Annotated in this window: 397 protein-coding genes, 1 other RNA gene and 4 pseudogenes (1 of these 402 only partly in view); 207 read left to right on the top strand and 195 right to left on the bottom strand. The window is 58.3% G+C overall.

The window, feature by feature from the left end:
* Positions 1-150 precede the first annotated feature (150 nt).
* The 5 genes from RBB81_RS05155 to RBB81_RS05135 form a co-directional block, all read right to left on the bottom strand.
* On the bottom strand, positions 151-303 hold the full coding sequence (locus tag RBB81_RS05155; RefSeq protein ID WP_353072946.1) for a hypothetical protein: 153 nt from the start codon (positions 301-303) through the stop codon (positions 151-153).
* A gap of 123 nt (positions 304-426) precedes the next feature.
* Positions 427-1,335, bottom strand: coding sequence for a sugar phosphate isomerase/epimerase family protein (locus RBB81_RS05150; RefSeq protein ID WP_353072945.1), 909 nt, complete (start codon positions 1,333-1,335; stop codon positions 427-429).
* 135 nt (positions 1,336-1,470) lie between these two features.
* Complete coding sequence (locus RBB81_RS05145) at positions 1,471-3,765, bottom strand: patatin-like phospholipase family protein (protein ID WP_353072944.1); 2,295 nt, start codon at positions 3,763-3,765, stop codon at positions 1,471-1,473.
* A 292-nt stretch (positions 3,766-4,057) separates the two neighbouring features.
* The gene (locus RBB81_RS05140) at positions 4,058-5,110 is read right to left on the bottom strand and encodes an LLM class flavin-dependent oxidoreductase (protein ID WP_353072943.1); all 1,053 of its coding nucleotides are present in this window, start codon (positions 5,108-5,110) and stop codon (positions 4,058-4,060) included.
* A 300-nt stretch (positions 5,111-5,410) separates the two neighbouring features.
* The gene (locus tag RBB81_RS05135; protein ID WP_353072942.1) at positions 5,411-7,150 is read right to left on the bottom strand and encodes a peptide-N4-asparagine amidase; all 1,740 of its coding nucleotides are present in this window, start codon (positions 7,148-7,150) and stop codon (positions 5,411-5,413) included.
* A gap of 328 nt (positions 7,151-7,478) precedes the next feature.
* Here RBB81_RS05135 and RBB81_RS05130 point away from each other — a divergent pair, with 328 nt between their 5' ends.
* The 4 genes from RBB81_RS05130 (at position 7,479) to RBB81_RS05115 (ending at position 9,797) form a co-directional block, all read left to right on the top strand.
* A complete protein-coding gene (locus tag RBB81_RS05130) occupies positions 7,479-8,192 on the top strand; it encodes a DUF4386 domain-containing protein (RefSeq protein ID WP_353072941.1) in 714 nt (237 codons plus the stop codon).
* Between the two features lie 345 nt (positions 8,193-8,537).
* Positions 8,538-8,795, top strand: coding sequence for a hypothetical protein (locus tag RBB81_RS05125; protein ID WP_183790654.1), 258 nt, complete (start codon positions 8,538-8,540; stop codon positions 8,793-8,795).
* Positions 8,780-9,076 (top strand): HU family DNA-binding protein, encoded by a 297-nt coding sequence (locus tag RBB81_RS05120; protein ID WP_158792936.1) that lies wholly within the window; start codon positions 8,780-8,782, stop codon positions 9,074-9,076. The genes RBB81_RS05125 and RBB81_RS05120 overlap by 16 nt, the downstream gene beginning before the upstream one ends.
* A gap of 136 nt (positions 9,077-9,212) precedes the next feature.
* Positions 9,213-9,797 carry a GNAT family N-acetyltransferase gene (locus RBB81_RS05115; protein ID WP_353072940.1) on the top strand — a complete coding sequence of 195 codons (585 nt, stop codon included), beginning with the start codon at positions 9,213-9,215 and terminating at the stop codon, positions 9,795-9,797.
* On the opposite strand, the gene RBB81_RS05110 is transcribed toward RBB81_RS05115, so the two are convergent.
* From RBB81_RS05110 to RBB81_RS05070, 9 genes are all read right to left on the bottom strand, one after another.
* Complete coding sequence (locus tag RBB81_RS05110) at positions 9,794-10,522, bottom strand: methyltransferase family protein (protein ID WP_353072939.1); 729 nt, start codon at positions 10,520-10,522, stop codon at positions 9,794-9,796. The genes RBB81_RS05115 and RBB81_RS05110 overlap by 4 nt on opposite strands.
* A gap of 24 nt (positions 10,523-10,546) precedes the next feature.
* The gene (locus RBB81_RS05105) at positions 10,547-11,845 is read right to left on the bottom strand and encodes a metal-dependent hydrolase family protein (RefSeq protein ID WP_353072938.1); all 1,299 of its coding nucleotides are present in this window, start codon (positions 11,843-11,845) and stop codon (positions 10,547-10,549) included.
* 70 nt (positions 11,846-11,915) lie between these two features.
* Positions 11,916-12,839: a ParB/RepB/Spo0J family partition protein gene (locus RBB81_RS05100; protein WP_353072937.1), complete on the bottom strand. Its 924-nt coding sequence runs from the start codon at positions 12,837-12,839 to the stop codon at positions 11,916-11,918.
* A 149-nt stretch (positions 12,840-12,988) separates the two neighbouring features.
* Positions 12,989-13,945 (bottom strand): ParA family protein, encoded by a 957-nt coding sequence (locus tag RBB81_RS05095; RefSeq protein WP_353072936.1) that lies wholly within the window; start codon positions 13,943-13,945, stop codon positions 12,989-12,991.
* Between the two features lie 164 nt (positions 13,946-14,109).
* Positions 14,110-14,712 (bottom strand): 16S rRNA (guanine(527)-N(7))-methyltransferase RsmG, encoded by a 603-nt coding sequence (gene rsmG / locus RBB81_RS05090; RefSeq protein ID WP_353072935.1) that lies wholly within the window; start codon positions 14,710-14,712, stop codon positions 14,110-14,112.
* A 90-nt stretch (positions 14,713-14,802) separates the two neighbouring features.
* Positions 14,803-15,582, bottom strand: a complete 780-nt coding sequence (locus RBB81_RS05085; protein ID WP_353072934.1) for a gamma-glutamyl-gamma-aminobutyrate hydrolase family protein — start codon at positions 15,580-15,582, stop codon at positions 14,803-14,805.
* A gap of 76 nt (positions 15,583-15,658) precedes the next feature.
* Positions 15,659-16,531: a lysophospholipid acyltransferase family protein gene (locus RBB81_RS05080; protein WP_183790668.1), complete on the bottom strand. Its 873-nt coding sequence runs from the start codon at positions 16,529-16,531 to the stop codon at positions 15,659-15,661.
* Complete coding sequence (locus RBB81_RS05075) at positions 16,528-18,012, bottom strand: bifunctional folylpolyglutamate synthase/dihydrofolate synthase (protein WP_353072933.1); 1,485 nt, start codon at positions 18,010-18,012, stop codon at positions 16,528-16,530. The genes RBB81_RS05080 and RBB81_RS05075 overlap by 4 nt, the downstream gene beginning before the upstream one ends.
* A 598-nt stretch (positions 18,013-18,610) precedes the next feature.
* Positions 18,611-18,940, bottom strand: a complete 330-nt coding sequence (locus tag RBB81_RS05070; protein WP_353072932.1) for a hypothetical protein — start codon at positions 18,938-18,940, stop codon at positions 18,611-18,613.
* Positions 18,941-19,170: 230 nt separating this feature from the next.
* Here RBB81_RS05070 and thrS point away from each other — a divergent pair, with 230 nt between their 5' ends.
* From thrS to RBB81_RS05045, 5 genes are all read left to right on the top strand, one after another.
* Complete coding sequence (gene thrS / locus RBB81_RS05065) at positions 19,171-21,189, top strand: threonine--tRNA ligase (protein WP_353072931.1); 2,019 nt, start codon at positions 19,171-19,173, stop codon at positions 21,187-21,189.
* Positions 21,190-21,252: 63 nt separating this feature from the next.
* Positions 21,253-21,606, top strand: coding sequence for a hypothetical protein (locus RBB81_RS05060; protein ID WP_353072930.1), 354 nt, complete (start codon positions 21,253-21,255; stop codon positions 21,604-21,606).
* A gap of 159 nt (positions 21,607-21,765) precedes the next feature.
* Positions 21,766-22,248 (top strand): SRPBCC family protein, encoded by a 483-nt coding sequence (locus tag RBB81_RS05055; RefSeq protein ID WP_179580786.1) that lies wholly within the window; start codon positions 21,766-21,768, stop codon positions 22,246-22,248.
* A 111-nt stretch (positions 22,249-22,359) separates the two neighbouring features.
* Entirely contained in the window at positions 22,360-23,268 is a 909-nt protein-coding gene (locus RBB81_RS05050) for an NADP-dependent oxidoreductase (protein ID WP_183790678.1), read from the top strand.
* A 176-nt stretch (positions 23,269-23,444) separates the two neighbouring features.
* A complete protein-coding gene (locus RBB81_RS05045) occupies positions 23,445-23,885 on the top strand; it encodes an SRPBCC family protein (RefSeq protein ID WP_179580784.1) in 441 nt (146 codons plus the stop codon).
* A gap of 30 nt (positions 23,886-23,915) precedes the next feature.
* Here the strand turns inward: RBB81_RS05045 and RBB81_RS05040 are convergent, their stop codons facing one another.
* The 6 genes from RBB81_RS05040 to rpmH form a co-directional block, all read right to left on the bottom strand.
* Entirely contained in the window at positions 23,916-24,536 is a 621-nt protein-coding gene (locus RBB81_RS05040) for a protein jag (RefSeq protein WP_353072929.1), read from the bottom strand.
* 117 nt (positions 24,537-24,653) lie between these two features.
* Positions 24,654-26,456 (bottom strand): membrane protein insertase YidC, encoded by a 1,803-nt coding sequence (gene yidC / locus RBB81_RS05035; protein WP_353072928.1) that lies wholly within the window; start codon positions 26,454-26,456, stop codon positions 24,654-24,656.
* Positions 26,457-26,518: 62 nt separating this feature from the next.
* Positions 26,519-26,809: a membrane protein insertion efficiency factor YidD gene (gene yidD / locus RBB81_RS05030; RefSeq protein WP_353072927.1), complete on the bottom strand. Its 291-nt coding sequence runs from the start codon at positions 26,807-26,809 to the stop codon at positions 26,519-26,521.
* A gap of 4 nt (positions 26,810-26,813) precedes the next feature.
* Positions 26,814-27,251: a ribonuclease P protein component gene (gene rnpA, locus RBB81_RS05025; protein ID WP_353072926.1), complete on the bottom strand. Its 438-nt coding sequence runs from the start codon at positions 27,249-27,251 to the stop codon at positions 26,814-26,816.
* A 158-nt stretch (positions 27,252-27,409) separates the two neighbouring features.
* Positions 27,410-27,556: a hypothetical protein gene (locus RBB81_RS05020; RefSeq protein WP_353072925.1), complete on the bottom strand. Its 147-nt coding sequence runs from the start codon at positions 27,554-27,556 to the stop codon at positions 27,410-27,412.
* A gap of 364 nt (positions 27,557-27,920) precedes the next feature.
* Positions 27,921-28,076: a 50S ribosomal protein L34 gene (gene rpmH, locus RBB81_RS05015; protein ID WP_123490004.1), complete on the bottom strand. Its 156-nt coding sequence runs from the start codon at positions 28,074-28,076 to the stop codon at positions 27,921-27,923.
* A gap of 208 nt (positions 28,077-28,284) precedes the next feature.
* On the opposite strand from rpmH, the gene RBB81_RS05010 reads away from it, so the two are divergent.
* On the top strand, positions 28,285-28,635 hold the full coding sequence (locus tag RBB81_RS05010) for a nuclear transport factor 2 family protein (RefSeq protein WP_179580774.1): 351 nt from the start codon (positions 28,285-28,287) through the stop codon (positions 28,633-28,635).
* Between the two features lie 726 nt (positions 28,636-29,361).
* Positions 29,362-30,789 (top strand): chromosomal replication initiator protein DnaA, encoded by a 1,428-nt coding sequence (gene dnaA / locus RBB81_RS05005; RefSeq protein WP_183790685.1) that lies wholly within the window; start codon positions 29,362-29,364, stop codon positions 30,787-30,789.
* 378 nt (positions 30,790-31,167) lie between these two features.
* On the opposite strand, the gene RBB81_RS05000 is transcribed toward dnaA, so the two are convergent.
* Positions 31,168-31,770, bottom strand: a complete 603-nt coding sequence (locus RBB81_RS05000) for a hypothetical protein (RefSeq protein WP_183790687.1) — start codon at positions 31,768-31,770, stop codon at positions 31,168-31,170.
* Between the two features lie 107 nt (positions 31,771-31,877).
* Here RBB81_RS05000 and RBB81_RS04995 point away from each other — a divergent pair, with 107 nt between their 5' ends.
* Positions 31,878-33,536, top strand: a complete 1,659-nt coding sequence (locus RBB81_RS04995) for a tetratricopeptide repeat protein (RefSeq protein WP_353072924.1) — start codon at positions 31,878-31,880, stop codon at positions 33,534-33,536.
* A gap of 26 nt (positions 33,537-33,562) precedes the next feature.
* On the opposite strand, the gene RBB81_RS04990 is transcribed toward RBB81_RS04995, so the two are convergent.
* Positions 33,563-34,129 carry a hypothetical protein gene (locus RBB81_RS04990; RefSeq protein WP_353072923.1) on the bottom strand — a complete coding sequence of 189 codons (567 nt, stop codon included), beginning with the start codon at positions 34,127-34,129 and terminating at the stop codon, positions 33,563-33,565.
* An 82-nt stretch (positions 34,130-34,211) separates the two neighbouring features.
* Positions 34,212-34,901 carry an NAD(P)-dependent oxidoreductase gene (locus tag RBB81_RS04985; RefSeq protein ID WP_353072922.1) on the bottom strand — a complete coding sequence of 230 codons (690 nt, stop codon included), beginning with the start codon at positions 34,899-34,901 and terminating at the stop codon, positions 34,212-34,214.
* 575 nt (positions 34,902-35,476) lie between these two features.
* On the opposite strand from RBB81_RS04985, the gene dnaN reads away from it, so the two are divergent.
* Positions 35,477-36,652 carry a DNA polymerase III subunit beta gene (gene dnaN, locus RBB81_RS04980; protein ID WP_353073897.1) on the top strand — a complete coding sequence of 392 codons (1,176 nt, stop codon included), beginning with the start codon at positions 35,477-35,479 and terminating at the stop codon, positions 36,650-36,652.
* 221 nt (positions 36,653-36,873) lie between these two features.
* Positions 36,874-38,412 (top strand): protein adenylyltransferase SelO, encoded by a 1,539-nt coding sequence (locus tag RBB81_RS04975; protein WP_353072921.1) that lies wholly within the window; start codon positions 36,874-36,876, stop codon positions 38,410-38,412.
* Positions 38,413-38,549: 137 nt separating this feature from the next.
* Here the strand turns inward: RBB81_RS04975 and RBB81_RS04970 are convergent, their stop codons facing one another.
* Positions 38,550-39,500, bottom strand: coding sequence for an L-lactate dehydrogenase (locus RBB81_RS04970; RefSeq protein WP_179580760.1), 951 nt, complete (start codon positions 39,498-39,500; stop codon positions 38,550-38,552).
* A gap of 63 nt (positions 39,501-39,563) precedes the next feature.
* A complete protein-coding gene (locus tag RBB81_RS04965; RefSeq protein ID WP_353072920.1) occupies positions 39,564-42,047 on the bottom strand; it encodes an endonuclease MutS2 in 2,484 nt (827 codons plus the stop codon).
* Between the two features lie 94 nt (positions 42,048-42,141).
* On the opposite strand from RBB81_RS04965, the gene RBB81_RS04960 reads away from it, so the two are divergent.
* Positions 42,142-42,678, top strand: coding sequence for a zinc ribbon domain-containing protein (locus tag RBB81_RS04960; RefSeq protein WP_179580758.1), 537 nt, complete (start codon positions 42,142-42,144; stop codon positions 42,676-42,678).
* A gap of 22 nt (positions 42,679-42,700) precedes the next feature.
* A complete protein-coding gene (hemB, locus tag RBB81_RS04955) occupies positions 42,701-43,690 on the top strand; it encodes a porphobilinogen synthase (protein ID WP_179580757.1) in 990 nt (329 codons plus the stop codon).
* Positions 43,691-43,718: 28 nt separating this feature from the next.
* Here hemB and RBB81_RS04950 read toward each other — a convergent pair whose 3' ends face one another.
* Together RBB81_RS04950 and RBB81_RS04945 are read right to left on the bottom strand one after the other, a co-directional pair.
* Positions 43,719-44,639: a hypothetical protein gene (locus RBB81_RS04950; protein ID WP_179580755.1), complete on the bottom strand. Its 921-nt coding sequence runs from the start codon at positions 44,637-44,639 to the stop codon at positions 43,719-43,721.
* 3 nt (positions 44,640-44,642) lie between these two features.
* The gene (locus RBB81_RS04945; RefSeq protein ID WP_353072919.1) at positions 44,643-44,840 is read right to left on the bottom strand and encodes a hypothetical protein; all 198 of its coding nucleotides are present in this window, start codon (positions 44,838-44,840) and stop codon (positions 44,643-44,645) included.
* A 239-nt stretch (positions 44,841-45,079) separates the two neighbouring features.
* On the opposite strand from RBB81_RS04945, the gene lpdA reads away from it, so the two are divergent.
* The 3 genes from lpdA (at position 45,080) to RBB81_RS04930 (ending at position 49,117) form a co-directional block, all read left to right on the top strand.
* A complete protein-coding gene (gene lpdA / locus RBB81_RS04940) occupies positions 45,080-46,498 on the top strand; it encodes a dihydrolipoyl dehydrogenase (protein ID WP_353072918.1) in 1,419 nt (472 codons plus the stop codon).
* Positions 46,499-46,576: 78 nt separating this feature from the next.
* Positions 46,577-47,338, top strand: coding sequence for a lipoyl(octanoyl) transferase LipB (gene lipB / locus RBB81_RS04935; protein ID WP_353072917.1), 762 nt, complete (start codon positions 46,577-46,579; stop codon positions 47,336-47,338).
* Positions 47,339-47,476: 138 nt separating this feature from the next.
* Positions 47,477-49,117, top strand: a complete 1,641-nt coding sequence (locus RBB81_RS04930; RefSeq protein WP_353072916.1) for a 2-oxo acid dehydrogenase subunit E2 — start codon at positions 47,477-47,479, stop codon at positions 49,115-49,117.
* A 73-nt stretch (positions 49,118-49,190) separates the two neighbouring features.
* On the opposite strand, the gene purK is transcribed toward RBB81_RS04930, so the two are convergent.
* Genes purK through RBB81_RS04905 form a run of 5 tightly spaced genes read right to left on the bottom strand, consistent with a single transcriptional unit; the run spans position 49,191 to position 51,828 of the window.
* On the bottom strand, positions 49,191-50,369 hold the full coding sequence (purK, locus tag RBB81_RS04925) for a 5-(carboxyamino)imidazole ribonucleotide synthase (protein ID WP_353072915.1): 1,179 nt from the start codon (positions 50,367-50,369) through the stop codon (positions 49,191-49,193).
* Complete coding sequence (purE, locus tag RBB81_RS04920) at positions 50,366-50,884, bottom strand: 5-(carboxyamino)imidazole ribonucleotide mutase (protein ID WP_353072914.1); 519 nt, start codon at positions 50,882-50,884, stop codon at positions 50,366-50,368. The genes purK and purE overlap by 4 nt, the downstream gene beginning before the upstream one ends.
* Before the next feature lie 45 nt (positions 50,885-50,929).
* Positions 50,930-51,190: a hypothetical protein gene (locus tag RBB81_RS04915; protein WP_179580742.1), complete on the bottom strand. Its 261-nt coding sequence runs from the start codon at positions 51,188-51,190 to the stop codon at positions 50,930-50,932.
* Positions 51,191-51,200: 10 nt separating this feature from the next.
* Positions 51,201-51,647, bottom strand: coding sequence for a hypothetical protein (locus RBB81_RS04910; RefSeq protein ID WP_353072913.1), 447 nt, complete (start codon positions 51,645-51,647; stop codon positions 51,201-51,203).
* Positions 51,589-51,828, bottom strand: coding sequence for a hypothetical protein (locus tag RBB81_RS04905; protein ID WP_179580714.1), 240 nt, complete (start codon positions 51,826-51,828; stop codon positions 51,589-51,591). Before RBB81_RS04905 ends, RBB81_RS04910 begins: the two co-directional genes overlap by 59 nt.
* A gap of 500 nt (positions 51,829-52,328) precedes the next feature.
* Here RBB81_RS04905 and RBB81_RS04900 point away from each other — a divergent pair, with 500 nt between their 5' ends.
* From RBB81_RS04900 to RBB81_RS04890, 3 genes are all read left to right on the top strand, one after another.
* Positions 52,329-53,045: a hypothetical protein gene (locus tag RBB81_RS04900; RefSeq protein WP_179580712.1), complete on the top strand. Its 717-nt coding sequence runs from the start codon at positions 52,329-52,331 to the stop codon at positions 53,043-53,045.
* 160 nt (positions 53,046-53,205) lie between these two features.
* Positions 53,206-53,499: a hypothetical protein gene (locus RBB81_RS04895; protein WP_183790736.1), complete on the top strand. Its 294-nt coding sequence runs from the start codon at positions 53,206-53,208 to the stop codon at positions 53,497-53,499.
* Positions 53,500-53,547: 48 nt separating this feature from the next.
* A complete protein-coding gene (locus RBB81_RS04890) occupies positions 53,548-54,123 on the top strand; it encodes a methyltransferase family protein (protein WP_353072912.1) in 576 nt (191 codons plus the stop codon).
* Between the two features lie 127 nt (positions 54,124-54,250).
* On the opposite strand, the gene RBB81_RS04885 is transcribed toward RBB81_RS04890, so the two are convergent.
* Complete coding sequence (locus RBB81_RS04885; RefSeq protein WP_179580702.1) at positions 54,251-54,529, bottom strand: hypothetical protein; 279 nt, start codon at positions 54,527-54,529, stop codon at positions 54,251-54,253.
* 524 nt (positions 54,530-55,053) lie between these two features.
* Here RBB81_RS04885 and RBB81_RS04880 point away from each other — a divergent pair.
* A complete protein-coding gene (locus RBB81_RS04880) occupies positions 55,054-56,139 on the top strand; it encodes a carboxypeptidase-like regulatory domain-containing protein (protein ID WP_353072911.1) in 1,086 nt (361 codons plus the stop codon).
* Between the two features lie 135 nt (positions 56,140-56,274).
* Here the strand turns inward: RBB81_RS04880 and RBB81_RS04875 are convergent, their stop codons facing one another.
* Positions 56,275-56,703, bottom strand: coding sequence for a DUF1801 domain-containing protein (locus RBB81_RS04875; RefSeq protein WP_353072910.1), 429 nt, complete (start codon positions 56,701-56,703; stop codon positions 56,275-56,277).
* A 261-nt stretch (positions 56,704-56,964) separates the two neighbouring features.
* Positions 56,965-57,429, bottom strand: a complete 465-nt coding sequence (locus RBB81_RS04870) for a PEP-CTERM sorting domain-containing protein (protein ID WP_353072909.1) — start codon at positions 57,427-57,429, stop codon at positions 56,965-56,967.
* A 368-nt stretch (positions 57,430-57,797) separates the two neighbouring features.
* Between RBB81_RS04870 and RBB81_RS04865 the strand changes: the two genes are divergently transcribed.
* Together RBB81_RS04865 and RBB81_RS04860 are read left to right on the top strand one after the other, a co-directional pair.
* Positions 57,798-58,226 (top strand): hypothetical protein, encoded by a 429-nt coding sequence (locus RBB81_RS04865; RefSeq protein WP_353072908.1) that lies wholly within the window; start codon positions 57,798-57,800, stop codon positions 58,224-58,226.
* On the top strand, positions 58,226-58,441 hold the full coding sequence (locus RBB81_RS04860) for a helix-turn-helix transcriptional regulator (protein ID WP_179580694.1): 216 nt from the start codon (positions 58,226-58,228) through the stop codon (positions 58,439-58,441). The genes RBB81_RS04865 and RBB81_RS04860 overlap by 1 nt, the downstream gene beginning before the upstream one ends.
* A 138-nt stretch (positions 58,442-58,579) precedes the next feature.
* Here RBB81_RS04860 and RBB81_RS04855 read toward each other — a convergent pair whose 3' ends face one another.
* The 3 genes from RBB81_RS04855 to RBB81_RS04845 are packed head-to-tail and all read right to left on the bottom strand — an operon-like array spanning position 58,580 to position 59,774.
* Entirely contained in the window at positions 58,580-58,999 is a 420-nt protein-coding gene (locus RBB81_RS04855) for a DoxX family protein (protein WP_179580692.1), read from the bottom strand.
* Complete coding sequence (locus RBB81_RS04850; RefSeq protein ID WP_353072907.1) at positions 58,996-59,451, bottom strand: SRPBCC family protein; 456 nt, start codon at positions 59,449-59,451, stop codon at positions 58,996-58,998. Before RBB81_RS04850 ends, RBB81_RS04855 begins: the two co-directional genes overlap by 4 nt.
* Positions 59,448-59,774, bottom strand: coding sequence for an ArsR/SmtB family transcription factor (locus RBB81_RS04845; RefSeq protein WP_353072906.1), 327 nt, complete (start codon positions 59,772-59,774; stop codon positions 59,448-59,450). Before RBB81_RS04845 ends, RBB81_RS04850 begins: the two co-directional genes overlap by 4 nt.
* Before the next feature lie 250 nt (positions 59,775-60,024).
* On the opposite strand from RBB81_RS04845, the gene RBB81_RS04840 reads away from it, so the two are divergent.
* Positions 60,025-60,444 (top strand): DUF3291 domain-containing protein, encoded by a 420-nt coding sequence (locus tag RBB81_RS04840; RefSeq protein ID WP_353072905.1) that lies wholly within the window; start codon positions 60,025-60,027, stop codon positions 60,442-60,444.
* A 106-nt stretch (positions 60,445-60,550) separates the two neighbouring features.
* Here RBB81_RS04840 and RBB81_RS04835 read toward each other — a convergent pair whose 3' ends face one another.
* Entirely contained in the window at positions 60,551-62,122 is a 1,572-nt protein-coding gene (locus RBB81_RS04835) for a tetratricopeptide repeat protein (RefSeq protein WP_353072904.1), read from the bottom strand.
* A 163-nt stretch (positions 62,123-62,285) separates the two neighbouring features.
* On the opposite strand from RBB81_RS04835, the gene RBB81_RS04830 reads away from it, so the two are divergent.
* Complete coding sequence (locus RBB81_RS04830) at positions 62,286-63,524, top strand: alpha/beta hydrolase family protein (RefSeq protein ID WP_353072903.1); 1,239 nt, start codon at positions 62,286-62,288, stop codon at positions 63,522-63,524.
* 115 nt (positions 63,525-63,639) lie between these two features.
* On the opposite strand, the gene RBB81_RS04825 is transcribed toward RBB81_RS04830, so the two are convergent.
* Positions 63,640-64,017, bottom strand: a complete 378-nt coding sequence (locus RBB81_RS04825; protein WP_353072902.1) for a tautomerase family protein — start codon at positions 64,015-64,017, stop codon at positions 63,640-63,642.
* 313 nt (positions 64,018-64,330) lie between these two features.
* Between RBB81_RS04825 and RBB81_RS04820 the strand changes: the two genes are divergently transcribed.
* Positions 64,331-64,693 carry a hypothetical protein gene (locus RBB81_RS04820; RefSeq protein ID WP_353072901.1) on the top strand — a complete coding sequence of 121 codons (363 nt, stop codon included), beginning with the start codon at positions 64,331-64,333 and terminating at the stop codon, positions 64,691-64,693.
* Positions 64,694-65,045: 352 nt separating this feature from the next.
* Entirely contained in the window at positions 65,046-65,294 is a 249-nt protein-coding gene (locus RBB81_RS04815; protein WP_353072900.1) for a hypothetical protein, read from the top strand.
* Between the two features lie 290 nt (positions 65,295-65,584).
* On the opposite strand, the gene RBB81_RS04810 is transcribed toward RBB81_RS04815, so the two are convergent.
* Positions 65,585-65,716: a hypothetical protein gene (locus RBB81_RS04810; protein ID WP_257025302.1), complete on the bottom strand. Its 132-nt coding sequence runs from the start codon at positions 65,714-65,716 to the stop codon at positions 65,585-65,587.
* 416 nt (positions 65,717-66,132) lie between these two features.
* On the opposite strand from RBB81_RS04810, the gene glyA reads away from it, so the two are divergent.
* The 4 genes from glyA (at position 66,133) to RBB81_RS04790 (ending at position 68,886) form a co-directional block, all read left to right on the top strand.
* A complete protein-coding gene (gene glyA, locus RBB81_RS04805; RefSeq protein WP_353072899.1) occupies positions 66,133-67,398 on the top strand; it encodes a serine hydroxymethyltransferase in 1,266 nt (421 codons plus the stop codon).
* A gap of 202 nt (positions 67,399-67,600) precedes the next feature.
* A complete protein-coding gene (locus RBB81_RS04800; protein ID WP_221272894.1) occupies positions 67,601-68,089 on the top strand; it encodes a DUF4126 domain-containing protein in 489 nt (162 codons plus the stop codon).
* 239 nt (positions 68,090-68,328) lie between these two features.
* Entirely contained in the window at positions 68,329-68,538 is a 210-nt protein-coding gene (locus RBB81_RS04795; RefSeq protein WP_179580678.1) for a hypothetical protein, read from the top strand.
* Between the two features lie 150 nt (positions 68,539-68,688).
* The gene (locus RBB81_RS04790; protein ID WP_179580676.1) at positions 68,689-68,886 is read left to right on the top strand and encodes a Thivi_2564 family membrane protein; all 198 of its coding nucleotides are present in this window, start codon (positions 68,689-68,691) and stop codon (positions 68,884-68,886) included.
* Positions 68,887-68,925: 39 nt separating this feature from the next.
* Here RBB81_RS04790 and RBB81_RS04785 read toward each other — a convergent pair whose 3' ends face one another.
* Positions 68,926-69,471 carry an AAA family ATPase gene (locus RBB81_RS04785; protein ID WP_179580674.1) on the bottom strand — a complete coding sequence of 182 codons (546 nt, stop codon included), beginning with the start codon at positions 69,469-69,471 and terminating at the stop codon, positions 68,926-68,928.
* Between the two features lie 168 nt (positions 69,472-69,639).
* Between RBB81_RS04785 and RBB81_RS23460 the strand changes: the two are divergent.
* Positions 69,640-70,801 (top strand): annotated as a pseudogene (locus tag RBB81_RS23460) (IS481 family transposase).
* A gap of 447 nt (positions 70,802-71,248) precedes the next feature.
* On the opposite strand, the gene RBB81_RS04765 reads toward RBB81_RS23460, so the two are convergent.
* From RBB81_RS04765 to RBB81_RS04720, 10 genes are all read right to left on the bottom strand, one after another.
* Entirely contained in the window at positions 71,249-71,572 is a 324-nt protein-coding gene (locus RBB81_RS04765; protein ID WP_353072897.1) for a hypothetical protein, read from the bottom strand.
* Positions 71,569-72,048, bottom strand: a complete 480-nt coding sequence (locus tag RBB81_RS04760; protein ID WP_353072896.1) for a hypothetical protein — start codon at positions 72,046-72,048, stop codon at positions 71,569-71,571. Before RBB81_RS04760 ends, RBB81_RS04765 begins: the two co-directional genes overlap by 4 nt.
* Positions 72,045-73,118: a glycosyltransferase gene (locus RBB81_RS04755; protein WP_353072895.1), complete on the bottom strand. Its 1,074-nt coding sequence runs from the start codon at positions 73,116-73,118 to the stop codon at positions 72,045-72,047. Before RBB81_RS04755 ends, RBB81_RS04760 begins: the two co-directional genes overlap by 4 nt.
* Positions 73,115-74,632 carry a phytoene desaturase family protein gene (locus RBB81_RS04750; protein WP_353072894.1) on the bottom strand — a complete coding sequence of 506 codons (1,518 nt, stop codon included), beginning with the start codon at positions 74,630-74,632 and terminating at the stop codon, positions 73,115-73,117. Before RBB81_RS04750 ends, RBB81_RS04755 begins: the two co-directional genes overlap by 4 nt.
* On the bottom strand, positions 74,629-76,497 hold the full coding sequence (locus RBB81_RS04745; RefSeq protein WP_353072893.1) for an aldehyde dehydrogenase family protein: 1,869 nt from the start codon (positions 76,495-76,497) through the stop codon (positions 74,629-74,631). Before RBB81_RS04745 ends, RBB81_RS04750 begins: the two co-directional genes overlap by 4 nt.
* On the bottom strand, positions 76,494-78,038 hold the full coding sequence (locus RBB81_RS04740; RefSeq protein ID WP_353072892.1) for a phytoene desaturase family protein: 1,545 nt from the start codon (positions 78,036-78,038) through the stop codon (positions 76,494-76,496). Before RBB81_RS04740 ends, RBB81_RS04745 begins: the two co-directional genes overlap by 4 nt.
* 140 nt (positions 78,039-78,178) lie before the next feature.
* Entirely contained in the window at positions 78,179-78,826 is a 648-nt protein-coding gene (locus RBB81_RS04735) for a helix-turn-helix domain-containing protein (RefSeq protein ID WP_353072890.1), read from the bottom strand.
* Between the two features lie 503 nt (positions 78,827-79,329).
* The gene (locus RBB81_RS04730) at positions 79,330-79,515 is read right to left on the bottom strand and encodes a thioredoxin family protein (protein ID WP_353072889.1); all 186 of its coding nucleotides are present in this window, start codon (positions 79,513-79,515) and stop codon (positions 79,330-79,332) included.
* Between the two features lie 125 nt (positions 79,516-79,640).
* The gene (locus tag RBB81_RS04725; RefSeq protein WP_353072888.1) at positions 79,641-80,750 is read right to left on the bottom strand and encodes a hypothetical protein; all 1,110 of its coding nucleotides are present in this window, start codon (positions 80,748-80,750) and stop codon (positions 79,641-79,643) included.
* Positions 80,751-80,840: 90 nt separating this feature from the next.
* Complete coding sequence (locus tag RBB81_RS04720) at positions 80,841-81,611, bottom strand: hypothetical protein (RefSeq protein ID WP_179580655.1); 771 nt, start codon at positions 81,609-81,611, stop codon at positions 80,841-80,843.
* A 19-nt stretch (positions 81,612-81,630) separates the two neighbouring features.
* Here RBB81_RS04720 and RBB81_RS04715 point away from each other — a divergent pair, with 19 nt between their 5' ends.
* From RBB81_RS04715 to RBB81_RS04705, 3 genes are all read left to right on the top strand, one after another.
* Positions 81,631-81,948, top strand: a complete 318-nt coding sequence (locus RBB81_RS04715; RefSeq protein ID WP_179580653.1) for a hypothetical protein — start codon at positions 81,631-81,633, stop codon at positions 81,946-81,948.
* Positions 81,949-82,069: 121 nt separating this feature from the next.
* The gene (locus tag RBB81_RS04710; protein WP_353072887.1) at positions 82,070-83,857 is read left to right on the top strand and encodes a M20/M25/M40 family metallo-hydrolase; all 1,788 of its coding nucleotides are present in this window, start codon (positions 82,070-82,072) and stop codon (positions 83,855-83,857) included.
* Between the two features lie 89 nt (positions 83,858-83,946).
* Positions 83,947-84,348, top strand: a complete 402-nt coding sequence (locus RBB81_RS04705) for a DUF302 domain-containing protein (protein WP_353072886.1) — start codon at positions 83,947-83,949, stop codon at positions 84,346-84,348.
* Positions 84,349-84,396: 48 nt separating this feature from the next.
* Here RBB81_RS04705 and RBB81_RS04700 read toward each other — a convergent pair whose 3' ends face one another.
* From RBB81_RS04700 to RBB81_RS04675, 6 genes are all read right to left on the bottom strand, one after another.
* Entirely contained in the window at positions 84,397-84,963 is a 567-nt protein-coding gene (locus RBB81_RS04700; RefSeq protein ID WP_353072885.1) for a DNA-3-methyladenine glycosylase I, read from the bottom strand.
* A 117-nt stretch (positions 84,964-85,080) separates the two neighbouring features.
* The gene (locus RBB81_RS04695; protein WP_183790774.1) at positions 85,081-85,938 is read right to left on the bottom strand and encodes a class I SAM-dependent methyltransferase; all 858 of its coding nucleotides are present in this window, start codon (positions 85,936-85,938) and stop codon (positions 85,081-85,083) included.
* A 22-nt stretch (positions 85,939-85,960) separates the two neighbouring features.
* Entirely contained in the window at positions 85,961-86,800 is an 840-nt protein-coding gene (gene accD / locus RBB81_RS04690) for an acetyl-CoA carboxylase, carboxyltransferase subunit beta (protein ID WP_353072884.1), read from the bottom strand.
* A gap of 80 nt (positions 86,801-86,880) precedes the next feature.
* Positions 86,881-87,303, bottom strand: a complete 423-nt coding sequence (locus tag RBB81_RS04685) for a hypothetical protein (protein WP_348641616.1) — start codon at positions 87,301-87,303, stop codon at positions 86,881-86,883.
* A 113-nt stretch (positions 87,304-87,416) separates the two neighbouring features.
* The gene (locus RBB81_RS04680) at positions 87,417-88,193 is read right to left on the bottom strand and encodes a hypothetical protein (RefSeq protein WP_353072883.1); all 777 of its coding nucleotides are present in this window, start codon (positions 88,191-88,193) and stop codon (positions 87,417-87,419) included.
* Positions 88,194-88,223: 30 nt separating this feature from the next.
* Entirely contained in the window at positions 88,224-88,391 is a 168-nt protein-coding gene (locus tag RBB81_RS04675; protein ID WP_179580641.1) for a hypothetical protein, read from the bottom strand.
* Between the two features lie 353 nt (positions 88,392-88,744).
* Between RBB81_RS04675 and RBB81_RS04670 the strand changes: the two genes are divergently transcribed.
* On the top strand, positions 88,745-88,987 hold the full coding sequence (locus tag RBB81_RS04670) for a hypothetical protein (protein ID WP_353072882.1): 243 nt from the start codon (positions 88,745-88,747) through the stop codon (positions 88,985-88,987).
* 56 nt (positions 88,988-89,043) lie between these two features.
* Here the strand turns inward: RBB81_RS04670 and RBB81_RS04665 are convergent, their stop codons facing one another.
* The 7 genes from RBB81_RS04665 to RBB81_RS04635 form a co-directional block, all read right to left on the bottom strand.
* Complete coding sequence (locus RBB81_RS04665; protein WP_353072881.1) at positions 89,044-89,499, bottom strand: 23S rRNA (pseudouridine(1915)-N(3))-methyltransferase RlmH; 456 nt, start codon at positions 89,497-89,499, stop codon at positions 89,044-89,046.
* 237 nt (positions 89,500-89,736) lie between these two features.
* Positions 89,737-90,306 (bottom strand): ribosome silencing factor, encoded by a 570-nt coding sequence (rsfS, locus tag RBB81_RS04660; RefSeq protein ID WP_353072880.1) that lies wholly within the window; start codon positions 90,304-90,306, stop codon positions 89,737-89,739.
* Between the two features lie 152 nt (positions 90,307-90,458).
* On the bottom strand, positions 90,459-91,850 hold the full coding sequence (locus RBB81_RS04655; RefSeq protein ID WP_353072879.1) for a class I SAM-dependent methyltransferase: 1,392 nt from the start codon (positions 91,848-91,850) through the stop codon (positions 90,459-90,461).
* Positions 91,851-92,019: 169 nt separating this feature from the next.
* Positions 92,020-92,619: a nicotinate-nucleotide adenylyltransferase gene (gene nadD, locus RBB81_RS04650; RefSeq protein WP_353072878.1), complete on the bottom strand. Its 600-nt coding sequence runs from the start codon at positions 92,617-92,619 to the stop codon at positions 92,020-92,022.
* Between the two features lie 27 nt (positions 92,620-92,646).
* A complete protein-coding gene (locus RBB81_RS04645) occupies positions 92,647-93,294 on the bottom strand; it encodes a hypothetical protein (protein ID WP_179580629.1) in 648 nt (215 codons plus the stop codon).
* Between the two features lie 201 nt (positions 93,295-93,495).
* Positions 93,496-94,782, bottom strand: a complete 1,287-nt coding sequence (gene coaBC / locus RBB81_RS04640) for a bifunctional phosphopantothenoylcysteine decarboxylase/phosphopantothenate--cysteine ligase CoaBC (RefSeq protein WP_353072877.1) — start codon at positions 94,780-94,782, stop codon at positions 93,496-93,498.
* A gap of 36 nt (positions 94,783-94,818) precedes the next feature.
* Complete coding sequence (locus RBB81_RS04635; RefSeq protein ID WP_353072876.1) at positions 94,819-95,469, bottom strand: ribonuclease T2 family protein; 651 nt, start codon at positions 95,467-95,469, stop codon at positions 94,819-94,821.
* Between the two features lie 69 nt (positions 95,470-95,538).
* On the opposite strand from RBB81_RS04635, the gene ruvA reads away from it, so the two are divergent.
* The gene (ruvA, locus tag RBB81_RS04630) at positions 95,539-96,138 is read left to right on the top strand and encodes a Holliday junction branch migration protein RuvA (RefSeq protein ID WP_179580623.1); all 600 of its coding nucleotides are present in this window, start codon (positions 95,539-95,541) and stop codon (positions 96,136-96,138) included.
* Positions 96,139-96,668: 530 nt separating this feature from the next.
* Here ruvA and rnpB read toward each other — a convergent pair.
* An RNA gene (gene rnpB, locus RBB81_RS04625) (RNase P RNA component class A) lies at positions 96,669-97,143 on the bottom strand.
* 122 nt (positions 97,144-97,265) lie between these two features.
* Here rnpB and RBB81_RS04620 point away from each other — a divergent pair.
* The 3 genes from RBB81_RS04620 to hpnI all read left to right on the top strand — a co-directional run bounded on the left by RBB81_RS04620 (position 97,266) and on the right by hpnI (position 101,025).
* Positions 97,266-98,489 carry an ABC transporter permease gene (locus tag RBB81_RS04620; RefSeq protein ID WP_353072875.1) on the top strand — a complete coding sequence of 408 codons (1,224 nt, stop codon included), beginning with the start codon at positions 97,266-97,268 and terminating at the stop codon, positions 98,487-98,489.
* Between the two features lie 40 nt (positions 98,490-98,529).
* Complete coding sequence (locus RBB81_RS04615; RefSeq protein ID WP_353072874.1) at positions 98,530-99,777, top strand: ABC transporter permease; 1,248 nt, start codon at positions 98,530-98,532, stop codon at positions 99,775-99,777.
* Positions 99,778-99,843: 66 nt separating this feature from the next.
* The gene (hpnI, locus tag RBB81_RS04610; RefSeq protein WP_353072873.1) at positions 99,844-101,025 is read left to right on the top strand and encodes a bacteriohopanetetrol glucosamine biosynthesis glycosyltransferase HpnI; all 1,182 of its coding nucleotides are present in this window, start codon (positions 99,844-99,846) and stop codon (positions 101,023-101,025) included.
* A 573-nt stretch (positions 101,026-101,598) separates the two neighbouring features.
* Here hpnI and RBB81_RS04605 read toward each other — a convergent pair.
* Positions 101,599-102,483, bottom strand: a complete 885-nt coding sequence (locus tag RBB81_RS04605) for an SDR family oxidoreductase (protein ID WP_183790791.1) — start codon at positions 102,481-102,483, stop codon at positions 101,599-101,601.
* 165 nt (positions 102,484-102,648) lie between these two features.
* Here RBB81_RS04605 and RBB81_RS04600 point away from each other — a divergent pair, with 165 nt between their 5' ends.
* Complete coding sequence (locus tag RBB81_RS04600) at positions 102,649-103,260, top strand: TetR/AcrR family transcriptional regulator (RefSeq protein WP_353072872.1); 612 nt, start codon at positions 102,649-102,651, stop codon at positions 103,258-103,260.
* An 88-nt stretch (positions 103,261-103,348) separates the two neighbouring features.
* Here RBB81_RS04600 and RBB81_RS04595 read toward each other — a convergent pair whose 3' ends face one another.
* Complete coding sequence (locus tag RBB81_RS04595) at positions 103,349-104,710, bottom strand: FAD-binding oxidoreductase (protein ID WP_183790795.1); 1,362 nt, start codon at positions 104,708-104,710, stop codon at positions 103,349-103,351.
* 378 nt (positions 104,711-105,088) lie between these two features.
* A complete protein-coding gene (locus tag RBB81_RS04590) occupies positions 105,089-106,441 on the bottom strand; it encodes an SGNH/GDSL hydrolase family protein (RefSeq protein WP_353072870.1) in 1,353 nt (450 codons plus the stop codon).
* Positions 106,442-106,608: 167 nt separating this feature from the next.
* On the opposite strand from RBB81_RS04590, the gene alr reads away from it, so the two are divergent.
* A complete protein-coding gene (alr, locus tag RBB81_RS04585; RefSeq protein WP_353072869.1) occupies positions 106,609-107,805 on the top strand; it encodes an alanine racemase in 1,197 nt (398 codons plus the stop codon).
* A 182-nt stretch (positions 107,806-107,987) separates the two neighbouring features.
* On the opposite strand, the gene RBB81_RS04580 is transcribed toward alr, so the two are convergent.
* The gene (locus RBB81_RS04580; protein ID WP_353072868.1) at positions 107,988-108,806 is read right to left on the bottom strand and encodes an alpha/beta fold hydrolase; all 819 of its coding nucleotides are present in this window, start codon (positions 108,804-108,806) and stop codon (positions 107,988-107,990) included.
* Between the two features lie 127 nt (positions 108,807-108,933).
* Here RBB81_RS04580 and RBB81_RS04575 point away from each other — a divergent pair, with 127 nt between their 5' ends.
* From RBB81_RS04575 to RBB81_RS04565, 3 genes are all read left to right on the top strand, one after another.
* Positions 108,934-109,146: a hypothetical protein gene (locus RBB81_RS04575; RefSeq protein WP_179580605.1), complete on the top strand. Its 213-nt coding sequence runs from the start codon at positions 108,934-108,936 to the stop codon at positions 109,144-109,146.
* Positions 109,146-110,234: a Gfo/Idh/MocA family oxidoreductase gene (locus RBB81_RS04570; protein ID WP_353072867.1), complete on the top strand. Its 1,089-nt coding sequence runs from the start codon at positions 109,146-109,148 to the stop codon at positions 110,232-110,234. Before RBB81_RS04575 ends, RBB81_RS04570 begins: the two co-directional genes overlap by 1 nt.
* 113 nt (positions 110,235-110,347) lie before the next feature.
* A complete protein-coding gene (locus tag RBB81_RS04565; RefSeq protein WP_353072866.1) occupies positions 110,348-110,833 on the top strand; it encodes a hypothetical protein in 486 nt (161 codons plus the stop codon).
* Between the two features lie 266 nt (positions 110,834-111,099).
* On the opposite strand, the gene RBB81_RS04560 is transcribed toward RBB81_RS04565, so the two are convergent.
* Both RBB81_RS04560 and mltG read right to left on the bottom strand, forming a co-directional pair.
* Complete coding sequence (locus RBB81_RS04560; protein ID WP_221272896.1) at positions 111,100-111,984, bottom strand: LolA family protein; 885 nt, start codon at positions 111,982-111,984, stop codon at positions 111,100-111,102.
* Positions 111,985-112,130: 146 nt separating this feature from the next.
* The gene (gene mltG / locus RBB81_RS04555) at positions 112,131-113,138 is read right to left on the bottom strand and encodes an endolytic transglycosylase MltG (protein ID WP_353072865.1); all 1,008 of its coding nucleotides are present in this window, start codon (positions 113,136-113,138) and stop codon (positions 112,131-112,133) included.
* A gap of 448 nt (positions 113,139-113,586) precedes the next feature.
* Between mltG and RBB81_RS04550 the strand changes: the two genes are divergently transcribed.
* Together RBB81_RS04550 and RBB81_RS04545 are read left to right on the top strand one after the other, a co-directional pair.
* Positions 113,587-114,066: a GreA/GreB family elongation factor gene (locus RBB81_RS04550; RefSeq protein WP_179583213.1), complete on the top strand. Its 480-nt coding sequence runs from the start codon at positions 113,587-113,589 to the stop codon at positions 114,064-114,066.
* A gap of 89 nt (positions 114,067-114,155) precedes the next feature.
* Positions 114,156-114,794 carry a CDP-alcohol phosphatidyltransferase family protein gene (locus RBB81_RS04545; protein WP_179580596.1) on the top strand — a complete coding sequence of 213 codons (639 nt, stop codon included), beginning with the start codon at positions 114,156-114,158 and terminating at the stop codon, positions 114,792-114,794.
* 226 nt (positions 114,795-115,020) lie between these two features.
* Here RBB81_RS04545 and poxB read toward each other — a convergent pair whose 3' ends face one another.
* Both poxB and RBB81_RS04535 read right to left on the bottom strand, forming a co-directional pair.
* Positions 115,021-116,757 carry a ubiquinone-dependent pyruvate dehydrogenase gene (poxB, locus tag RBB81_RS04540; protein WP_353072864.1) on the bottom strand — a complete coding sequence of 579 codons (1,737 nt, stop codon included), beginning with the start codon at positions 116,755-116,757 and terminating at the stop codon, positions 115,021-115,023.
* The gene (locus tag RBB81_RS04535; protein WP_179580592.1) at positions 116,738-117,019 is read right to left on the bottom strand and encodes a KTSC domain-containing protein; all 282 of its coding nucleotides are present in this window, start codon (positions 117,017-117,019) and stop codon (positions 116,738-116,740) included. Before RBB81_RS04535 ends, poxB begins: the two co-directional genes overlap by 20 nt.
* A 32-nt stretch (positions 117,020-117,051) precedes the next feature.
* Between RBB81_RS04535 and RBB81_RS04530 the strand changes: the two genes are divergently transcribed.
* From RBB81_RS04530 to RBB81_RS04520, 3 genes are all read left to right on the top strand, one after another.
* Positions 117,052-117,972: an isoaspartyl peptidase/L-asparaginase gene (locus RBB81_RS04530; protein ID WP_353072863.1), complete on the top strand. Its 921-nt coding sequence runs from the start codon at positions 117,052-117,054 to the stop codon at positions 117,970-117,972.
* 74 nt (positions 117,973-118,046) lie between these two features.
* Entirely contained in the window at positions 118,047-118,745 is a 699-nt protein-coding gene (locus tag RBB81_RS04525) for an endonuclease III domain-containing protein (RefSeq protein WP_353072862.1), read from the top strand.
* Between the two features lie 253 nt (positions 118,746-118,998).
* Positions 118,999-122,697: a TonB-dependent receptor gene (locus RBB81_RS04520; RefSeq protein WP_353072861.1), complete on the top strand. Its 3,699-nt coding sequence runs from the start codon at positions 118,999-119,001 to the stop codon at positions 122,695-122,697.
* A 26-nt stretch (positions 122,698-122,723) separates the two neighbouring features.
* On the opposite strand, the gene RBB81_RS04515 is transcribed toward RBB81_RS04520, so the two are convergent.
* A complete protein-coding gene (locus RBB81_RS04515) occupies positions 122,724-123,320 on the bottom strand; it encodes a hypothetical protein (protein WP_353072860.1) in 597 nt (198 codons plus the stop codon).
* Between the two features lie 93 nt (positions 123,321-123,413).
* Here RBB81_RS04515 and RBB81_RS04510 point away from each other — a divergent pair, with 93 nt between their 5' ends.
* The 4 genes from RBB81_RS04510 (at position 123,414) to RBB81_RS04495 (ending at position 127,032) form a co-directional block, all read left to right on the top strand.
* Positions 123,414-124,517, top strand: coding sequence for a nucleoside hydrolase (locus tag RBB81_RS04510; RefSeq protein ID WP_353072859.1), 1,104 nt, complete (start codon positions 123,414-123,416; stop codon positions 124,515-124,517).
* Positions 124,518-124,613: 96 nt separating this feature from the next.
* Complete coding sequence (locus RBB81_RS04505; RefSeq protein ID WP_353072858.1) at positions 124,614-125,408, top strand: NIPSNAP family protein; 795 nt, start codon at positions 124,614-124,616, stop codon at positions 125,406-125,408.
* Positions 125,409-125,456: 48 nt separating this feature from the next.
* Positions 125,457-126,365, top strand: coding sequence for a D-hexose-6-phosphate mutarotase (locus RBB81_RS04500; RefSeq protein WP_353072857.1), 909 nt, complete (start codon positions 125,457-125,459; stop codon positions 126,363-126,365).
* Between the two features lie 67 nt (positions 126,366-126,432).
* The gene (locus RBB81_RS04495) at positions 126,433-127,032 is read left to right on the top strand and encodes a Maf family protein (RefSeq protein WP_179580582.1); all 600 of its coding nucleotides are present in this window, start codon (positions 126,433-126,435) and stop codon (positions 127,030-127,032) included.
* A gap of 28 nt (positions 127,033-127,060) precedes the next feature.
* Here the strand turns inward: RBB81_RS04495 and RBB81_RS04490 are convergent, their stop codons facing one another.
* A complete protein-coding gene (locus RBB81_RS04490) occupies positions 127,061-128,197 on the bottom strand; it encodes a M20 family metallopeptidase (RefSeq protein WP_353072855.1) in 1,137 nt (378 codons plus the stop codon).
* Between the two features lie 152 nt (positions 128,198-128,349).
* Between RBB81_RS04490 and lpxC the strand changes: the two genes are divergently transcribed.
* Positions 128,350-129,267: a UDP-3-O-acyl-N-acetylglucosamine deacetylase gene (gene lpxC / locus RBB81_RS04485; protein WP_353072854.1), complete on the top strand. Its 918-nt coding sequence runs from the start codon at positions 128,350-128,352 to the stop codon at positions 129,265-129,267.
* A 90-nt stretch (positions 129,268-129,357) separates the two neighbouring features.
* The gene (folK, locus tag RBB81_RS04480; RefSeq protein WP_353072853.1) at positions 129,358-129,861 is read left to right on the top strand and encodes a 2-amino-4-hydroxy-6-hydroxymethyldihydropteridine diphosphokinase; all 504 of its coding nucleotides are present in this window, start codon (positions 129,358-129,360) and stop codon (positions 129,859-129,861) included.
* Between the two features lie 250 nt (positions 129,862-130,111).
* Here folK and RBB81_RS04475 read toward each other — a convergent pair whose 3' ends face one another.
* Together RBB81_RS04475 and RBB81_RS04470 are read right to left on the bottom strand one after the other, a co-directional pair.
* Positions 130,112-131,674, bottom strand: coding sequence for a phosphatase PAP2 family protein (locus RBB81_RS04475; protein ID WP_353072852.1), 1,563 nt, complete (start codon positions 131,672-131,674; stop codon positions 130,112-130,114).
* A gap of 8 nt (positions 131,675-131,682) precedes the next feature.
* Positions 131,683-132,732 (bottom strand): transporter, encoded by a 1,050-nt coding sequence (locus tag RBB81_RS04470; protein ID WP_183790827.1) that lies wholly within the window; start codon positions 132,730-132,732, stop codon positions 131,683-131,685.
* Between the two features lie 278 nt (positions 132,733-133,010).
* Between RBB81_RS04470 and RBB81_RS04465 the strand changes: the two genes are divergently transcribed.
* The gene (locus RBB81_RS04465; RefSeq protein WP_353072851.1) at positions 133,011-133,718 is read left to right on the top strand and encodes a CADD family putative folate metabolism protein; all 708 of its coding nucleotides are present in this window, start codon (positions 133,011-133,013) and stop codon (positions 133,716-133,718) included.
* A 4-nt stretch (positions 133,719-133,722) separates the two neighbouring features.
* Here RBB81_RS04465 and RBB81_RS04460 read toward each other — a convergent pair whose 3' ends face one another.
* Positions 133,723-133,983 (bottom strand): hypothetical protein, encoded by a 261-nt coding sequence (locus RBB81_RS04460; protein WP_353072850.1) that lies wholly within the window; start codon positions 133,981-133,983, stop codon positions 133,723-133,725.
* A gap of 50 nt (positions 133,984-134,033) precedes the next feature.
* Positions 134,034-135,860, bottom strand: a complete 1,827-nt coding sequence (locus RBB81_RS04455) for an AI-2E family transporter (RefSeq protein ID WP_353072849.1) — start codon at positions 135,858-135,860, stop codon at positions 134,034-134,036.
* Positions 135,861-136,013: 153 nt separating this feature from the next.
* Here RBB81_RS04455 and RBB81_RS04450 point away from each other — a divergent pair, with 153 nt between their 5' ends.
* Positions 136,014-137,414, top strand: a complete 1,401-nt coding sequence (locus RBB81_RS04450) for a DUF2252 domain-containing protein (protein ID WP_353072848.1) — start codon at positions 136,014-136,016, stop codon at positions 137,412-137,414.
* A gap of 57 nt (positions 137,415-137,471) precedes the next feature.
* Here the strand turns inward: RBB81_RS04450 and RBB81_RS04445 are convergent, their stop codons facing one another.
* Positions 137,472-138,440, bottom strand: coding sequence for a winged helix-turn-helix domain-containing protein (locus RBB81_RS04445; RefSeq protein ID WP_353072847.1), 969 nt, complete (start codon positions 138,438-138,440; stop codon positions 137,472-137,474).
* Positions 138,441-138,688: 248 nt separating this feature from the next.
* Here RBB81_RS04445 and RBB81_RS04440 point away from each other — a divergent pair, with 248 nt between their 5' ends.
* Positions 138,689-139,372, top strand: a complete 684-nt coding sequence (locus RBB81_RS04440; protein WP_353072846.1) for a YceI family protein — start codon at positions 138,689-138,691, stop codon at positions 139,370-139,372.
* Positions 139,373-139,405: 33 nt separating this feature from the next.
* Here RBB81_RS04440 and RBB81_RS04435 read toward each other — a convergent pair whose 3' ends face one another.
* A complete protein-coding gene (locus tag RBB81_RS04435) occupies positions 139,406-140,749 on the bottom strand; it encodes a TCR/Tet family MFS transporter (RefSeq protein WP_353072845.1) in 1,344 nt (447 codons plus the stop codon).
* 190 nt (positions 140,750-140,939) lie between these two features.
* Between RBB81_RS04435 and RBB81_RS04430 the strand changes: the two genes are divergently transcribed.
* Entirely contained in the window at positions 140,940-141,746 is an 807-nt protein-coding gene (locus RBB81_RS04430; RefSeq protein ID WP_353072844.1) for a hypothetical protein, read from the top strand.
* 96 nt (positions 141,747-141,842) lie between these two features.
* Here RBB81_RS04430 and RBB81_RS04425 read toward each other — a convergent pair whose 3' ends face one another.
* The 3 genes from RBB81_RS04425 to RBB81_RS04415 form a co-directional block, all read right to left on the bottom strand.
* Complete coding sequence (locus RBB81_RS04425) at positions 141,843-142,718, bottom strand: aldo/keto reductase (RefSeq protein ID WP_183790840.1); 876 nt, start codon at positions 142,716-142,718, stop codon at positions 141,843-141,845.
* A 248-nt stretch (positions 142,719-142,966) separates the two neighbouring features.
* Entirely contained in the window at positions 142,967-144,583 is a 1,617-nt protein-coding gene (locus tag RBB81_RS04420) for a multicopper oxidase family protein (RefSeq protein ID WP_246373714.1), read from the bottom strand.
* A 98-nt stretch (positions 144,584-144,681) separates the two neighbouring features.
* On the bottom strand, positions 144,682-146,421 hold the full coding sequence (locus tag RBB81_RS04415; protein WP_183790842.1) for a phospholipase C: 1,740 nt from the start codon (positions 146,419-146,421) through the stop codon (positions 144,682-144,684).
* 175 nt (positions 146,422-146,596) lie between these two features.
* Here RBB81_RS04415 and tgt point away from each other — a divergent pair, with 175 nt between their 5' ends.
* The gene (tgt, locus tag RBB81_RS04410; protein ID WP_353072843.1) at positions 146,597-147,724 is read left to right on the top strand and encodes a tRNA guanosine(34) transglycosylase Tgt; all 1,128 of its coding nucleotides are present in this window, start codon (positions 146,597-146,599) and stop codon (positions 147,722-147,724) included.
* Here the strand turns inward: tgt and RBB81_RS04405 are convergent.
* Together RBB81_RS04405 and RBB81_RS04400 are read right to left on the bottom strand one after the other, a co-directional pair.
* A complete protein-coding gene (locus RBB81_RS04405; RefSeq protein ID WP_353072842.1) occupies positions 147,717-149,312 on the bottom strand; it encodes a glycosyltransferase family 39 protein in 1,596 nt (531 codons plus the stop codon). The genes tgt and RBB81_RS04405 overlap by 8 nt on opposite strands.
* Before the next feature lie 92 nt (positions 149,313-149,404).
* Positions 149,405-149,905 carry a heme-degrading domain-containing protein gene (locus tag RBB81_RS04400; RefSeq protein ID WP_353072841.1) on the bottom strand — a complete coding sequence of 167 codons (501 nt, stop codon included), beginning with the start codon at positions 149,903-149,905 and terminating at the stop codon, positions 149,405-149,407.
* 161 nt (positions 149,906-150,066) lie between these two features.
* On the opposite strand from RBB81_RS04400, the gene RBB81_RS04395 reads away from it, so the two are divergent.
* From RBB81_RS04395 to RBB81_RS04315, 17 genes are all read left to right on the top strand, one after another.
* The gene (locus RBB81_RS04395; RefSeq protein WP_353072840.1) at positions 150,067-150,381 is read left to right on the top strand and encodes an MmcQ/YjbR family DNA-binding protein; all 315 of its coding nucleotides are present in this window, start codon (positions 150,067-150,069) and stop codon (positions 150,379-150,381) included.
* Between the two features lie 156 nt (positions 150,382-150,537).
* Positions 150,538-150,846: a preprotein translocase subunit YajC gene (gene yajC / locus RBB81_RS04390; RefSeq protein ID WP_353072839.1), complete on the top strand. Its 309-nt coding sequence runs from the start codon at positions 150,538-150,540 to the stop codon at positions 150,844-150,846.
* A 161-nt stretch (positions 150,847-151,007) separates the two neighbouring features.
* Positions 151,008-152,615: a protein translocase subunit SecD gene (secD, locus tag RBB81_RS04385; RefSeq protein WP_353072838.1), complete on the top strand. Its 1,608-nt coding sequence runs from the start codon at positions 151,008-151,010 to the stop codon at positions 152,613-152,615.
* 46 nt (positions 152,616-152,661) lie between these two features.
* The gene (gene secF, locus RBB81_RS04380) at positions 152,662-153,624 is read left to right on the top strand and encodes a protein translocase subunit SecF (protein ID WP_353072837.1); all 963 of its coding nucleotides are present in this window, start codon (positions 152,662-152,664) and stop codon (positions 153,622-153,624) included.
* Positions 153,625-153,738: 114 nt separating this feature from the next.
* Complete coding sequence (locus RBB81_RS04375) at positions 153,739-154,473, top strand: energy transducer TonB (protein ID WP_183790851.1); 735 nt, start codon at positions 153,739-153,741, stop codon at positions 154,471-154,473.
* 116 nt (positions 154,474-154,589) lie between these two features.
* Complete coding sequence (locus RBB81_RS04370) at positions 154,590-155,333, top strand: MotA/TolQ/ExbB proton channel family protein (protein ID WP_179580542.1); 744 nt, start codon at positions 154,590-154,592, stop codon at positions 155,331-155,333.
* Positions 155,334-155,484: 151 nt separating this feature from the next.
* On the top strand, positions 155,485-155,931 hold the full coding sequence (locus tag RBB81_RS04365) for an ExbD/TolR family protein (RefSeq protein WP_179580540.1): 447 nt from the start codon (positions 155,485-155,487) through the stop codon (positions 155,929-155,931).
* Positions 155,932-155,990: 59 nt separating this feature from the next.
* Entirely contained in the window at positions 155,991-156,425 is a 435-nt protein-coding gene (locus tag RBB81_RS04360; RefSeq protein ID WP_179580538.1) for an ExbD/TolR family protein, read from the top strand.
* Between the two features lie 126 nt (positions 156,426-156,551).
* Positions 156,552-156,875, top strand: coding sequence for an ExbD/TolR family protein (locus RBB81_RS04355; protein WP_353072836.1), 324 nt, complete (start codon positions 156,552-156,554; stop codon positions 156,873-156,875).
* Positions 156,876-157,081: 206 nt separating this feature from the next.
* On the top strand, positions 157,082-158,176 hold the full coding sequence (locus RBB81_RS04350) for an ABC transporter permease (protein WP_246373716.1): 1,095 nt from the start codon (positions 157,082-157,084) through the stop codon (positions 158,174-158,176).
* The gene (locus RBB81_RS04345; RefSeq protein WP_179580534.1) at positions 158,169-158,843 is read left to right on the top strand and encodes an ABC transporter ATP-binding protein; all 675 of its coding nucleotides are present in this window, start codon (positions 158,169-158,171) and stop codon (positions 158,841-158,843) included. The genes RBB81_RS04350 and RBB81_RS04345 overlap by 8 nt, the downstream gene beginning before the upstream one ends.
* A gap of 264 nt (positions 158,844-159,107) precedes the next feature.
* Positions 159,108-159,929 carry a hypothetical protein gene (locus tag RBB81_RS04340; RefSeq protein WP_179580533.1) on the top strand — a complete coding sequence of 274 codons (822 nt, stop codon included), beginning with the start codon at positions 159,108-159,110 and terminating at the stop codon, positions 159,927-159,929.
* A gap of 124 nt (positions 159,930-160,053) precedes the next feature.
* Positions 160,054-161,553, top strand: a complete 1,500-nt coding sequence (gene accC / locus RBB81_RS04335) for an acetyl-CoA carboxylase biotin carboxylase subunit (protein ID WP_353073895.1) — start codon at positions 160,054-160,056, stop codon at positions 161,551-161,553.
* A complete protein-coding gene (locus RBB81_RS04330) occupies positions 161,550-162,047 on the top strand; it encodes a biotin/lipoyl-containing protein (RefSeq protein WP_353072835.1) in 498 nt (165 codons plus the stop codon). The genes accC and RBB81_RS04330 overlap by 4 nt, the downstream gene beginning before the upstream one ends.
* Positions 162,048-162,773: 726 nt before the next feature.
* Positions 162,774-163,178, top strand: coding sequence for a hypothetical protein (locus RBB81_RS04325; RefSeq protein WP_353072834.1), 405 nt, complete (start codon positions 162,774-162,776; stop codon positions 163,176-163,178).
* Positions 163,175-163,573: a hypothetical protein gene (locus RBB81_RS04320; protein ID WP_353072833.1), complete on the top strand. Its 399-nt coding sequence runs from the start codon at positions 163,175-163,177 to the stop codon at positions 163,571-163,573. The genes RBB81_RS04325 and RBB81_RS04320 overlap by 4 nt, the downstream gene beginning before the upstream one ends.
* Before the next feature lie 17 nt (positions 163,574-163,590).
* Entirely contained in the window at positions 163,591-165,573 is a 1,983-nt protein-coding gene (locus RBB81_RS04315) for a choice-of-anchor D domain-containing protein (protein ID WP_353072832.1), read from the top strand.
* Between the two features lie 44 nt (positions 165,574-165,617).
* Here RBB81_RS04315 and RBB81_RS04310 read toward each other — a convergent pair whose 3' ends face one another.
* Positions 165,618-169,331 (bottom strand): beta strand repeat-containing protein, encoded by a 3,714-nt coding sequence (locus RBB81_RS04310; protein WP_353072831.1) that lies wholly within the window; start codon positions 169,329-169,331, stop codon positions 165,618-165,620.
* A gap of 224 nt (positions 169,332-169,555) precedes the next feature.
* On the opposite strand from RBB81_RS04310, the gene RBB81_RS04305 reads away from it, so the two are divergent.
* The gene (locus tag RBB81_RS04305) at positions 169,556-170,308 is read left to right on the top strand and encodes a YIP1 family protein (protein ID WP_179580528.1); all 753 of its coding nucleotides are present in this window, start codon (positions 169,556-169,558) and stop codon (positions 170,306-170,308) included.
* Here RBB81_RS04305 and RBB81_RS04300 read toward each other — a convergent pair.
* The 4 genes from RBB81_RS04300 to RBB81_RS04285 form a co-directional block, all read right to left on the bottom strand.
* Complete coding sequence (locus RBB81_RS04300) at positions 170,305-171,828, bottom strand: sialate O-acetylesterase (RefSeq protein WP_353072830.1); 1,524 nt, start codon at positions 171,826-171,828, stop codon at positions 170,305-170,307. The two genes, RBB81_RS04305 and RBB81_RS04300, sit on opposite strands and share 4 nt — an antisense overlap.
* A 579-nt stretch (positions 171,829-172,407) precedes the next feature.
* Positions 172,408-173,658: a beta-ketoacyl-ACP synthase II gene (fabF, locus tag RBB81_RS04295; RefSeq protein ID WP_179580524.1), complete on the bottom strand. Its 1,251-nt coding sequence runs from the start codon at positions 173,656-173,658 to the stop codon at positions 172,408-172,410.
* Between the two features lie 3 nt (positions 173,659-173,661).
* Complete coding sequence (locus RBB81_RS04290; RefSeq protein ID WP_179580522.1) at positions 173,662-173,904, bottom strand: acyl carrier protein; 243 nt, start codon at positions 173,902-173,904, stop codon at positions 173,662-173,664.
* 143 nt (positions 173,905-174,047) lie between these two features.
* Positions 174,048-175,553, bottom strand: coding sequence for a DNA recombination protein RmuC (locus RBB81_RS04285; RefSeq protein WP_353072828.1), 1,506 nt, complete (start codon positions 175,551-175,553; stop codon positions 174,048-174,050).
* Between the two features lie 257 nt (positions 175,554-175,810).
* Between RBB81_RS04285 and RBB81_RS04280 the strand changes: the two genes are divergently transcribed.
* Entirely contained in the window at positions 175,811-176,059 is a 249-nt protein-coding gene (locus tag RBB81_RS04280) for a hypothetical protein (protein ID WP_183790869.1), read from the top strand.
* 49 nt (positions 176,060-176,108) lie between these two features.
* Positions 176,109-176,795 (top strand): YukJ family protein, encoded by a 687-nt coding sequence (locus tag RBB81_RS04275; protein WP_353072827.1) that lies wholly within the window; start codon positions 176,109-176,111, stop codon positions 176,793-176,795.
* A gap of 194 nt (positions 176,796-176,989) precedes the next feature.
* Here the strand turns inward: RBB81_RS04275 and folP are convergent, their stop codons facing one another.
* A complete protein-coding gene (folP, locus tag RBB81_RS04270) occupies positions 176,990-177,910 on the bottom strand; it encodes a dihydropteroate synthase (protein WP_353072826.1) in 921 nt (306 codons plus the stop codon).
* Between the two features lie 64 nt (positions 177,911-177,974).
* On the opposite strand from folP, the gene dacB reads away from it, so the two are divergent.
* From dacB to RBB81_RS04250, 4 genes are read left to right on the top strand one after another with little or no spacing between them, the layout of a single operon-like run.
* Positions 177,975-179,663: a D-alanyl-D-alanine carboxypeptidase/D-alanyl-D-alanine endopeptidase gene (dacB, locus tag RBB81_RS04265; protein WP_353072825.1), complete on the top strand. Its 1,689-nt coding sequence runs from the start codon at positions 177,975-177,977 to the stop codon at positions 179,661-179,663.
* A 29-nt stretch (positions 179,664-179,692) separates the two neighbouring features.
* A complete protein-coding gene (locus RBB81_RS04260) occupies positions 179,693-180,037 on the top strand; it encodes a c-type cytochrome (RefSeq protein ID WP_353072824.1) in 345 nt (114 codons plus the stop codon).
* The gene (locus tag RBB81_RS04255) at positions 180,034-180,411 is read left to right on the top strand and encodes a hypothetical protein (protein ID WP_353072823.1); all 378 of its coding nucleotides are present in this window, start codon (positions 180,034-180,036) and stop codon (positions 180,409-180,411) included. Before RBB81_RS04260 ends, RBB81_RS04255 begins: the two co-directional genes overlap by 4 nt.
* Positions 180,408-180,884, top strand: a complete 477-nt coding sequence (locus tag RBB81_RS04250) for a DUF4442 domain-containing protein (protein ID WP_179580508.1) — start codon at positions 180,408-180,410, stop codon at positions 180,882-180,884. Before RBB81_RS04255 ends, RBB81_RS04250 begins: the two co-directional genes overlap by 4 nt.
* A 332-nt stretch (positions 180,885-181,216) precedes the next feature.
* Here the strand turns inward: RBB81_RS04250 and RBB81_RS04245 are convergent, their stop codons facing one another.
* Complete coding sequence (locus RBB81_RS04245) at positions 181,217-182,380, bottom strand: hypothetical protein (protein ID WP_179580506.1); 1,164 nt, start codon at positions 182,378-182,380, stop codon at positions 181,217-181,219.
* A gap of 430 nt (positions 182,381-182,810) precedes the next feature.
* Between RBB81_RS04245 and RBB81_RS04240 the strand changes: the two genes are divergently transcribed.
* From RBB81_RS04240 to RBB81_RS04210, 7 genes and pseudogenes are all read left to right on the top strand, one after another.
* A complete protein-coding gene (locus tag RBB81_RS04240; protein WP_179580504.1) occupies positions 182,811-183,197 on the top strand; it encodes an ArsR/SmtB family transcription factor in 387 nt (128 codons plus the stop codon).
* A complete protein-coding gene (locus RBB81_RS04235; RefSeq protein ID WP_183790879.1) occupies positions 183,194-183,649 on the top strand; it encodes an SRPBCC family protein in 456 nt (151 codons plus the stop codon). The genes RBB81_RS04240 and RBB81_RS04235 overlap by 4 nt, the downstream gene beginning before the upstream one ends.
* Positions 183,650-183,746: 97 nt before the next feature.
* Positions 183,747-184,262, top strand: a complete 516-nt coding sequence (locus RBB81_RS04230) for a DinB family protein (protein WP_353072822.1) — start codon at positions 183,747-183,749, stop codon at positions 184,260-184,262.
* A 231-nt stretch (positions 184,263-184,493) separates the two neighbouring features.
* A complete protein-coding gene (locus RBB81_RS04225; protein WP_353072821.1) occupies positions 184,494-185,237 on the top strand; it encodes a DUF899 domain-containing protein in 744 nt (247 codons plus the stop codon).
* A gap of 209 nt (positions 185,238-185,446) precedes the next feature.
* Positions 185,447-186,421, top strand: coding sequence for a lipoyl synthase (gene lipA, locus RBB81_RS04220; protein ID WP_353072820.1), 975 nt, complete (start codon positions 185,447-185,449; stop codon positions 186,419-186,421).
* A gap of 57 nt (positions 186,422-186,478) precedes the next feature.
* A pseudogene (locus RBB81_RS04215) lies at positions 186,479-186,643 on the top strand (TniQ family protein); the annotation flags it as partial.
* Positions 186,644-186,786: 143 nt separating this feature from the next.
* Positions 186,787-187,038, top strand: coding sequence for a hypothetical protein (locus RBB81_RS04210; RefSeq protein ID WP_353073894.1), 252 nt, complete (start codon positions 186,787-186,789; stop codon positions 187,036-187,038).
* Positions 187,039-187,841: 803 nt separating this feature from the next.
* On the opposite strand, the gene RBB81_RS04205 is transcribed toward RBB81_RS04210, so the two are convergent.
* Entirely contained in the window at positions 187,842-188,315 is a 474-nt protein-coding gene (locus RBB81_RS04205) for a nuclear transport factor 2 family protein (RefSeq protein ID WP_353072819.1), read from the bottom strand.
* A 268-nt stretch (positions 188,316-188,583) separates the two neighbouring features.
* Positions 188,584-190,011 (bottom strand): hypothetical protein, encoded by a 1,428-nt coding sequence (locus RBB81_RS04200; protein WP_353072818.1) that lies wholly within the window; start codon positions 190,009-190,011, stop codon positions 188,584-188,586.
* Positions 190,012-190,252: 241 nt separating this feature from the next.
* On the opposite strand from RBB81_RS04200, the gene RBB81_RS04195 reads away from it, so the two are divergent.
* The 6 genes from RBB81_RS04195 (at position 190,253) to RBB81_RS04170 (ending at position 201,804) form a co-directional block, all read left to right on the top strand.
* Positions 190,253-191,869 (top strand): DUF3857 domain-containing transglutaminase family protein, encoded by a 1,617-nt coding sequence (locus tag RBB81_RS04195; protein WP_353072817.1) that lies wholly within the window; start codon positions 190,253-190,255, stop codon positions 191,867-191,869.
* Positions 191,866-193,524 carry a tetratricopeptide repeat protein gene (locus tag RBB81_RS04190; RefSeq protein WP_353072816.1) on the top strand — a complete coding sequence of 553 codons (1,659 nt, stop codon included), beginning with the start codon at positions 191,866-191,868 and terminating at the stop codon, positions 193,522-193,524. Before RBB81_RS04195 ends, RBB81_RS04190 begins: the two co-directional genes overlap by 4 nt.
* A 42-nt stretch (positions 193,525-193,566) precedes the next feature.
* Positions 193,567-194,103: an amidase family protein gene (locus RBB81_RS04185; RefSeq protein WP_353072815.1), complete on the top strand. Its 537-nt coding sequence runs from the start codon at positions 193,567-193,569 to the stop codon at positions 194,101-194,103.
* Between the two features lie 315 nt (positions 194,104-194,418).
* Positions 194,419-199,755, top strand: a complete 5,337-nt coding sequence (locus RBB81_RS04180; RefSeq protein WP_353072814.1) for a choice-of-anchor D domain-containing protein — start codon at positions 194,419-194,421, stop codon at positions 199,753-199,755.
* Positions 199,756-200,218: 463 nt separating this feature from the next.
* Positions 200,219-200,647 (top strand): hypothetical protein, encoded by a 429-nt coding sequence (locus RBB81_RS04175; protein ID WP_353072813.1) that lies wholly within the window; start codon positions 200,219-200,221, stop codon positions 200,645-200,647.
* Between the two features lie 593 nt (positions 200,648-201,240).
* Positions 201,241-201,804 carry a hypothetical protein gene (locus RBB81_RS04170; protein WP_353072812.1) on the top strand — a complete coding sequence of 188 codons (564 nt, stop codon included), beginning with the start codon at positions 201,241-201,243 and terminating at the stop codon, positions 201,802-201,804.
* A 118-nt stretch (positions 201,805-201,922) separates the two neighbouring features.
* Here the strand turns inward: RBB81_RS04170 and dhaL are convergent, their stop codons facing one another.
* A complete protein-coding gene (gene dhaL, locus RBB81_RS04165; RefSeq protein WP_353073893.1) occupies positions 201,923-203,584 on the bottom strand; it encodes a dihydroxyacetone kinase subunit DhaL in 1,662 nt (553 codons plus the stop codon).
* On the opposite strand from dhaL, the gene RBB81_RS04160 reads away from it, so the two are divergent.
* Positions 203,465-203,854 (top strand): hypothetical protein, encoded by a 390-nt coding sequence (locus tag RBB81_RS04160; protein ID WP_353073980.1) that lies wholly within the window; start codon positions 203,465-203,467, stop codon positions 203,852-203,854. The genes dhaL and RBB81_RS04160 overlap by 120 nt on opposite strands.
* Positions 203,855-204,048: 194 nt before the next feature.
* The gene (gene fdhA / locus RBB81_RS04155; RefSeq protein ID WP_353072811.1) at positions 204,049-205,245 is read left to right on the top strand and encodes a formaldehyde dehydrogenase, glutathione-independent; all 1,197 of its coding nucleotides are present in this window, start codon (positions 204,049-204,051) and stop codon (positions 205,243-205,245) included.
* Between the two features lie 1,252 nt (positions 205,246-206,497).
* On the opposite strand, the gene RBB81_RS04150 is transcribed toward fdhA, so the two are convergent.
* Entirely contained in the window at positions 206,498-207,781 is a 1,284-nt protein-coding gene (locus RBB81_RS04150) for a vanadium-dependent haloperoxidase (RefSeq protein WP_353072810.1), read from the bottom strand.
* 195 nt (positions 207,782-207,976) lie between these two features.
* Between RBB81_RS04150 and RBB81_RS04145 the strand changes: the two genes are divergently transcribed.
* Positions 207,977-209,995 carry a winged helix-turn-helix domain-containing tetratricopeptide repeat protein gene (locus RBB81_RS04145; protein ID WP_353072809.1) on the top strand — a complete coding sequence of 673 codons (2,019 nt, stop codon included), beginning with the start codon at positions 207,977-207,979 and terminating at the stop codon, positions 209,993-209,995.
* Between the two features lie 295 nt (positions 209,996-210,290).
* On the opposite strand, the gene RBB81_RS04140 is transcribed toward RBB81_RS04145, so the two are convergent.
* Entirely contained in the window at positions 210,291-210,464 is a 174-nt protein-coding gene (locus RBB81_RS04140) for a hypothetical protein (RefSeq protein ID WP_179580479.1), read from the bottom strand.
* A gap of 1,515 nt (positions 210,465-211,979) precedes the next feature.
* Here RBB81_RS04140 and RBB81_RS04135 point away from each other — a divergent pair.
* From RBB81_RS04135 to frr, 4 genes are all read left to right on the top strand, one after another.
* The gene (locus RBB81_RS04135) at positions 211,980-213,158 is read left to right on the top strand and encodes a pyridoxal phosphate-dependent aminotransferase (protein WP_353072808.1); all 1,179 of its coding nucleotides are present in this window, start codon (positions 211,980-211,982) and stop codon (positions 213,156-213,158) included.
* A 38-nt stretch (positions 213,159-213,196) separates the two neighbouring features.
* A complete protein-coding gene (locus RBB81_RS04130) occupies positions 213,197-213,463 on the top strand; it encodes a hypothetical protein (RefSeq protein ID WP_183790906.1) in 267 nt (88 codons plus the stop codon).
* A 374-nt stretch (positions 213,464-213,837) separates the two neighbouring features.
* Entirely contained in the window at positions 213,838-214,872 is a 1,035-nt protein-coding gene (locus tag RBB81_RS04125; RefSeq protein ID WP_179580471.1) for a YncE family protein, read from the top strand.
* Between the two features lie 367 nt (positions 214,873-215,239).
* Positions 215,240-215,824: a ribosome recycling factor gene (gene frr, locus RBB81_RS04120; protein WP_179580469.1), complete on the top strand. Its 585-nt coding sequence runs from the start codon at positions 215,240-215,242 to the stop codon at positions 215,822-215,824.
* Positions 215,825-215,868: 44 nt separating this feature from the next.
* On the opposite strand, the gene RBB81_RS04115 is transcribed toward frr, so the two are convergent.
* The gene (locus RBB81_RS04115; RefSeq protein WP_179580467.1) at positions 215,869-216,093 is read right to left on the bottom strand and encodes a hypothetical protein; all 225 of its coding nucleotides are present in this window, start codon (positions 216,091-216,093) and stop codon (positions 215,869-215,871) included.
* A 158-nt stretch (positions 216,094-216,251) separates the two neighbouring features.
* Here RBB81_RS04115 and RBB81_RS04110 point away from each other — a divergent pair, with 158 nt between their 5' ends.
* Positions 216,252-216,713, top strand: coding sequence for a PilZ domain-containing protein (locus tag RBB81_RS04110; RefSeq protein WP_179580465.1), 462 nt, complete (start codon positions 216,252-216,254; stop codon positions 216,711-216,713).
* 246 nt (positions 216,714-216,959) lie between these two features.
* On the opposite strand, the gene RBB81_RS04105 is transcribed toward RBB81_RS04110, so the two are convergent.
* Positions 216,960-217,430: a YybH family protein gene (locus RBB81_RS04105; RefSeq protein ID WP_179580463.1), complete on the bottom strand. Its 471-nt coding sequence runs from the start codon at positions 217,428-217,430 to the stop codon at positions 216,960-216,962.
* 216 nt (positions 217,431-217,646) lie between these two features.
* On the opposite strand from RBB81_RS04105, the gene RBB81_RS04100 reads away from it, so the two are divergent.
* Positions 217,647-218,831, top strand: coding sequence for an acyltransferase family protein (locus RBB81_RS04100; RefSeq protein WP_353072807.1), 1,185 nt, complete (start codon positions 217,647-217,649; stop codon positions 218,829-218,831).
* A gap of 6 nt (positions 218,832-218,837) precedes the next feature.
* Here RBB81_RS04100 and RBB81_RS04095 read toward each other — a convergent pair whose 3' ends face one another.
* On the bottom strand, positions 218,838-219,494 hold the full coding sequence (locus tag RBB81_RS04095; protein ID WP_353072806.1) for a TMEM175 family protein: 657 nt from the start codon (positions 219,492-219,494) through the stop codon (positions 218,838-218,840).
* A 49-nt stretch (positions 219,495-219,543) separates the two neighbouring features.
* Here RBB81_RS04095 and RBB81_RS04090 point away from each other — a divergent pair, with 49 nt between their 5' ends.
* The 5 genes from RBB81_RS04090 to bamA all read left to right on the top strand — a co-directional run bounded on the left by RBB81_RS04090 (position 219,544) and on the right by bamA (position 228,211).
* A complete protein-coding gene (locus RBB81_RS04090; protein ID WP_179580460.1) occupies positions 219,544-221,772 on the top strand; it encodes a molybdopterin-containing oxidoreductase family protein in 2,229 nt (742 codons plus the stop codon).
* Positions 221,759-222,760: a threonine dehydratase gene (locus RBB81_RS04085; RefSeq protein ID WP_179580458.1), complete on the top strand. Its 1,002-nt coding sequence runs from the start codon at positions 221,759-221,761 to the stop codon at positions 222,758-222,760. The genes RBB81_RS04090 and RBB81_RS04085 overlap by 14 nt, the downstream gene beginning before the upstream one ends.
* A 156-nt stretch (positions 222,761-222,916) precedes the next feature.
* Positions 222,917-224,866, top strand: a complete 1,950-nt coding sequence (locus RBB81_RS04080) for a S9 family peptidase (RefSeq protein ID WP_353072805.1) — start codon at positions 222,917-222,919, stop codon at positions 224,864-224,866.
* Between the two features lie 8 nt (positions 224,867-224,874).
* Complete coding sequence (locus RBB81_RS04075) at positions 224,875-225,060, top strand: CPXCG motif-containing cysteine-rich protein (RefSeq protein WP_179580454.1); 186 nt, start codon at positions 224,875-224,877, stop codon at positions 225,058-225,060.
* A gap of 181 nt (positions 225,061-225,241) precedes the next feature.
* Entirely contained in the window at positions 225,242-228,211 is a 2,970-nt protein-coding gene (bamA, locus tag RBB81_RS04070) for an outer membrane protein assembly factor BamA (RefSeq protein ID WP_353072804.1), read from the top strand.
* Positions 228,212-228,437: 226 nt separating this feature from the next.
* Here the strand turns inward: bamA and RBB81_RS04065 are convergent, their stop codons facing one another.
* The gene (locus RBB81_RS04065) at positions 228,438-229,829 is read right to left on the bottom strand and encodes an RDD family protein (protein ID WP_353072803.1); all 1,392 of its coding nucleotides are present in this window, start codon (positions 229,827-229,829) and stop codon (positions 228,438-228,440) included.
* A gap of 225 nt (positions 229,830-230,054) precedes the next feature.
* Between RBB81_RS04065 and RBB81_RS04060 the strand changes: the two genes are divergently transcribed.
* The 4 genes from RBB81_RS04060 (at position 230,055) to RBB81_RS04045 (ending at position 235,840) form a co-directional block, all read left to right on the top strand.
* Positions 230,055-232,574 (top strand): LPS-assembly protein LptD, encoded by a 2,520-nt coding sequence (locus RBB81_RS04060; RefSeq protein ID WP_353072802.1) that lies wholly within the window; start codon positions 230,055-230,057, stop codon positions 232,572-232,574.
* An 85-nt stretch (positions 232,575-232,659) separates the two neighbouring features.
* The gene (locus RBB81_RS04055; RefSeq protein WP_353072801.1) at positions 232,660-233,646 is read left to right on the top strand and encodes a DsbA family protein; all 987 of its coding nucleotides are present in this window, start codon (positions 232,660-232,662) and stop codon (positions 233,644-233,646) included.
* A 22-nt stretch (positions 233,647-233,668) separates the two neighbouring features.
* Positions 233,669-234,787, top strand: a complete 1,119-nt coding sequence (locus RBB81_RS04050; protein WP_353072800.1) for a SurA N-terminal domain-containing protein — start codon at positions 233,669-233,671, stop codon at positions 234,785-234,787.
* Between the two features lie 51 nt (positions 234,788-234,838).
* The gene (locus RBB81_RS04045; protein ID WP_353072799.1) at positions 234,839-235,840 is read left to right on the top strand and encodes a Gfo/Idh/MocA family protein; all 1,002 of its coding nucleotides are present in this window, start codon (positions 234,839-234,841) and stop codon (positions 235,838-235,840) included.
* A gap of 136 nt (positions 235,841-235,976) precedes the next feature.
* On the opposite strand, the gene RBB81_RS04040 is transcribed toward RBB81_RS04045, so the two are convergent.
* Positions 235,977-237,197 (bottom strand): DUF5715 family protein, encoded by a 1,221-nt coding sequence (locus RBB81_RS04040; RefSeq protein WP_353072798.1) that lies wholly within the window; start codon positions 237,195-237,197, stop codon positions 235,977-235,979.
* A 111-nt stretch (positions 237,198-237,308) separates the two neighbouring features.
* On the opposite strand from RBB81_RS04040, the gene RBB81_RS04035 reads away from it, so the two are divergent.
* Positions 237,309-237,728 (top strand): c-type cytochrome domain-containing protein, encoded by a 420-nt coding sequence (locus RBB81_RS04035; RefSeq protein ID WP_353072797.1) that lies wholly within the window; start codon positions 237,309-237,311, stop codon positions 237,726-237,728.
* 21 nt (positions 237,729-237,749) lie between these two features.
* Here RBB81_RS04035 and RBB81_RS04030 read toward each other — a convergent pair whose 3' ends face one another.
* From RBB81_RS04030 to RBB81_RS04005, 6 genes are all read right to left on the bottom strand, one after another.
* Positions 237,750-237,983: a hypothetical protein gene (locus RBB81_RS04030; RefSeq protein WP_179580440.1), complete on the bottom strand. Its 234-nt coding sequence runs from the start codon at positions 237,981-237,983 to the stop codon at positions 237,750-237,752.
* 391 nt (positions 237,984-238,374) lie between these two features.
* Positions 238,375-238,839 (bottom strand): hypothetical protein, encoded by a 465-nt coding sequence (locus RBB81_RS04025; protein WP_183790931.1) that lies wholly within the window; start codon positions 238,837-238,839, stop codon positions 238,375-238,377.
* A complete protein-coding gene (locus tag RBB81_RS04020; protein ID WP_353072796.1) occupies positions 238,836-239,729 on the bottom strand; it encodes a hypothetical protein in 894 nt (297 codons plus the stop codon). Before RBB81_RS04020 ends, RBB81_RS04025 begins: the two co-directional genes overlap by 4 nt.
* Positions 239,730-239,929: 200 nt before the next feature.
* The gene (locus tag RBB81_RS04015) at positions 239,930-240,388 is read right to left on the bottom strand and encodes a nuclear transport factor 2 family protein (RefSeq protein WP_353072795.1); all 459 of its coding nucleotides are present in this window, start codon (positions 240,386-240,388) and stop codon (positions 239,930-239,932) included.
* A gap of 42 nt (positions 240,389-240,430) precedes the next feature.
* Complete coding sequence (locus RBB81_RS04010) at positions 240,431-240,844, bottom strand: hypothetical protein (protein WP_353072794.1); 414 nt, start codon at positions 240,842-240,844, stop codon at positions 240,431-240,433.
* 36 nt (positions 240,845-240,880) lie between these two features.
* Positions 240,881-241,243 (bottom strand): glycine zipper 2TM domain-containing protein, encoded by a 363-nt coding sequence (locus RBB81_RS04005; RefSeq protein WP_179580435.1) that lies wholly within the window; start codon positions 241,241-241,243, stop codon positions 240,881-240,883.
* Between the two features lie 269 nt (positions 241,244-241,512).
* Between RBB81_RS04005 and RBB81_RS04000 the strand changes: the two genes are divergently transcribed.
* Together RBB81_RS04000 and RBB81_RS03995 are read left to right on the top strand one after the other, a co-directional pair.
* Positions 241,513-242,190, top strand: coding sequence for a hypothetical protein (locus tag RBB81_RS04000; protein WP_179580433.1), 678 nt, complete (start codon positions 241,513-241,515; stop codon positions 242,188-242,190).
* 152 nt (positions 242,191-242,342) lie between these two features.
* Positions 242,343-242,675: a CsbD family protein gene (locus RBB81_RS03995; protein WP_353072793.1), complete on the top strand. Its 333-nt coding sequence runs from the start codon at positions 242,343-242,345 to the stop codon at positions 242,673-242,675.
* Positions 242,676-242,781: 106 nt separating this feature from the next.
* On the opposite strand, the gene RBB81_RS03990 is transcribed toward RBB81_RS03995, so the two are convergent.
* The 3 genes from RBB81_RS03990 to RBB81_RS03980 form a co-directional block, all read right to left on the bottom strand.
* Entirely contained in the window at positions 242,782-243,357 is a 576-nt protein-coding gene (locus RBB81_RS03990) for a hypothetical protein (RefSeq protein WP_179580431.1), read from the bottom strand.
* Positions 243,354-243,911, bottom strand: a complete 558-nt coding sequence (locus RBB81_RS03985) for a hypothetical protein (protein ID WP_353072792.1) — start codon at positions 243,909-243,911, stop codon at positions 243,354-243,356. Before RBB81_RS03985 ends, RBB81_RS03990 begins: the two co-directional genes overlap by 4 nt.
* A gap of 377 nt (positions 243,912-244,288) precedes the next feature.
* Positions 244,289-244,498, bottom strand: coding sequence for a DUF3606 domain-containing protein (locus RBB81_RS03980; RefSeq protein ID WP_183790942.1), 210 nt, complete (start codon positions 244,496-244,498; stop codon positions 244,289-244,291).
* A 462-nt stretch (positions 244,499-244,960) separates the two neighbouring features.
* Here RBB81_RS03980 and RBB81_RS03975 point away from each other — a divergent pair, with 462 nt between their 5' ends.
* Both RBB81_RS03975 and RBB81_RS03970 read left to right on the top strand, forming a co-directional pair.
* The gene (locus RBB81_RS03975; protein ID WP_353072791.1) at positions 244,961-245,560 is read left to right on the top strand and encodes a hypothetical protein; all 600 of its coding nucleotides are present in this window, start codon (positions 244,961-244,963) and stop codon (positions 245,558-245,560) included.
* A 145-nt stretch (positions 245,561-245,705) separates the two neighbouring features.
* Positions 245,706-245,888 (top strand): hypothetical protein, encoded by a 183-nt coding sequence (locus RBB81_RS03970; protein WP_179580425.1) that lies wholly within the window; start codon positions 245,706-245,708, stop codon positions 245,886-245,888.
* Here RBB81_RS03970 and RBB81_RS03965 read toward each other — a convergent pair.
* The gene (locus RBB81_RS03965) at positions 245,885-246,151 is read right to left on the bottom strand and encodes a hypothetical protein (RefSeq protein ID WP_257025626.1); all 267 of its coding nucleotides are present in this window, start codon (positions 246,149-246,151) and stop codon (positions 245,885-245,887) included. The two genes, RBB81_RS03970 and RBB81_RS03965, sit on opposite strands and share 4 nt — an antisense overlap.
* Here RBB81_RS03965 and RBB81_RS03960 point away from each other — a divergent pair.
* Together RBB81_RS03960 and RBB81_RS03955 are read left to right on the top strand one after the other, a co-directional pair.
* Positions 246,086-246,547, top strand: coding sequence for a Fic family protein (locus tag RBB81_RS03960; RefSeq protein ID WP_257025538.1), 462 nt, complete (start codon positions 246,086-246,088; stop codon positions 246,545-246,547). The genes RBB81_RS03965 and RBB81_RS03960 overlap by 66 nt on opposite strands.
* Before the next feature lie 365 nt (positions 246,548-246,912).
* Complete coding sequence (locus RBB81_RS03955; RefSeq protein WP_353072790.1) at positions 246,913-247,788, top strand: hypothetical protein; 876 nt, start codon at positions 246,913-246,915, stop codon at positions 247,786-247,788.
* Between the two features lie 175 nt (positions 247,789-247,963).
* On the opposite strand, the gene RBB81_RS03950 is transcribed toward RBB81_RS03955, so the two are convergent.
* The 3 genes from RBB81_RS03950 to RBB81_RS03940 all read right to left on the bottom strand — a co-directional run bounded on the left by RBB81_RS03950 (position 247,964) and on the right by RBB81_RS03940 (position 255,298).
* Positions 247,964-248,509, bottom strand: a complete 546-nt coding sequence (locus RBB81_RS03950; protein ID WP_353072789.1) for a hypothetical protein — start codon at positions 248,507-248,509, stop codon at positions 247,964-247,966.
* A gap of 292 nt (positions 248,510-248,801) precedes the next feature.
* Positions 248,802-251,705, bottom strand: a complete 2,904-nt coding sequence (gene gyrA, locus RBB81_RS03945; RefSeq protein WP_353072788.1) for a DNA gyrase subunit A — start codon at positions 251,703-251,705, stop codon at positions 248,802-248,804.
* A 179-nt stretch (positions 251,706-251,884) separates the two neighbouring features.
* A complete protein-coding gene (locus RBB81_RS03940) occupies positions 251,885-255,298 on the bottom strand; it encodes a TonB-dependent receptor (RefSeq protein WP_179580413.1) in 3,414 nt (1,137 codons plus the stop codon).
* A 711-nt stretch (positions 255,299-256,009) separates the two neighbouring features.
* Here RBB81_RS03940 and RBB81_RS03935 point away from each other — a divergent pair.
* The 3 genes from RBB81_RS03935 (at position 256,010) to RBB81_RS03925 (ending at position 263,397) form a co-directional block, all read left to right on the top strand.
* Entirely contained in the window at positions 256,010-258,658 is a 2,649-nt protein-coding gene (locus tag RBB81_RS03935; protein ID WP_353072787.1) for a TonB-dependent siderophore receptor, read from the top strand.
* Positions 258,659-258,738: 80 nt separating this feature from the next.
* A complete protein-coding gene (locus tag RBB81_RS03930) occupies positions 258,739-259,419 on the top strand; it encodes a Fe2+-dependent dioxygenase (RefSeq protein ID WP_353072786.1) in 681 nt (226 codons plus the stop codon).
* 396 nt (positions 259,420-259,815) lie between these two features.
* Positions 259,816-263,397: a TonB-dependent receptor gene (locus RBB81_RS03925; protein WP_179580406.1), complete on the top strand. Its 3,582-nt coding sequence runs from the start codon at positions 259,816-259,818 to the stop codon at positions 263,395-263,397.
* A 424-nt stretch (positions 263,398-263,821) separates the two neighbouring features.
* Here RBB81_RS03925 and RBB81_RS03920 read toward each other — a convergent pair whose 3' ends face one another.
* From RBB81_RS03920 to RBB81_RS03910, 3 genes are all read right to left on the bottom strand, one after another.
* Complete coding sequence (locus tag RBB81_RS03920; RefSeq protein ID WP_353072785.1) at positions 263,822-265,675, bottom strand: glycoside hydrolase family 2 protein; 1,854 nt, start codon at positions 265,673-265,675, stop codon at positions 263,822-263,824.
* Between the two features lie 166 nt (positions 265,676-265,841).
* Positions 265,842-268,823 carry a PAS domain-containing sensor histidine kinase gene (locus RBB81_RS03915; protein WP_353072784.1) on the bottom strand — a complete coding sequence of 994 codons (2,982 nt, stop codon included), beginning with the start codon at positions 268,821-268,823 and terminating at the stop codon, positions 265,842-265,844.
* Positions 268,824-268,877: 54 nt separating this feature from the next.
* Positions 268,878-269,588, bottom strand: coding sequence for a YceH family protein (locus RBB81_RS03910; RefSeq protein ID WP_353072783.1), 711 nt, complete (start codon positions 269,586-269,588; stop codon positions 268,878-268,880).
* 72 nt (positions 269,589-269,660) lie between these two features.
* Here RBB81_RS03910 and RBB81_RS03905 point away from each other — a divergent pair, with 72 nt between their 5' ends.
* The 4 genes from RBB81_RS03905 (at position 269,661) to RBB81_RS03890 (ending at position 274,031) form a co-directional block, all read left to right on the top strand.
* On the top strand, positions 269,661-270,566 hold the full coding sequence (locus tag RBB81_RS03905) for an ornithine cyclodeaminase family protein (protein ID WP_353072782.1): 906 nt from the start codon (positions 269,661-269,663) through the stop codon (positions 270,564-270,566).
* A 198-nt stretch (positions 270,567-270,764) separates the two neighbouring features.
* A complete protein-coding gene (locus RBB81_RS03900; RefSeq protein ID WP_353072781.1) occupies positions 270,765-271,529 on the top strand; it encodes a YcbK family protein in 765 nt (254 codons plus the stop codon).
* A 275-nt stretch (positions 271,530-271,804) separates the two neighbouring features.
* On the top strand, positions 271,805-272,299 hold the full coding sequence (locus RBB81_RS03895; protein WP_353072780.1) for a hypothetical protein: 495 nt from the start codon (positions 271,805-271,807) through the stop codon (positions 272,297-272,299).
* Between the two features lie 169 nt (positions 272,300-272,468).
* A complete protein-coding gene (locus RBB81_RS03890; RefSeq protein ID WP_353072779.1) occupies positions 272,469-274,031 on the top strand; it encodes a tetratricopeptide repeat protein in 1,563 nt (520 codons plus the stop codon).
* A 102-nt stretch (positions 274,032-274,133) separates the two neighbouring features.
* Here the strand turns inward: RBB81_RS03890 and RBB81_RS03885 are convergent, their stop codons facing one another.
* The 3 genes from RBB81_RS03885 to RBB81_RS03875 all read right to left on the bottom strand — a co-directional run bounded on the left by RBB81_RS03885 (position 274,134) and on the right by RBB81_RS03875 (position 278,043).
* The gene (locus RBB81_RS03885; protein WP_353072778.1) at positions 274,134-276,224 is read right to left on the bottom strand and encodes a radical SAM protein; all 2,091 of its coding nucleotides are present in this window, start codon (positions 276,222-276,224) and stop codon (positions 274,134-274,136) included.
* Between the two features lie 300 nt (positions 276,225-276,524).
* Positions 276,525-277,436 carry a hypothetical protein gene (locus RBB81_RS03880; protein ID WP_353072777.1) on the bottom strand — a complete coding sequence of 304 codons (912 nt, stop codon included), beginning with the start codon at positions 277,434-277,436 and terminating at the stop codon, positions 276,525-276,527.
* Positions 277,437-277,488: 52 nt separating this feature from the next.
* Positions 277,489-278,043: a hypothetical protein gene (locus tag RBB81_RS03875; protein ID WP_353072776.1), complete on the bottom strand. Its 555-nt coding sequence runs from the start codon at positions 278,041-278,043 to the stop codon at positions 277,489-277,491.
* Between the two features lie 539 nt (positions 278,044-278,582).
* On the opposite strand from RBB81_RS03875, the gene RBB81_RS03870 reads away from it, so the two are divergent.
* Together RBB81_RS03870 and RBB81_RS03865 are read left to right on the top strand one after the other, a co-directional pair.
* Positions 278,583-278,834, top strand: a complete 252-nt coding sequence (locus tag RBB81_RS03870) for a hypothetical protein (protein WP_179580387.1) — start codon at positions 278,583-278,585, stop codon at positions 278,832-278,834.
* A 254-nt stretch (positions 278,835-279,088) separates the two neighbouring features.
* On the top strand, positions 279,089-279,625 hold the full coding sequence (locus RBB81_RS03865; RefSeq protein ID WP_353072775.1) for a septal ring lytic transglycosylase RlpA family protein: 537 nt from the start codon (positions 279,089-279,091) through the stop codon (positions 279,623-279,625).
* A gap of 4 nt (positions 279,626-279,629) precedes the next feature.
* Here RBB81_RS03865 and RBB81_RS03860 read toward each other — a convergent pair whose 3' ends face one another.
* From RBB81_RS03860 to RBB81_RS03840, 5 genes are all read right to left on the bottom strand, one after another.
* Positions 279,630-280,130 carry a hypothetical protein gene (locus tag RBB81_RS03860; RefSeq protein WP_353072774.1) on the bottom strand — a complete coding sequence of 167 codons (501 nt, stop codon included), beginning with the start codon at positions 280,128-280,130 and terminating at the stop codon, positions 279,630-279,632.
* 36 nt (positions 280,131-280,166) lie between these two features.
* Entirely contained in the window at positions 280,167-281,726 is a 1,560-nt protein-coding gene (locus RBB81_RS03855; protein WP_353072773.1) for a metallopeptidase TldD-related protein, read from the bottom strand.
* A 128-nt stretch (positions 281,727-281,854) separates the two neighbouring features.
* Positions 281,855-283,606: a metallopeptidase TldD-related protein gene (locus RBB81_RS03850; RefSeq protein WP_353072772.1), complete on the bottom strand. Its 1,752-nt coding sequence runs from the start codon at positions 283,604-283,606 to the stop codon at positions 281,855-281,857.
* Positions 283,607-283,781: 175 nt separating this feature from the next.
* Positions 283,782-284,129, bottom strand: coding sequence for a hypothetical protein (locus tag RBB81_RS03845; protein WP_183790981.1), 348 nt, complete (start codon positions 284,127-284,129; stop codon positions 283,782-283,784).
* The gene (locus tag RBB81_RS03840; protein WP_353072771.1) at positions 284,111-284,671 is read right to left on the bottom strand and encodes an RNA polymerase sigma factor; all 561 of its coding nucleotides are present in this window, start codon (positions 284,669-284,671) and stop codon (positions 284,111-284,113) included. The genes RBB81_RS03845 and RBB81_RS03840 overlap by 19 nt, the downstream gene beginning before the upstream one ends.
* Positions 284,672-284,770: 99 nt before the next feature.
* Here RBB81_RS03840 and RBB81_RS03835 point away from each other — a divergent pair, with 99 nt between their 5' ends.
* From RBB81_RS03835 to RBB81_RS03825, 3 genes are all read left to right on the top strand, one after another.
* On the top strand, positions 284,771-285,229 hold the full coding sequence (locus RBB81_RS03835; protein ID WP_179580371.1) for a DUF6249 domain-containing protein: 459 nt from the start codon (positions 284,771-284,773) through the stop codon (positions 285,227-285,229).
* Between the two features lie 236 nt (positions 285,230-285,465).
* Positions 285,466-286,626: a M48 family metallopeptidase gene (locus RBB81_RS03830; RefSeq protein ID WP_246373736.1), complete on the top strand. Its 1,161-nt coding sequence runs from the start codon at positions 285,466-285,468 to the stop codon at positions 286,624-286,626.
* Positions 286,626-286,994, top strand: a complete 369-nt coding sequence (locus tag RBB81_RS03825) for a histidine triad nucleotide-binding protein (RefSeq protein ID WP_183790984.1) — start codon at positions 286,626-286,628, stop codon at positions 286,992-286,994. Before RBB81_RS03830 ends, RBB81_RS03825 begins: the two co-directional genes overlap by 1 nt.
* A gap of 128 nt (positions 286,995-287,122) precedes the next feature.
* Here RBB81_RS03825 and RBB81_RS03820 read toward each other — a convergent pair whose 3' ends face one another.
* Positions 287,123-288,247, bottom strand: coding sequence for a response regulator (locus RBB81_RS03820; protein ID WP_179580365.1), 1,125 nt, complete (start codon positions 288,245-288,247; stop codon positions 287,123-287,125).
* A 1,013-nt stretch (positions 288,248-289,260) separates the two neighbouring features.
* On the opposite strand from RBB81_RS03820, the gene RBB81_RS03815 reads away from it, so the two are divergent.
* Both RBB81_RS03815 and RBB81_RS03810 read left to right on the top strand, forming a co-directional pair.
* Positions 289,261-289,953 (top strand): OmpH family outer membrane protein, encoded by a 693-nt coding sequence (locus RBB81_RS03815; protein WP_353072770.1) that lies wholly within the window; start codon positions 289,261-289,263, stop codon positions 289,951-289,953.
* Between the two features lie 167 nt (positions 289,954-290,120).
* Positions 290,121-290,801 (top strand): OmpH family outer membrane protein, encoded by a 681-nt coding sequence (locus tag RBB81_RS03810; RefSeq protein WP_353072769.1) that lies wholly within the window; start codon positions 290,121-290,123, stop codon positions 290,799-290,801.
* A 435-nt stretch (positions 290,802-291,236) separates the two neighbouring features.
* Here the strand turns inward: RBB81_RS03810 and lepA are convergent, their stop codons facing one another.
* On the bottom strand, positions 291,237-293,039 hold the full coding sequence (lepA, locus tag RBB81_RS03805) for a translation elongation factor 4 (protein ID WP_353072768.1): 1,803 nt from the start codon (positions 293,037-293,039) through the stop codon (positions 291,237-291,239).
* 237 nt (positions 293,040-293,276) lie between these two features.
* Between lepA and RBB81_RS03800 the strand changes: the two genes are divergently transcribed.
* The 3 genes from RBB81_RS03800 to RBB81_RS03790 all read left to right on the top strand — a co-directional run bounded on the left by RBB81_RS03800 (position 293,277) and on the right by RBB81_RS03790 (position 297,560).
* Positions 293,277-294,551, top strand: coding sequence for a PP2C family protein-serine/threonine phosphatase (locus RBB81_RS03800; protein ID WP_179580357.1), 1,275 nt, complete (start codon positions 293,277-293,279; stop codon positions 294,549-294,551).
* A gap of 148 nt (positions 294,552-294,699) precedes the next feature.
* Positions 294,700-296,583 (top strand): lytic transglycosylase domain-containing protein, encoded by a 1,884-nt coding sequence (locus RBB81_RS03795; RefSeq protein WP_353072767.1) that lies wholly within the window; start codon positions 294,700-294,702, stop codon positions 296,581-296,583.
* Positions 296,584-296,741: 158 nt separating this feature from the next.
* Complete coding sequence (locus tag RBB81_RS03790) at positions 296,742-297,560, top strand: hypothetical protein (RefSeq protein WP_353072766.1); 819 nt, start codon at positions 296,742-296,744, stop codon at positions 297,558-297,560.
* Between the two features lie 76 nt (positions 297,561-297,636).
* On the opposite strand, the gene RBB81_RS03785 is transcribed toward RBB81_RS03790, so the two are convergent.
* The 8 genes from RBB81_RS03785 to RBB81_RS03750 all read right to left on the bottom strand — a co-directional run bounded on the left by RBB81_RS03785 (position 297,637) and on the right by RBB81_RS03750 (position 304,658).
* Positions 297,637-298,185, bottom strand: coding sequence for a peroxiredoxin (locus RBB81_RS03785; protein WP_183790990.1), 549 nt, complete (start codon positions 298,183-298,185; stop codon positions 297,637-297,639).
* Between the two features lie 126 nt (positions 298,186-298,311).
* A complete protein-coding gene (locus RBB81_RS03780) occupies positions 298,312-299,178 on the bottom strand; it encodes an LpxI family protein (RefSeq protein ID WP_353072765.1) in 867 nt (288 codons plus the stop codon).
* An 18-nt stretch (positions 299,179-299,196) separates the two neighbouring features.
* Positions 299,197-300,354 carry a Gfo/Idh/MocA family protein gene (locus RBB81_RS03775; protein WP_353072764.1) on the bottom strand — a complete coding sequence of 386 codons (1,158 nt, stop codon included), beginning with the start codon at positions 300,352-300,354 and terminating at the stop codon, positions 299,197-299,199.
* A 51-nt stretch (positions 300,355-300,405) separates the two neighbouring features.
* A complete protein-coding gene (gene lpxA, locus RBB81_RS03770; protein ID WP_179580345.1) occupies positions 300,406-301,191 on the bottom strand; it encodes an acyl-ACP--UDP-N-acetylglucosamine O-acyltransferase in 786 nt (261 codons plus the stop codon).
* Positions 301,188-301,709: a 3-hydroxyacyl-ACP dehydratase FabZ gene (gene fabZ, locus RBB81_RS03765; protein ID WP_353072763.1), complete on the bottom strand. Its 522-nt coding sequence runs from the start codon at positions 301,707-301,709 to the stop codon at positions 301,188-301,190. Before fabZ ends, lpxA begins: the two co-directional genes overlap by 4 nt.
* A gap of 160 nt (positions 301,710-301,869) precedes the next feature.
* Positions 301,870-302,925, bottom strand: coding sequence for a cysteine synthase A (gene cysK / locus RBB81_RS03760; RefSeq protein ID WP_353072762.1), 1,056 nt, complete (start codon positions 302,923-302,925; stop codon positions 301,870-301,872).
* Between the two features lie 51 nt (positions 302,926-302,976).
* Positions 302,977-303,843, bottom strand: a complete 867-nt coding sequence (locus tag RBB81_RS03755; protein WP_353072761.1) for a hypothetical protein — start codon at positions 303,841-303,843, stop codon at positions 302,977-302,979.
* 11 nt (positions 303,844-303,854) lie between these two features.
* On the bottom strand, positions 303,855-304,658 hold the full coding sequence (locus tag RBB81_RS03750; protein ID WP_353072760.1) for an SDR family NAD(P)-dependent oxidoreductase: 804 nt from the start codon (positions 304,656-304,658) through the stop codon (positions 303,855-303,857).
* A gap of 91 nt (positions 304,659-304,749) precedes the next feature.
* Here RBB81_RS03750 and RBB81_RS03745 point away from each other — a divergent pair, with 91 nt between their 5' ends.
* On the top strand, positions 304,750-305,139 hold the full coding sequence (locus RBB81_RS03745) for a DoxX family membrane protein (protein WP_183791001.1): 390 nt from the start codon (positions 304,750-304,752) through the stop codon (positions 305,137-305,139).
* An 85-nt stretch (positions 305,140-305,224) separates the two neighbouring features.
* On the opposite strand, the gene RBB81_RS03740 is transcribed toward RBB81_RS03745, so the two are convergent.
* From RBB81_RS03740 to RBB81_RS03710, 7 genes are all read right to left on the bottom strand, one after another.
* The gene (locus RBB81_RS03740) at positions 305,225-305,626 is read right to left on the bottom strand and encodes a DUF1801 domain-containing protein (protein WP_353072759.1); all 402 of its coding nucleotides are present in this window, start codon (positions 305,624-305,626) and stop codon (positions 305,225-305,227) included.
* Between the two features lie 144 nt (positions 305,627-305,770).
* Positions 305,771-306,154: a nuclear transport factor 2 family protein gene (locus RBB81_RS03735; RefSeq protein WP_179580333.1), complete on the bottom strand. Its 384-nt coding sequence runs from the start codon at positions 306,152-306,154 to the stop codon at positions 305,771-305,773.
* A 25-nt stretch (positions 306,155-306,179) separates the two neighbouring features.
* The gene (locus RBB81_RS03730; protein ID WP_179580331.1) at positions 306,180-307,124 is read right to left on the bottom strand and encodes an aldo/keto reductase; all 945 of its coding nucleotides are present in this window, start codon (positions 307,122-307,124) and stop codon (positions 306,180-306,182) included.
* Between the two features lie 138 nt (positions 307,125-307,262).
* A complete protein-coding gene (locus RBB81_RS03725; RefSeq protein ID WP_353072758.1) occupies positions 307,263-307,721 on the bottom strand; it encodes an MmcQ/YjbR family DNA-binding protein in 459 nt (152 codons plus the stop codon).
* A gap of 312 nt (positions 307,722-308,033) precedes the next feature.
* Entirely contained in the window at positions 308,034-308,501 is a 468-nt protein-coding gene (locus RBB81_RS03720) for a hypothetical protein (protein ID WP_183791004.1), read from the bottom strand.
* An 82-nt stretch (positions 308,502-308,583) separates the two neighbouring features.
* Positions 308,584-308,907, bottom strand: a complete 324-nt coding sequence (locus RBB81_RS03715) for a hypothetical protein (protein ID WP_179580324.1) — start codon at positions 308,905-308,907, stop codon at positions 308,584-308,586.
* A gap of 141 nt (positions 308,908-309,048) precedes the next feature.
* Entirely contained in the window at positions 309,049-309,495 is a 447-nt protein-coding gene (locus RBB81_RS03710; protein ID WP_353072757.1) for a DUF2256 and DUF3253 domain-containing protein, read from the bottom strand.
* A gap of 305 nt (positions 309,496-309,800) precedes the next feature.
* On the opposite strand from RBB81_RS03710, the gene RBB81_RS03705 reads away from it, so the two are divergent.
* Together RBB81_RS03705 and RBB81_RS03700 are read left to right on the top strand one after the other, a co-directional pair.
* On the top strand, positions 309,801-310,943 hold the full coding sequence (locus RBB81_RS03705) for a D-alanine--D-alanine ligase family protein (protein WP_353073892.1): 1,143 nt from the start codon (positions 309,801-309,803) through the stop codon (positions 310,941-310,943).
* 41 nt (positions 310,944-310,984) lie between these two features.
* On the top strand, positions 310,985-311,626 hold the full coding sequence (locus RBB81_RS03700) for an energy transducer TonB (protein ID WP_353072756.1): 642 nt from the start codon (positions 310,985-310,987) through the stop codon (positions 311,624-311,626).
* Between the two features lie 24 nt (positions 311,627-311,650).
* Here RBB81_RS03700 and ilvA read toward each other — a convergent pair whose 3' ends face one another.
* The 9 genes from ilvA to RBB81_RS03655 all read right to left on the bottom strand — a co-directional run bounded on the left by ilvA (position 311,651) and on the right by RBB81_RS03655 (position 326,030).
* Positions 311,651-312,892, bottom strand: coding sequence for a threonine ammonia-lyase (gene ilvA, locus RBB81_RS03695; RefSeq protein WP_373563824.1), 1,242 nt, complete (start codon positions 312,890-312,892; stop codon positions 311,651-311,653).
* Between the two features lie 48 nt (positions 312,893-312,940).
* Positions 312,941-313,795: a prephenate dehydrogenase gene (locus RBB81_RS03690; RefSeq protein ID WP_353072755.1), complete on the bottom strand. Its 855-nt coding sequence runs from the start codon at positions 313,793-313,795 to the stop codon at positions 312,941-312,943.
* Between the two features lie 18 nt (positions 313,796-313,813).
* Positions 313,814-314,833, bottom strand: coding sequence for a 3-deoxy-7-phosphoheptulonate synthase (aroF, locus tag RBB81_RS03685; protein ID WP_179580318.1), 1,020 nt, complete (start codon positions 314,831-314,833; stop codon positions 313,814-313,816).
* Between the two features lie 88 nt (positions 314,834-314,921).
* Positions 314,922-315,185: a chorismate mutase gene (locus RBB81_RS03680; protein ID WP_353072754.1), complete on the bottom strand. Its 264-nt coding sequence runs from the start codon at positions 315,183-315,185 to the stop codon at positions 314,922-314,924.
* A gap of 115 nt (positions 315,186-315,300) precedes the next feature.
* On the bottom strand, positions 315,301-316,062 hold the full coding sequence (gene trpA / locus RBB81_RS03675; RefSeq protein WP_353072753.1) for a tryptophan synthase subunit alpha: 762 nt from the start codon (positions 316,060-316,062) through the stop codon (positions 315,301-315,303).
* Between the two features lie 10 nt (positions 316,063-316,072).
* Positions 316,073-317,314, bottom strand: a complete 1,242-nt coding sequence (trpB, locus tag RBB81_RS03670; RefSeq protein WP_353072752.1) for a tryptophan synthase subunit beta — start codon at positions 317,312-317,314, stop codon at positions 316,073-316,075.
* Between the two features lie 237 nt (positions 317,315-317,551).
* Positions 317,552-320,029 carry a RelA/SpoT family protein gene (locus tag RBB81_RS03665; RefSeq protein ID WP_183791016.1) on the bottom strand — a complete coding sequence of 826 codons (2,478 nt, stop codon included), beginning with the start codon at positions 320,027-320,029 and terminating at the stop codon, positions 317,552-317,554.
* Between the two features lie 516 nt (positions 320,030-320,545).
* Positions 320,546-322,561: a glycosyl hydrolase family 28-related protein gene (locus RBB81_RS03660; protein WP_353072751.1), complete on the bottom strand. Its 2,016-nt coding sequence runs from the start codon at positions 322,559-322,561 to the stop codon at positions 320,546-320,548.
* A gap of 562 nt (positions 322,562-323,123) precedes the next feature.
* A complete protein-coding gene (locus RBB81_RS03655) occupies positions 323,124-326,030 on the bottom strand; it encodes an aconitate hydratase (RefSeq protein ID WP_353072750.1) in 2,907 nt (968 codons plus the stop codon).
* A gap of 419 nt (positions 326,031-326,449) precedes the next feature.
* Here RBB81_RS03655 and RBB81_RS03650 point away from each other — a divergent pair, with 419 nt between their 5' ends.
* The gene (locus RBB81_RS03650) at positions 326,450-328,372 is read left to right on the top strand and encodes a YXWGXW repeat-containing protein (RefSeq protein WP_353072749.1); all 1,923 of its coding nucleotides are present in this window, start codon (positions 326,450-326,452) and stop codon (positions 328,370-328,372) included.
* Positions 328,373-328,441: 69 nt separating this feature from the next.
* Here RBB81_RS03650 and RBB81_RS03645 read toward each other — a convergent pair whose 3' ends face one another.
* A complete protein-coding gene (locus RBB81_RS03645) occupies positions 328,442-329,047 on the bottom strand; it encodes a hypothetical protein (protein ID WP_353072748.1) in 606 nt (201 codons plus the stop codon).
* 124 nt (positions 329,048-329,171) lie between these two features.
* Here RBB81_RS03645 and purD point away from each other — a divergent pair, with 124 nt between their 5' ends.
* The 5 genes from purD (at position 329,172) to RBB81_RS03620 (ending at position 334,100) form a co-directional block, all read left to right on the top strand.
* The gene (gene purD / locus RBB81_RS03640) at positions 329,172-330,464 is read left to right on the top strand and encodes a phosphoribosylamine--glycine ligase (RefSeq protein WP_353072747.1); all 1,293 of its coding nucleotides are present in this window, start codon (positions 329,172-329,174) and stop codon (positions 330,462-330,464) included.
* Between the two features lie 168 nt (positions 330,465-330,632).
* Positions 330,633-331,583: an aldo/keto reductase gene (locus RBB81_RS03635; protein WP_353072746.1), complete on the top strand. Its 951-nt coding sequence runs from the start codon at positions 330,633-330,635 to the stop codon at positions 331,581-331,583.
* A 116-nt stretch (positions 331,584-331,699) separates the two neighbouring features.
* The gene (locus tag RBB81_RS03630; protein WP_179580296.1) at positions 331,700-332,194 is read left to right on the top strand and encodes a DinB family protein; all 495 of its coding nucleotides are present in this window, start codon (positions 331,700-331,702) and stop codon (positions 332,192-332,194) included.
* Positions 332,195-332,270: 76 nt separating this feature from the next.
* The gene (locus tag RBB81_RS03625) at positions 332,271-333,179 is read left to right on the top strand and encodes a VOC family protein (RefSeq protein ID WP_353072745.1); all 909 of its coding nucleotides are present in this window, start codon (positions 332,271-332,273) and stop codon (positions 333,177-333,179) included.
* Positions 333,180-333,230: 51 nt separating this feature from the next.
* Complete coding sequence (locus tag RBB81_RS03620) at positions 333,231-334,100, top strand: sugar phosphate isomerase/epimerase family protein (protein WP_353072744.1); 870 nt, start codon at positions 333,231-333,233, stop codon at positions 334,098-334,100.
* Positions 334,101-334,118: 18 nt separating this feature from the next.
* Here the strand turns inward: RBB81_RS03620 and RBB81_RS03615 are convergent, their stop codons facing one another.
* The 5 genes from RBB81_RS03615 to dut all read right to left on the bottom strand — a co-directional run bounded on the left by RBB81_RS03615 (position 334,119) and on the right by dut (position 340,190).
* Positions 334,119-334,577 (bottom strand): MerC domain-containing protein, encoded by a 459-nt coding sequence (locus tag RBB81_RS03615; RefSeq protein WP_353072743.1) that lies wholly within the window; start codon positions 334,575-334,577, stop codon positions 334,119-334,121.
* Positions 334,578-334,671: 94 nt separating this feature from the next.
* Complete coding sequence (purF, locus tag RBB81_RS03610; RefSeq protein ID WP_353073891.1) at positions 334,672-336,144, bottom strand: amidophosphoribosyltransferase; 1,473 nt, start codon at positions 336,142-336,144, stop codon at positions 334,672-334,674.
* Positions 336,145-336,221: 77 nt separating this feature from the next.
* Positions 336,222-338,741, bottom strand: coding sequence for a phosphoribosylformylglycinamidine synthase subunit PurL (gene purL, locus RBB81_RS03605; protein ID WP_353072742.1), 2,520 nt, complete (start codon positions 338,739-338,741; stop codon positions 336,222-336,224).
* Positions 338,742-338,785: 44 nt separating this feature from the next.
* Positions 338,786-339,682 (bottom strand): DUF5996 family protein, encoded by an 897-nt coding sequence (locus tag RBB81_RS03600; RefSeq protein ID WP_353072741.1) that lies wholly within the window; start codon positions 339,680-339,682, stop codon positions 338,786-338,788.
* 55 nt (positions 339,683-339,737) lie between these two features.
* On the bottom strand, positions 339,738-340,190 hold the full coding sequence (dut, locus tag RBB81_RS03595) for a dUTP diphosphatase (protein WP_353072740.1): 453 nt from the start codon (positions 340,188-340,190) through the stop codon (positions 339,738-339,740).
* 216 nt (positions 340,191-340,406) lie between these two features.
* Between dut and RBB81_RS03590 the strand changes: the two genes are divergently transcribed.
* A complete protein-coding gene (locus RBB81_RS03590; protein WP_179580283.1) occupies positions 340,407-340,868 on the top strand; it encodes a hypothetical protein in 462 nt (153 codons plus the stop codon).
* 41 nt (positions 340,869-340,909) lie between these two features.
* Here RBB81_RS03590 and RBB81_RS03585 read toward each other — a convergent pair whose 3' ends face one another.
* The gene (locus RBB81_RS03585) at positions 340,910-341,413 is read right to left on the bottom strand and encodes a DinB family protein (protein ID WP_179580281.1); all 504 of its coding nucleotides are present in this window, start codon (positions 341,411-341,413) and stop codon (positions 340,910-340,912) included.
* 116 nt (positions 341,414-341,529) lie between these two features.
* Between RBB81_RS03585 and RBB81_RS03580 the strand changes: the two genes are divergently transcribed.
* Positions 341,530-342,486: a helix-turn-helix transcriptional regulator gene (locus RBB81_RS03580; RefSeq protein WP_353072739.1), complete on the top strand. Its 957-nt coding sequence runs from the start codon at positions 341,530-341,532 to the stop codon at positions 342,484-342,486.
* Positions 342,487-342,563: 77 nt separating this feature from the next.
* Here RBB81_RS03580 and RBB81_RS03575 read toward each other — a convergent pair whose 3' ends face one another.
* The gene (locus RBB81_RS03575) at positions 342,564-343,334 is read right to left on the bottom strand and encodes an SDR family NAD(P)-dependent oxidoreductase (RefSeq protein ID WP_183791044.1); all 771 of its coding nucleotides are present in this window, start codon (positions 343,332-343,334) and stop codon (positions 342,564-342,566) included.
* A gap of 988 nt (positions 343,335-344,322) precedes the next feature.
* On the opposite strand from RBB81_RS03575, the gene rplU reads away from it, so the two are divergent.
* Both rplU and rpmA read left to right on the top strand, forming a co-directional pair.
* A complete protein-coding gene (gene rplU, locus RBB81_RS03570; protein WP_179580272.1) occupies positions 344,323-344,649 on the top strand; it encodes a 50S ribosomal protein L21 in 327 nt (108 codons plus the stop codon).
* Positions 344,650-344,743: 94 nt separating this feature from the next.
* Entirely contained in the window at positions 344,744-345,019 is a 276-nt protein-coding gene (gene rpmA / locus RBB81_RS03565) for a 50S ribosomal protein L27 (RefSeq protein ID WP_179580270.1), read from the top strand.
* Between the two features lie 109 nt (positions 345,020-345,128).
* Here rpmA and RBB81_RS03560 read toward each other — a convergent pair whose 3' ends face one another.
* From RBB81_RS03560 to rpsU, 3 genes are all read right to left on the bottom strand, one after another.
* Complete coding sequence (locus RBB81_RS03560) at positions 345,129-346,037, bottom strand: MBL fold metallo-hydrolase (protein WP_353072738.1); 909 nt, start codon at positions 346,035-346,037, stop codon at positions 345,129-345,131.
* 51 nt (positions 346,038-346,088) lie between these two features.
* The gene (locus RBB81_RS03555; protein ID WP_179580266.1) at positions 346,089-346,502 is read right to left on the bottom strand and encodes a zinc-ribbon domain containing protein; all 414 of its coding nucleotides are present in this window, start codon (positions 346,500-346,502) and stop codon (positions 346,089-346,091) included.
* Between the two features lie 284 nt (positions 346,503-346,786).
* Positions 346,787-346,984 (bottom strand): 30S ribosomal protein S21, encoded by a 198-nt coding sequence (gene rpsU / locus RBB81_RS03550; protein ID WP_014267628.1) that lies wholly within the window; start codon positions 346,982-346,984, stop codon positions 346,787-346,789.
* A gap of 150 nt (positions 346,985-347,134) precedes the next feature.
* Here rpsU and RBB81_RS03545 point away from each other — a divergent pair, with 150 nt between their 5' ends.
* The 3 genes from RBB81_RS03545 to aspS all read left to right on the top strand — a co-directional run bounded on the left by RBB81_RS03545 (position 347,135) and on the right by aspS (position 350,898).
* Positions 347,135-347,656 (top strand): gamma carbonic anhydrase family protein, encoded by a 522-nt coding sequence (locus tag RBB81_RS03545; RefSeq protein ID WP_353072737.1) that lies wholly within the window; start codon positions 347,135-347,137, stop codon positions 347,654-347,656.
* A gap of 31 nt (positions 347,657-347,687) precedes the next feature.
* Positions 347,688-348,980 (top strand): histidine--tRNA ligase, encoded by a 1,293-nt coding sequence (gene hisS / locus RBB81_RS03540; protein WP_353072736.1) that lies wholly within the window; start codon positions 347,688-347,690, stop codon positions 348,978-348,980.
* 61 nt (positions 348,981-349,041) lie between these two features.
* A complete protein-coding gene (aspS, locus tag RBB81_RS03535) occupies positions 349,042-350,898 on the top strand; it encodes an aspartate--tRNA ligase (protein WP_353072735.1) in 1,857 nt (618 codons plus the stop codon).
* A 193-nt stretch (positions 350,899-351,091) separates the two neighbouring features.
* Here aspS and RBB81_RS03530 read toward each other — a convergent pair whose 3' ends face one another.
* Entirely contained in the window at positions 351,092-351,538 is a 447-nt protein-coding gene (locus RBB81_RS03530) for a hypothetical protein (RefSeq protein WP_179580258.1), read from the bottom strand.
* Positions 351,539-352,069: 531 nt separating this feature from the next.
* On the opposite strand from RBB81_RS03530, the gene RBB81_RS03525 reads away from it, so the two are divergent.
* Entirely contained in the window at positions 352,070-352,651 is a 582-nt protein-coding gene (locus RBB81_RS03525; RefSeq protein ID WP_183791056.1) for a hypothetical protein, read from the top strand.
* A 362-nt stretch (positions 352,652-353,013) separates the two neighbouring features.
* Here RBB81_RS03525 and RBB81_RS03520 read toward each other — a convergent pair whose 3' ends face one another.
* From RBB81_RS03520 to RBB81_RS03510, 3 genes are all read right to left on the bottom strand, one after another.
* Positions 353,014-353,841, bottom strand: a complete 828-nt coding sequence (locus RBB81_RS03520) for a rhomboid family intramembrane serine protease (protein ID WP_353072734.1) — start codon at positions 353,839-353,841, stop codon at positions 353,014-353,016.
* Positions 353,842-353,985: 144 nt separating this feature from the next.
* Entirely contained in the window at positions 353,986-354,255 is a 270-nt protein-coding gene (locus tag RBB81_RS03515) for a DUF1905 domain-containing protein (protein ID WP_353072733.1), read from the bottom strand.
* Positions 354,256-354,527: 272 nt separating this feature from the next.
* Positions 354,528-356,084 (bottom strand): M20/M25/M40 family metallo-hydrolase, encoded by a 1,557-nt coding sequence (locus tag RBB81_RS03510; RefSeq protein WP_353072732.1) that lies wholly within the window; start codon positions 356,082-356,084, stop codon positions 354,528-354,530.
* 157 nt (positions 356,085-356,241) lie between these two features.
* Between RBB81_RS03510 and RBB81_RS03505 the strand changes: the two genes are divergently transcribed.
* Positions 356,242-356,442: a hypothetical protein gene (locus tag RBB81_RS03505; protein ID WP_179580248.1), complete on the top strand. Its 201-nt coding sequence runs from the start codon at positions 356,242-356,244 to the stop codon at positions 356,440-356,442.
* 38 nt (positions 356,443-356,480) lie between these two features.
* A complete protein-coding gene (locus RBB81_RS03500) occupies positions 356,481-356,867 on the top strand; it encodes a carboxypeptidase-like regulatory domain-containing protein (RefSeq protein WP_353072731.1) in 387 nt (128 codons plus the stop codon).
* Between the two features lie 134 nt (positions 356,868-357,001).
* Here RBB81_RS03500 and RBB81_RS03495 read toward each other — a convergent pair whose 3' ends face one another.
* From RBB81_RS03495 to RBB81_RS23455, 7 genes are all read right to left on the bottom strand, one after another.
* A complete protein-coding gene (locus RBB81_RS03495) occupies positions 357,002-357,475 on the bottom strand; it encodes a ferritin-like domain-containing protein (RefSeq protein WP_353072730.1) in 474 nt (157 codons plus the stop codon).
* 242 nt (positions 357,476-357,717) lie between these two features.
* On the bottom strand, positions 357,718-358,596 hold the full coding sequence (galU, locus tag RBB81_RS03490) for a UTP--glucose-1-phosphate uridylyltransferase GalU (RefSeq protein WP_353072729.1): 879 nt from the start codon (positions 358,594-358,596) through the stop codon (positions 357,718-357,720).
* A gap of 118 nt (positions 358,597-358,714) precedes the next feature.
* On the bottom strand, positions 358,715-359,137 hold the full coding sequence (locus RBB81_RS03485; protein ID WP_353072728.1) for a type II toxin-antitoxin system VapC family toxin: 423 nt from the start codon (positions 359,135-359,137) through the stop codon (positions 358,715-358,717).
* Positions 359,134-359,421 (bottom strand): AbrB/MazE/SpoVT family DNA-binding domain-containing protein, encoded by a 288-nt coding sequence (locus RBB81_RS03480; RefSeq protein ID WP_183791068.1) that lies wholly within the window; start codon positions 359,419-359,421, stop codon positions 359,134-359,136. The genes RBB81_RS03485 and RBB81_RS03480 overlap by 4 nt, the downstream gene beginning before the upstream one ends.
* 67 nt (positions 359,422-359,488) lie before the next feature.
* Positions 359,489-361,258, bottom strand: coding sequence for a DUF885 domain-containing protein (locus tag RBB81_RS03475; protein WP_353072727.1), 1,770 nt, complete (start codon positions 361,256-361,258; stop codon positions 359,489-359,491).
* A 42-nt stretch (positions 361,259-361,300) separates the two neighbouring features.
* Positions 361,301-361,732, bottom strand: coding sequence for a cupin domain-containing protein (locus tag RBB81_RS03470; RefSeq protein WP_353072726.1), 432 nt, complete (start codon positions 361,730-361,732; stop codon positions 361,301-361,303).
* 177 nt (positions 361,733-361,909) lie between these two features.
* Positions 361,910-362,209, bottom strand: coding sequence for a DUF3224 domain-containing protein (locus RBB81_RS23455; protein WP_423248049.1), 300 nt, complete (start codon positions 362,207-362,209; stop codon positions 361,910-361,912).
* Positions 362,210-362,510: 301 nt separating this feature from the next.
* Between RBB81_RS23455 and RBB81_RS03460 the strand changes: the two genes are divergently transcribed.
* Together RBB81_RS03460 and RBB81_RS03455 are read left to right on the top strand one after the other, a co-directional pair.
* Positions 362,511-363,827: a DUF3300 domain-containing protein gene (locus RBB81_RS03460; RefSeq protein ID WP_353072724.1), complete on the top strand. Its 1,317-nt coding sequence runs from the start codon at positions 362,511-362,513 to the stop codon at positions 363,825-363,827.
* Positions 363,824-364,756, top strand: a complete 933-nt coding sequence (locus RBB81_RS03455; RefSeq protein ID WP_179580239.1) for a DUF2950 domain-containing protein — start codon at positions 363,824-363,826, stop codon at positions 364,754-364,756. Before RBB81_RS03460 ends, RBB81_RS03455 begins: the two co-directional genes overlap by 4 nt.
* A 14-nt stretch (positions 364,757-364,770) precedes the next feature.
* On the opposite strand, the gene mfd is transcribed toward RBB81_RS03455, so the two are convergent.
* A complete protein-coding gene (gene mfd, locus RBB81_RS03450; RefSeq protein ID WP_353072723.1) occupies positions 364,771-368,511 on the bottom strand; it encodes a transcription-repair coupling factor in 3,741 nt (1,246 codons plus the stop codon).
* A 153-nt stretch (positions 368,512-368,664) separates the two neighbouring features.
* On the opposite strand from mfd, the gene RBB81_RS03445 reads away from it, so the two are divergent.
* Together RBB81_RS03445 and RBB81_RS03440 are read left to right on the top strand one after the other, a co-directional pair.
* Positions 368,665-369,657 carry a substrate-binding domain-containing protein gene (locus tag RBB81_RS03445; RefSeq protein ID WP_179580235.1) on the top strand — a complete coding sequence of 331 codons (993 nt, stop codon included), beginning with the start codon at positions 368,665-368,667 and terminating at the stop codon, positions 369,655-369,657.
* Positions 369,658-369,875: 218 nt separating this feature from the next.
* A complete protein-coding gene (locus tag RBB81_RS03440; protein WP_179580233.1) occupies positions 369,876-370,856 on the top strand; it encodes a substrate-binding domain-containing protein in 981 nt (326 codons plus the stop codon).
* A gap of 144 nt (positions 370,857-371,000) precedes the next feature.
* On the opposite strand, the gene RBB81_RS03435 is transcribed toward RBB81_RS03440, so the two are convergent.
* A complete protein-coding gene (locus RBB81_RS03435; RefSeq protein ID WP_353072722.1) occupies positions 371,001-371,999 on the bottom strand; it encodes a zinc-dependent alcohol dehydrogenase family protein in 999 nt (332 codons plus the stop codon).
* An 81-nt stretch (positions 372,000-372,080) separates the two neighbouring features.
* Positions 372,081-372,986, bottom strand: a complete 906-nt coding sequence (locus RBB81_RS03430; protein WP_353072721.1) for a formate/nitrite transporter family protein — start codon at positions 372,984-372,986, stop codon at positions 372,081-372,083.
* A gap of 73 nt (positions 372,987-373,059) precedes the next feature.
* Here RBB81_RS03430 and ligA point away from each other — a divergent pair, with 73 nt between their 5' ends.
* On the top strand, positions 373,060-375,210 hold the full coding sequence (gene ligA / locus RBB81_RS03425) for an NAD-dependent DNA ligase LigA (protein ID WP_183791082.1): 2,151 nt from the start codon (positions 373,060-373,062) through the stop codon (positions 375,208-375,210).
* A 138-nt stretch (positions 375,211-375,348) separates the two neighbouring features.
* On the opposite strand, the gene RBB81_RS03420 is transcribed toward ligA, so the two are convergent.
* Entirely contained in the window at positions 375,349-376,800 is a 1,452-nt protein-coding gene (locus tag RBB81_RS03420; protein WP_183791084.1) for a glucoamylase family protein, read from the bottom strand.
* Between the two features lie 541 nt (positions 376,801-377,341).
* Here RBB81_RS03420 and RBB81_RS03415 point away from each other — a divergent pair.
* Positions 377,342-378,316 (top strand): LacI family DNA-binding transcriptional regulator, encoded by a 975-nt coding sequence (locus RBB81_RS03415; RefSeq protein ID WP_246373742.1) that lies wholly within the window; start codon positions 377,342-377,344, stop codon positions 378,314-378,316.
* A 195-nt stretch (positions 378,317-378,511) separates the two neighbouring features.
* On the opposite strand, the gene RBB81_RS03410 is transcribed toward RBB81_RS03415, so the two are convergent.
* Positions 378,512-378,658, bottom strand: coding sequence for a hypothetical protein (locus RBB81_RS03410; RefSeq protein WP_179580221.1), 147 nt, complete (start codon positions 378,656-378,658; stop codon positions 378,512-378,514).
* A gap of 48 nt (positions 378,659-378,706) precedes the next feature.
* Between RBB81_RS03410 and fusA the strand changes: the two genes are divergently transcribed.
* Both fusA and RBB81_RS03400 read left to right on the top strand, forming a co-directional pair.
* Positions 378,707-380,860 (top strand): elongation factor G, encoded by a 2,154-nt coding sequence (gene fusA, locus RBB81_RS03405; RefSeq protein ID WP_179580219.1) that lies wholly within the window; start codon positions 378,707-378,709, stop codon positions 380,858-380,860.
* Between the two features lie 65 nt (positions 380,861-380,925).
* Positions 380,926-381,696, top strand: a complete 771-nt coding sequence (locus RBB81_RS03400) for a type II CAAX prenyl endopeptidase Rce1 family protein (RefSeq protein WP_353072720.1) — start codon at positions 380,926-380,928, stop codon at positions 381,694-381,696.
* Here the strand turns inward: RBB81_RS03400 and RBB81_RS03395 are convergent.
* A complete protein-coding gene (locus RBB81_RS03395; RefSeq protein ID WP_353072719.1) occupies positions 381,621-382,496 on the bottom strand; it encodes a CPBP family intramembrane glutamic endopeptidase in 876 nt (291 codons plus the stop codon). The genes RBB81_RS03400 and RBB81_RS03395 overlap by 76 nt on opposite strands.
* A 281-nt stretch (positions 382,497-382,777) precedes the next feature.
* Between RBB81_RS03395 and RBB81_RS03390 the strand changes: the two genes are divergently transcribed.
* From RBB81_RS03390 to RBB81_RS03305, 18 genes are all read left to right on the top strand, one after another.
* Positions 382,778-383,674, top strand: coding sequence for a Ku protein (locus RBB81_RS03390; protein WP_353072718.1), 897 nt, complete (start codon positions 382,778-382,780; stop codon positions 383,672-383,674).
* Between the two features lie 8 nt (positions 383,675-383,682).
* Positions 383,683-386,523: a DNA ligase D gene (gene ligD, locus RBB81_RS03385; RefSeq protein WP_353072717.1), complete on the top strand. Its 2,841-nt coding sequence runs from the start codon at positions 383,683-383,685 to the stop codon at positions 386,521-386,523.
* 130 nt (positions 386,524-386,653) lie between these two features.
* The gene (locus tag RBB81_RS03380) at positions 386,654-387,913 is read left to right on the top strand and encodes an efflux RND transporter periplasmic adaptor subunit (protein WP_183792450.1); all 1,260 of its coding nucleotides are present in this window, start codon (positions 386,654-386,656) and stop codon (positions 387,911-387,913) included.
* A gap of 37 nt (positions 387,914-387,950) precedes the next feature.
* Complete coding sequence (locus RBB81_RS03375) at positions 387,951-388,670, top strand: ABC transporter ATP-binding protein (protein ID WP_179580208.1); 720 nt, start codon at positions 387,951-387,953, stop codon at positions 388,668-388,670.
* The gene (locus RBB81_RS03370; RefSeq protein ID WP_353072716.1) at positions 388,667-388,969 is read left to right on the top strand and encodes a hypothetical protein; all 303 of its coding nucleotides are present in this window, start codon (positions 388,667-388,669) and stop codon (positions 388,967-388,969) included. The genes RBB81_RS03375 and RBB81_RS03370 overlap by 4 nt, the downstream gene beginning before the upstream one ends.
* 193 nt (positions 388,970-389,162) lie before the next feature.
* Positions 389,163-391,706 carry an ABC transporter permease gene (locus RBB81_RS03365; RefSeq protein WP_353072715.1) on the top strand — a complete coding sequence of 848 codons (2,544 nt, stop codon included), beginning with the start codon at positions 389,163-389,165 and terminating at the stop codon, positions 391,704-391,706.
* Between the two features lie 72 nt (positions 391,707-391,778).
* Positions 391,779-392,486, top strand: coding sequence for an ABC transporter ATP-binding protein (locus RBB81_RS03360; protein WP_353072714.1), 708 nt, complete (start codon positions 391,779-391,781; stop codon positions 392,484-392,486).
* A complete protein-coding gene (locus RBB81_RS03355) occupies positions 392,483-394,396 on the top strand; it encodes a TolC family protein (RefSeq protein WP_353072713.1) in 1,914 nt (637 codons plus the stop codon). The genes RBB81_RS03360 and RBB81_RS03355 overlap by 4 nt, the downstream gene beginning before the upstream one ends.
* Positions 394,397-394,415: 19 nt before the next feature.
* Entirely contained in the window at positions 394,416-395,822 is a 1,407-nt protein-coding gene (locus RBB81_RS03350) for a sigma-54-dependent transcriptional regulator (RefSeq protein ID WP_179583162.1), read from the top strand.
* A 133-nt stretch (positions 395,823-395,955) separates the two neighbouring features.
* Positions 395,956-397,227, top strand: a complete 1,272-nt coding sequence (locus tag RBB81_RS03345; protein WP_353072712.1) for a sensor histidine kinase — start codon at positions 395,956-395,958, stop codon at positions 397,225-397,227.
* A 163-nt stretch (positions 397,228-397,390) separates the two neighbouring features.
* On the top strand, positions 397,391-398,248 hold the full coding sequence (locus RBB81_RS03340; RefSeq protein WP_179580200.1) for a DUF1003 domain-containing protein: 858 nt from the start codon (positions 397,391-397,393) through the stop codon (positions 398,246-398,248).
* Positions 398,249-398,376: 128 nt separating this feature from the next.
* Positions 398,377-398,589 carry a hypothetical protein gene (locus RBB81_RS03335; RefSeq protein WP_353072711.1) on the top strand — a complete coding sequence of 71 codons (213 nt, stop codon included), beginning with the start codon at positions 398,377-398,379 and terminating at the stop codon, positions 398,587-398,589.
* Complete coding sequence (gene kdpF / locus RBB81_RS03330) at positions 398,586-398,672, top strand: K(+)-transporting ATPase subunit F (RefSeq protein ID WP_179583160.1); 87 nt, start codon at positions 398,586-398,588, stop codon at positions 398,670-398,672. The genes RBB81_RS03335 and kdpF overlap by 4 nt, the downstream gene beginning before the upstream one ends.
* 15 nt (positions 398,673-398,687) lie before the next feature.
* Positions 398,688-400,463 (top strand): potassium-transporting ATPase subunit KdpA, encoded by a 1,776-nt coding sequence (kdpA, locus tag RBB81_RS03325; protein ID WP_353072710.1) that lies wholly within the window; start codon positions 398,688-398,690, stop codon positions 400,461-400,463.
* Positions 400,464-400,483: 20 nt separating this feature from the next.
* Positions 400,484-402,523, top strand: a complete 2,040-nt coding sequence (gene kdpB, locus RBB81_RS03320) for a potassium-transporting ATPase subunit KdpB (protein WP_353072709.1) — start codon at positions 400,484-400,486, stop codon at positions 402,521-402,523.
* Between the two features lie 8 nt (positions 402,524-402,531).
* Complete coding sequence (kdpC, locus tag RBB81_RS03315) at positions 402,532-403,107, top strand: potassium-transporting ATPase subunit KdpC (protein ID WP_353072708.1); 576 nt, start codon at positions 402,532-402,534, stop codon at positions 403,105-403,107.
* A gap of 610 nt (positions 403,108-403,717) precedes the next feature.
* Entirely contained in the window at positions 403,718-404,791 is a 1,074-nt protein-coding gene (locus tag RBB81_RS03310; RefSeq protein WP_353072707.1) for an NF038122 family metalloprotease, read from the top strand.
* Between the two features lie 10 nt (positions 404,792-404,801).
* Complete coding sequence (locus RBB81_RS03305) at positions 404,802-405,218, top strand: hypothetical protein (protein WP_179580193.1); 417 nt, start codon at positions 404,802-404,804, stop codon at positions 405,216-405,218.
* A gap of 105 nt (positions 405,219-405,323) precedes the next feature.
* On the opposite strand, the gene RBB81_RS03300 is transcribed toward RBB81_RS03305, so the two are convergent.
* The 3 genes from RBB81_RS03300 to RBB81_RS03290 are packed head-to-tail and all read right to left on the bottom strand — an operon-like array spanning position 405,324 to position 406,578.
* Entirely contained in the window at positions 405,324-405,794 is a 471-nt protein-coding gene (locus RBB81_RS03300) for a DUF1772 domain-containing protein (protein ID WP_353072706.1), read from the bottom strand.
* Between the two features lie 25 nt (positions 405,795-405,819).
* Positions 405,820-406,143: an NIPSNAP family protein gene (locus tag RBB81_RS03295; RefSeq protein ID WP_179580191.1), complete on the bottom strand. Its 324-nt coding sequence runs from the start codon at positions 406,141-406,143 to the stop codon at positions 405,820-405,822.
* Between the two features lie 54 nt (positions 406,144-406,197).
* Positions 406,198-406,578, bottom strand: coding sequence for a DUF4267 domain-containing protein (locus RBB81_RS03290; RefSeq protein WP_179580190.1), 381 nt, complete (start codon positions 406,576-406,578; stop codon positions 406,198-406,200).
* Between the two features lie 107 nt (positions 406,579-406,685).
* Between RBB81_RS03290 and RBB81_RS03285 the strand changes: the two are divergent.
* The 3 genes and pseudogenes from RBB81_RS03285 to RBB81_RS03275 form a co-directional block, all read left to right on the top strand.
* Positions 406,686-406,838: pseudogene (locus RBB81_RS03285) on the top strand (TetR/AcrR family transcriptional regulator); the annotation flags it as partial.
* A gap of 93 nt (positions 406,839-406,931) precedes the next feature.
* The gene (locus tag RBB81_RS03280; RefSeq protein ID WP_353073890.1) at positions 406,932-407,276 is read left to right on the top strand and encodes a TetR-like C-terminal domain-containing protein; all 345 of its coding nucleotides are present in this window, start codon (positions 406,932-406,934) and stop codon (positions 407,274-407,276) included.
* A 396-nt stretch (positions 407,277-407,672) separates the two neighbouring features.
* Positions 407,673-410,222, top strand: coding sequence for a glycoside hydrolase family 31 protein (locus RBB81_RS03275; RefSeq protein ID WP_353072705.1), 2,550 nt, complete (start codon positions 407,673-407,675; stop codon positions 410,220-410,222).
* Between the two features lie 78 nt (positions 410,223-410,300).
* On the opposite strand, the gene RBB81_RS03270 is transcribed toward RBB81_RS03275, so the two are convergent.
* Positions 410,301-410,921 (bottom strand): outer membrane beta-barrel protein, encoded by a 621-nt coding sequence (locus RBB81_RS03270; RefSeq protein WP_179580187.1) that lies wholly within the window; start codon positions 410,919-410,921, stop codon positions 410,301-410,303.
* A gap of 29 nt (positions 410,922-410,950) precedes the next feature.
* Entirely contained in the window at positions 410,951-434,227 is a 23,277-nt protein-coding gene (locus RBB81_RS03265) for an FG-GAP-like repeat-containing protein (protein ID WP_353072704.1), read from the bottom strand.
* Positions 434,228-434,994: 767 nt separating this feature from the next.
* On the opposite strand from RBB81_RS03265, the gene RBB81_RS03260 reads away from it, so the two are divergent.
* The 3 genes from RBB81_RS03260 (at position 434,995) to RBB81_RS03250 (ending at position 439,529) form a co-directional block, all read left to right on the top strand.
* The gene (locus RBB81_RS03260) at positions 434,995-436,710 is read left to right on the top strand and encodes an NAD-dependent malic enzyme (RefSeq protein WP_353072703.1); all 1,716 of its coding nucleotides are present in this window, start codon (positions 434,995-434,997) and stop codon (positions 436,708-436,710) included.
* A gap of 82 nt (positions 436,711-436,792) precedes the next feature.
* Entirely contained in the window at positions 436,793-438,238 is a 1,446-nt protein-coding gene (fumC, locus tag RBB81_RS03255; RefSeq protein WP_353072702.1) for a class II fumarate hydratase, read from the top strand.
* Between the two features lie 172 nt (positions 438,239-438,410).
* Positions 438,411-439,529 carry an alkene reductase gene (locus tag RBB81_RS03250; protein ID WP_353072701.1) on the top strand — a complete coding sequence of 373 codons (1,119 nt, stop codon included), beginning with the start codon at positions 438,411-438,413 and terminating at the stop codon, positions 439,527-439,529.
* Positions 439,530-439,596: 67 nt separating this feature from the next.
* On the opposite strand, the gene RBB81_RS03245 is transcribed toward RBB81_RS03250, so the two are convergent.
* Entirely contained in the window at positions 439,597-441,006 is a 1,410-nt protein-coding gene (locus tag RBB81_RS03245; protein WP_353072700.1) for a DUF2252 domain-containing protein, read from the bottom strand.
* A gap of 351 nt (positions 441,007-441,357) precedes the next feature.
* Here RBB81_RS03245 and RBB81_RS03240 point away from each other — a divergent pair, with 351 nt between their 5' ends.
* Positions 441,358-442,503: a glycosyltransferase gene (locus RBB81_RS03240; RefSeq protein ID WP_353072699.1), complete on the top strand. Its 1,146-nt coding sequence runs from the start codon at positions 441,358-441,360 to the stop codon at positions 442,501-442,503.
* Between the two features lie 26 nt (positions 442,504-442,529).
* Here RBB81_RS03240 and RBB81_RS03235 read toward each other — a convergent pair whose 3' ends face one another.
* From RBB81_RS03235 to asnB, 3 genes are all read right to left on the bottom strand, one after another.
* Positions 442,530-443,747, bottom strand: a complete 1,218-nt coding sequence (locus tag RBB81_RS03235) for an NAD-dependent epimerase/dehydratase family protein (RefSeq protein WP_179586775.1) — start codon at positions 443,745-443,747, stop codon at positions 442,530-442,532.
* A gap of 126 nt (positions 443,748-443,873) precedes the next feature.
* Positions 443,874-445,730 (bottom strand): ArnT family glycosyltransferase, encoded by a 1,857-nt coding sequence (locus tag RBB81_RS03230; protein ID WP_246373749.1) that lies wholly within the window; start codon positions 445,728-445,730, stop codon positions 443,874-443,876.
* Entirely contained in the window at positions 445,667-447,625 is a 1,959-nt protein-coding gene (gene asnB, locus RBB81_RS03225; protein WP_353072698.1) for an asparagine synthase (glutamine-hydrolyzing), read from the bottom strand. Before asnB ends, RBB81_RS03230 begins: the two co-directional genes overlap by 64 nt.
* Positions 447,626-447,895: 270 nt before the next feature.
* Here asnB and RBB81_RS03220 point away from each other — a divergent pair, with 270 nt between their 5' ends.
* Both RBB81_RS03220 and RBB81_RS03215 read left to right on the top strand, forming a co-directional pair.
* Positions 447,896-448,312 carry an EamA family transporter gene (locus tag RBB81_RS03220; protein ID WP_183791127.1) on the top strand — a complete coding sequence of 139 codons (417 nt, stop codon included), beginning with the start codon at positions 447,896-447,898 and terminating at the stop codon, positions 448,310-448,312.
* 1 nt (position 448,313) lies between these two features.
* The gene (locus RBB81_RS03215; RefSeq protein WP_179586769.1) at positions 448,314-448,688 is read left to right on the top strand and encodes an EamA family transporter; all 375 of its coding nucleotides are present in this window, start codon (positions 448,314-448,316) and stop codon (positions 448,686-448,688) included.
* A gap of 24 nt (positions 448,689-448,712) precedes the next feature.
* Here the strand turns inward: RBB81_RS03215 and RBB81_RS03210 are convergent, their stop codons facing one another.
* On the bottom strand, positions 448,713-449,597 hold the full coding sequence (locus RBB81_RS03210; protein WP_179586767.1) for a SphA family protein: 885 nt from the start codon (positions 449,595-449,597) through the stop codon (positions 448,713-448,715).
* An 805-nt stretch (positions 449,598-450,402) separates the two neighbouring features.
* Between RBB81_RS03210 and RBB81_RS03205 the strand changes: the two genes are divergently transcribed.
* The 3 genes and pseudogenes from RBB81_RS03205 (at position 450,403) to RBB81_RS03195 (ending at position 451,506) form a co-directional block, all read left to right on the top strand.
* Positions 450,403-450,660 carry a protein kinase domain-containing protein gene (locus RBB81_RS03205; RefSeq protein WP_353072697.1) on the top strand — a complete coding sequence of 86 codons (258 nt, stop codon included), beginning with the start codon at positions 450,403-450,405 and terminating at the stop codon, positions 450,658-450,660.
* Positions 450,644-451,048: pseudogene (locus RBB81_RS03200) on the top strand (serine/threonine-protein kinase). Before RBB81_RS03205 ends, RBB81_RS03200 begins: the two are co-directional and overlap by 17 nt.
* A complete protein-coding gene (locus RBB81_RS03195; protein ID WP_257025764.1) occupies positions 451,045-451,506 on the top strand; it encodes a hypothetical protein in 462 nt (153 codons plus the stop codon). Before RBB81_RS03200 ends, RBB81_RS03195 begins: the two are co-directional and overlap by 4 nt.
* On the opposite strand, the gene RBB81_RS03190 is transcribed toward RBB81_RS03195, so the two are convergent.
* The gene (locus RBB81_RS03190) at positions 451,507-452,085 is read right to left on the bottom strand and encodes a c-type heme family protein (RefSeq protein ID WP_257025763.1); all 579 of its coding nucleotides are present in this window, start codon (positions 452,083-452,085) and stop codon (positions 451,507-451,509) included.
* A gap of 314 nt (positions 452,086-452,399) precedes the next feature.
* On the opposite strand from RBB81_RS03190, the gene RBB81_RS03185 reads away from it, so the two are divergent.
* Complete coding sequence (locus tag RBB81_RS03185; protein ID WP_353073889.1) at positions 452,400-452,747, top strand: OmpA family protein; 348 nt, start codon at positions 452,400-452,402, stop codon at positions 452,745-452,747.
* Positions 452,748-452,907: 160 nt separating this feature from the next.
* On the opposite strand, the gene RBB81_RS03180 is transcribed toward RBB81_RS03185, so the two are convergent.
* The gene (locus RBB81_RS03180) at positions 452,908-453,441 is read right to left on the bottom strand and encodes an ABATE domain-containing protein (RefSeq protein ID WP_246373754.1); all 534 of its coding nucleotides are present in this window, start codon (positions 453,439-453,441) and stop codon (positions 452,908-452,910) included.
* Positions 453,442-453,658: 217 nt separating this feature from the next.
* Between RBB81_RS03180 and RBB81_RS03175 the strand changes: the two genes are divergently transcribed.
* From RBB81_RS03175 to RBB81_RS03155, 5 genes are all read left to right on the top strand, one after another.
* Positions 453,659-454,726, top strand: a complete 1,068-nt coding sequence (locus tag RBB81_RS03175; protein ID WP_353072695.1) for a LysR family transcriptional regulator — start codon at positions 453,659-453,661, stop codon at positions 454,724-454,726.
* A 200-nt stretch (positions 454,727-454,926) separates the two neighbouring features.
* Positions 454,927-455,628 (top strand): SDR family NAD(P)-dependent oxidoreductase, encoded by a 702-nt coding sequence (locus tag RBB81_RS03170; RefSeq protein ID WP_348641625.1) that lies wholly within the window; start codon positions 454,927-454,929, stop codon positions 455,626-455,628.
* Entirely contained in the window at positions 455,622-456,125 is a 504-nt protein-coding gene (locus RBB81_RS03165) for a RidA family protein (RefSeq protein WP_353072694.1), read from the top strand. Before RBB81_RS03170 ends, RBB81_RS03165 begins: the two co-directional genes overlap by 7 nt.
* A 131-nt stretch (positions 456,126-456,256) precedes the next feature.
* The gene (locus tag RBB81_RS03160) at positions 456,257-457,303 is read left to right on the top strand and encodes an NAD(P)H-dependent flavin oxidoreductase (protein ID WP_423248048.1); all 1,047 of its coding nucleotides are present in this window, start codon (positions 456,257-456,259) and stop codon (positions 457,301-457,303) included.
* A gap of 64 nt (positions 457,304-457,367) precedes the next feature.
* Positions 457,368-457,820, top strand: coding sequence for an alpha/beta hydrolase (locus tag RBB81_RS03155; RefSeq protein ID WP_353072692.1), 453 nt, complete (start codon positions 457,368-457,370; stop codon positions 457,818-457,820).
* A gap of 154 nt (positions 457,821-457,974) precedes the next feature.
* On the opposite strand, the gene RBB81_RS03150 is transcribed toward RBB81_RS03155, so the two are convergent.
* A complete protein-coding gene (locus RBB81_RS03150; RefSeq protein ID WP_183791138.1) occupies positions 457,975-458,937 on the bottom strand; it encodes a carbohydrate kinase family protein in 963 nt (320 codons plus the stop codon).
* Positions 458,938-459,446: 509 nt separating this feature from the next.
* On the opposite strand from RBB81_RS03150, the gene RBB81_RS03145 reads away from it, so the two are divergent.
* On the top strand, positions 459,447-460,229 hold the full coding sequence (locus RBB81_RS03145) for a hypothetical protein (RefSeq protein WP_246373758.1): 783 nt from the start codon (positions 459,447-459,449) through the stop codon (positions 460,227-460,229).
* A gap of 5 nt (positions 460,230-460,234) precedes the next feature.
* Positions 460,235-461,373 carry the 5' portion of a D-tagatose-bisphosphate aldolase, class II, non-catalytic subunit gene (locus RBB81_RS03140; protein WP_353072691.1) on the top strand. The gene runs 148 nt beyond the window's last position, so 1,139 of the gene's 1,287 nt are visible here — the first part of the coding sequence; it begins with the start codon at positions 460,235-460,237; its stop codon lies off the right edge, out of view.

Below are 461,373 nucleotides of genomic sequence, written 5' to 3'. Positions count from 1 at the left end.
GGGTCTCTCCACTGCGCCGTGCGATGAGACCGCACGCCTCCGGTCGAGATGACGCGTTTATCAGTGTCTGGAATAGGCTCGGGCGTTTATGAGTGTCTGGACTGGCTCTGGTCGAGATGACCACATTTTATAAGTTCGGGGCAGACAAGATTAGAGCTTGTTTTTTACTTCGGTCATCAGCGAACCGACGGGGTTGGTGATTGCCTGCTTTGCGATGGTTCCGAACGGTTCGCCGCGGCGGTACATCAGATAGGCTGCGATGACTCCCGATGCGATGGTTGCGAACAGGATGAGCTTGCTCATAGAGCGACGACTTTCGGCTAGTTCTAATTCCTCGGTTCCCATGTTTCCCCCTGGAGCAATGCCTGGATGTAGGATGCAGATTTGTTCGCGGGATGCGTTCGCGGCGATGATCTTTTCTTTCGTTTAGACGATGGGGCGGAGAGCATCGTAGCTGACGCGGACTGCTTCGAGTGAGGTCATTCCTTCGATGGGTGGATCCTGCTCGACGAAGATGTGTTGGAGGCCGGACTTCTCGGCGGCGGCGATGATGGGTTTGAAGTCGATGTGGCCGCGGCCGACTTCGGTGGGGCGATGTGCGGGGTCGACGCCGAGAGTGGTGGTGACGGGAGTGCCGGCGGGGAAGTCCTTGGCGTGCATGAGGGGATAGCGGCCGGGATACTTGGTGAAGTAGTCGATGGGATTGTGGCCGGAGGTGACCATCCAGCCGCAATCGAGCTCGAACTTGACGAGTTTGGGGTCGGTCTCGCTGAGGAGAATCTCGTAGCCGGTGTGGCCGTCGTAGTCGCGGAACTCGAAGTTGTGGTTGTGATAGGCGTACTGGAGACCGGCCTTCTGGGCCTGGGCGCCGATCTCGTTGGCCTTGGCGGCGATCTTTTTGAAGTCGTCGAGGGTGAAGGCTTTGATGAGATCCATCATCTTTGAGACGTCGAAGGCCTGCGGCGAGGCGGGAAGGAGGACGGAGCTGACGACGTAGTGGGCGCCGAGGGTGTTGGCCTGATCGAAGAGTTGGGCGTTGTCGGCCATGCCGAAGAAGAGATGGGCGCTGGGGCATTTGAGGCCCGCGTCGTTGAGCATGGTCCGCATCTGGGCGGCGTTGATGTCCTGGAGGGGGAAGGACTCGACCTCGCGGTAACCGATCTTGGCGAGGGCGTGGAGGGTTGCGAGGGCATCTTTTTTTAGCTCGTCCTGCACGGTGTATAGCTGCACGCCGATGGGGAGACTGGTTTCGCCGAATGCGGATCGGAAGGGAACGAGGGAGGCGAGGCCAACGGCAGCGGACTGTTGCAGGAACAGACGGCGTGAGGGATTCATGCTTCTCCTGATGTTGCTGTGAGTCTTCTGCGGGTTTAGCTGGCTTCGCGATTGTGGCGGAAGCGAGTGTTTTGTTTGATTCGGAATCGGGATCAGTCTACTTGGCGTCTGCGAAGCGCTGTCAAGGGAATAACGCTAGAAGACGTGGCCGAGGCCGAACCACCACTTGCGGTGATCGTTGTTGCCAGCGGCTCCGCCTATATAGATGGGGCCGAGAGCGGTGCGGACGATGACGGCGACGCTTCCGTCCCAAGCTTCGGATTCAAGTTCGTCCACGGGGTTGAGATTGTTGTAGACCTTGCCTCCTTCAAAAAAGCCGACGGCATAGACGCCTTCGCCGAGGAGTGGTGGTAGCCGGAAGATCTTGCGTTCGTATCCGCCTTGAAAGAGCCAGTACTGGGTGCCGAGGAGTTCGTTGCGGCCGTAGGAGCCGAGGCGGAATGGACCGCCGAGTGGGAAGCCCTGGAGGTCGGTGACCTCTGGCGGCGCGCCGAATGCGGTGCCTCCACTGGCGGTAAGGAAGACGCTGTTTTTTTCGTTGAGGGGAAGGTATCCGGCTACGCGAGCTTCGGCGAGGGTGAAGGGGTCGTTGCCTTTGGAGGGCTCGTGGCGTTCGACGCGGAGAAAGGTGTTGACGCCTCGGAAGGGGAGTACGGCATTGTCGGTGCCGTAGTAGGTGTAGCGGAGAGAGGAGACGCTTTGCTGCTGGGGCGGGATGGAGAGGTTGTCGAAATCGACACGTTTGGAGACGGAGTACCAGTACTCGTCCTGACCGAGGCGGAGTTCGGCGTTGCGGCGCCAGGTGTAGCCGACATCGAAGCCGACGCCGTTCTGGTTGATTTGATACTGCGAGGTTCGGGAGCCTTCGTTGTAGAAGTCGAACCGGCTGCTGGTGGCGTAGGCGCGGGGAGCATAGAAGAAGTTGCTGTGGGGCGTGAAGGGCCGGTAGTACTCGCTGCGGACGCCGTAGGAGTAGCCAAAGAAGATGTCGGTGCGCCACTCGGAGCGGAAGCCTCCGAGGTTCTGGAAGATGATGCGGCCGGCCATGCCGAAGAGGACGTCCTGGGTGTCGCCGCCATCGATGTTGATGGCGAGGTCAAGGAAGGGAGGGCCGTTGTAGCGGGGGTAGGCGTTGATGGAGAGCCCGGTTGCGCCGTTGCGGTCGATAAGGTTGTAGCCAGCGGCGTTGAGGGTGCCATAGCCGACGTATCGGGTCATCTCCTTGTCGAGGAAGGCAGCGTTGATGGGTCTGTTGATGACCTGCTGAAGGCTCCGTTCGATCTCGACGCGGGCTGGGCCAGTTACACCTGCTACGGTTACAAATTGGGGATCGGGGACTTCGGTCTTGCGGCGGGAGTTGCGCTGGGCGACGTATGCCGCCCATTCGGCGTCGGTGACGGAGAAGCGGTCGAGGAGTTTGGCTTTGGCTTCGGCCGCGTCTACACCTTTGGGGATGATCTCGCTGGATTTGGTGAACATACTGCTGGTGAAGCCCTGAAGTTTAGAGGTGATGAGGATGTCGGCGGCTTCGAGGCTGTGCATCTCGTTAGCGGCGATGGCGATGCTGACGAAGTTTCCGGTGGTGGCGAGGAAAGAGCCGGGAGTTGTCTGTGGGCCGCCTGAGTTGTCTAGGTAGCTGGCGATGATGAAGTCTGCTCCGTTGGCTTTTGCGACGTCGACGGGGAGGTTGTCTACTGCTGCGCCGTCGGTGTAGGTGACGCCATCGATGACGACGGGGACGAAGATCGCGGGGATGGACATGGTGGCGCGGAGGGCTCGGGCGAGGGAGCCGTTGTCGAAGACGTGGGCTTTGCCTGTGTTCATGTTGGTGGCGACGCAGCGGAAGGGAACGGGGAGATCGTCGAAGGACTTGAGGTTGTAGTCGGCGAGGGTGGCGGCGTCGAGGATGAGGCCGACCTCATGGCCGGAGTTGAGTCCCTCAGGCAGGGAGATGCCGTGGCGGAGGCCGAACTCGAGGCGGTTAGGGTATTCGATCCGGTCCTGCTTGCGACGGTAGGAGAGGTCGGAGAAGGGGACGCGGCCGCCGATGGCGCGGGTCCAGTCGATGTTCTGGACGAGTTCTCGGATCTCGTCGGGGGTTCGACCGGTGGCGTAGAGTCCGCCGACCAGGCCGCCCATGCTAGTGCCGACGACGAGGTCGACTGGGATGTGGTGCTGCTCGAGATACTGAAGGACGCCGATGTGAGCAAAGCCGAGGGCTCCGCCACCTTCGAGGACGAGGGCTACGCGGGGATGACGGCTGGCGGTGGGGGCTGCGTCCTGGGATTTGGGTGCCGTGGTCGCTGGAGCGAGATCGGGAGCAGGAGATGGGGTGGTTGCAGGGATGGTCTGGCTGTGAGTGATGCCGGTAGTGATGAGGAGTATGAGGGAACGGAACAGAGTGCGACCGGTTCTTCGATACAGCGACATACCAAAGTCCTCCAATATCGACAGCACCTGGCGGGTCCGGACGGGAAAGAGTTTGCAGTGGTCCTTTGAACAATGTTATTGCGGCTGATAGCGGCGGCAGCCCAGAGAGCCTGCCGCGCGCGATCAGCATCTCATCTTTTCATTTATTGGGGTGCGTGTCTGCTTTTTTGGGATGTGCAAGTGCAACAGCAGATCCCCTACGGGGATGACAACAAGAAGGCAAAGACAAGTATTACGACAAGACTACGGTACGACTACTGCTACTGCTGGGGCAGAAGCTAGAGCGTTCGATTTATTTTGCCGCGTTGGGTACTGAGAGAGATTTGCGGATGATGGGAGCTACCTTCGTGCCGAGGAGCTCGATGGCATGGAGGAGTTTGTCGTGGTGCAGAGCGGCTACGCTCATCTGGAAGCTGATGCGGGAGATGCCGCCGAGGGCTTCGTTCATCTTGAGGAGCTTTGAGGCTACGGTTTCGGGATCACTGACCATGAGGGCGCCGGTGGGACGGCGGAGGGCTTCGAACTGGCTGCGAGTGACTGGCGGCCAGCCGCGTTCTTTGCCGATCTTGGTGAAGGCTTCGGCGTAGCCGGGGAAGAAGTCGTCGGAGGCCTGCTGGTCTGTGTCGGCTACGTAGCCGAGGGCGTGGATGCCGACTTTGAGCGAGTCTGGCGCGTGGCCTGCTTGTTTGCCTGCTTCGCGGTAGAGGTCGATGAGGGGGCGGAAGCGGTGGGGCTCGCCGCCGATGATGGCGACCATGAGAGGAAGGCCGAGCATGCCGGCGCGGGCGAAGGACTCTGGTGTGCCACCGACGCCGAGCCAGACGGGCAGCGGGTTTTGCAGCGGGCGCGGGAAGACTCCTTGTCCGGTGAGCGCGGCGCGATGTTTGCCGGACCAGTGGATGTTGTTGCTCTGGCGAAGGGTCAGGAGAAGATCAAGCTTTTCTGCGAAGAGGTCGTCGTAGTCTTCGAGCTTGAGGCCGAAGAGCGGGAAGGACTCGATGAAGGAGCCGCGGCCGGCGACGATCTCTGCGCGGCCACCGGAGATGAGGTCGAGGGTTGCGAACTCCTGAAAGACGCGGACGGGGTCGGCGGCGCTGAGGACGGTGACGGCAGAGGTAAGGCGGATGGTTTTGGTGATGGAGGCTGCCGCTGCGAGGATGACGGCGGGGGCGGAGTCGAGGTACTCGGTCCGGTGATGCTCGCCGAGGCCGAAGTGGTCGAGGCCAACTTCGTCGGCGAGCTTGATCTCTTCGAGGAGATGGGCGATGCGCTGCTGCGCGGTGACGGTGTGGCCCGTGACGGGATCTGGAACGAGTGCGGCGAAGCTGTCAATGCCGATCTGCATCGGTTGTCCTCTGGATTGATTGTCTCCTATGGATGATGTGGAGTGGGATTGGATTCAGATGCGGTGCTTCTGTGAACGGCTTCGGTCGAGAGGACGAAGTCTAATGGGGGGGCGGCAAAGACAACAGCAGATTCCTCCGCTTCGCTGCGGAATGACAACAAAAGGGCAGGCAACAGCAACAGCAGCGGCAACGGCAACAGCAGAGGCAGCGGCGGGCAAATCGGGGGAGAGGTACTCCCACCCATCGCAAACTACGCGATGGATGGGGGAACCCTATGATTTGGGTTGCTTCAGGTGTGATTAGAACCAGGGGTTGTGGTCGTGGCAGCCTTTGCCGTCGGTGACGGAGGTCAGCTTCTGGTTCGCGGCGGTGAGAGAGCGGCTGTAGCAGTCGCCGAGGGAGTCGTTGCTGCGGTAGGAGGCGCTGGAGGTGCCTACGCCGGGCGCAAGGATGCTGAAGCCGGAGCTTAGTTGAATAGTGTCCTTTGAAGCGACCTGCTCTTGAGTGTTGGAATGAAAGTAGGAAAAGCCGTCAAGAGACTTCGCTTCAGTGTGGAGGTTCCGCTGGTCGACTGAGACTGTCTGCGTGAAGGTACCGTCGGGATTATTGATTAAGGTGTAGTCGAGGGTGAGGGGGAAAGAGATGTGCCTGGTTGTCTTCTCGATTAGGAAACTGTCGCGAGTTGTGGTCTCGGAGTCGACGGTGCTGGTCTGAACCAGGTTTTGGATTTCGGGTTGGGTTACCGGATTGACGTTGAAAGTCTGGGCGCTGAGGAAGTTGACCTTTTGTGCGACAGTGGTTTCGACGCGGCCGTGCGAGGTGTTGACGTATCCGGTAATGGCGAAGGTGCGATTGGAGCCTACGTTGACGGTGCCGGTGGTGGTGCCGCTGGAGTCGGTGGAGAGGTTCTGAACGACCTCAGGATTTGGTGCGGCGCTGAGGGTGTTGCTGAGGACTCCGCCTGAGACTTCTTTGCTGCCGTGGTCGGTGTAGACGAGCATGTTGGCGGTGGAGAGGAAGTATCCGTTGGCGTTGTAGACGCTGACGGCGACGGTGTGTGTGCTGCCGTCGGCGAGGAGGCCGGCGAAGGGCGTGAGGTCGACGCGGTAGGGCTTGAAGTCGAGGGTCTGGACGCCGGTGATGGGCTCCCAGAGATAGGGGTCGAGGCCTCCGGTGTAGATCCAAGGGTAGACGGGAGCGACGCCGGCGGGTTTGCCGTCGATGGAGATTTCGGTCTCGCGGAAGGCGGTGTTGCCGCAGGTTTCGAGCTCGCCTGCGACGGCGCTGGGGACGCAGAGGTACCAGAACTCGTCGCCGATCTGGCTTTGCGAGATGACGTCGAGGTAGACCTTCTCAACGTTGCGTGGGAGGTTGAGGGTGGCGGTGGCCTGGTCGGTGGTGGTGTTGAGGGTGACGGGGCCGTTGCCGGAGCTTACTGGTACAACGATGTCGGGCGTGACGGGAGCGGGGGCTTGCCAGGAGGCTGGGTAGAACTCGAGCGCGGCGCTGGCGTAGATGATGCCGGTGTAGGTGGAGTTGACGATGTTGCCGATGGAGGCGAGGCCGGTCTGTGGCGATTTGAAGAGTGCCGTGAGGTCGGTGACATCACGCTCAATGTGCCAGGAGGGGCTGAGGGCGGCGCGAGGTTCGGCGGTGGTGCCGTAGAAGATGTTGGTGTCGCCGAGATAGAACCAGGCGCTGCGGTCGAACTGGCGGCCGGCGGTGACGGTAAAGTCGGCAGTGAGGACGACCTTCGCCCAGGGACCGGGGCAGGCTGCGGGAGGCGCGTAGGTGAGGGGCGCGCCGTTGAAGTTTTCAAAGGCTGCGTTGCTGAGCAGAGAGACGACGCAGGGTTTGGTGGGGGGGCGAGAGACAAGAGGCTCGGCCGTGGCTGGGTTCGAAGAGCCTACCTGCGGGGTCGGCGGCACGGGGACGACTTGCGCAGAGGCGGTGCAGAGGGCGAGGGATGCGAGGAGGAGAAATTTCGAAACGGAAGGGAGGACTCCGTCGACGCGCGAGGGGGAGAGTGCTTTGTGCATGACTTCACTCCTTGGATTTGCTGCGGAGATTTGCTGCGGAGGACCATATCACATCGCTGCAACGAGATGAAATGATTTTGAGCATATCTATAATTTTGTTTCATATTAGTGAATGAATGGTTCCGATATTTTCTTTTGTAAGGACCCAGGATGTGGTGGGTCAGTTTCCGGTTAGCCCTTTATACGGCCTAGAACCGGATCAGGCCTGGTTGCAAGAGGTTCTGTGAGAAATCACCTGGTTTCATTGTGTGGCGTAACATTTCGACAGCCTTCGCCGTTTCTCCGATAGACCCCTTTTACCAAGGCCCCTTACAACGAGGGAGGGAACATGAGTTCCACGAAGAACCCAGGCAGATTCGCAGGACTGCTGTATCTACTCTTCTCAATACCTGGCGTCTTCGCCATGGTCTATGTTCCCAGCAAGCTACTCGTGCACGGAAACGCAGCGGCGACGGCCAACAACATTGCGGCCTCCGAGACGCTTTTTCGCCTCGGCATCGCGGCCCAACTCATCAGTCAGGCCGGTTTTATCTTCGTGGCGCTGGCTTTATACGACCTGCTCAAGGGGGTCAACCGGCGGTACGCCTCGCTCATGGTGACGTTCGTTGTTGTCTCGATCCCGATAGCGTTTCTGAATGAGCTGAACTCAATCGCTGCCCTCGTTCTGGTGCGCGGGGCTGACTTCCTATCGCTATTTGAAAAGCCTCAGCGGGATGCTCTGGCTATGCTGTTCCTTAATCTTCATTTTCAGGGACTTGTTGTTGACGAAATATTTTTTGGTCTGTGGCTCTTACCGCTCGCGCTGCTGGTGTACGGGTCGCGATTGCTGCCGCGCTTCCTGGGCATCTGGCTCGCCCTCGATGGCCTGGCGTGGATGATCCTGAGCCTTACGGGCATACTGTTGCCGCAATACTACGACAAGGTGTTTACCTACGCTCAGCCCGCCTCTTTCGGGGAGGTGGCGTTTATGCTGTGGCTTGTCATCAGGGGCGCCAGGTCGCCAGCGCTGGACGCCACAGCCTTATCGTCGGCGGTTAGTTAGGATGCACTTCGCGGGTTGTCGGCAATCCGGAAGTTTGCACTTGGACGAGAAGGCGGCAATCAGGAATCTGACCCACTACCGGAAAACTTTGCGGTGTTGACTCGTGGAATCGATTCGGGGGGACGCTACGAGTTTTGGCGCATGGAGGCTGAATGGCAGGGCGCGATATTTTTATCTGGCTATTGCGGCTAGCTTGCCATCGCGGTTTATCGCGGCCTGAATTCGTGATGAAATTTCGTGCATAGATCGTTGGGTAAAACACTTTTTTTAGGGATCAGACCCTTCCTAAAACGAGGCTGCTGGTGAGGTCTTTGCGCCTCAAATCTGGGATTTTCTTGGAAATTTATGAGAAAAATGTACCTGTTTTCGAACAAAACCGAGAAAAACCGGAAAAAACCTGTGGAAACCGAAGAAAGAGAGTTGACAAAGCGCGCGGAAAGGCTGAAGGTGAATTGCGGTACGGTTCTCCGCACCCGCATGAACACTGGTGATTTCGCATTGCAAAACTGGATGCGCTTTACGAAAACTTTATGTGGGCAAGGTGAGCAGACCTTAGACTCTATATCGAAAGCAAGAAGGAGCAACACATGGCAAAGGGAATGACAAAGACAGCGCTGGTTCGCCACCTGGCGGAAAAGCTCGAACTCACCAACAAGCAGACCGCTGGTTTCCTGGAACTGCTGGCAGAGACCGCAGTGAAAGAGACCAAGAAGAATGGCGAGTTCACCATTCCTGGGATCGGCAAGCTGGTAAAGGCAGAGCGTAAGGCGCGTCTTGGCCGCAACCCGCAGACGGGTGAGACCATCAAGATCAAGGCCAAGACCGTGGTGAAGTTCCGCGTGGCCAAGGTTGCAAAGGACACAATCGCACCGGTAAAGAAGTAGTTCGACTGCGACGCTGAGTGTGCCGGTTGGTGCGGTCGTGTCGCATGAGACAAGCCCTCCCCGATTGATGCGCCTCAGAGTCTAGTCTGCTGAAGCGTGAGCATCAGTAACACCAACCCGCTGTGTCCACGATCTGATGTGGGTGCGGCGGGTTTTCCCTTTACAGATGGCGGATTCCTCTTTGACTCGACCGCACGACTACTTTCTTCTGACAGATCGCTTAGGGTTTGGACAGTGGAGCGAAGGAGACCTTCCCCTCGCCCTTGAACTATGGGGCGATCCTGGAGTGTCTTCGCTGATTGGCGGGCCCTTTACCGATCGTGAGATCGGTGCGCGGCTAGCTCGTGAGAGAGCCATGTTGATCGACCACCAGGTTCAGTATTGGCCTGTCTTCCTGCTTCAAAGCGATGATTTTGCCGGGTGTGCCGGACTTCGGCCCTATAAAAACGATGGCCGCATCTTTGAGATGGGAGTCCATCTGAAACCTAGTTACCAGGGGCAGGGCCTTGCTCAAGAGGCGGCACGAGCCGTTATCGATTTCGCATTCAAGACGCTGCAAGTCCGAGGATTGTTCGTGGGACATCACCCGAAAAATGCCGCGTCGCGACGCCTCATCGGAAGGCTTGGTTTTTCTTTTACGCACGAAGAGTTCTATGCACCTACAGGCTCAAATCACCTGTCCTATCTGCTGATGAATCCGGGCTGTCCCGAAACTCTCTAGGCTCTCTTGGGTGCGGGCTTGAGGAAGGCGCGGACGATGAGGGAGAGGCCGAGTGAGATGAGGACACCCTTGATGATGAGCATGGAGTTGTAGCGCCAGCCGAGCGTCGCGAAGGAGATGGCCACACCCCACATGTAGATTTCGGATAGGAATGCTGTGGGCCAGGTGGGGCGCATGGGGAACGCGGGAATGCGTGCGGTGAATGACGGGAAGAGGCGTGGGACTTTGGCGCAGTACTCAAGATAAGGAGCACCGAGTTTTGCCGTGAGGAAGAACTCTCCTCCTAAGATGAGGCGTAGATGGAAGAGGATGATGGCGAGGATACAGAAGATCGCTCCGCTGGGCGGCATGAGAAGCGCGAGCGCGAAGGTGTGGAAGAAGGTGCCCAGGTAGAGCGGATTGCGGAGATAGCGATAGGGACCAGCCGCCACGAACCCTTCGCCGTGCATCGCGCCAGCCTGAACGATGGAGGGATCGACGTAAGCGGAGCCCCAGGTGCGCAGGAACGCTCCTACGAAGGCGCAGACGATGCCGAGGACCAGAACCGCGATAGTGGCAGCACTGAAGCCAAGCCAGCCGCTACGCGCGGGCCATGCGGCAAGGTACTGCCAGGTGCGGATGGAGTCCAGGTGCAGCAGGCTGTTCCACGGGGCAATGAATCCGAGCAGGTAAATGATGATGCCAATGATGAAACGAAGACGAAACTCAAGGGCTGAGGCTTTCATATTGATTCGGAGATTTCTTTCCTGCTACTTGTGAGTCTCGTCTTTGTAGACCACGCCGGACTTCATGACGAAGGGGACGTGCTGGAGGAGCTTGACGTCCTTGAGCGGGTCGCCGTCGATGGCGATGAGGTCGGCCCACTTGCCGGGTTCTAGCGTGCCGACGCGGTCGGTCCAGCCCATGAGATCGGCCGCGTTCGTGGTGCCGGTCTGGATGCCTTGCAGGGGCGACATGCCAAACTGATTGACGTAGACATCGACCTCGTGCGCGTTGAGTCCATGCGGGTAGACGGCCGCGTCTGTGCCGAGCGCGATTTTGACGCCGGCTTTGATCGCTTTTGCGATGTTCTGCTTTTCAACGGCGCTGACGTCCTTCATCTTCTGAGCATAGAAAGGAGGCAGATTGGCGTACTGCTGAGCCCAATCGATGAGATAAGCCGTCGGAACGAGGTAGGTGCCCTTCTTCTTCATGAGGGCGATATCTTCGTCGTTGATGTAGCTGCCGTGTTCGATGGAGTCGACGCCAGCTTCGGTGGCGAAGAGGATGCCTTGTGCTCCATGCGCGTGGGCCGCCACCTTGCGTCCAAGACGATGAGCATCGGCGACGATGGCCTGCATCTCTTCTAGGGTGTACTGCGAGGCTTGCGGATCGTCGCCCTTGGAGAGGACGCCTCCGGTGGCTCCGATCTTGATGAGGTCGGCACCGTACTTGATGTTTTCGCGGACCTGGTGCTGAACGGCGGGGATGCCGTCGGCTACACCCTGGCCGTGGACATGGTACTCGTACGGGAGAAGGTTCTCGTCCATGTGTCCGCCGGTGATACCGAGGGCGGGGCCGGAGACCTGCATATGCGGGCCGGGAATATGACCAGCGTTGATCTCATCGCGTAAGGCAACGTCGGTGAAATCGTTCGCGCCAACGTTGCGCACAGTGGTGAAGCCGGCTTCGAGCGTGACCTTTGCGTTTTCGACGCCGATGATCGCCTCTTTGGCGGGAGTCATGGAGAGTTCGTAGTAGGGGTCAAAGTTCGGCGCCATGGTGAGATGGGTGTGCACGTCGATCAGGCCTGGCATGACGGTGTATTTCGTGAGGTCGATCTCGATATCGCCGGGCTGCTTCGGGGTAGAGGCCGTCGGCGCGATCGCGGTAATGCGGTCGCCGGTGACGATGATGGTCTGCGCGGCAGGTTCTGCGCCGGTTTTCACGTCGAGGACATGACCGGCGCGGAGGAGGGTGCGTGGTGTCGTTTGAGCGAACACGGAAGAAACTGCAATTTGTAACAAAATAAGGAGCAGATAGTGTTTCACGTGATTCGCGTAACGCATGTGCAGTCTCCTGGACGTTTCTGTTGAGGATTTTTGGTGCGTTGCTGCTCGGCCTGAGTTTTCAAAGAAACTATTGACCGCCTAAGGCGGTGAGGATCGAGTCGAAGTCTTCGAGGCCGGAGTATTCGATGATGACGCGGCCTTTGCCGTTTTTGTCCTCGATGCGGACCTTGAGACCGAGGGTGCGGCGCAGACGATCCTGCGCTTCGCGGACGTTGGGATCTTCGGGTTGGGCGTCGGCCTTCGACTCCTTCTTCTCTTTTGCCTCAGGATTGATGAGGCCTTGTACGTAGCTTTCGGTCTGTCGGACAGAGAGTGATAGCGCGATGACTTTTTGGGCGGCAGCGGTGATGGCTTCAGGGGAATCGAGCGCCAGGAGGGTTCGGGCGTGGCCGAAGGAGAGGTCGCCGGACTCGATTTTTTGTTGGACCGATTCAGGCAAACGTAACAAACGAAGGAAGTTAGCTACACTCGCCCGTTCCTTGCCGGTGCGGAAGGCCATCTGTTCCTGAGTCATCTTGAAGTCGTTGCTGAGACGCTGATAAGCGCGAGCCTGCTCGATGGGGTTGAGATCGGCGCGCTGGAGATTTTCGACGATGGTCATCTCGAGCGTTTGCTCGTCTGAGACCTGACGGACGATAGCCGGGATGGTGTTTTTGTTTGCCTTTTTGCTGGCCAGCCAGCGGCGTTCGCCGGTGATGAGCTGATAGCGGCCTCCGCTAAGTGGCCGCACGACAATAGGTTGTACTACGCCTGACGCTGTGATGGACTGCGCCAGCTCCGCTAACTTGGCCTCGTCGAAGTGGCTGCGGGTCTGGAACGGGTTGCGTTCGATCTGGTCCAGGGAGATCTCCAGCGGCTTGCCGGTTGGTTCTGCGGCAGGTGCTGCCGCTGCGGAGAGAGATATAGGAGCAGGCGTGGGACGCTGGGGGAGGAGGGATTCAAGGCCCTTGCCCAAGGCGCGGCGTTTGGGATCTGCGGTGACGGTTGGCATGATTTTTCGGCTTTCTGTTTTTGAAATGAGAGGCTTGTCCTGCCGGACGGTCCCACTGCGCGTGGGGCGGTCACTTCGTGACTTGTATACCTTGTTGTGGCTTCGCGGATCTGTAGTGATCCCTCCCGTTGGTCGGTGTGAGTTCTGTTCTATTTGCTGGACTGCCAGAAGCGGGTCTTCTTTTCAGGTTTGTTGAAAGACTTGAGAGAGCTTGCGGCTGCTGCGGCTGCCCTTTTTCTGCGTTTCTCTTCTGGGCTGTCCATCTTATTGCGAGTCAGGAGTTCAAGGGCCAACTCGCGATAGGCCTCCGAGCCGCGAGACCTGGGGTCGTAGAGCGAGACGGGCTTGCCGTGGCTGGGGGCTTCGGCGAGGCGGATATTGCGGGGAATCGTGGTCTTGAGGAGCTTGTCCGTAAAGAAGGCTTGCAAATTCTCCGAGACTTGCTGGGAGAGGTTCGTGCGGTCGTCGTACATGGTGAGGAGGACGCCCTCGAGAGCAAGGCCGGGGTTGAATGCCTGACCGACGCGGTCGAGTGTGCTCATGAGCTCGGAGATGCCCTCGAGGGCGAAGTACTCGGCCTGCATGGGGACGAGGAGGCTGTCAGCGGCGACGAGGGAGTTAAGGGTGAGCAGGTCGAGGGCCGGGGGGCAGTCGAGGAGGATAAACGGGTAATCGGCGCGGATGGGCTCGATGGCGTCGCGGAGCTTGTATTCGCGGCGGTCGAGGGATATCAGCTCGATGGTGGCGCCGATGAGGTTTTTGCTGCTGGGAACGAGCTTCAGTGTGTCGATTTCGGTGGAGAGAAGAGCTTCGGCGATGGTGGTTTGGCCAACCAGGATGTCGTAGATGCTGAGACGGGCTTCCTCGCCGTCCCTGGCGCGGGCGAAGCCAAGTCCTCCGGTGGAATTGGCCTGCGGATCGCAGTCGATGAGAAGGGTATTGAGGCCTTCGAGGGCGAGGGCAGCTGCGAGGTTGATGGCAGTGGTCGTCTTGCCGACTCCGCCCTTTTGATTGACGACGGCAATGACTTTGGACGGCTTGGGAGTAGTTTCTGCGGGCTTTTGTGCTGCGTCTTCAGGCTTGGGAGTGAGCTGTTCAGTCGTCATTGCGGTAGTTGCAGGGTATCGGGCGGCGGGCGGCGTGGCAATGGCGGCTGATCTGTGCAGAACGGGCAAGGCTGTGGAGAACTTGTGGGATACGTGTTTTTGGCGTCTGGATTGAAGGCTTTCGGGAGAAGCGATGTGGAAATCTTTTGTTCCACGTGGAACATTTATTGGCGAGTAGCTCGAAGAAGGATGCTGGTTTGGGTACCGGGGATGGGGATCGGGGCTCGAAGGGTAAAATCGGGAGGCTGGATTGGTGGGGCTCCCACGAGTAGAAGGAGTTCTTTTTCGGCGAGGGGAGCAGCAGACGATAAGGCGGCCGCCATGTTGTCCACTGCGCGAAGCGTAACTGTATGAAATTGAATGGTTTTTGGCATGGCTTCGACCCGACCCGCCCATACTTCGACCGGCAGGCCAAGGGTTCGAACGGCTTCGCGCAGAAAGGTGGCCTTTTTATTTTGAGATTCGGCGAGAGTTACGGCGATCTCGGGGCGGAGAATGGCGATGGGCAGGCCGGGAAAACCTGCGCCGGAGCCGAAATCGAGGAGCGTCCTGATTTCGGGGGCTAGATGTTGTCCTGCAAACAGGCTTTCGCCGAAGTGACGACGGACGATCTCCTCGGGGTCGCGAATTGCGGTGAGGTTGGTGCGGGCGTTCCACTTGAGGAGGAGTTCGAGGTAGAGGGAGAGCTGAGAGACGACGACAGGTGCTGCATTCGGAAGATATGGGGTCAGGAGTGAGGCGATCTCCGCCTCTGAGAGGGTTGGCATGGAAGTCCAGTATCTCAGGGTTAGGTCTCAGCGGTTGAGTCTTGGGAATAGGAGTGTTCCACGTGGAACGTTATGAATAGAACGATGCCTTCAGGCGACGGAGGTGTGGATAGGGCGCGGGGTCCAAGTGGCGGCTTGCTCGACGAAACGATCGAAGAGAGCGCGGGACGAGGGGCTGAGGTCATAGCTCCGCTCGGGATGCCATTGGACGCCCAGAACGAAGTGTGAGGTGGCGCCTTCGCTGGCCTGGCCGCCCTCAACGCCTTCGATGACTCCGTCTTGCGGGCAGCGCGCGGCGACGCGGAGACCATCACCGGGGATGCCGATAGCCTGATGGTGGCTGGAGTTGATAGGCAGGCGGAGGAATTCATCCTGCTGGGGGGCCTCGGAGGGGTCCAGGAAAGAGCCCAGCAGGGAGTCGGGCGCGATTGCGGCGTTGTGGGCTATAGCGACACTTCTGCCGGCGGCATGGTTTACCGGGAGGATTGAGAGATCTTGCACCAATGTGCCGCCTCGCCAGACGTTGAGGAACTGCAGCCCGAAACAGATGGCGAAGATTGGCTTGTAGAGGTTGTGGGCGTCCTGGATGAGTAGTTCGTCCACATTTTCCCGGGCGTTGTCCGCGGGAGAACACTCAGGGATGGGTTCCTGGCCGTATTTCTGCGGGTTTACATCGGCGGGGCTGCCGGGGAGGAGGACGGCCTGGCAGGTGTTGATCAGATCCGCGATCGCTTTGGGAGTCTCGTTCAGCGGGATTTCGACCGGATCGCCCCCACTACGTTCTACCGCGGCCGCGTACTGGGGCCATGAGCGCTGGTTATAGGCGAGGTCTGTACTCGTGGGAACGGGGATGGCGATGCGGGGCTTCATGGCAGATTAATCATACGACTTGTCGCTGTGTTCCACGTGGAACATCTTCTCCGTAACTGGCCACAAGTGAAACTCACTATTGATTGGTGGAGTACTGGGAGTACGTGGCGGAGATGGAGTCGTAGAGCCGCTGAGTAAGTGAGTCCGCGTCCCGGGCATTGAGGCCGACGGTAGGAATTGGGTCGCCTATGACGATGAAGACGGGGCGAGGATGAAGAGCGTAGACGTGGATGGGAAGAAGTTCGTAGGTTCCGATGAGAGTGAGCGGCACCAGGGGAACCTGGGCCTTGATGGCCATATAGGCGCAGCCGGACATCATCGTTTGGAGCTGGCCTGTCGCTGCACGGCCCCCTTCCGGAAAGAGAACCAGTGGCAGACCATGCTTCAGCGTGGCGACGCCCCGGTTCAGGCTGGCTATCAGGGAGCGGGGACTCTTCGAATCCACCGGAACCTGGCCAGAGCGATTGAGGTACCAGCCGATGAACGGAATCTTCCAGAGCGATTGCTTGGCCAGAATGCGGAACTGGAAGGGCAGTTTGGCGAAGAGGACTGGCGTGTCCATATAACTGAGATGGTTGGAGGCGTAGACGGCGGTCTCCTGCTCGTGGAGCTTTTCGCGTCCGATGATCTTGACGGGAGATAGGCTGATGAGCAGGAGCGTGCGCGCCCAGAGGTGTGCAATCGCGTGCTGCTGGCGGCCAGACTTATCCCAAAGGCCGGCCAGGAGGGAGATGCATCCGAAACCCGCAGTCGCAATACCAACAAGGGGAATTAGAAGAAGATACGACAACCAGCGAAGCAAAAGCGGGGGCTGCTTCGACGTGAAGGGTAGACCCTCCCGCTCTTCTACGGAGAAGGCAGGCTGAGCCGAAGGCTTTGGTTCGGATACGGAAGCGGCGCCGTTCTCAGTCTTGTCCGGCAGGTTTTCCGCCAGAGGAGAGTCGTTCATAGCTCTCCGGCGAGGCGGCGGATCTCGCCCACTAAATAGACGGAGCCGGTGGCGATGATGAGACCGTTTGAGGGCGTTACGGCACGCGCCTGGGCGAGGGCGGCGGCAAGGTGAGGGGCAGCATGAGCTGGAATATCGAGAGCGTGGGCAGCGGCCAGGAGATCGTCGATATGGGCGGCTCGGGGATTATCGATTGGAGCGAAGACAATGTGGTCCTTGCTGCGTTTGGAATCTGTAGAGGAGGCGTCGAAGAGCGGAAAGAGTATCTGCGCCATCTCGTTGAGATCCTTGTCGCGGAGGCAGCTGAAGACGAGGGTGCGAGGCTGGGCTTCGGGAAGCTGTGCGATCGCGGCGCGGAGCGTCCAGGCACCGGCCGGATTATGCGCTACGTCGAGCAAAAGCTGCGGGCCGCTGGGGAAGCTAAAGAGTTCGAGGCGGCCGGGCCATTGCGTATTCCGAATTCCTGCTTCGATATGGGCATTGGTTATTTTGTAACCAATTTGGTTACTTTCTCCAGCAATCTGGCCTAATTTGTAACCTTCTAAGTGACGTAACTCTGCCGCAGCGGCGATTGCCAGCGCAATATTACGCTGCTGATGATGCCCGGAGAGGGGCGAATTCACTTCGAGGGCTTCCCCGTCGAGCGTAATGCTGTAGTGGTTGGCTGGAAGCGGGGTTGTCGCTTGCTTTCCTGACGCTCCCACTTGGTGGCCTGGAACGGATCTCGAAACACCTGGAGTCTGTCCGGGAATGTAGCTGGCGGCGTTGATGGCGCGGAGATTGAGAGTGGCTGCAGCCTCGCCGATAGCCTGATTCGCGTCGGGGTGTTGAGGGAGGGTGATGAGAGTGCCGTTGGGGCGCAGGATGCCGGCTTTTTCGCGGGTAATCTCTGCGATAGTGTTGCCGAGATAGTCCTGATGGTCGAGAGCGATGTCGGTGAGGATTGAGAGGAGCGGGTCAACGATGTTGGTGGCGTCGAGACGTCCACCAAGACCCACTTCAACGATGGCGATGTCTACCGTGGTCTTTTCCGCGTGCGTCGCGATCTCTCCAGAGAAGTAAAGAAAGCCTACCGCGGTGAGCACCTCGAAGAAGCTGGGCGGGTATGGCAGGTCGCCGGCTTCGACAAGATGGCGGGCGGTCTCGTCGACCTGGAAGTAGAGGCGGGCGAAGTCTTCGTCCGGAATTTGATGACCGTCGATCTGGATTCGTTCGTTGACGCGGATCAGGTGGGGTGAAGTGTAGAGGCCGGTACGGTAGCCGGCGGCGCTGAGGATACTGGCCAGGGTCGCGGCGGTAGAGCCTTTCCCGTTGGTTCCAGCGATCAAAATCGAGGGAAAGGTCGTTTGGGGGTCGCCGAGTGCCGCGGCGAGGACTCGCATGTGGGCGAGGTCGAATTTGCGGCGGGGCGTACTGGGTGTTGCGGGGGCAAGTTCCTGCCCTAAAGCGTAGAGATGGTCGACCGCTGCCGTGTAGGACATGGGGCTATTTTAGGCGATGGCGCGGCTTTGAATAGTGCGGCGGGCACCGTGACCCGGGTCGAACTCGCAAATTCCACTGCCGTGCCGCCTGTAACACCAAGGTGGGATATCGAGGGTGGTTCGGCGGGCGGATAGTGGGGTATCAACAGTTGCAACATGCAATGTTTTGCAAACTAATCTGCCGGTTCAATCCCTGGAGGGGTCCTTAAAACCCAAGGGGAGAAAGGAGACGTTTTATGCGCTTAGCACTAGGTATCGCTTTTGGAATGATCGCCGTGGCACCGTTTTTCGGTCGGTGGAGGGCGAATGTGTGGTTGAAGAAACATATCCCCGCAGAACGTACGATGAAGAGTGTTCCAGAGATCGCTTAACTAAAGCAGCGACAGCCGTAAAAGAAAGACAGGACCGTTGCCCATAGGGGTGCGGTCCTTTTCTTTCGCTCCTGGTCTCAATTCAGGCGATAGATTCGGTAGTTGGATGGGGTGGCAGAAGAAACCAGACTAGATTGGATCTTGGTTCAACACAAAGCGCGGCTCATCTATCGGGCCGCCGCTTCGACTCCCTATTGAAGGGAGAAGGAACAGGCTTGCGTGACTGACTATCGCTCCTGATTTGCCCGTTTGGAGATCATGACGACTTTTGAGATCTCGCTGGGTATCCGAGCAGGACCGGCAAGCATCGCCGTCCTGGTGAATCGCGGCGAGCCCGTCCAGCCCGGGAGACGAAACAGATCGAAGGGGTGAGCCGCAGCAGTCTTATCGTCGCTCTGTTCTGGAGAGTGATGGTCGCGGAGCTCGCCGAGAACGATAGAGCGCGTGGTAGCACGTTCGGCAGGGGAACTCGATTCCCAGTAGAGGCGGAAGCCCTGACCGCAAACCGAACAGTGAATGTCCTGCCGGAACTCGGATCTTCTAAGTAAGACCTGCATGTAGTTGTCGTCCTGTGGGGAGTTTCACCCGAATTTCTGGACACTCTCAAACATCATTACCGTAGCCGGAGCCTCCCGACGAGGCCATAGCACGCTCGTGTCAACGGCATGGTTCGGTAGTAACGCCCGCCGTTATGACCGACGGCGGCCGAGGTTCGTGTCCCATTCGCAAGCCGTCGCCTCGACGCGATTTGCGGCAACCATCTATTCTTGAAGATGTGAGCGAACAGATGATCAGGATTCAGCTTCCGGACGGTTCAGTGCGCGAGGTTTCGCGCGGTACGACAGCGTATGACGTGGCGATGAGCATCTCGCCACGACTAGCTGCAGCGGTGGTAGTAGCGCGGATTCGTCCGCTGACGCCGGCGACTACCGGAGCTGTTGAGACGGATGAGACCTCAGAAGCCGCGATGTATGGCGGCGCTGAGAGTGGAGAGCGGTTGGTCGATTTGACCGCGCCCCTAACGGAAGATGTGGCGCTCGAGCTCCTGAAGGAGAGCGACGAGGCTGCACTGAAGGTGGTGCGTCACTCCGCCGCGCACGTGATGGCTACGGCGATTCTCGAACTCTTTCCCGAGACCAAGCTCGGACATGGACCGGCGACGGACTCCGGCTTCTTCTATGACGTGTACCGTGAGACGCCGTTCAGCGACGAAGATCTCGCCGCGATCGAGACGCGTATGGGCGCGGTCGTTGCGCGCGATGAGAAGTTTCTGCGTGAGGAAGAGTCGCGCGAGATGGGACTGAAGGACTACGCCGAGCAGGGCGAATTCATGAAGGTCCACTTCATCGAGAAGTTTACGCAGCCGGGCGACGAGATCTCGCTCTATCGCAACGGCAAGTTTGTCGACTTTTGCCGTGGCCCGCATGTGCCTTCCACGGGCCGCGTGAAGGCGTTCAAAGTGACATCGGTTGCCGGAGCCTATTGGCTGGGCGATGAGAAGAATCAGCAACTGCAGCGAATCTACGGCACTGCATTCTTCAACACGAAGGATCTCGACGCCCACTTCAAGCGGCTCGAGGAGATCAAGGCTCGCGACCATCGCGTGCTCGGCAAGCAGCTCGATCTGTTTTCCATCCAGGAGGTCGCGGGATCGGGGTTGATCTTCTGGCATGCCAAGGGCGGACTCATTCGTAAGACGATGGAAGACTGGATGCGCGAAGAATGTATCCGTCGCGGTTACGATATGGTTTACACGCCGCACATCATGCGACGAGAGCTTTGGAAGATCTCGGGACATGAAGGTTTCTATTCGCAGAACATGTATCCGCCGATGGAGCTCGACGACGCGGAGTACCGGCTGAAGCCGATGAACTGTCCCGGCCACATCTTGATTTACAAGAACTCGCCCAAGAGTTATCGCGACCTGCCCGTGCGATACGCGGAGCTCGGCAACGTGTATCGCTACGAGCGGTCGGGCACGATGCACGGTTTGCTGCGCGTACGCGGCTTCACGCAGGATGATGCGCACATCTTCTGCATGCCGGAGCAGGTCGTCGACGAGATTGAAGGGTGTCTCGACTTCGCCGAAGCTGTGCTGAAGACCTTCGGGTTTAACGAGTACCGGGTCGAGCTCTCTCTGCACGATCCCAAGAAGTCAGGAGAGTTCGTCGGCAACCCTGGCGACTGGGAGAATGCCGAGTCGGCCCTCAAGGGTGTACTTACCAAACGCGGCGTCGCGTTTAAGGCCATCCCCGGCGAGGGCGCATTCTATGGCCCGAAGATCGATATCAAGCTCGTGGACGTCCTGGGACGGCTGTGGCAACTGTCGACCGTACAGTTCGACTTCAATCTGCCCGCGCGTTTTCAGTTGGAGTACAAGGGCGAGGACGGAGAGCTGCATCAACCCGTGATGGTGCATCGTGCGCTGTTCGGTTCGGTGGAACGCTTCTTCGGTGTGCTGATTGAGCACTACGCCGGCGCTTTTCCGCTGTGGCTCGCGCCGGTGCAGATCGGAATCGTACCCATCTCGGAGAAGCACGTAGAGTATGCCGTCGCGGTGAAGGCGAAGCTTGAAGCTGAGGGCCTGCGCGTGGAGCTCGACCAGCGGAATGAAAAGATGAACGCGAAGATCCGCGAGTTCACCCTGCAGAAGGTACCTTTCGTATTGGTGGTGGGCGACAAGGAAGCGGCTACGGAAGCCGTGAGTGTGAGGACACGCGGAAAGGGCGATGAGGGCAGTGTTGCGCTCAACGACTTTATCGAACGAGCCGGGGGATTGGTCGCTTCGAAGTCGGTTGGTCTGTGATTAAGGTCGGTTGCTCTGTGATTTAAGACGGTTGCTCTCTCAATCGACGTGGAGGAGTTGACGATGGCTTCGCTCTCCAATCAGGACCGGGCAGCGGCGATTACAATCCTCGATCAGTTGCGCGAGCGAATCGTTGCTGTCACCGGCGACGATCGCGAACGCCTGTTTCAGATGCGGCGATACATCCTCAAGCACCTGGAGTTCGACGAGCGTGGAACGCCGACCCAGCGCCGCAAGCTGAAAGAGGCGAAGCGGAAGAGTCAGCTTGGACTTTGCGCGTTGTGCCATACAACGTTGCCGGAACGCGGCGCGGAACTTGATCGTTTTCGTGCCATCGATGGGTATACTGCAAGAAACACCCAGCTGGTATGCCATAGCTGTCACCAGAAGGCTGAAGCAGAACGTGGATTCGCATGATGTTGAGGACCTGTTTCCTGAGATCTCCATCACTGATGATCAAGCGATAAGTATCGATAGAGCAGGGCGAGGGTGTTCGGCGACGCCGCGGATCTGTTGACGGACAAAGGTTTAGATTGAGTCTGCAAGCTGAACAGCAGTACAATCGACAGGGGACCGATGTTTACGATTAGCGACAGTGTTCATATCAATGCTCCGATCGAGAGATGTTTCCTGCTTTCGACCAACATTGAGTTGGTGGGAAAAACGCTGGGAATGAAGCCGATCGAAGGCAAGACCAGGGGAACGATTGCACCTGGAGACAAGCTGCTGTGGGCAGGATGGAAGTTCGGCTTTCCGCAGATGCATGAGACCCTCATTACCCAATACGAATCGCCTGTGTTTTTTCAGGACACGATGGGGAGGGGACGTTTCAAGCGGTTCCAACACGACCATCACCTCTTCTACATCGATGGACGCACAGTTTTGAACGACAAGATTCGGTTCACTCTTCCGCTTTCGTGGGCGGGGAGAATCGTCGCCCGTACGATCCTTGTGCCTTACATCTCCCGGGTGCTTCGGCGCAGGATGAAGCTGCTGAAAAAAGTAGCCGAGAGTCAGGAGTGGCGAAAGTATCTTCCGGAAGAAACACTAGCGGACTAAGGCTACGTCCCGATCTTCGATCCCAGGCACAACAAATTTAGTCTCCATCTGTTTAACCACTTCAAGTGCGGGAGTGGTTCTGTATGCATCTCACCCTTCTAGAGGTGTTCGATGAGGGCTGTCGTCCTGCATGAGTATGGTGGACCGGATAAGTTGAAGTATGAAGTTGTTCCAGACCCCGTTGCCGGCAGGGGTGAGGTGTTGGTGAGGGTTGTGGCCACCAGTATCAATCCGATCGACTACAAGATGCGGAGCGGAGAGGCGAAGCAGCACTTTCCGCTGGAGCTGCCCGCGATCATCGGACGAGATCTCTCAGGGATCGTTCGTGAGGTAGGCGAACGCGTGAGCGGCTTTGCGCCCGGCGACAAAGTGATGGGATTCGCGACAAAAACCTACGCTGAGCTGGTGGTAGTCAAAGCGACCGATCTCGCGCTCGTTCCGGAGAAGCTGGATCCCGTGCATGCGGCAGCACTGCCTCTGGTGGCACTGACTGGGGAGCAGCTGATTACTCGCGGCACGAAGATTCAATCCGGCCAGACCGTGCTGGTCTCCGGTGCAGTCGGCGGCGTTGGCCGGTCGGCGGTATGGGCCGCGAAGAAGGCCGGGGCTATCGTAATCGCGGGAGTGAGAAAGTCGCAGCTACAAGAGGCGGAGACCTTGAAGGCCGACCACATAGTCGCGCTTGATGACTCGGCGGCAATGGAGAAAATCGGATTTCTCGATGCGGTCGCGGACGCGGTTGGCGGCCAGACCGCGAACAAACTCCTGGCAAAGGTGAAACCGGGGGGAGTCTTCGCTTCGGTACTGGGGCCCCCGACAGATGCGAAGTTGCATCCCACGGTCAGGGTCGAGGCGGTTAAGGCCGTGCCAGACGCTAAAACACTGAGAACGTTGGCCGAAGACTTGGTTGCCGGACGGTTTGCCATTCCAATCGACAGGATGGTGCCGCTCGCCGAAGCGGGCGAGGCTCAGGCAGCTGCAGCAAAAGGTGGGATAGGAAAGATACTATTACTGGCGTAATCTATTTCTGTTACGCCAAGTACTGAAGAGTAAACGGTGACTGGGCCATGGACATGGAGACGATTCGACTAGAAAGCTGGATCGATGCACCGGTAGAACGATGTTTTCTGCTGTCCCTGAGTGTTGATCTTCATCTTGCATCGGCGCGTTCTTCCCGAGAGCAGGCAGTAGAAGGGGTGACGAAGGGTCTGATCAGCGAGGGCGAGACAGTAACCTTTCGCGGCCGGCATCTCGGTTTGAAACTGCGACACAAGAGCCGCATCGAGGTTCTGCGACCCTATTCGTACTTTCGTGACGTCATGGTTACGGGTGTCTTCTCACACTTTGAGCATGAACATCACTTCGCGGCCATGGATGACGGTACCCGGTTGCGCGACGAGATTCGATTCACCGCTCCCTGGGGCGCGATAGGACGGCTCGCGACGAAGATCCTGGTCAAGCGCCACCTCACGGCCTTCCTCATGGAGCGGAATGCCGGGCTCAAGCAGGTGGCAGAGTCCGAAGACTGGCACCGTTACCTCGATGGTCAATCCGTGACGATCGCGGTGGCTCCCAAAGGAAGTTCGGTGAAGCAGAGATGGGAAGCTAGCAGTCTGCTCCCTCGCTCGCAAAGTTGACCTTCCCAATAACTCGCTATGAATGCGTCGTTAGCGCCGACGGAAACTGTTGCGAATGGCGCGTGTACGGTCGGCCGTCGGGATCGGCTGCGCAGGCGCCGGGCCCTCTGGATAGAGAACCACAAAGCGTCTGGGGCCTTCGCCGGAAGAGGCCGTAGGCAATCCAGACTTGGTCAGGGCGAGGTGAAGCATCCGGCGTTCACGCGAAGTCATAGGCGGGAAGGAGTAGGGTCTGCCAGTGGCGCGAACCTGCTCGATGGCTGTCTCGGCAGCGAGATGGAGTTCCCGGTCGCGTTTGGCTTTGAAGCCTTCTGCGTCGAAGAAGATCAGGTCGTGTTCTTCGGGCTCGAGCCGGAGGATCTTGGCGGCAAGATGCTCGATGGCGTGGAGCAGCTCGCCGTTACGCGCAAGGAGAAGAGGAGTATCTGTGCCGGTAAACTCGACGCAAATCAAAGGCGACGGTTCGGAGCCGGAAGCGCCGGGTACGGCAGAGGAGTTCGCGCCGGTTGGAGTGTCAGCGTTGGGTTGCACGTGGCCGTTGCAGGCAAGGATGTGAGACTGCAAATCGAGACTTCCTATGTCTGTTAAAGTTTTCAGGAAGTCCGCGATCTTCTTCACTGCACGGCCCTGATCCATCAGGGGGTTCGTCATTTTCTTAAGACCGATTTCAAGGGAATGAAGTTTCAACCCCTGGTTATTTGATTCTCTCAAAGTATCGCTGCTTTGGGGTCGCGCTGCCCGACGATGGCGCGTTTATCGCACCAAACCTCATCGTTTTCCCGAAATGGTCGTCGGCGTTCCTGCCTTGCGGCGGGCTCGTTTGGCGGCGATCTCACGCATCTCACGGCCAAGGCTGGTGCGGTTCATCACAGATTGCTGCGCAATGCTGATCAGGTTGCCGATCGTCCAGTAGAGAGCCAGACCCGACGCGTAATTCCAGGTCATGTAACCCGACACCGCCGGCATCATGAACGCCATCATCTTCTGCTGCTGCGGATCGACGCCGGGTGAGGGCGTATAGAACTGCACCAGGAACTGACTCACGATCATCACGATCGGCAGGATGTGGTATGGGTCTGCGCTTGAGAGATCCGGAAGCCAGAACCAGTGCGCCTGGCGTAGTTCCACCACCTTGGGCAGCATGCTGAAGAAGGCGAACAGCAGCGGCATCTGGATCAACGTCGGAATACAACCCCCGAACATGTTCACGCCGTTATCCTTCTGCAGCTTCATGATCTCGACGTTCATCTCGTTGCGCTTCGGATCAGTCGCCTTGTACTTCTTGTAGCGCTCCTTGATCGCGTCCATCTGCGGCTGAATGCGCTGCATCTTCAGACCGCTCTGCATCGTCTTCACGCGCAGCGGCAGAATCAGCAGGTTGATCAACACCGTCAACAGCACGATCGACCAGCCCCAGTTCGACGTAATGTGGGCGTGGATGAACTGCAGCGAGAGGAAGAGATACTTGCCGATGGGCCCGAAGAAGCCGAAGTCCAACAGCGGCTCGAGCGAAATTGTATTGCCGGTCGCGTGAATGCCGCGCAAAACGTTCACTGCCTTAGGGCCAACATACACGCGGGTCTGAGTGCGGCCACTCGTGTCACCGAGCGCAGCACCGAGAACCGGCACCTCAATCGCTCCCTTGGCCGGCGCGCCGGATCCGAGCCCCGTCCGCCGAATTGTCTTGGCTACGTCCAGTTGGTTATGCAACATCGCCACAGTCGCGGTGTCTGGCGAATCCGGCAGGAAGATCGCTGCAAAGTAGGTATCGCTGGTACCGGCCCAGTCGAACGGTCCATTGAGCGTCTCGCCGCCCGAGACCTTCTTCGCGGCCAGGTGCTGCTCCTTCGCGTTCTGTGCGTAGTCAAGTTGCGCCCCCGCGTAGGCGGATGCATTGTCCTGGTCGCCAAACCCACCCGGCCAGTTGATCAGCGCGCGAACCGGTGCGCCGTTGCGCGTCACCTCAACATCGGCGTGCAGAACATAGGTCTCGTCAAACGAGAACGTCTTGCGAACCGTCGTCGCCCCGTCCGAGTAGTTGAATGTCAAACTCGCAGGAGCTGCCAGCGCCCCGCTAGCCGACGGCACATACAGTGCCTTACTCAAGCTCGCCGTCAACGCAGCATCATAGGTATACAGCGACAGCGGATATCCAAACTGCTGCGCAGCCTGCGTGTGCACCAGGTTCAGCGGCTTGCCGTCCGAGTCCTTATACTTCTTCAGAATCCAGCTCGACACCTGACCGCCGCGGTTGGTGAAGGTGATGCGGTAGAGCTCATTTTCGACCGTGGTGGTCGCTTCAGCAGGGGCCTGCACCGTCGGAACCCCGGAGGCCGCAGGAGCAGCTGCGGTTGAATTTGTCACTGCCGGGGAAGCCGGAGGCTGCGCGGGGGCTTGCGTTCCACCCACAGCTGCTGTGCTCTGGCTAACGTTAGGGGAGGCCGTCTGCGGATTATTCTTCGCGCGGAAGTACTGCAGGCCAAAGAAGACGGTGACCAGGACGAGCATCATGACGAGGAGCGATTTATTGTCGCCGCCGCCCTGTTGATTGGGGTTTTTGAACTCTGCCAAAAGAGACTTCCTATTCTTTGCTAAACGTAAGGCCGCCTCCGCAGACTTTGGAGACGCTACCTTTATGATAAATGGTCTGTGGAAATAGGTGCGGCCACGGTAGCCTTCGAGCTTCGCAGAGGCACCGGGTCCAGCCCGCCCTTAGCGAAGGGGTGGCACCTGCCGACGCGCCGAAGCGCCAGCCACGACCCCTTCACGACACCGAAGCGAACCAGCGCAACATAGGCATACTCCGAACACGTCGGAAGGTAGAGGCATTGACTCGGACTGAAGGCATGCAGCACCGGCGAAACGATCGTTTTGTAAAGGCCGTAGGCCACGCGGACGCCGAGACTGGGCTGAGGGTCCATCATCGGTTCACCGCGACCTGGAAGACATCGGCTGGACCGCGCCCTCTCTGGGCTGCCGTTCAGCCGCCCTCTGAATAGCGCGAAAGACGCTTGCCACCTCGCGCTCCAGGGTCGGATAGTCGAGATCGATGACGCTGCGGCGCGGGTGCAGAACCACATCGACCGGTGTGTTCAGTGTTGCAAGATTCTTGCGAACGGCTTCGCGCATCCGGCGCTTGATGCGGTTGCGGTCCACCGCCTTTCCCATCACCTTCCCCACCGTCAGCCCCACACGCGGACTCGACGCATCCGCATCCCGCAATGGAGTTCCATCGGCCCCAAGCTGAGGGCGAAGCGTAAAGAAGTAGCTCATCTGTTTCGCGAACTGTTTGCGGCTGGCCTTATACACGCGCTGGTAGTCGGCGTGTTTCCGCAGGCGAAAGATCGAATTTGGATTCGCGGTCATTGGCGTACAAGCAGACGGCTCGCTGTCTCCATCCTACAAGCTTCCCTTCTTTCCAGCGCCCTCAGCCGCCTCACCCTCTTCACGCAAAGAAGCCCGCCGGCCCGGCGAGCTTCTCGAGGGACGATCACCCTCTGCGTTCCTGCAAAAACAACCGCTACCTATTTCTTAGGGGTGGAGCTGCTGTCTCCACTCTTCACGTTTGTCTCTTGACCCGGTTTCTTCGTCGTCGTGTTGCCCTGGTTGCTGCCCTGCGACGGGTTGTTCCCTTGATTTCCCTGGTTTGGCTGATTCATGTTCTGTGCCATGACAATTCTCTCCTTTGTCGGCCGTCGACCACTATCTCAACGTTGCCGACAACCATTAAGAGACCTGCCGCGGCCGGATGGTTGCCCCAAAACAGATGCCTTACATGCTGGTAGATGTTGGTTTAGCCGATGCAATCCCGCCGCAGACGGAACTCATTTCGAATCTGAATGATGGACCTCGAAACCCAGAGCGGTGGCTATCAAAAGGCAAACACCATCGAACGAGAGCGATAGCTCTCCCCGATGGTCTTTGCAAACCACATATACTTCTTTCAGATTTTCTATTGCTTACGAGTTCCTGAGGAACCTGTATATCAAGCGCCCATCAAGACGCTGATCGGCTAACTGGCTCTAAGCAAAAAGACTAGTCGCGGAAACCGGCGCTGACGGCGATCTTGTGACGCCCCTTGGCACGGCGGCGGCTGAGGACAGCGGCACCCGCCTTGGTCTTCATGCGGGAAAGAAAGCCGTGGGTCTTGGCGCGGTGGCGACGGTTGGGTTGAAAAGTACGCTTCGGCATGACAAAAAACTCCTGCGCAGGGTAGAACACCTGCTCAAACTTTTAGGCTGTTGCAACAATCTCTGAGTATACCCGATCGGACGGGATTTTCACAGCCGTAATGCTGCGTCCTTTTGGCCACACGCTTCAGATAAGGTCAGTTGCCCGAAAACCAAGCTCATTGGCTCTCAGTGGCGCGTCTGAGATCATATGCGAGCGAGGAGCAGTCATGTCACGAGAACAGAAAGTCGCTGTGGTCGAAGCCTATTTGGATTGCTTTGCAACAAAGGACTTGTCCAAAGTGTCCTTTGCCGAAGACGTAACATTTGAAGGGCCGCGCATGCCAAAATTGACGGGTCGTGCAACCATACTCGGATTCCTTACGCAAATTCTCCCCGTGGTCAGGGGTATTCAGCTAAAGCAGCACATTGTCGAGGGAGATTATGTTGCAACCGTCTTCGACATGGAGACTGTTAATGGAGTGGATCACGTTTTTGACCGAATTCACATCGTAGATGGACAGATTAAAGCGATACATGCGTTCTATTACCCGGAGCAACCGCCTGAGGGACAAACCTAGTCGGCGGACTCTGCTGTCAAAGCCCAGTCATTGAAATCTGGAAACGCGCCGAGCGTTCCATAAAGGGTCCTTTGTGCCAGTGACGAACTTATTTTCAGCGAAGACTCTTGATCGGATCAGCCATCGAACTCCTTCGCAGCGACGATGGAATGCGATGGGGAGACGAAAGTTTCGAAATGAGACGACTCAACAAACTATCCTGTAAAAGAAAATCACTGCCACCAAAGGCGCGCACATGCACCGCAAAACAGACACACCGGATATCCTGATAGTGATATCAACCCACCACACAAAGAGACCGGATCGCGAATCTCTTAACACAAGAAACTTCGCATTAGTAGAGAAGAAACATCTGGGTCGCAACGTATTTTCTCCCTGCTACAGACGCTTGATTTCAGTTCTTCACTGGTAATGGTGCAACTTCCTTTTTTTGATGCGAAGGTCTGAAAAACGCCATCTTTTCCGTGCTACTATCGAACCCGATTCGCAACACGTTTTTCTGCAAGCCCAGCCGTCCCGCACTCTGCTTTACGTTGAACTACTCCTCTCCGCGGCCAGTGTTGCAACGGGTGCTCAGCGGAGAGAATTCTGGCAACACAGGGGCCGTCTTCACCTGTCCTCAGGGGCAGGGATGGACCTCTATTTGCTGCTTATCGTGTGAACCGCACGACTGAAAGAAGTGCCACGTCTGGTTTGGAACAGGAAACAAGACAAGGAAACTAAAGAATGTCATTCGTTCCGACGGCTACCGCCGTATTGAATTATTGGGTTCGTATTCTGGCTGCGCTTGAGAAGAAGATCAACCGCCAGTCTTACGAGACTTGGCTCAAGCCGACACGGTTCTCACATCTTGAGGGCAAAAAGCTCTTCGTGCGAATTCCCTCCACGGACTTTCAGCACATCGGCGATCGCTACGCCGACCTCATCCAGGAAGCTATTGACAACCTCGGACTGGACGTCGAGTCGGTCGCGTTCACCACACCCGAGCAGGACCCGCGCGCGCCCAAGGTCCGGGAAGACGGCGGTTTTGCGCCTCTGCCGAGCCACAGCCAAAACGCACCCAAGCAGCGCCTCGGCGGATCGACGAACTCAGTATCGGGGCCGACGCCCGAGCAGGCGCGATTTGACTGGAGCGCAGCCTCGCAGCTCAACCCGCGTTACCAGTTCGACGCCTTCGTCATCGGAAGCGGCAATCAGTTTGCATCGGCAGCGGCACAGGCCGTGGCAGAACGGCCTTCGAAGGCCTACAACCCGCTCTTCCTCTACGGCGGCGTCGGTATGGGCAAGACCCATCTGATGCACGCGATCGGCCACGACGTAAAACGCAGGCAGCCGCACGCCTCCATCAGCTACGTCAGCGGCGAAAAGTTCACCAACGAGATGATCAACTCGGTCCGCTACGACAAGATGACCGGCTTCCGCGACAAGTTCCGCAACGTCGACGTGTTGTTGATCGACGACATTCAGTTTCTCGCCGGCAAGGAGCGCACCCAGGAGGAGTTCTTCCATACCTTCAACACGCTGCACGAGAGCATGAAGCAGATTGTCATTGCCAGCGACCGGCCTCCGAAAGAACTCGCCGACTTTGAAGATCGCCTGCGGTCACGTTTTGAGTGGGGCCTGATCGCCGACATTCAGCCGCCGGATCTCGAGACCAAGGTTGCGATTTTGCAGAAGAAGGCAGAGAGCGAACAGACGCAGCTTCCCACGGATGTCGCGATGTTTATCGCCTCGAACGTGCGGACGAACGTGCGCGAGCTCGAGGGCGCGCTGGTGCGGCTGATCGCCTGGTGCAGCATGCATGGCGTCGAGATCACGCTTGCCGTAACGCAGCAGTGCCTGAAGCAGTTCATCGATACGCAGGTCCGCAAGATTACGATTGAGACGATTCAGCGCACTGTAGCTGAGCAGTTCGGCATGCGGGTCGCGGAGTTGAAGCAGAAAAACAACTCCCGACAGATCGTGGTGCCGCGGCAGATTGCGATGTTCCTGGCCAAGCAGTTGACGGAGGCTTCCCTGCCCGAGATCGGGCGGCAGTTTGGCGGTAAGCACCACACGACCGTGATGCATTCGATCTCGAAGATCGACGAACAGCGCCGGGCTGACAAGGACCTGAACCGCACCATCAACAAGCTGATGGAGACATTGAGCTAACCCCTGCGTCCTGCCGGACGGGCCTCCTACGCGGAGCGCGGTCACTTCGTGACGCGTATACCGGTCTAGGCAGGATCGGCGGCATCGGTCCTCCCGTTGGTCGGCACGATCTTCCCCCGACCAACGGGAGGACCAAGCGAAGCGGTATACAAGTCACGAAGTGACCGCCCCACGCGCAGTGGGCTCGTCCGGCAGGACAGTCCCCCAAAAAATAGTTCAAAAACGTGGCGTACTTTTAGCAGCCAAAAAACACGCTGCTAGCCCACCACGTCCACCACGCAAACCACCACGTTCTCACCACCAAAACACCACGACAAAAACACCATTTTCCTCAAAAATCCCAATTAAAATGCCTTTCCACCAGCGCCGGAAAAAAATCTACTTCCGAAGATATTTTTCTGGAATCGGATTGGTCGGGGACTCGGAATCCCAGAAGATGTTGACCACCCAGTAGCGATCCCCGTCCTTCAACAACTGAAAGCTATTGATCCCCCGAATAAAAGGAGTGGGATCATCAGCGTTATGGCGAGACTCGTAAGTACTCCAAACCTGAACGATATTGCCGAACTGCTCGATCTCATTGTGAATAGAGCGCTCAAAGAATCCATTAGTAGTCATCCGCCCCTGACTGCGAGAGATATAGCCGTCAATCGTAAGAACAACCGCGTCACTACGCCCACTAGCAGCTGACGTCGTTGCAGGAATAAGGCGCGCATCAGGAATAAAGAGCGAGCGCATACGGTCCCAGTCACGCGCCTGGCCCTTGGGGCCAGAGATCACGCTGTAGACAGCATTGAGAATCGCTTCGGGTGATTTCACGTCGTCGGGTTTGGCCTGCGGCCAGTCGGTTCTCGTTGCGATGGAACCGATCAACGTAGGAGGAGTTGATGGCTGCGCCGGGGCCGCAGAGGTCTGCGCATGCGCGAGAGTTGCGAGAGATAAGGACAGCAGGGTAGCGACGATTCGGTTCGCTGGCTTCACGGAAGCTCCTTGAGTAACAGACCTACTTTACTAAGGTCAGAGAGATTCTGGTTAATCACGAATGAAGCTGTTGCGGAGTTGGAGGATCAAGGCATAGCCTTGGGAGCATGCGAAAGACCTTTCTTTTCCTTGGAGCTTTGTGCGCGGCGATGTGCGCGTATGCCCAATCAATGCCGGCGGAGCACCACCATCATCACGATGATGCGGATCGGACGCTGGGACGGGTTTCGTTTCCGACGTCGTGTGCGGCGCGGTCGCAGGGGCCGATGGAGCATGGTGTGGCTTTGCTGCACTCGTTTGGATACACCCAGGCCGAGATGCAGTTTCGTGCGATCGCGAAGGATGACCCGGGATGCGCGATGGCGCACTGGGGTGTGGCAATGACGAAGTACCAGGAGCTTTGGGGAGAGCCAGAGTCCGCAGCGCTGAAGACCGGCGAGGAGGAGATGGCCGAGGCTCGGAGGCTGGCTGCGCCTCCTGCAGTGGTGACGACGCGCGAGCAGGCCTATATCGGGGCTTTGAGCGCGTTCTTCGATCCTAAAGATGCGACGTTTCAACAGAGGGCAGATGCATATGAAACGAAGATGAATGCGCTCCACGCAGCTTATCCCGACGATGTGGAAGGGGCGGCGTTCGACGCATTGGCGATCCTCGCCGCGGAGTCACCGATAGATACCTCGTTGAGTCATGAGCATGAAGCGCTGGCGATTCTGATCCCTTTATTCGAGGCGCATCCAGACCATCCAGGGCTCGCGCACTACATCATTCATACTTGCGATACTCCGGCGCTGGCACCGGAGGGTCTGCAGGCGGCGCGAGAGTACGCGAAGATTGCGCCTGCGTCGGCCCATGCGCTGCATATGCCGGGTCACATCTTTGCGCGGCTGGGAATGTGGCAGGAAGATATCAATTCGAACGTGGCTTCGGTGAAGGAGTCGGAGAAGGCAGAGGCCGCGGGCCAACCGGGGGCCGCGCATCAGATGCATGCGAAGGAGTTCCTGATCTATGCGTATTTGCAGGTGGGGCAGGATCAGAAAGCTAAGGAGCTGACCTACGACATGCGGTCGGTCGGCAACCGGATGGAGGCCATGCCGGGCATGGACGACATGAAGCATGGCGGGAATCGCCTGGACAACGAGGTGCGAGCAGTATACGGCATTGAGATGCATGACTGGAAGACTCTGGCTGCCGAGGCCCCGGCACCGGGTTCGAAGGAGTATCTGAAGTTCGATACGTACTGGGGCCAAGGCGTAGCGGCGGGACACCTGAAGAATGCAAAACTCGCCGCTTCGGCGCTGACGGAGTTCGATAAGGCAGTTGAGGCGCTGAAGAAATCTCCTTATGCGTCGCGCATCAGCTCGATGGAGGTGGAGAGGAATGAGATGGTGGGTTGGCAGGCGTTCGCAGAGAACAAGCCGGAGGAGGCTGCAACGGCAATGCGCAAGGCCGCCGACCAGCAGGACAAGCTGGGGCAGGGCGAGGTGGATATTCCAGCGCGGGAGATGCTGGGTGATCTTCTGATGATGGAAAAGAGACCGGGTGAGGCGCTGGTGGAGTACAAGATGGCCCTGAAGCTTAGCCTGAACCGGCTGAACGGGCTGCTGAGCGCTGGGATGGCTGCGGAGAAGGACAAGAAGCCGGAGGAGGCGCGTGCGTTCTACACGGCGGCGGCTCGGCAGACGGACTTTGGCAAGACCAGCCAGAGGACGGATGTGGCGCATGCGGTAAAGATGGCTGGGGCAGCCGAGACTGCGATGAACAACTAGTAGTGCACCCTTGAGAGTCGCGACACTCAGGGCGTCGAGGGCGGCTCGGCGCGGGTGAAGGTGTAAGCGTCGCGGAATTTGAAGTCTTCGCCGGGGCGGCGGGTCTCCTTGCGATAGGTGTAGAGGTTGCGGCGCAGGGTGAGTGTGATTCGGACGTCTACAGGCCTGTCGTTCTCTTTGCCATGACCGGTGAGGATGAGGGTGCCACGGCCAAGCTTGGAGAAGTCCTCGAGCCCCTGAAGAGTGTAGATGTCAGTGGATTTATCGCGATCGGAGGTGAAGGTGATCTTTGCAGCGATTGGGTCCAGGGTGACGGTTGTGAATTCGCGAACGGTCTTCGATGGACCGTCGTCGTAGATGTAGTTGAACTGAAGGGCCCTTTGGTCGGCGGTTTCGGTGATGGTCAACCAGGTTGGGAGGAAGACCTGGGCGTTGCTCTGGAAGTCGCGATACTCCAACTGGCCTGTCCACTTGCCTAAGAAGTTGGCGTTTAGATCTTTTGCTGGCGTCTGAGTAGGAGCCGGGGTGGGAAGACAGAAGAGAGCGATGGCGAGGAGCGACGCAGCGAGTTTCGTCGGGAGCTTTAGGATCATTGAGGTTTTCTTTCTGTTGCGATCTGCGATGCGGGGGTGAGTGAGGTACGGGAACACCGCTGGGAAGTTCCCCTCTTTTCTTTCACCAGGTGATGTAGACGCCTTTGCGAATCCATTGAGGGCTACCGATCTGCTGCATCATGAAGTCGGCTACGTCCTCCCGAGAGATGCGGCTGCCGTTTGGGGGCAAGGCGTCGCCGTCTATGCGATAGGCGCCGCGGCCGGGCGTGTTGGTGAGCATGGGAGGCATCACCATGGTCCAGTCGAGGCTGCTGTGGGAGAGATTGTTCCATTGTGAGATCTGCGACGCCACGGGCCACTTGAGGAGGGTGTTGTAGACGATGTTCTGGACGATCCAGCGACGCCAGGCGGGCTGCTTGTCGAGCGAGGTGGAGAGCGCGCCGGCGGACCCAAGAACGATGATGCGGCGGACAGGCTTGGCCTGAGTTTCGGTGTCCTGCATCGCGGCGATGATCTGCGGGATGGCGCGCTCGAGGACGTCTTCCTTCTTGAGGGAGTTTGCGCCAAGCGCTGACAGGACTATGTCGGCGCCCGCGATGGTTTGACGCACGGGCGCAGGGTCGAAGGCGCTGCCTCGGACGATCTTGAAGTTCAGGGGCTCCCGAGCGCCTGGAGACGCAGGACGTGTGAAGAGGAAATGGGGAGGCGGGGTGGACCGGAACAGCGCTGTGACCTCGTAGCCGGCGAGGATGCAGCGCTGTGTGAGGAGTTTTCCGGTGGCACCACTGGCTCCGAAGAGAGCGATCTTCATGCTGGCTCCTTTGGGTTCGGGACTGATTATCCTCTGGCATGAGACGCAGGTGTGAAAAAAGTGGTTGGGGTAAATGCATGATTCTGTTTTATTTGGTGAATATTCCCACGGTTGAGGATGAGTCTTCTCGCAAGTTTAAAGGTGTGGCTGTGAGGAAGTGGGATAAGAGGGCGGTTGATCATACGAGCGGAGCTAGTCTTCCTTAACTTACGCTTTAGGCTGGCCGGTTTTCTAAAACAGGACGCTGGCATAAACACCTATTTATGAGATCGATGGGATAGATATCCACTTTTCAAGCGAGAACGGTTACTGCTACTAGTATTTGTCTCTTTTTCTTTTGTTTCTTAGAAGCAGTAATCGCCGTTGATGGAAAGTTTTGGCTGGTTTCGGCATCGCACACAACGACCGTGGTTTCCACAAAGAAATCTGTCGCGCTGGAGGGCGTTTCACCCCTAGAATCAAGCAGACGTTGAGCGGCCGAGATGCATCGCGAGTTCGATTCGGTGTACAGTTTGGCCAGCACCAACTACGAAGATGGAGACAAAACTGTGACCAGTGCGACCCAGGAGCCCGAGATGACTTTGCCGACCGAGACGAGCGCAGCCCCAACCGGCAACCTCGAGATCACAGTTTCCCGTGCGGAGTTGCTGCGAGAGTTGACCGCTGCACAGAGCGTGGTCGAGCGGAAGACGACGATTCCGATCCTGTCGAACTTTCTGTTCGAGGCGACGCAGAGCGAGGGCGGCGACCGGTTGACCATTACCGCGACGGATCTCGATCAAAGTCTGCGGACAAGCTGCGCGGCCAAGGTGAAGAAGGCGGGGGCTTGCACAATTCCGGCGCGGAAGCTGTACGACTACATCAAGCTGCTGCCTGAGGGCGAGATCTCGATCAAGCTGATGGACAATCACTGGGTGCAGATCCGGGCGGGCCGGTCGAATACGAAGATGGTCGGGATGGCGCGGGCGAACTTTCCGCAGGTGCCGGAGTTTCCGGCTAGCGGCGCGGTGAAGATCTCGGTTCCTTCGCTGAAGAACATGGTTTCGAAGACTATCTTCGCGATCTCAAACGAAGAGTCTCGCTACACTTTGAATGGGGCGCTGCTGGTTCTGAAGGCAGAGAGCATGGCCATGGTTGCGACCGACGGGCATCGGCTGGCGCATATCGAGAAGCTGGGGGAGACGTTGGATGGCGTGTCGGGCGAGAAGAAGACGCTGATTCCGCGCAAGGCGCTGAGTGAACTCTCCTCTCTGCTAGGCTCGACCGAAGCTGAGACGCTAGAGTTTGGCGATGACGATCAGACCCTGTTCTTCCGGGTTGGTGGGCGTGTGCTGACCAGCCGCAAGCTGACCGGGCAGTTTCCGAACTATGAGGCGGTGCTGCCGCGCGATAACAACAAGTTTGTGATCGTCCGGTGTGAAGATCTGATGGGTTCTATTCAGCGTGTGGCGCAGTTTGCGGATGAGCGAAGCGGCGCCATCAAGATTCGGCTGGAGCAGAATGAGCTGAAGCTTTCGTCGTCGAGCACAGATGCGGGTGAGTCGGAAGATACGATTGAGACGCCCTATAACTACGATCCGCTGGTGGTGGGGTTTAACAGCCAGTATCTTATCGATTTTTTGAAGGCTATTGGCAACACGGGCGAGGTACGTCTGGAGTTCAAGGATGCACAGAGCGCGGGGCAGATGCGGCCCGAAGATGCGAATGAGGATGTGAAATACAGATACATCCTAATGCCCATGAGAATCTGACTTTGAGCGAGTTTGAAGATTGTAAAAAATAACCCATAAACTGGCCATTTGGCCAGTTTATGGGTTATTTTCATGCTGTTTCAAATAGCTTGGACCTGCCACCACATCTCATTCGAAAGCGACTCGGCGGAAGCTATGCAACGTCTTAGTCAGCATGGGGGGCTTGACCGAGAAACCTTTTTGAAGGGAAACAACAAGCGACAGCCAACGTAAAATGGGTTATGAGTTCAACCGATGCGGCCGAACCGCCCGTAAAAGGCGGTTCCGACCGCCAACCCTTTCGCTTCAACTTTGAAAACACCTACGCTCGGTTGCCTAAAGGCTTCTACTCGCGATTGGATCCTACCCCTGTTCGTGCTCCGCGCCTGGTCAAGATAAATGTGGAGTTGGCCGTGAAGCTTGGGCTGGATCCTGACGCTCTGATAAGCCCTGAAGGTGTCGAGATATTTGCTGGCAACCGCGTGGCTGAAGGATCTGAACCTCTGGCGATAGTCTATGCCGGACATCAGTTCGGACATTTTGTGCCTCAGCTGGGTGACGGCCGCGCCAATCTGCTGGGAGAAGTGGTGGGGCGTGACGGCATACGCTACGACATCCAACTCAAGGGCTCGGGGCCTACACCCTACTCCCGGCGCGGCGACGGCAGAGCCGCTCTGGGTCCGGTCTTGCGTGAGTTCATTCTGAGCGAGGCCATGGCGGCGCTGAACGTGCCGACCACCCGGGCACTTGCTGCGGTGACGACGGGCGAACAGGTGATGCGCGAAGAGGTCATGCCTGGAGCCGTGCTGACGCGAGTGGCGGCGAGCCACCTTCGTGTGGGCACCTTCCAGTACTTCGCTGCACGGGGTGATACGGAAGGGACACGAATTCTGGCGGATTATGCGATCGCGCGACACTATCCTGAGGCTGCAGAGACGAAACAGCCTTACCGGGCGTTGCTGAATGGAGTGGTTAGTCGACAAGCACAACTGGTCGCACAATGGATGCTCCTCGGTTTTATCCATGGCGTTATGAACACCGATAACACTTCTATCTCGGGTGAAACCATCGACTACGGACCCTGCGCTTTTATGGAGGCGTACGATCCGGCCATGGTGTTCAGCTCGATCGATCACCAGGGACGCTATGCCTATGGCAACCAGCCCCCTGCAGCACACTGGAACCTGACACGCCTGGCTGAGACCTTGCTGCCCATTCTGGAGCAGGAGACGGGAAGCGAGGCGAACGCGCTGGTTTCGGCTAAGGAAGCGCTTGCCGGCTTCATAACGCAGTACGAGGCGGCTCGCGTCGCTGGTCTGCGCCGTAAGCTGGGCCTGTTTACAGAGAGTGATGGAGATGCGGCGCTGGCACAGGATCTGCTGGACCGCATGGCCGCCAACCGCGCAGACTTCACCCTTACTTTTCGACGACTTTGCGATGTCGTGGACGGATCGGAAAGCGAGGAAGGAGCGCGCTTGTTGTTCGATGAACCAACAAGCTATGACAAGTGGGCTACTGGATGGCGTCAGCGCATGGAAGTGGAGCCTATACCCGCATCGACCCGCGCTGCGGCCATGCGAATCGCAAGTCCGGCATTTATGCCGCGCAATCACCTGGTGGAGGCAACGCTGAATGCCGCGGTGGAGCGGCAAGACTTCCAGCCATTTGAGGAACTGCTGGACGTAGTGTCACGGCCATACGAGAACAGGCCAGATCTGAAAAAGTATGCCACCCCCGCACGCCCTGAGGAGCGCGTCAGTCAGACCTTCTGCGGAACATAAGCGACGGATAGCGATCGCCTCAGCTTACGGGCCTTGGCGGAGAACGCCGCGGCGTGCCCACCTTTGTTTTCAGCGTGTTCAAGAGCGTCGGCGATTTTCCTCCGCGTTGGTACAGATCGATGCCAAAGAGGTGTAGTTCATAGCGGCGATTCGTTTTTCTGGAGTTGTGCGTATGCATGTTTTAGCACCGCGGCTGATGCTTCGAGAGACTTTTGTTCGACTTCATTGAGGCGTAATTCGAGGACAGTCTCGACACCGCAGTTGCCTACTATGCAAGGCGTGCTTAGTGAGACTTCTTTAAGGCCGTACTGGCCGGTCATCATAGTTGAGACTATGAGAACAGAACGCTCGTCTCGGAGGATAGCCTCGCAAATACGAGTGACACAGGCGGCGATAGCAAAGCAGGTGTTGCCTTTGAGTGCGGCGACCTCCGGGCCGGCGTGGCGAACACTGATCAGAAGTTCTTCCTGAGATGGCAGCGTGTCGACGCCAGGATATTGAGCGAGGGGGATGCCAGCGACCTGAGCCGCGCTCCACACCGCGACCGAAGAATCTCCATGTTCGCCGATTACGGCGGCGTGGACTGAGCGTGCATCGACGTTAAGCTTCTCACCGAGAATGTGGCGGAGACGCTCTGTGTCTAAAAGCGTTCCGGTGCCTATGACCTGGCTAACGGGCAATCCCGATTCTGTTTGAGCAATGTAAGTGAGGACATCCAGAGGGTTCGTGGCGATAATAAGTACGCCGTCGAATCCCTCTGCCATGAGCTTGGCGATGCAGCTACGAACGATAATGGCGTTGCCTGCCAGCATGTCGAGTCGTGAACCGCTGAACTTTCCTGGCGTGCCTACGGTGATGATCGCAATGGCGCTTGCGGCTGCGTCCTTGTAGGTGCCAGCGAAGATCTTCACGGGGGTGCCGAGCGGGACGGCTTGCTGTAGGTCGAGAGCTTCCCCGTGTACAAGGTTTTCGGTGTCACCAATTAGGACGATCTCGCGTGCGAGGTGGTTTTGAAGCAGGGCATAGGCGCAGCTGGTTCCTACGTGGCCGCAACCGATGACGGTGATGCGCGTGCGGTGAGAGGGCATGGGCTTCCTTTGCAATGAGCGTGGGTGATCGGGCCCGATTGTGCGCAGTTTATCGCATGCCGGTTATTGGCGCAGTTCGACTTCGGTGGCACCCTGTCCGCCTTGATTCTGCGGCGGCTCGGTGACGGTCGTGACGTGAGGATGATTGCGGAGGTATTCACGCAGGGTTCGGCGCAGGATGCCCATGCCGGTGCCGTGCACAATACGAATGCGCGGCAGGCCGGCGAGGAAGGCGCGGTCGAGGAAGCGTTCCACCTCTGTCTGAGCTTCGTCTGCGGTGCGGCCGATGACGTTGATCTCGGAGGTCATGTAGTCGGTGTCGTTGTTGGCTGTGGCAACGGTGATGCCTCCGCGTTTTCGCGCGGCTTCGAGCGGCGTGACTACGTTTACAGACTCGACCTCCGCTATGTCGTCTATGGCGGCACGCATCTTCATCGGCCCCATCGACACTTCGAAGTTTTTTGTGTCGATGACCCGGTCTACTCTTGCCTGACGGCCGAGCGACTTGAGTTTTACGAGATCACCGACCTTGATGCCCTTGGGGATGTGGGGTTGGGCGGCTGGGTCGTTCTTATCCGCGCGCGTTGTGTGGGCCACGACGGTGGAGTTGAACTGCTCGGAGAACTCGCGACGGAGTGTGGCCATGCGGCGGTCGGAGTCGCGAGCGATCTTTTGGGCAAGAGCCTTGTCGTCAATGGCTTTTACGGTTTCGCGGAGTTGGTAGGCGAAGTCTTCGAGGAGAGAGCTGAGTTTGGCTTCGAGCTCTTTAGTGCGGGTCTTTTGTTCAACCCGGCCTTCGACTTCGACCCGAGCCTTTTCGCGGGACAGCTCGCGTTCGCGAAGCTGCAAGGTTTCGCGCTCGGCTGCAGCTGCGGTGAGCTGGTTGTGGAGTTGGTCGAGAAAGGCGCCGATGTCAGCGGTCTGCGTGGTCATCTGGGCGCGGGCTGCGGTGATGATTTCGGGGGCAAGGCCTAGTCGTGCTGCGATGTTAAGACCCGCAGAGGCTCCCGGCACACCGAGGCGCAACTCGTAGGTAGGGGTGAGGGTCTGCTGATCGAAGCCGACGGCTGCGTTGAGGACGCCCGGGTGATTGGCAGCGTAGACCTTCAGGGAGGTGAGGTGAGTCGTGATGCAACACCATGCATTGAGCTTGAGAAAGTGAGTGGCGATGGCGACTGCGAGCGCGGCACCTTCTTCGGGATCTGTAGCCGAGCCCAGTTCGTCGAGCAGGACAAGCGAATCTGAGGTCGCTTCCCGCGAGATCCGATCGAGATTGACGACGTGGGCGGAGAAGCTGGAGAGATTGCGCTCGATGGATTGGGCGTCGCCTATGTCAGCGTAGATGCTTTTGAAAAGTGGAAGATTCGCCTCTTCGGCGGGAACAGGGATGCCTGCCTGGGCCATCAGTGCGAGAAGGCCGAGGGTCTTGAGAGAGACGGTTTTTCCTCCGGTGTTGGGGCCGCTAATAATAAGCTGTTTGGCTTCGGCAGGAAGAATGATGGTGAGCGGAACTGGCGCGGTGGGTTCGATGCCTTCGACCACGGCGTCAGCGCGCATGCGCAGCTCCAGCAAAGGATGGCGAGCGGCCGTAAGCGCTAGCTCCTGCGTGAAGTTTGGGCGGGAGCAGTTGAGGGTCTCGGCGAAACGAGCGCGAGCATGGTGCGATTCGACCTCCGCAAGAATGCACGCGCCGAGATGAATCGCTGCGGAGTTTTGACCGAGAGCGTGCGTCATCGCGACGAGAATGCGGTGTATCTCCGATTGCTCTTCATCAAGGAGCCGGACAAGCTCGTTGTTCTGCTCGATGGTCTCGAGTGGCTCGACGAACACGGTCTGTCCGGAGGAGGACGAACCGTGAACGACGCCAGGGACTTTGCGCTTAAATTCGGATTTTACCGGGATGACGAAGCGGTCGCCGCGGATGGTAATGAGATCTTCCTGCGTGCTGCCGCCTTCGCTAAGGGTTTGCAGGGATCTGCGGAGGCTTGCTTCGATGGCGCGGTACTGGCGCTCCATCGCGCGTCGGATGCGATTGAGTTCGGGGGAGGCGTCGTCGTTGAGGCTGCCGTCGGGTTCGATCTTGCCGCGCAGGACGCGAAGGAGTGGCGCGAGGTCGTAGGCGAGCAAAGGCGCGGAGAATGCGGCGATTCCTGGCCACTCATAGCGGGTCCCATTTGGGGGAGGGTCGATGAGGTTGCGCCACGCTGCGACGCGTTCCACGACGGCGAGGAGATCACGAATCTCGGTGGACTCGAGGGCAGCGCCTTCGATACGGGCTTTGTCGAGAAGAGTGGTGGGATCGAAGAGTCCGCGGAAATCGAAGCTGCCGCCACGAGTGAGCATAGCGCGCAGCTCGGCGGTGCGTTGCTGCTGCTGGTCGATCCAGGCGAGGTCGGCGCAGGGCTCGAGTGCGAGAATCCAAGCGCGACCAAGGGGGGAGAAGGTACGACCGGCGATGTACTCGCGGAGGCGTGGCCACTCCAAGGCAGCAGCGCTCGCTTCGCGTAGAGGGGAGGGGATGATCGGCAGTAGCTCTGGTGAATTCACTCTCTTTATCGTACCCTCGCAGGGAACTGCTGATCGAACCTATGCGTAGCAACGAGAGCGCAGGGCCGGCGCCTTGAGAGGTTGGAGGTGTGAGATGGTCTGTCAGGCATGTGGATCTCCCGTCGTCGATGGTGTTCATTTTTGTGCGAAATGCGGGGCGCAGGTCGCTGCTGCTCAACCGATGTATGCTGCTTATCCGCAGCCACCGATGCCTATAGCGGTTCCCCGGGTACAGCGGAATCTGCAGACGCTTGGAGTGCTTTGGTGTGTTTTTGGAGCGTACCGGATTATCGGCGGGTTGATGGGAATGTTTTTTCTGCGGGCATTTGCGTTCCGCAACTTCGGCGGGTTCGACTGGCCGTTCAACAACCATAGTGGCCTCGAACACTCCTGGATGACAGCGTTGTTTCCCCTGATCGCAGCTTATACGGTGGTTATGGCTGCGTTGGCAGTCCTGGTAGGGTATAGCCTTTTGACGCGGCGGCCCTGGGGGAGGACGTTCGCCATCGTCGTCGGAATCTTGACTTTGTTGAAGCCGCTATTTGGAACCGCGCTGGGGATCTATACCTTGTGGGTGCTGGCCCCAGGGGCTTCTGGTCTGGAGTACGATGCGATCGCGGATCGAACCTGAAGGTCGGACGTAAACTGGAATCATGAACTTTCCTGCTACACGGCTACGGCGTTTACGCAGAACCGAGGCGATGCGGTCTCTGGTTCGCGAGACTCATCTGCATCCTGGCGCGCTGATCTACCCACTATTTATCTGTCCTGGCGAAGGAATACGCAAAGAGATCAGCTCGATGCCCGGGGTCTTCAACTTGTCGATCGATGAAGCGATGAAGGAAGCCCAGGCCTGCGCTTCGCTGGGGCTTGGCGGGTTGCTGCTGTTCGGTCTGCCGTCCGAAAAAGACGAAGAGGCCACCGGGGCATGGGCTGAAGACGGCATCGTTCAGCAGGCGCTCCGATCGATGAAGAAGAATGGGGCGCTTGATTCCCTGGTGACAATCGCTGACGTTTGTTTGTGTGAGTACACCTCGCATGGCCACTGCGGCGTCGTGGCGCGGGATGGGGATCACTACGAGATTCAGAATGACTCGAGTGTCGCGCTGATCGCGAAGACAGCAGCTTCGCTGGCCAAGGCAGGCGCGGATATTGTCGCACCTTCAGACATGATGGATGGTCGCGTAGAGGCAATTCGAGATGCTCTCGATGCGGGCGGCCACGAACAGACTCCAGTGATGAGTTATGCGTCGAAGTTCGCCTCGGCGTTCTATGGGCCGTTCCGTGAGGCGGCTGATTCTGCTCCGCAGTTCGGGGACCGTCGCAGTTACCAGATGGACGGTGCGAATCTGCGAGAGGCTATGCGCGAGATCGACCAGGATATCGCGGAGGGTGCGGATATGTTGCTGATGAAGCCCGCGATGCCGTATCTCGATGTGATTCGCGAGGCGCGGGAACGATACGATCTGCCGATGGGCGCCTACCAGGTGTCTGGTGAGTACTCGATGCTGCACGCCGCATTTCAGCGCGGATGGCTGGAGCCGGAGCGGACGATGATGGAGTCGTTGCTTTCGATTCGGCGGGCTGGTGCTGACTTTATCGTGACGTATTTCGCGAAGGATGCAGCGAAGGTGCTCGCGTAGCGACCGATTTCGTCAGGCTGAGCAGTGGCTAAGGCGAGTTAATGGGATCTTCGAAGCTGTCGGGAGGAAGTTGAGTGATGATCGCCTCCTCACCGAAACGGGCGCGTAGCTGGGCCAGTGTTGTGTCTTGCTGCATGGGTGGAGCGTAGCGAATGTTGTAGTTCGCGATGGTACTCGCTACTAAGTAGAGCTTAGCCCCTGGAATCACGCGCCAATAGCTCTCGCGGGTCTTCTGCACCCCGTGCGCTCGATCGCGCTCCAACTCTGCCTGCTGATAGCGTGCGGCACGTTCGAGGAAGATGCCCTCCAGCTTTCCATCCTGATCTAGAAACCAGTCGACTAGTTTTCCACGATAGAGAATGCCCGCGGCGAGAGCATCGATCTCGACGTCGAAGTCCTGCTGATTGCGCGGCAGGGAACGTGTGGTGAAGAGCAGCTCCCACTCCGAGACATACGTGAGAAGAAAGTCATCGCAGAAGCGCTTCAACAGCCGGTGCATGCGCTGGTTGGTGCTGTAGTCGCCGTAGCGTGAGACGATCAGGCCTGACGCCCATCCCTCCAGCGCGCAAAAGAGCCACAGCAAAGAGAGGAAGCGGCCCTGCTCAAGAAACGCACGCAGATAAGAATCGGCCAGATGGGCTCTCGCGGTGAGAGGATTCGGCGGGGTAAGTTCGGGGCCAGGAAGAAGTGAACGAAAGACGATGCGATAGGCCTCGGCCTTGGAAGGTCCGATCGATAGATTCGGCAGGTTGCCCAACGGTGTGTGCACTAGCAGGATCCACGAGAGAACAAAGGGCACGATCGTAACGAGCAACGAGAAGACGACCTCTTCGGTGCGGGTGCGCTGGTATCTTCTTGCCGGAATGTAAGCAGAGAAGAAGAGCCGGTAGATGACCCCCGGCGCTAGCAGGTAGCCGATCAGCAGAAATCCCGCGACCAGCGCACTCATAGTCTAGGCGGGCTTGCGGACGATGCGGAAGCGGTGGCCTCGGTCGTCAGTGAAGAGGGCTACCCCGGTTTCAGCCAGATCGCGCCGTACAGCGTCAATCTTCTCGGTGAGGGTGGTCTCCGGGGAAGGAGGCGAATCGGCATCCTCCTCTAAAACGCTGTTGCGAAGTGCGCTTGTCAGCCGGGCTACATTGCTAACCATCGAAACGTTTCTCCCTGATTCGATTATCTAGCCTGTGTCAAGGAGTTTCGCCGAAACTTCGCCTCGCGACACTCCTTCGTTACCTATCGATCGACGTGATACAGGATGCATCATCGTCTTTTCCGATGCGCCTCAACTTCTCTTCGCGAGAATCAGTGTCCTTGGCGTGCTGTCGATGGCTCAACGCTTGAGGGTAAAATTGAAACTGTTTGAGTTCCGAGATCCTATGGAGTGTTCCCTTGGCAGATACGATTTTCGACTTAGTAGTGCTTGGCGGCGGACCCGCCGGATATACCTGCGCAATCCGCGCGTCGCAATATGGCCTGAAGGCCGCGCTGATCGACGCCAATGACCGGCTGGGAGGAACATGCCTGCTCTGGGGATGCATTCCCACCAAATCGATGCTCTTCTCCGCCGAACTCTGGGATCACCTGAAGCATGCCGACCGATACGGCATCGAAGTGACGCCGCCCAAGCTCAACTGGAAGGGCGTCCTGGCGCGCAAAGACGACGTGATCTCGCGTCACGTCAAGGGTCTCGACTTCCTGATGAAGAAGAACAAGATCAATGCCATTAAGGGTTACGGTCGTTTGACGGGCCCCGCGAAGGACGGCGTCCACACCATCGAGGTGAGGACGGCTGATGGCAAAACCGACACCATCAAGGCCAAGAAAGTTGTGCTGGCAACCGGTTCTGACGCTCGTATGCTCCCCGGCTACGAAGCGGACACGACGATTCTGACGAACTACGAAATATTGAAGATCGACGCAGCCCCCAAGTCGTTGGTGGTCGTGGGATCCGGCGCAGTTGGGGTCGAGTTCGCTTCTATCTTCAAAAGCTTCGGAGCGGAGGTGACGATACTCGAAGCGTTGCCCCGCATGGTGCCCGCGGAGGATGAAGACGTCAGCAAGGAGTTGCTGCGCCTCTTCAAGAAACGTGGCGTCGATGTCCACCTGTCAGCGAAGGTCGACAAGTTCGAAAAGAATAAAGATGGCGTGTTGGTTCACTTCACGAAGTCTGACGGAACGGGCGAGACCAAGCAGGCCGAGAAGGTGCTGGTCGCAGTTGGCCGGGCTCCGCGGACCTATGATGTAGGTCTCGACAAGGTGAAGATCACTCCGGACCGTGGCTTCATTGTCACCAACGAATGGATGGAGACGACCGAGCCTGGCATCTACGCAATCGGAGATATCGTCGCCGGGCTGCCTCAGTTGGCCCATGTCGGGAGTATGGCCGGACTCGTCGTTGCGGCAAGAATCGCTGGCAAGTTCGCCAAGCCGGTAAACCGCACCCGTATCCCGGGCTGCACCTACTGCGATCCTCAGATTGCGAGCGTCGGCCTTACAGAGGCGCAGGCAAAGGAGAAAGGCTTCCAGGTCAAGGTCGGCAAGTTTCCGTTCGTCGGCAACTCCAAGGCTACGATCCTCGATGCGCACGATGGCTTCGTCAAGGTCGTCTCGGATGCGAAGCACGGCGAAATTCTCGGCGTCCACATCATCGGCACTACCGCGACAGAGATCATCGCCGAAGCCGTCACTGCAATCGAGCTCGAGGCCACGATTGAAGAGATGATGTTCACCATCCACGCGCATCCGACGGTGGCTGAGGCCCTCCTTGACGGCTTCTCGAGCGTTGAAGGTATGGCCGTCAACGTCTAGCCCGAATCATTGTTGAGACAGCAGCCGGGCGATCTGGCTCGGTTGCTGTCTGATAATCGTCGACGCCAAGAACCGCTCATGTACATCAATCTTCTCAATCTCGGCCGCGTCCCGTATAGCGCAGCGCTCGCTATTCAGCAACAGGTCATCGCGGCGCGAAAGCAGAATTTGATAGGCGACACGCTGCTGATGGTGGAGCACTCTCCCGTATTGACGCTTGGCAGGAACGCACATCGCTCCAACATTCTTGCCAGCAACGAAGAACTGGCTCAGCGCGGAATCGAGCTGTATGAAATCAACCGCGGCGGCGACGTCACATATCACGGCCCGGGCCAGCTGGTCGGGTACCCCATCATCGATCTGCGCGGCGACCTGCCAGGGAAAAAAGGACCTCATCTCGGCCCGGTCGACTACGTTCGTCTGCTCGAAGAGACCTTAATCCGCACCTGCGGCGACTTCGGCGTCATGACGCAGCGTATCTGCAAGCTCACAGGCGTTTGGACGATGGCCGGTGGCAGCATCCGCGAGAAGAAAATTGCGGCGATAGGCGTCCATGTCTCTCAAGGCGTGACGTCCCACGGCTTTGCGCTGAACGTGACCACGGATCTAAGAGATTTTGACTGGATCATCCCTTGCGGCATCGCCGATCGGCAAGTAACAAGCCTCGAAGTGGAGGCTGATCACGACCGCCAGCCAACGATGGAGGCGGCGTTTAACTCGACAGCCCGGAACTTCGGCCGGGTTTTCGAGCGCCAGATGCTCTGGTGCGAATCACTTGACCAGTTGCTCGCGGCACCCATAAAAACCGATAAATCCGTTGCTGCCGCCGATGTTCGCTAACCGCACCGCGCGGCCAACAATCACCTCGCCGCCGTATAATCCCATTTGCGTACGCCCGACAGCGGACCGGGCAGACACAAGGCGGTTCGCCGCTCGTACCTCTAGGCCGCACCTGAAATCAGGGGAGAAGAGATATTCATGCCGACTGACGTAGTTATGCCCCAGATGGGCGAATCCATCACCGAAGGCACCATCACAAAATGGCTTAAGAAACCGGGCGACGCCATTCAGCGGGACGAACCCCTCTTTGAGATCTCCACGGACAAGGTCGATGCGGAGATCCCTTCGCCCGCCGCCGGAACTCTGAAGGAGATCAAAATCTCAGAAGGCACGACGGTCCAGATCAACACTGTCGTCTGCAGCATCGATGAAGCCGGCTCGTCATCGACACCCGCCGCGTCTCCGGCAAAGACTGAAACGGCGGCTAATCCCAAAGCCGACACCGTCACACCCGCTGCGGCCGACGCACCACCCGCGGTTCAGGGGAATCCGCCTGCTGCCTCGAATGGCGCCGCAGGTCCTGGAACCGAAGTTCTAATGCCTCAGATGGGCGAGTCCATCACAGAGGGAACGATTACCAAGTGGCTCAAGAAAGTGGGCGACACAGTCCAGCGCGACGAACCAATTTTCGAGATTTCGACCGACAAGGTTGATGCCGAGATCCCGTCGCCCGTGGCCGGTACACTCTCCGAGATCAAGGTTCAGGAGGGTGCCACCGTTACAATCAACACGGTGGTCGCGGTCATCGGTGGCGCGGCCGGAAAGGCAGCCGCTCCGACTGCATCGGCGCCTGGATCCGCGACAACCACGGCTGCTCCTACGCCCGCCGCACCTTCCGCTTCTGCAGCAGCCGGCGAGCGCGTCCGTTCTTCCCCGCTGGTCCGCAAGATAGCAAAAGACAACAACGTCGATCTCTCGCAGGTTCCTGGCACAGGAGCCTCGGGCCGCATCACGAAGACCGACATCGTCAGCCATCTGGAGCAGGGTCCAAAGCCTGTTGCTGCTGCTTCTGTCGCTCCGGCGGCCTCCGTGTCGGCCTCGGCAGCCGCAAAACCGGCCGCTCCCCAGCCGCAGCCCGGCGAGCTTGTTCCTATGACCAAGATGCGCTCCATCATTGCGCAGCGCATGGTCGAGTCCAAGCGCACCAGCCCGCATGTACACACTGTGTTCAAGGTGGATATGACGCGCATCGTCAAACTCCGCGAGAAGGAGAAGTCAAAGTACGAGCAGCGCAACGGCGTCAAGCTGACATACATGCCCTTCATTACCCGAGCGGCGATCGTCGCGTTGCGTAAGCACCCCATCGTCAACGGCTCAATTGAAGGCGAAGCGATCCGCTACAACAAGAACATCAATATCGGCATCGCCGTCGCCCTCGACTGGGGCCTCATCGTCCCTGTTCTGAAGCAGACTGAAGAGAAAAACTTCCTGGGTATTGCTCGCGGCATCGTTGACGTAGCCGATCGCGCCCGCAACAAGAAGCTCGCTCCCGATGAGATCTCCGGCGGCACCTTCACGCTCACCAACTCCGGCATCTTCGGCGAGCAGTTCGGTACTCCCATCATCAACCAGCCACAGAGCGCGATCCTCGGCATCGGCGGCCTCAATAAGGAAGCCGAAGTCATCACTGATAAGGACGGCAACGACTCCATCGCGATCCGTTCCATCCAGCGCTTCACCCTTGGCTTCGATCACCGCATCGTCGATGGTGCAGATGCCGGCAAATTCATGTCCGACTTCAAGGCATACCTCGAGAACTGGTCCGAAGACATCGGCTAACCGAAACCAGCTTCAAACAAGAACCGCGCGGCAGACTTGACTTAGTCGGCCGCGCTTCTTGTTTTAGTTTTCGTCACAGCAGAGCCTTCGCCCGCAACACCAGCTCAACCGCCTCGTCTGCCGTTGCACCAACCGCCGAAAGATGACCCATCTTCCGTCCTTTACGCGGCTTATGTTTTTCGTACAAATGCAACCTAACCCCGGGTACTCCAAGTGCCGCATCAAACCTGGGTTCGGCAGCCTGTCCATCCTTCAGCCATAGGTCGCCGAGCAGATTCGCAATGGCAGCCGGTTGCACAACATCAACGTCACCTAACGGCAGATCACAAACCGCCCGCACCAACTGCTCAAACTGCCCCGTCACACAAGCCCGCACACTCGCGTGGTAGCTGTTGTGGGGCCGCGGAGCAAGCTCGTTCACCAACAGCTTCCCGTCGGTCGTGCAAAACATCTCCACGGCCAACACTCCCTCCAGTTGAAATGTATCCGCAATAGCCTCCGCGATTTCCCGAGCCTGCTCTTCCATCTCCGAAGACAGCGGAGCGGGAATCACGCTCCAGGCCAGAATCTGCTCTTCATGGTGATTCAGCGCAGCTGGATAGACCTTCACCTCTCCGTTAGGCGCACGCGCAACCAACACAGAGATCTCTTTCGCCAGCTCAACCGCTTTCTCAGCCACGCCGGCCCTCTCACCCAAAGCCTCCCACGCACCCCGCACCTCATCATCGAGCGATGCACCGGCAGTAAATCCAACCTTACCCTGACCTCGTCCGTCGTACCCGCCAGTAGCACTCTTGCAGAAGCACCTGCCTCCAAGTGCAGCCACAGCACTTCGCAAATCGTCCAGCGACCGAACCGCACGATACTCCCCCACGGGAAATCCATTCCGCCGCAGCCAGTCTTTTTGCTCAATCCTGTCCTGAATCACCGCGAGCATCGCACCGCCCGGCCGCACCGGCGCATAGCTCGCAGCGGCTTCCATGCTCCTCGGCGAGATCTGCTCAATCTCCAGCGTCACCACGTCACAGCCGCGCGCAAGGTTCGCTGCCTCCCGCGAATCATCCCACCCCGCCTCGATGCATCCATCCACTACGAACCGGGCAGGGCAGGCCGGATCGGGATCAAGCACGAGGATGCGATATCCCATACCACGAGCCGCCATCGCCGTCATACGGCCGAGCTGCCCACCGCCAAAGATCCCAATTGTTGCGCCCGGTAGGATCGGTTTCGCACTCGAAGAACCAGAGCTCACGCGCCAACCTCATCTTCCCCGACTACCTGCGCAAGAACCTCATCCCGCCGCGCCGCACGCCAGGCCACCAGTTTCTTCTGCAACGCCGCATCGGTAATAGCCAGGATCGCTATAGCTAACAATCCCGCATTCGTAGCTCCAGCCGCTCCAATCGCGAGGGTTCCCACGGGAACTCCCTTCGGCATCTGCACAATACTCAACAGCGAATCCATCCCTTGCAAAGCTGTCGCCGGAATCGGCACGCCAAGCACTGGCACCACCGTCTTTGCGGCAATCATCCCAGGTAGATGCGCCGCGCCACCAGCACCCGCGATGATCACCCGCAGTCGTCGTTCAACGGCGGAATCTGCATAATCAAATAGAAGATCCGGCGTCCGATGAGCCGACACCACCCGCACCTCGTGCGCAACGCCAAACTCCTTCAGCACCTCCACGGCGCCTCGCATTACCGCATAATCATTGCGGCTTCCCATCACAACTCCAACCAAAACAGTGCCCAGCGGCTCGGCGTCCATGGCCCGATTATACGGTTTCCAGTGCACGCCGTGCCCCGAGCAGTACTACGAACGCTTCGCCCAGATACTCGCGTTCAGACACATCACCACACCGTCAATCGTCATACTCAGTCCCTGCGTAAACTTGTCTGAGTCGGCGATATGCTTCATCGTCACAGCATCGGTAATGTTGATCGCAGCCCCTACGATCTCTACCGCCGCTTCCTTCTTCTGCTCCCCGGTCTTCGCCCCAAACAAAGCCTCAGTCCCTTGAACTACGCCTGGAAGCAAGGCGATCGATCGCAAAAATAACTTCAGAAAATTCATAACCTCTCCCTTATCGCCTCAAGTAGTCAATCGCCATATGGAACATGGCCAATACGGCTCCACCTGCACCCAGCAGCCCCTTAATACGCTGCACGCTGCGTTCATGCTGATCAACCCTGTCCTCCAGCTGAGTCAGTCTCCCCGGTTGTCCTATCCCCAGCAAATGTTCCATCTGGTTCTTCAGCACACTCAAATCCGCTATCACCACATCTTCAAAGCTGTGCACTCGGTAGCTCGTCACCTTCCCGCGAAACATCTCGCGACCCAGCAACGATGGCGCTCTTCCCGCCTCCATCGACAGCCTCACATACCGTCGCAGCATTCCCTCCGTATACTTCCGGTAGAACGCCAGCTCCGGAGCCGTCTTCTTCTGTTGCACCACCTCTGGCAGCGTCTTCTTACGAGAAGGCGAAGCCGTAGCCCACACCGCCGGCAGAATCACAAGAGCTGCACTCATCGAGCACCTCCAGTAACACCCACCGCCGCCGCAGTGCATCCCGCAACGCGCACACGCCGCCGCTTCCGGCCTCCAGCATGTTTGCCTCGCGGAGCCGGAAACTCTGCCAGTCGCCCAGCACATCCCCGGCAGTACACACCGTCAGAGCCCGCACGGAGCCAGAGCGCCCCGCACCCTTCACATACCTTCAAATCCATGCGCAAGTAGTTCACTTCGTTCCCTTTCAAGGCGTACTTCTCCCCCGGACGAGCCTCAATTTTTTACAATGGTCGAGTGGGCTCGCCTAAGTTGCTATGGAACGCCGTTCGCTTCGCCGCTTCGCTCTCTTGGCTCCGTCGGACAAACGACAACATTCGTTTCTCGTTGCTTCAGTTCGGTGTCACACCTTGGGAAAAATCAATCACCCTGTCTCCTCCTCACACGTCTCCGAATGCAGTCCGGCACTTGAAACCCCAGCTCGAGGTTTTAGGTCGCCTTACCGCTTCGATTCCGCATTGGGAAAGTCTCAAGGTTATAGCTTTTGACAAAATTACTGTCAACCGCAATCTTTCCTCAGGCTATGCTGTCTCGTATATCCCTCGTTAGCAGTAGTTTGGAGCACAAACTTATTGCGTCAAGCGAATATTTCGCTTTATGTTCGCCTTGCCCAATGATATGGTTCGCCGAGGGTTACCCTCCATTATGAACTTTCAAGACCTTCACGAACTCCTTCGGCTTGAACTCCTTCGACGCATCGACCGCGGTCTCCTCACCGGCAGCCGCCTCGCCCATCAGGCCGGCTTCCAGCAAGCCCACATCTCCAACTTCCTCAACCGAAAACGCGCCCTCTCTCTCGAAGGACTCGACCGCGTCCTGGCCTCGCAAAAACTCTCCATCGAACACATCCTCCCGCTCGACCTCAACGCAGCCTCCACTCCAACCCTCCCCGAAAACAGCGATCCCATCGAAACCATCCCCGTCGTCTCCCCCTCCGCCGCCATGGACGACGCGCGCATCCCCCCCGCCTCCATCATCGAAACCGTCCAGGTATCCGCCTCTCGGCTTCACGACAACCGAGCCCGTCCCTCCACCAAGCACGCCCACTGGCAGCGCTTCCTCGCCATTCGCGCCGACACCCAGCAATCCGCCGCCATGGACCCGCTCCTATCCCCCGGAGCCATCGCTGTCCTCGACCGCCACTACAACTCCCTCGCCCCCTACCGCGCCCACCAACCCACACTCTACGCCGTCCGCTGCGGAGCCGCCCTCCTACTCCGCTTCGTGGACTTCGACGAGGGCCGTCTCATCCTCCGTCCCTACTCCCGCGACTTCCCCGTCCAGCTCCTGCCCCTCGCCTCCCACGAAACCCCGGCCGACTACATCGTAGGCCGCGTCTGCCTCGTCTTCTCCGAGCTCTGAAAACACATACCAGAGAGAAGGCGCCGAAGGCGCGTCAGCCTCGATGGCAGATCGCGCCGTGCGCGCAGCACGCCGTTGCCTGTCCTAAAGCCACTCGAAAAAAACCCAGACCCAGACCAGGACATACCCACAAGATCTCAGTGCTACCCTATCCCCACCAATGAACCTCCGCATAGCAGCCATCCGCTCTGGCACCGACCCGGTCCGCAAGCTCACCACCGGATCCTTCCAACGCTGGCTCGAAACGCCCCTCACCTGCCCAAAGTGCGACACCACCTACAACCTCGCCGTCGACTGGGACCAATCCTCCGATCGCTGGTTCCCCGAGACCTCCCGCCCTCTCATCACGCTTCTCAAGAAGGCGATCCACATGGGCCACACCACCGACCACCGCGTCTCTCACTTCGAAACCGAAGGCGTCATCGTCGAAAGCATCACCCCACCACTCCCCTAGAATCGCGCGAAGTGCCACCACGCCTCACAAACCAGAACGAGGTCACGAATGGACGTATCGGCTCTCTTTCGCATCCTCGACCTCGCCTGGATCTTCTCCGAAGTCGCCATCCTCGTGATCACGCGAATCCGCAGCGGCAATCCCAGCGCCGACATACAAGACCGAGGCTCTCTCCGCATCCTCTGGTTCGTCATCCTCGTCGCCATCACCCTCGGTAGCTTCTACGGCGAAACCCACTCCCACACCATCGACCACGGTGCTTCCTGGGTTCGACTCACCGCGCTCACTCTTCTCATCCTGGGCCTCGCTATCCGTTGGACTGCCATCGTCACCCTCGGCCGTTCCTTCAGCGCCAACGTCGCCATCCACGTCACGCAAACCATCCACAAAACCGGAGTATTTCGCTTCGTCCGCCACCCGTCCTACTCTGGCCTCATTCTCATCTTCGCCGCCGTCGGCCTCTATACCCGCAACTGGCTCGGTCTGGCGATCATCTTCATCCCCACTACCGCCGCGCTCTTCTACCGGATCCACGTAGAAGAGTCAGCCCTCCGCCGCGCCTTCGGCCACGAGTACGAGATCTACAGCAAATCCACCAAATGCCTCATCCCCGGCATCTACTAACCCAATAAAACCCAACCCCCAACCGCGCTCAGCCGTCTCCATTCCAGAACAATCCAAGACAATCCAGAACACAAGCCGACCACGAAATCCCCGCAGAGCGCCTCTTGCGGCTCCCGGGGAAACCAGCCTAAGCCACCGCCAACTCGTACTCTTCCGCGCTGACATCAGTTACAGAACCAACGCTGGTCACGCCCACTGCAGGCTTCTTCCAATCGCCCAGTGAACGGCTCAGCATCGATGCTGCGCAACCCTCACCGCAAAGAATGGTAATGTCCCGGCTCCGCGCCAACTCCGCATCCCACGGCATAAACGTAACGCCGTGCGACGTAACCTTGGCCAGAACCCAATGATTGCTGGTCTTCTTCTGGACCCCGCAAACGCATGTATAAATCGTAATTGCTGCCATATAGCTCTCCCCTCCGTTTCGCTGTCTCCGCGAACTCTGTGCTACATCTTGCATAGTTGCACTTGGCCTGCCAATGCTGTTAAAACGCCCGTCATTCTTTGTTTTCAACGCTACTGCCGCAGCCCGTTACCACTCATCCGACACCGTCGAATGCCCCAGATTGCCAAAAGTAGGAAAACATTTTCCACTCTCTCTTCCGAAGGGTAATTTCTTCAGAAATAGAGCACGAACATACCATCTGATGCTGGAAATCCGATGAGCGGCCCACAATTAGCAAGCACAAGCGAAGATTTAACGAAATCCCACTTTCCTACCACACACAGCGAACCGAAGGGCCTATCATCACCAAGGGTAGGAGGAATCGCTCGTCAACAAAGCAGAGCGAAGCCTCGGAACTATCACACCTGGATATCCAGAATCACAAGTCGCGACGCATGCATCTGATCAGGTGTCCAAACGTCGTTCGGTACGGCCAGGTACGGTGAGGTGCTGATTCTCAACTGTTATTTTTCGGAGTGACAGAGGTGAAAAAAGTCCCCCAACAAGTTGTCGATAAGACACGACGCCAGAGGAGTCTCGGGAATCGCCTGTGTCTCCTTCTTCTCAGTATGTCGGTCATCAGTATGTCGGTCACCGGTGCCGCGGTAGCCCAGCGTACCTCCGCACCCGAACCTCAAACTGGAACGGTCATCGGTACGGTGACCGATGTGAATGATGCCACCGTTCCAGGAGCTACGGTCGTTCTTGAAGGTCCTTCGCTCACCGCTTCCCAACGCGTAAAGACGGGCGATGACGGTTTCTTTAAACTCGAACATCTCGATCCGGGAACTCCCTACCATGTCACCGTCAGTGCCAGTGGCTTCGCAGACTGGAGCTCCCCTGAAGTCATCCTCCGGCCAGGTCAATATATGGACCTCACCGGCATCCGCCTCCGGATTGCTGCCGCGATCACCACAGTCAACGCGCTTCTCTCGACCGAGGAACTCGCCACCGAGCAGGTCAAGCTGGAGGAAAAGCAGCGCGTCCTGGGATTCATCCCCAACTTCTACGTCGTCTATGACCACAACGCCGTTCCACTCACGCCCAAACTGAAGTTCAGACTCGCTCTCAAGACCTCGATTGACCCCGTCACCTTCGCCGGCGCAGCCTTCGTCTCTGGCATCGATCAAGCCTCCGACACCCCAAACTACCAGCAGGGCACCAAGGGCTACGGCCAGCGTTTGGGCGCAAACTACGCCAACGGTTTAACCGACATCCTGATCGGCGGCGCCATCCTGCCATCCATCCTGCATCAGGACCCCCGCTACTTCTACCAGGGCACAGGCACAAAGAAGTCGCGCGCACTACACGCCCTCTCCACGCCCTTCATCTGCAAAGGAGATAACGGACGCTGGCAGCCGAACTTTTCAGGCCTCGGCGGATATCTCGCCTCCGGTGCCCTCTCCAACACCTACTATCCGGAGTCGAATCGCGGCCCGGGGCTGGTCTTCTCGACCACGTTTATTGACATCGCCGCCGACATGGCCAACGGCGTCATACAGGAGTTCGTCCTGCGCAAGCTCACCTCCACAGCCAGGTCCCGACATCAGTCAGACGCGGGAAGCAACTAGAAAGCAGAGGGCAATTGGACCGACGACACGCCCAGAGAATCCCACTTCTCACAGGCCCGCTCAGCGCATGAGCCAGATGCCCAAACTCCTCCCGGAGTAGATATGGCCGTAGCAGAGACCCGAGCCGCCATGAACCTAGTCGACTCTCTTGCTGCTCGCTCGCCGGGGCTTCGGCTTGCTCTCGCCTTCGAGATTGAGCGTCACTGCAGCGCGGATGAGCTCCTTCAAGGCCGCCTCATCGATCTTCTCGCCTTCGTGAATGTCGATGGCGCGCCTGACATTCCCGTCGAGGCTGGAGTTGAATAGCCCCGAAGGATCCTTCAACGCAGCTCCCTTGGCAAACGTCATCTTGACCACGTTCTTGTACGTCTCTCCCGTGCAGACGATGCCACCGTGTGAGAAGACGGGAGTCCCCATCCACTTCCACTCTTCGACGATCTCAGGGTCTGCCTTGTGTATGATCTCGCGCACCCTCGCGAGCGTCTTCCCGCGCCAGTCCCCAAGTTCGTTGATCTTCGCGTCGATGAATGCAGAGGCAGATTCCCCCGCGACGGCCTTTTTCATATGTGCAAACTCCCGCACCTATTCTCACTGCACTCAGCGTAACCTGCAACCTCCGCCGACGTCGTGTAGTGGTCAGTTTGGAGTGAATGAATGAAGTTTCCGAAAAGCCGACTTTGCTGGCGCGTTCAGGAGACGGGCGTCGTCGCTGCACGCCAGGCCTCAGGTCTCTGTTCAATTAACCATTTTAGAAAGTGGCCGATGTCTCCATTTTCAACAAAAATGCCCACCCCCAAAGACAGGGGGATTCCTGAGACAGCGATCTCAGGCCGCGAGAAACTTGCGGCAGGCTGCCCCGGCAAGGCCGAGTACACCAGTGCCGAGCAGCAGCAGGCTGGAAGGCTCGGGGACTCCGGACGGAATATCGGTGACCGTAAGAGTTATCGTGTTGGGACTAAATGCGGTATTCACGCCAATGTTGGTAAAGAAGGACGCGGGTAAACCGTTGAACGAATCGGCTCCGCCCGCCGCTACATCGATGATCAGAGAAGAGGCTGAGCCTGCGATGTCGAACGAGACGGTCGAGCAAGCCTGTGATGCCTGCACGGTACAGGTAGTGGGCGTGAACGTTGTGGTCGTCAGGATCTGCGTCGGGCTCGTGTAAGTGAAGGCGTCATGACCCAAATGACCTTCGGAGAAGGTATAGCTGAAAGTGTCGGCGCGGGCGGTGAGGGTGGATATCGCGAAGAACACCGCAAGGGGTGTGAGAAGACATGCATTCGGGCGCATGGAAGCCTCCAGAGGTTGCGGGGATGGGGATAACTGGGGCCCGGACAGTGCGTGTGCGAGACGATTCGGAGTTGATTCTTTGCCGGTTCCGGCGGATGTTCGCGACGCAGCTATCGCTTTCCAAACGCATTCTCGCAGAAAATGCGCACAGTACGCAAAGACTCCATTGAATTCACTCTAGAGCGTACAACAGATTGCACAAAAAGCTTTGGGCTGGCACGATAATTCCATCTGGCTTGGCGATGCACTCCAATGAAGCGCGGTGAAGATCGCAACTTCGGAAACCAACGTCAAAAATATTTGACATGTGCGGAGTGCAGCGCTATCTTTCTCAATGTCAAATATTTTTGACAAGGGAGCGATTTGCTATGGCGACAAACCTTTCATACCGGGAGAAGTCTCTCTACGCCTCGCTTGTGGCGGAGCTCCTCGTGTACGGCCCCTACTTCTTCCTGCACCAGCAAAACTCCATCAACAAGGTCGCAGGCATGATTGTCGGAATCATCGTATTGCAGATCATCCTGCAGTCGGTCATTGCCGCCGTAACCCGCAACCGTGTAACGGACGAGCGCGATCGCTTGATTGAGCTGCGCGGCTATCGTGCCGGTTATTTGACCTTCGCGTCCCTCATGGTCCTCGGGCTGGGCATGTTGTGGTTTCACTCGACGGTCGGCCATCTCGAATTGGAAAACCGGATGATAGGACTTCATTTCCTGAGCGTCTTCTTTGGCATGTTGGTCATCGCTGATATCACGAAGACCGCCACGCAAATTATGGCTTACCGGAGAGCCCTCTGATGCCCGCAATACGCAATCAGATTCGAGAACTCCGGGCCCTCCGCGAGATGACCCAGCAGGAACTCGCCGATCGAGTCGGCGTCACACGGCAGACCGTCATTGCGATCGAACAAGACAAGTATTCGCCTTCTCTTGAGACCGCGTTCAAAGTCGCAATCGTGCTTGGTGTGTCGCTCGAGCAGTGTTTCCAGTATGACCCTCGCGGTAAGCGTTAACCTGAGCTGAGCAAGCTGCGATTCCGTGCGGCGCGATCTGACAAATCGCGCCTCGTGCCGGGACTATCGCGACGAGCAGTGCAACCAAGCCCGCCAGCTTGCCCACGAGAACTCAATACGCAAACGCTGCTCACGCGTTTACACCGGTTCGCCATTTGTCGCAGGAAACAGGGCGCCGATGGTACGGCTTGGGGGTCGCAGCGCCCACGATACCGCTGTAAAAACAGTAAGGATGAGCGGAGCGAGGACGTGAAAGCCGTAAGCGCCGTAACCCCCGACTGCAGCGCAGGATGCAGCCGCGCCTGTCAGGTCAAAGAAGATGCCGGCATACGCCCATTCCTTGAGCCGCGGATAACGCGGCACAAGGATGGCAATGGCTCCAAGCGCCTTCCAAAATCCCAGGATGGCAAAGAAATACATTGGGTAGCCAAGCACCGGCACAACGCCATGGGGGTTGCCGAAAAATTGGACCATCTGCGCACAACCGCCGCTTCCGATAAAGAACGCGATCAGTCCGGTCGTAGTCCAATAAGTAATGTTTTTTGCCTTCGTGGTCATTCCACCTCCCCAAGGACACGTTCCAGGCCGCCGAAGAACTTCTGCCAGCCGTAGTTTGCACCCTGATAAGCTGCCTGCTGATCGGGACCGAAGCCGGACTGCTCCATGCGAACTTGGGTGCCGCCCTCCGCTGGAGTCAACGTGAAGAGCACAACCCATTGAAGCCCGGCTTCGCCTCCCCCAACACCCCAGTTATAAGACAGGCGCCGAAGTGGGTCGACGATCAGTACCTCGCAGTCGACAATGCCGTTCCAGTTCGGCATAGGATCGGCCCGGAACTGGAACTTCCGCCCGACCACCGGCTCGAAATCGTTATTCATCATCCATTGCGCCAGGAGCGGGCGCTCCGTGAGCGCTCGCCACAGCTTCTCTGGCGGGTGTGGAAATACCCTCTCGATCACAAGCGTACGTGTACTCTCTGCTGGATTGCTCCCCTCTGTTGCATTGCTCATGGCTCCATCCTTTCCAAAAGTGCTTCAAGCTTGTCAAACCGGTCACGCCAGAAGTCGCCGTAGTCACGCAGCCAGTCCACCATCGGCGCCAGCGCATCAGGCTGCGCGCGATAGTGAGTCTCGCGTCCCGCACGTCGATGCCGTACCAGCTTCGCACGCTTCAGCACCGTCAGGTGCTTGGAGACAGCAGGCTGCGACACGCCCGCATAGCGAGTCAAGGCGTGGACGGTCTGCTCGCCCTGCCGGGTCAACTCCTCGAAGATGGCCCTGCGAGTCGGGTCGGCAAGAGCGCGGAACACAGGATTGGCATTAGCCGGCTTCACATTGAAACCATAACCATATGGTTATGGTTTGTCAAGAGCGACGTGACGCTATTTATTTCGAAGTTGCAGCCTTGCCCACCGAAATTTCCGTTTCTCATGAACTCACCATCGCCGAGTCACTCCTCGAATTCAGATCAGCAACGAAAAGTCGGCATATGGTTAGCGACATCAACTCAACTTGAACACAAGGCTGACCGTGACGACCGCAGTCGTGTAACGGGATAGCATAGGGACAGTCAGGCCATCCGTCATGATCTTTATCAGCCTCACGCGCTTGCGCATTCGCTCCATCCTCTACCTGCCCGTGTTTGCGATCTACACCGTGCGCTCACTTCGACAGGTCAAGAAGGCCCCCGGATTCCATACCGGTGCGCTTTTGCCCGACCGAAGCTGGACTTTCTGGACCATGACAGCTTGGGACGAACGCGAAAGTATGCGCCAATATATGACGACAGGGGCGCACAAGAGTGCAATGCCTCACCTCATGCACTGGTGCGATGAAGCCTCCGTCGCACATTGGGAGCAAGAGCAAACTAGCCTGCCTTCCTGGGAGGAGGCTGACCGGCGCATGCGTGAGAGCGGCCGCGCCTCCAAAGTGAACCACCCAAGTCCCGAGCACGCCAGCCTCAACTACCGAAAGCCGCGTACCACCGGCGGCGGAATCATCTGATTCCTGGCTACCCCGTACCAGCGCCTACGTTCGGATGTACTTCTGGGAGACAGCCCGCACCACCCGCGACACCAACCGCATCGCAGCGAATCCCCCACGCATAGTACTAATTCGACCCCTCCAACTCCTTCTCCTTCGCAAACTTCTCCTCAGCCTCGCTGTTTTTACCAAGCATCTTCAAAGCCAGGCCCCAACTTCCGTAGGCGAACGCATTATTCGGATCCAGCTCGATCGCCTTCTGGTCCTTCGCCACCGCCTCCTCATACTTTCCCTCGCCATACAACGCCTGTCCCCAGGCACCGTAGGCAAATGCATTCTTCGGATCGAGCTCGATCGACTTCTGATCCTTCGCAATCGCCTCCTCATACTTTCCAACGCTGTACAGCGCGTTTCCCCAGCCACTGTAGGAAAGCGCATTCTTCGGATCAAGCTCGACCGCTGTCTCGTACTTCGCAATCGCCTCCTCATACTTTCTCTCCACGCATAGCGTATTTCCCCAATTGATGTAGGCAGACGCATTCTTCGAATCCAGTTCGATCGCCCTCTGGTACCGCGCAATCGCCTCCTCATACCTTCTCTCGACGTAGAGCGCGTTTCCCCAGTTGACGTAGGCATCCGCATTCTTCGAATCCAGCTCGGTCGCCCTCTGGTACCTCATAATCGCCTCGTCATACCTTCTCTCGTCATACAGAATGTCTCCCCAGTAGACGTAGGCATCCCCATCCTTCGGATTCAACTCGATCGCCCTCTGGAACTTTGCAATCGCCTCCTCATACTTTTTCTCCCCGACCAGCACGATTCCCCAGTTGTAGTAGGGAAACGAATCCATCGGGTCTAGTTCGATCGCCCTCTGGTACTTCGCAATCGCCTCCTCCGACTTTCCTTCGTCGCTCAGCACGGCTCCCCAAAGATTGAAGCTGGCCTCCCGGTGCAGCAGATCCTGAGATGTGTCTTCGGTGATCGCCCGCGCAACTCTGATCGATTTGTCGAACTCCCGATGATCGTCCCAATACGACGCCAGCACGTAAGGATTCACCTGTTCAAGAGCCAGCTCCGCCGCCCGCTGCACCAGCATGTTCTCATCGTCCCGCTCGGCGGCCCCGCTCAGCGCCTGGCTCCCGTTTCTCCCCTGCTTGAAGTACACCGTTATCATCGCCGGCCTCTTGACCATTGGCGGGTCGGATGTGGATTGCGCCGCATCCGCCGCGGCAACCACGATGTCGCCGCCCACGTGCTTTGGTTCACGATGAAACAGGCTCCTCGCCACATCGACGATCGTCTTCAGCCCTAACTTCGTCCCCGGAATTTCGACCTCTGGAATCGACGCCTCTTCCCCCTGCGATCCCAGAACATCCTTCTTCATTCGGGTCTTGGTCGTCGCCTCCATCACCCGCAGCCTCTCCCCCACTCGGTTCGCCATAACCTCTGACGAAAGGCCCGCCTCCGAAAGGCTCTTGGGAACGCCAAACGGATCGATGATGAGAACGTCGCGATTCACCTCGCGAACGACATATACAACCAATGGCAGAAACAGAAAGACGACAACGAAGCCCTTCACCAGACGCCAGAAGGTGATCCTCCCCGCGGCATCCCACAAGAACTCCTTCGCCCTCTCCACAAACTGCTTCGCACTCTTAGGACGCGGCCGCCTTCGCAGCGGCACGGGATAAGACTTCATCGCACACCATCCTCCCGCTCAACTTTTCTAAAGGCTGACGAACAGATGCACGCAGGTTTACGCAACAGCCTAGCCCACAACTCCTCTCAACAAAAGTCCTAAACTCCCCCTCATGGCGGCGCCGGACGATTCTGACACGACACTCTTGCTAAACTTGTACATAATGCTCTCCAAGCTTTACGCAAAGTGGATGTACTCCTGGGAGACAGCCCTCACCACCCGCGACACCAATCGCATCGTCCGCCCCCTCGAGTGGGGTTTCGACTGGCTTGAGGACTTCAGCCCGCTCGCTCGTGCCGCCAACCCGCACCTCAGCGACACGCCTGTGGCAGACGACTTTGCCCGAATGACCGCCGTCAACCGCGACATCGTCGCACGCGCCGACGAGTTCTTCGGCTACGAGACCCCGACCGACTTCCGCCTCGAGCGCCGCCACCCCCAGCTCTACCCCACCAACGTCCGCCCCGAAACCTTGGAAGAGGACGCCGAACTCAAACGCCAAGCCGAAACCGGAGAGATCGAAGAGGCCGAGTTCCTCCGCTTCACCTCACCCATCCGCACCCGCTATCCAGAGAACGACCAGGTCAACGCGCGTTGGTATCCCGCACACCCGGACACACAAAAGGGAAAGCCCAAACAGGCCATGATCGTCATGCCCCAATGGAACGCCGACGCCTTCTCCCACAACGCCCTCTGCACCCTCTTCAACAGCTTCGGCATCTCCTGCCTCCGCCTCTCCAAGCCCTATCACGACGTCCGCCGTCCCGCCGAACTCGAGCGCTCCGACTACGCCGTAAGCTCCAACGTAGGCCGCACCACCGAGGCCTGCCGTCAGGCCGTAGTCGACATCCGCAGCTGCATCGACTGGCTCGAATCACAAGGCTACGAGCACTTCGGCGTCCTCGGCACCAGCCTCGGCAGCTGCTACGCCTTCATCGCCGCCGCCTTCGACCAGCGCCTGCAGGTCTGCGCATTCAACCACGCCTCCACCTGGTTCGGAGACGTCGTCTGGGCCGGCCAAAGCACCCGCCACATCCGCGCTGCCTTCGAGCAGTCCGGCCTCACCCAGGATCAGGTCCGCGAGATCTTCTCCATCGTCAGCCCCATGTCCTACATGGAACGCTTCGCCGCAACCCCAAAGCGAGTCCTCGTCGTCCACGCCACCTATGACCTCACCTTCCCGCTCAAATACTCGCTCGACGTCCTCACCAACTTCGACGCCCTGAAGATCGACTACATCTCAAAGGTGCTCCCCTGCGGCCACTACACCACCGGCGAAACCCCCTACAAGTACATCGACGGCTGGTACCTCGGCTCCTTCATCTACAAGTCCTTCAAGCATCTCGCACAGGCAAAGACCGCCCCGGCACTCGAATCTCCCCAAACAGCAAAGGCTCGATAAATCCTCTGAATCCAAACGCCAGCCCGCGCCGCCGCAGGCAAGGCGTTACTCTGCCGATGTAAGGCTGCGAGGGTCTACGTCTGCTTTCCATCGAGCCCTGTCAGGCAATGATCGGCTAAACCCACGGCTCGCCATTGCCGAAGGACCAATCCGAGCGGTCAACGAAGACCAAGTTGATCATGACGTCATCAGGGCGCACGGATAGCCTGCTCTTCAGTTCGTCGGCTATATATCGAAAGAAGGCCAGCTTTGAATCTTTATTATTTCCGACAGTGCTGGTCACTTGTATCAAAATGAAGTCAGGCGATCGATCCCAGCCGAGGAATTTGGGGTCGTAGATTAAATTGTCCGGTGAATGCTCGCCGATGACGATGAAGCGGTCGCCATCCGGCGCCTTCAGGACATCGACGATCCCTTGGTACACGACGTCGGCCACAATGGCGCGATACTCAACAGTTTTTCCCCTAAGCAGATCGATACGAGCAAACGGCATAATAGTCTCCTCTAGGTGCAGAATTAGTTGCAAACACTCAGACTTCTTCAAAGTCGAAGCAGATGATAAGACCTCGTGCCTGATCGATAGTGTGCTCTGAGGCCGCATTCTGTCTACCGGCCAATCGCTAACAATAGGCGCGTGCCCCGTCTCCCACCGCCCTTCTCTCTTTGGGACAGCGGCTATTCGCAAGCTGCTTTAGGTGCTTCAGTTGAATTTCCCGTAATGGTGGCCAGGGGCAACCCAGGCGATACATACAGAGTCGTACCTTTCAGGTGAGTAGCGCTGCAATGCTGCCCGTCTGGAGGTTTTTATGATTTTTCGCAAAAGCACTTGGTCATGTGTAGTGCTTGCATGTGCACTTTCTTTCAGCGTTGTGTCGGCTGGGCTAGCGCAAACTCCGCAAAGCGACGATTCGGCTAGCTGGAGCGCGCCACGCGGTTATGACATGGCCTATCCCGAAAACGGCACTCCCAACATGGTCGCTCGTCAAGGCTATGCCGCAGGCTTCAACCAGGGCCAGGCGGACGTGTCGCGAGGCCAGGCGTTCCGTCCTACCGAGAACAAGGCCTATGCTCACGCGAAGATCCCGAAGGGGATGGATAAAGACCAGTTCAAGACGGAGTTTCGTGAGTCATTCGTGAAGGGCTATACAAACGCATACAAGGGCCAATAGGATTCGCGAAATAACGTGGAAAGAGCAGAGGGCCGGCATGCAGTCGGCCCTCTCTGTTCCTCCCGCAATACTGGGTGTGAGCACATTATCCGAGCAATGTCAGCCGGTTTCAAATAGCACAAAATCACTAAGTTACTTGTCGGATCAGTCCGATAAGTCGGCTTATAAGAAGTGATAAGACTTGTTAGAAGTCTAAGCGAGGTGAAAGGCCGATCTTTTCGCCTCCCCCGCGTTGACTTGACATGAGTTCGTCGACTTCCAGCTCGCAGAGGGTAGACCCATGGAAGTTGGCCGTACTTTTATGGAACTTCCATAACCCGGCCTCCGTATAATCCCGCCAGAGGGTCATCCCATGACACAGCCTCCGTATCCTCCATCAGCCGATAATTCCACGCGGCGTCTCGCAATCTTCATAGCCGTCCTTCTCGTCATCGTCGCCATCGGTTCCCAGCCCGGGCGCGCTGGCAGCACCAGCAAATCCCTTAACTCCATGTGCGTCTGCGTTCCCACTCGGGCGGGATTACTCCTGAAGTCGGCAATTGCGAAGACGCAGGCACGCACGACGGCGCTACTTACCGTCAGGGCAGCCGTTATACAGTAGCGGGGCCGGCGCGACCGTGATCCCTTACAGGTTCTCGCACTTGGACTGTTCCATCATGGCTCTGGTCACCGATCCATCCATGAAGCGAGCAGTGAGAAGAAGAATCGATCGCATCCAGTTTGTGAAAAATCGCTCACTCGTCGTGTGCGATCGTGTAGTCTACCTCAACCTGCAACCGAAGCACAGCCAGGTGAAGAAACCCGTCACCTTCCATCCACAAGTTCACACCGCGCAGCGAAAAGCCACGAACTAGAGCACGTTCGTGGCTTTTCAAAACTCCGCTCTGCTGACTAGCTGATGATCTTTTGATCTTTGCTGCCGAAGGACTCAAGATCCCGTTGCGGCGCTCCGCTCCACTTGGCGACAAGAAGCGGGAGAATCACCATCATCGAAAACGCAATTCCAACATATAAGGTCTGCATAGGTGATCCTTTCCATTGCTGCTCGCTTTATGCCTGCTGACAATAAGAACGCCAACTGCAACCGAATGGATGCCCGCCCGAAAACCTTATTCGTTTGAAATCGAAAATCAGAGGCTCTTGCACCCTTCAATTTTCTTTTTCTCTAGGCAACCCGATCACCAGAACCCCATGGCGATCAGGCCGATTGTCCCCCGTAAAAATAAAGTTGAAAGTTGTGGCACATTCTTAGCCGTCGAAAAGTACATTGTCTGGCGTCCACATTAGCCATGCATCTCACCACAATCTCACCACCAAAACACCACGCCGAAACACCCTCTTTCCCCAAAACACCGCTCAAAAACACAGCAAATCACAAAACACCATGCGAAATTCCACCCACAAAAAAAACACGGAAACCCGTGACATAAAATAACGCCATGCCCATCGACCGCAACGCCCCGCTGGCCGCCTCCGACCCCGAAATCGCCGCCCAGATTGAAAACGAAATAAAGCGCCAGCACGAAGGCCTGGAGATGATTGCCTCGGAAAACTTCGTTAGCCGCGCAGTCTTAGAGGCCGCAGGCACTGTTTTCACCAACAAATATGCAGAAGGCTACCCCGGCAAGCGCTACTACGGCGGCTGCGAGTACGCCGACGTCGTTGAAAACATAGCCCGCGACCGCGCCAAACAGCTCTTTGGCGCCGACCACGTCAACGTCCAGCCCCACTCCGGCTCCCAGGCCAACGCAGCCGCCTACATGACCATCCTCAACCCCGGCGACTGCATCCTGGGCCTCGACCTGGCCCACGGCGGCCATCTTACCCACGGCCACAAACTCAATTTCTCAGGCAAACTCTACAGAATCGTCGGCTACCAGGTCCGCAAAGATACCGAAACCGTTGACTACGACGTGCTCGAAGCCACCGCGATCCGCGAAAAACCCAAGGTAATCGTAGGTGGAGGCAGCGCCTACCCGCGCCAGTTCGACTTCCCTCGCATGCGCGCCATCGCCGACAAAGTAGGAGCTTACTTCATGGTCGACATGGCCCACTTCGCCGGCCTCGTCGCAGGCAACGCGCACCCATCCCCAATTCCCCACGCTCACATCGTCACCACCACGACACACAAAACCCTGCGTGGGCCACGTGCTGGCATGATCCTTTGCAATCACGAGTTCGCCGCAGGCGTAGATCGCAGCGTCTTTCCGGGCCAACAGGGCGGCCCACTCATCCACATTGTTGCAGCCAAAGCAGTAGCATTCAAAGAGGCTCTCGCGCCGGAGTTTGCCACCTACGCGAACCAGGTAGTCGTCAACGCAAAGGTCCTTGCAGAAGCAATGGCCGCAGAGGGTTACCGCATCGTCTCCGGCGGCACCGACACGCATGTCATCCTTATCGACGTCTTCCAGAAGGGAATGCTCGGCTCTGAAGCAGAACACGCTCTGGGAGAGGCTGGGATCACAGTCAACAAGAACGCAATCCCCTACGACACCAATCCGCCGATGAGGCCCAGCGGCATACGAATCGGTACGCCAGCGTTGACGACAAGGGGCATGAAGGAACCGGAGATGCGCGTCATTGCAGGTTGGATTGCGGAGGCTCTCGAACACCGAACCGACCCCGCGAAGTTGCGGCAGATTCGCGGCATGGTGCTCGAAATGGCAGAGAAATTCCCGCTTTACGGTTGGCTGCAAGGCGAATAACTTCCTTATAGCCAGACCGTTTTCAACGAACATCTGATTGAGTCGCAATCGGTAGTGTGACAATACTGGTTCGCCGGCGGCTGCGCGGAAACCATCTGCGAGTATAGTTTTCGATTGAACACTAACGGGAGTGGTCGATAAGCTGGCCAAAGTGCAGTTGCGGCTTGATGGCCTTCGAGTCTCGGAGAAAAGGGGGAGCGCTATGGCGATGCAAATGATGACCTGGTTGATCGCCATTCCCCTGCTTGGTCTAGTAACCGGCCTTCGGACGATGACCGCGATGGCAGTTCTTTGCTGGTTTGCTTATGCGGGCCAGCTCTCTGTCGGCGACAGCTGGGCATCCTGGACCGGAAAACTGGTGACGGCGATCGTCTTTACCGTGCTGGCGCTGGGGGAATACGTCGGGGACAAGCTGCCGAAGACACCAAATCGGACGGCGCCGTTCCCATTGATAGCAAGATTGGTATTTGCCGGGTTGGTGGGTGCAATCGTGGCGGCAGGACTCAATGGATCTGGAGTCGAGGGCGTCATTCTCTGCTTGTTGGGTGCCCTCATAGGGGCCTTTGCAGGCATCTTGATTCGCCGAGAGATCGTGGTGCGATTGGGGTGCAAAGACTGGCCTGTGGCACTCGTCGAGGACCTCAGTGCCGTCATCGGTGCCATTTTGGCGATGGGGATAGTGACCGGATAGAGCACTCCAGATCGGCGACCAACGCACGACGAATCTTAGAATCAACATAGTTGCAGGACTTTGCAGCGTCCCAAAAAACAAAAAGTCTAGCAAAAGGTTATTTTTTCGGAGTAGGATGTGCAGTACCGCGGAGCGCAAGTGACGCGAAACGCGGTCCCGCTTGATTCGATTCGAGTGGCGAAGCGTATGCGAACGTTTTTGCTCCGGCATTGGCCGCGGGTATAACTGGAGGTAGAGGAATGACGAAGAGCGTCACGCGGACTTTACTTACGATTCTGATGTACGCGGGAGTTGCTGTCTTCCTCTTTCCTTACTTCACAGGAAGAATTACAACCGGCGTTCTCTTCATGATCATCGGGGCAGGGGCCACTGTGCTCTTTGGAATACTCCGCTGCTACCTCACAGAAGGTGACTGCGGGCGGATCCCCCATCACAGCCGCGATTGGTAGAGCCGTCTACCAGGAGAGATTCGCCGCTAAGTCTCAGCAATCGTCGGATACTGCAACGAAGCCGAATACATTTTTTTGACCATCGCCTCCTCAAAACAGAGCACTTCCGCATCACACTAACCAGCTCTGTAGAAAGAGGAAGAAATCCTTATGCTCACTCCCGCGCTTATTAGCGTCATCGTCACTCTGATCGTGGTTGGCCTTCTGCTTTACTTGATCGGGTTGATCCCGATGGATGGAACCATCAAACAAATCATCCGAGTGGTGGTGATCATCGCAGTGATCGTATGGCTTCTGCAGACGTTTGGCCTGCTTGGTCCGCTCGGCTTCCACCATGCGCTACGATAAGACCTCTCAAAGTGACATCCCCTCGGCACGTGAACGAAGTTAGGTCAGCGACAGATCGAGTCCGAGTACCTCGGCAATCTTAGCTGCTGCCTGTGCGGCGGTGCAGAGACTTGTATCGATCGAGAGACGAGGCTTCGGCAGGGAAGATCCGTCGAATCCCCCGGTTGCGTGAATTTGATCGAATACTGTGGCGGAAGTCAGTTTGCGATATTGAAGCCGCGATGGGCTATTCAGGCGTCGCTTCAACTCGTTCAACGGGCAGACGAGTTCGACGAGGTCAACTTCACCGCCTCTCTTGGCGACCGTAGTCAGCACCTTCTGAAGAAAGCCGGGCCGCACCGTCGGTTCGGGCGCGAAGGTAAAGATGAGGGCTGACAGCTGGCTAAGGCCGGCTTGATCGAAGACCGATAGCCAGATCTCTTCCCGAAGAGCGACGAAGGCTGGCGAACCGAAGTCGAAGACCGACAGAAGCATATCGACTGTGAGATGGTTGTGGAAGAGTCTGTAGCCGGTCATCGCTGCCAGTTCCTGCGCGACGCTCAACTTTCCTGTGGCGGGCAAACCATAGAGGAAGATCAGCTTCATCGATTCATATCCTTCACGCGATTACTCCGCGCCAAGTATACGAGTCTCATTGTTCAGTTCGTCGTAGCGGGTATAGCAGTTCCGTTACAAAACAGACCGGAGACATGGTTTACAGCGGAGCGCGACGGCTACTGATGCTCGGTATTTGGGCACGCACGACGATGTTGTATGCCCTGGAAAGAGAGTCGAATCTTGGATCAACGTTTGCAGTTTTTGTCGAGTTATCAGAAGGAAGAGATGTCGGTAGCGGACCTATGTCGCGCGTACGGAATCTCGCGTCCAACGGCCTATCGCTGGATCAACCGCTACAACGAGACGAGGCCAGAAGGACTCGTGGATCGCAGCCGCCGCCCGCATAGTTGCTCCCACGCGACGCTTGAGCCGATCGAGAACACCATCCTCGTGCTTCGGGCCAAGCATCCGTCCTGGGGCGCGCGCAAGCTCAAAGCGAGGTTGGAGATGCTGCAACCAGACGTAGCGTGGCCGGCAGCTAGTACGTTCGGTAATATCTTGAGCCGTGCTGGCTTGACCAGTCCGCAGAAGAAGCGGAAACGCACCACGCCATGCTCTGAGCCGTTCTCTCTGGTCACTGGTCCAAATCAGCTTTGGTGCATGGATTTCAAAGGCTACTTCGCCACCGGCGACGGAAAGCGCTGCGATCCATTCACCATCACTGACGCGCATAGCCGTTATTTGATTCGTTGCCAGATCGTCTCGCGTATGGACCTCAGCCAGGTCCGAGCAATCTGCGAAGCGGCCATGCGGGAATACGGGGTGCCAGCACGGATCAGAACAGACAACGGCGCACCGTTTGCAGGAACAGGACTGTTAGGGCTGTCGAAGCTGTCGCTCGGCTGGATGAAGCTCGGGATCGTGCATGAGCGCATTCAAGCGGGCCGACCGCAGCAAAACGGTCGCCACGAGCGGATGCATCGAACGCTAAAGGAAGACACAACTAAACCTCCTGCGGCATCCCTTCGCGCACAGCAGAGCCGCTTCGATAACCTTCCGCTACGTGTTCAATAACGAGCGCCCACATGAGGGCCTGGACAACCAAGTCCCAACCAGTCTCTACCACCCCAGCTCCGTTCGACTGCGACGCAAATTGCCGGAGTTCACGTACCCGAAGGGGCTACTTTTGCGACGGGTGAACAACAGCGGCGACATCATCTGGCACAAAAACAGAATCTTCATCAGCGAGGTCTTCCGCTTCGAAGAGCTGGGGTTCGAGTTAATTACACCAGGGGTCTACAGAGTCTTTCGAGATATGGCGATCGGAGAACTCAATGTGGAAGAGCTTCGCTTTAGAGCCGCACGGCGAGCGGTCTGAGTTTGCCCCTGGATACAATCGTTCCGCTACCCCTGACACTCTTATGTCGCCAACGAATGCAACGTAACGCCGCCATTGATTAGTCTCTCGGCAGAGTGCTCACAATCTCATCGACGCTAGTGCGTGTGTCTGCAGAGTCTAACTTGCCTCAAAACACCTTTTTCGTGCACTGCTACAACTGGCCATTCGCACTAGCCCGAACCAGACAGTTCCGGACGGCTCGCAATCGATCAGGAACTCACAAGGCTTTCGGCACAAGACTCAATGAGCGCTACGGCCAGTTACGCCGAGTGAGCTTTCGCTTCACTAGCGATCAGTAGAGACAAGGCGGCTTACCGTTGCAGACGAGTCTTCGATGAATACATCGAAGGGTTAGTACTCCTTGAGCGTTTTCACCGAACATGATTTTCTGTTCATCCTCAAACTCTATAATCAGACAATCTCGATTTATTCCCGCCATCCCAGACTGTTCGCTTCCTCGGAACTGAGATTGAGAAGATAAAGAAAGCCATCTGGATTTTCAATGTGGCTGATGACGTTACGGACATCGGAGCCCTGAGGGAGCAGGGGATTAATGCTTTCAATGAGTTCATATTCGTCTGTGAAGACACGCTCTTGGGTCTTCGCGTGAACGCTGCTGCGGGCTTTCCAGAGTTGGATGCGAGCGGCATAGCGGCAGGCATGACTGCCTTCATCGTACGTGCAGCACAGATGGATCAGGTAGCGTCGCCTGCGAGACCCTGGATTGATTTTCTGTGCAGGTGGGTTCATAGTCGGACGAAAGTGCGGCATCGAGAGCGAGCGATGCGGTTAAATACCAATCGGTTATAGCGCTGCGCAAGTATGCAGGGCAGGTTCGCCGCGAGGGCGTAGAAGGCCATCACCCAGCGCGCCCATGGCGGATTCCAGATAAAGAAAATGGGTAGGCAGCCTAGCATGAACCAGTGCGCGATTTCGGCTCGGCGTGTCTCGATGAGAAATCGAGCAATGCAAGTGGGATTGCGGCTGAGGAGTTTTTTCTTAGCGAATCCTCCAAGCCAAGGTGCACCATCAGGGAGCAGGTATTTCCATTTTCGAATGGCGAGCCAATCCCGATACACATGCCCATCTTGTTCCCAAGAGCGCGGGGCGGTGAGCCATGTGTCGCGTACGAAGACTTGGGGCGGGACGCGGAGAGAGATGAAGCCGATGGCGATGTGAAGGATGGGCCAGCCGAGGACGTTCGCCGTCCACACCAGCGCGATCATACTTCGCGCCCTCGCCAGACAGTCTTGCGGCGGAGAGCGCGGCGCGCGGCGGAACGGCCGAATACAGCGCAGTAGTATGCGAGCGGCAGCGGATACAGCAGGCAGGTGAGGAAACGGTAGCTGCCAAGCTGACGTGCGAGCCAGACAAGTTGCAGGCTGAGCAGCAGGTAAACGACGGCCACGCCGAGGCGGCCATAGTCACGCGGAACGATCAGGAGTATCGCGGTAGACCAGAGAGCGGAGATCCACATCACGGCTGACGCAAGAACAAGGCTGTCCGAGACTGCGGCTCCGTGGATAAAAGCTTTTGTCCAGCTATCCGACATCTGGCCGAGACCTTCCGGAAACATACGCATATGAAGAGTGCCGCGTCCACCCAGACAGAGGATGCGCGTCCCTGAGGCGCCGATAAGGTCGGCTAGATTGAGATTCTCCAGGACGAAGCCGCGAACAGCAGCGTGACCGCCAACAGCGAAGTAGGTTTCTTTGGAGATGAGGAGCGACTGGCCAAAGAGTCGCGGCTCAGAGACTAAACCGAACCCACCGGCTCCCCCAGCCATGAGGACATTAAAAAAGAGCGATAACTGCTCGTATGTGGCGCTCATGGCATGGTAAGGCAGCAACGATAGGACCAGTCTTGGATCACGTTCGCGGAGCCAGCGAACAACGAGACGGTCCAGGCCTCCGTCGACAAAGAATGTGTCCGCGTCCAGAAAAAGCAGATGATTGCCGATGGCACGCTGGGCTCCCTGATGACACGCCCACGCCTTGCCAGTCCAACCGTCGGGTAGCGGAGCTGAAGTGATAACGGTCGCGCCAAGACTTCGTGCAATAGGTGCAGTCTTATCCGTAGAGGCATCGTCAACGACAAGAATTTCTGCCGGCTGTGCTACGGATGCAGCGATCGATCGCAGAAGGCGAGGAAGGTTGTCTTCCTCGTTACGTGCTGGAATGACGATAGAAAGACTGGTCGCATCGTGAGACTGAGCGGAAGGGCATGTAGGAACGCGCCGGATGAGCAGGAAGCCGGCGGGAAGTCCGACAGCGCCGAGGAGGGCTGGAATGATCATGGCTTTCCTTTGGCGGCTTGCTCGATAATCATCCGAGCGACGTGTTGGCCACCCAGCGTGACCATGGGCATGCCCGCTCCGGGATTGACGCTGCCGCCAACGAAGAACAGATTGTGGAACTGAGGGCTTTGCTTAGGCGCTTTGAAAGCGAAGTTACTGCGGCGATCGCAGACTACGCCATAGATGGAGCCTCGATTGGAGGCGTACCGAGTCTCGATGTCAAATGGAGTCCAGAAGTCCTCAACGACGATGTGTTGCCGCAGATCGTTGAGGCCCATACGCTCAAGCTTGTCGAGGCAGAGTTCTTTCAGCGCAACGTAATCTTCGCGTGTGTAGGAATTACGGTCATTGATTGATGGAATGTGCGGCAGGATCTTAATGTTGTCGCAGCCGGGTGGTGCCTGCGATGGATCGGTGCGGGTAGGGGCGACGACATAGATGGTTGGGTCGTCCGGCAGGTTCTTGTCACGAAAGACGCGGCGGAAGTGCTCGTGCAGATTAGCGGAATAGAAGAAGTTGTGATGTGCGAGTTGCGGATAGACCCGATCCAGTCCGAGGTGCAGAATGATACCGGAGCAGGATGGTTCGAAGCGACGCAGCTTCTTCATGGTGGAAGCGGGCGAATGCAGCAACCGCTGCATTGCGGGGATAACTTCCATGTTGGAGACGACGTAATCGGCGGGCAAGATGCGAAAATCTCCATGAGAGTTGCGGACTTGCACGCCAGTGGCGGTGCTGCCGGAGTAGTCGATGCGCTGAACCTCATGCTCGAGACACAGCGTAACGCCGGTCTCTTCAAGACGTCTGCGGAATGCGTGGCCCAGCTGATACAGACCGCCAGCAACATACCAGAGGCCGAAATCCATCTGGATGGTCGGCATGAGGTTCATGAAAGCGGGCGAGTCGAGTGCGCTGGAGCCGACATACTTGATGAAGTATTCGAAGATATCGCGAAGATAACGATTGCTCAGACGCTTATAGATGCTGCCGGACATCGAGTGCAGATAGTCGAGGTCGCGGGCCTCCTTCCATCCATAAAAGCGGAAGAATTGTACAAGCGTATCGAGACCATGGCGGAGATAGCCACGTTCAAGGATTTCGTATTGGCGGCGTGAGTAATTGAGGAAGTCCTTGTACTCGCCGAAGACCTGCGGACCGAAGCGCTCGAGCTCCGTGCGCATTCTTTCGGGATCTTCCCAGAGGTCGACGACGACTCCGTCTTCAAAGAAATTGCGCCACTGCGGATCGACGCGCTGCAGGGTTATATAGTCTTCAAGTCGCTTGCCGTCACCTTCGAAGATGGGACGAAAGATCTCAGGAAGTGTGAAGATCGAGGGTCCGAGATCGAAGCTGAATCCTTTGGTTTGCAATTGATTGAGCTTGCCACCTACCTGCGCGTTCTTCTCAAGGATGGTGACCTGGAAGCCTCTGCGAGCGAGCATGATGGCAGCGGACATGCCGCCAAGCCCAGCTCCGATGACGATGACACGTTTGTTTCTTTCAGTAGCTGTCATGATGCGTGTACCAAGGTGATAGTGATGGTTTGAGCAGTGTCTCCAAGGTGGAATGAACACTCATCGAAGTGCGGAGGACCAAAACGCGCAGGTGGGTTGTTCGAGACGCCGACCGGCTCGCGCGGGAGGCCGATGAGGTTGTGATCGAGCTTGTGGTTGCTGTTGAGGTCTTCGTAAACGGTGACAGCATAGATGCCCGGTGGGAGATCGGTATCAATGCGGAGATGCTGGGCGTTAGAGGGGATGGGAAGAAATCCGTGACGGAGTGCCTTATCGCGGTCATCAGGAAATCCGGAGGGTGAAGCAAAGACGAGATAGGCTAACTCGCCTTGTGCCTGCTGCGTGAGATGGACGTCAATGGTGAGATGCGTCTCCGTTTTGGACTGCGCAGCGAGGGTGAGAGGAAGTACCGCACTGACCAGGAGAGGCAGGAGCAGGTGGCTGAGGCGTCCCAGGAGACCGGTCGCTCCGTGTCGGAATCTGATCAAGCTGGCAAGTTGGTGCCTAGTGCGGCTATTGAATGGGAACCAGTTGATTTCGCGAGTGCGGCGATCGCTGGCGACCATGATGGTCCTCATGCGCGAGAAAGAGCGCAGACCTTCGGGGCCATGATAGCGGCCGTACCCGCTCAGACGATTTCCACCAAATGCAGCATGAGGATTTGCAATGTTACGGATGACGTCATTGATGCTGCAGCTTCCGGCAGAGAGCTGGGCAGCGACGCGACGGGCACGCGCTTGATTGTGAGTCCAGATGCTGCTGCTGAGCGCGAAGGGGCTCGCGTTAGCAAGTGCAATGGCTTTGGCCTCGTCTCGGAAAGAAGCCACACAGAGCACGGGGCCGAAGGATTCTTCGGTAAGGATGCGGGCCTCGGCGGGAACGTCAGTGAGGAGCGTCGGCTCATATGCGGCCGTGGCACGATCTTGCGGCCAGTGCAGCGTGGCTCCGCAGGAGAGTGCGTCTTCGACCTGGGCACGAACATCAGATTGCGCATCCTCAGTCAGCGGGAAGAAGTCTGCGTCTGGATCAGTATTAACGCGAAGCATCGAGATGCGATGCTTTAGGCGGGCAAGAAACTCGTCATGGATGGACGCTTCAACATAGACACGTTTGACTGCAACGCACACGCGTCCCGCATTGGAAAAGGCGCCGTAAGTGATCCCTTCAACAGCTCGGTCTAAATGGCAATCCGCAAAGACGAGGCTTGCATCCTTTCCCCCCAGCTCAAGGACCGTGGGGATGAGGTGCTTCGCAGCGCGTTCTGCGACCTGCTGCCCGTGACGGCTGCTTCCGGTGAAGAAGATGAAGTCAGGGCGAGCATCAATGAGGGCTGCGGATTGTTTAGGGCCGTCGTATAACACCTGCACAAGGTTGACTGGAAGATTCGCCTTTGCGCAGAGCCTCGCGATCACAGTTGCTGTTTTGGGTGTGCGCTCGGAACACTTGAGCACCACTGCATTGCCCGCAGCGAGCGCAGTGATGAGAGGAATTACCGATAGCTGGAGAGGATAATTCGACGGGCCGAATATCATGGCCACACCATGCGGCTCGAAGGATGTCTCGAAGCGAGCACCATGAAACAAGAAAAACGACTTACCGATGCGGCGCGGACGCAATATACGCGCGGCATAGGACTCGTAGTAGCGAAGATGCTCCAGAGTGACGAACACGTCGCCGGAGAGAGCGTCCAGCAGTGGTTTCGAAGTCTCGCGCGCGATGGTATCGGCGATTGATTCGCACTGAAGGGCGATCTCGTGGCGCAAGTTTCCCAGAATGGCGCACCGGCGTGAGACCGTCAGTGCGGCCCACGCGGGTTGCGCAGCACGGGCTCGGGCAAGAATCCGATCTGAGGTAGCAGAGGTCATACTAGTGCCGGCTCCAGCGGCTTCGCAACGGGATATGGGACCTCATATTGCTCGCAGATCAGATTGGCAGAGATACGTGCCGACTCAAAGATGGTGGGCAGTCCGCTGCCGGGATGCGTGCCTCCACCTACCAGGTAACAATTGGAGAACTCTTCAAACTTGTTGTGAGGGCGCAGGTAGAGCATCTGATCCCAGCTGTGTGCCATGTTGAAGGTGGCACCCAGGAAGACGGAGTGCTGCTTCTCCCAGTCCTCAGGAGTGAGGATCATCTCCTCACGAATGTGCGGCGTGACATCGCCGTAGGGCGTACGTTTGCGCAGGATGCGGAGAACGTACTCGCGACATTGCCGGCTATATTCCTTCCAATTGATGTCGCTGGTGTTGTTTGCCACCGGGGCGAGGATGTATAGCGCGGAGTGGCCCGCGGGCGCACTGGACGGGTCCGTCTTGCTCGAGTTTCGAATGTAAATCGACATGTCTTCTGAGGTCGAACGACCATGCGAAATGTCTTCGATGTTCTTTTTGTAGTTGTTCGCGAAGACGATCGTGTGGTGCTCGACATCGTCATATTCACGATCGAGACCGAGGTACATCATGAAAGTCGAACATGAGAACTTTCGCTTGCGGAGGTTCGATGGCTTGTGGCGACGAAGATCCTTCTCATCGAACAGCATGGTCATGGCATGGCCGAAGTCGGCGTTGAGTACGACGTCGTCACAGTAGATCTTTTCGCCGCTCGCAAGCTCGACGCCGCAGGCGCGTCGTCCATCAAGTAGAACTCGAGCGACCGGTGTAGAGGTGTGAATCTCAGCGCCCTCTTCACGGGCAACCTCTGCAAAGGCCTGGCTAATTCGGCAAAGGCCACCCATGACGTGATACACGCCATGGGCGTGCTCCGTGTACGGAATCATGGTGAAGAGACCAGGGCAATCCCACGGTGACATCCCGAGATATTTCGACTGGAACGTAAACGCGAGGCGGAGCTCTTCTGAGCGAAAATAATCGGCGAGCACGTTGTGCAGCGAACGTCCTGCGGCAATATGGGGGGCGGCTGCGAGCAGCGTGGGACTGATCAGGCTGGCGAGAGTTCCGTAGGGTTGCTGCAGACACGGATAGAGCTTTTCAAACCGAAGACTCTCGCGCCTCAGGAAGCGGTCGAAGCCAGCGCTTTCGCTAGGGAAATGCTTTTCAATCTCCGCCTTCATAGCATCCGGGTCAGAGCGCGCAAGCATTGTCTTGTCCGGGAAATTGAGCGAGTACATCGGATCGAGCCGATGGAATTGCAGGTAGTCGCTCGAGCGGCGGCCTCCTTCAACAAAGAGCTCATCGAGCAAAAACTTCATCATCAGGAACGTCGGCCCCAGATCGAAGCTATACTCGCCAAGGCGGAGTTCTGCATTGCGGCCACCGATGACATCCTGCTTTTCGAAGACTTGAACCCGGAAGCCCCGCTGCGCAAGAAGCATCGCAGTGGCGAGTCCGCCAGGTCCGGCTCCCACGATTGCGATGTGTCTTTTTCTATCTCTTGGATCAAAGCTCATACCCCAACCATAGGTTCCCCTGGTGAGGTTACGGCGGGAGTTGAGCTCTCAAAATGGAATCATTTGCTTCACAAGCAAAGAAGTCAGCTTTGATTGCTGATCCGTAAACACGTCCAATTTCGCATGCGCAGCATGCTCTCCTACGTGGAAGATGCCGTAGTGATCACAACTGCGGTGCACGGCGTTTTGACCAGACTTCGATAGGCATGTTTCTGCAGCGAATCGAAGTAGACAGAATCTCCGGCTGAGAGCTGGAACTTTTCAACACCGATCGTCATCTCCAGTTCCCCCTCGATGAGGTACAGCAACTCTACACCTGGATGAAAATGCGGTGTGAGTTTCTGCTCAGGCAATGAACGGAAGTGTGCCAGGAAGCCATTCAGCTTCCGCTCGTTAGCACGGAAGTCGAGGCTTTCGAAGGACCACGAGGTAGAAGTTGATTTCGGATCGGATGGGAATACCTTGCGCTCATTGCACCGTGAGATGGCCACAACGTGACGCTTCCGCGGATCAGTGAAGAAATAATCGAGTCCAACGCCGAAGACCAAGGCAATACGCGTAAGTGTTGGCAAAGTCGGCACCAGTCGGCCATTCTCGAGGCGCGACAACATAGCAGGTGAAAATCCGGAGTGTTCGGCGAGCTGCGCGAGCCCCATGCTGCGGCGCAAGCGCAAGGTGCGCAGCTTGTCGGCAATTGCATAAGGCCGAATCGATTCTTCCACAGTGGTAGCGTCGGTAGCTTTTGAATTATGTTTCTTTTTTTTCAAGGAGTTAGACAACTTTTTCATGTGCCACCGGACAATTGAATCTGCATTATCACTTTACTGACACTCAATTGTTTTTGCCTTATTGTCAAGAATATCTTGGATCCGCTGTAATGATCTTTAGAGGCAAGCTCACATGCGCAATCAATTGGTAAAAGAAACGTGTTTTTCTTCACGAATCCTCTTCACTGAGTGCTAAATCGCCGAGTCACTCATTGCCAAGGATGAGTACCGATGGGCATCTCGTGGCGAGTGCGGCACAGTGCACTGGGTGGCGGCATATCGGATTATTCAGCACTTGCCGCGCGAAAAAGCAGGCCATGGAAATGACAGAGCATGGAAAGCCATGAAGCCGGCTTCCCACCCTTCCCACACTCTTTGGAAATCCCTTCGGGATTCCCACATTCCCACAGCCTCGACGGCTGGACATATGACTTCTCGTGCCCGCTCAACGCGAACCCATCGCCACCGCAAGGGGCTTGTAACGGATGTCTCAGGTCCACAACGTAACGCATGTCCCGGTACACTCACTGCTGCTGCTTGTCGGTATCAACTTTCAACACAAGCGCGTGGCCGGCCATATCCTTTGCAGTGCGTGCAACCTCGGGAGCGGCGGCGTGACACGGCCCACACCACTCCACCCAGAAGTCGACGAGAACGGGGACGCGAGAGCTCTGGACAATCTCATCGAAGAGCGCCGCGTCTACTTGCAACGGCCAGTGTCTGAAAGGTGATTTGCGGCGATACGGTTCTTCTGGCAACACTGTTTGCAGTTTCGGATTGCAGGCATTCTCGTCCTCCGTCCTAAGCGATTGGGTGTGTCTCGGCTGATTCGGTCTCATTCGTCAACGTGTTTGCGAATCTCCGCCGCGGCATTTTTCTCTTGGGCAGCAACGGGTGGCTGAATCGAGATCGAACGAGACTCTTTTAGCTCCTTGCGAATACCCGGACCCCGCATGACGACGTCCAGCGCGTATTGACCGGGCGGCATACCGGGAGTGTCCAGTGACATCTCTACGTAAGCGAGGTACCCGGAGGCCGAATCAACTCTGAATGCTGTCTCTTTTTCGGTCGCAATGGGATTGTCTTTTGACCGCAAAATAAACTTTGCGGTCCAACTCGCAGCTCCACGTTTTTCGAGCTTCCCATTTGGATAAATCCGCACAAAAGCATGAAGCCGGTCCGATGGCGCGAACCTATCGGAAGCCTCAGACTCGATCCTGCAGTCTACCGCACGCATAGGGTCAGTCTGCGAATGTAGTATTTCGTCATCGTCGCGATCGACTGTCGTTCGCCGCCGCAGGCCATTCACCGATCCAACCTGCTCCTCGCACGACTTGCCCATGATCACGCTGCTCACCTCGATCAACGCCTGCCGAGGCACCTCGACGGCGATCTTCTGTGCTGCCGACGCGAAAACCCTTCCATTGCCATCGTGGACGGCAATGCGCCAAAGGTATTGGCCCGGATGCAGACGCCCATCCCTCTCCCACGCGAGGCGATGACCATCCCAGCTCATCTGAATTGCGCGCTCCATCACCGAAGTGGACAAGCTGAGGTCGCCAATCGACTCAACGACAGAGAGCTGTTCAGGACCGCGTCCAGGCCCCGTCCACTCGATAAGCGCACTCATAGGGAGTACTGGTTCAAGCCCAGGGCGTGGGGGAAAGTGATCAACGTGTTGCGAAATGCGAAACTCCGGGGAACTCACACCTCGTTCGGTCGCCCTTCTCACCTTATCCATTAAATCTTTGGAAAGCATCTCCCGATTAGCCTCAGAAATCGTATCGTCTGACGCCACTTTCATGACCGCGGGTTGAATGGCAAGTGCCGGGTCTGCGACTGGCGCTGCATTAGGCGTCGCCGATTGCGCATAGGGCGATTGCTGAGCATAGCCGGTCAACATACAGAATGCCGTCATCGCAAACGAAATCCGTATCGAGCGCATAGCGCGTCTCCATCCCAATCTCCGACTCCGCTCGCGAAATTATAAGCTTCGCCCCTTTGCTTTAAGGGATTGAATGCCAGGGGTCAGAACTCAGGCGCGTCGGCGGTATCGGATGGAAAACTCGTACGTAGGATTAGGGGGAAAAAGCCGCGCCACGAGCCGAAGGCGGTCCGCAAGGGCCAGCGGCGCGAGTAGCGGATACTCACGCTCCCGAAGTTCGGAGTAGTCGAAGTCCACAGAGAGCGAAAGCTGGTAGATGGCGATTGCGTCGGAGAAGGCGGATTCGAGAAACGCAGTCTTGGCCTTCTCGTCGATCACCGGTTTGCCATCAATCTTTTCCGTCTTAGCGCCAAGGGCTAGACCGCGACTCTCCCAGGCATCCTGGCTGGTTTCGCCGCGAACATCAGCCAGAGCCTGTCCCCAGACAAGTTGGTCAAAGGCCTGGGGAACGCCGACCGCATCGACAAAGGCATGGCCGACGTTGATGAAGAACTCGAAGGCCAGGGCGAAGCGGTCCCCCAGCAGCCGCGTAGAGATGAAGACACCTTCCGTGCCATCGTGCGTTACGTTGCGATGGCAGATGGCCTGATCGCCTAGCTCGGGCGTGTAGGCCGGCGCAACCATCGTGGCTTCGCTACCCCGTGCCTCGCTCAAAGCAAGCGGTACAAAATAGTACGTTTTGCGCGAAATCGCGCCGGCGATGGCGATCGGCACGGCCTGGGCCATGTGCTCAAGATCATTATTCTCGAGGGTGTTATCGCCAAATGCTGCATAGCGAATCCCGTTTGGCGCCTGCCGCACCACTGCTTCGCGCATTACCTGCGCCGCTTGCACCAACTCGCTCTGAACGCCTTCTGCCATAAAGCAGTATTCTACTGGTATGGCGCAAGCATCGCAGAACGAAACCTCGGCCTCACCTCGAACCTTTGGCGCAGGATATCTCTTTGGTGTGCCTTTGGGCGACCTCGGCTGGTTTACCAGCCTTCTGATGAGTTTTGCGCTAGGGTTTGCGGCCTTCTTCGCGGCGACCTTCTGCGCAATCCTCGGAATTCTCTTCTACAACACGGCAACACACCATGCGGTTGATTTCTCGCTAACTTACACGCGGGTCGGACTCCCGGTGGGTGTGCTGGTGTTGCTGGTGACGCTCTCGTACCTCGGTACCCTCTGGATACGCCGGCAGCTTCGCAAAAGCTAAGAATCCCTCCACAATGCATTCGAGCGGCCCAGCAAAATTGAGAGGTAATGGCTCGATGCGGTCGGTCGGTGATATCTGCTATTCTTCGCTCTCAGAAACACTTCCTGGAGGACCATCAAGTATGTCATTCGTTCGTGCCTTTGCGCGTTGGGGCTGCAGTGCGGCCGCAATTGCGAGCCTCGCCGTTCCCTCCGTCGCCGCCGACAAGAAAGCCAAAGATGCCGCCGCCGAGACGCATTCCTACTACGGACCGCAGCCAGCGACCGAGAACATCGATCTCACGATGTATGCGCGCATCCGCGAAGAGGGCTTCAAACACTCCCACGTCATGGAGTTTGGTGGAGCACTGGCTGACGGAATCGGACCGCGTCTTACCGGCTCGCCGAATATGGCGAAGGCCAACGCCTGGACCCGCGACACCCTGACGAAGATTGGCCTCGAAAACGCGCACCTCGAAGACTGGGGCGAATTCGGGATGGGCTGGCAGCAGATCAACACCTGGGTGCGAATGGTATCGCCCGATCCCGAACCGCTGTGGGCGCAGGCTGCCCCTTGGTCTCCGTCCACCAACGGCCCAGTCACCGGCGAGGTGGTTTACATGAACGTCCAGGAGATGGGCGACCTTGAAAAGTACAAAGGCACGCTCAAAGGCAAAATCGTCCTCCTTGGCGCAATGCGTCCCACCCCCGACATCACCGACCCGCTATTCCGCCGCTATACCGACGCAGAACTCAAGGAGATGGAAACCTATGAAGCGCGCGGTGGACGCTACACCCCGGGCTCTCCGGAGTTTGCAAAGTTTCTCGCCGACCGTATGAAGATCGCCGAGATTCGCAAAGCCGCACTCAAGATGATGGCAGACGAAGGCTCGCTCGCCGTGCTGACACCGAGCCGCGATGGCGGCGACGGTGGGGGAACCGGCATCATCTTCGATGACAACGGAGCAAACCTCGCCCGTGATGCACAGAAGAAGGAAAACGCAGTCACCATCCCCAACGCCGTAATGATGATCGAGCACTACAACCGCCTGGGACGCCTGGTAGAAAACCACGTACCAGTCACGCTCGAACTCAACATCGAGACGAAGTTCACCGGCGACCACGAGCATGGCTTCGACACCGTCGCCGAGATTCCCGGCACCGATCCAAAGCTGAAGGATCAGGTAGTCATGGTCGGCGGCCATCTCGATAGCTGGATCTCGGGCACGGGCGCGACCGACAACGGTGCAGGTTCGATCGTCGCAATGGAGGCGGTTCGAATCCTGAAGTCGCTGGGCATCAAGCCAAAGCGCACCATCCGTATCGCCCTGTGGTCCGGCGAAGAGCAAGGTCTCTTCGGTTCACAGGGATACGTCAAACAGCACTTCGGAACCTTCGCTGAGCCAAAGGTTCCCGAGCCGGCAAGTGTGCCTTCCTTCCTGCGTCAGCACGGAGCTCTCTCCACAACGAAGGAGTGGGAGACCCTCGACGCCTACTACAACCTGGACAACGGGACCGGCAAAGTACGCGGCGTCTACACGCAGGAAAATTGGGCCATCGCTCCGATCTTCAAGCAGTGGATCGCGCCACTTGCCGATCTCGGCGTAACGACGATCTCCTACCGCAACACCGGAGGCACCGATCACTTGTCGTTCGATGCGGTTGGTCTACCCGGCTTCCAGTACATTCAGGATCCGATGGACTACGACACGCGAACCCATCACTCCGACATGGACACCTACGACCGTCTGCACGCGCTCGACCTCGAGCAGGCAGCTGTCATTGAGGCGATCTTCCTCTACAACACCAGCGAGCGCGAGGCCATGATGCCGCGCAAGCCCTTCCCACATCCAGAGTTGGAGAAGCAAATGACCGCGCCGATTCCCGGGATCTATCCGAACGCAGCTCCTCCCGCCGACGGAGTGAAATAAAAACACGAATAACTCTCAGTACGAACGCCCAGGTACCCCCTTCCAAGGGGGTATCTTCGTTAGGTGGCCAAACTTATCTCGGAGGTTTGATGATGACTGACCAGCAGACCCGCGAAGGAATAAAAACCTGCACCAGCCGCTACTCCGTCGACGAAACTGTCTCCCGGCTGGAGGCTCTCCTCAAAGAGAAGGGTGTCAAGCTGTTTGCAGCCGTAGACCATTCCGGCGAAGCGGCCGCAGCGGGCCTGGAGATGAGCCCTACAAAGCTGTTGATCTTCGGAAGCCCGAAGGCAGGTACTCCCGTCATGCTTGCCGCGCCCAGTGCAGCCCTCGATCTTCCACTAAAGATTCTCGTTGCTGAAGGAGCCGACGGCAAGGTGCTGCTCTCTTGGAACGATCCCGCGTGGCTGGAGCAACGACACGGCTTCCCAGCAGAGCTGACCGCGAACCTCGCCGCCGCAGGTATGTTTGCCACCAAAGCCGCCCAATAACAGACTCACGTCAGTACAGCGCTACTCTAGCGAAAAACTGCGGACCGCTCAGACGGTCTTACGCCGAAAGCAATCAGGGCTATGGTCATTCACGATGCCAACGGCCTGCATCCACGCATACACGATGACGGGTCCGACAAACTTGAAGCCACGCTTCTTCAGCGCTGCAGAGATCTCCTCCGACAACTCAGTCTTCGCCGGAACCGGCCCGCTATTTTGAATAGGGTTACCACCAGCCATCTTCCATACGTAAGCCGAAAAGTCTTCTCCCGCATCCGCCATTGCCATATAAATCCGCGCCCCATTGATGGTCGCTTCGATCTTGGCGCGCGAGCGGATGATGCCTTCATTCTGTAGCAGGCGCTCTATGTCACCTTCCCCCATCCGTGCCACCTTCTTCGGATCGAAGTTACGGAAGGCTTTACGAAAAGCCTCGCGCTTCCGCAAGATGGTGAGCCAGGACAGTCCAGCCTGAAAGCCGTCGAGCATCAACGCCTCCCAAAGCGCGCGACCGTCGCGCTCCGGCACGCCCCACTCTTCGTCGTGATAGTCCTGCATCAATGGATCGTTGTCGGCCCATGCGCAGCGGTGAACAGCGTTCTTCGTCTTCGTCATGCGACACTCGTCTCCTGTTTGTGCTTGCAGCGTTCATCGCTCATCTATCGACGAACAGTCGAAAGCGAGTTCGCAACTAGTTACTCAATCCTACGATGGTCGGCTCTCCGCCGATCCTCACAGCCATGCACGAAGCAACCGCCCGGCACTCCCAAGGACTTTCAGCGAGTCGGCCCGATCAGCGAAGTAGCGGGCATTGATCTCAGCCGACCCAAGATCTTCAAGAGCGCGAAAAGTGCTGAGTTCTATAGCGATCTCAGCTGGAGTGAAGAAGAGCTTGAACGGCTCTCCGGCCTGTTGCACCCGCGAAGCAAGAGAATCATGGGCCAACTGCTCAAAGAACGGAAGCGCCGACCGAGGCTGCCCGTAGTCCAGAACGAGCGCACTGCCGGCAGCCTGCGATGTAAGGAACCCCACCGTAGCGCGGAAGGCCTCAAGCGTAAGGTACGGGACCACGCCAAGCCACGCGAACACCGCCGGCACCTTCGCGTTGAACCCGCCCGCCTCCAGCTGATCGAGCAGAGTCTGCTCCTCAAAGTTCACCGACACATAAGTAAGGTTTTCTGGCGCAGTTAGCGCAGTGCTCTCAAGAAGCTCGCGCTTCCACTGTTGCGTCGCCGGGTGATCCACCTCGAAGACGCGAAGTTGCGGATAGGGATTGCGATGGGCAAACGTATCGAGGCCCGCCCCCAGCACAACATACTGGCTGACTCCCTGAGAGACAGCTTGAGCAAGAGTGTCTTCGGCGTAGCGACTACGTGCAACCAGGAAAGCGCGCAGAGCAACAGAGAACGGCCGATCCTTTCGATCTGGATTGCGAGTTGGAGTCCGGCGTAATTCCTCCGCGTAGGAGTCGCCGAGGATGGGGACTGCAACAGGGTCTTCGAAGACGAGAGGCTTTGCGTCGTAGAGTTGGTGCGCCGCACGGCGTAGTGCTACGCGAAGCGCTGTGCGTGATGGACTCGCCGATTGCATATGCGATTCACAAGGCGCGCGCCTAAGCGCCCATCCAGCTTAGGGTCTGCGAAAGATACTCTTTCATCTCTTTGCGCGAGACAATCGCATCAAGAAACCCATGCTCAAGCAAGAACTCTGATCTTTGAAAGCCCTCCGGCAGCTTCTGCCGAATCGTCTGCTCAATCACGCGCGGACCCGCGAAGCCAATCAACGCCCCCGGCTCTGCAATATTCAGGTCGCCAAGCATAGCAAAGCTTGCAGTGACGCCACCCGTAGTCGGATCCGTCATCACGGAGATATAAGGAATCTTCGCGTCATCCAGGCGCGCCAGGCCCGCAGAGATCTTCGCCAGCTGCATCAGCGAAGCGATGCCCTCCATCATGCGCGCGCCACCCGAGGCCGCAACGATGATTAGCGGATGTCGTGTAGCCAGCGAGCGGTCGACCGCACGCGCAATCGTCTCCCCAACAACTGCGCCCATGCTCCCGCCGATAAAGGCGTACTCCATTACGCTCAGGACAACGCTGTGCGGCCCAAGCTGCCCAATTGCGTTGACGATTGCGTCGTTCAGGCCCGTCTTCGTCTGTGCCTCCGCAAGCCGCCGCTTGTAGGGCTTCAGATCGGTAAAGTTCAACGGATCGGTCGAGCGAAGTTCCAGGTCGACAAGCTCATACCCCGGCTCCAGCAAGTTCTCAATGCGCGTACGAGCATCAACGCGGAAGTGATGACCGCAATGCCAACAGACGTGCTGGTTCGCTTCAAGCTCGGCCTTGAATAGAATCTTGCCGCAGTCGGGGCAACGGATCCACAGTCCCTCGGTCCGAACCGTCTTCTCCGAGTCATTGACGATCTCGTTATCTTCGCGCTTGAACCAACTCATCCTTGCATGCCCTTTCGACCGCTGCCCTGTTCATTGTAACGACTGAACAGGGCAGCGGTGCGCTGGTTCTTGAGCTGGAGTCAGAGCGCTTCGGCGAGACGGGAGTAGAGGCCGGCATGGTTGGTCTCATACAGAACCAGCAACCTCTGCCGCATCAGGTAGTACGAAGAAGCCACTTCGTGCAGATAAAAGGGAATTCGCATCTGTTGCCTTCCGAAGAAGGTTGCCAGCATAATCTGCGTGACAGCGCGACGCAGCTGCAAACCATCGCGGCGCATACGCTCAGCAATGATGATGCCTTCGTCGAAGTTCCAGCGTTCCACATAGGAGGCGAGCGCGACCAGGATCCGGGCGTTTTCTCGCATACGCTGAACCCCTTCAAGGCCGCCCATCAAACTCCACATCTCTGCCGGTTCCAGCTCAAGAGCGTCCTTCTGCGGCACAAGGTGGTTCAGCGCCACAGTCATGACTCCCTTGGATTCAACCGGATGAAGCTTCGCCACCAGCTCCTCCCACGTACAGCGAGCCAAACGCCGTGCCGTCAAATACGAATGGAGAAGCGCGCAGCCTAACAGGATAGTAACCAGAGCGGTAATGACTATAGGTGCCATATGGGTTACGTGTGGTCGCGCGTCCGAGTGACCTGCTGAAGATCGTACTGCACTCGGCTGTGAAGAGCAACGAGATAATCTTTCATTTCGTTCGACAGAGGCGCGCGGACACGTTCCGGCCTCCAAAAGGCGACGATCCAATACAGTAGGACGGCTATATAGAGGAAAGAGGGGAAAAGCTGGACAACTCGATACTGCTGGGTCCACCCCAGAAAGATACTGGCTAGGTCGCTAACGGCGGAACCGAACGCCCAAAGGGTCAACCCTTGGGCCAAAGCCATCACATGGTTACGCCATTCCAACCCTAACCTATTGGAAGCAAAGAGCATCGCAAGAAAAAGCTCACAGTCGAGCAACGCAGTGAAAAGGTCTCCCCGAATCTCCCAAATTCCCGCGGTTGAACCCGGAGGTGTCTTTATCGCAAGACAAAGTCCGGCCGCGATGGCTGTGCCAGTCATCCCGACCAGCACAAACGAAGAACGTGCATCCCGAATCCAGGTTCCAGTTGGACGCAAGACGACTCGGGCGATCTCGAAGACCATACCAAGCTGAAAAAGAAAGTCACCGCCTGCGAGAATCCAATACGTGATCTTGTACATCTTCGGCGTGCTGTGACGGGAAATTAGGAAAAGTGCAATCGACACCAGGATCGAATAAGTGATAAGGCCGGTGAAGACAGGGAACCGCCTCCACCGCTGACGAAGCAGCAGCACGAGCAGCAGGGCGGCGAGACCGACAAAGTTCGCCGCCCAAATGATGTTGTCCAGAGCCGGAAAGTTCATTCCTGCCTCGCAGGCTTATCCGGAACGATCTTACAGCCCGAAGACGGAGATGACGATACTTGCGTAGTCGCCCAGAGAAAGAGCAACAGAAGCTACCTGCGGATGCGGATTGCCGCCTGTCATGTTTGCAAACATGGGAGCAGCGGTGGAGAAGAGGACAGCGGCGGTGAGCGCGAGATTGCGGATCGACTTATTCATGGGGAAGGCTCCTAGTGCGCAAATGTGCGCTTGCATCAGCCTAGGCCATCGACGCTTTCTAATTAAGAAAAAACATGCGCTCAACCTACACAAAAGAACCATCTATTGTGGGATGGACGATAAGATCGCACTCTATTATGACGGTCTCTGCCCAGAGCGAACGGCTGTCCGAGAGTCTCGATGGCAACTCTCGACCATAACCCCGAGAGCCAGCCGCCCCTCATTATTTCGGGGTACCAGTCTGGCACTTTTGGCCCAAGTGAGGCAAAGGCAACAGATGGCGGAGGCCTGCCTCTGTCGCTCATCATCACGCGTGGCCCATGTATCGTGTGCACAGGGCCGCGGAGGGTCAATTGCCGTACATCTATATCGACAAGATCTTCCATGAACTAAGGTCGGAGCTGCTATCGGCCATGCACTCCGCCCTGGAGGCACAGGGCCGCAAAGGGCAGGTGGACGTGGACCGTCTCTATCGTGCGTTCACGCGCGCAGCGGCTGGAAAATGCGCGAATCCGCAACGCGTCTCCGAGAAGTGCATAGTCGAAACGATGACCTCCAAACCTCGCAAAGCCAAAGATGCACGAATTGACGAGTAGGAGTGTGCGCAACCTACAGGTGCCCGTTTCGATGCCTGAGCGACGGCCAGCGATGGTCAGTGACCTGAGTGATAGGGGTGGCCGGCCAGGATGGTAAAGGCGCGGTACACCTGCTCAGCAAGCACGACCCGCGCCAGTTGGTGAGGCAGCGTCATGCGTCCCAAAGAAAGAAGTAGATCTGCCCGCTGCCGTGCCGCCGGCGACCAGCCGTCCGCCGGACCAATCGCAAGCACCAGCCGCTGGGTCCCCTCATCGCGAAGCCGCCCAATCTGACCAGCAAACTCCTCAGAGCTATACTGCTGTCCGCGACTATCAAGCAGAAGCGCATAAGCCGGCGTCCTCCCCGCCTGTCGATCCAGCCATGTCAGCAACCCCGCCTCCGAATCAAACAGTTCAGAGGTACAAGTGGCGTAGCGAGCCGTGCGCTTCATGTACTCATCGATCAGTCGATCACCAGCCTCCGATTTAGACCGAAACTGGCGGGCGAGCACAGCTGCAAGAATCAGCTTCATCTCAACAGTGTGCCTCTTTTCGGAGCAGTCAGCACCATCGCTCGGCCCAAAGGATCGGAGCCGCAACCAGCATCCTCGAATCGACTGGCGTAACCGATGCTTCTACGCGTCCATCCTTTTGTCGGCAGCCTTACCTGCCGATCAATCACAAAGCAGAAAGGCGGCGAACTCGAAATGAGTCCCCGCCCTTAGCTTTCCAGTCAAAGACAGGTTTCACCCTTGCAGCAAAGCCCCGTCTTACTTCTTCGTAGATGGCTTTCTGCCTGTTTTAGTCGCGGTCACCTTACTGCTCTTGGCTGCGGAAACAGTCTTCTTCGTTGTCTTCTTCGCCGCAACCTTCTTTACGACCGCGCTGGATTTCTTGGCGACTGCGATCTTCTTCGGAGCCGTGGGCGCGGGCGTCTTCTTTAAGCGCCTCGTCGTGAGCGATGCTTTGACTTCAGCATGGAGATCGGCCACGCTGATCGTAGTCGCAGACTTTCGCAGTCGCTCCAATCCGTAAAACGCACGTTTCTCGGCCGAGAAAACATGGACGATGAAATCGACATAGTCCATCAAAATCCATTCGGCCTGGCGGCGTCCTTCGACAGAGTTGGGATAAACCCCAAACTCGCGCTTCAGGCGAAGCTCGATCTCGTCCGTGATGGCCACATTCTGCCGGTCGTTGGTTCCGTTACAGATCAGGAAGTAATCGGTCAGGCCGCTCTCGGCCGGATCCAGCGCGAGGATGCGGATATCTTCAGCTTTCTTGTCTTCGCAGGCCGCAGCCGCAGCGAGCAGCAGCTGATTGCTTTCAATTGAGGGCATGAGACTCCTTGGAGTTCCATGGTAGCGGGTTGCGGCTCTTGAAGCCAGCGTCTGCAAGGGTAACAGCAACTTCCTGCCTCACAGGAATAGTCCTGAACTGACGTAGACACTGGCTCGCTCACCGCTACCCCCCGGGTGCCCCGCCATGCGTCTTATCTCTTCCCAAGGTGAAACAAGATGCGCCCATTCGCCAGCTTCAGCTCGTCGAAGACCGTGAAATGCTTCGCAAAGGCCTCGCGAAATGCTGCCTCAGTAATGTGTTCGTACATCGCATCTCTTCCGCGCAGAAGATCCTGAAACTTCGGATCCGACGGTGGCACCCATTCCACGATCAGGTGTCGCGTCGTCAGCTCGCTGCAAAGCGCCGCGATACGATTCATCGGAATCTGATTGCGCAGCAGCAGATGGTGCAACACCGCGAGCATCATCACCATGTCGAAATGGCCTGCACAGCGGCTCAGGAACGAGGCACTCTCGCGATTCTCCCATCCAGTGGCCGGGCTAGGATGAGCCAGATCGACACACAGCGGAAGAATATTCTTCCCGCTCACCTTTAGGCCTGCGTACAGCCGATCGACCGCCTGCACATCGGTGTCGATCGAGACCACCTCGGCACCCGCGTCCGCGGCCAGATTCGAATACACTCCGGTGTTGCAACCCACGTCGAGCACCTTCGCAGGCCGCGCCTTCCCCAGCACATCGCTCACAAACCTCCGCTTATCGTCATGGTCTTCGTCGCTGTAGTGGTACGCCGTCTCAGCGTAGTGCGACCAGGTCGAGGAGCGGTGGCCCGGCGTCACATGCCGCATATCAGTCCTCAGCGTCCTCAGCGTCCTCAGCAGAATTTGCTTTGCAAGCCCCGGATCTTTCACGGATCGCGGTGTTACCTTGCCGGCCTTGCCCTTCTTCGTCTTCGCGAGCAGTGACGGCAGCGTAACGGTGGACAGCGCAGGCCGCCGCAACCGCGAAGCCAACGAGAGTGCCGGATAGACCTCCTCTGGTTCATATCCATCGCGGCGTGTCAGCGAGATCTCCAGGGGCCATCCCAGCCGGGAGTAAGCCAGCATCGGCAACAGAAAGGTTCGGACGAACTGGCCATAAGCAAGCCAGATCGGTTGATGCGGGTCTCTGCGTTCAATCGAAAGCACATCGACAAAGATCGGCCGCGGCCCCTGGAACAACACGTTCAAAGGTGTTGCGTCCTTCAACTGCCAACCCTGCTCGACCAGGTCGCTGCACAAACCCAGTGTGAGCTCTGCCGCTGCAAGCCACATCCCCGGACTCCACTCCCACGGATAGGACTGGAAAGAGATGCGCGGATGCCGCAGCACAAGCGTCTCCGCGTTCTCAGGCGACACCACCTCGCTCGCCACGAGCCTTCCCTGGGCCACCAGCTCTGAAGCCAGCGGCGTTGCCAGAAACGCAAGCATCTCCTCGTCGAAGGGAGCGCGAACGCTCCGGTAAGCTCCATCCGGACGAACCTCGACGCTGCCCGCAGGATCGCGAAAGGTAGGGAGTGCGGGATATGCCAAAAGCTCTGTCATAGAAGTTACGGTTCTGCTACTGCACGCACTAAAGTGGCCGGCTCAACAAACAAAAAGAGGACCCCTATCAAGACGCAATGCTTGTACAGACACACTTCCATTCAGGAAAGTTTCGAGGAAAACAAAGTTTCGGCGAAGACGAAATCAGCAGAACCAGAATGGGTCTGCACTATTGGTAGAGGTGGTGACTCTGTATGTAGTCCAGAACACGCGGCGCGATCAGATCGATACAAGGATCGCCCGCTTCCAGCCGTTCGCGTAGCCCCGTGGCCGCAGTATCGTCATGAACATTACCAAGCAGATGGACGCGGCTTTGCTGATGCGCATCAAGCTCCAGCGAAGAAAGACTCGCAATCGGGAAACCCGGCCGGCTCACGACGATCCACTCCGCGAGCTGCAACAGACGTTCGGGCTCGTGCCATCGCGGCAGGCCGAGGAAGCTGTCCGCCCCCACCAGATTGAAGAGCTCAGCCTCCGGCATCCTCTGCGCCAACTCGCTCAGAGTCTCCACCGTGTAGTTCGGTGCGCCATCTGCACGCGGCGCATCGAGCTTCGAGGCTGTAAAGCGACGATCCTCAAGACACGCCAGCTCCACCATCGCAAGCCGATCTTCAAAAGGAGTTACCGTGCCATTAAGCTTCAAAGGCTGACGGCCCGCAGGAGCAAAAAAAACGCTATCCAGTGCAAATGCCGCCGCCGCCGCCGTAGCTACAGCGAGATGACCATGATGCGGCGGGTCGAAACTGCCACCGAACAGAGCTACGCGCATGCACTATCCTCTCGCGACCCCGCGCTCTTAGAACGGAAGATGAAAGACAAACCCCATGCTGACCTGTTTGATCGGGTAGTTGTGGCTCTTGTCCCCAAACGGGTTCAGGCCGCCGTAAGCGAACTCGGCGACGCGGTAGTCAAGGATCGGAAGCAGCTTGATATCCAGCCCGGCAATACCCTCATACTCAAAGTTGTTTCGTAGAATTGGGCTGTTCCCGACGATCCCACTGTTGGTGACCCCGGCTTGGGTGTACAGCAGCCCGTAATCCGTACGGCCAAGGCCAAACGAGCCCTGAGCATAAGGCTTCAGGGGCGCCAACGGAGTATGAAAGACAAACCTCACGCCGCCCAGCGTCGAGTAAATTCTCGCTCCCCCACCATTAAAGTTCTGATAGGCCCCGCGCTTAGTCGTCAGAATACTGCCACGGAGATCCGCTCCCAGCGTTACCGGCCCAAGCTTCTTGAAATCGTAGTAGACGCCGCCCGTGCCACCCAGCGGATCCACCGTATTGGCGCGTGTGCTGGTTACATTGGGAGTCTGCTCCGGCGACGAAGCAATATTGCTGAGCCGATCTACGGTGAACATTCCATAAACGCCAAATTGAGCGTGAGCGGAGGAAGCACTGACAAGGGCAACGATGGCAAGAAGGAGAAACGCTTTGCGGAAACTCATGTGCCGTTAGTTTACTAGTTCGCGCGGCCACAGTGCACCGGCAGCCGCGAATTGTGCCCGGCAAAAAATTCCTCCAGAGGCCAACGGAAGAGGATCCCGACCAACGGGAGGACCACGATAGATCGTAGCTTCACGAAAAAGGTATACCCGTCACGAAGTGGCCGCCCTCCGCGCAGGAGGCCCGTCCGGCAGGACCGCTTCTCAGTGCTCCGCCCCCTCTCGCAGCTTCAGCACCTCGTCCAGGATCCGTTCCGCCATCTCCGTCTTGCTCATCACCGGAAACTCAACCGAGCCGTCTTTCGTCAGAAAGCTGCCCGCGTTCTGCTCCGAATCGAACCCAACGCCATCCTTCGAAACATCGTTGACTACCACCGCATCCACGCCTTTGCGCTCCAGTTTGGCGCGCCCATTCGCCACAGCATTCTCGGTCTCGGCCGCAAAACCCACCACCAGAGTGCCATCCCGTCGCCGCCCAACAACCTCGCGCAAAATGTCCACAGTCCCCGCCAGTTCCAACGAGACCGCCTGCGCTCCCTCGCGTTTCATCTTCTGCCCCGCGACGTCTTTCACCCGGTAGTCACTTACTGCCGCAGCCATCACCACCACGGTCATCTCATTCAGCCGAGCCATCACTGCCGCTCGCATATCCTCCACCGTCACCACCTGCTCCACCTCAACCCCCGCCGGGCAAGGCAGCCCAGTCGGAGCACTGATCAACACCACCTTCGCTCCACGCCTCCTCGCCGCCGCAGCCACCGCGTACCCCATCCTCCCACTCGACCGGTTCCCGATAAACCGCACCGGATCGATCGCCTCCCGCGTCCCCCCCGCAGTCACCAGCACCGTCTCACCAGTGAAATCCCCACCCCCACTCCCCGCGCCCTTCGTGCTCTCAGCCAATGTCTCCACAATCGCATCTACAATCGCCGCCGGCTCCGCCAGTCTTCCACCCCCCACCATCCCGCATGCCAGATACCCACTCCCAGGCTCAATCACCTTCACGCCCCGCGCCCTTAGCGTCGCCACGTTCGCCTGCACAGCCGGATGCTCCCACATATTCACATTCATCGCCGGAGCCACAATCACCGGAGCCGTCGTCGCCAGGTACATCGTCGAAAGAAAATCATCCGCGAGCCCATGGGCAAACTTCGCCAGCATATTCGCCGTCGCGGGAGCCACCACCAGCAGCTTGGTCGACTGCGCCGCCTGTATATGTTCGATACTGCTCGGCGCCCCGCCTCCACTCTCGCCCGACGAGTCATCCTCGCTCGACCCGGTCCCCGCCTCCTCGCCCCACAACGAAGTAATCACCTTATGTCCGGAGATCGCCGCAAACGTCAGCGGCCTCACAAACTCTTCCGCCGCCGCCGTCATCACCACATGCGGGTCGTACCCGGCATCCTGCAGCAGCCGCACCAGCTCCACCGACTTATAAGCCGCAATCCCGCCGCAAACCCCAACCGTAACCTTTAGCCGCTCCGTACCCATAACCAGAATCCTACCTTCTTCGTACCGCACACGCGCTTACTTCAGTGGCGGAGCCACGACGCGGAATGCATCCGCATCGCACTCCCGCAAGCCCTGACAAGATATAGGCATCAACCCATCCTTCGCCAGACAAACCTCAACCGCGGTCAACCGATGATCTGCGCAACTCACCACCACGCTTGCTTGCGGGAACGAGGGATTCGCCTTCGCAAACAGATCGACAATATCCTTCGGCCTCATCGGCTCCTCATGCTTCAGCTTCCGCAGCTTCTTTGGAATCCTCACCGAATGAAACGCCTGACGTTCCAGCCCGAAGAACTCCTCCGGCGACATTGTGGTGCAGGTGCCGTGCTTACTCCACTCATGCTCCAGTAGCGGCAGGTCAGGAGTGATATCCAGATTCCGTTCCGGCTGCAAAGGTCCCGGTCGCTCCGCGCAGTTCACCGGATACGATCCGTCGTAGTTCTGTGGCCACAAACCGTGCAACACAAATCCACGAGTCGCCTTACACTCCGGACCTGCCCCGGGCACCGAACAGAACTCAGGCCCCCACGAAAGGTTCATAAGATAAAAATCGAACTTCCCCGGCTCACTCCTCTCCTGCGCACACGCAGACGAACAAACAGCCAGCCAACTCATCATTGGCAGACAAATCCCAGCAAGCCGCACAAGAAAGGAAGTCCTCATAGGGCACATCTTAATGCACCCCTCGTCTTGCCAGAGCGGAGCGCCCAACACGCTACAATCACCAGAAGCATGATCGCTCACCTCCGCGGACGCCTCCTCGCAAAAACTCCCAATCAGGCCATCCTCGAGTGTGCTGGTGTGGGCTACGACGTCACCATCAGCGTCACTACCTTCTCCGCTCTTCCCAACGAAGGCGCAGAAGCGACTCTGCACATCCACACCCACGTCCGTGAAGACCAGATCGCGCTCTTCGGCTTCTCCGAAACTCAGGAGAAGCGTCTCTTCGAAAAGCTCCTCACCATCTCCGGCATCGGCCCAAAGCTGGCCATCACCGTCCTCAGCGGCATCGACGGCAGCCGCCTGATCACCGCCATCCGCTCCGGCGACCACGCCACCCTCACCCGCATCCCAGGCATCGGCAAAAAGACCGCCGAGCGAGTTGTCCTCGAGCTCAAAGACAAGCTCGACGACCTCGCCGTCGCCATCCCCACCACCACGGGAGGCCCTCATCACGGCCCCGCCGGCGACGATGCCCTCTCCGCCCTTGTCAACCTCGGCTACCCCCGCCCCGTCGCCCAGAAAGCCATCGAAACCGCCGTCGCCAAAGATCCCGCTGCCTCCCACGACTTCGAAAGCCTCTTCCGCGCCGCCATGGCCGCCATCCGTTAGCCTCGCACCGTCGCCCTGACCTCGTCGCCCTGAACCTCGTCACCGCCCTGAACCTCGTCGCCCTGACCTCGTCACCGCCCTGAACCTCGTCGCCAGAAACTCCTCACCCTGAGCCTTGTCACCGCCGAGAACCCCGTCGCCGCCCTGGACCCAGTCGCTGCCCTGGACCGGCGCTGCCCTGAACCTCGTCACCCTGAACCTTGCCACTGCCCGAGACCTCGTCATCTCGACCGAAGCGACAGACAGTCTCACCGTCTGTCGCGTAGTGGAGAGACCCCTGCATTTCGCCCGTGTCCGCCACGACCTCAAAAATAAATCTCAAAAACCTGTCACATTTTTCGCAGCTCAAAAAGGCGCATCCCCAGCCATACAAAACACCACAAACACACCACGTTTCACCATCCAAAACACCACGTTTTGCATCCACAATTTGTAGAAACCCAGCAAAAATCCCCTCCCACCACAAGCAAAAAAAATCCCACCGAAAATCAGACGGCCTCGAAACCGTTTGAGCGATTTCGAGGCCATAAGTTCGCAGACGGCCCGTAAGCCGAATTCTGTTTTAGACGATCATTCCTCTACGCGACGCATTACTGCGGCGCTTTAGCAACCTACCCGCAAGTTTCGGCTCTCTGGACGGCGTCACCGCCATTTCGAGTCTCTCCGCCTGGGCGCATCGGGCCGATACGCTCCTGCCGCCTGAAGAGAAGCGGCAAGATCCCTGCCTATTTGGTCTTGCTCCGTGTGGGGTTTACCCTGCCGCGTCCATTACTGGCCGCGCGGTGCGCTCTTACCGCACCTTTTCACCCTTACCCCAAGCCGCTTGCGGATCTACCGAGGCAAATCACCAACCTGAGGCGGTTCATTCTCTGTTGCACTTGCCGTCCAGAGGTCTTGAAACCTCCGTCCCGGACGTTATCCGGCACACTGCCCTGCGGAGTTCGGACTTTCCTCCCCCGCCAAACACCTTGCGGTGAAGGCGGCAGCGATCATCCAGCCGCCTGCAGCTATAAGTGTATCCCACGCAGCGAACAAAACCCGTCCAGCTGCGTATTAGAGAGCAAGGCAAGTCTCGCTTTGGAGGCCTCTGGCTGGTAGTCTCAAGCGTACCCAAGGTAGACAAGGCAATGGAATTCAAAGAGGCCGTAAAGATCGCGCTGCAGTCGCTCTGGGCGAACAAGCTCCGCTCCGTCCTGACCCTGCTCGGCGTTGTTATCGGCGTAGCGAGCGTGATCGCGGTGGTGACGCTGGTCAACGGCGCGAACACCTATGTCACCACAAAGTTCGCCAGCTACGGCGCAGATGTCTTCACCGTCTCGAAGATGCCCCAGATCATCACCAGCCCTGAGGACTATCAGCGGTATCAGAAGCGCAAGAACATCCTCTACCCGGACTTTCAGTATGTGGCGGCGAACTGCAGGCACTGCATCGGGATTGGCGCGCAGCAGGCCGTGACGGGGAAGATCGTGCGGGGTACGGAGTCCACGACTGATACGAACATCCGGGGATATACGTGGCAGATGCCTTCGCTGCAGAACCTGAACATCATGCAGGGGCGCGGGTTCACAGAGGCGGACCAGGAGCATGCCTCGCATGTGGCGATCATCGGGACCGATATTGAGGACCATCTTTTTGCGGGAGTGGATCCGCTGGGACAAGAGTTGCGGGTCGACGGCACTCCGTACACGGTGATTGGGATCAGCGAGAAACAGGGGAGCACGTTTGGTGCTAGCCAGGACAACTGGGTCGCCGTGCCGCTGACGGCGTTTCAGAAGAGCTATGGGACGGCGAAGACGCTGACGATTTATGTGAAGGCGGGTGAGGCTGGACCGGTGCTGGAGACGGCGGCGGACGAGGTAAGGGTTCTGGTGCGATCGAGCCGGCATGACGCTCCGGGATCCGAGGATTCGTTTGAGCTGGATACGAACAATACGCTGGTGGGATTCTTCAGCATCGTGACGCGGTCGTTTGGGGCGGTGGCCGGGGCGGTGGCGCTGATCTCGCTGGTCGTCGGCGGCATCGTAATTATGAATATCATGCTGGTGAGCGTGACTGAGCGGACGCGCGAGATCGGTATCCGCAAGGCTCTGGGCGCGCGTCCAAAGGATATCCTGATGCAGTTTTTGATCGAGTCGGGGACAATGGCGCTGGTCGGCGGAGTCTTCGGCGTGATCGGGGGAATCCTGGTGGCGCAGGTGATTACGATCCTGGCAGGATTTCCTTCGACGATTGCGCTGTGGAGCGTCATTGCCGGGCTGGTGATGGCTACCGGTACGGGAATCTTCTTCGGTGTCTATCCGGCGCGAAAGGCCGCGCAACTGGATCCGATCGTGGCGCTGAGATCGGAGTGAGGCACGGGCTGGGCAGGGACAGAGGGCAGGGAGGTCGTTGATGCGGATCGCCGATACGAAAGAAACGGTAGTGATGGCTCTGGATACGCTGCGGGCGAACAAGCTGCGCAGCGGACTGACGATTCTGGGGATTGTGATTGGCGTGATGACGGTGATTATCATCTCGTCGGTGATTAACGGGTTGAACTCGAGTGTGTCGGGCCTGGTGGAGTCGCTGGGGACGAATGTGATCTGGGTCTTCCGGTTTCCCGTGATCGGGGTGCGGCCAACGACAGAGATGCTGACGCGGAAGCAGTTGACCTACGAGGACGCGATGGCGATGAAGGAGCTGCCGCATGTGGTGGCGGTGACGCCGGGATTGCAATATCGGGACAAGAGCGGTGTGGAGGGCACGGTCGCGGTGAAATATGGTCCCAAGATCATGGAGGGGACGACCCTGGAGGGTGACACGGCGAGCGTGAAGGATGTGTATGAGCTCGACTTGAAGGATGGCCGCTTCTTCAACGAGAGCGACGTGGAGCGGGCAGCGAACGTTGTCGTGCTGGGGATCGATACGGCGGACGGGCTGTTCGGCGCGACGAATCCGGTGGGCGAGGATGTGACCATCGCGGGCATGACATTTACCGTTGTGGGGGTAATGGACAAACAGAAACAGGCGTTTGGCGGAGGCAAGAACCCGGAAGACAACAAGGCGTTCTTCCCCGTGACTACGTTCCACAAGATCCACCCGGAGATACTGGATTACTGGATCAGCCTGAAGTTTGATGACCAGAAGAACAAGACGCTGGTGCAGGATGAGCTGGAAGAGCTGTTACGGCGCAGGCGGAAGGTGAAGAACGAGGCGCCGGACAACTTCGCGATCTTTGGAACCGATTCGCTGACTCGTCTCTGGACCACGATCACAGGTGGCCTGTTTTTACTGCTGTTTGCGCTCTCCAGCGTGGCGTTGCTGGTGGGAGGCGTCGGCGTGATGAATATTATGCTGGTCAGCGTGACGGAGCGAACGCGGGAGATCGGGGTGCGCAAGGCGATCGGTGCGAGCAAGCAAACCATCCTCGCGCAGTTCACCCTGGAGGCCATTACGCTCTGCGCTGTCGGCGGCGTCATTGGCGTGCTCATCGGCAGTGCGATCGCCCTGGTGCTACACCTCTTCTTTCCGTCGATGCTGTCGGCGCTGTGGGTTGCCCTGGCCTTCGGCTGCTCGTGCGGAATCGGACTTCTCTTCGGCATTTATCCGGCGTGGAAGGCGGCGAATCTGAATCCGATCGAGGCTTTGCGTTATGAGTAGTGTAGGTGACCGATCTCGGAATAGCGGGTGGTGATTCGGTGTGAGTAGGTTCGGTAGACTACTGAGATGGCCATCACAATTGAGGCGATCACGACGCTGTTGACACTTGCCGGGCTCGCCTATCTGCTGCTGGCGCTGTGGGGTACCCGTGACTTCGCACACTATTGGCGGCGAAAGGCGGTCGATGTTGGCTTCGCCCCCGACGTTACGATCTTGAAGCCGGTGAAGGGCGTGGACCAGCGGATGTATGCGGGGCTGGTGAGTCACTGCCGGCAGCAGTACGCGGGCAACTTCGAGATTGTCTTCGGCGTAAGCAGCCTGAACGATCCGGCCGTTGGTGAGATCGAGCGGCTGCAGGCTGAGTTTCCTGCGTGTGCGATCCGCCTGGTGGAGTGCCGGGAGCGGCTGGGTACGTCGGGTAAGGTGAGCAATCTGGTGCAGATGCTGCGCGAGGCCCGGTATGAGCATGTGCTGATCAACGACAGCGACATTCGTGTCTCTCCGCAGTATCTGACGCGGGTGATGCAGTGTTTTTCCGACGCGAAGGTGGGCATGGTGACGGCTCCTTATATCGGCCGCACTGCGGAGGGCGGCGGGGGCCTGACGGTGTGGTCGCGGCTGGAGGCGTTGGGTATTTCGACGGACTTTCTGCCGGGTGTGCTGACGGCGCGCAAGCTGGAGGGCGGGATTCGATTTGGGCTGGGATCGACGCTTGCTACCAGCAAGAGCGTGCTGGCGAAGGCTGGGGGTCTTGAGCCGCTGACGGAGTATCTGGCTGACGACTACGAGATGGGCGCGCGCATTGCGGGGGCAGGGTATCGCGTGGAGCTTGCGAATGAGGTGGTGGAGACTACCGTACCGGAGTATCACTACCGCGGGTTCAAGGACCATCAACTGCGCTGGGCGAGATCGACGCGGGATTCGCGCAAGTTGGGATACCTCGGACTGGGGATTACGTATGCGGTGCCATGGGCGGTGATGACCTGCGTTGCGAGTGGGCTTGCACTTTGGAGCTTTTCTCTGCTGAGTGTGGTGCTGCTGGCGCGGGTTGCGGTGGCGCTTTCGGTCGGAGTGGGCGTGCTGGGCGATGAGCAGGTGTTGCGCGACCTGTGGTTGCTGCCGCTGCGGGATTTCTTTGGGCTGGGCTTCTGGGCCTGGAGCTTTGCCGGAGATACTGTGGTGTGGCGCGGGGAGTTGTTCGCGCTGCGGGATGGACGGATCACGCCTGTACCTCCTGTGAGCCTCTGAACGGTGGGCGACGTCGATGTGTCCGGATTGCATCATGGATACCGATACGCGTCTGAGTATGCCGTGCCTGGGGGTACCCCCCTCCGGGGGTATTTCGTAATAAAATCTTTGGAATGAGTGACATAACATTTTTGACGTTTCGTAAAATCGTCCATGCAAAGGGGTTACGGGTAAATTCGTCTTTCGAAAAGGGTTAGCGTCGATAATTCGAGCAGAAATAGAAAAAGCCCCCGGGGATGATGATCGCGGGGGCCTTCTTTTTTGCTCTGTCTTTCAATGATAGCGGATTTGCCATAACTCATGCGCAAGGTGGATCTCATTGACGATAAATGAGATAGATGTGATGAGGGCTTGACAGAAGATTTTGACTGTGAAAACGGGAGGTTGGAGAGTCGGCCCTTTCGGAGTTCGGGCCATCTTCCTGATTTCGAGTCCGTAACTTCCTGGAAGCCGACTTTCAAGGACCAACGCGTGAGCAACACACATCGATCGGCACGATTCGCAAACAGAACGAAGCCCCGGAACGACCCAGGGGCCTCGGCGTTGGGCGGTCTTAGTCGTCCAACGGAATCGTCAGTACTTCCTATTCGTCAAATCCTCGATCAGCCCCGGCCCTGTTGGCTCCCAGCCAAGTGTCTTGCGCGTCCACTCGCTTGAACCCGGCATATTCTGTGCTGCAGCGTGCCCGAAGAAGATCCCGAAGTGCTCGACGGCCTTTTCAGCGGGGATCGAAACCACCGGCACCTGCAGCCCCTTACCGATCGTCTCCGCGATATCCCGCAGCGACACGCCCTCTTCCTGCAAAGCGTGATACGTCGTCGTGCCTGGTCCCGTCTTCTCGACCGCCAGACGATACAGGTGAGCAACATCTTTTAGCGGAGCTGCGGCCCAGCGGTTCGCGCCGTCGCCCACATAAGCCGAAACACCCTTCTCGCGAGAGATCTGAATCAACCTCGTCACCAGCCCCTGCTTGCGCGTGTCATGCACCTGCGGTAGCCGCACAATCGCCGCATGAACACCTTTTGCCGCCACAGCCTGCGCCGCCTGTTCCGGCCTGCGCGGCATCGCGGGCGAGTCTGCCGGGGGATCAGTCTCTTTGCGCAGCTGACCCGGTGCACTGGGCCCGACCCCGGAGGTGATCACCAGCAACTTGCCTGGTTCGAGGACCGATCCCATGGCCTCAATCGCCTGGATCTCGTCCTTCGCATTCTGCGCAAACTTCGAAAAGTCGTCGTGGTTGAAGGCCAGGTTTACCACAGCATCCATCCCCTCGGCTCCGCGGCGCAGGCAGTCGAGGTCCTGGAAGTCGCCGCGATGGACCTCGGCACCGACAGCCTTCAACTGCTCCACGCCGGCATCGCTGCGGGTAAGTCCACGCACCTGGTGCCCTACCTCAATCAACTCTTTCACCAGCTCCGTCCCAATGAATCCCGTCGAACCCGTTACGAATAGACGCATGGTCACTCCTCCTGTTGTTGGTGGCGCAGTCTACCAAGCCCGCGTCAAGTTGACATTCAGGCTGGTGCCTTATAAAACGGGGACTGTCCCCGCATAATAAGATAAACGGGGATAGTCCCCGGTTGCATAAAATTTTCGTCTCCCGTTTCTATGGCCAAAAAGAAGTTGTCGCGCCTCTCGCCTCCTCGCAAACCCCGTGCCGACGCGGAGCGCAACCGCGAGCGCATCCTTGAGGTGGCCAAGGATGTTTTCACACGCGATGGAGCAGATGCGAGCCTCGACGACATCGCACGCCGATCCGGTATCGGCAACGCTACCCTCTATCGCCACTTTCCAACTCGCGACGACCTCATCGAAGCCGTTTATCGCAGCGAAGTCGAAAAGCTTGCTGCAGCCGAACAGCGCTTCGCTGCCACCATGCCACCGCTTGAAGCGCTGCGTGCGTGGATGCTTCTCTTCATCGACCATGTCGCCGGAAAGATGCTCATCATCCCCGCCATGAATACGATCGCTGGAGGCTCCTTGCGGCTCATGGAAGGCTCCCGGTCGCTGATCAACACCGCCTTCGTAACCTCCGTCAAGCGGGCCGTCTTGAGCGGCGATCTTCGCTCCGACACTGACGCGAATGACTTCGTTCGTGCCCTCGTTGGCGTCTTCCACACCGCTGCTCAGCCCGGCTGGGAGCCCAGCGCCCGCCGTCTTGTTGACATCCTCATCGCAGGTTCGCGCTCAACGCCGAGGCAGCCCTCCACTCCGCCCGGCAGGCGGCGAAAATAGGGGCGCGCTGTATCTATCCAACCAGGCAGCGAATGGCCTCTGGATTACTTTCGGTTTCCGGACCTGCGGACGGAGAGTGGTCGGGCGGCTAACTCTTGGCAGGCGGAATGTTTTGATTGAAGCGGAATAGATTCGCGGGATCGTACTGCGCTTTGATCGCCGCGAGGCGCTGGAAGCGGGCGTCGCTGTAGGCGGAGTGCACGTCCTCTCCCTCCGAGAGATAGTTTACGTAGGCGCCGCCGGTTGAGTAGGGGAGAATCTTCTGCCATCCATCCCGCGCCCACGCCGTTTGTTCGGTGTCGATTGCGGGATCGTCCGAGATGGCCAGAAGACTCAGGTTGAACATTGCGTCGCGGTGTCCGAAGGCCGTGGCGTCTGTGGGTACCCGTGCAACCGCGCCTCCGTAGACCTCGATCATGATGAGGTTCCGTGGCGAAGGGGACGTGCTGAGGGTTTCGATCATCAGGTCGAAGATGTCGTCGGTGAGAGTTTTGAGAAACGCGGATTTCCAGAAGTGACGCTGGCCCTTGGGGTAGGACACATCGACTTGTTGCTGCATCGCGCAGTATGGCATGCGCGCGACCGTGTCGACCAGAACCGATCCCAGTTCGCGGAAAGACTGAAGGGCGCGTTCGCCCTCCCCTTCGGTCCCGATATCGCTCAACACTACGGCGACGGCCTTCCCGCCGTCCAGAGCCGGCAGGACTGCGGACAATAGCGTAAGGTTGTCGCTCGCTTCGAGAGACAGGTCGCGAAATCGCTGCAATACGGTCTTCGACAACTCGAACGGAAACACGATCATTCCGCCGAGCGGTTCCCGGACGGGATGAAGTTGAAATTCGAACGCCGTGACGACCCCGAAGTTGCCTCCACCGCCGCGCAGCGCCCAGAAGAGATCGGGGTTGGAGTCGGCACTCGCGGTCACCAGTTCCCCGGAGGCTGTGACGACGTCGGCGGAAACGAGGTTGTCGCAAGCCATTCCGTAACGTCGCGATAGATAGCCGTAGCCTCCACCAAGGGTCAGGCCGGCGATGCCGGTAGTCGAGATCGCGCCTCCCGGTGAAGCGAGGCCAAAGGCTTGCGTCTCGTGATCGTATTCGCACCACAAGACACCGCCGCCTGCGCGCGCTCTGCGCTCGGCTGAATCGACCTGAACCGACTTCAACCTTGCAAGGTCGATGACGATGCTGCCATTGCCTACCGCGGTTCCCGCCACGTTGTGGCCGCCGCCGCGGATGGCAACCGGGAGACCGCGTTCACTCGCGAACTGCACGGTCGCGATCACGTCTGCGACTCCGGCGGCGCAGACGACCGCTGCCGGCCGGCGGTCGATCATTCCGTTCCAAACCTGGCGCGCCTCATCGTAGCCGTCGCCGCCGGGAAGATGAACTGTGCCCCGAACCAGGCTTTTCAATTCCTGCTGATCACTCGTATCAATTTGAGGCGTCATTCGTTATCTCCTCCAGGCGCGGCTCAGTGAGCTCGCATCAACACCTTGGGGTCTGGTGAACGCTGTTGCGGGCAGATGCGGTTACCGGGAAGCGTGAATCTGGTGTGGAAGTTGGCCGCCGAACTCCGGTCGGAGTATAGGCAATCCGGAGGGTATCACCTCGTTGTGGGATCGGCACCGGGAAACAAGGATCTCGTCATTTTCTACTGGATTGTCTTCTACTGGATTGTCCGCAATTTGGAAATGGGCAGCGATGGGCTGGTGTCTGAGGATAGAGTTTCGCAAACAATCTCCTCTGCACTCCGCTGTGCGATGAGACTGCGCGGTTGCGGTCGAAATGACGATTTGCAGAGTTTTGAGGCTGGCCTTTTTAGATATCTACTGCTTCTTTCCGAGGATAGGAGCGATGGCCTTGCCGGCGTTGGCGGGCATAATTCTGGGGCGAGCGGAGGGTGCGACCCCGGCGGCGAGGTTGGGCGGCCAGTAGGGGTCGGAGGCGGCGACGGGGCCTAGCGGGACGTCGGGGATCTTGGTGCTGATCGCTGTGTTCATGGTGTCGATGAAGGTGTTGGCGACTACGGCGTATCCGACGTTGGTGGGGTGGATGCCGTCGAGGGCGAAGATGCCGCCGAGAAAGCTGGAGGTGCCGGTGTAACCGTTGATGGTGACGCCATTGGCGAAGGCCTGGTTGAAGAGGGCGTTGATGTCGACAAGGGTTGCGTTGGCGGCCTTTGCCTGAGAGGCGATGACTTGGTTGAAGGCTGTGACCTGAGCCTGGACAGTCACGACCTCGGCGGCCGAGAGGAAGCCGGCGTCGTCGATGGGGCCTTTCTGTTGGCCTGTGAGGATGAGCGGGATCTCGGCGGTACCGGTGGGATTGACGAGGTCGCCGGGGACGATGCCGAGGATCTGGCTGAGAACGGCGGTGGGAAGGCCGGTTTCGGCGGAGACTTCGCCGAGGACCAGAGCGGCGGGGGTGAGGTAGGGGACTTTGGTGACGTCGGGGATGTTGGCGATGACGAGGTGAGCGGGGGTCATCGTGGTGAGCTCGGTGATGAGGGCCTGATACTGGCTGGTGAAGTTGGCGACGGAGGTCATGCTGGAGGGCATGCCGGTCTCGTCGGCGACGAGGGCGTCGTTGTTGCCGATCCAGAGGAAGATGGTGGTGGGTTGGGCCTTGATGGCGAAGGTGGCCTGGCTGTTGGCCTGTCCGTAGCCGAGACCGGGGAAGCCGAGGACAAGTTGGGTGATCTGCTGCTGGGGGGTGCTCGGATTGACCAGCGGGAGGGTGTTCATGACGTCGTTGAGCAGGGCTCCGGGGACCGCGAGGTCGGTGACCTGGGTGGCGAAGTTGTCGCGGCCTTTGGTGGTGACTGTGGGCTCGACTTGCGTAATGACGGGCGGTGGGCCGAGCGATTCGAGCTGCAGGACGTTAGGGGCGCCGGGATAGGCGATGAGCGGTTGGATGATGTTGAAGCCGGCCTGGGCGGCGAGGACGGGGGCCCAGCCATGGACCTGAGTGGTGTCGAGGAGGGAGCCGCTCTGGAAGCCGGCGGTGAGGGAGTCGCCGAGGAAGACGGTGTTGGAGAAGTTGCCGATGTTCTTGACCTGCTGGGCCTGGAGGTCGGCGAGTTCTTTGGAGGTGCTGCTGCCGTTATTGTTGCAACCGGCGAAAGAAAGGGTGAGGGCAGCGGCTAGGCTGGAGTGCAACAGGACTGAACGGCTATTCATTTTCATGGCGACGGACGAACCCCTTGGAGACGTCGCGGACCCCGGGTGGAGGCGCGGCGGGTGTGCTTTCTGCAGACGTGGCTTTGTATCACACTCGGGGTGCGATGGGGAACAAGAGGTATTTGGGAGGTATCTGCTGGAGCGGGCGGCGACGGTAGGATAGGGATGTGAAGAACTGGGTGGAGGTTTCGGAGCAGCGGCTGGCGGGAAACTACAAGCTGCTGCAAGAGGCGGCGGGTGCGGAGACAGCGGTGCTGGCGGTGGTGAAGGCCAATGCGTATGGGCATGGAGCGGCGGTGTGTGCGCCGGTGCTGGCTCGGGCGGGCGCGGAGTGGCTGGGGGTGACAGATGTTGTGGAGGGTGCGGCGGTGCGGGAGGCGCTGGCTGGGGCCGGGATTGCGCGGGAAGAGCAGCCGGAGGTTCTGGTGATGTCGGGGTTGCTGCGCGAGGATGCGGGGGATGTGATTCGGCATGGGCTGACGCCGGTGGTTTGGCTAAGGGAGCAGATGGAGTGGCTGGTGGAGGCTGCCGGGCAGAGTGGCGGAGTGGTGATGCCGGTTCATGTGGAGATCGATACGGGGATGGCTCGGCAGGGGGTGGCGCCGGGGGAGGAGCTGGAGGCGCTGCTGGGATGGGTGAAGGGGCAGACTGCGTTACGGGTGGATGGGGTGATGACGCACTTTGCGTCGTCGGAGGTGGCGGGGTCGGCGCAGACGTTGGCGCAGAGGAAGAGATTTGATGAGGCGATGGATGCGGTCGCGGCGGCGGGAGTGCGACCGGCTTGGGTGCATGCGGGGAACTCTTCGACGCTGGATAACCAGGGGGCTGAGGGGAATGTTCCGTGGCTGCGGGGACTGGCGGCTGGGGTTGGGGCAAAGTCTATGGTGCGGACCGGGATTGCGCTTTATGGGTACTGTCTGCCGATTGAGGGTGGGGGTTTGAACACTGTGCGGCGGGAGCTGCAGCCGGTGATGACGTGGAAGACGCGAGTGATTGGGGTGCGCGAGGTGGAGGCGGGAGAGACGGTTGGGTATAACGGGATCTTTGTGGCGGAGCGAGCGATGCGGCTGGCGCTGCTGCCGGTTGGATATGCGGATGGACTGCGACGGGAGCTTTCGGCGTCAAACGCGCGGCTGGGGGGGTGGGCGATGGTGCGGGGGCAGAGGGCGGCGATTGTGGGGCGGGTGTCGATGAACCTTACCGTTGTGGATGTGAGCGGGATCGCAGATGTTGCGGTGGGGGATGAGGTGGTGGTGCTGGGGGACGGGGTGACGGCGGACGATCATGCGCGGCTGGCGGGGACGATCGCTTATGAGATTGTGTGTGCGGTGCAGACGGCGCATCGGTGTGGGATTGCCGGTTAGGGAAGTGCGCCCTGCGCGGGCGGCGGTCACTTCGTGACTTGTATACCGCTTCGCTTGGTCCTCCCGTTGGTCGCGAGGGAAGATGATTTCCGACCAACGGGAGGACCACGCGAAGCTCCAGAGAGGCGTGTGAACGCCCGCTCCACGCGCAGTGGGCCCGTCCGGCAGGACAGAGCTTCGATCTAACGCTGGGGTTGGCGTTCGCTGAGGAAGGCGAGCAGGGCGGCGTTGAACTGCTGCGGGCGCTGCAGCGGGGCGAAGTGGCTTACTTCTTTCAGGAAGAGGAGCTTTGCGTCTGGGATGTTTTGAGCGAGGTACTGGGCGTGTTCATCCCGGATGAACTCGTCGTGTTCGGCCTGGACGATCAGGACTGGCACGCCGATCTGGGATAGATCGTGCGTGGAGTAGTTGGGTTGGGACTTCATCATGATGCCAACGGCCTCGGCAAACTCGTGGAACTGATCGGGTGTGGCGGAGAGCTGGGCGTAGTCCTGCAAGTGGCGGGAGAGACAACGGGAGAGCAGGGAGTTGTGTTGGTTAATTTGCTTCAGGCCGCTGGGGTCCATGTTGCAGCCGAAGAAAAATGCGCCGGCGACGCGGGTGGGGGCTTGCGCGGCGACGATGAGAGCGGTGCAGGCGCCGTCGCTCCAGCCGACGAGGGACGCTTGTTTGAGATGCAGGGTGTCCATGACGGCGAGGACGTCGGAGGCCATGAGCTCGTAGGTGTAGGGGCGGGTGTTGCGTGTGCTGCGGCCGTGGCCTCGGCTGTCGATGAGGATGACGCGGTGGCCGGCTTCGAGGAGCGCGGGGACCTGATAGCCCCAGTTGCCGCTGTGGCCGAGGCCTCCGTGGAGCAGGATGACAGGCGAGCCGGAGCCGTAGGTCGCGTACCAGATGCGGGCTCCCTCGTGTTCGACGTGGCCGTGGTGTTCGAGCGGCGGGAGTGGGACGCCTTCGGCTTCGAACTTGGTCAGCTGGTCGTCATGGTCCTCTAACTTCATTTCCAAGTGCACCTCCATTGGTAGACGTTGCAGGAGAAGTCTATCGTTGTGGTGAAGCGGCACTCATTTGCGTGCATGGCATGTGGGCCGTTAACATCAGGCTAAGAGAAACGAGAGGAACCACTTCATGGAATCCATCAGCACAGCGCGCCGTACCGAAGATATCGCGCTTGACCTACTTAAGTTTGTTGCATCGCAGGCGAATGTTGGAAGCAAATCGGCGGGATCAACTGGTTTTGGTCTGCCTACCTCGTCGAAGAGTGAGGAACAGGTTACGCATCTGCTTGAGCTGTATGCCCGCTGCCGCGAGGCGGTTGAGGCTCCGGTCGAAAAGAAGTAGTGGCACAGGAAGGTGTAGCACGGACGCAGGCTCTGCGGGTCGCGGTGGTTGGGGCGGGGGCGTTTGGGCGGAATCATCTGCGGGTGCTGCGGGAGCTACAGCACGCTGGGCAGGCGGTTGAGCTTGTGGCCGTGGTGGATCGGGATTCGGCGGCTCTGGCTGCGGCTTCAGAGAAGTTTGAAGTACCGGGCTATGAGACGATTGAGGCTTGCCTGGCTGCGGTTGGGCGGCTTGATGCTGCGTCGGTTTGCGTGCCGACGGTGCATCATGCGAGTGCGGCGGCGCCGCTGTTGTCGGCTGGGGTGGATCTGCTGATTGAGAAGCCGCTGGCGGCTAATCTTGCCGATGCGGATCTGATTCTGGAGCTGGCTCGGAAGCATGGGCGCGTGGTGCAGGTGGGGCACCTGGAGAGATTTAATCCCGCGGTGACTGCCGCGCGGGAACATCTGCATAAGCCGATGTTCTTTGAGGCGCACCGTCTGAGTATCTTTACGCCGCGTTCGCTGGATGTGGATGTTGTTCTGGATCTGATGATCCACGATCTGGATATTGTGCTGAGCCTGGTGGCTTCGCCGGTGCGCGAGGTGCGCGCGGTGGGGTTGCCGGTGCTGTCGCGCAAGGTGGATATTGCGAATGTGCGGGTGGAGTTCGAGAATGGCTGCATTGCGAACTTTACGGCGAGCCGGGTGAGTACGGAGCGGGTGAGGAAGCTGCGATTTTTTCAGCCGCATCAGTATCTCTCGCTGGATTTTGCGCGGCAGGATCTGTTGATGATCGATGTGACGGCGGCTGCGGGGATGGATCCGGCGGTGCTGGCTGCGATGGCGGAGAAGGCGCAACAGGCGGGGGCGCAGCCGGGATCGCTTTTGGGCGGACATCCTTCGGCGGGGCTGTCTCTGAAGAAGGTGTCGGTGGAGCTGGGCGAGCCGCTGCGGCTGGAGATTGAGGCGTTTCTGCAGGCGGTACGCACGCGCACGCGACCGTTGGTCTCGGGCGAGGATGGGCATGCAGCGCTTGCTTTGGCGCTCGAGATCAATGAGGCGATTGCGGGGCATGCAGCGCGGGCGGGGTTGCAAGACTACCTGTGACGGCTGAATTTCCCTTAATGGAAAGGGCGTAGATCGTTCGCTGAGTTTGGTGGATGCGGCTTCCGGAGTGCGGTATGTTTGGGAGAGGGAGCCTGCGGTTTGATTCTTTGCTTATGAGATCTTCTCGCGTTGTGACGTTTGCGTTATGGGTGGGGCGGGTTGCGCTGGCGGTGACGCTGCTTTCGGCCGTGGCGGATAGATTTGGGTTGTGGGGGCCGTATGGATCGCCGCGGGCTTCGTGGGGCGACTGGGCTCACTTCGTGGCTTACTGCGGCGTTGTGAACAGCTTCGCGCCGAAGGCGTTGATTCCTGCGCTGGCGTGGATTGCTACAGGGTTTGAGATTGTGTTTGGAGCGGGGCTGTTGATTGGGTACAAGCTGGAGTATGTCGCTTATGGATCGGCTGGGTTGTTTGCGCTGTTCGCGTTGGCGATGACGTGGAGCGTGGGGATCAAGCAGCCGCTGAGCTACTCGGTGTTTGCGGACGCGGGTGGTGCTCTGCTGCTGGGGGCGCTAGTTTCGGTCGTCAAGCGCGAGGGGCGGTCGGAGCGCGGCTCGTATGGGGTGGCTGATGCCGGGGCGCGGTGGGTGGAGGACTAGAGCTTCAAACGTACTCTTGAGCTGACGAGAAAAAGCAGATTCCTCCGCTCCGCTGCGCTCCGGTCGGAATGACATCTTCTCTGGTATTTCGATCGTAATGAACCAGCAAAAGCGCAATATGCCGATACATGCCAGTGGGGGAGGGTGATGACGACTTCGCCGAAGCCGAGCTTTTGCGACACTGAGCGGGCTGCAGAATGACAACAAAAGAGCCGGCTAGCGGAACCGTTACTGAACAATGTTAGTGGCGGCGGCCGAGGTGCAGGCTAGTCCATTTTCTTGATGGGGACGTTGTCGGGGATCTTGAGTTCGAACTGATCGTCTTCGAGTTTTTGATTGAGGGTGAGCTTGGTGAGGGTGAGGGTCAGGGTGTACTGATCCTGGGGACGCCTGATCTCGATCTTCATGGGGAAGGGGGTGTCGCCGAACTTCTGGTAGTTGCTGTAGAAAGCGCGGGTGACGACGGTGCCGTCGGGTCCGTAGATGTCCTGCTGATAAGGGAGCAGGTTGGCGCGGCTGATGTGGATGACGCGAACGGTGTGGGCGGTCTGGCCCTTGGGCTGGGCGAGAAACTCGAGGTCGTAGTCGGGTTCCTCGATGAGGTCCTTGTTGTTTTTTTCGTTTGCTACGACCCGCGTGTCCTGGGTGAGGGAGACGACCTGATCGGGGCCGAGGCCGTGGATGAGGAGCGAGTCGAAAAAGACCGCGGGACGTAGATTTTCGAGGCCGTTACTGGACGGTTTGGTGACCTCGCTGGTGCCGGTCATGGCGAGATTTCGCCTGGGGACCCAGAACCTCCAGGTCTTGCCGTCGCTGACCATATCGAGGGCCACCGAACCGAGAAAGGGGACGCGGAGCAGGACGCGGAGGTCTTGCGGTTTTCTGAGGAAGATGTACCCGCTGAAGCTGGGATACTGGGTTTCTTTGCCCTGGCGGCCTCCGCCGGTGGTGGCGACGATCTCGACGCTCGCGTTCATGGTCTGAACGGCGCTGAAGCGGACGTCGACTTGTTTGAGGAGATCTTCCAGCTCGGCGTTGAGGATGACGTCGGCGGGGCGCGTCTTGGGGACGATGCGGGTATGGGTCAGGCAACCGGTCAGCGCCGGAGCCAGCCCAAGGATTGCCATCGCCGCCGCTTGTTTTATCCTCATGAGCACAAACTTCAAGTATATCTTTCCCGGCTCGGTTCCTCTGGTTCATGCCGCGACGCGGTTGTTTTCTACTGGTTCCGTAATACGAATTGGATGTCTGGAGGTTCCGATGCGCTTCTCAAACTTCTCAGCTAAAGCGCGGTTGGCTAAGGGGTAACTCCGGTTCCGGAGAGTTGATGTTTCTGCGCGAGACGGTAGGACTGGACCTGCTGGGCGTGCTCCTGCAGGGTGGCGGAGAAGCGTGTGTGTCCGGAGGCGTCGCTGACGAAGTAGAGGTAGTCGGTGCGGGCGGGGCGCATGGCGGCTCGGAGGGCGGCGATGCCGGGGTTGGCGATGGGTCCGGGGGGCAGGCCGGCGTGTTTGTAGGTGTTATAGGGCGATGGGGACTGCAGATCGGAGGCGTAAATGGTGCCGCGCCAGCGGTTGTCGAGCAGGGCTGCGTAGATGACGGATGGGTCGGTGGCGAGGGGGATGCCTTTGGCGAGGCGGTTGACAAAGACGCCGGCTACGAGGGGTCGCTCGGCGTCCTGGCGAACCTCTTTTTCGATGAGCGAGGCCATGATGACGGTCTGGGAGACGTCGTTGGTGAGGCCGAGCTGGGCGGATTCCTGGTGGAAGCGGCGCACCATGGCGGAGAGGATCTGGAGCGGTGTGGCGTGGCGGGAGAACTGATAGGTGTCGGGGAAGAGATAGCCTTCGAGAGAGACGGGGGGCGGTCCGTCGGCGGTGAAGGCGGCGATGAGCTCGGTGTGCTGGCGCTCGGCGGCGAGGAAGGTGTCGCGGGGGCCGAAGCCGGCTGCCTCGGCTGCCTGGGCGATGTCGAAGATGTTGTAGCCCTCGGGGATGGTGAAGGCGCGGGTGTAGACGTCGCCGTGGAGGATGCGCTGGTAGACGTCGGTCATGGGGAGCTGGCCGTCGAAGCGGTACTCGCCGGCTTTGAGGGTGCCTCCCGTCTTGAGACGCAGGAGATAGAAGGCGAGCCGGTTGCGGATGACGCCGCTGCGCTGGAGTTGGGCGGCGATGGTCTCGGTGCCGGTGCCGGGGGCGATGTCGACGAAGGTCTCGGTGGAGGGACCGTAGGGGAGGTAGATGACGCCAGCGACGACGGCCAGGGCGATGAGCAGAAGCAGAACGAGGATACCGAGAAACTTCAAGTGCGCGCTCCGTATTTTCTGGCGTGGGATGGTCAGCGTCAGGTTGCCGACGCGCTTCGGCCGTGTCGTCTGGCTCGTGCTCTCATTTTACGGCGGACTTTTACGGCTGAGCGGGGAGTGGGCCCGCAGCAGACTCAAGTTTGTGACTACCGATGAGAGATCGAAAACGGATCTTGAGCGGTTGACTACTCGTGCTCACCGGCCTCTGGGGATGGGGCACGCGGCGACATGCCGAAATTGGATGATCGAGCAGGTGGCGGCGTGTTGATTCTACAGTCGTTTTTTTGAGGCTCGGGGCGATGAGCAGGGGCGTTCCTGGAGGGTGGCAGAGGTGGAGGGAGTCGCCTGCGGATGGCTTTGCGGGTCCGCCATCGTATAATCGAGTTTTGATCAGAGAGCGTTGTCGCGCGAAGGGTTGCGCGCTCGCCAGTACTATCCGGAAGGCCCCATGCCAGAACAAGTAAAAAAGAGGCTTGCAGAAGAGATCAAGTTGCTGGAGCACGAACTAACCACCGAACTCCCTGCTGAGATCAAGAAGGCCGTCGCACTGGGCGACCTGAGTGAAAACGCCGAATACCATATGGCCAAACAGCGCCAGGTCTTCGTCAACGCCCGCCTGGGTCAGTTGAAGAAGCGGATGGGCGAGCTGGCCATGGTGAATCTCGTCAATATCCCCAATGACAAGGTCGGGTTCGGCTCGCGCGTGACGGTCTTCGACTCCAGCAAGGACGAGGAGATCAAGTATCAGCTGGTCACGAGTGAGGAGTCGGATGTGTCCAAGGGGTTGATCTCGACAACTTCCCCGATCGGTCGTGCGCTGCTGGGCAAACAGGTTGGCGAGTCTGCGACGGTGATTACACCGAACGGCAAGCGCGAACTTGAGATCCTCAAGCTACTGACCATTCACGACGCCCCCGAGGAAGAATAGACAAACGGCATCGCACGCGTGGTGTACGTGTGGCGATGTGATACCAAGAAAGCGGCAAAGACGGGGATCGTCCCCGGAGGATTAGTTTTTTGACCTGGACAAGCGCATTCGGCAAAGGCAGCGGCTGGCTGCTGCAGAAGATCGTGAACGGCCTAGCGCTGACCCGCATCTCGCCGAACGCACTGACGTTCATCGGTCTGGTGATCAACATCATCGCCGCGTGCTTCTTTGGATTTGCACGGCCGAATAATGCAAATCGGATGTTTGCCTATGCGGGGCTAATCATCATCGGTGCCGGCGTCTTCGATATGGTCGATGGGCGGGTGGCGCGGAAGACGAATCAGGTTTCGGTGTTCGGCGCGTTCTTCGATTCGGTGATGGACCGCTACTCGGATGTCGCGATCTTCTTTGGATTGCTGATCTATTACGCGCGCGGGAACCGCTTGTTTTATGTGGGACTGGTGGCGTTTGTGATGACGGCGTGTGTGATGGTGAGCTACACGCGCGCGCGGGCTGAGGCGCTGATCGGGACGTGCAAGGTGGGTTTCATGGAGCGGCCGGAGCGCATCGTGTGCGTGATTCTGGGTGCGCTGTGCAACCGGTGGGGCGTGATGGCTCCGGCGTTGTGGGTGCTGGCGCTGTTTGCGACGCTGACGGTGATTCACCGCATCCGCTACACCTATCTGGAGACGGAGCGCAGGAAGCTGCTGGAGACGCAGGCGAAATAGGCGACGCGGATTTGATCTCGACACTTTTTCTAGAGAGAAGCTGTGTCCTGCCGGACGGGCCTCCTGCGCGGAGGGCGGGCGTTCGCACGCCTTTTACTGCTTCGCGTGGTCCTCCCGTTGGTCGGAATCATCTTCCTTCGCGACCAACGGGAGCGCCAAGCGAAGCGGCATACAAGTCACGAAGTGACCGCCGCCCGCGCAGGGCGCACTTCTGTACTGACACACCCTAGGACAGGATTCGCTGGAGGACGTTGGTCTTTGCGAGGTCGATGATCTCGTCGCCGCGTCCGCTGAGAACGCTTCTTGCCATATAGAGGGAGAAGCCCTTCATCTGGTCGAGACTGATGTGTGGCGGCATGGAGAGCTCCTGTCGATTCACCATGACTTCGATCAGTGCAGGCCCCGGAGTTGCGAACGCTGTCCTTAGTGCGGACTCGAGGTTGTTGGGTTGATCGACGTGGACACCGTGTATGCCGATGGAGTTGGCTAGATCGGCGAAGCTGGGGTTGTCGAGATCGGTTGCATAGTTGACGATGCCGCCGGCCTTCATCTCTAGTTCGACGAAGGCGAGAGCGCCGTTGTTGAAGACGACCATCTTGATGGGAAGCTTGAGCTGGCGGAGGGTGAGGAGGTCGCCGAGCATCATGGCGAGGCCGCCGTCGCCGGAGAGCGTGACGACCTGACGGGTGGGGAAGGCTGACTGCGCGCCGATGGCTTGGGGGACGGCGCAGGCCATCGATCCATGGGAGAAGGAGCCGAGGAGGCGGCGGCGTCCGTTCATGGTGAGATAGCGAGCTGACCAGACGGTGGGAGTGCCTACATCGCAGGTGAAGATTGCGTCGTCGGCTGCCAGCCGATCGATGAGTTTCGCGACGTACTGCGGGTGGATGGGGGTCTTGTTTTCGTCCGGACCGGCCAACTCGTTCAGGCCTTCGCGAACCTTTTTGTAGTCTTCTATCTTTGCGTCGAGATGAGCGCGGTTGGTCTTTGTTGTGAGCAGAGGAAGGAGCGCGGAGAGCGTGTCTTTGATCGAGCCGACGAGGCCGAGATCGACCTTCGTGCGGCGGCCGATCTGGTTGCCGCGGAGGTCGATCTGGATGACCTTTGCGTGCCTGGGGAAGAACTGCGGATAGGGAAAGTCGGTTCCAAGCATCAGCAACACGTCGCAGTCTTCCATGGCGCGGTAGCCGGAGCTGAAGCCGATGAGGCCGGTCAGTCCGACGTCGTAGGGATTGTCGTACTCGATGTATTCTTTGCCACGGAGCGCGTGAACGATAGGGGATTTCAAGGCTTCTGCGGTGGCAATCAACTCTTTGTGCGCGCCCTTGCAACCCGCTCCGCCGAGGATGGTGATCTTTGTTCCCGCGTTGAGAATCTCAGCGGCATCGCGGAGCTCGTCGTCGTTGGGCCGGATGATGGGCTGCGCGCTTCGGATGGGAACGAGATTGTGTTCGGCGACGGCGTTGTGCAGGAGGACATCGCCGGGCAGCACGATGACGGAGACGCCGGATAGGTTGATCGCGGTGCGCATGGCGATCTCAAGCACGCGAGGCATCTGTTCGGGAACGCCGACCATCTCGCAGTAGTCGCTGCACTCTTTGAAGAGATTTTGAGGGTGGGTCTCCTGGAAGTAGTTGGTGCCGATCTCGGCGCTGGGGATGTGCGCGGCGATGGCGAGTACGGGTACGCGGTTGCGGTGGCAGTCAAAGAGGCCGTTGATGAGGTGGAGATTGCCGGGACCACAGCTTGCCGCGCAGACTGCGAGGGAGCCGGTGAGATGCGCGTCGGCGCCCGCGGCAAATGCGGCGACCTCTTCGTTGCGCACATGGACCCATTCCATGGTGCCGTCTCGTCGCAGTGCATCGGTAAATCCGTTGAGAGAGTCGCCCGGCAGGCCGTAGACCCTTTTTACGCCAGCGTTTCTCAGGCTTTCCACGATCAGGTCAGCGATTGTCTTTGCCATGGAGTTTCTCCAGAGTGCTCTGTTTGTGAATGTGCTGGTTGGTGACGGGTGTTTGGCGGTCTGCGACGCGTTCGTATTGATATTGCCTTGTTTTGAAGATTTCGTTGAGGTAGATGCCCTTGGACGGTGCAGCGCGAAAGGCCGCGAACTCCTCCGGCGGAACACCGAAGTACCGGTAGACACCCTGCTTCCCGCGATAGACGATGGTGAGGACTCGGGCTTCGTCGTTGTAGGACATGGCGGCGATGACACTGGAGGGCATTAGAGGGAAGACTCCCGTAGACTTGAGATGCGATGAGTGTGAAACCAGTTCTGTTAATTCATGGCGGTGCGTGGGCGATGCCCGACGACGCCATCGCCGCCCACGAAGATGGCATCGCGAACGCGCTTGCTGCCGGTTATGCCCTGCTGGAACAAGGCGCTGCTGCAGTGGATGCAGTGGAGGCCGCGGTTGTCGTCATGGAAGACGATGACACCTTCGACGCGGGGCGTGGGTCGTTTCTGACGCAGGATGGCCGGGTTCAGATGGATGCTCTGCTGATGAATGGCGAGAACCTACGCACCGGCGGCGTGGCCTGCGTGGAGCGGCTACGGAATCCGATACGGGCGGCGAGGCTGGTGCTGGATAAGTCGCCGCATGTGTACTTTGTCGGGACGGGAGCTGAGCGTTTTGCGCGGCAGCATGGCATGGCGCTTTGCGACAACATGGATCTGGTGGTGCCGCGGGAGCAGGAGAGGCTTTATAAGGCTCAGGCCGACGAGTTGGCGGGGTTGCCGGATGAGACCTTTTCTGGGAGTCTTGATTCGCACGATACGGTGGGCGCTGTGGCGCTTGATGTTCATGGAAATATTGCGGCTGGCACGAGTACGGGCGGCACGCTGAATAAGGCTCCCGGGCGTGTGGGGGATTCTTCGTTGATCGGGTGTGGCTGCTATGCGGATAATCTCTCGGCGGCGGTGTCGCTGACGGGTTGGGGCGAGCCGATTATGAAGCTGGTGCTGGGGAAGTGGGCCGTGGATCGTGTGGCGGCTGGAGCCAGCCCTGACGAGGCTGCGCACGAGGCTATCGATTATCTGTTCAGCCGGCTGGGTGGGCACGGCGGGATTATTTTGCTGGGGCCAGATGGCCGCGTGGGGATGGCCCACAATACGCCACGTATGGCCTGGGGACTGCAGACGCCTGCAGGGAGAGAGCTGGGCGTGATTCGCGACTAATCTCACTTTGATCGTATGCAAGTTGTGTCTTGTTCGGCTTAGGACGGGTCGCAGCGGCGAAGATAAAATCGAGGATGATGCTGGCCGCGCCATTGTTTACCGATACTCGTTTGGAGGAGATTCATCGCCGACTGCTGGCGTATTATGGTCGACCGCCGGAGCGGGATGTGTGGGATCCGCTGAAGCAGTTCATTTACTCGATGCTGTCTTCGCGTACGAAGACAGAGATCTCGCTAGAGGTCATTGGTTATCTCGAAGAGCGCTTCGGAAGCTGGGAGAATCTTCGCGATGCCTCGGTTCCGGAGATCGAAGATGCAATTCGGGCGGTGACGTTTCCTGAACCGAAGGCGATCAATCTGAAGGCTGCGTTGGAGCAGATTACGCAGCGCTGCGGATCGCTCTCGCTGAATTTCCTCAAGGGGTATCGCACCGACAAGATTCGCTTGTGGCTGGAGCGCTTTGACGGCGTAGGTGTGAAGACCAGCGCGGCGGTAGTGAACTTCAGTACGTTGCGGCGCCGGGCAATGTGCGTCGATAGCCATCATCTTCGGGTGACACAGCGGCTTGGGTTTGTCGGCAAGAGTGCAGATGCACGGGAGACGGAGAGCCGGCTGATGGAGATGGCTCCTGCGGAGTGGTCGCCGGAGATGCTGGACGAGCACCACACTCTGATCAAGGTTCACGGTCAGCAGGTTTGTACGAAGAATCATCCGAAGTGCCACGCTTGTCCGATGCTTGATGTCTGTCCTGCCGGCGCAGGTGGCTTGAGCTGATCGAAGCCAGTCGGAGTTAAGATGTGTCGGATATGCCTGCGTGGGAGCGAGGGTAGTGCGGGTTGGGCAAAGCTCTCAAAACAGAGGTATTGGGGGGCCGAATTTCAGAGGGGATTGCACAGGTAACCCCACTGTCCCCGGTTTCCTCTTGCGTACTGAATGATCATTCATGTAGAACATCGCGTCGTTAAAGTTGTCGGTCGGGCCGTCGCCAACGGAGTTGGGCCGGCTGACACAATGGGGAGCAACACGCATGTTCAATTTCAATTCGCGGCTTTTTTGTTTCAACGCTCTGGCCGCTGTTCTTCTTCTGGTGTGCTTTTCCTCCACCGTTCTGCAGGCTCAGAACATCTCCACGGCGCAGCTCAATGGTACTGTTCACGACCAGACCGGGGCTGTCATTCCCAACGCCGCCGTGACCATTTTGGATGAATCGAAGGGCTTCTCCCGTTCGACGACTACGGATGCGCAAGGCAACTATCGTCTGCTGCTGCTGCCGCCAGGTACGTACACCGTGAAGGCGACGGCGACAGGGTTCAACACGTATGTCAGCAAGAATGTGATTCTGACGACTGGCGAACAGGCCGAGCTTCCGCTCTCTCTTTCAGTAGGTACGACTCAGATTGTTACGGTTAGTTCAGGCGCCGACATCGTCGAGACACAGCGAAGCTCCCAGTCCACGACGGTCGACCAGCTTCGTATCGACAACCTGCCGACGAACGGGCGCAACTACATCAACTTCACTCTGACCAACTCGCAGATTGCGCGCGACGCTGCGCCTTCAATCGGTGCGATCCCTACCTCGGGGCTAAACTTTGGCGGGGTTCGGGCGCGGTCGAACTCGATCAATGTGGACGGCGCCGATGCTGGGGACTATATCTCTGGCGGCACTCGGACGACGGTATCGCAGGATGCGGTGCAGGAGTTTCAGATCATTACGAATGGCTTTGCGGCGGAGTACGGCAGGGCGTCGGGCGGCGTGGTTAATATTGTGACTAAATCAGGCACAAATAAGACCCATGCGAGCGCCTTCGGGTTCCTGCGTAATCGCTATATTCAGGCGACGAACCCATTTTCGACCGTGGACCAGCCAGCGTATACGCGGGTTCAGGCGGGTTTCACCCTCGGCGGAGCGATCATACCGGACAGGACGTTTTACTTTTTCTCAACCGAGATTACGCGACGGCAGGAGACGGGCTTTTCGGATATCGGCTCGAACAACTTTGGGCTTACAAGCATCGATGTGAGCCGGTTCTATGGGGTTCCGGGCGGTGCGCTTACGATTCAGGGTACGCCGGAGCAGCAGGCGTTTCTGCAGAATGCAGCCGTTCCACCGAACACACCGGGAATTCAGCAATATATCGCTCTGGTCGGGTCGGGATCTTCGCTGGCAACGACCGGTCAGAATCCTGCATTTCTGCAGTCGGCGATCGGCCCGAAGAACTTCGCGACTTCGGGCCAGGCAACACCAGCTTCGTTTACACCGCTCAACAATCTGATCGGGAACTTTCCGGTGACGGAGAAGACGGAGATTTATTCTCTGCGGATCGATCACAAGCTGACGAGCAATCAGCAGCTTGTTCTGCATGGTAGCGCGAGCCCTAGCTACATCACGGGAATACAAGAGAGTGCCGCAAACCAGAACCTTGGCGAGAATTCTTTCTCCCGCACGGCGACCCAGAGTCTGCACGACTTTGCGATCGCGGCGCAGTATACGGTTATTATCGGCGACAACAAGGTGAACGATCTGCGTTTCCAGTATGCGCGCCACCCCGTGCTATTCGCCAACACGAACTCACCCGGCGGAGGCAGTACAGCGGTGAATATCCCTGGGTATGCGTACTTTGGCAAGACTCCCTTTTCGATTGTGAATCGCATTGAGAATCAGAACCAGCTGCAGGACAACTTTACTTACACTCGAGGTGCTCACACGTTCAAGGCGGGTATCGATCTTCGGTATATCCCGATAAATCTTCTGCAGGGGCAGCTCTATGGCGGTGGCGACTATACCTTTGCCGGTTTGAATGCGACCGATGTTTCGCCTTTGCTAGCGGGCTTGCCGGGGTTCTCGGCTATTCAGGCCTATGGGCTTGGGATTCCGCAGTCCTTCGCGCAGGGCATCGGACAGACGACGTACAAGTATGACCTGAAGACGCTTGGTGCTTTTCTGCAGGATAGTTGGCGCGCCACCAGCAGAATGACGTTGAACCTCGGGGTTCGGTATGACATTGAGGCTTTCCCGACGCAGCTTGCTTTGAACAGCAATACGAATCAAGCCGAGAGAATCTATGGGATTCGCGAAGGCATTCGACTGCAGCCTCTGAACTTTGCTCCCAGAATAGGGATTGCCTATGATCTGCGGGGAGATGCGAAGACGGTAATTCGCGCTAACTACGGGCTGTTCTATGATCGCGCCCCTGGAAATCTTGAATCGCAATCGACGAGCTTCAATTCGACGAAGGTTCCGCTCGTCATTCTCGGGGGTGGAGCTCCTTGCAGCATAGCGAGTCCAAATGCTGCGGCAAGTCCGCTGAATTTGAACGCCACCAATGCGTTTCAGGGATCGCTGGGGAACCCGAACTGCCTTGGCGCGAGCGCGGCCGGGGTGAACTATCTTGCAAGCCAACAGCGGTTCGATCCTAACAACTCGAACTCCGTCTTCGTCAACCAGAACTTTCTGGCGACTGGATTCCCTTTGGCGATTCTTCCTTCTGGCTTGCCTGCAGATTTGTTCTACAAGACGCCTTATGTGCAGCAGATGTCGTTTGGAGTTGAGCAGGATCTGGGTCACGATACTTCGTTGAACGTCGCGTTTACTTCGACTGGGGGCCGGCATCTGAACCGTCCGATCAACGTGAATCCTGTGAATCCGCAGTTGCTGACAGCCAACTGGCGCAATGCGGTGAACGCGGTGAAGGCGGGAACGGCAGCACCTGGAACGGCCAGTCCGACCTCGAATCCGTTGACTGTCGGGACGGCGGCTGGGGTCAATCCCTGTGGAGCGGGCCCTACAGGTCCCTTTGTTACGCCAGCGCTGCTGAACTTCTTTCGCCCATCCGGGCTGAATACTTCGCTTGCGACGTTCCTCGCGAATCCGAATGTGGGCGGTGGGCAGTGCGTTGCCTTGGCGAGTGAGATCGCTGCGGCGGATGGACTAGGCGTCGGCATTCCTGTTCCGTTCGGCGATATGTCGCCCAATCTGACGACCGGAAGCTCGAGCTATAACGCTCTGAGCGTGAATTTGAGGAAGCGCCTTTCGACGAACTATGAGTTTCTGGTCAGCTACACCTGGTCCCACGCGATCGACGACTCTACTGATGTGGTTTCGACGTCAGATGCACCTCAGAGCAACTTCGCGCCGAATGCGGAACGCAGCACTTCGACGTTTGACCAACGCCATCGCTTTGTACTCTCGGGCGTGTACAATACGGGTCATCTTGGAGGTTCGGGATTTGTTCCTGTGGTTTTCTCCGGCGTGACGGTGGCGCCGATCTTTGAGGTCTCCTCGGGGAGGCCGTTCAACATCCTGACGGGAACGGACACGAACTTTGACTTCGATCCGCTGACAGATCGGCCGAACGCGGTCGCTCGTGACAGCGCACCCACCAGCTGCGGCACGGCTCCGGTGCTCTCCAAGTACTCTCCGACTGGGGCGTTCAATCTGCCGTGCTACGCGGATGCGCCGCCAGATGCAGGGCCTGCGAGCAGCTATTACGCCGGCAATCTTGGCCGCAACGTTGGGGTGAAACCGTATAACGTGTTTACGGATCTTCGACTAGCGAAGGCGTTCATGTTCCCGCACGAGATTGCGCTGCAGGTGTCGATGGATGTCTTCAACATCATTAACAAAAACAATACTTTGGATGTGAACCTGCTTTATACCGCGGCCGGTACGCCGACTGCAGCATCCGATCCACGTCAGTTTCAGTTTGGAGCCCGTCTTTCGTTCTAGCTGATGAGCCATGCTGAAATTTCGGATTAGTTCACCTTCAGGTTTGCGTCGGCGTCCATTACGAGCGACTCGCCTTCGACCAGCAGGGAGTGGAGCTTCAGCGAGTCGAGTGAGAGGGCGTAGCCGGTGGTTTCGGTCGAGCCGCTGAGGAGCTGACGCATCAGCACGGCGGCGTTGACCTTCATCTGTGCGGGGACCTTGTGGCTCAGAAAGGGTGCGAGGATGAAGTTCAGCTCCCTGGATTCGCTGAGCTTTTCGATCCGCGCGTCGCGAAATCCAATGCTCTCTTCTTCTGCTTCGGGGATTAGCGAGACGTCGGTGTCGGTAGTGAGCGAGACACCGAGGCAGGCGCCACGGACAGAGGTGCCAAGCTTCGATTTGGCATGAACATGGACGACGATGCGGTCCTGGACGAAGGTGACGTGGGGTGATTCGGCGTAGACATAACAGGGCGAGGCGGCATCGCCACGGATGTAGTAGCGGCCTTGTGGACCGTTGAACAGCTGTGCTCGCAGGGTGCGCTCCAAGGCCTGCGCGGAGACCTTCACCTCGATCGCCGAGGCAGGGTGAGGCGCAGAGAAAAGAAGAGCAAAGAGGAGCAGGCAGAGCGGAATTCGGCGCATGTTGTTTAAAGCATAACGGCAGTTGCGATGGAGAGCTTGTTCGTTATCTTTGCGACCCCCATCTGTCGGGATGGCTGGTAATCTGTGCTGATCATGAGTCGAAGATCTTCTCTATTCCTCGTCACGGTTTTTTTCGCTGCGATCTCGCAGCTTTCAAACGCTCAGGCCAGGCGCATGGTCTTGATCGACCAGGACGGTTCCGGCCCTGGCGGCTCCAACCAGATGGCAATGATGGTGCTGCTGCAGTCCCCGCAGGCTGAGGTGCTGGGCATCACCATGGTGAGCGGGAACGCGTGGGAGCCGGAGGAGGTGCAGCATACTCTGCGTATGCTCGAACTGGTTCATCGGCCGGATGTTCCCGTTGTGCCGGGCGCGATCTTTCCGCTGGTCAGGACCGAGGAAGAGTCGAAGGTTCAGCAGCAACTCTATGGGACTTTTCCCTGGTATGGGGCGTGGGGCGACCTTGCTGCGACGACGAGCCGGCAACCTTATCATGGGCCGTACGTCGTGCCGAAGTTGGCTGAGGGCGAGCCTGCGCTGAAGCCCCTGGCGGAGGACGCTGCGCACTTCCTTGTTCGTCAGGTCCATGCGCATCCGCATCAGGTTACGATCTACGCCGCCGGCCCGCTCACCAACATTGCGCTCGCGATCACGATTGACCCGCACTTCGCCGAACTTACGCAGGGCATCGTGATCATGGGTGGCAGTCTGAGTCCGCAGACGGGCGATCCTGAGTTTGCTAACAATCCTCGACACGAGTTCAACTTCTGGTTCGATCCCGAGGCCGCGCACATTACGCTTCGCGCCCACTGGCCGCGCATCGACCTGACGACGGTCGACATCTCCATCAAGACAGGCTTCACCAAGGAGATGCTGGGCGAGATTGCTCGTTCGCCTAACCCCGGAGCGAAGTATCTGGCCGCTTACACGGGCGAGTTTTACTACCTATGGGACGAGCTTGCGGCCGCTGCGTGGCTGGATCCAGCGATCATCACTAAAGAGGAAAAGCTGTACGTTGATGTGGACCTGACTCGGGGACCGTTTTATGGAGACACGCTTTCGTGGACTTCGGCCAACAAGCCTCAACTCGATCTGCAGCTGGTTCATGTACAGACAGACCTCGATTTGCCGCGATTCAACAAGCTCTTCGTCGAACTGATGAAGGGGCCGCCTCAGCCTGGCTCTCCAGTGAATTAACCATAGGCGCTTCGGCGTTAACCAGTGACGGAGTCTGTATCCTGTAAGGAGAGACTCAGTCCTGTATCGACGGGATATTGGTCCACGGGAGGCTTGATGGAAAGGCGTGAATTCTTGACCGCATCTCTTGCAACTTCAGCGCTCGCACTCGCGAATCAGGGGTCGGCTCAGACTCCATCCGGCAAACCGCGCGAATTCTATGAGATTCGCAGGTACCATTTGCAGACCGGTCCACAGATTAAGCTCACCGACAGTTACATATCAGAAGCATTGATTCCAGCGTTGAATCGAATGGGCATTGCGCCGGTTGGGGCCTTCCATCTGGACATTGGACCGGAGACGCCGACGTTGTATCTTTTGCTGCCAAGCTCAAAGCTGGAGACGCTCGTCTCGGCTGAACTGCAACTTGTACATGATGAGCAGTTCTTGAAGACGGCAGAGCCGTTCTGGAATGCGCCAGCGACTGCACCCGCCTTTCAGCGCATCGAGAGCTCGCTTCATATTGCGTTTGAAGGCTGGCCGAAGTTGACTCCGCCAGTAGCAACGGTAGAGCACGGCAAAAGAATATTTCAACTGCGCACCTACGAAAGTCCCAGCAATCAGGACCATATTCGCAAGGTCGAGATGTTTCATCACGGGGAGTTCGACATCTTTCAGCGTGCAGGATTCGGCCAGGTCTTCTACGGCGATACGCTAATCGGTCCGCGAATGCCGAACCTTACCTACATGCTCAGCTTCTCAGATCTGACCGACCTCAACGTCAAATGGGACAAATTCCGTACCGATCCCGAGTGGACCAAGTTGAAGAGCTCGCCGCGTTATAACTTTGAGGAGATCGTAAGTAACATCTCGAATCTGATCTTGAGTCCGACGGCTTACTCGCAGATATAACTCGCGATAAGGATTCTCTTTCGTCAAGACGAGCGCAAGGAAAAGGAAATGATGGATATCAGTCAACTGAACGAACACTTTGGCCTGCCGGGTGTTCTCGCATTTCACGCAACGGAAGGTGGTCTTGTACGTGCCGACATTACGACGCCACACGCGACTGCGACCGTATACCTGCAAGGCGCGCACCTGACCGCGTGGCAGCCTGCGGGCCATCAGCCTGCGATCTTTACCAGCCGCAAGACCGATCTGGCACCAGGGAAGGCAATTCGCGGCGGAGTGCCGATTGCGTTTCCGTGGTTTGCAACGCGTCACGACGGAAAGACTGGGCCTTCGCACGGATTCGCGCGAATTCAGGACTGGACGCTCGCGTTTGCTGCGCTGGCTGGCGAGGATCTGCACCTTACCTTTACGCTCGGGGCTAACGATCTCAGCCGCAGTCTCGGATACGATCACTTCCATCTTGGCTATCAGCTCACCATCGGACGCACCCTGACGATGCAGCTGACGGTGGCCAACGATGCGGATACACCGCTTGTCTTTGAGGAGGCGCTGCATACTTACTATGCAGTCGCGGATGTTCACGAGATCGCCATTGCAGGTCTGGATGGAGTCAGCTATCTCGACAAGGTCGATAGCTTCAAGGAGAAGGTGCAGCACGGCGATATCACCGTGACCGGTCCAACAGATCGCGTCTACCTGGACACGACCGCTACCTGCACGCTGAGTGATCCTGTGCGCAAACGGCGAATTGCTGTTGCAAAGACAGGCTCCAACACTACGGTCGTGTGGAACCCCTGGGAGTCGGGAGCGGCGAAGTTGGCGGATATGGACCCTTCGGAGTGGCATGAGTTTGTCGCGATTGAGACGGTCAACGCGGCGACCGATGCGATCACGCTCGCTCCGGGCGCTACGTACACCATGCAGGCGCGGGTCACCTTGGATGAGCTTCATGGCTAGCGGACTTCGATAGAGCAGAGGCGACGATTTTGCAGATCCGCCGCTGTGTCGATACTCTCAGAGAGTGATGCTCATCCTCGCCTCTGCTTCTCCTCGTCGTCACGAACTTCTAACGCAGGCGGGTCTCACCTTTAGAGCCGAGGCCGCGAACCTGAACGAAGACCTGTTACCGAATGAGGCTGCCGCAGCTTATGTGCAACGGCTTGCCGAAGAAAAGGCGCAAGCTGTGTGGAACGCGCACAGAGCGTCGGATCGTTCTGAGGATCCTCTGGTAGTTCTTGGCGCGGATACGTGCGTCGTTGTGGAGGGACACATTCTGGGGAAGCCGGCCGACAGTGCCGATGCACGACGTATGCTGGAGTTGCTGAGCGGGCGCACACACGCAGTGTTGACGGGCATCGCTGCGATCACGGCGAAAAAGACAGTGCGCGATCTCGACATCACTCAGGTGACATTCAACGTAATCACTGACGCGGAGGTTGGACGATACATCTCCAGTGGCGAGCCGCTCGATAAGGCGGGGGCCTACGCGATTCAGGGCTACGCAGCACGGTGGATACCTCGGATCGAGGGCTGCTACTTCAATGTTGTCGGCCTGCCGATCGCTCGCACCATCGCGTTGCTGGCTCAGGCTCAACTGGATACGCCCGTCGCGGAGAAGGTCTAGATCGACGATGGGGATGTTGGTCGGCCGCTCACTCGATGTTGGCGATCATGGCCGCGAGCAGAGCCGTTCGCGGTACGAGGTGCTCGATGACGACGGACTCGTGTGCGGCGTGGGCGCCGTCGCCCACAGCGCCCATCCCGTCGAGCGTTGGTACACCGAGGGCAGCGGTGAAGTTGCCGTCGGAGCCGCCGCCGGTAGACGCCTCCTCAAGGCTAAAGCCAATTTCGGCGGCGAGTTCCCGCGCTTTTTTGAAGAGGGCGATGGTTCCCGACTTGCGTTCCATGGGTGGACGGTTGATGCCGCCGGTGATTGTGAGTTTGCAGTGGGGGTCTGAGACCTTGAGTTTCCGGAAAAGCCTGTCGACGTAGGCGGCGTCACTAGCCTTCGCGATACGGACGTCGACCTCCGCGGAGGCGTGCGACGGGACGACATTGGACCGCGTTCCACCAGCGATGACACCACAATTCACCGTCAGTTTGCGCTGCAGATTTGTGAATCCGGAGATGGTTTGGACCAGCTTTGTGAGTTCAAGAATCGCGGAGTGGCCGCGCTCAAAGTCGACGCCGCTATGTGCTCCGACTCCGGTAACCTGCACATTGTATTGGCCTACGCCCTTTCGGGCAGTCTTATAAGCCAACCCCTGGGCCGGCTCCAGCACCAACACGGCAGACGAATCTCCGGCCAGCTTCTCGGTTATTGGCCGCGAAATAGTGCTTCCGACCTCCTCGTCGCTGTTGAGCAGGAGCGTTATCGGGCGAGCTAACTTCAACTGTTGCAATGATCTAACGGCTGCTAGAGCCATTACGACTCCGGCCTTCATGTCTAATACGCCTGGTCCCCAGAATCTCCCGTTTGCCTTTCGCCATGGCATTGACTTTAGTGTGCCGAGGGGCCAGACGGTGTCGAGATGCCCCAATAGGAGGATAGGTTTTTGTTTGGAGCGCGAGGGGCCGAAGCGGAGCTCCAGAACGTCGCCGAATTGATGCTGTCTATGGCGTTTCGATCGGGCACCTATCTCTTCAGCCCATTGTTCGACAAGGCCGACGGCTGCGTTAACTGCCTGCGGGTCTTCACTTGGAGATTCCTGCTGGACGAGAGCTCGGAGGGTCTCTTCGATTAATCCCTCCTGGTTCTCCACGGCGCTGAGGATCGCTTTGGGGTCCATGGACGGATGTTATAGCAAGCAAAAGGATTAGTTGACCGCATGTTGAGGAAAAAAGTAGTCATCCTCTCAGGGAACTGTGGCTTATTTGCCACAACGGGAAGAGTTCTTTCCGCTGTAGTCTCGGAGATGGTTCTATCCGGAGACGCCTACTCGTGGCATTGGAAGCTCATTTTGAGCAGACAATTCGTTCGGAGATAGAGTTCAGCGGTATCGGCTTACACAGCGGGGCGCCTGTGCTGATGCGATTGGTCCCGGCGCCGGCTGGATCTGGTATCGTCTTTCGTCGCACCGACTTAGACAACTTCGAGATCGCAGCGATTGGGCGGAATGTCGCCAAGGTCAGTTACGCGACGAGCTTGATGCGGCAGAGTGTTTTGATCTCAACTACTGAACATCTGCTCTCTGCTCTCATCGGCTTTGGTGTGGATAACGTGATCGTCGAGGTGGATAACCTTGAGGTTCCGATTCTGGATGGAAGTTCTTTGCCCTACGTGCAAGCATTTCATTCTGTTGGGCTTAAGCAGCAACGGCGTAAACGGGAGTACCTAAAGATTTTAAAAGAGGTTGAGGTGCGGGAGGGATCGAAGTTTATCGGGGTCTATCCGGGGTCGGGCTATCGAATTCAGTACACGATCGACTTCCCGCAACCTATTGGGTATGAGACGTTTAGGGGGGATCTTGCGACTGGGGACTATGTTAAGTTAATTGCTCCCGCGCGTACTTTCGGATTTAAGGAGGATGAGGCTATGTTGCGGGATATGGGCCTGATTCGTGGAGTTTCGGATGAGAGCGCGATTATTCTTTCGCGGCAAGGTGTTGTAAATGGGCCACTTCGCTTCAATGACGAGTTTGTCCGGCACAAAGTGCTGGATTTGATTGGGGATTTGGCGTTGGCGGGGCGTCGGATTCAGGGCCATGTGGTGGCCGAGCGGGCTGGACATGCGATGCATACTGCTCTTGTGCAACGACTTATGCGAGACAGGTCGGCATGGGAGCTGGCGCATGGGTACGATGAGGTAGCAGAGCCGGCCAGGGTGATGGGCCAGTTGCAACCAGCTACGGTTTCGTGATTTTGTGGTCGAAACGCGTGGTTTGTTGATGGTGGATTGTGGTGACGATGTGGTGATTTGTGTGGCTGCTAAGCCCCGTTTTCGAGCGGGGTGGGCGTGAAGGCTGTGGCGGCGATCGCGTTGGGGTCGAACCTGGAATCGTCCTTCGGGGACCGTGAGGCGAATCTGGAGGAGGCGGTGCGGTTGATCCGACCGCTGGGTGAGGTGACGGCGGTCTCGTCGTTTTACGATACGGAGCCGGTGGGGTTTCTGGATCAGCCTAGATTCCTGAATGCTGCTTTGCTGCTTGAGACTGAGTTGGAGCCGGTGACTTTGCTAAGGGAGCTGCTTGTGGTGGAGCGGGCGATGGGGCGGGAGCGGGTTGGGGCTGTGGCGAAGGGCCCGCGGGTGATCGATCTGGATCTGTTGCTATATGTCGATGCAGAGGGGCATGCAGCGGTGATGGAGACCGAGGAGCTAGTGCTGCCTCATCCGGAGATGCAGGCGCGGAGGTTTGTGCTGGATCCGCTGGGGGAGATCGCGCCGGAGATGGTGCATCCGGTGTCTGGGCTGACCGTTCGGGAGATGCTGGATAGCTTACGCTCGGATTCTTGATTCATTGATGAGCCGGCGGAGTTGTGGCCGGATGGAAGAAGGCAATTCAGTCGTTGCGGCTTCGCCTTCACTCCGGCCTTCGGCAGAGCGGAGCCCACTCATCGCGCAAGTGCGACGCGATGAATGGGGCACCCGGCTTTCCCTTGATTGGCGGATCGATCCACTGTGGCCCTCCCAGTGGTCGGGAGGGCCACAGTGATCTCGCGCTGCGTGGACTTAGCTTGCGTTTTACGTCTTCCGTCTGTCGTTTTTAGTTTGCTCCGTCTGTCTTTGCAAACCTGACCGTGTAGTCTCCGATTCTCTTGCCATGATCCATTCCAACTTCGATATCTGAACGATAGTGGATGCCCGCGTAGAGCCTGGACATGGCGGCCTCCTGCATCTGCGCTTGAAAGTAGGTTGCCCCGTCGGGGAAGAGATAGGACAAGACATCGGAGCCTGCGGCGGAGAAGTCTGAGTGGCCTGAGACGTAGGATGGAAAGTTTGGAAGTCCGGTCTGGGTCTTGATGGAGGGATCGAGCTGCGAGGGTCGGGGGTTGAAGTAAAAGTACTTCGCATCCCAGCAGCCAACGGCGGCGTCATGGAGTGCCATATTGAGCAGCGCGAAGACGCGTGAGGCGCGAACCTCGCTGAAACTGGCAGCGCTGATGTACGGCTCGGCGATGGCGTCCCAGTGGCCAGGAGGAGTTACGGTACTGACTCCATCGGCCCATTTGTAGACCGTCGCCTGCTGGTCGCGGGTAAGACTGTTGACGATGCTTTTCACTTCGGCGGTTTCGGTCTGCATTTGAGGGGATGAGGTGGATGGAGGCGGACCCGGCCGCTCGTTCACGATGTCGTTGGGAGTCATCATCCACACCTTGACCTTGCCGAAGACGGGGAGCATGGGCGGGCGAGGTGGACCGTCCTGGCTGATCCAGGGGATCTCTCCGCGCGCGGTTGCATTGTCGGCGAGGGACTGCCAGAGAGCAGCGTTTCCGCCGGCTGCCTTCATTCCGTCGGAGGCGGCGCGAGCAGCGAAGACGGCGGCGACGGCTTTGCCCAGGGCTACTCCCGCGGCGATGTCGCTGGCGGACGCTCTGCCGGAGATGAGGGCGACTTGTTGCTGCTCGGCTGCCTTGGCGTTGATCTCATCGACCGAGGTGGGGAAGAGGAGCGTGAGCAGAGCAACGTTGACTCCTGCTTCGACGGCATCTTCGGAGGGGTAGGAGGGAATGTCGCTGGTCGGCAGCAGCGCCTTGATGCTGGTGTCCGCTTTGAAGGGGGAGGGGCGATTGTACAGGTACTTGTAGTACCACGCGGCCTTGAGGGCCTCAAACTGCGCGACAGAGACGTAACTGTAGGCGCGTGCCGCGTAGGGAGGGTTACTGAACGGATATTGCGGATTCGCGAATGGATTTGCGGGATTTGGAACGGGATAGCTTCCGTCCGGATTTGGAGAGGGCGGCAGATCGGAGCGCGCTGCAATCTCCCGCATGATCTGATTCCAACGGAGGACGCCGCCGCTGCTCCAATAGGTGATGGCGGTCTTTTGCGCATCGGTGAGGCTGGCCTGTGCGGCCTTGATGGATGCTAACTCAGACTGATAGCCGGGGTCGCTTACAGGGGCCGGGGCTGTCACAGGGATCTGCGTGGGACCTGAGAGAACGATCATCTTCCATGATCCGGCGTTGGCGTCGGTGTTCGCCGGAGTGACTGTCGGCAAGGGCTCGGAAGAGGGGATGTCCTTGCTACAGCTGGAGGTGCTCAGGGCCAGGGCAAGGAAGATTGCGGCTGAGATCGATGCGCGGAAGAGAGGCGTTTTCCTGGTCATTCTCATTGTCACGGGGTGGCTCGCTTTTCGAAAGGAAGGGTATACATGAGGCCGGTGGTGAAGGTGTTGGCTTGTCCAACGTTGCGGCCTTGAAAGGTGTTGGAGTAGATGAACCAGTACTGAAGGGCTCTTACTTTCGGGACCGGGACCTTGATCGTTGCGCCTGCTTTGGAGAAGTTGGTGCGGTTGGAGACGAAGGGCATATCCTGAGGGCGGATGTCACCGCCTCCGCGGGCTTGCTGTACGGAGAAGTCGCCTAAGAGCGAAACGTCGTTTTTGCGATAGCCGACGCTGGTGCCGTAGTTGAAGAGGTTGGGCATCGCGACCTGATTGCTGAGATAGAGCTGTCCGTTGGTGTAGTAGCTGGAGCGGTCGAGCGTTACGTTGCCGCGGAAGTTGTAGGCGGCGGTGCCGTTGAGATAGAGGCCACGCCTGCCCAGATAGTTCAAGGTGGCGCGTCCGGAGAGAGTCTTGCTGTTGGTGCCGAGCGAGAGCGGTTGAAGGTCGGGGGTGTAGTTGGTCATGGGGAGGGTGCCCGAGAGCACGGCGATCGCTCGTAGCGCGCCGAATTTGCCGACGGGAATGCTGAGGAGTTTGTACTTTGCTGCGAGGGTGAGGTCCTGAAATCCGGACTGGCCGTGGAGAACGCCCTTGCTTGCGTCGGTCCAAACGTAGGGAACGTTGATGATGAAGTCGAGTCGGCTGGTCACGCCGTAGTTGGCTGCCATGGTGACGGTCTGCGTCGTGATGGTGCCGATGTTTCCGTTGACGCGTTGGAGGTTCCCCTGCCAGTAGTTGTCCCAACTGTCGTGCGTGTAGAGGGCGCCTGCACAGAGGGACCTCTTCGCCAGCATGATGCCGTCGTCGATGGTCTGGGCGTGAAGCGATGGGCAGAGCATAGACAGGAATGTAAGACAGGCGGGAAGGGTGGCCTTCCGCCCTTTGGGTCTGGGGCTGCGTTCGGCGAGGATGAATCGGCGACGGGAGAAGAGGAGCGGCAGGCGCCTTGGTTGCGGGTTTTTAGACCCGGACGATGCTGGCGCGTGATTCGAAGTCATGGTCGTTCTCCGTGTCGTGAGAGGAAAGCATACGCACGACTTCTTGCGGAGCTTAGCGGTCATCGTGTGACTGCGAAGCCTGGCTGCGAAGAGATTCGTATACCCTGGTCACGAGGGAGTTTATGCGCCCACGCGGGTGCTGTCTTCAACTCAAAGGATGGTTTTTCTATCCATCGTGTGGGGGACGGACTTTGTGCCGGGGGTATGCCGGGGTACACTCTGAGAATCCTCGCGGGCGGTTCTGCTCGCTTGCGAATTTTTTGAATGGAGCTTTGATTATGTCTGCGATCGAGTTTGGGAGTGCTGGGTTCTGGAGCCGTTTCGAGGAGCGTGTTGCTCCGTTCAACTTGTTGCAGCATCCGTTTTATCAGGCGTGGTCGAAGGGTGAGCTGACACGTGAGGATCTGCGGGAGTATGCGGCGGAGTACTGGCACCATGTGTCGGCGTTTCCGACTTATCTGAGTGCGCTGCACTCGCGGCTGCCGGATGGAGAGATGCGGCGTGAGGTTCTGCGCAATCTGGCTGAGGAAGAGGGCGTGGATGCGGCTACAGCTCGTCCGCATAGCGATTTGTGGATGGACTTTGCTGCCGGTATGGGTGCGACTCGCGATGAGGTTGAGGGGCGCGCGGTTCAGCCGGAGATGACAGCGCTGATGGCTACGTTCCGCGAGCTGATGCAGGAGGAGAGGGCTTCGGCTGCGATGGCGGCGCTGTATGCGTATGAGTCGAAGGTGCCTGCAATCGCTACGACCAAGGCGGAGGGGCTTGCGGAGCACTATGGGACCGAGGGTGCGGCGGCGCGGTACTTTACGCTGCACCAGACGGCTGACGTTGCTCATGCGAGTGTTTGGCGGGAGTTGATTGATAAGCAACTTGCGGGCTCGCCTGAGGACGAAGAGGCGGTGCTGGCGGCTGGAGAGCGGGCGGCGAAGGCGCTCTGGGTTGCTCTGGATGGTGTGGAGCGGCAGCGGCTGGCGGTTAACTAAGGAGTTATTTGCTTGAATGATGAGGACCAGGCGAGGGTGTCTGGTCCTTTTTCTTTGTGTTGGAAGGATTCGCGAGTTTTCTTTTTTCACAACGAAAGGCAACAGCAGATTCCTCCGCTGCGCTGCGGAATGACAACAAAAAAACCGGCAACGGCAACAGCGGCGGCAACGGCAACGGCAAAAGCAAGGGCAAGGGCAACAGCGGCGGCAACGGCAACAGCAACAGCAACAGCAACGGCAACAGCAACAGCAACAGCAACGGCAACAGCAACAGCAGTGGCAGCGGCTTTGCAACTGTGGGAGGTACGAGGTTTTTTAGAAGCGCATGTATTGACTGTGGTGTTGGTGGTGCCAGTGGGTTATCTGATGAAGGGCTTGGGCGAGGGTGTTGACCACTACGTTGGGTTTGCCGCTTCCGAAGCGCTCGATGGATTGTTCGGCAGTCTGGTCGGGGTCGTTGGCAGTGTTCCAGAGTCCGACGACGATGCGGTTGTTGGGAAGATGAGAGCGGACACGCTGGCAGATGGCTCGGGCTTGCGAGAAGGCGAAGGGTGGAAGCGCTGAGATGAAGACGACGGTGTCGGGCTCGGAGGCGAGGGAGTCGAGGATCTCGCTGGAGACGGAGGCAGCGGAGAGCAGGAGGGTTTGATGGGAGGCTCGCTCCATGAGCTGGACGAGCATGAGGGTGGTGAGCTCGTCGGCCTGGTCGCTGACGGAGATGCAGATGACGGCGAACTCTTTTTCGATGGTGCGTGAGAGGCGTGGTGCGGTCGCGGGGGTGGCGTTCGCAGGCTCTTTCTGGTGGTAGTCGGTGAGTTCGGCGACGATTTCGCCGATGGTGAGGAAGAAGAAGTCTGAGCGCTTGTCGTCGAGGTTGCCTTGGTGGCGGTCCTGCTCGACGAGGGCGAGAGCGGGAATGAGGACGGAGTCGTAGAGCTCGACGAGCGGTTTGCCGTCGAGGAAGCGGTTGGCGACGGCGCGGGCTTCGCGCTGATCCATGGCGAGGAGGCGTTCGTAGAAGAGGGCCTCGGCAGAGAGCTCGGCGTCGGTGCCGAGGAGGGTGTGGAGGAAGGACAGCTGTGGGACGTGCCGGCCCATGACGACGATGCAGACGGTGAGCGGGGTGGAGAGGATGAGGCCGGGCCATCCCCAGAGGAGCGCCCAGAAGATGGCCATGGCGAGGAGTGCGAGGGATGAGATGCCGGTGCGGGTGCTGTAGAGCCAGGGTTCGACGAAGTTGGTGGCGGAGAGCTCGAGCGCGAGGAAGAGGCAGAGGATGAGGATGGGCGGCCACCAGGTAGTGGAGATGGCGACGGAGACGATGAGGGGAAGGGCGAGGCTGGTGGCGGTGCCGACGTAGGGGACGATGCGGAGGATGCCGGCGAGGACTCCCCATAGGAAAGCATTGGGTACGCCGATGAGGTAGAGGCCTCCGCCGAAGAGGAAACCGTAGGCTGCGTTGACGGCGAGTTGAAAGAGGAGATATTGGCTGATGCGGGTGGCGGCCTCCTGCAGGGCCTGGGTCATGAGGTTGATTCGGCCCATGCCGGCGAGCAGGAGGATGCGGTGTCGGAGGTCCTCGCGCTTCATGAGGAGGTAGATGGTGAAGACGATGACGACACCGACGGTTCCGATGGGACGAAGGAAGCGCATGAGCAGCTCGGTGGTGGTTTGGAGCTGGGTGCGGTCGGGGTCGATGACGCGGACGGGCTGAACTTGTACGGGGGATTGCGCGAGGGGCGTGGGCGATGAGGGGGTGATGTCGCCGCTGATGTCTTCTACGGCGGTGAAGGCCTTTTCGAGGGACTGTTCGGCGGGAGAGTGGACGGTGGCCATCTTCTGCTGGATGTTGAGGCGGTAGGCGGGGAGGGTGCGGGCTACGTTGAGCAGCTGGCGGGCGACGACGTAGCCGATGCTGAAGATGCTGAGGAAGGCGAGGATGCCGATGAGGGCGACGGCGAGAACGCGTGGAACTCGGCGGGTTTCCAGGCGGCTGACGGCGGGGGCGAGCAGGAACGACAGTGTGAGCGCGAAGGTGAGGGGGATGAGGAGCTCGCGCGCAAAGTAAAGGATGAGGACGATGACGGCGAGCACGAGGAGAGGCTCAACCCTGGGGATCTCGGTAGTGCGAGCGCGGGACATGGGAGTTGTAAGACCTCGTGGGACCTGATGGATGCTCTGCGCTTATGCGGGCAAGAATACATCAAGCGTGCTGATGGGCGGCGGTTTATTGCGTCGAGCGTAGGCTAGACTCTTGTTTGCAGATTGGGTTGCAGATTGGTTGGAGGAGGATCGATGGACAAGACGCAGCTGGTGAGCGCGAGGGAACGCTATGCCTTCGGACGGGAGCGGCGGAAGCAGATGAAGCGGCTGCACCATAAGACGTGGACGGCGAAGCAGCGGCGGGAGAGTCCACTGAAGCTGCTGGAGGTGTCGACGCGGGGACGGGTGCCGACGTTGGTGGCGCTGAAGAACGAGTTGATGGCGGCGTCGCCGTTTGGGTACTTTCGCGGGGCGGTGCCGGTGATGGCGTATGACCTGTCGCTGGTGGGTAATACGGGCATCTGCAATCAGCTGTGCGGCGACGCGCATGTAAGGAATCTGGGCGCGTTTGCGGCACCGGATGGGCGGCTGGTGTTCGATATTAATGATTTCGACGAGACGATTGTTGCGCCGTTTGAGTGGGATGTGAAACGGATGGCGACGAGCCTGGTGCTGGCGGGGCGTGCGGCGGGCGCGAAGAATCTGCATTGCAGGGAGGCCGCGGCGGTGTTTCTGGAGCGGTACCGGACGATGATGCACTCGTTTGCGCGAATGCCGGTGCTGGAGGTGGCGAAGTACCAGGTGCATCGGCTGGGAAATGTGTCGCCGGTGGCGGGGATTTTGCGGATGGCGGAGAGGGCTACGCCGATGCATACGCTGCTGACGTTGACGGAGGTGGAAGGGCGGCCTTCAGTGGTGAAGAAGAAGGGCGTCAAGACGGTGAAGGGTGCGGCGAAGAGTTCGGAGCGGCCGCAGCGGGTGTTTCGGACGATTCCGCCGAACCTAAAGCGGGTGACGGGAGCGCTGGCGGAGCAGGTGGTTGGATCGCTCGCGATCTATGCGGAGAGTCTGCAGCCGGAGCGCAGGCATTTTCTGGCGCAGTACCGGCCGATGGATGTGGCGTTCAAGGTGGTGGGGACGGGGTCGGTGGGGCTGCGGGACTACGTGGTGTTGATGGAGGGAAATGGGGTGAAGGATCCTCTGTTTCTGCAGATCAAGGAGGAGGTTGCTTCGGGATATGCGCCTTACGTCGCCGGAGCTCTGAAGGGAAGGAGAGGAAAGCAGCATCAGGGACAGCGTGTGGTGAATGGAGAGCGTGCGATGCAGCTGCAGTCCGATCCGTTTCTGGGATGGACGACGATGGAGGGCAGAGACTACCTGGTGAGGCAGTTGAACGACCACAAGGCTTCGATTCAGCTGGAGGATCTGAAGGCCGCCGGGTTGCTGGAGTATGCGGGGGTATGCGGCGAGATGCTGGCGAGGGGGCATGCGCGGGCTGGGGATAGCGCGATGGTGGCGGGCTACGTGGGGACTTCGGCGCGGTTTGATGAGGCAGTAGGTGCGTTTGCGGAGGCGTACGCGGATCAGACAGAGGTGGATTGGAAGCAGCTGGTGAAGTCGCTGAAGATGCCGGTGAAGAAAGTGGCGAAGTGAGAATGGTTATTTGACGAGAGCTGTCAGGGACGGTTTCCGAGTTACTGACAAACCGAACTATCGTGCTTTAAATTCCGTGGATGCCCTGAGTGCTTTCGTTACTTCTCCGGCGATATCGTCCTGGACCATTAGGATGTCGTCGAATGGCCGATCGTAGGTTTCAGACCAGACAACATATCCATTGTCTGCACGAACCAACCGTGCGGCTACTCGCAGCCTGACGCCCGACTTGCGCACGCTCCCATCGAGCACATAAGCGACACCGAGCGTCTTTGCGATATCGGCGACAGATATCTGCTTGCCCTTGAAGTAGAACGAGGCCGTGGGGGCAGGCACCTGAAGGTCTGGGATCTTGCTGAGTTTGTCGATCAACTCCTCGGTCATGCCGTCGGCGAACTCCTCCTCTTTCATCCCCTCGGTCAGGTCGAGAAACGGCAGCACGGCGATGGATTTCTGTGGCCGCGGAAGAATGGCAGGTGGTGCTGCGTGATGGTTGTTCGCGATCTTGTTGTGGAACAGGAAGGCACCGATGAGTGCGAGGCAAAGTGCCGCGCCGGCAGCCCACGCGAAGCCGACTCTGGAGCGTGGGCTTGGGGGCGGCGCATCGGTGGTGATCGGGGGCGGTTGTTCGCTGTTTGAAGACAATGAAGAACCCGGCTGTGCGGTGGATTGGGCGATGGGTTCATCGGTCTCATTGGCCCAGGGACTGACCGTCGCTACCATCCGGTATCCTAGCCGCGGGACTGTCGCGATGTAGGTGGGCTGTTTGGGGTCGTCGCCGAGCAGACGGCGGAGGGATGCCACAGCCTGGTAGACGGAGTCTGGTGAGACGGTGACTTCAGGCCAGACCTGGTTGAGCAGGTCATCGATGCTGACGACCTTGCCGGCGTGCTCGGCGAGGCACAGCAGCAGCCGCATCGTCCGCACCTCTACGCGAGCGGTTTCTCCATCTCGTGAAATCTGGCTGGATGCTGGATTGACGGACCAATCGCCGATGCGAAGCATTGTCATAGTCGGGCGTTCCATGCAGGACTGGTGATTGTCCTTTGTTCTAAGCGGAAAAGCGCTCGCTGATTGTAACAACATCGCGAGGAGATGCTGGCTGCGTTCGGGCCGGGGTTGAGCCCAGCAGCGCTACCTACTTGTGCTACCGCCGTTCAACTCCATTTCAGAAGTATTCAGAGTGTTTCAGACTGAGCTCAGGACTTTCCGGCTCTCATCCGGGTACCGTACAGCTGCATCCCGAATCGCAGACAAACAAGTATGGAGAAAAGATGATCTTCAATAGACTGTTCAATTTATTCGCAATGGGCGTGTTGCTTTTTACCATTTGCGTGGCGCCTTCGACCAAGGTTGCTGCGGCAGATCCTTCCGCTCAACCTGCCCAGAAGATTGCGGTGGCGCAGGCGCTCCCCGCTCCGGGGATATACAAGATCGATCCGGACCATAGCTTCGCGTACTTCGGTGCTCGTCACCATGTGGTGGGGCTGGTGCGGGGCAGGTTCGACAAGGTTGCGGGAACCATTACTGCATCGCAGGACCTGGCCGCCTGCAGTGTCGACGTCACGATCGACGTCTCCAGCATCAATACGCAGATCAGCGAGCGCGACGAGGACCTTCGCAGCCCCGTCTACTTTGATGTGAAGAGATTCCCGACGATGACCTACCACGGTCGCGGCATTCGCCGTGTGGCTGGAGGCTCCTGGATGATGGACGGCTCGCTGACCATGCACGGCGTGACCAGGGTGGTGCCGCTGACATTCACCTTCAATGGGGCGTTTTCTGATGTGAAGCCTGGCAGGCCGGCGCGCATGGCGTTCCATGGGTCCGCGGGGCTGAAGCGCGCCGATTTCGGCATGGGCGCGCGCGATAATCTCGAGGAACTGGGCGGGTTAATGACGCCGGACGTCGAGATCGAAATAGACGTGGAGGCGGACGCAAACTCGCCCACTCAGTGAGAGCGTCAGAATTTGGCGCCGCTGCCGATGAATTCAGCTGGCAGGTTGGGAGTGGCGCGTAGCGTATTGGGCGAGGATGAGGCCGATGAGAAGCATGGAGGCGGCGACGTAGAAGGGTGTGCCAGGGATGCGGACGATGGCGTGGGCTCCGATGGACTGGCTGAAGATGTAGGTGAAGAAGCCGGGGCCGATGAGGCCGGCGATGCCGCGCAGGCTGTTGATGGCGCCTTGCAGCTGGCCCTGTTCGGAGGGGCTGGTCTTGCGGGAGAGGACGCTCTGAGCGGAAGGCCAGGTGAAGGACATGAGGTTGAGCACCGGGATGCCGAGCCAGAAGATGAGGCCGGTCTTTGAGAAGCCGAACATGGAGTAGCCGATGGCTCCGCCGATGAGGCCGAGAGTCATGGCACCGCGCTCGCCGAACTTTGCGACCACACGCTTCACCAGGAGAGCGCCGTAGATGGCGGTGAAGATGCCGATGGTGGCGAGGGAGAAGCCGACGGTGCGGTCGGTCCAGTGGTAGCGATAGTCGGCGTAGATGACGTAGACGTTCATGAGCGACTGCTGCGCGATGTAGCCGAGGAGAAGGACGCCGGAGATGGCGAGCATACCGCCGCGTTTTAAGAGGTTGAGGGAGCCGACGGGGTTGGCGCGTGCCCAGGAGAAGGGGCTTCGATTTGCGAGGGAGAGAGACTCGGGAAGGACGAAGAGGCCGTAGAGTCCGTTGATGAGGCTGAGGAGGCCTGCAACCCAGAATGGCAGGCGTGGGTTAATGTTGCCCAAGAGTCCGCCCATTGCGGGGCCGAGTACGAAGCCGATGCCGAATGCGGCGTTCAACATGCCGAAAGCTGCGGCGCGGCGCTCGCGTGGGGTGACGTCGGCCATGTAGGCCATGGCGGTGGGGATGCTGGAGGCGGTGAGTCCGGAGATGACGCGGCCTACGAAGAGCCAGCCGAGCGCGGGAGCCCAGGCCATGAGGATGTAGTCGAGGCCGAGGCCGAAGTTGGAGAGAAGAACGACGGGTCGGCGGCCGAAGCGGTCGGAGAGTGAGCCGAGGATGGGGGAGAAGAAGAACTGCATGGCGGCGAATACGGTTCCGAAGAGGCCGAGCATGCGGGCGGCTGAGGAGGTGTCGCCGTGGAGAAAGCCTTCGATGAGGCGGGGGAGGACGGGGGCGATCATGCCGAGGGCGAGCATGTCGAGGGTGACGGTGAAGAAGATGAAGGTGGCGGCGGCGCGGCGGCCTGGGGGTGGGTTTGGAGTGAGGGGAATATCGGGTTCGATGGGGCTGACGATTTCGGGCTCGGTCATCAGCGGATCCGGAGCGACGGGATCGGGCGTCGTGATTGGTTGCGACGAGTTTTGTGGTGATTCAGCCATGCGATTGATGGCAGTCTACGTGAGTTTTATGGCTCGTTCTTGGATATTTCGGCGTTAAGGTGTGGCGTGCGAGTCCTGCGGCGCATCGTACGGGAAGTCGCGGGAATGTAGTGGGGTTTTGCTGAGGGCATGCTTTACTGGGTGTTGGCGGAACGGTGATTTCTGCTGACGAGACAAGGATCGAGGGTCAATGCGGTTTGCGACAAGGGTGACGGTGCTGATTTGCCTGCTGGGCGCAGGTTTGCGCGCTCAAAGTTCGAGTACGGCGAAGCAGATTGTCGACACGATGCTGACCCATGAGAATGATCCGGCAGAGCACGGCAATCGATACATGTATCTGTCGGAGGAGCGGTCGGAGCGTACGGGTGGACATCTGTGGCAGGAGCGCGTGGTGGAGACGTCGCTGGGCAAGGTGAGGCTGCTGCTGGCCGAAGATGGCAAGCCGTTGAGTGCGGAGCGTGCGGCTGCGGAGAGAGAACGGCTCGCGCAGATCGTTGCGCATCCCGAGACTTTTCAGCGGCGGGAGCAGGCGATGAAGAATGACGAAGAGCACGCGGAACAGATGCTGGCGCTGTTGAGAAAGGCATTTCTTTTTGAAGATCCGCGCGTGGAAGGGAGCGATCTGCAGATTGTGTTTCGACCTGATCCTGCGTATAAGACGCAGTCGCTGGAGGAGCGTGTGCTGCATGCGATGTGGGGTACGGTCCTGGTGGATCAGCGAACTATGCAGTTACACCGGATCGAAGGGAAGATGCCTGCAGATGTAAGTCTGGGTTATGGCCTGCTGGGTACGGTGCACGCGGGCAGCAGCTTTAGTACGACGCATGAGATGGAGCCGGGCGGCGATTGGAAGGACGCAACGGTTAATACTGCGATCGAGGGGAAGGCGCTGCTGTTCAAAGAAATCAGCAGGAGTGAGCATCTGGTTCACAATGAATTTAGACAGATGCCGGCGGATATGAGCGTTGCGCAGGCGGTGGAGATGCTGGAGCGGTAGCGTCCTGCCGGACGGGCCTCCTGCGCGGAGTGCGGTCACTTCGTGACTTGTGTACCGCTTCGCCTGGTCCTCCCGTTGGTCGGAATGATACGTCCTTCAGGCTGCGGCTACGCGCTGGATGAGATTGTTCTGTTCTCTTTGGGATTCAGCGCCGATGGTGAAGGCGTCGAGGACTCCAGTGCCTAGGGCGTAGCGGATGGCCTCGGCTGGTTTGTCGCGGAGATCGCCCTGGCCGAGGATCTTCATGCCGACGATTCCCTTCCCTTGGGCGCGCATCTGTTTGATGACGCTGATTACGGTGGCGGGGTCGGCGTCCATGTGGGAGCCGATGGGGTTGAGACGGACGAGATCGACTTCGACCCAAGGCGAGGCGGCTGCGGCCTTCAGCGCGGGTAGGCTGTGGCAGGAGACTCCGTGGGCGCGGATGGTGCCCTTCTGTTTGGCTTCGGAGAGGACGTCCATGATGCCGCGGTAGCGTGTCGTCCAATCGCCTTCTGTGACGCAGTGGATGAGGACGATGTCGATGTAGTCGACGCCTAGCTCTTTGCGGAAGCGGTCGAGGTCGGCGCGGACGCCGGCGGCGTTGCGGGTGTCGGTCTTGGTGAGGACGGTGACTTTGTCGCGGGGGATGTGCTTGAGGGCTTCGGCGACGTACGGGTGGCTGCCGTAGGAATCGGCGGAGTCGAAGAAGCGGAGGCCGTTGTCGTGGTAGCCGTCGAGCAGCAGTTTGGTGAGGGGTGAGTCGCCAAGGCGGGTTTGGTTGGAGGAGCCGCCGTAGCCTATGGTGCCGGTTCCCATAGCTAAGCGGCTGGTGCGAATGCCGGTGTTTCCCAGGATTACCTCGTCTTGCGCGTGGAACTTTTGCGGGAGGGGGTCCGGCTCGACGAGGGCGGCACGAGCGATGGCGGAGCGGGTGAGAAGGGTGGCTGCGAGGGTGCGGGTCGTGCGGCGAAGGAAGTCTCTCCTTAGCATGGCGCGATCTCCTTGGAGGTAGATTACTCCGATTCGCTTGCATGGGAAAGACGGTGTCCTGCCGGACGGGCCTCCTGCGCGGAGGGCGGGCGCTTGCACGCCTTTTTAGAGCTTTGCGTGGTCCTCCCGTTGGTCGGGATGAGATTTAGATTCGCGACCATCGGGAGCGCCTGGCGAAGCGGTATACGTCACGAAGTGACCTTCCCGCGCAGGGAGTCCGTCTGGCAGGGCATATCTTTTCGAAGAAATCAGGCGATGACTTCGAAGGGACGCATCATGTCGTTGGCTTCGTGCTCGAGGATGTGGCAGTGGTAGAGATATTTGCCGGGGTAGCCTTCGAAGCGGATGATGACGCGGGTCACCTGTCCTGCGGGGCACTGGATGGTGTCCTTCCAGCCCATCTCGTTGGGGGCGGGGGCTTCGACGGGGCCGCGAAAGCGTAGTTTTTTGTTGGTCATCAGCTCGAACTGATCAAAGGTGCGACGGTCGAGGATCTGAAAGCGCACGAGATGAATGTGCATGGGGTGGGTGTCTTCGGTCTGGTTGATGAACTCCCAGATCTCGGTGGTGTTGAGTTTGGGGAACTCGGTGGTGGGCTCGTGCCAGTGCTTGTTGTTGATGAGCATGACCATGGGGTTCTGGAGACGGTCCTGGTGCTCGTTGAGGGTGATGGTACGGGTGAGAGTGGCGGAGGACTCGGGGGTGCGGTGGAGGGTGCGGAGGGTTTTGGGGATGGAGTGAAGAGGCGCGGAGGAGGTCTGATTCGCCACGCGGAACTGGAGGATGTCGAAGGCTCCGGTGCGTAAGTGAATGGTCTGGCCGGCGAGGTGGCTGAAGTCGATGAGGAGATCGGCGCGTTCGGCGGGAGCGAGCGCGAAGAACTTCTGCTCTACGGGTGTGGCGAGAAGACCCTGGTCGCTGCCGATCTGGATCATGGGCTGGTGGTTGTCGAGGGCGAGGCCGAAGAAGCGGCTGTTGGAGGTGTTGAGGACGCGAAAGCGGTAGAGGCGGGGCTCTACGTTGAAGAACGGGCGAAGCTTGCTGTTGATGAGGATGCCGTCGGCAGTGAACTCGGGGATCCAGGGGTGGTCGGGGTCGCCCGAGGTGGCGTAGAAGAGCTGGCCGTCGGTGGTGAAGTTGCGGTCGCAGAGGATGAGGGGGATTTCAAAGGGGCCGGATGGGAGGTTGAGGGCGTCCTCGACCTGGTCGCGGATGAGGAAGAGTCCTGTGAGGCCAGCGTAGGTATTGAGGCGATTGAGACCCATGGCGTGGTCGTGGTACCAGAGGGTGGCGGACTCCTGCTGGAGGGGATAGCGGCAGGTTTTGGATTGACCGGAGGGGAACCAGTCGGTGGGGTAGCCGTCGTACTGGGTAGGAACTTTGGCTCCGTGGACGTGGGCGACGGTGCGGACTTCGGGGAGGTCGCGTCCGCTGCCGTGGAGGCTGAAGTCCACGGGGAGAAAGTGTTTGGAGGGGAGGTGATTGACCCAGGTGATCTCGACGGGATGGTCGGAACGGGCTTCGATGACGGGGCCGAGGGGGGTGGGGCCGTAGCTCCACATGCGGGTGGGGGGGACGTCGCGGTGGATTTTGGACTGGATCTCACGCATGGTGATGCGGAGTTTGCGCGGAGAGGGGGTACCCATGGGGACGGATGGGACGGGGAGGGGGTCGACGAAGGGGGGAAGCTCGAGGACATGGAGCATGGGGTGTTTCGCGTCGGGAGCGTTGGGGGCCATGCGCGCGGGCATTGCGGATTGCATGTGCTCCATTTGGGCGAGAGCGCTGGGGCCGAGAAGGCTGAGGGCGGCGGTCTGCTGGAGGAAGCGGCGGCGGGATGACAGGGGATGGGTCGGGTCAGACAACGGGTGGATTCTCCGGGGCAAAAGAAAGCACGCACTCCGTGGGGAGTGCGTGCTGTTGAGCGTAACGGGTGAATGTGACGGTTTCGTGAAAACGGCGGTTAGTTGCCGCTGGTGACCTTGCCGGTGGTGGGGTCCAGCACGACTACGTTGGGGTTCGGAACAACGGTGCTGGTGAAGTTGAACATACCGGTGAGTGCGCCAGCAGAGGCATCGAAGGACCCGCCGCCGATGCGCTGGCTGGACAGGAAGACATCCTCGATGAAGCGGGGAATGGAGGCCTGGTCGGTGGGGGTGTTGTCGATGTAGTTCTTCTTCGCCCAGGGGGAGATGACCAGAAACGGCATACGGGGGCCGTGTCCGCAGCGCCCCTGTACGGGAGCGCCGTTGGAGTTGGGACCGGGGAGTGAGGCAGCCGCTGCGCCGGTGCAGATGGCTGCATCGGAGACGCTGGCGGAGCCATTGACGATGTCGGTGAGGTGATCGTACCAGCCGTCGGAGTCATCGTAGGCGATGATGATGGCGGTGGAGGACCAGAAGGACGACTTCTCGATGGCGTTGACGGTGTTGACGACGAAGGTCTGCTCATCGAGGGGATCGGAGTAGCCCGCATGAGCGTCCTGGTACCCGGGGGCCTTGAGGAAGCTGACGGCTGGCATGTTGCCGGCGGCGAGAGCGTCGGTAAAGTCGTGCATGTCGTACTGGTGGTTGGCCTGGTCGGTGGTCCCGATCGCTGCGGTAGGACGCAGGTGGTTCAGGTTCGCTGTGCTGGCGTAGTACTGGAAGGGCTGGTGGTGCGGGATGTAGTCGGCCTTTGTTGGGTGGGTGGGAATGTTGACTGCGGCGGTGTTGCGGCCGCATCCGGTGGTTCCGTTGGAGTTGGTAACGGTGAGGTCGAAGCCGCCCTCAAAGAAGCCCCAGGTGATCTTGGCGGCATTGAGGAGATCGCCGATATTCTTGCCAGACATGCTGAAGTTGGCGCTGGTGGAGGAGCAGATGTCGCCGGTGGGATCGTCATCGTTGATGTCCGTGAAGCCACCCTGACCGTCGGCGACGATTGCGGAGGCCGCACCCGTGGGGTTGATGACGCCGTTGGTCTGGCCGGAGGCGAGATTGAGGGCGCCAGGAGTGGAGGGGCCGAAGGTGGTGCCGAAGGAGTGGTCGTTGACGGCGTAATGCTGCGCGTAGTTCCACAGGGCGGTGACGGTGTTGCCGTCGTAGTAGCCCATGGTCAGCGCAGTGGTGTTAGCTTGCGGAGGGGCGTTGGTGACCGCCGCCAGATTGGGTAACAACGGAAGGGCGGAGCTGTCCGGCGTGCCGACCGAGATCGGGAAGAGGTCCATCTTGCCGTTGTCGAACGCAAGCTGCTCGGGATTGTAGGCATGGTCCTGATCCGCTGTGGCGGCCTGGGCAGGAGCCAGACGAAACGGATTCGACGGGTTCGAGTTCATCGCGGCGACGTTGTTGGCGCTGTTCAGGTTCGGGTTCGCGGTGAGCAGCGACGGCGTGCTGATGTAGTTGACCATGTTGGCCGGGGTGGCCGGAAGGCTGGTGGTTCCGGCGAGGGTCGCAGCGGCTACAGTGGCGGCGGTGGCTGGGGCGAAGGGCGTCTCACCGGGAAGGTTCGCGGCGTTGGGATAGGTGCCGAAGTAGTGATCGAAGGAGATGTTCTCGCCGAAGATGACGACGACGTGCTTAATGGCGACCGGGGCTGTGGTCGGCGTTGGCGGCGGGGTGGTGTTGGCGTTGCCGTTGCCTGGAGGCGTGCTGACCGTGCCCTGGCCGCAGCCGCTTAGGATAAGGGTCGTGGACAACGAGAGGGCGAGAAGTTTCCGAATCATTTTTGAGGCCTCAAAAGTTGGTAGAGATGCGGTGCTCCTTATTGTTAGGTCTGAAAGTGACTGGATTTATGAATTGAAGTTGAATGCCAGATGAATTAATGGAGTGTGACTTCTCCAAAGGGGCGGTCAGTGCGTCGTTGAGGCCGAAGTGGGTGGGCCTCTTACAATCGGAGTAATGGGATTTTCATTTGAGGTAGATCGGACTGCAGAGGGTGGTGGGCGGAGGGGGCGGCTGAGGCTGCCGCATGGGGTGGTGGAGACTCCGGTGTTTATGCCGGTGGGGACGGCGGCGAGTGTGAAGGCGGTGCCTCAGAGTCTGTTGGAGGAGGTTGGCGCGGGTGGGAAGGGGGCGCAGATCATCCTGGCGAATACCTACCATCTGTATCTGCGGCCGGGGCATGAACTGGTGCGGCGGATGGGTGGGGTACATCGGTTTATGAGCTGGGAGCGGCCAATGCTGACTGACTCGGGCGGGTTTCAGGTCTTTAGTTTGAGTAAGTTGCGAAAGATCTCGCCGGAGGGAGTGGAGTTTCGGTCGCACTTGGATGGGAGTAAGCACTTCTTCTCGCCGGAGCACTCGATGGATGTGCAGATTGCGCTGGGGGCGGATGTTGCGATGGTCTTCGACGAGTGCGTGGAGACGCCGGCGACGTGGGAGAGGACGCGGGAGTCGATGGGACTGACGCATGCATGGGCGCAGAGGTCGAAAGATCACTTTGAGTTACATAAGGATCGGGTGCCGTGGTTTTCTGAGAGGCAGGAGCAGACGCAGAGCCTGTTCGGGATTGTGCAGGGTGGGATGTATGCGGATTTGAGGGAGGAGAGTGCGAAGCGGCTGGTGGAGATGGATCTGCCGGGGTACGCGATCGGCGGCCTGGCGGTGGGGGAGCCGCGGGAGGTGACGCGGGAGATGATTGCTCGGACGCTGGAGCATCTGCCGAAGGACAAGCCGCGGTATGTGATGGGGGTGGGGTATCCGGATGAGATTGAAGAGTATGCGCGGATGGGTGTGGACATGATGGACTGCGTGCTGCCGACGCGGTCTGGGCGGCATGGGCTGCTGTTTACGTCGGAGGGCAGGATCAATATTAAGAAGAAGGAGTATGCGGAGGATCAGGGGCCGATCGATGCGACGTGTGGGTGCATGGTGTGCCGGCGGTATACGCGGGCTTATCTGCGGCATCTGTTTGCTTCAGGTGAGCCGTTGAGTGCGGTGCTTAACAGCGTGCACAATATCGCGTTCTATCTGGATACGATGGAGAGGGTGCGTGGAGATCTGGCTGGGGCGGGCGAAGTTAGTTGAGATTATTTCTGACGTAGATTCTGTAGCCAAGGGGCTTCGAGGGACTGCTGCCTGCCTTGACCATGTGCGGGGGGATTCGTTCGGCGTCGAGATGGTAGGTGGCTTTGAGATAGTCGTGGAATTGGGGCCAGCGGCTCACCTTTTGATAGGTGTAGCCGGGACTCTGGGTGGCTGGGTCGCAGTCGTTGCTGGAGATGACGAAGACGGCCGGGGGATTCTTCATGATGGCCTTCCAGAAGGCTTCGCGGGATCGGTCTCGTTCGGCACCGGGTTGATCGGAGAGCATGTAGCAGTCGTAGAGGTAGCCGGTGGCTTGCACGAGGCGCATGTTGTAGAGCGTGGGGATACAGCCGTCGGCCATGTCGAGACACTGAACGCGGTTTGCCAGATCCTGGCCGCCGAGGCGGTTGAGGTCGGCGCGGAGAAGGGTGTCGAACTCCTGGTTGTGCCAGTCCTGCCAGAGTGCGTGGGCAGTTGAGCCGACTCCGATGAACAAGACGCTGACTACGATGCCTGCCATGGCGAGGCCCGGCAGAAGCTTGTTATTTGTGGTGAAACGAAGTCGCCGGTTGGCTGGTTTGGTTTTGAGGATGGTGGTGAAGTCGATGCCGATGAGGAGGAGAAGAAAGGCTTCGGAGGGGTAGCGATGGTAGGGAAAGCCCTTCCTTTGGAGATAGAACGAGGCCAGTCCGAAGAGAACGGCTACGAGGAGTGCTGCACGTTCCCAGGTGATCCAGTCTTTTTTGAGGATGACAATGGGAAGCCAAAGCAGCACGACGGGAAGCATGACGGAGGAGATGCTGTGGAGGATGAGATGAGTGTAAGACCGTGGGCCCAGGAGGAGGAAGTAGGGGAGGAGTTGGGTGAGGGTGCGGAGGAAGTCGGCGGTGATGTGCTGGTGTTGGAGCCAACCGAAGATCAGAAGGATGGGCGTCAGCATGCCGATAAGCCCAGCGATGATGTGCGAGGCAAATGGTTGTCGTCTGCGTCGGAGGGTGATGGCGGCCAGAAGCAAAACGGTTGGGGCGAGCAAGAGGACGGAGGGCTTGATGGTGGTGGCGACCCCGCAGAAGAATCCGAAGAGCGCGGTCCAGGGTTTGGTCTTTATTGGTAGAAGTGCTCTGTGATGCGTTCTCAGGTCTGTGAAGAGGAAGGCGTATGCGATCAAGAGGCAGACGGTCATGGTGAGGTCGCGTTGGCCTAGTTGGACGAGGCCGTCGCGGCCGTGGATGAGGGCGAAGAGTGCGGCTGCGAAGAGTGCAGCGAAACGGCTGTAGGGCTTGCAGATGACGAACATGGCGATTGCGGAGACGGCCAGGAGCGCAAGGTCGAAGAGTCGCCACGCGAGCGAGTTGCCGCCGAAGAGGTGCATAACGGCGCCTTCGATCAAGAGCGTCGTCGGCATATTGGGGTCGACGATGTCGCGATAGGAAGCCATGCCGTGGTCCATGAGGAAGACGACGTAGTGCATAAGGGCGGCGTCGCCCATGAGGGGCCAGTGCCAGGTGCGGATGACGAAGAGGAGAAGGCACCCCACGAGGAACACGGAGGAGAGTGTCCGGGTGATGGCGTAAGACCGATCCGACATGGCTTCGATGCTCCCGTGGTGCCGCTGCTTTGCGGACAAACCTTTATTAGAGCATTGCGGCTATGGGTGCCTTGCGGCGCGGCAGGGTCTGGTTATGCAAGGCACAGGGAGTCGTGATTTTGTTTGAGTTCGAGGCAGAGTGCTTCGACGACGAGGTTGTGGTCTTCGCGCTGCGGCAGGCCGGAGACGGTGATGCAGCCGATGACGCCTGCGCCGGTGACGTGGAGCGGGAAGCTGCCTCCGTGGGCGGCATAGTCGGCGTCGGGGAGGTTGTAGCGTTCGCTAAAGGTGCGGCTGCTCTGCTCAAGTGCGAGGCCGATGGCGTAGGAGCTGCGGTGGAAGCGGGCGACTACGTTCGATTTGCGCTGCACCCAGCGGGGGTTATCCGGCGTGGTGCCGGCGAGGGCTGCGTAGAAGAGCGGCTGGTGAGGCTGGCCGAAGCGGCGAATATCGATGACGAGGGAATGATTGCGGGAGACGGCGAGATCGCGGAGGCTTTGGCCGAGACGCCAGGCTGTGTCGTAGTCGAAGGCGGAGAAGTGGAGCTCGGCTTCCTGGCGAGCGATTGCGGCGAGGTCTTCGGGGATGGGCATGAGCGGCGCTTCCTTCCTGCTTCGGTCGAACATGGTTCAAACGACTCGTTGCAGACAGTTTATGAGATAGAAGGTTGACGTTCCGACTTGCGGCAAAGGTTTGCGCGAAGTTCGTACGGATGGGCGTAGGCTTTGAGAGCTCGTTTGAGAGGAGAGTGCGGATGACCGCACAGGACTATCGACGGATTGCATTGAGATTGCCGGGAGCTTCCGAAGGATCGCATCAAGGGCATCCTGACTTCCGGGTGGGAGGGAAGATCTTTTGTACTCTTGCATTTGAGAAGGAGGGCTATGGCGTTCTGAAGCTGAGTCCAGAGGAGCAGGCCGGACTGGTGGAGGATGCGCCGGAGGTGTTTTCCCCTGTCCCTGGAGGGTGGGGACGTGGTGGGGCTACGCGCGTACGACTGGATGCGGTGAGCGCGGATGTGCTTGAAGGGGCTTTGAAGATGGCCTGGAAGCGACGTTTGACGAAGTGATCGCGCCTTGACAGGGTGTTGCGGTTACGCGATGCTAAGGGGCTAGGCACACTTTTTGCACAATGAGCGAAGTTGCGTGCAGTTGGGCGCGCTCGCGTGTGTTTTTGGGTTGGTTGCGGCGAAGAGGAATTGAGTGGTTGAACGGAGTTTTGATTGATGCTTGCGATGTGGTTGCAGAGTGCGGCTGGGCTGGGTAATCTGGGCAGCCTTGCGTTGCCGATCCTGTTCTTTGTGGTGCTTTACTTTTTGATGATCGCGCCGAACCAGAGGAAGCAGAAAAAGTGGCAAGAGATGCTGGGGCAGCTGAAGACCGGCGACCGAGTCACTACCAATGGCGGTATTCGCGGCACGGTTCTGACCGTAAAGGATGATCTTGTTGTCCTGCGGGTTCAGCCGGACGGCGTGAAGCTTGAGTTCGTCAAGAGCGCGATTGCCGCTGTGACGACGGACGAACAGGCTGCCTGAACGAACACTTCAAAATAGGCTGTAGCAAATATTAGATGTAGGCACGTTTATTAGATGTAGGCACGTTGAGATTGAACCGTTAACAACGGACGAGGAAGAAACAAGGATAGCGACGGCGGTACCGGAGCATGGCACTGCGGTTGCATCCTTCAATAAAGATCATGGGCAAGAATCTGGCCGGGAAATCGGCATTCATCGTTGCGGTACTGGTGATCTTCTGTTTCGGCATCGTGGGCATTCCCCACGGCGGGCTCACGCAGTCGATCAAAGATCGTATCCACCTGGGGCTCGACCTAAAGGGCGGCACCCACCTGGTGCTCGAAGTGCATGTGGCTGAGGCAATAGGTTCGGCTACGGACCGCGATGTCGCGAGACTTGAGGCCGACCTGCAGAAGGCCGGAGTGGTTGGCGCGATAGTAGGAAAGACGGATCCATCGCGGCCACAGACGATTATTGTGTCGGGTATTCCGGCGGCGAAGTTGAGCGACGCTCGCTCGGTGCTACAGGGGAATGATTATTCGACTTATGATGTCGCGACTACAGCCGACGGGAACTCGGCGTTGACGATGAAAGTCGGAGCGGTGCGTGACCTTGAGACGAGGACGCTTGATACCTCGATCGAAACGATTCGCGAGCGCATCGATAAGCTGGGTGTTAGCGAGCCGGTGATCCAGAAGTACGGGCTGGGCGAGAACCAGATCCTGGTGGAGTTGCCGGGCGTCGATGATCCAGCGCGTGTGGAAGAGATTATTCAGTCGACTGCCAAGCTGTCGATTCATGCGGTGACGGGTGGACCTTACGAGTCGGACCAGGCTGCAATGCAGGCGAACGGTGGGGTGATTCCTCCTGATTCGATGCTGGTGCATGGGACCGGTTCTGCCGGAGCTCCGGACCAGATCTGGCTGCTGAAGCGGGTGAGCGAGGTGGAGGGTACGGACTTCCGCGATGCGCAGCCGGGACAGGATCAGAACGGCCGGCCGAACATCCGCTTCAACCTGACGACTGAGGCAGGGGATCGCTTCTACAAATATACCGAGGCGCATACGGCTTCGAGCGCGACGCCGGGTTCGATGGCGATTGTGCTGGATAACAAGGTTCGCGAGGTTGCGGGAATTCAGTCGGCGATTCGCGATAGCGGCGAGATCACCGGCGCGTTTACGCAGCAACAGGCGAACGATCTGTCGCTGATGTTGCGCACGGGCGCGCTGCCGGCTTCGATCTCTTACCTCGAGACGCGAACGGTTGGGCCGAGCCTGGGCGCTGCTTCGATTCATCAGGGCGTGGTCGCGGCGATTGCCGGCATGCTGGCGGTCATGATCTTCATGCTGATTTACTATCGCGGCGCGGGGATCAATGCGGATCTGGCGCTGATGTTGAACCTGATTATTTTGCTTGGGTTTATGGGCTTTACTGGATCGACTCTGACGCTGCCCGGAATCGCGGGCGTGATCCTGACCATTGGCATGGGTGTGGATTCGAATGTGCTGATCTTTGAGCGCATCCGCGAGGAGTTGAGAGCTGGAAAGACAGCCTCGGCGGCGGTTGAGCAAGGGTTTAAGCATGCGTTAGTGACGATCATCGATACCCACGTGACGACCATCGTTTCGGCGTTGATCCTGTTCCTGTTTGGTTCCGGACCGGTGCGTGGGTTTGCGGTGACGCTGGCGTTTGGTCTGTTCGCCAACCTGTTTACCGCGGTGTTGGTCTCGCGCGTGATCTTTGACACGATCCTGCAGAAGAAGGAACGCGGCGCGGCGCTGTCTATTTAGATTTCGAGAGATTGCGGAGCCATTGGCTGCCGCTGAGGGTTTGAGCTTGGAACTGTTTCGTACAACAAATATTGATTGGCTCGGGAAGAAGTGGTACTTCCTTGGGTTTTCCCTGATTTTTTCTGTGCTGGGTGTGCTGAGCATGCTGTTCTGGCACCACATTCCGCTTGGGGTTGATTTCAAGGGAGGCACGCAGGTTCGCGTGGCCTTTGACCAGACTCCTAATGAGGATCATATCCGGCAAGCGATGGACCGCGCGGGCGTGCACGACGCACGGATTCAGCGCGTCAGCGATCCCAGCGGCCATGCGGCGAACAAGGTGATTATTGCGCTGCCGGAGTCGACGGCGACCGATCAGTCGCACGATGCCGGGCGCCAGAGCGTGGAGAGTGCCCTGAGCGCCAACTACCACGACTCGGCGTTTACTGTGGAGCAGGTTGAGATTGTTGGGCCTACGGCTGGGAAACAGCTTCAGAAGCAGGCTTGGCTGGCGACGTTGTACTCGCTGATCGGGATGCTCATCTATCTATGGTTCCGGTTTGAGCTGATCTACGGCGTGGCGGCGGTGGTCGCGGTGTTCCACGACACACTGATTACCGTTGGCGCGTTCAGTTTGACGAATCAGGAGATAACCCTTACCGTTATCGCTGCAATCCTAACGTTGATTGGTTACTCGATGAACGACACGATCGTCGTCTTCGACCGCATACGCGAGAATCTGGCGCTTTCGCGGAGGGAGTCGCTGCATGATGTTGTCAATCGGAGCATCAATCAGACGCTGAGCAGAACGGTTATCTCTTCGGGACTGACCTTTCTGACGGTGCTTTCCCTGTATTTATTTGGCGGTGAGGTATTGCATGGGTTTTCCTTTGCGCTCGTTGTCGGCATCCTAATTGGTACCTACTCGTCGATCGCTGTGGCGGCACCGATGCTGGTGGCGTACCAGGACTGGCGGGTAAGCAAGGGCAAGTCGGTGACGTTACCTGCGGGTAAGCGCGCGAAGGTGTAGGGATTGGCTCTTCTGCCGATGTAATAACGGGAACAAAAGAAATGGCTGGGAACAAAAAGCAACAACGCGGTGTCTAAAGAAAAATAGCTCTTCTTCACAGTAAAGAGGCTGCATATGTTCGAATCCTCGTTGATGGAATCCGGCGGCCAGATCAAGACCAAGTCCAAGTACTGGATGATTGGGACCTTTATCTTCAATGGCGCGATCCTGGCAACCATGATCCTTATTCCGCTGCTGTATCCGGAGGCTTTGCCGAAGACGGCAATGACCGCGATGCTGACAGCGCCGCCTCCACCCCCTCCTCCACCACCCCCTCCGCCACCGCAACAGATCGTCAAGCCGATCAAGATGGTGTCAGAGATCGACGCAGGTCTTCACGCTCCTACGAAAATTCCAAAAGATATCAAGATGCTGAAGGAAGATGCTGCACCTCCTCCGCAGGTCGCCGGCGTTGCCGGCATGGCGGGTATGGGTAGCGGCAACGGCGTCCCGGGTGGCGTGATGGGCGGAATCGGCACTGCGCCGACTCCGGTTGTCAAAGTTGCTCCTCCGAAGGGTCCGCAGCGCGTTTCAAGCGGCGTAGTGGCTGGTAACAAGCTTTCGGGGTCGAATCCGGTTTATCCTCCGATCGCAAGGGCTGCTCACGTCTCGGGTGCTGTCGTTCTGCACGCCGTGATCTCGAAGAGCGGTACGATCGAAAAGCTCGAGGTGGTCAGCGGTCCTGAGATGCTTCGGTCCGCGGCTGTATCGGCCGTCCAAGGTTGGCGCTACAAGCCGTACTTCCTCAATGGCGAGCCGACCGAGGTGGACACACAGATCACCGTCAACTTCAACTTTGGCGGCGGCTAAACCAAGGCTCATCACGCAGCAACGTCTCTCGCGGGTCTCCCAAAGGTGTCGAACTTTTGGGGGATTCCCGGGTCAAGATTCTGAAAGTTAGAGTTCTACCAGGAGGAAATATTCCAGTGATTCTCGCTCATCTAGCAACAACCTTCGCTCACGTTCCTGCTTCCCTCGCCCTGTACTTTGAAGAGGCGCAGGTCAGCTTCAGTGTTATGGGTCTCTGGTCCAACATGGGCTGGCTGGCTCGTTGCGTTGTCATCTTCCTTTTCATCATGTCGATCTGGTCGCTCGCTGTGATCATCGATCGCGCTCTTTACTTCTCTGCAGCCCGCAAGCAGTCTCGTGAGTTTGCGCCGAAGGTTGCCGGCGCGTTGAAGGACGGCCGTCTCGATGAGGCGATTAAGGTTGCTGACCGTTCCAAGAAGTCGCACCTCGCCGAAGTTGTTACGGCTGGTCTGCAGGAGTTCCGCAGCTTCGGTTCTGGCGGTACGATCACCGACGAGCAGATTGAGAGCTCCAAGCGCGCACTTGAGCGCTCTGAGGCTATCGTTCATGCCAAGCTGAAGCGCGGTCTGGGCGGTCTGGCCACCATCGGTTCGACGGCGCCGTTTATCGGTCTGTTCGGTACCGTAGTCGGTATTTTGAACGCCTTCCAACAGATTGCAACTCAGAAAACCTCTGGTATCGGTGCAGTCGCCGGCGGTATCTCGGAGGCCCTCGTAACGACCGCCTTCGGTCTGCTCGTCGCCATCCCTGCCGTTATGACGTTCAACTACTTCACCGGTAAGGTTGAGGCTTTCGACGTCGAAATGGACAACAGCTCGAGCGAACTGGTCGACTACTTCATCAAGCAGAGCCACCGGTAGGGCTTCGGTCCAGAAGCGTAAGGCCAATCAGCAGTACTCTGCGGGAATCACATCTCTGATAGGTCCTCCGGATGTCGCCAGCGAACGGCAGCCGGAGGCCTAACAGGCATCGCAGGAAAGCAAATACAGCAAACCGGACGGAGCATACGTTATGAGTATCAATAAGCGGGAGGAAGGCAAGAAGGTCAACTCCAACATCAACGTGACGCCGATGGTGGACGTGATGCTGGTGTTGTTGATCATCTTCATGGTCATCACTCCCATGTTGAACAACAAGGTCAACGTGGACCTGCCGAAGGCTGACGCCGCGGTGGTGATGGAAGATGCCAATAAGGAAGACGCCGTTGTAGTCGCTGTGACTCGCGATGGCAGGACGTTTCTGGGCGGCGACCAGGTAACGCTCGATGATCTTGGACCTAAGATCTCTGCGAAGCTGGAAAATAAGACCAGCAAAGAGGTCTTTATGCGCGCGGATATACGTGCCAACTACGGTAAAGTGATGGACGCGGTTGATGGAATCCGGTCCGCCGGTGTGAGCCAGCTTGGCCTGCTGACCGAAAGAACAGACGACAGCGGAACGGCGACTACCAAGAAGTAAACATGTAGGGTGTCGAACTCGCATTTATTGGAGCGGCAAGAGTATCCGAGGAGATTGCTATGGGAATGGGTGGTGGAAATACCGGCGGAGCGATGTCGGACATGAATGTAACGCCGCTGATCGACGTTCTTCTGGTGCTGTTGATCATCTTCATGGTCATCGTGCCGGTAACGCCTCGAGGCCTGGAGACGCTGGTTCCTCAGCCGCCCAAGGAGCACCACGAAGATCCGGTCAACGACCGTACGATCGTAGTGCAGGTGCTGTCGAACGGAGCGGCTGCACCCGCTTATAAGATCAACGATAATTCGTTCAACAAGTCGGACTTGGAGCCCAAGCTAGTGGAGATCTTCGCGACTCGGCAGGAGAAGGTCATGTTTGTCAAAGGCGACAAGGATCTCGACTTCAGCAAGGTTGCTGAGGTTATCGACTTCGGTCATCAAGCTGGCGTAGATAATATTGGTCTCATTACACCTCGAGTGGAAGCAGGACAGTAGGTTCTGTAACGAAAGCTCTCGCACAGGCGGCTGGTTAGGTGACCAGTCGCCTGAAGCTTTCTGTACGTGCGAGAAGGTACGTTGATCGAGTGCTTGCTTACCCAATAACGCATTGGGAGATGAGTCATGGCATTCTCAACGACTGGAAGTTCGGAAGGTAGTGGTTTTTCCTCTGAGATCGACGTAACCCCACTGATCGACGTCTTGCTGGTGACGCTCATCATCTTTATGGTGATCGTGCCGGTAATGCCGCGTGGATTGGCTGCCGCGCTTCCTAAGACCGGTCGTGCGAGTACCGTTGACGAAGCGCCGAATCGAGTGATCATGGTGCAGGTTGAGCTCCGGTCTGCGCATGTCATCTATCGCATTAATGGTGTTGGGGCCGACAAGGGTCAGTTCGGCCCGCTGCTGTCGGAACTGCTGTCACGGCAGATGACGCGGCGAATTTGATTGCGGATGCGGGTCTGGACTTCGGAGTCATTGCAGAGGTGATCGAAGCAGCGCAGGCTGCTGGAGTCGAAGCCTGGGGTTGATCACTGGTGTTCAGGCATCAGCACGCCAATACTGTCTGCGGGCGGGCGAGAGTATGAAGTGTCGCTCAATGAATTCCTTCGGTACTTTATTTGGCCCGCCGAGATTTCGATTAGAATCTGATCTTGCTCAATAAGCTGATATTCGCGAATCTTGGCCACCGACCGGTCCGCACGTTGCTGAGCGTGCTTGCGATTGCCGTTGAGGTGACGATGATCCTGACGTTGGTTGGGGTCAGCCACGGAACGTTGGATCAATCCGCTCAAAGGGCGCGTGGGGTGGGCGCCGATATATGGTTTCGGCCGCCGGGGTCTTCAGCGATCGGACTGAGCTCGGCTCCGATGAGCGATAAGATTCCTGCCCTGCTGATGCAGGAGCCGCACGTCACGTTTGCGATGGGGACCATGGTTCAACCCCTCTCTGGGTTCGATGCGATGACGGGGCTCGACCTTGACGATTTTCAGAGACTGAACGGAGGGTTCCGTTATTTGAAAGGTGGGCCGCTGGTCGACGACAACGACGTGATCGTCGACGAATACTACGCCCAACAAAAACACCTACACCTGGGCGATACCCTTAATCTGGTCAATCATGATTGGAAACTGGTGGGAATCTTCGAATCGGGTAAGCTCTCTCGCATCTGCGTAAAGTTGCGGATTCTTCAGGCGATGACTGGAAACCAAGGCCGTCTAAGCCAGATCTTCGTTAAGGTGGATAACCCAAACAACGCGCAAGCAGTGGTGGATGCTTTGAGAGTGAAGTATCACGGGTACCAGATTTACACTATGGAAGAGTTCACCTCAATGCTTTCCATCAGCAATGTTGGAATGCTGAAAAGCTTTATCGGGGTAGTGATTGGGGTTGCCGTGATCGTGGGTTTCATCGTGGTGTTTATGGCGATGTACACGGCGGTGTTGGAGCGAACGCGGGAGATCGGGATCTTGAAGGCAGTCGGCGGGTCTTCGGGATTGATCTTGAACATCCTGTTTCGCGAGACGTTATTGCTGGCGCTACTCGGTTCGGTGGTCGGCATTCTCCTGACCTATGGAACGCAGTGGCTGATGAAACATGCTATGTCGGTGAGCCTGGTGCAGGAGACGGTCTACGACTGGTGGCCGATCTCCACCGGCATTGCGGTGGTGGGAGCGCTTCTGGGTGCGATCGTCCCGGGCGTCAAAGCCGTGAAGCAGGATGTTACAGAGGCTCTCTCCTATGAGTGAGCCGTCGATTATTGAAGTGCGCGGTCTGACGAAGACTTACCAGGTGGGAGATGTCGTCGTGGATGCATTGCGTGGCGTCGATCTGGAGGTCCGGAAGGGTGAGTTTGTAGCGATTATTGGCGCCTCCGGTTCGGGAAAGTCGACCCTCTTTCACATTCTTGGCGGTCTGACGCCGATGACCACAGGCACGGTGCAAATCAATGCGCGTGATCTGGCGGGTATGACGAACGCCGAGCGGACGGAACTTCGCAAGACTACGGTGGGATTTGTGTTTCAGAAGTACAACCTGCTGCCGACGTTGTCTGCGGAAGACAATATCCGGATCGTGCAGTATATCGGTGGCCGCGATACGGTTTTCGACCCGGCATTTCAAGAGATTCTCAAGCTGCTTGGAATCACCGACAGGTTGAAACACAAGCCTCGCGCTCTTTCTGGCGGACAACAACAAAGGGTGGCCATTGCACGGGGACTAGTGAATTCACCGGCGATTTTGCTGGCCGACGAGCCTACGGGCAATCTGGACAGTGAAAATTCGGCTGCTGTATTGAAATTGATGAAGGATCTAAACCGCCGCCTGGGCCAGACGATTCTGATGATCACACATGACGCTGACGCTGCCTCGTATGCGGATAGGATCGTCAAGATGAAGGATGGGCGTATAGTTTAGCCCACTTTGTTTATGTTTTTTGGTTGGCCGCTCCGCAGCCAGAATGCATCGTATCTTGAAAGAGCAGTTCGAACTATGCAGAAGCTCCATAGTTGTAGTACAAAAGACCGACGTTATTCCCATCTGAGGAAGGGAAAGAAAGCTGCTCTAGTCACGCTAGGACATATACCATTACAATCAAGCGAACGCCGAAACTTGGTTATATGTCTTTCCCGGTCTTTGGAATAGAAACTCGCGCCCATTTTGAAGGAGATGATTCGCCCAATGAAATTCACCGCACGGATTCCGGTTACGGCTGCTTTGCTGGCGCTGATGCTTATCACTGCAACCGGGTGTAATCGCCTGAAGGCTCGGGATCAGCTGACCAAGGGAGTGCAGGCATTTAAGAACGCACGATACGAAGAGGCTGTGAACCACTTCCAGAATTCAATCGCGCTCGATCCCAATTATGAAGACGCGAAGCTGTATCTGGCGACTGCGTACTCCTATCAAGTGGTTCCGAATCTTGATACGCCGGAGAATCTTGCGATCGCGCAAAAGGCTCTGGATGGGTTCAATGCTGTTCTGGCGAAAGACCCCAACGATCTGACCGCGCTGAAACAGATCGCCTCGATCAATCGCAACATCAAGAAGTTCGATGTGGCGAAGGAGTACGAGAAAAAGGTCATCGCGATTGCGCCAAACGATCCCGAAGCTTATTACACGGTGGGTTTCGTGGATTGGACGCTGGCATATAAGAACGCGATCACGATTCTTGCGGCGGATGGGCTGACCGATCAGGGCGATGGTAATCCCAAGAAGAGCAAGGGTGCCTGCCAGAAGCTGCAGGCCGCTAACACCGATCTCGTGAACGAAGGACTGCAGTATCTGAACAAAGCAGTAGAGCTGAATCCGACCTATGACGACGCCATGCAGTACCTGCAACTGACCTATCGTCGTAAGGCGGATCTGGAGTGCGGTGATGAAGCGGCTCGCAAGGCTGATATGGCTCAGGTCGATTCGTGGATCCAGAAGGCCATGGGCGCTCGTAGAGAAAATGAATTGAAGAAGGAAAAGGCAACGCAGGGTGGCGTTTCGATGCAGTAGCCGCTGTCTCGCAATCGCAGTACCAGAGGCCTCCCCAACGGGAGGCCTCTTCTGCTTACAGCTATCGTTCCCGACGAGTCGCAAATCCGGCTGTCGTCTGCGATAGAATGGCCGCTTGCGACGGTTGATAGAAAAAGTGCTGATTGCGAACCGCGGGGAGATAGCGCTGCGGGTGATTCGTGCGTGCCGGGAGATGGGGGTGGCCACGGTGGCGGTTTACTCGGATGCCGACCGGGGGGCTCTGCATGTGCTGCATGCAGATGAGGCCTACCGGCTGGGGCCGGCACCGGCGGCGGAGAGCTATCTGCGGGGGGATCTGATCCTGGAGGTGGCGCGGCGGATGGGGGCGGATGCAGTGCATCCTGGATATGGGTTCCTGTCGGAGAACGCGGAGTTCGCCGAGGCCTGCGCAGCGGCGGGGGTGACGTTCATTGGGCCGCCTGCGAGCGCGATGCGGGTGCTGGGGTCGAAGACGAGGGCGCGGCAGGCGGCGGATGCGGCCGGGATGCCTCGGGTTCCGGGGAGTGTGACCGGGTTGGCGGATGTGGCGGAGGCGTTGCGCGTGGCAACGGGGATTGGTTATCCCGTGATGCTGAAGGCTGCGGCTGGAGGCGGCGGGAAGGGCATGCGGGCGGTGACTCGGGCGGAGGATCTGGCGGCGGCGTTTGCGGCGGCGAGCAGTGAGGCGGAGCGGAGCTTCGGGTCGGGCGAGGTGTATCTGGAGAAGCTGATCGAGCGGCCTCGGCATATTGAGATCCAGTTGATGGCGGACGAGCATGGGAGCTGCGTGTATCTGGGCGAGCGCGAGTGCTCGGTGCAGCGACGGCACCAGAAGGTGATCGAAGAGGCTCCTTCCGCCGTGGTGAGCGAGGATCTAAGGCGGAGGATGGGCGACGCTGCGGTTCGTCTGGCGCTTTCGGCTGGGTATGTAAATGCCGGGACGGTCGAGTTCCTGGTGGATGATGCGGAGAACTTCTACTTCCTGGAGATGAATACGCGGCTGCAGGTGGAGCATCCTGTGACCGAGATGGTGACTGGGCTGGATCTGGTGCATCTGCAGCTTCGTGTGGCGATGGGTGAGCCTTTGCCGTTGACGCAGGAAGATGTTCGGCTGCGTGGACATGCGATTGAATGCAGGATCTATGCGGAGGATCCGGAGAATCATTTTTTTCCGTCGCCGGGGTTGATTACGCGGCTGATTCAGCCGAGCGGGCCGGGGATTCGGGAGGACTGCGCGGTGTATGAGGGGTGGAATGTGCCGCTCGACTACGATCCGATGCTGTCGAAGCTGGTGGCGTTTGCGCCGACGCGGGAGCAGGCCATCGACCGGATGCTGCGGGCGCTTGACGAGTATGTGATTGGCGGGATCAAGACCAATATCGGGCTGTTTCGGCGGATTCTGATGGATGAAGATTTTCGCGCGGCGCGGATTGATACGGGGTATCTGGAGAGGTTGCTGGCCGAGGGGGTGGCCCCGGTTCTGGAGGACGTTCCTGAGGACGTTGTGGCGCTGGCAGCAGCACTGTTTGCGGCGTCTGCGCGGCGGGAGACGTTGGCTGCGCCGGTTGTCTCGGAGGAGAGCCGGTGGGCGGTGGCAGGGCGGCGGGAGGGGTTGCGTCTGTGACGGTCTGGCTTGAGGTTGAGGGAGAGAAGAGGCGGGTTGAGCTTCCGGGGGAGATCGGCGCTGGGTCCGGAGCCGTGGAGTGTCTGGTCGATGGGCGGTCGATCATGGCGGATGTCAGGTTTTTGCAGGCTGGTGTGCTGTCTCTGCTGATTGATGGGCGGCAGTACCGGTGTGTTCTGGATGGCGATGGGGTAGTGATTGGGCGGCGCCGGTTCGGGTTTGAGGTTGCGGATCCGCGGTCGCTGCAGGGGAGGCGGGGGGCAGGAGCCGGGACGGATGGGCCTCGGCCGGTGAAGGCTCCTATGCCGGGGCGGATGGTGCGGGTCCTGGTTGAGGTGGGCGACGAGGTGGAGGAGGGCCAGGCGGTTGTCGTGATCGAGGCCATGAAGATGCAGAATGAGCTGAAGTCTCCCAAGGCTGGACGAGTGGTGAAGATTGCAATTGCGGTGGGCGATGCGGTCGGGGCCGGGGATGTGCTGGTGGTGGTGGAGTAGCTTTCCGGTGAATCTGAGACGGCTAGAGGGGATTCTCTCTCGAGCCGTTGCAGTTCCGTTGCTCCTCTTCTGTTCCGGCCCCACCCCCCCTCCGGGGGTCATCCCTCATAAGCTATTCAGAATGTGCGATTTAGCGTAATTCGGTTTTGGTAAATTCGTCTTTCTAAAAGGGTTATAGGCAAATTCGTCTATCCAAACGACTTAGCCCAGTGTGCATGAAAAAAGCCCTCGATGGAGTCGAAGGCTTTGGATCTATGTATTCATTATAGCGGTTGGTGCGTAACTCATACGCCATGCGAATGTGCTGGATTGGCGCGGTGATTTGCGGTTTCGGGGCTTGACAGGTTTTGTAGGAGAGGCTGGCCTTGCCCAGGATAGTGGTCGGTTGAGCGAGAGCCGTTCGCGTGTGGCGCGAATGCCCCACATCTCACGATCGAGATATTAGGCACTTGGCCGATTCGAAATCTTACATCCCACGCTTCGCAAAAGCGCGAAGGATGGGGCACCCGATCGTTATAGATGAGTCAATTTTGGATGAGCACCGCGGCTGGGGATTGATCGCGGTAGATGTACCGCTTAAGTATCATGCGAATCTCTCGATTTTCATTGGGTCGCCTTGTGGGGCGGGCTAGAATGCGAAGCGATCATCCCAACTGCAATTCATCGCTGATGCAATTTTGGTTTGTGCTGTTCAGACGCGACCTGTGGACGCGAGGAGAGATTTGTATGAGCGAAACGGTGGCGGGGAGACGGCGGGATACGTGTATCTGTGCGAATAAGGGTTCTCGTTTCGGTTTTGTGGTTGGCGTTGCGGGAGTTGGTTTCCTCTCTTTGCTGCTTGCGGGATGTTCGCAGAGGTCTGGTGTTGCGAGTGGGGCAGCGACTGTTGCGTCGCTTCGTCTGCATGGCACCGCTTATGGTGGGGATCAGCCGGTGAGTGGTGCGACGATTCAGTTGTATGCGGTGGGGACGACGGGGGATGGTTCGGCGTCGACGCCTCTGCTGACTCAGGCTGTTACCAGCGATTCGAGTGGCGAGTTCACGTTGACGGGGGACTATCAGTGTCCGTCGGCCTCTACGCAGGTGTACCTGACGGCCGCGGGCGGTAATCCGGACTGCCGACTGGCATGACGAATCCACAGTTGGCTTTGATGGCTGCGCTCGGGAACTGCGGGAGCCTGGGATCAACGACGACGATCTTTGTGAATGAGCTGACAACGGTGGCGGCGGTGTGGCCGCTGGCGCCGTTTATGAGTTCTTACAGTGCGATTGGATCGGGGAGCTCGGATGCGACGGCTCTGGCTAGTGCTTTTGCGACGGCGGCGATCTTTGCGAACACGACGAATGGTACGGTGCCTGGGCTGAACGTTCCGACTGGGACGACGGTTCCAGTGGCGCAGATTAATACGCTGGCGGATGCGCTTGCCAGTTGTACCAACTCGAGCGGAGGGGTTGCCGGGGACGGGTCGGCGTGTGGGATATTGTTTGGGGCGGCGACGCCACAGGGGGGGGAACGGCTCCGGTGAATGTGGTTGGAGCGGGCATGAGTCTTGCGAATAATCCGACGTTGAACTCTGCGAGTATCTTCGGGCTGGTGGGAGGAAAGTCTCCCTTCCAGCCTACGCTGACATCGGCGCCGGCGAGCCTTGCCGTTCAGGTTGCGGCAACGTCGGGTGGGTTGTCTTATTCTGCGTCGGCTTTAGTGTTCTCCGCTGCTTATTTGAATTTTCCGGCGACACAGACGTTGACCGTGATTAATAACGGGCCGCTCGCTGTGGGATTTACTAACGTTCAGATCGTTGGCGCCAACGCCAGCGATTTCTCTCTACAGGCGAGCTGTCCTGCTCCCCCGGGCTTGCCGGTCGGGCAAACGTGTGTGATAGGGATTGGGTTTGCTCCCTCTGCGGGCGGCGTGCGGAATGCCACCCTGCTTGTTGAGACCAACGGAGTAAACTCGCCGCAGTCTTTCGCTTTGAGCGGGACAGGGCTGCCGCACGTCGGTAGTTCTGTAACGCTCTCGCCATCTTCGCTCACATTTACTCTTGCGGGCGTACCTCAGGCAGTGACAGTTACGAACAATAGTGCTAAGCCTATTGCGCTGGGATCTATCAGCACTACTCTTGGCTCAGAGACTAACAACTGCGGTGCGATGTTGGCGGCGCAATCTATCTGCACCATAGAAGTAGAAACTCTGTCTCTTGGCATCAGTTTTGATAATGTGGGGACGAACACAGGCACTCTGACGGTTACGGATACTGGAAACCCCGGAGTGGAAACGCTCCCAGTCAATGTGCCTTACGGGAGCGTGAACTTTACGCCCTTGCCTATCAATTTTGGGGGCATGCCTTTAGGCGTAACCAGCATGGCTAACGCCTCCAACGTAGCTTCTGGGAGTAGTTACTATGGCCCGGCACCGCCTTTTTCCGGCTCGATAACTGGTCCTAATGCATCGGATTTTGGAGTGGGGTTCTTCGGCAACAGCTACGAAACTACTGCCTATGTGACGTTCACTCCAACCGGACTAGGTGCGCGGACTGCGACGTTGGTCACGAACTATGGCAATATTCCGCTGAGCGGAAATGGAGTTACAGACAGTGCGTCATTTTCAATTACGCCCGTGGCACCTGTATCGTCTCAAGTTGGGGTAAGCCTTCCTGTCCCGGTTACCATTCAGAACACTGGAAGCACGGTGCTCTATCTGCGACTTGCTACGGGTTCCGGAGATTTTGTTCTGCCTGGGACTCTAGCTAGTAGTCCGTTAGTGTTAGTGCCAGCGCAGTCCCAGTCTTTCAATATTTCCTTTAACCCGGTTGGGTTGGGTTTGAGGAGCGCGACTCTCACAGCTACTGATACTGGCTCTGGAGTCTCTCATTCCATTCCTCTCACTGGCACCGGAGATGCGATCGATCCCTCGATCACGCCTATTACTTTCACGTTTAGTAGTACCGAGGTGGGAGTACTGAGCGCAGCCCAGACTATGACGGTGTCGACTCCGAGCGGCGGCCCGGTATCGATTCAGTTCAGTAATGATGGTTACAATAATGATTTTCCTTTGAACCCGGGAACGTGCGCTACCCAGACTCCATGTCAGATCAGCGTCAGTTTCAAACCTTCAAAGACCGGGTCGGACTATGCTGATTATCTGGTGACTGATCTTGTAACCGCCCAAACGACCCTCTTCACCGTTTATGGTTCGGGCGGGGTAGGATCGGTTTCGTTGTCGAGCTCTTCGCTTACGTTTGCGGCGCGCGATATCGGCACGACCTCGATCTCTCAGACGGTGACGTTGACCAACACGGGCGACGCGACTCTCACGATCTCTGGAGAGACGTTCTCCGGTGCGAACGTGGGCGACTTCCCGATTGAAGGCAACACTTGCGGAAGTAGTCTGGCTGGCGGTGCGAACTGCACCCTCACGATCTCCTTCGATCCTACGGCCTCGGGGACGCGAAGTGCGATTCTGCAGATTATGACGAATGCTGCTAGTTCACCGGACAATATTCAACTGATGGGGACTGCGAATTGAGCGTTCGCGAATAACGCTGGCGGGCTCCCAGATTAGTGTTGCGATCAGGGGAGGTCGACTAGGATGTGGGCGCCGGAGGTGAAGACGATGTAGTTGCCGGAGACGGCTGAGGCGCCGCTGTAGGGTACGGTCGTTGTTCCGGGATGCGGAAGGGGTTCGGTCCAGGTTGCGGCGCCGGTGGTGAGGGAGTAGATGGTGTAGGTGTAGGGGGAGTAGATGGAGTTGGAGTCGACGGGGAAGAAGGCGGTGGTGGATAAGGGCAGGCTCTGGCCGGCGGGTGGGAGCTGCGGGAGTGCGGTGAGGGTGGTGAGCTGGGTGCCGGTGGCGTCGTAGATGACGGCTCCGAGATAGGGTGGGTAGACGTGGGTCCCCAGCGGGCCGAAGGTGTTGACCAGGACACGATTGTTGTCGATCCAGCCGACGGCGAAGCCATTGACCGTGGCGGCGAGGACACCGTTTTTGTAGATGCTGGTGGTTGAGGTGGAGGAGTAGTCGCCGGTGGAGACGGCGACGAGGGTTCCATCGGGGGAGAGCAGGATGGGCGTGGTGCCGTCGTAGACGCCGGAGGGTGGGTTATCGGACCAGACGATGGGGGAGCCGGGGATGGGTGTGACCTGGCGGGTGTAGTCGAAGTACAGCCCGTTGTAGGTGCCCAGATACTGGCCGAGTGCGGTGCCTGAGCTGGAGAGAGAGTAGTCAAAGAGGAAGGGTGTTGCGGGGGACTGGTCGTTGAGTTGATAAGGGAAGGTGCTGGTGACGGTGCCGGCGGGGAGTGAGTAGATGTTGAGGGTGCGGTCGGGTTCGTATTGCGAGTCGATGTCGCTGGCTTTGGCGGCGAGGACGGTTCCGTCGGTGGAGAGGGCAAGCTTTGAGCTGGTGAAGTTGATGGTGCTGAGGATGGTTTGGGAGGCGGGATCGTAGTCGAGGATTTTACCGATGGCGGTGGCGATGGTTGCGTGGCCGGGTGCTCCGGCGATGCTGAAGGCGTTGCCGTATCCGAAGAAGCGCGGTGTGGTGGTGGCGCTGGGGCCGTCGAGGACGACACCGTGCTGATTGCCGACGGCCCATTGTGCGGGAGAGAGTGCGGCGAAGGCGGACTCGTAGGCTACGGGAAGGTTGACGGCGGTGCTGAGGGTGGGAGTGGTGCCGGAGATATCGATGGTAGAGGCGGCGGGGGTTCCGTAGGGAAGCACGCCGAGGGTGGACCCGGAGGGAATGACGGCGGTGTCGGCGCTGAGGGTGTAGGTGGCGGTGGGAGTGGTGGCGCCGATGGGGTAGACGCTGAGGACGTTGACGGGGTAGGTCCAGAACCAGTTGGCGTAACCGGTGAAGTTCAGGTAGCCGAGGGAGAGCATGCCTTGTTGAACTGTGGCCGCTGAGTAGGTGTAGACGTCATAGACCGGGGGGGTGTTGGGCGGGCTGAGGTTGGGGGTGTTGGTGAAAAAGTGGCTGCCGTCGGTGAACCATGAGTTGAAGTTGGCGGTGAAGGCAGGACCGGTGGAGGAGGTTCCGGAGGGAACGGAGTCGGTTTCGATGACGTTATTGCCGGCGGGGCCGAGGCCGATTTGAAGCTGTCCGGCGGCCGCGAAGGCTCTTGCCCTGGAGTAGTCGCCGGTGCGGGAGAAGAGAAGATGTCCGTCGGTGGTGCTCCAGACGGAGAGGCCGGAAGCATAGCCTGAGGCGATGTAGGTGCCGTCGGCGGAGAGCTTCCACCAGGCGGCGGCGAAGGGGACGGGGTCGAGGTTGGGCGAGGTGAGAGTTGTGATGAGGCTTCCATCCGTGTTGGAGCGGATTTCGACCGCGTTTGCGGTGCCGATGGCGAGGACGGAGCCTGCCATGTCGGCTGGATAGGGGGAGATGAGGCCAAGGGTGGCGGGGTCGCCGCTGGCGAGCTCGGTTGTGGCGGTGTAATCCCAGAGCGCCCAATGACCGCTGGTGTCCTGACTGAAGAGGCGGGTGGGCTGAAGCCGCATGACGGCAAGCGAGTTGGCGTGGCCGAGATCGAGCAGAGTGAAGGCGCTGAAGCTGGCGACCGTGATCGTAAGGTTTGCGGTCGTGGAGCCTGCGGAGTTTGTCGCGGTGACGGTGTAGGTAGCTTGTGATGTGATTGAGGTGGGGGTGCCGGAGACTGCTCCGGTCGATGCGTCGAGGCTGAGGCCAGCGGGGAGCGCGGGGCTGACGGTGTATGTGGTTACAGTGCCGGTGACGGTGGGTGTATCGGTGGGAATGGTTCGGGTGACGGTGGCAGCTATGGTGGTTTGGGGATAGACAAGATTTGTTGGCGGGGCAAGGTTCACGACGATCTGTACGGTGGCGGTGGTTGAGCCAGTGGAGTTTGCTGCGGTGACGGTGTAGGTCGCCTGTGGAGTGGCGGAGGTGGGGGTGCCGGAGATCGCGCCGGTCGTCGCGTTGAGGCTGAGGCCAGCGGGGAGTGCGGGGCTGACGGTGTAGCTGGTTGCGGTTCCTGTGACGGTGGGAGTATCCGTGGGAATGGACTGGCCGACGGTCGCAACGATGGTGGTCTGTGGATAGACCAGGTTGGTTGGCGGGGGAGGGTTCACGGCGATCTGTACGGTGGCGGTGGTCGAGCCTGCGGAGTTTGCTGCGGTGATGGTGTAGGTCGCCTGCGTGATGACGGAGGTGGGGGTGCCGGAGATTGCTCCAGTCGTCGCGTCGAGGCTGAGGCCAGCGGGAAGTGCGGGGCTGATGGTGTAGCTGGTTACGGTTCCGGTGACGGTGGGAGTATCCGTGGTGATGGCCTGGCCGACGGTCGCGGCGATGGTGGTCTGAGGGTAGACCAGGTTTGTTGGCGGAGGGGGGTTCACGGCGATCTGTACGGTTGCGATGGTCGAGCCTGCGGAGTTTGCTGCGGTGATGGTGTAGGTGGCCTGTGCGGTGTGGGAGGTGGGGGTGCCGGAGATTGCTCCGGTTGTTGCGTTGAGGCTGAGGCCAGCAGGGAGTGTGGGGCTGACGGTGAAGCTGGTTGCTGTTCCTGTGACGGTGGGAGTGTCAGTGGTAATGGCCTGGCCGACTGTTGCGGCGATGGTAGGTTGCGGGTAGACGAGATTGGTCGGCGGAGCGGGGTTCACGGCGATCTTCAGGGTCGCGGTCGTCGAGCCTGCGGAGTTCGCTGCGGTGATTGTGTAGGTCGCTTGTGCGGTGACGGCGGTGGGGGTTCCGGAGATTGCTCCGGTCGATGCGTTGAGGCTGAGGCCAGCGGGAAGTGCAGGGCTAACGGTGAAGCTGGTTACGGTTCCGGTGACGGTAGGAGTGTCAGTGGCGATGGACTGGCCGACAGTCGCAGCGATGGTGGTCTGTGGGTAGACAAGGTTTGTCGGCGGCGGAGGGTTTACGACGATGGATACGGTCGCGGTCGTCGAACCTGCGGAGTTTGTTGCGGTGATGGTGTAGGTCGCCTGTGGAGTGGCGGAGGTGGGGGTGCCGGAGAGGGTGCCGGTTGTCGCGTTGAGGCTGAGGCCCGGAGGAAGTGTCGGGCTGACGGAGTAGGAGGTTACTGTGCCGGTGACGGTTGGAGTGTTGTTGGCGATGGCCTGGCCGATGGTAGCGGCGATGGTGGTTTGGGGATAGACCAGATTGGCCGGAGGGGTTTCGTTTCCAGGCGATTTTCCGCCCGAGGAGTTGCCTCCGCAGCCTGCAGTCGCGCCGAAGAGAGACATCAAGGCAAGGAGGAATATCGTGCAGGAGACGGGTCGAGGCTGCGACCGGCTAGAGAGGAGGAACACAGCCTTACACTTCATAGCGCGCACCAATCCAAAGTACAGCGGAACTGTATCACCCTCTGGGTAAGAGATGTCTACCTATAAAGCGTCATTCCCCAGAGCGTCATTCGCTCTGGAGGGCGTTGGTTTTTTGGGTGTTTTTTCGATTCTGTTGGGCGGCATGGCGAGGTGGGCTAGAATGCGGAGACATTCTTGAGCGTTAATTTGCTGCGCTGGTCGAAGAATTTGCGCGAGGAGGCTTTATGAGCGACGTTGTGGCGGTGGAGGCGCAGCCGGGACAACCGGGGTTGAGCCAGGTGGAGCGGGTGGTGGATACGTTTGTCGCTCCGTCGAAGACGTTCACGGATATTCTTCGGAGCACGAGTTGGTGGCTGCCGTTTCTGCTGGCGGTGGTTGTGTCGCTTGGTGTCACGTTCACGATCGATAAGCAGGTGGGCTTCGGTCGTGTGGTAGAGAACGTGATTCTGGATAGTCCGAAGCAGGAGGAGCAGATGCAGAGCCTGACGGCGGATGAGCGTGCGGGCAGGATGCAGAGCATGTCGAAGGGGTATAAGTATGTGTCGTATGCGACGCCGGTGATTATTCTGCTCATCTCGGCGATTGGGGCGCTGATTAACTGGGCGAGCTTTAATTTCGGGCTGGGGGCGAAGACGACGTTTGCGCAGATGTTCTGCGTGTGGATGTACGCGTCGCTGCCGCGGCTGTTGAGTGGGTTGCTGACGATGGTGACGGTTATTTTTGGGAGCAGTGCGGAAAGTTTCAATATCAAAAATGCGGTGGGGACGAACCCGGCTTACTTTATGCCGGATGCGGCGCCGTGGCTGAAGACCGCGTTGAGTTTTTTTGATGTGATCGGGATCTGGAATTTGATTCTGCTGGTGATTGGGACCTCGATTGTGGCGAAGGTGAGCCGTGGGAAGGCTGCGGCGGTGGTGGTGGGTTGGTGGGTGCTGATCTTCATTTTGAGTGTGGTGTCGGCGGCGATCAGCGGCTAAGGTTGCGCGGACAGCTGGAGTGAGGTGAAGGTGGAGGCGGGGAGGTTCGCGCCGTTGTAGAGGTTGGCCTGGGGAAAGTTGGGCCAGGCGTAGCGGACGTACTGCGGGTTGGGGATGGCAGGGCTGGCGACGATGACTGTGTCGCCACTCGCTTCGTGATCGATGTGGGCGTTGGCGCGGAGGAAGACGCGGTCGGAGCCGGCGACCTCGAAGCCCTCGAGTGCGCCGTTTTTGGTGTGGAGGCCGGCGGCGTTGTCGAACCAGACGTGCATGGCTCCTTTGTCGGGGTAGGCGAGGCGGAAGAGCGGACCGGAGGCTGCGAGGTCTTCGTTGTAGACGAGGCGGCGGGCGAGGAGCGAGAGGCGCTCGCCTACGGTCTGCTTGTTGGCGGGGTGAACGTCGTACTCGTTGCCGATGTCGATGGTGACGGCCATGCCGGTGTTGACGAGGGAGAGGGCCTTTCGCTGGGCGTCGCGGAGTTCTCCCCAGTTTTCCTGTGGGGTGCTGGCGTAGGCGGAGATCTGGACGTAGAGGAAGGGGAAGTTGCCCTGGGCCCAGTGCTGACGCCAGTCCTGGATGAGTGCGGGGAGGAGTTTGTCGTAGAGGTCGACGGTGTTGAGGACGGAGTTGGCTTCGCCTTGATACCAGATGACGCCTTTGATCGGTAACGGAGTGAAGGGAGCGACCATCGCGTTGTAGAGGCCGGCCGGACGCCAGGAGTCGGGGTCGGGATGCCAACGGATGGCGACCGGCTTACCTTGTTCGCGGTTCGCTTTGTCGAGTGCGTCCTGGCGGATCTCGGTGGTCTCGTGGTTCATTTTTTCGGCGCGGGCCGCGAAGACGGGCAGGAGGGAGGCGTTGGAGCCGAGGGTGTCGAGGCTGGTCCACGCCTCGGCGAGGGTTCCTCCCCAGGTGGAGTCGATGAGGCCGATGGGAATGTGTTGCTGCTTGTCGGCAAGGGCCTTTTGCAGATCGCGACCGAAAAAGTAGGCGACGGCGGAGAAGGTTTTTGCAGATTCGGGGGTGCATGGAGACCAGCCGGTGGTGGCTTTGACATCTTCGGCGGGGTAGTCAGCGGAGTCTTTTTCGATTCGGAGGAGACGGATGTTGGGATAGCTGGCGGCTGCGATCTCTTTTTCGGCGTTTTGGATTTGAGTGTGGGGGTCGAAACCGGAGAGAGGCATCTCCATGTTGGACTGGCCGGAGGCGAACCAGAGATCGCCGAGGAGGATGTCGTCGTAGGTGATGGTGTTGGAGCCGCGGACTGTGAGGGTGTAGGGGCCGCCGGCGGGCTGCGGGGGGAGATAGAGGCTCCAGCGGCCGGTGGCGTCGGTGGTAGCGGTATTGGTGAGGTCGTGGAAAGTGGCGGTGATGGATTCGCCGGGTGTGGCGCTGCCCCAGATGTGGATGGGCATGTCGCGCTGGAGGACCATGTGGCTGGAGAAGATTTTGGGGAGGGAGACTTCGGCTTGCGTGGTGAGGGTTGCGGCGAAGAGGCAGAGGGTGAGGCGAAACTTCATGAACGGGTCTCCGACTACTTTTATAATTTGGCGTGACGTTTGTGTTGACGAGACTGAGGGAGGGAAGGTTTCGTCTCGCTCTTTTCGCCGCTAGAGGTATGCGCGTCTTCGCAGGATGACCTGAAGACAAGCAGCGATCAAAGCGAAGGTCGCCAGTCTCTCCAATGCGCGCGTCGCGATCAGACTGGATGTCTGGCTGCGTTGACGATGTTTTTGCGGCGTTGAGATTGGTGAAAAGCAGATTCCTCCGCTCCGCTGCGGAATGACAACCAAGACAACTAGGCAACGGCAAAGGCAGAGACAAGGCGAAGGCAACCGGGGCGGCAAGGCGAAATACGTGGGTCTCTCCACTGTGCTGTTCACGATGAGACTGTGAACAGCTTCGGTCGAGATGACGATGTTTTGGGTGATGGAGGAGAACAGGCAACTGCAAACGTAACCGCAGATTTCTCCGCTTCGCTGCGGAATGACAACAAGGGAACAGGCAACGGCAAAAGCAGAGATTAAACTGAGGCTCGGCATTTGGCCGAGCCTCAGTTTAATTAGCGCGGTTGGTTTAATCAGTGCGGTTGGTGCGGCTTATTCGGTCCAGCGTTTGAAGACGAGAGAGCCGTTGGTGCCGCCGAAGCCGAAGGAGTTGGAGAGAGCGTAGTCGATCTTCGCCGGTAGAGGCTTGTTGGGGACGTAGTTGAGGCGGCACTGGGGATCGAGTTCGACGATGTTCATCGTGGGGGGCGCGATCTGGTGCTGCATGGCCAGAATGGTGATGCCGGCCTCGAGGCCGCCGGCGCCGCCGAGAAGGTGGCCGGTCATGGATTTTGTAGAGCTGACCAGGAGCTTGCCGTCGATCGCGCGTTCGCCGAAGACGTTTTCGATGGCCTTCGATTCGAGGGCGTCGCCGAGGGGCGTCGAGGTGGCGTGGGCGTTGACGTAGTCGATCTGGTCGGGCGAGATGCCGGCGACTTTGAGCGCGTGCTGCATGGAGCGGTAGCAGCCTTCGCCTTCGGGAGCCATGCCGGTCATGTGGAAGGCGTCGGCGGAGAGGCCGTAGCCTATGACTTCGGCGAGGATGTTCGCGCCGCGAGCCTTGGCGAACTCGAGCTCTTCGAGGATGAGAATGCCTGCGCCTTCGCCGACTACGAAGCCGTCGCGATCCTTGTCGAAGGGGCGGCTGGCGTGCTCAGGGTCGTCGTTGCGAGTGGAGAGGGCGCGCATGGCGGCGAAACCTGCCACACCGAGCGGCGTGATGGAGGCTTCGGTGCCGCCGGCGATCATGGCGTCGGCATCGCCGCGCTGAATGATGCGGAAGGCGTCGCCGATGGAGTGCGCCGAGGTGGTGCAGGCGGTCGCCGTGGCTTCGTTGGGTCCGCGTGCGCCGTACTTGATGGAGACGTGGCCGGCGGCTAGGTTGATGATGGAGCCGGGGATGAAGAAGGGCGAGACCTTTCGCGGGCCGCCGGAGAGCAGGTTGGAGTGTTCGCGCTCGATGACATCGAATCCGCCGATGCCGGAGCCGATGTGAACGCCGACCTGATCGCGATTCTCTTCGGTGATCTTGAGACCGGAGTGGGCCATCGCTTCGGCTGCTGCGGCCAGGGCAAAGTGGATGAAGCGGCCCATCTTGCGGGATTCTTTCTTTTCGACGAAGAGGAGAGGATCGAAGTCCTTAACCTCTGCAGCGAAGCGGACTGGATGGCCGGTGAGATCGAATGCCTTGATCTCGGCCATACCGCTTCGTCCGGCCATAAGACCTTCCCAAACCTCAGGGGCGGTTTTGCCGACCCCGCAGATCAGGCCGAGGCCGGTGACAACTACGCGACGATGCTCCATTGTTTACTTGGCCTTCTGGTTCTTTTCGATATAGTCGACGGCGTCTTTGACGGTCTTGATCTTCTCGGCATCCTCGTCGGGGATCTGGATGTCGAATGCTTCTTCGAACTGCATGACGAGCTCGACGACGTCGAGGGAGTCTGCACCGAGATCTTCCTGAAAGCTTGCGCCCGGGGTGACTTCTGCTTCATCCACCTGAAGCTGCTCGACAATAATCTGCTTTACCTTCTCGTCTACTGCTGCCATTTCGTTCTCCTGTTTACGTCTGGAATCTGAAGCCTGGATGTTTTGTCGCTCGAGGTCGACACGGCCAATCTCAAGCATACTGAGCGCCTCAGTGAGTGTAAAGCAACAGCGGGCGGCCGTGGGGAGTGGGCAAGAGGATCTTTTCAGTCTTCCTCGCCCGATGCCGCGAGCAACGGGGCGACGCCCGAGATGTCTTCGAAGCCGATGAGGTTGGATAGGGGGACGCCAGGGTCGATCGAGGAGACGTTTTTGAGGGCTTTGTTAATAGCGCGCGTACGGACCCCGAGCTTTTGGATGGTGTTCTGGACGGTGCCGACCTGATCTTCGACTTTCTGCATGAGGCCTCCGTAGGTCTCGAACTCTTTTTTGGCGCTGGAGAGGACGCGCCAGACCTCGTCGCCCTTCTTTTGAATAGCGAGGGTGTGAAAGCCCATCTGGAAGCTGGTGAGGATGGCCATGAAGGTTGACGGCCCGGCGATGGTGACGCGGCAACTGGACTGTATCTCGGACTGGAGGCCGGGGCGGCGGACGACCTCGGCGTAGAGATTCTCGGTGGGCAGGAACATGATGGCGTGCGGCATGGTGGTGGGTGGATCGATGTATTTGTCGCAGATGCGCTTGCCTTCGGCACGGATGCCGCGCTCAAAGGCCCGGCCTGCCGCAGCGATCTCTTCGACGGTTCCGGCTTCGTAGGCGTGTTCGAGGCGCTCCCAGTCCTCTTTGGGGAACTTGGCGTCGATGGCGAGGAGGGTGTAGCTGTCGGGGCCGGTCTGACCTTCGCCGGAGGGGAACTTGAGCGCGTATTCGACGGACTCGAGGGTTCCGGGTTTGATGCGGGCGTTTTTGATGTACTGCTCGGGAGAGAACATCTGCTCTAGCTGCTGGCCGAGCTGGAACTCGCCGACGACGCCGCGTGATTTGACGTTAGAGAGAACGCGCTTGAGATCACCGACGCCGGTGGCTAGCTCCTTCATCTCACCGAGGCCCTTCTGGACTTCTCCGAGGTGCGTGGTGACCTGGCCGAAGGATTCAGTGAGGCGGGTCTGGAGTGTGGCGTGGAGTTTTTCGTCGACCGTGACACGCATCTCTTCGAGCTTGGCGGTATTGGCGTCGTTGAGTTTTGTGAGGCGGTCTTCGACGGTGAAGCGGAGCTTCTCCTGCTGGTCGTTGGCTTCGCCGGAGAGCTCGTTGAGGCGGCTGTGGAGGGCTTCGCGAGCCTCGATCTGGTTGCGGTTGACCTCGCCGATGAAGTAGGTGAGGCGCTGCGCGATGGCGTCGAGGTTTTGCTGAACGGCGGTGCGGAGGACTTCGTCGGAGGTCTTATTGTCGCTGCGAAAGGCGTTGAGCCCGTTCTGTAGAAGTCCGCTGAGTTCGGCGATGGTTGCGGTGATCTCGGTGCGCAGGCTGGTGAAGTCTGCTGCTGCTGCTTCGCGGGTACGGCGGGCTTCGTCGGCGGCGCCGGTGCGCAACTGGGCGAGTTCGCTGCGGAGGTGACGGTCGAGCGCGTCGTTTCGCGCGTCGAGGCGGGTGAGATGGTCGGGAAGCTGGGCGAGACGTGGGTCCGTCGCCGGGGCAGGTTGCTTGCGGAGCAGAAGGAGGACGAGGCAGATCAGATTGGCGGCGGCGAGGGCAAGCAGGGCTGCGAGCATATTCGTATTTCCTTCTCCCCTGAGGATACCGCGAGTGAGAGAGAAGTGCCCTGGAAAATAGAGTTCGGCCTAGCTGAAGAATTAGGCATCCAACGTGGCAGGTTGGGGACACGGTCTTGCCGCTGCGCTATGGAAATTTGCTTAACGGCGTATAGACTGCAAACGCAGATTCCCTTCGGGAATGACAAGCAAAAATCGTGGGCGACTCTACACCGACTGGTGCCTTCGCTAAATTCTTGTGGAACAGGAGAGACGAGATGGCAGACGCGATTGGGAACCATGGATTTGACGAGATGTTGCGCACGATTGGGCCGGATGCGACGGCGATGTTTGATAACTCGGCCAGCGATCCGACTGCGCACGCCAGTAGTGGGGCAGCGACGGCTGCAACAGCGAGAGATGAGAAGGATGAGGAGCTGGAGGAGGAAGACGACGACGCCGCAGAGGAAGAGGAGGACGAGGAAGAGAATGAAGAGGAAGACGTGAAAGACGAGGCGGGCGTGTGAGATGGTGTCTGTGATGTGTTTTGGTTTTTCGAAAGGTTGAGGAGTAGGGATGCCGATTACGAACTACAGTGTGCTGGCGGGAAAGCCGACTGCGGGCAAGGTGGTTACGGGCGCGAGTACGCACTACCAGATCACGATGCAGGCTCCGGGTGGGCCATTTACGGTGGCGGTGAATATTCAGTCGGTGGATGGTTCGGAGGTGTTGTACGACATTGTTGAAGACTTTACGCCGCCGGATTTGGCGGGAGTGACCACGCTGCCGATGGGAATGACGGCGCTGAAGAGTGAGGCGGGTGGGCTGGCACTGGATTTTGTCCGGAGTACCGTGAATGGCGGGCCGATGATTACGAAAGCGCAGATGACTCTGCTGCCGCAACTGAAGGCGCAGGCGAAGGGTGGAAGCGCGGAGGAGCAGATGGTGCAGCGGGCGCGGGCGAAGGCGCTTGAAAACGCTGTGGTGACGCTGCTGAATATGACGATCGCCGATAAGGACGGCGTGATCTATGTGTTCGGGAGCGCGTACGCGGATTCGGGGAAGGTGGATGGGATTCACGATATCCATATGAATCAGGGGAATCCTGTGGGTGGCAGCGGCGGCGGGTTCAGTGGGGATAATGGCGTTTGGCAGGATGGGGCGCTGTTTATTAATCTGCCGTCGAAGGGGGCCTGGACGGCTGTGTTTATTGCGTTTCAGACGGAGAGCTGGAGCACGGATTCGGCGGGAAATCCGGTCTAGAGGCGCTTGTCCTGCCGGACGGGCCCACTGCGCGTGGGGCGCTCACTTCGTGACTTGTTTACCGCTTTGCGTGGCGCTCCCGTTGGTCGCGAAGGAAGATGATTCCGACCAACGGGAGGACCGCGCGAAGCTTTAGAAAGGCGTAGGAACGCCCGCCCTCCGCGTAGGAGGCCCGTCCGGCAGGACACCGTTTCTCAGATCGCTTTGAGGATCTGGTCGGCGATGGCGGCAGCTTCGACGGTGGGGCGAACATCGTGGGTGCGGAGGATGTGGGCTCCGGCGAGGATAGCGGCTACGTTGGCGGCGGTGGTGGCGTGCAGACGGTCGTCTATCGAGGGAGTTGCTCCTTCGAGAAGAACGGATAGGCTAGGGCTTTGGGTGAGGGTGTGGGCGAGGAAGCCTTTGCGGGAGACGCCGGCGAGGATCGGCAGGTGGAACTGCTGGAGTTGGTCAAAGTGTGCGAGGAGCGGGTAGTTTTCGTCGAGGCGCTTGCCAAAGCCGAAGCCTGGGTCGACGACGATTTTGTTGCGTTGGATGCCGGCGGCGGTGGCGGCTTCGAGGCGCTCGGCTAGGTCGGTGAGGATCAGGGGTAAGACTGCTTCGGGTGCTAGTGGAGGGAGGGTTGACCAGTCCTGAGGGCGGCCCCGCGTGTGCATGAGGATGGCTCCGCAGCCTGACTGGGCGCAGGTTTTGGACATGTCGGGGTCCCAGAGGTGGCCACTGACGTCGTTGATGATCTCGGCTCCGGATTCGAGGGCGCGGCGCGCGGTGGTGGCGTGGAAGGTGTCGATGGAGAGGATGGTGCCGGGTTTTTCTTTGAGGATGGATTCGAGGACGGGGAGGATGCGGGACTGTTCTTCGTCTGTGGTGAGAGGTGTCGCGTTGGGACGGGTGGATTCGCCGCCGAGGTCGAGAATGGTGGCGCCCTCTTCGAGGAGCTTGAGGGCCTGGGCGAGGGCTCGCTCGGGGGCGTGGTGGGGAGAGTAGAAGTAGCCACCGTCGGAGAAGGAGTCGGGTGTGATGTTGAGGATGCCCATGACGATGGTTCTCTGGCCCAGTTGCAAAGTGCGGGTGCGGAGGTGCCAATCGTGATGGCTGCGGGGGGTGAAGGGCATGGTTGGATTCTAGCTGTGTGTCCTGCCGGACTTGATCTTTTAAACAGGATGCTAGACTGCGCGGATGATGAGGCTTTCAGGATGGGGTCCATGTTGTTTGCTGGGAGTTGCGGTGTGCGCGCAGACGCTTTTGGCGCAGACGCAGGGCGTTGGATGCGACGCGTCGGTTGTGTTGAAGGCTGGTCGAAGCGGGCCTTGCACGTCTCTGGCGCAGGCGATTGCCGGCTTGTTGGAGGAGCCTGTAGTGGCGCGAGATCACTGGGGCATCGCGGTGGTGGGAATCGATGGGGCGCCGATTTACGCGCTGAATGACGGTCAGCTTTTTCAGCCTGCTAGTAATGCGAAGTTGTTTACTACTGCGGCGGCGATGGCTCTGCTGGGAGCAAAGGCGACCTACCAGACGAAGGTGTTGGCGCAGGGCGTTTTTGACGATGGCGGGAAGCTGACGGGACATCTGATGCTGGTTGGAAACGGGGATGCGAATCTGTCGGGCCGCGTGTTGCCCTATGTTGCGCCGGTGCCCGGAGAGAGGGCTGCAGCAGAGGACTCCGGCTTTGCTCCGTTGCGATATCTGGAGGAGATGGCCGATCAGGTTGCGGCGACCGGACTGAAGAGTGTGCAGGGCGATGTGATTGGGGACGACACGGTGTTTCCGTGGGAGCCTTATGCACAGGACTGGGCGATCGACGATGCGGTTTGGGGGTATGGTGCGCCAGTGTCGGCTCTGTCGGTCAACGATAACCAGATCAAGGTGACGATAACGCCGGGAGACGCGGTGGGCGCGCCCGCGAGTGTGGTGTTCGATCCGGCAATGACTTATTACACGCTGGATGTTGCAGTGACGACGGGAGCGGTGAAGAGTGGGAGCACGGTGCAGATGGAGCGGGCGCCGGGATCGAAGGTGTTGCGAATCTATGGAGCGATCGGATTGCATGGGCAGCCGGATGTGGAGGAGATTGCGATTGAGGATCCGGCACAGTATGCGGCGCTGGCGCTGAAGGGAATGCTGGAGGCTCGCGGAGTTCGTGTGACAGGCGAGGCGAGGGCTCGGCATCGAGTGTTGATGGATACGGAGAGTTTCTGGAAAGAGTCGGGCGCGATTGAGGATGCTGCGACGAAGGAGGGGTCGCCGCAACAGAGGATCGAACCGGCGGATGATGCAGCCTTCGGTGTTGCTGTTACGGGTGAAGAGAGAACGCTTGCGAGCCATGTGTCCCCTGCGCTTGCGGAGGATGTTGTGGTGACGAATAAGACGAGTCAGAACCTGCATGCGGAGTTGTTGCTTCGCCAACTGGGCCTGGCGCGGGGCAGAGATGGGACGATTGCGCAGGGGGCTCGGGTGGTGCGGCAGTTTCTGGTGAGTGCAGGGATTGATAAGGATGATTTCATCTTTCTTGATGGGTCGGGGTTGAGTGGGCATGACCTGGTGACGCCACGAGCGATTGCACGGTTGCTGCAGTATGCGAGCGGGCAGACGTGGTTTACAGGTTGGAAGAGCAGCCTGCCTGTTGGCGGAGTGGATGGGTCGCTGGAGGGGCGGTTTGCGAAGGCTCCGCTGAAGGGGAAGGTGTTTGCGAAGACCGGGACGCTGGGAGAGGCGCGTGCACTTAGTGGGTACGTCGAGTGTGCGAGCGGGCGAACGGTGATCTTTTCGATCATGGTGGGGAACCATCTGCCGCAGACGCATGCGGACCGCGATGTGATGGACAAGATTGTGGCAGCGATTGCGGCAGCGATTGCGGCAGAGAACTGATTTCGCGAGATGGATGAGAGAATTAGAGGATGATTCGGGCTTTTTCTTTGTTGTTTTTGGTGGGGATTCTTGTTGGATGTAAGTCGATCGCGCCGCCCACTCCACTGGCGGATTTGAACGCGGAGCAGATGCATGGACATGGGGTGTATCAGGCGCATTGTGCCCAGTGCCACTACGATCGCAAGGCTGCGCCGTTGCATGGACCGGCGCTGATCGGGATGTTCAAGAAGCCGTATCTGCCGAGCGGCGCGCCGGCAAATGATGAGCGCGTGACGCAGACAATTGTGCATGGACGCAATCTGATGCCTGCTCAAGGGAATACGCTGGATCCGCAGGAGTTGGATGATTTGATGGCGTATCTGCATACCTTATGAGCGATCCGGAAGAGATAAAAAAGCTTGAAGCGCGGGCGCATGGGATGTTGCCGGGCGTGGCCGGGATCGCACTGTTCATGCTCGTGTTGACGATGGTGAACGCGTTCGCTGCGTTGAACGGGAAGTTTGGTGCAGGACCGGGAAAGTATGGCGTGCTGGCATTGTGCACGCTGCTGGCGGCGGGAGTGTTTGGGCTGCTGCGGCTGCGGCGATGGGGATGGGCTCTGGTGTTGGGTGGATGTTTGACGCTTTGCCTCGGCAATCTGTTTGTGTTTGAGAAGACGCACGCTGGGCCGTTCCTGGTGCAGGGATTGTTTGCGCTGGTGTTCTTTCTTTATCTGGTGCGGACGGAAGTGCGGGATCGGTTGCGATGAGCTGGTGGCTGCGTCATATCGGGTGGTGGCCGCCGTTGTTTGGGACGGGCATCAAGGTGACGCGGCTGGATAAGGATCTGCGCGCGATTGACGTGGAGATGCCGCTGCGGCCGTGGAATCGCAACTATGTGGGGGTGCAGTTTGGCGGGTCGCTGTTCGCGCTGACTGATCCGTTTTACATGATTATGCTGGCTACGAATCTTGGACCGGAGTTTGTGGTCTGGGATAAGGCGGCTTCGATACGTTACAAAAAGCCTGGATTGGGGCGGGTTCGCGCGGAGTTTCGGTTGACGGCAGAGCGGCTGGCTGAGGTTTGGGCGCTGCTCGAGGGGGAGGGGCGGGCGGATGTGAAATTTTTGGTGGAGGTGAAGGACGATGCGGGGGGAGTGGTCGCGGAGGTGGAGCGGGTGATCTACTGCGCGACGAAAAAAGCGCATGAGGAGAGAAAAAAATTGCGGGGTGGTGGCGGGTGATGGTTTTGCTGTTTTGCTGGTGTTTTTGAGGGGGTTTTGGAAAAAAGCTGGTTTGGGTGTGGTGTTTTGATGGTGAGTTTGTGGTGGATTGCTGGTGGGAGTGTGGTGTTTCGCCGCGTGTTTTTGGGGGTTGAAAGATACGCCAGCTTTTCGGATTTATTTTTGGTCCTGCCGGACGGGCCTCCTGCGCGGAGGGCGGTCACTTCGTGACTTGTGTACCGGTCTTGGCGGGTTCGGGGCGTGGGTCCTCCCTTCGGTCGGGGGCGCAGGTTTTCCGGCCCTTCACTTCTTATCTTGCTCGCCTCGCTCTCTGTCCGGGTTGTTTGCTTCGATTATTTGCTTGCGTTTCTCATGGGTAGAGCTGCCTGGTTGGCGTAGGTCGCGTTCGTTTGGACCGAGGCGATGGGGACACAGGGGCGCGGCGCGGCGGTTTGCCCAGGGAGCACGGCAGGGCCGGCCGTTCGCATCTGGCCTGCAGGGCAAGGCTGCAGAAGCGGAGTTGGGCGCAGATCAGCAGGCAGGGGAGGGGCCTCAACTGCGCCGGTCAAGACCTCGTTCTCCTTTGAGCCGGGCCATGCATAAGGAGCTACACGGATGGGTCCGTAACCGACCACCGGGAATTTGGTCGGCACGGAAAAACTTCTGTCGACGAGGACGTAGGCAGACTCCGGGGCCTTGCCCAGAAGACGATTGTCGGAGGCTAACTGCAGGACGTGATCGCCGACGGTTACGGTGAGCGTCTTGTCGTCGAAGGCTCTCTTCTGTTCGACGGCGCCGGGGAAGGGATCGTTTGAGATGATCGTGGTGCCGACACCGGGGACGTAGACGTAGATGTATTTGAGGTCCTTGATCTCGTAGTTGAGAGCGGCCTTGCCGGTCATTCCGTCGACGGTGAGGGTGCCGCGGCTGATGGAGACTGAGACGGTCTTTGGCGGCTTTTCTTTCGGGGCGTGCAGCTTCTTGCCGTTCTCGTCGTATCCGAGTTCGTTTTTGGTCTGCATCACGGGCTTGTTCTCAGCGTCGAAGAGCGGGTGTCCTTTTTTGTCGCGCTGTTGCCGGATGGGCGGGTTGAACATCAGCTTGCCTTCGGGGTCCTGCTGCTGCTTGCCTTCTGCGTCGAGCATCGGCGTGGGCGGCAGCTCCACCAGTGTCGTCGGTCCGGTGTACTCCTGCTTTCCTTTTTTATCCTTCGCAACGATGGGTGCGGCGGGTTGCGAGATGGCTGGAAACGATGTGACTTTGTTGTCATCGAGGGGCTGACTGGTCTGCCCTTGCCCGGCTGTGGGCTGGGACGCGTCTGTAGGCTGGGATGCGTCTGTGGGCTGCACTGGCGAGGCGGGCTGGGGGGCTGATTGGGCGGGCTGTATCTGCGGTGCGGTCTGTATCTGCGCAGCGGCGCGGCCCGTCGAGGAGAAAGCCAGGGCCAAGCCAAGCAATCCCGAGAGAGAGATGGTCTTCGTTCGCGTTATCGTCCGCATGATTGAGGTTCGCGTCATCGAGGTGGATCCTCCGTATTTCTCGGCTTTGCGCGGCCGGTCGAAGACGGCGCATGGGGTCGTAAGAGTCCTTGAGGCGAGCATATCCCCTGTTCGTAATCTGTTGATGCTCTTTCTTTAGTTACGTCTACGACTTCCGGGTCATTACTTTGTGTGTACCGGGGTGAGGAGTCATGGTTCCGCGACTGGCGAGGTCATCCGGTCCATCATCCTTCGGATGAGGCTAGAGAAGAGGGCTCCCTTGCCACTGGTTGAAGCGGATTTGCTGTTGGTGTGGAGGAAGGCAACCGCAGATTCCCTTCGGGAATGACAACCAAAGGACACGGCAGACTCTACGCCAGCGGCTACTTTGCTCTAGTTGTCAGCCTTGTGCGGAAGTCAAAGGCAAAACCGCTTGACATATTCCTATATGGGTATGTAATGTTTTGCCATGGCAAGAGCGACCACCACTTCGGATACGTTCAACGCGGTTGCTGAGCCCCGCCGGCGGGAGATTTTGAGCTATCTTGCCGGAGCCGAGCGGCCGGTCGGCGAGATTGTGGCAGCGCTGGGCCTTCCGCAGCCTTCGATCTCCAAGCACCTGCGCGTGCTGCACGACGTGGGGCTGGTTCGGATGCGGTGCCAGGGGCGCCGAAAGCTGTACCGGACCAATGCGGAGGCGATACGCCCTCTGCACGAGTGGGCCGGAACGTTCGAGCGTTACTGGCAGCACCAGTTGCTTCGTGTGAAGGAGCTGGCGGAAGCAACGGTCCGCCAGAGCTCAGCAGATTTCAATTCCCCGGATTTCAATCCTTCAGACCCAAAGGAGAGACGATGATTGCCCCAGAACAGACCCTTGAAAACCTAACCTTTACGCTTAATCAGGAGATCCACGTTAAGGCGCCGTTGGACGTAACCTTTGCCGCGCTGCTCGAGCAGCTGGGGCCCGGCAACGAGACCGAGGATGGCAAATCGATGAACATGAAGATCGAACCGTGGCCGGGTGGAAGGTGGTATCGCGACCTGGGCGACGGCAATGGGCACTTCTGGGCCAATGTGCAGGCGATCAAGCGGCCTACGCTGCTGGAGTTCGCAGGTCCGTTGTTTGCATCGTTCCCGATGGTCAACAACGTCCAGTACCGGCTGAAGGAGGTCGATGGAGGAACGTTGATCGTCTTCCGGCACACGGCGCTCGGCCTGCTGACTGAGGATCACAAGGCAGGGATGCCGAAGGGCTGGAACTCAATGCATGAGCGTGTTCGCAGGCATGCCGAGGCCTCTCGCAAATAGCAGCTCGAGGCAGAGGCAGCTCTAGCGTCCCTACCCGGGACTAGGCCAATTCAAATCCCAATCCGTCTTAAGGACACAAACCCGAAAGGAGAACCGCATGCTCGCACAATCCTTACTGGCAGAATTTGAAGATCAGGTTCCTGTGACGCGGAGGTTCCTCGAGCGCCTTCCTGACAACAAGCTCACCTGGAAGCCTCACTCCAGGTCCATGACCGCTGGGCAACTGGCCTATCACCTCGCCTTCGTGCCCGGAGGGGTCGTTCGCGGCGCTCAAAAGGACCAGATCCCTCCGCCGGAGTTCCAATTCCCGCAGCCCGCAAGCGTGCAGGAAGTCCTCGACGCCTTCGACCAGAGCGTGGCCACTGTGCGCGAGGTTCTGCCGGGATTCGATGACGCCGCGATGAACGCAACCTGGCGCATCGTCGCCGGCGATCAGGAGATCGCAGCTATGCCGCGCGTCGTCTTCCTGCGCAATATCATGCTCAACCACTGGTATCAGCACCGCGGTCAGTTCTGCGTCTACCTGCGCCTGCTCGACGTTCCTGTGCCGTCAAGCTGGGGCCCGAGCGCCGACGAGCGCTCAGTACTCCAGCCGGAACATCAGCCGGCGTAGTCAGCCCGTACCGTAGGGAGGTTCAGCCCATGTGTCCAGTGTGCCTGGCAACCGCAATGCTGATCGCCGGCAGTGTTACCTCTACGGGCGGCCTCTCGGCGATCGCAATGAAGAAGTTCGGTGGGAAGAACGCCGTGGACAACCATCCTGAACCAACTCCATCCAAGCTGTCTGGAAGGGGAAATGGAGCAGGAGGTATTGTCTCGAACTCAAATCAAAGGAGAGATCAAGATGGCAACCAGTGTGATTGAGAATGCGAAGGTGGTGTCGCAAGAGGAGTGGCTAGCGGCTCGCGAGAGTCTAGTGGCCGAGGAGAAGCGGGTGACGCACGAGCGCGACGCGTTGGCTGCCAAGCGTCGGCGGATGCCGTGGATGGCGGTGGAGAAGAAGTATGAGTTCGAGGGACCGAACGGGAAGGCGAGCCTGCTGGATTTGTTTGACGGGCGGCGTCAGTTGATTGTCTATCGGGCTTTCTTCGAGCCGGGGGTGTTTGGCTGGCCCGATCACGCGTGCCGCGGCTGCTCGCTGGGTGCCGATCAGGTCTCCAACCTCACGCATCTGAATGCGCGCGATACGACTCTTGTCTATGCTTCGCGCGCTTCGCAGGCGGAGATTGAGCGCCTGAAGAAGCGGATGGGTTGGACGATGCCCTGGTACACCATTACGGATGGCTTCGACGTGGACTTCGGTGTGGACCAGTGGCACGGCCATAATTCGTTTATTCGTGATGGCGACAAGATATACCGCACTTACTTCATCAACAGCCGTGGCGATGAGGCGATGGGCAACGTGTGGAGCTATCTCGACATGACCGCGCTTGGACGGCAGGAGGAGTGGGAGGATTCGCCTGCGGGCTATCCGCAGACGCCGCCGTATAAGTGGTGGAACTGGCACGATGAATACGCCTCGAGCGGCTCGACAGATCCTAGATGGGCGAAAGTAGTCGATAACGCTAAGGTGACGCTGAACCTGTAGGACTGGGAGGTGTGATCGCCTTTGACTATGTCAACTTTGTCGATGCGGAAAGAGCCAGCGAATCCAGCGTTTCGCTGGCTCATGTTGTTTGGGAGAGCTGTTTGTAGTCCATTGTTGAGAGATGTGAAACGGCACAGACCGGCGCGCTAAGGCTGGCTAGCGGAGGCGGGTCTTCGGCTCGTTTGGGCGGGTTGGATACAATGGATGGGATGACTCCACCGGTGGCCCAATTGAATGCAGAGCTGATACAGATTGATCTGACGCCGCGCAAACCTGCGCCAAAGCCGGCGTGGTTGAAGGCGAAGGCTCCGATGGGGGAGACCTTTCATAACCTGAAGAAGATGGCGCGGGAGCTGAACCTGCATACGGTGTGCGAGAGCGCGCAGTGCCCGAATATTGGGGAGTGCTGGAATCAGAAGTCTGCGACGTTCATGATGCTGGGAAATCTTTGCACGCGGCGGTGCGGGTTTTGCGCGGTGCCGAAGGGGAAGCCGGAGCCGATCGATTTCGATGAGCCGCGGCGGGTGGCTTATGCTGTCGCGCAGCTTGGACTGGCGCATGCGGTGATTACGAGCGTGAATCGCGATGACGATAATGTGGGCGCGGCGCGGGCGTTTGTGAGCGTGATTGATGAGATCCGGTTGCAGGCTCCGGGGTGCAGGGTGGAGGTGCTGACGCCAGACTTTCAGGGGAACGAAGAGGCGCTGCGGATGGTGGTGGCGGCGAGGCCGGAGATTCTGAACCACAACATTGAGACGGTGCCGCGGCTTTACCGGGTGGCAAAGTCGGGTGGGCGGTATGAGAAGTCGTTGCGGTTCTTAGAGCATGCGAAGGAGCTTGCTGCGGAGATGTTCGACGACCGGGATGGCGACCAGATTGTAACCAAAACAGGCATTATTGTTGGGATGGGTGAGGAGATGCACGAGCTGCTCGCGGTGTTTCGCGATCTGGCAGATCGGAAGGTGGATATTCTGACGATTGGGCAGTATCTGCGGCCGAGCCGGGATCACCTGCCGATGGCTCGGTACTATACGCCGGAGGAGTTTGCTTTTCTGAAGCATGAGGCGGTGGGGATGGGCTTCAAGCATGTGGAGAGCGGGCCGCTGGTGCGGAGCAGCTACCATGCGCAGGAGCAGGCGGAGAGTACGGGGCTGGCTGTCAAAAACACCGCTAATTCGTACTGAACAACGATAATTCGTACCAGTACGAAATAGCGTTGTGCGCGGCCAGCCAGATAAGGGGTGACGAAGGTGTCAAATCTCTTACCATGGCACCCACGCCGTCTTAACGACGAGATTTTGTCTTCTTGGATTCTCAGGATTGCAGCCGGGAATGAAGTGTCCGTCAGAAGCCTCTGCGCATGGCTTGGAAACGACGATCAACTTGGGACGCTGGATTCGATGGCGGATAATAACCCGCTCATAAACTCTATCGCGATGGCGGTGGGAGTCGAGAAGGAGACGGTTATTCAGTGCCTTCGTCCTAGCCTTATGGACTGTTCGGGAAACCCATTTCTCAAACGTTTTCAGCGGCTTTTAAATTTCCTGGATTGTGGCGCCGGTGGGAAAGTCCGTCGGACAGAGATTGGGTTAGTCAGTATTGCCCTGTCTGTCTTCGGCAGTCCGGGCACCATCAGCTTTCATGGACTATCGGCGTCTATAGTTGCTGCGTGCAGCACAGGTGCTTTCTTCAACAAAAGGTGTCCTCATTGCAGAAAGTTATTTCGAGCTGTGCCAAGGCTTTTCAGATCGTCGACTGTCAAATCAAAGATGGAACTGCAACTTTGCGCACACTGCGGTAGATCTGTCGTGAATGGTGCTCCATCCAAGTTGGCAGACAACAATAGTTTGAAACTTACCTGCCTGTTGGACTCATTGGTCAGGAATTCCAACTGTGGGGACTTCTTTGACGTGTTGGCGAGACTTCCTTACGTCATGTGCCGTTCTTCCGCTTTAGCGAGGCACATGAGGTCACAACTGCTGTCCGACTCACTCCAAATCACTTGCAGATATTGGAGTGGTACACCGACAAATTTCAAATATCTCGACGTGAAATCCAGAGCGTATATGCTCCAGGCGGTGGTGAGTCTCTTCGCAGACTGGCCAGATTATTTAATCGAGGTTCTGAGATCGACGAATCGGCTGGGTCAATTGCATAAGTACGAGCGCCTACCAAGCTGGTATGAACGGGCAGTGAGAGTTGCAATGACAAAAAACGGTAGTCCCAAACCTTCTGACAAGGATAAATTTCTCCGTGCTGCGACCCAGCAGTGTTGGATAACGGTTGTTCAGTTCGCCGAAGACACCCGCAATACTGGAAGTGCTCTTCGTGTCAGGTCCGCGTAACGGGTGGCACGCAATTGATGCTATGGCACGAGTTCTCGATTCTTATGTATTTACTGCTGGATACAACGAAATGCCGCACCCTTGCAACGTTATCCCGCCACGAGCGACATACCCAATGCACAATTATCCCGCCACCCACTACATTCCCATTTAGCCACTTGAATCGGCGTGATCTGGACTGCCACATCGAGTGCTCGAAGTCGGACCTGGGTTTTTGCGAACCATGCCAATGCAGAATAAAAGGTCAGGCGTTCTCTAGCTACTTACATTTCACACGATTGTCGTGCGAGGCGATGATCTGCCATGTACCGCTACGCTGCAGCCACGTGTCAGTCCAAACCTGGCACACCTTTATGTTCGGCTGGGACTTGTCTTTGCCGACAGCATGTTCGCTGCCGTAGACAATGGCAAGACTGTCTCCGAAGAAACGCACTTTAGCCTCATCAAGTCCGCAACCATGAGCGGTGTGTGCGCCTTTCTCGTCCCTCAGTTCATCAGCTTTTGTGAAGCGCGCACCTTTCGTTGAAGTGCCTTGGAAGTCGTCGGCAAGCAGACCAGCGACGACACCGTTTTCAACACACACACCCTCAGCCCACTTGCGCTCCATCTCGATCATGTATTTCGCGGTTTTATCATCCGCCGGAGACCAGTGACTCTGCTGTGCGTAAGCCGGAACAAGCAACAACGTCGCCGCGGTTGCCACCGCGAAGACTCGTAAATGCGTTTCTCGCATGGCGGAATCCTACACTACGCTCACGATGGTGACGCACTATAACTGCGCATTCGGTTATTTCCGTTGGCTTGTCGGCTAGCAGCTGGCCGATCAAGGAGGAGAGTAACTTCCGGTTTGCCCGTCAACCGCCCAGAACACCAAAGCTCATAATTGTTTCGCCCCGCAGTGCATTGGCGATTTATCACCAACTGAGAAGGCGAGCCATGGCTTCCGTGCTGCCGACCCTTCGGGAATAGGTGACGAGAAGCGCGTTTTTCGCTATCTACTTTCAGAAAATAGCAGGAGAAGGCTCGAAGATCATAAGCCAGTTTGAGTGAACCAAGGGCAACTCTCCGAGCTTCTGTCCCGACATTGCATCGGGTTCATCGTAGCGATCATTGCGAATCTTGTATGCGCCCGGTTTTGAAAGGTCATAGATTTTGCTAACACGAAGTCCCCCGCATAGGGCGTTCCGAGGTCTCACCGTATACCAAGTACAACATTGTTTTGAAGCGGCTGGGACCTGGGTAAGATCCACCATTTTTTTCGCCTTTTGCGCTACTTCAGTCAAAGTGGCAGGGTTTCCATCGAGGCCTTCGACAGATAGGAAATCCTTCGCAGATGAGTTATCTAGATCGATGTCGTGGTCTGAGATGTTGCTCATGCAGACCAGGACGTTGCTCGGGTCAGGCGGGTCGAAATTTGCCGACCGCAGGGTGACGAGAAAGGGAGGTTCGTTTGGAAGAGGATGTGAAGACGTGGCGTCCCCGATCTCGAAGGGCACACGGTTGGATTCGATGTTCCGATTGCTCTGCGGGTCCAGTAGCACAACTTGAGCTCGGTATCTTCCGGGTTTGCTGATGTCAAATAGATCGCCGAGTAAGACAATTTGTTCGGTTCTCTCACCGGGAAGGATTTCTATGATCGAGGCGGTATCGCGGAAACGAGAGAGACTCCAACTAGAGTTGGGCGAATTGGGCGCTGGGCGTAGTACGCCTGTAGCATCGAAGACTTTAGCGCCAGTGAGGAATTCATCTGGTGCCATGTTGGGTAGGTCATCAACTGCCCATCTGAGCATATGGCCGCTGTTGTTCTGAACAACAATATCGAGTGGCACTCCCCAGCCGACGGGTACGCGGGTTCGCGTGGCGCTCGCCGTAACAGAGATCCCCGCTTTAGGCGTTAAAGGCCGAATTGAGGGAGCGCCAACAGTGAACTGAACCAAGTTGGAGGTGACGTGTTTAGCTGAGTTGCCACACATGACCGAACCAAATGAGACGCGAAGTGTGTATCGACCCGGCCTGGTCAGGTCGAAGAGTTTTTCAAGCAACACAGCCTTTGTCAGCGAGGGTCGGGCGGAAAGTGGTATGGACACGTTTGCCGTGACGATCGTAGGACGTTGTGAAAGAGCATGCATCCACTCCGCCGTTCGCGGGACGAGAGCACCGCGCTCGTCTTTCAGTTCGAATTCGTAGGACCAGAAGTCTGGTGAACCTGACGGAAGTAGTATCGCCTCGTGCGCGACATTTGTCAGCCTCAGTTCCAGAAGCACATCGGATTGAGGACGAACGACATCGTCGGGGATTCCAATCTCCAGCTTCAACCCAGGACAGGTCGGGTGATCCTCGGTTGATTGAACGTCTACGGCTTGGACTGTTGCCGAGATGAAGAACAAAACCAGGAAAAAGACAAGTTTAACCAAGGGAGCACGTTGCATGGGAATCGATTCCAATCGGAACGTACATCTTTTATTTATTACCAACCGCCACTTAATTGTAGGTCCATCGATGTTGCCCAACGCTCATTTAAGCAGGTCAGTACCGATAAGTCGGCTTACGTTGAGTAATCGTCACATGGACGAGGGACGGGCTAGGTCATTCTAACTGTGGTGGCTGGTCGGGGGGCAATGTGGGGTATGTACCCGGTTCCCGAAATCTGCTATACACGCAGTTACATCCATGAAACTCCGTCTGATTGTGTTGTCCGCTGCCGTAATTGCGACTCTGCCGCTGCCGTCCCATACTCAAACTCCGGCTTCCTCCGTGGATCCGTACCGCGACGAGCCGTTTGTCTTTGAGCGGTACGACACCACTACAACAATGAAGGCCGACGGCACCGGAGACATAGTGCAGCATGTGATCGTGCGCATTCAGTCAGACGGCGTGGCGCGGCAGTTCAGCGTGTTGAATCTGCCTTACGCTTCAGCAAATTCAACCGCGACGATGGAATTCGTACGCGTGCATAAGCCGGACGGCGGCACGGTAAACACGCCAGTCGACGACGCCATGGAGATGCCCGCAGAAGTAACCCGCGAAGCGCCGATGTACTCGGACCTGAAAGAGAAACACCTCCCCGTGCGTAGCCTTGCGTCGGGCGACCGGCTCGAATATCAGTTCCACACAGTCCTTACCAAGGCGCAAGCGCCGGGACAATTCTGGGGGGCGGAGCATTTCCTGGTGCAGGGTGGCGTGGTTCTCGAACAGAGTCTAACGCTTGCCGTGCCGGAAAAGACCTACGTGCAGGTTTGGAGCCCGAACCACAAGACGACGCCGGTGACGCGCGACGGAATGCAGGTGTGGACGTGGACCTCCTCGCAGACCAAGGCCAGCGCACGCGACGAGAACGGCAAGATGACCGCGGCCGAGGTGAAGGATCCGGACGAGGACGCCGACGGACGCAAGCTGCCCAGCGTGGCATGGACCACCTTCCATAGCTGGGCCGAGGTTGGCGACTGGTACCGCAGTCTGGCGGAGCAGCGCCTCCAGCCTACCGCCAGCGTGCGAGCCAAAGCCGATGAGCTGACCAAAAATGCGAAGACGCCTCAGGAACAGGCGGAGGCGCTCTATCGCTTCGTTGCGACGCAGGTCCGCTACATCTCGCTCTCGTTCGGTGTTGGCCGCTTCCAGCCGCACACACCCGACGAGGTGCTGGACCACGGCTACGGCGATTGCAAGGACAAGGACACTCTGTTGGAGAGCCTGCTGCGCGCGAAAGGGATGACCACGGCACCCGTGCTGATCGGGGCGGGGATTGCGCCGGTAACAGATGTGCCATCCCCCGCGGTCTTCAACCACGCCATCACGACGGTCGAACTGTCTGACGCAGCCGGCAAGCCGGAGCGAGTCTGGCTCGATTCCACCGCTGAGGTTGCACCCTTCCGCGTGCTCATGCCCGTCATCCGCGACCAGCAGGCGCTCGTCATCCCGGATAACGCTCCGGCCGCGATTGAGAAGACTCCGGCGAACCCACCCTATGCCTATCACGAAGACTTTGTCGCCGTGGGCGCGCTGGACAGTGACGGTCTGCTGAAGAGCCACATGGTATTGACCGCGAGATCTGACAATGAGCTGGAGCTGCGCTCCATGATGCAGCGGCTATCACCCGCACAATGGGACGACGCGATGCAGTACCTCTCGGGGGCAATGGGGTTTGGGGGCAAGGTGAGCGGCACGGACATGCGCCAGACTGACGCAGCTGCGCCGGTGAAGATCACCTACGATTACAGCCGCGAAAAGTACGCTGGGTGGGAGAACAAGCAATCGCTGCCTCTCTTTCCCGTCATTGAACTCATGTGAGCGAAGAGAAGGCGCCCGAACACGATATCGACCTTGGCGCACCGCGTACCGTCGAGGCTCACAGCACCATGGCCCTTCCCGCGGGCTATCGTGCAGAGCTACCCGACGCAGTTCATGTCTCCCGGGAGTTCGCTACCTACGACAAAACATATCGCCTTGTCGACGGGAAGGTCATCGCGGATCGCAAGCTGGTCGTAAAGGTGCATAAGCTGCCGCGTGACCGATGGAAGGATTACCTTGCCTTTCAGAAAGCAACTCTGGTGAACGATGGGGAGCCTTACCTGCGGCTCATCCCGCCCGATCACCTCACGATCATCAAGGAGGGCGCGAAGAGCACATCCACCACGCCGGCCAAAGATACGACGCCCGCGGCCGAGCCCTCGAACCCTTCTGACACGCGACAGCAGCTGATAGAGATCACCGCTATGCTGCAGCGAAGAGATCTGGGTGGAGCCCGCAGCCGCCTCGAAGCTTTACGCAAGAGTTCGCCGGATGCGCCTTACGTCCTGGGTATGCTGGGCGTCGTGAAGGCGACTGACGGGGATCTTGACTCCGGCGCCCGCGATGTGGAAGCGGAGATGAAGGCACATCCCGATGACGACCCCTGGATGGTTCTCGGACTGGCCCAGGAGTACAGCAACAAGCAGCGTTACAGCGATGCTGATGGATTACTGAACAGGTGCGGCGGTAGCAGCGAACGGGTTCAGCAGATGCGAGTCTATGTGTTTGGCAAACAGGGCGACTACACGCATGCGCTCGGAGTTCTGCGCGATCTGCAGGCGCGCCAGCCTGAAGACCGCGCGGTGGCCTCGCAGGTGGCAAGCACGCTGTACGAACTGCATCGCAACGAAGAAGCCGCCATGGCCGCGAAGAAGGCGATGGACGGTAGCGATGATCCCGATGTCATCAACAATAACGTCTACGTGCTGTCGGAGACGAAGATCGATCTGCCGTTCGCGGAGACGCAGTCGCGCCGTTCGGTCGATCTGCTGGAAAAGGCGACCGCCTCGCACGTTTTGGAAGAGGCGAATACGAAGGCCTTTGCCGAGTCGGCGAACCTCACGGCCTCGTGGGACACGCTGGGCTACATTCTGCTGCTGGAGAGCAAGCCGAAGGAGGCCGAGCCGTACCTGCGCGCAGCATGGTTCTCACAGCAAAACGTAATCGTCGGCAATCACCTGGCGCAGGCCTTCGAGGGTCTGGACCGCAATGCAGATGCGCTATGGATGTATCGGCTTGCAAAGCAGGCGGAGAATGCGGCCGATGCGAAGCAGGACCTTGCCGAAGTGGCTGCGGCCATTGCGCGCCTTGAGAAGGCCGGGGTCAAGGCGGCCAGCGGCGAGCATTTTGCAACGTCGATGCAGGACTTTCGCAGCTACCACGTCAAGAATGGCGCGGGTGCAGAGGGTGGCGGCACGGTACGTCTCCAGTTGAACGCCGATGGTATCGCGGCAGCTATGCTCGTCTCCGGTGATGCAAAACTGAAGCCCCTGCTGGACGAGGCAAAGTCGCTGCGTTTGCCCGGCGCGGAGCCAGCCGGATCGTCTGCGCGTGTGCTGCGCGATGCGGTTGTGTACTGCGGTAAGAAAAGCTCGACCTGCGATTTGGTATTTATGCTCAACTCTGGTATCGCAGTGGAAGGCGCGTCAGAGTAGATTCGGTACTGGTTTCATGTCGTCCCGGTTCATTCCTGGAACTTGGCTCTGACGCCGGGTGGCTCCAGGTGGCGAGTCGGCGGCGATTGCGGCAGGCATGTCTCCGCTTGGCCGGGTACTAACCTTGCTATCTCCGTGCGGGGGCCTGCAGCGCACACCGGCATTCTCTCGCTCAAGGCCACCCACGGGCGTGTCCCCATGACCGGTATCTGGCCGCGTGAGCCGCGCCGTTTCTGGCATGTAGGCCCGATGGCGCACAGTATCCGCGATCTATCGTTGGCTTTTTCCCAACTCGCTGGGCCGGACGGACAGGACGACTACTCCAGCAACGCCATCTCGTTCGATAACGGAATTGGGAGTTCCAACAAGCGTCCGCTTCGTGTGGGCTGGCTGGTGGGGCCCGGCTGTGGTCCGATCGACGGCGAGGTCGCGGCCACGGTGGACGCTGCTGCTGAAGTGCTCAAGGAACTCGGGCACACAGTCGAGTCCGTGCGCATTCCTGCACATCGAGCGCGACTTCGCGCTCGATGTGTTCAGTCGTCTGCATGTCCTCGAGATGAAGCCCGGATTCGTGAATAAGACGGCGCGCCGCAGCGAGGGTGAAATTTCATACATGGCCAGGTTCATGCTCTCACTGTCTGACACTCCAGCGGCGGACTACATCGACGCAGTGCAAGCTGCGGAGCGACTGAACGGTTATGCCGTGTACTTCCAGAAGTACGACGTATTTCTCACTCCGGTTCTGCCTACTCCATCCCTTCAAGCACAACCAAGCGGAGATGCTGATCAACGGCCAGACTGTCGAGTGGTTTTTCCTTATGCAAAAAGAGGTGCTCGCGATAAAGTGATTTAGTTCCGTAGAAATCGAGCTACACCTGCCGTGTTGGAGAATTGATGCGCCACTTTTTGCGTTGCCCCTACCTGTTTTGGTGCCTTTTACTAACTTCAGTTTGCGCTTATGGGCAAACCAACGACACCTCGGCGCCTCGACGAGACCCCGACAGCGCTTCTATTCGGTTGCAGCGGCTCCCGCTGGCGTTCGAAGCCAATGTCGGACAGGCAGTTCCGGGCACAGATTATCTGGTACTTACAGGAGCCATGCAGGCAGAGCTCTCAGCCAATTGGATGCGCCTGTCGCTTCCCCAGACAAACGGACGGAGCCAGCAGCTCTCGATTCGCTTATCGGGCGCCCGCGCAGATGCACCATCTCATGCCGCGGACAAGCTCGGCGGAGAGTCGAATTATCTACTTGGTGACAAAATCTCCGCTTGGCACCAACATGTGCAGCGGTACGGCAGAGTGACATATGAGGAGGTCTACCGCGGAATCGACCTTACCTACTATGGCAATGGATCCCAGGTGGAGCATGACTACATCGTGCATCCTGGGGCTACGCCTTCAAGTATTCGCCTGCAACTCGATGGTGCTCGCAAGGTCGACCTGACCGGTTCCGGTGATCTGCGTATTTCCGTGGACGAGAGCGAAATTACGTTGCGTCATCCGCACGCCTACCAGATGATTGGCGGTGATCGTCGCGAAGTTCCGGCGCAATTTGTGTTGGCAGATGGAGCCGTAAGCTTTCATCTGGGAGATTACGACCGCACGCAGCCGCTAGTGATTGACCCGGTGTTGGATTATTCGACTTTCCTTGGCAATGCGTCCGTGTCTGTGACAGCAGTTGCAGTTGACGCCGGCGGTGACACGTACATCACTGGCGAAGCTCCAGTAGCCTTTCCAGCCATGGCGAATCCGGCGACGTGTAACAGCTGCGTCACCGGGACGAACAAGCTTGCAGTGTTTGTGACCAAGCTGAACCCCGCAGGGACCGCGGTAATCTATTCCACCTTCATCGGCGGCAGTGTGGATCCCTACAACGGTCCTAGCACCGATCAATCGACTGCATTGACCGTCGATGCGAGTGGCGACGCCATTGTCGCAGGATCACAAGCTTCGGCGGATTTTCCTCTGAAGAACCCAATCTCTTCCGCCGCTGCCAACTTTGACAATGGCTTTGTGCTGTCGCTCACACCGGATGGGTCGGCGTTCAACTTCTCCAGCCGTCTGGGGGGCGGTTCTTCTGTCTCGCAGTCGGATATGGTCTATCCCGAGTCTTTGACAACCGACACCACCGGGAATGTCTATGTTTCGGGCCTCTCGGAATCTACCAGCCTGCCCGTCACACCGGGCGCCCTGCATGCGTTTTCTCCCAGCTATGGTGATACGGGTGCATTCCTGCTCAAGCTTTCGCCAACTGGTTCGCTGAGTTATGGCGCAATCGTTGGCGAGATCGGCGAGGCTTCTGGCAGTACCGGTCCGACGGGGCTTGCTGTGGACGGTACGGGCATCATTTACATGGCAGGAACGGCTGGCGTTTCCATAAACACAGGAACGACCCCATGGCCTACGACCTCCGGTGCTTATCAGACGAGTTCGTCCGACGGTGGACCGTTCGTCACGAGAATCTCTGCAGATGGCAGCACAATTCTGAGCTCTACCCTGGTTGGCACGGGCTCTGTCTCATCCATGTCCCTGACCCCTACCCACGACGTACTGATTGCCGGCGACGCCGGTTACAACTTCCCGGTCACCCCGGATGCCTACAGCAAAAACGTTAGTACGAACATCAACGGCGTAACTGGCCCCGGAGCTCTTGGCTTCTTTGCGAAAGTAAGCGAAGACGGAACACAGCTTCTCTATTCGAGTGCTTTTGGACCTGACTCCGCTATCGTCACTATCAGTGGAATCGGAGAAGACCCGAACGGCAAAGTCTGGCTTGCAGGCACTACGAAAGGCGTCCTCCCGCTGGTGAATCCGCTGCAGTCGGCGATCAACTATCAATTCAGCGGTACCGGTTTTATCGCAGAGTTCGATCCCCCGATGCATAACCTGCTTTTTTCGGGCTACGTAAACAGCACCGCCGGCTTCTCGCAGGTGAATGGCATGGCGATCGATTCAACGGGATTGGCTCACGTCGTCGGGATCGCGTCACAAGACTTCCCGACCACACCCGGTGCGCTGCTTGGAGCGGTAACGCCACCGCCGCCGAACTACACCTATAACTACGGTTTTGCCGCGCTGATCGATGCGTCGAAGCCAGGTCCGAGCATCTGCTTCTCCAACGCGACCCAGGTGACCGCGCAGGTAGGCACAACCGGCACTGGATCGTTCGATATTGTCAATTGCGGCAATGCGCCTCTGACGATATCCTCCGTGCAAATTACCACATCCTCCGCGGATGTCCCCACGAATGCAGTTGCTTTTGCTTCGGGAAATATCTGCACAGGGTCGCTCGCAGCAGGAGCTTCGTGCACTTTGGCTTACACCTTCAGTCCAACCTCGGCAGGTAATTTCAGCTCAGCCGTTGCCATCGGCTCCAACGCTCCAATGGCGGCGAACCTCGAGACAATATATGCGACCGCTACCGCACCTGTTGTCTCTCTTCTTTTTGGAAACAGCTATTCGTTCGATCCGCAGGTGCTGGGAACTACTCCGCAATCCGGTGTGGCATTGCTTAAAAATAAAGGAAACGCGCCCCTAGTCGTGGATACCTCGCGTACCACGATCACTGGACCCTTCGCCGTCACAGACACGACATGCAGCAGTCCCATCCCTCCGACCTCGTCATGCGTCTATGAATTCGCTTTCAATCCCACGGTAGCGGGCGCGGCGACCGGAACGCTGACGCTATACACCAACGACCCCGGAACACCAGTTCTCACGATCGCGATCACAGGCACGGCATTGGCATCATTCCCTGTTCCCTCCGTCACTAGCCCCTCGCCCGCAACGATCTCGCTCGACGGTGGTCCGGCAACGATTTTCATCAACGGCACCAACTTCTTTCCACAGTCCACAGTATTTGTGAACGGTGTGAGTGTGCCCGTGACCGCCTTGGGTAGCACGTCGATCGAGGTTACAGTCGATCCAAGTACTTTAGGGGCGATGGGCGAATTCCCAGTGCAGGTCGTCAACCCTGCACCGGGAGGAGCTAGCAACGTGGGGACGCTGACAACCTTCCATGCGGTCAGTCTCAATGCGACTCACGTCGTTTATGAACCGGCGTCGAAGTTGTTGTACGCGGCGATCCCCGCAACATCAGCCTCGAACCCCAACACAGTGATCTCGGTCGACCCGACTACCGGCACATTGGGCACGCCGATTCCCGTCCTTACAAATCCGACACGGCTCGCTCTATCCGACGATGGCCATTATCTGTATGTGGCATTCTTGGACAACGTCGGCGCAAGTGCAAACTACAATCCGAACGGAGCGATGTTGCAGCGAATCGATTTGACCGCAGGTGCTGTCGATCGCACCTTCACGCTGCCGAACTCCTCCGCCGGTGTCATTGATATGCATGTCGTTCCGGGTTCGCCTCAACTGCTGGTCGCTTCGCTGTCGCAGGCAGCCTCGCCGTCAGAGAATGGTGTCGCGCTGTTCAACGACGCCGGTCTGGTGCAGTACATCGCTAATACCTATCCTGCCAACTATACTTTGGACAGCTTCATCTTTACGTCGGACCCAACGACGTTTTACGGTTATCCGATCGGTACCAGCGGCTTCTTCAGCGCCACCTCCGTATCTGCGACTGGAATAATACCTGGTTTGCCTGGAGGCGCAGGTTGTTGTGACCAAACTACAGGCTCGGAGTTGGCGACGGACGGGACTCTTCTCTACACCAACAGCGGCGAGGTATGGGACCCGAAAGCGCAGAAGCTTCTTGGCCGCTACGACACAAATCTGTTCTACGAAGCGGCGGTTACGGCTGACAGTGTCGCAAAGCGCACCTTTATCCTGGACGATGGACTGATCGGTGCAGGGGCGCCATACGGAGATCCGCAGATCCTTAGCTATGACCCGTCGACCTTCAAGCTGTCGGGAGTGCTCTCGTTCGCTCTGAACAGCCCTCCCAGTGAGAACGAACTGTTGCGTTGGGGGGCCGATGGGTTCGCATTCCGCAACAACGAATCTTACCCTGCTGATTTCTGGACCAATCCCGTATCTACATCGCAGATCATACTGGTCCGCAGCAGTCTGGCGACTCCTTCGGCCGCCGGTGGTGCTGCTGTTAGTCTCTCCACGAAGGCAATCACGTTTCCTTTGCAGGCGGAGGGTCTCGCATCGGCAGCCCAGACCGTCATGATACAAAACACCGGCGCGTCGCCTCTGACGGGATTAGTTATTTCGCTTAGCGGAATGAATGCATCTAGCTTCGCGACAACTTCAACCTGTAGCAGCACGCTGGCGGCTGGTTCGAGCTGCATAGTGAGCGTGGTGTTCACGCCGTCCGTGGCCGGCTCCAACAACGCGAATCTGCTGATCACCGACAATGCTCCCGACAGTCCACAGACCGTTACGCTCACTGGCACTGGTTCGGCTCCCGTGTTCACGCTCTCCAGTCAGTCTCTTTCGTTCGGCACTATATCCACCGGCACCTTGACGCAGCAGACACTGGCACTCCGCAACTCCGGAAGCATCGCGCTCGCAAACGTCGTGTTAGCGGTCGCCGGGCAGAACTCTACCGACTTCACGGTGACTTCTGCCTGTGGGGCGACCGTTGCGGTGAATGCAACGTGCAGCCTGACTGTCTCGTTCAAGCCCACCAGTACCGGTGACGAAAGCGCAGTGCTGACCGTAGGCTCCGTCGGCGCAATGCCGCAGAGCGTCAGTTTGGGAGGTATTGTAGTAGCTTCGGACTTTGTCCTGCCCCCACCCACAGGTGCATCCACTGCCACCATCTCCGCGGGCCAGGCGGCGAACTTCAACTTCAGCATCGGCACTGTCGGTACATTTACCGGTGTCGTCACTATGAGCTGCGCCAATCTACCGACGTATGCGACATGTACCTTTACTCCATCGAGCGTCACCGTTGGGTCGAGCTCCACACCTGTATCCCTGAGTATCAATACGCAGCAGACTTCTACGTCATTATTTCGACGAAGACCGGCGACACCGGGTTGGCCCGCTTACCTGCCCGCACTGGCAGTATTTGCATTACCTGCAATTTCGCGACGTACACGTCGACGTCTGAACAGGTTAACGCTCCTTCTTTGTCTGCTGGGGATCTTCTCTGGCGCCCTGTTGCTCAACGGGTGCGGCGGCAGTCCGGGATCTGGCAGTCCTCCGGCCCAAACCCGGCGGAACACCCCAGCCGGCACATACACCATCACGGTCGTCGCTTCCAGTGGTTCCCTCATTCATAACGATCAGATAACGCTCATAGTGCAATGATTGCTCTGTGGCAACGCCGCTCAATCAGCTACTACGTTCGCTCCGGGTTGAACTCTGAAGCTCTCATCTCAGTGAGATGAGGATGCAAGAAGGCTGCGGTTCGAACGTTGAGAGATCACACACTATGGCCGATTTCCAAACGAACGCTTTCGAAGATTGACGGCTTCTCGGAAGCAATAACGTGATTCCTTGAAAACGGGATTACTGAGATGGTCCGCCGCCGGAGGCAAGACGGTGAGGTTCTTTAGAAGATTGCATTCATAGACCAAAACACCGGGCATGCAGCAGGAACCGGAGGGATAGTACTTTCGACGACGAATGGCGGGCATACTTGGTCCTCTCATTCGGGCGGCTCTACGATAGATGATTTCTCGTTTTCAGGTCCAAATGACGGTATCGCTAAAGTAGGTGGGCACGCCTCTTTGACATCAGACGGGGGAGTGCATTGGCAGGAGATCAGCCGATGATGACTGATCCCAAAATACGACAGTTTTCGCAGATAGAGTCGATAGCCGCCTTGAGCACGACACACTATGCTGTAGCGGCCCATCAAGAGCAAGGTGAAAACATCATTGTCTCAACAACTGACGGTGGCGAGAGCTGGATTCCAACGCATATTGTGAATACGTTTGCCGGTACTCTTTTACCCCACGAAGGAGAATACTGGGCATTTGGCATTGAGTATCTTGGGCGAGAGCATGATCCTAGCGGCGGCTACAGTGCGCCGTGGTATTGCATTCTCGAGACGGGCAGGTATGGGAACATGGCGTCCGTGCCAGTACTGAATTTGACGGGTGCACAATGCAAGGATGTTACTTGCGATATGGGGTGCTCGAAGACCTCTACGGGAAGTCCGAGAAAGTTTGGTCACTGCCGCAAGATTCAGCGATGACCAACAAGTGGGCGATGGTTGGGGATACTCTGTGCACAATAGATCGAGGACTCAAGTGCGGCAAGGCGATCCCTTCTGATGCTCCGCAACCGCCGCCTGCCGCGGGCTCGATGACGTTCCAACTAGGTCGTTCGGAATCGCTAATTGACGGCTGTCTCGACTGTCAGTTTACTCAGGTTTCTTCACCTTCCTTCCTAGCGGGAAGGGCGGCCACCATCAAAGGTGTGATAGCGAAGTTTACTGTCGCCCGAAGTGGTTCCGTGCAAGATGTCGAAATCGCGGGTACTCCGAGCAAATCTCTCAGCGATGAGATCGCGCTGCAAATCTCTGCTTGGTTGATTGCTCCATCTCATACAGCTTCGGTTACTGTCCCGAGTGAAAAGCGTATAGAGCTGAACATCCTCTGTCCCCCCCGATTCCGGGCTTGATCGAGACCCCCGGGTGCAACATTGTCGCCGCAAGTGCTGTCTCAGGCTTGCGGTAGGCACTCTCCGATTTCCGTAGATCGTTCTCGGGAAGTCGTCTTTGCGGCAAGTTCAGTTCAAGTTGTCGCAAACCCCGTTTACCATTCGTAACTACAGAGTGAGGAAGTGATGCGTCTACTCATAGAAAACCAGCTAGCCTTGATTCTCGCTGTCTGCCCCTTTCTGTTCCTTCAAGCGGTAGCCCAGAATGCCTCCTCGGACGCTCTCCAACTCGAAGTCGCCCGGGACGGGGCTGCGCAGTCCGGTCGACCGCTCATCCTTGACTTGGGCACGAACGTGGGTGGCAAAGAGTATGCAGGAGAGATCAAGTTTTCGATTACGGATGAGCGCGGTCGAATGCGGCACTTGGTGAAAAGAGATCCCATGTTTGTCGCTGGCACACTGGGGCCTTACATCGTGACGATTCCCGAAGGTGGCACATTCGAGCTACCGGCTATCGATCTAGTGGATTATTGGTCCTACGAACCAAAGATCGCCGCTCTGGCGCTTCCTGCCGGCCGCTACTTGTTGACCGCAGAGTACACGGGCCACAATCCCAATGAAGAATTTATCCCAGCGCCAGCACAACCGCCTGCTCATCAGTACACCCAAAATTTCTGGATTGGGACCGTTGACTCTAATGTTATGGTGTTCACGCTTACCTCACCGATCGGCGATCAGCCCGCGCACTAAGAACGTCGTAGTGAAACTAGGGCAAATCACGTTCTAGTGCAAACTCCTCGAAAGTCATGTTATCGGCAACTTCGAGCTGTTCGCTGCGCAGCGAACGCTCAGATTTCGATTTTAAGGCTTAGCGTGCGAAGAGCGCTTCGGAGGCTGCACGCAACCAGACGGCGACTGCCTTCGCTCCTGGATCCGGATAGCCGAGCACGCGATCTCCAAGATAACTGGACCGCCCCAGACGGGCTTTCATTCGGGCCGTCGCTTCGACGCCGCGTTCCGCTGCTTCAACCGCGGCCAGGATTACCTCGCGCGACGCCTTTCCGCCGACCCCTTTTCTCAAAGCCATCACGAATGGATCGAGCGCATCCAGCATGGTCCGATCGCCGGGCTTCGCGCCACCTAATTCACTGATGGCGCGACAGCCCTGATCGAGCGCCCCGGCCCACTGCGTCAATCCCATTGCGCCCGATTTCTCCAGGACGCTGCCGCAACGCAGAAAAAGCACCCCATAGAGCGGTCCTGACGATCCACCCAACTCGCGCCGTAGGGTATGACCTATTGCTCTAATCGTGGCTGGAACGTCGTCCAAAGGATACGAACCTACCGCACCTTGCACGGCCTTGGCCGCGCGCTCCATGCTGGTGCCGAGGTCGCCGTCACCTGTAACGCGGTCCATTTCAGTAAGCTCACCTTCTGCGCCTAACAGCGCCTTGCACGCAGCCTCGATGGCCTGCTTTGTTATTCTGCCTGCCTCCGATTGCGCGCCCTTGCCGGTCGGCGAACTCGCCTTCCTGCCGAGCTCCGCTGCGATCTGCGCTTGTGGTTGTCTCGGGCGTTGTTTCATCTCGTTGGGCCATGCGGGAGCCGTAGTAACTGCATCTAGCCAGCGCAGCCACTCATCGTTGACACCGAGAACAGTGATCGAGATCCCCGCCATATCAAGTGATGAAAGAAATGTTCCGGCATACATTCGCTCCACCGTAATTCCGTTGCCTTCGAGAAAGCGCATCGCATGGCGGGCTACAATCGCCAGCTCCATCTCTGTGGTTGCGCCCAGATTGTTCACCATTACTGCCACGCGCTTCTCGTCGCCAAACCTTCCGTGCTTGAGGATTTGGGACAGGAGCGTCTCTGTCAGCTTGTCCGCAGTCTGCAGTTGCGTCCGCTTCACGCCGCGTTCTCCGTGAATACCGAGGCCAAGCTCCATCTCATGCTCGCCGAGTTCAAAGTTGAGTTTTCCGACTGCAGGTGAAGTTCCGGCGGAAAGCGAGACGCCCATGGTCGCTAGGGACTCAACCGCCGCTCTTCCCATTGCCGCTAAATCGGCCAGGCTCTTGCCTTCAGCCGCGGCAGCCCCCACCAGTTTGTGAATGAAAATGGTGCCGGCGAGACCACGCGCACCCGTAGCCTGCTCTGTTCCCTTTAGGGCAACGTCATCATCCACGACGATCATTTCGACGGAAATACCTTCCGCACGCACCATCTCCGCCGCCAAACCGAAGTTCAGCCGGTCGCCGGTATAGTTCTTGACTACCAGGAGCGCACCGCCCTCTCCGGAGACCGCCTTGATAGCGGCGAAGACGGAGTCACTGCTCGGCGAGGTGAAGACTTCTCCTACCACAGCAGCGCTCAGCATACCAACGCCAATGTAGCCCTCGTGAGCTGGTTCATGGCCGCTTCCTCCGCCAGAGAGTACAGCAACCTGTTGGTCACGGGCTCGTTCCGCATCTGCTCGGACCATAACCTTGTGCCCCAACAAACGGGCCGCACTTGGGTGAAGCGCGGCCAGGCCTTGCATCATTTCTTCCACGACATCTTCGGGACGGTTAATGAACTTTTTCATGACAAAGCCAATGTACAGCGTGAATCGCAGGCCTATTTCCCAAGTAGCTATTTCGCCGGAAAGCAAAGCCGAAACCCTTTACTTCGATGTCTCAGAAGTCTAGATGCCTGGTATTGGGTCAAGATGAGCAAACTCGACGAAGGTCTTCGCGTTCGCATCATGTATTCCGGCAAAGGACTGTTTCGGGACTATACATCGGAATATATGGGCATCTGAGATATGGGACTGCCAGGATGCCTAGCATGCGAGCCATTTCGCTTGGGTAAGGGCATTCCTGGTCCATCTGCTTTCCCGAAGCATCCAAGCTTAAGGTGTCTGGCGGTCGAGCTGCAACCGCAGCAGAGCATCGCCGGATTAATTCTTATCGCAACGCAACCCGCACTTGCTCTAGCAGCAGAAAAGGATTCTTTATGGCCTCCAATCGCGGAGTGGTCTTTCTCGGACCGAACCACGTCGAAATTCAATCCATCGACTATCCCAAGCTCGAAAATCCGAACGGTAAGAAGATCAATCATGGAGTTATTCTCAAAGTTGTTTCCACCAACATCTGCGGTTCCGACCAGCATATGGTCCGAGGTCGGACGACTGCTCCGACTGGCATGGTCCTTGGTCACGAGATCACAGGAGAAGTCGTAGAACTTGGGACCGACGTCGAGTACATCAAGATGGGCGATCTCGTCACCGTCCCGTTCAACGTTGCATGCGGCCGCTGTCGCACCTGTAGGGCTCAGGAGACGGGCGTCTGCCTGAATGTGAATCCTGGCCGGGCCGGTGGAGCATACGGCTACGTCGACATGGGGGGCTGGGTAGGCGGTCAAGCGGAATACGTCATGGTGCCTTACGCTGATTTCAATCTGATTCCATTTCCTGATAAGGCCCAGGCCATGGAGAAGCTAAGGGATCTCACGATGCTGACCGATATCCTTCCTACCGGCTTTCACGGTGCGGTCAATGCAGGCGTCGGCGTCGGTTCAACTGTCTATGTTGCCGGGGCCGGTCCCGTTGGCATGGCCGCAGCCGCATCGGCCTATATTCTTGGTGCCGCTGTCGTCATGGTCGGCGATATGAACCCTGAGCGGCTGGCTCATGCCAAGTCGGTCGGTTACGAGCCTATCGATTTGACCAAAGACGCCTCTCTCGAAGATCAGATCGCCCAGATCGTGGGGAAGCCCGAAGTAGACGCGGCCATCGACGCAGTCGGCTTCGAGGCAAAGGCGCACGGCCAGCACGGAGAAGAGGCGCCTGCAACCGTCCTCAACTCCCTCATGACGATCACGCGAGCCGCTGGCTCTATCGGCATTCCTGGCCTTTACGTCACCGAAGATCCGGGCGCTAAAGAGCAGGCAGCAAAGACCGGGAATCTGAGCATGAGGTTCGGACTCGGCTGGGCGAAATCGCACCGTTTCTATACCGGTCAAACTCCCGTGCTCAAATACAACCGGCAGCTCATGCAGGCGATTCTCCACGATCGGCTTCCGATCGCGAGAATCGTAAATGCAACGGTCATCAGCCTCGACGATGCTCCTAAGGGATACAAGGACTTCGATAAGGGGGCGGCGAAGAAGTTCGTGATCGATCCACATGGTTTGATCCCGAAGTCAGCCTAGTACCCGACCAGGCACACAGATCCAGCGCGGAAGGATCTGTGTGCCCAGCAGGTTGGTGTCTCGTCGGCACGATGACGAGAACAGCAGACACTTCGAGATTACGTCCTATAGATGAATGGTAATCTTGGACGATTGAGAACTGCATGAACGCCTACGCGCCGACAAAATGAGTGCGTACAGCTATGGGAATGCCGATAGCGATAAAGCATGTATATGCTCCGCTCATCAAAAACGCCCATCTATGGAATGCGGACAGCGTTCGATAAGAACACGTAGTTGTTCGCCATGCAACAAGCCCTCGTGGATCTCTTGAACGAAAAGCTTGCATCTGTCGCGTCCGACATTGAGGCCATCGAAAAAATGATCGCCTCGGAGCCGTCACAGACCAGTTCCTGGCGCTCCGCACCGTACAGGAGCTATTCAGGCGCCTGGCCGCCGATCTCCGAGTCGCCATCTCCCTCTTCGAGTAGCATTAGGTCAATTTCTGGGGACAGACCGTGCTTCAGTGAGTGCGGATTGCTTTCGCGCCAACTGAGCGCCCTAGAAGTCCTCGTTTGGGAAGTGTCTCGGAAAAGCACTCATGGCGCTTGTTCAGGTTCGGTGACCGATCTAGAACCGGAAGCGAATAATCGGAATGCCTCCACGACTAGCTTCGGCACCTCATCGTGATTCCGCTTCGTCACGAGTTCGTGCCTTGCGCCAGGAACTGGAAGCAGTACGGTCCTTGCCCGAATGAGCGTCAGCACCGCCACCACCTCACGTCCCCACGGCATTGCGATGAAATGACTACCGGTTGTTCCCGAGCCCCGAGCCCAATTCCAAAATGCCGATTCAGCATCTCGCTCAGTTCGAACCAATGTCCGGTTCGATGCCCAACATCAACCGAGACCTTCATAAATCGACATTAGCTCCCGAAAAGTCCGGTTTGTGGCAAGTTCAAAATCGTAGTTTCCGAAAAGTGAGATGAGTAGGTCTTTCGGAGACGCGAGAGACTATGCGCATGAAAACTCATTTTCTTGCGTGTCGGTTGACACTCGCTGTAGGTTTATTTGCATAAACCCTCCTTCAGAGTTGCTCTTAAAGTCGGCCCGACGTTACCAAAGGATTCTCGTCGCCTAAAGCCCGTGTATACGTGGGCCGGGGCCGGGATGCAAGCGGTAATGGGCTGTTTCGCAGCGATTTCAGCGGTTTACCGTCGAATGCGGTGGTCTATCGCAGGACACGAATGGCGAATCGCTCTCGAACTGAGCGCTCAGTCGTCATCGTGCATGCGACGTAGGTTGTTCTTGTACACGGCCTTGCCTATCGCGTTTCCCAGGCGCTCGCCTGCGACCTGATCGGTTCGAAAATGTATCCCACCGTAAACACGTGCGTCGGAGATGTCGTCGGTGATCTGGTCGAAGGTGGTGTATTGCAACACAATGTTGGGCACGGCGGGATTTGACAACGTTATGAAATGCCCACCTTCACCGTATATGCGTTTAAGAATCTGGGCTGCGCCATTCGCCGCGCTGCCGTGGTTGGAGGGATAACTCGGGAAACATGGAGTCGTGACAAACGGGACAAAGCTGGGATCAGGATCGGTTTTCGGATTGCCGTCTGTGTCACCAGCATGGATCGCTGTTTCGGGTCGCCAGAAATTGTAGTGATACTTGTTGAAGAATGCCGCGACCAAGCTGTCATTCATCGCCATGTTCATTACGGCCAGCGCACGAGCATTTTCGGTCAGAGAATGCCACCGCTCCTGCGCAACCTGCTGGACGACCTGATTGAAGACCTGAGTTGGCGAGGACGCGCCATAGAAGAGCGCGACATTCGCGCGATCTTGTGGTCGCTCTCTGCTGTCGATGCTTCCCACCGTCATCACCTCGTTGTAGGTTTTCGCATATTCGCGGCTCGTGAGCACTGGCGGTGGGTCGAGGAGATACTCCCTAACACTCGAGATGCCGAACGGAGTTATGTTTTGCCATTGAAACGCAATTCCGACAGCGACTCCATTCACAATTGGACAACTCGGTGTGGCTTGCCATTCCCCCGGAACCGGCGGCCCCGGTATCTTGAATTGCGGAGGCGACGATCCGTCGTTTGCGCGCAGAGCGATCATGGCCACAGCTGCGGCTTCACCCGTGGCAATGCCGTCGGTCTTGGCTTGACCGTCCGGTATAAACGCGAGGGAGTTGGCGCGGTCGGCGTCGAGGGTCGAGGCGCTAGCTAGAAAATAGGTGCTAAGCACGCGATAGGCAGCTTGGATGGCTGCAGCCTCGGGGGATGCACCTGGCGGTGCTACGATCGTTCCGAGATAGGGATGATACTCGCCCGTGATGGCGTTCACGGATTCGAATACAGCGAGTTGTACGATTGCCGCGTATCGTGCTTGGGCGAATGGGTTCTGGCGGTTCGTGACCGCTGTGTTCACTGCGATCACGTTCCAGTCCAATACGGCATCGGCTTTCGCGACGGCAGACCCGAATAGAGTCGCGATCAACATGCATAGCCCGAGAACCCGGTTCTTTGTGTCGCCATGTATCTTTTTCATTGTGCTTCCTCCTGATTCTTCACTGGCTTTCGGGCAGTGGTGATCGGGATATTTGCGGCAACGAAGGCTGTTGTCCATATCGGAGAGTGTGTCGCGGCGTTATGTTTTGTGTCGCTCTAAAGACAAGCGTGGGTTCCACTTGCGTCAGCCTCTACCGATGTGGTGTAGAATCACTCAGCTTCCATGGGGTGTGCCATGGCTTCCGAGCTAGCTGGAGTGGAGCAACCGATCCGGTTCGGCGAGGGCTACGAGGTTGATCTGCGTCCTCGGAGGCTTCGCCATGGTAGTCATGTGCTGAAGCTTGAGCGTATCCCGTTCGAGATCCTTCTCCTACTGCTTGAACACCGGGACGAGATTGTTACTCGGGATCAAATCGTCTCCAGGGTTTGGGGCCAGGGTGTTTTCCTGGATACCGACAACAGTATCCGGGGCGCGATCCGCAAGCTTCGCCAAGTCCTGAAGGATGACGCCGAGACCCCACGGTTCATACAAACCGTGACCGGGCAGGGGTATCGCTTCGTCGCGCTGGTTATTACTCCCAAAGAACCAAGCGCAGCTTCCGAACCAGAGGCAGCGGGTGTTCTCACCAGCGACCGGGATTTCGTGTCGGAACTCGATAGTTGGTTACAAGCCCGAAGACTGCGTTTAGTCGAGCCAGATCAGGATCGCACGGCGGAAAAGACGACGGATGCCGGAAGCGGACAGGCGAATCGCAAGTCCTACAGGTGGCTTTTCGTTGGAGCGGCCGCTTTGCTCTCAGTCGCGTGCCTTCTGTCATTCCTGGTAGTTTGGGGCTGGCGACGAGCATCGAACCCGCCCACCCATTCCCAGGGCAAGATAGTCCTTGCTGTTCTACCATTCGAAAACTTGAGTCGCGATCCCGACCAGGAGTTTTTCAGTGACGGTCTGACTGAAGAAATGATCGCCCAGACCGGAAAGCTGAATCGGGATCGACTCACCGTGATAGCCCGCAGTTCGGTTGCAAAGTACAAAGGCACCACTCTGGCCGCGAAAGAGATCGGTAAAGAACTGAACGCGGATTATCTTCTCCAGGGCACCGTCCGCCGCTCGTCGGACCGTGTACGCATCACCGTCCAACTCGTCGAGGCTCAAAATCAGACAGACCTCTGGACCGAGAGTTACGACCGCGAACTCAAAGATCTGCTAGCTGTGCAGGACTCAGTCGTGCAGAGCATCGCGAGCCAAATACACATCGCTCTCACGGAAGAACAGAAAACACGTTTAGCAAATCCGCGGCAGCCAAGGCCTGAAGCATACGAGGCGTATTTGAAAGGTCGCTACCACTGGAACAAGCGAACAGCCGACGGCATGCAAAAGGCGGAGGATTATTTTCAGCAGGCCATTGACAACGATCCAACCTACGCCGCGGCATATTCCGGGTTGGCCGACTGCAACAGCGGACTTGCGTGGCACGGGTTCAAATCCCCGGCCGAGGCGCTTCCGAAAGCTTACGCGGCCGCTCGCAAGGCGGTGGAGATCGACCCACAATCGGCTGAGTCCCATGCCTCCCTGGGACTTGTGTTCAGCCATGGTTGGAATTGGGCTGGAGCCGAGGCCGAGTTCAAGCGTGCTCTGGAGTTGGATCCTCAATATGCAAATGCGCACCACTGGTACGGAGACTATCTTTCCATCAAGAGCCGCCATGACGAGGCGCTTGCCGAAGCCAGCCGTGCACTGGAACTCGATCCACTTAATCTCATGATCAGCACATGGGTGGCACTGCGATACTATCAGGCCCGTGACTATTCCCATGCAATCGAACAAGGTCGAAACTCTGTTGAGCAGGACTCGAACTTCGCAGCTGCACACCTTCTGCTGGGCGAGGGCTACGTTCAGGCAGGCTTACGCAGCGAGGGCGTTAGTGAGCTGAAGCTGGCTGCGAGTCTGTCAGGGGGTAGCCCACTTTACACGGCCCAGGTCGCGGTTGCCCTTGCAGCGGCAGGGCGGAGGCGTGAAGCACTCCGAATCTCACACGAACTGGAGACAATCTCGAGGAAGCGTTACGTTTCGCCCTACGGGTTGGCTCAGATCTACGCAGCGTTGAAAAGCGATGAAGACACATTCAAATGGCTGCAAGCCGCGTATCGCGATCACGCTGTCTGGATGGAATACCTCGCCGTCGATCCGATCTTTGATCGCTATCGCTCCGACCATCGTTTTCAAGAGCTCCTCCGGCGAATCGACCTGCTCTGAGTTAGATTACGAAATCCCCGATGCTCTACCGCAAAGCGTGGCCGTCTGCATCCAGTTACTGTCGAAAGTAGACAAGCCAAGAAAGCAACAAGTCCTTCAGCGACAAATAGGCTGCGAGAACAGCCTTTGTAGCTCTCGCCAGAAAGTACCTTCCGGACATGAATTGTGTCTGGATGACGCTAGTGCTTTTTCGGGCGCGCGTTGGTGCGCAGAGTGGAGCGGAACAGAGGATAGGGGCGCGCGTTCGAAGAAGCCGTCAGAAGGATGGCCGACCCTTCTCCTGGGGAATCTTACGTTACCCCGGGTGTTCTGCAAAACCGGAGGCGAAAGCATTTTCTGGCGTCTGGCGATTGTCCCGAGTGACGGGCAAACCGGAAGTAATCCGTAGTTCCCGCAAAGTCCGGTTTGCGGCAAGTCCGGTTACGAACCAGTCGAAATTGCCGGAAAACTGGTATTTCTTTAACTGCATCCGAGGTTTTCCAAGCGATTCATCTTGGAGAGCTTAAATTGCGCTTCCGTAATATGTACAGCTGTGCGGCCACAATGGCCTTTGTTCCGAAGTGCGGGCACGGGAGGAATGATGAGGATCACACTGAATATCGTTGCTAGTCTTCTGGTTCTAGCGGGCGTCATTTGGTTCCTGCAAGGGATCAATGTACTGCCTGGTAGTTTCATGACTGGACAGACTAGGTGGACGGTTTATGGTGGTATAGCCATTGCATTGGGTATCGCTTTATTGCTGAGAGCTAACCGGCCGCGAAAAGAGAGCTGATTCAGTGTGAAGTTGCCGATAACCTCGTTTTACGCGAACTTCGTTCAATATGTTCAGTGACGTACCGTCAGGAACAGAGGCCAGATTTCCTCGATCTCGCTATCGTTGACGGCGATGCAGCCCTTGGTCCAATCGGCCTATCGTTGTAGCGAGCTACCTTGCGTCCTCCAGTTTCCTCAACCAGTGTGGGGCATCACTAGGTAGTTCACTGAAACAGTCCACATCGGCTATCCTGCGGCCTGTGGCGACGTCGGCGAGAACGCAGCGCATTACAAAGTGGGGAGGACCATCTTCATAGGCGACTTGATGACCATCCGCCCAGAAGATCCATTTCCAAACGTAATGCTCACCTACAAATCGACGAATGATGCGCCCGTGTCGGCTCAGTATCAAGGTTCGTGGATAACGCTCGTCGGTTCGGTCGGGATTGGGATAGTTCAGCGTCCATCCGGCCATGCCGTTTGGCCCTAGAAGATGCTCCGATTCGGTTGGCCGTTCGGACTTCGGTGCTGATTGTGTCCCCGGTTCAGGAATGCGGAAAAACGCAGTGAACAGCAATACACATGAGGCAAGTTTCACGACGGTCGGACCTCGCACCAAGTTTAGGCCAAGTCAACCGATGCTTAGATGAAAACACTCGGGAAGTCCGGCTGGCCGAGGTTCACGCAAAGTCAGGATTTCGGCAAGTTCAATCATCGACGTTTCCTATAATCCCGTTTTCAAGGAACTACAGGGGAATCACTTGTCCGAGAAGCCGACTACACGGACAAGTGAGCGACCTTCGTTTGTCGATGAGGCATTGGCGATTCGCCATGGAAGCTACGCCCGGAGCGAGCGCAACTTCCAAGGAATATGACTTCCTATTGTCGATCCTCTTGGTAATCCGCCTCTCTGCCTACTCCGGAGACCGTTCCTGTGAACTCTCCCGTAGCAGCAAAAAAGACAGGGTTGTTAAGGGCATCGGCCAACACTGGCACTACCCTCTCGTTCAACGTAAGAGTCCCGGAAGCATCCTTGAAACGGCCGGTTCCAGCAGTGATTTGGAAGGTCAAAGTGCAGTGTGACTCCCCAGCCGCGAGATCTATGCAATTTTCTCCTTGCGTGAGATTGACCTTCCGTGGTCCTCCCGCTGGTCGGGATTGGATTGCTTGTTGGCGGTTGGACGTAAGATGATTTCACTCTGGGCTATGGGCTCAAAAGGGGGATCGGGCTATGGGACAGGTTGAGGTTTCGGCAAGGTTGGGGCTGAGTGAACTGGCTCCGCGGCTGGTGCAGTCGGAGATTCGCGCGATGAGTGTGGCGTGCGATGCGATGGGTGGAGTGAATCTGGCGCAGGGAGTGTGCGACACGGAGGTGCCGGAGGTGGTGGTCGAAGGGGCGATTCGTGCGATTCGCGATGGGTTGAATATCTATACGCGGCTGGATGGGATTCCACGGTTGCGGAAGGCGATTGCGGGGAAGGTGGAACGGACGCTGGGGATTGTGGTTGATCCGGAGCGTGAGGTGCTGGTGACCAGTGGGGTGACGGGGGCGTTTCAGGCGGCGGCGATGGCGCTGCTGAATCCGGGCGATGAGGTGCTGGTGTTTGAGCCGTTCTATGGGTATCACGTGAATACGCTGAGCTCGCTGCGGGTGGCGGCGGTGGCAGTGGCTTTGACGGCGCCGGACTGGGGGCTGGATCTGGCGGCGGTGCGAGCGGCGATTACGCCACGGACGCGGGGGATGGTGATCAATACGCCTTCGAATCCAGCGGGGAAGGTGTTTACGCGGTTTGAGCTGGAGGGGCTGGCGAAGATTGCGGAGGAGTTCGATCTGTTCGTGTTTACGGATGAGATCTATGAGCACTTTGTTTATGGAGGGGCGACGCATCTTAGTCCGGCGGCGATTCCGGGGATGCGGGAGCGGACGATTTTGATGTCGGGGTTTTCGAAGACGTTTTCGGTGACGGGGTGGAGGGTGGGGTATCTGATTGCCGATGCGAGATGGCTGGGGTCGATTGGGTACTTTCATGATCTGACGTATGTGTGTGCGCCGGCTCCGATGCAGCAGGGGGTAGCGGATGGTGTGGAGCAGCTGGGGGAGGATTTTTACAGTGGGCTGGCGATGGAGCATGAGGTGAAGCGAACGATGATTGTGGAGGCGCTCCGGGAGGTTCACATGACCCCGCATGTGCCGGATGGGGCTTATTATGTGCTGGCTTCGGCGGCTGGGCTGCCGGGAGCTACGGCGGCGGAGAAGGCGAGGGCGCTGCTGGCGAAGACGGGAGTGGCTTCGGTGGCGGGGTCGGCGTTCTTCAGGCCGGGGAAGGGTGAGGACCTGCTGCGGTTTTGCTTTGCGAAAAAGGATAAGGATCTGGTGGAGGCTTGCCGGAGGCTGCGGGAGCTGCGTTAGGGCGCGGCTTGTTCCCTGGGTCTATAAGATGAAGAGGTATGCCGCCATTTTCTGAAGTGACGCGGATTGAAGCTGCGATCAAGAATAAGAGTGCGAAGGAGCTGGAGTGGTCGCTGTGGTACTGCCGGATGCGGCAGGCGGTGCCGAGTGCGCGACCGGCGGACTTGAAGTACTGGCGCGGGATTGAGGCGCTGGTGAAGGAGACGATGGCTCCTCCGGTGGCGGCGAAGGCGTATCCGGCGCGAAAGAAGAAGGCGGGGCGCGGGTTGGGGATGGGACCAGTGGATCCGGAAGCGGACTCCTAAGCCTTTTCAGGCTGAAGGGAATAGGGTGGTTCTGATCTCGCGAGACTGGGGGAGATCGACACCGAACTTAGTGCTCCTTTAGTCTGGACGAATGTAGTCTGGACGAATGGTGACGTTTTATCATCAGCCCGGATCAGGCGGCGTTGCTGATTACGCTGTTTGGCGTACGCGTTGTTTGGTGATCGACCGTAAAAACCTGTGTCCTGCCGGACGGGGCCCACGCGCAGTAAGCCCCGTCCGGCAGGACATAGGTTTCTGCGGCTCGCCTCGCGCATTCAGCGAAAATTAAGCATTCAATGCTACCTTGCTTCTGCTGTCGATCGAATGCACTTTGGCTGTTGATTGGGTGCATCGGATCCAGCCAGGAGATATCAATGCGAACGATGCGAATGGTTGTAATGTCACTGGCGGTGCTGTTGATCGCCGGTTTTCTGCCCGCTATGGCGCAGACAAAGTGGGAGGTGACCAAAACATGGCACATTGGCGGAGAAGGCGCAATGGACTATCTGACGGTCGATCCCGAGACACACCGCTTGTTTGTCCCGCGCGGGACCCACACGATGGTGATCGACGCCGGCTCAGGGAAGGTGCTGGGAGATATTCCGGGGCAGAAGGTTGCGCATGGCGTGGCGATCGTCCCGTCGCTGGGGCGCGGCTTCATCACGGATGGCGGCGGAGAGGGTGCTATCGTTATCTTCGATCTGAAGACGTATGCCGTGCTTGGGACGCTGGCAACGGTGCCCGATTCGGACGGCATTATTTACGACGCTGCACTCGACCGCATTCTCGCTGTCTCGGGAGACAAGGGCGTGCTGATGTCGTTCAAACCGGATATCGATCCGAAGAGCGGCAAGATCGATCCGCCGCTGGAGCTGGGCGGGGCGCCGGAGTTTCTCGCCTCGGATGGAACCGGAAAGGTCTACATCAACCTGGAGGACAAGGACGTAGTCGCGGAGGTCGATCTTGAGGCAAAGAAGGTAGTTGCACGCTGGCCGGTTACGCCCGGCGGCCACCCCGTGGGGATGGCGTTGGACAAGAAGACGCACCGCTTGTTTATCGGCTGCCGCAAGCCCCAGAAGATGATCGTCATGAGCACGGAAGACGGCAAGGTCCTCTCCGATCTGCCAATCGGAGCGGGCGTCGATGCGACTGTGTTCGAGGCGGGGCAGGGATTCGCAAGCTGTCGCGATGGTTCCCTTGTAGTTACTGGCGAGCGATCGGGGAAATTTGAGGTTGAGCAGATCGTCAAGACTCCCTATGGAGCGAAGACGCTGGGGATCGATCCAACGACCAACAAGATCTATCTGCCGACGATGGAGTTTGAAGAGGTCAAGCCTGGAGCGGCTTCTGGGCGTCCGAAGGCAAAGCCGGGGAGCTTCATGATTGTGGAGGTTGGGGCGGCGCAGTAGATAGCGGTAGATCAGCCCGGATCAGGCGGCGTTGTTGATTGCGCTGTTTGGCGCACGCGTTGTTGGGGATCGACCGTAAAAACCTATGTCCTGCCGGACGGCCCCACTGCGCGTGGGGCGGTCACTTCGTGACTTGTGTACCTGTTTGGGCGAATTGAATTGCCTGGGTCCTCGCGATGCTCGGAGGGGAAGATCGCCGACCAGCGGGAGGCCCTATGCTTATCATCCTGTCAAGACCGGTATACGCGTCACGAAGTGACCGCCCTCCGCGCAGGAGGCCCGTCCGGCAGGACATAGGTTTTTACGGCTCGCCTCGCGTGGTTGGTTGCGTCTCTGTAAAATATCGGATGGCAGTGGAGGAGAACGTATGGCATCGGCAATGGCAGGGATCGAGGCGTTGAAGGGCACGCATCAGCAGCTGAAGACGAAGATGGAGAGCACGGTGGAAGACTTCCGTGGACATCTGCTTTCGGCGCGGACGGGGCGGGCGAATGTGCATATGCTCGACCAGATCAAGGTGGATTACTACGGAACGGACACGCCGGTTGCGCAGATGGGGCAGGTGAGTACGCCGGAGCCAACGTTGATTCTGGTGCAGCCTTATGACGGGGGGATGGTGTCGGCGATCGAGAAGGCGATTCGCACGTCGGGGACGGGACTGAATCCGATGACCGATGGGAAGGTGATTCGGGTGCCGGTGCCGCCGATGACCGAGGAGCGGCGAAAAGATGTGGTGAAGCAGCTGAACAAGACGCTGGAGGACCATAAGACCGCGATCCGGAATATCCGACGCGATGGGAACGACCAGATCAAGAAGGCGGCGAAGGACAAGCTGATCTCGGCCGATGACGAGAAGCGCGCGAACGAAGAGGTTCAGCAGTTGACCGATGCGGAGATCAAGCGGGTGGAGGATCTCTTCAAGGCCAAGGAAAAAGAGATTATGACGGTCTGAGAGTCTTCAGATCTGAGAGTTTCAGAGTTGAGATTGAACGGCCTTCACTGTACCTGGTGGAGGCCGTTTTTTTGTGGATGGGCGGATGGAGTCGGATCTTCGTCACGGCTGACGCGTCTGCGTTCGCCCCGATTTTTGAGAAGGACTCGCTGCTTGCAGGTGGAACAAATCCAGGGGAAGTAGCCGAAGAGGGGGAGAAGGTTGTCCTCGAGGAGTCCGATGCGCTTGGTCCGCGAGAGCTTGCCGTGGTGGCATTTTGTGCATTTCATCGGTGCCTCCGCTGGGCTCGACTTGCACAGCCACACGCTAGTAAGAGGTACGGCGGATGGTTGGGGTTGGATTGCCGGGTGTGGGTGATTTTGCGGAGCGGGTTTGATGGGTGGGTGGTGGGTTGAAAGCAGTGGACGCAGGAAGCTTCGAAGCTGTAATGTTTTTGCGATTTGCGCCGATGACTGGATCAGCCGTCCTCGCTTTGCGGGATGAGCGAGATCTCTGGGAGGCGGGCGTGGACGAGATTGAGGGCCAGTTTGAGGGCAAGGAGGAGCGGCGGAGTGTGGCGTTGGAGGGGGTCGTCGAGCGGCGGGAGCATACGCGCTACGCCGTGGATGCATGGGCCGAGGTGATGGTGAAGGATGGGACGATGCTGTTTCGCGGGCGGGTGCTGGATGTGAGCCAGGGTGGGTGCTACATCGAGACGGAGGCTCGGCTGCGGCTCGCTCCGGGGACGCCGGTTGAGATTATCTTTCGGGCGCATGAGCGGGTGCTGCGGTGTGAAGGGACCAGCAGGATGGTGAGGACGCGGGGGGCGGGGTTCTTGTTTGAGGGGATGAGTGCGAAGGTGCGGGCTGGGCTGGAGGGATTGATCGCGGAGTTGAGTGGGGAGGCTTAGCGGGTCTCGTACTGTCGGCCTTCGATCGGAGGTAGAGAGATGGGACGCGGGGAGTTCTTTGTTTCGCTCAAAATGACACCAAAGGAGAAGCACAGCGGAGCAAGGCAAATGCGGGGGTCTCTCCACTGCGCGGCGGACGATGAAGCTGTCCGCCGCTTCGGTCGAGATGACGGCTTTCAAGCAGGAGAGTCGAGATGACGGATCTCAAGTTGGAGTAGGAGAGGGCGATGAGGTCGAACGATTGCACTACGTGGTGTGGTCGATGATGATCTTCCAGCCGTCGGTGGTTTTTTCGAAGATGAGGGAGAAGATGCCTCCGGCGTTGCCGCCGTCTTTCTTGCCTCGCTCGAGGTGGTACTTGCCGATGCAGACGGCGTAGTTTTCGTCGAGGGGGTGGACCTCAAGCTCGGAGAAGGAGAGGGTGCCCATGGCGGCTCGGGTGGGGTAGTCGCGCTTGTACTGGTCGAGGAGGCCGGCGTAGCCGCGGGAGATCTGGTGAGTGATGAAGAGGGTGTCGGGGGAGTCTTTGTAGCCGTTGGCGAAGGCGGGGAGGTCGCCCCGGTTCCAGGCTGCCTCCTGGGCGAGGAGGACCTTGATGACGTCGAGCTCCTGGCGGGAGGCGGTGTGGAGACGATCCGGGTTTTGCGCGGTGAGGGTGAGCGGTGCGAGGAGAACGAATAAGACGGCAGCAAGGCGGAGAGAGGAACGCAGTGGCATGGGAGACCTCGAAGGGGGAGCTGTCTGGTTTAGCGTTGCTTCGTGTGGTTGCTTCATAGAATGCCGTGTCAAGTTTGGATTGATAGTAGACCATGTCGGTGGAAGATTTGGTTTCCCGGATCTTCTACAGTAACTGTCTGAGCACCCACCGGATAGTCTTCGATCTGTCTTCGGAGAGAAGAGGAGTTGCCGGTTATTGTTTTGACAAGGATGTTAATGACACGATCGAACTCAGGGCGATTGCCGGGGCTGGACACGTTGCGGGCGGTCGCGATTGTGGCTGTGATGTTGTATCACCTGAAACCATTTCTTCCCGAGAGCATGGCGGTGGTTGCGCAGTTTGGCTGGATGGGGGTCGATCTGTTCTTTGTGCTGAGCGGATATCTGATCGGCCTGCAGTTGCTGAAGCCGTACGCGTCTGGGGATAGACCTTCGATCTGGAGTTTTTATCGGCGCAGAGCGTATCGGATTCTTCCGGCCTATGTTGTTGTTTTGTGGATCTATCTTGTGTTTCCCGGGTGGCGGGAGTCTTCGGTACTGCCGCCGCTGTGGCAGTTTTTGACGTTTACCGTCAATTTGTTTTTCGTCGATTTTAGTCAGCATGCTTTTTCGCATGTCTGGTCGCTGTGTGTGGAGGAGCATTTTTATCTGGTGCTTCCGCTGCTGGTGATCTGGGTGATGCGGAGGCCATCTTTGCGGAAGACGGCATTGTTGATCGGCGGCGTCATTCTGTTTGGAATCTGCCTTCGCGGCTACAAGTTGTTGCCTCTGATTGCGCCGTCGGGATGGAGTGGACGCGTGGTGCCGGATGACTTCGGAACGTTTTACTACAGATATCTCTACTATCCAACCTACTCGCGGCTTGATGGGCTGGTGGTGGGGGTGACGCTGGCGCTGGTACGGATCTTCCGGCCTGCAGGGTGGTCGTGGCTGGCCCGCAGAGGGCACGCGGCGTTGGTTGTAGGGATCGCCTTTACGGGCGCGGTTTGCTGGATGTTCCGAAGCGATGGGATGGGCGATGCGACGAAGGCTGCGGCATGGGGGACGGTGATTGGGTACCCGCTGCTTGCAGCCGGGCTGGGGTTGCTGGTGGTTTCGAGCGTAAGCAGCGATGGATGGCTGAGTCGGTTTAGAGTGCCTGGGTCGCGGCTGCTGGCTACGCTTGCGTTCAGTCTTTATCTCACACATAAAGAGGTCGCGCATCTGGATCGGAGGTACCTGATCTCGCTTACTAAGGCTCGGGATGCGAAGACCGTAGTGGTCTATGCGGTGACATGTCTGCTGGGGGCCGGGGTGTTGTACGGGTTGGTGGAGCGCCCGTTTATGGTGCTTCGGGATCGCTTGGAACGGCGATCGACCGAGAGGGTGGATGCGGAGATGCTTCGCGAGCCGGCTTTGTAGCGGAGACTAATCGCGGTTGAAGTGGGTGTTGTCGAGGTCTTCGGTTGGCTTGACGCCTACGGTGGGGGTGATCCAGATGATCGTGACGAAGGCGCAGAGGCCGAGGGCCAGGTGAGGGTGGGAGAAGGCAAGGAATAAGGCGACAAGATAGACGAAGAGGGAGAGCTGGTTTTTGCGCTGGACGGAGGTGTCCTCCGCTTCGAGCTTGTTGGCGATGCGGAGTCGGCGGGCGATGGAGAGGCGCAGCAGAAGGAAGCTGAACCCGGTAAAGATCATCGAGGCGATGTAGAGGAAGACGGAGAAGGAGTCGAGTTTTTTCTCGAGGACGTAAGAGGTGAAGAAGGGCAGGAGCGAGAGCCAGAAGAGGAAGAAGAGGTTGGCATAGAGGACGAGCTCGTCGGCTTCTTCGGTGCGGTGAACGAGGTGGTGGTGGTTGATCCAGTAAATGCCGGTGAAGGCGAAGGAGATGGCGTAGATGGCGAGGGTGGGGAGAACGGAGTAGAGTCCGGCGACGCCCTCCTGGCGGGGGACCTTGAGCTCGAGCACCATGATGGTGATGATGACGGCGATGACTCCGTCGGAGAAGGCTTCGAGACGGGCTGGGGAGGAGAGGTGATGGCGGGGCATGGGTTTGTCGCTGGGCTGCGGTGTTGGGAGCAGCATACAACGGTGATTGCGCAGGGTAGCAGGCTATTGAGACTAAAATAGTGGAATGGCTGCAAATCCTCTGGAAACGACCGCGCCTTCCAGCGCGATGAAGGTTGTTCATGCGGTTTGTTCGCATGACTGCCCGGATTCGTGCGGCGTGCTGGTGACGGTGGATGAGCTGACGGGCCGGGCGGTGAAGGTGCAGGGTGATCCCTCGCATCCGGTGACGCGCGGGTTTTTGTGCGGCAAGGTGGCGAAGTATCTGGACCGCGTTTATTCGCCGGACAGGCTGTTGTATCCGATGCGTCGGCGAAAGGGCGTGGCGAAGGGGTCGCTGCCGCAGGGGCGTGAGGCGGATGCGTTTGAGCGGGTCTCCTGGGATGAGGCGCTGGACGAGATTGCCGCGAAGCTGACGAAGATTGCGGCGGAGTTTGGGCCGGAGAGTGTGCTGCCTTACAGCTATGCGGGGACGATTGGGCAGCTTGGGTATGGGTCGATGGATCGGAGATTCTTTCATCGACTTGGGGCTTCGCAGTTGGCGCGGACGATCTGCGCGGAGGCGGGTGGGACGGCGCTGAAGGCTGTGTATGGAGTGAAGCTGGGGACGGTTCCGCAGGACTTCGCGCATGCCGGGCTGGTGATTGCCTGGGGTGCGAATATTCATGGGAACAATGTGCACCTGTGGCCGTTTATTGAAGAGGCACGGCGCAAAGGGGCGCGGCTGGTGGTGATCGATCCGTACAGGACGCGGACGGCGGCGCTGGCGGATGAGCATCTGGCGATTAATCCCGGGACCGATACGGCGCTGGCGTTGGGGTTGATGCACGTGATTCTGAGCATGGGGCTGGAGGATCGCGAGTATGTGGATGCGTGCACGAACGGATTTGAGGAGCTGCGGGCGCATGCACTGAAGCCGGAGTACTCGCCGGAGAGTGTGGCGAAGGCTACGGGGATCGATGCGGGGGCGATTGTGCGGCTGGCTCGGGCTTATGCTGCGGCGGGGCGTGCGGACGCAGGGAATAACGCTGAGGGCTCAAACGTCGCCGGGCCGGCGGTGATTCGGTTGAACTACGGGATTCAGCGGAGTGAGAATGGCGGGACGGCGGCGCGGGCGGTTTGTATGCTGCCGTTGTTAACCGGTGCGTGGAAGTACAAAGGCGGCGGATTGCTGCTCTCTACGTCGGGTTCATTTCCGTTCAACGAGAGGGCGCTGCAGATGCCGGAGTTGATGCTGGCGAGTCCGTTGGGACGGCCGGCGCGTGTCGTGAATATGAGCCAGCTTGGTCAGGCGTTGACTACGCTTGGGAACGATGCGAAGGCTGGGGCTCAAACTGGGCCGCGCGTGAAGGCGCTGTTTGTGTATAACTCGAATCCGGCGGCGGTGGCTCCGAACCAGAACGATGTGCTGCGCGGCATGAGGCGTGACGATCTGTTTACGGTGGTGCATGAGCAGTTCTTTACTGACACGGCGGACTATGCGGATGTGCTGCTGCCGGCGCCGACGTTTCTTGAGGTGAAGGATGTGCAGGGTGCGTATGGGCATCTGTTTGCGCAGGTGAGCGAGCGGGCGATTGCGCCGCTGGGCGAGGCGCGGAGCAACGTCGCGATGTTTGGTGAGTTGGGGCGGCGCATGGGATTTGAAGAGGCGTGCTTTGACGATCGCGAGGACGAGTTGATCGATCAGGCGCTCGAGACGGAGCATCCGTGGTTTGCCGGGATTACGCGGGAGCGGTTGGAGCGGGAGGGGCATGTTGCGCTTCGGCTTCCTGTTGATGCGAAGGGCGACGTGTTGCCGTTCAGCACGGCGGTGTGGTTCAAGACAGCGAGTGGGCGGGGTGAGTTGTTACCGGTGCCGGTGTTTGCTGCGCCTACGGAGTCTCGCGCGAACGCTGCGAAGGGGCCGTATCCGCTGGAGTTTCTGCCGAGGAAGGCGGATAACTATATGAACTCGACGTTTGCGAATATTCCTCTGCATCAGCGGATGGAGAAGCGCACGGCGGGCGTACTGGAGATGCACGCGACCGATGCGGCGGCGCGACAGATTGCGACTGGCGATGCGGTGGAGGTGTTCAACGGGCGCGGCAGCATTACGCTGAGGGCGCTGGTGAACGCGCAGGTGTCGGCGGGCGTGGTGGCGGCGCGGCTGGATTGGAGTAAGCTGGGCAACGATCTCTCGGGGAACCGCGCCAACGTGAATGCGCTGACGTCGGAGACGCTGACCGATATTGGTGGCGGCGCAACGTTTTATTCGACTTTGGTTGAGGTAAGGAAAGGGCACGATGACGTTAGGTGATGTGAAGGTACTGCCGGGGCTAGATGAGATTAAGGCTGCGGCCGAGTTGATCTACAAGACGATGCCGGCTACGCCACAGTACAGCTGGCCGCTGCTGAATGAACGGGCTTCGCAGATCGCCGGGGCGGTTGAGGTTTGGGTGAAGCATGAGAACCATACGCCGGTGGGCGCGTTCAAGGTTCGCGGCGGGTTGGTGTATATGGACTGGCTGCGGCATGAGCGGCCAGAGGTGAAGACGGTGGTGTCGGCGACGCGCGGGAATCATGGTCAGTCGATGGCGTTTGCCGGCAAGCAGCTTGGACTGCGGGTGGTGATCGTGGTGCCGTTTGGAAACAGCCCGGAGAAGAACCGTTCGATGCGGTGTCTGGGTGCGGAGCTGGTGGAGTTTGGCAACGACTTTCAGGAGGCAAGCGAACATGCGGCTTATCTGGAGGGGAAGTTTGGCTGGCATCGCGTGCCGAGCTTTGATCTGCGGCTGGTAACGGGCGTGTCGACGTATGCGTGGGAGATGTTTACTGCTTGCCCGGAGCTTGAGACGTTCTATGTGCCGATTGGGATGGGGTCGGGTGTGTGCGGGACGATTGCGGCGCGGAATGCGCTGGGGTTGAAGACGAAGGTGGTGGGTGTGGTGTCGACCCATGCACCTGCCTATGCGTTGTCGTTTGCGGCGGGGCATGTGCGGGAGCATGAGTCGACCACCGAGATCGCCGATGGTGTCGCTTGCAGGAAGCCGGATGAGACGACGCTGGAGATCTTGAAGGCGGGGATGGATCGTATTCTGATGGTCGATGACAAGGCGGTGAAGGAGGCGATGCGCGCTTACTTCGTCGACACGCATAACGTGGCGGAGGGTGCGGGGGCGATTGGCCTGGCTGCGCTGCTGATGGATCGGCCGAAGGGTGGAAAGCGCGTGGGGACAGTCTTGTGTGGCGGGAATGTGGATAGCGACGTGTTTGGCAGCGTGTTGTGCGACGGCGGGTTGAGCTGAGCCTAAAACTCAAGTCGCGCTGCGGATTCTAGAGCCTCCTCAAGATCACTCGTTGGGGTTAGAGCAGACGGATTCCCCGAAACGTCGAAGCTAGAGGCGTGCTAGTCTGGCGCGGTCGGTTTCTGGTGTTCACTTCGATTTGTTATGGAGTTCGCAATGACACGCTTCTGCTTGTTGCCTGGGTTGGTTTTGCTGGCTTCGGTTTCGGGATTTGCTTCGGGGCCGGGTGACAGGGTGGCGACGGACCCCAAGAGCGTGATTTCGGCAGAGAGTGCGGCTGGGGGTTCTCCGATGCCGGTGGGTGAGTTGTTGCAGACGGTGCGACTGGCGGGTTCTACGTGGTCCCCGGATGGCAAGCAGATTGGATACATCAGCAATGCTTCGGGGCGGCTGAATCTCTGGGTGATGCAGGCGGATGGCACGGGTGCGCGGCAGTTGTTGAAGTCCAATGACCGTCAGTCGAGTCCGGCGTTCACCAAAGACGGCAAAGAGATTGTGTTTGAGCAGGACAAGGGCGGCGATGAGCTGTATGACCTGTATGCGGTTTCGGTGAGTGGAGGCGAGCCGAGAGACCTGACGAATACGGACAAGACGAGCGAGAGTGGGCCCTTGTTTTCTAAAAACGGCAAGTGGTTGGCGTTTGGCAGCAAGGAGAAGGTGGAGTCTTCGACCAATCTCGCGGTGATGGAGTGGCCTGCGGGAACGGCGCGGTTGTTGACGCACGAGAAGGATCCGAAGGCCTCGTGGGATGCTGTGGATTGGAGTCCGGATGGTCGATATGTCTATGCGGTGCGGCAGGTGGGGACGGAGGATGCTGACGTCTATCGCGTGGAGGTGAAGAGCGGGGCGGCGGAGAACCTGACGGCGCATACGGGAAAGGTGTTGATGCTGGCGTCCGCGGTGTCGCCGGATGGGAAGACGCTGCTGATGACTTCGAATGAGAAGGGCGGGTACGCGAATGTTGCGTTGCTCGATGTGGCGTCGAAGAAGAGGCGGTGGGTGACGGATACGCAGTGGGAGGCGCATGCGGGAGGATTTTCGCCAAGGGGCGACACGTTTACCTACATCCTGAATGCGGATGGACGGGCGACGATCAACTTTGTGGATGGAAAGACGCTGAAGGCGAGCGATCGAGGAGTGCCCGCCGGGTTGAACACTCCGGGTGCGGGCCCGACTGCGTTTCGTGAAGATGGAAGCTACCTGTTTTCGCATCAGGACTCGACGCATGCGCCGAATCTTTATTTGTTGAGCGCAGGCGGGACTGTGACGCAGGTGACGCATAACGAGAGCCCGGTGTTGACTTCTGCTACGCTGCCCTCGTCGCAGCTTGTGACGTATAAGAGCTTCGATGGGAAGATGATCTCGGCGCTGGTATGGGTGCCGTTTAATTTGAAGCGGGATGGGACCGCACCAGTGGTGGTGATGCCGCATGGCGGGCCTACGGGACAGACGCTGGACAGCTTCAGTCCGCGGGCGATTCTGCTGGTGTCGCGCGGGTACGTGGTGATTGCGCCGAATGTGCGCGGATCGACGGGCTATGGGATGGAGTTCCAGAAGGCGAACTACAAAGACCTTGGCGGCGCGGATCTGAAGGATGAGATTGCCGGCGTCGATTTCTTGAAGGCCACTGGATTTGTCGACGCGAAGAAGGTGGGGATCTGGGGCGGGTCGTATGGCGGATTTATGACGTTGATGGCGATCGGAAAGAATCCGGAGATGTGGGCGGCGGCGGTGGATGAGTACGGGATTCTGGACTGGTACACGATGCTGGCGCATGAGGATGCGCAGCTGCAGGAGTATGAGAAGTCCCTGCTGGGCGATCCAGTGGTGGACAAGGCAGTGTATGAGGCTTCGTCGCCGCTGAAGTACATCCGGGAGGAGAAGGCTCCGCTACTGGTGCTGCAGGGTGAGCGCGATATTCGCGTGCCGAAGGAGGAGGCCGAGCAGGTGGTGGAGATTCTGAAGAAGGAGGGGCGCACGGTGGATGCGGTGTACTACCCCGAAGAAGGGCATGGCTTCATCAAGCGGGAGCATCAGGTGGATGAGCTGACGCGGTCGGTGGGCTGGTTCGACAAGTATCTTAAAGGAGAGACGAAGGCTCAGTGAGGTGGGCGATGCACGCAGCAGGGTTTCAGTGCGCGGGTTGTGGGGAGTGGGTGGAGACGACGGTGGATGAGTCGGGCGGCTCGAAGCAGCAGTATGTGGAGGACTGCCAGGTCTGCTGCCAGCCAAACGTGCTGACGGTGAGGTGGGACGGGTCGGCGCAGGAATTTACGATTACGGCGGAGTTGGAGAGTTAATTCCACTGGCGGGTGCCGTTGGGTGGGCGCATTCGTCCAACGATCACGCTGGAATTCGTTGGTTGGATTGAGGTTCGTCCGGCCAGAACCACGGGGCGAACTCGCTAACCGCTGGCCGCTCCCATATAATCAGGACTTCGCTGACTTTGCTGGCGAGCGTCATTTTTAGAGCAGTGAGGGTGTGCGTATCTTTACCGTGAATCGAGAGAGCGGAAGCTCCCTGAAAAGCAAGACCAAGACTGTGTGCACGCGCTCCAGACGCTCCCGCATCGCTTATGCCGCGTACATGATTGCGTTTACGGCGCTGGCCGCTTCGTCGCTCTCGGCCCCGTCGCTTTCGGCCCAGGCCGTGGGATCGGTATCGGGCAATGTGGAGACGCTGTGCCAGCCTCAGGTGATCGGTAATCGACGAATTCCCAAGGAGTCGGTGCTGGCCAGGCTGTACAGCCGGCAGAACGACCTGTACGACCCGCTGGTGGTGGAGCGGGACTTCAACTCGCTTTGGAATACCGGCTACTTCGACGATGTGCGGATTGAGCGCGTCGACAGCCCGAAGTGCGTGCAGTTGATCATTTACGTCAAAGAGAAGCCGACGATTCGCGAGATCAACTACAAGGGTCTCGGCGCGGTGACGCAGTCGGACATTCTGGACCGGTTCAAGAAGGCGAAGGTGCCGCTTTCGGTCGAGAGCCAGTACGACCCGACGAAGATCAAGCGGGCCGAGGTTGTGCTGAGGGATCTGCTGGCAGAGCACGGGCACCAGTTCGCCACGATCCGGACCGAAGTGAAGACGATTCCGCCGGCGGCTGTGGCGATTACGTTCAACATTAAAGAAGGGCCGACCGTAAAGGTGGGCAAGATCGCGTTTCAGGGCAACAACAGCCTGAACGATCGCACCCTGCGTGCCGCAATGAAGAACCTTCGGCCGATCGGGATTCCGCATTCGATCATCCTGGAGAATCTGTTTGCGCGGACCTTCGACGCGAGCAAGCTGGATGAAGACACCGAGCGCGTGCGCCAGGCTTACCGGGACCGTGGCTACTTCAAGGCTCTGACCAGCGAGCCGACGACGCACATCCGGGACGCGGGCGGCATCAACCCGTTTACGCTTCACCCGTCCAAGGGCAAACGGATCGACATCCTGATGCCGGTGGAAGAGGGTGCACGCTACAAGCTGGCGGGCATCACCTTTTCCGGCAATACCCACTTCACGAATACCAAGGCTCTTCGTGCGCAGTTTGCGCAGAAAGATGGCGAGTACTTCAACGCGACCTTATTCGGCAAAGGTTTGGATCAACTGCGGAAGGCGTTTGGCGAAGGGGGATTCATCAACTTCGTAGGAACGCCTGTACCGACGATCGATGAAGCGAATAAGACGATCAAGCTGAACATTGATATCGATGAAGGCAAGGCGTTTTACGTCTCGCGGATCGAGTTTACGGGTAATACGATTACGCGCGACAAGGTGATTCGGCGCGAGCTGTTGCTCGAAGAAGGGCAGGTCTATAACAGCAGGCTCTGGGATCTTTCGATTCTGCGGTTGAATCAGCTGAACTACTTTGAGGCGTTGAAGGCGGAGCAAGACTCGGAGAGCCGTCAGAATACGGATGACGGAACGGTCGATCTGTTGCTGAAGCTGAAGGAGAAGGGCAAGAACTCGATCGGCCTGAACGGCGGCATCAGCGGATTGTCGGGCACCTTTGTTGGTTTGAACTACGAGACCAATAACTTTCTGGGACTGGGCGAGACGCTCTCGGTGCAGGCAAATATCGGCGACCTTTCCCGCAATCTGAGTCTTGGATTTACCGAGCCTTATCTGCGGGACAAGCCGATCTCGCTGGGCGCGCAGATCTTTGCCAGCAAGTATGACTTCAATCCTTCGAAGAGCCAGTCGGCGACCGGCCAGGCGGCGGGAAATCTGACGACGGCGCAACAGTCGCTGCTGACGAACTATAACCAGTCGACGACAGGGTTGACGGTCTCGGCAAGCGAGCCTCTTCGGCATCTGTTTTCACGAACCGGCGTAACGCGTATCGGTCTGTCGTACTCACTGTCGCGGTCTTCGGTTACGACGTTCAATCAGAACACGACCAACGTGTTTCAATCGCTTGCGTTCCGGTCCGGCGTTGCGGGACAGAATCAACTGAGCGGCATCATTACTTCGGTTGTGACGCCGAGCTTTACCTTCTCGAGCCTCGATCGTGCCGTTGGACCGCATCACGGCAAGGACTTCAACGTTTCGATGCAGGTGGCAGGCGTGGGCGGTAATGTGAAGTACATCTCGCCGATTGCCAGCTATCGTCAGTTCTTCCCGATGAAGGGGCTGCGGGTAAACAGCGAGGGCCACAATGTGCTGGGTTATCGCATCCAGTTGGCTCATACGTCAGGCTTTGGCGGCGAGGTCGCTCCGCCGACGCATCGTCTGTATAGCGGTGGTGAGTCGGATCTTCGCGGGTTCGACATTCGGTCGGTCGGCCCGTACACGTTCATTCCGAATAAAGTTCAGTACATCCTGACGAACCCGGATGGGACCTCGGTTCCGCGCGATCCGACGAACCCGGCGCTGGGTCCGGTGCAGATTCCGCTGCCGATCTACCGCATGGTATCCATTGGAGGCGATACGCAGATCGTCGCGAATCTTGAGTATCGGATTCCGATTGTGAATCAGGTAACGTTCGCGTTCTTCAACGACTTTGGCATGACCTTCGACGCGCTGCATGGCCAGTTGCGCCAGAGCACGGCGGGTCAGTCGCTGATCGATGGTGCGCAGTATGGATGCCCCACGATCGTCAACGGCGCCTGCTTTGGCGGGCAGTCGGTGAAGTTCCCGAATTTGCTGACGATTGTGCCGGGAACAAACTATGTTCCGCGCGACTCGCTCGGCGCCGAGCTGCAGGTGATCCTGCCGGTCGTCAATGCGCCGTTCCGTATCTTCTACGCTTACAATCCGCTGCGTCTTTACAAGACGGTTCCGCAGCAGCTGGCGGTGCCGAACTCCGGTCCGGACAACGTGAATACCTTCAAGAGCTACTTCCCGAGCGATGGAGCCGGGCAGTTCAGCTATCAGCAGGCGCTGCAGTTCTATGGAGCGGATTACATCCTGCGCGAGCCCAGGAAGACGTTCCGCTTGACGGTGAGTACGACCTTCTAAGGAAGATTATGTCCTGCCGGACGGGCTCCCTGCGCGGAGGGCGCCCACTTCGTGACTTGTATACCTTGTCCGGGCAGGATGATCTGCGCAGGGCCTCCCGTTGGTCGGCATGATCTTCCTTCCGAGCATCGCGAGGACCACTGCAGTCAATTCACCCAAACAAGATATACGCCCCACGAAGTGGGCGCCCTCCGCGCAGGAGGCCCGTCCGGCAGGACAGAATCTTCTAATAGCTTCGTTGATACATGCGGGAGATACGGTCGTGCCAGCCCAGGCCGTCTTCATCCATCCATGCCCAGAGGAAGCCGATGCCCAGCGGACACGCCGCAAGGACAGACGCGAAGATGCGGCGGCGCATGGCCGAGCGGGTTGGGTTGTCGTCGGCAAGAGTGCAGAGGCCGATGCGGGCATAGCGCATACCAGGGGTGGCTTCGCTGAAGGTGAAGAACAGAAGCTGGTAGATCAAGGCAAGGGCGGCCAGAGTCCCGGCTGTACCGATGGCGGCGGTCTGCAGGCTCATCGGAACAATATGAGGGGCGAAGCTCACGGGATTGGTTGAGAGCTTGCCAACCGTGACGGCGAAGGCCGCGACGAAGCACAGGAACGAGGCTGTAATGATGCAGCCATCGACGATAGCGGCCATGAGGCGCAGGTTGAGAGGCGCGGCTTCGGGTCGGTGCTCGAGCTGGAAGGGCGCCTCAGCCGATTCCACCGGGGCCGCGACCGGGTGGGCCGCGAGCAGGATGGAGGACCACTCGGGCGCGATGGATTCTACGACCGGGGAGGTGGAGATCTGGGCCGCTTCAACTTCGAAGATGCGGAGCTGCGCTGCCGGCACATTGTGGGGGACCTGATCGGCATCTTCGCGGAGCGGACCTTCCGCCAGTCGCGGGCGGGCTTTACGAGCGGCTACCAGCTGACGAGGAAACTCGATAAGGTTAGCCGGAATCTCGATGGGAGGGCCGGACTCTTCGAAGACAGGAGCCTGGCGGAAGGCGATCTCCTCGTCAAGCGCCAGGGTTTCAGCTTCGTTCGACGCTTCATAGGCCTCGTAGATCAGCGGGCGGCTGGGGGTAACGGCTTGTTCCTGCAGGGGGCGGCGGGTTGCGTCTTCGTAGGGTCTTACAGTGAGAGCAGGGGCTGTCGTCTGAGAGCCGGTTGGAGAGGTGTGTGGGAGCGCTTCGGCGTTAGAGGGTTCCGCAGTGGCGAGTTTTGGCGCCGGGACTGGCGCAGGCGTTGGCGGCGTCAGGGTCCATTGATCGAGATCGGCCAGGAGTTGGTATTGAGCATCGGCTACGGCCTTGGCGCTGAGGGCGGCGATCTCGGCTGCGGCTTCGGCCTCGCGGATGGCGGCTTCGGCCTGCTCGGCGAGGAAGGTGCGGTAGCTGGGGGAGTTGGCGTAGCGCTCGGCGACCGTGGCGGCGATGCGGGAGGAACGGGACTTTTCGGGGCCGGGTTGCGCGATGGCAGTGACCGCGGAGCCCGATTGCTGGTTGCGGCGGGCACGATGGGCGGCCAGGCGCTGGGCTACTTGTTCCTTAAGCGCAAAGGGCGCAGCTGCTCCCGTTTCGCTCGGGGCTTCGTCCAGTGGTAGCAGGTCACGCTGTGCAGAGCTCATTGTGCTCAATTCCAAACTCGCTTCCGTAAAATCGTTTAGCCTCAAAGGGTGGCACGTCTGACAAGTTTCAAACCGAACGAACCTGGGAGGAAGACCCATTGGCAGCGCCGACTGCCTTTGCTGGCTTTGCTGTCCGGCGGATTGAAGCCGTTGCATCCAGTCCCGAAGGCTCACGGAAGGGACTCCAGAAGCGTTCGGACGACTGTTTACCTCTTGATAACTATCATGGTGCTCGCGGCAAGTCATCCACATCTGCTGGGACAGCAGGTGACGAGTCAGGCAACCCCCCTGGCTGAAGAGCAGCAGTCGTCTTCGAGCCTGCCGGACGCGCCGGGAGCGACGCAATATCCGGTGGCGGAGGTGCTACCCGCGACCGACGACACGACAGACGTGAAGACAGAGGAGGACACTCTGCTGAGGAACGGAAGCGTCGTCACCTTGGATGGCGATGTCAAGGTTACCTACCGCGACCGAGTCGTAGAAGCGGACCACATCGAATTCGATCAGGACACCGGGGATTTGACGGCGACAGGGCATCTGCATGTGAGCGGGGGCGCGAACCACGAGGACCTAACCGCCAGACACGGCACGATGAATCTGAAGCAGCAGACGGCGACTTTTTACGACGTAGTCGGCTCCGTGGGGATGAAGAGCGCAGGGCACACGCTGACGTATTCGAGCAGTAATCCATTTTTGTTTACGGGGCGGATGGTGGTCCGGACGGGGCCGCAGTCGTACGAGATCTACGAGGGCACGTTGACGACTTGTCAGTTGCCGCACCCGGACTGGATGCTCTACGCGGGAAAGTTTGCCGTGGACAGCGAGAAGGCGAAGGCGCAGAACAGCACCTTTCGATTGATGAATATTCCCGTGCTGTTCTTGCCGTATGTCACGCATCCGGTCGATTCGGAGCAGAGGCAGACAGGCTTCATGATCCCGGTGCCGGGGTACTCGTCGACGAAGGGATTTACGCTGGGCGAGGAGTTCTACTGGGCGATCAATCGCAGCACCGATCTGACGGTGGGCGCGCAGTATTACTCGCTGCGTGGGTGGGAGCAGTCGGCGACGTTTCGATATCGTGGGCTGGGCAATGACTTTGCGAAGGCGAGATATACAGGGCTGATCGACCGTGGAATCTATACCAACGGCGTGTACTTGAACCAGGGCGGAGAAGACGTGACGGTTTCAGGCCGGCATGACTTCAGTTCGCAGACGAGAGTGGCGGGGGATGTTGAGTATCTGAGTTCCTATGCGTATCGCGAGGCATTTGCGGAGAACTTCAGCGTGGCGGTGTCGAGCGACATCCTTTCGATCGTGTATGGCGTGCATGAGTGGGACGGCTATGCCGCTTCGGCGCGTGTGGATCGCTACCAGGGGTTGAAACAGGCGGGTGTGGCTGCGACCCCGACCGCTCCCGCGATTCCGGAAGAAGAGGTGAAGATCTTTCATGCGCCGTCGCTGGACTTCGGCAGTACCGAGCATGAGATCGGCAGGACCGGATTGCTGTGGAGCGTGGATGCCTCGCATGCTGGACTGTCGCGCGTGGAGCCGGGCTTTTCTACTGGCGGTTTAACGCAGCGCTTCGATGTGCATCCGGAGCTCTCGTATCGACTGGGGCTTGATGGGTGGCGAGTATTGTCGTCGGTTGCGGTGCGCGAGACGGCATACAGCAGAAGCAGGCAGGTTCCCTACGCAGAGATAGGAGTGCCGGTCGAGCTTCCGAATCCGTTGAATCGGTCGGATCTAGAAGTCGAGGCTGCTCTGCGGGCTCCTGTGGTGGAGCGGACCTTCGATTCACCACGCGTGGAGAAGCTGTTCTACGGCAACGATGTGAAGCACACGATCGAACCGGAGCTGACCTACCGGTATGTGACCGGAGTGAATAACTTTTTGAGTGTGCTGCGCTTCGACGATGTCGATATTGTGAGCGATACGAATGAACTGGAGTATGGAGCGACGCAACGGTTGTTCTTGCGGCCGGTGAAGGATCGGCCCTGCAAGGAGAGGCCGGTGAGCACGGCGCAGACCCAGTACTGGGATGACGATAGCGGCATGGTTCAGACCAGGGGGGCAAGTGTTGACGCAAAGGATAAGCTGCCCAGCTGCGGCAGTCATCCGCTGATCAGCTGGCGGCTGACGCAGAAGTATTTCTTCAACGAGAACTTTGGCGGAGCCGTAATCAATGGCCGGCGAAATATCTTCGACACGACGCTGAACTTCTCCGGGATTGCGTTTCTGACCGAGCCGCGGGCGATCTCGCCGCTGATCTCGCGTCTACGTGTGCGGACCTCGTCGCATATGGATGTGGAGTGGGACTTCGACCTCGATACCGGAGCGAAGAAGTTTACGTCTAACAATGTGTTCGTGGACGTGCATCAAAACAACGTCTTTGCCGGATTGAGCTATGCGCGGCTGAACGCTCCGGGGCGTTTCTACACAGAGGGCGTGAGTTCTCCCGTCTCGAACTTCGACCAGTTGCGGCTGCTGCTGGGGTACGGGTCGCCGACCAAGCCTGGGCTGGGTCTTGCGGGGAATGTTGGACTGGATCTGAACGCGAACAATACCGGCCTGGTACAGTACGGGGCGGTGCAGGGGTCGTATAACTGGGACTGCTGCGGATTCAGCGTAGAGGTTCGGAAGTACGAGCTGGGCTCGGTACGAAATGAGACCACCGAGAGATTCAACTTTACGTTGTTGAACATCGGGACTGCGGGCAATCTGAGGCGGGCGGCGAGTCTGTTCTGAGGCGTGGCCGCGCGTGTGTTCCTGGGGCCGCTCAGAGGGGTCCGCGGCCTTGTAAATCGCCTCTGCGTGAGATAATCGAGGTATTGTGCTGATTGCTGTGAAGCCGTTCCGAACCCTGATCTTTGCCTTTGCGCTGGCTGCCCTTGGTTGCCACGCCCAGACTCCGACTCCGACGACGAGCGACACTTCGGGGAAGCTCTCTCCCGAACTCGTGCGACGGGTGGAGGTGCTGATTCGTTCGCGGGCGTCGGTTCCAGCCGGGTATGTGATTCAGGTTGGACCGCGCACCAGGAGCGAGGTGCCGGGCTTTGACAAAATCAGCGTGTCATTTCTGGCCGACGGCAAGTCGAGCAAACCGTCGGATTTTCTGATCTCGACCGACGGCAACACCCTGGCACAGTTCAGCAAATTCGATATCAGCAAGGATCCGAAGCTGCTGGTGAGTGGCGATGGAAGGCCGTCGCGAGGTGGTCCGGCGAATGCGCCGGTGCTGATCGTCGGGTTCGACGACCTGGAGTGCCCATACTGCGCGAAGATGCATGAACAGCTGTTTCCTGCGCTGACAGAGCGTTACAAGAACCAGATTCATATCGTCTATCGTGACTTTCCGCTGGATCAGCATCCGTGGGCGATGCGCGCGGCGATCGACACGAACTGCGTGGGTGCCCAGAGCCCGGTGGGCTACTGGAATCTGGTGGATTACATCCACGCGCACGCGGGAGACCTTGGCGGTACGGAGAAGAGTCTCGCAAAGGCCAACGAGAACCTCGATACGCTGGCGCGCGATGAGGGGAAGAAACAGAACTTGAACGCGGACGCCCTGAACGCGTGCCTCGCGAAGCAGGATGACACGGCGATCAAAGCGTCGATCAAGTTGGGCGAGAGCCTGGGCGTGGATTCGACCCCGGCGCTATTCATTAATGGAGAAAAGGTGGAGGGAGCGCAGCCGTTGGAGGATGTGTATCGTATGATCGATAGCGCGCTGATTGCCTCCGGGCAGACGCCGCCACCGCCACCGACACCAATTCAGGCTCAGCCTCAAACCCCGCCGGCGACCAAACCCGGCAACTAGCAGAAGAATGCAGGAGATTTGGATGCCGAACACGGACGTGCCGAGCTTGTCGACCGATACCGAACGTACTTTTACAACGCGCTCCTTTCGTGCCGTCTCTCTTCCGGCAGTGCTGATTCTGGCTTCAGGTCTGTTGCCTGTTGCTGGATGCAATCGCGGACATAGTGCGGATGTAGTCGCGACGGTGAATGGCCATGCCATTATGCAGGCTGATCTGGACAAGGCCTACAAGGCGCAGCTTGGAGATGCCGCTCAGCAACAACAGCAGCCGTCGCAGGAGCAGGCCGACTCGCTGCGTTTGAATGTTCTGCGCGAGCTGATCGACGAAGAGATTGTCGAGCAGCGCGCCACGAAGATGAATCTTACTGCGACCAACGAAGAGGTCGATGCGAAACTCGCCGAGATGAAGGCTCCCTATACCGAGGAGCAGTTTCAGCAGCGGTTGAAGGCAAGCAATCAGACGGTCGATGATCTGAAGCACGCGCTACGGCGAAATCTCACGATCAACAAGCTGCTGAACAAAGAGATCAACTCGAAGATTACCGTGACCGACGCGGATGTAGCGAACTACTACAACCAGCACAAAGCCGAGTTCAACCTACTTGAGACGAAGTATCACCTGGCGACGATTCAAGTCACCGATCAGCCGTCGCCGCAGCCGGGCAACCTGCAGGGAAGCAAAGCGACCAACGACGTCGAGGCGAAGAAGAAGATCCAGGCGTTGAAGAATCGTCTCGACAGCGGTGAGGACTTCGCCACGATCGCGAGCAACTGGTCGGAGCAGCCGGAGACTGCCCCCAACGGGGGAGATATGGGCTTCGTCGGCGAATCGCAGCTGCACTCGGATCCGTCGGTCTTTACCGCTGTGATGAAACTGAAGGCGGGACAGATCACCGAGATCCTTCCGCTGCTCGATGCACAGAGCAAGCGGCCGGCGGGGTATGCAATCTACAAACTGATCTCACGCGACCCGGCTGGGCAGCGCGATGTGAACGATCCTCGGGTACAGCAGGCCATCCGCCAGCAACTGCGCGATGTACGCTCGCAGCTGTTGAAGAGCGCCTACCTTGAGATGGTGCACGATCAGGCCAAGGTGGAGAACTTCTTCGCCGAACAGATCTTCAAGACGGACGCTCACTAACTCTTCAACCGGATATCGCCACTCATCTCTCTTCTTTCTCTGGGAGTTCTCATGACGCAGTCGCCTGTGCGGTACGCGATTCTCGGCTTTGGTCATCATGCGGTCCGTCGATTATTGCCGGCGTTTCCGAAGTGCGAGCATTCGACGTTGAGCGGGATGTGGCGGCGAGACCACGCGGCTGCGCTCACGAACTGCGCGGAGTACCAGATACCTCACTGCTTTGCCACGCGGGAGGAACTCTGTTCTTCGTCGGATGTGGATGTTGTGTTCATCACATCGCCGGACGCGATGCACCGCGACGACACGCTGCTGGCGCTGAAGCATGGCAAGGCAGTGCTCTGCGAGAAGCCGCTGGCGATGAGCGCGGCTGAGGCCGAGGAGATGAATGCTGCCGCTTTGGCCGCAGGGTTGTTGTTTGGGGTGGCACAAAACTTTCGCTACAACCGAAGCCTGGAGTTGATGCGGGAGCAGATAGCCGCTGGGGTGATCGGGAAGCCACAGCTGGCGCGCGCGGAGTACTGCTACCCGGCTACAAACTCTGCGAGAAAGTGGATCATCGACGCGAAGCTGGCTTACGGCGGCCCCATCGGGGATGTCGGTGTGCACTGCATCGATGCGCTGCGCTTCGTCCTCGGCGAGGATGTGGTGAGTGTCAGCACTCTGGCTCGGAAGGATGCCGCGTCAGGAGAGGTGGAGGCGGTTGCTTCGCTGCAGATGGAGATGACGGGCGACGTCTTTGCCACTGTAACGACGAGTGCGCGCGCGCCCTATCGATCACTGGTTGAGGTGAATGGCAGCAATGGGGTGATGACCTCCGAAGGTGGTCTGACGGTAGACCGGCCCGTGCAGATCGTAGTGCGTCGGGCGGGTGAGGTGGTGGAGAGCGTGACCGTCGACAACGGAGACGGCTACACCCGGATGCTGGACGGTTTTGCCGTGGCGCTGCGCGGTGGTGGCAACTTCGCGGCCACTGGAAAAGATGGCGTTCACAATATGCAGGCGCTCGATGCTGCTATCAAGAGTTGGAGAACTGGGGCCCGCGAGAGCTTGTAGTCGTTGAAGAGCACAAGATAGACTGCGCCCTCTGTCCTGCCGGACGGGCCTCCTGCGCGGAGGGCGGCCATTGCATGGCGTTTTTCCTGGTTGCCGAATCGCTCGGCTGCGGTTCTCCCGCTGGTCGAGAGTGGCCCTAGCGTAACGCCGTAGCCAGTGCAGACGTTCCGCCGTGATGCAGGATGGCGAGGTCGCGCTCAGGCGCAGGCGGCAGGTACTTTTTGTACACGCTGACGTGGAAGCAGGACTGCTGGAACTCCTCCTCGACATCAACTTTCCCCTCTTGCACGAGTGGAAGAAGGTATCCGCGGAGCCACGCAATCTCGGCGAGTGAGAGGCCATGCTTCGCAATGTCGATCGCCTGACCGGTAAGGTGAGGAGACGCGGTGTCGCCTTCCGCGGGAGCGGCGTTGCCGTTGATGTGCATCAGGTGCTGCTGAAATTCGACCGTGCGCACTGCGGAGTTGACCTGCAGCGGCGTATGGAAGCGAGCGTAGTGTGCGCGCGCCAGGGTCGCGAGAAACTGCGCAGTCCAGGGACGGCAGTACCGCCGGTTTGTGGGCAGACGGTCGTCCACCTGCAAACCTTCGTTCTCGGGCAGCGCGACGAGCAGCTTCTTGCTGCGCATGTCCGTAAGGTCGCCGTCATCCTGAATGCGAGAGAGTCCATCGCGATCGGCAACCTCGTTCTGGTGAACGAGGATCTCGTGAGAGCCCTTCAGCGGCGGCGGGACGATGAGGCGGCCGCGCTTGTTGTAGAGATTGGGTAGGATGACCGGAGTCGATGCGACCTCTTCGACGCTGGCCAGCTGTGGCCTCTCCGCAGCCGGGCGGACAACGCTGATCACAGGTACTGGCTTGGCCACGGAGACGGGCTTTGCGGTGGGTTTGCGCACAGGCGCATCACGTGTCTCGTTGAGCTCTTCAGGGCGAGAGGTTCCGTGGATCGCGACGGCGGCCTGCGTCTCCATCTGCGTGGACGCGGCGGCTTTGAGGAAGTCCTCCGAAGTCGCCTTCTGCGGTGCGGCTGCGGAGGCTGTCAGCTCAGGCTGCGTGCTCCTCGGCACCGGGGCGCTGACGGCGTGCCGCAGGCGGTGGTGTGCGGTCGTACTCCGCGCATGAACGCGGGCGGTAACGGGAGGGTCAGCCTTCGGCGCGCCGTGGTGTTTGGAGCCATGGGCGGCGTGCGTCGGTTTGGCGGCGGCCTTTTGTTTGTCTGGATGCTTTGCAGCTGCAGCGGCAACGGTCTTTTTATGGGCCGAGGGGTGATGCGTCGGTTTGGCGAGGCTGCTTGCAGAAGACAAAGACAGGGCTGCAAGCGCCAGAAGGGCCGGTATGGGGGCGTTCAAACGCATCATGTTTTCGGAGGCGCGGAGACGCCAGAGCAACTTCTAAGTTAATCGTTGATGAGAGAGCGTGTAAGTGACGAGGTGGGTTCCGTATACTTGTCGATTAACAGGGAGGAATGGATGAAGAGGATGTTGGCGTGCTTGGGGCTGGTCACTATCGGGCTGCTGGGGTTGGGGTTACGAGCGGGAGCGGTGCAGGCTGCGGGGGCCGATGAGGCAGCGAACCCCGAGTTCTACTCAACGAAGGTTCAGCCGATCCTTCAGGCGAACTGCTACCGGTGTCATGGCGGGACGAACCATCGCGGCGGGTTGAGTATTCAAACGCGGGCGGGGATGTTGAAGGGTGGACATGAAGGTCCGGTGCTGATACCCGGAGATCCGGCAAACAGTCTGCTCGTGCGGCTGATCCGTCATGAGGGGCCAGCGAAGGATCCGATGCCGATGCCGCCGAAGCAGCCGAAGCTCTCTGATGCGGATATCGCGACGGTGGAGCGATGGGTCAAGGCAGGGGCAATTATGCCGGAGGATCCGCAGCAGTAAGTTTTCGCCTGGACAATTCCCCTACGAGCTGAACGGTGTTGTTCCGTGCTCCGACTTTGCTTGAGGTTTGACGAAGAGACTCTTGAGCCGGCGGCGGAAGTAGAAGAGAGCTCCTGAGATTGCCGCGCTGATGCCTTGAAACAAGAGCAGACCTGAGCCGGGATCGACGTAGGCGTGGGCCTGGCGCTCGAAGGTAAAGCTGAGCGCTATAAGAAGCATCAGCGTGATCGCGAACCGCTTGAACCTGTGAGTCATTCTTGTTTCCTCTGGGGAGGGTGCGCCTCGACGGGCACAATCTCACATAAAATGAAGACGCAAAGTGCAGACAAAAGTTTCGATTCGGTTAATACTTTCGCTTACCGAATCTCAAGATCCTTTTTTGGTTTGCGTTTCGTCTTGAAGTTCTATAAAGAATTCTAGTTCGCGGTCTTGACTAGGAGCCGTTTTTTACCAAATAAAGCCGTCGGTAAATCCGTGCTCGTACCATATCGGGATGTTTGCAGTCTGTTCCGACAGGGAATGATAGTCACGACGAAGCAAGGCAGTTTGCCTCGCGAAGGAGGAACTCGCACCGCAATCCAACAGTCGCCTCGCTGTCCGGACTATCCCAAGGGGTAAAAACCCCTATTCGGTCTTTATGGCGACGCTACACCGACACGCCGGCCGCCGTGACGACCGATTTGGCCGCCGCTGCAATCTGGCCCATGTCCTTCGTGGAGATGGCCATCGCCAGAACGATCACCGAAGAGGCTATCTTGACCGCTTTGTCGATATCCTGAAGCTTATCGAGCGCCTTGTCCGCTGCTTGAGTGGCCAGGGAGATCTCACTGACTGCTTGATCGGCGTTGGCGAGGGTCAGGTTAGCGGCCTGAAGAGCGAAGTTCCCGGCAGTCGTCATCAGGGAATAAACGTAGCCTTGCAGTTGAACGATCGCAGAATCGGTGAGCTTGCTGCCAGCGCTGATCGCGTTCAGGCGAACCTGTCCTATCTCTACGGCGATGTCGTGAAAAGACTGGGCTAGCGCCTGCATCTGATCGTCACTGAGAGTTGTAGCGGACGCTACGGTGACCGCCTTTGGCGTGACGCCTGCGACCGGTTTAGATTTCTTCATGGCTGATTCGACCTCGACTGGATATCTGAGAGTGCCGTCTTGAGCGATTCGACGATAGGCCCGATTTGTTTTGAAACCTCCACCATGTTTGCCCGCTTGCCCGCCTCCTGCCTTAGCTTCGTGTGCAAGGCGGCTAAGTCGTCCATCGCTTTGCCGTAGCTGACAACGCCGTCTTTGCGAGATTGCAGCGCAGTTTTGTCGTGGGCGTACTGCCTCTGCACGAGGATGAGAGCGAGTCGCTCATTCGGTAGAGCGCTTGCCATCGGGCCCTGGTAGAAGGAATCGAGGCTGAGCTCCTCGTTGGTGAGAAGCAGGGCATAATCGGCGGTGATGACCTTCTTGAGCGAGTGTGTGAGAGATTGAACGGCGGCATCGTTGGCGCTGATCAGTTGCCCAAGCTGCTTTTCGCGGTACCCGCTGGTGGCTGCGTCGGCCAGGGACTTCAAGATGTTTTGCGCGTCGTTGCCTGCGGTAATCGCGCTCGGGGAGAAGGCGGTATTTGTGCTGGAGGTGGTTACATTCTGATCGATGGTTGCATCGTATCCCATCGGCTTGTTCGAGGAGAGCTTGCCGAGGGCGTTAAAGTAGCCGATAAGCACGTTCTGATCCTTCGCCAGATGATCGGCCAGCTCCTGGTATGGCTTACAGTCCTGCGCCTGTTCTGCCTTGGGGCGCTCTGCGGCCGGAGTGTTCTCGAACAGTACGTTCTGGCGCGCACAGGTTGCCGCGACATCGTTAGAAACCTTAGGGAGCGCGACTCGTGCTTCGTCGGAGAGTTTTGAAAGACCCGCCGCGTCATCAAGATCGACACAGCCGTTCAACGACGCGCACAACACTGCAAGGCCGGCTATCTGAAAGCAGAATTTGCAACCACTCCTGAACGCGGACACGAACACCTCTTTTTCTCAGGCAGATCGAATGTATGCCAAGTCTCCGGGTTTTGCATCCCGGACCATGAGACGAGACGCTGCCGCGCCCGACCAACGGGAGGGCCCCGGTTCTTCCCGAACCCAGACCGGTACACGCGTCACGAAGTGACCGCCTCCCGCGCAGGGAGCCCGTCCGGCAGGACAAGCCCGTCAGTCCATCCTCAGGGTTTCGCAGGTGTCTCCGTATGGGCCTGGGCAAGCCATCTCCCGCTCTTAGGCTGCCGAACCCAGACGGTGACGGAGTTGTTGTCATTATTCATGAGAGACGGTTTATCCGCGCTGCCACAGTTGAACGTATTGACCACGTGATAAGCGGTAAGCGCAGAGTCTGGCGTCAGAATGCGAACCTGGAGATCACGAAGTTCGTAGGACTCGAGCTTGCAGTGTTTTAGGGTGATCAGAAGCGTGTCCAGAGCCTGAATATGCTCGTCGACCTGGATGAAGTCCGGCGTAAACAAGGCGTGAACAGCCGCGAAGTCGCCCTCGGTCATTGTCGTCCAGAGATTTTGTTCCAGCTTGACGATCTCGACGGAGGCAGGAAGCTGCGGCGGAGCCGCAGGTGTCTGAGAGAGTGCTCTGGACGCAAGGAGCGAGGCGGTAACCAGCAGGAGGAGACGCATGGGAATTATCTTAGCGTCTGCCTCCCGCTGCTGAACCCAGAGTTAGTTCGCCGGAGCGGTCGGAGGTCTGGTCCCTACCCGTCGGACGGAGGCGTCGACGATTGCATAAAGCAGCTGCCGATGATCGGACTTAGCCTTTGCCTTGATATACTCGCCGGCGCGTCTGCCAGCCTCGGCGTTATCCGGAAGGGTCAGGCCCCGAGCCTGCGCGGAGATCGCGGCAAGCTGCTGGATGATGTCGAAGAAGGTGGCTTCGTTCTTGCCTGCGAGCTGCCAGCAATCGGAGACGGGGCAGGTCAGGATCTGCTCGTTCGTCCAGTTGTGGGGGGCAGCAGCGTCTGCCGAAGGTGTGATGGTAACGGCCGAGGGTTGCTGAGCCGAGGGTTGCTGGGCAGAAGCACTAAGGGCGACGGCGGCGATAGCGAAGCAGAGTGCGAGGCGATAGATGAGGCGCATGGGGATCGTTCCTTTACGTTCGTAGGTTAGAAAGCGCTAGTAGTAGCGGCGATCGTCGCGTTTGTTCTGGGCGGCCTTGCCTACTACGGCTCCGATGCCTGCGCCGGCTGCTCCGCCAATAAGGGTACCCTTGAGGCCGCCACCGAAGACTGCTCCGAGAACCGCCCCGCCACCTGCACCGATCAGCGCGCCCTTGCCAGGTCCGATGCCCCCCTGATCCCGGCGATGGTCGTCATGGTAGGGGCGATCGCGATTGTTATAGTAGTTGCCGCCATGGCCGCCGTTACGCATACCGCTGTAGTAGGCACTGTTGTTATCGTAATGTTGTGCAAACGCCGGAGCTATTCCGGCCGCAAAGAGAAGAGGCGTAAGAAGGACCGCGTTTCGTAGCTTGGTCATTCCCGGTTAGATGCGAGATCTCCGCCCCGCGTGGGGCCAAATCGAGCCGGGAATGACAGAATCCAGGTATCGAACAGCGTCTTTTTGAAGGAGTTGTGCAACCTATGACGGCCAAAGGTCGTCTTCTCAATGCGGTATAACAGGAATTCGTCCATCCACTCCGGAGTCAGCTCCCCCTGGCCTAAAGAATAGAAACCGATTTTCGTCTAATTGGCGTGCAGCATCGTCTCTTCTTGCAGTAGCTTCAAAAGAATGGGATTGGAGAGTCTGTGAAGGATCTGATCTATGGCATCTCTGGAGGGCTAGTCGCGGGGCTTATGGGGCTGGCGATCGCCGGTTCCCTTGCGGCGGCGCAAACAGCTCCCCCGACTGCTCCGCACAAGCCGAAGACCTCGGCCAAGTCAGCCATGGCAGTCTGGTCGCCGGACGTGCAGAAGACCCTCGGCATCTCTTCAGATGACTTCAAGGCCGACGGACTCAACAAGCTGACCCAGGTACAGCTGACGAACCTGATGAACTCGGCCAAGCCCGATCCGAAGAAGCACTGGCTCGTATGTCCTGCGAGCGGAACCACGCCGTCCGGACAGATTCACGTGCTGCTGACCGTAGCGGGGGATGACTCCACCGGCGCAATCGCAGGCCAGATCCGCCAGGCGATAAGTTCGCTCACCGGCGTCACCGTAGTCGACACCGCCGCCAACGCAGACCGCACGCTGCACGTCGTCATTCAGGAGCAGACCACGGCCAAGCGCACCATCGGCTTCACCGCCTCCTACCTCACTGGAACTCCCTGCACCGAGGAGGTCGCCGGCAAGAAGACCGATGTGGAGTTGAAGGGCACGCTAGGCACCTACACCGACGCGAAAGGCTCCGGCCTGGCGACGGATCTGGCCGGAATGCTAGATCAGGATCTGCAGCCCCTCCGTAGCGCCGCCTCAACACGCTAAGACACGCTAGGACGCACTCTTAGCCCACTCTTAGCCCATAGACCGCCGCAGCGCTTCGGACACTCAACCCGCGACCGAATAAGGTCCACACCAGAGAAATTCAGCTTCCCCGACAGGCGAAAACTGCATCCTACTCATTGGAGGTTTTTGCTATGAGGGGATTCCCCTGGATCCTTGCCGGTATTGGAGTCGGCGTCGCGGTCACGTACCTGCTTTTCGTCAACGAACCAGAGCCGGCCTATGACACCAGTTATGACGGATTCACCGATGCAGCCCGCAAGACCTACGCCTGGGGCACGAAGAAACAGGCCGAGGGCAAGCTGGGTTCGGTCGCCGGCGCCATCAAAGAAGGCGCAGGCAATCTCACCGGCAACCAGAACCTGGCCGATGAGGGCACCGCGGATCGCGTCGTTGGAGATGTGAAGGATGCCGCAGGGCGCGTCGGACAGGCCGTGGGGCAGACCATTCACGATTTGAACAAATAGAAACAAAGCTGCTGTATTAGCTAGGCCCGTTGGTTCTCATGTAACAAAAAAACGCCCATCTTCGCAGACTTCAAGTTGCGAAGATGGGCAGTTTTTTCGTGCGTCGTCAGAATGCCAGCAGGCGATCAAAAAACGAACGATACCGCCGCAGCGCCTGTCGCAGATCCTCGGTCGACACATTGTCTCCGCGATCCCACTGATGCTCCAGCTCCGACCGCTCCGTCGCGAACTGCTCCGAGATCCGCTTCACCACGGTCGCAACCAGCTCATCCGCCTGTTTTACCGCGGTCCTCGGCTCATCGACAAACCCGATCTGAGCCTTGTCCCAGCGCGCGCGAAGATCGTTCAGCTCGTTGCTTGGAAACAGCGGCCCAGGCTGATCGTTCCCAAGCCCCGAATCCATTCTCTGCTCCACGGGTCTCTGATCCGCAGCCGCTCGCTCGTCGCCAACTCTCTGGTCCGCAACTCTCTCATCCACAACCTGCAGCCTCTGCGCTGCAACCTCACGATCGACATCCACATCCCGCACAACTTCGCGCGAGCCGATCCGCGGATCATTCCGCGAATCATCGATCACCTCCGTACTTGTTGGATAATTCGTATGCTCATACCGAGATCCCGGTACTCGATTTGCGATCTCATCTGCAGTCAATCTTGCGTCATCGCGAACTTCGCCTATCATGCTACCTCCTTGTGGGTCGTGGCTGTCACGCCAAGCAATTCGTCGAACAGCGAACGGAAGTGCACCATCGCTCTCCGCAGGTCTTCAGTAGTGGACTGGCCCTTGGCATGGCGCAGAACAATATCGTGCGCCACCCTGTAGTTGCCCACCGTCTCGGGATAATGAACCGAGATGTCATCGGCACGCTGGGCAAACTCACTCATCGGATAGCCACGCGAATTCATCACATCCGTCACCAGCCGATCCGCTTCGTTCACCGCACCACGTGGATCATCCACAAACTGCTTCTGAACAAAGGTCCACTGATGCATATAACGATCACGCTCCGCCTCAGGCAGCGAACGTAGTTTCAGGCTCGACACCCGCCGCTCCCTCTCGGCGAGAACGTTCTCGGCGAGCTTCGGGTCGCCCTGTTGACTCACAACCCGGTCATACTCCGGGCCAAACTTCTGTTTCAGCTGCGCCGATCGGTTGCGTCTGGTATATAAAATCACCCCGACAACTATCAGCACAGCAACAGCAATCAAAATAGCGGTTACGATCTTTGGGTCCATAGCCTACCCCCTTGCATCCCTTGATGCCGCCTGCAACCCGCCGCGTTGTGCAAAAACAAAACGGCAGTAAAAAAGATTTTCCGTCCCGCCAAACCAATCCACACTGCCACGCAAACATCGCTGATAACACACGACCGCCAACACACGACCGGCAACGTAAGACCGGCAACGCAAAACGAGCGACCCACGGCACAGCCGCAAAGTCGCTCGTCTTCCCTGTGCGAACGTCTATCTATGCGAACGTCTTTCTGCACGAACGTCCCTATCCGTGCGAACGTCTATCGGTACGAACGTTTCAATCCGCGCAAACGGCTATCTGTCGAAGCAACGTCCTTTTTGCAAGAATCTCCGCGCACGTCCATGCGAACGCCGCTTGCCTAACCCTTGTGATGATTCAGCGCAGCGCGAACCTTATCCACATGCGTCCCGTGCACCCGGATCGCCTCATGCAGCTGATCGCCGGTCACCCCAAACTCCTTCGCCCAGTAGTGAATATCGGACGACATCTTCGGATTGATCTCTTTGGGGTCATGTGGAGCCTTCGGATGCTCAATCGGCTCTGCGCTAGCAATAATGTTGTCAGCCATAGTTCAATCCTCTTTCCATGTACTCCCCTAGGTGTACTCCACAGGTGGACGAGGTTCCGAAGCCTGGGGATGTACCGCGCCCCCCGTCGCCCCCAAAATCTACCGACCCAACCAAGGAGTTGTCGTTGCTTGCCCTTTTGTTGTCATTCCGCAGCGAAGCGGAGGAATCTGAGGTTGTCGTTGTCGTTGTCGTTGCGGTTGCGGTTGCAGTTGCAGTTGTCGTTGCTGTTGCCGTTGCCGTTGCAGCTGCAGTTGTCGTTGCTTGCCCTCTTGTTGTCATTCCGCAGCGAAGCGGAGGAATCTGCTTTTACCCTCCTCCCGCAGCTTCACACCAACGCAAACAATTCCCTCCAGCTGCGACTTTAGTGGAGTATTGTGATTTTCCCCCTTGTTTTGTCACGCGGATAAAGATAGCTTTCGTCTTGACTTCAAACTTGTTGAGATCAGGTCGTACGAAAAAACATGCGTTACCCCCTTGCTTCACTTTTCTTGGTTCTCTCTGGATTCGGCAATCTCGCCCAAGCGCAACAAGCTGTAACTGGAACATCCGCTCCCGCACCATCCCCACTCGCCGCCGCAGTCACCCCAGCACCTGTAACTCCTCCCAACCCAAATGCTCCGGACGCCTCAGGCAGGTACATGCTGCGTGATGGCACGGACGTGAATCTCCAGTTTGCACAGGACCTCAGCTCAAAGACCGCATCCGAAGGCGATCCGGTGACGCTAACGCTCGTCGATGACCTCAAGGTCGGAGACATCGTAGTCGCAAAAGCCGGAGATAAAGCAATCGGCGAGGTCACCAAAGCCGAGAAGTCAGGAATGATGGGCAAAGCCGGCGATCTGAACATTCGCCTCAACTACCTCAAGGCAGGCGACACCAAGATCAAGCTACGCGGCACAAAAGGCAAAGAAGGCGAAAGCGGAACCACCGGCGCCGTAGTCCTCACAGTGCTCTTCGGACCCATCGGCCTGATCAAACACGGCAAGAACGTCGAAATCAAACAAGGCCAATCGCTGCACGCCTTTGTCGGCGACGACATCGCATTGGTGCCTGCGACCTAGCCACAGTCTTGGGTTCCTCCATGGGAAAGACGGCACTAATCCACCAGAGCGAGATTATCCTGTTTATCCACTGCGTACCCCTCTTTCGCATGCTGGAACGCGAAGCTGCTTAAGTGATAACCTCAAAAAGACAGAGGAAACCGTCATGCCGAAAAATCTTCAAATGCTCATAGATGCAGCTCGTTCGCGCCCTGTCTCACCGGATGAATTGCAGGCTCAACGGCGGAGCTTCGCGTATGGCAATACGAAGATTGAAAACGACCGCGTAACGCGCGAGATGGTTGCCGAGCAAGACGAACTTTTACAGATCGAAGCCAAGGCACTTTAATGGCGGATGAGGTTCGGCACAGTCAGGCTTTCGAAGCTGAGCTGATCACCGATCCCGCGCTTAAAGCGCAGCAAGAGGTCCTCAATGGCCTGAAGCAATTTCAGGTTGTCGTCGAGATGATCCAGAGCTTCCTCGACCCTGAGCGGCCCTTCAAGTTTCGTCCCTCTCATCTTCAGACTCTTCATCGCGTGGCGCTGATGGGTCTCTCGGGGTACGCCGGAAACTGGCGACCCTCTGGAATCGAGATTCAGGGAAGCGGCCATACCCCTCCAGACCCTTTCCGGATTCCGGAAATGATCGAAGAGCTATGCGACTACGTGAACGAAAGGTGGAACGAGAAGAGTCCACTACATCTTGCTTCCTATGTCATGTGGAGGCTGAACTGGATTCATCCCTTCACTGACGGAAACGGAAGGACTTCGCGTGCGGCCTCATATCTGATTCTCTGCGTGAAGCTGGGCTATCTACTACCCGGTAAGCTGACCATTCCCGAACAAATCTCTGCCGACAAGAGGCCATACTATAAGGCGCTTGAGGAAGCTGACATTGCGTGGCGCGAAGGAAAGATTGATTTGACCGCCATGAAGGAACTGCTTGGCTCAATGCTAGCTGCGCAACTAGTGGCGGTTCACGAGGACTCAAAGTTGGGCGGCGAATAAGACTCCTCGCGCGACAACATTCATTTGTGCGCCTGCGAGGCATCTACATTTAGACTTTTAGATGCGGCCTGCGTCACCTAATATGTTCATTAGATGAGTACGCCAATACTGCTCACCGATTTTGACTTATCCCTCGCGAAGGCAGTACGGCCTATACCTATAAAAGGAATGGGAGCTCAGTCTATTCGGCTTCCGTTGAGTTTTCCGGAAGCTTATCTATTTGCGCTACTGAAGAGTCTTTTTGGGAGGCCGCAAGGACTAATGTCCTCGCGCTAGGTGTGCACGGAGATCCTGATGCTCCTTTTAAATATGAATATTTCTTACAACTTCCTGACTCGACCTATCTTTCGATAGTTCGAAGTTGGTTGAATCTAGAGGTCCGCCGCTTCGGTGGAAAGATTACTTCGCAAGAAGTACTCAAAATGTTTACGCACAATTTCGCACTTCACGAGAAAGGACTCAAGGAATCCTTTGAGTCGCTAGAGAAGTATCGACTTGTAATCAATCCTCACTATCGGCACCGCCGTATGATGACCTATTTCGAAGGAGAGTTACGAAAGATAAAGGTAAAAGACATTGATGTACCGCAGAGCATAGTGGTCAAGAAAGGCGACAGCGACAAACATGCGAAAGATATAGACCGATACATGAAACAGATGGAGCATCAGAATTGTATTGCAACAGCGTTGGTGATGGAATGTGCCTATACGGCGGAGTCCTACCTAAATATGCTCATTGCTGTTCTACGCAATAAAACACTTCTTGAAAATAGGGTAATTCTTCAAGAAGCATTAAGAGAAACATGGAAAGACAAGCTCTTGCGTCTCCCGCTCCACTGCCGTGAAATAGCCAAAACTCCTCGCGAGACCGATCAACCAGTTCGAGACATAGAAAGCGTCTTCAGACTTCGAAATAAGATTGCCCATTCGTATCCTGACCCCGAAGATCTATGCTCAGCTGAAATCTGGTTCGACGATAGGATACCGTTATTGCCAAGAACCGAATCCTACATTCCTTACCAATGCGGAGTGGATTCGATTCTGCCTAGGCGGCAAGAAGCTTTGGCGTGCCCGCCGAAGGTGATTGCGTTCATCGTTTATCTTCAGTCTCTCCTTAACGAAAAAGTCCGTGAGGAAATTACGTTTTTTTCGGAGTCAAATCCTGTGGGATTCAGTGACAAAACGGGGAATTTCGGCATACCATTCGGAAAATCCTTAACGATGGCAGTCTTCGGCGGCTAGTTTAAGAATTCACTTCAGACATCACCAAAACACCACCCAGAACGCGAGTTTTGGTAATACTCCGGCATCTACACCACCAAAACACCACGTAGAAAACGCCCGTTTTTGCCAAAAACACCAGCAAAAACGGGCGTCATCTCGTTGATCGCCTACGCAATTCTGCGCTCAGCAACAGCTAGCGTCCGACAGGAGAATCCGGCATGTCGGCGACTCCTCGCCCGCGCAACAGAGCGTAGAGCTTCTCCTCACCAAGCACCCGGCGAATCTCCCTGAACGCAAACAGCGGAACGAACGCGCAGAAGATGACGAGCGCCCGCGAGACCATGTCCTCCCACTGCAGATGGTGCCAGACCGTACCAAACGGCTTCCCCGCAATCACCCGCTTCACCGTCTCCTCGAGGATATGGAACACCAGCACAAGCCCCGCGAAGACAATTGACTTCAACAGGACAGACTGGTACAGCGGCCTCTTCTCGTAGCCCCTGCCCACGCGCATCATCTCCCCCACCAGAATCACCTTGCCGATCACCAGCGCATTCATCACCGCAAAGCCGTAGTTCAGTACATCGTTGCTGACCTCATACTTCTTCAACAGCAGCATCGTGTACGTCACCAGCGCACAGAAGAAGAACATCAGGTACAAGGCGATCATCCAGAACTCAATCAGCTCGTGCTTGACCCTCTGCGTGAAGCTGCCCTTCGTCTTCTCATTGCTGCTCATGGCAAATTCTCCTACGCAGCCCGCCCGCTCATTTCAGGGCGCTGACACGGAAGCCAGAAAAGAATAGCAGCCTCCCACCCACCGCATTCCCAAAACGGGAACCCCAAAAAATAAACCCCGAAGACGTGGCGCATTTTTAGAGCCCAAAAAACACGCTGCTAAAACACCACGTTCACCACGCAATCCACCACGTCCACACCACCAATTCACCACGCGAAAACGCCCGTTTTTGCCAAAAACCTCAGCAAAAACGGGCGTCACCACATCATAAAAAATTACCGCAAACAGAAAACTACTGCAGCAAAGTTCCCTCTTCCGGCTGAGTCTTAGCCTCCTCCGGAGGAATCACCACAGCCGCCGCCACCTTATCCTGATCCTCAAGATCCAGCAGCTTAACCCCCTGCGTACTACGCCCGGCGGCCCTAACACTCTTAGTATCAATGCGAATGATCTTCCCAAACTGGCTGATCACCATCATCTCCGTCGTGTCATCCACCAGCTGAATGCTAGTAACCTTGCCGATCTTAGGAGTCGTCTTCATATTGATAACGCCCTTACCGCCACGCGACTGCAGGCGATATTGATCCACATCAGTTCGCTTGCCAAACCCATTCTCACTCACCGTAAGCACCAGGCAAGGCGTCAAACCCAGCTGTTTATCAAGCTTTTCAAGCTTCGCCGCAACCTCAGCCGAAGCCACCGGAGCAGCCAGCTCACCAGGCTCAGCCAGCTCCAGCGGCTGCCCCTCAGTCGACTCGGTAGCCTCGTCAATCGCCGCTTCCACCTGATCCGTAAGCCCTTTCTGAGCAGCACGTTCCAGCCGTTGCTTGTTGCGCGCCTCGTTCGAAGGCGTAACTGCCGCCCCGATCACATAGTCCCCCTTCTTCAGCGTAATGCCACGGTTACCGGTAGCCGGCCGCCCCATCGGACGTAAGTCCTGCTCGTTGAACCGGATAGCCATGCCATCATGCGTAGCCAGGAAGATCACCTGCTGACCGTCCGTAATTCGCGCAATGATCAGCTCATCATCCTTCTCAATATTGATCGCGATAATTCCACGCGCCATCACATTCGAAAAGTCTTTCAACGCTGTCTTCTTCACCGTGCCATTGCGCGTCGCAAACAGGATGTACTTCGAGTCCTCTTCCAGATCGCGAACCGGCAGAATGGTCACCACCTTCTCCCCAGGCTGCAGCGCGACCAGCGAAGCCATAGCCTTGCCTTTGCCGGCAGCGCCAACATCAGGGACCTCATACACCTTCAGCCAGTAGACGCGGCCCGTATTTGTGAAGCAGAGAAGATAGGCATGCGTGGAGTCGATGATGAGCTGCGCGACAAAGTCCTCTTCGCGAGTCTTCATGCCAAGCCGCCCAGTACCGCCACGACGCTGCTGACGGTAGATCGAGATAGGCGTGCGCTTGAGATAACCAGTGTTGGACACCGTGACTGCCACCTGCTCGTCAGTGATCAGATCTTCGAGCTGCAGCTCGGCGGTCTCATCAATGATGGTCGTGCGGCGAGCATCGCCATACTTGTCGCGAATCTCGGTAAGCTCTTTGACGATGACCTTGCGCAACTTCGCCGGTGAAGCAAGGATCGACTCGAACTCCGTGATGTTGTCGCGCACCTCGGCCAGTTCCTTGAGCAACTCATCAATAGAAAGCTGCGTGAGGCGGTACAGCTGCAGTTCGAGGATCGCGTCGATCTGTTTGTAGGAGAGGATCAACGTGCCGGTCGTGCTAAAGATCATATCGACGCCGTACTTAGCCGGGTCCAACGTGACGCCGCGCAGCTCCGTACCGCGCAGGTTGATGCGCTTGTTCGAGAAGTAGGAGAAGAGGTTTTCGCGAGCATCGGCACGGCTGGACGACTGGCGAATAATCTTGATGACGTTGTCGAGATGATCGAGCGCGATCTGATATCCAAGCAGAATGTGTTCGCGGTCGCGAGCCTTCGCGAGCAGGAAGGCAGTCCGGCGGCGGACTACTTCTGTGCGGTGATCGAGGAACGCCCGGATCGCCTGATCGAGCGGGAGCTCCTTCGGCTGACCGTTATGGACGGCCAAGAAGATCATCGAGAACGACTCCTGCATCTGGGTGTGCTTATGAAGCTGGTTGAGAACGATCTGGTGCTCGGCGCCGCGCTTCAGCCCGATGACGATGCGCATCCCGTCGCGATCGGACTCGTCACGGAACTCGTCGCGTGCGATGTCGGTGATGACGCCTTCATTGACGAGTTCGGCGATACGTTCGATGAGCTTGGACTTGTTGACCTGGTAAGGAATCTCCGTGACGATGATGGCCTGACGCCCGCCGGAGATGTTCTCGATGGACGCTTTGGCGCGCATCATGAAGCGCCCGCGGCCAGTGCGGTAGGCCTGGGGGATATTCGTCTTGCCGAACAGGTAGCCGCCAGTCGGGAAGTCCGGTCCAAGCACGTGCTCCAGGACGAGGTCGAGATCTGGTCGATGATCCTGCGGGGACTTCTGCAGCAGCGAGATACACGCGTTCACAATCTCGGTGAGATTGTGCGGCGGAATGTTCGTCGCCATACCGACGGCAATGCCGGAGCTGCCGTTGACGATAAGGTTCGGAATGCGGGCCGGGAGCACGGTAGGTTCAAGCGACGACTCATCATAGTTCGGAGAGAAGTCGACCGTGTCGTAGTCGATGTCCGCGAGCATCTCACCGGCAAGCCGGGTGAGGCGGGATTCGGTGTACCGCATGGCCGCGGCGGAGTCACCGTCCACGGAGCCAAAGTTTCCCTGACCGTCTACTAATAGATAGCGGAGAGAAAATGGCTGGGCGAGCCGGACCATGGTGTCGTAGATGGCGGAGTCGCCATGGGGATGGTAGTTACCCATCACGTGGCCGACGACCTTGGCGGACTTGGTGTACTTCTTGTTGAACTGGAGACCCATCTCCTGCATGCCGTAGAGGATACGGCGATGAACAGGCTTGAGACCGTCGCGCACATCGGGCAGAGCGCGGCCGATGATGACGGACATGGAGTAGTCGAGATACGACCTCCGCATCTCCTCTTCTATATTGATGGAGAGCATAAACGCAGCACCCCGGCCCTGGACGGTCGAGCCGTCCGGAGGAGATCCTGCGGGGGGAGGGTTGTTGGAGTTCGCGTCCTGCGGGGAGGGTGCGTCAGGGTTCTTCGGGTCTTGCGGAAACAGATCATCAGCCATGGTGTACTTCCATGATAAATGCTTGATTTGGCGGGGTAAAGCGGTCCTCGGCAAACAGATTGTAAGTGGGCAAACACACGCAGAAAATGCAAGACTTACAGACTTTTGCCAGCGCAGCCGTTTTATCGACAAAAAAAGGGACGGGCTTTAGCCCATCCCTTTTTTGTTGCAATCTTCAGTTAGAAGAAGAGTTTCCCGGACAGTTGCATTGTGCGGGCATTGTTGGCGAAGACCTTGCCGGGCTGATTGAAGAACGCGTTATCAACCCTTTGGAAGTTGATATACGTCGTTGTATTGGAGGTCGAGTTGATGTTATTCACCGTGCCGGGAGTGTATTGAGCATGGTTGAGTACGTTATAAGCCTGCGCTCCGAACTCGATTGAGTATCGTTCGCGGAATGTGACGCGCTTCAAAAGTGACATATCGAAGTTATTAATTGGACGAGTAGGCAAAGTATTACGCGCACCGTTCGGGAGCGTTCCCTTTCCACCCTGGATGTAATAAGCGTTTGGGTTGTCGGCTACATAGCCGACGATGTTCGCAGTGCAAGTTGTCGTTTCTGTCCCCGGCGTGCAGAGGCTATCGAGATTGGTAGCATGTTGAGCCGATACCGTACTTGCTGTCCCCTTCACACCGTTCGGGTTGATGATCGAGCGATCGATTGCGGTGCTGTCGCCGTTCAGGTTTGAATTGATGCCGGAGAGCACAGTGGCGTACTCGGGCGATTCGTAGGTGTAGATGGGTGCAATGGTCCAGTTACCAACGACATTCCTTAGAAGAAACGAGTGGGCATGCTTGTAAAGCTGCAGATCGTAGACCGCTTCGAGCGAGATGCGATGCGTACGGTCAAGCGCTGAACGGCTGTAGTCGGCCGCTACGTTCTGCGAATTCTGTGGACGTCGCGGAGTGAGCGTAGTCGCGAAGACTTCCGCCGTTGCGTCATCCATCGTCTTGCTGTAGGTGTAGGAAAGATTGGTCTGCAATCCACCGGTGAACTGGCGAGTCACGTTCGCAACCAGAGCGTTGTAGTTGGAACTGGAATAAGGCTGATAAGAAGTCATCTTGCTCGTAAAGCCAGCGGCGAGGAAATCCGGGCGGATATTTGACAGGCTGTTGATCGCAGCCAACGTGCTGGCACCTGCAGGAGCGATGACCGAAGTACCGCCGTTCAACGAGGTGGGAAGCACATTCGATGCATTGACCCGCGGTTGAATGTTGAGTTGGATCTGCGTCGGTAGATGAATGCCTCGGGTACCGACATATCCAATCTCGGCTGTGTAGTTGGTCGCAAAGGTGCGCTGAATGGTGAGCGTGTAGGTCTCCGAATAGGGGACCGTCTGGTTGGGAATGTATGCAGCAGTGGACGCGCGCTGATCTGCGAGGCCAGCCGGTGTGTTCGGGAAGACCAGGATGCCGCCCTTGCCGGGAGGAAGACCTCCGTTCGCGAGGAAGTTCGGGTCTCCTGGTGCAGGGTTGCCAGGGTTGCCGACATCATTGGTGGCTGAATACTGCGGAGGAAAGGAGAGGGTACCAAGGTTGTCAAACAGCACATCGTAGGACAGCCCGAAACCTGCGCGAATAGACGTCTTGTCATCGGGTGCAAAGTTGACGCCAAAGCGAGGCGCAAAGCTCTTGTAGGCTGGTGACGGCTTCCCGAAGCTGATCAGACCAGGAACGGAGGCAGCAGAATTCAGCGCTTGTGCCCGCTCGCCGACAGGAACGGCGGTGAACTCATACCGAAGGCCACCGTTGAGTGTAACCCTGGGGCTAACCCGCCAGGTATCGTTGACATAGCCATAGAGCGCGGTCTGATCGCCGTAGTAGGTCAGGTTGCCAGTAGAACGCTCTCCGAAGCTCGTAGGTGCGAGATCCTGAAGAAACTCTGAGAGGGCATTCCACTCGTAGTCTCCTCGCGCTCGCTGCGTGAATCCTTGAGGAGAGATGTACTTGCGACCGTCAAATCCGATCTTGAGGGTATGCTTTCCTTTAACATAGCTGACGTTGTCGACGACCTGATACAGATTCTGAATCGTGAACTGCGGTGCATTCGGATCCGGTCCAAGATTGACAAAGCCTTGATCATCAAAGACCAGGTTGGGGAATTGATCGAGCCCGGGATAGCTAAAGTTTCCCGCAGTCACGGTGTTCGAATACCGATTGAAGCCAATGCGGAATTCGTTGGTGAGGTTTGGTGTAAACGTGTGAAATTCGCTAAGTGCAACGAGCTGGAAACGGAACGGCTGTTGCGTGAAGAAAACTGGGAATGGAACCGTATTGGTTGCCGTATCCGTATCAGTGAGCCGGTTGTACAAATAACGTCCGCGGAAGCTGTCTTTGTTAGAGATCGTGTAGTCGACACTTGTTGTCAGGACGTCGAAGTTTGACGGTGTGCTTGCTGTGCTCTGGTAATTACCTAAAGGAATATTGGTTGATGCACCTGAAACCGCTGAGTTGACGGTAAGGAATTGCGGCCCTGTTGCCTCACTTCCGCAGGCGACGTCGGCCGACGCGTCAATTCCTGTCCCGTTTGGCCCCGACGTTGTCGCTGCGGGGGTGTACTTAAGGTACTGAGCCAGGTTGGTTCCATTCAGGCCGTAAGGCGAACCCAGCGACTGAAGAGTTGTGAGTCCTGCGGCGGTTGGCACGCAGGAGAAAATGGCCGGGTTCGACCCAATCGAGTTACGTTCGAAGTTGACAAAAAAGAAGAGCTTATCGCGCAAGATCGGTCCGCCAACCTGTCCGCCGTAGCGGTTATTGTCGTAGCGGGGGTTGATGGCGGGCTTTCCGCCCTGAGTGCCGGATTCGGCGTTCAGATTGCGATTCTGAAAGTACTCATACAGGCGCCCGTGGAACTTGTTCGTTCCGGAGAGGACGTTGGTGTTGAACTGCCCCCCTGAAGAGTGACCGAACTCCGGGGAAAACTGGTTTGTAATCAGAGTAAAGCTCTCAACCGAATCGTTCGGGAGATAGATAAGGGGGCCGGTTACAGCTTTGTTATTGTTGTCAATTCCTTCAATGGTGAAGTTGTTATTGCGTGGGCGCTGACCTCCAATCGAAGGTCCTACGCCGATACCGATACCTCCGCTTGACGCCACCCCGGGACTCAAGAGCGAAGCGTTCAACACGCCGAAGCCGGCCGACCCACCCGATGCCGTCGACGGAAGATCGGTGAGTTCGACATTGCTAAAGGTCTGGGTGAGGTTGGTGCTGGTAGTATCCAGCGCGGCGCCGGCCTCTGCCGCGACTTCCACTGTAGTGCTGGCGCCAATCGAGAGACCAACGTTGGTAGTAGAGGTCTTATTGAGCTCGATGACGATTCCGCGGAGCGTAAACGGCTGAAAACCTGAAGAACTTACGACGAGATCATACTTACCAGGAAGAAGGTTGCCCACACGGAATTCGCCCGCAGTTCCGGCCTTAACACTGGTAGCCACGCCAGTGTCTTCGTTGGTCACGACAACAGCTGCGCTCGCAATGGCAGCACCTGATGGATCTTTTACGGTGCCGACTAAATCTCCGCTAGTGGTTTGACCAAATGCAGCGCCTATAAAGGCCATCGTTATAGCGGGAACAAAAAGGGAAATTCGTCGCATGTCTTCTCTCCAAGGGTTGACCAAAACCGAAACACCGCGGATGGCCATCGAATGGCGTACCGAAGTCATTTTTCGATTAGGTCGCGTGAATATAGAGAGAGCAATTTATCCACCAAACACTCAAGATTCTGCGCGTCGTCGTAAGTGCCTTATTCTTCTCATCACCAACACCTACTTTCAATAAGAATTGCTAAATATCTATGAATTTATATAGGGATTGATGGCGGAATGTACTGGTGGCGGACCCTACGCAAGATGGTCATGTATTGCGACTGAATTTGTCGCCTATTCACTTGATATCGGACCTATATCGTCGTATATTCAACTGATCGCAGCTTCAGGACTGGATGTCAGGAGTTTGATTGGGAGTTGGAGTGTTTGACCAGATCCCCGCGGGATATCTCTTGGCGGAGACCGCGAGGACCTGGAAGCTACAGCCGAGTGACTGCAGATTATCTGCATTATAAGGTTCGATCTGCGGATCGTTCTACTTCGGCTCGAAACTCCATTGCATATCAGTAAGCCCCTCAAAACTTTTCCGGCGATTCAGGTCTCGCCGGGGATTTTGGGGACTAGCGGTCGACGATGAGGTGCGCCCGTTTTTGCCCTCAGCCTTCGATCTGACAGATGGACATGAAGATCGACGCCGTTCTGAAAAAGAAGAGAACGCGATCGGTCTCACGGAGCACGGAACTTTATCGGGAGACAAGCATGAAGCAGGCGACGCGTAAGACGACACCAAGCAAGAGGAAGAGCCGGGCACCGATTGGCGGGAGTCGCGGGTGGATCGCGGCAGGAACGCTGGCCGCTTATGCGGCGATGGGAGGCACGAAGACGGCGATGGCCTCGGTCGAGAAGGCAGATCCGGCGGCGAGTGGAGCGGCCGAAGCAACGATGCCGCTGAAGAAGTTTGATATTCCGGCAGGCCCGTTGGATGCGGCGGTGAAGGCTTTTGAGGAGGCCACCGGTCTGACCGTGAAGATCGTGCTGCCGGCGGGAACAGTGGCAGGGTTCAACTCGCAGGGTGTCGTGGGGCTATATCGAGAGGATGAAGCGCTGCGTCTGCTGCTGGAAGGCACCGGTCTGAACTACCGTGCGGAGGATGCCACGACGATGCTCGTTGGGGTGCAGGCGAAAGACACTGTTTCTGTAACTGATTCGGTTACTAACTCGGTTTCGCTCTCGAAATTCACTGAACCGCTGATCGATACTCCACAGAGCATCAGCGTGGTGCCGCAGTTTGTCATGAAGGATCAGGGCGTTTCAACTCTGCGCGATGCTCTGCGCAATGTGCCGGGCATCAGTTTGGCGGCGGGCGAGGCAGGTGCACAGGGAGACAATCTGACGATTCGTGGCTTTACCGCGCGCAACGATATCTTTCTCGACGGTATCCGCGACTTCGGAAGCTACTATCGTGATTCGTTCAACTACGAGCAGGTCGAGGCACTGGAAGGTCCGGCCGGAGTTCAGTTCGGGCGCGGTTCAACCGGAGGCGTGATCAATCAGGAGAGCAAGGTTCCGGTGGTGCAGCAGTTCGTGAATGTGCAGACGCAGTTCGGAACCGACAAGACGCGCAGGATCACGGCAGACATCAACGAACCGGAGCTCGATGTGCTGGGCGGTACAGCCTATCGTGTCAACCTCATGGGGCAGGAGGGCGGAGTCGCCGGACGGGACTACGCGGAGATACGAAGGTTCGGTATTGCGCCAACAGTTTCAGTCGGATTGAACACGCAAACGCGCGCGACCCTGAGCTATCTGCACATGACCGAGAGCGACACGCCGGACTATGGACTGCCATGGTTCAATAACGCCGTGGCACCCGGGTCGATTCGGCATGACTACTACGGCTTCCCCGATGAGAACTACCTGAACACGAACGACGATATTTTGACCCTTAAGGTCGAACACGAATTTTCGCCCAACCTGAATCTGCACACGATTGCGCGGGCAGCCAATTATCCACGCCAGGCGCAGATCACTGAGCCGCAGATCTGCTCAAACGCGCCGGCGAGCGTGTCGGTTGGCGGGTTCGTGTCGTCGTTGCCCACCTCCGCGGTAAATACAGCATTACCCTGTGCCTATACCGCTGCAAGCGATCCGGGCACGATCATCGTCAACCGGAATCAGATACAGGTAAAGAGCGTCGAAGGCGATCTGTGGGACCAGACCGAGGTCTCGGCGCGCTTCAAAACGTTCGGCATAAAGCACGCCCTGGTGGCTGGAGTTGAAGGCGGCCAGGAGATCTCGAACCCGATCAGGACAAGCTACACCATCAACAAGATCAACACCGTGCCGACGGCTACCCTGATCGAGCCAAATGCACAGCAGCCCTTCGGGGGAACAGGGTACATCACCTCGATTGTGCATACCAAGTCGGAGAGCGTTGGACTCTACTTCGTCGACACGATCAAGCTCGGGCGACTGTTTGAGGCGAGCGGCGGTGTGAGATGGGATAGGTTCGATACCGGTTACAATTTATATCAACCCACTCCTCCCGCAGGTGGAACCGTCACCGCTCCTGTGGCTCCAATCAGTCGCATCGATGAGCAGCCAAGTTACCGCGCAGCATTTGTCTACAAGCCCTCCAGCCGAGGAAGCGTGTACTTCGACTACGGAACCAGCTTCAACCCCGCAGCCGAATCGTTGAGCTTGAGCATTGGCCTGGCGAACAGCTCCGCTGCTCCCGAAGAGAACCAGACCTACGAGGTCGGCGCGAAGTGGAGCTTCCTGAATGAGCGGCTTCTCGCCGAAGCTTCGTGGTTCAGGACCGAGAAGAACAACGCCCGCGAGACCGACCCAACAAACTCAAACAATATCGTTGCAGCCGGAAATCAACTCGTGAAGGGCGTGCAGTTCTCCCTCGTCGGAAGGCTGCCGGAAGGAATGGATATCGTCGCCGGCTACGCGTATCTGGATAGCGAAGTTATCTTCTCGAAGTTCTTTCCAACCTCCGTCGGATACCCCCTGGCAAACGTGCCCAAGCAGACCTTCAATCTCTTTGTGACGCATCGCCTGCCATTGCGGCTCAACGTCGGATTGGGCGGAAACTATGTGGCCAGTCGCACAGCCAGCTCCACGGTCCCCTATGTCCCGACCGCCTACTCGGGTCCGATCAGCTATCTCACTGCAACAGGCGCACCGGCCGTTCACTACCAGGTACTCGCAACCGAGTTGAAGCAGGTCCCCGGCTACTGGATCTTCAACGCAATGGTGCGGCGACCATTGACCGATCGCCTGGAGCTGCAAGCGAACGTTAATAACCTTCTCAATCGCTACTATATTGACCTGCCCCATCCGAGCCACCTGATTCCCGGCGCCGGAGCCAATGCGCAGATCGGAATCAACTTCAAGTTCTAAGTTGAGCGAAGCATCAGAGTCGGTCTAAAGACTGGCCCCCACTTTTCTCTCCTGGAGGCCGTAGGCGAAGGAGCAAGACAATGTTAATTACGATTCCGGATATATTGACTGCCAGTGAGCTGAAGCAGGCAAGGGCAGCGCTCGATGCAGCGGACTGGGTGGACGGAAGGGTCACAGCCGGGTACCAGGCCCAGAGCGTAAAGGAGAACCTTCAGCTGCCGGAGGGTCATCCCGTAGCGGTCAAGCTAGGCGAGATGATTCTGGCAGCACTGGCACGATCGCCGCTCTTTATGTCGGCAGCGCTGCCCCTGCGGGTATTTCCGCCGATGTTCAACCGCTACACCGGCGGCGGCCACTTCGGCACCCACGTCGACACCGCGATTCGCGCCAACGCCTCCACCGGCCAGCGCATCCGAACCGATGTTTCGGCGACACTCTTTCTCTCAAAACCGGAAGAGTATGACGGCGGCGAACTGGCCGTCGAGGACACCTACGGCGTTCACTCCGTCAAACTTCCCGCCGGCCACATGGTGCTCTATCCGGCGACCAGCCTCCATCGCGTCACTTCGGTAACACGAGGCGCGCGCGTGGCATCCTTCTTCTGGGTGCAGAGCATGATCCGGAACGATGGCGACAGAACGCTGCTCTACGACCTCGACACCGCAATTCAGCGGTTGGCGGTCGAAAGTCCCAAAAACGCTGCGGGTGTGCAACTGACAGGGGTCTATCACAATCTGTTGCGCCGCTGGGCGGAGATCTAGCTTCTTCCGGGAGTCCTATCTTCCGAATGGCAATAACCTATATTGACCTCCTCGATTGTCTCTTTCGGCGCACCTTCCATTTAGCCTGGCAAATCTAGGAAAATAGTCAGCAACTTATTTATTCAATACGTGTCTACAATCGTCCCGACATATCTCAAGAGCTTGGATTCTTTGATGATCCATTTTTTTGGATAAGAAAATCTCTTATTCCATAAAGAGGATCGCGGAGAGAGTCGGGTCTGGATCCGAGGTTCGGGAAAAGCCTTTGTTATTGCGAAGATTTCGGTCAGAAAGATTTTTATTGCAATGGCCCTAAAGATGCATGTCCCTTGGAGCCGGCCGCCTGAATCTCCCCGTCTCACGGAATATTCCGGACCCGAACCAGGAGCAGAAAAGATGAAGAAGCTTTTTGCGCTAATTATGTTGTTATTCGCCACCGCAGTGCTGAGCCACGGGCAAGCCACCTCGGTGAACGGCGGATCGATCCAAGGAACGATCACGGATCCTTCGGGCGCCATCGTGCCAAACGCCACCGTCACGATCCTTGCGGTTGATACCGGCTCTTCCAAGACGATCACTACGGATAGCGCAGGACTATATAGTGTCGGACCGCTAAATCCCGGCAACTATACCGTTACTGTCAGCGCGTCTGGGTTTCAAAAGCTCTCAGTTACAACTGTGGTTCGAACAGGAACAGCGACGCCAGGAAGCTTCAAGCTCACACTCGGCTCTTCTGCTGAAACCGTAGAGGTGAACGCAGGCGCCCTCCAGGTAAATACAGAGCAGATCGGCGTCTCCGGCGTCATTACTCGCGAACAGATCGATGCTCTTCCGGTAAACGGTCGAAACATTCTGGACTATGCTCAGCTCCAGCCGGGTGTCATCCTCCAGTCCGGCCAGTCCTTCGACCCCACCAAAGCAGGTTACTCCGCCATCTCTGTTAGCGGCGTAGGCGGACGTACTACCCGCATTCTTCTCGACGGTCAGGACATCACCGACGAGACCGTCGGAACAACTATCTACAACGTTCCGTCAGGCGCTATTCAGGAGTTTCAGCTCAACCGCTCCACTCAGGACGTCTCTGGCGAAGTAACCTCGACCGGCCAGGTTCTCGTCTCGACTCAGTCTGGAACCAACGGCTTCCACGGCAACGCCTTCTACAACTTCCAGGACGCCCGCGCAGGCGCTGCAGATGTCGCTGGAGCAACTGCCCCCTTCCAGCGCAATCAGTTCGGCGGTTATGTCGGCGGCCCCATTATTAAGGACAAGCTCTTCTTCTTCGGTGGTATCGAGCGAATCAAGCAGTCCGAGTTGGACGCTGCTCTTGGCGCCAGCCCGGTCTTCCAACCTATCCTCACCCAATTTCCCTTCGTGCCAGCTCCCTTTACCGACACTTTCAGCATGCTCCGTTTCGACTACAACGGCCCCAAGGGAATCCATTTCTTCGTGCGCGGAGCCTACAGCGTCAACGCCGCCGATGCCACCTTCGGTCTAACCCCCTACCAGGTCTATCAGAACAGAGACAACGTCCCAGGGATCGTTGGCGGAGCCGACTTCACCACCGGCCACTTTACCCACTCGTTCCGTGGCGGGTATGAGAAGTTCCATAACCTCCTCGAGGATGGAACCCATGGATTGGGAAACTCCATCTACAACCCCTCCGGGCCCTCCGTAGGCGGCAATGTTACGCTCCGAGGCAGCATGAACGCCGGGCCAAATTACCTGGCACCGCAGGGCACCTTCCAGACTGACAAGCAGTTCCGCTACGACGGTACATGGACCAAGGGAGCCCACACCTTCAAGTTTGGCTTCGACCTGAACCGCTTGGCCAGCGGAGGCTTCGCCGAGTTCTATGGCGAGAGTCTCTACACTAGGATCTCGGCTACCCCGGGCAATCTGGTGGCGGGCGGGGATCCTGCAAACCCGCTTGACTATGTCGCTTCGTTGTACGCCATCGGTAACGGTAACGGCTTGTTCTCTGAGCGTCCCGGCTTCGGCCTCCTCGGTGGTCTATCTCCCAGCTGGCGCTTTGGAGCATACGCGGCCGACACCTGGAAGGCTTCACCGTCACTCACGCTTACCGCAGGTCTCCGCTGGAGTGTCGATACTGACCGCGCCAATCAGGATCTGGCAACCCCGCTCTGTTCCAGCGTAGATCCGTCGCTTCAATTTCCCGGCTGCACCGGCAACACTCCGCTCTTCGACCAGTATCAGCAAGGCCTCGGGGTCCGGACCCATCAACCCTACGCCAACTTCGGACCGCAGGCAGGCTTCAACTTCAGCCCTGGGGACCACAAGACCTCCTTCCGCGGCGGTATCGGTATCTTTTACGAGAGCAGTGTCTTCAACAACACTGGAAATGCCCGCACAGAGACCGTACAGGCTGACTTCCCCGCCTTCAACTACGGCGTCGCCTCCAAGGGCGGAACGAAGATAGCTCTGCCTGGCTTCGGCACGGTCACTGCGGCGCCAGACGGAACACCTGTCTCGACCATCCTGAGCGAGTCAATCGGTCAGGCTGCATTTGAAGTAAATGCGATCAAGGCGGAGTATCAGGCGAAGGTGAAGAACGTTGCCGGCACTAACCCTTCGTATATCGGCGGTGGAAGCGGTCTCTTCGCCAACAGCATCTACGCTGGCCCCTACAAGAGCCCCTACTCCATCCAGTTCAATGGCGGAATTCAGCGTGAGATCGCCAAAGGTCTGGTGCTCAGCGTCGATTACGTCCACAACGCGACACTCAAGCTTCCCATCTCGCAAGACGTCAACCACAGCGGTGCAGCGCGTACGTTGAATGTCAATGCGGCCAAGAACGCCATTGCGGCCACCACCTCAAGCTTTGGTTGCGCTGGAGGCTCCACTTCGGCGGCCATCACCTGCGCCATCGCGGCTGGAGCTCACATCACAGACTTCGCAGGCAACGGTCTCGATTCAGGCACTACCTATCTCGGTGGACCATCAGCTTCCTATTTTGGTCTTACCCCGGACACCGGCGCGGCGTTTGCGGGCACCAACCCAAATGTCGGCACGGGACTCTTCATCCTTCCCATCGGCCGTTCTGGATATGATGCACTGCAGGCAGTTCTCCAGGGGCAGAGATCGCACCCTGTTCCCGGCATCCTAAGCACCAACTACCAGGTATCCTATAGCCTCTCCCGCATCGTAACGTCCAATGGATCAGCGTCTCCCACCGATCAGTTCTTCGCGGGTGGCCAGTCCTTCAACAACGACGACCCAAACCGCTACATTGGTCGCAGTCCGCTCGACCACTCCAACGAGCTGAGCTTCGGCGGCACTCTGGCTATCAAATACGGCCTGAACGTCTCCGCAATCGGTCACTTCTTCTCCGCACCTGCGTCTTCGCTTACCCTCGACACTACGAGCGGGACCACTGGACAACTCTTCCAGACGGACGTCGATGGCGATGGAACCGTAGGCGACCTGGTTCCGGGAACTATTCCTGGAGCCTACGAGCACGAGGTCAAAGGTGCAGGACTCAACCGGCTGATCAACAACTACAACGCCACTCAGGCAGGTACTCTGACTCCGGCTGGCCAGGCGGTGGTTGCCGCTGGCCTCTTCACACCGGGACAGTTGACTGCATTGAACGGAGTTCAACAAGCAATTGCTCTGGGTCCCAACAAACCCCTGAACAATGCAGCTCTCCGCACCTTCGATCTCAGCGCGAACTATCCGATCCACATCCGCAAACTCGGCGAAAGTTTCAGCCTGGTCCCGGGAGTTGCGATGTACAACGTCTTCAACATGAGCAACTTCAACGACATTCCTTCTATCCCTGGCAATGGAACAGGAGTCTTGATCAACCAGGCTAATGCTGTTGGCGGTGTTCCAGGCGGATACTTCAACGGTCCATCCGATCAGGCTACGGCCAACTCTGCTCGTGTAGTGCGCAACTCGGGTACCTTCGATCAGGGTGGCCCACGCACGACCGAGTTCCAGCTCAAGCTCAACTTCTAACCCCAAAACAGTCCTTACAAACAAGGGTGGAGACTCGTCTCCACCCTTGTTCTTGCGGTCCAAGTCACTGTCACTTCGGCTCCCCCGTTTGTAGAAACATCCCGGAGGTGTTTGAGCAAACAGCTTCAGGGCATCCTTTAGCTGGAACCGAGGGCCGGTATCCGGGGGAAGCACAACGCGACGTCAGAACGGAACCTCCATCCCGGACCGTCAAAATAAAGTTGAGATTGGTGTCGTATTTTTCGGCCATGCATGAGAGACAGTTTTTCCTCCACGTTTACCATGCATTTCACCACGATTACACCACCAGAAAACCACGTCTACGCCCCAGGTTTTTCCAAAACACCCCTCAAAAAGCCAGCAAAAATGCGAAACCCCGGCCAGGCCGAGGTCTCACATTTTTTCCGCGCCAGGTTCAGTCCCGCTACTCCGCTTTGCCAAGAGTTTTGTCTTTGTAGGCCTTTTGAAGGACAAAGAAGGCCTGCTTCCTGACGCCTTGATCGGAGACTAAGCCCTTGCGGTTGAAGTTGTCCTGCAGGCCCGGGTTGACGCGACGGGCCGAGCGAAAGTCCATCAGAATCCAAGGGCTGGTGCCGCGAAGCTGAGGGATTTTGTTCAGCATCGCGATCTGATGGCGATAGATTTCGGCCTGATACTCCTCCGTCCACAACGCCGGGTGAGTATCGCCGGAGGGCGCGTGGTTGCCTGCTTTTGCGTCACCACCCCACTCAGACATGATCAGAGGCTTGTCATAGCGAATGTCCCATGTTGTGGTGTCGGCACCCTCTGCGTGTTGTTCGTACCAGCCGATGTATTCGTTCGTGCCAATAACATCAAGCGCTTTGCCAAGCGGGTCGTCGACGATTTTATTCGAACCGGTTGCGGTCTTCTCCGTGCGAACAAGAAGAGCCGCAGTGACGAGACGAGTGGGATCGAGCTGATGCGCGAGATCGACCATTGCGGTGAGGTATTTCGTGCGGGCCTCAGTGTTCGGCGTCTCGTTGGCAACGGACCATAGCACGATCGAAGCCTTGTCGCGATCGCGCCGGATCATCTCGGAGAGCTGTTGCTTGGACTTTGCGAGGACAGCGGGGTTGTCGAACTGGAGGGCCCAATAGTCTGGAATCTCAGACCACACCATGAGGCCGAGGCGGTCGGCGGTGCGGGTCATGCGCTCGTCGTGCGGGTAGTGGGCGAGTCGAACGTAGTTGCAGCCAAGTTCTTTGGCCCAACCGAGGAGGGTGTCGACATCTTTTTGTGTGTAAGCGCGGCCGGTGCGGAAGGGGGCTTCGGCGTGGATGGAGATGCCACGAAGAAAGACGGGTTGGCCGTTGAGGAGGATCTGCGTGCCGCGGGTTTCGATGGTGCGGAAGCCGATGGTGTCTTCGATCTTGTCGGGGCCCGAGGAGATCTCGACCTTGTACAGCTTGGGATTTTCGGGCGACCAGAGGCTGAGGGACTTCGTGGGAATGCTGATGACGGCGCGTGAATTCGCGTCTACCGTTGATTCGACCTTCGCATGCAATTCGGCGATGGTGACGGTAACCGGGGTGCCTGCCGGTGCACTCGCCAAGTGGACGTAGCCTTCGATAACGGATCGGTCCGTGCGGCTGAGGTGAAGGTCGTAGTCATCGATGAACTGATCGGGAACCTCTACGAGGGATACGTCACGAGTAAGGCCACCATAGTTCCACCAATCGGTCTGGAGCGTGGGAACTCCGTCAGCGATGCGGGTGCTGTCAACCGACAAGACCACGAAGTTGTTGCCATCGTGGAGGGCAGCCGTGATGTCGCAATCGAAGGGAGTGAATCCACCCTCGTGCTCGCAGATTTTCCTGGTGTTGACCCAGACGAAGGTGCGGTAGTTGGCCGCGCCGATGTGAAGGAAGGTGCGGGTGTTCGGCGCGGCAGTGTGCTGGAAGTCCTTCTCGTACCAGATAGGACCTTCGTAGTAGAGGAGTTCCGGGCGTTGGGTATTCCAGTCGCCGGGGACGCGAAGAGTGGGCGCGTTAGCGAAGTTGTAGTCCTGCGGATGGCCGTTCGGGTCAAACGGAGCGTTCATGAAGAAGCCGTCTTTGCGAAGCTCCTGATGCAGGGTGTAGATGCCGGTCGAATACTGGTCGACGATGGTATGCCAGTCGCCGTCGAGAGAGGTGGCTGGGCGATGGTCGATGTCAACGAGCACCGTGGTGTTGGCCTGAGGATTCGTCTGGGAAAAGGCCGGCGCGGCGAGAAGGAGTGCGGCGGTCAGGATGTGACGGATTGCGAACTTCTGCATGAGGTGTTCTCCGGTAGTGGTGCGCGTGTCGGTGAGGTATGCGCAGAAAAAAGCTATCGAGTCATAATACTTCGGTCTTTGAACAATTACGCAATGCCGTGGGTCGCCAGTGAAGATGGTGAATTCTTCAACCGGCTGGAAGTGTCCTGTCGCCGGCAACGATGAGCTAGGTGGGGATGGTCGCATCGACCTCTGCCAAGGGAAGAAACAGGGAGAAGATTGTGCCGTGGTGGATGGGGTGCTCACTGCTGCGGTAGGTGAGTCTGCCCTGGTGGCGTGTGACGATGCCGGCGGAGATCCAAAGGCCAAGTCCCGTGCCATTGAGGTCTTTGGTGGTGTAGAAGGGCTCGAAGAGACGAGCCTTTACCGCGGTGGACATGCCATGCCCGGTGTCGGCGATTGTAATGCGAATGCCTTGACGCGGTGGCTGCGAGTCGGAGGAGCAGTCGGTGGCGTCGTGGGCTCTGACGATGAGATGTCCGCCGTTGCCGCGCATGGCGTCAATCGCATTGGCAATCAGGTTGTTGAGGACCTGCCGGATGTCGTTTTCGAAGCAGAGTACGGTGGTGCTGGTCTTGTAGGAGGCCTCCACCTTGATGTGCGAGTTGGCGAGGCGGCCCTGATAGAGATTGAGGACGGCGTTGACGAGATCGGCTGCACTGACGTGGGTAGCACGGACGGCCTGACGATGGAAGCGGAGGGTTTGCGTGGCGATCTGACAGACGCGGGAGAGTTCGCTCTGTGCCGTGTGGAGATACTCGCGTGTGTTTTCGGGCAGATCGGCAGAGAGGTTGATGAGATAGAGCAGGTTGGTGATGGCCTCCAGCGGATTATTGATCTCGTGGGAGATGGAGCTGGCCAGACGACCGACGGCGGCCAGTTTTTCGCTCTGAATAAGGGCAGCCTCAGCTTTTTTCTGAAGGGTGACCTCGAGGACAACAGCGGCGATAGCCTCGACCGAACCGTCTGCCGCGAAGACGGGAGAGTAGCTGACATTGAAAGAACGTTGTTCGCCAGGACGTCCGGGAAGTTCGCCATGGAGGAGATGACTGCGCACCGGCCGGCCGGAAGCAGCCGTCTGGAGCAGCTCTTTGAGCCCGGGAATTGCGACGACGTCAGTAATGACCTGGCCGAGGATCTTCTCGCGGGGTAGGCCGATGATCTCCACCTGACGATCGTTGATGCGGAGATAGCGAAGCGTGGCGGCATCGAAGAGAGCGAGCCCTACGGGAGCGGTCTGGTAGATGGATTCGAGTTCTGATCGCTGACGTTCGGTCTCCTCTTGGCGTTGCTGGAGGGTTTCAGCGAACCTCTTGCGGTCGTCGATGTCGATGGCCACCCCAAGCCAATGGAGGATTTGTCCGGACTCGTCGCGAACCGCCTGGGCGCGAAGCCACCACCAGCGAGCAGAACGGTCTTTAGCACGTAGAAGACGTGCCTCGATATCATATTCGGCTCCGGTGGCGACGGAATGAGTCCAGGCTTCCGTGACGCGCTGCCGATCTTCGGGGTCGAAGGCATTGAGCCAGTTGTGGCCGCCGATGGTTTCGATGGTGAGTCCGATGTAGTCGAGGAATCCCTGGTTGGCATAGGTAATGCTGCCGTCTGGTGCGCCCATCCAGATGGCCTGCGGATTGAGATCGGCCAAGACACGGTACCGGGCTTCACTTGTGACCAAAGCTTCTTCGCTCTTCTTGCGATCCGTGATGTCGATGGAGAGGCCGCGAAGGCTGACAGGTTTGCCGGCAACCGAGACGATCTGGCCCCGGTTCTCGATCCAGAGAATGCGACCATCTGCAGCTTGTATCTGACACTCCACCACGATCATCTGACCTGTCTCGACCGCGGCTTGCACGGCCGAAGCAATCGTAGGCAGATATTTGGGGAGAAGGAATTTCTTGAAGGAGCGAGCGTCGGGGATTTCGGCGAGGGGATGGCCAAAGACTGGATATGAGCCGGCTCCGTAGGTGGCCTTGCCAGTTGCGTAATCCACGTCCCAGGTGGCGGCGCGAGCGGTCTGCTGGACGGAGGCGAGAAGATCCTGCTGCCGCTTGAGAACCTGATCGGATTGATGCCGTGCGGTGACGTTGCGGAAGAAGAGGACCATACCGTCGTCGTAAGGCCGGCATTGAACCGAGAGCCAGAGGTTGAAGGGCTCCGGATAATAGGCCTCGAACTCACCTGGAATTCCTTCCTCCATCGCTCGATGGTAGTGATAACGGAAATCGCTGCCCGGCTCCGCCGCGGCGGGAAATTCCTTCCAGAGATTCTTTCCGAGGAGTTCGCCTATGGGGCTGAGAAGCTCCCTGGCGCGGCGATTGAGAAAGGTAAAGTTCCAATCCCGGTTCAGGCTTACGACGGCATCGGTGGTGGTTTCGAGAACCTGGCGGAGCTGGCGCGCGGCGGCATCACGAAGAAGCTCTGCGCCCTTGCGGTCGGTGATGTCGCTCGAGAAGATGATGATGCCGTCTTCGAAGGGTCGTGCGGAGACGCGGAACCAGATGTCGAGCGGCGCCGGGTAGTAGGCCTCGAACTCGGTGGCGATGCGCCGGTCCATCGTCGTGCGATAGTGAGAGCGAAAAGGCTCCTTCTGGTTCGACGGGAAGCGCTCCCATAGGTTCTCACCGATGAGTGTGTCCGTTTTGAGAATGTCGAGCGCCGCGCGGTTGGCGAAGGTACAGTTCCAGTTGCGATCGATGCAAACGATGGAGTCGGGGGATGCGTCGAAGATCTGCCGCAGCTGGCGGACGGCCGAGTCGCGAAGGCCTTCGGCGCGTTTGCGGTCGGTAACGTCTCGGTAGTAGAGAGCGACGCCTTCGTCGGTAGGGAGGATGTGCACGTCGACCCAGACATCGAATGGAGCGTAGAAGTGCTCGATGTGCTGAGGAAGGCGAGTCTGCATAACGGTGCGGTAGGTGCGTTCCAGAGCCGTGCCAACGGTCTCCGGGAAGAGCTGCCAGTGGCTTTTGGAGTTTATATCGGAGGGCTGGATGCGGCTGACTCGAACAGCTTCCGCGTTGGCATAGGTGACGATCCAATTGTGGTTGAAGCAGAGAATCGCTTCCGGCAGTTGCGCAACCAGGCGTGCGAGGTTGTCGTTCTCGGCATCGCTCTCACGCCGAAACTGAGCACGGCGATTGAGAGTCACTGGCGCTTTGGAGACGATGGAGTCAGACATGGTAGCGAAAGTACGGACGAAGCTTCATCTTACAGAGGAATCGTCGGGAGACACAGGCACTTCTGCTTGCGATCCGAGGCGAACTTCGAGGTAGTCAACGCGTGTCTGGAGAGCCTTTATGGCAGCGGAAAGCGTTGCGATTTCAGCTTCCAATTGAGTAATGCGTTGAGTGGTTGAGGTGACCGATTCGGCTCGTTCGGCAGGGTAGGCGGTAAGGTCCGGTGGCGTTCCGAGGAGATGAGCGTAGCGCGCTTCGCGGGAGCCGGGCTGGCGAGGGAGGATGGCTACGAGAGGTCCGGTCTTTTCCGGAGTCGAATCGTCCGCCGCTGTGCGAGTGGCGAGGCGTTCGAGGGTGGATTGGACAGCTGCAAGGTCGTCGAAGGTGTAGAGGCGGTCGGCGCGGCTGCGAAGCTCGCCGGGTGTCTGTGGACCGCGCAGCAGCAGCAGGCAAAGGACAGCAGTCTCGTCGCGGCGGAGGTTGAGGACGGTCCGGACACGATGCTCGTACTTGGGAACGCGGGCGTCGCGGACGGGGTTAGTGAGGGCAAGATCTTCAAGCGTGTGGAGCGCCTGCCGAACCTCCTCTTCCCCAAGCTCGAGGACGGGCTCGCGGCTGGAGCGCTGATTACACGCATTGACCAGTGCGTTGAGCGAGAGCGGATAGTTCTCAGGAGTGGTGATCTCTTTTTCGATGAGCGAGCCGAGGACGCGAAGCTGGATGGGGTCGAGCTGCATATCTACTAGGGTGCCACATGCACGCTCGGTCTGGCTCGTCGGATAATGGAGAACGATTTAAGGGGTGGCCAAGTGTTATTTATCGGTGAAGAACAGGTGAGGGCGTCGCTCTCGTATGAAGAGCTGATCCCAGCCATGCGGCAGGCGTTGGCGGATTTTTCTGCAGGCCGCGTGGTGCAGCCGCTGCGAACGGTCATGTCCGTGGCCGCACATTCCGGATGGTTTGCCGTGATGCCCGCCGTCTACGGAGACGTGATGGGGGCGAAGATGGTCACGTTTTACCCCGGCAACGCCGATAGAGGGAAGCATACGCATCAGGCAGTGATTCAACTGTTTCGTGCGGAAACGGGCGAGCCGCTGGCCATGATGGACGGGCGGCTGATAACGGAGATGAGGACGGCGGCGGTATCGGCTGTGGCTGTCGATCTTCTCGCGCGACCTGAGGCGAAGGTGCTGGGCATTCTGGGAAGCGGTGTTCAGGCTCGGTCCCATCTGCGGGCGCTGTCGCGGGTTCGGAAGTTTGAAGAGATTCGCGTTTGGAGCCGTACACAAAGCAATGCAAGGAGGTTCGCCGCGGACGTTGGGGCACAAGTAAGGACAGCGGAGGAGGTGGTATCCGGCGCGGACGTTGTGCTGACGCTGACAAGTTCGCCGGAGCCGGTCCTGTTCGGTCGATGGCTCAAGAAGGACGCGATGGTGTGTGCAGTCGGTGCCGTGACGCCAAATCGCAGGGAGCTCGACGAAGAGGCGATGCAAGGAGCGGTTGTGGTCGAATCTCGAGAGGCTGCGCTGCGAGAACCGGGAGATATTCTTCTGGCGAAGGCGCAGGTAAGTGCTGAGATTGGAGAGTTGCTGCTGGGAAAGGCTTTGGAAAGAAGAGATCGTCCCGTGGTGTTCAAATCCGTCGGGATTGCGATCGAAGACGTAGCTTCGGCGAGACTGGTCTACGACACGTTGATTGCCGCTGAGCGCAGCTAATTGTTGATATACATCTGGTTACGGTCTTTGACGGGAACGGTTGAGGCAGTTCGAAAGCCGATCCAAATATGACACTAAAGTTACAGAAGTGCTATCAGTGATTTGGAGATGAGTCCGATAAACTAGAAGAAGGAAATGACGAATCGCGGACCGCATTTGGGGATTCGCATTTCGAACACTGGGGCCAGGAGAGTTTGGATGCAGAGATTGTGCGCGAAAGGTTTTGCGGCGGTTGCGGCCACTACGATGTTGATGTTGGGGGTAACCGGTCTTTCGTGGGCCAAGTCGGTGCGTACCCGAGTACACGCCGGGCTGCACAGCACTCTCCATACCTCCTCGCGAAGCAAAACGCATTCGGTGGCGATCACAGGCGAAGAGGTTGTGCCCGGCGTAATGCCCGATGAGATCTCTTCGGGTGTGGTCTCGGGCGAGTTGCCGGAGGATGGAAAGCCGTATCAACTGCGGATGACGAATCTGCACACCGGCGAGAGTCTGGACGTAGTCTACCGGATCGGCGACACCTATATTCCTGAGGCGCTGGACAAGCTGAACTATTTCCTGCGCGATCACTATACGCAGGACGTAGTCCACTACGAGCCAAAGGAGTTCGATGTGCTGCACGCGATGATGTCGCGGCTGGGACAGGCGAGTGGCGTTATCCAGGTTGTCTGCGGGTACCGGACGCCGGAGACCAATGAGGCGCTGCGGCACGCGTCTGTGAAGACCGGGGTCGCCGAGCATAGCCAGCACATGGAAGGTCATGCGATCGACCTTCGCGTACCCGGTGTTTCGACGGTGCAGTTGCGGAATACCGCGCTTTCGCTGCACGCCGGTGGGGTTGGATACTACCCGGTGTCGCAGTTTGTTCACGTAGACGTGGGGCCGGTGCGAGAGTGGGCGTTTGGCGTAACTCCGCGTCGTCCGGGACATAAGACTCATGGCGGCCGCGCGACCGGGATGTAGGTTCAGCGCGTAGTTTTCATCCTCCCCCTCCCGTACAAAAGTGAGCAAAGTCTTCAAAGCAAAGACTTTGAACTTGGACTTCCAGCAAATCCTGTTAAATAGGGAAGGCCCGGCAGTGTGCCGGGTCTTCTGATCTTCCTGAATTAATCCTAGCAGCGGTGTCAATACGGCTTGGCTGGTCGATGTGCTCCCGTGTAGCCGGATGAGCTTCAACTATACTTCGCCGCATGGAGTCTCTGGGACAACGACTCAGGGTAAAGCGATGGGGTCTGCCGATGGCGCGCGAGATCGCCGCGGAGATTCTTGCCGACAGATCCGCGGTCCGTTCGTTGGTGCGGGAGCTCTTTGGCGACGACGTCGAGATACGCAAGCGCGCAGCCGATGTGGCGCGGCGCATCACGGAGAAGGACGGCAGACTGCTGGAGCCTTACGCCGACGAACTCGCTGGCCTGCTTGAGACGCTGCCCACGGAGGAGTCGCGAACGCGCTGGCATCTTGGCCTGGTGGTGCCGAGAATCGCGCAGACTCGAATGCAGCGATTGAGGGCTGCACGAACAATGTCACTGCTGGCTGTGGATGAGAGCAACGTGGTGAGGTGCTCGGCGGTGGAAGGGCTTGGACTGCTTGCGATGCAGGAGGCTTCCCTTAGGGATGAGGCGGAGGAGATGATCGAGAGGTTTTTACGCGAAGGAACTACGGCGATGAAGAGTCGGGCGCGTGGGGTGATAAGGCTTTGGGCGCGGAGCGAACTGCGCAAGACCTCACAATAGTTCAGCTTCCGGGTCGTTCCTAGAGGGAATTCTCAGATCGCTTTCGAAAAGCCGACCTGGAGGAAGTGACCCTCGGTGCTGACGCTAATAGTAGTAAGCGATTCAGTACTTTAGCGATGCTATACTCGCGCCATTGTGGAGAAACTAGGTCCTTTTAAGAGGTTGTCGGATGAGTGAAATTGCTCGCTTTATTATCGGTGCATTTGGGTTTGTAGCAATTGCGATCGCCGCACCTGCACAAAACACACCTCTGTTTCGGTTCGCAGAAAAGCCAGGACCTCATCTTGTCGGCCTCAAGGTGGTCGATCAATACGATTACTCCCGCACATACCGGTCGAAGTCCGACGACCTGGGCAAACCGTATAAGGGCGAGCGCGCCCGGCCCCTGCAGACGCTCATCTGGTATCCAGCCGAAAAGACCGCTTCAAGACCGATGACCGTCGGCGACTACGGCAATCTCGCGGCTACGGAGACAAGCTTCGACAAGCCCAGTCTGTCCATTGCCCATCAGAAGTGGCTCGACGGCATCAAGCCCACACTCGCAATGCCCATGTGGGCGGTGCGCGATGCTCCAGCTCTATCGGGGCGCTTTCCTGTCGTGATCTACGCACCTAGCTTCTCCGCAATGTCCTGGGAAAACGCGGACCTGTGCGAATACCTCGCCAGCCACGGCTACGTCGTCATCGCCAGCCCTGACATGGGTGCATCAACGCGCGATATGACCGACGATATCGTCGGGATCACTGCGCAGGCCCGCGACATCTCCTTTCTCATCGGTTATGCACAGACATTACCCAACACCGACATGTCCGCACTTGCCGTAGCCGGATTCAGCTGGGGCGGCATCTCTAACCTCTTCGCCGCTGCACGCGACAACCGTATCGATGCCTTGGTGGCCCTTGACGGCAGTATGCGCTACTACCCCGGACTGGTTAAGCAAGGCGACGTGCATCCAGAGCAAATGGCGATTCCTCTTTTGTTTTTCACCCAGGGAGGAATGACACTCGAAGACCAGTCCCAATACCTCAACAGCGAAGCGAACCGAGGGCCCAGTGTCCTCAACGCATGGGCGCACGGTGATCTCGTCCTGGTGCGTATGTTGGGGCTAGTGCACGTCGAGCACAGCTCAATGTACCAGCGGAACGAGGATGTCTGGGAAGGTTTTCCCGAACAACAGATCGCCGACTATGGTCGCGAGGACGGAATCGCCGGTTACACCTGGATTGCCCGCTATACCCTTCATTTTCTCGACGCCTATCTGAAACACGACACAGCGGCAATGGTCTGGCTCAAGAAAACACCTGCTGAAAACGGCGCGCCCCAACACTTCCTGTCTGCAAGCTACCGTCCGGCAAAAGGCGCGCCCGCAACTCTCGAATCCTTTCGTGCTGAACTGGGCCAGCAGGGCTTCGATCACGCCGAAGACGTCTATGCAGCCATAAGGAAGGAATCAACAGACTTCAAGCTCGATGAATCGACAGTTAACTATTGGGGCTACGAACTGATGACCGACGGCCACCTCCCCGAAGCCATCGACATCTTCAAACTAAACGTGAAGAACTATCCCGATTCAGGGAACACCTATGACAGCCTCGGCGAGGCTTACATGAGATCCGGTCAGAAACAGCTGGCTATCGAAAGCTACAACAAGTCGTTGGAGAAAGACCCTTCCAACAGCAACGCCACTCGAAAGCTGAAGGAACTCGGAGTGCATCCAGCGGAGCCGAAGTAGGCATGGCAGAGTAGATGTGTGGAGGTTTCCTTGTTCAGGTTGAAAACGATGTAGAAAAAGCCGCCATTGCTGGCGACCTTTTCTGTTGGTGTGATTCTGGAATTAGTCGCCGGAGACGGTCTCTTCGACCTTGGGCGCTGGTGCGGCTTTGATCTCGCCGAGAGAGATGAAGCCAGCGGGAGCATCGGGCTCCTGCAGGATCTCTTTGCGGTAGAGCTTGGCCATGCGAGCATTTTCGGCGTCCTGCTTGATCTTTGCATCGCGTGCGCGGATCTTTTCTTCGCGAGAGTTCTTCGCGATGCCGGACTTGTCGAAGGTGTCGTTGGCGGCGGCGTTGACATGCTCGTCGTTGAGGACCAGGTCGTACTTCATCTCAGCTTCGAGACCAACCTTCTTACCGCCGGCGAAGATCTCGTGACGGCCATGCTCCTCGTACCACTTGGTGAGGGTGGAGGTCATGTGCATCTTCTCGATAATGTTGCGCCAGCCTACGCCAGTGTTGTACGCGCAGAAGCTGATCTCACCCTCTTGTGTGGCGTAGGGGATGATGCACTGCTCGGTGCGGCGGAAGTCGTAGTTGAAGAGATCCTGGAACCACATGCCGGCGATGAAGAGGAAGTTCCAACGATCGCCGCGGCGCTTCTCAATGTCGGCCATGGTGCGGTCTGCGGTGACTTTACCGTAGCTGCGGCCCGTTGCGCCGAAGCTCTTATCGAACTTCTGCAGCAGGTCCTTGATCTTGAAGTGGGTCGGTGCAGCCTCAGGCTTGTAGTTGCGGAGCAGCGCGAGCGTGACGCCGATGATGGAGAGCCACTTGCCGCGGGCTGCGTCGTTGATGCGTGCGACGTCCTTGGCGAGGCGGTCTGCATTGATGAACGCGGTGACGGGAACCGCTTCCTTGGTCTCTTTGTCGATCATCAGGGCCATCGAGATACCGCAGTTCGGGTGGCAGCCGCAAGAGAGCTGGCCCCAGTCGCGGTCCGGCCCGTGAACGAGGTCGGCCCAGTCCGAGAAGGTGGACATGAAGGAGATTGGGAACCAGTCGCGGGTCGGCTCGCCGAGGCCGGTCTGATTCTTCACATCGTGCGCGAGGTGTGACAGGGTGTAGCGCTGTGCCTGACGGCGCTCGTCCGAGATGTCTTCGTCGCGACCGGTGAAGCTGACGGGCTGGAAGGAGAGGAAGTTGATCTTCTTCGGGTTGTCGAGCGCGAACTCGATGATGCGGCCAACCTGCTCGTTGTTGATGCCGTTGACGATGGTGGTGACGGGAACGATATCGACGCCAGCTTCGTGCAGATTGTGAATGGCCTGGAGCTTTACGTCGAACGCGTTGCCGACCTTGCGGTGCGAGTTGGCAGCGTTGCCGATACCGTCGAACTGCAGGTAGGCGTAGCGCAAACCGGCTTCAGCAGCAGCCTTGGCGAACTCCTTCGACTTGGCGAACTCGATGCCGTTAGTCGCGGCTTGAACGGAGGTGTAACCGACCTTGCGGGCATAAGAGACGGCGTCGAGGAAGTAAGGGGAGAGCGTGGGCTCGCCGCCGGAGAACTGAACCGACATCTGACGCTTGGGCTTGATGGTGACCGCGTTGTCGAGCATGGTCTTGATCTCGTCCCAGGTAAGTTCGTGGACGAAGCCGACCTGATTGGCGTCCATGAAGCAGGGGTCGCACATCATGTTGCAGCGGTTGGTAAGGTCGATGGTGAGAACCGAACCACGGCCGTGGGTGACGGTGGACGTGCCGTGGTTGTGCAGCTTCTCATCGTTGTGGGCGCGGATGTCGCGGCCGGGGAAGACCTCTTCGAGGTGCTTGAAGAAGGCGGTGTCGATGGACATCAGGTCTTCGAAGTGACCGTGGATCGGGCAGTCCTTAACCATCAGGATCTCGCCGTTGCGCTCGATGATCTGGGCCTTGATCTCGCCAACCTTCTCATTGAGCAGAATCTCGTGAGGCAGTTTACCGTCCACGATCTGCTGACGGATCTCCGGAATACACTTCGGGCAGAGAGAGTCAGTGGTGCGGGGCCAACCGAGAGGCGGCTTCTCTTTCTGATAGCTCTTCAGAAGCGGCTTGTCGCTCCACTTAGGGGTGAAGCTGGCGTTGGGGCTGAATGAGTTCAGCTTATTGAATACTGCCCAACCTGCTTTGGCTCCATAGGTGAGAGCTTTTTCAGCAATTTTGGCCTTCGGCATTTACTTTGTCTCCTGAGTGTCCGTCTGATGTCTTGAGATCTTCTGGATTGTTATCTGATCTTATCTACTAGGGCCGAGTTTTTAGCTGTTGATCTGATGCTTTGCGCCTCGAGAGGTATGCATCTTGATTCGAGCTATCTGTTGCTTTTCCTGTCAGATGCAGCGGCAATCCCGTTCGACTCACCCCTTAACAGTACCCACCCAAAGGGCCATACCGAAGCATGTGGTATCGAATGGCGATAATCTGCATTGAATGGCGACGTAACGCGGTGGACGGGACTGGTTTGAGCGATAAATAAATCACTGCAGGCTAACGCCGTTGGTTCCATTGGCGACGTTGTTCAGGATTCGCTGCACGAAGATGATGCGGACGTGGACGTGGCTGGCCACGTCGGGGAGGAACTCGTTGAGCAGATTGTTTGCGGGGTCGAGAGCGTATCCGGTGACGATGCGAATCACGGTAGAGGAGGCATCGCTGTGGATCCCAGGCACGTACTGATTGGAGAGAATCGCGCCGACGGGGTAGTTGAGGAGGACAGAGTAGTTCGGCATGGAACTGCCGTCGTCGTGGCGCGATATCACCGTACGGGAGACCGAGTAGAGGATGCGCTTGGTCAATGGAGCGTGTGGCATGCGGAAGTAGCGTGGATCCTGATGGAAGAGGACTGGGAAGGTGAAGGCTCCAAAGAACTGGCCGGTGACGTCCTGTAGATAGCTGACGCTGACTGATTTGCCGAACCCTTTCAGCCCGGGGCCGTAGGCAGAATGAGAGTCGGCCGCGACCGAGATAGCGGAGATGCCAACGATGGTGCCAAAGTTAGCGGGGTCGGCAAGCTCGTGTAGGGCGAGATAGCCCTTCTCCTGCCAAGTCATGGGGATGATGATGTTCGTGCCGAGAAACTTCTGATATGGATAGATGAGGTTGCTGCAGGGTTTGGGGATCTCCTCGAGACGATTGGGGTTGTAGTAGATGACCTTCATGGCGCGAAAGGCGTTGCAGGGCTTGACCCCGTCGCCGGTCTGTTGGAAGGAGGCCTGGGCTACGGCGACGACATTGCTCTGAGGTGTATCGACTGCGCTTGGTGCATCGGGAAGATCGGTTGAGGTGGATTCAGAGAAGGTGGCGAGTGCCTTCGGGTCAATCGGGGACGGTGCTTGCGGGTGGGCGATCGCCGCAAACAGCAGCAACGTCATGGTCAGCAACCAACGCATGCTTACGCGATCCCAATCAGTGTCTTCATCCGACCATCCCATGCAAGTAAGATCAGTCAGCCTTTCGAAGGTGAGCGGCCGCAAGTGCGTCGTTAAGAAACTCGTTGAGGACGTAACCCAGGGCAGATCCACCCATTGAGGCACCGAAGGTCTCTATGGTCTGGCCCGCGCTCCGGTTGCGTTCAGGATAGTAGGCGTTTGTCAGAGCCGATCCCACGAGATTACCGGCAATAAGCGAGAAGTTGGCTGTCGAGCGTCCATCGTCAGACTTTGTAATGAGAGGCCTTTCTACTCCGTGCAGAAAACGCTTGAAGAAGCGATGGCCGGCGCCGAGCTCGTAGTAGCGTGGATCTTCGTGGAGCAGCGGAGCAAACAGGGCAACGCTGAAAAGATTGTCAGTTACGCTGCGTAGAGCAGCCGCACCTAGCCGTTCGCCGAAAGCCGCCTTGTCGGTGCCATAGTTGGGGCTACTGTTAATGAGGTGGCTGTATCCAGCCGATGCAGACCATCCGACGATAGAAAACAGCGACACGGACTCTTTGAGGCCAAGAAGCACCTTCTCATGAGAAGTAAGGGGGTGAGCTGTCTCCGCTGGAAGAATCGTCATGTCACGACGAGTTGGCAGACTCAGATGTTCTTCTGGATCCGGAATAAAATTACCTGCGCTCCCTGTTGGCTCTCCGGCCAAACTGGATTCGCCAACGGGCGCGCCGCTGGTTGAAGCAGCAGGACTCTCCGGCAATGCAGGAGCGTCTGGCCATGAAAGCTTCGCTTCTGCATCAGGTGCCTGAAGCGGGTCAGTTTGTGCCATGACAAAGGTCGCAGCAAATGCCAGGCACGCCGGGACAGCCAGAAATAGGATCAGTTTGGACGATGTTCTCGAAATCAAACGTACCTTTGCGATCGTCAAAAGAACTCCCTTGTAGACTTCTGGTACCGCGCCTGACTAAAGAGCAGCGGCTGGTCCATGGCGTGAACGACATGATGTGAGCGTTTGCCTATGTATAACGGACGCAGGAACGTTGCGGCAAGTTGCATTTGCCGGGCAGGTAGAGTCGGACCGTCGTTACCATCCCGGCACGTGAACGCGATGGGCGTTGACCTCGCGTTTTCTGCGTCATCTAATCAAGAGGAAGAGGTGCCCGTATGTCAACCGAAGAGCCGAAGCGACCGTGGGAGCAGCAGTTGCGGGATGCGGCGACACATCTGGAGACAGACCTGAAGAACGTCGTGAAGTACATCAACGACGAGGTGGTGCCGGGCGTTCGTCGCAATAGTTCGGAGGCGCTGCGAACCGCTGCGGCAGAGTTGCACAAGCTCGCCTCGCGAATGGATGATCATGCGCGAAGATCGTCTGCTCCTCCCCCGCCGCCACCGAAAGATACCTCGAAGCCGTGATGAGGGGCCGGCTTGGCAGTGTCACAGTGCTGTCTGCGTTCGCGCTGATGGCGAGCGGCTGTCATAAAGAGACAACACGAGCATACCGGCCACCGCCTCCACCGGCGACAACGACTGCTTCAAGTCACGGCAAAAACTCTCGCTCCGCGCGGCCCAACCCAACCGCAGATGTCGCTACTGCCCAAGGTTCATCCCCACCCGCTCCTGCGCAGCCACCGGGCAATCTAGGGAAACCCATCTCAAGCGAGGTCGGAATGGCCAGTTGGTACGGACCTCCCTACGCCGGTCGAAAAGGCGCTGACGGCACGGTGTATGACCAGAACGCGATGACCGCCGCGCACCTCACTCTGCCAATGGGGACCATGGTGCGTGTGACGAATCTGACCAACAACGAGTCGGTAGTGGTGAAGATCACGGATCGCGGGCCCTTTGTGCATGGCCGCATCATCGATCTCTCGCTGGCCGCCGCCAAGGCGACAGGGGTATATCGCGCCGGAGTCGCCAAAGTGAAGGTAGAGGCATTCGCCGCGCCGCTTCGTGCTAATGCTGACCCGGGCGGCCATTGGTGCGTGCAAGTCGGAGCCTTCGCGCGAGAGTCGGACGCGCTGAAGCTGAAAGAAGAGATGATTCGGCGCTATGCCACTGCCAAGGTCATTGAGTTCCCCGGACCAACAGGGCACTGGGTCAGGATCAGTCCGAAGCTGCCGAACAAGAGCAACGCCAGCGAGGTAGCCGACAGCATTCACCCCAAGGATACTGCTGCTGCACCCTATCTGATTCGAACCGATTAGACGCCTAGAGGATGATGCGTTTTCCGGTGCGCCGCTCGATCTCCTGTTGAAACTCCATCGCGGCACAATGGTTCGAAGTGTGTGTGATCGTGACGCGGTTGTCGCCGGCAACGCGCGTCATGCGGCCTCCCTGCATCGCCTGAATCGCCATCACCTCGCCATATTGAATCGTCTTCGAAGGCTGAAACCAGAATCGTTGCTTGATCGCGGTGGGGGTCAGCGTGATGGTTCCGGGCATCTGCATCACGCCGAGCGCGATTGCCGCAAGAAGGAGCAGAGCCATCCACCACGGCACCTGCTGTTTTTGCGTCGCAGCCATATAGAGAAAAAAGAGAATATAGGCCGGCAGAGCGATGGCGCGCGACCAGGCGAAGAGCGGCTTGATACGGAAGACGATACCATCCGGAGCCTGGCTGACCGAGCCCTTGGTCAGACGGCTGCCGTAGAGCAGCACGATGGCGAGGCCGACCGCAACGGCACGAAGTATGTGGGTATCAAGATGCATCAAGTCTTCCTGAATCATTTCGAGTGGATGCGAACCCTACTTGCCCGGGAGCGTAGGCGGCGCGTAGTAGGGAAGCTTCTGTTGCTCCAGCGTCGCACGCTTCACGCCGATGTCGTCAAAGAGCATGCTTGGTGCGATGGTGGTCTGGGGAACGGTACCAAGCGAGTTCGAAACATAGGGGTCATTGCCGACAGCGACGATATCGGAGCGAAGACTACGGTTATCGAGTTCGTCGAAGATCGCGCCGCGCACAAGTTTGCGTGTTCCATCAGGATGTACCAGGTAAAGCAGGCGCGGTAGAAGTTCGCCGCCGAGGGTTTCGACAGAGTAGACGTCGCGGCCCTGCTCCTTCGCCATAGTAAGGAGGCGCTTGTTGAGCTCGCCTCGCGACAAAGGCTGGCTGGATTTGACCAAAATAACACCGGCGCGCGAATGGGCGGCCTGCGCAGGAGCGGCGCGACCATGCCCATTCGAGATGTCAAAGTCTTTAACGGGCTCGCGGCCGATGAGAAAATTTTCGAGCTTGCCGTTGACGATGATATCAACCGACTGCGCGGGAACACCCTCGTCGTCGATTGTGTAGGCCCCAAGAAGAGCTTTACCGTCGAACTTCGCCTGCAGAGGATCGTCGGCGACGCTGAGCATCTCGGGAAGGACACGGGCCTTGAAGCTCGAGGAATATGCGCCGGTGGTGCGTGCAGTTGTGCCCATCTCGGGTCGATCGGCTTCGACGTTGGGCACGAGCAGGCGATCGATGACGTCTGCCGCAGCGTCACCGCTGAAGAGCACAGGCCCATGATAGTCGTCGGCTGAAACTACCGGAGCATTGCGAAGCTCTTCAAAGCTCTTAAGATCTTCAATCGCACGCTTTCGAAAAGCTCCGGCGCTCTCGAGTTCTTTGGCGTTAGCGGCGACGGTACCGTTGTCGCGACTCAGGCGCATGCCATCCGCCGCTTGGCCACCAACACTGATGGCTCCGTCATAGCCTGTATAGCCCTGGCGCAACACGGTTCCTTCGGTGTTGACCAGGTAGCGGTTGAGTGCAATGCCGCGGATGTTCGCAGTGGAATACTGGACGTGCTCAGCGAAGGAACGAACCTGGGGGTCCGAAACGAAGAGGCCACTGGCTTCGACGATGCGGCGCTTCCACTCGGCGCGATCAAGGTCGAGAGCGACTAGGGGTGAGATCTGGACGACCGCCTTGGCCTGCGCAAAGTCGGGTTGGGCCTGCATGGATTGAAACTGCTTCAACGCGGCCTGCTTGGCAGAGTAAGCTCGCAGCGCGTTCTTATAAGCGGTGTCGGTTGCTGTCCAAAGCGCGTACCGTAGCGCTTCGGGGTTATCGTCGGTGGGCGCAAGCTCCAGGGTGCCGTCGCCGCGGCTGGTGCTGCTGTCCACCGCATAGTCTCCAATGCGAACGGTAACGCGGACGATGCGTTGGCGATTCTCTTCTTCGCGGGTCAACGCGCCATAGTTGGCCACGGCCTCGTAGGAGGCCATGTCGTCCAGCCGGTACTCCACAAAGTAGGGGCGTTGCATATTTGGAAGCAGCAGCGCCTTCTCGCGGTCGAGTTCTTCCTGCATCGCGCGGAGCAAGGGATCGTTCCCTGTGGAAGGCGTTTGCGCAAAAACGTTATTTGTAACTGCAGTTGTGGCGGATAAAGATATAAACCAAATAGCCGCTGGCCAAAATCTGCTAATTTGTAACCTATTATGACCTAAATTCATTGCTGGCCACCCTTCCCGCTAGCCGAAGTGGAATCTGTTCCAGGCGGTGGGAGAATCGGTGGCCGCGCCGTACCCTGAGCCTGACGCTGGGTTTCAATCTCGCTGACCAGCATGGCCGGGGCAACGGCGCTGACGGGAATGCTCCCTGACTCCGCTCCGCAAATGCCGTTAAAGATGTCCTGCTTGTCATTGGTGGCGAGGATGCGGTTCAGTGCGGCCTGAGGTGTGCCCACAATGCTGACTCCGCGGACGAGCTCATCGGGGCGCCCATCGACGTAGACGCGATAGACAACCAGTGGAATCACCTGAAAAGCCTGTGGCGACCGCCGCGTCGTAACAGCAAAGCCCGAAGAGATATCTTCAAAGTAAAGCCCGTACGCTTTACCTTGCTTCTTCGCTTCAGCCCTCAACATCTCGCGCAGTTCGGCATCGCTAACAGTCTTCGAGGACGTGACGATGAGGTTTCCCTGACGGCCGGTAGGCATGTGGCCTGCCTCAGCGCGACCGTGTCCGTTCGAGGTGGAGAAGCTGGCGATAGGAAGGCGCGACATCAGAAAGGTGTCGAGAACGCCATCTTTGATGAGGTCCACACGACGCGCCTGCTGACCTTCGTCGTCGTAGCTATAGTGGCCGCTGAGCGACATGCCGTGAAAGTCGGCAAGCGTCGGATCGTCGGACACGCTAAGAAACGGCGGAAGAATCTGTTTGCCAAGCAGCTTGGTGAAGGTCTGTCCTTCGTCGTCCCCACGTTGGCGCTGTCCTTCGAGCCGGTGTCCAAGGACCTCGTGAAAGAAGACGGCAGATGCGCGGCCGCTCAGGATTGCAGGACCGTTGAACGGTTCGGTAACGGGCGCCTCGCGCAAGGCTTCGAGATTTTTGGCCATGGCGACGGTCTTGTCGATCAGCGTCTTCTGATCGGGCAGATGCGCAACTTCGTCGGCTTCGAAAGTCTCGGCACGGAAGAGATCCATACCGTCGGCGGCGCGTGTCCGCGCGACGATGACCAGGCGCGCCACCTGGTTTGGTGTAGCGACCTTAGCGCCTTCCGAGGAGACGAAGTAGTCCGTCTCGGTAGATGCCTCAAGCGCAACGTTGTTATAGAAGACGTTGGGGTACTGTCGGAAGAGTCCGGAGAGTTCACGCAGACGGATCTGCCATGCTGCAGCGTCGACGACCAGCGCTGGCGAAGGTGGAAGAATCGCCGAAGCTGGCTTCTCGCTCGAAAAATCGGCGGAGCCGTCCTCTTCTTTTGCGCGGACCTGCTGCTCCGTCTTCACCTTCAGGTAGCCGTCGAGCGCCTTTCCGTAGCCACGATTGGTTGCGAACCAGAGCGTGCGCGCGATCGCGTCGCTGTCGTTCGCGAGCGGCAAGGGGATGGTTGTAAGTGCGCTATTCCGGTGGTCGCCGTGTGTATTGTCTTCAGCGGCGGTCCCAAGGCGAACCTGTACGTCGGCTACGCGGCGGCGGTTTTCGTGAGAGCCGGTGATGGCGCCAAACTGCGCGGAGAGGCTCATGCTGTCACTGTCGGAGACTGCGTAGCTGAGGAAATACGGCTTCGGCTGCTGAGTCGCGTCCGTCGCATTGTTGCCCAGCGAGCTCATCGCGCGATGCAACTCTGCCTCCATGGTGTCGATCAGCACCAACGCCGGCGCAGGTTCGGGATTTCTGTTCTCCGCTGCAGCGCTGTAACCAACAGAGGATATTGCCACAACTGCCAGACCGGCAAAACCAACGCCGGCCACTGCCATTCTTTGTCTCTTCATGGAAAAGGGGACTCGTTTCGCCTGCAAAATACGCCTGTTGCCGAGTGTATCGGAAGTGCCGCTGCAGCGCGTAATCCCTTGCAGATCGCACAACATTGGCAGTTTTCCCGCAGACGACTGAGGGTTGGACGAAGCAGCGTGATTTTCGTCGACAGGCCGCCTACCGAACGCCGTGGTACCGGACGCTCAGCCACACAGTCAACGCTAAGAACTGGGTAAGCAGGAGAGACTCTGCCAGTCCGAAGGTAGCGTGCCTGCCATTGTGAAGCGTGAGAGCGATCAGCATTACCAGAGTGAGGATCATGCCAAGGAACACCGCACTCTGGCCGTAGTGAGTAGCAGTAAGCGATGTTGGGCGACGAGCCGGGAGTTGTCGAGCAACGCACTCAGCAAAGTCGGCAGGGACGTCGATCCTGGGAGCGGTTTCGAGAGCATGGAGAACGCGCCGGTCCATCTCATCGTCTGCGTTTCTGTTTGCGGCCTGGAGGTTCATCGATTCGTCTGACACGCCGTTCTCCTTTCCTTCGTTTGACGTTGCTGCATGGCTTCGCGTAACTTTTTGCGTCCACGGTGAAGGTGGGTCCGTACCGTGCCGATCGGCATCCCCAACGCGTAGGAGATCTGCTCGTAGCTGCGTTCTTCCTGATGATAGAGGATCAGAATTGTTCGCTCAATATGGCTGAGAAGCTGGAGCTGTTCTTCGACAGCTTGGTGGAACTCGCGTTCCTCCATCTGCTGTTCAGCGTTCCGGTCCAGATGAGGGAGCCGCTCCTCCCACGCCGAGCTTTCGTCCGAGAGAGAGACGTGGGAACGGTCGTTGCGACGGCGCCGCTTCCACTCATCTTGCGCGACATTGACGGCGATCCGGTAAAGATAGGTGGTGATCAGGGCCTCTCCGCGAAAGTTGGGCAGCGCGCGGTAAAGGCGTAGAAAGACATCCTGGGCCAGATCGTCGAGGTGCTCACGGCTACCTGTAAGGCGCAGCAGGGTGCGGAAGACCATCGCCTGATGGTCACGTACCAACTGCTCGAAGGTGAGATCGATGTCCAAGCGAGGTTAGACAATAGACTGCTCCGAAAGTTTCATTCAGGCGAGTGAAACTTTGCAGATGCATGCCGGTCTAACGCGGGCAGAAAGAGGAGGTAGCGTATGGATTTTATGATGAGTCCGTTTATTGTGCCCGTGGCAGGTTGCGCCGTTGGTGCCATCGCCATCGTCTCAGGCATCTGGTTTGAGGCTCAGCAGCGCCGAAACAAAGCAGAACAACGCATGGCCATGATTGCGCGTGGCATTCCCATCGCCGAGATCGAGAAGCTGTTAGGTAGTGGCGACGAGGAGAAACGCGTTAGAGACCCGCTGCGCAGTCTCGGCAACGCACGCCGTACAGGAATCGTTCTGGTCTCGGTGGGACTAGGACTTATGCTCTTCTTCCTCACCCTTAGCGTTATTCTCCGCGAGCGTGATGTCTTGACCGGAGCCGCCGTCGGCATCATTCCGTTGGCTATCGGCATAGGTTTTTTCATCGACTACAACCTGCAGAAGCGCGAGCTATCGCGCTTCGGGTTGGAGATCGGTGCCGACTCACCGGGAATTGGATCCGATCGGTAGGTTTCGAGCCTGTCGTTCCTCTTTGCGCTGCGTAGGCGATTCATGCACACTGACTTCATCAGGACAGGAGTCAATGATTGATGAATGTACGTGTAGCGTTGCTTCTGTTGACCAGTTTTTTTGCAGTCGCGATCCCTTCCGCGAAAGCCCTGGAAACGACTCCCACAGAGGCACAAGCTCTGAGAGCGGCTGAGCAGAATCAAACGGCTTATACGCTGCCTCCGGAGAAGCTCAAGTTGGCGAAGGCATTGTTCCGCAGTCGCACTGCGCTCCATTTCGTGGGCGAGGCGTGGGGAATCCTACAACTCGTTCTACTGTTGGCGATGGGTGTGCCGGCGCGCTTGCGTGACCTCGCCGAGAGATTGACGGAGAGCCGATGGGGACAATGCTTCGTGTTCGTCTTTCTCTTCCTGCTTCTGACTGCGCTGTTGAACGTGCCTCTGCGGCTCTATGGACACCATGTCTCGCTCGAGTACGGACTCTCAGTGCAGCGTTGGGGGAGCTGGTTCGCGGATCTCGGTAAAAGCTTCCTGCTCGAATGGCTCGTCGCCGGCCTGTTGGTGATGGTGCTTTTCTGGGTCATCCGGAAGTCGCCGAAGCACTGGTGGTTCTGGTTCTGGATCCCGACCATGGCCGCAGTGTTGTTCGGCGTCTTTCTCTCACCGATTCTCGTTGACCCGCTTTTCAATAAATTCGAGCCATTACAACAACACGATCCAGCGTTGGTAACGCAATTGGAAAAGGTGGTGGCCCGCAGTGGCGTAACTCTACCGCCCGACAGAATGTTTTACATGCGTGCGAGCAGCAAGGTGACAAGCATGAATGCCTACGTTACCGGCTTCGGACCCTCGAAGCGTCTGGTGCTCTGGGACACGACGATCGCGGCAGCGACTCCCGATGAGCTCGCCGGCGTCTTTGGCCACGAGCTAGGCCACTATGCGCTGCATCACATCGTGCAGGGACTGCTGTTCAGCGCGGTGTTCCTGCTGGTCGGGTTTTTCGTGGGACAGCGAATGACGTGGTGGCTGCTCGCAAGGTACGGGGCACGCTGGCAAATCCGTTCGCAGAACGACTGGGCTTGTCTGGCCGTACTGGTGCTCGTGCTGAATGTGCTGAACTTCTTCGCGGAGCCGATCGAAAACAGCTTCAGCCGCTCGATCGAACATGCTGCCGATGTATATGGTCAGGAGGCAATCCATGGCATCGTCGCCGACCCGCAAACCACCACACAGCAAGGGTTCCAGAAACTTGGCGAGAACTCGCTCGACGACCCCACGCCGCATCCCCTTGTCGATTTTTGGTCTGATGGCCACCCATCAACCGCGAGCCGTGCGGCTTTCGCACTAGCCTATAACCCCTGGACAGCAGGGCAGCATCCAAAGTACTTTCAACCATAATGAAGATACCGCCGAGTAATCTCGCATCTTCCGAGTGCCTGTTCTGCAAGATCGTCGCCGGAGACATTCCGGCGAACCGCGTCTACGAGGACGAGTTCTGCATCGGTTTCCCCGACATCAATCCGCAGGCCCCAACGCATCTGTTGATCATCCCGAAGCAACACATCGGTTCCATCGCGAAAGCAGAGGCAGAACACGCCGCGCTGTTAGGTTCCTTGATGTCTGCAGCGGTCGAGATTGCGCGCCGAGAGAAGTTGAGCAAAGGCTACCGAATCGTCGTCAACACCGGCGATGATGGCGGCCAAACCGTGAACCACCTGCATCTTCATCTGCTGGGCGGCAGACACATGAACTGGCCACCGGGCTAGCCGGGTGGCCTTGAACACTCTCCTCCGACCAACGGGAGGACCGCACCCTCCCCCAACCCCGACCGGTATACAAGTCACGAAGTGACCGCCCTCCGCGTAGGAGGCCCGTCCGGCAGGACGCATGGATCTTACTGGTTGAAGTTCGGCTCTTCTTCCTCTTCCATGCCATAGCGTCGCAGCAAGTTGGGCAGATTCTGTGAGAACGCCGCACGCGGCATTACGGTATCGCAACCCGCTTCAACAGCCTTCGCCTTCAGATCTCCCTGTAGATGCGACAGGAAGCCGATGATGGAGGTGCTGCGCTTCAGCTTGGTCTTCAGCTTGGGAATCAGCGTCAGAGGCTTGGCGTTTGCATTGTTGAGGTCGAAGACGATCAGCCCAGGCCGGTCTTCCTCTTCGCCGCCGACCAGCGAGGCAATCGCCTCTTTGTCGTTCTTGACGAAGGCGACCTTGACCCCAAGCTTACGCGCCGTCTCAGAGATCTTGGCGATAAAGAACAGATCTTCAATGAAGAAGAAGATCTTTGTCGGCGCGTCTTCCGCGATCGGAATGGCGCGGCCCTGCGAGTAATCGATTGGTTGAGAGTCGCTCTGGTAACTGCGTCCGCCGCCATGGCCGTTGCTGCGACCCTGGTAGTTGCCGTTGTGCGAATCCATCGTGGAGGGCGGAGTGTCGGCGAAGTTGCCGTTCACGGCGCGATAGCTATGGTCCATGGGGCCCACAAAGCTGCGGGGACCGCGCTGCTGTTGCTTGCCGCCGCCGCCTTTGCGTTTGAATCCGCCGCTGTTGTTGCCGGGCTGATGCGTATCGCGATCGCGATAGCCGCCGCCATTGCTGCTGAACCCGCCGCCGTTGCTGCCGCTGGCGACGTTGCCCGGATTCTCCGGGGAGCGTTGACGGTCACGATCGCGGAACTTCTTCTTCCAGCGCTTGCCGCTGGAGGAGCCGCTCTGCTGCTGGCCGGCGTTTGCTTGAAACCCTTGGCCGCCCTGCGGTTGAAAGGTCTGAGGAGCCGCCGAGCCCTGAATGGAGCCGACGGGTTGACCCGCGCTCTGCTCGCCGGACTGCGTGCCCTGCGCACCGTCTGACCCTTTACTCTTCCGCTTGCGGCGGCGACGGCGGCTGCTTTTGGACTGACCCATGCCGTGCGGGACGTTCTGCCCCGCAAATTGTGCCTCCCCATCCTGTTGGACGGGTGACATTGTCGAACCCTGGTGAGAATCTACCTCGGGTACATTCTGCTCTGAAGTCATGCTTCCACTTCCTATTGCTTTAGATCGCAATTAGCGTTCTTTCCCACGCAAACGGCCTCTCCTTCCCCGTGAGACTCACGGAGGAGGAACCAAACCGGTTTTGCAGCGTCGGATGAAACGGTCTCAAGTTTTACTCGAACGGACGTCTTCTATTGGTATTTGGCTGCAATCACACCGGCCAATCCGCCGGTTACGCACAGCCTGGAGCGCCAGACAACGGCGAACCTGATTTTCACCCTCTACCTGTTTGCGACAGAGTCCGACAAATCCGGTCTACTGTAATCCTGTGTCTTTGGCCGCCAAACCTACGCAATTGGTAGTTTTCTGGTGGCCACACAGCGATCGGCACCCACAGCCGGTTCACAAGGCAACTCCTAGGGTACGCCCAAAGAAGCCACTTGGCAAGAGCTCTCTTCTACGACTTTCTGGGGACGATCCCTGTTTTGAAACCAGAAGGACCGCTTCGCGGAAGCGGCCCTTCCATCTCAATGGCCAGTCACTGGCCTCCTGAAATCTTCCGATGAAGGAAGCAGACCTCCGGGCTTACGGCCTACACCATCCGTTGGGTGTAGATTCTGCGAGCTGGGGGCAAGTATCTGGCACACGTCGGATCGAGCCAACGTGTTGCCTTCCACGAAGAAGCAATTCGCTCGCCAAAAGGGGAGTCAGCCATTCACTGGCAATCTCGACGAGAAGCTGCCAAGCCTTATTCGGAAGATTTGAAAAACAGTATATCGCCTCAAGCATGTTCCAACTTTCTGTAGAGTGCCCTCGAATCACCTCGATTGACCCTGCTCAGGCTGGACCCTATAATCTATGTGTTCCGGCAGCCCTCTCGTTTTGCTGCCGATTTGCCCTCACGGAAGTCGGTTCAATCGAGGCAAAAGATGGGCGTGCTCTGTCTCAAGGGTGCGTTGATCGAGTGGATGGAGGGAACGGCCCAGACGGCACGCGACCGTGAGCCCGAAGCCGTACAAGGTTTGATCAATCCCTGAAGGAGTACCACACACCGCATGAATCGTACCTTTGCTTTTGCTACCGCTCTCGCTGCGGGAATGCTATCCGCTGCCGGAGTGGCCCAGACCGCTGGCACGCCGGCCACCCCCTCAGCAGCTCCCACCCAGGCAGCCCCCGCTCCAGTAGCGCCACACGCGGTCCCCGCGAAGATTGCAACCATCGAGTTCGAGCAGGTCGCCGCTGCAACCAACGAAGGACAACGCGCGCTTCAGACCTTGCAGAAGAAGTACGAACCCAAGGGTACTGAGCTGCAGGCCAAAGCGCAGGAGATCGACACCCTCAAGAAGCAGCTGCAGAGCGCTCCGGCGACGATGACCGAGTCCGAACGCGCCGCGAAGCTGCGTGCCATCGACACCAAAGAAAAGCAGCTCCAGCGCGATGGCGAAGATGCACAGCAGGCCGTCACCGGTGAGCAGCAGCAGGCTATCGCTGTGGTTGCGAAAAAACTCGCGCCAGTCGTCAAGAAATACGTGGAGGACAACGGCTACACCATGCTCCTCGATATCACCGGCCAACAGGGCGGTTCGATGAGCGTGCTCTGGACCAGCGAAGGTACAGATATCTCGCGCGCAGTTCTCGATGCGTACAACGCGTCTTCGGGAGTCGCACCTCCAGTGCCCTCCGCACCTTCCCCAACGGCTCATCCGCACGCCTCCGCGACTCCGAAGCCTGCGCTGCCGAAGCAGTAACGCGAACGTGACAAACTCGGCTACGGAGAGTTGGCTGGTCGCAAGCTAACCTCCGTAGACTTCGAAAAAAAACGATGCCGCCTGGTGATCCGAATCAGTTCAGATATTTTGTAACAAGCTATCGACGATCGAACAGATCGAAATTTTGAAGGAGTACCACAGACCGCATGAATCGCACCCTTGTTCTTATCTCCGCGCTTGGCGCCGGATTGATGACCACAGCCGGAGTCTCTCAGACCGCTGCAGCTCCAGCTCCTGCTATCGCTGCACCTGCTGCCGTCGAGCCTCAGGCCATTCCCGCAAAGATCGCGCTCGTTGCCTTTGAACAGGCGGTCTTTGCTACTAACGAAGGCCAACGTGCCGTCCAGCAGATTCAGGACAAGTACAAGCCAAAGAAGGATCAGATCGACACCCTCTCGAAGGAGGTCGATTCGCTCAAGGCCCAGCTGCAGAGTGCTCCCGCAACTCTCTCCGATGAAGAGCGCGCTACACGCCTGCGCAACATCGACACCAAAGAGAAGGAGCTGAACCGCAACGCCGAAGATGCCCAGACCGCCTACAACGCGGATCTGCAGGAAGCCTACGGCAAGGTTGCTGCGAAGGTCTCGGTCACCCTGAAGGACTACGTGAGCAAGAATGGCTACACCCTGCTGCTCGATGTCAGCGGACAGCAGAGCAACGTGATGTGGGCCAACCAGAGCACGGATGTGACACAGGCCATTGTGACCGCGTACAACACCTCGTCCGGTGTCGCGGCGCCACCCCCAGCTGGACCGTCTTCCCCGGCCGCCACGACAGCTCGCCCGCGTCCAACAACTACGCCGAAGCCTGCTGCACCGAAGCAATAGTTCGAAAATCAACGGTATGAAGCAGCGAGGAGAGATTTAATAGACATTCTCTCCTCGCTGCATCGTGCTTGTTTTCAGGACTAAGCACAGGACTCCTGTGGAAAAACCTGTGGATTGCGGAAACCAAAGTATAGGGGAAGATTGGCGAATCTCAGCTTCTACCAACCTGGCTACTTCCACAGTTCCTCGCTAAGTGCATAGAAATCAGCATATTGAGAGGCCTCCGCCAGAGTTACGAGACCCAAAGATGGGTAACTCTCGGCAACTAACGCTGTTTCAAGGGTTTCCACAGATCGACGTTACGACCAGGTTACAAATTCCCGCATCTAATGCTGCTGGGTGCCGGAATCTCCCTGCAAAGTTCAGCGATTAATCGTATTTAGACAAGAAGTTGCGTCGAAAATCGAAGCCGTCTGAAACCTGTAGCAGGTCAGGTTACTCCTCGCCAACCTTGAGGACAGCAAGGAAAGCCTCCTGCGGAATGTCGACCTTGCCAATCCGTTTCATTCGCTTCTTTCCTTCTTTTTGCTTCTCGAGAAGTTTACGTTTCCGGCTGATGTCCCCACCGTAACATTTGGCAATAACGTTTTTCCGGATTGCCGTGACGGTCTCACGAGCGATGACTTTCGAACCGATCGCGGCCTGAATGGCGACCTCGAACATCTGTCTCGGAATCAGTTCGCGCATCTTCGATACGAGCGCCCGGCCTCGCTGCTGCGCAAAGTCTTTGTGGATGATGATCGACAGCGCATCCACGGGATCGCCGCCAATAAGAATATCCATCTTCACCATCGGCGAAACCCACATCCCGGCAAGCTGGTAGTCAAGCGAGGCGTACCCACGCGAGACGGTCTTCAGACGATCGTAAAAATCCAGCACGATCTCATTCAACGGAAGCTCATACGTAATCAGAACCCGCGTGTCCGAGACGTACTCCATGTTCTGCTGCCGTCCGCGCTTCTCCTCGACGAGCTTCAGAATGCCGCCAACGTACTCTTCGTTCGTCAGAATCTTCGCAACGATCACAGGCTCTTCGATCTGTTCGATCTCGGTGGTCTCCGGCCAACGCGAGGGGTTATCCACCTCGCGCACGCTCCCGTCGGTCATCGTGATCCTGTAGCGCACGCCCGGTGCAGTAGTAATCAGGTCGAGATCGTACTCGCGCTCCAGACGCTCTTGAATGATCTCTAGGTGCAGCAGCCCAAGAAATCCGCAGCGAAACCCAAACCCAAGCGCGACAGAAGACTCAGGCTCAAACGAAAACGAAGCATCGTTGAGCCGAAGCTTTTCGAGCGCGTCGCGTAGCATCGCATGCTCATGCGAATCAACGGTGTAAAGCCCTGCGAACACCATGCTCTTGATGTCTTCGAAGCCCGGGAGCGCTTCTGCGCAGGGATTTTCCACCGAAGTAATGGTGTCGCCGACTTTGGTATCCGCAACATTCTTGATCGTAGCGACAAAGAAACCGACCTCGCCCGCACTCAGTTCCGCAAGCTCGACGGGCTTCGGCGTCATCACGCCCATGCTCTCCACATCGAACATCTTTCCGTTCGACATCACCTTAATCTTCATGCCCTTGCGCAGCCTGCCGTTGATGATGCGCGCCAGAACAATCACGCCTCTGTACGGATCGAACCAGCTATCGAAGATCAGCGCCTGCAGCGGCGCCTCCGGATCCCCTTGCGGCGGCGGCAACAGCGTGACAACAGCTTCAAGAATGCTTGCAACATTCAGGCCCGTCTTCGCGCTGACGGCAATGGCATCGTCCGCAGGCAGCCCAACCGACTTCTCAATCATCTCCTTCGTGCGCTCAATATCAGCACTTGGAAGATCGATCTTATTGATGATCGGAATAATCTCGAGCCCGTTCGAGATCGCAAGATAGGCATTAGCCAGCGTCTGCGCCTCGACCCCCTGCGATGCGTCGACCACCAGGAGCGCCCCTTCGCACGACGCCAGCGAGCGCGACACCTCATAAGAAAAATCGACATGTCCCGGTGTATCGATCAGGTTCAGCTGATACGTATCACCATCGTGCGCCTTGTACATCATGCGGACGGTGTGCGCTTTGATCGTGATGCCGCGCTCGCGCTCCAGATCCATGGCGTCCAGCACCTGGGCCTGCATCTCGCGCGAGGTCACAGAGCCGGTCAGCTCCAGAAGCCGGTCGGAAAGGGTGGACTTGCCATGGTCGATATGCGCGATGATCGCGAAGTTGCGGATGTGACTTGGATCCATTTTGTAGCTGGGTAGCCTCAATATCCATCTTAACACCCATGCGTTTCTAAGAGCGGGACCGGCAACTTACGGTAATGGTCAGACGGGGTTGATCTCTAACGACTTGCAGCACAGGGCAATCTAGTTCGACGGCACTCTGAAATCGGCCAATTCAGAAGATCAAACTTTGCATCGCGGCGTTGGCCGCAACATCAAACGGGCATAGATTCACGTCCGGTCCTTGCTAAGGAGGACACTATGGCGACTCAACTCCCTTCGATCGATGCACTAGAAGCGCTTCCCAGGCGCATTCATTCATCCTGTGATTTCGTACAGGCCTTGATGAAGTTGCAGCGGGCCGCGCAACTTATTACCTCCAGCCTCGATCTGGATGTGTTGTTCGATCGGGTCGTAAACGATATCGCCGGTGCGATCGGCTGCGTAGAGGTCTCCGTCTGGCTGCGCGACCCGGGCACCGATGAGATGGTGCTTCATGGTGTTCGAGGTTGCCCCACATACAAGAAGGGCGACCGCATGAAAATTGGCGTCCGCGGCATGATCGGCCACGTCGCTGCAACGGGTGTGACGCGCTACGCCCACGACGTGACGATCGATCCTTACTACATCGCGTGTGAGTTGGACACCCGGTCAGAGGTTACCGTTCCGCTTCTGCTTGACGGGAAGGTCATTGGAGTCCTGTGCGTGGATCACAAGGAGACCAACGCCTTCTCTGAGGACCAGATCTCCGTGATGGAGGCGTTGGCTGGGCACATCGCGGTGGCCATCGAAAACGCCCGGCTGTTCCGCAATGAGCGCCACGAACGCGAGCTCATGCAACGCGAAGCAGACGACGCCCGCGTCGTCCAGCAATCGCTCTTCGTCAAGGCTGTCCCCCTGGTCTGTGGCTTTGCATTTGAAACCGCGTGGAATCCGGCCGGAGCCGTCGCTGGCGATTGGTTTGACCTGATCGACCTCGGCGACGATCGCTGCGGAATCGTACTCGGCGACGTCTCCGGCAAGGGCATGCCTGCGGCCCTGTTGATGTCCGCAACACGCGCCATCCTGCGCACGCTGGTCAAGCTCGACCCCTCGCCCGGAAGCACGCTCATGCGGCTGAATCAAATCCTGATGGATGACTTTCCGATGGGCAAATTTGTCACCATGATCTACGGTGTGCTCGATGCGCGATCCCGTGAGATCACGATTGCCAGCGCCGGACATCTGCGTCCGCTCCTCATCAACGGCCAGTGCTCCTTCCTCGACATCGACACCGGCATGCCGCTTGGACTCGGTGCGACAACCTATCCCGAATACAAAGTAACCCTCAAGCCAGGCACTCAGCTCCTCTTCTACACCGATGGAATCACCGAGGCCATGAACCGCAGCGACGAAGAGTTCGGGGCCGGACGGCTTGTCGAACACTTTCTGCGGCCCTTAGCCTGCGTCGATGGACTCATCGAAGAAGTGAGCAGATTCAGCCATGGATCGAACCACATCGATGACGCAACCGCGGTCCTGATTCGAAGTCGATAACCCGAATGAAACGCCGATTTGAAGTCGGCAGCACGTCGTCTCACGCTGCTTTTCGGAACGCGCCTCTCATCCGCACAAGATGCTATTCCATCAGCGCCGGCGAATTTGCTTCTTGCACCCCTTACAATGAAAAGCGAAGATGGTGCGGATGACTTTAAGCGATTCGGTGCGAACGGTAGCACTCGTGGTGGCGTGTGTGCCGCTTGTACTGCTGACGGGCTGTCCTCAGGATCAGTCCGCCTCGCCTGGCAACACCTCTGCTCAGACAACCGCTCCAGCGATAACGCAAGCCTCAAGCGCGGCCGCATCTCAATCCGGGCAGGCAGCTCCCTCCACAGAGCAGTCTGTCGACAGCGCGTCCCGGGCTTTCAAGGTGCAGCAGCTGATCAACTCTGCCGAGGCCGCCTATCGCAGCGGCGTAGACAACTATCGCGCGGGCCGTCTCGACGCAGCGCGGCTGGACTTCGACTCTGCCGTCGACCTCATGCTCACCAGCGGCATGGATCTGAAGACCGACCCGCAACTAGCCGATGAATTCGATCATCTCTTGAACGCGGTCAACTCGCTCGAGATGGCAGCCCTGAAGCAGGGCAACGGATTCTCACCAAAGATCGAGGAGGCTCCACTCGACACAGCCGAAGATCTTACCTTCCCCGCAAACCCGGAGCTGACTGCAAAGCTGAAGGCTGAACTGCAGATCTCCTCCGACCTGCCCCTCGTCATTAACGACCAGGTCGCCGGCTACATCGGATACTTTGCGAACTCACCCTCTTTCCACGCCCATATGCTTCGCAGCATGGAGCGCGCCGGCAAATACAAGACTATGATTCAGAGCGCGCTGACCGCGCAGGGCGTCCCGCAGGACCTCATCTATCTCGCCGTGGCTGAGTCGGGCTTTCAGCCTCAGGTGCTCAACGCGAAGTCGGGCGCAGGCGGCATGTGGCAGTTCATGCCGACCGGCGCCTACGGCCTGGCACGCAACGGCTACTTCGATGAGCGCTTCGATCCCGAAAAGTCTTCGATCGCCTACGCAAGGTACATGAAAACCCTCTACAACCAGTTCGGTGACTGGTATCTCGCGATGGCCGCCTACGACTGGGGCCCGGGCAACGTGCAGCGCGCCGTGCAGCGAACCGGCTACGCGGATTTCTGGGAGCTCTACCGCCGCAACGCGCTGCCAAAGGAGACTCGTGACTACGTCCCGAAGATTCTCGCTGCCGTCATCATGGCCAAAAACCCCGAGAAGTACGGCCTCGACAAGATGGTGCCCGACGAACCTGTCGTCTCCGACACCGTGTCCGTCGACTATGCGATCGATCTGCGTCTCGTCGCCGACATCACCAACTCCTCTCTGCCCGAGATCGTGGCCCTCAATCCCAGTCTCTTGCGCATGACGACACCAGGCGACATGCCGTTCGATCTGCACATACCCATCGGTACCCATGACGTTTTCACGGAGCGCCTCAAGGAGATTCCACAGGACAAACGCAACACCTGGCGCTTTCACGTAGTCCGTTCCGGTGAGTCGCTCGACGGCATCGTGACCTCTCTGCATGCCCATTTGAGCGACGTCGTCGCCGCGAACGGCCTGTCTGCGAACGACGGTGTCGATACAGGAGACGAACTTGTTATCCCCGTGACCGTCGCTGCAAGCACGCGGCCGCAGCGATACACCGTCCATCACGGCGACACACTGGTCACCGTCTCCGATCGATTCGGCGTCTCGGTGGAAGAGTTGCGGCGATGGAACCATCTCTCCTCGAGCGCGGTGCGGCCCGGTGCCTCCCTCGCTGTCGCGGAGCCGGTTAAGCTCGCACCCGGCACCCACGTACACGGCAGAGGTTCTCGAAAGAGGAGTGGCTCGCGTACAGTTTCAACCAGTGTTCATCAGGGTTCTGCGCATCCCTCCAGCGGGCGCGCAGGCTCGAAGGCAAGCGGATCGTCAACGACTAGTAAGCCCGCAGGTAAGAAGAGTTCACATGCAGCGAAGCCGAGCTCAGGCACCAAAACGAAAAAGAAAGCTACACGATAAGCTTCCTCGTGAAAAAGATTGCTTGCCTTCGGTAGCGCTTGGATGCATCCTGTTGCTAGAATCTCGTGCCGGGAAGTAAAGATGTTTGTTGCTGCATCGAAGCTGGTAAGACAACGCAGAGAGCGATAGAAGTAGAGAGCAGTGAGGGGACAACAACAATGATGTTCGATGACACCATCAAGCTTCACGCAACTGCAGCCGATGACAACCATAACTTCGGCGATGAACCCGATGACGAACAGGACGATCTCCACGGCCGCTTCAATGACGACGACGAAGAAGAAGAGGTCACGATGACCTCGGATGACGACGATGAGGAAGCTCAGCTCGACGAAGAAGATACCGACGACGACCCCCACGCCGAAGATGCGAAGCTGTTCGCGCTGCCCCCCTCGCCGGTGCGCAGCTACGAGCCGCCGTCAAAACAGTCGGAGTTGCCGGTAAAGAGCGAGTCCTCGGCAAGCCCGGCGAAGCCCGCGGCAAAGAAGGCCGCTGCACCACCAGCCAAGAAGGCTGCTCCCGCCAAGAAGGCAGCAGCAAAGAAGCCAACTCCCGTAAAGGCAGCGGCGAAGAAGGTCAGCAAACCCGCCGCCAGCAAAACAGCCGCGAAAAAGCCGGCCGCCAAGAAGGTCGTTGCAAAGAAGGTAGCGGCGAAGAAGGCCGCAGTGAAAAAAGTTCTGGCGAAGAAGGCCGCACCAAAGAAGGCCTCCGCCAAATCGAAATCTGCCGCGAAGAAGGTCAGTGCTCTGCGCGGCGGTAAGGTCGCCCCTAAAAAGGCGATCGGCAACAAGGGCACTGCAAGCAGTAAAAAACCAAAGAAGAGAGGTACTACCTTGGCAACTAAGAAAGCAGCAAAGAAGGCTCCAGCGAAGAAGGCAGCAGCAAAGAAGGCTCCTGCTAAGAAGGCAGCCAAGAAGGCTCCTGCAAAGAAGGCCGTAAAGAAGGCTGTAAAGAAGGCTGCTCCAAAAAAGAAGTAACTAACACCAAGGCAAGCAAATAGGCCCGGACTCCTCAATTGAGAGCCCGGGCCTTTTTGCGTCTGCTGATAAGTTCCTACTTCTTGTTAGCCGTGATCTCAGCCAGAACTTCCGTGCTGTGGACGTTCGGATCGACCTTCTCCCAAACCTTCACAACCTTGCCGTCGGGCGAGATCAAAAAGGTCTCGCGGTTGGCAAACTTCATCACTCCGTAGTTCTTCACCGGAACGCCATACATGTCGACGACCTTGTGGTCCGGGTCAGCGAGCAGCTTGAAGCCAAACGTATCCTTCGAGCACCAGGTCTTATGGCCCTCCACCGTATCCAGGCTCACGCCAAGGACGACCGCGTTCAGAGCATCGTACTTCGCAAGGTCGCGCTGGAAGTTATGCGCCTCAATCGTGCAGCCGGTAGTCTGATCCTTGGGATAGAAGTAGAGGACGACCCACTTGCCTTTGTAGTCGGTCAGGCTCACCGGCTTGTCCTCCTGCGAGGGCAGGGTAAAGTTGGGCGCCATGGCTCCAGCCTGTATTGTGTCTGCGGCAGGCGCTGCATGCGCCCTGATACCTACGCCGCACGCCGCTGCTACGCCGATGATTGCTGCGATCCAAACTGCTTTGCGCATGGTGGTTCCCCTTATGTCCTTCTCTTAGCTGTAGACGAGTGGCAGCCGCGTTAGACGCCGCCTGAACGCCCTGACCGCAATTTTACCCTTCGAGCGCAGGCTCTTTACAAAGCCATGACAATATCTTTACTTCCCGACGATCGCAATCCCGCCATCGTCCGCCGCCCTCACAATCGCCGCAGGATCAAACATCAGTGTCCTCTCCGCCTCAATCGCCAGGCAGGTAGCACCCGCAGCTTTCATGGCCTCGATCGTTGCGACGCCAATCACTGGCACGTCAAAGCGCATATCCTGGTTGGGTTTCGCGACCTTCACCACCGTCAGACCGCGACGAAGCGTAGTCTCATCTCCCCCCTCAAGCGTCCGAAAAAGCTCGCCGGCCCGCGCGATCGTCGCGTCCGTTCCTTCCATCGCCTCCACCGCAACACAGGCCTGCGCCGCAATCACCACGGTCTGGCCCAGATCATAACCGGCAATCGCCTGCCCAACAGCCCTGCCGTAAACAATGTCCTTCTCCTCTTCCTCATCAGGAGCCCGCCGCGTGAGCACACCAGTCTTCGCCAGCAGCGGCTCCAGATACTGCGTCGAGGAGATTAGTTCGATCCCCTCATCGCCGAGCACCTTCGCCACCGCGCCAAGCAGCATATCGGTATTACGAGTGCGAAGGTTCAGCAGCAGCTTCGCCAGCCGCCAATCCGGCCGAATGCTGGAGAAGATCTGCTTGTGCTTCACCTGACCAGCCATCACGGCCCTCGTTACGCCCTCCGCACGAAACGTCTCAATCAGCCGCGACAGCTCGCCAAGCGACAGCCAATGAACGCGAACCCCAGCATCGGCAGCCGCGCGTTCATTCATCTCCGTGTCGGTCTCTTCGTTGATCGCCGCGACCACAACCTGCAAGCCGTGCGCACGCGCAGCGTCCAGCAGGAGAAACGGAAAGCGCCCGTTCCCCGCAATCAATCCCAACTTCTCTGGTTCGCCCGGTACAGTCATTTTTCACGTCGAGAAAAGCTACTTGGCCGCCGCTGCCACTTCCTGTGCGACATAAATCGTCTTCCCGCTCTGCGCAGAACGTCGCGCAGCATCGAGAATACGAACGACAGTGATGTTCGTATCGAGCGAGTTCAGATCATGCTGCGGCTTCACCGTTCCGGCCAGAACCGCCGCAAGATAGTTCAGCGAATCATTTTGCGGAGCCTGAAGCGCCGGCGCAGTCTCAACGTGTTCAGATTTCTCTCCGCTCAAACGAGCGCGAAGCTTCGCACCTGGCGCTGCATCCTCATACACCGTATCCACATACCCGGTGGCCCCGTAGATCTCCATATCCTTGCGTGCAAAAGGCCAGTTCCACGAGCCCTGAAGGATCGCCTGCGCGTGAGGATAGGTCAGCACCACCGTGCTGTCATCATCAACGTTGGGATAGATCTTCGGCTTAATCTGCAGCGTAACCGCGGTCACAGTTGTTGGCAGCTCCCCATGCAGGATCCACGTCGCAAGGTCCACCCCATAGCAACCAAAGTCGAACAGAGCACCCGCGCCATTCTGCTTCGGATCGGTGAGCCAGCTCAAAAACTCCGGATCGACCCCAATCTCCTTCGGACCCTCGTGACCATCATGCACGACCAGCTTCCGCAGATCGCCAATCTTTCCCTCTTCCAGCATCTTTACCGCTGCAGTATTCGAGTTGTACCAGGTCGTCTCGTAGTTCGTCAGGACAGGAACGTTGTACCTCTCCGAGAGCGCCTGAATGGCAAGCGCGTCTTCCACCGTAGTGGCCAGCGGCTTCTCCACCATGGCCGCGATGTGCAACGGCGCAGCCTCCTCAATAGCTGCTCGATGTCCCGCGATCGAGGTATAAACCAGAATCGCCTGCGGCTGCGTATGCTTCAGCATCTCAGCTTCAGTCGCGAAGAACAGATCGCCAGACAGGTGTGTCTTCGCAATATACTTCTGGCGCAGCGCCGGATCAGGTTCAGAGATGCCCACAAGAGCAATCTCCGGGTGCGCGGCGAGATTATGCAGAAAGCCCTGCACATGGCCATGAACCAGCCCGACAATTGCCACACGTGTCGGCGGAGCCGTCTGAGCATCTGCGCTCGTAGAAAAAGAGAAGGTTGCTGCCAGAAAGGAAGCTGCGAAGAGGAGACGATTTCTAACCGACGAGATCATAACGGGCCAAAACTCCAATCTGATGCTGTGTATCAAAGACTCGCGAAACGCTTACTTGATAATCCCACGTTCACTGTTGGCGATAAAATCCGCGAGATAGGCAACGTGTTCGCCCGCTCCGCCGGAGGCAACGGTTTCCCGAATCGCCGCGAGCGCATCAGAGATATTAAGCTTCGATGCAAGCAGCGTACGATAAGCCGCGCGCAGCTCCTTCAACTGTTGCGGAGTAAACCCCTTTCGCTCCAGCCCCACTTTGTTCAACCCATAAGCGTGATTATTCCGCTCAATCGAGGTCAGCGAGTAGGGAAGCACATTCTGCGTAATCGTTGTGCCCCCACCGATGTAGGAGTACCGTCCAATCCGGCAGAACTGATGCACCGGACACAGCGCACCCACAACCGCGTAATCTTCCACCGTCACATGGCCCGCCAGCGTAGCGGAGTTCGCAAGAATACAACCATTCCCAATCTGCGAGTCATGTCCAATGTGCGTATAGGCCATGATCAGGCACTCACTCCCGACCCTGGTAACTCCCCCGCCGCCCTTGGTCCCACGCGAGATCGTCACGTACTCCCGAATCGTGTTGCCATCGCCGATCTCAAGCCGCGTAGGCTCGCCGGCGTACTTCAAATCCTGAGGCGAGATCCCGAGGCAGGCAAACGAGAAGATGCGATTCCCACGCCCCATCGTAAGATGCCCGTCGAGCACAACATGCGATACCAGCTCACACTCCTCGCCAAACACAACATCAGGACCTATCGTGCAATAAGGACCAACCGTGCAGCTGCCAGGGATCTGCGCCCCCGCCGCGACGATGGCTGTGGGATGAATACTCACTCTGCCGGAGCCTCCCGCGTAGCTTTCTTCACAACCCGCGGCACCACCTGGCACGTCACCGTAGCATCGCAGACCAGCTTGCCATCCACCGTGATGTTACCCAACATCTTTACAGCGCGGCTTCTCCACTGAAGCACCGTCACCTCAATGCGAAGCTGATCTCCCGGCACCACCGGCCGCCGAAACCTTGCATTCTCAATCCCCGTAAACACCATCAGCTTCTGGTCGCGGTCAGGAATCTCGGTCAGCAGCAGAGCTCCGCCCGTCTGCGCGATAGCCTCCACCATCAGAACCCCAGGCATAATCGGATAGTCTGGAAAGTGTCCCTGAAAGTGCGGCTCGTTGATCGTCACATTCTTAATCGCCACAATCCGTTGCTTCCGCTCCATCTCGATCACGCGATCGATCAGTAGAAAAGGATAGCGGTGCGGCAGCAGGGACATGATCTCGAGAATGTCCATCGTAGTGCGTGCCGCAGTCTGTTCGTCGGCAATCGGATCCGTCGTCGTCTCGCTCATAGCAAGGATGAGTATAAACGCCGGACCGCGCTGAGAGATTTCCGCACTGCAGCGGTCGGCCTAGATATTGTCTTCGCGACCAACGGGAGCGCCAACCGAAGGGGTATACCCGTCACGAAGTGACCGCCCCGCGCGAAGCGGACCCGCAACATAAGAACCATCACCCCGCTGGCTGAAGCTGCGCCCTCGGAGTCGATCGCGAGATCTCCAGCTCCTCCGGCGTCATATCCACCGCAATATCCGCAAACAGCGGCGTACTCAGGTACCGCTCCCCCGTATCCGGCAGCATGCACAGCACGGTCGACCCCTTCGCCGCCTCAGCACACACCCTCAGCGCACCCGCAAAGGTCGCCCCTGAAGTAATCCCCACGAAGATCCCTTCCTTCAGCGCCAGCTCCCTGCTGCACTTCATCGCATCGCCGTTCGTAATCCGCAGCACCTGGTCAATCCGATGCTCATCGATCGCATCCTGTGTAAGGCTCGAGATAAAATCCGGGCTCCAGCCCTGCTGCGGATGCGGAGTCCACGCGGGGTGGCTTCCCGAAGCCGTCCGATCTGCATTCCGCGGCTGCGCCTCTCCACTCGAGATCATCGGTGCCGCATCCGGCTCGCACACAATAATCTTCGTCTCCGGCCTCTTCTCCGCCAGCACCCGCGCCACCCCCTTCAGCGTCCCACCCGTGCCGAACCCCGTCACCCAATAGTCCAGCCGATCGTCCTCAAAATCATTCAGAATCTCCTGCGCCGTCGTGCGCGAGTGCATATCCGCATTCGCTTCATTCTCAAACTGCCGCGTCCGAAACCACCCATGTTTCTCCGCCAGTTCATCCGTCTTCCTGACCATCCCCACCGCCCTCTCCGCCGCAGGTGTCAGCACAATCTTCGCGCCGAGGAACCTCATCAGCTTTCTCCGCTCAACGCTGAACGTCTCGGCCATCACCACCACCAGCGGATATCCCTTCTGCGCACACACCATCGCGAGCCCAATGCCCGTATTGCCGCTCGTAGCCTCAATCACCGTCTGCCCCGGCTTCAACGTCCCACGTCGCTCAGCATCCTCAATCACACCCAGCGCAAGCCGGTCCTTCACCGATCCCAGCGGATTGAACGCCTCAATCTTCACAAACAGATTCACATCCGGCGGCCCAAGCCTGTTGATCCGAACGACTGGCGTATTTCCCACGGTCTCCAGAATATTTGCGAACTTCCGTTTCATATCGTGTCACTCCTTCGGTCTGCACAGAGTCTACTCACACCCGCGCCATCCCTACTGTTTTTTCTTCAACAACACATCCGGATTGAACATGTCCGGAGCTGCATCCACGTCATACTCCACCTTCAGCAAAAACGTCTGGCTCGTCAGGTCGCCATTGTGATATCGGCTGATCGTAAACGCCGTCGGCAGCCCCTGGATCGTGTGATAGTCCGCGTACTCCTCAGCGTCTTCGTCCAAGTCTTTGAACGTCTCATTCCTCCACTCGAAGGTACGGCGTAGCGGCAGGTGCGTCGTGACGTCCAGATCGAGCGTCACCGCGTCATTGTTATCGTTCAGGATCGTCACCTTCTCGGCGAGACGCCGCTCCACCATGCTCGTCCCTTCATAGACCACCACCACGCCCGGAGCCTTCAGCCACGTATTCACTACCGCTTCGACCGAGTGATCCCGGCGTCGATAAAAGTCTTCTACCTGATCTTTCGGCAGTTCGACTCTCCCCTTGTAAGTCACCTCATATCCCTTACCGGCCGTCCAGATCTGCACAATATCGATCTTCTTCCCCGGCAAAAGAATGCTCTTATCGGTGATAAATCCAACGCGCAGCGCCTCAAAGCGATCAGCAGTAGCAAACTGGCGCGTCGAAGTAAAGTCAATCACGACGCCCGTCGGCGTGCCACGAAAGAAGCGTCCAATATGCCCCAACTCACGCATATTGCGCCGATGCAGCCACGCATCACCGCCCAGCGCCTCGACCATCTCATCCAGCACCTTGCGCCCGTGTTGCTCCGGCGTCTGTCCCGCAGGCATCACAGGAGCAGCACTGGGAATGTCATTCGCCTGCGACCACAACGGTCGAGTCACCCCCAGGCCCAGACCAAGAGCAAGCGCAACGCCGATTCTAGCCACAACCTGCTTCATCGAGACTCCACTCATCCGACCAGCACCGCCCCACCGTTGACGTTGAAGATCTCGCCTGAGATAAACCCCGCGAAGGGAGTACAGAGAAAAAGTATAGGAGCCGCAATCTCATCCACATGCGCCGGACGCCCCAGCGGAATCAGAGAGAGCAGCCGCTTCGAGACCTCAGGATCGCGAAGCACTCCAACGGTAGCATCGGTCGCCACCCAGCCAGGCGCTACGCAGTTGCAGTAGATCCCCTCGCCAATCAGCTCCGTCGAAAGACTTTTGGTCAAACTGATCAGAGCCCCCTTAGTAGCCGCGTAGTCCGCATGAAACGCCTCACCCCGCTGCCCCGCCGTCGAACTGATCAAAACAATATGACCACGCGCACCACCCATCTTCGGCTGAGCCTTCATCTGGCCCACCGCAGCCCTCACCACTCCGAAGACACTATCCAGATTCGTGCCAAGCGTCGTGCGCCACTGCTCACTCGTCATCTCTGCGATCGGCGCATCATGCGCAGGCCATATGCCGTGATTCAGAATCGCGCAGTCGACCCGCCCAAACGCAGCCACCGCCGCCGCAACCAGCGCGTCTCCCTCTTCCGGGCTGGAAAGCCTCTGCTCCACCGCACGACACACCTCCGGACCGCCGCACTCCGCGACAAGAGCCTCAGCCTGCTCCGCCGCAAAGCGATAGTTGAACACCACCTTCGCCCCGGCCTGACAAAACATCCGAACCGTCGCAGCGCCGATTCCGCGCGAACCGCCCGTAATCAATGCGACCTTCCCAGCCAGCGACATCGTGATACCGGAGTTACCGTTCGTAAGCATAGACTCGACGCTATCCAATCAATCTTCTTGACGCAAGTGAAACGAACACAGAGAATTCTCTACCAAGTACGTTCGGAGGAGTTCGCTGCCCATGAAAATCGCCGTCCTGATCGCACGCATTCTGCTTGGACTCGTCTTCTTCGTATTCGGTCTCAACAACTTCTTCCACTTCATCCCCAATCAGCCGATACCCGGCGACGCCGGCGTCTTGGCCAACATTATGTTCACGCATGGATGGCTGACCTTCCACGGAATCCTCTACACCGTCGCCGGGATCCTGTTGCTCGTGGGCCGATACGTCCCCGTCGCACTCGTAATCCTGGGCCCCATCCTGGTCAACATCCTGCTGTTTCACTTGACCCTGACCGGAGGGGCAGGAGTCGGACCCGGCCTCGTCTGCGCTCTCCTGGAGATCTTCCTCATCTGGGCCTACTGGCCAGCCTTTGAAGGAATCTTCACCCCCGACGGCCGCCGAGCCTAGCTGCCTCCGCGGCTGTTGCCGCTAACTCCACCGCCGTTGCGGCCGGCTCCCCATCCGGCGACGACCCTCAGAGCATCTCTCTGAGCTAACCGTTTTCCACGCGAGCCTTTATGTCCGAGTACGCCGTCTCGATCAGACTGCTGAGCGATGCGGCGTCTGTTGCTGTTCCCGGTCTCAGCTTCACATGGCGCATGAACTTGCCGGTACCTTGCAACAAGCGGGCCGGATCCGGTAGCGTTGCGCCGTGAAAGAATCCTATGTTTACGTGCGAAGCGAATACATTGACATAGCCGAAAGGCGCATCTCCCAAACATGCAACCGGACATCCGTCATGCAGAAGTTCCCGGACTTCGTCCCCGCATCTTCGCATCCTCTCAAACCACTGCTGCGCGATCGCTCCCAACTCACCTCCATGCTCTTTCATCCACGCATCGATGGAGGGATCGTGTTCGACGGCGCCGTTAAATCGCAGTAACTCCGTTCTCATCGGAACTCCACCGTCGGCTTGAGTCGAATGTAACGTGGTGCCACTACACGAGAAAGAAATAGGTCCTCCAACAGCCTTCTCGCCATACTGTGTCACTTGCGATAAGCCGACCCTCTCGGTACGAGTCGATTCTCAATGCCGGCATCACGCCATCCGCTGAACCCATTGGCTTCGCCAGGATGGCGCCTCAAACGGATCCGCGAAATACTGTGTCTCGTGCACGACCTTGCCGTTGCGGAACTCCATAATGCTCACGGTGTATGCTGCTCGCCCCTGGTAGACGATGGTGTATTCCGTGACCCAGAGATCACCTTTCCCGACAATTCGCTTGACCTCGAACCCCGACGGCTTGCCGGGATGATGACTCCGCAAGGCCTGCAAATTGCTTCGCCCGAAGATTCGCTCGCCTGATTGCGGATAATCACAGATCGAGTCGTCATCGTAAATATCGTGCTCTGCGTTTGCATCGCCTGCTGCCGACGCACGCCAATGCGCGTTCAATGCTTCGCGTATTTGTTCTTCTTGCATGGCTTGCTCCAGTGTTGGTTGGCTTTCATGCTGATCCAACTCGTGGAATGAAACCTGGGCTGCCGGTATTCACCACGTCGTTCAGCCTCTGCCTGGTCTGAATGCGGCTAATCTCGTCAAAGGCGTCTTCTGGAAGCGGAGAGATATTGAAATTCTCTCTCGCCCGGTCCGCAGTCTTTGGCGTGGTAAGCAAAGCCGTGCCGCGTTGCACCGCCCAGGCCAGCAGCACCTGCGCTGGCGTCTTTCCAATTCGCGAGGCGATCGCCACAATCACTGGATCCTCGAGCGGCCCTGGCCGCATTCCATGACCCAAAGGTGCGAAAGCCAATAACACAATGCGCTTCTCCTTGCAGAACTCCAGAAGCTCCGTCTCCGGAAGATGCGGATGCGACTCGACTTGGACGACCGCTGGCTTGATTCTCGCCGATTCGTAGACGGGCAAAAGCCCGTCCAGGGTGATGTCAGACAGTCCAATAGCGCGGCATCTGCCACGATCCACAAGACCCTCCATCGCCCTCCAGGTGTCGAGCAAAGTCACATCGCGGTCGTAAATAACATTGCCGTTTTCATCCCGCGGATCCTGCTCCTCCCCCGGTTGAAACGCAAATGGCGTGTGAATGAGATAGAGATCCAGATAGTTGAGCCTGAGTCTGTCCAGACTCGCCTCGAAAGCCGGTTCCACGCGCTCGGGCCGATGATTGCTATTCCACAATTTTGTTGTGACGAAGATGTCCTCGCGCGCAATCCCTCCAGCAGCAAGTCCTGCCTGCAAGGCCTCGCCCACCTCACGCTCGTTCCGGTATCGTTCCGCACAGTCGAAGTGTCGAAATCCGGCCTCCAGCGCGTTTTTGGTAGCACTTATCGTCGCTGCTGCATCGGGGATCAGAGTGCCAAATCCGAGTGCGGGCATATGGCCCGCTCCGTGGTTGAGCGATATTTTCGTAGTCCGAAAATCGGAAGATTCGATCATGAAAACCTCGATTGGGACCGAGTTGGTGTCTCGACAAGTAGATGCCCACCGCCCTCATCTGATTCATCAGGACGCCTGAATAGCAATTAAGCCAGAGAAATCAGGCATAGTCTATTAGGCGAGCGTACCGGTGACCGTTCACCGTCCTTTAGCATTCTTCGCAGCCAGCAACTTCCTCCGCTCCGCGATCAATCGCTTCTGCTGACCCGCAGGCATCTCAAGCACCGCCCGAACCTTCGGCGGCAGCTTCGCCAACGTAAGCGCATGCCCAGCACTCAGCTCATGCTCCCACTCCGCCTTCCGAAAAACGTCCCAACTCCTCACTGCAACCCAGAAGATCCGCGCCGCATAAGGAGCCGGAAAGATCCCCTCCCTCTCCAGCAACTCATAGTAGCGCTCCCTGCCGGCAGAGTAGGAAATAACGCGACTCTTATCGTCACGCTCAGGGCTTACCCCCTGATCAACCCGCGACATGGCAAACATCTTGCCGCCAATCGCCTTATCTCCTACCCAGAAGACAAGGCTCCCACTCCACTGCACCGTATCCACCACATGGGGCAGCGTCAGCAGGTAAGCGCGAATCCGTTCGAGATCCATCCCCGCAGTATAAAACCCGGCGCTCAGCCCTTCCGCAGCTTATTCGCCGCCTCCACCGCCCAATTCCAGAACTGAGAGAGCTGTGCGGGCGCGCTCTCGATCAAAACCGCTTGTTCCGTGGGCATGTCACCCTGACTTGCAATCACCTTCGGAGCGGCGCCCCGCCCCCAAATCGATTATTCGAGGATTCGGTGTCTGGGCCTTCTCGAGAGATTTTTCTGGCGTGCTCGTACACTCGACCGACCCCCGCGGCGAACGTAACGAGTCCAGCAATCAGCGCCAAAACAGTGAAAGTATCCATTCGGACTCTCCTTAATCCAGCAGAATTAGACCGCCGCCGGTAAATAGCGCCGCCACGAACAGAATGAGCGACTGATTAGCGACATAGTCCGGGTTCACCATCGCTCGCCCAACTGCTATGACAGTGGTATATTCACACCCCGCCATGACTAGAAAGACGATGCTGGCCAGAATCCCAAGCAATTGCCAGGTTTGTCGCTTAGCCTTCCCTCCGCTGTTGAAGACTCGAGACATTACGCGGGAGGTGGAATCTGCCGCGATTGCGAATGCGACCAGCAACAACTCACCTTGGATTATCAGCTGGGTTGTGCTGACGGGACTCAGACTCGTGAGGCGCTTGTGATCGTAAACGACCCAGATGGGAAACAGGCCGGCCAGCACCACGAACACTGTCCAAAGTGCAAGCTCTTGTATCTTTTCGATCACCCATTTGCGTGCCGGCGGTGTCATGGCTAGTTTTTTAGCACGGTTCCCCGGCATTCGAGCAATTTTCTTTTGAATCTGTGTGGCACCCCGGAGACGAATTCGCTCGAGATCCATCCCGGAGTATAAAACCCACCGTTCAACTCTTCCGCAGCTTATTCGCCGCCGAGGCCATCGCGTCCGACTTCTTCTCGGCCGCCGTCTGACGAGCCTTAGGCTTGCAGCTCCCCTTCTCCCCTCGACTCTTCCCCGGAACCGGCTCATACCCCGGCCAGCAACGCGACTCCTGCTTCGCTGGTTGCTTCTTAGCTCTGCCGTGTCCGGTCGAACTCTTGTTCTCAGAGTGCTCCTCGGTCCACGCCTGCCCCTTCGCAGTCTTCTTACCGGTCTTATGAGCCGTCTCGCTGGACGAACTATGACCTGCCCCGCGAGTTCGCGTTGAGCTGTTCCGCTTCGGGCTCACTTTTATCCTGGAAGACCTGGAAGGCTTTGACGGCGTACTCCTGGCTGCTGACTTCTTTGCGATTGTCATCCTCATTTAGAAGCATCCACGTCGAAGATGAGCAGCGAGAAAATAGACTTGTCGCCCCCCACCCCAAAAATTTCAACGCAATCGTAAACGAATGGCTCCCTTTGCAGTGGAAGGATCAACCACATGTCCACGCTGTGTCATAACGATCTTCCCTGCCGCAACCAGGCGTCGCGCCGCAGTTCGTGCCGGTTCCATCAAGCCCTCCCAGTCCCGGCGGCTCGCCAGCCCACCCACCGCCTTGGCCGCCTCCGAAGGACAGATCGTCTTATCCCGCCCGCGCTCCGCCAACAACTCAAGAATCGCCGCCTCAAGCTCAGCATCCGACTCCCCCGGCTTATGCCCCCTGCACTCATCGCTGCAGTACTTGATCACATCCCAGTCCCGCTCCCACTTCTTCCGCCACTCAAACGAGCGCCCACACGTCTTGCAGATCTTGTCCTTGTGCGGAGTCGTACGTTCGGGTTTGCGTCTCCGGTCCGGCATAAAGGGAAAGATGCAGAAAGCTCCAGAACCATTCACCGATCCGGGCGGAATCCCGGAAAATTATTATAAAAAGTTGGCGTATTTTTTTGACCTCGAAAAGTGACTGCTAAAACACCACATCAGCCACGCAAATCACCACAACCTCACCACAAAAAACCACGACGAAACGCACCAGAATCAGCAAAACCCACAGCAAAAGACCACTTCGATACCCAGCATTTTTTTTCCCGCAGAACCTCTCCAATTTAGGAGAGACTTGTACCTATCCATGACCAGACAGACGAAACAGAAAAAACAGACCAAAAAACAGGCCACCAGGCCCTCCCCCCAAAAAACTTCGCATCGGCATCCTCTTCGGTGGCCGCTCCGGCGAACACGAGGTCTCTCTCCTCTCCGCCGCCTCCATCCTCAACTCCATTGACCAGACAAAATACGAAGTAATTCCCGTCGGAATTACAAAACAAGGCCAGTGGCTCACCTCCACCGAAGCCCAGCACCTGCTCGCAGGCAACACAAAACCCGCGCCAATCCAGAAGAAACGCACCGCCACTAAATCCGTCGCACTCCGCACCAGCACCAGTAGCCACGAAGCTCTCGCGCAGCAAAACGGCTCCCTCGCCCAATCCCTCGACGTCATCTTCCCCGTCCTCCACGGCACCTTCGGCGAAGACGGCACCATCCAGGGCCTCTTCGAACTAGCCGACATCGCCTACGTAGGCTCTGGCGTCCTCGGCTCCGCCACCGGCATGGACAAGTCTGTGATGAAGCAGCTCTTCGTCGCAGCTGGCTTGCCCCAAACCCCACACGTCAATCTCCTGCGCAGCGAGTGGAAGGCCGAAGCCAAGCGCTGCATCAAGCGCATCGAGAAGAAGCTCTCGTATCCCGTCTTCGTAAAACCAGCGAATCTAGGCTCGTCTGTAGGCATCAGCAAAGTTCACGACCGCAGTGAACTCGCCCCCGCCATGGACCTCGCTGCCAGCTTCGACCGCAAGCTCATCATCGAGCAGGGAGTAGGCGGCCCCGGCGCCAAACCCCGCGAACTCGAAGTAGCCGTCCTCGGCAACGACTCCCCCGAGGCCTCCGTCGTCGGCGAGATCGTCCCCGGCGCTGAGTTCTACGACTACAACGCCAAGTACCACTCCGACGCCTCCATCCCCATCATCCCGGCGAAGCTCTCCAAATCCGAATCAAAACAAATCCGCGAGATGGCCATCGCCGCCTTCCGCGCCTGCGACTGCGCCGGTCTAGCCCGCGTCGACTTCCTCATGGAGCCGGCGGTGGTAAATAAGAAGGGCAAAGAATCAAAAGCCGCCCACATCTACCTCAACGAAATCAATACCATGCCCGGTTTCACCAGTATCAGCATGTACCCCAAGCTATGGGAAGCCACCGGTCTGCCCTACAAACAACTCATCGACCGCCTCATCGCCCTTGCCGCCGAACGCCACCAGGAAAAACAACAGACCACCTTCACTCGCGTCTAACAGAGATCGCATTGCGGTCACATCTCAGATAAAGGAGGAGATTGAGTATAGATCCCATCGGCAAACCCGTCACAGCGCCACACCGCATGCCGACCTACGCTATAGCCTCGTCCCTTCTGCATCTGCTTCTCATCGCCGTTCTCGTCCACCAACACGCCTCCTGGATCGCACCGATCCACCTCCCCGGCAGTCCGCACGGAACCAATCTGCTTCTGACGTACTCCCCGGGCAGGGCCCCGCTACAAACCTCGGCACCAAACCCCAAGACCCAGCCCAAACAGGCCAAGTCCACCACTCCGCTGCCATCGCCACCCACGCAAAAGCCCAAAGAGCCGACCGCCTCACCCAACGCCGTTTCCCCAGCCTCCGCCCAGCCTGACTCGACCGCTGGCGCCGACTCACTCGGCTCCGGAAACATCAACATCGCTCTGGTAAGTTACTTCCCGCCGCCGAAACCTGATCTCTCCGCGCTCCCACATGGCACCAAAGGCGACGTCATCCTCGACATCGTCATCGACACCACAGGCAAGATCGCCGACATAAAAATGACCAGCGGTCTCGGCCACGGCATCGATGAAAACGTCATCGCCACCGTTCAGCAGTGGACCTTCCATCCCGCCACCAAAGACGGCCAGCCCGTAGCCAGCGAGCAGGAACTTCACTTCCACTACGAAAAGTCCTAACCGCACAGAATCTCTGCGAAACCGCTAGATCACCTGACTGTATCTGTAACCACCAGCCGTCATCGCCGCCAGTAACTCCTCAACCTGCTCTCGTCCGCGCGTCTCCAGGGTGATATCGATCGTCGTATCGCCCAGGTTTACCCCGTAATATGCCCGGTTGTAGAGCGTATCCACGATGTTCGCGCGGTACTTCGCAATCAACAGCGTCAGCTCCGCAAGCGCCCCGGGCTTATCCAGCAGATGAATCCTCAACCGGATCATCCTTCCGTCCTGCACGAGGCCGCGTTCAATAATCCTGCTCAGCAGCGTCACATCGATATTTCCGCCGCACACCATCACCGCAGTATGCGCCCCATTCAACGTAGTCTTCCTCTGTAGTAACGCCGCCAATGCCGCAGCTCCCGCGCCTTCTGCCAATGTTTTTTCGCGCTCGAGCAAAACAAGAATCGCCGAAGCAATCTCATCCTCATCAACGGTCACAATCTCATCGACATAGCGCTCGACCACTGGAAAGGTCGTATCTCCCGCACGCCGCACCGCAATACCATCTGCGATCGTCGTCGAAGGCTCCAGCGTCACCGGATGTCCAACCGTTCGCGCCGCCACCATCGAAGGCAGTCTCGAGGTCTGAACCCCAATCACACGAACCTCCGGGCGCGACTCTTTGATCGCGCAGGCGATCCCGCCAATCAACCCCCCGCCGCCAATAGGAACCACCACCGCTTCCAACTGAGGCACCTGCTCCAGCAGCTCCAGTCCAATCGTGCCCTGGCCGGCCATTACCATCGCATCGTCGAACGGATGAATAAACGTCATTCCCTCCGCCTCGCAAAGCCGTGTAGCCTCCTCGCAAGCCTCGTCATAGTTCGCCCCGTGCAGCACCACCTCCGCGCCAAATCCACGCGTCGCCGTTACCTTTACAAGAGGCGTCGCCAGTGGCATCACGATCAGCGCACGAATCCCTCGCTTCGTCGCGTGGTAGGCCACACCCTGAGCATGGTTCCCCGCGCTTGCCGCCACCACGCCACGCGCAGCTTGCTCCGCCGTCAGCATCGCAATCCGGTTCAGCGCCCCGCGTTCTTTGAACGAGCCGGTCATCTGCAGATTTTCGAGCTTCAAATACACCTGTTGCCCTGTCAGCGCAGACAGCATCTGCGAGTGCGGGCAAGGCGAATAGTAAATCGCTCCACGTACCCGCTCTCGCGCAGCAGCGACGTCCGCAAGGCCGATACTCAATTGGCTTATTGAATCCTTCACAGGCATCATGATCTCTCTTCAAACTCGCAAAACATCATCTTCTAGCGCAACGCTCAATCACCGCCGCTGACGAAACCGGTTAGCCAGCACAAACTCATCCCGCAACTCCGGCGTCCGCAGATTCTCCCGCACGTGCTGCAATCTTTGCTCCAACGCCAGCAGAGTATCCGCGACCGGCCCGGTGTTCGTCATCGCTACATCTCGCCACATGCTGTATGGACTGGCTCCCAGCCGCGTCGTCTCTCGCAGCGCGCGCCCGCCAATCGCCGCAATCTCCGGAGCATCGCCAAACTTCTCCTCAAGCAGCGCCGCCAGCGCAGTCGACAGCATCTGCGGCAGATGACTCACCCAGGCGCACATCTCGTCGTGCCGCGTCGCATCCATATCCAGCATCCGCGACCCGAAGCACCCAATCCACCCGCGCCAGTCTTTCTCAATCGCTGTCATCTCGACCGATATCGGCGTAAACAGCCACATCGCGCCATCAAACAATCCCGCCTCCGCCAGCAAAGCGCCTCCAGACTCTTTGCCCGCCATCGGATGTCCAGGAAGAAAAACAGCATCAGCATCTCCTGCGAATAATTGCCGAGCCAACTCCACGATCTCAAGCTTCGTGCTCCCTACATCAGTCACAAGTTGCCCAGTGTGGAGCACGGGCGCCAGTTGCTGCATCCAGTCTTTGATCGCAAGCACCGGGACCGCCAGAACAATTACATCAGCCAGTCGCGCTAGTTCCAGAGCATTCTCTCGACTCGCAGCCCTGCCGTCGATCGCGCCCATCTGCACGGCCGAAGCCATCTCGAGCTGACTCGTATCCCACCCGTCGATGCGGCCCCCAAAACCAGCCGCACGTAGCGCCAGGCCCGTCGAAGCGCCAATAAGCCCTGTCCCAATGATGAATACCCGCTCCATTATCCTGGAATCCTCGCCTTAAGCAATCGTCCTCTTCACCACCGGCGCCAGCAACCGTAGCTGTGCCATAAGCTTTTGTAGCTGTTCGGGATACAAACTCTGCGCTCCATCGCTCATCGCTTTATCGGGGTTAGGATGCATCTCCATCAACAACCCGTCCGCCCCAGCTGCCACGCTCGCGAGAGCCATCGGCGGCACCAGATCGCGAATCCCGACGCCATGCGACGGATCACCCAGCACAGGAAGGTGGGTCAGCTTCTTCAGCACCGGAATCGCCGAGATATCCATCGTATTCCGCGTATAGGTCTCGTACGTCCGAATCCCTCGTTCGCAGAGCATCAGGCTGTAGTTGCCGCCAGACAAAATGTACTCGGCGCTCAACAGCACCTCTTCGATGGTCGCCGAGATCCCGCGTTTCATCAGCACCGGCTTTCGCACATGCCCAAGCTCGCGCAGCAGGTTGAAATTCTGCATATTGCGCGCGCCCACCTGGAAGCAGTCGATATAGGGCAGCATCAACTCGATCTGCGAGATCTCCATCACCTCCGTGATAACCAGCAGCCCCGTCTCATCGGAGACCTCACGCAGCAGCTTCAGCCCATCGAGCCCCATGCCCTGAAAGCTGTAAGGCGAACTGCGAGGTTTAAAAGCTCCACCCCGCAAAAACTTCGCTCCTGCTGCCGCAACCTGTTTTGCGCTGGTCAGAATCTGCTCCCGTGACTCCACCGAGCACGGCCCTGCCATCACGACAACTTCCTCTCCGCCTACCACCACGCCGTTTGGAAATGTAATCGTAGTTCCTTCGGGTCGGAAGTTCCGCCCAGCCAGCTTGTACGGCGACGAGATGCGATAAGCGTCATAAACGCCAGCCAGTACCTTGAACTCCGCAACCTCGAAGTGTTCCGGCGTCCCCACGCCTGCCAGAATCGTCTGTGCCGCGCCGGTAGTGCGGTGAACGTTGAAGCCAAGCTCCACCATTCGTTCAATCACCTGCTGAATATTCTCTTCTGTCGCCCGGTCATGCATCGCAACTATCATGGTCTTCGCTTCACTCTCTTTGTACGTAACTCAATTAGATACAAACCGATTTCGGAGGTCGCATTGCTTCCAGTACCGGTGTGGCCAGCTAAAGGTCTCTTCGCTGCAGCGTTCGCATTACGTCGATGATCCGCTCGTACACATGCAGCAGCTCAGCGTCCGCCAGCGGGCCAGGATTCACCTTGCGCACACGATCGAAGACCTCCTGCTCCCGCCGCGGCTCATAGACCGGCAGATCCGCAGTCTTTTTGAGCTCTCCAATTGCGCGTGCGGCTGCCGCTCGCTGGCTGATGAGTCGAACGATCTCAACATCCAGCTCATCAATCTTCCGTCTCCAGTCGGAGATATCCATCCACTCGCCTCGCAGTGCAACGCAGCACGTCTAAACGCAGCTCGCCGCAGAGTATTTTGTACTAACCATGATAAACGTCCCATCGCGCCGCTTCGTCCAGACACATTGACTGTCCTCATGCTCTCAACCCCGCGATGAACTGCCCAATTACGGTCGGCGCCTCTGGCGGCGGAGTCTTTTCAATCAGAGCGACGAGAGCGCTCCCGACGATCGCCGCGTCCGCAAACTCACCCACCGCCCTCACATGCTCAGCATTGGAGATGCCGAATCCCACGGCAATCGGCAATTTCGTAAACTGTCGCAGTCGCGACACCAACTCCGAAGCATCTCCGGCCACCTTCTGCTGTGTTCCGGTAATCCCGACCCGGGAGATCGCATACACAAACCCTTGCGACACCCCAGCGATCGCCTTCAGCCGAGCGTCCGGACTCGTCGGCGCCGCCAGAAAGATTGGCGCCAGTCTGTTCGCCTTCATCTCCTCCAGATATTCGCCCGCCTCTTCGACAATCATGTCCGTCAACAGCACTCCGTCGGCCCCGGCTTCGGCCGCGCGTGCACAAAACGTCTTCATTCCCATCCGTACTACGGGGTTCAGGTAAGAAAACAGCACCAATCCCGCAGCTGGCCGCAACGCACGCAGCTCCTTCGCCAGCTCTAGCACATCGGTCAACCTCACTCCTCGCGCCACGGCCCGCTCACTGGCTCGCTGAATCACTGGTCCATCCGCCAGCGGGTCGCTAAAGGGAACACCCAGCTCAATCACATCTGCGCCATTATCGATCGCAGCCAGCGCAATGTCCTTGGTCGTCGCCAGGTCCGGATCACCTGCAGTCAAATAAGCAACAATCCCCGGCTTCTCTCTAAACTCAATCGCCATCGTCCTGTACTTAGCCTTTCGCTCTCTCGCTGCCCTTCAAATCAAGCTCCCTCGCCAGGATCCCCATATCCTTATCGCCGCGTCCCGACAGGTTCACCATCAGCACATCCGTCTTTGCCAGCGTCGGAGCCAGTCGAATCGCCTCCGCAACCGCATGAGCACTCTCAAGCGCCGGCAAAATCCCCTCCGTCCTCGACAACGTCACCGTCGCCTTCAGCGCAGCATCATCCGAACACGAGACATAACTCGCCCGCCCGGAATCATGCAGCATCGCGTGCTCTGGCCCCACGCTCGCATAGTCCAGCCCCGCAGAGACCGAGTGCGTGCTGCTCACCTGCCCAGCGTCATTTTGTAACACATACGAGTACGTACCCTGCAGCACACCCGGCAAGCCGCCGCCCACTTTTTGAAAACGCGCCGCATGCTCTCCCAACGCCGTCCCGCGGCCACCCGCCTCAACGCCGATCAACTGAACATTCGCATCAGGCAAGAACTCATAGAACGCGCCAATAGCATTCGAGCCACCGCCCACGCAGGCGACGATCGCCGTAGGCAGCTTCCCCTCCTGCTCCAGCATTTGCGCCCGCGCCTCACGGCTGATCACCCGATGAAAGTCCCGGACCATCGTCGGATAGGGATGCGCCCCCAGCGCACTGCCGAGAATGTAATAAGTCGTCCGCACATTCGTTACCCAGTCCCGCATCGCGTCATTGATCGCATCCTTCAACGTAGCCGACCCAGCCGAAACCCCGCGCACCTCCGCCCCCAGCAACCGCATCCGGTACACATTCAGCTCCTGCCGCCGCATGTCCTCCTCGCCCATGTAGACGACGCACTCCAGACCCAGCAGCGCACAAACCGTCGCCGTCGCCACCCCGTGCTGTCCCGCGCCGGTCTCTGCGATGATTCGTTGTTTCCCCATCCGCCGTGCCAGCAGCCCTTGGCCTAGCGCATTATTGATCTTGTGCGCGCCGGTATGTAGCAGATCTTCGCGCTTCAAATAGATCTTCGCCCCGCCCAGTTGCCCGGTCAGCCTCTTCGCAAAGTACAGTGGAGTGGGCCGTCCACAGTAGTTGTGCAACAGGTCATCCAGCTCAGCCTGAAACTCCGGATCACTCTGAGCCAACGCATACGCCTGTTCCAGCTCCTCCAGCGCCGCCATCAGCGTCTCCGGAACATATCTCCCGCCATACGCTCCAAACCGCCCCGCCACCGCCGCCGTCGTCACACCTGCCGTCGAACTGACACTCATTGGTCTCTCCTGCAATCTCGCCTTGCGTAAAAAACGAAAGCCGCGACTTGGAAGGTCGCGGCTCGTAGGAATGTCGAATCAACTGAAGTTACAGATCTCTCAGATGAAGCTACTCCGCCGAGGCCGCTATTGTGCGCCAATAGCGGAGAATAAACGAAATTCGGCTGGACTGAGTAATCATCTTGGTATCAACCATACATCCTGCTCAGCGCCTCTGCAACCCCGCCAGCCGCAAAGTTATATCTTCTGCACACGCTGCACATCCCGCACACCCGGAACCTTCCGCAGGTTCTGCACCAGTTTGTTCAGGTGCCGCACGTCAACCGTCTCCACCACGAAGTCCACCATGACCTGGCCATCCGGCATCGGTTTCGTATCCACACTCCGGATATTCGTCCCATCATCGGAGATGATAGCCGTAAACTCCTTCAACATACCCGCTCGGTCATCGCACAACACCGTCAGCTTCACGGGATAAGTCTGCGCCTTATTCGTTCCCGGCTCCGTCGGCGACGGCGACCACTCCACCTGGATCCTTCTATCCGACTCATACAGCAGATTCTGTACATTCGGACAGCTTCTCGCATGCACCGCCACGCCCTTGCCCCGCGTTACGTAACCAACAATCTCCTCACCGCGAATTGGGTTACAACAACGCGCTCGGTACACCAGCAGATCGTCCTGCCCCTCCACCTGCAATGAGTCAGATCCCTTGCCGAAGAAGACTCGCTTCACCGCCTCCGACATCTGCCCAACCGTATTGCCGATTCCACCCTCCGGCGCCGCAGGCTCCGCCGACATTGTCGAACCCGGCTCCAGCTTATTCAACACCTGTCGAGCCGAAAACTTCCCAAACCCGACACCCGCCAGCAGCTCCGCCTGAGTCCCTAACCCATACTCACTGGCGACCTTGTCATAGTCAGCCTCATGAAACCTGCCCAGTGACAGCTTGTATTTCCTCGCCTCACGGTCCAGCAGCTTCTTGCCGATCTCGATCGCTCGTTCGCGCTGATGTTCATTCAGCCAGTGCTTTATCTTGTTCCGCGCCCGCGAACTCTTCGTAAAGCTAAGCCAGTCGCGGCTAGGAGCATGTCCCGCTTGCGTTGTAATCTCGACGATGTCGCCGTTGCGCAACTTCGTCCGCAGCGGAACAATCCGACCATTCACCTTCGCGCCCACCGTCGTGTTTCCAACTTCGGTATGAATCGTATACGCGAAGTCGATCGGGCTCGCGTCCTTCGGCAGAACCACCACCTTGCCCTTCGGTGTGAAGGTATAAACCTCCTCCGGATACAAATCGATCTTCAGCGTCGACATGAACTCATTGGGATCGGTCATCTCCCGCTGCCATTCCATCAACTGCCTCACCCACGCCAGTCTCTGCTCGTCCTTCGCACTCACATTGTCTGAGGCCTTGTACTTCCAGTGCGCCGCGATCCCTTCCTCTGCGACGCGATGCATATCCTCCGTACGAATCTGCACCTCGAACTGATGACCACCTTCAGCAATCAACGTCGTATGCAGCGATTGATAAAGATTCGGCCGAGGCATCGCGATAAAGTCCTTAATCCTGCCTGGCACCGGTCGCCAGATCGAGTGCAGCAACCCAAGCAGCGCATAACAATCCTGCACCGAGTTACAGATCACACGAATCGCCAGCAAATCGTAGACCTGATCGACCGGAATCTTCTGATCCACCAGCTTCTGTTGAATCGAATAAAGCCGCTTGATGCGCGACTCCACCCGGCCCTGGATCTTGAACTCCTTCAGCTTCGCCTCAAGCTGCGTCACGATCTTCTGCAGAAACTCTTCGCCGGCGCCGCGTAGTGCGTCTACCTCGGTCGACACCTGCTCATACGCATAAGGATCGGTATACCGAAACGCCAGATCCTCCAGCTCCCCACGCAGTTTGCCCATACCCAGCCGGTGCGCCAGCGGAGCATAAATATCCAGCGTCTCCCGCGCGATCTTCTGCTGCTTCTCTGGCTTCAGGTGCTCAAGCGTTCGCATGTTGTGCAGCCGGTCCGCGAGCTTGATGATCACCACGCGAACATCGGTCACCATCGCCAGCAGCATCTTGCGAATGTTCTCTGCCTGGTGGTCCTCACGATTCGCAAACTTGATCTTTTCGAGCTTCGTCACACCCTCCACGATGTGAGCGACCTGATCGCCGAACCGTTTCGCGATCTCAGCCGACGTGACATCGGTATCTTCGACCGCATCATGCAAAAGCCCCGCCGCAATCGCAGTCGAATCCATCTTCAACTCGGCCAGCACCTGCGCCACTTCCAGCGGATGAATGATGTAGGGCTCGCCGCTGGCCCGCTTCTGTCCTTCATGCTGCTGCAGGCAGAACGCCCATGCGCCGCGAATGATCTCCAGATCATCCGCAGGCCGGTTCTCATGCACAGTCTCCAGCAGCCGATGAAACTTCGCATCCACCGCATGAATATCCTTCGCCGAACTGCCCGCCAGATGGGTCGCCGACGACTCCTCCACGCCCGCAATCACCAGCGCCGAGGAATCAGGCACCGCAGGCTTCTTCTTCTTCACGCGAGAGGTCGTGTCCGATCCAACCGGTGGTTCCGCGACCGGAAGAGCTGTCTCCAGCTCGATCCCCGTATCGGTATGTTCCACATCCGGTTGGCTCTTCGGTTCGTCGTGCGGCTTCGGCTGCGGGCCAGCCTGCGAAGAGGCCGGAGGAGCGATTGCCATAGTTCATTATAGGCCGACCGGTCAACCCCTTAGCAGCCATAACGAAAGAAGGCTATGCGCTTCAAGGAGATCTGCCACGCCCCCAACTTTGGGGAATTCCGACAAACCGGAAGTCCACCGACGAGAAGCGCGTTTGTGAGGACTCATCTCGCCTAGCTCGCGAAAAGACGAGAGCGCGCCTATTACAGTCATCGCGCTTTCACCACCTGTGCCGTTTCATCTTGGGAAAGTGAAGATCTCGACGAGCGCCCTCACGCGCTCTTTCTGACGGATGCGCGGAAATCGCTTGGTTCTTGTTAGCTCGGCGATACCATGGAGGCTCCCAACTCCAGGAGTTGACTCCTTTACCAGCAGCGATGCGGGCTTGGCTGACCCCGCCTATTACACGCTCCTTGTGGCGGACGCGGCCTACTCCTACTGAAACGATCGCCAGAAAAACGCCGATCCCCACGTCTCAAAGTTCGTAAGAGACGTGGGGAATCGGGGTTGAACAGAACATCTTTCCGCTGCGTACTACTAGGGCGTAACCCAGGGAGAAGGCGGTGGTGGTGGAACGACCGGTGGACGGTCGTCGCAAGTAATAGTATTGGGCAGCTCCCACGGGGCCAGCCAGGGTCCGGTAGTGCCGCCGCCAACATTGCCGCCAAGATCGGTCAGCGTGAACTCCGACCCGGCCGGAGTGAAGTGGAACGAACCGCAGTTATTGACGCCAACGGCGCCTACGTTGCGGGCCTCCACGTTCTCGAAGGATGCCGAACCTGCCACCCGTGCGCTGACCACCGAGGTGCCCGTGCCGTCAACCCGGTCATCCTTGAAGTGCACGTTCGTGATCGTGTACAGGTCTTTTACGGGGAAATCGCTGACCAGCATGATCGCGTTGTAGGTGTTGTCAAGAAAGCTGTTGCCGACCACCTCAAGGTCCGCGTTAATACTTCCCTCCAACGCGTAGATCCAGATGGCGCCCAGGCCGATGTTCCAGTTCAGCTCAAACGGGCCAGACCGAACCGTAGTGTTGTTCGTGATCCATAAGCTCCCGGTGAACGGCTGGGCTCCAAAGCGGGAACCAACCTGTAATCCGCTGCCTTCGCGGATCGGATCGGCCACGAGGTTGTTCGAAATGGTGTTGTCCGTGCCACCGTAGAGGGCGATGCCGTTGGCCAACACCGGTGTCTGCACCGTGTTGTGATCGAAGGTGTTGTTGGCATCCTCAATCTTATCCGACCACATAGCTAGGGCGTCGTCCCCGGTGTTGCGAACAAAGTTATTCGCCACGACCGAGTTGGTGACGCCGGTGTGGAAGTTGATCCCATCGGCGATCTGGTCCACGATGATGTTGTTGCGGATTCTTAGGTTCGACATCGGGCCATCGAACCACATGCCCACCTTCGTGTGATGGATGTAGAGCCCTTCGATCGTCGAATGGCTCAACGAGCCGCCTATGCCGTTTACTTGGTCGCTATCAATGCGCTCCCGGACATCACCCTCGATGGCGAAGCCGGAGAGATGGACATTCGAGCTGCCACCGTCGGCAACGTACTTGCCGTAGAAACCGACGCCGGTGTGCACCGAGCCATCGGGCAAAGGAGTACTCAGGGTCACCTGGTGTCCCTTGACGATCGTGTACCAGTTACCGGCACCTTCGATTGTGACGTTGTCAACGAGAATATGGCGGTTCACCTGATATGTGCCTGGCGGCAAGTAGACCTCGCGGTGCCAGGCCTTCGCGAATGCGATCGCTGTGTCAAACGCGTCCGCCGAATCGCGCTGCCCGGTCGGATCGGCACCGAACCGCTGCACGTTCACGGCAGGCTCGTCGCGGTGCTGCGGGGGGCCAACCACCTCGGAGTCAAGCAAGTCAATTACTGTCCAGGCGGCATTGCTCGAGGCCGGAGCGGTGAGGCGGATCTTGTCGCCCTCATGGTATCTGTGACCGAGCAGCAAACGCTGTTCGTCGTAGAAGTGGTTCGGTCGGAACGGTTTGGTGATCACCGGCGGCGGGGTCGTGGCCGACGGTACGCAGGCACACTCGGTAATATATTGATCGGGAAACAACAGGCCGGCGTTCGGATCATTGGAGAACGGGTACTGGTTATAGAGCCATGCGTACTGCGAAGTGAGCGTCATGGTGACAAGAGAACGGCCGTTAACTGAGACCTCAAGCGGTGCCGTAATACCTCCGCCGGTTGGCGCATCCGGGATGCTGTAACGCACCGTAATCGCATTGGCCGCTTCGGGCAGGGTGAACTCGACATATTGTCCGGGGAGGAGCTGGACCGCCGCGCGACCCGACGCTTCGGCGGGAAGCGTGTATGCGGTCCGGGCGGGGCCAATGATCGTGCCGTCGGTCACCGCATTCTCAGCCTCCTGCTCAACAAAGTGAGCGTTCGCCCCACGATCATCGACCAGCGACGGGTCAAGCGCCGCGCGGGTTACCGAAGGGGTTTGGGGAGCTGCGTAGAGGGGTAGAGCATACGATGCGGTCAGGCACAGGACAAAGCGAGACGCGCGACTCAGGAATCCCTGAAATTTCATGATGCCTCCTGATTAGCTTTTTCTTTTGGCACACAAAGAGGACGGTTGGACCCACCGAGCAGGCTGCCTCGAGCCACGCGCTTTAGATATCCGGTCGAGCGCGGGCGGACCTTTTATATACAACTTCGGGGTAAGACGCAAGGCTATGTTGCTAAGACGGGCTACTCGAGAGTGAGCGTTGCAGGAGGTGTGATTGTTCGTTCTGCCGCGTCAGCTCCTCCACAGAAATCCTGTCAAGCCCCAAACCTCTCAAAAACTCATTAACCCACACATAACAAAATAGATAGATTCTGCCAAACTTGGCACTTTAGTTTCACTCCATTCGCTACACTTGATACAGAGATCAAAAACAAGCAGGCCCCGCAGGGATAGACTCCCTCCGGGGCTAACTTGTTGATAACAAGGATTCTGTACGCAAACCATGTATTATCTATATTTTGCAGACATCGACTATCTCCAAGCTGTTGAATACAAGCGCTTTATCCCCCCGTAACATGGGGGAGGGGGGTGTACCCCTCCCCCACTGGAGATAGGGAGAAAGGAGAAACGGTAGTACCGACAGCTAAGCCGAGGCCGGAACCTTCCCCGCCAGTTGCCGCAACACGTATTGCAGGATTCCGCCGTTCTGGTAGTACAGAATCTCCTGCGGCGTATCGATGCGCACGGTAGCGGAGAACTCAATCGTCTTGCCCAGATCGGACTCCGCGAACACCGTCACCACCTTGCCATCGGCGAACTTGCCATCGAGCATCGCCTTCAACTGACCCGGCGCATCCCCGATCGCAAACAACTCCTCGCCCGTCAAATGCAGCGACTCGACGTTCTGACCCGGCAGGAACTGCAGCGGCAGAATCCCCATCCCGACCAGGTTCGACCGGTGAATCCGCTCATAGCTCTCCGCGATCACAAACTTGATCCCCAGCAGCCGCGGCCCCTTCGCCGCCCAGTCGCGCGAAGAGCCCGAGCCGTACTCCTTGCCCGCAAGAATCGCCAGCGGCGTTTCACGCTTCGCATACTCCACGCTCGCATCGTAGATCGACATCGGCACATCTTCCGGCAGCAGCCGCGTCACACCGCCTTCAGTTCCAGGAGCGAGCTTGTTCCGCAACCGCACATTGGCAAACGTGCCGCGCACCATCACCTCATGGTTGCCGCGCCGCGATCCATAGCTGTTGAAGTCCGACGGCTTCACCCCATGCTCGGTCAGGTACTTCCCAGCAGGCCCATTCAGCTTGATCGAACCCGCCGGCGAGATATGATCCGTCGTCACCGAATCTCCCAGCACCGCCAGCACGCGAGCCCCATGAATATCTCCAACCGGAGCAGGCGTCGCTGGCATCCCGTCGAAGTAAGGAGCCTTGCGAATATAGGTCGAATCCGGCTCCCACCCATACGTCTCGCCATCCGGAAACTTCAGGCTCTTCCAGTTGTTGTCGCCTTCCGAGACCGTGGAGTACTGCCGACGGAACATCTCGGAATCGATCGAAGAATTCACCGCCGCCGAGACCTCTGCCTGCGTAGGCCAGATGTCGCGCAGGAAGACAGGCTTGCCGTCGAGATCGCGGCCCAGTGCCTCCGTCTCGAAGTTGTGCGCAATATGCCCCGCCAGCGCATACGCAACCACAAGCGGAGGACTCATCAGGTAGTTCGCCCTCACCTCCGGCGAGATTCGCCCCTCAAAGTTACGGTTCCCCGACAACACCGACACTGCCACCAATCCATGATCCTCGATCGACTTCGAAACATCTGTGGGCAGCGGTCCCGAGTTTCCTATGCACGTCGTACATCCATACCCCACCACCTGAAAACGCAGCTGATCGAGATACGGCATCAACCCGGCCTTCACGTAGTAATCAGTCACCACGCGCGAACCCGGAGCCAGCGAAGTCTTCACCCACGGCGGCGTGCTCAGCCCCTTCTCCACAGCCTTCTTCGCAAGCAAACCTGCAGCCATCATCACGTAAGGATTCGAAGTATTCGTGCAGGAGGTGATCGCCGCAATCACAATCGATCCATGATCGAGATACTGATCCGGATCTACGCCAAACCTGCTCCGAATCGACACATGCGGAGCCTCAAGCAGCGGTATGGTCTGATCGCTGATCGTAATCACCGGCACTACCGGAGCCTCCACCACAGGAGCCGAAGCCCCTACGCTGCTGCTCAGATCGCCCGATTCCGAAGCCGTCCCACCCTCTCCCTCCCAGCGCACCATCTGCCGAATCACATGCTTGTTTCCATTCGGCCCCAGCAGCCCGGGTAGTTGCTCCTTGAAGCTCGCACCTGCCTGCGACAGTGCAACTCGATCCTGCGGCCTCTTCGGACCGGCCACACTCGGCTCTACCGTCGCCAGATCCAGCGAAATCGTCGCCGAGTAAACGGCCTCCTTCGCATCCGCCGTATGAAACAGCCCCTGCTCGCGGTAGTAAGCCTCTACGAGTGCAATCTGCTCTTCATTGCGCCCGGTCAGTCGCAGATACTTCAGCGTCTCCGCATCCACCGGGAAGATTCCGCAAGTAGCCCCGTACTCCGGAGCCATATTCGCAATCGTCGCGCGGTCAGCCAGCGGCAGCTCTGTAATCCCCGACCCATAAAACTCCACGAACTTACCCACCACACCGAGCTTCCGCAACATCTCCGTCACGGTCAGTACCAGGTCCGTAGCAGTCGTGCCCTCTTTCAGCTTGCCCGTCAGCTTGAACCCAACCACCTGTGGCACCAGCATGCTCACCGGCTGTCCCAGCATCGCTGCCTCTGCCTCAATGCCGCCTACGCCCCAGCCCAGCACGCCCAAACCATTCACCATCGTCGTGTGCGAGTCGGTTCCCACCAAAGTGTCGGGATATGCGAACACCTTCCCCTGCGCATCCGGCGTCGTCGTAAACACGACCCGCGCCAGGTACTCCAGGTTCACCTGATGACAGATCCCCATTCCAGGCGGCACAGCTGAAAAATTATCGAACGCCGTCTGCCCCCACTTCAAAAACGCATAGCGCTCGCGATTGCGCTGAAACTCCAGCGCCGCATTCAGGTCATACGCCCGCTGTGTTCCAAACTCATCCACCTGAACCGAGTGGTCGATCACCAGCTCTGCCGGCTGCAGCGGATTGATCTTCTCCGGATCACCGCCCAGCGCCTTCATCGCATCCCGCATCGCAGCCAGATCGACAACAGCAGGCACGCCGGTAAAGTCCTGCATCAACACTCGCGCCGGCATGTAAGCAATCTCTCGCGAAGGCTCCGCATTCGGATCCCAGCACGCCAGAAATTGAATATCTTCAGCAGTCACGGTGCGGCCATCCTCATGCCGCAGCAGGTTCTCCAGCAGAATCCGCAGTGAGAAGGGAAGCCGGCCAAGGTCAACACCCGTCCCCTCCAGCGCCTTCAGTCGAAATACATCGTACGTGCTCTTCCCTACAGCTAGTGTGGATAAGCTCTTAAACGAATCAGGATGCGATTGTGTCGGCATGGTATCTTCTCCGAGGCGCGCTCTTCGGAAGCGCGATGGTTGGGGCCGTGGTCACATCTTCGAACCGCAGACGGCGACGGCTGAAGCCTATCAAGTTTTCAGGGGAGGGGTCGAATTAGCAGCGTCCGCGGTCAGGGCGACCGTGGCGAAAGCGCTTCGTGTTGGGAAGACAGCCTGCCATCAAACTAATCTTACTGCGTTCCGTCCGGTTGCGGTAAAGCGCCTGACCCTCCCACCAAAGGGTGATTGCAAAACGCGGCAGGCTGGCGTCCAAAGCGTCGCAACTATCAGACTCCACAGCACAACGCGTCGCTTTGGCTATTGCGTCATCACTCGCAAAGTCCGCAATTGTAAGAAAAATGCATCTCATTCAAGAAGTTCGTGTTTATACCCGCAGCAGGTACGAGGAGACTGGCAGTATGTACAAATCATTTCCCAGGATTTTTCTAGGTCTATCGCTTGGCATTGCATCACTCGCAGCAACAGTGACACTCTCAGGCTGCCACAAGGGCGTAGAGCCTGCAGCCATTCCCGACAACTCCGGTCCCGACCCTGCTGATGCCAACACGGCCCCGGTAGACAACAGCCAGCCCCAGGCCGCCCCTGCCCCACAGCCCGTGCAGGGAAGAGTCCTCGGCATCCGCTCCCAATCCACGCCGGAGCAAAACTCCGAGCAGTACGCTCCGCAAGCAGCCGCCCCGCCGCCTCAAAACGAGGCCTACACTGCCGCCCAGAGCGCCCAGCCCCCGGTTCAGAACAACGACCAGAACTACGATCAGAACTACGACTACAACGCCCCCACCAACTACGACGAATCCCAGGTAGATGCCGGTCAGCAGGCGCTCGAAGAGGCCAACGAACCGCCCCCACCCCTCCCCCAATACGAGCAGCCCGAAGCCCCTGCGCCCAACTACCTCTGGACCCCCGGCTACTGGGGATACGCCCCCGTCGGCTACTATTGGGTACCCGGAGCCTGGTGCGCTCCACCCTTTTACGGAGCTCTCTGGACCCCCGGCTACTGGGGCTTCTTCGGAGGCCGTTACATCCTTCATCGCGGCTTCTGGGGCCCGCACATCGGCTTCTACGGCGGCGTGAACTACGGCTTCGGCTACACCGGCAGCGGCTATCACGGTGGCTACTGGCAGGGCCGCAACTTCTACTACAATCGCTCGGTCAACAACGTTAACGTCACACGCATCACCAACGTTTACAACCGCACGGTCGTCGTTAACAACACCACCATCAACCGGGTCTCCTACAACGGCGGCCGCGGCGGCGTCAACGTACGCCCCCAGCCCGCCGAGGTCGCAGCCAACCGCGGCCCTCGCGTCCCGCCCATGACCACGCAACTTCAGAACCAGCGCGAGGCCGCACAGAATCGCCAGCAGTTCTACAACGTGAACAAGGGCCGTCCCGCTCTGGTCGCCTCACCCCGTCCTATCGCCGCGGTCGCTCGTCCAGCCGTGCAACCAGTCCGTGCCACTCAGCCCGTCCAACCAAACACGCGTCCTGGCGAGATCAACCGTCCCGGCCAACCTGCCATACAGCCATCCCGCCCTGGCCAGCCGGCAGTGCAACCCGGCCGCCCCGTCCAGCCTGAAACGCGACCCGGTCAGCCAAACGCCGGCCAGCCAAATACGCGGCCCGGCGAAAATAATCGCCCCGGCCAGCCATCTATACAACCTGCACGTCCTGGTCAGCCGGCCGTCCAGCCAGGCCGCCCCACACAGCCTGAAACTCGTCCTGCTCAACCAAACCCTGGTCAGCCCAACACGAGGCCCGGCGAAGTCAGCCGTCCAGCCCAGCCTCAAACTCGTCCCGTGCAACCCGAGACTCGTCCGGTTCAGCCCCAGGTACGACCCACTCAGCCCGAAACCAAACCGGTCCAACCGCAGGTGCGACCAGTCCAACCCGAAACCAGACCGGTTCAACCACAGGTACGACCCGCCCAACCCGAAACCAGACCAGTCCAACCGCAGGTACGACCGGTCCAGCCGCAACCCCAAACCCGTCCTGTCCAACCCCAGCCTCAGCTCCAGGTTCGCCCTGCACCGCAGAGCAGACCTGAACCGCAGAGCAGACCTGAACCAACCCCGCAGAACGTAGCCCGTCCTCAGTCCCAACCGCAGCCACGCCCTCAACCCCAGTCACGCCCGGCACCTCAACCACAGTCGCGTCCGGCGCCTCAACCCCAGTCACGCCCGGCACCTCAACCACAGTCGCGTCCGGCACCTCAACCCCAGTCACGCCCGGCACCTCAACCACAGTCGCGTCCGGCACCTCAAGCTAGGCAGCAGGCTGAGGCGAGACCCGCTCCACACGGAGAAGGAAAGCCACACTAAGCTACTTTCGCCGTTGCACGTGAAAAGACCCGCCTGGCGCGGGTCTTTTTATTCCTCTCCATCAAAAAATCACTCCACCGCTGACGAAGCCTCTCCCTCCAGCCAGTCATGATCGCAGTCATCGCATCGCCATCGGTTTGCTGGTTCCACCGCCTCCAGCAGGGTCTCGTGGCTCCCGCATATCGGGCAGGCTGGCAACGTAAACTCTCCCGACGCAGACTCGTCAACCTCCGCCTTGAACCGCTCAGCCAACGGCTGCGACAACAGTATCGCCGCGTCCTCCGCATTCTCTGGAGCGACCACAACGCGAGGCCCTTGCACGTCCATCCGCGATCCATCTCCCTGCAAGACGATAGACTCAATCCCTGCCTCTCGCAGCGCGAGTGAGGCAGCCACCGCACCGCGCCCATCTTTGTACTCAAAGACACAGTCCGCCGGAGCCAGCGCGGCAAACGCCCTCAAATCCGCCAGATCGTCATCACTCAGTACCCTCTGCTCCGCACGCTCCGGCGCTGACGAAGCCTTAAGCCCACGCCGCGACATCTCTCCTCGCAGCGCCTCCTGCGCCATATCCGTAAGGTCACTCATTCCCCGAGCCAGCCCCAACAACTCGTCATCACCGTAGGCCGCGTAGAGCTTCACCAGCTCCTGATACTGCGCTGTATCGCCAATCATTCTCTTCCCTCGGTCAATAGCTTACAGCCGACTCGGTTTGACTTCATCTCCCACGATGCTAGCCTCGAAGTTGCGAAGCAAATTTCGCATCCACAGGAGCGCATCAGCAAATGAAGGTCAAGGAATGAAGGTTCTGGTAATCGGCGGCGGCGGTCGCGAGCACGCTATCGTCTGGGCTCTCCTAAAATCGTCTCAGGTCACCGAGGTCCTCTGCGCTCCCGGCAACGGCGGCATCGCCGCGCTCGCCCGCTGCATCCCCTGCGACCCCGGCAACCTCCACGAACTGGTCAACATCGTCTCTATCGAGCAGCCCGCGCTCACCGTCATCGGCCCCGAACTCCCTCTCTCCATCGGCCTGGTCGATGAGCTCACCAAACGCGGCCACCGCGTCTTCGGCCCCACGCAAGGCGCAGCCCAGCTCGAGACCAGCAAAGCCTTCGCCAAGGAGTTCATGCAACGCCACGCCATTCCCACCGCGGAGTATGGCATCTGCACCACCCTCGCGCAGGTCCGCGAAGAGCTCCCTCGCTTCGCCGTCCCCATCGTCGTCAAAGCCTCCGGCCTCGCCGCCGGCAAAGGCGTCGTCATCTGCGAGACTCACCTTCAGGCCGAAGCCGCCGCTGCCGAGATGTTCAGCGGCTCCCTCCTCGGCACGACGGAGGAGGCAGTCGTTCTCGAGGAGTTCCTCACCGGCGAAGAGCTCTCCTTCTTCGCTCTCTGCGACGGCACTCACGCCATCGAAATAGCCTCCGCGCAGGACCACAAGCGCATCGGCGAAGGTGACACCGGCCCCAACACCGGCGGCATGGGAGCCTACTCCACCGACGGCATCGCCACGCCGGCCATGCGCAGCTGGCTCCTCCACAACGTCGCGCAAAAGGTAGTCGACGGCATGCACTCCGAAGGCGAACCCTTCAAAGGCATCCTCTTCTGCGGCATCATGATGACACCGCGCGGCCCCATGGTCCTCGAGTTCAACACCCGCTTCGGCGATCCCGAAACCGAAGCTATCCTCCTCCGCCTCGAGACCGACATCCTCGATCTCTTCAACGCCTCCATCGACGGCACCGCCAACGAGCTCAGCATCAACATGCGCCCCGGAGCCAGCGTCTGCGTTATCGCGGCCAGCGGCGGCTACCCCGGCAAGTACGCCTCGGGCAAACCCATCTCCGGCCTGCCCGACAACTCGATCGGCGACGCGAGAGACAAAGCCAAAGAGGAAGACGTGGTCATCTTCCACTCCGGGACAGCCCTCAAAGACGGAAAGACCGTCACCGCTGGAGGCCGAGTCCTCGCCATCTCCGCCTTCGCGCCCGATCTGCAAACCGCCCTCGACAAGGCCTACGCCCAACTCGCGAAGATATCCTTCGAAGGCATGCAGTTCCGCCGCGACATCGGCCACCGTGCCTTACGCTAAGAACCAACATAGAATCTGTTGCCGTTGTCGTTGCCGTCGCCGCTGCCGTTGTCGTTTTTGTTGTCATTCCGCAGCGCAGCGGAGGAATCTGCTTCTCTACCACAAACCTATAACCCAGCTATTCATCTCCTGTTGAAGCCTCCGTTGCCCTCGAAGCGTCCAATAAAAATGGACAAGAAACAACTCGGCAAATCTGATCTCTTAATCTCCCCCATTGGCTTCGGCGCATGGGCTATCGGTGGCGGCGACTGGGCCTTCTCATGGGGCCCCCAGGACGACAACGACTCAATCACCGCCATCCACAAAGCACTCGACCTCGGCATCAACTGGATCGACACCGCCGCCGTCTATGGCCTAGGCCATTCCGAAGAGGTCGTCGGCAAAGCCGTCAAATCCGCATCACAAAAACCCTACCTCTTCACCAAGTGTTCCATGGTGTGGGACGACAAGCGCGAGATCACGAACTCGCTCAAACAAATCCGCCGCGAAGTCGAAGACAGTCTTCGCCGCCTCCAAGTCGAAGCCATCGACCTCTATCAAGTCCACTGGCCCAAGCCAGACGAAGACATCGAAGAAGGCTGGACGGTAATGGCCGACCTGCAGCGCGAAGGAAAGGTCCGCTGGATCGGCGTCTCCAACTTCAGCGTGTCCCAGATGGAGCGCGCCATCAAAATCGCCCCCATCACCTCCAACCAGCCGCCTTACTCCATGCTCAACCGCGCCATCGAAGCCGAGATTCTCCCCTTCACCCACAAACACAACATCGGCACCATCAACTACGCCCCCATGCACTCAGGTCTGCTCACCGGGGCCATGACCAAAGAGCGCGTCGCCTCCTTCCCCAGCGACGACTTCCGCCGCAACGCAAAGAACTACCAGGAGCCGCTCCTCTCCCGCAACCTTGCCATCGCCGACTTCCTGAAAACCGTGGGCACACGTCACAACGTAACTGCCGGCGTCGTAGCCATCGCCTGGACGCTTCACAACCCCGCCATCACCGCAGCCATCGTCGGAGGCCGCAACGCCAAACAGGTCGAAGGCGTCACCCCCGCCGTCACCTTCCGCCTCACCGAAGCCGAATACGCGGAGATCAACGCCTTCCTCGCCGCACATCCATAAAACCGAAACATTAAGACAGGGCTGCAGCAAATACACGCGCTTTTTATGCGCAGCCCTGTCGCGACCAGTCGAACATTCTTATGACATCTTTCGTAAATAGGAAAAGGGAGAAGACCATGACCGAACCAGCTCTCACCGCGCACGAACTCATCGCCTGGGTCGAAAAAACCTCCACCGGCTGGCGCAACCTCTTAGCCGCCCACCCAGAACTGCTCGCTGTGCCCTGCGACGTTAACAACGTTCAATCCGTCGCCCAGCTCCTGCAGCACATCGTCGCCGTTGAGCTTCGTTTCGCCGAGCGCCTCTCCGATCTCACCGCGACCGACTACACCAGCATCTCCTACGACTCAGTCGAAAAAATATACGCCACCCACGACCACGCCTTCGCACTCGTCCACAAACTCCTCGCCTCCGAGATGGACTGGGACCAACCCATCGAGTTTTCGACCCGCGTCATGGGCCCCGCACGGTCCACTCCCAAAACGATCTTGTTTCACCTTCTACTGCACAGCATCCGTCACTACGCACAACTCGCCACCCTCGCCCGCCAGCAAGGCATCAAGCCCGCCTGGGGAATGGACTACCTCCTCATGAACCTCGAGGCGGTCTGATCCGTCCAGTTCGTCAAATCAACCCTTGCCACGCATCTTTTGACAAAAGGTCGGACCACCAACTAAAGTGACTCCCATGCGCAGAGTCAGGCCTCGTCTTCCGCTCTCCCTCGCACTTTGCCTCCTTCTCTGCCTCTCCGGTCTCTCCCTCGCACAAGAGCGCCCCGCCATCACCGGCATCGCCTTCATCCGCATGTACACCGCCGATCCAGCTGCCTCCGCCACCTTCTACGGCAAAACTCTCGGACTGGGCCACGCAGAGAGCGACGGCATCACTCGCTACTCCGTCAACGACCTCCAGTGGCTGGAGGTCGAAGCCCTGCCCAACCCCGCACCTGCCAGTCGCCTAGCAGCAATCGCCTTCACCACCCACGACGCCACAGCCCTGGAGCGCTTCCTCAAAGCTCACAAAGTCGTCATAGAGCAGCCTCTCGCCCACGAAACCTTCGCCGTCCACGACCCCGAAGGCAACCTCGTCTACTTCGTGCAAGAGGGCACCAAAATCCCAGGCCTTCCCATCACCTCGCCCGACGCCACCTCCCATCGCATCATCCACACCGGCTTCCTCGTCAAAGACGCCGCCGCCGAAGATCGCTTCTACAAGGACCTCCTCGGCTTCCGCCCCTACTGGCACGGCGGCATGCAGGAGGGCAAGACCGACTGGGTCAGCCAGCAGGTTCCCGACGGCACCGACTGGCTCGAGTACATGCTCTACGACACCACTCCCTCCGCCAAACAGCTCGGCGTCCTCAATCATTTCTCACTCGGCACCAGCCAGATGAGTGACGTCGTTGCATCCCTCGCCCGCAACAAATGCGAAGGCCCCAACTGCGCCAAAACCCAGATGGGCAAAGACGGCAAGGTCCAGCTCAACCTCTTCGACCCCGATCTCACCCGCGTTGAATACATGGAGTTTCAGCCCTCCGGCACGCCCTGCTGCTCTCCAATCCTAGGCAAAGCACCCACCGAAGCCGAAAACCGCTAGACAGCTGAACCGCTAACACCACCAGCTCGAAGAACTCCAGGAGCATCGATCATGCCCACCCGCCGCGACTTCCTCCGCCTCTCCGCCCTCGCCACCGCCGCCGGCTGCACCCTCGGCCGCCTTCCCTCTGCCTTCGCCGCCGACGCTCCCTTCGTCTACGGTGTCCAGCTCTACATGGTCCGCAAAGAGGCCCCGCAAGATCTCCCAGGCATCCTCCACGCCATCCGGCAGATCGGCTACACCCAGATCGAGCTCTTCCCCATCGTCTATACCCACCCCGCGCCCGAGCTCCGCCGCATCGTCGCCGACTCCGGCCTCGGCCTCGTCTCCGCCCACTTCGATTATGCCAGCGTCCCCACCAAAATCGACTACGCCCATCAGCTCGGCCTCGAGTACATGGTATGCCCCATGATCCCCCCGGAACACCCGGGCCAGTGGACTCTCGACAACTTCCATAAAGCCGCCGCCGACTTCAACACCTGGGGCCATAACGTCCACGACGCCGGCATGCAATTTGTCTTTCACAACCACTGCTACGAGTTCGCCCCGCAGGGCACCACCACCGGTTTCGACGAACTCATGCAGCACACCGACCCAGCCCTCGTGAAGCTCGAGTTCGACATGTACTGGCTCGCCCAGGCCGGCCAGGATCCCCTCACCATGCTCACCCGTTACGCCAACCGCGTCTGTCTCCTCCACCTCAAAGACCGCATCGTCAACGCCCCCACCGGCTTCGTCATGGGCCCCACCGCCAAGCACATCACCGAGATGGGCAAGGGAACTCTCAACTGGCCCGCCATCTTCGCTCAGGCCCACAAGCAGGGCATCCGCTACGCCTACCTCGATCAGGACGACACCGCCCTCCAGATCCTCGACAGCCTCAAAGAAAACTTCGCCTACCTCCAGACCATCAAGGCATAAGGCGCAGTTCAATAGCCATCAACAGACTCCCGCATCCGAGTGCGTACACCGCCTGCACTCTCTGCAGAACGTGTGATTCATCCGGTGAGCGCAGATCATCAGCGCGCTCCCCGTCATCGTCACCGCGACTTCGTATCCGTGGGAAGGCAGCCGTTCCCCAAAGAACGCCCCAACGAAGATAAACGCCAGCCCGAGCGCCATTAACCCGAGAATGCGTTTGCGCCCATGCGTCCGAGATCCCTTCACCAGCGCCATTGCACCAAGCGCTGCGACCCCTACCGCCAGCGCACGATGCGTCCTCTCCTCCCCCGGAATAAATCGAGCCATCACCACCGACATCGAGACCATAACCGGCGTCACAACACAATGCACCACGCAGAGAGCAGAGGCCCACACGCCAAGACTATCTGCAGAAAAAGTTGAAGCACGCAACGAGGCATTCATATTTTTGAAGATTCTTTCAGAGAAGAGATTCATCAGCATCCTGCTGTGTCAATCATGCTATTGATATTACATTATCAATTATAGACCGTCTGAGCGCAGCGGAGAACCTCCCTGCCGACTCGAAGCCTTACGCCGTCGTCACCGCAGGTAGAATCTCCGACACATCCACCCACTGCGTCGGATAGTCCCCGGTATAACAAGCCGTGCAGAAGCTCCCCGGCGACAACCCATCCGCCGGCTCTCCCTTCGTGCAGGAGTGCGTCAGCCCCACCAGGCTCAGGTACGCCAGCGAATCCGCCTCGACAAACTCGCGGATCTCTTCGATCGACTTGTTCGCCGCAATCAAATCTTTCTTCGAGGGCGTATCCACCCCATAAAAACAAGGCGAGATCGTCGGCGGACAAGAGATCCGCAGATGCACCTCCGTCGCCCCAGCTGCCCGCACCATCCTCACAATCTTCCGCGAGGTCGTTCCGCGAATGATCGAGTCATCGATCAACACAACACGCTTTCCCTCCAGCAAATTCCGCATCGGGTTCAGCTTCATCCTCACGCCGAAGTCCCGCACTCTCTGCTCCGGCTGAATAAACGTGCGTCCCACATAGTGGTTTCGAATCAGCCCAAAATTAAACGGAATCCCTGATTCCGCCGCATACCCAATCGCTGCCGTCACGCCCGAGTCCGGCACCGGCACGACCAGATCCGCCGGCACACCCGACTCCCGCGCCAGTTGCCGCCCCATCTCTTCGCGCGACTGCTGCACCCAACGCCCATAGATCTTCGAGTCAGGCCGTGCAAAATAAACATGTTCAAACACGCAGCTCGCCTGCTCGGTTGTCGTGTTGAAGTAGCGGCTCGTCACGCCATCTTCCGACACCATCACCAGCTCACCCGGCTTTACATCGCGCTCGTACTTCGCATGCAGCAGGTCGAACGCACACGTCTCACTCGCAAAAACAAACGTATCCGGCGCGCCGTCTTTACCCTCAATCCGCCCCATCGCCAGCGGCCGAAACCCATGCGGGTCCCTCGCCGCGAAGATGCGGTTGCGCGTCATCATCACAATCGAAAACGCGCCTTCCACCTGCATCAAAGCCTCAGCCATGCAGTCAATCAGGGTGTTCTTCGTCGAGTGCGCAATCAATTGAATGATGATCTCGGAGTCCGACGTCGTCTGGAAGATCGCTCCATCGCGCTCCAGCCTCTCCTTCGCCGTCCCCAGGTTGATCAGGTTGCCATTGTGCGCAATCGCAATCAAACCCTTCGTACTCTCCACCGAGATCGGCTGCGCATTCAACAGCGCAGAGTCACCCGTGGTCGAGTACCGCGTATGCCCAATCGCAATATGCCCCGGCAGCCTGCCCAGCACATCATCCGTAAAGATCTCCGACACCAACCCCATACCTTTGATGTCGTTCACTTGGTACCCATCCGCGCTGGCAATCCCCGCCGACTCCTGCCCCCGGTGCTGCAGCGAATAAAGCCCCCAGTAGGTCATCCGAGCCGCATCAGGATGGTTATAAATCGCCATTACTCCGCACTCTTCGCGAAGCTTATCGAACGGCGTCTCGTCTTCTTCATCCACCTCAGATATCGTCATCTCGACCGCAGCGGTAGCGTAGTGGAGAGACTCCCGCATTTCGTTCTGCGCTGCTATAACTTTCTCAGGAAGATCGCTCATGCCGTCACCACCTCTGCGGCCAACTGCTCCTCCAGTGCCCCCGTCCACGATCCCTTCAGCGCGGAGACCGGTTCATCAATAACTTTCTTCCCGTTGATCACAACTTCGAAGTTGTCCGCGGTGATCTCCCCCAGAGAAGCCATCCACACCTTGGGATGCTCGGCGAGCACAGCCCGAATCGCCTCCACATGCCCTTTATCCGTAGAAACAATCACTGAAGATCCAATCTCACTGAAGAACCGCTCCTTCAACGCGAACGGCTCCATCTCCGACACGTTCATCGACACTCGAATACCCAAATCGCGAGGGAAGCAAGCCTTCGCAAGCGCAACTACCGAACCCCCGTCCGAGATGTCCGTAGCCGAAGCCAACACACCCTTCGCAGAAAGAGCCGCAAGCGCCTTATGCAGCGCAGCCTCTTCGCCTAGATTCAGCAAGGGAGGCTGTCCCCACAACTCACCCATCACCGTCTTCGCGTACTCGGTCGAACCAAACTCCCGTTCGATCTTCCGCCCCTCGCCCTGAAACGCCGAGAGGAACAGAATCACATCGCCCGCCTTGCGAAACGCAGAGGGCACAGCCTTCGTCACGTCATCAATAATTCCAACGATCCCCAGCACCGGCGTCGGATAAATCCCCTCACCCTTGGTCTCGTTATAAAGCGAAACATTTCCACCCGTCACCGGAGTACCCAGCGCAATACAAGCCTCGGCAATTCCATCGATCGCCTGTGAGAGCTGCGCCATAATCTCCGGCTTCTCAGGATTGCCAAAGTTCAAACAGTTCGTTGCCGACACCGGCATCGCGCCCGTACACGCAACCTTCCGTGCCGCCTCAGCAACAGCATGCATCGCACCCAGCTTCGGATCGAGATAAGTCCATCGCCCGTTGCCCGCAAGCGCCATCGCCAATCCACGGTCGCCCTTCACCGTCTCGGTAAACTCATGCGAATCATCTGGATCAACCACAGGATTCGTAGCATCCGGGTTGTCGTTCGCAAGCGTCGCCTCACCCTGCGGGGTGGATGAAGCTACCAGATTCGCCAGTTTGCCCAGCAATCCCTCAGGGCGAGGAGCACCCGAGCTCTTACCCGTACCCTTAATTCGAATCACGCCGGCCTCGCCACCGGGCCCCTGCACCGTGTTGGTCTGCACCATGGAGTCATACTGCTCGAACACCCATCGCTTATCGCAGACGTTCGCGCTCGCCAGCAGCTTCTTCAAATCCGCCGTGTAGTCCCGAGGCCTCTTCAACTCTTCCAGCACATGCGCCGGAGGATCCAGCGGCACCGGAGCCTTCCAAACCCCGACAGGCCGGTGATACAGCGGCGCATCGTCGGTCAGCGATCGATTCGGAATATCCGCCACCAGCTCTCCATGCTGCGTAATCACCATATTCGGCTTCTCTGTCACCACTCCGACGATCGAAGCATCCAGCCCCCACTTCGCGAACACATCCAGAACCTCTTGCGCCCGCGCCTTGTCGGCCACCAGCAGCATCCGCTCCTGCGACTCCGACAGCATAATCTCGTAGCTCGACATCGATGTCTCGCGCTGCGGTACCAGATCCAACTCCACCGTCAACCCAAGATCGCCCCTCGCACCCATCTCACACGTCGAGCACGTCAACCCAGCCGCGCCCATATCCTGAATCCCAAGCACGGCACCCGTAGCCATCGCCTCCAGGCAAGCCTCCAGCAGCAGCTTCTCCAGAAACGGATCGCCCATCTGCACATTAGGCCGCTTCTGTTCGGAGCCTTCGGTGAACTCCTCGCTCGCCATCGTCGCGCCATGGATCCCATCGCGGCCCGTCTTCGCGCCGACATAGATCACAGGATTGCCAACGCCCGTAGCCTTCGCATAAAAGATCTCATCGCTGCGGACCAGCCCCAGCGCAAACGCATTCAGCAACGGATTGCCCGAATAACAGGCCTCAAATCGCGTCTCTCCACCCACGTTCGGAACGCCAAAACAGTTCCCGTATCCAGCCACGCCATGCACCACACCCGTAGCGATCTGGTGATTCCGCCGCCGCAGCGACTCGTCTGCCTCCGCCTCATCCAGCGGCCCAAACCGCAGCGAATCCATCACCGCCAGCGGCCGCGCATTCATAGTAAAAATATCTCGCAGAATCCCGCCCACACCCGTAGCCGCACCCTGATAAGGCTCGATGTAGCTGGGATGATTGTGCGACTCGATCTTGAACGCACAAGCCCACCCATCGCCCACATCGATGATGCCGGCGTTCTCCCCCGGCCCCTGCACCACGCTCCCCGGCCCGGTCTTGCGCTCGCCCTTCGTAGGCAACCGCCTCAAATGCACCCGCGAAGACTTATACGAGCAGTGTTCCGACCACATCACAGAAAAAATCCCCAACTCAGTCAGGGAAGGGGTGCGTCCAAGCGCCGTTTCGATGCGCGTGTACTCCTCCGGAGTGATACTGTGCTGCTTGAGCAGCTCCGGAGTAATGGTAGCTGGGGAGGGGGCTTTGTCTTGCTGGGCTTGCAGATTTGGCATGGCTCGCTATTAAGATTGTCGCACGCTAAGCCCCCTGCTGCACCTTACCGCCGCTCCAGCGCCGCCCGATCCCACCTCGCCACATCCGCTGCCGCGCCATACGAGCTCTCCAGAAACTCCATCATCGCCTTCTCGGGAGCCGCCAGCGCCCGCACCGCGTCGTACTTGAACACAAACTCCCCCAACGCTTTATCCCATCCCGCACCATCAGGCCGAATCTTCGCCTCCGCCAGCCCCTCCGGCACTGGAGCCGCATAACAATAGAACGCCGCCGCCCCATACCCACCATTCCCCGGCCAGAAACCCGCCGAGATCACCTCATGCGAGTAAGCCTCCCGCTGAATCTTGTCCGCACCGGGACGAGGTGGCGCAGACCGCCCAGAGAACCGCGTCACCGCCAGATCGAAGCTCCCCCAGAAGAAGTGCACCGGGCTCACCTTCCCCAGAAACCCTGTCCCCCACGCACGAAACACCTTCTCCGCATGCACCAGCACCTGCCAGAAGCGATGCACATACTCCGGATCATACGTAGCGTGTTCCGTATCAAGATCAAACCGGATCGGTTTCGCCAACTCGCAAGGCATCGGATCGATCTTCACCGAAACCCCAAGCTCCTTCAGACAACCCAGGTACTCCTCATAAAAATCCGCCACCGTTCGCGCCTTCAGCTTCATCACCTGCGTCCCACCCGACCCCATCCGCAGATGCAGCTCATGCGCCAAAAAATCAAACTCGATATCCAGCACATCATCCCCATAGTCCATCGCCGAGGTCCCCAGCCCCCGCGCGGTCACATACAGCGGCACGTTCCACCAGTGATTCTGCAGCGGAGTCAGCGCCAATCGCGTCTTCCCCACAATCTGCGTCCACATATGCAGCGTATCCGCCGTCGCCGCCCAGTCCCCCCACGCAAGCTCTGGCCACTGTGCCACTCCACTCATAACCCCTCCCGCGACTCACAAACCACACGCCGAAGCATACGCCGCATCCGAAAACCTAGCTCCCCGTACTCCCAAACCCCTTCGCGCCCCGCGAAGCCTCCACCAACTCACTCACCTCTTCAAACGCCGCCTCAATCCGCCGCACAATCCGCAACTGCGCAATGCGATCCCCGGCCGTGATCTCCACCGCCGCCGCGCTCAAATTCGTCATCACTACCTTGATCTCCCCCCTGTACCCCGGGTCGATCACCCCTGCCAGCGTCGTCACCCCGCGCACCGCAAGCCCCGACCGATCTTCCACCAGCGCCCCATGCGTCGAAGGAAACTCCATCGCCACTCCCGTGGCCACTGGCATCGTCGCTCCCGCCTCCAGCGTCGCCCCATCCACCGCATAAAGATCCGCCGCCAGGTCCCCAAACTCTCCCGTATGCGCGTACCTCGGCATCTGAGCCTCCGGCCGCAACTTCACCACCCGAATCCGCACCACATCTCCCAACTCCAATGCCATCCATCCTCCAAAAAAATCCGACGAAACTCTATTCTCACCCGAACCGGAGTTACTACCTCGTTATCCACATCCCCCATAGCATCCAACATTCCGGTATCCCACCTTTGGGGGAGAACCACGTGCTCATTTTTCGGCTTTTCCTCCGTCTCCCAGCGTCCAATCAGTAGCGAGGGACGTCTTGATATGCAGTGCCCGAAACAACAGGAGAGTCGTATCGTGGCCATCAACGCCGACCAGCTGACTGCAACTCCTTTGCACCGAACAACTGACCCTTTGCCAACCGTCTGGTTGAAACGCCTCATCGACAGCGGCACCCTTTACATCCCCCAAAACCTCAACCCCAATCAGTTCGCAACCCTGCAAGCCATCACCCTGCTCCTCTCCTATCCGGGCTCGCGCTACGCCGCCTCCCGACTCGACGCAACCCTCGCCACCAGCGCCAGCGAGGCCGAACCCGACGCGCCCGCGCCCCCCATCACCTTCGACTACCGCCTCGGCCTCGACGAGATCGAAACCATCACCCGCACCCGCACCGGCTACTCCTTCACCGAGCTACCCGCCGAGCTGCAGGACGCCATCCTCAGCCTCATCGCCACCCGCGACCTCACCACGCGCAAGCTCGACCTCGCCCGCTGGCTGGCAGACCTCCACACCCACACCCTCGCCCTCGCCGCCTGACAGCAGATAGCAGGAATCACCCCGCTATCTGCTCCCGTAGTCTAGTGAAACTCATCCGCGCTAGGCCCATAGATCGCCGGCACCTTCGCATCGTTCAGCCTCAGATAAACCGTAAGCTGCCCACGATGATGTGCCAGATGACTCAGCGCGCCATTCGAAATCGTGACGTATCTCGGCCCCTCCGATAGCACCTGCGAATCCATCTTCAGCCGCCACGTCTTCATCAAATGGTCTTCCGTCGTATTCTCCAGCGCCTTCCGCGAAGCCTTTAGCCCATCCTCAAGCAGCAAAAGCAACTCCGCCCGCGTCTCCACCGCCTTCGTCTGAAAACTCTTTCCATTCCCATTTAAATCCAGTTCGTCGTGATCGATCATTAACGCCACCCAGCCAGGCATCGTCGCCACTAGCGCCGCCAGCTTCCCCAACTCCATCGACTTCTCATGCGGCTTCCAGGAATTCTGCCCCTCAGGCACCCTCTCAATCGCCTTCCGTGACGCCTCCGCTTCGCACTCCAACTGCTCCAGAAAATATCTCTTGAACTCCATCGCACTTCCTCCTCAGAAAGCCTCGGGCTCTCACTTCGAAAGTTAGTCGCCCATATATGACATCTGCTGTCATATTAAAGAAATAACTCTATTGGGAAGCGAGGGCAGCCAATCCAATGAAGTCCGACCGCCTCCTCTCCACCCTCATGCTGCTTCAAGCTCACGGCCGTCTCTCCACCCGCGAGGTAGCCGAGCGCCTCGAGATCTCGCAGCGCACCGCCCATCGCGATATGGAAGCTTTATGTACAGCGGGCATTCCCCTCATCGCCCATCGCGGCGCAACCGGCGGCTGGGAGCTGCAAAGAGGCTGGCGCACCAAAGTCCCCGGCCTCGACGACGCCGAACTCCAGGCCCTCCTCATGGCCCAGCCCAGCGCTCTCGGCGACCGCAAACTCACCGCCGCCGCCCAGCGCGCCTTCGACAAGCTCATGGCCTCCATGCCAACCGCCATGCGCCTTCAAGCCCACTCCATTCAGGCCCGACTTCACATCGACCCCACCGGCTGGAGACCCTCCCCCGAAGACCTCTCTATGCTCCCCATCGTGCAGGACGCCCTCGCCCGCGACTGCAAACTCACCTTCCTCTACACCCGCGCCGACGGCGACACCAGCACCCGCACCGTCGACCCTCTCGGCCTCGTCTGCAAACAAACCGTCTGGTATCTCATCGCGCAATCCCAGGCAGGCACCCGCACCTACCGGATCTCTCGCATGCACGAAGTTGTCGTCCTGGCTCTCTCATCTACCCGGCCGTCCAACTTCGATCTCGCCGCCTACTGGAAGCAAAGTACCGCAGCACTCAAAGACCGCCACCAGACCATCTCCACCATCCTTGCGCTCTCGGACGAAGCCGTCGCATCCATCGAACGTTGGTGTCCCATGGTTCCTGCGCTCAACCATCGCGCAGCACGAACCCTGCACAAGGGCTGGCGTCTCTTCCACGTGGAGTTCGAAAGCTACCGGCAAGCCCGCTTCGTCGTCCTGGGCTTGGGCTCTCGGGCAGCCGCCATTGCGCCACCCGACCTCCGCAAAGACATCAAAGCCGAAATCCGCCGCATGCATCGTGTCTCGTAACGACTTCGAATGCAAAGTCGAATCAACTCCAGTCAGACACGATTTCGCGGTTCAACTCGTTCTCATAAAAAGCGACGTTATCGCTTCCGCATCCTCAAGCTCTGCCAACTTCCATCCACCGTCCACCCGCCATCCACCGCCAGTGCCTGCCCATTCACAAACCCGCTCTTCTCCGGATCCGCCAGAAACAGAATCGCCTGCGCAATATCCTCCGGCGCTGCAAATCGCCCCATAGGATTCACGCCCTCAATATCAGCATCGTTGTAACCGCCGCCCGCCTGATCCGCCACATCCATCTCCGTCTTCACCCACCCCGGACACACCGCATTACACCGCACCCCGCGCCCACCCCACTCCGCCGCCAGAGTCCGCGTCAGCCCGATCAGCCCATGCTTCGAAGCGTTGTAGGCCGAACGATCGCCAATCCCCACCAGTCCCGCAATCGAAGCCACATTCACAATGCTGCCGCTCCTCTGCTCCAGCATCATGGCGCCGAACGCCTTCGCCAGCAGAAACGGAGCCAGCAGATTCACCTCCAGCACCCGCAGAAACGCCTTCCCCTCCACTGTCTCCGCCGGAGCAATAAAGCTGATGCCCGCATTATTCACCAGCACATCCACGCGACCCCACCGCGAGCGCACCACCTCAACCGCGCGCTTCACCACCGCCTCGTCCGAGATATCCCCCAACACCTCTTCGACCTCGACCCCAGCCTTCTTCACCGCCTCCACCGTAGCCGTACAAGCCTGCAGATCCATCAGCAACAACCCATACCCCGCCGCAGCCAAAACCTCCGCCGCCCTACGCCCAATCCCCTGCGCCGCCCCCGTAACAATCGCAACCTTCATACCTCCCGAGATTACTGCACCGCCCCTTCCACCAGCGAGTCAATTACGCCATTGCCACTGCCACCGCAACGTCAATCGCCGTTGTCGCTGCAGTCGCTGTTGCAGTTGTTGTTGCCGTTGCTGTTGAGGCTGCCGTCGCCGTTGCTGAGGCCGCTGTTGCAGTTGCTGTTGCTGTTGCTGTTGCCGTTGAGGTTGCCTTCTTTCTCTCAACAATCAAAGCCACGTCATCCTGAGGGAAGTTGCTCACGGCATCTTGTGAGCAATGCAGCCGAAGGATCCCCGTATTCGCATTTGTATTTGTGCTTGTCTTTGCCGTTGCCTTTTTGTTGTCATTCCGCGGCGCAGCGGAGGAATCTGCTGTTGCCCTTCATTTTTGCCGTTCGACAAAAGTTCTTGCGACCGGCTCACAGCAACACCGTGAGCCGCGCAGTGGAGAAACCCTTTCCTCTTCGCGTCCCAAACTCTTGTCAAGTCCCAAACACAACAAAACCCACTCCAGCCGCGGCTTTTCGCGTGGCGTATTAGTTTCATTCCACAAGGTAAAATGGGAAGGTATAGATGAAAAAGTGTCGTACAGACTCTATCCCATCCAACAGAAACGCTAACCCGTTTGATATGACGTATTTGCCTCTAACCCCTTTGAATGCAATATTTTGGAAGGACCGATTTTAGGATATTATTGAAACGAAGCGACTTAGTTTGGGGTACCCCCCGGGGGGGGGCGGCACCCCGCACCAGCAGACTTTCACCACCAAACAACGTTGACCCCCCTCGCGGAACGCGATACACTCATTAAGTTTGGCGCTGCAACCCCTGTGTCTTCATCTCAAGGGTTGCAGGGACGACAGGCTTAGGCCCGGCGGTCATTGGAAACTCAGACTGCGATGGCTTGACCGGTTGGCTTACTGCAGTGCTCCTGTATGCGCCCCATGCAGCACAATCTACTTTGAAGAAAGCGGTCAGCACGCGATCGCTTGAGGTTCTAGTCATGTACGCAGTCATCCGCACCGGCGGCAAACAGTATCTGGTCTCCCCTGGCGAGAAGTTGAAGATTGAAACCACCGCCCACGAGAACGGCAACATCGAGTTCTCAGACGTCCTCGCCGTCAGCGGTGAAGCAGGCAAGTTCGAGTCCGACCTCACCGGCGCCAAGGTTCTCGCATCCGTCGTCGGCGAAGGCCGCGGCGAAAAGATCCTCGTCTTCAAGCTCAAGCGCAAGAAGCAGTACAAGAAGATGCAGGGCCACCGCCAGAACTTCGTCGAGGTCAAGATCAACGAGATCCTCGTCAACGGCAAGAGCTTCAAGGAAGCATAAAGAAACAGCTTCTCTGCGAAAAGTTTTGTTTTACTTCCGTTTCCAGATTCAGTGAGCGCAAAAGCCCAGAGGGCAGCGCGAAAGAGGCAATCGAATGGCACATAAAAAAGGTTTAGGTTCTTCCAAAAACGGCCGCGACTCAAACGCCCAGCGGCTCGGAGTCAAAGTATTCGGTGGTCAGACGATCCTCGGCGGCGGCATCATCGTCCGTCAGCGTGGCACCCCGCTCAAGCCCGGCGCCAACGTCGGTCGCGGCAAAGATGACACTCTCTTCGCTAAAGTCGACGGCATCGTCCGGTTCCAGGACAAGGGCCAGCACGGCCGCTTCGTCAACGTCGATCCAGCCGAGCTTACTTCCGTTCCTGTCTAGTCGCCAGCAGTCACCAACAACTGGCCAAAAGTCACCATAAAGTCACCGCGATTTTGGATTGGAAACCCTGCCTCGGCAGGGTTTTCTAGTCTCGGACTGTCGTCCGACCTTACTTCCTCGCAACCAAAACAGGCTTGTTCTTCTCATTCAGCCCAATTCGCCCCATCGGCGTCTCGTGATCGTGCGTAAACAGCACCAGCCAGTTCTCCGGAATCGCCCGCGCATAAAACCGCTTCCGCTGCGCAATCGTCTCCACCGGATCCAGGTCGTACCCCATCACCCAGGTCGGATCCAGATGCGAACTAGTTGGAATTAAATCCGAAATATAGCAGGCATGTTGACCCTTCGACTCGATATGAACCGCCATCAACTGCGCCGTGTGACCAGGGAAAACCTCCACGCTAACGCCCGGACAGATCTCCGGATTCGCCCTGATTCCAGCATCGTCGAGCAGCGTCATCTGCCCCGACTCAACCAGCGGATCATAGTTCGGCGACAGATAACTCACCCGATCCCGATCCAGCTGCAGACGACCATGTTCCACCTCGCCACGATGCGCAAAGTACCGCGCATTCGGGAACGTCGGAGCTACCGAACCATTCGGATGCAGCGTGGTATTCCAACCGCAGTGATCAAAGTGGAGGTGAGTGTTCACCACAACATCCACCTCCTCAACCTTCACGCCCGCCGCAGCGAGCGACTGGGGCAGAAGCTCCTGGTTGCACTGGATCTCCCGCATCTTTGCCGACTGCTTGTTGCCGACTCCAGTCTCGATCACCACCGTATTCCTGCCGGTTCGCACCACCACCGTATTCAGCCCCAGCAGAATACGGTTCTGCTCATCCGCCGCAGCTCGCTTCTCCCACAACGGCTTTGGCACAACGCCGAACATAGCGCCGCCATCCAGCTTGTAGGTCCCATCCGTACAAACCGTCAGCTCGAAGTCCCCAACCTGAGTTCGTGCCCGAACCAACTCCCCAGCCGAGTCGTACAGCCGGCTCCCGTCATCAACGCCCATAAGTCCCTCACCCACATCCTAATGTGAGGGATATAGTCGAGAGGTAGACAGTCAGACCCGCGAAGCCGCCAGCAACTCTACGCTGGCCGCAACGTGCTCTCCAGGAGCACCAGCGACCATTCCCGCTGTCGCTGCCGCAGTCACCAGCGCCCCCGACGTAGGAGCACGCTTGCTCTGGAAGCACTGCCTGCAAAGCACCGGCCGCCCCTGTGTCGGCTTGAACGGCACAGTAGTCTCCACCCCGCACTCGGAGCACTCGGTACGAGTCTCGGTTCTTGACAGGCCTGCCGCCGCCGGTCCCGCGCCAGCCTTAAGCCCCACCCCGGACCGTTTGGACTTGCATGGCTTACAGCGCTTCGGGTCGTTCTTGAATTGTTTGTCGAAGAAAAAGAGTTGTTCCCCGGCGGTGAAGATGAACTCGCCGCCGCAATCTGCACAGGTTAATAGCCGATCCAGAAATTCCATGCCGCTTCTCCCGTCCTACGGAAAGGAAGAACACCCGAGGGCTCGATCGTGGCAACGCCGCAAGGGGCTTACCTTTGCTGATGACCATTACTTTGGATTTGAAGGGGGCCCGAAACTGCGAGTTCGTGGAATTTGCTCAGATTTGCCGGTCAATGTGAACCCGTAATCAGGCTCTGTCTGCCGGGGCTAGTCAATGGCGGGAGTCCATCTCTAGCGGTTCAGGCGGCCGTCTCTTCAAACTCGCTGATAGAGGAAGAGACGGCACGTCGTGGTTGGGGAGCTAACTAATCCTGCTCCTTACGGACCTTCTTGCGATTGCGCTTGCGTGCAAGCGCTTCTTTCACACGCTTCTTCTCACCTGGTTTCAGATAAAAAGAGTGACGCTTGACTTCCTTGATGATGTCTTCCGTCTGCACCTTGCGCTTAAAGCGCCGCAGGGCATTCTCAAGGGGTTCGCCTTCTTGTACTCGAACCTCTGCCAAGAAAAATACACCTCCAAACACTCCCAATCGGGATATATCCAGAATACGCCCCTTCGTCAAGAAAATCACATAAATCGTTGGTAATTCGAGGCCGGATACCGACTCTTGCGAAAGCTGAAATCTTTTGCATTCCGAGGGTAGAATTTGTTCATGATTCGCACTTACCAGACACACACACCGACAATTCCTGCCAGCTCCTACGTCGATCTGTCAGCTCAAATCATCGGTGACGTTATCCTCGGCGAACAAGCGAGTGTCTGGATGAACGCGGTCGTCCGGGGTGACGTGAATTCGATCCGCATCGGTGCGAAGAGCAATGTACAGGACTGTGCGGTCCTGCATGGTATGCGCAATCTCTATCCGGTGATCGTAGGGGAGCTGGTGACCATCGGACACAATGCCACCGTGCACGGATGCGTGTTGGAAGATATGGTTCTGGTTGGCATCGGCGCGACCATCTTGAACGACGCCCGAATTGGGGAGGGATCTATCATCGCGGCGGGAGCGGTCATTCCAGAGCATACGGTGATTCCGCCGAACTCGTTGGTTGCGGGTGTTCCGGGGAAGGTGAGGCGAGCACTGGGCGATGCGGATCGGGAGTTGATCCTGAAGTACGCACAGAACTATCTGGATTACACGGCGATTTACCTGGCCGAAGCTGCTGGTGCGTAAATCAGGTGAGGCTTTCGCTACACTGGAAGTGATGGCTACTTTGAAGGCAGTACGCGGGACTCGGGACTTGTTGCCTCCCGAGACGGCGCTTTGGAACTATGTGGAGGCTACGGCGAGAGCCGTCTTTGCACGCTATGGATTTGGGGAGATTCGCACACCGATCTTCGAGGACACGTCGCTGTTCGCGCGTGGTGTGGGCGAGGAGACGGACATTGTCTCCAAGGAGATGTATACGTGGGAAGATCGTGCGCGGGCGGATAGTGATGGCGCGCAGAGCCTGACGCTTCGGCCGGAGAATACGGCTGGAGTTGTGCGCGCGTATATCGAGCACAAGCTTGCTGATACTGGGATGCTGCAGAAGCTGTTCTACATCGGGCCTCAGTTTCGCCGTGAGCGACCGCAGCGTGGACGATATCGGCAGTTCTGGCAGATTGGGGCTGAGGTGCTTGGACCAGCCTGGTCTGGTGCTGATAGTGCGCTGCGTGATGCTGAGGTTCTGGAGATGCTTTCTACCTTCCTGAACGAGTTGGGCGTGAAGGGGTGGAAGCTTGAGGTGAACTCGGTTGGTTCGTCGACGGATCGGCCGAAGTACATTGCTGCGCTGCGTGAGGCTTTGGCTCCGGTGAAGGACAAGATGAGTGCAGATAACCAACGTCGCGCGGAGACGAATCCGCTGCGCGTGCTGGACTCGAAGGATGCTGGAGATCAGGAGATCATCAACGGTCTGCCGAAGATCGCCGACTTCCTGGATGATGCGAGCAAGGAGCACTTTGCGCAGGTGCTTGCTGCGCTTGATGTTTGTGGAGTTGCTTATACGGTGAATCCGAGGTTGGTTCGCGGTTTGGACTACTACACGCGGACGACGTTCGAGTTCACGGTGCCTGATGGAAGCGGTTTGGGAACTCAGAACGCTCTGCTTGGTGGAGGAAGATACGACGGATTGTCGGAGATGCTTGGTGGACCGAAGGCTCCTGGAATCGGGTTCGCGATTGGCGAGGATCGGTTGATCCTTACGCTTCAGGCTCAGGAAGCGATGGCGAAACAGCAGAAGCTTGATGCGTTCGTTGCTCCAATGGGAGTTGAGAGGAATGCTGCTGCGCTTGCGCTGGCTCAGGAGCTTCGTCGAGCAGGACTTTCGGTTGAGGTTGGAGATGGAAGTTTCCGGCTGAAGAAGTCCTTCGAGGCTGCCGATAAGCTCGCTCGGAGAATGGTGATTGTCGGCGAAGATGAGGTTTCATCGGGTATTCTGACGGTTAAAGACTTTAGCGCTGGAGAGCAGACGAAGGTTCCTCGCGCTGAGCTTGCGGGTTTTCTGCGCGCTTAGTGAACTCTGCTTCCTGATTAGCTCCTCGCGAGCGACTTCGATTTTGAAAGTGAATGAGATCATGTTGGATTTTTTAGGTAGTTTGCAGCGGACCCATATGTGTGGCGAGCTTCGCGTGGAGCAGGATGGGCAGCCGGTGGTGTTGATGGGCTGGGTGAATCGTCGGCGGGACCATGGGAACCTGATCTTTCTCGATGTGCGGGACCGGAGTGGGATTACTCAGGTCGTGCTCGACAAAGAGGTGTCCGGCGAGGCGCATGCGAAGGCGGAGGCAGCGCGGTCGGAGTACGTGGTTGCGGTGAAGGGCAAGGTTCGGCGGCGCGGCGCGGGGCTTGAGAATCCTAATATGCCTACGGGCGCGATCGAGGTGGTTGCGAGTGAGTTGCTGTTGCTGAATGAGGCGAAGACTCCTCCGTTTTCGCCGGCGGAAGATGCGATTGCGAACGAAGAGGTGCGGTTGAAGTATCGCTATCTCGATCTGCGACGCACGGAGATGCAGCATAACTTCGCGCTGCGCAGCAGGGTTGCGATGGCGATTCGCAACTTCCTTGTTGAGCAGGGCTTTCTTGAGATTGAGACTCCTTTCATGACGCGTTCTACGCCTGAGGGAGCGCGTGACTACCTGGTGCCGAGCAGGGTGCATGCGGGCAGCTTCTATGCGCTGCCGCAGTCGCCGCAGATCTTCAAGCAGATCCTGATGATCTCGGGATTCGATAAGTATTTTCAGATTGCTCGTTGCTTCCGCGATGAGGATCTACGTGCAGATCGGCAGCCGGAGTTTACCCAGATCGACCTTGAGATGAGCTTTCCCCAGCAGGAGAAGGTGTTTCGCGTCGTCGAGGGTTTTCTGACTGCTGCGTTCAAGACGGCTTCGATCTCGTTGACGACTCCTTTTGTGCAGATGACTTATGACGATGCGATCAAGAACTACGGGATCGACAAGCCGGATATGCGGCTGCCGGCGATGGTTTCGCTGACTGATGAGTTGACTCCTGAGTTGAGGGAGACGTTGAAGATTGAGAAAGAGCTGCCGGTGCTTGGGTTTGTAATTCCCAAGGCGGGTATGCTGAGCGGGACGCAGAAGCGTGCGCTGGTGGAGGAGATTCGCGCTACGTTTGGCGACTGCGGCTTGGACTTTCTGGATGTGGCTCGGTTGAAGACGAATGATGCGTTTGCTCCGTTAGCTTCTGTGATTGAGGCGAAGCTGTCGGAGGAGCAGACTCGGTTTGAAGGTGCTGCGAGCCAGGTTGATGCTGCCGATCTGATCATTGTTGTTACTCCCAAGATTGGTGCTCCGGCTAAGTGGAACTTCGATCCGCAGTGGATCTATAAGCGGGTTGGTGCTTTGCGGTTGCAGCTTGCCACTAAGTTTGCCGACAAGCATGGACGGTTTGTGAAGACTGGTACCGAGGCTGACTTCAAGTTTCTCTGGGTCACCGACTTCCCGATGTACGAGTGGGATGAGGAGACCAAGGTTTGGAATGCGGCGCATCATCCGTTCACCTCGCCGCATGAAGAGGACATCAAGGCGGGCAAGTTGACGAGAGATAAGGGCGCGGTGCGTGCGCTTGCTTACGACATCGTGCTGAATGGAACGGAGCTTGGTTCGGGCTCGATTCGTATTCACCGGCAGGATGTGCAGGCGGAGATCTTCCGGTCGCTGGGCATGTCGGATGCAGAGGCGAAGGAGCGGTTTGGCTTCTTCCTGGATGCGTTGGAGTACGGCACGCCTCCGCATGGCGGGATTGCGCTGGGGCTGGATCGGATTGTGATGATACTTGCTGGTGCGACTAGCCTCCGTGAGGTGATTGCGTTTCCGAAGACGGCGAAGGCGATCGACCTGATGGTCGATGCGCCTACGCCGGTGAGCGATCAGCAGATGCGGGAGCTGCATTTGAAGACGGTGACGAGAACATAGAAACACTGCGCTGCCGCTTGGGCCCACTGAGCGTGGCGCGGTCACTTCGTGACTTGTATATCCCTTCGGGTGGTCCTCCCGATGGTCGGGATCGAGATTCGTTCGCGACCATCGGGAGCGCCGGGCGAAGCCGGTATACACGCCACGAAGTGGCCGCGCCGCGCGTAGCGGGCCCGTCCGGCAGGACAGGCATCTATGAGCTTGTGCTCTGCTCGAGCTCAAGGCGAGTGAAGACTTCCATGATGGCTCCGGGTTCGGCGAGGTCGAGGCCGTCGTTCGAGGACTCGACGGCGCGGACCACATCGGGTGTCTCCGGAGTGTTGTTGAGACGGACGGCGTTGGACGAGGCCAGCTGGAGTCCGTAGAGGAGCGCCGTGGCGCGCTTGGTGTCGATGCGGTTGGTGGCGAGCGCGTTGATGACCACGGAGAGTGCAAACTGAACCGCCTCGCGGTCTTCGAGAGCGCACAGCTCCAGATCTCGGCCGGCAGTGAAGTAGGGGCGAGAGATGTCGTTGGGCCGGAACTGCGCGTGGCGGACGTGGAGGCGATTGTGGAAGTAGCAGTAGTCGCCGCCGGTGAGGGCGGGCGCGTGGCATTGCAGACCGTTGGTCTTGATGTGACGGCAGATTGGATATTCCATGGTGCCTCTCCTGGGGTACCCCCTGGGGGGTATTTCCGTATAAGTTGAATGTTTGCAACAAGATGACAAATTGTCGTTTTGCTAAATTCGTGCAACCATTGGGGTTAGCGGCAAATACTTCTTTCTAAAGGGTTTAGGTTCAAAAACAAAAGCCCCAAGCTTTGGCTCGGGGCTTTTGAGATCTCTACCTTTCAAGTTTACCAAGTTGAGTGAAACTAATGCGCCACGTCGATCTTGTTTATTTTGTTTTGGTTAGATGGTTTGTGGGGTTGACAGGTGTTTTTGCTGGGGAATGCTCGGTTTTGTGGGGTCTGGCGAGATGCTGGTTCCTTCACTTCGCTGCGCTTCGGTCGGAATGACACGGTTTACGGGAACGGTGGTTCAACAAGTGTGGCGGTTGAATTTTAGGGCAGTGAGAAATCTCCGGAATTCGTTCTTGAGGTCTAGGCAGAGCGAAGCCTTCTTCGGTAAGTTTCTTGAATCTGAGGGCTGGCTGGCTGAAGAGGGCAGGTTGGTTCTGGGAGGGCTGGCGTGCGGGATGTGAGGCTCATTGCGGTGGCGATTGTCTGCGGGTCTTTGCTGACGGGATGCAGGCGGGTGGCTCCTATGAGGATGGATTCGTCGACTCCGGTGTCGGTTGTTGTGTCGCGTGGCGAGGGATACGAGCAGAGAATTGCGGCGACCTTTCAGGATCCTAAAGGGGGCGGGCATATTCGTGAGGTCACGGTGTCGGTGATGTCGAGTAACGTGCGGCCGGGAGAGCAGAGGGGGTGGTCGGCGAAGGAGTGCCTGGTGCGATACGACGTGCGGGCGCAGGAGATTGGACTGGTGCCGAATATGGGTGGGGTGTGGGGGACTCATCCGGCGAAGGTGGGGAGTTCGGCGAGGGTGAAGAACTCGCAGTGCACGGTGATGGCGGCGGGTGCTTCGTCGCAGGTTGCGGGGAAGAGTCTGACGGTGAGTCTTGTGGTGGAGTTTGCGCCGGAGTTTTCGGGGGAGAAGCGGGTTTATCTGCAGAGCGAGGATGCGGAGGGGATTTGGAGCGCGAATTATCAGCAGGCGTTTGGCAGCTTGACGGTGGCTGATTTGAAGTATGCCGTAGAACCTATCTAAAAACTAAAAGCTGATTGAAACAGGCAACGACAACGGCCAATACGGGGGTCTCTCCACTGCGCGACGGACGATGGGCTGTCCGCCGCTCCGGTCGAGATGACGATTCTTTGCGGTTTGGATTAGATCGAGAAACTGCAAGAGCAAGAACAAAAGCCACGGCTGGTCGGGAAGAGTTCTACATTCCCACCCATCGCATAGAGCGCGATGGATGGGGCACCCTGGGTGTTTGCTGGGGCTGGGGAATACAAAAACAGATCCTTACGGGATGACAACAAAAGAACAAACAACTGCAAAAAGGGACAACTGCAAACGCAGTAGTTTGATTGCCAAGGAGAGATGGAGTATTTCTATACGGCGTTGTCTTAGTTCATCCAGCGCTTGTCGTTGGGGTTCTTGCGGAGTTCGTCGGGGTCAACGTAGCGACCGTCCTTGTCGAAGTGGACTTCGCGGTTCTGCTTCTTCATGTAGACCTCGAACTTGCGGGCGGCGCGGCGGCGCTTCCAGCGGTAGTAGCGGTTGCGGACGCTGAAGTACTGCTCGGAGACGGCGAAGGCGAGACCGCGGCGGGGAGCGAATTTGACGAAGAGCGCGCCGCAGAGGGCTCCGGAGAGCTGGATGAGGGCGTTGAAGCTGTCGGCCTGCTTGAGCAGAATGGCGATGGCGATGAGGATGTAGATCGCGACCATGTACTTGGCCTTGATGCGAAGGACAAACCAGAGGAGAAACTCCTGGTCGCCGAAGATCATGGCGATGGCGACCATGAGGCCGAAGATGCCGGACCAGGCTCCGGCGGCGACGATGTCGGGACGCAGGCCGAGGACGTGGGTGAAGGAGAGGGCGGAGGCGAGGATGGCGCCGCCGATGACGGAGGTGAGGTAGAGCTCGGCCAGCCAGCGGCCGCCGAAGGAGGGTTCGAGGAGGGAGCCGGTGAACCAGAGGGTGAGCATGCCGAAAAGGATGCCGAGGATGCCCTGTTCGACGAAGGAGTAGGTGAGGAGTTGCCAGATTTCGCCGTGGAGGACGGCGAGGGGTTCGAGGATGAGGTGGGCGAGGAGGACGGCCTGGAGCTGCGGGGCTAGCCAGCGGAGGAGGAGGAGGCCGAAGAAGGTTCCGACGTTCAGAAGGATGAGCTTGCGGGTGGTACCTTCGAAGGCGGGGAGTGCGAGCGAGATGGGGCCGGAGCGAGGCATGGATGCTTTTCTTATTTCATCATAGGTTCTCCGGTCCGGTGGCGGGGAGAGTTTGCGCCGATTTGCGCGGACGGCGCTGCTTTTTTCATCAAAACGGGACGCCTTGCTGTTGGTCTGCGGATTTACACGCTGTTGTTTCCGGATTTAGTCGATGCGATCTTCGAGCAGCACCTTTACCATGTCGCCTGGCTGTTTGTTGATGGTTTTACGGATGTCTGCCTTGACGGGCAGTTTATGGGTGCCGTCGCCGAGGGCCATGAAAGAACTGCGGAAGGGGTGGCCATCGATCTTTCCGGTGACTTTGACGAGTCCTCGCGTGCCGAAGAATTTTACTGAGTCGGGCCAGACGACGTAGGTCCAACCACCTTTGGCAGGGCTCTTTTGCAGGGTGGCGGTGAAAGTTTTGTTCAGCATTGGGTGTGACCTCCTGTCATCCGGCCAGGAACTCCGTTTTGCCTGGAAGCAATATAAGCTGTTTTCGAGCGCTGTGTCCTGCCGGACGGGCCCACTACGCGTGGAGCGGTCACTTCGTGACTTGTGTAGGGCTTTGCTCGGCGCTTCCGTTGGTCGCGAAGGAAGATGTTTCCGACCAGCGGGAGGACCCGTGCCGCTCATTCCGGCAAGACCGGTATACGCGTCACGAAGTGACCGCCCTCCGCGCAGGAGGACCGTCCGGCAGGACATTACTATTTTGCCGGGGTTGGGGGGCGCTGGCCGCGTTCGGGTGTGGGGAGGACGGCTATGCTGCGGTGGCCGGCGGGGTCGACGGAGCGGACGGCGAAGACTACGTTGTCTTTGGAGATGGCTAGCTTGAGGTTGAGGGAGGAGCCTGCGGTCTCGGAGTCGGTCCAGACGGGCTGGTCGGTCTCGCGAAAGACGACCTCGTAGGTGGTGTTGGCGGGAGCGCCGGTGGGGGGCTGCCAGGTGAGTTCGGTGTTGTTGTCGAGGGCGGTGGTGAGGATGCGGACATTCTGCGGCTCGCCGGGGGCGGAGGCGAGGGTGGCGAGGGTGGCGGCGTTGAGGCGGGCTACGTTGGCGACGTAGTTGAAGTCGACGAACTGGAGGAGGTCGCCGAACTGAGTGCCGTTTTCGGTGCGGACGTCCTGGTGCTGGTGGTTGAAGTTTTCGGTCCACTCGGTGAAGCGGACGGCGGCGAAGCCCTCCTGGTTGAAGCTGGTGTGGTCGCCGCCGCGGAGGAAGCGGTCGCGACGGAAGATGAGGACGGGGTGGAAGGCGGGGATCATGTGCATGGCCGTGCTGTGGGGGCGGTTGGCGGGGGTTCCGGCGGAGAGGCGCTGCGAGGTGGGGTGGAAGTAGGTGGAGGAGACGTCGACGATGGCGCGGGCGAGTTCGCGGGAGGGGGAGTCGCCTTCGGCGCCGAGATTTTCGATGGTGCGGAGCTGGTCGGGGGTGGCGTTGGCGGGGACGCCCTCGGAGAAGACGCGGACGGTGGTCTTGTCCTGGATGTTGGGGGGTGTGGTGCTGCCGGGGGTGGTGTCGCCGCCGACGATGTCGTTGTTGAGGACGGCTTCGAGCTGCCAGTTTTCTTCGCGGGCGAGTTTGGCGAGGTGGGCGCTGCCGTTTAGGCCTTGTTCTTCTCCGGCTACGGCTACGAAGACGATGGTGCCGGGGAACTTGAGTTTGCTCAAGATCCGGGCGGATTCGAGGGAGACGGCTACTCCGCTGGCGTCGTCGTTGGCTCCGGGGGCAGGGTCGTGGGTGTTTTCGTTCTTCGAGTTGCGGGAGTCGTAGTGGCCGGTGACGAGGACCATGCGGGCGGCCTGGGCGGGGTCGGTGCCGCGGAGGACGGCGTAGACGTTGGAGATTTTGGTTGGTTTGGTGATGCGGGAGTTGGGCGCGGTGCTGGCGGGCTCGGTGAAGGTGTCGCGCTTTACTTCGAGGCAGTTGTTGCAGGCGGTGGAGATGGATTTGAACTCGGACTCGATCCAGTCGGCGGCGGCGTTGACGCCGGTGTTGGGGGCGAGGTCAGTGTCCATGCTGGAGAGGGTGCTGCGGTTGTTGAAGGAGATGAGTTTGGTGATGGTGGCTTTGATGTGGTCGGGAGAGACCTGTGCGAGGGCGGCGGTGATGGCGGGGTCGGCTGGTGCGGTGGTGATGGGGAGGCCGGTGGTGAGGGGCTGTTGGGCTTGTTGGGCGTGGAGAAGGGTGCAGGCGAGGAGGGCGGTGGTTCCGAGGAAGCGAGAGCGGGCCGGGCGTGCGGGCGGGACGGATGCAGCGATCACGAAGTTTTTCTCCTTGTGCAAAACCGAGATGCCGGGTGAATCGTATGCTTGACGTGGGAACGGGATGGCCGCTAAATAAATAGCAAGGGCGTCCGTCGGGATGTTCCTGTAATCCTATAGACGGGCGAGTGGGCCCAAAGACCCTGGAGGCACGACCATGGCTGTTGTTTGTCCGGAATGCGATAACCCGATTGTTGTTGACGTCGATGAAGTGGAAGAGGGAGAGACGGTGCAGTGCGATGAGTGCGGCGTCGATCTCGAGGTTGTTTCTGTTGATCCACTGGAGTTGGCGGCTGTCGACGATGCGGGTTATGACGATGAAGATGTAACGCATACCGACGAGGAGGAAGAGGAGTAACGGCTGATCTGGATGGTGATAGCCGTATACTGGAAGACATGAAGCGTACTGATCTCTTGCTCCGTTCGTTTGCCGGTAAGGTGATTCTCGCGTCTTGCTCGCTGATGACTGTCTTTGGTGCTGTGCAGTCGATTTCCGCGGTTGCGGAGCAGCGGGGTCCTGTGCAACGGGTTGTCCAGGGTAAAGTTGTCGATGCCGAAGGGACGGCCGTGAAGGGCGCGGTGGTCTACTTGAAGGACGATCATAGCCTCGCGGTGAAGAGCTACTTTTCAGACGATGCGGGCGGCTACCGTTTCGGGCAGCTGGTGCAGAATACGGATTATGAGATCTGGGCTGAGAGTAACGGGAAGAAGAGCGGCGTGAAGACGATCAGCTCTTTCGACAATAAAAATCAGTTTTATATCGATTTGAAGATCGGCAAGTAACTGCTGGTCCTGCCGGACGGGCCCACTACGCGTGGGGCGGTCACTTCGTGACGCGTATACCGGTCGTGAAGGAATGAAATGCCTGGTCCTCCCGTTGGTCGGAGGAGGACTTCAGGACGATTGCTGGAACGGCTCTAGTCGGCGATGCCTGGGTTGGGTGGGTCTACGCCGAGGGCGGTGGCCAGGGCGATGAGGTGGTCCTGCTCCTGCATGAGGATCTCGCGGATGGACTCGCCGATGGCGAACTCGTTGAGCTCGTCGCACTGGCGGATGCGGCGGCGGTAGTTGGCGATGGTCTTCTTCTCGTTTTCGAGGTCGAAGCGCAGCATATCCTCGGCCTTCTCGGAGGTCTTGACTGGCTTGGGGGTGACGGATGGCATGCCGCCGAGATAGTCGATGTGATTGGAGAGGGCGATGGCATGGGCGAGCTCTTCGGTGGCGTGGATGGCGAGCTCGTCGGCGATATTCATATATTGAGCGCCTTTGAGGACCTGCGAGTAGACGACATAGGCGATGATGGCCTGATATTCGCGGGAGAGATCTTCGTTAAGGAGATCGACTAGTTTTTCGCGGGTGATGACCGAGGGTGCGGTTGCTTTATCAGGCATGTGTTCTCCAATCGTTCTACGGTGCGTGGTCTTTGGTGTGAGATGCAGAAACTACAGGTGGAGTTTGTGAAGGAGGGATTGCCGGTGTGAAGCGAAAAGCAGATTCCTCCGCTACGCTGCGGAATGACAAACAAGAAGGCGAGGACGAAGCAAGGACAGAATGCGGGGATCTCTCCACTGCGCGGCTCGCGATGAGACTGCGAGCCGCTTCGGTCGAGATGACGGTGATCAGGAGGGTATGCCTACAGCGGAAGGGATTTTAGCCATTCGCGGAAGGCGGGACCGAGGTCTTTGTGCTTGAGGGCGAGCTCTACGGTGGCGCGGAGAAAGCCTTGCTTGTCGCCTCCGTCGTGGCGCTTGCCTTCGTAGACGAAGCCGTAGACTTTCTCGTGTTGCAGGAGGGCTTTGATGCCGTCCGTGAGCTGGAGCTCTCCGCCTGCGCCGGGGGTGATGTGCTCGAGCATCTCGAAGATGCGCGGGGTGAGAATGTAACGGCCGATGATCGCATTCTGCGAGGGCGCGTCTTCGGGTTTGGGTTTTTCAACGAGGTTTTTGACGGCGAGCAGGCGCGGGTTTTTGGGGTCGGGGGTGCAGTCGAGGCAGCCGTAGTTCTGGATGGCTGCGCCTTCGACGATCTCGGAGCCGAGGATGCTGGATTGGGTTTCGTTGAAGGCTTCGACCATCTGCTTCATGCAGGGGATGGTGGCGTCGACGATGTCGTCGGGGAGGAGGACGGCGAAGGGTTCGTCGCCGACGAGCTCTTTGGCCATGAGGACGGCGTGGCCGAGGCCGAGGGGTTCGGGCTGGCGAGTGTAGGTGATCTTGGCGAGCTTGGAGACGGAGCGGGCGACCTCGAGGAGGGCGGTTTTATTCTTTGCGGCGAGGGAGGCTTCAAGCTCGGGGCTGCGGTCGAAGTGATCTTCCATGGTGGACTTGCCGCGTCCGGTGACGATGATGATCTCGGTGCAGCCGGCGGCTACTGCCTCTTCGACGCCGTACTGGATGAGGGGCTTGTCGACGAGGCAGAGCATCTCTTTGGGCATGGCCTTGGTGGCGGGGAGGAAGCGGGTGCCCATGCCTGCGGCGGGGAAGACGGCTTTGCGGATTTTCTGGGGAGCCATGGTTGGAGTCATCAATTCCTTGGATGCAGGTCTGACTTTGAAAATGCTAACAGGGCTGGCGGAAGAGTGGGATAGTCCGATCGGGTTGGGAAGAAAGTTGGATGGTATTTGCAGCCGTTCATGGTTCGTGAATGCGGGCGGCGAGATCGGGGGCGACTTGCTTGAAGTGTCTGGGATTAAGGGTGTAGATGCGGGTTGCGTTCGCCTTGCGCGCGCAGGAAAGGATTAAGGCGTCGTAGATCATTGCGCCAGTGAGTCCCTCGGCTACGAATCTTTCGATTGTTGCCATCTGTTCCGCGGGGGTCAGAGCGATCACGTTAAAACGTTTGCTTGTATGTTTGACGATCTGGAGAGCTGCATCGGCTGGGAGGCGGTATGGAAGTGGAAGCCGGGTGAGGACGGCAAAGATTTCGGACAGGGTGTGAATGGCGCACGCGCCGCCACGGGCGTCGGCGACGGCAAGCCGATCGAGGCATGCGGGCTGCCGTGGATCGTAGGGTTGGGAGGCCGCAACGATGACAGAGGTATCGACAAAATTCATCGTTTTTTCAGGTCGCCCATGAGGGAATCTATGCGGTCGTTGCGGTCTGTCTCGATCCAGTCAGCGATATCGAGCTGCGGGAGTGGACCTGCGTCATAAACCAGCGTCCCTTTTTTCATGTAGAGGCCGCGAGGCCTGGCTTCTGGTTGAATCACGAGCCGGTCGCCCTCTTGATGAAGAGTAAGCCGGGTACCCGGCACGAGATGGAGGGCATCTCGAAGTTTCTTGGGTACGACGACACGGCCAGCTTTGTCTATTTCGGTAATGGCATTCATGATTGCCATTTTACCATTTTGAATGCCATTGCGCGGTGAATTTCCTGCGCGGTGAATTTCCTGCGCGGTGAATTTCCTATAAGACGGGGGAGTCGTCGTGGAGCATGGCTTTGCGGATGATTTTGATGGGGGCGAAGCCCTGGCGCATGAAGTTGTCGTGGAAGGTCTGGAGGTTGAAGGCTGCGCCTTGTTTTTGCATCATGTCGGCGCGGAGCTTCATGATCTGGAGCTTGCCGAGGGTGTAGTAGAGGTAGGTGGCGTCGGCGGTGCCACGCTTGGTTTCGACGAGGCCGACGGAGTGGGACTGGTAGCCGTCGGTGACGAAGAAGTTGACGGCTTGGTCGAAGGTGAACTGGCCAGTGTGGAGCTTGATGGAGTTGACGAAGCGGGCATCGCGAAGGAGGGCGTCCTGGATCTGGCCGAGGCGGATGAGTTTGGCTTCGCGCTCGTTTTGGGCTCCGGTTCCGGGTTGGCCGTATCCCTGGTCGAGCATCATCTGTTCGGTGTAGTGGGCCCAGCCTTCGATGTTGGTGTTGGCGCCGAGGATCTTGCGGACGGTGGAGGGGAACTGCGGGGTCCAGAGGAACTGGACGTAGTGGCCGGGGTAGGCCTCGTGGACGCTGGTGGAGATGACGGTGCCTACGTTGAAGGCGGCCATGTGCTCGGCGATGTGCTCGGGCGTCCAGTTTTTCTCGGGCAGGGTGACGTTGAAGTAGGCCTTGGTGGAGTGGGTTTCGAAGGGGCCAGGAGGGTCCATCGATGCTTGCGTGGTGGCGCGCATGAAGGGTGGAGTCTCCTCTAAGGTGGGTTCGACCTTGGAGGGAATGGTGATGATGTGGTGGGTGTTGATGAAGTCGATGAGGCTGGCGAAGGTTTGGTTGAAGGTGCTGAGGAGATTGTCGGGCGCGGGGTGGATGGTGGCTAGTTCGGCGAGGACCTGCTGCGGGGTCTTGGTGGGGTCGACCTCTTTGGCTACACGGGCGAACTCGGCCTGGTTTTTGTGCAGGTCGGCGAAGGCGATTTCGAGGAGGTGGTCAAGGGGGATGTCGACCATCTCGTCGTAGCTGAGTTTTTTGGCGAAGGTGTCGGCGCCGAACTTGAAGTCGCCGTTGGAGCGGGGCAGGAGATCGGACTTGAGCCAGGCGGCGTAGGACTTGAGGGCGTCGATGACGGCGGCGTTGGATTTTGCGAAGGCTGCTTTGGTGTCGGCGTCGGTGGCGTCGGTAAAGGCGGAGGGGACGTCGGTCTGGAAGAAGCCGATGATGTCGTCGATCTGCTCGAGGGCGATCTCGGTGTAGATGTGCGGGGGATTTTTGAGGTTCTTGCGGGCTTCGAGGAGGGCTTGCGGCATCTGGTTTTCGCGGGACACGAGGGCTTTGAGTCGGATGTCGGCGGAGGCGTAGGGGCGCTCCATGATGACGAAGGCGGAGTTGGTGATGCCGGAGGAGTAGTTGTCGGGGTTCTTCTCCCAGGGGCGGATGACCTCGAGGGTGAGGAGGGTGCTGCGGATGCTGTTGAGGAGGATGGCGCGGTCGCCGGCTACGGAGGCGTCGAGTGTGGCGGGGTCGACGGCTTCAACTTTCTTCTCGTAGGCGTGGAGGGCGGCAATTTGTTTTTGGATGTTGGCGGCGGAGTAGTCCTCGAGCTTGTCGTCGTACTGGTGTAGACCGGCGGAGGTGCCGGCGGTGGGGCCGAAGTGAAAGTAGACGTCGGAGAAGTACTGGTCGGCGAGGTAGTTGAACGTCTGGACACCGCCGTCGGCGGAGAGGTGCTGGGCGTGGGCCTGGGGAGCCGATGCGAGCAGGATTGGCGTGAGCACGAGGGTTGCCAGGAGAGTGCGGTTCATTGACATTGCAATGAGTTTACGGCATGACTGACTGTTCGGCTGCTATCGCTCGGCTGAGATGGGGATGACGCCGTAGCGGACCATGATGTTGCCGATGCTGGCGATGTCGGGTGGGCCGTCGGTGTTGAGGGTGGCGGCTAGTTCGCGGAAGTACTCGGGGCCGAGGAGTCCGGGGGTTAGGAGGCACATCATGCGGGCGGTGTCGTTATGCAGATTGTTCTGGGAGTGCACGGTGCCGCGGGGGATGGTGAGTAGTTGGCCTGGTTTGACCTGAATCTCTTCGCCGTTGATGGTCCAGGTGGCGATGCCGTTAAGGCCGAGGATGGTCTCGTCGTAGTCGCGGTGCAGGTGCGGGACGCTGAGGTAGAAGTTAGGCGGGACGATGAGTTCGAAGAGATCGAAGGCGCCTCCGGTTTCGTGGCGGCTTTGGAGGAAGGTGACGCTGATTCTGCCGATTTGAATTGGGTAATGCATGGTTACCCCTTTCTGTTATCCATGAGACGGGAGAGGGTCCAAGCTCCGATAGTTGTAACCCGAAAAAAGACGGAAAGTTTGCATGCCGGAGACAAATGATAGTTATTGGGTTTCGGGGAGGGTGTACTCAAAGTCATAGGAGTGCTTGCCGTCGGCGATGTTGATGGACATCTTTCCTTAGAGGCCTGTGAGCTGGCCGGTGCCGGAGTCGGGTACGACGGTGACGCTGAGGCGTGGGGTGCCGCGCGTCATGGTGCCGGTGTGTTGGAGGGCGAAGGTGTCGGTGCGGCCGTTGAGGGTTCCGGTGACGATCTCGATGGCGACGTGGCCGGCGGAGCCTTTGACGGCTGTTCCGGCAGCAAGCATCGTGCCTTTGCTGGTGCCTTCGAGGTCGCCGTGGAACTGCTTGTCGAGGAGGAGACGGCCCAGGGCCTCGCTTCCAGCATCGGAGTCAGCGGGCTGAGGGGTGGTCTTCACTTCAAACGTTCCGTTGGCATGGGTCTGCAGGTTTGATTCCTTCGAAGATCGCGACCGGGTTGTTGAAAGCGTATGAGGTGGACGATGAGGAGATTGACATATAATTGGCAGGCTTAGAGTGCCTTCACTCCGATAATTCGTTAACTCGCGGGTTGTTGTACATGGTTTCATGATGACAGTTTCGAGGTGATACTCGATGTGCCTTCGCAGGGTTATGGTGATTGTCCTGGCCGCTTTGATCGCGTGCCACTGGGTTTCCGGCAGCGTAAGTCATGCCCAGGCTATTCCTACGGGAGACCAGTTGACCCAACTGGTAGCACCGATCGCGTTGTATCCGGATACTCTGCTGGCGCAGATCTGCGCGGCATCGACGGATCCTCAGCAGATCATCGATGCGAACAACTGGGTGAAACAGAACTCCGGGCTGCAGGGGCAGGCGTTGCAGGATGCGGCTTTGAAGGGTGGGTTTGATCCGGCTTTTGTCTCGCTGGTGACTTTTCCGCAGGTGCTGGACGCGATGGCGACGCATATTGACGACTATGCGGCGCTGGGGGCGGCGTTCAAGGCGAACCAGCAGACGGTGATGTCGGCGATACAGACGTTGAGGCAGCAGGCGTATGCCTCGGGTGCGCTGGACAGCAATGAGTACCAGACGGTTTCGGTGCAGCAGGACGGTGGGACGAAGGTGGTGGTGGTGCAGCCGGCGAATCCGCAGGTGGTTTACGTTCCGCAGTACCAGCCGCAGCAGGTTTATGTCAGCGGACCGAGCACGGGGGATGTGGTCGCGGCGTCCTTGCTGAGCTTTGGGGCTGGGATCGCGATTGGGGCGCTGATCAACAACAACCAGCCGTACGGGTGGGGCGGATGGGGTTGGGGTTGGGGTGGTCGCGGTGTGATCGTCCATAACAATGTTTGGGTGTACAACAACCACTACCACAGTCCTTATCCACCGTATCGGCCGCGGCCGCCGATGTATGGCCGGCCTATTTATGCGCGACCGCCGAATAATTGGAATAACCGTCCTGGGTATCGTCCGCCGCCGCCGGGGTATCGACCGAATGGACCGAACAAGCCGGGTTATCGACCGCCGCCGAACAATGGTGGACGTCCGCCGAATAATGGGAATGGTGGAAGGCCACCGGGGGGCAATGTCGGGACGCGGCCGCCTGGCAACGGCAACGGCGGGAATCGTCCGGGGAATGGTAACGGGACTCGGCCTCCTGGGAATGGAAATGGAGGCGGGACTCGACCGCCGGGTAATGGCGGAAATCCTGGGAATGGGGGAGGGACTCGACCTCCTGGGAATGGTGGAGGTGGCAGGCCGACTCCTACCACTCGGCCGGCACCAGCCCCTCGTCCTACTCCTACTCCTACTACTCGGCCCGCGCCAACGGCTCGCCCTACGCCTACTACGCGGCCTGCACCAAGTCGTCCTGCGCCGGGAGGGTCTTATTCCGGGCATCCACAGGGTGGTGCGAAGCCGGCGCAACGGCCTCAGCCGCAGACTGGTTCGCGGCCGGGCGGGTTTGGTGGCAACAACAATGGCGCGGCAACGCGTCAGGCCAGCAGTCGCGGCCAAGCCAGTGCCGGTGGACGTCCGGGAGGTAGATCGAGATGAAACTTTACAGGCGTGATTGGTGGTCTCGATCCCTTGTTGCGACACTGCTGACCTTCGGTGCGGCGTCTGCGTTGGCGCAGGACTCGCAGGTGAAGACATTTCCGACCTATCGGGCGGCGGCGGGCGCGTTTGTGTTGGCGGTCAAGGCGAAGGATGATGCCGCATTGAAAGAGATCCTGGGGACACAGGCGCAGGACCTGCTGTCGTCGGGTGATGCGACGGCCGATGAGAATGGGCGGGTGGGTTTCCTGAAGGGCTACGAAAAGGCGCATGCGTTTGTTCACAACGGGCCGGACATGGTCACCCTGACCGTGGGAACGAGTGCGTGGCCGCTGCCGTTCCCAATTGTGAAGGCCGATGGTGCATGGCACTTCGACGCGGTAAAAGGCGCGCAGGAGTTGGCTTATCGGCGGATTGGGCAAAACGAACTGGACGCTATCAAGGTGTGCCGGGCCTTACGTGATGCGCAGAAGGTGTATGCCGAGTCAGGCCATGACGGGAACCCCAGGGGCGCGTATGCGGAGCACGTTGTGAGTGCGCCGGGCAAGGAGAATGGTCTTTACTGGGAGACGAAGGAGGGCGAGGAGGAGAGTCCGGCTGGCAGCCTGGTGGCTGCAGCGACTAGTGAGGGGTACGACATACAGCAGGGCGGGAAGCGTACACCGTTTCATGGCTACTACTACCGGGTGTTGAAGGCGCAGGGAGCGCATGCGGTCGGCGGCGCGAAGGACTATGTGAGGGACGGGAAGATGACGGGCGGTTTCGCTATCGTTGCGTGGCCGGCGGAGTATGGGGCCAGTGGCGTGATGACCTTTGTTATTGGAAGAAGCGGGGCTGTGTATCAGAAGGATCTGGGAGACGGGACGGAGGCGGCTGTGAAGGCGATGACGATGTATGACCCGGATAGCTCGTGGAAGCTTGCGCGCTGAAGGGCGGCTGCCGGCTAGGTGGTGGTGAGAGAGTCGAGGAGGGCGCGGGTTTCGCTGAGGACTTCCTCGGATTTCGCGGAGGGGAGGGGCCAGCGTAAGGTGCCTTGTGGGGTGAACTGGGCTCCACGTTTGGTGTTGCGACTTACGAGTTTCATCAGCGTGGCAGGGTCTACGGTTTTGTTGTTGCCGTTGGTGAAGTGCGAGGGGTCGGCGTTGACGGCGGCGAATTTGACGTGGAGCATCTCTACGAAGGTTTTGATGGGCTGGGCTTTTGCTGAGCCGCGGGCGCTGTTGCCTTTGGGGTTGGGGAGTTCGACTTGCGTGCGCTTGCGGTCGAGTTGAGAGATGCCGAGTTGTTCGCAGTGGAGGCGGATCTCGCCTGCGGCTAAGAGGTTGAGGACGGTCTCGGGTGGTGTGCCGTAGCGGTCCTGCAGTTCGGCGCGGACGTCGGCGAGGTCGGCTTGCGTTTGCGCGCCGGCGATGCGCTTATACATGCGGAGGCGCTGGTTCTCTTCGGGGATGTAGTCGCTGTCGATGCGGACGGAGATGCCGAGGTTGATGACGGTGTTGGCGTGGGCGGGTTTTTCTTCTTCGCCCTTCATCTTGCGGACGGCCTCTTCGAGCATGGTGGTGTACATCTCGAAGCCGATGGCTTCGATGTGACCGGATTGCTCGCCGCCGAGCATATTGCCTGCACCGCGTAGCTCGAGGTCGAGGGCGGCTATTTTGAAGCCTGCGCCGAGGTCGGAGAACTCTTTGAGTGCGGCGAGGCGGCGGCGGGCGATTTCGGTTAGCTCAGTTTCGGGTGGAATGAGTAAGTAGGAATAGGCGCGGCGGTTGCTTCGGCCTACGCGGCCGCGCAGCTGGTAGAGCTCGGAGAGGCCGTGGCGGTCGGCGCGGTTGATGATGATGGTGTTGGCGAGGGGGATGTCGAGGCCGTTTTCGATGATGCTGGTGGCGACGAGGACGTCGTACTCGTGGTTCATGAAGGCGAGCATGACGCGCTCGAGTTCGGCTTCGGGGAGCTGGCCGTGGCCGATGACGATGCGGGCTTGCGGGACTAATTCGCGAATCTTTGAGGCAAGGTCGTAGATGGTTTCTACACGGTTGTGGACGAAGTAGATCTGGCCGCCGCGCTCGAGCTCCATCTCGATTGCGGTGCGGATGAGCTTTTCGTCGAACTTGGCGACGATGGTCTGGATGGCCATGCGGTCTTTGGGTGGGGTTTCGATGACGGACATATCACGTAACCCGATCAGTGACATATGCAGGGTGCGTGGGATGGGCGTCGCGGACATGGAGAGGACGTCGATGGCGGCACGCATCTGCTTGAGGCGTTCTTTGTGGCGGACGCCGAAGCGCTGTTCTTCATCGACTACGAGGAGGCCGAGGTCCTGGAACTTTAAGTCTTTGGAGAGGACGGCATGGGTGCCGATGAGGATGTCGATCTTGCCGGCTTCGGCTTTTTCGAGGATGATCTTTTTCTCTTTGGCGGTTCGGAAGCGGGAGATCATCTCGATGTTGACGGGGAAGTTGGCGAAGCGTTTTTTGAAGGACTCGAAGTGCTGGAAGCTGAGCACGGTGGTGGGGGTGAGGACTGCTACTTGTTTGGAGTCCTGCACGGCTTTGAAGGCGGCGCGCATGGCTACTTCGGTTTTGCCGTAGCCTACGTCGCCGCAGAGGAGGCGGTCCATGGGGCGAGTGGACTCCATGTCAGCCTTGATGTCGGCGATGGCGGTCAGTTGGTCGTCGGTCTCGTTGAAGTCGAAGGCGTCTTCGAACTCGTGCTGCATGTTGGTGTCGGGGGAGAAGGGCGTGCCAACGGCGGCCTGACGCTGCGCGTAGAGCTTGAGCAGCTCGGCGGTCATGTCGGCCATCGCCTTCTTTACGCGGGCTTTGGTCTTCTGCCAGGCTTGCGTGCCTAGTTTGTTTAACTCCGGCGGTGGGCCGGTCTCGCTGGAGCGGTACTTCTGGATTAAGTCGAGGCGCGTGAGGGGGACGTAGAGCTTGGCTTCGTCGGCGAACTCGAGGATCATGAGCTCGAGTGGCGGGGCGTCGTTCTCTTCGATGACGCGCAGGCCGCAGTAGCGGGCGATGCCGTGTTCTACGTGGACGACGTAGTCGCCGACGGCGAGGTCGCGGAAGTCGGAGATGAAGGCGGCGGCCTTGGATTTGCCGCGACGGACGGGGCGGGTGGTGACGTCCGCATCGTCGGTGAGGTCTTGTGCGCCGAAGATGACGATCTGGCGGGCGGTGGCTTTATCTAGATCAAGGATCTGGACGCCAGCGGCGATGGGGGTTTTGACGATGACAGGGATGCGAAGGTCGATGGTGTTTCCGCCGAGGTAGCTGGACTCGGTGTAGACGGTGGAGCTGCCGGGGCTCTCGTTGCGGGAGCCGAGGCGGTAGGGGAGCTGGTACTCCTGCAGGAGGCCGGCGAGGCGCTCGACTTCGCCTTGATTGGGGGCGGTGAGGAGGATGCGGGCTTCCTGTTTGATGAGGGCGTTGATGGCGTCGATCATGGCTGGGATGGAGCCGTGAAAGCGCATGGTGGGGCGGGTGGCGAAGTCGACTTCGGAGAGGTCGCTGCGGTCGGCGTCGAGGATGTCGACTGCGCCTAGCTGGTCGAGTTCGATGCCGGGGAACTTGTGGAGGCGGTCGTCGAGGTCCCAGGGAGAGAGGTAGATGTCTTCGGGACGGACGAGGTTGCCGATGCCGGAGCGCTCGTGTCGCTGTTCGATCTTGTTCCACCAGCGTTCGCCCTGATTTTTGATCATGGCGGGCTCTTCGAGGAAGACGCGGGGGGCGGTGGGGCTGGAGGCGCTGAGGAGGTCGAGGAGGGTGAGGTTGGCGCCGGCTACGGGGGCGAAGAACTCCCAGCCGGGGAAGATGGTGGCCTCTCCGGTGCGGGTGCTGACGTGGGTTAGGAGTTCGGCGGGCTCTTCGCCGCCTTCGAGGACGGCTCCGGCTTTGCCTGCGCGGGTGAGGCGGGCGTTGATGGCCGTGAGGAGCTTGTCGGTGACGGGAGTTTCGGTGAGAGGGAGGAGGAGTGCGCTGTCGAGGGTGGAGGCGGAGCGCTGGGTGTCGGGGTCGAAGCGGCGGATGGATTCGATCTCGTCGCCGAAGAAGTCGATGCGGACGGGGCGGTCGATCTCGGGGGAGTAGACGTCGAGGATGCCGCCGCGGAGGGTGACCTGACCGGGCATCTCGACGACGTCGACTTTGGCGTAGCCGACGGAGAGGAGGTGCTCGACGAGCATGTCGGGCATGTACTCTTCGCCAATCTTGAGATGGAGGGTGAGGGCGCGGTAGTAGTCGCGGGGGAAGAGACGCATGCAGGCGGCTTCGACGGGTGCGATGACGAGGCGGGCCTGGTTGGTCGCGTGCTGGCTGATTTTCCAGAGGGTGGCGGCGCGGGTCTCCTGGATCTCGGGGTGGGGGGAGAGATTTTCGAAGGGGAGGACGTCGTGCGCAGGGAGGCTGAGGACGGATTCGGGCGGCAGGGCGCCGGTGAGCTCGCAGGCGCTGATGACGGCGGCCTGGAGGGCTTCAGCGGCTTTGTTGTCGGCGACGATGATGACGCAGGGGGCTTGCGCGGCGCGGACGAAGAAGGGAAGGTAGAGGGCGCGTGCGGTGAAGGTGAGTCCGGAGACACGTCTGCGCCCCGTGCCTCCGCTGAGGTGGCGGCGTACACGCTCAAAAGCTTCAGAATGCTCCAAGTCTGCGAGGAGCTCGCGGACGAAGGGAAGAACCATGCTGTATGGAGTTTATCAAGCGGAGTCTGCACGGGTTTACTCCGCAGAGTGATTTGGAGTAGTATCTGGCTCCCGCAGGGAAATAGAGCCTGCGCTGCTGCCCGATTTCGACATTTTTTCGGCTTCGGACAGAGATACTGCCGGAGGATGGACATGAATACTTTGAGGAAGCGGTATCTTTTTGCGCTTTTAGCGGTGGTGCTCCCACTGATTGCGGGGTGCACCCGTCACAGCAAGAGCGAGCAGTACTATCTGATCGCCACAAATACGGCGCTGCCCTATTGGAAGGTGGCTGCGAGCGGATTTGAGGCGGCGGGTGCGGAGTATGGGGTGTCTGTGGACACGCGCGGACCGGCGGGGTTGAACGCGCAGGCAGAGGTGGATGAGTTCAAGGCGATGGTGGCGAGGAAGCCTGCAGGGATTCTGGTCCAGGTTGTGAACTCCCAGCTGATGCAGCCGGAGATCGATGCGGCGATTGCGGCGGGCATTCCGGTGATTACGATCGACTCGGATTCGCCGGAGAGCAAGCGGTTGTACTTTATCGGGACAAACAACTTCGAGGCGGGTAAGCTGGGCGGGAGGCGCGCGGCGGCGCAACTGAACGGGAAAGGAAATGTTGTGTTCTTCACGAATCCGGGGCAGCCGAACCTGGATGAGCGGTTGAAGGGCTATCAGGACATCTTAGAGGATTATCACGGGATCAAGATCGTAGAGGTGTTCGATATCAAGACGGATGCGGGGACGGCGATGGATAAGGCGGGTGAGTACCTTGAGCGGAAGGGGCCGGCGAAGATCGACGCGTTCATCTGCCTGGACTCCCGGTCGGGTGCGAACGTAGCGGAGGCCTTCAAACGGAGAAATGTCACCGACCGCTTGTTGATAGCGATGGATGTGGACTCTGACACACTGAAGCTGGTGGGTGATGGAACGATCGATTCGACGATCTCTCAAAAGCCGTACGCGATGGCGTTTCTGGGATTGAAGGCGCTGGACGATATTCATCACTATCCTGTGAAGCCGCTGGACCAGGACTTCGGGCTGGATCCTTATTCTCCGTTCCCGACCTTCGTCAATACGGGAGTTGCGCTGGTGGATAAGACGAATCTGGACGCTGTGATGAAGAAGCAGAGATCGGTAAATCAGTAGATTTTGCTGTTTGGTATCTGGCGATTTGTCTGAGAGTCTTCCGGTTGCCGCAAAGAGATGGACTCTTTCGGCGGCCGCGGAGATTTCGGGACGGTTCCTTCGTTCCGTGGTTTGGATTTTGTATCTGGGCCCGCGAGATGTGATCTGAGCCGATGCCTGATTCAACGTCTTTGGCTTCGGACAGAAGTTTTTGCCAGAGGATGACGATGAACTCTTTTATGAGACGACCTCTTTTTGTGCTCTTGGCTATGTTCCTTCCAGTGCTTGCGGGATGCACCCGACACAGCAAAGACGAGCATTATTACCTGATTGCTACCAACATCAACCTGCCCTACTGGAAGGCGGCGAACGCCGGGTTTCAGAAGGCGGCGGTTCAGTATGGGGTTTCGGCCGAGATGCGCGGGACGACGACGTTCGATCCGCAGGGCGAGGTTGCGGAGTTTCGTACGGTGGTGGCGCGAAAGCCTGCGGGGATTTTGGTGTCGGTGGCGAGCGCGGAGTTGATGGCTCCGGAGATTAGAGCTGCTCTGGGGGCGGGGATTCCGGTGATCACGATGGACTCCGATGCTCCGGGGAGTGGCCGGCTGTACTTCATCGGGACGAACAACCTGCAGGCGGGGCGGCTGGGCGGACAACGGGTTGCGGCGAAGCTGAATGGCAAGGGGAACGTGGCTTTCTTTTCGATTCCGGGACAGCCAAACATTGATGAGCGGTTGAAGGGCTATAAAGATGCGCTCTCACACTATCCGGGGATCAAGATCGTCGACGTCTTCGATATGAAGGGAGACTCGGGTCTGGCGATGGATCAGACGCGGGATTATCTGTCGCGAACGGGAGCGAACCGGGTTGATGCGATCGTGTGCCTGGAGGCGGCGTCGGGTAGAGATGTGGCCGAGGCGTTTCGGCGGGCGGGTGTGAAGGACCGGTTGCTGGTGGGGATGGACACGGACCAGACGGTGTTGCAGGGGGTGAAGGATGGAACGATCGATTCGACCATCTCGCAGAAGCCCTTTACGATGGCACTGGTGGGGCTGAAGGCACTGGACGACATCCATCACTATCCCTTGAAGCCGCTGGTGCAGGACTATTCGCTGGATTCGTTTGCGCCGGTTCCTACCTTTATCGATACGGGCGTTTCGTTGATCGATAAAAACAACGTGGATAGGATGCTGAATATCGGTGAAGATAAGACGCCGTAGCAGCGGAGATGCAGCAGCTGCGAGTGTAAAGACGAAATACAGGGATCTCTCCACTGCGTCGCGCGATACGACTGCGCGACTATGGTTGAGATGACGGATCACACAATCCAGCGGCGTTAGAGATTTCCTCTACAGCTATCGGCTCTAGAGTGTGACTACGATTTTTCCTATCTGCGCGTTCGACTCCATGTAGCGGTGGGCTTCGACGATCTGTGCGAAGGGGAAGGTCTTGTCGATGCGGGGTTTGAAGTTGCCGGCGACGAGGTTGTCGAAGACGTACTTTCTCGCATTTTGTGACTTGATTGGGTCGGCGAGGATGTCTCGCAGGGTATAGCCCTGGATGATCAGGCGCTTGTTCAGTGCGGTGAAGAGGGGGTAGGGAGTTGGCTCCATGGCCAGCGCGCCATATTCGAAGATGGTGCCCTGGACTGCGGTGGCGTTGGCGAGCGCTTCGAGACCTTTGCCCCCGATGGGATCGAAGACGAGACGTGCACCTTGATTGGAAGTGATTTGATTGACGCGGGCTACGAGGTTCTCTTCGTCGGTGACGATGACGTGATCGGCCCCGAAGGCGAGGAGTTCGGCTTTTTTGACTGACGTGCGCGTGGTGGCGATGCTGATGGCGCCTTCGGCTTTGGCGATCTCGATAGCGGCTAGTCCGACGCTGCTGCTGGCGGCGGTGATGATGACGTAGTCGCCCTTACTGAGGTGGCCGTAGAAGATGAGGGCGCCGTAGGCGGTGATGTACTGCATCCAGATGCTGGTGCCTTCTTCGTAGGAGAGGTTGGAGGGGTACTCGGCGACTGCGTGGATGGGGACGATGGCGACCTCTCCGTAGACGCCGTAGTGGTTGAGAGAGAAGGCTGGGGTGGTACTGGCCTTTTTGCCTATCCAACTGGTGTCCACGCCGGGACCGACAGCTTCGACGATGCCGGAGGCTTCGTAGCCGTTTGTGGACGGGAGAACGGGCGTTTCCAGGTAGCGGTCGTGGAAGAACATGCTCTCGGCGCGGTTGAGGCCGATGGCTCTGACGCGGAGGCGAACCTCGCCCTTGCCTGGTTCGGGGAGGGGGAGGTCGTCGAACTGGAGGACTTCGGGGCCGCCGATTTTGTGAAAGCGGACCATCTTTACTGTGTCGGGCATGTTGAGTACGCTCCTGCGGTCTTACGCGTACGTTTTGGATGATTGCGCCGGCGAAAGGGCGCGAATTTCGGAGGGAAGGGCTTAGGCTCTTGCAGACTCTTCGGTCTTTGACTCTTCCTTCTGATGGGGGGCGATGGCTTCGGCGTCGGCGTCGCCACCGTAGATGACCTGACCGTATTCGAGGAGGGTGACCATGCCAACGCCGCCGCAGATGTTGCCGGCTACGGCAAAGAGGAGCCAGGTGAGATAGCTGGTCCATGCGGCTTTGCCGATGAGGACGGCGGTGAGGATTTCGCCGCTGGTGGCGATGCAGTGGGCGAAGTTGCCGAGGCCGACGACGAAGGTCAACATCCAGATGATCATGACGGAGCCGGTGATGGAGTGTGATCCGGAGACGAGCCAGGCGACGGTGGCGATGATCCAGCCGCCCATGACGCCGCTCCAGAAGATGGTGGCGGCGGGGTTGTGGATGGCTTCGAGGCCAAGGCCTGCGAGGGCTTGCACTACGCTTGGGTTGACGGCGTTGGTGAGGGCGGCGAGGGCGGCGAAGGTGAGAGCGCCGAGGACGTTGGCGGGAAGGACGGTGGCCCAGAGGCGAAGGGTCTTCCAGAAGTGCTTCTTTTCGGCGAGGACGAGGGCTACGGGGTAGAGGGTGTTTTCAGTGAAGAGCTGGGAGCGGCCAAGGATGACGACGATGAAGCCGAGGGGGTAGAACATCTTGCCGACGAAGAAGATGGTGTGGGAGGGGACGGTGCCGGGGGTGGTGAGGAGCGCGATGGCGATGGCGTTGCCAAGAGCGGAGAGGCCCATGAAGATGCCGCCGGCGAGACCGGAGATGGCGAGGGAGACGCTGGATCGGCCGAGCTCCTGGCGGGCGTTGTTGGCGACCTGCTCGTAGATGTCCTGGGCGCTGGGGCGCTCGAGATTTTTCTGCGCGTCCTGGTTGGCCGGAGGCGGCGGTGGGTAGCGGCGAAGGCGGTAGGGCATATAAGAGTGAGATGCAGGAACAGGTTGAAGTGAGGTGCGAGAGTGTAGAGCGCGGCTCTCTATAATTCTGGCTATGGCTTCAGAGCTTACACCCGATCAGGCGATACAGGAGCTGCGCGATCAGCTTCGCCACCATGAATATTTGTATTACGTTGAAGACGCGCCGGAGCTGACGGATGCGCAGTATGACGCGCTGATGAACCGGCTGAAGCGGCTCGAGGAGAAGCATCCGGAGCTGGTGACGGCGGACTCGCCTTCGCAGCGTGTGGGTGGGAAACCGAAAGAGGGATTCACGAAGATGCCGCACTCGCGGCCGATGCTGTCGCTGGACAATGCGTACAACGAAGAGGAGCTGCGGGCGTGGGATCAGCGGGTGCGTGATGCTCTGCCGAGTACGGAGGCCGTGCGGTATGTATGCGAGCTGAAGCTGGATGGTTTGTCGCTGGCGCTTCAGTATGGGGCTGGATCTGGCAAAGGCGAGGCGCATGGCGCGAAAGATGGCTCGGCGCATCTGGTGCGGGGGCTGACGCGTGGGGATGGGTCGATTGGCGAGGATGTGACGAGCAATGTGAGGACGATTCGGTCTGTGCCGCTGAGTATCTCGGCTGCGAAGTTGAAAGCGGCGGGTTTGCCGCAGAGCTTTGAGGTTCGCGGTGAGGTGGTGTTGCCGCAGGCGTCATTTTTGAAGCTGAATGAAGAGAGGGAGGCGGCGGGACAGGCTCCGGCAGCGAATCCGCGGAATGCAGCGGCGGGGACGATTCGTACGCTGGAGCCGAATATTGTGGCGCAGAGGCGGCTGGATTTTTATGCCTACTTTTTGTTGCGGGATGGGGAGTTTTTGTTGCCGCAGCAGTCGACCGCGCTCGATGCCTTGAAGACTTCGGGTTTTCGCGTGAACAAGTATGTCAGGGCTTTGAAGAGCATCGACGAGGTGGTGAAGTTTATTGCGGATGCGGAGCCGCTGCGTGATTCGCTGGGGTATGAGATTGATGGTGTTGTGATCAAGGTGGATGCTACGGCGCAGCAGCGGAGGCTGGGGTTTACCGGGAAGGCTCCGCGGTGGGCGATTGCATACAAGTTTGCGGCGCGGGCTGGGATTACGAAGTTGGAGGATGTGTTGTTTCAGGTGGGGCGTACAGGGAAGGTGACTCCGGTGGCGGCGCTTGCGCCCGTGTTGATTGGGGGGACGACGGTGTCGCGGGCTACGTTGCATAATGCGGATGAGATTGCGCGGCTTGGCGTTCGCATTGGGGATTTTGTGCAGGTGGAGCGTGGTGGCGACGTGATTCCGAAGATTGTGGAGGTGGTGGAGGATAAGGCGCATCCGCGAGGGACGAAGGAGATTGTGTCTCCGAAGAACTGCCCGGTTTGTGCGAGCGAACTGCAACGGATTGAGGGCGAGGTGGATTGGCGGTGTGTGAACAACTCTTGTCCGGCACGAGTGCGTGAAGAGTTGCTGCACTGGTCGGCGCGTGGAGTGATGAACATTGAAGGGTTGGGCGACGCGATGGTGGCGCAGCTGCTTGGCCAGAGTGCGGAGCTGGGCGGCGAATCGCAAGTAGTGACGGAGGAGGGGGCGCCGGTCGTGGTGCGGAGGCCGCTGATTCATACGATTGGCGACTTGTACCGGCTGAAGCGCGAGGATTTGCTTGGGCTGGAGCGCGTGGGCGAGAAGACTGCGGATGCGCTGCTGGAAGAGATTAAGCGTTCGAAGAAAGCGGGGCTGGCGCGCGTGCTGTTGGGGCTGGGAGTCCGGTTTGTGGGTGAGCGGACGGCGCAACTGCTGGCGGAGCACTTCGGTTCGATGGATGAGCTGATGACGGCGGCGACCCAGGATTCGGAGAAGGCGAGCGAGGCGTTAGAGGCGGTGAATGAGGTGGGGCCGAAGGTGGCACAGGCGATCGTGGAGTTCTTCGCGGTGGAGAAGAACAAGGAGTTGGTGAAGGATCTTGCGGCGCTAGGGCTGGAGATGACGGCGGAGAAGCGGGTGACGACTTCGACGCTGGAGGGGTTGACGTTTGTGCTGACGGGGACGCTGCCGAATCTTACGCGGGAGTCGGCGAAGGAGAAGATCGAGTCTGCGGGAGGGCGGGTTTCGGGGAGTGTGAGCAAGAAGACGAGCTACGTGGTTGCGGGGGAGGAGGCGGGCTCGAAGCTGGATAAGGCGAATTCGCTGGGGGTGAAGGTGCTGGATGAGGCGGGGTTGCTGGAGTTGCTGGGGTAGTTGCAAGGGAGCGTGTCCTGCCGGGCGGGCCCACTCCGCGTGGGGCGGTCACTTCGTGACTTGTGTACCGGTCTGGGCGTGACGGGCTGCATGGGTCCTCCCTTTGGTCGGAAGGGATCTAGGGTGCATCGCGCAGGGCTAGGGCTGGTCTACGAGCTTCGGGGAGACGAGGTGCGGAGGGCGGACGGTGCTTGGAGCTACGGGTTGACTGGGGCTCGGGATTGGTGTGGGTTTTGGCTCGGAGGGATTGGTGGTTTGACGAGCGCTGTGGAAGCCGCAGGCCTTCATCGCGGCGATGGGCTCGGGGTTCTGCATGAAGGTGTCCCATACGAAGGCGCTTCGAAGATTTTCTGCCATGAGGACGCTGATTCCGAGGTCGATTCCGAGGACGTCGGGGTCGTACCAGTGGAGATCGGGGTGGAAGGCGTCACAGAAGCCGTAGCGTCCCCAGGCGTCTTTGCCGAAGTTGTCACGCAAGGCGCGAAGGACGTGGACGCAGTCGTGGGGTAGGAAGGGGAGCGAACCGGCGGCGGCGCTGGGGACGACGGACCCGTCAACTGGACCCATGAGGGGAGGGCCTCCCCAGGCGGAGTAGCCGTGCTCCCAGTCGGAGGCGGAGACGCCCCAGTAGTCTTCGGTGTAGCCGCGTTTGAGGCCGAGGCAGAAAGACTTGTGGGCTCGAGTGGCGGTGATGGAGTTCGAGAAGTAGTTGGCGTAGGCGTCGCGCTTGCCGGCGAAGTCGAACCAGGCGTGGGAGAACTGGTGGATGAAGAGAGGGTCGCGTCCGCTGATGTAGGAGTAGGGGCCGAAGGTCATGGGAGGCCGGGTGAAGGCGCTCCAGGAGTCTGGGGGGATGGGATTGGTGGGCGAACCGATGGCGAGGAGATAGAGCATCATCAGTTCGCTGTAGTGGTCCCACCGAGTGGAGATGAAGCCGGTCTCGGGGCGCCAGCCCATGGAGAAGGTTTTGCCGCCGTTGAGCATCCAGGGCCAGTCAACGCGGTTGTAGAGCTGAGTGGCGAGGGAGGTAATTTGGGGATCGGCGAAGTAGGCGCGGACGGTGAGGACGCCGCAGAGGAAGATAGCCGTGTCGATGGAGGACACTTCGACGTTGATGAGGGGCTTGCCGGTTTTAACGTCGCTGAAGTGGTAGAAGAAGCCGTGCTCGTTCGGCATCTTGTTGAGATGGAAGTCGAGCGTGGTGATGACTTGCTTTTTGATGCGATTGGTGTCGAGGTAGCCGCGCCTGTCGGAGATGCAGAGTGAGGTGAGCCCGAAGCCGGTGGCGGCGATGCTGGCGGCGAAGTGCTGGTCGAACTCGCCGGTGGCGGTCTTGTTGGTGGCGCGGTCTAGGACCTGTCCGGTGGCCGGGTCGGCCTGTTCGGTGAAGTAGAGGCAGCCCGCACGTTCCATCTCTTCGAGAAAGGCGATGTCTTCGTCGCTTAGCAGCCGTGTGTATGACGGTTGGGGCGAGGTTGCCTCTTGCGCCTCGAGAGGGAATGATGCAAAACCAGACAGAATGGCTCCGCCGAGGAGTTTAGTCGCGCTGCGTCGCGTGATTTTAGGCGGAGTCGAGGTGCTGAAACTCATTCTCTCTATCGTACGTTCCTGCCAGGACTGCAGACGTGTCTGACGCTGTGAATCGTGTAAAAGTAACGCGGACGTTGTAGAGCATGTCCCGGTCTGGTGAGGAGCTGGAACAGACTTGCTACTTGGATGCTGCGGGTGGGCAGGTCGATGCTGTGCGATTTTTCCCCGGGCAGAGGCTTTGCCAGAGACTTCGAGTCGAGTGGCTGGAACTCGCATGTGGAGTTGAGTTGTGGGACGGCGATTGCATTGTCGGCTGGTTGGGCAAAGGTTTGCCTACGTGGATATTGCCCACTTCGGAAAATAAGTGTCAAGAATCCGCGTGAGGATCGCGTCAAGTCGGGGTTCCGACAGAGTACCGAGGATCCTGTCGGAGCCGCCGGAGGTAATCCGTCAAGGATTAAGGAACGCTCACAAAGAGCCGTACTTGTGACAGACTGCATGAATGCGTGGACGCGCGAAAAATACTGCGACGCAAGAACTGAAGACGCAAGAACACAAGCCTGCAAGCCTGAAGGTCTTGTCGGATCATCTCGGATTGTCGATGGCTGCAATTTCTCGGGTTCTAAGTGGAGCGCCAGCTGCTCGTTCGATACCGAAGGCGACGCAGGATCGGATCTTGAAGGCGGCCGAGGAGCTGAACTACCGGCCGAATCTGTTTGCCCGTTCGCTGCGCAACCGGCGTAGTCAGACAGTTGGAGTACTTGTGCCTGAGGTAAGCGAAGGCTACGCGACCTTGGTGCTAAGTGGGATCGAGCATGAGCTGATGCAGGCGGACTATTTTTACTTTTTGATCAGCCATCATCATCGCGAAGAGATGATTCAGAGGAGCGAACGGCTGTTTCGCGATCGGGCCGTGGAGGGCGTGATCGCGGTGGACACACTGCTGCGGGATCGATGGGCGATTCCGACGGTGACGGTTTCGGGCCATCATGAACCGAAGGGTGTGACCAACATTGTCCTGAACCACCGGCTGGCGGCGGAGCTTGCCATCGATCACCTGAGTGGGCTGGGGCATAAACGGCTGGCATTTATCAAAGGGCAGAAGTTCAGCTCCGATACGGAGTCGCGGTGGCGGGGAATTCGGCACGCGATGGAGAGGAGAGGGTTGACGATTCTTCCGCAGCTGGTGACGCAGCTTGAGGGAGATCAGCCGACGCACGAGCCGGGCTATCTGGCGACGCAGAAGCTGATGGCGTGTGGCGAGACGTTTACCGCGTTGTTTGCGTTCAATGACGTGTCGGCGATTGGTGCGATCAAGGCGCTGCGGGAGGCTGGGCTGCGCGTGCCGCAGGATGTTTCGGTCGTGGGGTTTGACGATGTGCAATCGGCAGCGTTTCAGAATCCCGCGCTGACGACGGTGCGGCAGCCGCTACGGACGATGGGAATGCTGGCGGCGCAGACGGTGTTGCTGCAGATCGGGACGGCAGCTGGCGGGAACCACGCGCAGGAGATCGTCGTCGATCCCGAACTGGTGGTGCGGGAGTCGACGTGCCCTCCTGGGACGGGGAAGAGATAGCTTCGGGTGGAGAGCTTATGCCACTTGCGGAGCCGCTCCGGCTGGTCCCTGGTGATGGGCTGGCTTGTTGAAAAGCGTTTCGAGGGGTTGATCTTTGCGACGCTGTCGATGCTTCGAAACAGCTGGAAGCGTCTCTAAGATTTTTTATTTCAAAGCTGTTTGGTTCGGTCGTGTCTCGCGCAAGTGAGACGCAAATTAGAGGGGGAAGCTGAATCCCTGTTTGTGATAGCATCCCTGCTCCTCGAGATAGCGGTCCTTGCGGGGGCTGAACTCGATGGCGAGTGAAGGCGTCCGCCGTTGGCTGGAGATGGTGCGGATCGCTCCCCTTTCGTGAGATTTCATTTGTAACCGATGGAGATTTATCAGCTCTGATGTGAAGGAGAGTCTGACATGAAGGTCTATCTGGGAAACGACATTCGCAATGTGGCTGTGGTGGGCCATGCACACAGTGGGAAGACGACGTTGATCTGCGCGATGTTGCATGCGGCGAAGATGACGGCGACACGCGGACGGATTGAGGACGGATCGGCGGTGACGGCGTATGACGAGGAAGAGGTGGCGCGGCGGACGACGATGTCGAACGCGGTTGCGTTTGCGGAGTGGAGCGGGATTAAGATCAACCTGATCGATACGCCGGGATTTCATATGTTTGTGCATGAGACGCGTGCGGCGATGCTGCCGGTGGAGGTTGCGCTGGTGGTGGTGAACGCGCAGTGCGGGGCGGAGGCGGTCTCTGATCGTGTGTGGAAGTACGCAGCCGAAGTGACGCTGCCGCGCGTGATCGCGATCAACCAGGTGGATCATCCGAAGGCTGATAGCAGGATGGGCCGGCAAAAAATGATTGAGCAGTTGCAGGAGAAGTGGGGGCGGCAGGTGGTGCCGGTGCAACTGCCGATTGTGGATCAGCATGGGTTCCATGGGGTGGTGGACCTGGTGACGATGAAGGCTTATCTGTACAAGCCGGATGGAGATGGGCGCGGTGAGGTTGGGGTGATTCCGGAGGTGTTGAAGGCCGATGCCAAGGCGGCGCATGAGGCGCTGGTGGAGCTTGTCGCTGAGGGGAAGGACGAGTTGATGGAGGAGTTCTTTCGCGAGGGCACAATTCCGGAGGAGCATCTGATCGTCGCGCTGCACGAGGCGATTCGCGAGGATAGGATCTTTCCTGTGCTGTATGTGAGCGGTTTGCGGAATGTTGGGACAGATCATCTGTTGGATTTTTTGAAGGTGTATGCGCCAGCGCCCACGGAGAGGGAGCCGGTGGCTACGCGGGGGATCTTGCATTCGGCCTCGAACGGCGTGAACGGGAGCGGTGCGGGGGGCGATCAGGACGAGATTGTGATGCGCAAGGTGGATGATAAGGAGCCGCTGGCGCTTTATGTGTACAAGACGATGACCGATCCGTTTGCGGGGAGGATCTCGTTCTTCAAGGTTGTCAGTGGAATGATGACGACCGATAAGACGGTGCAGAACTTTACCCGGCATGAGCCGGAGAGGCTGGCGCATCTGTCGATCATGCAGGGGCGGAAGGCGGTTGAGGTTTCGGAGCTGCATGCGGGAGATATTGGGGCGGTGGCGAAGCTGCGGGTGACTTTGACGGGAGACACGTTGGGCGATAAGGCTCATGAGGTCTATCTGGAGCCGGTGCCGATGCCGGAACCGGCGATGACCTATGCAATTGAACCGAAGTCGCGGGCGGACGAGGATAAGCTTGGGCCGGCTCTGCATAAGGTGATGGAAGAAGATCCGATGGTGAAGTTCTTCCGTGATCCGCAGACGAATGAGTTTCTGGTGGCCGGGGCGGGACAGCAGCATATTGAGGCGGTGGTTTCGAAGCTGAAGCGGCGATACCACACGGATGTCACGCTGAAGGCGCCGAAGATACCTTATCGGGAGACTGTGCTCGGCCGCGCGGAGGCGCAGGGACGGTACAAGAAGCAGACTGGCGGGCATGGACAATATGGGGACTGCAAGGTTCGCATGGAGGCGATGCCGCGGGGAAGCGGAGTGGTGTTTGGGAATGAGATATTTGGCGGGGCGATTCCGCGGCAGTATGTTCCGGCGGTAGAGAAGGGTGTTCGAGAGTCGGCGGCGCGTGGGTTTCTGGCGGGGTATCCGGTGGTGGATTTGAAGGTGACGGTATTCGACGGCAGCTACCACGATGTGGACTCGAGCGAGATGTCGTTCAAGATGGCGGCGCGCCTGGCGTTTCGTAAGTGCATGGAGCAGGCGAGGCCGGTGTTGCTGGAGCCGGTGATGCGGGTGGAGATCGAGGCTCCGGACGACTTTGCCGGGGCGTTGCTTGGCGATCTGAATGGGCGACGGGGGCGAGTGCAGGGGATGGAGAGCGGCGGCGCGGGAACGACGGTGCGGGCTGAAGTTCCGATGGCGGAGATGCTGAGCTATGGGACGACGCTGACCTCGATTACGCAGGGGCGGGGGAGTTTTCGGATGGAGATGGATCACTACGAGGTGGTGCCGGCGTTGCTGGCGCAGAAGATTCTGGCGAACGCGAAGCAGCCGGTCCACGACGAGGCAGAGGAGTAGAAGCTGACCTCGGATGGTGCCTGGCGCTAATATAAAGATTCGATGAATTTGTCGGATCGGGTGCTATGAGTGCGAGTGCTGCCAGCGCGTTGGACTTCTCGGGGCCAGAACGGCTGGGGGCTGCGGGGTGGAAGAGACGGACGCTGCTTGATCTGGCGGTGGGGTATGGGCTGATCCTGATTGTGATCTGGACTCCTGCGCCACTGCGGACTGTCCTTTACTTCGTTACGCTTGGTTGGATTGGGTACGCGACGTGGAGCTCTTTTAGCGGTTGGGACGCGATGGGAGTGAGGGTCGCGGGGTTTTTCCGTTCCCTCTGGGTTGTGGGGATTGCTCTTTGTCTGGCGGCGGGAGCGGTGATCTTTGCGATGCGAGAGCAGACGCTGCATGGGCCGCATAGCGCGGTGCGGCTGATCCAAGGGTTCTGGGGATATACGGTTTGGTCCTTCTTTCAACAGTTTTTGTTGAATGATTTTGTGATGAGACGGTTGTTGAAGCTGACGAATGACCGGCGGATTGCGGTTGCGGGGGCGGCTGGACTTTTTGCATTAGCGCACCTGCCGAATCCAGTTCTGACGGTGATGACGCTGGTGTGGGGACTGGCGGCTTGTCTGATCTTTCTGCGGTATCGGAACCTGTTTACGCTGGGGATGGCGCATGCGGTTCTCGGGATCTGTGTTGCGGTTACTCTGCCGGCGTCGGTGCAGCACAATATGCGGGTCGGGCTTGGTTACCTGAGGTATCGGCCGCATGGGCAGCATCACCTGAACCAGATGGACCACAAGGTGTCGACCATGGTGTGGGTGATGGCTGAGGCGCCGACACGGCGATCCTGACGCCAGGCTCTGCCGTAGAAGATGCCGGCGATGGCGGCTAGCAGAACATAGCGCCAGTTGAAGTGAAGGGCGCGCTTGTTGAAGTGGGAGAGACCGAAGAGGGCGCTGGTTAGAAGCAATGCCTGAGTGCGGCCTATGCGCCGTTCGAGGAGGTTTTGCAGCCAGCCGCGGAAGAAGAGTTCTTCGGGGACAGCGATGAAGAGGAAGGTGAAGAGGTAGGCTCCGGCGAGTTGCGAGAGGCGCGGCCAGTGCGGGTGGAAGTGGAGAAAGCTGAGGCTGAGGCCGAGAGCGATGACTATAGGCGTGTACAAGGCCCATTCGCGCAGGCCGATGCGAAGGTCGCGCAGGTTGAGACGGAGATTGAAGCCGACTCCGTTTAACTCTCGGATAAACAGGAAGCCATAGATTCCGGCGTTGAGCAGAATGATCTTGTTGAAGACGGCCAGGTGCGGTGGCCACGCGGGCTCGAACCAGCGCAGGTCGACGGCAAGGCCGAGGGTGAGAAGGACGAGATAGTCTCGCCAGTTGCCGGTCTGGCCAGGATCAAGCTGTCGGGCTTGTTGGAGGAGGAGTGCGATGGCGATGGGGAGGAGAGTGTAGAGGCAGAACCAGTACCAATGAAAGCTGGAGGCGGCGAGGGTGATGAGGAGGTAGGGAAGGCTTAGCGCCGAGGGAAGAAGTAGCCTGAGTGGTGCGGGGAGAGCTTGAATTCGTTGGCGAGTCGTGTCGCTACAGAAGGCGAAGGACAGGTAAGGGATGAGGGTGAGGATGGCAGCGAATACGTTGACGGGCGTGAACATCTGCTGGGATTCAGTATAGGGAGGAGATGGTGGCTCAGGTAGATTCTCCGCGAACCAGGTCCTGCCGGACGGGCCCGCTGCGCGCGGGGCGGTCACTTCGTGACTTGTGTACCTTGTCTCGATGGGATTGATTTCACCCGTCCTCCCGGTGGTCGGAGAGGAGGGTAAGAGGTTGTAAACCAGGGGCGTTGCGCTTTTAAGGCTTGAATTTGTGGGCTTTATGGTGATAAAAGCATCTTCCGGGCCTTTGTTTGCTTCCAACTTACTTTGGAGAACCCTTCATGCCGCGTCCTTACTGGTCAGGTCAGATACAGATCTCGCTTGTTTCGTTTGGAGTCAAGCTGTTTACGGCGACCGAATCGAAGAGCGAGATTCGCTTTCATCAATTGAGTCGCAAGACGGGTGAGCGGATCAAGCACCAGAAGGTCTCGGGCGATGAGGGCAAGGTGGAGAGCTCCGATATCGTGAAGGGCTATGAGTATCGCAAGGGCGAGTACATCATGGTCGAGCCGGAGGAGATCGAGCAGATTCGAATTCCTTCGAAGCACACGATTGAGGTGACGCAGTTCGTCGATGAGGGCGAGCTTGATCCTGAGTTCTTCGAGAAGCCGTATTTTGTAGTGCCGGAGAACGATGTTCAGGCAGAGGCGTTCGCGGTTGTTCGCAAGGCTCTGCAGACGACGAAGAAGATTGCGCTGGGGAAGATTGCTTTCAGTGGGCGCGAGCACCTGGTGGCGGTGTCGGCTGCCACTGACGACAAGCTGCCGGGCATGATGGCGTACACGATGCGTTATGCGGAGGAGCTTCGCGATCCCAAGGAGTTTTTCGAAGACATCAAGAAGGTCGCGGTGGATGAAGATCAGCTCTCGCTGGCGAAGGAGCTGATCAAGCGCAAAGCGTCGAAGTTTGACCCGGAGAAGTTCAAGGACGAGTACGAGGCTGCGTTGCGCGAGATGGTTGAGGCGAAGGTAAAGCATGCGCCGATTCCGAAGGATGAGCCTGCACCTGCATCGGGCAAGGTTATTAACTTGATGGACGCGCTGCGGAAGAGTGTGCAGGGCGACGAGGCGGCTGCGGGTAAGAAGAAGGCTCCGGCAAGGGCCACGGCGGCGGAAGCGCAAAAGGGTATCGAGCTGGTGAAGCCTGCAAAGGCGACCAAACCGCGTAAGTCGGCGTAGAGTTCGCTATGGCTACGAAGAAGAGAGCCAAGCCGAAGTCCATGGTGTCTGCGGCGGACGCTGTGGATGAGCAGCTTGGACTCTATCGCTCGATGCGGGACTTCGAGGTCACCGGGGAGCCTAGCGGGTCGGCGAAAAAGAAGTTCTTTAACGATCAGCCTCTGCCTTTTGTGATTCAGAAGCATGCGGCTACGCGGCTTCACTATGATTTTCGGCTTGGGTGGAATGGGGTGCTGAAGAGCTGGGCTGTGGCGAAGGGACCGAGCTACGTCACGGCAGATAAGCGGCTGGCGGTGCAGGTGGAAGATCATCCGATCGACTATGGGGGCTTTGAGGGGATTATTCCGAAGGGCCAGTATGGCGGCGGCACGGTGATGGTGTGGGATCAAGGGACGTGGGAGCCGCAGGCTGGACACACCGATGTGGATGAGGGACTGCGTACGGGCTCACTGAAGTTCATCCTGCATGGGACGAAGATGAAGGGGAAGTGGGCTCTGATTCGCATGGGTGGCAAGGCTGCGAATGAGAGCAAGCCGAATTGGCTGCTGATCAAAGAGCATGATGATTTTGAGCGGACGAAGGATGAAGCCGCAGTAACCGATGAGGAACCGAACAGTGTCGTGACGGGGCGAGGTCTCGAGGAGATTGCGCGGAATGAAGATCATGTGTGGAACTCGAAGGAGACTGCGAGGGGGAATGCCTGGTATCGAAAGGATGCGGGGGATGCGGCTGCGAAAGGGGTGGTTGCGGAGAACGCTTCGAGTGAGACCGTCTCTACGGATAAAGGCGCGAAGTCTCGCAAGTCGAAGAGGGTTGCCGGGAAGTTGACGGTGCCGGCGGGTGCGCCGAAGGAAAAAATGCCTGAGTTTATTACGCCGGAGCTGGCGTTACAGGCGACGACTCCGCCTAGTGGTACTGGATGGCTGCATGAGTTGAAGCTGGATGGCTATCGCGTTCAGGCTCGCAAGGATGGGGATAGAGTTCAACTGCTGACGCGGACGGGGCTGGACTGGACGCACCGGATGAAGACGATTGCGGCTCTGGTGGGAGAGTTGCCGGTGGAGCGGGCGATTCTTGACGGCGAGGTTGTGGTGCTGGCAGAGAACGGCACCACCAGCTTTGCCGATTTGCAGGCTGCGTTTCAGGAGGGCGTGAAGAAGCCGCTTAGTTATTTTGTGTTTGATCTGCTTCATTTGAACGGACACAACATGCGGGATCTGCCGCTGATTGAGCGAAAGAGTTTGCTGGCCACACTTCTCGAAGGCGATGGTGAGTTTGTGCGGCTTAGCGAACACCTGGAGTCGGACGGCGGGGTCATCTTTCAGAAAGCTTGCGAGATGCATGTCGAGGGAATCGTCTCCAAGCGCGCTGCAAGCAGGTATTCGAGTGGGAGAGGTGGGAGCTGGCTGAAGGTAAAGTGCGTCCACGAGCAGGAGTTCGTGATTGGCGGGTTTACTTTGCCGTCGAATGGGAGCCACGGAGTTGGGGCTTTGCTGTTGGGGTACTACGACGGCGGGAAGCTGATCTATGCGGGGCGGACGGGTACAGGATTTACGCAGAAGACACACCGTGTGCTGCGCAATCAGTTGGAAGAGCTGCGTGAGAAGGAGAATCCGTTTGAGAATCCTCCGGCTGAGGCGCGTCGGGGAGCGAACTGGGTGAAGCCAGAGCTGGTGGCTCAGGTCAACTTTGCAACCTGGACCGCGGATGATCTGGTGCGCCAGGCTTCGTTTAAAGGACTGCGAGAGGATAAGCCTGCGAACGAGGTTCGGCGAGAGGAGCTGACCGTTGCGGCCCGGGTTCGCGGGACGAAAAGCGCTTCGCATTCGGCGTCGACCGGGATTGCGGCGAAGGCTGGTGGTGTAAAGGCGGATACCGCGAAGGACGTTCCTGTAGAGGCTGTCGCTGCAAAGAAAGTTGTTGGAAAAGTATCGAAGAAATCTGCTTCGGAGAATGTACCGGTGCGGTTGACGCATCCTGAGAAGGTTCTGGATGTGGAGACGCAGCTTACGAAGCAGCAACTGGCCGACTACTACTGGGCGATTGCATCGCATATGCTGCCGCATATCGAGGGCCGCCCGGTGTCTCTGGTACGTTGTCCTGATGGGAGCGAGAAGCCGTGTTTCTATCAGAAGCATGTGAACGCTACGCTGCCGCCGGGGATCACCGCGGTGGATGTACCTGATAAGAAGACGGGGAAGATTGAGCCGTACATTACGCTTTCGACCGCGGAGGCGCTGGCCGGGCTTGCGCAGATGGGCGTGCTGGAGGTTCATCCGTGGGGATCGAGGAATGAGGATCTTGAGCATCCAGACCGGATCATCATCGACCTTGACCCGGATGCTTCGATTGCGTGGCCGAGGTTGGCCGAGAGCGCCGGAGAGGTTCGTAGAGAGCTTAAGGAGCTTGGGTTGGAGAGCTTCCTGAAGAACACAGGGGGCAAGGGACTGCATGTTGTGATTCCGTTTGTGCCGGAGTACGACTGGGCAGTGATCAAGCAGTTTACCCACGCGTTTGTGTTGAAGATGGAGAAGGATCAGCCGGGCTTGTATCTGACGAAGATGAGTAAGGCCGCACGCAAAGACAGAATCTTTTTGGATTACCTGCGAAACGAACGTGGCGCAACGGCAGTGGCGGCTTTCTCTCCGCGGGCGCGTGCGGGGGCTGCGGTTTCGCTTCCGCTTGATTGGGACGAGCTGAAGTCGCCGGAACGAATTGTCGTTCGAGTTGCGGAGTTCGAAGGGTGGAAGGGGCGGTTGAGTCGCGATCCGTGGAAACAGTTCTTCAAGTTGCGGCAGCAAATTACACCGAAGATGTTGGAAACTCTGAAGATATCTACGGCTGCTTAGCGGCAATTTAGCGTGTTCGATAATGGACAGTCTGTTTCGATTGCGGACGAGGGGTGTTGTCTGGCTCGTTCTAAGTGATTGAAACCATTCGGTGGAGAATGGCCTTGCGCTTGCACTTAGACCCACCGCAATGGATATCTCCAGACCAGATATAAAGCAAAAGAAGATGCGTCGGCAATGGATCGCAGGTGGCTGCGCTGTGGTGGTGCTTGCGGTGATTGCGTTTTTCGTGACCCGGTTAAAGCCTGCAGCGCCTGAAGTCGATCGGGCTACCGTGTGGACGGACGCAGTGAAGCGGGGGCCGCTGCTGCGGCAGGTGCGTGGACCGGGTTCGCTGGTTCCGCGGGAAGACAAGATTCGGCTGATTCCTTCTGAGACTGAGGCGACGGTTGTGCGGATTCGTGTGCTGCCGGGTGCGAAGGTTGAGCCGGACACTATTTTGATGGACCTTGTTGATCCGCAGCTGCAGCAGGAGTTGCTGGATGCGCAGCTGCAGATGAAGGGCGCAGAGGCGGACTACATCAATACGCGCGCGAAGGTGCAGAGCGATCTGATGGATCAGAAGGCTGCGGCGGCTACGGTAGGGGCGGATCATAATCAGGCTCAGTTGCAGGCGCAGACGGATAAGTCGTTGTTTGATCTGGGCGTGATCAGTGGGTTGACCTATAGCGCTTCGAAGGGCAAGGCCGATGAGTTGACGACGCGGAACGATCTGGAGAAGCAGCGGCTTACGCTGAACGAGAAAGCGATCGAGACACAGCTTGCAGTGCAGCAGACCAAGGTGGATCAGGCGAAGGCGCTGCTTGGGTTGAAGCAGAAGCAGCTGGATGCGTTGAGCGTGCGGGCAGGGATCAGCGGAGTGCTGGTTGAGTTGCCGCACCAGGTGGGAGAGCATGTGGCTCCAGGAACGACGCTGGCAAAAGTGGTACAGCCGGACCAGTTGAAGGCGAGTTTGAAGATTGCAGAGACGCAGGCGCGTGATATTCAGATTGGACAGCCAGCGGAGATTGATACACATAACGGCGTGATCAACGGTAAGGTGATGCGAATTGATCCGGCGGTATTGAACGGAACGGTGACGGTTGACGTAGAACTCGCTGGAGCTCTGCCGCAGGGTGCTCGGCCGGACTTGAGTGTTGACGGAACGATCGATCTGGATCGGATGACGGATGTGCTGTATGTGGGCCGTCCGGCGTTCGGGAATGAGAACAGTACGATCAGCCTGTTCAAGGCTGCGTCTGACGGCAAGACGGCGGTGAGAGTTCCGGTGAAGGTCGGACGGGCTTCGGTAAATAGTATCCAGGTGCTGGAAGGATTGCAGGAAGGCGATACGGTGATTCTGTCGGACATGAGCCGGTGGGATAACACGGATCGGATTCGCTTGAATTAGAGAGCCCAGGCGACGGCCGGGATAAAGGAGAGCAGGAATGGCGACGGAGACGATGATTCAGATTGAGGACTTGAAGAAGATCTTTTATACGGACGAGATTGAGACGCATGCGCTGTCGGGCGTTCATCTGAACATTAATCGCGGGGAGTATGTGGCGATGTCCGGGCCGTCGGGGTGTGGGAAATCCACGCTGCTGTCGATCATCGGGTTGCTGGATACGCCTACGGGCGGACGGTACACGCTGAACGGCAAGGAAGTCGCAAATCTGAACTTCGCGGATCGCTCGCGGATTCGGAACCAGGAGATTGGGTTTATCTTCCAGAGCTTTAATTTGATTGGCGATCTGACGGTTGCTGAGAATGTGGAGCTGCCGTTGACCTATCGAGCTGGAATGCCGGCGACGGAGCGGAAGAAGAGAGTGCAGGAGTCGCTGGAGCGCGTGAATATGGCTCACCGGATGCGGCACTATCCTGCGCAGCTCTCGGGCGGTCAGCAGCAGAGGGTAGCGGTGGCGAGAGCGCTTGCAGGGTCGCCATCGATTCTGCTGGCTGATGAGCCGACGGGAAATCTGGACTCGAAGAATGGTGAGGCTGTGATGAAGCTGCTGCAGGAGCTGCATGCAGAGGGCGCGACGATCTGTATGGTGACGCACGATCCGCGGTTTGCGGCACATGCGGAGCGGCAGGTGCATCTGTTTGACGGCAAGGTGGTGGCTGAAGGTGAGCTGAATCGGCTGTTAGCGGAGGTAGAGGGATGATGGCACTGATCGAGGACATGCGTCTGTTTCTCAGGCAGATGTGCGGAGCGATTGGAATGTCAGGAACGGCGGTGAATGTGGTGCCGGTGGTTGTGCTCGGCGTTGCGTTGAACGTCGCTGCTCTCGGCTTGGTGGCGAGCGTGCGGACTGGGAAACAACCGGTATGTCAGAGGACTACGCTGCGGGCCGCGGCGCAGACGGAGTGGAAGGTTGTGCGAACGGTGGTTTCAACGATGAAGGCGATCGGCCAAGCGCAGCGCAGATTGTGTGCGGCGAGCGAGTGGGTTGAGGGCCTTTAGCGAGAGAGTTCGGGAGCGGCGAGGCCGGACGGAATGTGTACCGTACCGCTGCTGTGAAGCGCAGTGCTCCAACGCAATGAGTCGTTTCGCGGCTTCGGGGAAAGGCAGAGTTTGATTTTGTCGTCCAAGGGCGACGCACCGATTGCGAAGTTGCCAACTTGACGTGGCGCAAGAGAATGGAATGGAGCGAGGGATGGACGGGTTGATACAGGATGTGAAGTATGCGCTGCGACAGTTGCGGAAGGCGCCGGGATTTACCCTAACGGCTGTCCTGACGCTTGCGCTTGGCATTGGCGCGAATGCGGCGATCTTCACGCTGGTGCATGCGGTGCTGCTGCAGAACCTGCCTGTGAGCGATCCGAAGACGCTGATACGTCTAGGCGATAAAGATGATTGCTGCGTGATGGGGGGACGGCCCGAAGATGAGGACTACTCCCTGTTTTCTTATGATTTGTATAAGCATCTGCGCGATAGCAGTCCTGAGTTTGAGCAGCTGGCGGCGATGCAGGCGGGTGTCAACCCAGGAACGCTGACGGCACGGCGTGGATCAAGCAACAGTCTGTCTAAGGCCTCATCCGGGGAGTTTGTCTCCGGGAATTACTTTCAAACTTTTGGTTTGCAGCCGTTCGCAGGACGACTTCTGGTGCCGTCTGATGACGCGGCGGGAGCTCCGATGGCTGCGGTGTTGAGCTACAGGGCGTGGCAGCGCGATTACGCCATGGACCCCTCTGTGGTGGGCAGCACGTTCCAATTGAATACACATCCGGTGACGGTGGTGGGAATCGCACCGCCTTCTTTTTATGGGGACCGGATGACCGATACGCCGCCGGATTTCTTCCTTCCGGTGACGATGGAGCCGATTCTCGATCCTGGTGCGTTGCTGAATCGTCCGGAGTCGAACTGGCTTTATGTGCTTGGCCGCGTGAAGCCGGGCACGCAGATTGGTCCGTTGCAAGAGAAGATGAGCGGTTTGTTGCGGGACTGGCTGGTCCCGATCAAGTCATATCAGAGCGCGGAGGGAAAGAAGGCGCTGCCAAAGACTCACTTGATTTTGACGCCAGGTGGCGTTGGGATTGCGAATATGCAGACCCAATACAGAAGCGGACTGCTGCTGCTGATGGGGATCTCCGCGCTGGTGCTGCTGATTGCATGTGCGAATATTGCGAACCTGATTTTGGTGCGTGGGATGGCGCGACGGGCTGAGACCTCGATTCGAATGGCTCTCGGTGCGGCGCGGAAGAGAATCATTCGTCAGATGTTAACTGAAAGTGTGTTGCTGGCGTGCCTTGGAGGTATCGCTGGACTTGCGGTGGCGTACGCGGGAACGCGGATGCTGCTTACGCTCGCGTTTCCTGATTCTCCGGGCCTACCGATACATGCTAGCCCTTCGCTGCCGGTTCTGGGGTTTGCGTTTGGCTTGTCGCTGTTGACAGGGCTGATCTTCGGAATCGCGCCGGCCTGGATCACATCTCACTCGGAGTCTGCGGAGTCTCTTCGCGGCGCGAATCGATCGACTCGGGACAGCGCTTCTTTGCTGCAGCGATCGTTGGTGGTGACGCAGGCTGCATTGTCGCTGGTGTTGTTGGTGGGGGCCGGTCTACTAACGAGAAGTTTGAATAAGCTCGAGCATCAAGATTTTGGATTGCAGACAGAGAATCGCGTAGTGATCCATATCAGTCCGGACAATGCGGGTTATAAGCCGGATCAGTTGCAGGCTCTCTATGGAGAGATGCTGGAACGCTTCAGGGCATTACCGGGAGTCGAACGAGTGGGTTTGTCGCTTTACACTCCGCTCGAAGGCAACAATTGGGGTGAGGGCGTTACGATCCAGGGGCAACCTGAGCCTGGGCCGAAAGATCATATCGGTGCATCGTGGGATCGTGTGACCCCGGACTTCTTTCATTTGATCGGGCAACAGGTTTTGCGTGGTCGTGGAATTACCGATCAGGATACGGATACTTCGCCGATGGTGGCAGTCGTGAATGAGGCTTTCGTGAAGCGATTCTTTTCGAAGGGCGAAGACCCGATTGGCGCTCACTTCGGGTTGGATGGCGTGAAGAGCGCGGGTGAGATCGAGATCGTCGGCGTGGTGTCGGATGTGAAGTATGTCGAACCGCGTGAGGCTGTGCGGCCGATGTACTTCCGGCCATTTCTGCAGCACGCTCCACTGTCGGACAACGTCGATGTGAGGTCGCTCTTTGCGGGGGCGATCATGCTGCAGATGAGAGGACCTTCGGAGGGACTGGAGGCGCAGGTGCGGCGGACACTTGCGAATATCAATCCGAACTTGACCGTGATCAACTACAACACCTTCGGCGGTCAGATTGAGGGTCAGTTCAGCCAGGAGAAGTTGATTGCGCGGTTGACGTTGATGTTTGGCTTGTTGGCGCTGGTGCTGGCTTCGGTTGGTTTATATGGCGTGACGGCTTATACCGTAGCTCGACGAACACCGGAGATTGGGATACGGATGGCGCTCGGTGCTGGACGTGGCAGCGTGGTGAGTATGGTGCTGCGCGAGGCCATGCTGCAGGCCGGAGTGGGGCTGGCGATCGGCTTGCCTGTTGCGTTATTGTGCGTGCGATTTTTGAAGGCTCAACTGTATGGAACTGGTGGACAGGATCCTATTGTCCTTGCTGGAGCAGTTGTGGTGCTGATCGTTTCTGCGTGTGTTGCGGGGTTGATCCCGGCGCGGCGCGCGGCTTCGACTGATCCGGTCAAGGCGTTGAGGACTGAGTAACGCAGGCCGGCGAATCATAGGCTAAGGATATCGCCATTCGAATAGATGGAAGTTTTGAAGATGGAGCAGAGCATGATTGAGTTGAAACAGCTGGAGCGGAGTTATAAGACGGGCCACACGGAGACATGGGTGCTGCGACGAATCAATCTCACGATCCGTGAAGGTGAATTCGTAACCGTAATGGGTCCGTCTGGAGCGGGGAAGTCTTCGCTGTTAAACGTGCTGGCGATGCTGGACGATCAATGGAGGGGAGAGTTTTACTTTGCAGGCGATGCCGTCCATGCGATGAATCGCAAACAGAGGGCTGAACTAGCGCGGCGAAGGATTGGGATGGTGTTTCAGAGCTATCACCTCCTTGACGATCTGACGGTGGCGGAGAATATCGATCTTCCCTTGTCGTACAAAGACATTCCAAAGCCGGAACGGCAGGCTCTCGTTGCCGATACGTTGGATCGCTTCAACATTGTCGGCAAGAAGGACCTTTTCCCGAACCAGCTCTCTGGTGGGCAACAGCAGTTGGTTGGAATTGCACGGGCCGTCATCCACAAACCGGATCTACTACTGGCCGATGAGCCGACGGGGAACCTGCACTCGGAGCAGGCGAAGGAGATTATGCAGCTGTTTCGCAGGTTGAATGAAGAGGGTACGACGGTGGTGCAGGTGACGCATTCGGAGACGAACGCAGAGTATGGCACGCGTACGATTGAACTGCGGGACGGATGGCTATCTCGGGATACGGCGGGTCTTGCAGCGACTGAAGGAGCGGGGGTGCGGGCGTGAAAGGAAGTTCTTCGCTGCTTCGCTGCTTCGGCGTGATGGCGTTATTGGAGATGCCTTTGCTGGCGCAGGTGCAGCAGGCTACTGTGACCCAGGCCACACCAGCAGCGGAGTCGCCTGCGTTGCGCCTGGATATTCCGCATTCCAGCAATCCGCTTGATACGTATCGTGCTTCGCTGGTGCCGCGACCGAATCTGGCGAACTCGCCACGAATTGACGCTCTAGTGAAAGACGGTGTTCTGGAACTTAGTCTGAAAGACGCGATCTCTCTGGCTTTGGAAAACAATCTGGACATTGCGATCGCTCGATACAACATTCCGATTGCTGCCGCGGACGTTCTGCGTACGCAGGCGGGCGGCTCGTTTCGCGGAGTCAATACTGGTGTGGTGCAGAATACGCCGGGAGGCGGTGTAGGCGGCTTTGGCTCAGGATCGAGTGGGGCTGGTGCTGGCGGGACATCGGGTGGCGCAGGTGGTGCGGGCTCCGGCGCGTCGGGCCTCGTTTCGTCGACTCTTGGTACAGGGACGATCGTTTCCTCGTACGATCCTGCAATTACGGGGACGTTCAGTATCGAGCACTATGCGCAGCCGTTGTCGAATACGATCGTCTATGGAGTTCCGCAGTTGCAGCAGAATACGACGACGGGAGACATTGGTTATGCGCAGGCGTTTCCGACGGGAACTTCGATTTCGGCGGTCTTCGATAACAATCGCGGAACCACAAACAGTCCTGAGAGCTTTCTCGTCCCGACGCTGAACTCGTACTATCACTTCGCAATACAGCAGCAACTGCTTGCAGGCTTCGGTCTTGGACCAAATCTGCGGTTTCTGCGGATCGCCAAGAACAATCAGCGCATTTCGGATGAAGCGTTCAAGCTACAGGTGGTGACGACGGTGACCCAGATTGCGAATATGTACTGGGATCTGGTGGCTGCCTACGAGGATGAAGGTGTCAAAAATCGCTCGCTCGAGTTTGCCCGTCAGGCGCTGGAGAGTGGGCGCAAGCAGCTCGCGTTGCAAGCGATTCCTGCGATGGATGTGATGAAGGACGAGGCGGAAGAGGCGAGCCGTGAACAGGATCTGACGATTGCGAAGACGACGTTGCAGTTTCAGGAGTTGTTGATCAAGAATGCGCTGACGAAAAATCTAGACGATCCGATTCTGGAGGCGATGCCGGTGCGGCCGACCGATCAGAGCGCAATGACCGACGCGACCCCGCAGGGTCCGACTGAGGATATGACGGCGCACGCACTGAAGGACCGGCTGGAGTTGGGCGAGTCGGATATTGACCTTGAAAATAGACGCCTGAGCCGGGATGCGGCTCGTAATGCCTTGCTGCCTACGGTTGCGTTGACTGCATACTATGGAGGCTCGGGTCTGGCTGGGTTGCAAAATCCTGAGTCGGGCACGATCTCGACCAAGCCGCAGGATTTTGGCGGAGCGTTGAAGACGGCGTTCAACAATAGTGCTCCTGATTACTATGTCGGTCTGACGGTGAACGTGCCACTGCGAAATCGAGTGGCGAAGTCGGACCAGTATCGCGCGGAGCTGGAGACGAGACAGTCGGAGCTGCGGTTGGAGCAGTTGAAGAAGCAAATTCGTATCGAGGTTCGGAACGCTCAATATGCGCTGGAGCAGAGTGAAGCGCGTGTGGTTTCCGCACGCAAAGGACGGGACCTGGCGCAGAAGACCTTCGACATTACGGCGAAGGAGCAGGAGCTGGGCGCGGGATCGAACTATCAGACCCTGACGGCGCGACGGGATCTTGCGGCAGCTGAGTCAACGCTGGTTGCCGCGATGACGGCGTATCAAAAGGCTAAGATTGAAGTGGATCGCGCGGTCGGCTCTACGCTGGAAGCAAACAAGATTTCGATAGAATCGGCGAAGACGGGTATTGCCCCAAGTGGGCAGTAGCGCGCAGGAGCAGGTTACCATGCTGGCGGAGCGGATTGACAAGAAGGAGTCGGGTGCGGAAGATGCTGAGGCGTCGTGCAGACTGCTGATTGCAGATGACCAGCCACATATTTTGGAGGCGCTGCGACTGTTATTGAAGCCGGAAGGCTACCAGCTGGAGATGGTGCGAACGCCGGCGCTGGTGCTGGAGGCTTTGGCACATGAGAGCTTCGATGGAGTGCTGATCGATCTCAACTACACGCGGGATACTACCTCCGGTCAGGAAGGACTGGATCTCGTGACTCGAGTCAAGGAGATCGACGCGCAGCTGCCGGTGGTGGTGATGACGGCGTGGGGCAATATCGATCTTGCGGTGGAGGCGATGCGCCGGGGTGCGGGAGACTTTATTCAGAAGCCGTGGGAGAACGCACGTCTGCTGAGTATTTTGCGGACGCAGATGGAACTGCACCGCAGTCAGAAGAAAATGCGATGGCTGGAGGCGGAGAATCGGATCCTGCGGGCTACAGGCGCTCCGGATTTCATTGCTGCTGCGGCTTCGATGCGGCCTGTGCTGGAGACGATGGCTCGGGTGGGTCCGTCGGATGCGAACGTGCTGATTACAGGTGAGCATGGCACGGGCAAGGAGATTGTGGCGCAGACGCTGCATCGCTTGTCTTCGCGCGCAGAGCGAACACTGGTGGCCGTCAATACAGGCGCTCTGCCGGAGGGGACCTTCGAGAGCGAGTTGTTCGGTCACGTGAAGGGAGCTTTTACCGATGCTCGTTCTGACCGCATCGGGCGATTCGAACTGGCGAGCGGCGGAACGCTCTTTCTTGATGAGATTGCGAATATTCCGGTGCGGCAGCAGGCGAAGTTGCTGCGGGTCCTGGAGACAGGCGAGTTGGAGCGCGTAGGCTCTTCGAAGACGCAGAAGGTGGATGTACGGATGCTTTCGGCGACCAATGCGGATTTGCGAGCGGAGTGCGCGGCGGGACGCTTTCGGGAAGATCTGTTGTTTCGGCTGAACACGGTCGAGATTAGTCTTCCCCCGCTGCGGGAGCGGCGTGAAGATATTCCGGCGCTGGCGGGTCACTTCATGGCGCGATACGCTGCACGGTATCGCAGGCCGATTCAGGGATTGGAGCCGACGGCGCTTCAGATGATGTTGCAGTATGGCTGGCCGGGAAACGTGCGCGAGCTGGATCACACTATCGAACGCGCGGTCCTGATGGCTCGAGGAGCGCTCATTGAACCTGCGGACCTGGGGTTGAATACGCAGCAGAGGGGCTCGGCGCAGAGCATGGACGAGATGAGCCTTGAGGCGGTGGAGGCAATTCTGATTCGCAAGGCGCTCGCCCGTACAGGTGGTAATGTGAGCCATGCGGCAGATGCGCTTGGATTGAGCAGAGGAGCGCTTTACCGCCGCATCGAAAAATATGGTCTCTGAAGATCCAGACGGCGAGATATCCAGCAATAGCCGGCCGCGGACCCGTATGCCGCTGGGGAGATCGGCGCGGCGCCTGAGTTTCGAAAAAAGGCTGCGACTGTGGCTTTGCCTTCCCGGGCTGCCGATGCTGGTGATGTGCTGGCTTCTGTTACGGCGTCATTCGGTTGACGCTCTTCTGCAGAGTATTGTTCTGCTGGGTCTGGCGCTGGGATGGATCTTTGCGGTCTCGGTTTTGATGGAGCAGATCATTCGACCGCTGCAGACGCTGGCGAACGTCGTGGCTGCGTTGCGGGAGGATGACTTTTCTTTCAGAGCACGAGGAGGGCGGAGAAATGACGCCATGGGCGATCTTGCTCTTGAGATCAATCGACTCGCGGGAATGCTACAGGGGCAACGTGCAAGCGCGTTAGAAGCAATGGCGTTGGTGGAACGCGTGATGGGGTCGATGCAGTCTCCGGTGCTGGCGTTTGATCCTGAGGGTCGATTGAAGTTGCTCAATGCGGCGGGGGAGCGGGCATTTGGGTTGCAAGTTCAGACGGCGCTCGGTCACTCGGCTGTAGGGTTGAAGCTTGAGCAGCTGCTTGATGTAGCGGATGAGGAAGTCATGTCGCTGGGTAGCGGGCAGCAGTCGGTACGGTGGGTGGTGAAGAGAACAAGCTTCCGACTTCGCGGCGTTCCGCATACGCTGTTTGTGCTGTCGGATGTGAGTGCCGCGTTGAGGGAGGAGGAGCGGCTTGCGTGGGAGAGGTTGATTCGCGTTCTGGGACACGAGATTAACAATTCGCTGACGCCTATCAAATCGATTGCAGGGAGTCTGCGTGGTCGACTTGCGGGTATGAGTAATGCATCAGGCGAGATCGCTGACTTTGAAAGAGGCCTCGAGGTTATCGAGAATCGATCAGAATCGCTGAACCGGTTTCTGCAGGCATACCGGCAGCTGATGGGTCTGCCGGCACCGCGGCTGGCTTCGGTATCGGTGGCGACTTTGGCGCAAAGGGTCGCACTGCTGGAGAGACGGGTCGCGGTGACTGTAGAGGGGGCGCCAGACGTCGTTGTGCAGGTGGATGCTGACCATATTGAACAGGCACTGATTAATCTGGTGCGCAATGCAGCCGATGCTGCGCTTAGTCCGGACGATGTCGGTAAAGGTGGTCCTCACGTAGAGATCGTTTGGAGGACCGCCGGGTTAGAGGTTGTTATCGGTGTGCTGGACAACGGTCCTGGCTTGACCAACGCGAGCAATCTGTTTGTTCCGTTTTATACGACCAAGCCGGGTGGAACGGGGATTGGTTTGGTTCTCGCGCAGCAGATTGCGCAGGCACATCGAGGTTCGGTGCAACTGGCTAATCGTGCGGATGGTCAGATTGGGTGTAGAGCTGATCTCCGATTGCCGATTGCCGGATGACTAGGGGTGATGGTCGATTCCTGATATTACAGAGGCGTCGATTTCGTGTAATCCCTGCTTTTGGTGGGTCTGGATTGCTTCTTTTAGCAATGTGGAAGGAAAGAGAGTGTGCCAAGTGCTCGTTCGCCGTGCAAAATAGCACAGGATCAGAACGAGGTGAACTATGGCTTGTAAGGCGGAAGAGCTGAGACAGATTCCTCTGTTTGCGCTGCTCGACGATGAAGAGATAGGGGTGCTGGCAGCACAGGTTGAGATCAAGAAGTTTGCTGCACGCCAACGCATCTACAAGCTGGGCGAACCGGGGAAACACGCCTACGTGATGGTTTCGGGTACGGTGCGGGTGACGACAGTGGACCGAGATCACCAGGAGGTGCTCGTGGATGAACCCCACGATGGTGAGTTCTTTGGCTTTGCTTCGATGCTGGAGGACACACCTCACCAAACCACGGCACTGGCGATGGAAGAGACGACCTGTGTTGAAGTGAGCCGTGACGATATTGCGGCTCTGCTACAGCAAAAACCGATGGCGGGGATGGACATGTTGACCGTCGTGAGCCGTCAGTTTCATGCGTCACAGGAGCTGGTGCGGCTTCGAGCCAGTCGCAACTCAAATGACGTGATCGAAGAGGAGATGAGCTTTGGAGACCGCCTCGCGGATTCGGTCGCACGATTCGGTGGGTCGTGGATTTTTATCATCTTATTCGGATCTGTACTTGTGGTTTACGCTTCGGCAAATATTGCTCTGAAGGGGAGAGCCTGGGACCCCTATCCGTTTATTTTGCTGAATCTGTTTCTGTCGATGCTGGCTGCCATCCAGGCTCCAGTGATTATGATGAGCCAGAATCGTCAGGACACGAAAGACCGGGTGCGTGGTGAGTTGGACTATGATGTGAATCTTCGTGCTGAATCCGAAATTCAAAACCTGTCGGGCAAGCTGAATATGCTGTCGGAAAAGATCGGCGACGTTGATGATCTTTTGCGGGAACATTTAAAGATGAAAGAACAGTTGCCTGGAAGGTAGTGACGGAGAGAAAGAGAACAACAGGCTTGCAGCTCGTGCCGGAGCGTGTCGTTATTGTTAGGTTGCCTCACGGCACATACGACTTCTTTACGACCTTTCTACACCTTCTTTATGGATCCACTGTTTGAATGAAGAATACGCGCGGAAGCGTGAGATTTCGTCATGCGCAGCCGGTGACCTTAGGGTTGAGTGGCTGTGGAGGCTCGGATGGGAAGGCTTCGTTCGGAGGCAGGATTATGTGGGATTTAGGATGCGTCGGTGCCAGTGTGTTTTTTTTTGTGATCGCGATTGGCTACACGACAGGATGTGAGCGGTTGGGGATGAAGGAGAAGCAGGGATGATCGAGACATTGCTGCTTGGCCTGGTAACCGTACTGTTACTGATCTATCTGGTTTATGCGCTGCTGCGCCCTGAAAAGTTTTAAGAGGAAGTAGTTATCATGACCGCGAACGGCTGGTTTCAGGTTTTCGTCTTTTTTGCATTGATATTGGTATGTGCAAAGCCACTGGGTCTGTACATGGCTCGCGTCTTCGAGCGCGAACAGACCTGGGTAGATGTTATCTTTCGTCCGCTGGAGCGACTCGTCTATCGCCTGACGGGCATCGACGAAACGCATGAGATGACCTGGAGCGAATATGCGGTTGTCATGTTGCTCTTCAGCCTGGTCTCAATGTTGGCAACGTATGCGGTAGAGCGGCTGCAGCAGTGGCTGCCCCTCAATCCTCAGCATCTCACATCTGTAACTCCTGATCTTGCATTGAACACGGCGGCGTCTTTTACGACGAATACCAACTGGCAGTCCTATGTGCCTGAGACGACGATGAGCTATTTAACTCAGATGCTCACCCTTGCTTACCATAACTTCTTCTCGGCGGCTGTCGGAATGGCTTTGGCGGTTGCGCTGATCCGTGGTATTTCGCGGCGAGAGTCGAAGACCCTGGGAAATTTTTGGGTTGATGCGACGCGCGCCTCGTTGTGGGTTCTACTTCCAGGTTGTTTGATCTATGCGCTCTTGTTGGTCTCGCAAGGCGTAGTGCAGAACTTTCGCCCCTACGATCAGGCAAAGCTCGTGCAGGCGCAGACGACAACTGCCACAGGCTCTGACGGTAAGACGACGACACAAACTGTGACGACGCAGAGCATTGCGCAGGGCCCGGTTGCTTCTCAGGAAGCGATCAAGATGCTAGGGACAAATGGTGGAGGGTTCTTTAATACAAACAGCGCACACCCGTTCGAGAACCCAACGCCTCTCTCTAATTTGATGCAGATGTTCTCGATCTTCCTGATACCCGCCGGGCTGACAGTCACGCTGGGTCGAATGACGCGAGCGCCGAAGCATGGCTGGGCAGTCTTTGCTGCGATGTCTGCGCTCTTTTTTGTTGGTGTTTTTGTGGCGTACTACGCGGAGGCTCAGACAAATCCGCTTCTTCACTCGGTGGATCAGCATGTTTCGACGATGCAGGCCGGCGGCAATATGGAAGGCAAGGAAGTACGGTTCGGCATCGCCAACTCCGCATTGTTTGCGACAGTGACAACGGATGCAAGCTGCGGTGCGGTGAACGCCATGCACGATTCGTTTATGCCGCTCGGAGGTTTGGTCCCGATGGTCAACATCATGCTGGGCGAGGTGATCTTCGGTGGGGTGGGAGCGGGGCTCTATGGGATGTTGATCTTCGTCGTACTGGCTGTCTTTATAGCCGGTTTGATGGTTGGGCGGACGCCTGAGTATCTGGGCAAGAAGATCGAATCGTATGACGTGAAGATGGCCATGCTTTATGTGCTGATCTTTCCTTTGTCGATTCTGGGATTTTCGGCGGTGACCCTGATGATGCCGCAACTTGGCCTCTCGTCGCTGGCGAACACGGGACCTCATGGTCTATCGGAGATTCTCTACGCCTACACGTCAGCGACTGGAAATAACGGATCCGCTTTCGCGGGCCTTAGTGCGAATACGCATTGGTACAACTTATCGCTGGCGGCAGCGATGCTGATCGGCCGATTCCTGATGATCGTTCCGATGCTGGCTATCGCCGGTAGTCTGGCGAAGAAGAAGCTGGTTCCTCCATCGCCGGGAACTTTTCCTGTTCATACGCCGCTATTCACGGTGCTTTTGGTGGGCGTTGTTCTTATCGTTGGCGCGCTTACTTTCTTTCCCGCTATCTCGCTCGGTCCAATTCTTGAGCACCTAATGATGCACGCTGGCAAAAGCTTCTAGTCCAGAGAAAACAGATAACCATGGCAAATACCCGCAAACGCTCCTTATGGGACAGCAAAATAGTACGCCGCGCGCTGGTCGACGCGTTAGTCAAGCTGAGTCCGCGCACGATGATGAAGAATCCGGTGATGTTCGTTGTTGAGATCGGCAGCGTGATTACCACTATCTATCTGCTTCGCGATAGTCTCTCGCATCGCGGGTCGTTTCAATTCGATCTGCAGATTACGTTGTGGCTCTGGTTCACCGTACTATTCGCGAACTTTGCGGAAGCGATGGCGGAAGGCCGCGGCAAGGCGCAGGCGGACGCGCTGCGGCGTGCGAAGTCGGAGACGACTGCAGTGCGGCTTCGCATAGACGGGAGCACGGAGGAGGTTCCCAGCTCGGATCTGCGGGCGGGGGATCATGTCATTGTTATTGCTGGTAATATGATCCCCGGCGATGGCGAAGTAATCGAAGGCGTGGCTTCGGTGGATGAGTCGGCGATCACGGGTGAGTCTGCGCCAGTGATTCGCGAAGCTGGTGGAGATCGGTCCGCGGTTACTGGTGGAACGCGGTGTTTATCGGACCAGATCAAGGTGAAGATTACATCTAACCCCGGTGAGACATTTCTGGATCGCATGATTGCGCTGGTTGAAGGCGCGGAGCGACAGAAGACTCCGAATGAGATCGCTCTGAACATCCTCCTTGCGGGCTTGACGATCATCTTCTTGCTAGCTGTGGTGACGTTGCAGCCGATCGCGATCTATTCGACTGCGCCGCAGACGGTGTTTGTGCTGATCTCGTTGCTGGTGTGTCTGATTCCGACGACGATTGGCGGGCTGCTTTCGGCGATTGGGATTGCTGGGATGGATCGGCTGGTGCAGCATAATGTGCTGGCGATGTCGGGGCGCGCGGTTGAAGCGGCGGGTGATGTGAATACGCTTCTGCTGGATAAGACGGGAACAATTACGCTGGGCAACCGTCAGGCTGCGGAGTTTATTCCTGCGCCTGGAGTGAGCAAGGATCAGCTTGCGGATGCGGCGCAGTTGTCGTCGCTTCCGGATGAGACGCCGGAGGGGCGCAGCATTGTGGTGTTGGCCAAGGAGTTGTACGGTCTTCGCGGGCGCGAGTTGAGCGAGTTGCAGGCGGAGTTTGTGCCGTTCAGCGCGGTAACGAGAATGTCGGGCGTTAACCTTGATGGGCGGATTATTCGGAAGGGTTCGACCGACGCGATTGCCGCATTTTTGAAGGAGAATGGCGGAAGTTTACCGGATGAGGTGCGCGCAGCGGTTGAGACGGTTGCCCGTAGTGGGGGTACGCCGCTGGTGGTGGCGGAGAATCGGCAGGCACTGGGCGTGATCCATCTGAAGGACATTGTGAAGGGTGGAATGAAGGAGCGGTTCGCGCAGCTTCGGTCGATGGGGATTCGGACGATCATGATTACCGGAGATAATCCGCTGACTGCGGCGGCGATTGCGCGTGAGGCCGGTGTCGACGACTTTCTCGCGGAGGCGAAGCCCAAGGACAAGATGGACCTGATTCGCCGCGAGCAGGCTGAGGGCAAGCTGGTTGCGATGACGGGCGATGGAACCAATGACGCTCCTGCGCTGGCGCAGGCTGATGTGGGCGTTGCGATGAACACAGGCACGCAGGCGGCGAAGGAGGCGGGGAATATGGTCGACCTCGACTCGAACCCGACGAAGCTGATCGAGATTGTGGAGATCGGAAAGCAGTTGCTGATGACTCGTGGTGCGCTGACGACGTTCTCGATCGCAAATGATGTTGCGAAGTACTTTGCGATTATTCCGGCGATGTTCGCTGCTACGTTTCCGGTGTTGAGTGCGTTGAATATCATGCATCTGAAGACACCGCAGTCGGCGATTCTCTCGGCGGTGATCTTCAACGCGTTGATCATTGTTGGGCTGATTCCGCTGGCGCTGAGGGGCGTTGGTTATAAGGCGATGTCGGCGGAGGCGTTGTTGCAGCGCAATCTGTTTATCTACGGATTCGGCGGACTTGTTGCTCCTTTTCTTGGTATCAAGCTCATCGACATCATCATCACTGCCATTCATCTGGCCTAAGGAATTTTATGCGTCGCAATCTGATCACCGCTGTGCTTTATACCGTTGTTACGACTGTTTTGTTCGGCTTGGTCTATCCGTTTGTTGTGACCGGACTGGCGCAGGTGCTGTTTCATGACAAGGCTAACGGGCAGCTTCTTTATGCGGGTGGGCAGCTCGTTGGCTCGCGTCTTATCGGTCAGTCGTTTACGGCTCCGCAGTACTTTCATTCGCGGCCTTCGGAGGCGGGCATTGGATACGATGCTGCGAACTCGAGTGGGTCGAATCTTGGTCCGACGAACAAGAAGCTGATCGACCGGGTAGCGGGGGATGTGGCGGCGTTGCAGGTCGATCATCCTGGAGCGAACGTGCCGATTGATCTGGTCACGGCTTCGGGATCGGGACTGGATCCTCACATTACGCCAGCGGCTGCGGAGTTTCAGGTGGCTCGCGTTGCGCGGGAGCGACGTTTGAGCGAAGATGCTGTGCGACGTCTGGTGGCACAACATACCGAGGGGCGTCAGCTTGGGTTTCTCGGAGAGTCGCGGGTGAATGTGTTGATGCTGAATCTGGATCTCGATCAGGCGGCTCCTGCGCAAAGATAGATGGGTACCCCCCTCCTATTACCTGCGCGTAAGCTGAGTATTATCATGGATTTGCGCATAGTCTTGGCCGGCAAAATATTCATAAGAAACGGGTTGCGTGCAGATTCGTTCAAACAAAAGGGTTATGGGATTAAAAGCAAGGAGCCCCGGTATTCGCCGGGGCTCTCTTTATGCATAGTTCTATTGTAGCGGTTTGAGAGTAACTAATACGCCACGCGAAAGAGCAGGGATGGCGCGGCTTTTTGTGATTTTGGGGCTTGACAGAATTTTCCGGGGCTAAAGCCCCTTGCGCTGTGGACGGCTTCTTCCATTGCTACGGAACCCCCGCAATTGAATCGACGGCACTTCTCCGGTAAACCGGTTGTACCTCCACACAAAATGGAGCGGATCGGTAAACACACAAGCCGACTTTTCGTGCTATCTTTTCAGCGTTCGGCAATTGTGCACAGTTCACCTACTGTGCGTATCCGTCTATCGTTCATCCTTTGGGGAGGTGACGAATGACGCGATAGGCCATTGGGTTCCAGCCATTCGGGGTTCTAGCCATTCGGGTCCTACTTGACGGTCCTTAACTTTAGGGCAAGCAGTCTGAACTTCAGGGGAGGTCGAATTGATTATCACTCCCACATTCACGTCCGGGTTCGACACGAATTTCGGAGTCAACGCAACGGCGGCCAAGGCAGCATGGACGGCGGCGGCCAAGGTCTTCACCGACGCATTCTCTGACGACATTCACGTCAATATCACGGTTGACGCGGTAACAAAGGCGACAGTTTTCGGAGAGAGCTTTCCGGCGACCGTGTCTATCTCGTATGCCGATCTTTACGATCAGGTCGTTGCATACGCATCGACGCAAAACGATGCCATCGCGATCGGCCCTGGCGGCTCGATGACCGCAACCGATCCCACCAATGGCGCCGGAACCTGGCAGCTGATGCGAGCGCAAGCCAAAGCGCTTGGCCATATTCCCGATGATATGACTGACGATGGAGGCACGACCTTCGGAGTGGGAAACTCTTTCACGTTCTCCGGTCCAATCGCCCCGGGAACATTTGATTTTCAGGGTGTTGCTGCACATGAGATCTCCGAAGTGATGGGCCGCACCGGCCTCTCCGGCGGAAACAATTCGTTCAGTCTGATCGACTGTTTTTCCTACACTGGTGCCGGAATGAAGTCACTCGGCGGTGGTGCCGGGAACTTCTTCTCGATCGACAACGGGGTCACCCTGCTGAAGGAGTTTAATGATTCTGCCGCAAATCATTTAGATACCCGGGATTGGGCGGGAGGCACCAACGACTCGTTCAATCAGTTTTCCGACTCAGGTGTGGTCAATCCCGTCTCGGCTGTCGACTTGCAGCTTATGGATGTAATCGGGTACGGCAGGGTCGATCCGATCGGGAGTCTGATCGAGACGGTGGGCCAGATCTCGTTCCTGCGGGCTCACGAACTCGGCAGCGGATACGGCAAATCGCCAAATTTTCTCGACTGTGAGGTGGTCGTGCAGCTCGCTGAGGAACCGCTGCGTGCGTTCGGCTTTCAACTGCGTGCCGACCCGAACGGACCCACGCGCAGAGAGATGTTCGACATGCTTCGATCCGCCTTCATCGCCGGGCGGCCAATCCGGCTCGATTACGTTACCATCGGCCCCCGCGCAGGTGAAATCATTCGCGTCGCGAACCCATAGGAGACTACCCATGTCCAACTTGCTCGAAAAGACAGGAAAAATCGTTTTTCTCCGCGCCCACGACCTCGGCACCGGCTACGGTCCTCCCAACGATGCCCTGGATGTTGAGGCCGTATTCATCCTCAACGCAATCGGCGATGGTGCCTATGGCTTTCAACTCCGAAACGACGACAACCTTCCGGCCCGCCAGGCAATGTTCGGCCTCCTGCGCGACGCCTTCGTGAACAATCTGCCCGTCACCGCCGACTATCTCATCGATACCGGCAAGAACAACGGCATAGCGATTCGCGTCGCACTTACCCGGAGCCAAATCGCTCAAAAGCCTCCCGTAGCGTTGGGTCAGGTAGCACATGGCCAGGTAATGCCCGCCCCCGGTGCCGGCGGCAAAGCGGCTCGAAGCGAGCCGAAGCCTCGCAAAGCTCGGTGATTACTTGCGGTAAGTAATAGGCCACGCGAAAGAGCCGGAATGGCGCAGACTGCCACGACTCCCGATCTCCGGCGATAGCTGCCTTGGGGAAGAGGCCAAAGATGACTACTTGCAAACGAATCCCACGATTAGAAACGCGAAAGCTATCGTGAGGAGAACAACACGCCAGCGGTGAAGCAGATCCCATCTGCTCCGGTAAGTCTTCCAATCGGCAGGCGGAGTGGACTTTTCCCACGATGCGATACGGTTGTTGATCGGCACGAGGGCGGTGACCGTATACAAAATCGCCAAAATCCACAAAACGGCCGATGTAGTGATCCAGATCGGTAAGCGACCAGATTGGTGCCATTGGATTACAAGCTCGGCTAAAGTAAGCAAAAATACAAGAATGTACCAAAACGGCATGAACCTCCCCTGCACACGAGCGAGGGCGCTTGCGGCTGGCAGATGAACATCATCCGGAAGTTTATCGAGCGTTGGATGAACAAACGCGGCGATGGCCAGTTCAGATCCAACCATCAATCCAGCGACGATAATTGCAACGACATTTAGGACTTCCATCATGAATTCCTCCATAAACAACACCTTGGAATGAGTTACATCATTTAAGAGGGGAGCTTGTTGAAGGTATAAGGATTGTCGATTCAACGCCAACGATGTCTGATACATCAAAGTTCCTGATGTCCTCAGCGAATTCTGTGCTTTGCATATACCGCCGAACGACCTCGCCGGGTTCTTCGCCCGCCGCATAGGAGGCCAGCACGAAGAACCTTGGCTCGACATCCTCCTTGGCAGTCCAGAAGCCGTGGGCCTCAATCCCGAACAGCGGAAAGCTGCTGAGATGACGGGGATAAATCTGCTCCATGTAGAAATCGAGCGCGTCTTTGGTGCGCAGTTTGTACACGCGAAGTTCAAAGGTTCGCATTGTCGCCTCCTATTGCATAGACATGGGTTAGCAATACTGGTTGAGGCATTTCTCTCAAATGGCATGGATCAACAAGAGGCCAACGACCAGCATCACCGCGCAGGTTACGCCATGAATTGAGAGCGCTTTCGACCTCGACCCGCCCGACCCCAGAACGATTGACATGTCGCCAAGAGGGGTGATGGCTAATACGAGTAGGGCTATGCCTACCGACCGCGTACCCATGGTCAGCATCATCGTCAGCACGACCAATCCAGATGCGATGTCCCGAATTCCTTTAAGGCGTAGCCAGGCACGAGTGTCAGCATCGGATGCAGGCGGCTCAAGACCAAATGATCCTGTCATTCGTTCAGGAGATATAAGGTAGAAACAACCGATGACAATGATCGCCACAGCCATGAGAGCAGCTAGAGAAAGCGGTATGGCGTTACGCATAATATGTCTCCTTGTTATAAAATCTAGCAACGCTATATAAGATGCAAAGCATTTGGAAAAGTTTCACTGTCCGCTAAATTATTCTAGCGGTGCTATAATTTCTATCAATGGCGTCGACGCTAACACCTAACCGAATTGCGGAACGAAAACTGCGTGACAAGCAGGCCCGCCGGGCACAGATCATCAGTGCCGCACGACGAATCGCGGAGCTTGAAGGGTGGTCCAACGTAACCGTTCGGCGGCTATCCGACGAAATTTCATACAGCCAACCCGTCTTGTACGCTCATTTTGGAAGCCGCGAAGGGATTCTCGCCGCGGTTGCTATCGAGGGTTTCCAGGAGATGGGCCTGGCTTTGGAGAAGGCACGGAAACGGGTTAAGCGTGGAGGTACTGTCGAATCGGTCGCGGCCGCGTATCTGGAGTTCGCCGCGTCTTCACCCGCACTGTATGAAGTGATGTTTTCGCTCAGCCTGAGCGTGCCATTCGATGACGCGGCTACTCCTCCGGAGCTGCGTTTCGCGTTTTCCCAACTCCTGGAGTTGTTTCCGGGGCAGAGCTCGAAGTCAGAGGTTATATCGGAACTGTTTTGGGCGAGCCTCCATGGTATCGCCGAGCTAACAAGAACCAAGCGATTTCCGCGCAGCCGTCAGAAAGAGCGCGTGAGGGCGCTCGTCGAGCTCTTCACTTTCCCAAGATGAAACGGCACAGGTGGTGAAAGCGCGATGACTGTAATAGGCGCGCTCTCGTCTTTTCGCGAGCTAGGCGAGATGAGTCCTCACAAACGCGCTTCTCGTCACTTGGAGGGATAGTCGGCATAGCGGACAGGCGGCAGTTAGGGCGGCACCGTCAGAGATCCTATCTTTGAACAGGCGGTTGGCGCTAGAAGACAGCGGCCCTCTTAATGCAGAGGCAGCCCAGCGAAAGGGAGGCCACGGAAATGACAGAGGTGGGCCTTGTTTAGTCCATCTGGGAGTTTAGTTTAGGGGAGCGCGGGGAGACTTGGGGGCGGAGGTGCATAATGTTGGTTTGTGACTCGGAGGCTTCTTCGGAGTCAGACTCCCGCTTTTCTATGTGTGAATGAGGTTGAAGGAAATATGAATGGATTGCGTTTTGGAAGAGTTGCTGTCCTGTTTGTTTTGGGCTGCGTGATGAGTGTTCCCGGTCTGTCGGCACAGAGCGCAACGGGTGAAAAGGGCGATCTGATTTCGCTGAATCGTGCGACGAGTGCTGCGGCGCTGCCGAATGGCTTAGAGCTGAGGGATGGCGAGGCGAGGGTTCAGATTACCGCGCTGCGAGAGGATGTTCTGCGTATTCGAGTCTCGAAGACGGGGAAGATGCCGGAGGATGCGTCGTGGGCTGTGCTTCCGGGCTCGCGAACAAGCTCCGTCGCCACGGCCTATCGCGCGGAGGCGAGCAAGGCTGGTTTTCGTACGAAGGCACTGCAGGTTTCTGTGGACCGCGCGACGCTTGCCGTCACGATCAGCGATGGGAGCGGCGGAGTTTTGTTGCAGGATGCGCGACCGGTTGAGTTTCACGGCGATCACTTCCGCGTCTACAAGAGGATGCCGGCAGAGGAGCACTACTTTGGCCTGGGAGATAAGACGGGGCCGCTTGATCGCAGAGGTGGTGCCTACGAGATGTGGAATACAGATCAATATCGCTTTCAGGAGAGCAGCGATCCGCTTTATAAGGCGATTCCGTTTTTTGTCGCGGACAATGCGGGGAGATCGTACGGGTTGTTTCTGGATAACACGTGGCGGACGAGCTTTGATTTTGGGAAGGAAGACTCGGAGGCTTACTCGTTTGGCGCCGATGGCGGACCGATTGACTACTACTTTATCTATGGCCCGAAGCCGAAGCAGGTGATGGAGGGTTATGCCTGGTTGACTGGTCTTACGCCGCTGCCTCCGCGGTGGTCACTGGGCTTTCAGCAGTCGCGCTACTCCTACATGACGGAGGCGCGGGCGCGCGAGGTGGCAGACCGTATGCGCGTTGATCGGATTCCTTGTGATGCACTCTATCTGGACATCGACTTTCAGGATCGGAACGCGCCGTTCACGGTGAATCAGCAGGCGTTTCCGAAGTTTCCGGAGTTTATTCAGGAGTTGAAGGAGAAGCACTTCAACCTGGTGTTGATTACGGATCTGCATATTGCGGATCGAGCGAATCAGGGATACGCGCCTTACGGCACGGGGTTAGCGGGCGATCATTTTGTGAAAAATCCGGATGGGTCGGTGTTTGTGGGCAAGGTGTGGCCGGGGCCATCGGTGTTTCCTGATTTCACAAGGAAAGAGTCGCGGGTGTGGTGGGGAACTCTCTATAAAGACTTCTATGAGGATGGAGCGGCGGGGTTTTGGAACGACATGAACGAACCTTCGGTGTTCGAGACCCCATCGAAGACGATGCCGCTGGATGTGGTGCATCGGATCGATGAGCCGGGCTTTGTGCCGAGGACTGCGCGTCATGCGGAGATTCACAACGTGTATGGCATGGAGAACTCGCGGGGGACCTATGAAGGCCTGCTCGCGTTGAAGCCGAACCAGCGGCCTTTTGTTTTGACTCGGGCTACTTACGCGGGCGGTCAGCGGTATGCGTCGACTTGGACGGGAGATAACTCGAGCAGCTGGAATCACCTTCGCATGAGTACGCCGATGCTTCTGAACCTTGGCCTGAGCGGGTTTTCGATGGCGGGTGACGATATTGGAGGCTATGCGGGTTCGTCCACGCAGGATCTGCTGACGAAGTGGATTGAGGTGGGGGAGTTCAATCCAATCTATCGCGACCACACCGAAAAGTTCACGGCGGATCAGGAGCCGTGGGTGGGTGGTCCTGAGGTAGAGGCGGTTCGGAGGAAGTACATTGAGGATCGGTATCGGTTGATGCCGTACCTTTATACGTTGGCGGAGGAGAACTCCCGCACAGGTGTTCCGATGATGCGGCCTCTGTTTCTGGAGTTTCCTGATGCGACTGCAGACAAGCATCCGCTTGATCTTGATGCTGCCAATGAGTTTATGCTTGGACCGGATCTGTTGATCGCGCCTGCGCCTTATCCTGAGGCGCCGGATAGCTATGCGGTAACGTTTCCTCCGGTGGGTTGGTATGACTACTGGACGGGAGCGAAAGTTGCGGCTAGTGCTCGTGAGGCGGTGGTGGTGAGTACGGGTGCGGCGCTGGGAGTGGGTGCGCTTCAGTCGGTGAAGATTAAGCCTGAGGTGAATGTGTTGCCCGTGTTTGTTCGGGCGGGGTCGATCCTGCCGTTTGCGCCGCTGGTCGAGAGTACGCAGGAGAAGCCGGATGGTCCGCTGACGCTGAAGGTCTATCCGGGCGAGGGATGCGCGGGCTCACTGTATCAGGATGACGGAATCAGCTTCGCATATAAGGAGAAGGATTTTCTGCGCGTGAAGTATAGCTGCGAATCGACTGGCGATGGTTTGCGCCTTCACGTTGGGGCGCGAGAGGGGAGTTTTCAGCCCTGGTGGAATCGGGTAGAGGTGACCATCTTCGGTTGGAACGTTGCGCCGGGGAAGATTACATACGGCGGCGAAGCGATTGCGAACTCTAGATTCGATGAGGCGATGCACTCGCTGACGATTCTGTTGCCGGAGAGGCCTGAGGGCGGGGAGTTGGAGGTTGCCGGGAGGTAGGTTCGATTCTGTAGGTCCTGCCGGACGGGCCCACTGCGCGTGGCGCGGTCACTTCGTGACTTGTATACCTTATTTACTTTAGTGGAAGCGGTAGGCTGCGCCGATTCCCAAGACCTGCGGGGAAAGACCGTTTGGCGGGAAGCCGAACCATTTTTGAAACTCATACTCTGCGCGCACGTTGATGGAGCGTGTCAGGCGGTAGTCGACTCCGATGCCTGCGGCGGCGATGTTGTAGGCGAGGTTGGCGGCGTTGCCTTGTGGGGGACCGCCGGGGGTGAGGCTCGGGACCTCCGGATAGTTGAAGACGCCGCGGCCGTACATGACCTTGGCGAAGGGTTCTATTCTGTGAAAGTGCAGGACGTAGCGCGGGCCGATCTCGTAGGTGCGTTCGTATATCTGTGTGGTGGGGTCGGGGTCATTGATCTGATGGAACTCGGCTTCGATTCCATAGTGATATTTGAAGTCAAAGCCTACGTATGCGCCTCCGCCTTTGATCTTTTGCGGCACGTAGTCGGAGTTGGCGTAGTTGAACTCGCCGCCCGCCTGAAGGACTCCGGCGCTGGTGGCGGTTGGAAGTGCCTGGGCGTGGAGGTGTGAGGCGGCGAAGCTCACGACGCAGAGCAGGGCAGAGATCTTGATTCCCGGGATGAGATCCTTTGCAAGCTTTGCGAATCTGTTTGAAGTCGATTTGTTACTCATGCGGAGGTCTCTCTTGAAGCTTGCAATTTTTACTGTGGGGACTGGTCGATGTGGTAGTCGACGTTCACAGTGTGCTGGATTCCGTTGCTGTTGGCTGTAACAACTATGGGGTAGGTGCGGTCGAAGTAACCTGCGCCGCAACCGGTGATGGTTCCGATGGCTCCGAGAGAGGACAGGATGAGGAGCGAGTGGATGATGAGGCGTGTGAGTTTGCGGCTGGAACGACGCGAGTAGCGGAGGCCGAGGAGAGGCAGGAGGAAGAGACCAAGCGCGATGTGAGAGAGGCGGCGCGAGCGATCCTGCGGGGAGTCGAGTGAGGCGAGTTTGCGGGTTGCGACGGTGAGGGTGATGTCGGTTGGGCCGGCGAACTGGGCGATGGTTGACGGCGAGAAGGTATAGGTGGCGAGGATGGGGCCGGTCGGGCTGGCGACGAGATTGATGGTTCCGGGGTAGTATCCGCCGACGGGAGAGACGTGGAAGGTATACAGACGGGTGCTGCCGTAGGTGCCTTCGACGGTCTGGGCGCTGGTGAGGACGATGGTGAAGTCGAGAGGCGCGATGGTGATGGTGTTCGCTCCGGATGCGGCGGAGGCGGTGCTGGAACTGAAGTCGATGTCTCCGCTGTATACGGCGGTGATGGTGTGGACGCCTACGGAGAGGGACGTGGTGGAGAAGGTGGCGACGCCGCTCGAGAGGGTAGCGGTGTTGAGCGGGTTGCCGTTATCGAAGAAGATTACGGTTCCGGTGGGTGTTCCGGTGGTGGTGGAGGCGACGTTGGCGGTGAAGGTTACGGGCAGGGCGTAGTGGATGGCGGTGGTGCTGAGGCTCAGCGTGGTGAGGGCTGGCGCCTTGGTGATGGAGAGGTTTCCGGCCTGGATGGTCTGGGTGTAGTCGGAGAGGTTGGCTCCGTTGACCGACGGGATGATCGGATACTGACCGGGGTTGGACTGGATCGTCGCGGAGTTGGAGAAGGTCTCTACGAAGGTGTCTCCATCCTGCTGGCCGGTAACGGTGCCAGTGAAGGCTGGGTTCTGCGTGCCGTAGAGTCGGGTGAAGCTGTCGGCTTCGATGGTGAGGCCGGCCTGGGTGACGACGAGGGAGATGGTCTTGGTGGCGGTGGTGTAGTCGGAGGTGTCGGTTGGGGTGAAGGTGACGGACAGGGGCTGGTTGCCGACCATGAGGTTGGTTCCAATTGCCGGGCTGTAGACGTAGGTGCCGGGGATCGGGTTGGTGCTGTTGGGTTGATAGACGGCGGCGTTCAGCTGGGTGGTGCTTAGCGGGGTTCCGTAGACGATTGATGCCGGCGTGGCCCAGGTGACGATGGGGGTGTACTGGCTGACGGTGAGCTGCGTGGTCTGGGTGGTCGAGGTGTAGTCGGTGGTGTCGGTGGGGGTGAAGGTGACCGAGAGGGTGTCGGTTCCGGCGGGTGGGATGCTGCCGGCTGCCGGAGTGTAGACGAGCTTGCCGGGGACGGAAGAGGTGGCGTCGAGCTGGGCGTTAGAGAGCGCGGTGCCGTAGACGATGAGGGATGGGGTCGGCCATGAGATGACGGGAGTGGCCTGGTTGACGACGATCTGGACGGTCTTGGTGGCCGAGGTGTAGTCGGTGGTGTCGGTTGGGACAAAGGAGACCGAGAGGGTATCGGTTCCGGCGGTGAGGATGGCGCCCGCTGCCGGGGAGTAGGTGAGTTCTCCGGGGACCGACGGGGTGGCGTTGAGCTGGGCGTTAGAGAGCGCGGTGCCGTAGGTGATGGGCGCCGGATTTGTCCACGCGATGGTTGGAGTGGCCTGATTGACGATGATCTGAACCGAGGCGGAGGCGGTGGTGTAGTCCGTGGTGTCGGTTGGGGTGAAGGTGACCGAGAGGGTGTCAGTGCCTGCGGTGATGATGCCGCCCGCTGCCGGGGAGTAGGTGAAGGAGCCGGGGACCGAGGCGGTTGCGTTCAGTTGTGTGCTGGAGAGCGCAGTGCCGTAGGTGATGGTTGCAGGGTTGGTCCAGGTGATGGTTGGTGTGGCCTGGTTGACGGTGAGCTGAACCGTCTTGGTGACGGTGGCGTAGTTGGTGGTGTCGCTCGGGGTGAAGGTGACTGAGAGGGTGTCAGTGCCTGCGGTCGGGATGCTGCCAGCTGCCGGGGTATAGGCGAAGGAGCCGGGGACCGAGGCTGTCGCATCAAGCTGTGTGGCCGAGAGTGCTGTGCCGTAGGTGATGGTTGCGGGGTTGGCCCAGGTGATAATTGGTGTGGCCTGGTTTACGGTGAGTGAGATTGTCTTGGTGACGGTGGTGTAGTTGGCGGTGTCGGTTGGGGTGAAGGTGACCGAGAGGGCGTCCGTGCCGGCGGTCAACACGGTACCAGCGGCTGGGTTGTAGACGAAAGTTCCCGGAACGGACGCGGTGGCGTCGAGTTGTGTCGCGGAGAGCGCGGTGCCGTAGGTGATTGCGGCGGGAGTGGCCCAGGTGATGACGGGAGTGGCTTGGGTGACGACGATCTGTACAGACTTGGTTGCGGTGGTGTAGTTGGAGGTGTCAGTCGGGGTGAATACGACCGAGAGCGTATCGGTGCCGGCGAGGGGGGTGCTGCCAGCGGCAGGTGTGTAGGTGAAGTTACCAGCGACGGGAGTGGAGGCGTCGAGTTGGATGTTGGAGAGAGTTGTGCCGTAGGTGATGCTGGCTGGGTTAGCCCAGGTGATCACCGGAGTGGCTTGTGTGACGACGATCTGGACGGACTTTGTTGCGGTGGTGTAGTTGGATGAGTCGGTGGGGGTGAAGGTGACCGAGAGAGTGTCGGTGCCGGCGGCTGGTGTGCTGCCAACGGCGGGAGTGTAGGTGAAGGAACCGGGGACGGAGGCGGTTGCGTTGAGTTGGACGGCAGAGAGTGCGGTGCCGTAGGTGATGCTGGCTGGGTTAGTCCAGGTGATGGTGGGGGCGGCCTGGCTGACGGTCAGCGAGACGGTCTTGGTGACGGTGGAGTAGTTGGTGGTGTCAGTGGGGGTGAAGGTGACCGAAAGGGTATCGGTTCCTGCCGCAGGAATGTTGCCGATCGCCGGGGTGTAGATGAGATTGCCGGGGACGGAGGCGGTTGCGTTGAGCTGGGTTGCGGAGAGTGCCGTTCCGTAGGTGATGCCGGCGGGATTAGCCCAGGTGATAACGGGGGTTGCCTGGGTGACGACGAGCTGAACGGTCTTTGTCGCCGCGGAGTAGTTGGTGGTGTCGTTCGGAGTGAAGGTAACGGAGAGGGTGTCGGTTCCAGCGGCGGGAATGTTGCCAGCTGCAGGAGTGTAGACAAAGGTTCCAGCGACGGAGGCGGTTGCGTCGAGTTGGGTGGCAGAGAGGGCGGTTCCGTAGGTGATGCTGGCCGGAGTGGCCCAGCTGAGGTTCGAAGACGCCTGAGTGACCACGATCTGAACACTCTTTGTTGCGGTGGTGTAGTTGACGGCGTCGGTTGGGGTAAATGTAACCGAGAGAGTATCAGTTCCGGAAGCAAGGATGTTGCCAGCTGCCGGGGTGTACGTGAAGGTGCCGGCTACCGAGGCGGTTGCGTTTAGCTGTGTAGCGGAGAGAGCAGTGCCGTAGGTGATGCCGGCTGGGTTGGCCCAGGTGATCACCGGTGTGGCCTGGGTGACGACGATCTGGACGGTCTTGGATGCGGAGGAGTAGTTGGCCGTGTCAGTTGGGGTAAATGTAACCGAAAGAGTATCAGTTCCGGAAGCGGGGACGTTTCCGATCGCCGGAGTGTAGACCAGATTGCCGGGGACGGAGGCGGTTGCGTTGAGCTGGGTGGCGGAGAGAGCTGTGCCGTAGGTGATGCTGGCGGGGTTGGTCCAAGTGATGGTCGGGGTGCCCTGGGTGACGGTGAGTGAGACGGTTTTAGTGACGGTGGAGTAGTTGGTGGTATCGGTCGGCGTAAATGTAACCGAAAGGGTGTCAGTTCCTGCAGCGGGGATGTTTCCGGTCGCCGGGGTGTAGACCAGGTTGCCGGGGACCGATGCGGTTGCGTTGAGCTGGGTTGCGGAGAGCGCTGTGCCGTAGGTGATGCCTGCTGGATTGGCCCAGGTGATGACCGGGGTGGCCTGGGTGACTACGATTTGAACGGTCTTGGAGGCGGTGGAGTAGCTGGTCGTGTCGGTTGGAGTGAAGGTGACCGAGAGGGTGTCGGTTCCTGCAGCGGGGATATTGCCAACTGCCGGGGTATAGACGAAGGTTCCGGGAACCGTAGAGGTTGCGTCGAGTTGGGTCGCAGAGAGGGCGGTTCCGTAAGTGATGCTGGCCGGAGTCGCCCAGCTGAGATTCGAGGAGGCCTGGGTGACTGTGATCTGAACGGTTTTGGTGACGGTGGAGTAGCTCGTGGTGTCGGTTGGAGTGAAGGTGACTGAGAGGGTGTCAGTTCCTGCGGCCGGGATGTTGCCGACGGCGGGCGTGTAAACCAGGTTGCCGGGGATCGATGCGGTGGCGTTGAGCTGGGTTGCGGAGAGCGCTGTGCCGTAGGTGATGCTGGCGGGGTTGGCCCAGGTGATGGTGGGTGTGGCTTGGGTGACGACGATCTGAACGGTCTTGGTTGCGGAGGTGTAGTTGGTGGTGTCGGTTGGGGTGAAGGTGACCGAGAGGGTGTCGGTGCCAGCGGCTGGGATGTTGCCCGCAGCCGGGGTGTAGGTGAAGCTACCGGGGACCGATGCGGTTGCGTTGAGCTGAGTGGCGGAGAGAGCTGTTCCGTAGGTAATGCTTGCTGGGTTGGCCCAGGTGATGGTGGAGGAGGCCGGGTTGACGACGATCTGAACGGTCTTGGTGACGGTGGAGTAGCTGGTGGTGTCGGTTGGGGTGAAGGTGACCGAGAGGGTGTCGGTGCCAGCGGCTGGGATGTTGCCCGCAGCCGGGGTGTAGGTGAAGCTACCGGGGACCGATGCGGTTGCGTTGAGCTGAGTGGCGGAGAGAGCTGTTCCGTAGGTAATGCTTGCTGGGTTGGCCCAGGTGATGACTGGCGCGGCCTGGGTGACTACGATCTGAACGGTCTTGGTTGCAGTGGAGTAGCTGGTGGTATCGGTAGGGGTGAAGGTGACCGAGAGGGTGTCGGTACCCGCGGCGGGGACGTTGCCAGCGGCGGGGGTGTAGACGAAGGAACCGGGAACGGTGGAGCTGGCGTCGAGCTGGGTTGCGGAGAGCGCCGTGCCATAGGTGATGCTGGCCGGAGTCGCCCAGGTGAGGTTGGAGGAAGCCTGGGTGACGACGATCTGGACGGTCTTGGTGACGCTGGTGTAGCTGGTGGTGTCGGTTGGGGTGAAGGTGACCGAGAGGGTGTCGGTGCCGGCTGCGGGAATGTTTCCGATCGCCGGGGTGTAGGTGAAGTTGCCGGGGACGGAGGCGGTTGCGTCGAGCTGGGTTGTGGAGAGTGCTGTGCCGTAGGTGATGCCAGCAGGGTTGGCCCACGTAATGACCGGGGTTGCCTGGGTGACGACGAGCTGGACGGTTTTGGTGGCGTGGGTATAGCTGGTGGTGTCAGTGGGGGTGAAGGTGACCGAGAGCGTGTCGGTGCCGACTGCGGGAACTGCGCCTGCAGCCGGGGTGTAGGTGAAGCTACCGGGGACCGAGGCGGTTGCGTTGAGTTGAGTCGCTGAGAGCGCGGTTCCGTAGGTGATGCTGGCGGGGGTTGCCCAGGTGATGGTGGACGCGGCCTGAGTGACGACGATCTGGACGGTTTTGGTTGCGGAGGTGTAGCTGGTGGTGTCGGTGGGGGTGAAGGTGACCGAGAGCGTGTCGGTGCCGACTGCGGGAGTGTTGCCTGCGGCGGGAGTGTAGGTGAAGGTGCCGGCAACGGGCGAGCTGGCATTGAGTTGTGTGGCTGAGAGTGCGGTGCCGTAGGTGATGCTGGCTGGGTTGGCCCAGGTGACAACAGGTGTGGCCTGGGTGACGACGATCTGAACCGTCGTGGTTGCGGTGGAGTAGCTGGTGGTGTCGGTGGGGGTGAAGGTAACCGAGAGGGTGTCAGTGCCCACAGCGGGAACAGCGCCTGCGGCTGGGGTGTAGGTGAAGGTGCCGGGGACAGTCGAGGTTGCGTTGAGCTGGGTGGCGGAGAGTGCGGTTCCGTAGACGATGCTGGTGGGAGTTGCCCAGCTGAGGGTGGAGGAAGCCTGGGTGACGACGATCTGGACTGTTTTGGTTGCGGTGGAGTAGCTGGTGGTGTCAGTCGGGGTGAAGGTGACCGAGAGGGTGTCGGTTCCGACTGCAGGAGTGGTGCCCGAGGCTGGTGTGTAGGTGAAGGCGCCGGGGACCGAGGCGGTGGCGTTGAGCTGGGTGGCGGAGAGCGTGGTGCCGTAGGTGATGCTGGCTGGGTTCGTCCAGGTGATGGTGGGTGTGGCTTGAGTGACGACGATTTGGACGGTTTTGGTAGCGGTGGAGTAGTCGGTGGTGTCGGTTGGGGTGAAGGTGACCGAGAGGGTGTCGGTTCCGACTGCAGGAGTGGAGCCGGAGGCGGGGGTGTAGGTGAAGGCGCCGGGGACCGAGGCGGTGGCGTTGAGTTGCGTCGCGGAGAGGGTGGTGCCGTAGGTGATGCCGGCGGGGTTGGCCCAGGTGATGGTGGGAGCGCCTTGCGTGACGATGATCTGAACTGTCTTGGTGACGGTGGAGTAGTTGGTGGTGTCAGTGGGGGTGAAGGTGACCGAGAGGGTGTCCGTGCCTACTGCTGGGATGTTGCCCGCGGCGGGGGTGTAGGTGAGTGTGCCGGGGACCGAAGCAGTGGCGTCGAGTTGGGTGGCGGAGAGTGCGGTTCCGTAGACGATGCTTGCTGGCGTCGCCCAGGTGATGGTGGGGGAGGCCTGGGTGACGACGAGTTGAACGGTCTTGGTCGCGGTGGAGTAGCTGGTGGTGTCGGTTGGGGTGAAGGTGACCGAGAGGGTGTCGGTGCCGACGGCCGGGATGCTGCCTGCGGCGGGGGTGTAGACGAATGAACCGGGGACGGTAGAGGTTGCGTCGAGTTGAGTTGCGGAGAGGGCGGTTCCGTAGGTGATGCTTGCGGGATCAGACCAGCTGAGAGTGGAGGAGGCCTGGGTGACTACGACCTGGACTGTCTTGGTGACGCTGGTGTAGCTGGTGGTGTCGGTGGGGGTGAATGTGACCGAAAGGGTGTCGGTACCGGCCGCCGGGACGTTGCCGATGGCGGGGGTGTAGACGAGGGTGCCGGGGACGGAGGCGGTTGCATTCAACTGTGTCGCGGAGAGAACGGTACCGTAGGTGATGCTGGCTGGGTTCGCCCAGGTGATGGTGGGTGTGGCCTGGGTGACTACGATCTGGACGGTTTTGGTAGCGGTGGAGTAGTCGGTCGAGTCAGTCGGGGTGAAGGTGACTGAGAGGGTGTCGGTGCCTACGGCGGGCACAGAGCCTGCAGCGGGGGTGTAGGCGAGGGAGCCGGGGACCGAGGCGGTTGCGTTCAGCTGCGTGGCGGAGAGGGCGGTTCCGTAGACGATGCTGGCTGGGTTGGCCCAGGTGATGGTGGAGGAGGCCGGATTGACGACGATCTGGACTGTTTTGGTGGCGGTGGAGTAGCTGGTGGTGTCGGTGGGGGTAAATGTAACTGAAAGGGTATCAGTTCCTGCGGCGGGGATGTTGCCGACAGCCGGAGTGTAGGTGAAGGTGCCGGGTGCGGAAGAAGTTGCGTCAAGCTGCGTGGATGAGAGTGCGGTGCCGTAGGTGATGGCGGCGGGATTCGACCAGGTGATGGTTGGTGTGGCCTGGGTGACGACAATCTGGACTGTTTTGGTTGCGGTGGAGTAGCTGGTGGTGTCGGTCGGGGTGAAGGTGACCGAGAGGGTGTCGGTGCCGACGGCGGGGATGTTGCCTGCGGCGGGTGTGTAGGCGAAGGAGCCGGGGACGGTGGAGGTTGCGTCGAGCTGCGTGTTGGAGAGGGCGGTTCCGTAGACGATGCTGGCAGGAGTCGCCCAGCTGAGGGTGGAGGAGGCCTGGGTGACTACGATCTGGACGGTCTTGGTGACAGCGGAGTAGCTGGCGGTGTCGGTGGGAGTAAATGTAACCGAAAGAGTATCAGTTCCGGCGGCGGGGACGTTGCCGATGGCGGGGGTGTAGATGAGGTTGCCGGGGACGGAGGCGGTGGCGTCGAGTTGGGTCGCGGAGAGCGCGGTACCGTATGTGATGCTGGCTGGGTTGGCCCAGGTGATGACTGGCGTGGCCTGGGTGACTACGATCTGAACTGTCTTGGTGGCGGATGAGTAGTTTGTGGTGTCAGTGGGGGTGAAGGTGACTGAGAGGGGATCGGTGCCCACTGCGGGGGTGGTTCCTGCGGCTGGGGTATAGACGAAGTTGCCGGGGACCGAAGCGGTTGCATTCAGCTGTGTCGCGGAGAGAACGGTTCCGTAGACGATGCTGGCCGGGTTCGCCCAGGTGATGGTGGAGGAGGCCTGGTTGACGACGATCTGAACGGTCTTGGTGACGGTGGAGTAGCTGGCGGTGTCGGTCGGGGTAAATGTAACTGAAAGGGTATCAGTTCCTGCGGCGGGGACGTTGCCGATTGCGGGCGTGTAAACCAGGTTGCCTGGGACCGAGGCGGTTGCGTTCAGCTGCGTTGCTGAGAGAGCGGTTCCATAGGTGATGCCGGCTGGAGTGGCCCACGTGATGGTTGGTGTTGCCTGAGTGACGGTGATGTCAACGGTCTTGGTGGCGGATGAGTAGTTTGTGGTGTCAGTGGGGGTGAAGGTGACCGAGAGAGTGTCGGTGCCGACGGCGGGGATGTTGCCTGCGGCGGGTGTGTAGGCGAAGGAGCCGGGGACGGTGGAGGTTGCGTCGAGCTGCGTGTTGGAGAGGGCGGTTCCGTAGACGATGCTGGCAGGAGTCGCCCAGCTGAGGGTGGAGGAGGCCTGGGTGACTACGAGCTGTACGGTTTTGGTGGCGCTGGAGTTGTTGGTGGTGTCGGTGGGGGTGAAGGTGACCGAGAGAGTGTCGGTGCCGGTGGCCGGAGTGGTGCCTGCGGCGGGAGTGTAGACGAGAGTGCCGGGGACAGAAGAAGTCGCGTCGAGCTGAATGGCGGAGAGTGTCGTGCCGTATGTGATGGGTGCCGGGGTGTTCCAGGTGATGCCCGAGGTCGCCGGATTGACGATGAGTTGAACGGTCTTGGTCACCGTGGTGTAGCTGGTGGTGTCGGTTGGGGTGAAGGTGACCGAAAGGGTATCGGTTCCGGTGGCCGGAGTGGTGCCTGCGGCCGGCGTATAGACAAAGCTGCCTGGGACCGAGGCGGTTGCATCGAGCTGCGTAGCGGAGAGAGTGGTTCCGTAGCTGATCGGCGCCGGGGTCGGCCAGGTGATGGTGGGTGTGGCCTGAGTGACGACGATTTGGACGGTCTTGGTGGCGGTGGTGTAGCTGGTGGTGTCGGTTGGGGTGAAGGTGACCGAGAGTGTGTCGGTTCCGGCAGCCGGGGTGGTTCCAGCCGCGGGGGTATACACGAAGGTGCCTGCGACGGGCGATGAAGCGTTCAGTTGCGTGCTGGAGAGGGTTGTGCCGTAGGTGATGCTGGCTGGGGTCGGCCAGGTGATGGTGGGTGTTGCCTGGGTGACGACGATCTGAACTGTCTTGGTTGCGGTGGTGTAGCTGGTGGTGTCGGTGGGTGTGAAGGTTACGGAGAGCGTGTCCGTACCAACAGCGGGGACATTACCGACTGCAGGGGTGTAGACGAAGGTACCGGCGACGGAAGAGGTCGCGTCGAGCTGGGTGGCTGAGAGTGCCGTCCCGTAGGTGATGCTCGCTGGAGTAGCCCAGGTGATGGTCGGAGCGGCCTGGGTTACTGTGAGCTGCACGGTGGCGGTTGCGGTGGAGTAGTTGGTGGCGTCGGTTGGGGTGAAGGTGACGGACAGGGTGTCGGTTCCGGCTGCGGGGATGTTGCCGACGGCTGGGGTGTAGACGAGAGTGCCGGGGACGGAGGCGGTCGCGTCGAGCTGGGTGGCGGAGAGTGCGGTGCCGTAGATGATGCTGGCCGGAGTAGCCCAGGTAATGACTGGGCCAGCCTGGGTGACTACGATCTGGACGGTCTTGGTGGCGCTGGAGTAGTTGGTGGTGTCGATGGGGGTGAAAGTGACTGAGAGGGTGTCGGTGCCCGCTGCGGGGATATTGCCGACTGCCGGGGTGTAGGCGAACGAACCAACGACGGATGCGGTGGCGTTGAGCTGGGTCGCGGAGAGCGCTGTTCCGTAGGTGATGCTGGCTGGGTTCGCCCAGGTGATGACGGGCGCGCCCTGAGTGACGGTCAACGAGACTGTTTTCGTGACGCTGGAGTAGTTGGTGGTGTCGGTTGGGGTAAATGTAACCGAAAGAGTATCAGTTCCCGCGGCGGGGATGGTGCCAGCTGCGGGCGTGTAAGCGAAGGAGCCTGGGACCGAGGCGGTGGCGTTGAGTTGGGTCGCGGAGAGAGCGGTGCCGTAGACGATGCTCGCTGGGTTAGCCCAGGTGATGATCGGTGCGGTCTGGGTGACGACGAGTTGAACGGTCTTGGTTGCCGTGGTGTAGCTGGTGGTGTCGGTTGGGGTGAAGGTGACCGAGAGGGTGTCGGTACCGGCGGCGGGAATGCTGCCTGTCGCTGGGGTGTAGACGAAACTTCCGGGGACGGTCGAGGTGGCGTCGAGTTGCGTGTTGGAGAGGGCGGTTCCATAGACGATGCTGGCGGGAGTGGCCCAGCTCAGGGTGGAGGACGCCGCGCTAACGACGATCTGGACGGTCTTGGTGGCGGTGGTGTAGCTGGTGGTATCGGTGGGGGTGAAGGTGACCGAGAGGGTGTCGGTTCCTGCGGCGGGAATGCTGCCGGATGCAGGAGTGAAGGTGAAGCTTCCTGGGACGGAGGCGGTTGCGTTGAGCTGGGTTGCGGAGAGAGCGGTGCCGTAGGTGATGCTGGCCGGGTTCGCCCAGGTGATGGTGGGAGTGGCCTGGGTGACGACGATCTGGACGGTCTTGGTGGCGGTGGTGTAGCTGACGGTATCGGTTGGGGTGAAGGTAACCGAGAGGGTGTCAGTACCGACTGCTGGGAGAGAGCCTGCGGCCGGGGCGTAGGTAAAGCTGCCGGGGACTGAGGCGGTTGCGTTGAGTTGAGTTGCGGAGAGGGCAGTGCCGTAGACGATGCTGGCTGGGTTGGCCCAGGTGATGGTGGAGGAGGCCTGGTTGACGACGATCTGGACGGTCTTTGTGGCGGTGGTGTAGCTGGTGGTGTCTGTCGGGGTGAAGGTGACCGAGAGGGTATCGGTTCCGGCGGCGGGCACGTTGCCTACTGCAGGGGAGTAGGTAAAGGTGCCTGGGACGGAGGCGGTTGCGTCGAGTTGCGTATTGGAGAGGGCAGTGCCGTAGGTGATGGCAGTGGGATTAGCCCAGGTGATGGTTGGCGTGGCCTGGGTGACGACGATCTGAACGGTTTTGGTTGCGGTGGAGTAGCTGGTGGTGTCGGTTGGGGTGAAGGTGACCGAGAGGGTGTCGGTGCCGACGGCGGGAATGTTGCCTGCGGCGGGAGTGTAAGTGAAGGAGCCTGGCACTGAGGCGGTTGCGTTCAGTTGCGTTGCGGAGAGTGCGGTGCCGTAGGTGATGCTGGCGGGGTTGGCCCAGGTGATTGTGGATGTGGCTTGGGTGACGACGATCTGGACGGTCTTGGTGGCGGTGGTGTAGCCGGTGGTGTCGGTGGGGGTAAATGTAACTGAGAGGGTATCAGTTCCTGCGGCGGGAACGTTGCCGATGGCGGGAGTGTAGACGAAGGTGCCGGGGACTGATGCGGTTGCGTTCAGTTGCGTTGCGGAGAGTGCGGTTCCATAGGTGATGCTGGCGGGGGTGGCCCATGTGATGGTCGGCGTGGCCTGGGTGACGACGATCTGAACGGTCTTGGTGGCGCTCGAGTAGCTGGTGGTGTCAGTTGGAGTGAAGGTGACGGAGAGGGTGTCGGTGCCTACGGCGGGAATACTTCCAGCAGCTGGAGTGTAGGTTAAGGTGCCGGGGACCGATGCGGTGGCGTCTAGCTGCGTTGCGGAGAGAGCGGTGCCGTAGACGATACTGGCTGGGTTGACCCAGGTGATGCTGGACGAGGCTTGGGTGACGACGATCTGAACGGTCTTGGTTGCGGTGGTGTAGCTGGCGGTGTCGGTGGGGGTGAAGGTTACGGAGAGGGTGTCGGTGCCGACGGCGGGAACGTTGCCGATGGCCGGAGTGTAAGTGAAGGTGCCGGGGACCGATGCGGTTGCGTTGAGCTGGGTTGCGGAAAGGGCGGTTCCGTAGACGATGCTGGCGGGGTTGGCCCAGGTGATGGTTGGCGTGGCCTGGGTGACGACGATCTGAACTGTTTTGGTGGCGGTGGAGTAACTAGTGGTGTCGGTTGGGGTGAAGGTGACCGAGAGAGAGTCTGTGCCGACCGCGGGGATAGATCCTGCGGCGGGGGTGTAGGTGAAGGTTCCGGGGACAGTGGAGGTGGCGTCGAGTTGGGTGTTCGAGAGGGCGGTTCCGTAGACGATACTCGCCGGTGTTGCCCAGCTGAGAGTGGACGAAGCCTGACTGACAACGATCTGAACGGTCTTGGTGACACTGGAATAGTTGACGGTGTCGGTTGGAGTGAAGGTGACCGAGAGGGTGTCGGTTCCTGCGGCGGGGATGTTGCCGATGGCCGGGGTGTAGACCAAGTTGCCCGTGACTGAGGCGGTTGCGTTCAGCTGGGTTGCCGAGAGGGCAGTGCCGTATGTGATGCTGGCGGGGTTGGCCCAGGTGATGACCGGGGTTGCCTGGGTGACGACGATCTGTACCGTTTTGGTGGCGCTGGTGTAGTTGGTGGTGTCGGTTGGGGTGAAGGTGACCGAGAGGCTATCGGTTCCGGCTGCAGGGGTGGTGCCGGCCGCGGGAGTGTAGACGAAACTACCGGGGACAGAAGCAGTTGCGCTGAGCTGCGTGTTGGAGAGGGTTGTGCCGTAGACGATGCTGGCGGGATTCGACCAGGTGATGGTTGAGCCAACCTGAGTGACCGTAATCTGCACGGTTTTGGTGGCGGTGGAGTAGTTGGTGGTGTCGGTTGGGGTGAAGGTCACCGAGAGGGTGTCGATGCCTGCGTTGGGAATGGAACCCGCGGCGGGGGTATAGACGAAAGAGCCGGCAACGGAGGCGGTGGCATCGAGCTGGGTGTTGGAGAGCGCCGTTCCGTAGGTGACGTTCGCGGGGTTGGTCCAAGTGATGGTGGGTGTGGCCTGGTTGACGGTGAGCTGAACGGTTTTGGTGACGGAGGAGTAGTTGGCGGTGTCAGTTGGGGTGAAGGTGACGGAGAGTGTGTCGGTACCTGCTGCTGGAGTGGTGCCGGCGACCGGAGTGTAGACGAGATTGCCGGGGACCGAGGCAGACGCGTCGAGCTGCGTGTTGGAAAGGACCGTGCCGTAGGTAATGGCTGCGGGTGTGGCCCACGTGATGACGGGCGCGGCCTGGGAGACGGTGAGCTGAACGGTTTTGGTGACGGAGGAGTAGTTGGCGGTGTCAGTTGGGGTCAAGGTGACGGAGAGTGTGTCGGTACCTGCTGCTGGGGTGGTGCCGGCTGCCGGAGTGTAGACGAGATTGCCGGGGACCGAGGCAGACGCGTTGAGCTGCGTGTTGGAGAGGACTGTTCCGTAGGTGATGCTCGCCGGCGTCGGCCAGGTAATGGTCGGAGCGGCCTGGGTTACGGTGAGTGAGACGGTCTGGGTAGCGGTGGTGTAGTCGGTTGTATCGGTGGGGGTGAAGGTGACCGAGAGGGTATCGGTGCCGGCGGCTGGGATCGCGCCGATGGCGGGAGTGTAGGTAAACGTACCTGCGACCGAGGCCGTGGCATCGAGTTGAGTGTTGGAGAGTGCGGTGCCGTAGACGATGCTTGCGGGTGTGGGCCACGTGATGACAGGAGTGGCCTTATTGACGACAAGCTGTACGGTCTTGGTGGCGCTGGAATAGTTGGCGGTGTCAGTCGGGGTGAAGGTGACCGACAGAGTGTCGGTACCGACCGCCGGGATTGTGCCCGCGGCTGGCGTATAAGTCAGGGTGCCGGGTACGGAGGAGCTCGCATCCAGCTGGGTGTTCGAAAGCGCCGTGCCGTAGGTGATCGGGGCTGGAGTGTTCCAGGTGATGACGGGGGCTGCCTGATTGACGACGATCTGTACGGTCTTGGTGGCGGAGGTGTAGTTGGTGGTGTCGGTGGGGGTGAAGGTGACAGAGAGGGTGTCGGTACCTGCTGCTGGGATGTTGCCAGCGGCGGGGGTGTATGTGAACGAGCCGGCCACGGAGGCGGTGGCGTTGAGTTGGGTTGCGGAGAGCGCCGTTCCGTAGGTGATGCTGGCGGGGTTGGCCCAGGTGATGACGGGTGTGGCTTGCGTGACGACGATCTGTACGGTCTTAGTTGCGGTGGAGTAGTTGGTGGTGTCGGTGGGGGTGAAGGTGACCGACAACGTGTCAGTACCGGCGCCGGGGATGGAACCCGCAGCGGGGGTGTAGGCGAACGAACCTGGGACGGAGGCGGTGGCGTTGAGTTGGGTGGCGGAGAGGGCAGTGCCGTAAGTGATCGCGGCGGGGTTGGCCCAGGTGATGATCGGTGAGGCCTGGGTAACGACGATCTGGACGGTCTTGGTGGCGGTGGTGTAGTTGGTGGTGTCGGTGGGGGTGAAGGTGACCGAGAGGGTGTCGGTGCCAGCTGCGGGGATGTTGCCGATGGCGGGGGTGTAGGTGAACGAGCCAGCGACGGAGGCGGTGGCGTTGAGCTGGGTTGCGGAGAGTGCGGTGCCGTAGGTGATCGGGGCTGGAGTGTTCCAGGTGATGACGGGGGCTGCCTGATTGACGACGATCTGTACGGTCTTGGTGGCGGTGGTGTAGTTGGTGGTGTCGGTGGGGGTGAAGGTGACAGAGAGGGTGTCGGTACCTGCTGCTGGGATGTTGCCAGCGGCGGGGGTGTAGGTGAACGAGCCGGCCACGGAGGCGGTGGCGTTGAGTTGAGTTGCGGAGAGTGCTGTTCCGTAGGTGATGCTGGCTGGGTTGGCCCAGGTGATGACTGGGACTGCCTGGGTGACGACGATTTGGACGGTCTTGGTTGCGGAGGTGTAGTTGGTGGTGTCGGTGGGGGTGAAGGTGACGGAGAGGGTGTCAGTGCCAGCGGCAGGGACGTTGCCGATGGCGGGGGTGTAGGTGAACGAGCCGGGGACGGAGGCGGTGGCGTTGAGCTGGGTTGCGGAGAGTGCGGTGCCGAAGGTGATCGGGGCTGGAGTGTTCCAGGTGATGACGGGGGCTGCCTGATTGACGACGATCTGTACGGTCTTGGTGGCGGTGGTGTAGTTGGTGGTGTCGGTGGGGGTGAAGGTGACCGAGAGGGTGTCGGTGCCAGCGGCAGGGACGTTGCCGATGGCCGGGGTGTAAGTGAACGATCCGACGACGGAGGCGGTTGCGTTGAGTTGAGTTGCGGAGAGCGCGGTGCCGTAGGTGATGGCTGCTGGGTTCGCCCAGGTGATGACTGGGACTGCCTGGGTGACGACGATTTGGACGGTCTTGGTGGCGGTGGTGTAGTTGGTGGTGTCGGTGGGGGTGAAGGTGACCGAGAGGGTGTCAGTTCCTGCTGCTGGGATGTTGCCTGCGGCGGGAGAGTAGGCGAACGAACCTGGTACGGAGGCGGTTGCGTTGAGTTGGGTTGCGGAGAGTGCGGTGCCGTAGGTGATGCTGGCTGGGTTGGCCCAGGTGATGACAGGTGAAGCCTGGATGACGACGATCTGGACGGTCTTGGTGGCGGTGGTGTAGTTGGTGGTGTCGGTGGGGGTGAAGGTGACCGAGAGGGTGTCAGTGCCAGCGGCAGGGACGTTGCCGATGGCCGGGGTGTAAGTGAACGATCCGGCGACGGAGGCGGTTGCGTTGAGTTGAGTTGCGGAGAGCGCGGTGCCGTAGGTGATGGCTGCTGGGTTCGCCCAGGTGATGACTGGGACTGCCTGGGTGACGACGATCTGTACGGTCTTAGTTGCGGTGGAGTAGTTGGTGGAGTCGGTGGGGGTGAAGGTGACGGAGAGGGTGTCGGTACCTGCTGCTGGGATATTGCCGATGGCGGGGGTGTAGGTGAACGAGCCGGGGACGGAGGCGGTGGCGTTGAGTTGGGTTGCGGAGAGTGCGGTGCCGTAGGTGATGCTGGCTGGGTTGGCCCAGGTGATGACAGGTGAAGCCTGGATGACGACGATCTGGACGGTCTTGGTGGCGGTGGTGTAGTTGGTGGTGTCGGTGGGGGTGAAGGTGACCGAGAGGGTGTCAGTGCCAGCGGCAGGGACGTTGCCGATGGCCGGGGTGTAAGTGAACGATCCGGCGACGGAGGCGGTTGCGTTGAGTTGAGTTGCGGAGAGCGCGGTGCCGTAGGTGATGGCTGCTGGGTTCGCCCAGGTGATGACTGGGACTGCCTGGGTGACGACGATTTGGACGGTCTTGGTGGCGGTGGTGTAGTTGGTGGTGTCGGTGGGGGTGAAGGTGACCGAGAGGGTGTCAGTTCCTGCTGCTGGGATGTTGCCTGCGGCGGGGGTGTAAGCGAATGAACCTGGGACGGAGGCAGTTGCGTTGAGTTGAGTTGCGGAGAGTGCTGTTCCGTAGGTAATGCTGGCTGGGTTTGCCCAGGTGATGACTGGGACTGCCTGGGTGACGACGATCTGGACGGTCTTGGTGGCGGTGGTGTAGTTGGTGGTGTCGGTGGGGGTGAAGGTGACCGAGAGGGTGTCAGTGCCAGCGGCAGGGACGTTGCCGATGGCCGGGGTGTAGGCGAACGAGCCGGCAACGGAGGCAGAGGCGTTGAGTTGGATGGCGGAGAGTGCGGTGCCGTAGATGATGCTGGCGGGAGTCGCCCAGGTGATGACTGGGACTGCCTGGGTGACGACGATCTGGACGGTCTTGGTGGCGGAGGTGTAGTTGGTGGCGTCGGTTGGTGTGAAGGTGACCGAAAGTGTATTCGTTCCGACGGTCGGGATATTGCCTGCAGCTGGGGTGTAAGCGAACGAGCCGGCGACGGAGGCGGTTGCGTTGAGTTGGGTTGCGGAGAGTGCAGTTCCGTAGGTGATCGCGGCGGGGTTTGCCCAGGTGATGACGGGGGAGGCCTTATTGACGACAAGCTGTACAGTGGCTGTTGCTGTGGTGTAGTCGGTGGCGTCGGTGGGGGTGAAGGTGACGGAAAGGGTATCGGTGCCAGCGGCGGGAATGCTGCCTGCGGCCGGTGAATATGCGAACGAACCGGCGACGGAGGCAGAGGCGTTGAGTTGAGTTGCCGAGAGGGCGGTTCCGTAGGTGATGGCCGCAGGGTTTGCCCAGGTGATGACCGGCGTTGCCTTGTTGACGACGAGCTGTACGGTTGCGGTTGCTGTGGTGTAGTCGGTGGCGTCGGTTGGTTTGAAGGTTACCGACAAGGTGTCCGTGCCAGCGCCCGGAGTAGCGCCGGAGGCCGGAGAGTAGATGAATGTGCCGGCGACCGAGGCGGTGGCGTTGAGTTGGGTGGCGGAGAGTGCGGTTCCGTACGTGATGGCAGCGGGGGTCGCCCAGGTGATGACTGGGGTGGCCTGGTTGACGACGATCTGAACGGTCTTGGTTGCTGTGGTGTAGTCGGTAGTGTCGGTTGGGATGAAGGTGACCGACAACGTGTCAGTACCAGCACCGGGGATGGAACCCGCGGCGGGTGTATAGGTGAAGGTACCGGCGACCGAGGCGGTGGCGTTGAGTTGGGTTGAGGTGAGTGCGGTGCCGTAGGTGATGGCTGCGGGATTGGCCCAGGTGATGACCGGGGTCGCCTGGTTGACGACGATCTGAACGGTCTTGGTGGCTGTGGTGTAGTCGGTGGAGTCAGTTGGGGTGAAGGTGACCGAGAGGGTGTCGGTTCCTGCTGCTGGGATGTTGCCCACGGCGGGGGTGTAGGTGAAGGTACCTGCGACGGAGGCAGTTGCGTTAAGTTGGGTCGCGGAGAGGGCGGTTCCGTAGGTGATGGCTGCGGGATTGGCCCAGGTGATGACTGGGGTGGCTTGATTGACAACGATCTGAACGGTCTTAGTTGCGGTGGTGTAGTCGGTGGCGTCGGTTGGGGTGAAGGTGACCGAGAGGGTGTCGGTTCCTGCTGCTGGGATGTTGCCCACGGCAGGAGTGTAGACGAACGAACCTGCGACAGAAGCAGTTGCGTTAAGTTGGGTGTTCGAGAGGGCGGTTCCGTAGGTGATGGCCGCGGGATTGGCCCAGGTGATGACGGGCGTTGCCTTGTTGACGACGAGCTGTACGGTTGCTGTTGCCGTGGTGTAGTCGGTGGAGTCGGTTGGTTTGAAGGTGACCGACAAAGTGTCCGTGCCAGCGCCCGGAATAGTGCCGGAGGCGGGAGTATAGGTGAAGGTTCCAGCTACGGAGGCGGTTGCGTTGAGTTGGGTTGCAGAGAGGGCGGTTCCGTAGGTGATGGCTGCTGGTGTTGCCCAGGTGATGACCGGCGTCGCTTGATTGACAACGATCTGCACGGTCTTGGTGGCGGCGGAGTAGTCGGTGGTGTCGGTTGGGGTGAAGGTGACCGAGAGAGTATCGGTACCTGCAGCAGGGATGTTGCCTGCGGCGGGAGTATATGCGAACGAACCAGCTACGGAGGCGGTTGCGTTGAGTTGGGTCGCGGAGAGCGCGGTGCCGTAGGTGATGGCTGCGGGAGTGGCCCAGGTGATGACTGGGGCTGCCTGGTTGACGACCAGTTGAACCGTTTTGGTTGCGGTAGTGTAGTTGACGGTGTCGGTCGGAGTGAAGGTTGCTGTCAGGCTGACCGTGCCGGCAACAGGAACGTTTCCGATGGCGGGGGAGTAAGTGAAGGAGCCGGGTACAGAGGCGGTTGCGTTGAGCTGGGTTGCGGAGAGCGCTGTTCCGTAGGTGATGGCGGCGGGATTGGCCCAGGTGATAACGGGTGTGGCTTGGTTTACGGTGATTTGTACGGTCTTGGTGACGGTTGAGTAGTCGGTGGAGTCCGTTGGTTTGAAGGTGACGGAAAGAGTATCGATGCCTGCGGCTGGGATGCTGCCTAGCGCCGGGGTATAGGTAAAGGTCCCTGGGACTGATGCAGTGGCGTTTAGCTGGGTGGCGGAGAGAGCGGTGCCGTAAGTGATATTTGCCGGGTTGGCCCAGGTTACGGTGGGGATCGCCTGGGTGATGGTGAGCGTTCCGGTGGCGAAGGTCAGACTGTAGTTTGAGGACGTGAGAGAGCCGATGGCGGCGGTGATGGTGTAGGTGTTTGCGGTTGTGGGGGCCGCTGGGATCGTGGTCAACGAAGGATTGCCGCTGTATGCAGTGGACGCGGTATCGCCGTTGACGTAGCCCGTGACCGAATAGGTATAGGGAGGGACTGTCGTTCCGTAGACGGCGGTCTCGTTGTTGGCCGTGAAGAGGAGGGCTTGTTTGGTGACAACGAGGTTTACTGTTCCCGCGGCTGATCCGTAGGCCGGATTGGTTGGGGTGAACTGAACGCTGAGTTTATTGGTGCCTACAGGCAGGACCGTTCCTGCAGGAGGGGTATATACGTACGAACCTGGAATTACCGTTGGCGTGGCCGCCGTGTTCATCGCCATCGCCACGATGACGACGTTGCGATTGTTAGGCAGGGTGATGCTTTGCACGGTCTTCGTGTTGTCGAGAGGAATGGTATAGCCGTAGAGATAAGTGGTGCCGAGGGTCTGGCCGCCGCCGCTGGTATTTCGGAAGGCCGTCGTGGAGACGATGCTCTCGCCGGGGTAGGGAGTGAAGGGAGAGGTCTGTGTCCAGCTGTCGAGACTGACTGCGGCGAACACGGTGGTTCCATCGGTGTAGGTGATGGTGAAGCGTTGGGACGTCTGTCCGACGATTGTGGCCGCGCCGATCATCGTCAGGCCGGAGAAGGCTCCCTGGGGCAGGGCGATGACGGTGCTGGTAACGGCGTCTGGAAGGTTCGCTGGTCCAAGAGAGTAAGTCTGGCCATTCCAGGTGATAGAGGTGCCAACCGAATTGGAGGAGTACGCGTTTCCGATGTTGTCGAAGCCGCCGGTTGAGAAGAGGGATCCATTCGATTGAAAGGCGTTGACGCGGTAATAAGAGGAAAGTGAAACAGAAGTCGTGTTCGGAGTGATCTCGGCTACAGCGTTGAGCTGGGTGGCGCTGAGCGGCGTGCCATAGGTGATTGAGGCAGGCGTAGGCCAGACGATTACGGTCGAGCTTGCTGGATTGACGAGCAGTGGTACAGATGCCGTGGCGCCGGTGTAGTTGGTCGTGTTGGTCGGTGTGAAGGTAGCGGAGAGTGTGTTTTCTCCAGTAGGCAGGACAGTGCCTGACGTAGGCGAATAGACCAGTGCGCCTGGGATGGGAGGCGAGACCAGGTCCATGGCGAGTATCGAGACATCTCCTGGTCCCTGCCATGCGGGAAGCGTGACACTCTGAACAATTTTTGAGCTGTTGAGCGGAATCGAATAGCCGTAGACGCACGTCAAGTGACTATCTTCGCCACCACCGGAGGTGTTGCGGTAAGGGACGCAAGTGACTTCTGTCTCGCCGGGGTAGTTCATCGGATAGACCCAGTCACTCAGGCTTTGCGTATAGGTGCTGGTGGTTCCGTCGGTATAAGTGATGATGAATGGGTTCGCCGCGGTAGAGTTGTTGACCATCGCGCCAAGCATATTAAGGCTGGCGTAGTATCCAGCTGGAAGAGCGATGGTCACCGTCGTTCCTGTGCTGCTCAGACCGCCGACTGCATCGAGTGCGTTGGCGGGTCCCAATTGATAAGTTATGTTGTTCCAGGTGACGGAGGTTCCAAGCAAATTCGACGAGTAGGCATTGCCGCCTTGATCAAAGCCACCGCTAAAGCCCGTGCCATTGGTGTAGATACCGTTGAGGTTGTAGTACGAGGTCAGCGGGACCGGCGTGTAAACAGCCACCGTCGCGTCAAGTTGTATGTTGCTTAACGGGGTGGGATAGGTGATGGGTGCTGGCGAAGGCCAGCTTATCTGCGGGTTCGCGGGGTTGACCACGAGGGTCACGCTGGCGGTCGCCGAGGAGTAGCTCGAGCTGTTGGCGACACTCGGGGTGAAGGTGGCGGTCAACGTGTAGGTGCCTACGGGGAGCAGGGTGTAAGCAGCCACACTGTAGGAAAATGTTCCGGCGACGGTTGTTGTGGCGTTGAGTTGGGTCGAGGACACCAGGATGCCGTAGTTGATGGGAGCCGGCGTGGCCCAGGTGATGACCGGCGTGGTCTTTGCGACGGGGTAGTTGATGGGTGAGGATGTGCTGGCTAGAAAGTTTGCATCAGTGGGGCTGCCGAGGTTGAAGCTCGCGGTAAGGCTATCCGTGCCGACAGGCAGCGACGTCACATTCAGTGTCGCGATTCCGCTTGAAAGCTTGCTTGTACCCAGAACAGTGGCGCCGTTGAGGAAGGTGATCAGTTCGTTGTTAGTGGTGTAGCCGCCTAAGGCATAGGGGCTGAGGGTGGCAGAGAGTACGACCTGCTGGCTGTAAGTGCTGGATGAAGGATTCGCACTCAGCAGCGTAGCTGTGGTGATTGGCGTACCAGTGAGAGACAAGAGGTTGGAGGTGCTTTTGGCGAAGTAGGTTTCTCCGGGGTAGACCGCGTCGACCTTGTGCGCGATCGCAGCGCCGGCGGGGACGTTAGGAGTGTTTAGAGTGGCGGTTGCGGTCTGGGTGATCTGGTCCAGCAGGACTGCCACGTTGTTGTTGCTCTGCACTGGAGTTGCAATATCTGGAAATCCGTCGCCGTTGAAATCCCCGACGAGCGTTGAAGATCCGGTTGCACCTACGGTGTAATTTACTGCGGCCTGAAACGTTCCGTCACCGTTTCCAAGCAGGACGCTTTGTGTCGTGTTGTTTTGATTCACGACTGTCAGGTCGGCTTTGCCATCTCCGTTGAAGTCGCCCAATGCAATTGCAATCGGTACTGCGCCGACGGGGTTTGCACCGACGACGCGTGGCTGAAAGGTTCCATTGCCGTTACCGATGAGTATCCCGACGGTGTCGTCGTTGGAGCTAGGGACGGCGATATCGATGATGCCGTCGCCGTTGAAGTCTCCTGCAACGAGCCCGGTTGGGTATCTGCCGACGTCGATCGGAGAACCGCTGGCCTGGCTGAAGTTTCCTGTGCCGTCACCCAGAAGAATGGAGACCGAGACGGTCGCGAAGTTGGTGACGGCGATATCGGCTTTGCCGTCTCCGTTGAAGTCACTCACGATGAGATTGAGAGGACCGGCTCCGACGGTAAATGGCGAGAAGGGAGCAGCGGTGAATGTGCCGTTGCCATTATTCAAAAGAACGGTGACGGTGTTGCTGGCCTGGTTGGTAATAGCGAGGTCGGCGTTGCCGTCGTTATTGAAGTCGCCAACGGCGACGGCGCTTGGCGTGATTCCCGTGAGGTAAATCACCTGGTTCTGAAACGTGCCATTCCCCCTACCAAAGAAGATGCTTACCGAGTTGCCTACGGCATTGGTTACGGCAAGATCCAGGATTCCATCGTTGTTGAAGTCGCCGACTGCAACGCCGGTGGGTGTGAGGCCGGCGGTGAGCGTGGTTCCTGTGGTGAAGGTTCCGGTTCCTGTGCCCAGCAGGATATTGACTTTGTTCGCAGCGGAGGCTACTGCGATATCCAGCTTTCCGTCGCCGTTAAAGTCCCCTAGGGCGGAGCCCCTGGGAGGAATACCTGTGCCGCTTGCAGAGGCGGCGGCATTAAACGTCTGCGCGGCGACAGCAGCTCCCAAAGGAGAGGTGCCGAAGACGTAGTTGCTGTTGGATGTGTCTACAAAGGAGAGGGCGGCTGTGGGTGATTGGGTGAACCCGCCGTTTCCCACGACCGTGGCTGCGAGTGTGTAGTTGCCTGCGGTGCCTGTGCTGGTGAGGGTTGTTCCTGTCGCGTAAGTTCCGGTGACACTGAGGGTTTGTGACGGAGAGGAGCTGGAGGAATGGGAGTTCGTTCCATTGAAGACAGCTGTGTACTTGTGAGTCCCGATACCAGGAATAAGGCGAAGTACCGCAGTTCCAGTCGCGGTTAACTGGGCTGTGCCTAGAATCGCGGAATTTACGCAGTGAGTCGCAGTTGCGTCACAAAAAGTGATCAATCCCGGGGAGACTGGTGTGCTCACGCCGGTCGTCACTGCGGCGGTGAGCGTGACCATGGTTCCACTGGTAACGGTGGCTGAAGAGAGCGTCAGACTTGTCGTTGTTGCAGCGCCCAAAGCGAAGCTCTCAGGCACGGACACAGTTGCCAGGAGGAGGCCCAGGACAGCCAGCAAGATGCCTGAGAAAGAACGGCTGCCAGACTTTAGATATCCTGAACGGCTTTTGCATTTGGTGCGGTGTGACGACATGCTTATCTCCGTGACAACTAATGACGTGACAAGAAGCTTCCAGGCAGACGGGTGCGCCTTACGCAAAAGCTCCGGTGGATGGTGGCCACGTTCGACTCCTGCGCTGCTTTTCTGCTAGGGACTTCCTGAGGCGAGAACTATGCTGGTATTGCTAAAGCCTGAAGAGGCCCAAGAACTTTCGTGCCGTTCTTATCAGGCCTGCATATTCGCCGATAGAGAATGGAATCGCATAAGAGAGTTATTGGCCTCCTTTGCTCCTCACTAGAATCACTTAGCCGCGGCTTCTCATCCATAGTCCAAAGGTGGCAGCAGAAATTTCGCAAAATGCAGGGTATTTTTACCCAACCGGAAGAAATATTTTTATGGACTGACACAGAAGTGTCAGAAGCGAGTGGGGGGCAGTGCGGAAGGACTTGCGAATGCCGTGCGGCTCTGACCGATCAGGCCTGCTTGTGCTACCCACGCGGCTGGCAACGGAAGACCTCGACGGAGAACCATGGAGAGGAGTGAGACTGCGCGGTCGCTTCTCCGTTATGAACCTGGAAATTGACTCTATCGGATGATGAGACGCGAAGAAGATAATAGAGTTCCTCTCTCTCGGGGGCAGGTTGTCGGAGATTTACGTGTTGCATGACAACCAGGGAACCGGTGCACTTTGGTTGTGAATGTGCCTGACAAATCCTGCAGCCTGATGTTGCGATCCCCGCATCGAAGAGAGGTCGCACGGTCCCTCGTCATCTCCGTCACGACAGAGAAGAGGATCAAAAATGAACTCACCTTCCGCAGTAGAAAACTTTACTAAAGCGGCGGTCGTGGAGACCAGGCTCTCTGGCTACGACCTGCTACTCCATCCAGGATTAAACAAGGGGACAGCGTTTACAGAGGAGGAGCGAGATACCTTCGCGCTCCATGGATTGCTGCCGCCGCATCTGGGGACGTTGGAGGATCAGCTGGAACGTCGCATGAAGGCTTTCGACAATCAGACGAGCAGCTTTGAAAGATACAACTTCATGCGGGACCTGCAGGACTCGAATGAGACCCTGTTCTATGCCCTGATCACCCGGAACGTCGAGAAGTTTCTGCCGATTGTGTATACGCCGACGGTGGGCGAAGGCTGTCAACGCTTCAGTGAGACCTGGCTTAAGCCGCGCGGCCTCTTCATCAGTTATCCCAACAAGGACCGTATCAACCAGATGCTTGCCGACTCTCGTTATGACAAGGTGCGATGCATCGTCGTGAGTGACGGCGAACGGATTCTCGGTCTCGGCGATCAGGGAGCCGGAGGAATGGGGATACCGATCGGAAAGATGGCTCTGTATACAGCCCTGGCCGGAGTTCATCCGGAACACTGCCTGCCTGTGCTTCTCGATGTAGGAACGGACAATGAGGAACGTCTCAAGGATCCGATCTACATCGGTTGGCGCAACAAGCGGGTGCGAGGGCAGGAATATGACGACTTCGTCGAAGCGTTTGTCTCGGCGGTGAAGAGCCGGTGGCCGCATATTCTTCTGCAATGGGAAGACTTTGCCGGTTCGAACGCCAGCCGCCTACTCGAACGGTATCGCGACCAGCTTTGCACGTTTAATGACGATATTCAGGGAACAGCGGCGGTGGCAACTGCCACTGTTTTAGGGGCGGTTACGGCGACTGGCATACCGATGAAAGAACAGAGGATCGGCTTCCTCGGCTTTGGCTCCGCGGGAATTGGGATTGCCAATCTGCTTCTCGCCGCCATGAAAGAGAGCGGGTTGAGCGACGAGGAAGCTCATAAGCAGTTTTATGCGGTCGACCGCTACGGACTGATCCTCGAAGGACAGACAGGCCTTCGGCCTGACCAGGCGCGCTATGCGAAGAAGAAGTCCGATCTGAAGGAATGGACGCTTTCCAATCCGGAGCAGGTTTCGCTCGAGGATGTAGTCCAGAACGCGAAGCTGACGGTCCTGATCGGAGTCTCCAGCCAGGCGGGCGCATTTACTGAGAAGATTGTGCGCGAGATGGCGAAGCACACAGATCGTCCGGCTATCTTTCCCTTGTCGAACCCCACCTCCAAGAGCGAAGCTGCTCCCGCGGACCTTATGAGATGGACGAATGGCCGCGCCCTAGTCGGCACGGGTAGTCCATTTCCGCCAGCGGAGATCAACGGTAAGAGTGTGGAGTTTGCACAGACGAACAACTCCTATATCTTCCCGGGTCTTGCCCTCGGGATTCTTACTTCACGGGCGAAGCGGGTTTCGGATTCGATGATTATGGCTGCCGCAAAGGCTCTCGCAGCACTTTCTCCGACGCAGAAGAACAAGGAAGCATCTCTGTTACCGCCTATCGCCGATTCTCGGGCGGTTGGCCTGAAGGTCGCGGAAGCGGTTGGGAAGCAGGCGATCGCAGAAGGCCTCGCAGGGGTACCCGATGAGAAGTCTTTTGAGACGGAGCTCCGCGAATATGTCTGGGAGCCGGTCTACGTACCGTATGTTCGGTTGGGCGACTAATGCCGTTCGCCACCCTGCCAAGCGCTAGTGCTGGGAGGGGCTGGTGGTCTCGACTTCAATTGCAGAAGAAGTGAGGTGATCTATGGCTACGCAAGAGTTGTATGAGTTGAAGAAGATTCCCATCGGCGTCGGCGCTTCGGGAAAGAGGAAAGAAACAGACTCAATGGGCGAAGTGGAGGTTCCGGCAGACCACTACTGGGGCGCTCAAACCGAACGCTCGCTGATTCACTTTGCCATCGGGGACGACCACATGCCGAAGCAGGTGTATCACGCTTACGGTTATGTGAAAAAGGCGGCCGCATTGGTGAATGCCGCTGCAGGACGCCTCGACCGGTGGCAGGCTGATGCAATTTCGGCCGTTGCGGACGAGGTGATCGCCGGAAAATTGGATACTGAGTTCCCCCTTTTTGTTTGGCAGACCGGGTCAGGAACACAGTCGAACATGAACGTTAACGAAGTAATCTCAAACCGGGCGATTCAGTTGCTCGGCGGAGTGCTGGGGAGTAAGGCGCCGATACACCCGAATGATCATGTCAATATGGCGCAGTCGTCGAATGATACTTTCCCCACGGCGATGCATATTGCGAGCGCTCTCGAGGTCAAGAAGTATCTATTACCCAGAGTGGCAGCCTTGGCTTCGGCGATCGAGGACAAGGCAAAGCAGTGGCATGATGTCGTGAAGATTGGCCGTACGCATCTGGAAGATGCTGTGCCTCTTACGGTTGGCCAGGAGTGGTCGGGCTATGCGGTTCAACTTCGCGATGCGATGGCTTTGATCGACAGGTCTCTGGAGGGGATCTATCAACTGGCTGCCGGTGGTACCGCGGTTGGTACCGGGCTGAATGCTCCACCTCGCTTTGGGGAGGACATCGCTACGAAGATAGCGGAGCTGACGGGGATGCCGTTCGTCACCGCGCCGAACAAGTTTGCCGCGCAAGGTTCGCTCGATGCGATGGTGAACGCGCATGCGGCGTTACGCTCTCTTGCTGTTGCTCTGATGAAGATTGCAAACGATATGCGGTGGCTGGCTTCCGGTCCGCGCTGTGGTCTCGGCGAACTGGTGCTGCCGGCGAATGAGCCTGGCTCTTCGATCATGCCCGGTAAGGTAAATCCGACGCAGTGCGAGGCAATGGTGATGATCTGCATTCAGGTTATCGGAGATGATTCGGCCGTAGCGTTCGCCGGCTCGCAGGGCAACTTCGAGTTGAATGCGATGCGACCGATCATCATCAACAACTTTCTCCATTCGGCGCGGATTCTAGCCGATGGATGCGAGAAGTTTCGGATATTCTCGGTTGAGGGGACCATGCTGAATGAAAAGCGCATCGCCCAGTTTGTCCAGAATTCCCTGATGCTGGTGACTGCGCTTAGTCCCGTGATCGGCTACGACAAGGCTTCGAAGATTGCCCACAAGGCGCTCGATGAAGAGACGACCTTGAGGCAGGCGGCGCTGGCGACCGGATGGATCGACGAAAAAACCTTTGATCAGGTGATTGATCCGAAGAAGATGGTCTTTCCCAATGGCTGATGTATCGTAGTTTGTTTTCGAACCGATGCCTGTCCGAGGTACGGTTCGATAACCGTCAGAATATTTCTGTGTCCGTGTGAATCTTTATAGACGTTGAATCCATCCATTAATACGGTCGTACATGTTGGGATCGAATAAGCGATCGACATCGACAAGGTAAAAGGAGAGATTTATGGCGACGCAGACTTATTCGAAGCTTTTTGAACTAGTAAAGCTTGGCGCGATCGAACTGGGCCACAGGGTAGTAATGGCGCCGCTGACCAGGCTTCGTTCTGAAACACCAGGTGATATTCCTGGTGACCTGATGCTTGAGTACTATACGCAGCGCGCGTCAAACGGCGGGTTGATTATCTCGGAGGCCACGACGGTCTCGGTTACGGCCCGCGGATATCTCGGGGCTCCTGGAATTTATTCGGAGGCACAAGTGGCAGGGTGGCGCCGCATTACGGACGCGGTCCATGCCAAGGGCGGAAAGATCGTTGTTCAACTCTGGCATGTGGGACGAACCAGTCATGTGGACTTGACCGGCGGGGCTATCCCCGTTGGACCGTCCGAGGGTGTTCCGTACGAAGGAGTATCTTTCACCAAGAACGGCTGGGTAGCTGTGACGCCAAATCGAGCCTTGAAGGTCGAGGAGATCCCAGCGTTGTTGGAGGATTATCGTAGAGCCGCTCTGAACGCGAAGGCTGCTGGGTTCGATGGAGTTGAACTCCACGGTGGCAACGGCTATCTGTTGGACCAGTTCCTGCAAAACGGCAGCAACCGGAGAACAGATGAATACGGCGGCTCCGCAGAAAATCGGGCGCGCTTGCTCTTTCAGGTGCTGGAGACGGTTCTCGCAGTATGGGATAAGAGCCAGGTCGGAATCAGACTCTCGCCCAGCACGCAGTTCAACGGCATGTCAGACTCTAATCCAGCTTTGATCTTCGATTACGTGGCGGAACAAGCAAACAAGTACTCCATCGCCTATCTTCACGTCATCGAGCCTCGCATCAACGGGAGTGCTGAGATCGGTGAGGGACTTCCGCCAGTGGCTGCGGGGCAGTTTCGAAAGCACTTCAAAGGACAGATTCTGGCGGCGGGCGGTTTCGATGGAGACAGCGCGGAAGCGATTCTCGAAGAAGGCGATGCGGACCTGGTTGTGTTTGGCCGATTCTTCATCGCCAATCCAGATCTTCCCGAACGACTGAAGCAGGGAGTACCGCTGAATCCTTATGACCGGGACACATTTTACGGTGGGGATGCTCGTGGGTACATCGACTATCCGTTTTATGAAACGGCAGTGGCCTGAGCGGCACGTAGCTTCAAGACAGCCACCCGTTGAACAGGGACCAGCCTCACGATCGAGGCTGGCAACCCTATCGATTACGCAGCAGCTTTTGATCTTCAGCGTTGATCTTCGCGGCTAGTTTGGCGTGATCGGTTACAGTCTGATCGCCATACGCTTCGGCCCATTCCGCATAGGACTCACGCAATACACCGGATCGGCCGCAATAGCCAGCGATGATCGCCGGTTCGCTGGTTCGTGCATGAGCTCGGGCCAAAAGAGCCCCACATGCCCAGCAATAAAAATTGAAGGCATCTCCACTCATCCACTCGATGGGAACAGAAGCTTTCAGATTTTTCATTTGTCTGACGTAGTAAGGCCGCTTTTCAATCTCAGTCCATCCCAACATTACATCGCTCGCTGCCTGAAGCGTTCGTTGTCCGACGACAACGCGCTGACCCTCATGGATGAACTCTGCTTTTCTCGACGGAAGGTAGGCCGCATGCGCGGGTGATAAAGCTTCCTTGATTTGGAGAAAGAGCGGATCGTCATCGTTCTTGCCCATCAGTAACGCGAGATACGTCCTGGTGCCAACTGATCCCACTCCCACTACCCGGTGAGCGACATCCGCAACACTGTAACGAGAGAGCATGTGCCGGCGCTCACGGGAGAGCGTGAGGGAGTAATCCTCCAGTGCTGTGATGATCTTGTTTCTCAAAGCAGCGCTAACGTGGGTCAGGATAGGAGGATCTTCGCGGAAGTGCCACTGACCATTGGCATTCTTATCTGCAACTTTTGTAAGCAGAGTACGGTTGTCCGAGTGGAGTGCTTTGTCGATAACTTTCCGCATGACTGCAAGCGCCTTTTGGGGAACTTTGCGCAGAATATTCGCCTTTCCCGGAGTTGCATGCAGGTACCAAATGTCCAGAGTTCCCATTGGCTCCAGTCTCTCCATATTCTCCTGATATCCTTCAACGGCCAGCATCACCGCTACTCGCCGCTCGTTCCTCGTCAGACCATTTTCGCGGCCAGCCACATTGACGCTGGCCGTCAGCCGCTTAAGGTCCCACTCCCAGGGGCCGATTACGGTTTCATCGAAGTCGTTGATATCGAAGACGAGTTCTCGTTGAGGAGTTCCATAAAATCCGAAGTTGCTCAGATGTGCATCGCCAGCAAGCACTACGTTGCAGCCGATGGTGGGAGTCGTGGACAGGTCATACGCCATTACGGCTGCTGCACCTCGCAGAAAGGCAAAGGGAGAGGCCGACATTCGTTGCATGCGAAGAGGGACCAGATTCTGCTGACGGTCAACGTTACTTTTAGCAAGGATCGAAAGGACGTCGCCGCGTTTGGCTGAGGGCTTCCATTGTCCATGTATTTCACGCGGAACGTGTTCTCGCATTTCGGTTCCTTGCTTGTGGAGAGCTTCGATCGTTGGCTGCGGCTTACGGAGGTTGACGCGCTCCGTCGTGACCTTTTTCTTTGCGTGGTGAACCGGCATATTGATTCCTGCTCCCAAGGTTTTTTTCAGAGAGAAATATAGCGGAGTTCAAGCATAAGGGATTCGTTCACCTCACGCTCAGCTTTAACCTTCCAAGCGACGCATTACGGTGCGAAGTTTCCACTTGCGGTTTTGCTACCGAATAAACGAAAGTCCTAACCTGGATGAGGTGCTGATGAGATTCAGATAGCTTTGCGGTCCGTCCGTAGCGTACTGCTCTCGTTTGCAGGATATGGCGTCCTCTTCCCGGGACCCTTTCCGAAAGGGCCGGCCGCAGGGAGCTGATGGGCCTTCGCTGTGCTGCGATACACTAAACAGGCGTCTGTCTCGTGCCTAATGACAATCTTCCTAATGCGAAATGTGTTTCTCGGAATTGCAGCGATCCCCTTCATCTACTACGCTCTCGCGATCTTCAGTTCGCTCCGGTTTTTTGGGGCGACACGAGCTAAAGTAGACAGGAAGGGCGCGTTTTTACCGCCAGTCAGCAACCTGAAGCCAGTGCGGGGGCTTGATCCAGAGGCCTATGAGAATTTCGCCAGCTTCTGCCGGCAAGACTATCCGAACTACGAAGTGTTGTTCTGTATCGGCGACACTACCGACCCTGCTTACCCGGTGTTGCAGCGGATCGTCAGCGACTTCCCGGACTGTCAAATACGCATTGTGATTGGGTCGGGTCGAAATGCGACCAACGACAAAGTGGCCAAGCTGACACGACTAGTGGAGGAAGCGTCACATGAATACCTTGTGATTAGCGACAGCGATGTGCGGGTTGCGCCGGACTACCTACGCAAGGTTGTTGCGCCATTGGAAGATCCTAAGACAGGGGCGGTTACGTGCTTTTATGTCCCCATCAAAGAATCGACCTGGGTGCAGCGTCTGCAGGATATTGGGATGCTTTCAGACTTCTACCCCGGAATTCTTGTGGCAAAGCAATTGGATGGAGTGAAGTTTGCACTAGGTCCGACGATTGCGACAACCCGCACACGGCTTGAGGCGTTTGGCGGCTATGCCTCAATCGAGAACCGTCCGGCGGATGATCTGCTGGTCGGGCGATTGATCGCTGAGCAAGGCCACGAAGTAGAGCTGCTCCCTTACACCATCTCCACGGTCGCGGACTATCAGTCACTCAATGAACTGTTTCACAAGCGCCTGCGGTGGATCACGGTCATGCGTCACATGCGCCCGTGGGGACATCTTGGCCTGATCTTCACGCTGGGGCTGCCCTGGGCGATCCTGGCAGTGGCACTTCTTCCGACGATTATGGTGGCCGCAATTTATCTGGGTGGATATCTCGTGGTCCGCGCCGTTTTGACCGTGCTGGTAGGGTCCTGGGGACTCAAGCAGCCGGGTATCTGGAAAAAACTGGCGCTGATTCCGCTGTGGGACGGAATGGCCAGCCTGATATGGTTGACGAGTTTCACGCGCAGGACGATTCGGTGGCGAGGACAGAATTACCTGATGCGTGATGGAGAACTTGTCCTGCCTCTTGAGGTGTGAGCTCAGAATGCGGAGTGGGCGCGTGCTTAGATGGCATTCTTTACCAGCAGCGGCTGTTTGCTCATTTCGCTTCCGATGCGCCGCTGGTTTTGCGTGCTCCGCCAATTGACTTGAGGCGCGAACAACGACGGGTCGATCCGATCGCGATAACGCAGTGCGATATTGATCAGCGAATCGACAAGCGAATCTGAGAGTGTGTGCGGCTGTAGCCCGAGATCGGCCAACTTGGAATGCTTCGCGTTGTAATAGTGCGATTCGGCTTCGACACGAGGGTCGGGAAGATGATCAATTTCCACCTTGAGACCCATCTGTCCGGCGACTGCCTGGACGGTCTCCGCCAGGTCGAGGACCGAGAACTGCTCGGTGAATTGGTTGAAGACACGGAATTCACCTGAGTTGGCGGGGTTCAGGCAAGCTAGCTCTACGCAGCGGACCGTATCGCGAAGGTCGAGAAATCCGCGTGTCTGGCCGCCTTTTCCGTATACCGTGAGTGGATAGCCAATCGCCGCCTGGGCGCAGAAGCGGTTCAGAACGGTTCCAAATACCTCGTCGTAATCAAAACGGTTGATCAAAGCCTCGTCCATCGATACTTCATCGGTGACGGTACCGTATACAACTCCCTGATTGAGGTCGGTCGCGCGCAGGCCCCAAGCCTTGCAGGTGAACATGATGTTGTGGCTGTCATGTACTTTTGAGAGGTGATAGAAGGAGCCGGGTTGTTTGGGGAAGGGGAGGGTATCTTTTCGGCCGTTGTGCTCGATGGTGAGGAATCCTTCTTCGATATCAATATTCGGCGTGCCGTATTCACCCATCGTGCCCAACTTGACGATATGACAGTCCGGTTGCAACTCACGGATGGCGAAGAGCAGGTTTAGAGTCCCAACCACATTATTTGTCTGGGTATAAACCGCGTGCTTGCGATCGATCATTGAGTAGGGCGCGGACCTCTGCTCCGCAAAGTGGACGACTGTGTCGGGCTGAAAGGTCTTGATGGTAGAGGAGAGGAAATCATAGTCCGCGACATCGCCAACGAAGAGTTCGATTGGGATGCCTGTCAATTGATACCAGACCGCTAATCTCTCAGACAAAGGACGGATCGGCGTTAGGGTCTGAGCTCCGAGCTCGAAGTCCCATTGCCGGCGGATAAAGTTGTCGACGATCGCAACGGAATGCCCCTTGTTTGCAAGATATAGGGCAGTTGCCCAACCACAATAACCATCACCACCGAGAACAGCAATCCGCATTTTTTCTCCTAATTTATGGGCTTCTACCAGTATACCGACGTAAGATTGAAAGCTTTGGTTTCAGAAACTTTGTATATTTCCGATCACAGCGACCATTGAGCAATGAAGGCACAAGTCGAAGTGTGCCTATGGGGCGTTAGGAAGCACTGAAGACGAAACGGGATGATTGGTGATCAAAACTTTACCCCCGCTCTCTTCAAGTAAATTCAGTTGATCTTTGCCTACTAACGACTCTAGATGATCGACGCCTGTGTCTTTGGCGAAGATGTAGTACCTTTCGGGTCTTTGCCAGAGGTCCCGGAATTGGTTGTCGTCCAGAAAAACGCTAGGGGCATTTGGAGCGTAGGAACCGTAGACGAGATTATTGAATCTGCCATTGAGGAGCAAGGCAGTCCTATCCGTATAAAAGAACACGGACGAGAACCAATAGTAGTGATGGTCGACGATTAAATTTCCCTCGGGGGACTGCAGTAGCTTATTGACCAGAGGGCGGGAAGAGAGATAGGGGTCGAAATCGATCATCGCCAGGCGGGCAGCGTGAAAGAAGACCACCATCATTATGGCCACGGTCACGTATACTTTTTTGCCTGCGGTTTGGAGTGTGCCGATGGCTCCAATTAGAAATGAAGCCGCAGCCAAGGCAAGCGGTATCCTCAGGTAGGCAAATGACTTAAGAGTCAAATCCTCCATGTGTCCGAGCGACAGCGTGTACGCCTCCGGGTTGGAACTGAGAGCCTGTGAGATATCCCCAGGAGTAGGGACGTGGTGTACTGCAACCAGGATGGCGATCGCAGCCAGCGCCGCGATCGAGCAGATCACGGTCAGGAATCGCGTTCCATGCCGGACAATTCTCCCGTTAAAAGCGATGCCAGAACCGATCAGAAGCGCTAATGCCGGATAGCACGGCATAGAGTAGTACTCCTGCGTCGTGGAGAAGGTGAAAAACACGAGGACGAAGCCCGTCCAGCAGAGGGCGAGGAGTCTGGTTCTTCCCGCTCGATCAACGGGGCGGTATGAGAGCTTTAGCGCTGCGGGCAGGTATACGCTCCACGGGAAGAGCCAAACCAGGTTGAGCAGCCAGAAATAAAGGCGCGGCACCGTGTTGTAGTCACGCGGGGAACGAAGATTGAGGAATCGGAGGAGTTGCTCATTGATAAAGAAGAACCAGAAAAAGCCGTGATACTCTCCCGGAACACTCTTCATCGTGAAACTGAAATAGGGTGGATTCCGGAGCGTAGCAAGGATATGCCATGGTGCAGCAATCAACAGGATGATGGCCAGGCCACTGAGCGGCCGAAGTCGTTTCCACATCCGAGCGGAGAAGAGTTGACGGGTGCACAATAAATAGATGATGGCCGCAGCGGCCGGGAAGACAATTGCAATAAGGCTTTTCAAAAGCAAACCGACGCCCAGGCTTGCGGCAAGGATTGCTGCCCATGCTCGTGGATTCGGCTCCTCCTCATCGAGAACTCGAAGAAACGCCCACATGGCCAAGACGATGGTTAGAGTGAGCACTACATCCGGCACGAGGATGCGTGTGAAGAGAAAGAGTCCGATGCAGGTGGACATGCAGAGGCCAGCATAGAACCCTGCGCGGCGTCCGAAGGCCCAGACTCCGAATGCAGCAGTTGTGACGCAAAGAGCAATCGCAGAGAGTGCAATCGGAATACGTGCGGCCCAGTCATGGACGCCGAATACTTTATAAGCGACTGCGATCATCCAGTAGATGAGGGGAGGTTTTTCGAGATAGGCCACTCCATCCAGGCGCGCTGTGACCCAGTCGCCGGAGCTGATCATATTGTGAGCAATCTGCGCCTGCACTGCATCGACGTCGTCCATCAGTGATGGAGGAGAGAGAATGCAACCGAGATAAACGGCCGCTGCGAAAAGTACGACGAGCCAGAAAAGCTGGCTCCGATTTACAGCCCTGCTGCGATCACCTGTCTCTTGGAGGCCAGAGACGGTTTTGACTGGATTTTCCATCGTTTCATCCACATGAATAACATGATCAGCCCCCACAAGTGATAGCCGATGTTTATCCTTCTGTTCAAGTGTTGCTCGGTGTAGTTACGGATTGCTTCAAAGTTAAACAGCTCCGAGTGCTCCGATTCCGCCGATGCCAGCGTCTCCATTAACATCGCGCGGAGAGGTCCTCGAAACCATTCGTGTGCCGGAATATCGAAGCCTATCTTCGGACGCTGAAGGATGGGTGTGGGCAGCTTCGATCTCATCACTTCTTTGAGGAGATACTTCTGGTTTGTACCACGGATCTTGAGGTCAACTGGCAAGGTAGCTGCAAACTCGACGATGCGGTGGTCGAGGAACGGAGGCCGAACCTCAACGGAATGTGCCATGCTCACGCGATCCGACTTAACCAGGATGTCGTCCGGAAGATAGTACTGCTGGTCGAACTCAAGGAATGGAGAGATCCCGTCCCCGGGAAGGCTGGCTCCCAAACGAGCGAGGACATCCCGAAGGGCACCGGGTAGCGGAACGCGCAGGAGGGTAGCCTTTTCTGCATCGGAGAAGGTCCCGTTCCAATACACATGGGCTCGCTCTGGCGGCATGAGACTACCTTGAAGGAGGCGTTTCAACTTGTATTCGATGCTGATTTTTTCCTTCGAGGCAGGCCAAAAACGTAAGGCGCGAAGAGCTAGATCGATTGCCGAGGGAGGGATATTTTTCAGCTGGCGGGCGATACGGTTTGCGCGATAAGTAAGGTAACCACTGAAGATCTCATCGGCTCCTTCTCCGCTGAAGGCCACCGTGCATTGTGTCTTGCATAGTTTCGAAAGAAACCAGACTGGCAATGCCCCGGAATCCGCGCTGGGTTCATCGGAGTAGTAAGTAATGTCTTCGATGGCCCCCTCTAAGTCCTCCTCCGGGCACAGATCCAGCTGCTGGTGATCGGTTCCGTAATGCTCGACCACTTGGCGGATATATTGCGACTCGTCGAAGCTTTGGCCGTTGAATGTAATTGAAAAGGTCCGAAGTTGTGAGCTGGACGCCTGCGCGGCGTAGTGAAGGACGGTTGAGGAATCCACTCCTCCACTAAGCCACACACCAAGAGGAACGTCGGACATGAGATGCTCACGAACCGACTGATTCAAGAGGAAATCGAGCTCTGTTTTTGCGTCTTCGAACGAGATCGGTTTGGGGATGATCTCCGGGATGCGCCAGTATGCGTGTTTGTTCGTTCGGCCGTCCCGCCATTCGAGCCAGTGGCCGGGCGGGAGCTTCTCAATCCCATCGACCAGAGTCCATGGACACGGGACATAGTTCATGGACAGATAACAATCCAGTCCCTCAAGGCTTAGCTGGCGCTCGATTTCGGGATGGACGAGAATTCCCTTGAGCTCGGAAGCAAAGAAGATGTCCTCGCCCCGCTCGGCGATATAAAGCGGCTTGATCCCCAGGCGGTCGCGCGCGAGAACTAGACGCTGCTCGGAGTTGCTCCAGATGGCAACCGCGAACATGCCACGCAATCGCTCAAAACAATTGGTATCCCACTCGAGAAACGCCTGAAGAACAGTTTCCGTATCACAATGGGTTTGGAAGCGGCGGCCGAGAGATTCGAGTTCGCGGCGTACTTCGAGGTGATTATAAATTTCACCATTGAAGACGATTACTGAATCGCGGTCTTCGGAGAAGATAGGCTGATCGCCGGAAGCCAGGTCAACAATCTTGAGGCGGGTTGCACCGAGGGAGCAGGCTCTCGATCGAAACACTCCCTGCTGATCCGGGCCGCGATGAAAGAGGGTACTCGTGGCACTCTGTATGCGCTCTTGATCAGGGCGCCAGTCTTTCGTTGTGAATCCAACAATGCCGCACAAGTGTCTATGCCTCTTCCATGCACGCTGGTGTTGAAGTCCAGACATGCTGAACGGATTGACGTTTGGACCAGTGGCCGTATAGTTTGTGCCGAGAACCCATAACCACCATCATGCTACCATCACATTCTGCCAAGCCCATTCAACTAAAAGCACACACGTCCCACTTTGTGGATTAACGCAACTGCAGCGAAGCAGATGTGGCGTAGATCAAAAAAGAAGAGAAGCAAGAGCTTTCTAAGGGTGGAGCAGCGATCTGACCAGATATAACCTATAAAATAAAAGATGTCTGCCGAGCGGTGGCAGCGAACCACACCAATGACGCCACAAAAGCCTTTGCATCTTAAGACCTACTTACTGATCGCAGTAATGGTGATCGCCGGTCCACTGGGCAACGTTCTGCTAGGCAAGGGAATGAAGCATATCGGTGAACCAGTCATCTGGCCTCCCTTGCAACTGCTCCACACTGGGCTGAATATCTTTACATCCGCGTCGATCTGGTTGGGAATCACGTCGCTGATTACATTCTTCGTAGCCTACATGCTGGTGTTGTCGTGGGCCGATTATAGCTTCGTGCAGCCTGCATCCTCGCTGGCTTACGGCATGGTCGCGCTACTCGGGTATCTGATGTTGGGTGAAAGAGTCTCTCCGTTGAGATGGGCCGGCATCGCGGTTATTTGCCTGGGCGTTTTTGTGGTCGGCCGCACCAATCCTCGCACGACGAGGCAGGTTTAGGTTGCCGCATTTCATTCTGTTCACGCTGATCGTTGTCGCCGGAACGGGCGGCGAGTTATGTGTCTCCCGCGCGATGAAGGTTGTTGGAGAGGCCCCAAGTTTGCGTCCAGCGGAGGTCGCAAAGGTAATTCTGAGAGCACTGCGCGTCCCTTGGATGTGGCTTGGGGGTGGAATGATGGCGGTAGCGTTCTTTGCCCTACTGGTAGCCTTGTCAATCTACGACGTGAGTTTCGTCGTCCCTGTAACGGCGTTGAGCTACGTGGCGGGTGCCTTTGGAGGGGTCGTGTTTCTGCGCGAACATGTAGACTTTCAACGCTGGATCGGAGTCTTGCTGGTTGCGATCGGCGTCACACTGGTGTTTTTGGGAAAGAACTAACCGCCTCGAGGTTGTCGCTTTGTGTTACGGCTTAGGCGCGGCCGGCTTAGGAATTCGCAAGGTCCACGAACCTCCGAACACAATTGTTCTGCCCTCGGGACGTGAGATCGCTTTGTACTCGTTTAGGTACTTGAAGAAGAAGTTGAGATTTTTGGGGGGAAGTATGAAGTTGCTCTGGAGGCCTACTGCGTGAACGGAGTAGAACGGCACGCTACTCGCAGGTAGATTGCCTATCGTTCCGCTGTTAGCAGAGACCTGCCACTGGTCGTATCCGATTACACCGAGTTGAAGCAGTCTGCTAAAGTCTTTTTTGAGTGGAAGGACTTGGCCCGCTCCCCACTCAGTAGTAAAGGTTTTTCCCGGCGTCAGCGCAGTTCCTGTCTTCTGTCCATGTGTCTCCCAATCGGTGGACAAGTTTAAGCTGGTTCCCTTGTTCTTTGTAACGTAAACAGTTGTGCCAAAGGTTAAATCGTTGCCCCAATATCCCGAGCCTACATTGTTACTCGCTCCAGCAACGAAGCGTCCGGTCGGGGCGACGAACGCGTAGCCGGCGACGATGTCGGCCCGCTTGAGATGCCAGCCGAGGTTGACGGGCTGGACCCACAAGTCTCCAAATCCTGATCCTCCACCAGAAGCACCCAGATTAGTTCCGGAGATGTCGGCAACCAGACTGCCGTTTGCGACATTGACAGAGATGTAGGGAGCGAAAGATGCGCCTAAAATCTTCTTCTTTAGGACAAAGTAGAAGATGTTTTCGTCGGCCCAGAAGCCGTAAGTACCGACCACATTGGGGCGATGGTTTCCATTCGCGTCATTCAGTGAGCTTGCGGAGTAGTTGAGCGCTAAATTGGCGTAGGTCAGTCCGGGGGAAGGAACTACGCCAGCATTCAGCCCGAATTGTCCGGGCACGTACTGGCCCTTCTGTTGAGCATGCAATGTCGCTACGCTTATGAACGCAAAAATCGTAAGAGCCCAAGGTGAAGATGAACGACGGTTCAATATTTTGTCCATGTCTTTTCCTTTACTTTTGCGACGTTTCCTGCTCACTCAGGGCCACAAGCTCCGGGTAGCTTAATAAAGTAGGTTGCGAGCTACGAGTGTATTCCGCACTACGATCGTTCTGTGCCGATGCGCTGCAACACAAGATTAGTGTCAGGAGCAGGACAAAACGGGCCAGGACAGCAGTGTCAAAGACGCAATCCGCTACTGGAAGATAGACGATCTTGCTTTGAGCTGCCAAGGCTTTGTCAAACTTCGCCACCGATTCCTCCGATTAAACAGGATCTGACAGGGAGGCTATCTTCAGCGAAGCTTCGGAGCTACTAGCAAAACTTCTAGCCTCTGACTGGTATTCATTGAAGTCAAAACTGGGGTGAATGTCGGATTGTAGATGTCACTTATTCACCTACCAGGAAGCAATCTCTTCGCCTTGTATTCTCTGAGGACAGCATCACTATTCGTATCGATGACGTGATTCTAGAAGGCCGAGAGAGTGTGTGATGGACTGCGTTCCGCCTATCGCGATCTTTCATACATACGTGATCACTACTGTAGAGGCATACAGAAACTGCGATGCTTTGTGACTCAATCCGTCCGCATAGGCAAGGTCATGAACAGCAACAATTGAAGATTCTCCTTGTCAGGAGCTAGCCGCTCTGACGGCAGGCGTGAGGCCTCAACGCCGGTGGATGAGGAAGCATGTAGACTCGAGTCGATGGCTTGGCTTCCAGGAATTCGTGTTGGGTCATACGAGATAGTCGATGTGCTCGGCGACGGCGGAATGGGTAAGGTGTTTCGCGTGCGGCATCTGATCTCAGACCGCACGGAGGCGATGAAAGTACTGCTCGCAGCGTCTTCCGCGAGCCAGGAGATGCTGGATCGGTTTACGAGAGAGATTCGGGTGCTGGCCACACTGAATCATCCAAACATTGCCGTGCTGCATACTGCATTTCATCATGAAGACAGCTTGTGATGATTATGGAGTGGAAGGGATGGATCTGCGGCGCGCGCTGGCAGCGGGTATCACGCTGGACCAGGCGGTGGCCTATATACGTCAGCTGCTCACTGCGTTGGAGTATGCGCACTCGCGCGGAGTGATTCATCGGGACATCAAACCGTCGAATATCATGGTGACGCCCGGGGGATAGGTTAAGGTGCTTGATTTCGGGCTGGCGCTAGCAGCCCCCGAAGCGCGGTTGACGATGACCGGGGCGCTGGTCGGGTCGATGCACTACATAGCGCCGGAGCAACTATCGGGCGAAGGGCACGATGCGCGGTCGGATCTGTATGCGGTGGGTGTGACGCTGTACGAGATGGTTACGGCAAACTGCCGATTGAGGGCACCAGCTACGCGCAGGTGATTAGTGGGCTTCTGCAGCACAGTCCGGTATCGCCGAGCCGGATTAACCCGCTGATCCCCGCCGAGTTTTCGGCCGTAGTGATGAAGGCGCTGGCTAAAGAGAAGCGAGAGCGGTGGCAAACCGCGAGGGAGTTTCTTGCGGCGCTCGATGCCTCGCAACTGGGCCAGGCTTCACAAGTCAGGGTTTTTGCTGGTTCGACGCCTACGTTGACAGGTGCGGCAGAGGGAGTGATTGCAGAGAGTTCGAAGTACGAACCGGATCAGTTGAGCGAGATTACGCTGAAGCTGGCCCACTATGTCGGGCCGATCGCGAGCGTGCTGGTAAAGCGTGCTTCCAGTAGTGCGAATGATCTGCAGGCGCTTGTGGAGCAGGTAGCGCAGGAGATTGAGGAGGCGGATGCGAGACGGAGATTTCTCTCCTCGGTGGGCGGACGGTTTCGCAAGAGCGGCCTATTGTAGCTAGCCGAGCATTCGCAAGGCCTTTACTACGGTGACTACCAGGCGATTGAAGGATGCGGTGAGCTGGGCCATTTCATCCTTGCCGCGAACGGGTAGTTCGGGCTGGTCGAGCTGGCCGAGACTGACACGGTCGGCGACCGCGGAAAGCTTGCGCAGCGGCAGGATGATGAGGTAGTAAAGCACGAGATCGATAGCGAGCAGTATGGCAGCAAATGTCGTGACCAGAGACCAGAGGAGAGTTTTGAACGCCCTTGACGCAATCTGGATAGGGACAGCCATCGGCACGGAGACGATTTGGGCACCAACGATTTCGTTGAGTTTCCACCCGAAACCGTTCGTCGATCCATATTTTTCGACCATGGTTTTTGGAGCGACGGAGGGCAGTGTATGGCACTCCAGACAGCCTGACTCCGTCTTGATGGGGTGAGCGAGATAGAGCGAAGGGCCAGTAGCGGTTTCCCGCTCGCCGACGAACTCCTTCAAGTCCGCCTTGTTGCGAAAGGCATCAATGACATCGATCTCCCAATCGACGGCACGGTCCTGGAGGTTGGTAGGGTTGAGCGTGGCCTCCTTGTACATGTATTCGGGAAATTTTTGGCGCAGGCGAGCGAAGGTGACCGTCGCACCGTAAAACGGAATGGCCTGCGGGGAAGGAGTGAGCTACCCAGGAGACAATGGCGAGACCGATGGCGACAACGGCGACGACAATCAGGTTGAATTTGAGTAGAAGTTTCATGGTTTCTCCAACAACGCATTGCTCTTACAGCGTCAGGCGGTTCTGTCGATGACCAGGAGGGTGCAGTCGTCGTCTGCCGGGGCACCCTCGCAGATCGCCACAAGCTCGTTGACCCTCGGCTGAATGTGACGCCGAATTCCGTGTTCGCTCGCACGGAATCTCGCCCGCTCACAACTCTGATCATGGAGATCAACCCTCTCTCCGGGCTAAGAGAGAAGCCGTCTTTCATGAAAATGTTCAAGATGCTCTCTTCGATTACGACAGCGCAGAGATCAGAGCCGACGCCCAAGCTGCAATCGAACATGCTGCTCAGTATCTGAAAGAAAATCCATCTATTCGGGTGCAGGTTGGCGATTACGCGGATGGGCGCGGCTCAGCCGAATACAACCTGGCGCTTGGGGAAGAACGCGCAAACGCCGCGCGCAACGCGCTGATTGCAGCAGGGGTTGATGCAGATCGAATTCAGGTCATCAGTTACCGAAAGGAAGCAAATATGCACCGCTGAGACCGAGAGCTGCTGGCAGCAAAATCGCCGTGCTCTGCTTTCCAAATGCATCCCTAACGGGAAGCACGGCCATTCCCGGCTTCCGCGGAAAGCAATGACGGAAACAGTTCGAGCATGAGCCTTCACAGGGTTCGGCTGAGAGGGGCTCAATCGTTCCAGGTCAACTGGTCGGAGGTCTTCGGTTCCGATCCCGCACGCGATAAGCTGCCACTTTGTTGCGGTTTCCACATATTTCCATGCTGCACCAGCGCCGATTGTGTGACTTAGTCTGGTCGGAGAACCAAAGCGAGCAGGTGTCATCCTCGCAGTGTTTTATGAGATCAAAATCGGCTGTCGTGAGGAGTTCGGCAGCAGCTTCCGCTACAGGCGCTAAAATTGATCCGGCCGTCTCTTGCCGTCTAACCGTCTCAATCTCCACTGCGTTGGGTCCTCTCCAAACCAACTGTGGGTAGCTCCGGCTAGCCGCTAAGATACTGTTAAGGATAAAGGGATCTCCCCGCTGTCCCATCTTTCGCGATTCGACAAGGGACCGGACGCTCTCTCGCAGCCTTCGTGCGGAGCGTAGCAGCGCGACCGATCCGGTCCTGCCGTCAATTCGTGGAGTTCGTGGAGTCGGATATCCGGCTTGCCTTAGCCAGATGAGCACATCCTCGTCGCTCTGCAAGAGGTCCAGAAACGCTGCATTCACTCTCATTCGAGTATTGAGGAAGTCCAAAGCAGGGTGCCCCGCTAGAAACAGCGCGTGAGGTCTCCCTGATTCTTCGGGGCTCACGGTGTGTGCATTCATATCAGCGACTGTAACCGGCAAAAGGAACGTTTGCAAGTGTTATAAATCACTCTCAGACTACAATTAAGCTCTCTGCGCGAGCGGGACATGGTGCCTGCAGACGGGCATTGAGAAAGGAGGGCCAATGGAGTCAGCAATAAAATCTCCCGCGAAGCTGGCATCGAACACGCAAGGCGAGCAGAATACTTCAGGCCTGCTTTCCTCCGACGCGGTGCTCGACATTCTCCGATTGATTCGACTGATTGGAATGAGATTCGTCTCTATACTGGCATGGGGAGGCAGGACGCCCATGGACGCAGATGACTTGAGGATTGTGGACGCCGTGGCAAGAATCGGCAGCATGAACCGGGCGGCAGCTGAACTGAACATGGTGCAATCAAATGTCACCTCCCGCATTCGCCTCCTGGAGGAAGAGCTCGGCGTTCAGCTATTCGTCAGGCATAGCCGTGGTGTGGAGCCGAGTGAAGCGGGTCTACGCCTTCTTTCCTATGTGGAGCAGATACGTGCACTGTTCCAGCAAGCCATCACGGCGGTCAAAGAGGATGGAACTCCAAAGGGCAAACTGCGTATCGGAATGCTGGAGACCACAGCTGGATTGCGGCTTCCCACACTCGTAGCCCAATATGCACAGGAATATCCGAGGGTTGAGTTGGCCGTCATGACGGGGACTACGACATCTCTGATTAATCAGGTGGTGGAACACGAATTGGATGGTGCCTTTGTGGCTGGACCTGTTCACCATCAAGAACTGAGCGAGGAATTACTATTCCTCGAAGACCTTGTCCTCGTAAGCCCTTTATCCGTACGGAACTTCGATGACCTCGCCAAAGTTGAAAACCTCAAAGCAATCGTGTTTCGACAGGGTTGTTCTTACCGTCAAAGGCTCGGCTCTATCCTCGATGGGCTAGGTATTCGTTACACCGTAATGGAATTTGCATCTCTCGATGCAATCATTACCTGCATCACTGCAGGCGTAGGCATAACGCTGCTACCGAAGACGCTGGTGGAGAGACTCTGGACAGATCAGTCCGTCACTGTGCACGAACTCCCAGTGGATCAGGCACAGGTAGAGACTGTATTTGTTAGACGACATGATCGCTATTCGACGAGCGCACTCAACGCTTTCTTAGGAATGAGTCGTCAGATCTCGAACATTGGGACACTCGATCGGCAAGTGGAAGCTATCGACTAAAGCGATAGCGGGTATCAGAACAAATCGGGCCTCGTAGCCCCCTCCTCTCACATCTATATTGGAGCTTGAACGCAGCAGGTGGCCGCATCAACGCGCGGCATCGTCAACGTCGAGGATCGTCCTCATGTTGCCATCTGCGGTACTGGCAGTATTGGTTTCGATAGGAGCAATAAATGGCAAACACTCAAAAGACGGTAATCGTGACGGGCGCCTCCCAGGGAATCGGCGCTGCAGTCGTAAAAGCGTTCCTGGAACGCGGCTATAACGTAGTGGGCACCTCTCGCAGCGCGTCAAAGTCGGCTGAGTTAAAGGCTTCCGACAAGCTTGTGTTGGTGGACGGAGATATCGGTCAGGCTGCCACGGCAAAGAAGGTGGTCGATGCAGCTGTTCAGAAGTTCGGCTCGATTGATGCGGTTGTCAACAACGCTGGCATTTTCGTGGCGAAGCCCTTTGTTGATTACAGCGCCGACGATTTCCGTTCGCTGGTCTCCACGAATCTCGAAGGCTACATCTACATCACCCAGCTCGCGGTCAAGCAGATGCTCGCTCAGAAGTCGGGCGGAAGCGTCGTGGCCATCACGACATCGCTGGTTAAAAATCCCATCGCTGGCGTATCGGCATCCGTGCAGATGATCACGAAGGGCGGTCTCGAGTCCATCACGGTCAGCCTGGCGTCAGAGTATGCGAAGGAACACATTCGCTTCAATGCGGTTGCACCCGGGATCGTTGATACTCCCCTTCACAAAGACAACCCAAAGGACTTCCTCAAAACCTTGTCGCCGATGGGCACGATCTCCACTTCGGAGGAAATTGCAAGCGCAGTGGTCTATCTCACTGAATCGCGCCAGATCACTGGGGAGGTGCTGCACGTAGACGGCGGTCAGCACAACGGCAAATGGTAAGCCCGAAGGGCTCGCAGCCGGCTAGCGCGGAGCGCCGGCTGCAGGACCTTGGGATCGTGCTCCCCAATGCGCCCCACCCCCTTGGCGCCTACGTCGAGGCCGTCCAGTCAGGCAGCCTTTTCTTCCTCAGCGGAATGCTGCCGGTCAAGGATGGCAAGCTTCAATTCGTTGGGCGGCGAGGCAAAGAGCTCGACGAATCTGCCGGGCGGGACGCTTTGCGAACCGCGACTCTGAATGCTCTTTCCGCTGCGAAGGCGCACGTAGGGTCGCTGGACCGCGTGACGAGGGTTGTCAGCGTGAAGGTCTATCTGGCAACAGACGGAGACTTTTATAACCAGCCTATTGTTGCGGACGCAGCATCGGAGCTTCTCCGCGATGTATTTGGAGAGGACAAGATGTCCGTGCGGTCCGTATTAGGAGTAACCGCCTTGCCTCTCGGTGCGCCGGTCATGCTTGAGGTAACGTTCGAAGTCGAGAACAAAGAAGGCGGAAGCTAAGCTCCCGCCTTCTTTGTGGAATATAGAGGATCGTTATGGCAGCTCGAGTGGGCTCAAAATTGTGGACGGGCAATCGACTGACTTCACGCTTGGGACTTCAATATCCAATTATTCAAGGCCCGCTCGGAGGGTTGTCCTCTCAGCGGCTTACAGCATCTGTTTCGAACTATGGGGGACTCGGATCGTTCGGTGCTCATGGACTCAAACCGGAGGCTATTCGCAATGTCATTCGCGAGATCAAGGCCCTCACAACAAAGCCATTTGCGATGAACCTGTGGGTCTCCATGGAAGACGAAGGGGCCGTCGCCTCGACGGAAGAGGCATTTCATCGCAGCCTCTCTCCTCTGGCAAAACATATTGAAAGTGTCGGAGGAGCCACGCCCTCCTATCGCCCGTACGAACCGATTCGTTTCGAAGATCAGGTGCAGGTTCTCCTGGACGAAGGGATCTCCGTATTCAGCTTTATTTATGGCATTCCCTCCAAACAGATTTTGGATGAGTTCCGCCATCAGGGAATCGTGCTGATTGGAACGGCGACCACCGTAGACGAAGCGATTGCCTTGGAACAAGCGGGAGTGGACGTGATTGCGGCCTCCGGCTTTGAGGCAGGCGGCCATCGCGGCTCCTTTCTGCAACCGTCCGAAGATTCCCTGACGGGGACGATGGCACTTGTGCCGCAGGTCGTCGATGCCGTACGACTTCCCGTCGTCGCCGCAGGCGGAATTGGAGATGCGCGCGGGATTGTGGCAGCCTTCGCTCTCGGAGCCGAAGGTGTGCAGATGGGGACGGCCTTTCTCGCGTGCGAGGAGTCGGGAGCGAACACGCTTCACCGTAAAGCGCTCCTCAGCGGTCAAGCTAGGCAGACTGCTCTTACTCGAGGGTTCACCGGAAGACTTGCTCGCGGCATCAAGAACCGCCTGCTCGACGAACTCAACCAAAATAATATAGAGATCCTGCCTTACCCCCTTCAACGTGCGCTCGTGCGGCACTTATCGATTCCGGCCGAGAAGGCAGGGAGACCCGAATTGCTTCCTCTCTGGTCCGGACAGAGTGCGAACCTAGCGCGGTGTACGCATGTGCGCGCACTACTAGACACGCTGGTAAAGGAGATTTCTGAGATTGGCGGTGCCGTCCAAAGTTGGAGCGCACATCGTCAGCTTGAAGAAGCGCAAGAGTGACTGGGTCCTCCACTGACCGGATACCATCATCGTCCAAGAGCCGTAGACGTCCTTTCAGGATGATGTGATCGCCGTGAAGCTTATCCTTGCACTGCAACACGGACCGAGCATCCTTGTCGCGCACAGCTATGGAGGAGCGGTAATTACGGAAGCGGGAAACGACCAATCGGTTGTTGGTTTGGTGTATATCGCGGCGGCCCACATGCCGGATTCAGACGAGAAAGAGTCGGACGACGAAAAGCGCTTTCCGAGCGACCTCGCCAAATCGGGCGCCATAAAGAAATGCCCGACGGTTTCACATATATTGACCCGGCACAGTTTCGTGAATTGTTCGCAGCCGACCTTCCCGGCGACAAAGCCGCATTCATGGCGCGCGCGCAGGTGCTCAACTTTGCGTACAACTTCTCAGCGACGATCACCACGGCTGCCTGGAGAACCAAACCGATCAGTCTACGTCTCGCATCCCAAGGAAGTGGCAGATGTAATTGAGAGTGCAGCGCGTGCGGTCTCGAAGTAGCTCGGTCTCCGTAGGGAGTCCCCGCACCCTTAGTACCCAAGTGAAACTTCTCGAAATTCAGTCGTCACCAAAAGGCGAATCTTCCGACTCGATCACTCCAAGCGTCGGAGCGAGGCGACGGAGGACGAAGACTTAAACTCGGGAAAGCGCTGATTTATGCAACCGTATATTGATTGAGGAAGCCATCGCGAAAGGCAGAGTCACGGTAGGCTTCCGTGCCTCCGGGCCGTAGTGTAGACAATGCACCCGTTACGTTGCCCATGGCTGCGGCACGCAACGGGTTCTCGTCTTTGAGGTAGAAGTTCAGGAAGCCTGCGTTGAAGCTGTCCCCAGCGCCGATCGTGTCGACCGGTTCCACTCGGATCGAAGGCACCCAGTCCCGCTTCTTCCCCTGTTGCACGACAGCACCGCGAGCGCCACACTTTACAACGATCAAAGGAACGCGGGGGGCCAGAGAGTCGAGCGACTCTTCAAGGGTGGGTTTTCTGGCGATCCGCAATATTTCATCTTCATTTGGCAGAAGAACATCGATTCGGTCGAGGAGCTGATCGAGAACGCCACACCAAGTATCGTTAGGGTCGTCATTAGTATCCAGGGAAAGTGTCAGCCCAGCCTTTTTCAATTGGTCAAAGAGCTCGGGCAAGTCGGGTTGAAGACCTGTCTGTAGGAAAAGTGAGGAGAGATGAAAGTGACGCGAGGAGGTAAGGTAGGCCAAATCCAGATCCGCGATGGTCATCTCGGCCATAGCTCCGAGATAGGTCAGAATGTGACGTCGCTGCCCATGAGGCAGAAGCACGGTTACGCCGGTTCCCACGTCCTCTCTGGAGGTGATATGGGATAGATCCACGCCACTTTCGCCTAGACGGGCTAAAGCTATGTCTCCCATTTCATCGCGACCGACCTGGGAGATGAATCCTACCCGGCCGCCAAGCGCAGCAAGGTTATGAGCAAGAATCGAGGAGGATCCCCCAAGAGTCACCTTGAATCCGGAGCCGAGAAGCTCTCTTTCCGTGGACATCTGCTCCGGCAGGCCATACAAGATGAGGTCGAGGTTGGTTTCGCCTGCAATCGTGATGTCGAAACGTCTTTGATGTTCGCCTCGTGGCCTGGTGAGCATAAAACCTCGTATTGTTTTGTTGCGTTATGCTGAGTATAGTTATTATTATTACTTTTGTTTAGCTTCGATTTTGATTCAGTATGCATTATTTTCCACTATAAAGGAATCCTGTGATATCCCTTTCAAGTTTTGTTGATTTGCCTGTCGAAGAACAAAAGGCTCGCGGTCTTTTGTTTACGCCGCGTGAAATAGCGCAACAGCCAGCCACTTGGGAGACGACGTTTCAGATATTTCGGCAACATCAGGAACGGGTCTGCAGCTTCCTGGAAGAGGCAGGTGTTCGGGACAAGCTGGACGACCGACCAGTGGTTATGCTCGTTGGAGCCGGCACTTCGGATTATATTGGCCACGCACTGGAGCTTTTGCTGAGGCAAAAGTGGGGCTGCGAAGTGTCAGTATGTGCAAGCACGGACCTGTTGCCCAATCTCGAGGAGTATGTAGTTCCGGGACGAAGATATCTCTGGATTTCGTTCTCGAGGTCGGGAGATTCGCCTGAAGGGGTTGCAGTAATGGAACAAGCCATCCAGCAATATCCCATGATCTCTCAGCTGGTGGTGACTTGCAACGCGCAGGCTCGGATGATTGCGATCTGCAAAAAAGCAGCCCTGTCTTGCGTAGTGGTGTTGGATGATGCCGTGAATGACCGTAGCCTGGCGATGACGAGTTCTTTTACGAACATGATCGTAATGGGGCAGTGTCTGGCGCACGCCTGGTCGATTGAGGAATATTCGACGATCGTCGAGCGGCTGGTTCGGGGGGGCCGACGATTTTTACAGAACGCAGAGAAGGAGGCCGAACGTGCCGCATCGCTGGGATTCTCGCGGGTGTGCATGGTCGGGACCGGCTCGTTGGCGAGTGTCGCGGAAGAGTCTGCGCTGAAAGTTCTGGAGATGACGGCGGGACAAGTCAAAACTATGTCGGAGACAGTGCTTGGACTTCGGCACGGGCCAATGGCGGCGCTCGATAAGCAGACTTTATTTCTGTGCTTTGTTTCGGGCGAGAAGCGCAGGGCAAAGTATGCAAGTGATCTGTTGCGTGAGATCGGGGAAAAGGGAATCGTAGCGGAGCGGATCGCGATTGGGCCGACGTCGGAGAAGTCGGAGATTGAACCTCACTGCGAGTCGTATCTCGCCATTGAGGAGGATATTGCGGATGCGTATCGGCCGGTATTAGATGTGATCTTCGGACAACTGCTCGGTCTATATTGCTCGGTAGCCCGCGAGCTAAAGCCTGATTCGCCCAGTCCGAGTGGGGTCATTAATCGAGTTGTTCAGAAGTTCAGGATCTATTGACAGCGATGCGATCGCCGCTTCAGGATTTTCTCTCAAGGCGCAGGTCGGGAGTTTCGACTGGAATCTACTCTGTCTGTTCCGCACATCCATGGGTAATTCGTGCGGCGGCTGAGCAGGCCGCGGAGGCACATTCGCTATTACTGGTCGAGGCTACAAGCAATCAGGTGAATCAGTTTGGTGGCTACACTGGCATGCGGCCGGCAGGATTTCGAGACTTCGTGCTGGGATATGCAGCCGCGGCGGGACTCGAAACAAGATTGCTAATACTTGGCGGCGACCATCTGGGTCCCAATCCGTGGCGCACCATGCCTGCGGATGAGGCGATGAAGCATGCTCAGGACATGATCGCGGAGTACGTTCAGGCTGGATTTACAAAGATCCATCTGGACGCGAGCATGTCCTGCGCCGGTGATCCACAGCAGCTCTCTGATGAAGTTGTAGCGCAGCGTGCGGCGCAACTATGCAGAGCCGCAGAAAATGCAGGCACTCCTGGCGGCGGCCCGGTATATGTCATCGGAACTGAGGTTCCCGTGCCTGGCGGTGCGATGCACTCTGTCCAGGAACTCGATGTGACCTCGATCGAAGCTGCGGAATATACGCTCGCAGTTCATAAGCGAGTCTTCGAAGAGCAGGGACTGGCTGAGGTTTGGCCGCGGGTAATAGCTCTTGTCGTGCAACCGGGCGTTGAATTCGACCATGATTCGGTTGTTGCGTACGATCGCGCAAAGGCGAAACCGCTCGTGGATTGGCTTCGAGTGCAACGCGAAGAAATTGTATTTGAGGCGCACTCGACTGACTACCAGCTACCGAATGCGTATGCGGAGCTGGTCGAAGATGGTTTTGCAATCTTGAAAGTAGGGCCTGCACTCACATTCGCCATGCGAGAGGTGCTTTGTGCGCTCGAAGATATAGAGTCGCAGTTGATTGCGGAGAATCAGCAGTCCTTTCTCACTCGCACGATCGAGAAGATCATGCTGCGAGAGCCAGCGAACTGGAAACCCTACTACCAGGGCACTCCCGCAGAGCAGAAACTATTGCGGCTCTACAGCTATAGCGACCGTATTCGTTACTACTGGCATCTACCCGAGATCGATGAAGCAGTTGATAGGTTGATTGCGAATCTCTCTGCGGTGACCATACCCGA

Source organism: Tunturibacter gelidoferens, assembly GCF_040358255.1.
Lineage (GTDB): Bacteria > Acidobacteriota > Terriglobia > Terriglobales > Acidobacteriaceae > Edaphobacter > Edaphobacter gelidiferens.
Note: the sequence above shows the minus strand (reverse complement) of the source record. Positions and strands in the feature narration are given on the sequence as shown.

Coding starts and splice junctions, on each gene's coding strand:
- RBB81_RS05155 (WP_353072946.1), bottom strand. CDS start 303: ATGAGCAAGCTCATCCTGTTCGCAACCATCGCATCGGGAGTCATCGCA.
- RBB81_RS05150 (WP_353072945.1), bottom strand. CDS start 1,335: ATGAATCCCTCACGCCGTCTGTTCCTGCAACAGTCCGCTGCCGTTGGC.
- RBB81_RS05145 (WP_353072944.1), bottom strand. CDS start 3,765: ATGTCGCTGTATCGAAGAACCGGTCGCACTCTGTTCCGTTCCCTCATA.
- RBB81_RS05140 (WP_353072943.1), bottom strand. CDS start 5,110: ATGCAGATCGGCATTGACAGCTTCGCCGCACTCGTTCCAGATCCCGTC.
- RBB81_RS05135 (WP_353072942.1), bottom strand. CDS start 7,150: ATGCACAAAGCACTCTCCCCCTCGCGCGTCGACGGAGTCCTCCCTTCC.
- RBB81_RS05130 (WP_353072941.1), top strand. CDS start 7,479: ATGAGTTCCACGAAGAACCCAGGCAGATTCGCAGGACTGCTGTATCTA.
- RBB81_RS05125 (WP_183790654.1), top strand. CDS start 8,538: ATGAGAAAAATGTACCTGTTTTCGAACAAAACCGAGAAAAACCGGAAA.
- RBB81_RS05120 (WP_158792936.1), top strand. CDS start 8,780: ATGGCAAAGGGAATGACAAAGACAGCGCTGGTTCGCCACCTGGCGGAA.
- RBB81_RS05115 (WP_353072940.1), top strand. CDS start 9,213: ATGTGGGTGCGGCGGGTTTTCCCTTTACAGATGGCGGATTCCTCTTTG.
- RBB81_RS05110 (WP_353072939.1), bottom strand. CDS start 10,522: ATGAAAGCCTCAGCCCTTGAGTTTCGTCTTCGTTTCATCATTGGCATC.
- RBB81_RS05105 (WP_353072938.1), bottom strand. CDS start 11,845: ATGCGTTACGCGAATCACGTGAAACACTATCTGCTCCTTATTTTGTTA.
- RBB81_RS05100 (WP_353072937.1), bottom strand. CDS start 12,839: ATGCCAACCGTCACCGCAGATCCCAAACGCCGCGCCTTGGGCAAGGGC.
- RBB81_RS05095 (WP_353072936.1), bottom strand. CDS start 13,945: ATGACGACTGAACAGCTCACTCCCAAGCCTGAAGACGCAGCACAAAAG.
- rsmG (WP_353072935.1), bottom strand. CDS start 14,712: ATGCCAACCCTCTCAGAGGCGGAGATCGCCTCACTCCTGACCCCATAT.
- RBB81_RS05085 (WP_353072934.1), bottom strand. CDS start 15,582: ATGAAGCCCCGCATCGCCATCCCCGTTCCCACGAGTACAGACCTCGCC.
- RBB81_RS05080 (WP_183790668.1), bottom strand. CDS start 16,531: ATGAACGACTCTCCTCTGGCGGAAAACCTGCCGGACAAGACTGAGAAC.
- RBB81_RS05075 (WP_353072933.1), bottom strand. CDS start 18,012: ATGTCCTACACGGCAGCGGTCGACCATCTCTACGCTTTAGGGCAGGAA.
- RBB81_RS05070 (WP_353072932.1), bottom strand. CDS start 18,940: ATGCAGGTCTTACTTAGAAGATCCGAGTTCCGGCAGGACATTCACTGT.
- thrS (WP_353072931.1), top strand. CDS start 19,171: ATGATCAGGATTCAGCTTCCGGACGGTTCAGTGCGCGAGGTTTCGCGC.
- RBB81_RS05060 (WP_353072930.1), top strand. CDS start 21,253: ATGGCTTCGCTCTCCAATCAGGACCGGGCAGCGGCGATTACAATCCTC.
- RBB81_RS05055 (WP_179580786.1), top strand. CDS start 21,766: ATGTTTACGATTAGCGACAGTGTTCATATCAATGCTCCGATCGAGAGA.
- RBB81_RS05050 (WP_183790678.1), top strand. CDS start 22,360: ATGAGGGCTGTCGTCCTGCATGAGTATGGTGGACCGGATAAGTTGAAG.
- RBB81_RS05040 (WP_353072929.1), bottom strand. CDS start 24,536: ATGACGAACCCCCTGATGGATCAGGGCCGTGCAGTGAAGAAGATCGCG.
- yidD (WP_353072927.1), bottom strand. CDS start 26,809: ATGATGGACCCTCAGCCCAGTCTCGGCGTCCGCGTGGCCTACGGCCTT.
- rnpA (WP_353072926.1), bottom strand. CDS start 27,251: ATGACCGCGAATCCAAATTCGATCTTTCGCCTGCGGAAACACGCCGAC.
- RBB81_RS05020 (WP_353072925.1), bottom strand. CDS start 27,556: ATGGCACAGAACATGAATCAGCCAAACCAGGGAAATCAAGGGAACAAC.
- rpmH (WP_123490004.1), bottom strand. CDS start 28,076: ATGCCGAAGCGTACTTTTCAACCCAACCGTCGCCACCGCGCCAAGACC.
- RBB81_RS05010 (WP_179580774.1), top strand. CDS start 28,285: ATGTCACGAGAACAGAAAGTCGCTGTGGTCGAAGCCTATTTGGATTGC.
- dnaA (WP_183790685.1), top strand. CDS start 29,362: ATGTCATTCGTTCCGACGGCTACCGCCGTATTGAATTATTGGGTTCGT.
- RBB81_RS04995 (WP_353072924.1), top strand. CDS start 31,878: ATGCGAAAGACCTTTCTTTTCCTTGGAGCTTTGTGCGCGGCGATGTGC.
- RBB81_RS04990 (WP_353072923.1), bottom strand. CDS start 34,129: ATGATCCTAAAGCTCCCGACGAAACTCGCTGCGTCGCTCCTCGCCATC.
- RBB81_RS04985 (WP_353072922.1), bottom strand. CDS start 34,901: ATGAAGATCGCTCTCTTCGGAGCCAGTGGTGCCACCGGAAAACTCCTC.
- dnaN (WP_353073897.1), top strand. CDS start 35,477: ATGACTTTGCCGACCGAGACGAGCGCAGCCCCAACCGGCAACCTCGAG.
- RBB81_RS04975 (WP_353072921.1), top strand. CDS start 36,874: ATGAGTTCAACCGATGCGGCCGAACCGCCCGTAAAAGGCGGTTCCGAC.
- RBB81_RS04970 (WP_179580760.1), bottom strand. CDS start 39,500: ATGCCCTCTCACCGCACGCGCATCACCGTCATCGGTTGCGGCCACGTA.
- RBB81_RS04960 (WP_179580758.1), top strand. CDS start 42,142: ATGGTCTGTCAGGCATGTGGATCTCCCGTCGTCGATGGTGTTCATTTT.
- hemB (WP_179580757.1), top strand. CDS start 42,701: ATGAACTTTCCTGCTACACGGCTACGGCGTTTACGCAGAACCGAGGCG.
- RBB81_RS04950 (WP_179580755.1), bottom strand. CDS start 44,639: ATGAGTGCGCTGGTCGCGGGATTTCTGCTGATCGGCTACCTGCTAGCG.
- RBB81_RS04945 (WP_353072919.1), bottom strand. CDS start 44,840: ATGGTTAGCAATGTAGCCCGGCTGACAAGCGCACTTCGCAACAGCGTT.
- lipB (WP_353072917.1), top strand. CDS start 46,577: ATGTACATCAATCTTCTCAATCTCGGCCGCGTCCCGTATAGCGCAGCG.
- RBB81_RS04930 (WP_353072916.1), top strand. CDS start 47,477: ATGCCGACTGACGTAGTTATGCCCCAGATGGGCGAATCCATCACCGAA.
- purE (WP_353072914.1), bottom strand. CDS start 50,884: ATGGACGCCGAGCCGCTGGGCACTGTTTTGGTTGGAGTTGTGATGGGA.
- RBB81_RS04915 (WP_179580742.1), bottom strand. CDS start 51,190: ATGAATTTTCTGAAGTTATTTTTGCGATCGATCGCCTTGCTTCCAGGC.
- RBB81_RS04910 (WP_353072913.1), bottom strand. CDS start 51,647: ATGAGTGCAGCTCTTGTGATTCTGCCGGCGGTGTGGGCTACGGCTTCG.
- RBB81_RS04900 (WP_179580712.1), top strand. CDS start 52,329: ATGAACTTTCAAGACCTTCACGAACTCCTTCGGCTTGAACTCCTTCGA.
- RBB81_RS04895 (WP_183790736.1), top strand. CDS start 53,206: ATGAACCTCCGCATAGCAGCCATCCGCTCTGGCACCGACCCGGTCCGC.
- RBB81_RS04890 (WP_353072912.1), top strand. CDS start 53,548: ATGGACGTATCGGCTCTCTTTCGCATCCTCGACCTCGCCTGGATCTTC.
- RBB81_RS04885 (WP_179580702.1), bottom strand. CDS start 54,529: ATGGCAGCAATTACGATTTATACATGCGTTTGCGGGGTCCAGAAGAAG.
- RBB81_RS04875 (WP_353072910.1), bottom strand. CDS start 56,703: ATGAAAAAGGCCGTCGCGGGGGAATCTGCCTCTGCATTCATCGACGCG.
- RBB81_RS04870 (WP_353072909.1), bottom strand. CDS start 57,429: ATGCGCCCGAATGCATGTCTTCTCACACCCCTTGCGGTGTTCTTCGCG.
- RBB81_RS04865 (WP_353072908.1), top strand. CDS start 57,798: ATGGCGACAAACCTTTCATACCGGGAGAAGTCTCTCTACGCCTCGCTT.
- RBB81_RS04860 (WP_179580694.1), top strand. CDS start 58,226: ATGCCCGCAATACGCAATCAGATTCGAGAACTCCGGGCCCTCCGCGAG.
- RBB81_RS04855 (WP_179580692.1), bottom strand. CDS start 58,999: ATGACCACGAAGGCAAAAAACATTACTTATTGGACTACGACCGGACTG.
- RBB81_RS04850 (WP_353072907.1), bottom strand. CDS start 59,451: ATGAGCAATGCAACAGAGGGGAGCAATCCAGCAGAGAGTACACGTACG.
- RBB81_RS04840 (WP_353072905.1), top strand. CDS start 60,025: ATGATCTTTATCAGCCTCACGCGCTTGCGCATTCGCTCCATCCTCTAC.
- RBB81_RS04835 (WP_353072904.1), bottom strand. CDS start 62,122: ATGAAGTCTTATCCCGTGCCGCTGCGAAGGCGGCCGCGTCCTAAGAGT.
- RBB81_RS04830 (WP_353072903.1), top strand. CDS start 62,286: ATGCTCTCCAAGCTTTACGCAAAGTGGATGTACTCCTGGGAGACAGCC.
- RBB81_RS04825 (WP_353072902.1), bottom strand. CDS start 64,017: ATGCCGTTTGCTCGTATCGATCTGCTTAGGGGAAAAACTGTTGAGTAT.
- RBB81_RS04820 (WP_353072901.1), top strand. CDS start 64,331: ATGATTTTTCGCAAAAGCACTTGGTCATGTGTAGTGCTTGCATGTGCA.
- RBB81_RS04815 (WP_353072900.1), top strand. CDS start 65,046: ATGACACAGCCTCCGTATCCTCCATCAGCCGATAATTCCACGCGGCGT.
- RBB81_RS04810 (WP_257025302.1), bottom strand. CDS start 65,716: ATGCAGACCTTATATGTTGGAATTGCGTTTTCGATGATGGTGATTCTC.
- glyA (WP_353072899.1), top strand. CDS start 66,133: ATGCCCATCGACCGCAACGCCCCGCTGGCCGCCTCCGACCCCGAAATC.
- RBB81_RS04800 (WP_221272894.1), top strand. CDS start 67,601: ATGGCGATGCAAATGATGACCTGGTTGATCGCCATTCCCCTGCTTGGT.
- RBB81_RS04795 (WP_179580678.1), top strand. CDS start 68,329: ATGACGAAGAGCGTCACGCGGACTTTACTTACGATTCTGATGTACGCG.
- RBB81_RS04790 (WP_179580676.1), top strand. CDS start 68,689: ATGCTCACTCCCGCGCTTATTAGCGTCATCGTCACTCTGATCGTGGTT.
- RBB81_RS04785 (WP_179580674.1), bottom strand. CDS start 69,471: ATGAAGCTGATCTTCCTCTATGGTTTGCCCGCCACAGGAAAGTTGAGC.
- RBB81_RS04765 (WP_353072897.1), bottom strand. CDS start 71,572: ATGAACCCACCTGCACAGAAAATCAATCCAGGGTCTCGCAGGCGACGC.
- RBB81_RS04760 (WP_353072896.1), bottom strand. CDS start 72,048: ATGATCGCGCTGGTGTGGACGGCGAACGTCCTCGGCTGGCCCATCCTT.
- RBB81_RS04755 (WP_353072895.1), bottom strand. CDS start 73,118: ATGATCATTCCAGCCCTCCTCGGCGCTGTCGGACTTCCCGCCGGCTTC.
- RBB81_RS04750 (WP_353072894.1), bottom strand. CDS start 74,632: ATGACAGCTACTGAAAGAAACAAACGTGTCATCGTCATCGGAGCTGGG.
- RBB81_RS04745 (WP_353072893.1), bottom strand. CDS start 76,497: ATGACCTCTGCTACCTCAGATCGGATTCTTGCCCGAGCCCGTGCTGCG.
- RBB81_RS04740 (WP_353072892.1), bottom strand. CDS start 78,038: ATGAGCTTTGATCCAAGAGATAGAAAAAGACACATCGCAATCGTGGGA.
- RBB81_RS04735 (WP_353072890.1), bottom strand. CDS start 78,826: ATGAAAAAGTTGTCTAACTCCTTGAAAAAAAAGAAACATAATTCAAAA.
- RBB81_RS04725 (WP_353072888.1), bottom strand. CDS start 80,750: ATGCGCTCGATACGGATTTCGTTTGCGATGACGGCATTCTGTATGTTG.
- RBB81_RS04720 (WP_179580655.1), bottom strand. CDS start 81,611: ATGGCAGAAGGCGTTCAGAGCGAGTTGGTGCAAGCGGCGCAGGTAATG.
- RBB81_RS04715 (WP_179580653.1), top strand. CDS start 81,631: ATGGCGCAAGCATCGCAGAACGAAACCTCGGCCTCACCTCGAACCTTT.
- RBB81_RS04710 (WP_353072887.1), top strand. CDS start 82,070: ATGTCATTCGTTCGTGCCTTTGCGCGTTGGGGCTGCAGTGCGGCCGCA.
- RBB81_RS04705 (WP_353072886.1), top strand. CDS start 83,947: ATGATGACTGACCAGCAGACCCGCGAAGGAATAAAAACCTGCACCAGC.
- RBB81_RS04700 (WP_353072885.1), bottom strand. CDS start 84,963: ATGACGAAGACGAAGAACGCTGTTCACCGCTGCGCATGGGCCGACAAC.
- RBB81_RS04695 (WP_183790774.1), bottom strand. CDS start 85,938: ATGCAATCGGCGAGTCCATCACGCACAGCGCTTCGCGTAGCACTACGC.
- accD (WP_353072884.1), bottom strand. CDS start 86,800: ATGAGTTGGTTCAAGCGCGAAGATAACGAGATCGTCAATGACTCGGAG.
- RBB81_RS04680 (WP_353072883.1), bottom strand. CDS start 88,193: ATGAACTTTCCGGCTCTGGACAACATCATTTGGGCGGCGAACTTTGTC.
- RBB81_RS04675 (WP_179580641.1), bottom strand. CDS start 88,391: ATGAATAAGTCGATCCGCAATCTCGCGCTCACCGCCGCTGTCCTCTTC.
- RBB81_RS04665 (WP_353072881.1), bottom strand. CDS start 89,499: ATGAAGCTGATTCTTGCAGCTGTGCTCGCCCGCCAGTTTCGGTCTAAA.
- rsfS (WP_353072880.1), bottom strand. CDS start 90,306: ATGCCCTCAATTGAAAGCAATCAGCTGCTGCTCGCTGCGGCTGCGGCC.
- RBB81_RS04655 (WP_353072879.1), bottom strand. CDS start 91,850: ATGACAGAGCTTTTGGCATATCCCGCACTCCCTACCTTTCGCGATCCT.
- nadD (WP_353072878.1), bottom strand. CDS start 92,619: ATGCGCGTAGCTCTGTTCGGTGGCAGTTTCGACCCGCCGCATCATGGT.
- RBB81_RS04645 (WP_179580629.1), bottom strand. CDS start 93,294: ATGAGTTTCCGCAAAGCGTTTCTCCTTCTTGCCATCGTTGCCCTTGTC.
- coaBC (WP_353072877.1), bottom strand. CDS start 94,782: ATGGGTACGGAGCGGCTAAAGGTTACGGTTGGGGTTTGCGGCGGGATT.
- RBB81_RS04635 (WP_353072876.1), bottom strand. CDS start 95,469: ATGAGGACTTCCTTTCTTGTGCGGCTTGCTGGGATTTGTCTGCCAATG.
- ruvA (WP_179580623.1), top strand. CDS start 95,539: ATGATCGCTCACCTCCGCGGACGCCTCCTCGCAAAAACTCCCAATCAG.
- RBB81_RS04620 (WP_353072875.1), top strand. CDS start 97,266: ATGGAATTCAAAGAGGCCGTAAAGATCGCGCTGCAGTCGCTCTGGGCG.
- RBB81_RS04615 (WP_353072874.1), top strand. CDS start 98,530: ATGCGGATCGCCGATACGAAAGAAACGGTAGTGATGGCTCTGGATACG.
- hpnI (WP_353072873.1), top strand. CDS start 99,844: ATGGCCATCACAATTGAGGCGATCACGACGCTGTTGACACTTGCCGGG.
- RBB81_RS04605 (WP_183790791.1), bottom strand. CDS start 102,483: ATGCGTCTATTCGTAACGGGTTCGACGGGATTCATTGGGACGGAGCTG.
- RBB81_RS04595 (WP_183790795.1), bottom strand. CDS start 104,710: ATGACGCCTCAAATTGATACGAGTGATCAGCAGGAATTGAAAAGCCTG.
- RBB81_RS04590 (WP_353072870.1), bottom strand. CDS start 106,441: ATGAATAGCCGTTCAGTCCTGTTGCACTCCAGCCTAGCCGCTGCCCTC.
- RBB81_RS04580 (WP_353072868.1), bottom strand. CDS start 108,806: ATGAAGTTAGAGGACCATGACGACCAGCTGACCAAGTTCGAAGCCGAA.
- RBB81_RS04575 (WP_179580605.1), top strand. CDS start 108,934: ATGGAATCCATCAGCACAGCGCGCCGTACCGAAGATATCGCGCTTGAC.
- RBB81_RS04565 (WP_353072866.1), top strand. CDS start 110,348: ATGAGATCTTCTCGCGTTGTGACGTTTGCGTTATGGGTGGGGCGGGTT.
- RBB81_RS04560 (WP_221272896.1), bottom strand. CDS start 111,984: ATGAGGATAAAACAAGCGGCGGCGATGGCAATCCTTGGGCTGGCTCCG.
- RBB81_RS04550 (WP_179583213.1), top strand. CDS start 113,587: ATGCCAGAACAAGTAAAAAAGAGGCTTGCAGAAGAGATCAAGTTGCTG.
- poxB (WP_353072864.1), bottom strand. CDS start 116,757: ATGGCAAAGACAATCGCTGACCTGATCGTGGAAAGCCTGAGAAACGCT.
- RBB81_RS04535 (WP_179580592.1), bottom strand. CDS start 117,019: ATGCCCTCCAGTGTCATCGCCGCCATGTCCTACAACGACGAAGCCCGA.
- RBB81_RS04530 (WP_353072863.1), top strand. CDS start 117,052: ATGAGTGTGAAACCAGTTCTGTTAATTCATGGCGGTGCGTGGGCGATG.
- RBB81_RS04525 (WP_353072862.1), top strand. CDS start 118,047: ATGATGCTGGCCGCGCCATTGTTTACCGATACTCGTTTGGAGGAGATT.
- RBB81_RS04520 (WP_353072861.1), top strand. CDS start 118,999: ATGTTCAATTTCAATTCGCGGCTTTTTTGTTTCAACGCTCTGGCCGCT.
- RBB81_RS04515 (WP_353072860.1), bottom strand. CDS start 123,320: ATGCGCCGAATTCCGCTCTGCCTGCTCCTCTTTGCTCTTCTTTTCTCT.
- RBB81_RS04510 (WP_353072859.1), top strand. CDS start 123,414: ATGAGTCGAAGATCTTCTCTATTCCTCGTCACGGTTTTTTTCGCTGCG.
- RBB81_RS04505 (WP_353072858.1), top strand. CDS start 124,614: ATGGAAAGGCGTGAATTCTTGACCGCATCTCTTGCAACTTCAGCGCTC.
- RBB81_RS04500 (WP_353072857.1), top strand. CDS start 125,457: ATGATGGATATCAGTCAACTGAACGAACACTTTGGCCTGCCGGGTGTT.
- RBB81_RS04495 (WP_179580582.1), top strand. CDS start 126,433: ATGCTCATCCTCGCCTCTGCTTCTCCTCGTCGTCACGAACTTCTAACG.
- RBB81_RS04490 (WP_353072855.1), bottom strand. CDS start 128,197: ATGGACCCCAAAGCGATCCTCAGCGCCGTGGAGAACCAGGAGGGATTA.
- RBB81_RS04475 (WP_353072852.1), bottom strand. CDS start 131,674: ATGACCAGGAAAACGCCTCTCTTCCGCGCATCGATCTCAGCCGCAATC.
- RBB81_RS04470 (WP_183790827.1), bottom strand. CDS start 132,732: ATGACTTCGAATCACGCGCCAGCATCGTCCGGGTCTAAAAACCCGCAA.
- RBB81_RS04465 (WP_353072851.1), top strand. CDS start 133,011: ATGTCTGCGATCGAGTTTGGGAGTGCTGGGTTCTGGAGCCGTTTCGAG.
- RBB81_RS04455 (WP_353072849.1), bottom strand. CDS start 135,860: ATGTCCCGCGCTCGCACTACCGAGATCCCCAGGGTTGAGCCTCTCCTC.
- RBB81_RS04450 (WP_353072848.1), top strand. CDS start 136,014: ATGGACAAGACGCAGCTGGTGAGCGCGAGGGAACGCTATGCCTTCGGA.
- RBB81_RS04445 (WP_353072847.1), bottom strand. CDS start 138,440: ATGGAACGCCCGACTATGACAATGCTTCGCATCGGCGATTGGTCCGTC.
- RBB81_RS04440 (WP_353072846.1), top strand. CDS start 138,689: ATGATCTTCAATAGACTGTTCAATTTATTCGCAATGGGCGTGTTGCTT.
- RBB81_RS04435 (WP_353072845.1), bottom strand. CDS start 140,749: ATGGCTGAATCACCACAAAACTCGTCGCAACCAATCACGACGCCCGAT.
- RBB81_RS04430 (WP_353072844.1), top strand. CDS start 140,940: ATGCGGTTTGCGACAAGGGTGACGGTGCTGATTTGCCTGCTGGGCGCA.
- RBB81_RS04425 (WP_183790840.1), bottom strand. CDS start 142,718: ATGCTAAGGAGAGACTTCCTTCGCCGCACGACCCGCACCCTCGCAGCC.
- RBB81_RS04415 (WP_183790842.1), bottom strand. CDS start 146,421: ATGATTCGGAAACTTCTCGCCCTCTCGTTGTCCACGACCCTTATCCTA.
- tgt (WP_353072843.1), top strand. CDS start 146,597: ATGGGATTTTCATTTGAGGTAGATCGGACTGCAGAGGGTGGTGGGCGG.
- RBB81_RS04405 (WP_353072842.1), bottom strand. CDS start 149,312: ATGTCGGATCGGTCTTACGCCATCACCCGGACACTCTCCTCCGTGTTC.
- RBB81_RS04400 (WP_353072841.1), bottom strand. CDS start 149,905: ATGCCCATCCCCGAAGACCTCGCCGCAATCGCTCGCCAGGAAGCCGAG.
- RBB81_RS04395 (WP_353072840.1), top strand. CDS start 150,067: ATGACCGCACAGGACTATCGACGGATTGCATTGAGATTGCCGGGAGCT.
- yajC (WP_353072839.1), top strand. CDS start 150,538: ATGCTTGCGATGTGGTTGCAGAGTGCGGCTGGGCTGGGTAATCTGGGC.
- secD (WP_353072838.1), top strand. CDS start 151,008: ATGGGCAAGAATCTGGCCGGGAAATCGGCATTCATCGTTGCGGTACTG.
- RBB81_RS04375 (WP_183790851.1), top strand. CDS start 153,739: ATGTTCGAATCCTCGTTGATGGAATCCGGCGGCCAGATCAAGACCAAG.
- RBB81_RS04365 (WP_179580540.1), top strand. CDS start 155,485: ATGAGTATCAATAAGCGGGAGGAAGGCAAGAAGGTCAACTCCAACATC.
- RBB81_RS04360 (WP_179580538.1), top strand. CDS start 155,991: ATGGGAATGGGTGGTGGAAATACCGGCGGAGCGATGTCGGACATGAAT.
- RBB81_RS04355 (WP_353072836.1), top strand. CDS start 156,552: ATGGCATTCTCAACGACTGGAAGTTCGGAAGGTAGTGGTTTTTCCTCT.
- RBB81_RS04345 (WP_179580534.1), top strand. CDS start 158,169: ATGAGTGAGCCGTCGATTATTGAAGTGCGCGGTCTGACGAAGACTTAC.
- RBB81_RS04340 (WP_179580533.1), top strand. CDS start 159,108: ATGAAATTCACCGCACGGATTCCGGTTACGGCTGCTTTGCTGGCGCTG.
- RBB81_RS04325 (WP_353072834.1), top strand. CDS start 162,774: ATGAGCGAAACGGTGGCGGGGAGACGGCGGGATACGTGTATCTGTGCG.
- RBB81_RS04320 (WP_353072833.1), top strand. CDS start 163,175: ATGACGAATCCACAGTTGGCTTTGATGGCTGCGCTCGGGAACTGCGGG.
- RBB81_RS04315 (WP_353072832.1), top strand. CDS start 163,591: ATGAGTCTTGCGAATAATCCGACGTTGAACTCTGCGAGTATCTTCGGG.
- RBB81_RS04310 (WP_353072831.1), bottom strand. CDS start 169,331: ATGAAGTGTAAGGCTGTGTTCCTCCTCTCTAGCCGGTCGCAGCCTCGA.
- RBB81_RS04305 (WP_179580528.1), top strand. CDS start 169,556: ATGAGCGACGTTGTGGCGGTGGAGGCGCAGCCGGGACAACCGGGGTTG.
- RBB81_RS04300 (WP_353072830.1), bottom strand. CDS start 171,828: ATGAAGTTTCGCCTCACCCTCTGCCTCTTCGCCGCAACCCTCACCACG.
- fabF (WP_179580524.1), bottom strand. CDS start 173,658: ATGGAGCATCGTCGCGTAGTTGTCACCGGCCTCGGCCTGATCTGCGGG.
- RBB81_RS04290 (WP_179580522.1), bottom strand. CDS start 173,904: ATGGCAGCAGTAGACGAGAAGGTAAAGCAGATTATTGTCGAGCAGCTT.
- RBB81_RS04285 (WP_353072828.1), bottom strand. CDS start 175,553: ATGCTCGCAGCCCTGCTTGCCCTCGCCGCCGCCAATCTGATCTGCCTC.
- RBB81_RS04280 (WP_183790869.1), top strand. CDS start 175,811: ATGGCAGACGCGATTGGGAACCATGGATTTGACGAGATGTTGCGCACG.
- RBB81_RS04275 (WP_353072827.1), top strand. CDS start 176,109: ATGCCGATTACGAACTACAGTGTGCTGGCGGGAAAGCCGACTGCGGGC.
- folP (WP_353072826.1), bottom strand. CDS start 177,910: ATGCCCTTCACCCCCCGCAGCCATCACGATTGGCACCTCCGCACCCGC.
- dacB (WP_353072825.1), top strand. CDS start 177,975: ATGATGAGGCTTTCAGGATGGGGTCCATGTTGTTTGCTGGGAGTTGCG.
- RBB81_RS04260 (WP_353072824.1), top strand. CDS start 179,693: ATGATTCGGGCTTTTTCTTTGTTGTTTTTGGTGGGGATTCTTGTTGGA.
- RBB81_RS04255 (WP_353072823.1), top strand. CDS start 180,034: ATGAGCGATCCGGAAGAGATAAAAAAGCTTGAAGCGCGGGCGCATGGG.
- RBB81_RS04250 (WP_179580508.1), top strand. CDS start 180,408: ATGAGCTGGTGGCTGCGTCATATCGGGTGGTGGCCGCCGTTGTTTGGG.
- RBB81_RS04245 (WP_179580506.1), bottom strand. CDS start 182,380: ATGACGCGAACCTCAATCATGCGGACGATAACGCGAACGAAGACCATC.
- RBB81_RS04240 (WP_179580504.1), top strand. CDS start 182,811: ATGGCAAGAGCGACCACCACTTCGGATACGTTCAACGCGGTTGCTGAG.
- RBB81_RS04235 (WP_183790879.1), top strand. CDS start 183,194: ATGATTGCCCCAGAACAGACCCTTGAAAACCTAACCTTTACGCTTAAT.
- RBB81_RS04230 (WP_353072822.1), top strand. CDS start 183,747: ATGCTCGCACAATCCTTACTGGCAGAATTTGAAGATCAGGTTCCTGTG.
- RBB81_RS04225 (WP_353072821.1), top strand. CDS start 184,494: ATGGCAACCAGTGTGATTGAGAATGCGAAGGTGGTGTCGCAAGAGGAG.
- lipA (WP_353072820.1), top strand. CDS start 185,447: ATGACTCCACCGGTGGCCCAATTGAATGCAGAGCTGATACAGATTGAT.
- RBB81_RS04205 (WP_353072819.1), bottom strand. CDS start 188,315: ATGCGAGAAACGCATTTACGAGTCTTCGCGGTGGCAACCGCGGCGACG.
- RBB81_RS04200 (WP_353072818.1), bottom strand. CDS start 190,011: ATGCAACGTGCTCCCTTGGTTAAACTTGTCTTTTTCCTGGTTTTGTTC.
- RBB81_RS04195 (WP_353072817.1), top strand. CDS start 190,253: ATGAAACTCCGTCTGATTGTGTTGTCCGCTGCCGTAATTGCGACTCTG.
- RBB81_RS04180 (WP_353072814.1), top strand. CDS start 194,419: ATGCGCCACTTTTTGCGTTGCCCCTACCTGTTTTGGTGCCTTTTACTA.
- RBB81_RS04175 (WP_353072813.1), top strand. CDS start 200,219: ATGATGACTGATCCCAAAATACGACAGTTTTCGCAGATAGAGTCGATA.
- RBB81_RS04170 (WP_353072812.1), top strand. CDS start 201,241: ATGCGTCTACTCATAGAAAACCAGCTAGCCTTGATTCTCGCTGTCTGC.
- RBB81_RS04160 (WP_353073980.1), top strand. CDS start 203,465: ATGGCCGCTTCCTCCGCCAGAGAGTACAGCAACCTGTTGGTCACGGGC.
- fdhA (WP_353072811.1), top strand. CDS start 204,049: ATGGCCTCCAATCGCGGAGTGGTCTTTCTCGGACCGAACCACGTCGAA.
- RBB81_RS04150 (WP_353072810.1), bottom strand. CDS start 207,781: ATGAAAAAGATACATGGCGACACAAAGAACCGGGTTCTCGGGCTATGC.
- RBB81_RS04145 (WP_353072809.1), top strand. CDS start 207,977: ATGGCTTCCGAGCTAGCTGGAGTGGAGCAACCGATCCGGTTCGGCGAG.
- RBB81_RS04140 (WP_179580479.1), bottom strand. CDS start 210,464: ATGCAGTTAAAGAAATACCAGTTTTCCGGCAATTTCGACTGGTTCGTA.
- RBB81_RS04135 (WP_353072808.1), top strand. CDS start 211,980: ATGGGACAGGTTGAGGTTTCGGCAAGGTTGGGGCTGAGTGAACTGGCT.
- RBB81_RS04130 (WP_183790906.1), top strand. CDS start 213,197: ATGCCGCCATTTTCTGAAGTGACGCGGATTGAAGCTGCGATCAAGAAT.
- RBB81_RS04125 (WP_179580471.1), top strand. CDS start 213,838: ATGCGAACGATGCGAATGGTTGTAATGTCACTGGCGGTGCTGTTGATC.
- frr (WP_179580469.1), top strand. CDS start 215,240: ATGGCATCGGCAATGGCAGGGATCGAGGCGTTGAAGGGCACGCATCAG.
- RBB81_RS04115 (WP_179580467.1), bottom strand. CDS start 216,093: ATGAAATGCACAAAATGCCACCACGGCAAGCTCTCGCGGACCAAGCGC.
- RBB81_RS04110 (WP_179580465.1), top strand. CDS start 216,252: ATGTTTTTGCGATTTGCGCCGATGACTGGATCAGCCGTCCTCGCTTTG.
- RBB81_RS04105 (WP_179580463.1), bottom strand. CDS start 217,430: ATGCCACTGCGTTCCTCTCTCCGCCTTGCTGCCGTCTTATTCGTTCTC.
- RBB81_RS04100 (WP_353072807.1), top strand. CDS start 217,647: ATGACACGATCGAACTCAGGGCGATTGCCGGGGCTGGACACGTTGCGG.
- RBB81_RS04095 (WP_353072806.1), bottom strand. CDS start 219,494: ATGCTGCTCCCAACACCGCAGCCCAGCGACAAACCCATGCCCCGCCAT.
- RBB81_RS04090 (WP_179580460.1), top strand. CDS start 219,544: ATGGCTGCAAATCCTCTGGAAACGACCGCGCCTTCCAGCGCGATGAAG.
- RBB81_RS04085 (WP_179580458.1), top strand. CDS start 221,759: ATGACGTTAGGTGATGTGAAGGTACTGCCGGGGCTAGATGAGATTAAG.
- RBB81_RS04080 (WP_353072805.1), top strand. CDS start 222,917: ATGACACGCTTCTGCTTGTTGCCTGGGTTGGTTTTGCTGGCTTCGGTT.
- RBB81_RS04075 (WP_179580454.1), top strand. CDS start 224,875: ATGCACGCAGCAGGGTTTCAGTGCGCGGGTTGTGGGGAGTGGGTGGAG.
- RBB81_RS04065 (WP_353072803.1), bottom strand. CDS start 229,829: ATGAGCTCTGCACAGCGTGACCTGCTACCACTGGACGAAGCCCCGAGC.
- RBB81_RS04060 (WP_353072802.1), top strand. CDS start 230,055: ATGGTGCTCGCGGCAAGTCATCCACATCTGCTGGGACAGCAGGTGACG.
- RBB81_RS04050 (WP_353072800.1), top strand. CDS start 233,669: ATGCCGAACACGGACGTGCCGAGCTTGTCGACCGATACCGAACGTACT.
- RBB81_RS04045 (WP_353072799.1), top strand. CDS start 234,839: ATGACGCAGTCGCCTGTGCGGTACGCGATTCTCGGCTTTGGTCATCAT.
- RBB81_RS04040 (WP_353072798.1), bottom strand. CDS start 237,197: ATGATGCGTTTGAACGCCCCCATACCGGCCCTTCTGGCGCTTGCAGCC.
- RBB81_RS04035 (WP_353072797.1), top strand. CDS start 237,309: ATGAAGAGGATGTTGGCGTGCTTGGGGCTGGTCACTATCGGGCTGCTG.
- RBB81_RS04030 (WP_179580440.1), bottom strand. CDS start 237,983: ATGACTCACAGGTTCAAGCGGTTCGCGATCACGCTGATGCTTCTTATA.
- RBB81_RS04025 (WP_183790931.1), bottom strand. CDS start 238,839: ATGAAGAAATCTAAACCGGTCGCAGGCGTCACGCCAAAGGCGGTCACC.
- RBB81_RS04015 (WP_353072795.1), bottom strand. CDS start 240,388: ATGCGTCTCCTCCTGCTGGTTACCGCCTCGCTCCTTGCGTCCAGAGCA.
- RBB81_RS04010 (WP_353072794.1), bottom strand. CDS start 240,844: ATGCGCCTCATCTATCGCCTCGCACTCTGCTTCGCTATCGCCGCCGTC.
- RBB81_RS04005 (WP_179580435.1), bottom strand. CDS start 241,243: ATGACCAAGCTACGAAACGCGGTCCTTCTTACGCCTCTTCTCTTTGCG.
- RBB81_RS03995 (WP_353072793.1), top strand. CDS start 242,343: ATGAGGGGATTCCCCTGGATCCTTGCCGGTATTGGAGTCGGCGTCGCG.
- RBB81_RS03990 (WP_179580431.1), bottom strand. CDS start 243,357: ATGATAGGCGAAGTTCGCGATGACGCAAGATTGACTGCAGATGAGATC.
- RBB81_RS03985 (WP_353072792.1), bottom strand. CDS start 243,911: ATGGACCCAAAGATCGTAACCGCTATTTTGATTGCTGTTGCTGTGCTG.
- RBB81_RS03980 (WP_183790942.1), bottom strand. CDS start 244,498: ATGGCTGACAACATTATTGCTAGCGCAGAGCCGATTGAGCATCCGAAG.
- RBB81_RS03975 (WP_353072791.1), top strand. CDS start 244,961: ATGCGTTACCCCCTTGCTTCACTTTTCTTGGTTCTCTCTGGATTCGGC.
- RBB81_RS03970 (WP_179580425.1), top strand. CDS start 245,706: ATGCCGAAAAATCTTCAAATGCTCATAGATGCAGCTCGTTCGCGCCCT.
- RBB81_RS03960 (WP_257025538.1), top strand. CDS start 246,086: ATGGGTCTCTCGGGGTACGCCGGAAACTGGCGACCCTCTGGAATCGAG.
- RBB81_RS03965 (WP_257025626.1), bottom strand. CDS start 246,151: ATGGCCGCTTCCCTGAATCTCGATTCCAGAGGGTCGCCAGTTTCCGGC.
- RBB81_RS03950 (WP_353072789.1), bottom strand. CDS start 248,509: ATGAGCAGCAATGAGAAGACGAAGGGCAGCTTCACGCAGAGGGTCAAG.
- gyrA (WP_353072788.1), bottom strand. CDS start 251,705: ATGGCTGATGATCTGTTTCCGCAAGACCCGAAGAACCCTGACGCACCC.
- RBB81_RS03940 (WP_179580413.1), bottom strand. CDS start 255,298: ATGCGACGAATTTCCCTTTTTGTTCCCGCTATAACGATGGCCTTTATA.
- RBB81_RS03935 (WP_353072787.1), top strand. CDS start 256,010: ATGAAGCAGGCGACGCGTAAGACGACACCAAGCAAGAGGAAGAGCCGG.
- RBB81_RS03930 (WP_353072786.1), top strand. CDS start 258,739: ATGTTAATTACGATTCCGGATATATTGACTGCCAGTGAGCTGAAGCAG.
- RBB81_RS03925 (WP_179580406.1), top strand. CDS start 259,816: ATGAAGAAGCTTTTTGCGCTAATTATGTTGTTATTCGCCACCGCAGTG.
- RBB81_RS03920 (WP_353072785.1), bottom strand. CDS start 265,675: ATGCAGAAGTTCGCAATCCGTCACATCCTGACCGCCGCACTCCTTCTC.
- RBB81_RS03910 (WP_353072783.1), bottom strand. CDS start 269,588: ATGCAGCTCGACCCCATCCAGCTTCGCGTCCTCGGCTCGCTCATCGAA.
- RBB81_RS03900 (WP_353072781.1), top strand. CDS start 270,765: ATGCAGAGATTGTGCGCGAAAGGTTTTGCGGCGGTTGCGGCCACTACG.
- RBB81_RS03895 (WP_353072780.1), top strand. CDS start 271,805: ATGGCGCGCGAGATCGCCGCGGAGATTCTTGCCGACAGATCCGCGGTC.
- RBB81_RS03890 (WP_353072779.1), top strand. CDS start 272,469: ATGAGTGAAATTGCTCGCTTTATTATCGGTGCATTTGGGTTTGTAGCA.
- RBB81_RS03885 (WP_353072778.1), bottom strand. CDS start 276,224: ATGCCGAAGGCCAAAATTGCTGAAAAAGCTCTCACCTATGGAGCCAAA.
- RBB81_RS03880 (WP_353072777.1), bottom strand. CDS start 277,436: ATGCGTTGGTTGCTGACCATGACGTTGCTGCTGTTTGCGGCGATCGCC.
- RBB81_RS03875 (WP_353072776.1), bottom strand. CDS start 278,043: ATGACGATTCTTCCAGCGGAGACAGCTCACCCCCTTACTTCTCATGAG.
- RBB81_RS03870 (WP_179580387.1), top strand. CDS start 278,583: ATGTCAACCGAAGAGCCGAAGCGACCGTGGGAGCAGCAGTTGCGGGAT.
- RBB81_RS03865 (WP_353072775.1), top strand. CDS start 279,089: ATGGCCAGTTGGTACGGACCTCCCTACGCCGGTCGAAAAGGCGCTGAC.
- RBB81_RS03860 (WP_353072774.1), bottom strand. CDS start 280,130: ATGCATCTTGATACCCACATACTTCGTGCCGTTGCGGTCGGCCTCGCC.
- RBB81_RS03850 (WP_353072772.1), bottom strand. CDS start 283,606: ATGGCAGTGGCCGGCGTTGGTTTTGCCGGTCTGGCAGTTGTGGCAATA.
- RBB81_RS03835 (WP_179580371.1), top strand. CDS start 284,771: ATGGATTTTATGATGAGTCCGTTTATTGTGCCCGTGGCAGGTTGCGCC.
- RBB81_RS03825 (WP_183790984.1), top strand. CDS start 286,626: ATGAAGATACCGCCGAGTAATCTCGCATCTTCCGAGTGCCTGTTCTGC.
- RBB81_RS03820 (WP_179580365.1), bottom strand. CDS start 288,247: ATGACTTCAGAGCAGAATGTACCCGAGGTAGATTCTCACCAGGGTTCG.
- RBB81_RS03815 (WP_353072770.1), top strand. CDS start 289,261: ATGAATCGTACCTTTGCTTTTGCTACCGCTCTCGCTGCGGGAATGCTA.
- RBB81_RS03810 (WP_353072769.1), top strand. CDS start 290,121: ATGAATCGCACCCTTGTTCTTATCTCCGCGCTTGGCGCCGGATTGATG.
- lepA (WP_353072768.1), bottom strand. CDS start 293,039: ATGGATCCAAGTCACATCCGCAACTTCGCGATCATCGCGCATATCGAC.
- RBB81_RS03800 (WP_179580357.1), top strand. CDS start 293,277: ATGGCGACTCAACTCCCTTCGATCGATGCACTAGAAGCGCTTCCCAGG.
- RBB81_RS03795 (WP_353072767.1), top strand. CDS start 294,700: ATGACTTTAAGCGATTCGGTGCGAACGGTAGCACTCGTGGTGGCGTGT.
- RBB81_RS03790 (WP_353072766.1), top strand. CDS start 296,742: ATGATGTTCGATGACACCATCAAGCTTCACGCAACTGCAGCCGATGAC.
- RBB81_RS03785 (WP_183790990.1), bottom strand. CDS start 298,185: ATGCGCAAAGCAGTTTGGATCGCAGCAATCATCGGCGTAGCAGCGGCG.
- RBB81_RS03780 (WP_353072765.1), bottom strand. CDS start 299,178: ATGACTGTACCGGGCGAACCAGAGAAGTTGGGATTGATTGCGGGGAAC.
- RBB81_RS03775 (WP_353072764.1), bottom strand. CDS start 300,354: ATGATCTCGTCGGTTAGAAATCGTCTCCTCTTCGCAGCTTCCTTTCTG.
- fabZ (WP_353072763.1), bottom strand. CDS start 301,709: ATGAGCGAGACGACGACGGATCCGATTGCCGACGAACAGACTGCGGCA.
- cysK (WP_353072762.1), bottom strand. CDS start 302,925: ATGAAACGGAAGTTCGCAAATATTCTGGAGACCGTGGGAAATACGCCA.
- RBB81_RS03755 (WP_353072761.1), bottom strand. CDS start 303,843: ATGAAGCAGGTTGTGGCTAGAATCGGCGTTGCGCTTGCTCTTGGTCTG.
- RBB81_RS03750 (WP_353072760.1), bottom strand. CDS start 304,658: ATGCTTACGAACGGTAACTCCGGTATCACGATGTCGCTGGCTGGGAAG.
- RBB81_RS03745 (WP_183791001.1), top strand. CDS start 304,750: ATGAAAATCGCCGTCCTGATCGCACGCATTCTGCTTGGACTCGTCTTC.
- RBB81_RS03740 (WP_353072759.1), bottom strand. CDS start 305,626: ATGAGAACGGAGTTACTGCGATTTAACGGCGCCGTCGAACACGATCCC.
- RBB81_RS03735 (WP_179580333.1), bottom strand. CDS start 306,154: ATGCAAGAAGAACAAATACGCGAAGCATTGAACGCGCATTGGCGTGCG.
- RBB81_RS03730 (WP_179580331.1), bottom strand. CDS start 307,124: ATGATCGAATCTTCCGATTTTCGGACTACGAAAATATCGCTCAACCAC.
- RBB81_RS03725 (WP_353072758.1), bottom strand. CDS start 307,721: ATGGATCTCGAACGGATTCGCGCTTACCTGCTGACGCTGCCCCATGTG.
- RBB81_RS03720 (WP_183791004.1), bottom strand. CDS start 308,501: ATGCCGGGGAACCGTGCTAAAAAACTAGCCATGACACCGCCGGCACGC.
- ilvA (WP_373563824.1), bottom strand. CDS start 312,892: ATGATGCCTGTGAAGGATTCAATAAGCCAATTGAGTATCGGCCTTGCG.
- RBB81_RS03690 (WP_353072755.1), bottom strand. CDS start 313,795: ATGGAGCGGGTATTCATCATTGGGACAGGGCTTATTGGCGCTTCGACG.
- aroF (WP_179580318.1), bottom strand. CDS start 314,833: ATGATAGTTGCGATGCATGACCGGGCGACAGAAGAGAATATTCAGCAG.
- RBB81_RS03680 (WP_353072754.1), bottom strand. CDS start 315,185: ATGGATATCTCCGACTGGAGACGGAAGATTGATGAGCTGGATGTTGAG.
- trpA (WP_353072753.1), bottom strand. CDS start 316,062: ATGGCGATTGAGTTTAGAGAGAAGCCGGGGATTGTTGCTTATTTGACT.
- trpB (WP_353072752.1), bottom strand. CDS start 317,314: ATGAGTGTCAGTTCGACGGCAGGTGTGACGACGGCGGCGGTGGCGGGG.
- RBB81_RS03665 (WP_183791016.1), bottom strand. CDS start 320,029: ATGGCAATCGCTCCTCCGGCCTCTTCGCAGGCTGGCCCGCAGCCGAAG.
- RBB81_RS03660 (WP_353072751.1), bottom strand. CDS start 322,561: ATGAAATTTCAGGGATTCCTGAGTCGCGCGTCTCGCTTTGTCCTGTGC.
- RBB81_RS03655 (WP_353072750.1), bottom strand. CDS start 326,030: ATGCCGACACAATCGCATCCTGATTCGTTTAAGAGCTTATCCACACTA.
- RBB81_RS03650 (WP_353072749.1), top strand. CDS start 326,450: ATGTACAAATCATTTCCCAGGATTTTTCTAGGTCTATCGCTTGGCATT.
- RBB81_RS03645 (WP_353072748.1), bottom strand. CDS start 329,047: ATGATTGGCGATACAGCGCAGTATCAGGAGCTGGTGAAGCTCTACGCG.
- purD (WP_353072747.1), top strand. CDS start 329,172: ATGAAGGTTCTGGTAATCGGCGGCGGCGGTCGCGAGCACGCTATCGTC.
- RBB81_RS03635 (WP_353072746.1), top strand. CDS start 330,633: ATGGACAAGAAACAACTCGGCAAATCTGATCTCTTAATCTCCCCCATT.
- RBB81_RS03630 (WP_179580296.1), top strand. CDS start 331,700: ATGACCGAACCAGCTCTCACCGCGCACGAACTCATCGCCTGGGTCGAA.
- RBB81_RS03625 (WP_353072745.1), top strand. CDS start 332,271: ATGCGCAGAGTCAGGCCTCGTCTTCCGCTCTCCCTCGCACTTTGCCTC.
- RBB81_RS03620 (WP_353072744.1), top strand. CDS start 333,231: ATGCCCACCCGCCGCGACTTCCTCCGCCTCTCCGCCCTCGCCACCGCC.
- RBB81_RS03615 (WP_353072743.1), bottom strand. CDS start 334,577: ATGAATCTCTTCTCTGAAAGAATCTTCAAAAATATGAATGCCTCGTTG.
- purF (WP_353073891.1), bottom strand. CDS start 336,144: ATGACGATATCTGAGGTGGATGAAGAAGACGAGACGCCGTTCGATAAG.
- purL (WP_353072742.1), bottom strand. CDS start 338,741: ATGCCAAATCTGCAAGCCCAGCAAGACAAAGCCCCCTCCCCAGCTACC.
- RBB81_RS03600 (WP_353072741.1), bottom strand. CDS start 339,682: ATGAGTGGAGTGGCACAGTGGCCAGAGCTTGCGTGGGGGGACTGGGCG.
- dut (WP_353072740.1), bottom strand. CDS start 340,190: ATGGCATTGGAGTTGGGAGATGTGGTGCGGATTCGGGTGGTGAAGTTG.
- RBB81_RS03585 (WP_179580281.1), bottom strand. CDS start 341,413: ATGGAGTTCAAGAGATATTTTCTGGAGCAGTTGGAGTGCGAAGCGGAG.
- RBB81_RS03580 (WP_353072739.1), top strand. CDS start 341,530: ATGAAGTCCGACCGCCTCCTCTCCACCCTCATGCTGCTTCAAGCTCAC.
- RBB81_RS03575 (WP_183791044.1), bottom strand. CDS start 343,334: ATGAAGGTTGCGATTGTTACGGGGGCGGCGCAGGGGATTGGGCGTAGG.
- rplU (WP_179580272.1), top strand. CDS start 344,323: ATGTACGCAGTCATCCGCACCGGCGGCAAACAGTATCTGGTCTCCCCT.
- rpmA (WP_179580270.1), top strand. CDS start 344,744: ATGGCACATAAAAAAGGTTTAGGTTCTTCCAAAAACGGCCGCGACTCA.
- RBB81_RS03560 (WP_353072738.1), bottom strand. CDS start 346,037: ATGGGCGTTGATGACGGGAGCCGGCTGTACGACTCGGCTGGGGAGTTG.
- RBB81_RS03555 (WP_179580266.1), bottom strand. CDS start 346,502: ATGGAATTTCTGGATCGGCTATTAACCTGTGCAGATTGCGGCGGCGAG.
- RBB81_RS03545 (WP_353072737.1), top strand. CDS start 347,135: ATGATTCGCACTTACCAGACACACACACCGACAATTCCTGCCAGCTCC.
- hisS (WP_353072736.1), top strand. CDS start 347,688: ATGGCTACTTTGAAGGCAGTACGCGGGACTCGGGACTTGTTGCCTCCC.
- aspS (WP_353072735.1), top strand. CDS start 349,042: ATGTTGGATTTTTTAGGTAGTTTGCAGCGGACCCATATGTGTGGCGAG.
- RBB81_RS03530 (WP_179580258.1), bottom strand. CDS start 351,538: ATGGAATATCCAATCTGCCGTCACATCAAGACCAACGGTCTGCAATGC.
- RBB81_RS03520 (WP_353072734.1), bottom strand. CDS start 353,841: ATGCCTCGCTCCGGCCCCATCTCGCTCGCACTCCCCGCCTTCGAAGGT.
- RBB81_RS03515 (WP_353072733.1), bottom strand. CDS start 354,255: ATGCTGAACAAAACTTTCACCGCCACCCTGCAAAAGAGCCCTGCCAAA.
- RBB81_RS03505 (WP_179580248.1), top strand. CDS start 356,242: ATGGCTGTTGTTTGTCCGGAATGCGATAACCCGATTGTTGTTGACGTC.
- RBB81_RS03500 (WP_353072731.1), top strand. CDS start 356,481: ATGAAGCGTACTGATCTCTTGCTCCGTTCGTTTGCCGGTAAGGTGATT.
- RBB81_RS03495 (WP_353072730.1), bottom strand. CDS start 357,475: ATGCCTGATAAAGCAACCGCACCCTCGGTCATCACCCGCGAAAAACTA.
- galU (WP_353072729.1), bottom strand. CDS start 358,596: ATGGCTCCCCAGAAAATCCGCAAAGCCGTCTTCCCCGCCGCAGGCATG.
- RBB81_RS03485 (WP_353072728.1), bottom strand. CDS start 359,137: ATGAATTTTGTCGATACCTCTGTCATCGTTGCGGCCTCCCAACCCTAC.
- RBB81_RS03480 (WP_183791068.1), bottom strand. CDS start 359,421: ATGGCAATCATGAATGCCATTACCGAAATAGACAAAGCTGGCCGTGTC.
- RBB81_RS03475 (WP_353072727.1), bottom strand. CDS start 361,258: ATGAACCGCACTCTCCTGGCAACCCTCGTGCTCACGCCAATCCTGCTC.
- RBB81_RS03470 (WP_353072726.1), bottom strand. CDS start 361,732: ATGCATTACCCAATTCAAATCGGCAGAATCAGCGTCACCTTCCTCCAA.
- RBB81_RS03455 (WP_179580239.1), top strand. CDS start 363,824: ATGAAACTTTACAGGCGTGATTGGTGGTCTCGATCCCTTGTTGCGACA.
- mfd (WP_353072723.1), bottom strand. CDS start 368,511: ATGGTTCTTCCCTTCGTCCGCGAGCTCCTCGCAGACTTGGAGCATTCT.
- RBB81_RS03445 (WP_179580235.1), top strand. CDS start 368,665: ATGAATACTTTGAGGAAGCGGTATCTTTTTGCGCTTTTAGCGGTGGTG.
- RBB81_RS03440 (WP_179580233.1), top strand. CDS start 369,876: ATGAGACGACCTCTTTTTGTGCTCTTGGCTATGTTCCTTCCAGTGCTT.
- RBB81_RS03435 (WP_353072722.1), bottom strand. CDS start 371,999: ATGCCCGACACAGTAAAGATGGTCCGCTTTCACAAAATCGGCGGCCCC.
- RBB81_RS03430 (WP_353072721.1), bottom strand. CDS start 372,986: ATGCCCTACCGCCTTCGCCGCTACCCACCGCCGCCTCCGGCCAACCAG.
- ligA (WP_183791082.1), top strand. CDS start 373,060: ATGGCTTCAGAGCTTACACCCGATCAGGCGATACAGGAGCTGCGCGAT.
- RBB81_RS03420 (WP_183791084.1), bottom strand. CDS start 376,800: ATGAGTTTCAGCACCTCGACTCCGCCTAAAATCACGCGACGCAGCGCG.
- RBB81_RS03415 (WP_246373742.1), top strand. CDS start 377,342: ATGGCTGCAATTTCTCGGGTTCTAAGTGGAGCGCCAGCTGCTCGTTCG.
- RBB81_RS03410 (WP_179580221.1), bottom strand. CDS start 378,658: ATGAAATCTCACGAAAGGGGAGCGATCCGCACCATCTCCAGCCAACGG.
- fusA (WP_179580219.1), top strand. CDS start 378,707: ATGAAGGTCTATCTGGGAAACGACATTCGCAATGTGGCTGTGGTGGGC.
- RBB81_RS03400 (WP_353072720.1), top strand. CDS start 380,926: ATGAGTGCGAGTGCTGCCAGCGCGTTGGACTTCTCGGGGCCAGAACGG.
- RBB81_RS03395 (WP_353072719.1), bottom strand. CDS start 382,496: ATGTTCACGCCCGTCAACGTATTCGCTGCCATCCTCACCCTCATCCCT.
- RBB81_RS03390 (WP_353072718.1), top strand. CDS start 382,778: ATGCCGCGTCCTTACTGGTCAGGTCAGATACAGATCTCGCTTGTTTCG.
- ligD (WP_353072717.1), top strand. CDS start 383,683: ATGGCTACGAAGAAGAGAGCCAAGCCGAAGTCCATGGTGTCTGCGGCG.
- RBB81_RS03380 (WP_183792450.1), top strand. CDS start 386,654: ATGGATATCTCCAGACCAGATATAAAGCAAAAGAAGATGCGTCGGCAA.
- RBB81_RS03375 (WP_179580208.1), top strand. CDS start 387,951: ATGGCGACGGAGACGATGATTCAGATTGAGGACTTGAAGAAGATCTTT.
- RBB81_RS03370 (WP_353072716.1), top strand. CDS start 388,667: ATGATGGCACTGATCGAGGACATGCGTCTGTTTCTCAGGCAGATGTGC.
- RBB81_RS03365 (WP_353072715.1), top strand. CDS start 389,163: ATGGACGGGTTGATACAGGATGTGAAGTATGCGCTGCGACAGTTGCGG.
- RBB81_RS03360 (WP_353072714.1), top strand. CDS start 391,779: ATGATTGAGTTGAAACAGCTGGAGCGGAGTTATAAGACGGGCCACACG.
- RBB81_RS03350 (WP_179583162.1), top strand. CDS start 394,416: ATGCTGGCGGAGCGGATTGACAAGAAGGAGTCGGGTGCGGAAGATGCT.
- RBB81_RS03345 (WP_353072712.1), top strand. CDS start 395,956: ATGTGCTGGCTTCTGTTACGGCGTCATTCGGTTGACGCTCTTCTGCAG.
- RBB81_RS03340 (WP_179580200.1), top strand. CDS start 397,391: ATGGCTTGTAAGGCGGAAGAGCTGAGACAGATTCCTCTGTTTGCGCTG.
- RBB81_RS03335 (WP_353072711.1), top strand. CDS start 398,377: ATGAAGAATACGCGCGGAAGCGTGAGATTTCGTCATGCGCAGCCGGTG.
- kdpF (WP_179583160.1), top strand. CDS start 398,586: ATGATCGAGACATTGCTGCTTGGCCTGGTAACCGTACTGTTACTGATC.
- kdpA (WP_353072710.1), top strand. CDS start 398,688: ATGACCGCGAACGGCTGGTTTCAGGTTTTCGTCTTTTTTGCATTGATA.
- kdpB (WP_353072709.1), top strand. CDS start 400,484: ATGGCAAATACCCGCAAACGCTCCTTATGGGACAGCAAAATAGTACGC.
- kdpC (WP_353072708.1), top strand. CDS start 402,532: ATGCGTCGCAATCTGATCACCGCTGTGCTTTATACCGTTGTTACGACT.
- RBB81_RS03305 (WP_179580193.1), top strand. CDS start 404,802: ATGTCCAACTTGCTCGAAAAGACAGGAAAAATCGTTTTTCTCCGCGCC.
- RBB81_RS03300 (WP_353072706.1), bottom strand. CDS start 405,794: ATGGAGGAATTCATGATGGAAGTCCTAAATGTCGTTGCAATTATCGTC.
- RBB81_RS03295 (WP_179580191.1), bottom strand. CDS start 406,143: ATGCGAACCTTTGAACTTCGCGTGTACAAACTGCGCACCAAAGACGCG.
- RBB81_RS03290 (WP_179580190.1), bottom strand. CDS start 406,578: ATGCGTAACGCCATACCGCTTTCTCTAGCTGCTCTCATGGCTGTGGCG.
- RBB81_RS03275 (WP_353072705.1), top strand. CDS start 407,673: ATGAATGGATTGCGTTTTGGAAGAGTTGCTGTCCTGTTTGTTTTGGGC.
- RBB81_RS03270 (WP_179580187.1), bottom strand. CDS start 410,921: ATGAGTAACAAATCGACTTCAAACAGATTCGCAAAGCTTGCAAAGGAT.
- RBB81_RS03265 (WP_353072704.1), bottom strand. CDS start 434,227: ATGTCGTCACACCGCACCAAATGCAAAAGCCGTTCAGGATATCTAAAG.
- RBB81_RS03260 (WP_353072703.1), top strand. CDS start 434,995: ATGAACTCACCTTCCGCAGTAGAAAACTTTACTAAAGCGGCGGTCGTG.
- fumC (WP_353072702.1), top strand. CDS start 436,793: ATGGCTACGCAAGAGTTGTATGAGTTGAAGAAGATTCCCATCGGCGTC.
- RBB81_RS03250 (WP_353072701.1), top strand. CDS start 438,411: ATGGCGACGCAGACTTATTCGAAGCTTTTTGAACTAGTAAAGCTTGGC.
- RBB81_RS03245 (WP_353072700.1), bottom strand. CDS start 441,006: ATGCCGGTTCACCACGCAAAGAAAAAGGTCACGACGGAGCGCGTCAAC.
- RBB81_RS03240 (WP_353072699.1), top strand. CDS start 441,358: ATGCGAAATGTGTTTCTCGGAATTGCAGCGATCCCCTTCATCTACTAC.
- RBB81_RS03235 (WP_179586775.1), bottom strand. CDS start 443,747: ATGCGGATTGCTGTTCTCGGTGGTGATGGTTATTGTGGTTGGGCAACT.
- RBB81_RS03230 (WP_246373749.1), bottom strand. CDS start 445,730: ATGGAAAATCCAGTCAAAACCGTCTCTGGCCTCCAAGAGACAGGTGAT.
- asnB (WP_353072698.1), bottom strand. CDS start 447,625: ATGTCTGGACTTCAACACCAGCGTGCATGGAAGAGGCATAGACACTTG.
- RBB81_RS03220 (WP_183791127.1), top strand. CDS start 447,896: ATGACGCCACAAAAGCCTTTGCATCTTAAGACCTACTTACTGATCGCA.
- RBB81_RS03205 (WP_353072697.1), top strand. CDS start 450,403: ATGGCTTGGCTTCCAGGAATTCGTGTTGGGTCATACGAGATAGTCGAT.
- RBB81_RS03190 (WP_257025763.1), bottom strand. CDS start 452,085: ATGTACAAGGAGGCCACGCTCAACCCTACCAACCTCCAGGACCGTGCC.
- RBB81_RS03180 (WP_246373754.1), bottom strand. CDS start 453,441: ATGAGAGTGAATGCAGCGTTTCTGGACCTCTTGCAGAGCGACGAGGAT.
- RBB81_RS03175 (WP_353072695.1), top strand. CDS start 453,659: ATGGAGTCAGCAATAAAATCTCCCGCGAAGCTGGCATCGAACACGCAA.
- RBB81_RS03165 (WP_353072694.1), top strand. CDS start 455,622: ATGGTAAGCCCGAAGGGCTCGCAGCCGGCTAGCGCGGAGCGCCGGCTG.
- RBB81_RS03150 (WP_183791138.1), bottom strand. CDS start 458,937: ATGCTCACCAGGCCACGAGGCGAACATCAAAGACGTTTCGACATCACG.
- RBB81_RS03145 (WP_246373758.1), top strand. CDS start 459,447: ATGGAACAAGCCATCCAGCAATATCCCATGATCTCTCAGCTGGTGGTG.